Here is a 450,409-nt window from a genome sequence, read left to right on the forward strand (position 1 = left end):
CACCGCGCCACCACCCTTGCCCGTTCTTCCTGGCTGGCGCCGCACCTGCTGATCAGCCTGAAAGGGCTTGAGGTGCGCGCCGCCGCCACCTCCGAGAGGATCGCCGAGACCATTCGCGAAGGTGACCGCATGCTGTCATCGGGCTGCAATTGCCAGCCTTGCTCGATGACCTTCCGTACGGCGGCTGCCGTTGCCCTGGCCGAGGCGGGCGAGATCGAACAGGTCAACCGCCGGCTCGACGAGGCTGAACGGGTCGCCGGCATGTGGAACGGCGGCCCCTGGGTGGCGGCCGTGTGGGAAGCGCGCGGCGTGCAGCGCCGGGCCGAGCATAACGAAACCCGGGCCATCGCGGCGTTCGAGGAAGCAGCCACGCGCTTTGCCGCGCTTGGCAGGCCGATCGACGAGGTGCGGTGTCGGGCGCGGATGGCAGATCTGGACTAGCACTGCCCGCCAGCACAGGCCTGGCTTAAAAAGCAAATAATCTCAGTTTCTTACCTTGGATTGTTCATTCGCGAAAATGGCTTTGCAGCGCGGTGCGAAACTTCTGCATCGTCTTTTCGGTCGTCTGCGCATCGGCCGCCGCAAAGCCCATGACGAGGCCGTTCTGCTGCGTGCCGTGGCGGTACTGGATCGACAGCGCCGAAACGTTGATGCCTTGCTGCAGCGCCGCCTCGGCAACCGCCCTGTCGCTGCATCCGTCGCGGAAAATGCCGACGACCTGGATGCCGGATTCGGTCGCGTGGAAATCCAGCCATTCCCCGAGATGCCGTTGCGCGCTTTCCAGGAAGAACTGCCGTCTCTCCGCGTAGAGCCGCCGCATGCGCCTGAGATGGCGGGTGAAATGCCCCTCATTCATGAAGTCCGCCAGCGCAGCCTGGGTCAGCAAGGGGGCGAACTGGCCGCTCACGCTCAGCGCCGAGACGATCGTATGGTCGATCGCCTTGGGCGCCACCATGAAGCCGAGACGCATGGCCGGGAAAAGGATCTTGGCGAAAGTGCCGACATAGACCACGCGGTTCGACGCGCCTATGCCTTGCAGCGCCGGGATGGGCTGGCCCTGGAAACGGTATTCGCCGTCATAGTCGTCCTCGATGATCCACGAGCGCCAGGTCTCGGCCATGTGCAGCAGGTTGAGCCGCTGTTCCATCGGCATGGTTATGCCGAGCGGGTGATGGCAGGAGGGCGTCACGAAGATCATGCGGGGCACGACATCAGGCGGATCGAGATCCCAGCCGGCATTGCTGACGCGCAGCGGCGCCAGTTTCGCCCCGGCCGAGACGAAGGCCGAGCCGGCGCCGTAATAGCCAGGCTCCTCCATCCACACCGTGTCGCCGTCATCGATCAGCAGCCGGGCCAGGAGATCGAACGCCGACTGCGCGCCATTGGTCACCACGATCTGCTCGGCTGTGCACTTCACGCCGCGCGAGGCGGTGAGGTAGCGCGCTATGGCCTCGCAAAGCGGCGGATAGCCCTTGACGTGATAGGTGCCGAAAAGATCGATATGGGCGAACTTGGCGCGGCGGCCGAGCAGCTTCGACCAGGTGTTGAACGGAAAATTGTCCGGATCCGGCATGCCGGGATGGAAGGCAAGCATGCCCGGCCGGCCATGATGATAGGGTTGGGCAAGCATGGTCTGGCCGCGCCGCGACAGCGGATTGGCGTCCTCGACCGACATTTGTTCGGCAACTGCCGAACGCGTCGGCAGGTCCATCACCACTGACGGCCTGCGCGGACGTATCGCCAGATAGCCCTCCAGCGCCAGCTGGTCGCAAGCGGCAATCACCGTGTTGCGCCCGACATTCAGATCCCGCGCCATGACCCGTGTCGAGGGCAGTGCGTGGCCGCTCGGCAGCACGCGCCGTTCGATCAGGCCGCGCAACTGGACATAGAGCTGCCGGTGCAGATTGGCGGGGCTGTCGCGATCCAGGGCGATGCCGTCGACGGGAAAGCTGGTCTTCATCTGGTTCCCAAAAATCAATAGAATCTGGTTCTAACAATGGAACCAAAGGAGGCCTACCCTCAAGAAAAAAGCGTTCGGGTTCAGATGGGGCTGGCCGATGCAGTGCATAAGGGTGGGAGTGATCGGGGCTGGCGGCGTCGCCCAGGTCGAGCACATTCCGAACCTGCTCAAGCTGCACCGGCAGTTCAAGATCCTTGGCGTCTACGATCCGTCGCGAAAAGTCCGCGCTTTCGTCGGCGAGGAATTCGGCCTCGAAACATTTTCCGATCTCGACGCACTGCTCGCCATGCCGCTTGACGCCGTGGTCATCGCTTCGCCGGATGCGCTGCACCGAGAACAGAGCCTCGCCGCCTTTGCCAGGGGCCTGCACGTCTTCTGCGAAAAGCCGCTTTGCTACGGCGCGCAGGACATCGACCAACTGATCGCCGCCAGGGATCGCGCCGGAAAAGTGCTCCAGGTCGGCTACATGAAGCGTTTCGACCCGAGCTACGAGGCAGCTCTGAACATGCTGCCCGGCACGGCGCGGACGCTTCGCTCCGTTTCGGTCGAGGTCAACGATCCCGACGCCTGGCCGTTCATCCGGCACGCCTCCACTTGCCGGGGCGACGACGTCGCGGCGGAATTGATTGCCTCGACCGAAGCCAGGCAGCGCGAGCAGGTCGACCGCGCGGTGCCCGGGCTCGACGATCCCCACGCCTTTCGCGGCTTTGTCGGCGCCTATTCCTCGTCGATCGTGCACGACGTCAACGCCGTCCATGGCTTGCTCGATGCGCTCGGCGTCGCCGATGGTGAAATCGTCGGTGCCTCGCTCTTCGCCAAAGGCGAAGCCGGCCAGGGCACTGTCCGGCTGCTTGACGGGCAGGCATTGTGGACCATGGCTCACATCGCCACTCCGGGCCTGCCCGATTACCGTGAGCGCATCACGCTCCATTTCGACGACGCCTCGCTCGAGCTGGAATTTCCCTCGCCCTATCTCAACCACCAGCCGACGCGGCTGACCATCCGCACCGGCGACGGCCACACGCTTTCCAGCCGCGACATCCGCAGCGGTTATGAAGAGGCTTTCGTCGAGGAGCTGAAGGGCTTCTGGTCGGCGATCGTCGAGGGCACGGCGGTGCGCAACACGGCCGAGCATGCGCGCCGCGACATGACGCTGCTGGCTGGACTGACCCGCCACCACCTCGACCAATCGAAGCAATCAGGAGTTCGCCCGTGACGGTTCGCATCGGCATCAATCCGATCACCTGGACCAATGATGACGTGCCGGAACTCGGCGGCGATACGCCGCTCGAAGTGTGTCTGAGCGAAACCAGACAAGCCGGCTATGCCGGCACCGAACTCGGCGGCAAGTTTCCGCGCTGCTCGGCCGAACTGAAGCCGATCATGAACCGCTATGGCCTTGCGGTGATTTCCGGCTGGTATGATGGCCGCTGCGACGAGAAGGATGTCGGCGCCGAAATGGATGCGATCAGGCCGCATCTCCAGCTCTTGAAGGATATGGGCTCCACCCATGTCGTCTATGCCGACACCTCGCGCGGGCGCCACAACGCCATCTGGGGACCGATCTCGCAACGCCCGGCCTTGAGCCCGGAAGAATGGCCGGCCTATGGCCGCAAGCTGACCGCACTCGCTGAAAGGATGGCGGATTTCGGCGTGCGCATGGCCTTTCACCACCACATGGGAACCATCGTCGAGACCGATGCCGAGGTCGGCCTGCTGATGCGGCACACCGGCGAGGCGGTCGGCCTGCTCTACGACACCGGCCATTCGATCTTCTCGGGCGGCGACCCGCTCGCCTTGATCAAGGCGCAGGTCAAACGGGTCGTGCATGTGCATTGCAAGGACGCGCGCAAACCCGTGCTCGAGCGCGCGCGCGCCGAGGACATGAGTTTCATGGGTGCCGTCATGGACGGGATCTTCACCGTGCCCGGCGACGGCGTCATCGACTATCCCGCCATTTTGCGCGTGCTGGCCGACAATGGTTACAGCGGCTGGCTGGTCGTCGAGGCCGAGCAGGATCCCAACAAGGCCAACCCGCTGACCTATGCGACGATGGGATTTAAGAACCTATCGCGCATGGCGAGGCAAGCCGGATTTACCGTCATGGAATGATCGAGGCCGCCACGCGGCCTCCAGGGAACCAGTGCTGAGGAATGAAACTGGAAAAGGTGTGTTGAGATTCAGGTCAGGCCGAGCCGAAAATGACGGCTTTCGAGAACCGGAGCGGAGCGGACATTAGGTCCGTGAGCACCGGAAGCGCAGAAAGCTGTCATTTGCAGGCCGGCATCACCTGAACATCAACACAGCTTAAAGGGGCAACTGGACTGCCGACCGTAATTGCGGCGGCGGAAAACAAACAGGAGGTTGTTATGTTTTCGCTTGCGAAATTAATAAAGCCTGCGCTCGGCCTTCTGGCCGTCCTCACGATGATGGCGGCGGCCACGACCCTTGCGGCCGCCGACCAAACGCGGGTGGTGTTCGTCACCCACGGCCAGAGCGGCGACCCCTACTGGTCGGTGGTCAAGAACGGCATGGACGATGCCGCCAAGACGCTCGGCGTCAAGGCAGAATATCTGGCACCAGAGACCTTCGACATGGCCAAGATGGGGCAGATGATCGACGCCATCGCGGCCTCGAAGCCCGACGGCATGGTTGTTTCGATCCCCGATGCGGCCGCTCTTACAACTCCGGTCAAGAACGCCGTCGCCGCCGGCATCCCGGTGATCGTCATCGATTCCGGCGGTTCGAAACTTACCCACGACCTTGGCGGCCTGCTGTTCATGGGGCAGGATGAATTCCAGGCGGGCGTCATGGCCGGCGAGCGCATCAAGGCGCTCGGCCTCACCAAGGCGGTCTGCGCCAACCACGAGGTCGGCAATTCGAGCCTCGACGACCGCTGCGCCGGCTTTGCCAAGGGTCTGGGCGTCGACGTTCCGGTGATGAACGGCGTCATCGACCCGACCGAAATGAAGAACCGCGTGATCGCCTATATGACCGCTCATGCCGATACACAGTTCATCCTCGCCGTCGGCGCCAGCGGCGCCGAACCGACGCTGGCCGCGCTTGATGAATTGGGCCTGTCGGGCAAGGTGAAGACCGGCACGTTCGATCTTTCGCCCACGATCCTGCAGGCCGTGGTCGGCGGCAAGATGGAATGGGGCATCGACGCCCAGCAATATGCCATGGGCTATATCCCGGTCGCGATGTTCGACCTCTGGAAGAAGTACAAGATCATGCCGATCGCTGACTATCCGACCGGCCCCGGCTTCGTCACCAAGGACACCGCCGCATCGGTCATCGAGCTGTCGAAACAAGGCAAGCGCTAACACTGGCGGCCGGGGTCCCGCCCCGGCCGCTTCATTTTGAGGTAACGCAGCCATGGTTTCAGAGATTCGCGACGAGCGGGTCCGGTCCGTTTCACGCCTGAGCCGCCTGCTAAGCAGGCCGGAGCTTGGCGCGGCCGCCGGTACCGTGCTGGTCTTCGTGTTCTTCGCCATCACGGCGGGAAGCACGGGGCTGTTCAGTGCCAAGGGCATCGTCAATTTCCTCGAAGTCTCGGCCCAGCTTGGCATTCTCGCCGCTCCCGTGGCCCTGCTGATGATCGCCGGCGAGTTTGATCTGTCGGTCGGCTCGATGATCGGCTTTGCCGGCATCCTCATCGCCATCCCTGCCGTATTCTGGGGCTGGCCGATCTGGCTTTCGCTGCTGTTCACCTTCGCCGTCTGCGGCGGCATCGGCGCGCTGAACGGGCTCGCCGTCGTCAGGACCGGCCTGCCCTCCTTCATCGTGACGCTCGGCAGCCTCTTCATGTTGCGCGGCCTCACGCTTGGCCTCACGCGCGGCATTTCAGGGCGGACCCAGGTGTCGGGCGTGCACGAGCTGGCGCAGAACGATCCCCTCAACAGCCTGTTCTCTGGCCAGGTGTTCACCGGCCTGATCGCCTGGCTTGCCGACCTCGGCCTGATCGGCAAGCGGGCGGACGGAATGCCGTCGATATCAGGCATTCCGGTGTCGATCGTGTGGTGGATCGTGCTGACACTGGCCTGCACCTGGCTCTTGACGCGCAGCCGCTTCGGCAACTGGATCTTCGCCGCCGGGGGCGAAGCCAATGCCGCGCGCAATCTCGGCGTGCCGGTGGCGCGCACCAAGATCACGCTGTTCGTCATGACGGCGCTCGCGGCGGCCCTGTTCGCGGCGATCCAGGTGCTGGTCACCGGCTCCGCCGACACGCTGCGCGGCACGCAGAAGGAATTCGAGGCCATCATCGCCGTCGTCATCGGCGGCACGCTGCTGACCGGCGGCTATGGATCGGCCATCGGCGCCATGTTCGGCGCCCTGATCTTCGGCGTGGTGCAGATGGGCATCTTCTACACCGGCATCGACACCGACTGGTTCAAGCTGTTCATGGGCGCCATGATGGTCATCGCGGTGCTGTTCAACAGCTATGTGCGCAACCGCGCCATGAGGAGTCGGTAATGGCCGAGCCCTATGTCGAACTGAAGTCGGTCAGCAAATATTTCGGCTCGGTCGTAGCGCTGAAGGACGTGTCCTTCGATGTCTGCCCTGGCGAGGTGCATTGCCTGCTCGGCGACAATGGCGCCGGCAAGTCGACGTTGATCAAGACGCTGTCCGGTGTCTACGCGCCGGACGAGGGCGAAATCCGCGTGCAGGGCAAGCCGACACGGTTTGCCTCGCCCGCCGATACGCGCGACAGCGGCATCGCGACCGTCTACCAGGACCTGGCGCTGGTGCCGCTGATGAGCGTGGCGCGCAACTTCTTCCTCGGCCGCGAGCCGATGCGCAAGTTCGGGCCGATCAGCCAGTTCGACGCCGACTTCGCCAACCGCACCGCCTATGACGAAATGTCGGCCATGGGCATCCAGCTGCGCGACCCCGAACAGCCGGTCGGCACGTTGTCGGGTGGTGAACGGCAATGCCTGGCCATAGCGCGCGCCGTCTATTTCGGCGCCAAGGTGCTGATCCTCGACGAGCCGACCTCGGCGCTGGGTGTCCACCAGGCATCCGTGGTGCTGAAGCTGATTGTCCAGTCCAAGGCGCGCGGCATCGGCGTCATCTTCATCTCCCACAACGTTCACCACGCCTATGTCGTCGGCGACCGCTTCACGCTCCTGAAGCGCGGCAGAAGCACCGGCACCTACGCCAAGGGCGAAATCACCCGCGACCAGCTGCTCAACCTGATGGCGGGCGGCAAGGAACTGGTGGATCTGGAGCAGGAACTGGCCAAATCGGCCAGGAGCAGCCCGGCCTAGGGCGCTGCGCCGATCGGATCCCTATGGCTGACCAGTCTGGCCGCTACGCATCGGTATCGGCGGCGCCGCGAATCTGTGCTAAGCCGCCGCCCAATCAACCAGAGGACGACAGCTGTGAGCGAACTGACCGTGGCCGAGGCGACCGAAAATATCTATGCATCGCTTCGGGCGGACAATGCCGACATCGATGCACATATCGCGACGCTCAAGGCAGCGCTGACACGCGCGGGGATGAAAGAGGCGGTGTTCGATCCTGCCAAGTTGGCGCAGAGCAACCGCTCGGGCCGCAAATTGATGCAGGCTTATTTTCGCCAGCGCGGCGTGAGCGTGAAGTTTTCGGACCAGTAGGAATCGGGACGCCTCGAACGGAGCATTCGCCTCTCGCCTACCCCTGCGTAAGCTTGTTATTGTGCAGTGCAGCAACGATGTTGCTGGAAGTGCATTGTGCTCGGGCTTCCGCCACTCCGGCGGCTAGGATTTCGATTTGCGGAATATCTCAGATACGATCGCTCGCCTTTCGGCCATGCGAGGCCGGACGGCATTTTCCCAACAAGGCCATGCCGACAGTCTGTCCGACCTCGCCGAGTTCGGATCCAATCCGGGCGCCTTGCGGGCGCGTTTCTACGCACCCGAGGACTTGCCGAAGGGAGCAGCCTTGGTTGTCGTCCTGCACGGCTGCACGCAGACCGCGGCGGGCTACGATCACGGCGCTGGCTGGTCGCGCCTGGCGGCGGAGGAAGGGTTTGCTGTATTGTTCCCGGAACAGCAGCGAGCCAACAATGCCAATCTCTGCTTCAACTGGTTCGTGCCCGAAGATGTAACCCGCGATCGCGGTGAAGCGCTCTCCATCCGCCGGATGATCGAAGCCATGGTGACGAAGCATGGCCTGGACCGAGAGCGCATTTTCATCACCGGTCTTTCCGCAGGCGGCGCCATGGCAGCGGCAATGCTGGCAACTTATCCGGACGTGTTTGCGGGTGGCGCGATCATTGCGGGCCTTGCCTATGGCAGCGCATCGACGATCCCCGAAGCGTTCGATCGCATGCGTGGGCATGGTGGCCCAACCCCGGCGGAGCTCCACCGACGCCTGGCGCAGGCTTCGCCCCATCAGGGAAGCTGGCCGAGGATTTCGATCTGGCAGGGCACGGCCGATCACACGGTGGCGCCGTCCAACGCCGACTCACTTGTCGCCCAATGGCAAAGCGTTCACCGCGTCGGGACAGGCCCTGATCGAGCAGAGACGGTCGATCGACAAACGCGGCAGGTCTGGTGCGACGCCGATGGCAATGAAGTGATCGAAAAATACACCATTGCCGGCATGGGCCATGGCACTCCCTTGAAGACGGGGGGCGAGGACGGCCTTGGCAATGCCGCGCCGTTCATGCTGGATGTCGGGATATCGTCGACGCGCCGGATGGTGGCCTTCTGGAAGCTCGCACGCCGGGATGCTCGAGGGGAGGCCCAGCCTGCTACCGGCTCGGCCCATCCTGCCGAGGGCACAGCTTTGCGCACATACATTGCGCCCGAAAAATCGAGGCCAGCTGCCGAACAACCGCGTCCAGATGGCTCACGTGCTTCTCCTACAGCCATTGGCAAGGTGATCGAGGATGCGCTTCGCGCAGCCGGCTTGATGCGTTAGAGCGTTTCACCGTTTCATGGAAACGGCGAATCCTCTAACTCTTTGTTTAGACGCAATTCCCAAGGGAAGCGCTACGCGCTTTTCCCGGGAAAACCGCTTACACTTTTCCTAGAATTGCTCTAGCCAAAGGCTGTTCGGCAAAATGGCCCCGCCGCCTTTCGGCGGCGAGGCCTGTCTATCAAACTCGGTTCACGTCGCGAGCGCCGTCGCGGCCGATTTCATTCGAGCGGTAGTTCTCCGCGTCCGGATCGAAGCCGGTCCAACCGTCGGCCTGGTATTCGCCACGCCGTTCCTGCAGGTTGACAGAATTAGCCTGGCCCAGGATCCTTTCGGCCGCCGGCACCAACTGATCATCGACCTTGGCCGTGACCAGCGTGCCGCCGCGACGCACGCCCTCGGCGTAGACATGGGCATCATGTTCCGGGACACCGGAATCGGTGAGCGCCCCGACGATGCCGCCAGCCGCACCGCCAACAACGGCACCGCCAACGGCACCGACCGCAGTGGCAGCCAGCCAGCCGGCGGCCACCACCGGACCGACGCCGGGAATAGCCATCAGGCCAAGTCCGGCGAGCAGCCCACCGGCACCGCCGATCGCTGCTCCCAGACCTGCGCCGCCGGCGGCGTCGTCCGCGACCTTGGAGCCGTCATTGTTGTGCTGATTGTCGGCATTGCCGGAAACAATGCTGATGTCGTCGTGCGGCACACCGCTAGCTTCCAATTCACCGACGGCGTCGGAAGCATCGTCATAATTGTCGAACAGTCCGGTTACGGTCTTCATGATTTCGATCTCCTGGATCTCAGTTTCAGTTGGTGCCGGCAACGACGTTGCCCTTGTAGTCCAGCGCCACGGTGGTGTTCTTGCCATCCTTGTTGGCCTGGCCACGCCAGATACCCTGGTCGTCCTTGGTCAGCTTCGACACATCGGCGAAACCGGCATCCTGGATGCGGCCTTTCGCCTGGTCTTCGGTGAAGCTGTTTGCACCGGGAAGCGGAGGAGCTTGCTCGGGCTTGTCACCGACCGTGACCTTGGGCGTCTGCGAACTTGACGACTGGGTGCCCATGGTCGCCGCGATCTTTTCGATCATCTCCTGATGCATCTTCAGGGTCGGCACCGTCTGCTGGGCGAACGTCTTCAGCTCGGCGTTGTCGCCGTCCTTGGCGTAGCTCTCGAACAGCTTCACGGCATCGATATGCGCGTCGCGCTGCATCTGGACGTAGGGGCCGTCGATCGGATCCTTGCCGTTCTGCAGAGTGTCGACGTCAGCCTTGTGCTTGGCATCCAGCTCCTTCGGAACCGTCAGCTTCTGCTCGCCGGCGATTGTCTCCAGCTTTGCGTTGGCAGCGCCGTGATCGTCGATCATCTTGTGGGCGAAATCCTTGACGCTCTGATCCTGCACCTTGCTTTCGGCAAGCTTGCTGGAATCGACCTCGAACATGCCGCCCGCAGCGGCCTTGTTGACGAAGTCCTGTGCGCTGTCGGCGGCAAGTGCGGGCAAGGTAAAAGCCATGGCTGTAGCTGTGGCCAGTGAGGCCAGAAGTAGGCGCGTTTTCATGGGAAAGGTCCTTTTCATGCACACATGTGCTGGGACCTAACCTGCGCCAGTCAGCTTTGTTCCGGACGGTCGGAGATTATCCGGCAGTGACCGGCTTTGGTTTTATCTAGCGAGAGCACGGGACCGCTGAAATGGTGAATTGGGGGGATATTGACGGTCCCGAAATCTCGATTTGGACGCTCTACCCATCGCGGCGGCTGCTCAGCGCGCGAGTGTCGGCGTTCTTGGACTTTCTAAAACAGGCTTTCCCAAATGGGACGCCGGACGTACTGGCCGCCTACATTGGCAAGTGATGACCGAAGCCGCTTTCGGGCGCCGACAGTCCTATGCAAAAAACAACTGAAGCTGGAAGCGTGCCCCCGACACCTTCGCTCACGTCTGCTGCGCGTTACATCCGCGCCCTGGCCGAAGAGGGATCATAGGGTGAATCCGCGATGACCTCGGCGGTCTTCCATTCTCCCAGGATCGCGACGTCAAGCTTCGTGCCGGGCGTGCCGAGACGTTCCGGCAACAGCGCCAGCGCCACATCATGGCCGAGCGTGTAGCCATAGCCGCCCGATGTGATGCGCCCGACCAGCTCGCCGCCGATGTACAGACCTTCGGAAGCGAGCGTGCTGGCGCCGTCGGTCTCTATTCTGAGCGTCACCGATCGGCGCTGGTCGTTCCTCGCCTTGTATTTCAGGACCGCGTCGCGGCCGACGAAATCGCCCTTGTCGAGGCGGATGAAGCGTTCGAGCCCGCTCTCCAGCGCGTTGAGCTCTGGATTCATGTCGCGGTACATGGCGCGGTAGGATTTTTCGAGCCGCAGCGATTCCAGCGCATGCAGCCCGACGAGCCGCATGCCGTGCTTCTCGCCCTCTCCCAGGATCGCGTCGAGCAATTGCCGCTGGTAGGCCATGGGATGATAGAGTTCCCAGCCGAGCTCGCCCTCGTAGTTCACGCGCAGCAGCCGCACGTCGCTGGCAAGCGCCACGCTGCCGGTCTTCACCCCGAACCAGGGAAAGCCGGCATTCGACAGGTCGATCTCGGTGAGTGGTTGCAGCACGTCCCGCGCCTTCGGCCCGACAATCGTGAAGCAGCCGCGCTCGTTGGTGACGTTCTTCAGGCTGACGCTGCCGTCGGCGGGAAGCAGCTTTGAGAGATCATCGAAATTCCAGCGCTCGGCGCGTGGCGTCGAAACGAGATAGAAACTGTCTTCGCCAAGCCCCGCCACCATGTATTCCGCTTGCACGCCGCCGCCCGCCGTCAGGTGATGCGCCAGCGTCGCTTTGCCGACCGCGGGAAGCCGGTTGGCGAGGATCCTGTCGAGCCAGGCGGCCGCGTTCGGCCCCGACACTTCGAACTTGGTCATCGGCGTCATCTCGACCAGGCCGACGGCGTTGCGCACGGCCTCCACCTCCTCGCCAACGAACACGCCCTTTTCGGTCCAGCGCCAGCTGTACTGGTCCTTGGCCTCGACGCCCTTGGGCGCGAACCAGTTCGGCATTTCCCAGCCGTTGAGCACGCCCCAGACCGCACCCAGTTCGGTCAGCCGCGCATAGGATGGCGCGGTCTTCTGCGGCCGGGCGGCGGGCATGTCCTGTCCCGGGTACTTTTGCTCCGCATGCGTGCCCCAGGCCTCGCGGACCTTCTCGCGCGTCCAGGCCTTGTTGGCGTAGTCGCCGAAGCGGCGCGGATCGAGATCGGAGGTGTCGAGGCTGTTGCCGCCTTCGACGATCCGCTCCGACAGGTAGTAGCCGATCGTGCCGCCCCACAATATGCCGCCCGGCACGCCCTCGGCCAGCCACACATTGGGCAGGCCCCAGGCCGGTCCCATCAGCGGAAGCTCGTCCGCCGTCATCTGGAAGGGACCCCGCACATTGGCCTTGATCCCGGCGCGTCCCAGCGCCGGCACGAGCTGTGTTGCCTGTTCCCAGTTCCACGACACCGCCTCGAAATCCTCTTCGACGAGATCGGCGCCGAACCAGGCGGGAACGCCGTCCTCGGCGAACAGTTTGAGGTGTTCGGTGCGCTCGTAGGGCCCGAACATGAAGCCGTCGCCCTCCTCGCGCAGATAGCCCTCAAAACCCTCGTCGCGCAGGATCGGCATCTCGGCGCGTCCCTGCTTCTTGCGCTCTACGATCTCCGGCACCGGCTCGGTGATCCAGTACTGGTGCAGGATCGGGATGGCGGGGATGTCGAGGCCGAGCAGCGCGCCGGTCTGGCGGGCGTAATTGCCGGTCGCGCAGACCACATGCTCGCAGATGATGTCGCCCTTGTTCGTCTGGACCCGCCATTCGCCGCCAGCGGTCCGCTGAAAGCCGGTCACCTCGGTGTTCAGGTAAATCTTGGCGCCCAGATCCCGCGCACCCTTGGCCATGGCATGGGTCACGTCGGCTGGCGCGATATGGCCGTCATCGGGATGATAGAGCGCACCCAGCATATGCTTGTTATCGAGAAGCGGGCAAAGCGCCCTCGCCTCCGTCGGCGACAGCAAATGCGCCCGCATGCCCTGAACGTCGGCGACGCTCATATAGCTCTTGTATTCGTCGAGCCGGTCCCTGGAATTGGCGATGCGCAGCTGGCCGCATTTGTGCCAGCCGACCGGCTGCCCGGTCTCGGCCTCCAGCCCTTCATAGATCTCGATGGTCTTGTTGATCATCCGGCCGATATTGATGTTGCGGGCATAGGACGGGACGAGGCCCGCCGCGTGCCAGGTCGAGCCGGCGGTCAACTGCGTGCGTTCGAGCAGCGCGACGTCGGCCCAGCCGCGCTTGGCCAGACCGTAGAGGATGCCCGCGCCGACGCACCCGCCACCAACAACCACCACCCGCGCATGCGTCTGCATCGACCCACCAAATCCCCAGTCATTTCCAATGTGTAGAGTCGAAGCTACAGATGGCGAAAGACCCTGTAACGTCTTCAAAAACTAGGGGTGATGATAAGCTGGATTTATGCAGCCGGGTACGTGGCCGAGCCCTACCCGAAAATCCGCTCGCCCTGTTCATCGACCAGCTGGATGCCCTTCTTGATCGAGATGTCGACGGCGTCGTCGAGGCCGGCGAAGCGGTCGGCGCGGATGAATTTGTGCTCCTTCACCACGCCGTCGATCTCCTTGGAGACGATGCCGCAGGTCTGGTACTGGCCGTCGCTCTTGTAGGGCGTGGCGCTGATCAGGAAACCCTTGTGTTCGACCTGCTTGGCGGGTGCGGCACTCTTGGGCTCGGCCGCTTCACCGCCGCCACCACCGAAAAGACGTTTCAGAAAAGACATCGCTCAAATCTCCTTGTTCGTCCTGCAATCGCGGCCTGCCCTGTTCGCGATTCACGACGCTGTTGTCCCAGCATGCGCGAATGTGCGGCCGCGTTCCAGCCCCTCGCCCGTTCCGCCTCTGTCCTGGCGACCAGGTCTGCGTTGCGCGAGGCGCATGGGAATTCAATCGCGATCGGCAATATACCGCTGCCTGCCATGAATGTCCTTGAACTTGGAGGGCGATATTTCGTACCAGTAAGATGTTCATGGCCAACACGTTTCTTCGGCAAGCATCTTCTGCACCGCCAACCGGCCCAATCACGCTTTGTCGCTGGCGGCATACCGGATAATTGGGTTTGACGTCGGCTTGTAGGACAACCGTATGATTGAACGTCTTGCCACCGGAAGTGCATTGCTTGGCGCAGCGCTTGCGAGGATTCAAGACGGCACGATGCGCTACACGTACAAGGGCGTGCCCACCTACAAAAATCCATTCGATCTGGCGCTGTACCAAATGCTGCTTTGGCAGCAAAAGCCCCGGACATTGATCGAGATCGGCTCCAAATGGGGCGGCAGCGCGCTCTGGTTTGCCGATATGATGTGCAGCTTCGGCGTCGACTGCGTCATTCACTCGATCGACATCACGCCGCCCTCGATCAGCGTACCGGGCGTGACGTTTCATCGTGGCGACGGTCGCGACCTGGCGGCAACCCTACCGGCGGATCTGATGGAGAGCCTCCCCAGGCCGATTTTCGTCATCGAGGACGCGGACCATCATTGCGAGACGACGCTCGCCGTGCTGCGCTTCTTCGATCGTTGGCTGGTTGCCGGAGAGTATATTGCCGTCGAGGACGGTATTGTAGACGATCTTTATGGTCCAGAATTTGTCGCCAGGCTGATGGGCGGCCCGCGTCGTGCGGTCGAGCTGTTCTTGCGCGATCGTGGGCAGAACTATGAAATCGATACCGGCCTTTGCGACCACTTCGGCACCAATGTGACGTGGAACGTCAACGGCTATCTCCGTCGCGTTCGCTAACAACGCTCATTCCTTGCGCCACCAGGATCCGGTCCAGTCGACCTCTTGCATCGGCGCCGTGATGCCGTGTTTATCGCGAAAATCGATCACCGCGCGCCGGCATGGATCGAGGGCGCGATCGTCGATGATGACGACACCGCCCCGGGACAATTTGGGGTAAAGGGAATTCAGCGCCACAATGGTCGACTCGTACAGGTCGCCGTCGAGCCGCAGCAGCGCGAACGGCCCGGCGGACAGCGACGGCAGCGTGTCGCTGAACATCCCTTCCACGAACACGACCTGCTCGTCGAGCAGCCCATAGCGTGAGAAATTGTCCTTGACCGTCTGCAGCGAGACGGCCAGTTCCTTGAACTCATGCAGGTCCCATCCGGTATCCCGGGGATAGAGCTCCACGTTTGGCGCCGGCAGGCCGGCAAACGAGTCAGCGACATAGACCTTGCGGTCATGGATCTGGTTCGCGGCAAGAACGCCGCGCATCAGGATGCAGCAGCCACCGCGCCAGACGCCCGTTTCGATGAAGTCGCCAACGATGCCGTCGTCCAGCACCTGTTGCGACAGCTGGCGCAAGTTCTCGAGGCGCGCCTGGCCGACCATCGTGTGAGCCTGCGTTGGCCAATCCTTGCCGATCGCGCGGGTTTTCGGGTTGAACGGCTCGACCACCATCGGCCGAACCCCCGGGTTGATGGCGGGATCCTGGTAAATGGTGTTGAGCAATATCCTGACCAGGAGATCAAGATACAATTCCCGCGCTGCTGGGGTTGAATCTTTGACTGTCGTCATCATCCGGCTCTTCATTGCCCCGATCTGCCACGTTCGCGAATCCGCGCGACGCGTCAACCTTCAACGTCAAGCCACTACGCTGTTGTCCCAGCATGCGCGAATGCGCCGCCGCGTTCCAGCCCCCTGATGAAGACGGCGACCAGCAGCTCGATCTGCTGGTCGATCTCGCCGGCCTGCCGGCGCACGGACCTGCCGGCGTAACCGCTGGTGACGATGCCATGCACGCTTGACCACAATGTGCGCGCGGCGATCCGGCGCGTGTCGTCGTCGAGGTCGAAATCGCCGCCGGCAAGCACGCCGGCAATGATCTCGAACAGCTGGTCGAGCCGCGCTTCGTAGGCGTCCGGCTCGGCCAGCGTCGGGCGGCGCCTGTTGAAGGCAAGCAGCGCCGGCCAGCTGCCGGGATGCCCCTCGACGAAGTTCACATAGGCGCCGGCCAGTGCCAGCAGGCGCTGACGCACATCGGTGATGCCGCGCTGGGAAAGATCCGCCATCGCCGCGGCCCCTGCGGCCCCCAGCCGGTCGAGCAGCCGCATGTTGACGGCACGATGCACCCCGTCGAGATCAGAAAACAGATTGTAGACCGAGCCGACCGAGATGCCCGCCTGCTCGGCGATGGTCCTGGCCTTCAGATTGTCCATGCCGCCCTCGTTGAGCAGCACTTCGGCAATGGCCAATACACGCTCGCCCGTTTCTTCCTTGTCCAGTGCCATATCAATCCTTGTGCATGCGCCTGCCTTGCGCGGCACGCTGCTTCGAACCGCGAATTCCCCCCAATTTATCACATCCGGGATTTCGTGAACAGCGTTCAAAAGTCGCTTGAACAATGTTCATTTTCTGTTATGTTGACTTCGTGAACATCGTTCACGCGACAAGGGAGAAGAACCATGCTTAGCCTAATCAGAACATTGCTCGACGGCGCCGGCGCGCGGGCCGAGGACGGCTTGAAGGATCGCTTCGCCATCGACCTTCTGGCGCAGCGCATCCGCGACGCCGAGGCGGGTCTTGCCGCCGCCAAGCAGACACTTGCCTCACTCATCGTTCGCCAGCGCGCCGAGCAGGCCGGTCTCGACCAGCTCCAACGCCGCCACGCGGATCTGGAAAGCCGCACGCTCAGCGCGCTCGCCGCCGGCAACAACGGCCTGGCCGAAAGTGGCGCTGCTGCCATCGCCGAACTGGAGAATGAGCGCGAAGTCCGCCGCGCCACGGTGCAAAGCCTTGGCGAAAAGACGTTGCGGATGCGCGTTTCGGTGGAACGGGCGCATCGCCGCATCATCGACTTGAACCAGGGCATGATCTCGGCCCGCGCCATCGATGCCGAGCGCAAGGCGCAGTCACGCCTTGTCAGGTCGATCGGCCATTCGGCGAGCCTCAACGATGCCGAGGAGCTTTTGGCCCACATCACGGGAGCCAGCGACCCGTTCGAGGAGGCCGGCATCCTCGACGAGATCGACGGCGAACTGCGTCACGAAGCGATCCGCGACCGCCTCGCCAATGCCGGACACGGCCCGGCGGTGAAGGTGCGCGCCAAGGACGTGCTCGAGCGTCTGAAAGCCGTCAACTGAAACCAGTCTTTGCAGACCTGATTTCCATCAACCCAACCATCGCCAGATCAACGGAAAACTCCAATGAACGCCAATCAGACCTACATCATGTTCAACACCGCCTCGGTCGGTGCCGCCTATTTCATGCTCGGCCTGTCGCTGTGGCTGGCGCCGGTCGACCTGTCGACCAAGGGCTACTGGGCCATGGGTATCCTGCTGCTCACGGGCAGCCTGGTGAACCTGGTCAAATACCGCACCGATGAGCGCCTGTCGGCCGAGATGAGCGCCAAGATCGAAAAGGCCCGCAACGAAAAGCTGATCAGCGAATATGTCGGCAAGGAATGATCCACATCGCCCTGACGAAAAAAGCCCGGGTCGCCCCGGGCTTTTTTCTGCGTTTATAGCGCCTGGCTCAACGGTGCGTCAGCGCTTCCAGCGCTTCGGCAGCGGCTTCGAGGACGGCGATCGCCTCGGCCTGCTTTTCGGCCGGGGCATCGACGATCTCGCCGAGCGCCGCGCGCAGGCGGTGGCGGATGGCGCGGAATTCGTCGCGCGTTTCCGAACGCTCGCCGCGGCCGCCCCGGCCACCGCGACGGTCCTCGTCATCGTCGTTCCAGCCGAACCAGTCGCGTGCCTTGGCCATCTTGCGGCCAAAGCGTTCGAGGTGGTCGAGGACGCCGTCGATCATCTCGCGATTGTCGGCAAGATGCGCCTGCCCGGCCTCGGTGATGGAAAACACCTTCTTGTTGCCTTCGCTCGACGAGACGGCATAGCCGGCCTCTTCCAGGAAAGTCAGCGTCGGGTAGACCACGCCCGGGCTCGGGCTGTAGATGCCGCTGGTGCGCTCTTCCAGCGCCTTGATGATGTCGTAGCCATGGCGCGGCGCCTCGGCCAGCAGCGACAGCGTGATCAGCTTGAGGTCGCCGTCGGCCAGCATGCGGCCGGCGCGGAACATGTCGCCCGGGCCGCCGCGTCCGCCACCACGACCGCCATGGCCGAACGGGCCAAAGCCGCCGCCCCCTCTGCCACCGAACTTGCCGGCCATGTGCATGAACATGCGCTCGCCGAAATGGCCGCGCCCGAAATGATGACTATCCTTGTGCATTGATTGCTCCTTGCGTTCTATCTTACGATATATCTTAATTAGGCGCGTGTTCTCGTAGAGTCAAGATATATCTTACGATGTATCTGAATGCGGCGCCAGCCCGATCGACCTGCCGGTCCGGGGTCTTGTCGTTGCAGACGATGGAATTGGATGGGTTCGGCTACCAGCGGCCCTTGCGCCGGTTCCAGGCGTAGAGCAGGTCGGCGAAGCGATCATAGGCAAAGCGCGTCAGCGGCAAGGCCATCGGATTGCCGAAAAGCGTGGCCAGCCAGCCCTCGCCTTGTGTCGCCTGCCATATGGCAATCGCGACATCGGCGCCGACCAGCAGCCGGCCGGCCGCGTCGGTGGCGTGCAGCCGGCGGCGGATGTCTTCCAGCGACGCGCCAAAACGGCCAAGTGCGGCCGGCTCCAGATTGATGTCGCGAAACTCGATCCGCCCTGCCTGGACCGCTTCGATCAGCCGCCGCTTTTGCCAGCTGATGCCCGCATCGCAGACAGGGCAACGCGTGTTGTACCAGACGGTCAGTTCAGGCTTGGGCGTTTGCTTGAGCATGATCTTGGCGTGCTCAGCCGTGGCTATGCCGATGATGCAGGTCTGGATAGTGCGGATGCCGGTGGCGCATCGGCGCATGACGGTGCCAATGCGAATGCGGCTCGCTCACCGGCCCGTCATGATCGTGCTGGTGGTGCTCGTCATGCACATGGCTGTGCTCATGTTCCAGCGCCTCATGGTCGTGCTCGTGCTCATGGCGTTCCGACAGATGCAGCCACAGGCCGACGCCCATCAGAAGCCCCGCGACCACCAGTTTGAAGGTGACGGCATCGCCCAGCATGACGATGGCCAGCAGCGCGCCGATGAACGGAGCGAGCGAATAATAGGCGCCTGTGCGCGCCGTCCCGAGATGGCGCAGCGCCAGGATGAACATCGCCAGGCTGACGCCGATGCCGAGGAAGCCGACCGCGGCCGTGGCCGCGACAATCGACATCGCGGGAAACGACGCCCCGGCGGCAAGCGCCAACCCGACATTGGCCGCACCCGCCACCAGGCCTTTCAGCATGGCGATCACCACGGGGTCGGTGGCCGAGATCCTGCGCGTGAAATTGTTGTCCAGCCCCCAGGCCACGCAAGCCCCCGCCACCAGCAGGGCGCCCGGGTTGAAAGCAATGCCGCCGCCGTCCCACGACAACAGCACCGCGCCCGCGAGAATGGCGAAGGCGCCAAAAAGCAGGCGCCGGTCGACATTCTCGCGATAGACGAGCCAGGCGATCGCCATCGTCGCCAGCCCTTCCAGGTTGAGCAGCAGCGCTGAACTGGATGCCGTGTTGCGGCTGAGGCCGAACATCAACAGCACCGGCGCGAGGATGCCACCCATGCCGATTGCCAGGGCCAGCCAGGGGATATCCCGGGCGGCCAGTTGCGCTTCACCAGCCGCCGCCTGCTTGCCGCCAAGCAAGCGATAGAGAGCGAGGCCGAGACCGGCGCCGAGATAGAGCAGTCCGGCCAGCATGAAGGGGTTCACGGCATCGAGCAGCAGCTTGGAAAGCGGCGGGGTCGCGCCGAACAGAGCGGCCGAGCCAAGGGCGAGCGGTACGCCGGGCCAAAGATGCGAATGTGTTTCGGACATCATCTCACCCTATGACAGCGCGCATGTCATTTGCCGCGCATGGCCGCCTTTGGCCCGACGCATTTGTTGTCGCGAAACAGCGCCCATTCTTCGCACAGGCGCCCTTTGGGCAACCGGCAAAATCCGTATTCGTTGCCAGCCCTGTCCTTCCTGATCACCAGGCGCCCGCCGATCTCGCCGCAATGGACGGATGCCGGATTGGCAATGCCGACTGGTTTTTGCGCGGCGGCGCCGGCGGCGAACGGCATCGACGACATCAAGGCAAGGCCGGCAGCCAATATCGAGAATTTCTTCATCGCGATCCCACTGGCCGCAGTCTATCACGGCGAAGCGCCCTGTCCTGCGGCAAAGCGCCGTCAGGTCGGGTACCCAGGTTATCGCCTTCGAACCTGCCGCTTGCTATCCAAGCGACGAGATGATCTCGCGGTAGGCGAATTCGGGGAAGGCTTTCAGTGTCCGCGTCCTGACATTGCCGGCCGCCGCCAGCATCAGCGAGAAACGCGCCAAGACCGCATCGTCGGGTGCTTCGACCACCGCCACCATGTCGTATTCACCCATCGTCAGGTAGAACGCCTTGAACGAACCGCCCATGTCGCCCAGTTGCTTCCTGGCGGCATCGAGCCGCTTCGGCGAATCACGCACACTTTTGGCGCCCTGCTCCGTCCAGTTCATCAGCACGATGTAGGTTGTCATGCACACCTCCCTCCGGGGCCACGGAGCACGGCGGTAGGGAGTGACCTCCGCCGGGGCGGGCATCCGGCTTATCGCCCTGAAAACGCATCCGACTTGGAAAGTATCCTCCCGAAGGGAGTGAGCCGCAAGAGCGCGTGCCACAAACGAAAAAGGGCGCCAGTGGCGCCCTTGTTGGTCTTGCTGTCGGTATGTCTCAGCTGTCGAGGAAGCTGCGCAGCTTGCGCGATCTGCTCGGGTGCTTGAGCTTGCGCAGCGCCTTGGCTTCGATCTGGCGGATACGCTCGCGGGTGACCGAGAACTGCTGGCCGACTTCTTCCAGCGTGTGGTCGGTGTTCATGCCGATGCCGAAGCGCATGCGCAGCACACGCTCCTCGCGCGGCGTCAGCGAGGCGAGAACCCGCGTCGTGGTCTCGCGCAGATTGGCCTGGATCGCCGCGTCGATCGGCAGGATCGCCATCTTGTCCTCGATGAAATCGCCCAGATGCGAATCCTCCTCGTCGCCGACCGGCGTTTCGAGCGAGATCGGCTCCTTGGCGATCTTCAAGACCTTGCGCACTTTTTCGAGCGGCATGGCGAGCTTTTCGGCCAGTTCTTCCGGCGTCGGCTCGCGGCCGATCTCGTGCAGCATCTGGCGCGAGGTGCGCACGATCTTGTTGATCGTCTCGATCATGTGCACCGGAATGCGGATGGTGCGCGCCTGGTCGGCGATCGAACGCGTGATCGCCTGCCGGATCCACCATGTCGCGTAGGTCGAGAACTTGTAGCCGCGGCGGTATTCGAACTTATCGACCGCCTTCATCAGGCCGATATTGCCTTCCTGGATCAGGTCGAGGAACTGCAAGCCGCGATTGGTGTATTTCTTGGCGATGGAGATGACGAGGCGCAGATTGGCCTCGACCATTTCCTTCTTGGCGATCGCGGCTTCGCGCTCGCCCTTCTGCACCTGGTTGACGATCTTGCGGAATTCCAGGATCGAGATCGCCGTTTCGGTGGCCAGGTGCTGAATCTCGGCGCGCAGGTCCTTGATCGCGTCCTTCTCGTTCTTGGTGAATTCCTTCCAGCCGCGCGAGGTCAGGTTGCCGATCGCACGCGTCCAGTTGGGGTCGAGTTCGGAACCCTGATATTCCTTCAGGAACTCCTCGCGGCGCACGCCATAGCTTTCGGCGAGGCGCAACAGCTTGCCCTCGTTCTGCACCAGGCGCTTGTTGATGTCGTAAAGCTGCTCGACCAGCGCCTCGATGCGCGCCGTGTTGAGCGACAGCGACTTCACCGCCTTGATCAGCTGGTCCTTCAGCTCCTTCAGCCGGCGGTCCTGGCTGGGCGACAGCGTGCCGGCGGCGGCCAGACGGTTCTCGACCTGCTGGTCCTGCAGCTTGCGCAGCTTCTTGTAGGTGTCGGCGATGACGTCGAGCGTCTCCATCACCTGCGGGCGCAGTTCGGCTTCCATCGCCGCCAGCGACAGGCTCGCCTCGTCCTCGTCTTCCTCGTCGTCGTCCCCGATGCCGCGCGTATCGGCGCCGACATTGGTGACGTCGTCTTCATCGTCGCGCCCGCGCCGCGGCTTTTCCTCGGCCTTGGGCGCTTCCTCGATGCGCTCGACCACTGGCGCCTGCTTGGCTTCCGGGCCGGCATAGGTGGCTTCGAGGTCGATGATCTCGCGCAGCAGGATCTTGGATTCGTTGAGCTCGTCGCGCCAGATGATGATGGCCTGGAAGGTAAGCGGGCTTTCGCATAGGCCCGCGATCATCGTCTCGCGGCCGGCCTCGATGCGCTTGGCAATGGCGATTTCGCCCTCGCGCGACAGAAGCTCCACCGAGCCCATCTCGCGCAGATACATGCGCACCGGATCGTCGGTGCGGTCAGTCGGCTCTTTCTTGGTGGTGGTGGCGGCGACCGCCGTGCCGGTCTGTTCGGCCAGCTCGTTGGCGTCTTCCTCGGCGTCGGCCGCGGTGTCGCCAGCCTCGGCCTCTTCGCCCTGCTCGTCATCCTCGACGACGTTGATGCCCATGTCGGACAGCATCGCCATCGTGTCCTCGATCTGCTCGGAGGTCACTTCCTCGGAAGGCAGTACCGAATTCAGCTCGTCCATCGTGACATAGCCGCGCTTCTTGGCGGCCTTGATCATCTTCTTGACAGCATCATCGGAAAGGTCGAGCAGAGGGCCATCGGTGGCGCCTTCGCGTTCGGTCTCGACCTCTTCCTTTTCCTTAGTCGCCATAATTTTTATCTTCTCCTAGCGGCCAAGCTTTGGGGCCGCGTAAGCTGTCGGACCAGTCAAATCGGATACGCTCGTTTTTTAAACGCGCCTCACCGGGCCACTAACCGCATCATCTCTTTTGTTTGGTGCATGCCGTCATCCCAAAACCGGTCCCACTCTTGGGCGACATGCATTAAGTCCAGATTAACCCTGATATCTGTGGCAGGCTGCCTGCCTGTCCAGTGACCAGTACCTCACATCGCTCATTTCCCGTCGGCGCGGGTGCGGGTTAACGTTTCGAATCGTCCTGATTCCGCCATTCTGTCGGAAGGTCAAGCGCCTCTGGCATGATTCGCATGAAAAAAGCGAATCAATTACCCGACTTAGCGCGCCTTGCTTCCCTGGGAAGCCTGGCCACGCTCTCATTCCTGTACTCAGCTGCACTTAGGCTCGCCCAGCCCTGCCCGACGAAACGCCGAATCCTTCGATCAGCGCTTCCGTCGCCTGTACATCCTGAAATTGCGCCTGAATTTCGATCAGATGGCGGAAGTTTTCGTCCGAGGGATCTGCTTCGAGCGCCGCTTCCGCCTGTTTCAGTTCCTTATGTAAGGTGCGCGCGCTGCGCTGCAAGTGCAGCGCCTGGTTCAGGGCGTCGCGGGCGTCGTCGAGTGCCGCCGTCTCCAGCGCGGGCCATTGCCGCGCCCGCCGGATCAGGCCGACGGCGCGCTCCCAGATCTCGGCGCAGCCGGCACGCTCGATCGTCGCCACCACGGCGTGGCGGTCATTGGCCATGTCATGCGCCATCGCGTCGAGGATGGCGGCGTGCAGCCGCTGCAATTCGGAATTGGCGAGGTCGAGAAATTCGACATGGGCGAAATTCTCGTCGATCAGCGGCGGATGGTTGACCAGCGCCACGAGGATCGTCGCCTCGCGCACCGACATGCCCTCGCTGCCGCGCTTGACCAACGCCGACTGGCCAAGGCTTTCGGTGATCGCCATGCGGCCGCCGCCAGGCTTGGCGAATTGGCCACCGGGTGCGGCTGCCTTGCCCTGTCCTGGTTTCCAGTCCTGGCGCCCTTGCCGCGCATCGCGCTGCGAGCCGAAGAAGCTCTTTTCGCGCTCACGCATTTCCTGCTGGTAGTGATAGCGCGTGCTTTCGTCGCGGATGCGGCTGGCGAGTTCCCGCAGCGTCTTTCCCAGTTCCGCCCGTCGCTCAGGCGTGTCGAAGACACCGCCCGCCGTCTCGCGCATCCACAACAGGTCGACCAGCGGCCGCGCATCGGCAAGCACCGCGCGGAAAGCGTCCGGCCCCTCGGCCTTGACGAGGTCGTCGGGATCCTTGCCTTCCGGCAGCAGCGCGAAGCGCGCCGAGCGCCCGGCCTGCACCGATGGCAGTGCCAGATCGGCTGCACGCCATGCCGCTTTCAGCCCGGCCTTGTCGCCGTCGAAACACAGCATCGGTTCGGGCGCCATACGCCAAAGCAATTCCAGCTGGTTTTCGGTGAGCGCCGTGCCGAGCGGCGCCACAACATTCTCGAAGCCGGCCTGCGCCAGCGCGATCACGTCCATATAACCTTCGACGGCAATGACCGTGCCGTCCTTGGCGAGTGCCTTGCGGGCGCGGGCGAAATTGTAGAGCACATTGCCCTTGTGGAAGAGCTCGGTGTCGGGCGAGTTCATGTATTTGGCCAGCGCATCGGGCGCCAGCGCCCGGCCCCCAAAAGCGATGATCTTGCCGCGCGAATCCGGAATCGGGAACATGATGCGGTCGCGGAACCAGTCATAGGAGACCGGAATGTCGTCGCCGTGTCGTACCAGCCCGCAGGCTTCGATATCGGCCTTCGGCACGCCTTTTGCCGCGAGATGCTCCTTGAGCGCATTGCGGCTGTCCGGCGCGTAGCCCAGCCGGAACGACTGCTGCGTTGCCGGCGTCAATCCACGGTCGCGCAGATAGGCGCGGGCCTTTGCGCCCTCAGGCCCCTGCAGCCGTTCCTGGAAAAAGGCGGTCGCCATCTCCATGACGTCGGTCAGGCTCGCGCGTTCCTTCTCGCGCCGTTCCTCCTGGGCGTCGCGCACCGGCATCGGCACGCCGGCCATGTCGGCGATCTTCTCGACCGCTTCAGGGAAACTCATTCCGTCGAGTTCGGTCAGGAATTTGAAATGATCGCCCGAGACCGAGCAGCCGAAACAATGGTAGCGGCCCTTCTTGTCCTCGCAATGGAAGGACGGGCTCTTCTCGCCATGGAACGGGCAGCAGGCCCAAAAATCGCCACGCGACGCATTGGTCTTCCTGCGATCCCACGCGACGCGCTGGCCGATGACCTGTGAAATCGGCACGCGGTCGCGGATCTCGTCGAGAAAGGCGGGTGGAAAGCGCATTGAGGGAACTCGTTTCCCCACCATATAATCATGCCAGCTAAATCCGACGACCCCCAATGCTGGCCATACCCGGTTTCCACAGGGCAAAAAGACGGCGGCCATACGGACCGCCCTCCTTTCCAGGCTAGCGCTGGACGCTTACTGCGCGGCAAGCGCGCCGAAGATGACGCCCGAGAGGATGCCGACCAGCACATAGTCGTTGCCGACGCGGATCCATTCCTGGCCGCGGCCGGGACGATGCAGGCCGTAGCGGCCATAGTCGCGGATCGGCTGGTGCTGCCTCCAGCCGGAATATTTCTGGCCGTTGCGCCAGTGGTTCCGCTTCACGACGACCTTCTTCTTGAAGACGCGCTTCCTCACATCATTGTGGTGGCCCGGCTTCTGCCAGTCGACCTTGGTGTAATTCGACTGCGGCGCGACCGGCGCGTTCGTCGGCGCGGCCTGGCCGGCAAGTGACGTGGCGGCCATCATCGAGACGGCGAGGACAGAAAGAACGATGCGCTTCATCAGAGATCTCCTTGGTTGTCGATGCCCGAGGAATAGCGACCGGAGGATGAACTGAAACTGAACACAGGCATTACAATTGTGTAATGAAATCTTCGTCTTATTGCCGATATTTGAACATCACCGCAAAGACAACATCGACCCCCGGCAAGAGCGGCCGTTCGCCAGACCGGCCAGGGCGTGGCCGTGCGACCATTTGCGTACCCATCCATTCCCGACACGGCCTGTCGCGCCACGACGGCCCCTTGAAATCGACAAAGTTTTATTATCCGGCTAAAATATTCCGGCTATTATCCACAGTGCCATGACCATGATTCGAACCCTTGTTTTTCCGCCTGTTCGCCGCGCCGTCCGCACCGCGTGCCCTGTCCGCATGCAGGCGCCGACATGAGCGGTTCCGTCGTCCTTCTGCATCTGGCCGGCGCCGTGGCGCTGATGCTGTTTGCCACCCGCATGGTGAAGACCGGCGTCGAACGCGCCTATGGCGATGTGCTGCGCCACAGGCTGCGCGCCACCATGCGCAATCCGATCATGGCGGTGCTGGCCGGCACCGGCCTTGCGATCGCGCTGCAGAGTTCGACCGCGGTCACCCTGCTGGTCGGCTCCTTCGCCGGTTCCGGCATCGTCTCGGGTGCGGCCGGCCAATTGGCGGTGCGCGGCGCCGAGATCGGCTCGGCGCTTGTGGTCAAGCTGCTGACTTTCGACCTCACGCTGCTGGTGCCGCTCTGCCTAATCACCGGCACGGTGATGTTCATGGCCACCGAGCGGCGCGACTGGCGCCAGACCGGCCGCATCCTGGTCGGCATCGGCCTCTTGATCCTGTCGCTGGAGATGATCGGCCAGGCATCCGAGCCGCTGCGCAACAGCCAGCTGATGCCGGTCATCATCAACTACTTCTCCAGCGATTCCATCACCGCCTATCTCCTGGCGGCGCTGATCACATGGCTGTTCCAGTCGAGCATCGCCGCGGTGCTTTTGATGGCGACGCTGGCTGGCCGCGGCCTGATCAGCCCGGAACTCGGCGTCGTGCTCATCCTCGGCGTCAATCTTGGCTCCTCGATCATCGCGCCGATGCTGACCCGCTCGGCCGGGCCGGCCGTGCGCGTCGTGCCGATCGGCAATCTCCTGATGCGCGGGCTTGGCTCTCTGGTCATGCTGGTCCTGTTCATGATCTTCCGGCCGCAGGTCGGCTTCCTCGGCGCGAAGGCGGCCGACCAGATCGTCAACGCCCACATCCTGTTCAACGTCATCGTCCTGCTCGCCGGCCTGCCGCTGGCCGGCTTCGTCTACCGCGCTTCGGAGAGGATTGTCGCGCTCGGTACCAAGCCGACGCCGGCTGCTTCGCTCGACGTCATCGAACTGTCCGCGCTCAACGAAAGCGCGCTCGACGTGCCGAGCCAGGCGCTGGCCAATGCCACGCGCGAGGTGGTGCGGGTGTGCGAGACGGTCGAGATCATGCTGAAGCGTATCATCGAGCTCTATGAGAGCGCCGACGCCGACAAGATCAAGGCGCTGGCCGCCCTCGACGACCGCGTCGACCGCAAGCATGCGGCGATAAAACTCTACCTCGCCAAGGTCACCAAGAACCCGCTGACCGAGGACGAGGCGCTGCGCTGCCAGGAGCTGATCGGCGCCTGCGTCAAGCTCGAGCAGGTCGGCGACATCATCGTGCGCAACATGCTGGTGCATGTGAAGAAGAAGGTCGATCGCGGGCTGGAATTCACCGACGAGGGCTGGAGCGAATTGTGTGCCTTCCACGGCTCGGTGCTGGCCAATGCAAGGCTTGCCTTCAACGTGCTGGTCTCGCGCGACCCCGAAACGGCGCGTCAACTGGTGCTGGAGAAGGACCAGCTGCGCGACCGCGAGAAGGAAACCAGCGCCAGCCATTTCCTGCGGCTGCGCGAAGGCACCGCCAAAAGCGTCGAGACAAGCTCGATCCATCTCGACACCATCCGCGACCTGAAGCAGATCAATTCACTGCTGGCCTCGATGGCCTATCCGGTGCTCGAAGAGCGCGGCCTGCTGACCGGGTCGAGGCTGAAGGCGGGTTGAGAAGTTGCTGATCTCCCCCACAAGGGAGGTGAGAAGTGGTCCGCGTAGCGGACGAAAAGCCAATTGCTTGGCTTTTCGAGCTTCGAACGCCCTGAGCCTGCGAAGGGCCGAGTGGCGCCTCCCCGCCGGGTCCCGCTTCTTTCGCAGCGTCCCGGCGTTCGCCGGCCTTTCATCGTGCCACTGGCACGATGAATTCGCTTCGCGAACCGGCTGCTCACCCTCACTCAAGAAAAGCTAAAGTCGCGACAAAAATTTCTGGATTGCCCGCGCCGCCCATCCGTGGTTTGAGGCCGTTGCAGCCAAGGCATTCCCATGTCGCTTCCGCTCATTGCCCTGTTCATCGCCGCTTTCGCTTTCGGCACCACCGAATTCGTCATTGCTGGCGTGCTGCCGCAGGTGGCGGAGGGGCTTGGCGTTTCGGTTCCCTCCGCCGGCTATCTCGTCTCCGGCTATGCCTGCGGCATCGCCATCGGCGGCCCGCTGCTGGCGCTGGTCACCAAATCCCTGCCGCGCAAGACCTTGCTGCTCGGCCTCGCCATCGCCTTCACCATCGGCCAGGCAGCCTGTGCGCTGGCGCCCGACTTTACCTCGATGCTGCTGCTGCGCATTGCCGTTGCCGTCGCGCACGGCGCCTATTTCGGCGTCGCCATGGTGGTCGCCGTCGGCCTCGTTCCCGAGGACAAGCGCGGCATGGCGGTCGCCGTCATCCTGTCCGGCCTCACCGTCTCCAATGTCATCGGCGTGCCGGCGGGCACCGCCATCGGCAATATCTGGGGCTGGCGCGCAACCTTCTGGGTGATGTGTGCGCTGGGCGTGGCGGCGACTTGCGCCATGGCGGCCCTTCTGCCGCGCACCGCCGGATATCAGGCCGAGCCCGCCGGCCTGGCGCGTGAGGTCCGCGTGCTGGCGCGCCAGCAGGTCTGGACCTCGCTGATCCTGATGCTCATGCTGATGCTCGGCCAGTTCTGCCTGTTCACCTACATCACGCCGACCTTGCTTGAGGTCACCGGGCTCGACGAAGGCCTGGTGCCCTGGGTGCTGCTGCTCAACGGCGTCGGCGCCACACTTGGCGTCTTCCTCGGCGGCAAGCTGTCGGACTGGAAGCTGATGCCGTCGCTCATCACCATGCTGGCCCTGCAGGCGGTGACGCTGGCGGTCATCTATGCCGTCAGCCCCTACCCCGTGCCGATGATCGTGGCGATCGTCGTCTGGGGTGGCCTCAACTTCGCCATCGGCACGCCGATCCAGACCCGCATCCTGGCCTGGACGGCGGATGCCTCCAATCTTGCCTCATCACTGATTCCGTCCGGCTTCAATGTCGGCATCGCGCTGGCCGCGTCGCTGGGCGCCGCCATGCTCAATGCCGGCTACGGCTACCGCAGCCTGCCTGTGGTGGGCGCGGCCGCCATGCTGGTCGCCGTGGTGGTGGCAGTCGTCTCCCAGGTCTGGGAAGGGCGCAGCAACGCCACGCCGCCGCTGACGGCCCCGGCGGAGTAACGGCCTCACCCCTTCGTCTCCTTCAGCACGTCGATGAAGGCGCGCAGCGCCGGTGGCACCAGCCGGTGGCCTGGATAGTAGAGGAACAGGCCGGGAATGGGCGGACACCAATCCTCCAGCACACCGACAAGCGCTCCCCGGTCGAGGTAAGGCTTGGCGGATTTGTCCGAGATATAAGCGATCCCCATACCGCCGGCAGCTGCCTCGGCCATCAACTCCATATTGTCCAGCGTCAGCGCGCCAGGGACATCGATGGCAATCTCCTGGCCGTGTTTCTCGAACTCCCATCGGTAGGGTTTGCCGCTCGGCAACCGAAACCGAATGCAGGCTTGATCCCTGAGATCATCCGGCACTCTCGGAACCGTGCGGCCGGCCAGATAGGCCGGCGATGCAACGGCAATGAAGCGTGTCGGCCCGCCGAAGCGCACCGCAACCATATCCTGCGGCACGGCCTCGCCCAGGCGGATACCGGCATCGAAGCCTTCGGCAACGATATCGACCAGTCTTCCCTCGGTGACGAGATCGAGCGCAACCTGAGGGTAGCGCTGAAGAAAGGCCGGCACCACCGATCCAAGCAACAATCGGGCGCCGATCTCGCTGGTGTTGATCCGCAGCGTCCCCGATGCAAGACCACGGAAGTCGTCGACCTCGGCCAATGCGGCGTCGATATCCGACAAAAGCGGCCGCAGGCGCGAGACGAGCCGCTCGCCCGCCTCGGTCGGCGCAACGCTGCGCGTGGTGCGGTTGAGCAGGCGCACACCCATACGCCGCTCCAGCGTCCGCATCATGTGGCTCAGCGTCGAAGGCGAAAGGCCGAGATCGTCGGCCGCCTTGCGGAAGCCGCGATGCGAGACAATCGCGGCGAGCGCGGTCAATTCCGGAAGTCCGGGCTTGCCATTCATGGAAAATCTTCATCAAGCCATGTGAAATTGAACGGATAGTATCATGAGTTGGATGGCGTAGTCTTGGCCGAAGTCAGCAATGAAAGGACATTTCCCATGACCAGGACATGGTTCATCACCGGTACTTCATCGGGCTTCGGACGGCTTTTGACGGACAGGCTTCTGGCCCGTGGCGACCGGGTCGCCGCGACAGTGCGGAGACCGCAGGCTCTCGCGGACCTGAAGGCGCTGCATGGCGATCGCCTCTGGATCGCTTCCCTTGAAATGACCGACAGCGATGCCATCCGGGCAACGGTCGACAAGGCCTTTGGCGAGTTGGGGCGCATCGATGTCATCGTCAGCAACGCCGGCTATGGCCTGTTCGGCGCCGCCGAGGAGCTGGAAGACAGCCAGATCCGCGACCTGATCGACACAAATCTCATCGGCTCCATACAGTTGATCCGGGTGGCACTGCCGCATCTGCGCAAACAGCGCGGCGGCCGCATCCTGCAAGTCTCCTCGGAGGGCGGGCAGATGGCCTATCCCGGCTTCAGCCTCTATCACGCCAGCAAATGGGGCATTGAAGGCTTTGTCGAATCCGTTCGCCAGGAGGTCGCGTCGTTCGGCATCGGGCTGACGCTGGTCGAGCCAGGCCCGACACGGACGAATTTCGGCGCCAGCCTGGTCACTTCGGGGTCCACGGATGCCTATGCGAACACGCCGGTTGGCGACCTGCACCGGGCTTTTTCCGAGGGTTCGTTCGACATCAAGGGCGATCCCGGCAAGATGGTCGAGGCGATGATCGCCTCGGTGGAACAGGATCCCGCGCCTCGACGATTGACCTTCGGCGCCGCAGCCTACGCTTCGATCCGCAGCGCGCTCCAGGGCAGGCTCGCGGAACTGGAGAACCGGAAGGAGGCGGCACTCGCCATGGATATCGACCCCTGACGGCTTGCCGGTCGAACGGCGTCGGCCGCAGCCCTCACCCGCGCCAGCGCAACAGGCGCATGGCGTTGGCGGTGACCAGCACGGTGGCGCCGGTGTCGGCCAGGATCGCCGGCCACAGGCCGGTGATGCCTGAAATGGTGGTGACCAGGAACACTGCCTTCAGCCCCAGCGCCACGGTGATGTTCTGGCTGATATTGGCCATCACGGCCCGCGACAGCCGCACCATGCGGGCAACGTCCAGGACGCGGCCATGCAGGATCGCCGCATCCGCCGTCTCCAGCGCCACATCGGTGCCGCCGCCCATGGCGATGCCGATATCGGCGGCGGCGAGCGCCGGCGCGTCATTGATGCCGTCGCCGACCTTGGCCACTGTCAGCCCCTCGCCCTGCAATTCGCCGACGATGCGCTGCTTGTCCTGCGGCAGTAATTCCGCCCGCGCCTCGATGCCGAGCGAAGCGGCTATTGCCTCAGCAGTGCGGCGGTTGTCGCCGGTCAGCATCACCGCGCGGATGCCTTCTGCCTTGAGGGCCGCGATGCCGGCCGCCGCATCCGGCCGTGGCTCGTCGCGCATGGCGATCAGCCCGGCCACCACGCCATCGGCGACCAGCACCGACACGGTCTTGCCCTGGCCGTTGAGGCTGTCGACGGCCAGGCGCTGCGCTTGCGTTATGTCGGCGCGTTCGCCCGCCGCCGGGCCGGAGCCGAGGAAGACGGCCACGCCGCCGACGCTGCCCTCGACACCCCTGCCCGAGATCGCCTTGGCGGCAAAAGCCGGCGGCACCGGCGCCTTGTCGGCTCTCGCCCTGTCCAGGATCGCCACCGCCAGCGGATGGCTGGAGCCCTGTTCGAGCGCCGCCGCCAACGCCAGCACACTGCGCTCGTCGCGGCCAAAGGCGACGATGTCGGTGACGACTGGCTTGCCCACGGTCAGCGTGCCGGTCTTGTCGAAGGCGACCGCCGTGATCCGGCGAAAGCCTTCCAGCACCGCGCCGCCCTTCATCAGCAGGCCGCGCCGTGCACCGGTCGCGAGACCGGCGGCGATCGCGGCGGGCGTCGAGATGACCAGCGCGCAGGGGCAGCCGATCAAAAGAATCGCCAGGCCCTTGTAGATCCATTCGTTCCAGTCGCCGCCGGCGACGAGCGGCGGCAGCACGGCCACCAGCGCGCCGACTGCCAGCACGCCCGGCGTGTAGATGCGCGAGAAGCGGTCGATGAAGCGCTCGGTCGGCGCCTTGGCCTCCTGCGCCTCCTCCACCAGCCGCACGACGCGAGCGATGGTGTTGTCGGAAGCGGCCGCCGTCACCCGCGCCTTGAGCACGCCATCGCTGTTGATCGTGCCGGCGAAGACGGGTTCCGCGACACCCTTGCGCTTCGGCGTGCTTTCGCCGGTCACCGGCGCCTCGCCGATGTCACTCGAGCCTTCCACAATCTCGCCATCGGCCGGGATGCGGTCGCCTGGCCGCACAACGATGACGGCGCCGACGGCAAGCTGTTCGGCGGGAACTTCGACCGTGCCGCCGCCCCGCTCGACCAGCGCCGTCTTCGGCACCAGGTCGGCCAGGCCCTGGATGCTGGCCCGCGCCCGGCCCGCGGCGACCCCTTCCAGAAGCTCGCCGATCAGGAACAGCACAACCACGGCGGCGGCTTCTTCCGTCGCGCCGATCATCACGGCGCCAGCGGCGGCGATGGTCATCAGCATCTCGATCGAGAACGGCGTGCCGGCCAGCGCCGCCATCAGCGCGCGCCGCGCGATCGGCACGAGACCGACCAGCAATGCAGCCAGGAAAACCCAGCGCTCAGCCGAAGGAAACAGATGACAGATGCTATAGGCGGCGAGAAGCGCTACCGCACAAGCCAGCGTCATCGCCGCGCGGCGGCTGCGCCACCACACCTGCCCGGGTTCGGCGTGGCTATGCAGATGGGATGCCCCAGCGGCCTCTTTGGTGATTTCTTGGCCGCCGCCATGGTCATGGCCTTCATGGTCGTGACCTTGATGGTCATGGCCTTCGTGATCGTGAGCGGCATGGTCATGCGCCTTGGCCGCCGGCCCATCGGTCCTGGCCTCCGCCTTGACGATGCCGTAGCCCAGCCACGCCACCTGCCGCAGCACCTTGTCGTCATTGAGCGGACCGCCATGGCTGACCGTCATGCTGGCGCCGGTCACCGAAACCGAGACATCCGCGACACCGTCAAGACGGCGCACCGCCGTGGCGATCTTGGCCGCGCAGGAAGCGCAGTCCATGCCGCCGATCTTGAACCGTGTCTGCCTCAGAGGAGAAGTCATTCCATCACCTGTCTGCTTCCTGACCCGCGCGGCGTGCCGCTGCACGGGTCTTGAACCCTGATGTCAGGCACTGTAATTGCTCTAGTCACTAGAGCTTCAAGAGGCAAAATGCATGTTTTCGATCGGTGATCTCTCCCGCCGCACCGGGGTCAAGGTGCCGACCATCCGCTATTACGAGCAGATGGGCCTGGTCGCGGCGCCCGAGCGCTCGGAAGGCAACCAGCGCCGCTATTCCAGGCAAGAGCTGGAACGGCTGGCCTTCATCCGCCACGCCCGCGACCTTGGCTTTGCCGTCGAGGACATCCGCGCCCTGATCGATCTCAGCGGCCATCCCGAGCAGCCCTGCAGCCATGCCGACCAGATCGCGCAGGAGCAACTGATTTCCGTGCGCGAAAAAATCGCCCAGCTGAAGCGGCTGGAAACCGAGCTGGAACGCATCGCTTCCTGCCGCGACGGCAAGACGGTCGGCGACTGCTATGTCATCCGCGCGCTGTCCGACCACGCGCTGTGTGCGGACGAGCACGTCCGATAGCGAAATCCGGTCCGGCGCGGATCTCGGCTTGGGCGCGTGCCGCTCGTAAGACCAGGAGCAGACATGGCGAGCACTGTCAGCGATTTCGGCTTGAGCTGCGGCATCTTGCCGGCGGGCGCGCACAATGCGATCACCGATGTGCCCGGTGTACGCGTCGGCCATTGCACGCTGCGCAATGGCGACATCAACACCGGCGTGACCGCGATCCTGCCGCATGGCGGAAATCTGTTTCGCAAGAAGGTGACGGCGGCAAGCCATGTCATCAACGGCTTCGGCAAGACCATCGGCCTGACGCAGGTGCAGGAACTCGGCAGCATCGAAACGCCTGTTCTCTTGACCAACACGCTCTCGGTCGGCACCTGCGCCACGACGCTGATCCGCGACGCCATCCGCCAGAACCCGGATATCGGCCGCACCACCGGAACCGTCAATCCGCTGGTCGGCGAATGCAATGATGGCCCGCTGAACGACATCCAGGCCCTGGCGATATCAGAGGAGCACGCCCTCGCCGCGCTGGCGGACGCGCATGAGGGTGAGGTCGAACAAGGCAATGTCGGCGCCGGAACGGGAATGACTTGCTTCGGCTTCAAAGGCGGTATCGGTTCGGCGTCCAGAAGAATAGCGCTCGGTGGCGGCCATCACCTCGGCGTTCTCGTTCTGTCGAATTTCGGCAGACCCGGAGACCTCGTTCTGCCCGATGGGCGCCGGCCGACCTCCGGACAACCGGCCGGGGACGAGCGCGGCTCGGTCATGATCGTGCTGGCAACCGATTTGCCGCTCGAACACCGCCAGCTTGAAAGGGTAGCGCGCCGCGCCGGAGCCGGCATCGCCAGACTCGGTTCCTTCTGGGGCCATGGCAGTGGTGACATCGCCATCGCCTTCAGCACCGGCAATCTGGTCGACCACGATGAAAGCCGCGACCTGGTGCCCCTGCTCGCGCTCAACGAGGCGCGCATCGACATCCTGTTTCGCGCGGCGGCGGAAGCGACGCAGGAGGCGGTGTTGAACTCCATGCTGTCCGCCGAGGCCTTCACCGGCAGGGCCGGCAAGCATCGCGCATCGCTGGCCGACTGGCTACGCGATCAGCAACGTTAAGGCATGTCACCGAAAAGTGACCTCGGTTTGGGGGGCGACATGCATAAAAACAAAGACCTGAAGCGCGTCGCATGAAGCCATTTCGATGCGACACGCTTTAAAGCGTTCTACAACTCGATCTGGAACCGCAAACTCTCCACCCCGCCATAGGCGGCATCCTCGAAGAAGCGTTCGACCAGCCTGCCGCCATTGGCCAGGATCACCTTGTGCGAGGCCGGATTGCCAGGCTTGGCGGTGACCTCGACATAGGGCAGCCCGACCGCCCTCGCCTCGTCCAGCATCAGCCGCAAGGCCTGCGTGGCATAGCCGCGCCGTCGCTTCCATGGCACCACCGCATAGCCGATATGGCCAAGCACATGCGAGGGCAGTTCCGCCGTGCCCTTCTGCCAGCGAAAGCCGATAGACCCCGACGCCTCGCCATCCCAGATCCAGCGGCGGAAGCCCGGCAAGCGCGCCACTTGCGTGCCGTCGGGCAAGGTGATCGGGCCACCCCTGGCCTCGGGGTCATCGAGGCTGGCCAGGAAGGCGACCGGATCCTGCTCTATCGCCGCCAACTGCTCGCGCGTCGCCTCCTGGAGCCGGACATTGTCCGGCGACCAGCCGCGTTCGAGCGCGGCCTTGTAGGATGGCAGATGTTCAAGCGCGGGTTTGACGATCTCGACCATGATCCATGCATAACTATGGCCAGCGCGGCGCTCAAGCCACCTGGAAGCGGATCTCGCCTCGTTCGGAGACATCGGCCGCAAGCCTTGGACCAGCATCCCGGTCTATGGGCGGTGCGCGCGCCGGCCCCGGTTCTTCGTGCGGATTTGCGGGCGCGCTAAACAAGATGTGTTTCGCCGATTGCCGCGAGACATTTTATGATTGATTGCGGATATAACACCGCAACGATTCGCATGGCTTCGGCAGGAGAATTGAACAGGTGCGGTTGAGATTTTTCCCTCTGGGTATAGTCGTCACCCTCAGCCTTCTTGTCATCGTCATTGCGTTGACCGCGACGGTCCGGTCCAATGCCGCGCCCTCGGCCATCCCGGCCTGGCTGCAGGCGCATGTCGGCGACAGCGACGGCCAGATCTCGACCGTGGTGCTGGAGCGGGCGCGGGGGCTCTACCTGAAAAAGGTGGCGCAAGGCGCGGTCAGGAACCCCTGCTATTTCGCCATGGATGCGACGCGTCCCGGCGACATGGGCAACGGCGTGCTCGGGCGCCGGTACTACGTCATCTGCGAGGCCAGCCAATCGTTTCGCGCCATCTCGTCGGGTCACGGCGGCGGCCGGAATCTCAAAGGCACGGTCGATTTTTCAAACGGCAGGCGGTGCTCCAAGAACTTCGGCAATGCCATGGATTCGGAACTGACAGCCGGCGGCGCCTACATGACCAGCGAGGCGAAAACATCCTTCAAGGGTTTTTATCGCACCGGTGCGAAACGGGACGTGGCTTTCCAGCGCACCTTCATCCAGTTTGACGGCGAAGGCGAAGCCGCCAATGCCAGGCAGCGGGTGATCGGCGGCCATGCGGCGCAGGTGCTGCGCGGCATGTGCATGCGCAAAAGCCCCAACAGCTCGTACGCCGACCATGATGGCCTGGTGCCGTTCGGCAAGCTTGTCGACTATGCCGGCGGCCGCAGCAATGGCTGCACCAGCTGGTCGCCAACGGATGCGCAGCAGATCATCGCGATGGTGAAGGACGATCCGACGACGCTCTACATCTATCCGGAATCGCGCGACATCGCCGCCGTCGCGCAGGCGGCAAAAAGCCATTCGCCATCGGGCGAAGCACCCTATTGGAACGCATCGTGCCTGAAGGAAATCGGCGCGCCGAAATTCTGGCCGCGCAAAACCCTCGAACCGATCATAGCGCAATACAAGCAGGACCACCCGGCACCGCCACCGCAGCCAATGCCGATGTGCAAGGGGCCGTGAGGTCCGCTCCACAGCAGACCCCACGGGAGCAAACCTTCGGTCAGCGCAAGAAATCGAGCACGGCCTCCATGAACTCCGCCGGATACTCCACGTTCGACAGGTGGACCGCGGGCAGGACAACCAGCTTCGCGCCGGCCACGGCTGCCGCGATCAGTTCGCTGTGGCTGGCCGCCGTCACCGTGTCATGCTCGCCGGCGATCACCAATGTCGGCCGGTTGATCAGTGCGACAGTGCGGCGAAGATCGGCATCGCGAACGGCGGCGAACAGGCCAGCCAAGCCTTGCCGGTCGATAGCGAGCAGCATCATGCGAAATTCCTCGATGACCGGTTCGTTGGCCGCCACCATCCGCGCGGGGAACCAGTTGTTGAGGAAGATTTCGGCGGTTTCAGCCATGTCCGGCGCCTGCCGGACAACGGCAATCCGCTCGTCGAAATAGCTTGCCGGCGCCAGATGAGACGAGGTGTTGCTCAGGATCAGCCGGTCGATCCGCTCCGGCGCGTGGATGCCGAGCCATTGCCCGACGAAGCCGCCCAGCGACAGGCCAAGGAAATGCACGCGCCCAAGACCGAGTGCATCGAGCAGCTCGATCACATCGCGGCCAAGCCGGTCGAGCGAATAGGCACCGACCGGGGCGCTTGACCCGCCATGGCCGCGAAAGTCGTAGCGCAGGACGCGGAAATGCCTGGACAACTCGTCGGCCTGCCCGTCCCACATGTGCAGCGTGGTGCCGATGGAGTTCGATAGCACCAGCACCGGCTTTGCGGCATCGCCATCGAAACGGTAGGCGATGCGCGTGCCGTCGCCGACAGTCACGAAATTCAGCTCACTCATGATGAAAGTCCTTCTGGAACGTTGAATGAGGCGGAACGTAGTCGCGACGAGCTTTTGTTGATATTACAAAGATAGGACAAACTCAGTAGTCAAAGCTGACATGGCCGAATTCACCTTGCACGATTTGCAGTGCTTCGATGCGGTGATCCGCACCGGCGGCTTTCAGCCGGCGGCGGCGCTGCTGCACCGCTCGCACCCGGCGGTGTTCGCCGCCGTCGCCAAGCTCGAACGACAGCTCGATCTCGTTCTCCTGGATCGCAGCGGCTATCGTGTGCGCCCGACCGAGGCGGGGCTATCGTTCCACCGCCGGGCGCAATCGCTGCTGCGCGAACTGGACGGCCTGCGCGTCCATGCCGCCCAGCTCTCGATGGGCGAGGAAAGCGAAATCCACGTCGTGATCGGCGACCTCTGCCCACGGCCGCAGGCGCTGGGCATGCTCGGACGGTTCTTCGCCCAATGCCCGGGCACGCGCCTGCATCTGCATTTCGAAGCCGTCGGCGGCCCTCGGGAGCGGCTTTTCGATGACGAGGCCGACCTGATCCTGCACTGGATCGACAAGGGCGATGCGCGGGTGGAATGGATCGATCTGTGCAAGGTGCCGTTCATTCCCGTGGCGGCGCCAGGCTTTTTGCCCGAGCGCCTCACGCAGCCGATCACGCTGGACCAGATGCAGGCGCTCACCCAATGCGTCATGCGCGACACCGCCCGCCATTCGCCTCGGCAGGACTACTTCATGGTCGAAGGCGCGCCGCAATGCCTGGTGCCCGACCAGGGCATGAAGAAGGAGATCATCCTGCAAGGTCTCGGCTGGGGCCACCTGCCCCACTTCCTGATCGAGGAAGAATTGCACGATGGACGCCTGCGCTCCATCGCCGGCCGCCACATGCCTGGCCGCACCGACGAGCTGGTGGTGGCGCGCCGCCGCGACCGGCCGCATGGGCCGATCGCCAACCGGCTATGGGATCACATCCAGCAGGAGGCGCCGGCCTTGCGCCTCGCATTGGAGCCTCGGAAAATCGCCTGAGAGGTAGCGAGCGCGCACTGGAGCGGACTGGCAAGCCCTAAAGCCTGTCACGATCCGGCCTTTCGACGGTTGCAGGCCGCCGGCTACGGCACCTGCGTGATGCTGCCGCTGCCTCTGACCTGCGACCGCCGCATGGTCGGGTGCCCATAGAGATCGACGTCACCGCTGCCGGAAATCGACACATCCGCATCCGCCTGTGCGGTAACCTCCGCGTCGCCGCTGCCGCGGATCTCGACCTGCGCGGATTGGGCGATCAGGTCTTTGAGCCGCCCCGAGCCCGAACCGGAGATCTCCAGATCGACCGTTTGGGTCGTTCCGGTGGCGACCACGCTGCCGCTGCCGCGAATGTTCAGCCGTAGCTCGCGCTGGTTGACCTGCGGCAGGGCAAGCTCGCCACTGCCGACCAGTCTCCAGTCCGAAATCACCGGCCCCGACACGGTGACGTCGAGCCGGGGCGAGAACCAGCCCGTCTCACAATCCAGGCTGAGTTGGCTGCCCTCCATGCGCACATGATCGATCAGCGTGGAATCGCCGCTGACGACAGCTTCGGCCTTGTCGCCCGGCTGGTAACGGACCGAAGCCGGCAAAGCGATGGTGAAGCTGTCATTGGCGCTGAACGGCAGCGTTACTTCCTTTCTGACGGATGTGATCGCGCCGCAGGTGGATTGGCCGCTGATCCACGAGCCCCCCGCATTGACCCAATCCGGCCCGGCAAGCCCGATGCCAACGGCCAAAAACAGGGCAGCGCCGACCAACCCGGCTGTCGCGACAAATGCCAGTTTTCCAGTCATGATCCGTTTCCTTCAACGTGATGACGAATTGCAAGCGCTTGGCAGCGCTCAATCGGAGCTGCGGTCGGCTTGCGCGATACGGGAATGCAGTCGGGCATAGCGCCCGACAACCCGTATGCCCGCGCCCATGCCCAGCAACAGCAAGGCGCCGCCGCCAAGGAAGCCGCTCACCAGTCCGGCGCCGATGAAGAGGCGTCCCAGCGTGAGCGAGAAGGCAGTGCCCGGCTCGAACAGCAGCGTGGTGAGAATGGTCTTGATGCCGAGCACGCCGATGGCGACGAGCGTGATGCCAAGCCCGAGCGCAAGCACGACCGCCGTGATGAGCAGCGGCAACAGGAAGACGATGTCGACGAAGGCAAGGCCGGCCAGGGCGATCGTCGCCGCCAGCATGTTCGACACGCTCCAATGCGCTTCGAAACGGCGCAGACCCGCCTCGGCGCGCAACTCGCGGGCGATCCTTGTCGGATCACCGAGCGCCGCCGCGACCTCCGCTTCGCCGCGGCCCGAGGCATCGGCGAAATGGGCGGCATAGTCGCCAACAATATCCTCGATCTCCCGCGGCGGCAGGCCGGCAAGTCCCTGTCTCAGCGTGCGCAAGAAGGCGTCCCTGGTCATGGCAAATCCTCGAGAAGTCTATCGACGGCCCCCGCGAAGGAGCGCCAGTCGCGGCGATGGGCTTCGAAAGCCTGCTGGCCGAGCGGCGTGAGCCGGTAATATTTGCGCGGCGGCCCGCTGCTCGACTCGACGAGGCGGGTGGCCACCAACCCGTCATTCTGCATCCGGCGCATCAGGGGATAGATCGTGCCCTCCCCCATGTTGACCGCGGCGACCAGCGTGCTGGCGATCTCATAGCCATAGCTCTCACCCCGCGACAGCACGGCCAGAACGCACAGATCAAGCGCGCCTTTTCGCAACTGGACGAGGATGGAATCGGTCATGGCAGGCCTCGACTTCGAGACCTGTATATAGCATGCTACCTGTTTATGCAAGGTAGTGAGTTGGAGCGACCTCCGCCATCGTGCTCATGCCGATTCCGCGCGGAGCTGGATGGTGCGGAAATCCCGATTGGGACGAGAAACTCGCTAACTCATTGCCAGGATGACGGTGGCGGGAAAAGCCCTACTGCAGCAGCCCTTTGACGATCCCGCTGGCCTTGCCGAAATCCATCTGGCCGGCATATTTCTGCTTCAGCGCAGCGATCACCTTGCCCATGTCCTTCTGGCTGGCCGCACCCGTCGCCGCGATCGCCTCGCGGGCTGCCGCCGTGATCGCCGCATCGTCGAGCTGCGTCGGCAGGAAGCCGCGGATGATCTCCATCTCGCCACGCTCCTGTGCGGCCAGTTCCGGGCGCTTGCCGTCTTCGAAGGCCTTGGCCGATTCCTCGCGCTGCTTCACCATCTTGGCCAGGATCTGCAGGATCTCCTCGTCGCTGGCGGGGTCCTTGCCGGCACCGCGATTGGCGATGTCGCGGTCATGGATGGCGGCCTGGATCAGCCGCAGTGTCGGCAGCCGGTGCTTGTCCTGCGCCTTCATCGCGCTCTTCAGGGATTCGGCGATTTTTCCGCGCATCGTGCTCTTCTCCTACAAACGGCGCGGACCATAACCTCGCCGGGAGCACAAGGCAAATCTCGAGCTGACCGACAAACCACTGATATTGTTCGACGAAATAAATCAATGCGGGGCCTTGGCTGCATCATTGACCCTTCTGGCACCTTCCCCTATGTACTCGGCCTTGCATAAGACAATGAATTGACGTGCTGAGGCTCGAGAAATCGCTGCCACGCCGTTTGCTGCGCGGATGGTCCATCATCGAAGCGCATAGCCTGATAGGAGTGCCGCCATGGCCGAGATGACGCCCGCCTGGGCCACCGAAAAGCCGACCGCCCTTCTGGTGCTGGCCGACGGCACCGTCATCGAGGGTCGGGGCCTCGGCGCCACCGGTTCCGCCGTCGCCGAAGTCTGCTTCAACACCGCGCTCACCGGCTACCAGGAGATCCTCACCGACCCGTCCTATGCCGGCCAGATCGTCACCTTCACCTTCCCGCATATCGGCAATATCGGCACCAATGGCGAGGACATCGAGGACCTCAATCCGGCCGCCCGCGCCGGCGCTGTCGGCGCCGTGTTCAAGGCCGATGTCACCAACCCGTCCAACTACCGCGCCGCCGGCCACCTCGACCAGTGGCTGAAGAAGCGCGGCATCGTCGCACTCTCGGGCATCGACACCCGCGCGCTGACCGCGCTGATCCGCGAAAAGGGCATGCCCAATGCCGTCATCGCGCATGCGCCGGACGGTGTCTTCGACCTCGACGATCTGAAGCAACGCGCCGCCGCATGGTCGGGCCTGATCGGGCTCGACCTCGCCAAGGAAGTCACGTCGGGCCAGTCCTCGGTCTGGCGCGAGACGCCTTGGGTGTGGAACGAAGGTTTTGGCGAGCAGGCCGAGCCGTCGCTGCACGTCGTGGCCATCGACTACGGCGTCAAGCGCAACATATTGCGCCTGCTTGCCGGCCTCGGCGCCAAGGTGACTGTCGTTCCGGCAAACACCGGTTCGGAAGAAATCCTCGCCATGCAGCCCGACGGCATCTTCCTCTCCAACGGCCCCGGCGACCCGGAAGCCACCGGCGACTATGCCGTGCCGGTCATCCAGGATCTGCTGAAGACCGACATTCCGGTGTTCGGCATCTGCCTCGGCCACCAGATGCTGGCGCTGGCGCTGGGCGGCAGGACCGCCAAGATGCACCAGGGCCATCACGGCGCCAACCATCCGGTCAAGGACCACACCACCGGCAAGGTCGAGATCGTCTCGATGAACCACGGCTTTGCCGTCGACGCCGACTCGCTGCCAGAGGGCGTCGAGGAAACCCATGTCTCGCTGTTCGACGGCTCGAACTGCGGCATCGCGCTCACCGGCCGTCCGGTGTTCTCGGTCCAGCATCACCCCGAAGCCTCGCCCGGCCCACAGGATTCCCACTATCTGTTCCGCCGCTTCGTCAACCTGATCCGCGAGAAGCGCGGCGAGGAACAGCTGGCCGAGCGGGTCTGACCTTACGCCACTGGCCGGCCTTCACTCGCCTCCAGTATGGCGAACCATTGCTGGCGGTCGAGACTGATCTCCAGCGCCTTGACCATGGCCGCCAGCCGTTCCGGCTTCATCGACCCCAGCACCGGCACCAGCCGGGCCGGATGCCGCAACAGCCAGGCGATGGCAACAGTGGCGAGATCGCCGGCGCCGACCTCGGCGGCCACCGCCGCGAGCGCTGCCCGCACCCGTGCTTCCCGGCCTTCCTTGCCGGTGAACAGCGAGCCGCCGCCGAGCGGCGACCAGATCATCGGCGCGTAGGCCAGACGCTGCGCGTGGTCGAGACTGCCGTCGGTCAATGCGGACGTCTTCAGCACCGACATTTCGATCTGGTTGGTGGCGAGCGCGAACGGCAGCCGCGAGGCCAGGAGATCGAATTGCGACGGCGTGAAATTGGAAACGCCGACCGCCCTCGCCTTGCCCGCGTTGACCAGCCCGGCCAGTGCCGCCGCCGTCTCGTCGGCGTCCATCAGCGGGTCCGGCCGGTGCAGCAGCAACAGGTCGAGATAGTCGGTGCCGAGATTGGCGAGCGAGCGGTCGACCGATGCGGTTATGTGGGCGGCGCTGGTGTCGTAATGCTTCAGCCGGTTTTGCGGCCGGTTGGCCGAGGGCAGCATGATGTCGCATTTCGAGACCAGCTCGATCTGATCGCGCTTGCCCCTCCAGCGCGACAGCCCGGCGCCGAACGCCGCTTCCACCTCGTAATTCCCATAGATGTCGGCATGGTCGAAACTGGTCAGCCCGAGATCGACGGCGGTGCCAATCAGCCGCGCGACCTGATCGGCATCCGGGCGGACACCGCCGTCGAGCAGGCGCCAGGCGCCGAAGACCAGCCGCGACAGCGATACCCCGTCCCTGGTCAGCGCGATGCGGCCGTCATGGCTCATGCCTGCGCTCCATCTTCCGCGACGACGGTCGTGGCGTTTGTCATCGTCGCCGGCCGCGCCACCTTGGTAACGAAGACGATCAGCGCGAGCACCAGGAAGCACGCACCGACTAGATAGGGCGCGCCGCCGAAGGTCACGGGCGCGCTTGGCCCGGTGAACCAGGAGAAGATCGCCGTGTAGAGCAGCGGCGTGATGATCGAGGTGATCGAGAAGAGCGAGGTCATCGCGCCCTGCAACTCGCCTTGTGCAGAAGGGGGAACCTTGGCGGCGGCGAGGCTTCTCAGCGGCGGGTCGGCCAGCGCTTCCAGGCAACCGACGACGATCACCGCATAAATCATCCATCCCTGCGAAGCGAAGGCATAGCCGAAGGCGCTCACCGCCGTGAAGGTCAGGCCGATGACCGCCGTCTTCCATTCGCCGAGCCAGGGGATCACACGCGGCAACACGACAGCCATGACGATCGCGCCGCACAGGCCGAAGGCGCCGAGCGAAAAGCCGATCTGCTGCTCGCTCCAGCCGTAGCGGTAGCTGGAGACGAACGACCACACCGCCGGATACATCATGTGCCCGAGCGTCATCAGGAAGAAGACCAGGCCGATCCAGCCGATGCCTTTGTATTGGCGCATCTGCAGCAGCGTGCCGACCGGGTTGGCGCGTTTCCACTCGAAGCGGCGGCGATGCTTTTCATCCAGCGTTTCGGGCAGGAAGACCATCGCGATCAGGAAGTTCACCAAGGCGAGCCCGGCGGCGAAAAAGAACGGCACGCGCGGCCCGAACGTGCCGAGCAGCCCGCCCAGCACCGGGCCGATGACGAAGCCGACGCCAAAGGCGATGCCGAGCAGGCCGAAATTCTTCGCCCGGTTCTCGTCGTTCGAGATGTCGGCGATGAAGGCCGACGTCGTCGAATAGCTGGCGCCCGAAATGCCGGCCAGCACACGGCCGATGAACAGCATCGGAAAGGACCATGCGATGGCGCAGATCAGATTGTCGATGGAGAAAGTCAGCACCGAGGCAAGCAGGATCGGCCGCCGCCCGAAGCGGTCGCTCAACCCGCCCATGATCGGCGCGAAGAAGAACTGCATGGCCGCGTAGACGAAGAACAGCCAGCCGCCCTCGATCGCCGCCTCGCTGACGCCGACCCCGGTCAATTCCTGCAAATAGGCCGGGAGTACCGGCATGATGATGCCGAAGCCGATGATGTCGAGCAGCAGCGTGGTGAAAACCAGCGCGAGGCCCCGCCTGGCGGTTTTAGGGTCGATCATGATGGGTCAGGCTCCTCTGATCGCCCGGGGCGCAGGCGGACGAACCTTATAGGCGAGCGCGCAAAAAGGAACAATACGGGAACAGCCAGGAATCGTTGATCCTGACTCCCCCTGACGGCAACTTCGCCGTCAGGCTGCTAGCGTGGGACAAGTGCTTAAAGCGGGCCGCTCATCGTGTTGCAGTCCGAAAGCTTGCCGCTCTTGTAGCCGCGCGCCAGCCAGGTCTGCCGCTGCTGCGAAGTGCCGTGGTTGAAGCTTTCCGGCACGACATAGCCCTGCGTCCTCTTCTGCAGCGTGTCGTCGCCGATTTGCTTGGCCGCGTTCAGGGCGCTTTCGATGTCGCCTTGCTCCAATATGCCCTTCTGCGCGGTGTAATGCGCCCACACGCCGGCGAAGCAGTCGGCCTGCAGCTCGATGCGCACCGACAGCTGGTTGGCATCGGCCTCGCTCATGCCCTGCCGCATCTGGTTGAACTTGGACATGATGCCGGTGAGGTTCTGCACGTGGTGACCGACCTCATGCGCGACGACATAGGCTCTGGCGAACTCGCCCGAGGCGCCGAACTGCTGGTCGAGCTGCTGGAAGAAGGTCATGTCGAGATAGACCTTGTGGTCGCCCGGACAATAGAACGGTCCGGCTGCCGCCGAGGCAAAGCCGCAGGCCGAGCGGACCTGGCCGGAAAACAGCACTAGCTTGGGGTCCTCATAGGTCAGGCCTTGCGACTTGAAGATGCCGGTCCAGGTGTCCTCTGTTTCGGCCAGAACGGTCGCGACGAACTGCTTCATCTCGTCATTGGCAGGTGCCGTGCCGCTGCCCTGGCCGCCGCCATTGTCCGATATCTGGCCACCGCCACCCGGCAGCAAGCCGCCATCGCCACCGCCCAGGATCGCCGAGGGATCGAAGCCGAAATACCATCCCGCGATCACCACCAGGATGACGAGGAGGATGCTGCCGCCGCCACCGGTCCGGCCGCCGATAGGAATTTGGAACCCGCCGCCGCCGCCGATCCCACCGCCGCCGCTGTCGCTGCGGTCGTCCTCGATATTGTCACTCTGACGACGGCCTCTCCAGAGCATGGCAACTCCCCGTGATAAACTTCCTCGTTGCTCCGGCAAGGCCGGCTCAACCCAACAAACAATTATCCCAATGGTTGCGCCAAGTCACAGTGTTTTTCGATGGCCAGGGCGATGCCGGCATGACCTCTCGCCGCTCTGGCCGGAACCTTGGAAGGCTTGTAGCATCGCCCGTGACGGAGGAAGCGAGGGGCGGTTGCGAACGATCGGTCAAATATTGTTGGTGTTGGCATTGAGCTGCCTGGGCTTGCGGGGTGCCAACGCTGTAACGCTCGACTCCAGCGTCGCCGTCACCGATCCCGCCACATTGCAGGCGCTGGAGCGCGGCGGCCTGTCGATCAGCCGCCTGCTCGGACCCGCGCTCGGCCTCACCCGCGATGTCGACAATCGCGGCCTGTTTTCCGTGCCGGCGCTGGCCACGGTGCGCGACACGGTCAAGCAGGAGATATCGGACGAGCCGAAGACCAGCCCCGACCCCTATGTCGCCGCCATGGCCAAATCGAACGACGCCAGCCAGAAATTCAATCCGAAATACATCGACGATGACGGCTCGACGCTGGACCTGACCGGCGTCGTCAACCGCATGGATCGCGGCTATCTCGGCCACACCGAATGCGGCGAGATCAGGCTGATCTACCGCTTCCACTATTCGGTCACCGAAAAGCCGGCCAAGGGCAAGGTGGCGCAGCGCATCTCCTCGCGCCTGCCGCTGACCATGAGCCTGGTCTTCAATGCCAAGCCGACGCGGGTGCAGGCGCGTGCCTCGAAGGATCTGCCTGCTGCCACTGACGTGTCCTGCGCCGACGTCGCCCAACGCTGGCTCGCCGCCGGCCAGAAAGAACTGCCGCCCGAGCAATTGGCCGCCTGGCTGCGCTCCGACGAAGGCCCGCTGTCCGGCGCAATGCTCAATTCCTCGCAGATCATGCGGCTTGAGCTCAACATGCAGGTGCTGCGCCTGTCGGCCTCGACGCGGCGCGACTTCGGCGGCCATGCCGAATATCTCCTGAAGATCTTCAAATGGGATCCGGCGACCGCGAGCTTCCATGAATCGAAAATGGAGAACCAGATCGACCGGGCGACGGTGCTGGCCGACAAGCCGTCCTTCGCCAAATGGCTGCTCACCGACCGCAACATCTACGATCTCGACCATGGCCGGCTGGTCATCGACGAAAAGTTCCTCGCCAAAAGTGCCGTTTCCGTCGCGCCCGGCGGCCTGAGCCGCTCGCAGAACAACATCGCCTATGGGCTGGTCGACGATGCCGATATCGACAAGGCGCTGAAGGATTACGTCGCCAGGGGCAACACGCTCGCCACCATCAGGTCGGTTGCCGGTTTCAATTTGCGGCTGAACGAAATGAGCTGCACCGGCTGCCATCAGACCCGTGGCATTGCCGGCTTCCACTACACCGGCGCCGACCCGGCCAGCGAACCGCGCCGCAACGCCGTCTTCGTGCCGGGCTCGGCGGTGTTCTTCGCCGACCTGCCGCGCCGCCGCGCCATCGTCGAGCAGTTCGCCGCCGGCGGCCATCCGGATTTCACCAGAGGGTTCGCCGCCCGCCCGGACCAGAAATACGCCGAAGCGCTGAACGGCACCGATCTCTACAATGGCTGGGGCTCGATCTGTTATCGCGGTGACGACGCAAGCTTCAAGGACTGGACATGCGGCTCGGGCCTGCGCTGCGCCGGCGTCCACGAAAGCGCCATCCATCCGGGATTCGGCACCTGCGTCAGCGACAAGGGCACCGCGGTCGGCGACCCCGTCGAGTTCGGCGAGATCAAAATGTCGACATGGGGCAACGACCAGTATTGCCGCCTGTCGCCGGCCACCGCAAAGGCCTGCGCCATTGACCCCGCGCGCGACAAGAAGCCGGTGGTGAAACTCGCCGGCTATGGCGCGGCACGCCAGCGCTACGACAATCCCGAGCAGAAGACCGGCGGCTTTCCCGGCGGCATGCTGCGCAAGGCAAGCTGCGACAAGCTTCCCGACGAGGCGACATGCGGCCGTCTCGCCAAGACCGGCTTCAACGACTGCATCGCGTCGGGCAAGGACCACAAATTCTGCACCAGGGAGTTCACCAAGACCGCGGGCCTGCGCGCCTGCGACAAGGCGCATCCCTGCCGCGAGGACTATATCTGCACCGCCGGCTATGACGATTTACCCCAGGCCAAGCCTGGCGAAGGCACCTGCATCCCGCCCTATTTCATCTTCCAGTTCCGCGTCGACGGCCACCCTAGAAGCTGGGTGCAGGATGTCCGCGAGTGAGGGAACGGTTTGCCGCAGGCAAATTGAAAGGTCCACTGGACCTTTCAAAGGGCTAGAGCATCCGGAGCCGTAGCGGAGGGCAACCGGCCGCTGAACAGACAGCGTCCGCCTGCCGCTGACGTCGGTCCGCCTCAGCTTTTCTGCTTGGCGCCGGCGCTCTTGCCGTCGGAGCTTTTCGAGCGCTCCTCGAAACGCGCCGCACCCTTCTTCAGGGGATGGCCGGTCTCGGCCTCGGTCTTGCGCTCGTCCTTTGCCGCCGCCTGCTTCAATCCCTTGGCGGCCTGCTTGCCCTTCGCGGTCGGGGCCTGTTCGACGCCCATTGCTTCCTCCCTTGGCGCGATATCGCGCTGTGTGAGGAGCAACGTGCGTAAGGGGCTGCGGTTCCGGCGGCCTCTCCAAGAACGGCTGAGCGCCGTCAAAGCCATTCCAGAAAGTGTAAAAAACGCCGCTCCAACAAATCTAAGCCGGAGCGGCCGCTCGTCGCCGTCGCGTTCGTAGCAGCTGTGGCTGCAAGGGCTGCAAGAGCCAAGAAATAATATCCTCCGATCGCAATGGGCGAGGACGATTCGACGTCTGGCAGGCCGCCATGAGCTTTGTGCTGCACCTGGTTGAACATTCCCTGGAGGTTTTTTCAGAACGTCGGCGCGTGAACCACATGCCCCAACTGCGAAAGATATCCGCATTTCAGATAGGTCCGCTGGAACAAGAATGCCCAGCGGAACGTTTATACTGCATCACGTCACAGGCATTAGGCCCTGCCCAGGGCAAGAGCGGCGAACGGCGAACATAGCCGGGAGCGCTCATTGGAGGCGCATATGGATATCACCACGATTCTGGTCATCGTTCTTATTGTTTTGCTGCTAGGCGGCGGCGGTTTCTACGGCCGCGGGCGCTGGTACTAAACTGTGAGGATCGTCGTCGAGTCAATCGGAGCCTCTTGGTCCCGCTTTCCGACATAGAAATAGATACCTGGAGGCATGAGCCATTGAACATTCGGCGCAATAGCGTTTCGGAGGTTCGTTGACTTCTTGCCGTACCCTTTTGCTTATCAATACCGTTTTGGCGGGTTTCGTCCTTGACTGAATCAACCAGTCGACGGCGCTCGTGCTCCGTGTTGAACGAGGCGGGATCGGTCAGGCAATCCTCGTAGTCGCAAACAGAAGACCAAAACGACATCCTCGGCTCGATCGTTGAGCGAGACCCATCACACCATCAAGGCTCCTGTAAGCCGGGCTCTTCCTCGCGCCAAGAAACGTCCGACGTTCGCTCTCAGCTCCCGCTGCGTCCCCCCGGGGGTACATCATCCAGCTGATCAAACGCCAGGAGCAATGAGGCGACGCGATTTGTCGGAGAAAGACAATCTGCCAAGCCCGTGTAATTGTCGACAAGCCAGTTGAGAGCCACCTGCACGATGACGAAGGCCGCCGTGACCTGGGCAACTTCTCCAAGCGACATCGTTCCGATCAGTATTTCGGCGCGCAGAGAACCCAGGCGATAGCGGGGATGGAGGATCGGCTATGGAGTTAGCGCGCTAATTTACGGGCACCAATCACACAGCAAAGAAAGGGAGCCCGGGAGGATCACCATGCATCTGTCGAACGAGAGCATCATTGTCATATTGGTTGTCGGCCTTGTTGCCGGATGGTTGGCCGGGAAGATCGTGCGGGGGGCTGGCTTTGGCCTAATCGGGGACATAGCAATCGGGATCATCGGCGCGTTCATCGGTGACTGGCTACTGCCTCGCCTAGGCATCCATCTTGGGAGCGGAACGATCAGCTTGATCGTCAACGCCACCGTCGGTGCGATCGTACTTCTCCTCATCATCCGGTTGGTTGCCGGTGGCGGTCGCTTCGGCGGCGGATGGGGTGGTCGTCGGTGGCGCTAGCCCGCGGTTGCGAACCCATCGTCCCCAACGACGGGCGCAATCGCGTTTTCGCACAACCTCGTTCGAACGGTCATTAGAACGATTGGGTCTGACCCTAGCGCGGCGCCGTCATCGCCTTGCGAAAAGCCTCCAGCGTCTCGGCGCTGACATGATGCTCGATGCCCTCGGCATCGATGCGCGCGGTTTCGGCGCTGACGCCGAGCGAGCGCAGGAAGGCTTCCACCGTCTGGTGGCGGATGCGGCTTTCCTCCGCGACCTTGCGGCCGGCTTCGGTCAGGAACACGCCGCGATAGGGTTTTCTCGACACCAGCCCGTCGGCGCAAAGGCGCGTCAGCATCTTGGCCACTGTCGGCTGCGCGACGCCGAGACGAGCGGCAATGTCGACCTGGCGCGCCTCGTTGCCGTCCTCGATCAAATCGGCGATCAGCTCGACATAATCTTCGACCAGCGCGCTGCGGCGCGCTTGGCGCTGCTGCCGGAAGCCTTCCGAATGGACATCGGCGTCGGGCAATGGCTCACGCGGGACAGATCTGTTCTTCAGCGCCAATGCGCGCTCCTCCTCGGGAGTTTAGCCGTTCCTGCTTTATAGCACGGGCTCTGATTCTTCAGGCCGTTTATTTGCATTCCCCCACAGGTGCAACCGGCGTTTCCGATCGCCGCTTCGCAAACCCGGGCGAACGCCGGCAAAAAGCACAAACAATGAAATATAGCCTATTGCATAATGTTGAGCCATGGCATAGCTTATGGACGTCCCCGGAAGTCTCGGAAAGCCCTTTCATGTCAGACGCAGAAGCCACAGCCCCTCGATCCTCATGGCGGTTCGCCGGACGGGACGAGGACGACCAGCCCAGCCTGCGCGAAGTCAATTCCACCATCGCGGTGCCGAGCTCGGGCGTCTGGTTCCGCCGGCTGTTCGCCTTCATGGGGCCGGGCTATATGGTTTCGGTCGGCTATATGGATCCGGGCAACTGGGCGACCGACCTCGCCGGCGGCGCCCAGTTCGGCTACACGCTGCTGTTCGTCATCATGCTGTCCAACCTGATGGCGATCCTGTTGCAGGCGCTGGCCGCGCGGCTTGGCATCGCCACCGGCCGCGATCTCGCTCAGGCCTGCCGCGCCTATTATCCCCGCCCGGTCAATTTCGTGCTGTGGATCGCCTGCGAACTCGCCATCATCGCCTGTGACCTCGCCGAAGTCATCGGCACCGCGATCGCATTGAAGCTTCTGTTCGGCATTCCGCTGATCGGCGGCGCGATCCTCACCGCGCTCGACGCCTTCCTCGTGCTGCTGCTGATGAACAAGGGGTTCCGCTATCTCGAAGCCTTCGTCATCGCGCTTTTGATCATCATCTTCAGCTGCTTTGCCATCCAGATCTTCGTCGCCGCTCCACCGGCCGGCACGATCCTGCATTCGATGTTCGTGCCGTCCTCGGAGATCGTCACCAATCCGGCGATGCTCTACATCGCCATCGGCATCATCGGCGCCACGGTCATGCCGCACAATCTCTATCTGCACTCCTCGATCGTGCAGACCCGTGCCTATGAGCGCACCGAAAAGGGCAAGCGCGACGCCATCAAATGGGCGACGACGGACTCCACCATCGCCCTGATGCTGGCTCTGTTCGTCAACGCCGCCATCCTGATCGTCTCGGCCGTCGCCTTCCACAACACCGGCCACCAGGATGTCGCCGAGATCGACCAGGCTTTCGAGCTGCTGTCACCGCTGCTCGGCCTCGGCATCGCCTCGATCCTGTTCGCCGTGGCGCTGCTCGCCTCCGGCCTGAATTCGACGGTGACGGCGACGCTTGCCGGCCAGATCATCATGGAAGGCTTTCTGCGCCTGCGCATCCCCAACTGGGCGCGCCGGCTTCTGACGCGCGGCCTCGCCATCGTTCCCGTGGTGGTCGTCACCGCGCTCTATGGCGAGAAAGGCACCGGCCAGCTGCTGGTGTTCAGCCAGGTGATCCTGTCGATGCAACTGCCCTTCGCGGTGGTGCCGCTGGTGCAGTTCGTTTCCGACAAGAAGAAGATGGGCAACCTCGCCATTCCGCGCGGCGTCGCAGCCCTCGCCTGGGTGGTTGCCGCCATCATCCTCGTGCTCAATTTCAAGCTGCTCTACGACACCCTGTTCGGGGTTGGCTGAGTCTGGCGCGAATCCGGAGACAAACCGCAAGATCGCGCTATCTTTCCCGGTGCCATGAGCAAAATTGAAGACATCAGGAAATTCTACGCCCGGCTGATGGCGGCCAATGCCGCCTCATCGGATCCACGCCTGGAGCAGGTCTTCGCCACTGTTCCGCGCGAAGCCTTTCTCGGCCCGGGGCCGTGGACGATCGTCGCCGGCAGCGGCAGGGTTACCACGCCGAGCGCCGACCCGGCCCATATCTACCAGAACGTGCTGGTGGCGCTCGATGCCGACAAGGGCATCAACAATGGCGAGCCGTTCCTGCACGCCATGTGGATCGGAAAATTGGCGCCGAAACCCGGCGAGGCCGTCACGCATGTCGGCGCCGGCACCGGCTACTACTCCGCCGTGCTGGCCAGGCTGGTGTCACCTGGCGGCACCGTCACCGCCTTCGAGCTCGAAGGCAGGCTGGCCGATCTGGCGCGCAAAAATCTCGAAATCTACGGCAATGCGACGGTCATCCATGGCGACGCCGTGACCAGGCCCTTGCCGCCATCCGACATCATCTATGTCAACGCCGGCGTCGTCGCCCCGCCGGTCGGATGGCTTAAGGCGTTGCGCCCCGGCGGCCGCATGATCTTCCCCTGGCGCCCATCCGAACGCGTCCCGCTGGCGGTGATGGTGACCCGCACCGAAAAGGGCTTTGCCTGCGATCCCTTCATGCGCTCCTGGTTCATCCCCTGCATCGGTGCTTCGGTTGCGGATCTTGCGGCGAAGATCCCGACACCCGAGCAAGCGACGCGCAGCCGGTCGATATGGCTGACGCAGCACAAGGCGCCGGATCGCACCGCTACGGCGATCTTCGGCGACGTCTGGTTCTCGACGAAAGACGTCCGTGCCAAACCCGGCAGCTGAGGCATCGATGCGCGGATTTGGCCAAAATTTCTCAGGCCCTGTCGGGGCGGGTGCGGGCCAGCCGTCCTTGGGCCACAATCCGCCCGCGACGGCGTGGATGGAACAAGGGAGAGACCCATGAGAAAGATCATCGCCGCCACCTTCGTCAGCCTCGACGGTGTCATGCAGGCCCCCGGCGGACCGGAAGAGGATCCGGTCGGCGGCTTCAAGTTCGGCGGCTGGACCTTCCATTACTTTGACGAGGTGGGCGGCGCGGCAATGGATGAACTCTTCTCCAAACCCTTCACCTTGCTGCTCGGCCGCAGAACCTACGACATCTTTACCGCCTACTGGCCGTATCAGAAAGATCCGATCGCCGATGCCTTCAACCCCGCGACCAAATATGTGGCGACGCATCGGCCTGACACACTCACCTGGCAGAACACGCAATGGCTCGGGGAAGATATCGTTGCGGCGCTACGCCGCCTCAGCAAGCAGGATGGACCCGACCTGCTCATCCAGCGATCGGCCGACCTGATCCAGACCTTGCTCGCCAACGGGCTGATCGACGAAATCCGGCTGATGATCTTCCCGCTGTTGCTGGGCAAGGGCAAGCGTCTGTTCGGCGATGGCGCAATGCCGGCCGCGTTCAAGCTTGTGAAGTCGCAGACGTCCAGCACCGGCGTCATCATCGCGACTTACGAACGATCAGGCGAAATCGAGGTCGGCTCCTTTGTCATGGGCGAACCGTCCGTCGCCGAGCTGGAGCGGCGCAGGAACTGGAAGTAGCGGACGGCCTTGGTTACCTTTCCTCTCCCTCCGGAGGGAGGAACCCAAGTTCCGCTTGGTCTCAAGCCGCCGCCGGTCGCCGCGCCAGCCCATCCCTGATATGCCGCGCGAATTCCTGCGCGGCCGGGCCGACGCCGTGCCGCGGCAGATGCAGATTGATGGCAAAATTCGGCAGTGGCGGCAGACCGACATCGAACGGCAAGATGTCGAGATCGGCCGGCACGGTGGAGGCCAGCCAGGTGGTGACGGCGAGGTCGGAGCGCACGGTCGCCGTCGTGGCGTCGATGTTGCCGTTCTCGAACACGGTGCGCCACTCCAGCCCATGCTCGTTGAGCGCCGCAAGCACGACAGGGCGAAAGGCGCAGGTGTCGGCGACGATCGACACCGGCAGCGGCCGCTTGGCGCGGGCAACGCCGCCTCTGGCGCCGACCCAGACCAGCCGGTCGATGGCCAGGCATTCGCCCGATGTCGGGCCGACCCGTTCCTCGATCACCGCGAGGTCGATGGTTCCGGCCGCTAGTGCTGACGCCAGTTCCGGCGATGACGCGCAGACCAGCGAGATCTCGACCTGCGGATAGGTCTCGGCATAGGCCTTGAGCACCGGCGCCAGCAGCGTGCCGACCAGATCATAGGGCACGCCGAGCCGCACCTGGCCGGCGACGGCCGAGCCCGCCATCTCGGCCCAGATCTCGTCATTGAGGCTGAGCAGGCGCTTGGCCTTGTCGAACAGCCGCTCGCCGGATCGCGTCAGGCGCAGGCCGCGCCGGTCGCGCTCGAACAGGACGCAGCCGAGCGTCTGTTCCAGCCGCTTGACCTGCTGGCTGACGGCGCCTTGGGTCAGGTGCAGCGCATTGGCCGCCGCCGTCATGCTGGCCTTGTCGGCGACCATGACGAAGGTGCGCATCAGCGCCGTATCGAGATTGCGGATCATGTCGCCATTATAGATGCTAATGCCAAGCATCGCAAACATTGCATTTACTGATGCCAGGTCAAGCCTACTATGGAGCCTTCGACGTAGGACGCCCGATGCTCCAGCCTATCCTGCCGCTCATCCTGTTTGCCTTCGTGGCCACCGCCACGCCCGGCATCGCGACGACCTTGTCGACCGCCTCGGGCGCGCAGTTCGGCTTTCGCCGTTCGGTCCCGCTGATGATCGGCAGCGCCGCCGGCCTCGCCACGGTGACGGGGGCTGCCGCCGCCGGGCTCGCGGGCCTGCTGTTTGCGGTGCCTTCGCTGCAAATGGCGATAAAGGTGATCGGCTCGCTCTATCTCCTGTGGCTGGCGCTCAAGATCGGCCGCGCCGGACCGCCCAATCTCGATGTGACCATGGCGAAACCGAACAGCTTCCTTGGCGGCGCCGGCATCCAGTGGATGAATCCCAAGGGCTGGGCGATGGGGCTTGGTGCGGCGGCCTCGTTCGCCGCACTGGCCGATGGACCAGGACACCTCGCTCTGCTGCTCGGCTCGACCTTCGGCCTCGCCGCCGCCGTTTCGCTGTCCGTCTGGTGCATGGCCGGCATGGTGCTGGCCCGGCTGCTCAAGACCGAATGGCAATGGCGCGCGCTCAACATCGTGCTGGCGCTGGTGCTGGCCGCGTCGATCATCCCGATGTGGCGGTCGGCTTAGGACACTCAAGCTAAGTCTGCGCCAGCACCCCCACCCGGACCTTCGGTCCGACCTCCCCACGAGGGGGAGGTCGGGAGCGCACCTTTTGCGGCGTTTCCATAAGAGTATTGTCGCATGGGCGGACAAGGCGCTTCCTCACCCTCCCCTTGTGGAGGGTCGGGGTGGGGGTGCTGGTCGCAACGCGAACCAGCCCTTGACCCTCAAGCCGCGTAACGCGCCGCCGGCTTGTCGGCGTGCAGGCTGCCGTAAAAGGCCTGGCGGGCGCCGAGGAAGGTGTCCAGCTTGGCGGCATCGGCAAGTGCCGGCACGGTGACGGCTTCGCCCCTGGCCAGGCCGACAAGCGCGGCATCGACCATATCGTCGGCGGACATGATGATTTCCTTCGGAAGCTGGTCGATATCGCTGCCGGCCAGTTCCCAGAAATCGGTCCGGGTCGCGCCGGGAAGCACCACCTGCACCTTCACGCCAGTACCCGCCACCTCGCGGTGCAGCGCCTCGGTGAAGTTGACGACATAGGCCTTGGTGCCGCTGTAGATGCCGCCGAACGAGGTTTCATAGGCGAGCACCGAGGCGATGTTGACGATGGCGCCGCGGTTGCGCGCCAGAAGACCCGGCAGCACCGCACGGGTCAAACGGGTCAAGGCGATGACATTGACCTTGATCATGCGTTCGGCCGCGTCGGCGTCGGCCGTTGCCACCACCTGCTGGCCGCCAAGGCCGGCATTGTTGACCAGCAGCGTCACGCTGTCGTCGGCCGATATCGCCTGCTCGACGCGGCGCACATCATCGTCGTCGGAGAGATCGGCGCTGATCACGCTGACCTTGCGGTCGTAGGCGTAACGCAGCTTCTCGGCCAGTTCCTCGAGCCGGTCGGCGCGCCGCGCTACCAGCACGAGATCATAGCCCTGCCCTGCCAGCCTGTCCGCATAGATCGCGCCGATGCCAGACGACGCGCCGGTGACGACCGCCGTGCCCTTGTTTGCCTGTCCACTCATTGTCCTGTTCCTTCTGTCTCTGTTCGCTTCGAACTGGCAGCCGTCGCCGCAGGCATTCGCCTCGGCTCGCCGGCGCGCCGCCTGATTGAGTTAGTGGCATATGCCACTTTCGACGAAGTAGGCATATGCCACTATCTTGTCAATAAGTGTGTTCGGGATTATTTGTCGGGCAGCGGCCGGACAGAATTTTCACCGGTGCCGAGGAACCACCATGCCGAAAGACACGCTGCCCGGGCTGACAGCCTGCAACTACGCCTTGCTGCGGCGCGCGACGCGCAAGCTCGGCCAGTTCTATGACGACGTGCAGGCCCCGTCCGGCCTCAAGGCCACGCAGCAAGGCCTGCTCTACCAGATCCACATCGGCGACGAACCGGCCATGGGCGCCATTGCCGCTGCCCTGGTCATGGACCTTTCGGCGCTCGGCCACACGCTGAAGCCGCTGATCCGCGACGGTTTTGTCGAGACCTTCGCCGATCCGGACGACCGCCGCATCAAGCGGGTACGGCTGACCCAGCAAGGGCTGGTCAAGCTCGATGAGGCGATGAAGCTGTGGCAGGTCGCCCAGCAACGCTTCGAAGAAGTGGCGGGTAAGGAAAAGGCGGAACGCCTGCGCGCCGTGCTGGATGACATCAGCGCGCTGGACTTTGATTTGCCGCCGGCTACCTAAGCAATGCCAGGAAAAGTGTGAAACGGTTTTCCGTCGGGAATTGCGTCAAAATGGATTGGCAGCCGACGGCTTTCGAAGAGACTATTCGGCCGGCATCGCGACCGGCCGTGCCGCCCAGCGGCCGGCCAGCACGATGCCCAGCCCGATCAACGGGAAGGCAGCCGCGACCAAACCGAGATCGACCGGCGCGCCGTAGCGCAGCACACCACCGCCGACCACCGCGCCAAGCGCCACCCCGAGATAGAGCGCCGACCCGTTGAGCGACAGCACGATCGGCGCGGCATCAGGCGCCAGCTTGATGATGCGGCTGGCCTGCGCCGGCGGGAACGCCCAGCCGACGATGCCCCACGGCACCATCATTGCCATCAGCGCCGGCCCGGCAATGTGCTGCGGCAGGAAGGCCGGCACGACCGACAGCATCACCAGCATGGCCGCACTCAGCGTCAGCGACCAGCCGACGGTGCGGGTGGCACCGAAACGATCGGCCGCCTGGCCGCCGGCAATGTTGCCGATGACGGCGCCGACGCCGAAGGCGAGCAGCATGCCGGGCAGCGCGATCTGGCTGAGCCCGGCGCCCTCGATGGCGAGCGGCGCGACATAGGCAAAGACGGTGAAGGCGCCGGTCAGCGCCAGCAATGTCGTCACCAGGATCGGCATCACCCCGGGCCGCATGGCGGCCGCCAGCCGGCGCTTCAGCGGCAGCCTGGTGCCGACGATGCCGCGCGGCAGCCGGTACCACAGGATGGCGCCGGCAAGCGCGCCGAGCCCGGCAATGGCATAGAAGGTGCCGCGCCAGCCGGCGATCGTCGCGACCAGCGCGCCGAGCGGCGCACCGACGGCGACGGCCACTGTGGTGCCGCCGACGACAACGGCGATGGCGCGTGCCCGGTGATGATCATCGACCAGCGCCACCGCCGTACCCTGCGCGGTCGCGGCGAACAGGCCCGACGACAGCGCCATGATGACGCGCGCGATCAACAGCACTTCGAAGGAGGAACTCAAGGCGGCGGCAATGTTGCCGATGACGAAGAACACCAGCGTCCACAGGATGACGCGGCGCCGGTCCCATTCGCCTGTCAGCGTCGCCAGGATCGGCGTGCCGATGGCGTAGGCGAGCGCGAAGGCGGTGATCAGCGTGCCGGCGAGCGGAATGGAAATGCCGGCATCCCTGGCAATGTCGGGCAGAAGGCTGGAGATGACGAAGCCCTCGGTCGAGATCGTGAACGATCCGAGCGCAAGCCAGAAGAGGCGCTTGTCCATGGCAGGGTCCTTAGTTCAAAAGTTATTGAACAATTGGACATAACAGGGCATGATGTCAATGAAGCCAGGGCAAAATAGCTGAACCATCCTGACAGCCCTGTGTCAGCACGATCGTTCGGTACGGATAGAAACGGGAGAAACAGTGTGTACGGGCTGGCGAGGACGGATGCGTTGAAATCGGCCCGAACTGCGCTTAGGTTCCAGCCATGACGTTACCTCATCCCAATACGGACCAGATCAGCCTGCCGATCGTGCTTGGCGTGCTCGGCGACCCGACGCGGCTGGCCATCGTGCGCTATCTCGCCAGCAAGGAAGGCGTGGCGCTGAACTGCAGCCAGTTCCTCGATCTCGGTTCCAAGACCAATCTCAGCTACCACCTTGCCAAGCTGCGCGAGGCCGGCGTCACCCGCGCCGAAGTGGTCGGCACAAACCGCATGATCACGCTGCGCCGCGCCGACCTCGACGCCCGCTTCCCCGGCCTGCTCGACAGCGTCATCGCCGCCGCCGTCGATGACCCCGCTCTGCCGGCGGTCGGCGGCCACGATATTGAGATGCCGGCCTAAGTCTGCAGGTTCTGGGCTAAATTTCTGTCGCCGCTAGCGCTGCCAGAAACCGATATGAGGGGCGAGAAGCTCCTCCTCCATCTCGGGGATGGGGCCGTGGACCTCGACCGGCTTCTGCCCGGAGTCGAGGACCGTGCGCGAGGAGAGGTTCATCGTCGGATTCTCGGCATGGTCGCCAGTCAGCGTGAGAAGCTTGGTCTCCTCGAAGCCGTAGACCAGCCGGCCGATATTTGCCCAATAGAGCGTTCCTGTGCACATCGCACAGGGCTCGCCGGTCGAGACCAGCGTGCAGGACCACAGGAATTCCGGCGGATAGGCGTCCGCGGCACGCCGGCCGAGTTCGGTTTCGGCGTGGCGCACGGTGTTGATGTTGCCTTGCCGCATCAGGATGTGATCATCGGGGCCGACGAGTACACAGCCGAAAGGATGGTGCCCATGCGCGGCAGCCTCGCGCGCGACGTCATTGGCGGCGCGCAGGTGGGCGAACATCTGGTCGCGGGTCATCGCTTGGTGCCTTCCGGGCCTGTCTCAGCGGATATCCCACATCAACTCCGGGACGGCATGGATGGTAGCAGATGGAATGCTGCCTCGCGATAGCCATGGGCGGGCTGCGCGGTGGTTCCGGCTGCCCCAAAAGGTGGGGACTTGATTAGAAAGGCGGCGGCTTGATAACGAAGACGGGCCGGAGTCCCGATGGGGCCGCACCATGGGAGCCCGCCGCATGCGCATAGCCGTCCTCGCCGATATCCACGGCAACGTCCTGGCGCTCGATGCGGTGCTGGAGGATTTGGCGCGTCGCGGCGGCGCTGAGCTCACCGTCAATCTCGGCGACAGCGTTTCCGGGCCGCTCTGGCCGCGCGAGACGTTTGAGCGCCTGGAAGCGCTGAACCTGCCGACGGTGCGCGGCAACCATGACCGCCGCGTCGCGATCGATCCGGCCGATGAGACCATGTGGGCGTCCGACGTCTATGCGCAGGAGCGCCTGACGCAGGCGCAGCGCCAGGTGCTGTCCGCCCAGCCGCTGACGCTGGAGATCGCGCCCGGCATCGTCGCCTTCCATGCCCGACCCGACCATGACGAGAAATACCTGCTCGACGCGATCGTCGATGGCCAGCTGGTGCGCGCGCCGCTGGCGGCGATCAGGCGCCGGCTGAAGGCGCTCGATCCAGCCTGCCGCATCGCGCTGTGCGGCCACAGCCACCGCCCGGAACTGATCCGCATCCCCGACGGTCCCGTCATCTTCAATCCGGGCAGCATCGGCTGCCCCGCCTATGACGATTCCACCCCGCCGGCACATGTTTCCGAACAGGGCTCGCCGCATGCGCGCTACGGCATCGTCACCTTGGGCGGCGCCGGTCGGCCCGATCGTTTCGAGACGATCGCCGTCGACTACGATCACGAAGCGGCGGCACGACAGGCCGAACAGGCGGGAAGGCCGGAATGGGCTCACGGGCTCAAGACCGGCTTCATGCCGGGCTGAAGCTTGCTTCATGCCGGGCTGAAGCTTGCTTCATGCCGGGCTGAACGAAGCTCGTGCCCCAAGCGGAATGCCTTGCATGCAGCTCCCCGGCTGAGGGCCGGCTGAAACGCCTTCGCGGCCACACTCAAGGCGTAGACATCTCGCTTGTAGACACGGCGGCGCAGCGTCGCTTATAAAACCGGCTTCGCGTGCGGCAGCGTTTTGGGTTCGGGCGGTGCCTTTGGGAATGCAATTGATCGCCGACATGACGAGGCGCCGAATTACGCTGCGGACAACGCTCTTGGCGCTGATGGCCGCTCCGTCGCTGCTGACGGCGCTTGTTGCCGTTGTCCCGGCCCATGCCGAAGAGACGCCCTTCATCTCCGTCGTCACCGGTCTCGCGCCTGACGACCTGCTCAATATCCGCGCCAAGCCATCGGCGATGGGCAAGACCGAGGCGCGTCTGGCCGCCGGCGCCAGCGTCAGGAACCTCGGCTGCAACGACATTGACGGACACCCCTGGTGCAAGGTCGAGTCTGACAATCCCAAAGCCAGCGGCTGGGCCCCGGCGCGCTACCTCGTTCCCTTCAACCCGGCGACGGTGCCCCTCGACCAGGCGGCGGACGCAGGCGCGGCGCCCGATGCGGCAACGCCGCCGCCGGCGGCACAGCCCGACCTGACGGCGCGGCTCGGCGGCGCGGCCCATCCCGTCACGCCGGAAGCCCCGGTCAAGTCAACCGCCGAAATCGCCATGCAGGACGCTTACGGCCTGGCGCTGGCGGCGAACGAAACCCCGTCGACTGGAGAAATCCCCGCCCTCGCCCAGGATGCGGCCGCCGATAGCGGCTCGGCGGCGGGATCGCTTCCCGTTCCCACGCCGCGTCCTGACGGCGCTGCGCCCGCCGTCGACACGCAGACCGTTGCCGAACTGCCGCTGCAGCCGACCTCCCTTGCCCAGGGCGGTGGCGTCGAAATCCCCTGCGCCCGCTATGTCGGCCAGCCGATGCAGCGTTGCGCGGCAGCCATCGTGCACAAGGGCGCCGACAAGGCCGATATCACCGTGACCTGGCCCGACGGCGGCACGCGCCTCATCTCCTTCTATGCCGGCCTGCCGGCCGGCTCGGACGGCGAGAGCGATTTCCGCTTCACCCGCGAGGGCAGCCTGAGCATGATCCGCATCGGCGTCTCCGAACGCTTCGAGATCACCGACACGGTGGCGTTTGGACGTTAGGGATTGGGCAGTAGGGAATAGGCAGTAGGGGCGTACGTCCAAGGCGCTTGAAAAGCCCTACTGCCTACTGCCCAATCCCTACTGCCTATTTCCTACTCCCCAATCCCGCATTTTCGGGGTTACATCCGCCAAAACTCTTCCCTATAAGGCCCACCTAGCCTGATACCAGAATCGCGAGCACAACCGGCCGGGTCTTCCCGTCCCGGTTTTTTGTGCAAGCCGCCCGCCGAACGGACCTATGACATGCCAAGACGCACCGACATCAAGTCGATCCTGATCATCGGGGCCGGCCCCATCGTCATTGGCCAGGCCTGCGAGTTCGACTATTCCGGAACCCAGGCCTGCAAGGCGCTGAAGGAGGAAGGCTTCCGCGTCATCCTGGTCAATTCCAACCCGGCCACCATCATGACCGACCCGGAACTGGCCGACGCCACCTATATCGAACCGATCACGCCGGAGGTGGTCGCCAAGATCATCGCCAAGGAGCGGCCGGACGCGCTGCTGCCGACCATGGGCGGCCAGACCGCGCTCAACACCGCTTTGTCGCTGCGCCGCATGGGCGTGCTCGACCGCTACAATGTCGAGATGATCGGCGCCGACGCCACGGCCATCGACAAGGCCGAGGACCGCGCGCTGTTCCGCGAGGCGATGAGCAAGATCGGGCTGGAAACGCCGAAGTCGATGCTGGCCAACGCCACCGACGTCAAGAACGCCGACCGCAAGACGCACGAGGCGGAGCGCGCCGCACTCAAGGCCGAGAAGCCTGACAATCTCGACGCCGAACTCGACGCGCTGGAAACCCGCTGGAACCTCGGCGAAGGCGACCGCAAGCAGCGCTATATCAGCCATGCCATGGCGATCGCCGCCCAGGCGCTCGACCATGTCGGCCTGCCCGCCATCATCCGCCCCTCCTTCACCATGGGCGGCACAGGCGGCGGCATCGCCTACAACAGGGCCGAATTCTACGACATCGTCCAGTCCGGCCTCGACGCCTCGCCGACCACCGAAGTGCTGATCGAGGAGAGCGTGCTCGGCTGGAAGGAGTATGAGATGGAGGTCGTCCGCGACAAGGCGGACAATTGCATCATCGTCTGCTCGATCGAAAACATCGACCCGATGGGCGTGCATACGGGTGACTCGATCACCGTCGCCCCGGCGCTGACCCTCACGGACAAAGAATACCAGATGATGCGCAACGCCTCGATCGCGGTGCTGCGTGAGATCGGCGTCGAGACCGGCGGCTCCAACGTGCAGTTCGCCGTCAACCCGGCCGATGGCCGCCTCGTCGTCATCGAGATGAACCCGCGCGTCTCGCGCTCCTCCGCACTCGCCTCCAAGGCGACCGGCTTCCCCATCGCCAAGATCGCCGCCAAGCTTGCCGTCGGCTACACGCTGGACGAGTTGGAGAACGACATCACCGGCGGCGCGACGCCCGCCTCGTTCGAGCCGTCGATCGACTACGTCGTCACCAAAATCCCGCGCTTTGCCTTCGAAAAATTCCCCGGCGCCGAGCCGGTGCTGACGACAGCCATGAAGTCGGTCGGCGAAGTCATGGCCATCGGCCGCACTTTCCAGGAATCGCTGCAGAAGGCGCTGCGTGGCCTGGAAACCGGCCTCACCGGCCTCGACGAGATCGAAATCCCCGGCCTCGGCCACGGGGCGACGGTTGCCAACCACGCCGACGACCGCAACGCCATCCGTGCCGCGCTCGGCACGCCGACGCCCGACAGGCTGCGCATGGTGGCGCAGGCGATCCGCATGGGCACCTCGCTGGAAGACGTGCACGCAATGTGCAAGATCGACCCGTGGTTCCTCGAACAGATCGCCGGCATCCTGGCCATGGAAGCCCGCATCCGCGAGCACGGCATTCCGCAGGATGCCGTCAATCTGCGCATGCTGAAGGCCATGGGTTTCTCCGACGCCCGCCTGGCGTCGCTGACCAGGACCGACGCCGAAGTGGTCACGAAGATCCGCGAAAAACTCGACGTTCATCCCGTCTACAAGCGCATCGACACGTGTGCCGCCGAGTTCGCCTCGCCCACCGCCTACATGTACTCGACCTATGAAGTGCCGTTTGCCGGTGCGCTCGCCAACGAGGCACAGGTCTCGTCGCGCAAGAAGGTCGTCATCCTCGGCGGCGGCCCGAACCGCATCGGCCAGGGCATCGAGTTCGACTATTGCTGCTGCCATGCTGCCTTCGCACTGCGCGATGCCGGCTATGAAGCGATCATGATCAACTGCAACCCGGAGACGGTCTCGACCGACTACGACACGTCGGACCGGCTCTATTTCGATCCGCTGACGGCGGAGGACGTGCTGGAGATCCTGCGCGCCGAGCAGGCCTCGGGCGAACTGTTGGGCGTCATCGTCCAGTTCGGCGGCCAGACGCCGCTGAAGCTGGCCGACGCGCTGGAGAAGGCCGGCATCCCGATCCTCGGCACCTCGCCCGACATGATCGATCTGGCCGAAGACCGCGACCGCTTCCAGAAGCTCCTGCACAAGCTCGGCCTCAGCCAGCCGAAGAACGGCATCGCCTATTCGGTCGAGCAGGCCCGCCTCGTCGCCGGCGAGCTCGGCTTCCCGCTGGTGGTGCGCCCGTCCTATGTGCTGGGCGGCCGCGCCATGCAGATCATCCATGACGAGAGCATGCTGCAGAGCTACCTGCTCGACACCGTGCCCGGCCTGGTGCCGGAGGACATCAAGCAGAAATACCCCAACGACAAGACCGGCCAGATCAACACGCTGTTGGGCAAGAACCCGCTGCTGTTCGACACCTATCTCTCGGGCGCCATCGAGGTCGATGTCGACTGCCTCTGCGACGGCAAGGCGACCTTCGTCTCCGGCATTCTCGAGCACATCGAGGAGGCCGGCATCCATTCGGGCGACAGCGCGTGCTCGCTGCCCGTGCACTCGCTGCCTTCGGAGCTGGTCGACGAGCTGGAGCGCCAGACGGCGGCCCTCGCCCGCGCGCTCAATGTCGGCGGCTTGATGAACGTGCAGTACGCGATCAAGGACGGCACGGTCTATGTGCTGGAGGTCAACCCGCGCGCGTCACGCACGGTCCCCTTCGTCGCCAAGACCATCGGTCGTCCCATCGCGAAAATCGCCGCCCGCATCATGGCCGGCGAGACGCTGGAAGACGCCTTCGCCCATTACGGCGCCATGCCCGACCCCAGAAATCCCGGCCACATCGCGGTCAAGGAAGCCGTCTTCCCCTTCGCCCGCTTCCCCGGCGTCGACATATTGCTCGGACCGGAAATGCGCTCGACCGGCGAGGTCATGGGCCTTGACCGCGATTTTGCGCTCGCCTTCGCCAAGAGCCAGCTCGGCGCCGGCGTCGACCTGCCGCGCTCCGGCACGCTGTTCGTCTCGGTGCGCGACGAGGACAAGAAAGGCATATTGCCGGCGGTCAAGCGCCTGGCCGGCCTCGGCTTCAAGGTGCTGGCGACCTCAGGCACGCAGCGCTTTCTCGCCGAAAACGGCGTGGTGGCCGAAAAGATCAACAAGGTCCTCGAAGGCCGCCCCCACATCGAAGACGCCATCCGCAACCGCCAGGTCCAGATCGTCTTCAACACCACGGACGGCCAGAAGGCGGTGTCGGACTCGAAGTCACTGCGCCGGGCGACGCTGATGCAGAAGGTGCCGTATTACACGACACTGTCGGGTGCAGCCGCGGTGGCCGAGGCGATCGCGGCGCTGAAGGCGGGCAGCCTGGAAGTCAGGCCGCTGCAGGAGTATTTTGCTTAAGATCCCTCACCTTCTCTCTTTGCAGTGAAGGTGGACCGACGCCAAGACGGATGACGGGCGCTTCAGCTTGGCGTCAACTCATCATTGAAACGAAGCTGACAGCACTCTAGTTTCAAGCCATCTTTGACATCAATTTTGGGTCATCAATCTTACGATTTTCGGCAGCCCATTCTATACAATGGATCAGGCATAGACGCGCCAACTGTTCGGCGCGGGCAGAATTGTTGCTCCAATCTGTTCCAATTCTCTCATTGTTACCGTGAATCGTGCGGCTTCGTCCGTAACCATAAATAACCGATACTGCGCTCTTCAATGTCGTTCCATCCGAGAATACACGAGCATCACCCTTCAAACCAAGGCGAGCATCGAACAAGCTCAGAATCCCATTCTCCTTCCCCCCACAGGCAAGAGCATCCATCGTCGCTGCGAATTTTACAATAGCAATTAGTGGAGAGCGATCCCGACATCCTTCATGAAACCAAAGTAGGGCGTGGAACAGCGTACGCATGAGATTTGTACGTGATACTTCCGCGAACGACAGGCTGTAGTCAGTTATCTCTGTAACAATCGAAAAATAGTTCTTGCTCTCGGAAATTAGTGCATCCCATTTTTCTCCGTTGAAATCACCATCAACCGTCAGGTGGATCTTCGTCCGGCTTGTAAGGATATTTCTTTCATGGAACGTCATCGCAACTTGGAATTGAACTTCACGATCATAGGCTAAATTAAAGCCGTCAAGTCTTCTCGAGGGTGTTTGCCACAGAAGCGCAATCGAAGTGAGAGCCAGTCGGGCAGCGATAAGTGCCTTCTCGCGCCCTAGTCCCAAGGCGTAGCCGTCCGTTGTGACGCTGCATACATACGGACAATCACCAACGGCATCAATGATATCCTGCTCACCCATGCTTTCAAAACTGGGTTTTCGAGCTCTCATGTTACTTCCGGACCAAATCTTTTCGATACGCCGATAAGTAACCAAGCTTATGTCACCTTCGACCATCTTTCTCTTTAGCCATTCTCTACGCGCCTCGAAGCGGACGGAACCTATCACAAAGGCAGAGAAGGATAACCTGTTGAACAGCGTGCAGCCAAAGCAATGCTCCTGTCGTAATTTTCCACGATCGATAGACTGCTCAATGAACGTCCGAACGCTGGAAAGCGTAATGTCGGCGTTTTCAGCAATATCGTGATCCAGATCGATCGCTGCCAAGGCAGGTCCGAACGCCCTTCGAACGATCGAACGCAGCTCGTCAGTTCCTACACGCTTGCCCAGTTCGTGTTCACTTGCATGTATTTGGAGAGACACTAGGTCGATCAGATTATCTATCTTTCTCGAGACGTAAAGAGTCCGTTCTCCATCTACGGCAATCATTCGAGGAAACGGAAAATCATCATCATCCCTCCAAGGAGGCAGAACTGCGCCTTGAAGCCGTGTCAACTCTACAATGATATCAGAAATCATCTGCCTTAGTTTCATGACAACCCGTGTGTAGTTCCGATATGACACCCTCGTAGAAGGGGCGAGTGAAGTGGGGGCGGCGTGGTGCCTACAAAGTGGGACGCTGGCGATCCATCCAATGTCCCTTCGCCATCAGTTCGGTAACACCTTTTTCCACCAGAGAACGAAGAGTCTCCTCACCCCACCGCCACGCACTCAATCTCGATATCGAACTCCATCGGCCAAGACGCCACCGGCACAAACGTCCGCGATGGCGCGTTTTCGGGGAAATACCTGGCATAGACCCGGTTGATGGCGGCGTAGAAGCCGGAATTGACGGCGTAGATGCGCACCATCACCACATTGTCCAGCGAGGTGCCGGCCGCTTCCAGGCAGTGTTTCAACGCCTTCAGCGACGCCTCGGTCTGTACCTCGATGTCGCCCTTGACCAGCTTGCCGGTCAAAAGATCGAGCGGTGGCATGCCGGAGACGAAGACCAGCCCGGCGGCCCTGGTCACCAGCGACAACGGCACGCCGAGAGCGCGCACCGCCGCCGACAGCACCGGCACTTCGACGATTTCCTTGGTCATGACGATCTCCCTGTTGTTGCCGCGAGCTTATCGCGCTCCAGGCTGAACGCCAGCGCTCGGCATTGTCGTCCGGAAGTCGCCGCTCAATGGAAACCACGCGTCAGCATGAAGCGGCGTTTTTTGCAGACCAAAATTTCAGGAAACAACCAGCATGGATGCCGGTTCGCGGAGGTAGACTCACGCCACCGCGACACACTCGATCTCGATATCAAATTCCATCGGCCATGACGCCACCGGCACGAAACTCCGCGCCGGCGGGTTGGTCGAAAAAAACCGCGCGTAGACCCGGTTGATGGCGTTGTAGAAGCCGGAATTGACGGCGTAGATGCGCACCATCACCACATTGTCCAGCGAGGTGCCGGCCGCCTCCAGGCAGTGTTTGAGCGCCTTCAGCGATGCCTCGGTCTGCGTTTCGATGTCGCCGCGCACCATCTCGCCGGTCACCATGTCCACCGGCGGCGTCGCCGAGATGAAGACGAAGCCATTGGCCTTCACCGCCGTCGAACAGGGCAGGCCGAGTGAGCGGACCTTGTCCGACATGACAGGCACTTCGATGACTTGTTTCTTCATGGTGATGCTCCCTTGGCTGGCAGGGAGCTTATCCGGCCGGCCGGCGAACGCCAGCGCTGTTCTTCCTTCTCCCCTTGTGGGGTGAGCAGCCGGTTCGCGAAGCGATTCATCGTGCCAGTGGCACGATGAAAGGCCGGCGAACGCCGGGACGCTGCGAAGCAGCGGGGACCCGGCAGGTGGATCGGCCACCCCCGGCCCTTCGCATGGCTCCCAGCCCTTCGGGCGTTCGACCCCTTTAAAAGGTCCACTGGACCTTTTAATCCGCCCGAAGGCGGACCGGGTTCTCACCGTTCGAAGCTCGAAAAGCCAAGCAATTGGCTTTTCGTCCGCTACGCGGACCGCTTCTCACCCCGCAAGGGGAGAAGGGTGAGCCAGCGCTCACCCCTGCCCCGGATACGGCGTGCCGTCCTTGTGCAGAAACCGGCCATCCGAACTCGGGCTCATCATGTCGATGTCGGAGCAGGTGATGACATCATCGGGATTGCGCGAGCCGACTTCGAGATAGCGCGCCGTGACCGACGAGCGGTTGATCATGTGATGGCCGTTGCCGCTGTTCTTGGCGAAGGCAGCACTATCGCCCGCCTTGAGCAGCGTCTCGCCGCCATCCTCGACCAGCACGAGCTCGCCCTCCAGCACATAGACGAGTTCGTCCTCATGGCTGTGCCAGTGGCGCTGGCTCGACCAGCCGCCGGGCGGCAGCGTCATCAGGTTGACGCCGAAATCGCCGAGCCCGCCGGCGTCACCCAGGCGCCGGCGCGTGCGGGTGGCGCAAGGTGCGTCGAAGGGCGCGGGATAGCCGGAGCCTTTGCGGACGGGCACGGCGGAGAGGTCGATCCTGGGCATGGGCGCTTCCTCGATTGGGTGGCTTACGTTGCGCTCTACGGCGCCCCCCTCTGTCCTGCCGGACATCTCCCCCACAAGAGGGGAGATTGGCAGCTTTGGCGCCGGCTCTCTTCTTTGCAACGATGAAAACTGGCGAAGGCCGCGAATGACGGCCGATCTCCCCCCTCGTAGGGGAGATGTCCGGCAGGACAGAGGGGGGCGCCGTAGGGCGCTGGGTTTGAACCGTTCGCATCCTCTGGCGGGTCCCCTCAATGGCAACACCCATATTGCAGCTGCTCATGCCAATCCGGCCTGCCCTGCGGCGTGAAATCCATCAGGTTCCACAGGATCTCGCAGGTGCCGATGGCGCGCGGGTCCTGGCCGGACTCCGGCGGCGCGAAGCCGAGCTCGGACGACCAGAAATGCCTGATGCCGTCGCCGTCGCGGTGAAACACCGACAAAAGCGGGATCTGCGCGCCGTCTGCCGTCTCGGCATTGTAGTCGCGCTTGAAGCTGTTGGCGGCCGACGACACCAGCCGCATGTTCTTCCAGCCGCGATCGCGGCCGAGCGTGACCAGGTTTTCCAAAGGGGTTTTCGCCACCACCGCAAAGTTGAAGCCGGCGGCTTCGAGATGGCCGACGGCGCCGTCCCACTGGTCGAGCAGCGCCGTGCAGGACGGGCATGGCTGATCCGGCCGGGCGAGCCTGGCCGTGCCGCCCGATGTCGCCACGTCGCGTGTTTCCTGCGGATGGCGCGGAAACATCATCTGGTAGAGGATGAGACTATCCTTGCCCGGCGCGAACAGTTCCGACAATTTTGTCTTGGCCGGCCTGCCGTCGGCATCGAGCGCATCGAAGACATAATCCTGGCGGATCAGCCCGCCCGGCGGCAGCGCGCGCCGCGCCTCGGCCACGGCTTCCATGGCGCGGCGCAGCTCGATTTCCTTCTTCAGCAGCTTTTCGCGGGCGGTGCGGTATCTGGCGGATTCGTTGGGAAAGGTGATCATGATCGGCTCCCTGGGTTCGCGCCGGCGTCCCGGCGCTGTTGTTCTGCGACCCAAGGACGTTTGGCGACGACCGGTTCCCGACATTTCTTCGGATGGCGCGCGACGATTGATTGCAAAGGAACCTCCCCGGCTTCCCGGCATTCTCACGGCAAGGTAAAGCGAGCCTTGGGGGACGAAATGCACGAAGCAGACGAGATCGACCTGCGCTGCCCGCAAGTGGTGGCCGACAATGCCGCCAAGGGCTTGCGGCTGCGCGAGCAATTCGGCCGTGGCGGCACAGAGATCGGTGTCGCGCGGGCAACCGAACTGAAGAACCGCGAAAAGCTCGCGCCGTCAACCATCCGCCGCATGGTCAGCTACTTCGCCCGCCACGAGGTCGACAAGCGCGGCAGGAATTACGGCAATGAGGCAAACCCGTCGGCCGGCCATATCGCCTGGCTGCTGTGGGGCGGCGATGAAGGCCGCGCCTGGGCGCTGGAGATCAAGCAGAAGATCGGCAACGCGCCGGATATCTGACGCCGGGGCGCGCGGTCACCCTTCAACTATACCAATCGACCTCGAACATGCCGAGCCGTTCGTAGAGCCTGATGGCGGCAGCGTTTTCGACCGTGTTGGTTTTCAGGTCGACATGGACCGCACCGCGGTCGCGAAAGGTGGCGAAGGCTTGCCACATCAGCGCCTCGCCGATGCCCTTGCCGCGCGCCTCGGGGTGAACAGCGAGATCCTTGACGAAAGCAGACGTCCAGCACAGCGCCGCTGCCGCCAGCCGGCCCTTGGCGTCGATGACGAGGAAGCACAGCGCCGGGTCGAATTCGGAATCGTCCGATATGCGTGGCCACCATTCGTCGAACGGGCCGTCGGTGCCGTCGTCGAAGACCTCGCTCAGCAGCGCATGAAGGGGTCGTGCGTCGCCTGGCTCGAAGCAACGCATGGCAAAACCATCGGGCCAGTGCGGTGCAACGAGCGTCTCGTCGAGAAGCTTGCGCAGCCGGATGTCGTTGAGGGCCGGCGGGCGCGGTTCAGGCATCGCGCTCAGGCGTCGGGCTGCGGATGCCGCTTGCGGTCGACACCGAGGCCGGTGGCCTCGAGCAGGCCCTTGCGCTTGGCGTCGAAATAATAGCCGGTCTGGTAGAGCCAGTCGGCCTTCTTGGCGTTGCCGCCCGCCACCAGCCAGGCGCCACGCAGATATTTGACCGCGTATTTCAGATTGGTTTCGGCGTCGAACAGGCCCTTGGCCGGCCCGTCATAGCCCATGCCGCGCGCCGTCGCGTGCTTGATCTGCATCAGCCCCCAATGGCCATTGTTGTAGGCCTTGGGGTTGAAGGTGCTCTCGCGGTTGACGACATGGCGCACCAGATCGACCGGCACCTGGTAGAGGGCCGCGTATTTGTCGATCAGCCGGTCGACGTCACCGCGCACGCCCGTGTGCTCTTCCTGCACCGGACCGACCGGCGCCGAGGGAAACTGCACCAGGGAAGCCGGGTTCTGCGGCACGACATAGGCGACCTGCTGCACCCCTGGCAGTTTCCGGCCGCTGCCGGCGACCGCCGGCACGATGAGCCCGGCGGTGGTGTAGGTCTGGGCCGCCTGAGCCGCCTTGACCGGTTGGCCCGCTCTGGCCGGTGGCGGCGCCTGCCAGGCATTGGCGGTCATGACGGCGGGCACGGCGGGTGCGGCCGGCGTCGAGCCGGCAAAGGCGGCGGTCGCCGCGGCCGGTGGGGCGGCGGCATCAAGCGCCGGCGCGGTCGCAGGCGTCAATTCGGCGGTCTGGATGGGGGCGATGCCCGAGGATTGCGGCAGCACCGAAACCGTCTCCGGCAGCGGTATGGTGAAGCCGGCATCGCTGCCGGCAACGGTCGCGGTTTCGGTCAGGGACGGCGCAGGCTTCATCTGCGAGGTCGAGGTGCAGCCGCTGATGCCGGCTGCCGCCACGATCACGCCAATCGCGATAAGGGTTTGTTTTGCTGGCAAGCCGCGTTCGGGTCCGGTTCGTCGGGGTGTTAACAAATCCCTTACACCAGCGATTCCAGGGTAGCAATCGGGGCCATCTGGTGGTTTTCGGGTGGCGAGACGCGGGCGGTGATGCCATATTGTTCCTGATATGTACTGGCAGGAATCCCGGATTTCGCCGCTTTGCGGAAAGGAGCGCATCATGGAAACGACACCGTCGATCACAGCCGGCCACGCAGTGTTAGAAACAGTGATCGGTTTCATGGGCATCGCCTGGAGCGAAAAGGGCCTGATCCGGCTCTGCCTGCCCGAACGCAGCCGTGAATCAGTGGAGCGGCGGCTGATGCGCCATGCCGGCGTTTCCGCCTCCACCGCGCAGCCGCCATGGGTGGTCGAGCTGATTGCCTCGATCAAGGCTTACGCCGCGGGCGAGGACGTCGATTTCTCCAATGTGCCGGTCGATCTCGACGGCGTCGACGATTTCCGCCTGGCCATCTATGACGCGGCACGCAAACTCAGCTATGGCGAGACAACCACCTATGGCGAACTCGCCAAGCGCGCCGGCCATGCCGGCCTGCCGCGCGAGACGGGAGCGGCCCTTGGCGCCAACCCCGTGCCGCTGGTCATCCCCTGCCACCGCATCCTGGCGGCCGGCGGCAAGATCGGCGGCTTCTCGGCGCCCGGCGGCTCCGTCACCAAGGAAAAGATGCTGGCCATGGAAGGCGTGCGCGTCGGCCCGCCGCCGCCGGCGCAGGTGTCCTTCGGCTTCTGAACCGTGGTGCGGACGCGCTGCCCCTAGTTGTTGTGGAAGAACCGCCGGCGGAAATGCCGGTCATTGTCCGGCCGCTTGCAGTTGTAGACCGGACAGGACTTGGTGTCGGCGCTCGGCACATAGGCGCGCGTCCTCATCTCGCCCATGGTGCAGAATTGCTGGCTCTGCACATAGCGGTCGTAGAGTGGCAGTCCCGGCACCCGCTTCGACTGGTAGCGCAGGATGACCGCGCCTTGCCTGGCGATCGTCGACTGCACCTTGGCGCAGCTCATATGCGTCGGGTCATAACGCGAGATCGCTTGCGCCTTGGCGGCCACCAGCGTCAGACAAGCGGCAAGCACTATGGTTTTCATGGTCTCCTCCCCTGATCCGCCGCCCAGGGACGGCGCGATCTGCCGTAACGGTTCCACCAGATTGGGGCGGCCGTTGGGCAGTTCTCGATCACGGCTTTCTCACGCAGTCTTGTTTTTGGAACGAAAGCAGCCTATATCAGCCCCATTGATATTTCGGCCGATCGATCCGGGCCTCGCGATCTTCGCGTTTGCTGACGTCTATCTCCAAAATCTCGATGCACACCGGCTGGACTTCGGTCCGGTCAAACCAAAGCAAATGCAAGGACTATTTTTATGGCAACTGGAACGGTCAAGTGGTTCAACGCCACCAAGGGCTTCGGCTTCATCCAGCCTGACGCGGGCGGCGCGGACGTTTTCGTCCACATCTCCGCTGTCGAGCGCGCTGGACTGTCGACCCTGGTCGAAGGCCAGAAGATCAACTTCGAGATCGAGCAGGACCGCCGCACTGGCAAGTCGTCCGCTGGGTCTCTGAGCAAGGCAGCCTGATTTTGCGAATGGCGCGCGCCGGGCGAGAGCCCGGGGCGTGCGGCAAGTCACGGATGTACTGACGGTCGCGCGAGAAGCGCGCCCGGAGCGGAAAGACCCGACACGCTGGAACAGCAGATAGCTGCCAGCCCGGACCGGACGCTCCCGATCAGGCTACCAAGCATGGGAAGGCGGGATTTGTCCCGCCTTTTTGTTTGTCTGGGGTTAGCTATTTAACTTTGCAACCTCGATGATGTTACTATCCAATTCATGACTAAGCTCGAACAGATCGAAAGATCCATAGCAGCCTTGAGCCCCAAAGAGCTGAATGCCTTTGCCAAATGGTTCGAGGCGTTCCAGGCAGATGTATGGGACAAGCAGATCGAGGCCGATGCAAAGGCAGGTCGACTGGACGGGTTTGCCAAAAAGGCGTTGGCCGAAATTCGAGCCATCATGGGCAGTGGCAAGCGCTTCTATCATGCGGCCCCAAACACCGGCCCGCCGCCACCTAACGAAGCGGTTGTAGCAAGTGGTGTATGGGCCAAACGCCGTTGGCAGATCACGCCAGGGTGCTCCTGATCGGAGGACCCAGAAGATGCCATTCAGGACCCGTCTGTCGTTCACCCGAGGAACGCCACGCGGCTTGTTCGGCAGCATCGGCTTGATGGCGGTCCATTCATGGTCGGTGAGTTCGTAGCGCATGATTCGAGCCTCCAGTTCGGAAGTTTGAATCACGGCAGTCCGGCCAAACGCAACGCTCCTGGCCCGCTCTTGGCACGGCGCTTACGGACAGGAGCGGACATCAACCAGTCCCCAATCTCTGCCAAGTGCGCCGAAAATGACCCATAACGGACGTTGAATTTACAGCGGTCGAATGTCCGTTACTGGCGCTTCCGAAGCTATGGACGGCGTCAGGGTAATGCTGGTCCACTTTGCCGCCGCGCGAAGTCGACGAACGCCTTGAACGCGGCGGTCGGGTTGCGTCGGCTCGGATAGTAGAGGCTCAAGGGCGAGAGCGTTGGCGTCCAATCCTCAAGCACGCGCACAAGGCGGCCTGCCTCGATGTCGTCTCGTACGTCGGACTCCATCGCTAGGGTGAGACCGACGGAAGCGAGGGCCGCGGTGCGTGCGAGGCTCGCTTCGTCGAGGGTGACGGCGCCCTCAACGTCGATATGGACCGATTGTCCGTCCTTCTCGAACGGCCAGCGGTAGATTGCGCCATTGGGAAGCCGGACGCGGAGACAGGAATGCTCGGCGAGATCCTGCGGGATCACGGGCGTCCCGTGCGCTTTCAAATAGCTTGGTGTGCCCACCACAACATTGCGCCGCGCGACCCCCAATGGGAGTGCGATCATGTCGACTGGGACAAGATCTGAGCTACGGACGCCCAGGTCGAATCCGCCGGCCACAATGTCCACCAGGCGACCCTCCGTAACGATGTCGATATGGACCTGAGGGTGCACTTGGAGAAACGGTAGGACGAGCCAAGAGAAAATCTCCCGCGCGGCAGTCGGAAAGGCGTTGATGCGCAGTGTGCCCGAAGGCGTGGCCTGTCGAGACCGCGCAACCTCCATCGCCTCATGAATGTCACGCACGGCGGGAGCGACTTGCGCGACGAATTGCTGGCCTGCCTCCGTTAGGGAGACGCTTCGCGTCGTCCGGTTGAATAGCCGTACGCCCAGCGTGCGCTCCAGCTTTCCGACCGCATTGCTGAGCGCGGTGGTTGAAACCCCGAGCTCAAGGGCAGCCGTGCGGAACTTTCCCCGCCGGGCGACCATTAGAACGGCGTCCAATTCCGTCAGGCTGCTCTGCACCATAATCCCTGCTTTCGTGATGAAGCATCCCGAATTGTCCTGATTATCGCGCCAGATGTCCATCGCTATCTTGCCTGGAAACCGCGCTTCAGCCGCTCCAGCTGCGCCGCCACTGAAAAGGACAAAAACAATGACGCTCGAACTTCCATCCCCGATTGCCGCATATGTGGCCGCGAACGCCCGTCTCGATGTAGACGGAATGTTGAGCCCCTTCACGCGCGACGCGGTCCTTTTTGCTGATGGAGGCCGTCACGAGGGCTACGCCGGAATGCGGGCCTTGTTCGAAGAAGCGGTGATCCCGGTCAAGGCGATCTTCGCGCCGGATGCCGTTCGCCACGAGGACGATCAGGTCGTCGTCGAAGGGCCGGCCCATGGCGACTTCAAGGGTAGCCCGATCCGCTTCACCTACCGCTTCACGCTCGAAAATGACGCCATCAAAGCTCTGGAGATCACGGCATGACCATCAAAGCTGATCCGATCGAGTTCGCGGGAAAGCGTGTGCTCATCAGCGGCGGCACCAAGGGTCTGGGCCGCGCCACCGTTGACCGCTTCCTTGCCGGCGGCGCCCGAGTGATCACCTCCGCCCGCGGAGCCCTAGATCCCGTTGATGGTGTCGAGTTCGTCCAGGCGGACCTGACGACGGCCGAGGGCGGCGAAGCCCTGGCCAAGGCGGCGCTCGATCGTCTGGGGGGCGTCGACATTCTCGCCCATGTGCTCGGCGGCTCGACCACGCCAGGCGGCGGCTTCGTCGCCTTGACCGACGACTACTGGCTATCCGAACTGAACTTAAACCTGCTGGCCACGGTTCGTCTTGATCGTCTCCTGATCCCGCAGATGATCGCGCGGGGCGCCGGCGCGGTGGTGCATGTCACCTCCATCCAGTCCGTCCTGCCGCTTCCCGAGGCAACCACTGCGTACGCCGCCGCCAAGGCCGCACTCCGGACCTACAGCAAGTCGATTTCCAAGGAACTGGGGCCGAAGGGCGTGCGGGTCAACGCCGTGTCCCCCGGTTGGATCATGACCGAGGGGACCGAGGTGTTTTTGGAACGTATCCAAGCCGCCAACGGCGGCACGCTAGAGGACGCGCGCCAGCTCGTCCTGGACGGCCTTGGCGGCATTGCCATCGGACGCGGAGCCGAACCATTCGAGGTCGCCGAAGCCATCGCCTTCCTGGCCTCGGATCGCGCCTCTTCGATCCATGGTTCGGAACTCGTCGTCGACGGCGGCACGGTCCCGACTGTCTGATCGCACGGACATGTCCACGCTTGGCCGGTCCTGCCATGCGTGGCCAGACGCATACCATGGCCGGATTGTCCCAACGTCTGCTCGGCGGCCTTGGAGCGAATGTCCGCGGCTCTGGCCCATCGCGACATACTGCGCGACCGCCCGAAGTCGTCGCTATAGGGGCAGAGCAGACATTTGCTTTGGTCGCATCACGCCGCCGGGTTTATGGGTACACGGCCTAGGTGGCCGCCGGAGTAGAATTATTGAGAAGGTCTCAACCCACCCACTCGATCGGCACATGCCCCGGATCCGCCTCGACGCGGCCAAGCCAGGCCACGACGGCCGGATAGGCGTCGAGCTGGAAGCCGCCTTGCTCGGCCGTATGCGTGTAGGCATAGAGCGCGATGTCGGCGACGCTGAAGGCGTTCCCGGCGAAGAAGGCGTTGTTCTCCAGATATCTGTTCATCACGCCGAGCGCCTTGTGGCCGCGCTCCAGCGTCATCGCCAGCCGTTCGGGCGTCGCATCCCTGGCGCGTTCGGGGAAGGTCAGCAGCGCCTTGCGCACGGCGATATAAGGCTCGTGGCTGTACTGCTCGAAGAACAGCCATTGATAGGCAAGCCCGCGCTCATATTTGTCCGCCGGCAGGAAGCGTGTGCCTTCGGCGAGATAGAGCAGGATGGCGTTGGATTCGGCCAGCCGGCGGCCGTCGTCGAGTTCGAGCAGCGGCACCATGGCGTTCGGGTTCTTGGCGACGAAGTCGGCCTTGCGCGTCTCGCCTGTATGCGAACTCACCTCGATCGTGGTGAAGGCCAGGCCAAGCTTGGCCATCAGCAGGCGCGGCTTGTAGCAATTGCCGCTGTCGATCATGCTGTAGAGTATCATGGACGGTCCCCCGGTGCTTCCTTGAGGCGATTATCGCAGCGGACCTGCCTTCAACCAATGATTTGTTTTGGCGAGACCATCAGCGGCGCTGATAAGTGAAAGCGCTCGCTCAACGGCATGTCGAGATTCAGGTCAGGCCGGCATCACCTGAATATCGGCATGCCCTAGCCGAACAGCGGCACGACATTGTTTTCCCTGCCCAGCAGCGCATCGACTGACAGCGGCTCTTCGTCGAAGATGGTGCCGGCCAGCGCCGGGCGGGCGAGAAGATAGCCCTGCAGCAGGTCGACGCCGCCGTCGAGCGCGACGCGCAGATGGACGGGCTGCTCGATGCCTTCGACCAGCACCCTGGCGCCGCGGTCGTGCAGGCTGGAGACCAGCGGGCGGAAGAAGCGTTCGGCGGGGGCGTGGCGGCAGAACTCCGCGAACCAGCCGCCATCGATCTTGACGATGTCGGGCTGAACCAGGCTCACCCGCTCCTCGGTCGAATGGCCGGTGCCGAAATCGTCGATGGCGATGCGGATGCCGTCGCGCCGCATTTCGCGCACCAGCCGCGCCAGAAGCGCGTCGTCCGCCGCCTGTTCGGTGATTTCGCAGACCAGCATGCCCGGAGCGAGGCCAAGCTCGCCGAGATGCCGGCTCATCAGCCGGATTTCGGCAAGCGCCCGCCCCGGATGGTCGTTGACCATCGGGTTGTAGTTGAAGAACAGATCGAGCCCGTCGACGCCGATATTGTGGAAATTCCTGAGATGCAGCACCCGGCACATGGTCTCGACAAACAGCCGGTCCGCCGCGGCAACGCTTTCGAAGAATGCCCGCGCCGACCCTGCCCTGCCGGCGCGGTGCGGCTCGATCAGGCCCTCGACCGCCACCGCGTGCAGCGAACGCCCAAGCGGCGCGAAGATCGGCTGGTAGGCGCTGCGCAGCCGGAACTCGCCAAAGACACCGTATTCGATGCCGATCTCGTCGGCGAAGATCGCGTCGCCGACAGTGCGCCGCCGCTCGAGCCTCATGGCGCGACCCTGCGCCCGAAGGCTTTTGCCGGCCGCGCCGTACGCGGAGCGGCGGCGGGGGCAGTGGACCCATCGCTTGCGGCGGCAACCGGGTCCGGAGTTTTCCCGAAAACACGGAAACTCGTCGGCGCCAGCTCCGGCCGCGCCAGCACGAAACCCTGGACCATCGAAGCGCCGGACTTTTCGGCGAGCTCCAGTTGCCACCCTTCCTCGATGCCCTCGAACACTGTGCGGATGCCTTGTTCCTCGAAGCTCTTCACCATCGTCGTCAGCAGCGCGAAGCCGGCGCCGGATTCCATCAGCTGCGTGATCCAGGCGGCGTCGAACTTGACGATGTCGGGCCGCAATTCCTTGATGCGGTTGATGTCGGAATCGTCGGCGCCATAGTCATCGACGGCGATGCGAAAGCCGTTGCCCCTGAGCGCGGCGACGAAACTGTGCAAGGTCTCCTGTGATGCCGATCTCTGCTCGGTCACCTCGCACACGACACGGCCCGGATCGATGCCGGCCTCGTGCAGCACCAGCCGCATTTCGCGCAAGGCATTGTCGGCGATCGACCGCTCGGTGAACACCGACGGGTCGAAATTGACGAAGATCGACGCCTCCTGCGGCAGGCAGGCGCCGGCATTGAGCAGATGCAATGTCCTGGTCAGCGCCTCGACATGCAGGCGGTCGGCGGCCGGACAGGTCGAGAAGAAGGCCATCGGCGATTGCGGCTCGCCGTCGCGAAATGGCCGGATCAGCCCTTCGAAGGCGGCCACCGACAGTTTGCCTTCCTTGAAGGCGAAAATCGGCTGGAAGGCGCTCTGCAGCGTGTAGATGCCCCAGACACCTGACGAGGTGCCGTCATCATGACGGATGATATGGGCAAGCCCGATGCTGCGTGACAAGGGTCCCTCGCTCCGCGAAATGGCGGAATGGATTGCGATCCTGCCACTCAAGCCCTTACCGCTCGTTAATGAATTTTTTGTTGCCGCTCACAGGCTGCAATCACGGCTCGTTGACGCCTGGATCAGCCGACAATGCTTGCACTGAGCGAAATCATGCGACATGAGAAGCGCCGCGGCCGCTCCTGGCCGCGCCGATCTTCTCAAGGAGAGATATTTGGTCATGGCCTTTCTTGCCGACACCCTTTCCCGCGTAAAGCCTTCCGCCACCATCGCGGTGACGCAGAAAGCGCGCGAGCTGAAAAATGCCGGCCGTGACATTATCGGCCTCGGCGCCGGCGAACCGGATTTCGACACGCCCGACAACATCAAGAATGCGGCGATCGAAGCCATCCGCCGTGGCGAAACCAAGTACCCGCCGGTTTCGGGCATCGTGCCGCTGCGCGAGGCGATCGCAAAAAAATTCAAGCGTGAGAACAATCTCGACTACAAGCCCGAGCAGACCATTGTCGGCACCGGCGGCAAGCAGATCCTGTTCAATGCCTTCATGGCGACGCTGAACCCCGGCGACGAGGTCATCATCCCCCGCCCCTACTGGGTCAGCTACCCCGAAATGGTGGCGATCTGCGGCGGCACGTCGGTGTTCGCCGACACCTCGATCGAGAATGGCTTCAAGCTGACGGCCGAAGTGCTGGAAAAGGCGATCACGCCGAAGACCAAATGGCTGCTGATGAACTCGCCGTCCAACCCGTCGGGCGCGGCCTACACGCAAGCCGAACTGCGCGCGCTGGCCGACGTGCTGTTGAAGCATCCGCATGTCTGGACGCTGACCGACGACATGTACGAGCACCTGACCTATGGCGACTTCGCCTTCAAGACCATCGCCGAGGTCGAGCCGAAGCTCTATGAGCGCACGCTGACCATGAACGGCGTGTCGAAAGCCTATGCCATGACCGGCTGGCGCATCGGCTATGCCGCGGGTCCCGTCCAGCTGATCAAGGCGATGGACATGATCCAGGGCCAGCAGACCTCGGGCGCCTGCACCATCGCGCAATGGGCTTCCGTCGAGGCGCTCAACGGCCCGCAGGATTTCATCGCCAGGAACAAGGCGATCTTCCAGGGCCGGCGCGACCTCGTCGTCTCGATGCTCAACCAGGCGCGCGGCATCACGTGCCCGTCGCCGGAAGGCGCCTTCTATGTCTATCCGTCCTGCGCCCAGCTGATCGGCAAGAAGACCAAGGCCGGCAAGGTGATCGACACCGACGAGGCCTTCTGTTCGGAACTGCTCGAGGCGGAAGGTGTGGCGGTGGTGTTCGGCTCTGCCTTCGGCCTCGGCCCCAACTTCCGCATCTCCTATGCCACGTCGGATGCACTGCTGGAGGAAGCCTGCACGCGCATCCAGCGCTTCACGGCATCGCTGACCTGACCGGATCGATCTGACGACAACAGAAACCCGGCGCAGTCATCGCCGGGTTTTTTGTTGGAGGCGGGGCACCTTACGCCTGCTGCCTTGCTTGCCTGGCCGAACGCGCCTCGGCAGGCGCCAGGACCATGATCAGCAGAGTGGCGGTGAGGAACGCGGCAATCGCCGCCGTCAGCATGGCGGCGTGGAAGCCGCCGGCATAGGCGGTGGCGAACAGCCGATGCACGCCATCCTCGCCGATTGCCGCGTCGGTTGCGAAATCATGCCGTGATATGGCGGCACGAGCCACCGCTTCGGCATTGGCGACACCGGCATCGCGGAGATATCCGGTCAAGAGGCTCGTCGCCCGCATGCTCATCAGCGCGCCAAGCAGCGCGATGCCGATGGCCAGCCCGCTCTGGCGGGTGGCGTTGATGACGGCCGACACCATACCGGAGCGCTCGCGTGGCGCGTAGGACATGGCAGCGGCACTGCCGGTCGGGATCGCCAGCGAATTGCCGAGACCGTTGATGGTGAACAGGACGCAGAGCAGCGCGTATGGCGTCGACGGCCCGGCCCAGCACATGCCGAGCATCGAAAGCCCGATCAGCACATAGCCCGCCGTCATCAAAAGCGAATGCCCATAGCGGGCGCTCAGTCGGCCGATCCAGGGCGACACGACAATCTGGACAAGGAAGGCCGGCGCCATGCGCAGGCCGGTCTGCGTCGGCGACCAGCCCTGCACCTGCTGCAGGAACATCGAGAAGAAGAACACGCAGCTATAGGAGGTGAAGCCGAGCGCGAACGAGGCGACGTTGGCGACGGCAAAGCGCACGTCGCGGAACAGGCCGAGCGGCAGCATGGGCCGTGGCGTGCGCGCCTCGAAGCCAAGGAAGACCGCCAGGCCGACGACACCGACAATGATGGCCACGATGGTCCTGGGATCGCCCCAGCCGCTCTCGCCGGCCGAGATCAGGCCGAAGGTCAGCGCGCCGAGCCACAGGATCGAGAGCGCCAGGCCGACAAGGTCGAGATGGGCATGTTCGGGATGCGACGTCTCCTCGATCGAAACAGCCCCCAGCACAATGGTGAAAAGGCCGAGCGGCAGATTGATCAGGAAGATGCTCTGCCAGCCGACCGTCTGCACCAGAATGCCGCCCAGCACCGGGCCGACGACCAGCGAAACGGCGGCGAACGCGGCCCAGCCGCCGATGACGCCGGCCCGCTCGCGCGGATCGGGGAAAGCCTGCGTCAGGATCGACAGCGCGCCTGGAATGAGCAGCGAGCCGGCAATGCCTTGCACCACACGACCGGCGAGCAGCGCCGGCAAATTGGGCGCGACGGCACAGATCAGCGAACCGGCAACGAAGATGCCGACGCCGGCAAGCCAGGAGCGCTTGCGGCCATAGCGGTCGCCGATCAGCCCCGACGACAGCATGAAGGCCGACAGGCACAGCGTGTAGGCATCGACCACCCATTGCAGTCCACCGAAATCGGTGTGCAGCGCCTGCTGTATGGTCGGCAGCGCGACATTGACGATGCTGACGTCGAGCAAAGCGACGAAGGTGCCGAGATAGACGGCGGCGACGAGCGGCAGGCGGTTCTTCGGCATGGTCTATCCCAACATGAAACGCGCAGCCATCTATGCCACTGACCGACGGTCAGTCAATATAGATAAGCCACTTTGGAATCATTATAAAAAGCTTGTCTCGACCGTTAGAAGCAGGTTAATGAAAATCGATAAGCCAGTGCTGCGGAAAGACCCGAACGGCGAGCGGAACCCAATGCCTGTGATTGCCAGGAAGGCACTGAAACCCCGCACCAAGCCGGCGGAGGTGCGCCGTGACGATATCTTGCGGGCCGCCACGTCGCTGTTCGTTGCCAAGGGCGTCGGCACCACGACGATAGACGAGATCGCCACGCGGGCCGAAGTCGCCAAAGGCACCTTCTATCTCTACTTCACCTCCAAGGAGGATGTCGTTGCCGCCCTGCGCGAGCGGTTCGTGGCGGGATTTCGCGCCCGCATCCTGAGTGCCATCGAGGCCTGCCCGCCCGATGACTGGACCGGACGCCTGAAGAGTTTCGTCGGCGCCGGCATCGCGGCCTATCTCGACGATCATCAGCTGCACGACGTCGTCTTCCACGACCATCGCCCCGACCAGCGGCGGATGAAAGGCGACAATCCGTTGCTCGGCGATCTCTCCGCCCTGCTGGCGGCCGGCACCAAAGCCGGCGCCTGGTCGGTCGATGATCCGGACCTTGCCGCGATCGTCCTGTTCAACGGGCTGCACGGCGCGGTCGATCATGCCATCGAGTGCGGCGTGCGCGACGGCAGCGAACTCGCGGCAAACCTTTCCGCGCTGTTCCTGAGGATGGTGCGACCCAAATAGGCCTGTCGTCCGCGGCTGGTCAGGTCTTAGCTGCCATATTGCTCGCCGGAAACCGCTTCCAGCCAGTCGGCATGGACGCCGTCGAGCGCTTCCTGCATGGCGATATGCGTCATCGCCGTCTTCGGCCCGGCACCATGCCAGTGCTTTTCGCCGGGCGCGAACCAGATCACGTCGCCTGCCCTGATCTCCTGGACCGGGCCGCCCCATGTCTGGGCAAGCCCGGCGCCCGAGGTGACATAGAGCGTCTGGCCGAGCGGATGTGTGTGCCAGTGGGTGCGCGCGCCCGGTTCGAAGCTGACCAGTGTCGCTCTCAGCCGCGCCGGCGCCCCCGCCTCGATGATCGGCGTCTGCAGAACCCGGCCGGTGAAGTATTTTTCCGGCGCTATGATGGTCGGCACGCTGCCGCAAGCAATGATCTTCATCGTCTGATCCTGAAACTGGTGGTGAAGCGACCGGCGGCAAACGCCGCTGCTCGTCGAGGCAAAAGCATTGTCGGCCGATATCGCCCGAGGCGCAACCGGCTGTTTCGGCTGCCTGGAGGAAGACGCGGTTTTCTCTCCTTAACCATGAACCTTTCGCGCATCACAGTACGGGGCGAAACAACGGCGAATTCAATGTCTTCTTAACGGCTCGCCACTAGCCGTGAGCCTGCATTGCGAGGGCCGTCGGATGAGCATACTGGCGACGATCAAGGACCATAGCGGCCGGATCTATCGCGGCATCCAGGCCCTGCTTGTGCTGAGCATCGGCGCGGCCGCACTCGGCGCTTTCGACATCTCGCGCAGCCTGCCCTCAGGCGGCGCCCTGGCCGTCTCGATCCTGGCCACCGGCCTTGCCTTGCTGGCACTGATGTACATGCGCAGCAGCGTCGTCCATCGCTTGCGCTCGGCGGAAGCGGCGGAAGCAGAAAAACATCATTTCCTGACCAGGGACGCCATGACCGGGGCGATGACCAGGCGCTACTTCCTCGAAGCCCTGCGCGACAGCCTGGGCACCATGCGCGACCGGCGCGAGGCGACTTTGCTGTTGATCGATGTCGATCACTTCAAGCAGCTCAACGACACGTTCGGCCACCAGTTCGGCGACCTCGCCCTGGTGCACCTGGTCAAGACGTCGGAACGCGTCTTTGCCGACGGCATGGTCGGGCGGCTGGGCGGCGACGAATTCGGTGTCATCATTCCGCATGGTGACCTCGCCGCCATCAACAAGGACATCAGGCAATTGCTCGATACGATGCGGGCCGGCAAATCGCATGAAGGCAAGACCATTCCGCTCTCCATCTCGGTCGGCGTGGCGCTGGCGCCGGCTCATGCCTCCAACACGGCGGAACTGATGCTGGTTGCCGACCTGGCGCTCTATGAAAGCAAGGCGGCCGGCCGTGGCCGTGTCACCGTATTCGATGAGGAGATGCTGTCCGACAAGCGCTACCGGCGCCTGGTCGAACGGGAGTTGCGCGCAGCGGTCTATCTGGGCGAGCTCGAACTGCACTACCAGCCGATCGTCAATCCGGACGGGTCCGCCTATGCTCTCGAAGGCCTGATCCGCTGGCGTCATCCGGTTCGCGGGCTGATCTCGCCGGCCGAGTTCATCCCCATCGCCGAACGCTCGACCCTGATCGACATGCTCGGCGAATGGGTGTTCAAGCGGGCTTGCGCCGATGTCGGCCATTTCCCCGGGCGCCGCATCTCCATCAATGTTTCGGGCGAGCAGCTGAAGCGCGACGAGATCGTCACCATGTGCGACCGCGTGCTGAGGGAAACCGGTCGCTCGGCGACGCAGTTCATCATCGAGATCACCGAGACCGTGGCGACCGCCGCCACGCCCGAAACCCTGCGGCGCCTCGAAGCATTGCGCGGCCTCGGCTTCCACATCGCGCTCGACGATTTCGGCACCGGCCATTGCGGCTTCAACTATCTGAAAACCCTGCCCATCGACAGCATCAAGATCGACCGATCCTACATCCGCAGCCTCGCCCATGATCAGGTGGCGCAGATCTTCGTTTCGGCGCTGGCGCAGATCGCGCGCATCCAGGACGTCACCATCGTGGCGGAAGGCGTGGAGACGCAGGAAGAGTTCGCGCTGGCCAGGGCCGCCGGCTGCAACCGTTTCCAGGGCTACTTCTTCGGCAGGCCGGCGCCGCGCGACAAGGTGGCGCCCTTGCGCTCCATCGATGCCGAACCCTTGGCCCAGAGCGCCTGAGACCACCACCGCACGGCAGCGGATTTCTATTTTCCTTGCCCTGCCGGCAAACAAGTGGGACGATGCTTCAGGGCAGGTGGCAACAGGAAAAGAACCCCGCCCGCGACGGTCGAACAGGCCGGCCGCCGCTCAGGACCGATTGACCAAGCCTGAACCATGCAAGCAGTCGGTCCCTAGGGAAACGCCTGAGTGGAGGTCAGCCATGGGTACTCGCGCCGGAGGACGACGCACGGGACCGAAATGCATTGCCATAGTCGGTCCCTTTGCAAGCGGTAAGACGACACTTCTCGAAGCCATATTGGCCCGTACGGGCGCCATCCCCCGCCAGAATCCCGTTTCCTCCGGCAGCACTGTCTCAGATCATTCGCCAGAGGCCCGCGCCCACGCCATGAGCGTCGAGGCGACGATCGCCACCACCGAATTCATGGGCGAGCAGATCACCTTCGTCGATTGTCCCGGCTCGATCGAATTCTCCTTCGAGGCCGAGCCGGTGCTGGCCGCCTGCGACCTCGCAGTGGTTGTGGCCGAGGCGGACGAAAAGAAGATCCCTGCCCTGCAACTCATCATGCGCAAGCTCGACGATCTCGGCGTGCCGCGCATCCTCTTCCTCAATAAGGTCGACAAGGCGATCTCAGGCGTACGCGACACGCTGAAGATGCTGCAGCCGGCAAGCTCGGTGCCGCTCCTGCTGCGCCAGATTCCGCTGCGCAAGGACGGCGTCGTCATCGGCTCGATCGATCTGGCGCTGGAGCGCGCCTACATCTACCGCGAATATGCCGAAAGCGAGGTGGCTCAGATACCGGGCGACGACAAGGCGCGCGAACTGGAAGCGCGCTTCTCCATGCTGGAAACACTGGCCGACCATGACGACCAGCTGATGGAACAGTTGCTCGAGGAGATCGAGCCGCCGAAGGACGCGATCTTCGACGACCTCGCCGCCGATCTGCGCGAAGGCGTCGTGACGCCGGTGCTGATCGGCACCGCCGAAAAGGGCAACGGCGTGCTGCGCCTCTTGAAGGCGATCCGCCACGACGCACCCGACATCGAGGCAACCCGCAAGCGGCTTGGCGCACCGGACGGCGGCGCCACCGTGGTCCAGGTGATGAAGACCATCCACACGCCGCATGGCGGCAAGCTGTCGGTGTCGCGCATCCTGTCCGGCCAGGTCGCCGACGGCTCCGAGCTGTGGCTGCCCGGCGGCGACACCGCCAAGGTTTCCGGCATCTACAAGATGCTCGGCAAGGACCAGTTCAAGCTCACCGCCGCCAAGGCCGGTGACACCGTGGCGCTCGGCAAGCTGGACGAGGTCAAGACCGGCCAGACGCTGACCTCGGCCAAGGGTGGCACCAAACAGCTGTTCACGTTCGAGCCGCCGCAGCCGGTCTTCGCCTTCGCGCTGCGGCCGAAGGAACGCAAGGACGAGGTCAAGATGTCGGCCGCCATCCAGCGGCTGGCCGAGGAAGATCCTTCGCTCAGCCTGCGCCACAACCAGGACTCGGCCGAGACGGTGCTGTCAGGCCATGGCGAAATGCATCTGCGCGTCGTGCGCGAGCGGCTGGAGGGCAAGAACCAGATCCCTGTCGAAGGCCACGCGCCCGCTGTGCCCTACCGCGAGACGATCCGCAAATCGGCGCAGCAGCGTGGCCGCCACAAGAAGCAGTCGGGCGGCCATGGCCAGTTCGGCGATGTGGTGATCGAGATCAAGCCGATGCCGCGCGGCTCCGGCTTCCAGTTCACCGACACCATCACCGGCGGCGTCGTGCCGAAGACCTATATCCAGTCGGTCGAGACAGGCATACGCGATTACCTGAAGACCGGCCCGCTCGGCTTCCCCGTCGTCGACGTCGCCGTCAACCTGTCGGACGGCTCCTACCATGCGGTGGATTCCTCCGACATGGCCTTCCAGATGGCGGCGAAGCTGGCGATGAAGGAAGGCATGGCCGCCTGCTCGCCGGTGCTGCTGGAGCCGGTGATGAAGGTCGAAATCGTCACGCCGTCCGACGCGACATCCAAGATCATCGCGCTGATCCCGCAGCGGCGTGGCCAGATCCTCGGCTATGACGCGCGGCCGGGATGGCCGGGATGGGATGTCGTCGAGGCGACCATGCCGCAGGCCGAGATTGGTGACCTGATCATCGAACTGCGCTCGGCGACCGCGGGCGTCGCCAGCTATCGCGCCGTCTTCGACCATATGGCCGAACTCACCGGCCGTCTTGCCGACGAAGCAATGAATACCAACGGCAAGGCTGCCTGATCCTGATCTCGACACATTGTCCCCTCGAACCTTGTTCGAGGGGACAAAAACAAAAAAACGACGCCCGGGGAGCCGGACGTCGTTTTGTTTGCGGACCGTTTTCTTGGGAGGGGAAACGGCAGGTCCGCCGCATGTACAGTCGCCGCTTTCGGCGGAAAAGGGTTCGGACGCGGTAGCCGCCTGAGCCCGGGCCGTACGAGTGATGCCCCCATCTCCCGTCCGAACCACACCGCGTCCTATTCTCTTCATAGCAGCGGAAGGCATCGTTGTCATGTTACCAGAGGTTACATGACACTGTTACGTGGCAATTCTCGTGAAATTCTCCGCCATCCCGGCTGGGCCCGGGCAACAAAAAAGCCGGATCAGTGAAGATCCGGCTGAGTTTGATTGGAAGTGCCTGTTAAGGCTAACCTCCAGAGGGGAACACTCGAGGGCGCTAATGGGAGGAGAACGCGCCCAGGAGATGATCTATATATGTGCTCAACATGCCCAAGAAACAAGCATCTATTTTGCAACACACGCATGCAAAAAGGCATAGGCTGTGGTCCAACCCATTCCAGCAGCCAATAGGACCAGCAGAATCGTCAAAAATGGGGCGCTCAACCGCGCAATCGTCACTACAGAAGCGTGAATCGCGATCGGTTTTCGCCCCAAATCACCAAAACTACGCAATGATGTCGAAGCAGGCAGCAGACGTTCATTTCTGAGGCAATCGGAGAGAAAGCAGCCAATGCGGACGTTTTCGGCGATAGCCGGCAGCACGGCCTTCTTCATCGCGGCACCCGGCGTGGTCGCCGGGCTGGTTCCCTGGTTGCTCAGCGATCATTATCGCCTGCCGTGGTCCACCGTGCCGGGCTTTGTTCCTGTCGGCGGCGTTCTCATCGTCGCCGCGGCCGCCGTTCTGCTGCATGCCTTCGCCCGCTTCGCGCTCGAGGGGCTGGGCACGCCGGCCCCTGTCGCGCCGACAGAGAGACTGGTGATCGGCGGCATCTACCGCCATGTTCGCAACCCCATGTATGTCGCCGTGCTGTCGATCATCCTCGGCCAGGCGCTGCTGTTCTCGAGCTGGACGCTTGTCGCCTATGCCGTCATCGGCGCTGTTGTCATGGGCTCCTTCGTCAGGTTCTACGAGGAGCCGACGCTCGCCCGCCGCTACGGCGCCGACTATGAAACCTACCGCCGCAACGTCCCCGGCTGGCTGCCGCGCCTGACGCCCTGGCGGGGGTGAACCGGATCGCGGAAGCGGCGCGGCGTGAGGATATATCGAGATTCAGGTCAGGCCGAGCCGAGAACGAGGGTTTCCGTGAACCGGAACGGAGCGGACTTTCCGTCCGTGAGTACCGGAAGCGCAGGAAACTCACGTTCGCAGGCCGGCCTCACCTGAATATCGACATATCCTAGAAGGACCAGCTTCTGGCCTTGGCAATGATGAAGTCGCGGAACACGTGCAGCTTGGCCTGGTTCTTCATCGCGTCTGGATAGGCGAAATAGGTGTCGAAGGATGGCACCTCGGTTTCCGGCAAAAGCTGCACCAGTCCGGAGTCCTTGTTGATCACATAGTCGGGCAGCATGGCGATGCCGGCGCCGCCCTGCACGGCGCGCTTGATCGACAAGATGTCGTTGATCTGCAGCGACGGCACGCGCTGGCCGCCCTCGAAATCGCCGACCGTCTCCAGCCAGTTCAACTCCGACAGATGCGACGGCACCGGCAGGCCGAAGGTGACGATACGATGGTTCCTCAACTCCGAGACCGAGGCCGGCTTGCCATGCTTGGCGACATAGGAGGGCGCCGCATAGAGGTGGAAATGCACGGTGAACAGGCGGCGCTGGATCAGGTCCGGCTGCTGCGGCTGGCGCAGCCGGATGGCGCAATCGGCCTGGCGCATGGTGAGGTCGAGCTCCTCATTGGCGAGGATCAGCTGCAGGCTGATCTCGGGATAGAGTTCGATGAACTCCTGCACCCGTTCGGTCAGCCAGCCGGCGCCGAGGCCAACGGTCGTCGTCACGCGAAGCACGCCGGAGGGCCGGTCCTTGGTCTCGGTCAGGCGCGACTTGATGGTCTCGAGCTTCATCAGCACGTCATGCGCCGTGCGGAACAGCATCTCGCCCTGTTCGGTCAGCACCAGGCCGCGTGCATGGCGGTTGAACAGCGGCACGCCGACATCGTGCTCGAGCGCACTGACCTGCCGCGAGATCGCCGATTGCGACAGGTGCAATGTCTCGGCCGCGTGCGTAAACGATCCCGCTTCCGCCGCAGCGTGAAACACGCGTAGCTTGTCCCAGTCCAACGCCATGATTCCCCTCGTTCTGTTTGGCGTCTGAATGAAAAATCAGGCTTTTACACGACGTTTCTAAGCCGTTTTTTTAACAGTTTAAAGCGGCTCCTATTCCGCTGCCTCGCGATGCACCTCGATGCCGGCCAGATACTTTTCCGCTTCGAGTGCCGCCATGCAGCCGAGCCCCGCCGCCGTCACCGCCTGGCGGTAGACATCGTCGGTCACGTCGCCGGCCGCGAACACGCCGGGCACGTCGGTGCGGGTCGAATTCGGCGCCGTCCACAGATAACCGTTCGGCTTCTGCTTCAGCTTGCCGACGAACAGCTCGACCGCCGGCGCATGGCCGATCGCCACGAACACGCCGTCGACCTTGAGGTGCGTTTCGGCACCGGTCACCGCATGCTTGAGCTTCAGCCCTTCGACCGACGGCGGCAGCGGCGCCTTGCCGGGGCGGCCGGTGATCTCGTCGACCACCGTGTCCCAGATGACGCGGACATTGTCCTTCTGCAGCAGCCGCTCGCGCAAGATGCGCTCGGCGCGGAAGTCGCTGCGCCGATGGATGACCGTGACGCTCTTGGCGAGGTTCGACAGATACAGTGCCTCCTCCACCGCCGAATTGCCGCCGCCGACCACCGCGACATCCTTGCCGCGATAGAAGAAGCCGTCACAGGTGGCGCAGGCCGAGACGCCGAAGCCCATGAAATCCTGCTCGGTCGGAATGCCCAGCCACTTGGCCTGCGCGCCGGTGGCGATGATCAGCGCGTCGGCGGTGTAGGTGGTGCCGGAATCGCCCTTGGCGCGAAACGGCCGCACGTTGAGGTCGACCTCGGTGATGATGTCGTTGATGATGTCGGTGCCGACATGCTCGGCCTGCTTCATCATCTGTTCCATCAGCCACGGCCCCTGGATGGGATCGGCGAAGCCGGGATAATTTTCGACATCGGTGGTGATCATCAGCTGGCCGCCCTGCTGCAGGCCGGCAACCAGCATCGGCTTCAGCATGGCGCGCGCGGCATAGACCGCCGCCGTATAGCCGGCCGGACCGGAACCTATGATGAGAACGGGCGCGTGCTTGGTGGTCATCTAAAACCTCTGCGGGGCAGACAGTGCCTTGGGAAAAGACGTGGAATTCGCGCTTAATGTAAGGGTTGCCAACCACGCCAGCAAGACGAACGGGCCGTCGTCCCCGGAAAGCTTCGGCCCAAGCGGTTATTCGCGTCATCGCCGCTTTCGTTACCGTTCAAAAATCGCATTGATGAGGGCTGGCGCCAACACAAAAGTCGTTTAATTACAAAATCGCGAAAGATTCTTGCGCCGAGCTGAGACCGCCATGCCCCTGAAAGCCGACCTCGACGCCATCGACTGGAAGATCCTGCGCGAGCTGCAAGCGGATGGGCGCATGACCAATGTCGAGCTGTCGAACCGCGTCGGCATTTCGGCCCCGCCCTGCCTGCGCAGGGTCAAGCGGCTGGAGGAGGCCGGCATCATCCGCGGCTACCGCGCGCTGCTCAATGCCCCGGCGCTCGGCCTCGATGTCGTCGCCTTCTGCTTGGTCGGTCTGCATCACCAGGCCGATGCCGAACTGCGCACCTTCGCCGAGCGCACGCGCGGCTGGCCGATCGTGCGCGATGCCTGGATGGTCTCGGGCGAATCCGATTTCCTGCTGCACTGCCTGGCAAGCGACCTCGGCGCCTTCCAGACCTTCGTCATCGAGGAACTGACCTCGACGCCGAATGTCGACACCGTGCGCACCGCGCTCACCATCCGCCGCGTCAAGGATGAAGGCCTGGTTTCTTTCGAACGATCCTGAGGTCGCGCGAGCGCGTGAACGCTGGCGAATTCCTGGCCTTCGCCACACCGGCGCCGCGTTGGTATTCGACAGACGCTGATGTACAAGGCTGGACGGCTCTGCCGGACTTCGTCGCTTGATTGGTTTCTCAAGCGAATCCGGGAAAAGTGTGTAACGGTTTTCCGCGCGGGATTGCTTGGGTACAGATGGCGAAAGCAGCGTTGCTCTGGGGGCGGCCCGCCATGGGAAGGGGACCATGACTCGATTTGCAAGCCCGGTCTCGGCGCTTATCATCTGCGTGAACGAGGCCGATATGATCGGCCCGTGCCTGGAAAGCATCGACTTCTGCGCCGAGATCATCATCGTCGATTCCGGTTCGACGGATGGCACGATCGAATGCGTGAAAAGCTACATCGCCAAGGGCTACCCGATAAGGCTCTTGCACAATGACTGGCCGGGGTTTCCCCGTCAGCGGCAATTCTCGCTCGACCACGCAACCCAGCCCTGGTGCCTCTCGATCGACCCGGACGAGCGCGTCGACGACCAGTTGCGGCAGTCGATCGTGGCCATCACGCAGGCCGCCGACGACAAGATCAGCGGCTGGTACATCCGCCGCCGCGATTGGCTGAAAGGCTACGGCTATGCGCACCGCTGGGTGCTGCACAACAGGCTGATGCGGCTTTTCCGCCGGGAAGGTGCCACCATCGATCTCACCGCGCGGGTGCACGAAGCCTTCCAGGTGCCGGGCGAGACCGGTACGGTCGAAGACGGTGTGCTGCTGCATCGTCGTGAAATATCGGTCGAGGAGGATCTTGCCCGGGCCAACGCCTATTCCAGCCTCAAGGCCGTCACGCTGGTCGAGAAGGGCAAGAAGCCCGGCCTGGTGCGGCTGGTGCTGTCGCCGTTGGGCAACTTCCTGAAATTCTACCTGGCCAAGCGCTATTTCCTGTGCGGCCGGCACGGCTTCGTCTACTCGATGTCGGTGATGATCTATTCCTTCGCCACGGAGGCAAAGCTCTACGAAGCCTCGGAACGCGACGATCCCGTGTGAGCGGTCGGGCCTGGATCAGGACCTGTTGTCCCGGCCGAGCGTTTCAATGGCTGCGAGCAGGTCACCGAGCTCGCTGCTGTCCCGCAGGGGCCTGATGGCGAAGCCGGGCTGGACCGCCGCCTCGCCGTCGACCAGCCAGCCCTGTGCGAGACCGGCGCGCTTTCCCGCCTGCATGTCGGCAAGCTTGTCGCCGACGATCAGCGAGCGCTGGAGATCGAGAGCCAGGCGTTTGCCCGCCTCGACCAGCATGCCCGGATTGGGCTTGCGCATCGGATGATCCGGGATGGCGAGTGGCCCGACACCGGCCTCGTGATAGGCGCAGGCAAGCACCATGTCGACGAACACGCCCTCCTCGCGCAACAGCTCGAGCACGCGGCCATTCACCGCCGCAAAGGCGCTCCAGCCGAAATAACCGCGCGCGATGCCGGACTGGTTGGTGACCACGACAACCGGGATTCCCGCCCGGTTGGCGGTTGCGATCGCCGGTAGCATCTGCGGCCTGAGCACAATTTCGGCCGGGTCGCTGGGATAGTCGGTATCGACGTTGATGGTGCCGTCGCGGTCGAGGAACAGCGCCGGCAGGTGCGGCGGGAAAACCCGGCCGCCGATCCGCTCGATCCACACGCCCGGCTCGGTCAGCGGGTGCGGCGTGCCCGTCTTGTCAGCCATTCGACAGGCGCGCTTCGACCACTTCGCAGAGATGATGGTAGAGGCACAGATGCCCCTGCTGGATGATCGGCGTCGAGGTCGATGGCACGTTGAGCAGGATGTCGCACAGCGGCTTGAGTTTGCCGCCGGTGTCGCCGGTCAGGCCGATCACCGTCATGTCCATCATCCGCGCCTGTTCGGCGGCGGCGAGGATGCTCGGCGAATTGCCGCTGGTCGAGATCGCCAGGAGCACGCCTCCGGCCGTGCCATGCGCCTCGACCTGGCGCGAGAACACCGTGTCGAAGCCGTAATCATTGCCCCAGGCCGTCAGCACCGCTGCATTGGCCGGCAGCGCGATGACATTGTAGGCCTTGCGCTCCTTGAGGAAGCGGCCGACCAATTCGCCGGCTATATGGATGGCGTCGCTCGCCGAACCGCCATTGCCGGCGATCAGCAAGGCCTTACCCGACGAGAGCGCCGTCACCACGGCGCTCGCCGCCCGCTCCATCTCGCCGGTCAGGTCACGCTCGACCATCGCCGTGATCGCGGCCGCCGAGCGGACCAGATAGTCGTTCAGTTCAGACATCAAAACCTCAGCTTGTAGAGCCGGCGCGCAATTTGCCGATTGTGCCGGTGGTGCTCTTGCCGGCGACGAGATCGACCAGCACGACGCGCCCACCGGCCTTCTGCACGACGTCGGCGCCGACCACGGTGTCGATCGTATAATCCGCGCCCTTGACCAGGATATCGGGCAGCAGCGCCTCGATCAGCGCCAGCGGCGTATCCTCCTCGAAGACAACGACGGCATCGACCGAGGCAAGCGCGGCAAGCACGCAGGCACGATCATGCTGGTCGTTGACCGGGCGGCCCGGGCCTTTCAGCCGCCGCACCGAGGCGTCGCTGTTGAGGCCGAGCACCAGCCGGTCGCACTGGCTGCGCGCCGCGTGCAGCAGGCTGACATGGCCGGCATGCAATATGTCGAAGCAGCCATTGGTGAAGCCGACGCTGAGGCCTTCTTCCTTCCAGGCCGCCACCATGCGCGCGGCCGACGAGGCATCGAGGATGGCGTCCTTGTGGGCGGTCGGTCCATGCGAGCGAAACAGCGCGCCGGTAAGCTCCTCGACCGTCAGCCGCGCGGTGCCGCGTTTTCCCACCACGACGCCGCCGGCGGCATTGGCGATCGAGGCCGCCGCGACGGGATCGGCCCCCGAGGCTAGCGCCAGCGCGAACGTCGCGATGACCGTGTCGCCGGCGCCAGAGACGTCGAACACTTCGCGCGCCTGGGTGGCGATGTGGCGCGCCTCGTCAGGGCCGACCACGCTCATGCCCTTTTCGCTGCGCGTGGCGACGACGAAGTCGAAACCATGCGCCGAAATCAGTTCGCGCGCCGCGGCCACGATCTCGTCATCGGCGAACACGGCATGGCCGACGGCCTCGCCAAGTTCCTTGCGGTTGGGGGTGATGGCGGTCGCGCCGGCATAGCGCGCATAATCGCGGCCCTTGGGATCGACCAGCACCGGCTTGCCGGCCTCGCGGCAGATGGCGATGAGTTCGGCGGCAACGCCGTCGAGCAGGATGCCCTTGCCGTAGTCGGACAGGATGACGATCTCGGCCCCCGCCAGTGCGGCACGGAAATGCCGGATCAGCCCTGCCCGCTCCGTCTCGTCCAATGGTTTGATCTCTTCCTCGTCGAAGCGCAACACCTGCTGATTGAGCGCGCTGAAGCGGCTCTTCGACGACGTCATGCGGCCGCGCTGCTGCGAAAGCCCCGCTGTCTCGGCTCCAAGCTCGGCGAGCATGCGCACCAGGCTGTCGCCGGCGGTGTCCGTGCCGATCACCGAAACCGGGATGGCCCGCGCGCCAAGCGAGACGATGTTGGCCACGACATTGCCGGCGCCGCCCATGGCCGAGGTTTCGCCGCGCCCATGCAGCACAGGGATCGGCGCCTCAGGCGAAATCCGCTCGATGACGCCGTTGACGAAGCGGTCGAGGATAAGGTCGCCGACCACCAGCACGGTGACGCCGCCAAAGCGGGCAATGGCGCGGTGCAGGGGTTCGGGAGAAGGCGGATTGTGCTTGATCATATCACTGGCAACGCGCGGGGAAAAACAGTCGCTGAAACATATAGGGTGTCGGCTGGCGGACGTTCATGCCTGCCGATATACCGCAATTCGAACCGGCGCAACGGCCGCGCCGCGTCAGCTCTTCTGCAGGGCAACGTGGACGCCGAGCCCGACCAGCACCGCCCCGCCTGCCCGCTGCATCACCCGCTGCGCCCGGCTCGAACGCCGCAGCCGGCTGATCACGAGGCCGGCGAGGAACACGCAGACAATGTCGGCCGAGGAGAACATCAGATTGACGATGGTGCCCAGCACCACGAATTGCAGCCACACCGGCAAGGCCGCCGAGGCGTCGATAAACTGCGGCAGGAACGCCATGAAGAAGATCGCGGTTTTCGGATTGAGCACTTCGACGGTGATGCTCTCGAAAAAGGCGCGGCGGGCCGATTTCCGTTCAATCGCAGGCAGCGCCACGTCGCCCTCGACGCGCTTGCGAAACAGCGAGACACCGAGCCAGATCAGATAGAGCGCACCGATCAGCTTGACCGCCATGTAGAGCGGCGGCACGGCATGGAACAACACCGACAGGCCGGCGGCGGCGGCAAAGACATGCACATAACCGCCGAGATGGATGCCAAGTGCTGCCGTCAGTCCCGACCACCGCCCACGCGCCAGCGTCTGCGCGGCGGCATAGAGCATGGCCGGACCGGGGATATAGGCGAAGATCGCCGTGGTGGCGAAAAACGCAATGAGCAGTTCGGTCGACGGCATTTTCTGTCCCTTATGATCGATGCTGACTGAGCGGAAGCTTTGCGGCGCCGCTGTGACGCCTGCACCTGCTTTGTCGACAGCCCGGCTGGCCTCCCTTATAAGGACCGGAATCGCAAGCAACCAGAGGCCTTCATGATCATCGTCACGGGCGGCGCCGGCATGATCGGCTCCAACATCGTCGCCGCGCTCAATGCCGAGGGCCATGACGACATCCTGGTCGTCGATGATCTCACCGACGGCCACAAGATCGCCAATCTCGCCGATCTCAGCATTGCCGACTATCTCGACAAGGACGATTTTCTAACCCGCATCGAGGCCGGGGCGCTCGGCCGCATCGAGGCCGTCTTCCACCAGGGCGCCTGCTCAACCACCACCGAGTGGAACGGCAAGTTCATGATGGAGGTGAATTTTGCTTATTCAAAGCGGCTGCTGCATGCCTGCCAGGCGCCGCGCGTGCCCTTCCTCTACGCCTCCTCGGCTTCTGTCTATGGCGGCGGTTCGGAGTTTCGCGAGGAGCCGGCGCTGGAGCGGCCGCTCAATGTCTATGCCTATTCGAAGAAACTGTTCGACGACTATGTCAGGCGCACCGTCTTCGACACCGATCACTCGCAGGTCGCCGGCCTGCGCTATTTCAACGTCTACGGCCCGCGAGAGGCCCACAAGGGCGCCATGGCCTCGGTCGCCTTCCATCTGTTCAACCAGGTCGAGCGTGGCGAGAATCCGAGACTGTTCGGCGCCTATGACGGTTTCGGCCCCGGCGAACAGAGCCGCGACTTCATCCATGTCGGCGACGTCGCCGACGTCAATCTGTGGCTCTGGAAGCGAGGATCGAGCGGCATCTTCAACTGCGGCACCGGCCGCGCCCAGCCGTTCCGCGCCATCGCCGAAACCGTCATCGACACGCTGGGCAAGGGCGAGATCGAGTTCATCCCCTTCCCCGACCACCTCAAGGGCAGCTACCAGAGCTTCACGCAAGCTGATATGTCCCGTTTGCGCGCGGCCGGGTATAATGGCCAGTTCCGGACAGTGGAAACCGGTGTCAGAGACTATGTCGAATGGCTGAAAGCCCAACGATCCTCGTGATCGGCCCACGCTGGGTGGGCGACATGGTGATGGCGCAGTGCCTGTTCTCGGCGCTGAAGGAACTCTATCCCAACGCCGCCATCGACGTGCTGGCACCGGCCTGGGCGGCGCCGCTGGTCAAGCGTATGCCCGAGATCCGCCAGCAGATCGACTTGCCGCTGAAGCCCGGCGCGCTCGAATTCACCATTCGCCGCCGCTTCGGCCGTCTGCTGCGCGGCCGCTACGACATGGCCTATGTCCTGCCAGGTAGCTGGAAATCGGCGCTGATCCCGTTCTTTGCCCGCATTCCGCGCCGTTTCGGCCATCTGCGCGAGATGCGCTACGGCCTTTTGACCGACATCGTGCCGTTGCCGGACGCCGTGAAACGGCGCACAGCGCAGGCCTATTTCAGTCTCGCCAAGGGCGGCAGTTTTCGCGCGCCCCATCTGACCGTGGATGCCGGAAACCAGGCCGCCCTGCTGGACCGTTTCGGGCTGGCGCCGCGGAAATTCGCGGCTCTGATGCCTGGCGCCGAATTCGGTCCGGCCAAGCGCTGGCCGAGCGAAAGCTATGCCGGCCTTGCCCGCAAGTTCATGGATAAGGGATTGAAGGTCGCCCTGTTCGGTTCGAAGAACGACCGCGATGTCACCGCTGAGATCACGGCCCTTGCCCCCGGCGTCGTCGACCTAGCCGGCCAGACACGGCTGGAGGACGCCATCGACCTGATAGCGGCGGCAAGGCTGGCGGTCTCCAACGACAGCGGGCTGATGCATGTCGCGGCGGGCGTCGGTACGCCGATCGTTGCCGTCTACGGCTCGACCTCGCCCGAAAACACGCCGCCGCTGGCGGAACGGCGCGAGCTGGTCTGGCTGCACCTCTCCTGCTCGCCCTGCCACCAGAAGGTCTGCCCGCTCGGCCATCTCAACTGCCTGAAGACATTGGAAGTCGGCCAAGTCGCTACAGCGGCGGAGCGACTGCTGGAACTCCCGGCCACGGCATGAAGGTTCTGATCGTCAAGACATCGTCCATGGGCGATGTCATCCACACCTTTCCGGCCGTCGAGGATGCCAGCCTGCACCGGCCGGACATTTCCTTCGACTGGTGCGTCGAGGAGGCGTTTGCCGGCATTGTCGCCCTGCACCCGGCGATCGCTGGGATTCACACGGTGGCGATCCGGCGCTGGCGCAAGGCGCTGTTCAACGGCGGAACCTGGCGTGAGGCGGCCGCGCTGCGCCGAACCTTGCGCGAATGCCGCTTCGATCTGGTCATCGACGCACAGGGTCTGCTGAAATCGGCCCTGGTGGCGCGGCAGGCGCGCGCACCGATCGCCGGCTTCGACCGGTCGAGTGCACGCGAACCCTCTGCGACCCTGTTCTACGACGTCACCTACGGCGTGCCGCGCAACCTGCACGCCATCGAGCGGACGCGGCGGCTGTTCGGGCTGGCGCTTGGCTACCAGCCCGATCTGTCGACGCTCGCTTCAGGCATCGTGCCACCACCCGGTGCTCTCGCCGGCATCACCGGAAAGACCGCCTTCCTGTTGCACGGCACCAGCCGCGAGGACAAGAAATGGCCTGTTGAAGACTGGATCGGAACCGCCCGCCTGCTGGTCGAGCGCGGCATGACCCCGGTCACCACCTGGTCGAACGAACGTGAGAAGTCTGTTGCCGAAGCCATCGCCAGGGCCGTGCCGTCCACGGTCGTGGTGCCAAAATCGCCGCTGGCCGACATCGCCGCCATCCTCGGACGCTCGACGCTGGTCATCGGCGCCGACACCGGCCTGACCCACCTCGCCAGCGCCTTCGGCCTGCCGACGGTTGCTGTATTTTTGGCGACGGAGCCGGGTTTGACCGGCCCGCGCGGGCCGTATGCGTCGACGCTGCTGGCCGTGCCTGGTGGACGTCTGACGCCGGCTGAGGTCGTGGCGGAGGCGGACAGCCTGCTTAATCTTAAATTGCAGGCGCCGGCTTAGGACCTTTTCAGAATTCGCTCTGGCGAGTCGAATAGCGTGGTTTTCGGGTCGCCCCGCGACGAGCGGAGCGTACTTTAAAGTACGTGAACACCGGAAGCGCAGAAACCGCGCCAGAGTAGAATTATTAAAAGGTCCTAGATGAACTGCACCTGGACGATCTCGTAACCCCTGGCACCGCCGGGCGCATTGACCTCGATGGCGTCGCCGACTTCCTTGCCGATCAATGCGCGCGCGATCGGCGAGGAGATCGAGATGCGGCCGGATTTCACGTCGGCTTCCTGGTCGCCGACGATCTGGTAGGTCTTCTTTTCCTCGGTGTCCTCATCGACCAGCACGACGGTGGCGCCGAACTTGACCTTGTCGCCGCTGAGCTTGGTGACGTCGATCACCTCGGCGCGCGCGATCAGGTCCTCGAGCTCGTTGACACGGCCCTCATTGAGGCTCTGCGCCTCCTTGGCAGCGTGGTATTCGGCATTTTCGGACAGGTCGCCATGCGAGCGCGCCTCGGAGATCGCCTCGATGATGCGCGGCCGCTCTTCCTGCTGGCGCCAACGCAGTTCTTCCTTCAATGACGCGAACCCCTCGCCTGTCATCGGGACCTTGTTCATGATGCCTGACCTTTCCTGCCGCCACCCCCGCGTTCCGGGGGAAGCCTTGTCGTTGGGTACAAAAAGAAAACGGTCCGGCAGCCTCGGGCTAACGGAACCGTTTCACCGCAATTTCCCCCAATATAGCAATCTTCGCGGGTTTTTCACGCCCAAAAATCGGTTTTGCAAAAATCATCCCCGCTTTCACCAGGGGAGGAGGCGGCTAATGAGGCGGGAGGCAACAAAAAACGGCCGCGATCGCTCGCGGCCGCTTCGATAAGCCCTGGGAGCCTGATCAGCTCCGCATGAAATGATCGATCTGCTCGGACAGCATGCCGTATTCGCGCGAGCCCTTGCCCGTGCGCTTCTCGATTTCCATCAGCTGCTGCTGCGCGCCGGCGAGATCGCCGATCTGCAGATGCGCCTCGCCGAGATATTCGCGCACCAGCGTGTAGTTCGGGTCGATGCGCAACGCTTCCTCGTAATAGCCGAGGCCGACGGTGACACGCCCGGAATGACGGTGCGAATAGCCGAGATAATTTAGGATGCGCGGATCCTGCTTGTTGGCGGCAAGGGTCAGCACCGAGATCGCCTCGTCATAGCGCCCGGCCATCGCCAGCGCATGGCCGGCATCATAGATGCTGTCGTCGTCCAGCATGCCTTCCTGGGGTGCGACGCACTTTTTCTTCTTCTTGTCCCAGACCTCTCCCTTCTTGCACTGGGTGACAGTCTGGTCGCTGCCACCACCGCTACTGCCGGCGGCGAATACCGGAACAGCCATGAACTGCAGAGCGAGAAGCGCGCTCGCCGCCTGGATCAGCACTCTTTTATGCATTGAAGCCTCCTGGAGGGTTGAGAATGCAACACTAACGCCGCGTGCCGACTGTTTCATCCCGAAAAAAATAGTCTGGGAGAACATCAGGTGACGGATGCCCGAAATCCGCTATCATCCGGCAAACGACTGACGGAGGCGGCCCGTGCAGCAGCGGCTTGAAAAGGACTGGGACCTTACTATCGGCCCCGACACCGTGCGCCTATTCATCCTCAAGGCCAAGGCGCTGAGTGCCGCCGTCAACGAGGACTACGCCGACGGCGCCGAACACGAGATCGAGTTCGACGGCGACACGCACGACAATCATCACCATGACGGCCTTGCCGAGGAAAGTTCGGAAAACCTGACCGAGGAAGAACTGCGCGAGCTGATCGACGACCTCAATGTCGATGAAGCCGCCGAACTGATCGCGCTCGCCTGGGTCGGCCGCGGCGACTACGACGCCGCGGAATGGGTGGATGCCGTGACGGCGGCGCGCGAGCGCGCCAACAAGCGCACGGCCAAGTACCTGCTTGGCATGCCGCTGCTCGCCGACTGGCTGGAGGAAGGCCTCGAAGCGATCGGCGCGTAACGCCGCGGTAACCGATTGTGATCGGAGGAAAGCGTCCGTCCAGGCAACTTCGGCATGCCGGCGCCGTTTCGGAGCGATGGCAACGCTGAGCTTTTCCCGACTTTGCACCTTGGCGCTGCCTTTGGCGGCCGCGGTTCTGCTGGCGACGCCGGCCGACGCCAGACATCGTCACAGGCATCACCAGCCGCTGTCCCCTCGGATGGATCAGTCGTTGACGCAGCGTCTGGACCAGCCATTGAGGCAGAAAGGCAAGCACCGCGGCAGATCACGCGGCAAGCAGCAGATCGCACCAAGGCAGACGCCACAGGAGACGCAGGAGCAGCAAACCTCGCCCGCCGATATTCCGGTGCCCGAGCCGCGTCCCACGGACGCGCCAAAGGCCGACGCCGCACCGGTGGAAGAGCAAAAGAGCGTCGGTCCAAAGGCCTCGGACGCCTCCAACCAGCTCAATGAGGAAAAGGCTCGTCAGGCAAAGCAAGCCCATCCCGAGCCATCGGCCCGCGAATCTTCAACCCGAGAGCCGTCAACCGAAACGGAAAGCGAGCCTGAGTCGCCAGCCGAGGTGCCGATCCCGACACGAAGGCCCGACACTGCGGAACCAGAGGTTCAGCCACCAGCGGTTGCGCCACAGCCGCCTGAAAAACCGGCGGAAGGTGGCGACGAGAAAATGCTTCCCGATCCGCGCTCGGCAGACCGGCCAGGCGAAAAAATGCCCGCCGGGGAAGTCGCCTGCCGTGACAGGCTGAAGTCGCTCGGCGTCGAATTCGAGGAGCACGGTGCGGAAAGCAATCCCGAAATCGGCTGCTCCATCCCCTACCCCCTCGTGCTGAAGAGCCTTGGCAAGTCGATCGCCATCGCCCCCGGCACCGAGCTCAACTGTCCAATGGCCGAGGCGGCGGCGCGGTTTGCCGCCGACGTCGTCCAGCCGGAGGCGAAAGCCGAATTCGGCGCCGACCTCAAATCGATCAGCCAGGCATCGGCCTTCGTCTGCCGCCCGCGCCACGGCACCAGGAAACTGTCGGAGCACGCTTTCGGCAACGCGCTCGACATAGCCAGTTTCACCTTGTCCGATGGCAGGAAGGTCGAGGTCGGTCCAACGCCGCCCGAAGGGGACGCCAAATTCCTCAACGCCGTGCGCAAGGCCGCCTGCGGTCCGTTCAAGACCGTGCTCGGACCGGGTGCCGACGCCGACCACGCCTTGCACTTCCACCTCGATCTCGAGCCACGCCGGCATGGCGGCACGTTCTGCCAGTAGCTATTGTCCCTTGAGGATCGCCGCAATTCCGCCGCAGGCGTGAACGCGGGCGCTGAGTTTTCCTTTACCCTTGATCGTTAAAATGCCGGATATCCGGCCATGATCCCGAAAAGTGGAAACCAGTTTTCGGAAAAGATCATGGCCAGGCAAAAGGTAGAACCTGATCGGGATCAGGTTCGGGGACAGGATTCCGCCAATGGCCGGCAAATTTCGCGCCGTGTTTTCCGCCACCGCGCGCCGATCGAAACCCGTGATGCTGCTGGCCGCCGGCCTCACCCTCGCGGCGGTTTCGGCCTGCAACACCGGCAGCGTGCTATCGTTGCAGCCGGCGGTCGATGTCGGCTCGCAAACCTCGGCCGTGCCGCAATATACGGGCATGCAGCGGCTTGTTCCCTCCAATCCCTACATGACGCAGGCCGCCTATCCGCGCATGGATGAGCCGATGTCGCCGGTCGAGCAGATACCAGCCAGCGAAATCGACTGCCGCCAGCAGCTGAAGCGCCTCGATGTCGCCTATACCGACCTGGCGCCGATCCATGAAGGCCAGTGCGGTATCGACTATCCCGTAAAAGTCACGGCGATCGGCAGTGTCGAGATGAAACCCGCCGCGACACTGACCTGCGACATGGCCGCCACCTTCGCCGCCTGGACGAAGAACGAACTCGTTCCCTCCGCCCGCTGGCGCTACTTCTCCGGCGTCAAGACCATCCACCAGGGCTCGAGCTATTCCTGCCGCAACATCGCCGGCGAAGGTGTTTTGTCCGAGCACGGCAAGGGCAATGCGCTCGACGTGATGAGCATCGAACTCAACAATGGCGACGACATCGATGTGCGCAAGCCCGGCCTGTTCGCCTTCCGCACGCGCGGCTTCCTCAACAATGTGCGCGCCGATGGTTGCCAGTATTTCACCACCGTGCTCGGCCCCGGCTACAATTACGACCACCGCAACCATTTCCATTTCGATATCAAGAACCGCAGGAACGGCTATCGCGCCTGTCGCTAGCATCGGCGCGCCCGGACCCTCTGCCGGCGGCACGCGACTCCGCATAAAGTGACGCGGAACGGGCGGGCGACGGCACATGAGCCAGCGAAGTATTCGGCGACGCATTGCGACCTGGGTATTGGCCTTGCTTGGCGCCTGGATCGTGCTTGCCTATCTCGCCGCGCCGGAATTCTGGACATTCCGCGAGCGCGGCTTTCGCGACCAGCGCCTCGAAATGGTGACGCACACGCCGCAAGGCATTCCCGGTGACCCGATCAATGTCGGCCTTGTCGGCACGGAGAAAGAGGTGGTCCATGCCTTCGCCGTTGCCGGTTGGGACACCGCTGACGCCGTCACCTTGAGAACCGCTATCGACATCGGCGAAAGTGTGTTGTTTTCCCGCCCCTATCCCGATGCGCCGATGAGCCGCCTGCTGTTCGAGGGCCGCGCCCAGGATCTCGCTTTCGAAAAGCCGGTGGGCGACAGCGCCGACCGGCGCCATCACGTCCGTTTCTGGAAGACCGATACGGTCGGCGACGACGGCCGCCCGCTATGGCTGGGTGCCGCCAGCTTCGATCGCGGCGTCGGCCTCAGCCACGACACCGGCGCCATCACCCATCACATCGGTCCCGACATCGACGCCGAACGCGACTTCCTGATCGGCGACCTCAACGCGGCCGGCCTGCTGGCATCGACCAGCGAATTGCCGGGCATCGGCGCCACCAGGACCGGCCGCAATGGCGGCGGCGATCCCTATTTCACCGACGGCAAGGCAATCATCGGCGTGCTGAAGCAGCCGCAGTGACCGGACGGCGAGGTCAGGTCGTGCTGATCACGATCTTGCCGAACGGCCCCTTCTCGAGATGCTGGAGGGCCTGCGGCACCTCGTCGAAGCCAAAGACCTTGTCGATGACCGGCTTGATGCCGAGCGCCTCGATCGCCTGGTTCATCCGCTCGAAGGCCCGGCGATGGCCGATCGACAGACCCTGCACGACAATGCGGTTGCGCATGAATGGCACGATCGGGAAATTGAGCTCCATCGCGCCCAAGAGGCCGATGACCGACAGCCGGCCGCCCGCGGCCAGCGCGTTCAGCGATCGCCGCGCATTGTCGCCGCCGACCATTTCCAGAATATGGTTCACCCCCAACCCATTGGTCAGTTCACGTGCGGCCTCGTCCCATGCCGGCCGGGTGCGATAGTTGATCACCTGCCAGGCGCCGAGATTTTTTGCCCGTTCAAGCTTGTCGTCGCTGCTCGAGGTGACGATGGCACGCAGGCCGAACGCCCTGGCGAATTGCAGCGCAAACAGCGACACGCCGCCAGTGCCCTGGATGAGGACGGTCTGGCCCGCCACCGGCCTTGTCGCCTCGGCCATCGCAAACCAGGCGCTCAAGGCCGCGATCGGCAGCGTTGCCGCCTCGATATCGCTGAGCGACGGCGGCGCCAGCGCGGCGGCGTCCTCGCCAAAGACCACATGGTCTGAAAGCATGCCCGGCAGCGAGGACCCCAGCGTGTGCTTGTGCGGCACGGGCGGCGCGTCGCCATCCGGCCAGTCGGCGATGACCTGGCCGAGCACGCGTTGCCCGACCTGGAAGCGGCTGACCGCGCTGCCGACAGCGACGATCTCACCCACGGCATCCGATGTCGGCACGAAGGGAAAGGTGAGCTCGGGGATCAGCGTGCCGTCCACGATCAGTCTGTCCTTGTAGTTCAGCGACACGGCCTTCGTGCGCACCAGAAGCTCGTGCGGCCCGGGTTGCGGCATCTTGCCCGTCACCTGGCTCAGCCTGGACAGGCCGAAACCGCTCATTTGCCAGGATCGGTTGATTTGGGTGCTCATATTGCTCGCGCTCCGTGATTGATGGTCCGCGAGAGATTTATGCTTTTCGACTATGGAAAATAGAGCTCCCATGCGGCATATTCCACGACTGATTGAGGACAAAAATTCGCCAATTGGAATCTCCGTGGAACCGATTGACCTGCAAGGCATCGTCGCATTCGTCCAGGCCGTGGAGGCCGGCAGCTTCACCGGCGCCGGCGAGCGGCTGCATGTGACGAAGTCGGCGATCGGCAAGTCGGTCGCCCAGTTGGAGCAGCGGCTCGGCGTTCGCCTGCTCAACCGCACCACCCGCAGCCTCAGGCCGACCAGCGAAGGCGTGAGCTACTATGAGGCCTGCGTCAGGGCGCTGGCCGAGATCGAGGCGGCGCAGTCGCTGCTCGCCGCGCGCCGGCACGTCCCTTCCGGCCGGCTGCGTGTTGACGTTCCGCTCGCCTTTGGTCGGCGCTGCGTCGCACCCGTCCTGTTCGAGATTTCCAGGAAATTCCCCGAACTCACGGTCGAAATCTCTTTCAACGACCGCCGCGTCGACCTGATCGAGGAAGGCATCGATCTCGCCATCCGCATGGGAGAACTGGACGACAGCCTGTCGCTCGCGGCCAGACGCATCTACGCGCAACGCTCGGCCATCTGCGCCGCTCCCGCCTATCTCGAGGAGCACGGCAGGCCGCGATCGGTCGAGGATCTCGCCCATCACAGCGTCATCGGCTACGGCCGCGAGGGCGTCGTCAGCCCCCGAGTGATCAGACATGGCGACGGCCGCCAGACGACCTTCGCCCCCAAGGCGAGGCTTGTCCTCGGCCATGGCGAACCGATGCTCGACGCCGCCCTTGCCGGCTGCGGCATTGCCTTCCTGCCGACCTGGCTGGCAGCCGACAGCCTCAGGCATGGCGACCTCGAAATGGTCCTGTCGGACTGTGAGGTGGAAAACATCGCCGTGCACGCCGTCTGGCCGGTGACGCGCGCGCTCACGCCAAAAGTGCGTGTTGTCGTCGACGCGCTCGTCGAACACTTTTCGGCGCCGCCTTGGGACGAGGCCTGAAGACACACGCCGTAGTCTAAGATGCCTAATATATGTCGCCCAAAAGTGGTCACGGTTTTGGTATGACGACATGCATCAACGCAATGCATGTCGCACAAAAGTGGTTCCGGTTTTGGGACAACGACATGCATCAACACAAAGACTGAAAACGCGACGCGTGTAATCCATTTACGCGCAACGCGCTTTCACTATTTTCGAGCGGCCCGCCGCAATGCTATTGAGCCCTCATGCTATACGTCGAAATCGCTATCGTGGTCGTCCTCATCTGCGTGAACGGCCTTCTGGCAATGTCCGAACTCGCCATCGTTTCATCGCGCCCGGCGCGGCTCAAGGCGATGATCGACCGTGGCGTCAACGGCGCCGGCCGGGCGCTGGATCTTGGCTCTAATCCCGGCAAGTTCCTGTCCTCGGTGCAGATCGGCATCACGCTGGTCGGCGTGCTTTCCGGCGCCTTCTCCGGCGCCACGCTGGGTGACCGGCTGTCCGTGTTCCTGGCCACGACGGGCATGCGCGAAAGCGTCGCCGATCCGCTCGGCGTCGGCATCGTCGTTGCCATCATCACCTATTTCTCGCTGATCGTCGGCGAACTCGTGCCCAAGCAGATCGCGCTGCGCGACCCCGAGCGCGTCGCCGCCCGTGCGGCGCCGGCCATGACCATCCTCGCCACCATCTCGGCACCCCTGGTGTTCCTGCTCGACATTTCCGGCCGCGCCATATTGTGGCTGCTTGGCCAGCGCGGCGAAAGCGAGGAGAAGGTCACAGACGAGGAGATCAAGATGCTGGTCGCCGAGGCCGAGCATCACGGCACCATCGAATCCGACGAGCGGCGCATGATCGCCGGCGTCATGCGGCTTGGCGACCGCGCCGTACGCGCGGTGATGACGCCGCGCACCGAGGTCGACTGGATCAACCTGCAGTCCGACGACACGACGATCCGCAAGCTCCTGATGGACACCCAGCATTCGCGCCTGCCGGCGGGCGACGGCGGCGTCGATGTCATGGTCGGCGTCGTCCAGACGCGCGACGTGCTGGCCGCGATCCTTGCCGGCCGCACGCTGGACCCGCGCAAGCACGTGCGCGCCGCGCCCATCGTCTACGACCAGGCCGACGCGCTCGACGTGCTGCACAAACTCAAGGAATCCGACGTGCCGATGGCGCTGGTGCATGACGAATACGGCCATTTCGAAGGCATCGTCACGCCGGCCGATATTCTCGAAGCCATCACCGGCGTGTTCCGCGCGGACCTCGATGCCGGCGACGAGGAAAACGCCGTCAAGCGCGAGGACGGCTCATGGCTGCTCGCCGGCTATATGCAGGCCGACGAGATGGCCGAGATTCTGGGCTTCGACCTGCCCGAAAACCGCGACTACGAAACCGTCGCCGGCTATGTCCTGTCGCATATGCACCATCTGCCGGCGACCGGCGAATGCGTCGACGCGCAGGGATGGCGCTTCGAGGTGGTCGACCTCGACGGCCGCCGCATCGACAAGCTGATCGCCACCCGCTTGCCCGGCACCCACCGCGAGGCGGTGCGCTGATTGTTTGAATGTCAGCTTCAGGCCTTGGCGGTCATTGGCGGTTGGCCGGTGGATTGCGTGGCAGCTACCGCTCCGTGAACGCGCGCGCGAAGGAATCGAGCATTGGCCGTACCAGATACTCGAAGAAAGTCCGGTCGCCAGTATTGATGAACGCCTCGACCGGCGTTCCGGGATAGAGCTGCCCGGGCTTCACGCCGGGCGGCAGGTCGGCGGCAATCCTGAGTTTGACGCGGAAATAGGGCTCATGGGTAGCCTCGTCGATGAGCCGGTCCGCGGAAATTTGTGCCACGGTGGCTGAAACCTCGGGGGTGAGCCGCATGTTCAAGGCGGACAATCGCAGTTTCGCCGGTTGGCCGACACGGACCTGATCGACGTCCTTCGGCCGCAGCCTTGCATCGACAATCAGACCCGGTGCCGTGGGCAGGATTTCCATGATCTTCTCGCCGCGCGCAATCACGCTGCCCTTGGTATTATAGGTCGAGGACACCACGATGCCCGCGGCCGGTGCCTTGATCGTCGTGCGCCGCAGCACCGCCTCGGCCGCCCTGATCTGTTCCTCGACGTCGGCCAGGTTGGAACGAACCTCGTCCAGCTTCGTCAGCGCCTCCTCCACGCGTTGCGTGGTCAGGCGCTCGATCTGCTCCTGGGCTTCGACGATCTGGGTGTTGGCCGCCGCCAGGTTGGCTTCCAGCGCCCCGGCCTGCCCGACGAGATCGGCCTCGCTGCGCAAAAGCTGCGAGTATTCGGTACGATTGGTGAGGCCCTTGTCCAGCAGGCCGGTTTTGATGCCGAGCTCCTTCTTCACGATTTCGGCCTGCTGCTGAACGGCCTCTTTCTGGGACTGCAGCCCCACGACGGACTGCCGATGCATGGCTACGCGTTGGGCGAGGATCGATTGTTCCGATCGGAACCGGGCGAGTCTGGCATCGAATTCCTTTTGCTGTTCTCGAATCAGGGCTTCAAAATCGGCTTGGAGCGATGCTGGCGCCGGCTTGGTGATTGGCGCGAGCCTGTCCAACCCGTCGCGTTCCGCCTCCAGCCGCGCTGCAGCCGCCCTGAGCGCGATCGACTGCCTCGTCAGCCGATTGAGCTCGGCCTGCGCGGCTGTCGGATCCAGCACGATCAGATCCTGGGCCTGTTGCACGCGATCGCCGTCATGGACCAGCAACGCCTCGATGATGCCGCCCTCGGGATGCTGAATCAGGATGTTTCCGCCGGTCGCCGAGATCGTCCCTTGCGTGATCACCGCTCCAGACAAGGGCGCGCTGACAGCCCAATAGCCAAAGCAACCCACCAACAGCGCCGTTGCCGCGTATCCGGCGAATGCCACGCGCCTTATGTTGGTACGGGGGTTGCCCTCGTCCCAGGTGAGGCTCTGCGCCGCCATCATCTACGATCCAAAACGGGTGTTATGCGCGCGGATCGTCGTGGCGAAGGATCCTGTCACCACCGTATTCGGCTGCGCGGGAAGGCCCTTGCCAACGACCGAATGCCGCAGCACCTCGCTGCTTGGGCCGAAGGCTTCGATCGCGCCGCCGCGCAGAAGCATCACGCGGTCGCAGGACGCGGCAATCGAAGGGCGATGCGTGATCACGACGATCGTGACGCCGGCCGCCTTCGTCGCAGCGAGTACCGCCTCGAGCGCCGCTTCGCCGGTGCCGTCGAGATGGGTGCTGGGTTCGTCCAGGACGAGAATTCTGGGATTGCCGTAGAAGGCGCGGGCCAGCCCGATCCTCTGGCGTTCGCCGCCCGACAGCATTCTGTCCGACGGACCTATCAATGTCTGGTAGCCGTCCCGCTGCGCCAGGATCAGTTCATGCGCCTCGGCCCGCCTTGCTGCCTCGATGATCGCGGCGTCATCTGCATCGGGGTCGAAGCGGGCGACGTTTTGCGCGATCGAGCCTGGAAAGAGCTCGACCTCCTGCGCGAGGTAACCGACATGCTTTCCGAGCTGGTTTTCGTCCCAGCTCCTGAGGTCGGCGCCGTCGATCCTGACCGCGCCGCCGGTCGGCCGGGCGGCACCCAGAAGCAACCGCGCCAGCGTCGATTTGCCGGCGCCGCTCGGGCCGACAATGGCCAACGCCTCGCCGGCGCCGATCTGGAAGTTCAGCCGCTTGAGGATGGGTTCGGTGCCGGGCTGCGCATTCGGCGCCATGAAGAAAACGTCCTGCACGGAAATCGCGCCTGCCGGATCAGGCAGGATCAGTTTGCGCGCTTCAGCCGGACGCGCCGCAAGCGCCGTCCCCAGCCGCTTCCATGCCCGCCGGGCGTCGGCGATCTGCCGCCAGGCGCCGATCAACTGGTCAAGCGGCTGCAGCGCGCGCGACGACACCAGCGAGGAGGCGAAGATCATGCCTGCCGTCATCTGTCCCTTGAGCACCAGCCATGCGCCGGCGCCGAGGATCGCCAGTTGCAGCATCATGCGCAGTGCCCGCGAGGCGCCGCTGAAGATCGCATTGGCACTCGAGGATCGGTCATGCAGTGTGAGCGCTGCCGCCACGTGCCGTCCCCAGACCCGCGCGGCGTTCTCCACCATGCCCATGGCGCGCAGCGTCTCCGCATTGCGGGCAAAGGCCTGTTCCGCCTGGCTGGCCAAGGCCGAACGCTCCGAGGACAAGGCGTCGCTCCTGCCGATGGCAAGCTGGTTGGCCACGACCAGCAAAAGCAGAAGCGCCGCGCCGGCGACCGTCACCCAGAACAGCACCGGATGGATGAGATAGAGCAAAGCGAGGAAGACAGGGGCAAACGGCAGGTCGAACAACACCGCCACCCCGCGCGACCTGATGAAGGCGCAGACAGAGGCGAGGTCGCGCAGCGGCGACAGGCCTCCGGCATATTTCGCGCCAAGCGAAATAGCGAATGTGCTGGCGCCCAGTTTCCGGTCGAGGGTCGCCGCAACGCGCTGCGTGTAAACGGCGCGGATCGCGTCCAGCAGCCCGAGGAAAACGAGCGAGAGAACCGCGATGACAGAAAGATAGACAAGCGTCTCGACGCTGGAGGACGGCAGCACGCGGTCATAGACCTGCAGCAGGTAGAGCGGAATCACCAACAGCAGGATGTTGATCAACAGCGAGAAGACGCCGACATCGGCGATGGCGCGCATGAAGACCGGACGCAGGCCAGACGGTCCAGTCATTTCCACATTCCCCGACGCTGCATGTTCCCGAGACCTACGCGTGGCCCCCGAACTCGGAGCCGCCGTGCAGCGTGCTGTTGCCGTGCGTTGCGACACTGTGCGTGCCGATGCTGCTGCTGGCGATGTTCAGGGCGTTTGCCGGCGCACTGTCCAGCGTATAGGCGCGGACGTAGTCGATCTTCATCTCGGCCGGTGCGGCCAGATGATCCGGAGGGGCGCCGGCCAAGCCGCCGACCGCGAGATCGACCAGCATATACATGGGCTTGTTCATGTCGGACGGCGTCGCCGTTTCCGCGACCTGCACGCCGTCATAGGTCCAGACGAGCTTGTCCGGCGTCCAGAGCAGGCCATAGGTGTGGAAGCCGTCGGGGTTCGAGACACTCACTATCGACGTGACCTTGGTGTGCGTCCCCGTTTCATTGGAGTGCGCCGTCATGATCAATGAGTTCGCGGCCTGGCCGACAGTTTCAACGACATCGAGTTCCGGCGGCCACGAACCGTCTTCCGGAAGCAGCCAGAAGGCCGGCCAGGCGCCGGCGTTCTCGGGCAGGTCGGCCCGTATTTCGAAATAGCCATAGGTCTGCGAGAAGGAATCGTGGGTCGTCAGAATGCCTGAGGTGTATTCGTAATTGTTGATCAGCGGCTTGATATCCGCCGGCGCCTGCGCCGCGGTGATGGTGAGCACGCCGTTGTTCACGCTGAACGGATGGACGGAGCTCGTCGGTGCGTAGTTGGCGTCGACGTACCATTGCAGCTCATTGTTGCTGCTCAAGGTGCTGCCGTTCGGCGCTCCCCACCAGAAGTTGGAATCCCACGTGCCGCCCTGGCTGTTGTGAAGGTTCAGCGTGTTGAAATCGTCACTGAAGGAGAGCTGCATCCCGGATTTATCGATCGGCAATTCGAACTGGCTGGGCTGCAGCTTGTCGATGGTCGTGTCCTTGAACTCGAGGATCTCGCCGGACCCGAGGTTCAGCAGCACGTTCGATCCCGCCTGGATCATGCTTGAGTGGATGGCGTCGAACGAAGTGAACCCATAGCCATTGAGGCGGACGGTGTCGGTGGCGGCAAAATTCGCTATCAGGTCGCTTCCGTTGCCTTTCGAGACGATGAAAGTGTCGTAACCGCCGCCGCCATCGATCAGCACATCGTTTCCCGCGCCTCCGTCCAGAGTCTGGTGCCCGGCCTTGGCGGTGATGATGTTGTCCAACCCATTTCCGAAAGCATAGTTATTGGCGTTTGTGACGACGAGATTCTCGACGTTGTCGGGGAGCTTGTAGCTCATCCACGTGCTGATCGTGTCGATGCCTGCCCCAGCGGCCTCCGCCACCTTGTTGCCCGCCGCATAGAGGTAATAGATGTCATCGCCTGTACCTCCGTGCATGGTGACGTTGACACCGGATGCTCCGTAGAACGAGTCGTTCCCGGAACTGCCGTACAAGTCCGGCCCGGACCCTGCCGCCGAGTACCAATGGCTGGAAGCGCCGCTGTAGGGGAGAGGAACACCTAAGGCGTTGACGAAGAAGCTCATCGGATAAATCCTCCTCGTGATGCCTGGCCTGCTCGGATCGCTCGATACGAGTTCCAGGCGACCGCATCCGGACCAAAATTGCCATGCACGATACCGTTCCAGGACCTTGCCACATAGTTCACTATTACATCGACCCTTCAGTGACGTTTTCCGGACTGAGAGCACAACAACCCGACGAATGGTCTACAGAACGTAATTCGACCGACGATATATTTAATAAAATTTTACTGTAGACACAGATCTACTTACGACCGTGCTTGATGCTGGCTACGCACAAGCGCTCCCTGCTTTGATGGGTCGTGCAATTTCTGCTGTGAGAACTATGCGTCGACGCGTCGCGGAGGGCGCTTCCCCCTTCAAACCGCGACTTCGATCGGCTCGGCCAGTCTGGGGTTGGAGCGTGCGGCGATCAGGCAGCTGGCCACGATGAGGCCGGCTCCCGCCAGCGTCGTCCAGGTCACCGCCTCGTCGAAGAAGAACCAGCCGAGCGCGATCGCCCAGATGAAGGCCGAATATTCGGTCGGGATCAGATATTGCGCTTCGGCCCGCGCATAGGCCCAGCTCATCAGGAACTGGCCGGCGAGCGACAGGGCCGTCACCCCGGCGAGCGGAAGCCAGAGATTGCTGGGCAGCGAGATGGCAAGCCAGGGTGCGGCAAGGCCAAGCATGACCGCGACGCAAAGGTTCTGGAACAGCATGATCTCGATTGGCTTGGCCAGCATCGCCTGTCGCCGCGCGAGGATCAGATTGTAGGCATAGAACACCGTCGAGACCAGCACCGCCGCCGTGCCGAGCAGCGCATCGCCGGCATAGGTCTTCTGCCCGAACTGGCCCGCCACGATGATCGCGACGCCCGCGATGCCGGCGAGTGACGCCCAGATCGCCTTGCGCTGGATCCTTTCGCCCAGAAGCAGCGCGGCCAGCAGGAGCGCGAACAGCGGCGCCACGAAACTAAGCCCGACCGCCTCCGCCAGCGGCAGTCTTGCAAGCCCCCAGAAGAATGACATCAGGACGATGCCGACAACCACCGCGCGCAGCGCATGCAGCCTCAGCACCGCGGCGGTAGGAAGCGAGCGCGGCCCCGCCAGCCAGCCCGCACCGGCGATCAATGTCGCCAGCATGCTGCGCCACAGCACCGTGTTGTAGACACCGACAGCGATGACCAGCACCTTCATCGCCGCATCCATGCCGGACAGAAGGAAGATGCCGAATGCACAGACGAGCACCGGGATCATGGGGGAAACGGCGCCGGCCAGGCTGGATGATTTCACGCGGGCTCACTCGAGGATGACGGATGCAAGCTGGCATATCAGGGCAACAGGACGGGGCCAGATGGCAGCCCCGCCCATGTGGCAGTCCAACGCAGTCGGTCAGGGGTAATCGCGATTCGAACTTTTTGCGGCACCTGTCGATTCCGCCACCCTTCGTTCGTCGTATGATCGACCCAACCCAACCAAGGAGAAGACCATGCGGTTCATGATGCTGATGATCCCCGGCGGCTATGCAGAGGCGGCGCCCGACGTCAGGCCCGACGCCAAGGGGGTAGAGGCAATGATGAAATACAATGAGGAGCTCAAGAAGGCCGGCGTGTTGCTGGCGCTCGATGGGCTGCATCCGCCGTCATCGGGCGCGCGTGTGAGCTTCAAGGGCGGCAAGCCCGTCGTCACCGACGGGCCGTTCGCCGAGGTCAAGGAAGTGCTCGGCGGCTATTGGGTGATCGACGTCCGCTCGCGTGAAGAAGCCATCGAATGGGCCCGCCGCTGCCCCGCTGGGGAGAATGACCTGATCGAGGTTCGACGCGTCTTTGAGATGAGCGATTTCCCCGAGGACGTCCAGAAGGTGGCGGAAGGCTTTGGCGAGCTGAAGAGTTGACCGCCACAGCCACCATCGAAGCAGTCTGGCGGATCGAGCAGCCGAAGCTCACCGCCAGGCTTGCCCGCTATCTCAGGGATATCGGGCTGGCCGAGGAGATCGCCGGCGATGCCTTCCTGCTGGCGCTGGAACGCTGGCCTCGGGACGGCATCCCGCGCAACCCGGCCGCCTGGTTGACGGAGGTCGCCAGGAACCGGGCGCTCGACCGGCTGCGCCGCACCACCATGATCGACGGCAAGCATCGCGAACTTGCCATCGACCTTGCCGAGCTGGAGCGCGAAATGCCCGACATCGAGGCAGCGCTCGACGAGGACATCGACGACGATCTTTTGCGGCTGATCTTCACCGCTTGCCATCCCGTCCTGCCGGCCGAGCAGCGCGCAGCCCTCGCCCTGCGCCTGTTGGGCGGGCTGTCGACGCTTGAGATCGCCCGCGCCTTCCTGGTGCCCGAAGCCACCGCCGCCCAGCGCATCGTGCGCGCCAAGCGGGCGCTCCGCGATGCCGCCATCCCGTTCGAGACGCCGCGCGGGCAGGAGCGGCGCGAACGCCTCGCCGCCGTGCTGGAGGTGGTCTATCTCATCTTCAACGGAGGCTATGTGGCGACCGCTGGACCGGACTGGCTGCGCGCCGATCTCTGTGGCGAGGCGCTGCGCCTCGGCCGTTCCCTTGCGGCGCTGATGCCTGACGAGCCCGAGGTGCAGGGGCTGGTGTCGCTGATGGAACTCAACGCCTCGCGCTTCCCTGCCCGCACCGGCAAAGCGGGTGAGCCGATCCTGCTGCTCGACCAGGACCGCACCCGATGGAACTGGTCGCTCATCCGGCGCGGCCTCGACGGCCTGAACCGCGCCATGACCCTGACATCGACACCCGGCCCCTATCTCTTGCAGGCGATGATCGCCGCCTGCCATGCCCGCGCGATGACATCAGCCGACACCGACTGGATTGCGATATCAGCCTATTATCAGGCGCTTGCCTTGGCGGCCCCCTCGCCCATCGTCGAAATCAACCGGGCGGTGGCCGTCGGCATGGCGTTCGGACCGGCGCAGGGCCTCGCCATCGTCGAGGCGCTGAAGGACGAGCCGCGCCTGAAGGACTCGCATCTCCTGCCCACGGTGCGCGGCGATCTTCTGGAAAAACTGGGACATCAGACGGAAGCCCGCGCCGCGTTCCGCCAGGCCGCAGAATTGACCGGCAATGACAGGGAACGCGCGCTGCTGCTCGCCCGCGCGGGCGACTAGCCCATCGGCCTGCATCCATCCGCAAGCCGGTGCGGTGGTCCACCTCAATGGGCGTCCGGCGGCGGTGCCTTTGGCGTGACGTTGCGCAGGAACGGTACCAGCGCGGTCGCGATGACGAAGGCGGCCATGATCACCAGGAAAGCATCGGCATAGGCCATGGTCGAAGCCTCGCGATAGGCGAGCGCCCACAGCTGTTTCAGCGAGGCGGTATGGCCGGCGGCGACGGCGCCGGGCAGTTGGCCGTAGCGCAGCGCGATAGTGTCGACGACCCGCATCGCGGCCTCGTTCTGCGGCGTCAGGTGCGAGGCGATCGTCAGGAAATGGAAGTTGGTGCGGTCGTTCAGGATCGCGCCGCAAATGGCGATGCCGACCGCGCCGCCGAGATTGCGCATCGTGTTGAACAGGCCGCTGGCGTATTTCAGCCGCTCCGGCGGCAGGCTGCCGAGGCCGAGATTGACGCTCGGCGCCACGGCGAAGACCTGCGGGAAGCCGCGGAACAGCTGCGGGATGAGCAGCTCGGCCGCGCCCCACTGGCTGGTGATGGCGCTGAAACTCCACATCGAGGCGCCGAAGGAGGCCAGACCGAACATCATCAGCCAGCGCGTGTCGAAGCGCTTGGCGAGAAAGATGTAGACGGGCACGCCGACCATCGAGGCGACGCCGGTCGAGAACACCGCAAGCCCGGTCTGCAAGGCGTCGTAGCCCCTGACATAGCCGAGGAACAGCGGCGTCAGATAGATCGTGGCGAAGATGCCGATGCCGGTGACGAAGGACAGAAAGCAGCCAATGGCGAAATTGCGGTTGCCGAAGGCGCGGAAATCGACCACCGGCTGCGAATAGGTCAGGCTGCGGATGACGAACAGGACCATGGTGATGCCGGCAACGATGGCGCCATTGCGGATTGTCGCGTCGTCGAACCAGTTCCAGCGCGAACCTTCCTCCAGCACGTATTCCGCCGTGCCCAGGCTGACCGCCATCAGCACGATACCGATATAGTCCGCGCCCTTCAGCAGCGACGGATCGGCCTTGTCGATCTTGACCAGCACTGCCACGAGGATGGTGATGATGGTGCCCGGAATGACGTTGACATAGAACAGCCAGTGCCAGTTGAGCGTGTCGGTGATCCAGCCGCCGATGACCGGCCCGAGCGTCGGCGCGATCGAGGCGATGCTGCCGACCACCGCGGCCGCATAGACCCGCCTCGGCCCCTGGAAATAGTGGAACGATGAGGTGAACACCGTCGGGATCATCGACGCGCCGAGCAGCCCCTGCAGCGCGCGGAACACGATCATGCTTTCGATGCTCCAGGCGAAACCGCACAGCATGCTGGCCAATGTGAAGCCGGCCGCCGAAATGGTGAACAGCCAGCGTGTCGAAAACACCCTTGTCAGCCAGCCCGACAGCGGGATGACGATGATTTCCGCCACCAGATAGGATGTCTGCACCCAGCCGATCTGGTCCTGCGCCGCCGACAGCCCGCCGCCAATGTCCTGCAGCGACGACGCCACGATCTGGATGTCGAGCAGCGCGATGAACATCCCCACGCACATCACCATGAACGGCAGGATGCTGGAGAAGAAGGATTGCGGGCGCTCCGACATGATGCCCTCAGTGCGCGCCGGTATCGACGGTCACGACGGTGGAGAGGCCTGGCCGCAGCGCGACCTTCCGCGCCTGGTCCGGGTCGATGGTGATGCGGACAGGAACACGCTGGACGATCTTGGTGAAATTGCCGGTGGCGTTCTGCGCCGGGATGACGCTGAAGATCGCCCCCGTCGCCGGTCCCAGGCTGCTGACATGGCCCTTGAGCGGCTGGTCGGGCGCGATGTCGGTATAGACCGTCGCCGCCTGTCCGTCCGCCATGCGCCGCAACTGATCTTCCTTGAAATTGGCATCGACCCACAGCCCGCTCTGCGGGACGATCGTCAGCAGATAGCTGCCCGGCGAGACATAGGTGCCGACCTGCGCCAGCCGGTTGCCGACGAGGCCGTCGATCGGAGCGCGGATCTGCGTGAAGCCAAGATCGAGCTCAGCCGTGTCGAGATCGGCCTTGGCGGCCAGAACCGCGGCGGTCGCTTCCGAGATCTGCGTGTTCAGCACGTCGAGCTGTTGCCTGGCGGCCGCAAGCCCGGCACGCGAGGCGGAAACGGAAGCCTTCGCCTGCCCGTCGGCGGCAAGGCTTCTCTGCGCGTCCTGCTGCGAGCCGGCCCTGGTGCTGGCCAGCACCTCGTAGCGCTTGGCATCCTGTGTAGTAAATGTGGCGGCTGCACTCTTCGCCTCGAGATCGGCCTCTGCCTGTTCGATCAGCGAATTCTGCAGCGAGACCTGGGCGCGAAGATTGTCGAGCGCCGATTGCTGCTGCTGGACGGAAGCCCGCGCACGCTCCACCGCCGCCTTGAACGGCCGGTCGTCGATGCGGATGATGAGCTGGCCGGCGTCGACATGCTGATTGTCCTCGACGAGGATCTGATCGATATGCCCGGCGACGCGTGGCGCCAGCGGCGTGACATTGCCGCCGACATAGGCATCGTCGGTCGACATCACGAACCGGCCTGCCTGCCACCACTGAAAGCCATACCAGCCGGCGACGCCGATGGCGATCGCGGCGCCCAGCATGACGATCGGCTTGCGGCGGCTTTTGGCGGGCGCGGGTATCTGGACGGCGGATGGCTGCGCCGGCTGCAACTCGGCGGCGGAGAGAACCTTGTTCATTTGCCCCGCGCCTCTTCACGGCTTTGATCAACGTTGTCGATGAGCGGCAGGCCAGAACCCTCTGTGCTGAAGCGATAGCGCTGCCGCATGCGGTCGGTGGCCCTTGGGGCCGTCGCCATGGTGAAGTCCCCGCCGTCGAGTTCCCTGCCGGTCTGGCGGTCGACCAGCACAGGCTCGGCCCAGCGCCCGTCAGTCTTGTCCACCACCACAAGGCTCGGGCCTTCGGGCGCCAGATGCTTGTTGCCCCAGGCGAGCAGCGAAAGCAGCACCGGGCGGAAATCTCGCGCCTTGGCGGTCAGCACATATTCATGGCGCAGCGGCCGCTCGCAGTAGGCGCGCTTTTCGAACAGGCCACGCTCGACCAGGCTGTTCAGGCGGCGCGTGAGAATGTTGGGCGCGATCTCCAGGCTCTTCTGAAACTGGTCGAAGCGCGTCAGCCCCTGGAACGCGTCCCTGAGCAACAGGATGCTCCACCATTCGCCGACATCGTCGAGGCTGCGCGCAATGGGGCATGGGCGGGTTTCGAAGCTTGTTTTTGCAACCATGACCGGAAGTCTCTTTCAAAATGAAAGTGACATATAGCCAAGTTAGTTGCATTATGCAAGTCATTCGAACGTGATTGTGAAAAACGACCGCCGATTTTGGGGAATGAGATTGGCCCCAAGGAGCAGTGGCGCCGCCAAGGCATGGCGGCCTCGGCAAGAAAACGCCACGACGTGCCGTCAGGGTGATTTGGTAAGATGTTCGCGCGCTTGCCCCCTCAACGGCCCCTCCAGGGGATAACGCCGTCAGGGCACCAGCACGACCTTGCCGGTCGAGCGCCGCTCGTCCAGAAGCCGGTGCGCCTCGCCGGCCTGGCCGAGCGGGAACCGGCCGCCGATCGCGACCCGCAGCCGGCCGCTCGCCGCCAGCTGGAACAGTTCCGACAGGCTCGCCCGCAACACCTGCGGCGACAGCAGCGGCAGCAGCGCGAAACCCCTCAGCGACTGGTTACGGCCGATCATGGCTTCCAGATCGGAAGGTTCGAGCCCATAGCGGCCGAGCGCCGCGAACACCAGTTCGCCGCCGGGCGCCAAAGCCTGCAGCGACAAAGCCGTCAGCGCGCCGCCAACCGTGTCGTAGATGATGTCTGCACCCTCCCCGCCTGTCAGCGCGCGGACGCGCGCGGGCCAGTCCGACCCGATGTAATCGACGGCGGCATCGGCGCCGAGCGACAGAGCAAGCTCGATCTTGCCCGCGCCGCCGGCGGCCGCGATCACCTTGGCCGCGCCCTTTGCCTTAGCAAGCTGGACAAGCAGCGATCCGACGCCACCGGCAGCGGCCGGCACCAGCACCGTCCTGCCCTCAGGCGGGCTCTGGCGCAGCAAATGCAGTGCCGTCAGCCCCTGCACCATCAGCGCCGTCGCGGCTTCGAACGAGACGTCGTCCGGCAGCGGCACGGTCAGATCGGCTGATATCGTCACCTGCTCGGCATAGCCGCCATAAGGGCGCTGCGAGGCAAACAGCGGCGCCGCGACACGTCTCCCCAGAAACGCAGCATCCACGCCTTCGCCGACGGCCTCGACGATACCAGCGACTTCCACGCCGGGAAACATCGGCAGTTGCGGCGTCACCGCGTAGCGGTCCGCGCGCATCAGCACCTCGAAGAAGTTGATGCCGGCGGCGTGAACGCGGACCAGCACCTCGCCGGCCTGCGGCACCGGCGCCGGCAGCTCGACGATCTCGAGCACCTCGGGGCCGCCGAAGCGGCTGAATTGAACGGCTTTCATGGCAAACTCCGATCGCACTGGCATCGGCGGTGGTTTGCCACTATCTGCGAGGCCGCGACTACACACTCATTTGTCCCCTGGAGACCAGGAGGTGACCATGGCCGGTGCAGCCAGGAAGATGCCGATCAAGCGACTGCCGATGTTGCCGGCGGAGCGCGCGCTGAAAGTGATAGCCGGGCGTTGGAAGGCGGTTATCCTCTACCATCTCTTCGATGGCTCCCGGCGGCTGTCGGCGCTGAAGGCGATGATGCCTGGCATCACCCAGAAAGTGCTGATCCAGCAGCTGCGCGAAATGGAGGAGCATGGCCTCGTCAGCCGCGAGATCTTCGCCGAAGTGCCCGCCCGCGTCGAATATTCGGCAACCAGCCTCGGCCTCAGCCTCGAGCCGATCCTGCTGGCGCTCTGCCAGTGGGGCCAGCACCACGCGGACGAGTTGGACGAGAAGCATCGCCTCGCCGACTGCATCATCCGGCCACGGCAGGCGCAGCAGGCACACTTGGCCTAGATCGAATTGGCATTACGGGTTGCCGACGCAGGCTGCCCATCACAGATTGTCTGCAGAACGGATCGGCAAATGCACCGCATAGCTTCGGGCGAACTTCATTCCACCTACGCTCTTGGTGACCTGCGCATCACCGCCTTGCGCGACGGCTATGTCGACATGCCGGTCGGGCGGCTTAGGCAACGCGGCGACAAGCCGTTTGGCGACGACTTGCCGGAACAAGTCGCTTTGGTTGGCGGTCAGCTCAGACTCTCCGTCAACGCCTTCGCGATTGACGATGGGCATGAGGTCATCTTGATCGATACTGGTGCTGCAAATGCCTGGCACCCGACCATGGGCCGGCTTCCCCAGGCGCTGGACGAAGCCGGCATCGATGTCGAACGAATCCGCACCGTGGGCTTCACCCATACGCATCTCGACCACATCCAGGGTCTCGTGCTTGCCGACGGCCGGGACGCTTTCCCGCGCCTGGCGCGCTTGCTCGTTCCCGGGCAGGAACTCGACCTGTTCCGCGCCGAAGCGCGGCTCGAGCGATTTCACGACATGGCGCAACCGTTCGAAGCCGGAGACCGTCTCGGGACCCATGTCGACATTGTCGGCGCTCAAGGCCATGAAGTGGGTCACAGCTGCTTTCGCGCTTCGAGTGGCGGCGAAGGCATTTTGATCTGGGGCGATACCGTTCACGTCCCATCGCTGCAGTTCGATCGGCCCGAGGTGACGTGGGAGTTCGACACGGATCAAGACCAGGCGCGCGAGAGCCGGTTGCGGCTGCTGGCGCTTGCGGCGGACGATCATTACCTCGTTGCCGGCGCGCATCTGGACTCGCCCGGCATTGGCCGCGTCATCCGCTCTGGCGGCAGCTTTCGATTTGAGCCGCTGTAGTTAGATAGGGGGCGGCGCAAGCGCCCCCTATCTTCGAGCTTCTTCTCGCCCTGGCGCATGGCCAGGATCTTGACCGGCGCAGCCGTCAACCGACCTGAATGCGGCGGGTCACCTGACCGTTGCTCTCCCAGTAGGTGTGTTTCTTGGCAATCCACGGATCGCTCATCGCCGGCTGGATGTTGCCGCTCGTATCGATCGCGCGCGAGGTGACGGTGTGCTCCCCGGCGGAAGGTTTGGGCCAATCGAGAGACCACATCCTCCAGGCGAACTCCGCCTTGTCGGCGTCGTCGATGGTCGCCGGCATCCACGGCCCCTCGTCGATCTTCCCCTCGACGCGGTCGACCGGCGCGCCCCAGGCGGCTCCGACGATCCGGTATTCGTTGCCGATATGGGTAACCCTGGCCGGTGCCGATTTGAGCCTTGCCCGTCCGACGGAGGTTTCCGCCCACACGGTCTCGCCATTATGGTCTTCCTCGCGGACCGTGACGTAGTCGCGTCCCATGAACCGGCTCTCGAAGCGCTGGTCGCGCACCTCGATGCGCTTGAGCCATTTCGCGTTCGCGATCCCGTACCAGCCCGGCGCTATCAGCCGCAGCGGGAAGCCGTTGTCGGGCGGCAAGGACGTTCCGTTCATCTCGTAGCAAAGGATGTTTTTTGGATCCATGGCGTCGGCCAGCGACATGCTGCGCGCGAAATTCTGCTTGAACGTGATCTCGTCGGCTCGTTTGATCTCGCCTTCGTCGGCGCCCCAGAAGACGACCTCGATGCCGCTGTCGAGGACCCCGGCCTCCTTCAGGATCGGGGCGAGCGGCGTCCCCGCCCAGCGGGCATTGCCGATTCCGCCGTTGAAAAACGGCAGGCCGGTGTTGCCCGAACATTCGATCGTGAAGGCGACTTCCTCGCGCGGCCGGGCCTTGATGTCGGCAAGCGTCAGGGCCATCGGCTTTTTGACCAGCCCGCCGACTTCCAGCTTCCACTTGCTCTCGTCAATGACCGGCCGGTTGAAGTGCGCGATCGAAAAGAATTTGTCGTTGGGCGTTACCCAGGAATCGAGATCCTCCCAGACGAGCTGGTTCTTGACAACCTCCGGAACAGGGTTCGGCGGCAGTTGATCGAGCCATTTGACGACTTCCTCGCCGGGCCGTGCAGGAAAAGCGTAAACCCGCGAGGCATGGAGAGCCGCGATTGCGGCAACGGCCACACTTCCTTGGATAAGTTCTCTGCGTTGAAGATAAGGCATGCTGTTTCCCTCCCAGTTGATCCGGAACGGGCTGCAGCGTGCTATTTGGGCCGTAGCCTGATCTCGGACAGGCGCACAAGAAACGACTGCCACCCGGAAATATCCGGGTGGGTCATGCAATCAGCGACGCGTCTCAAGCATGTAAGGCATTGGGCGAAACTCTGGCCTGGGTTTCGTGCTTGGAGCGTGCGCCCTGAAAAAGGATGTGTCCACAACTTGGACGGGATATGTCGACCTTGCGGCCGATTTCCGCTCCGTCGCAGCTCGGGACCCGCTTCTGGCGCGATGTGTTCGCTCTGACGGTGCCGGTCCAGCGAGGGGCACTAAAGCCTCTCACCGCCCCTTCCTTGGCCTTGCCCAGAGGCGTTCGGGCCGGTGTCGGGCGTGTGGCAATCCGATTGATAGCGGCTACCGGGCAATCGGTCACAAGCGGTTTCACACAATTGAAAAGGGCGGCGCATGCGCCGCCCCGTATCCCTTGGGAGGATAATTCGACCGGCGGTCAGGCCGCTTTGATTTCCTCGTCGACCACGTCGGCGGCGCGGGCCTTCTTCAATGCCTTGGCCCACCAGGCGACGTCGTTGACCAGCGCGCTGGCCGCCTGGTTCAGGTGATCGAGGTCTTCGAGCTTCTTCTCCCCCTGGCGCACGGCCAGGAAGTCGCCCCAGGCGATATGGACGGCCGACTTGACCGGCGCCATCTGCAGTTCGACGGCATGGAGACGGAGCTGCTCGACGGCGCGGGCACCGCCGACGCTGCCATAGCCGACGAAGCCGGCCGGCTTCTTGTTCCATTCGTTGGCGGCGTAGTCGATGGCGTTCTTCAGCACGGCCGTCGGGCCATGATTGTATTCGGCGGCGGTGAAGATGAAGCCGTCAAATTCGGCGACCTTCTTCTGCCAGCGCTGCGCCACTTCGTTGGTCGACGGCACCCAGGCGGAAGAGGCGACTTCGTCAAAGAAGGGCAGCGGGAAGTCTCTGAGGTCGACGACCTCCACATCGATATCGGCATGCGACTTGGCGATCTTGGCGATCCATTGCGTGGGCACATCGGCGAAGCGCGCGGCGCGCGTCGAACCGACGATGATGGCGATTTTCGGCTTTGACATGGGGGCTCTCCATTCCAGTAAAAAGCTGGTATCGTTTAGATACCGGCGCTATATGAGATACTGTCAACTGCCGACGCAAGGAGGCACCGTTTTGTTACTGAGGCACCCGCATAACACCGAAGACTGTCGCGCGATTTCGGAAATCCTGCAGCGCGTGGGTGACAAATGGACCGTGCTCGTGGTCGGCAAGCTCGGCCACGGACCGCTGCGTTTCAACGAGCTGCGCGCCGCTGTCGGCGGCATCTCGCAGAAGATGTTGACCACAACCTTGCGCGGCCTGGAACGCGACGGCTTCGTCACCCGCACCGTGTTTCCGACCATTCCGCCGCGCGTCGACTACGAACTGACCGAACTCGGGCACGAACTGTTGATCCCGGTCAGCGCGCTTGGCGAATGGGCGCGCAGGAACACGCAGCGTGTGCGGGAGGCACGCGAAAAATTCGACGGCATGCATGGTTGAAGCCCTTGCGTGGCAAGGGATCCGAAGTTTTGCGTTGAGCGGAATTGCCTGGACGGCAATTAGAGTCGTGGTTCTCAAAACGCGATCCGGCAATGTAGCCCTACGGCGCTTGAGTAGACCACGCAGGCGTTACCTGGGCAACGACAATAGCGCACCAAAGGCAACCATTCAGGCTCCTCATTCGGGCCCCTGGCGCCAGTCCATCGCAGGGCGCCGTGATCAGGGCGCGCATGTCGCGGCAGGCTTCCGGTCGCCCTTGTCGCCTTGCCGGCAGGCGACGGGCCGAAGGTCGTTTTTGACTTCGGCATAGGCGGTTACGCCGAGCAGGCAGACCAGGGCGACAAGGGCTGCCACGAGCCAGCCGTTCAGCATGTGTTGACGCATTGTCTCTCCCTCAACACCGGCACAATCGGGCGCGATGGCAACCGTTGGATGTCGCGGAACGCATCGCCCGCACGGGCGATGTTACAATTGCCCCGCATTGGGAGAACGGGGGGTCGCGAGTACGGGCTCGTCAACCCTCGGCCGGAACGGCCTTCGGCTTGCCCTCGCCGTCCAGCGCCACCATGACGAAATCGGCGTGGGTGACCTTTTCCATCAAATCGGAGAGATAGCGCTGCGCCCAGGCTTCGACCTTGAGCGTCATCGAGGTGCGGCCGACGCGTTCGACATGGGTGTAGATGCACAGCGTGTCGCCGATCTTCATCGGCTTGGCGAAGGACATCTCCTTGACCGCCGCCGTCACCACGCGGCCCCTGGCGCGCTCGGCGGCGCGGATGCCGCAGGCAAGGTCCATCTGCGCCATCACCCAGCCGCCGAAAATGTCGCCGGCGGCGTTGGCGTCCGAAGGCATGGCGAGCGTGCGCAGCGTCAGGTCTCCGATCGGCCGTCCGTCCGCGTAGTGCACCATGCGAGAAATCCCCCGAGGTCGAAGGCTTGAGATCGACTGCCCTCGATCCCGTAGCGTCATGGCGCTAACGCGTCAACGCGCGCCGGGAAAAGCTTCGCCTGGCTGCTAGAAGAAGCGCACCAGGTTCGAACGGATGCGATCGAGAACCGTGTCCCCGGAAAGGTCGGGAACGAATGCCTTGCCCGTGATCGCTTCGTAGGCTTGGGCATAGATGCGCGAGGCCTGTTCGACGATCTCGTCTGGAATCCTGGGGATCGGGTCCTTGTAAGGATCGCAGCGCGCCGCCACCCAGGAGCGGATGAAATCCTTGTCGAAGCTGTCCGGCCGCGTGCCGCTGGCCAGCGCCTGTTCATAGCTCGCCGCGATCCAGTACCGGCTGCTGTCGGGCGTATGGATTTCATCGGCCAGGATGATCGTGCCGTTCTTGTCTGTGCCGAATTCGTATTTGGTGTCGGCAAGGATCAGGCCGCGCTCGGCGGCACGTGCCTGGCCGCGCGCGAACAGCTTCAAGGCGTAATCCGAGACGGTGTCCCATTGCGCCTGCGTGAGCAGGCCCTGCGCGAGGATCTCGGCCCTCGACAGCGGCTCGTCATGGCCGCCATCCGCCGCCTTGCTCGTCGGCGTGATGACGGGCGCGGCCAGCTTCTCATTGTCGCGCAGGCCGTCAGGCAGGCGCATTCCATACATCTCCCGTTCGCCGCGACGATAGCGGGTCAGGATCGAGGTGCTGGTGGTGCCGGCGAGATAGCCACGCACGACGATCTCGACGGGCAGGATGTCGAGCCTCGTGCCGACGACGACATTGGGGTCGGGATATTCGAGCACATGGTTCGGGCAGATATCGGCGGTTTCCTCGAACCAGTAGCGCGCCGTCTGGGTCAGGATCTCGCCCTTGAACGGGATCGAGGTCAGGATGATGTCGAAGGCGCTGAGACGGTCGGTGGCGATGATGATGCGCCGCCCGTCCGCCAGATCGTAGTTTTCTCGAACCTTGCCCTTGTAGTAGCCCGGCAGCTCGGGAATGAACGCATCCGACAGGGTCCGCATATGATTTCCCGCCTTCCGCAGAGGTGGCCAGAGCAAATGAATGCCCTCGCATAAGCTGTCGACCCCATGCATATCAAGCGCGATTGTCGGTATTCCCCGCAACTCGACCTCGCATTCCAGTCGCTTTTTTCACAACGCATGCCGGAAGGCCCGGCGACGCGGCGAACCCGTCGCGTCTAGGCTGCGGCCAGTTTTCCGGAGCCGCCCGTTTCAATCATGCAGATCTATGACTTCATCATCGTCGGCTCCGGCTCGGCCGGCTCGGTGCTCGCCGAGAGACTGTCGGCCTCGGGCCGCTTCTCGGTGCTGGTGCTGGAGGCCGGCGGCACGGACCGGCGCTTCTACGTGCAGATGCCGCTCGGCTATGGCAAGACCTTCTTCGACCCGGCGGTCAACTGGAACTACAAGACGGAAGCCGATCCCGGTCTCGGCGGCAATGTCGACCACTGGCCGCGCGGCAAGCTGCTCGGCGGCTCGAGTTCGATCAACGCCATGGTCTGGATTCGGGGTGCGCGCGAGGATTTCGACGACTGGCGCGCCGCCGGCAATCCCGGCTGGAGCTATGACGAGCTGTTGCCGATCTTCAAGGCGCTCGAGGACAATGAGGCCGGCGCCGACAGATGGCGCGGCACCGGTGGTCCCCTGCACATCAGCGATACGGCCAACGCCGTCCACCCGCTGACAAAGCGTTATCTCGCCGCCGGCCAGCAGGCCGGCCTGCCGCTCAACCCCGATTTCAACGGCGCTGCCCAGGAAGGCGTCGGCACCTACCAGATCTCGACCAAGAACGGCCGCCGCATGTCCGCCGCGCGCGCCTTCCTGCGCCCGGCGATGAAGCGCGGCAATGTCCGCGTCGAGACCAACGCGCTGGCCAGCCGCATCCTGTTCGAAGGCAAACGCGCGGTCGGCATCGAATATCTGCAGAACGGTCAGACGAAGACGGCGCGGGCCGGCCGCGAGGTGATCCTCTCCGCCGGCTCGATCAACTCGCCGCAGCTGCTGCAATTGTCGGGCGTCGGCCCCTCGGCGCTTCTGAAAGGGCTGGGCATCGCTGTCGTCCACGCCAACGAGAATGTCGGTGCGCATCTGCAGGACCATGTCGGCATCAACTACACCTTCAAGGGCAAGGTGCCGACGCTCAACCAGATCCTGCGTCCCTGGTGGGGCAAGCTGCTGGTCGGCATGCAGTACATACTGACGCGCTCGGGACCGCTGTCGCTGTCGATGAACCATGGCGGCGGTTTCTTCCGCACCGACCCGGCGTTCTCGCGCCCCAACATGCAGCTCTATTTCCAGGCCTTCTCGACGGTCATCCCGAAGAGCGGCGAGCGGCCGATCCTGACGCCGGACCCATGGCCGGGCTTCTCCATCGGCCTGTCCAATTGCCGCCCGTCGAGCCGGGGCGAGATCATGATCCGCTCCAGCAATCCGCTGGACTATCCGAAGATCACCGCCAATGCCTATTCTACCAATGCCGATGTCGAGGAGATGCTGGCGGCGGTGAAGTTCGTGCGCAAGATCGCCTCGATGCCAGCGTTGGCGGAAATCATCCAGGAGGAAGTCCTGCCCGGCCCGTCGATCCAGTCGGACGCCGACCTGATCACCGATTTCAGGAAACGCTCCGGCACTGTCTATCACCCGGTCTCGACCTGCCGCATGGGGCCCGATCCCACGCGCGCCGCCGTCGATCCGCGTCTGAAGGTGCATGGGCTTGAAGGCTTGCGCGTCATCGACGCCTCGATCTTTCCCGACAACATCACCGGCAACACCAACGCCGCCTCGGTCATGACCGGGTGGAAGGGTGCCGAACTGGTTCTGGAGGACCAAAAATGAAGATCACCGACGTCAAGACCTGGGTTGTCGGCAACCCGCCGCCCGGCATCGGCGGCAAGTATTTCATCTTCGTCAAACTGACCACCGACGGCGGCGTGGTCGGTTATGGCGAAGCCTACAACGCTACCTTCTCCGCCCATGTCACGGCGAAAATGGTCGAGGACATGGCCGAGCGCTATCTCGTCGGCCGCGACCCGCACGACATCGAGAACTTCTTCCGCCGCGCCTATTCCTCCGGCTTCACCCAGCGTCCCGATGTTTCCGGCATGGGCTGCTTCTCGGCACTGGAAATGGCCTGCTGGGACATCATCGGCAAGGAGGCCAACAAGCCGGTCTACAAACTGCTCGGCGGCCAGGTGCACGAGACGCTGCGCTCCTACACCTACCTCTATCCGCACACGGGCAGCGTCCATTCGGAGGACGCGCCGGACGGCAGGAATGTCTACAACGACCCAGAACTGGCGGCGGCCTGCGCGCTCGAATATGTCGAGCAGGGGTTCAATGCCGTCAAGCTCGACCCGGCCGGTCCCTATACCGCCTTCGACGGCCATCAGCCGCGCCTGCTCGACATCGATGTCTCCACCCGGATGATCAAGGCGATCCGCGAGGCGGTCGGCACCCGCGCCGACATATTGTTCGGCACGCACGGCCAGTTCACCGCGTCGGGCGCGCTGCGCATGGCCCGCGCCATCGAGCCCTATGATCCCTTGTGGTTCGAGGAGCCGGTACCGCCCGACATGCCGGAGGTGATGGCGCAGGTCGCCCGCGGTACCTCCATCCCGATCGCCACCGGCGAACGGCTGACGACCAAGTTCGAATTCGCCCGCGTCATCGAAAACCGTGCCGCGACCATATTGCAGCCGGATCTCGGCCGCTCTGGCGGCATCCTCGAAACCAAAAAGATCGCGGCCATGGCCGAGGCCTATCACATCCAGGTCGCGCCGCATTGCTATTGCGGCCCGATCGTCGGCGCCGCCAACATCCAGCTGGCGGTGACGCTGCCCAACTTCCTCATCCTGGAATCGCTGAAGCAGTGGGACGGCTTCCACGCCACGCTCTTGAAGAAGAAGATCGAATGGCAGGACGGCAACGTCATCCCGTCGAAGGAACCGGGGCTGGGCGTCGAGCTCAACGAAGCGGTCTGCGATGCCCATCCCTACACCGGCAAGGATTTGCACCTGCAGATGATGCAGACCCCGTTGATGCCGTGAGCGAGAGCTACGCCTTCATCGGCCTCGGCCATCTCGGCGGCAACCTTGCCCCCAGCCTGATCCGCAACGGTTTTGCGATCACCGTCTTCGACCGCGACCCGGCTGCCGTCGAGCGCCTCGTGACGCTCGGCGCCACGGCGGCGAACAGCCCGGCCGAGGCGGCGGCGCGAGCCGGCAATGCCATCACTTGCCTGCCCTCGCCGAAAATCAGCGAAGCAGTGCTTGCCGGTCCCGGCGGCTTGCTCGAAGGTTTGCCGAAGGGCGGCACCTGGATCGAGATGTCGACCAATGGCCGCGACGAAATCATGCGCCTTGCCGCCCTCGCCTCGGCCGAAGGCGTCGAGACACTGGAATGCCCGGTCACCGGCGGCGTGCATCTGGCGGCGGTAGGAAAGATCACCGCGCTGGTCGGCGGCGATGCCGCGCTTTACGAACGCCATCGCGCGGCCATCGAGGCGATGTGCGCGCGCTCCTTCCTGATGGGGCCGATCGGCTCGGCCGCGGTGATCAAGGTGATCACCAACATGCTCGCCTTCATCCATCTCGTCGCCGCCGGCGAGGCACTGATGCTGGCCAAGCAGGGCGGCCTTGACCTCGCCCAATCCTACCACGCCATCGTTGCCTCCTCCGGCAACAGCTTCGTCCACGAGACCGAAAGCCAGTTGGTGCTCAACGGCTCCTACGACATCGGCTTCACCATGGACCTGGCGCTGAAGGACCTCGGTTTTGCGTTGGGCATGGGCAAGGATTTCGGCGTGCCGCTGGAGCTGGCATCCCGCGTCAATGCAATTTTTGAAAAGGGCAAGGCGGCCTATGGCGGCGGCGCCTGGTCGACCCAGATCGTCAAATTGCTCGAGGATGCCGTCGGCACCGACCTGCGCGCACCCGGTTTTCCAGCCAGACTGGAAATCTGACCGGAGACCGGAAAACCAAGCAATTTCATTTGCTTGAATCGATAGCCGGATTCAGTTTCAAAAAGACTTGAATCAATCTGGCAACGCCTTGATTCAATATCTGAGCGTCAGCGCGCCAGGTAGGATCTCGAAGGTCGCCGGTATGCGCCCGGGCGACTCACCGTCTATGTCCACCAGCGCGCCGTTCTTTTCCACATCGTCGAGCGGTTCGACAACCACTTTCTTGCCGCGCAGGATGGTGATTGCCGGATGGTTGCGGTGCCGGCCGCCATAGAGCAGGCGGATGTCCCAGATCAGCTTCAGCTTACCTGCCGCGCGCAGGATGACGATGTCGAATTGCCCGTCGGTGAGCTCGGCATCCGGCGCGATCATCATGCCGCCGCCGAAGAACTTGCCGTTGGCCACCGCCACCAGCGCCATGCGCGCCTCGACCGGAGCGCCGTCGTCGACGGTGATCCGCACATGCTGGAAGCGGTAGCGGATGAACTCGACCACGGTGCGCCACAGGAACAGCGCCTTGGCCGACATCTTGCCCTTTCGCTTGTCGGCATTGACGGCGCGATCGGTGGCGCCCGACAGGCCGAGGCTGGCGATGTTGATGAAGTGGCGGCTAGCCAGTGCGCCATGGTCGTCGATATAGCAGATGCGGCCGGCATCGACCTTGCGGCCCTCTGCCCCGGCGATCCGCTTCAAGGTCGCGTCCACGGCTTTCGGCAGGCCAAGACCGCGTGCGAAATCGATGCCTGTACCGCATGGCAGCAGGCCAAGCTCGGTCGTCCTACCGCTCTCCTCGAATGCCTGCAGCAGCCCGTCGGCCACTTCGCTGGCGGTGCCGTCGCCACCGGCGGCGATCACCAGGTCGAAGCCGGTGGCGGCGAGGTCGATGGCCAACCGTTCGGCGTCGCCCTCCGCCTGCGTCTCGCGCAGTTCGAAATCGCCGAAGTGCTTTTTCAGTGAGGCGGCGACTTCAGGCCAATGCCGCTTCAGCCGGCCGCCACCGGCTATCGGATTGAGAACCACCCCGACTTTCAATACGCACCCTCCCCGGCGCCGAGCATGAACGCTCGATCGTTTGCCGGCATTGAAGCCCGCGCCCGCCGGCGGAGCAAGGGGCGCCGTCGATTGCAACATCGAAAAGAGGGGCAGGCTGTCTAAGGCAGCGGGCACTGAAGTTCCTGGGCTCTCGCCAAACGGTCCCCGATAATCCCGCTATCCACAGGCCCATGGCCATTCCCCAGGACACTTACCCGGCGTACGTTAAACCCATCTCAGGCGGCCACTGATCGCCAAGCCGAAAGGCGAAAGTGAAAGGCGGATTTCCTGAGGCCCGTACGGCCCGAAGCGAGAACAGGCTTGCCTGTTTCGAGGGACGGTAGCCGAGACCTACGGGGCCGCGGAAAGCGTGCCAACGCCGACGGCGGACCGATGCTGCCATGAAGGACGGCAAAAACCTTCGATGGCACGCAGGGCAAAGCCCGCAAGGGCCAAGACCAGCGTGGTCTGGAACGGACACTGCCTTGGGGTGGTGGCTGGCAGGACCGTCAAAATCAAGGCCGGCATGGCGCGACGACTTTGCGGAAGTTGCTGCCGCGACCGTGTCCTGATCTGACAGGGAGGCGCTGGGAGAAATCCCAGCGCCGACTGTCGTTTTCCTATCCCGCGCAATTTTTACGGTGTTTCCGGTTGGGGCTGCAACCGGCGGCGAAATCGGCTAACGTTCGACGGCAATTGGAGGGGGATACTTCATGACGCTGATCCAGAAGCTTGCCGTTGCCTATGCTTTCCTGTTCTTCGCCGTCGTCGCCATCGGCTACATACCGGCGTTCAACGATGCCAACGGCAATCTGTTCGGCCTGTTCTCGCTGCAATGGTATGACGACCTGCTGCACGCCTTCTCCGGCGTCTGGGCGCTGGCCGCCGCCTTCATCTCGCATCGCCAGGCGGTGTTCTATTTCAAGCTGTTCGGATCGGTCTATCTGTTCGACGGCGTGCTCGGGCTGATCACCGGCTCCGGCTGCCTCGATGCCGGCATCTTCATCAACGGTTTCCGCTCCCTCAACGACATCGAGTTCCCCACCCGCTTCTTCGCCAACCTGCCGCATCTCGTTATCGGCGGCTTCGCCGTCTATGTCGGCTTCTGGCTGTCGAAGCGCATACACGACCACTTCGCCACGGCCTGACCGGCCATGTTGCTGTTCCGCTGGCTGAAGCGCATTATCAAGACGATCGTCTGGCTGATCGTCATCATCATCCTCATCCCGATCGTCGGGCTGAGCTACGGTTTTCTGACGACGCAGTCGCTCGACAAGACGCCGCTGCCCGGCATTGCCGATGGCGCGCCGCCCAAGGCGTTGGCCGACAAGGTCCGTGCCGAAATCCCTGGCTACCAAAGGCCGGAGGAATCGACCTTCCTCACCTATCCCGAATGGGCGATCGTCTACGCCGCGCGCGAATATGCCGGCTTCGTCGCCAAGGACCAGCCGAGCGGGTTTCCCTATTGGTCCTATGTCGGCCGCTTCTGGCAGGACTACGCCACCGTGATCCGCGCCAGTTCCCCCTACAAGTTCAACTATGCCAACCACCAGATGCTGGTCATCATCGGCACCAGCCACTCGATCGAGCACATATTGCAATGGGCCTATGAGAACACGGTCGGCCGCGTCACCGAGGCGACATCGGCCAAACGCACCGCCGCCGACATCTACCAGGCCAAGGTGGCGGCGGACTACGCCGCCTTCCTCGACCAGGTGCCGTGGTACCAGTTCGCCTATGCCGAAAAGCGCGCCGGCCTGTTTGCCGTGCAGCCGGCGCCGGGCGACAGCTCCGTCCGCACCAGCGAACGCAAGCTCGCCTTCGGCCTCGCCGACACCATCAAGCAGGGCTATGCCGACCTGATCAAAAAGGCGCTCGCCGCCACCTCCGACCCGGCCTTCCTCGATGTCCATGTCTGGGCCAAGGGCCCGGTCGGCGAAGCCACCCGCAACGAGCCCGACACCTTGCTGGAGCGCGACCTGGGTCCTGACGGCACCATCTTCGTCACCAAGCGCTATCAGGTCTTCACCGACATGATCCCGCGGCTGATCGACAAGGGCGTCTCCTTCGTCGAGATCGGCGGCAATGACGAGATCATGGTCACCATGCTGTCGACCGACTCGATCGCCGTCCCCGAAGGCATGCGCATCCTCTTCAGCTATCCGCTGCCGGCCGATCCTTCGACGCGCCGCACCGGCATGGTCGTGGCCGTACGCAAGCTGCATCTCGTGCTGCCGGCTCTGATCAAGTCAGGCGCCAGGCTCGAACACGTCTATGACTATTGAGACGATGGCCTGGAAATGCGTCGGTTGATCCGCATCGTCGGCTGGCTCGCGGTCACGCTGGTCGTGCTCATTGTGGTCGTGCTTGCTGGCTTTCGCGGCGCGGCGGCGCTGCGAGAGAACCGGTCGCCCGAGGAGGCAGCCCCGGCGGGAGCGCTGTTTGCCACAGTGGATGGCCTGAAGATACACTATCAGGTCTGGGGACCCCTGGACGGACCGCCGCTGCTCCTGTTCCACGGCACCGCCTCCTGGGCCGAGACATACCGCGATATCGCCGCGCCGTTGGGAGAACAGGGCTTTCGCGTCATAGCGCCCGACATGCCTCCCTTTGGCTATTCGCAAAGACCGGCCGACCAGGATTATTCGCGCGCCGCCCACGCAAAACGCGTCCTCGGTTTCGCCGACGCTCTCGGCCTGCGCCATTTCAGCGTCGGTGTCCACTCCTATGGCGGCGGCGGCGTGATCGAAGCCGCCTTCTCGGCCCCGGCTCGCATCGACTCGCTGATCCTGCTCGATGTCGCCATTGGCCTCGGCCAGACCGAGGCACCGGCCTTGCCGTTGGCATCCCTGCTCGACAGGGACTGGCCGCGCCAGTTGCTGACCGCGTCGACCTTCACCAATCCGCTGATGACCGGCCCTGGCCTGCGCAAATTCGTTGAAAACGACGATCTCGTCACGGCGGAGCGCATTGCGATCTACACGCGCCCTTTGAACGTCAAGGGCACCACCAATGCCGTTGGCCATTGGCTGGTCAGCGGGCTCTACCATGACGAGCGCAAATCGCTTGCCGCCGACAAGGCGAATTACCGCGCCTTCACGCCGCCCGTTCTCGTCATCTGGGGACGAGACGATTCAACCACGCCCCTCGCGCAGGGCGAAGAGATCGCCTCGCTGTTTGCGCATGCCGAGCTGGCCGTTCTCGATGGCGTCAACCACATCCCTCAGGTCGAGCGCCCGCACGATGTGGTGCGGCTGATCGGCAATTTCCTCAAACGGACCTTGCCGGCCGCTCGATAAGCGCGCGCCGCCATGCTCATTCCACAATCGCGGCCAAATCCCGCCTTGTTCGCGCGCGATGGAATGGTGCATGTTGCCTGACGGGCGACATACCTGAATGCGCTGCCGGGGGGCATCTCGAAGGGACAAGACCGTGATCAAGACCGCCCTTGTCGCCATGACCATTGTCGGCTGCGACTGTGACGCAAAGCTGTGCGAATATATCGGCGAGACGCCGGCCAAGTGGTCGACTATCGCCGAGTGCGAAGCCGCGATGAAGACCCAGATCCTGCACCAGCGCAATTTCGACTATCCGCTGGTGTCCGGCATCTGCCGCACCAAGGGTTCGTCGTCCTCCTCGCAACTGGCCGCCACCGCATCCCGCCCCGAACTGAAGCCCGCCAGCAGGGTCGTGCGGACGCAAAGCCCGTTGCCGCCGGAACTGAGCCATCGGCCGAGCGTGCCGGTCGGCTCGCCGACGACGACCGTCGACGCGGACGCCGCCCGGCCCGTCGCCTACGAACAGGTGGTCGATGGCGGAACCGGCGTGCTCTATCGCACGAAGAACGGCTACGCCGTGGTCAAGACCGACCTTGGCCGCGCGGCTTCCGCGACCGCCGATGCGGCAAAACGTTCGGTGAACTGGCTGGCCGGCCTGGTGCCGACGGGGCTGTAGTCCGCTAGCGTCTCGGCTCACGACCTGCTGCGGACGTATGACACACGATCGAAGGCCTGCCGGCGGGTTCTATCCAACGGTGTCAGTCGCCCAGTCTCCGTTTGGTCAATTCGACTTGATAGGCGCTTCGCGGATGCCGTCTCAGTCGCCATATCTTGAGGGATATGACAAGCGCCAAATATCCAAATAGCGCAAACAGACCCCAAAAGATTCCAATTCCGATTCCGTTGATTAAGATAAAAATAACCACAAACCCAACTGCAACCACGACATAATATAAGGCCGAGGCCCAGAGATATTTCTCCATTTGAGAGCTATTCACCTATCTCTGATTCCCGTTTGGTCATTCGATTCATAGCGCACCAATGCTGTGCAATTCGTTCTCGAGAATATGCCAATAGACGAGGCGCCTTTCGACCCACAGCCGAAATCCAAACTGAGACACTGCCCCAGCCCCCTACATCTTGACCTTCAGGCTCTCCCAAAACTTGTCGATCAGCGGCTGTTCGGTGGCCAGGTCCTCGCTGCCGACGCGCGTGACGAACAACAGCCCCTGATCGGAGAGGCCGTAGCCGACGATCTCGAAATACGCGGTGTCGGTGCGCGTCTTCACCTCGGCGCGGATGCCGGTCAGCTCCTTACCGTCGGCGAGCTTGCGCGTCGTCGGCTGCTGCGTCAGTTCGGCGCCGGCCTGCACCGATTCCCTGGTCATCTCCTGCAGCATCAGCTGGTTGAGCGACACCGGGTTCATCTTGCCATATTCCTGCACCACGACAATCGTGCCGAGCGCCGAAGCCATCAGATATTGCGTGATGTTCTCGCCGAGATCGGTCTTGGTCACCGAAATGCCGCTCGGATGGACGAAGGAGAAACTGTCGCCGGAAAAGGTGGCGAAGTCGTTGCGCTCGAGCGTCACCTTGCTCTGCTTGCCGCCGGGCAGCGTAATGGTCGTGCTCTCACCGGGATCGATATCGACCGCCACGCCGTCGATGGTCAGCTTGAAGGCCTTGAGATCCTCGGCTCCGGCCGGTCCAGCGCACAGCGCGATGAGAGTGAGGGCTGCCGCTGACACCATGCGCATCGACTATTCTCCTGCTTATGCAACCCCGCTCAGCGCCTTGATGCCACGGTAGAAGGTCGAGGAAAACAGTTCCGTAGGGTCATAGTGCCGTTTCGCCGCCAGGAAGGCCGGCAGTTCGGGATAGGAGGCCTGCAACTCCTTGGCCGTGTAGTGCAGCTGGTAGGGCAGGAAGAAGCGCCCGCCATGCTTGATCGTCACGTCGATCAGCGCCCGCGTCAGCGCCCGCATCTTCGCGTTGCCGTCTGCATCGGTCGGCTGGTTGATGTAGAGCACCAGCGAATAGGCCGGCTCCGGCGCGTAGGTCAGCGCCACATCCTCCTTGTGGACGATGCGCACCGAGGCGTTGAGCACCGGCAGGGATTGATTGCGCAGGATCTCGCGCGCTTCGGTGATGAACTCGACATAGGCCGCACGTGGAATGAAATATTCGTGCAGGATGTCGGTCTCGTCGTTCAGATCGTTGAACAGATACGGCACCGAATCGTGCATCGGGTTGTTGCGGGTGACGAGGCAGGCCTCGCCCTGCGCCATGGCTGCCGTGCGCGCCACCGTGCAGTTCTCGAATTTCGGTTCCAGCGTCTTTTCGGTGAACCACTTCAGCTCCTGGAACACGCTGCCCCATTTCGCCAGATTGATGATCACCCGCTTCAGCCCGACTGAGCCGGGTTCGCCGATATCGGGCTGGTCGGCGGGCGGCTCTTCGGCCACCTTGTCGTAGCGATAGACGATCATGTCCTCGAGGAAATTACCCGGCGCCGTCGACAGATGGCCGTAGAACAGGCCGATATCCTTGTTCGGCTCCAGCACCTCGGCGAAGAACTTCGGGAAATCGTCCGATTTGATGATTTCGCGCGAGGTGCGGTAGACGGCGTTGTCGACGATGTCGAGTGTCGCCTCCAGCACCACGCCGAACAGGCCGTAGCCGCCGACGACGTGGCGGAACAGCTCGCTGTTCTCCGTGGCCGAGCAGGTCGTCACCGACCCGTCGGCAAGCATCACCCGCATCGAGCGGATCGAGCCGGCCACCGAACCCGCCTGGTGGTCCATGCCATGTGCATTGACCGACAGCGAGCCGCCGACGGAGAAGATATCGGTCGATTGCATCGCCTTCACCGCGAAGCGCGGATGCAGCAGGTTCTGGATGTCGTGCCAGCGCGCGCCGGGCTGCAGCGTCATGGTCTTGGCCGCGGCATCCACAGTGACCTTGTTGAATTTCTTGAGATCGAGCACCAGCGCATTGTCGTCGAAGGCATGCCCGCCCATCGAATGGCGGATGGCCGCCAGCGACACTTTCAGCCCGTTGGCGCGGGCAAAGGCCAACGCCTTGGCGATATGGTGCTCCTCGCTGACCTCGACCACGCCATAGACCGGCGTCCGCGACAGGCCGCTGGCGTCGTTGATGTCGCCGCCCTTGGCCGACCAGGGCAGCGAGGGGTCAAAGGCTGGCGGACTGGCAATCGGTTTCAGCGGCAGGGCAATGCCATCGATGTCGGCGATGCGCCCGGCATTCTTCGGCCCTGAAGGCCCGCGCGCCAGCCGCGCCATGGTGGTTCCGCCCCACAGCACCGCGCCGCCGACGACAGCCGCGCCGAGCACCAGCCGGCGCGACAGGCGAAACCCCTTCTGTTCGTCAGCCATGCAAATCCCCCATTGGTCAAGGGATAGCGCGGCTCTTCGGCAAAAACCATAGGGGGCTGCCGGGGCAGCGATCCGCCACCTCAGTGGCTCGGCGATCAGCGAACAGGAGCATGAAAATGGCCGATCCCCGAAGGAACCGGCCAGGATTGGAGCAGGGTCTGAAAAATTCGGTCAGCAGGTCTGCCGACGCATGGCGCTCGTGTCTACGAAGCCTTCTTGATCGACGTCACCATGCCGGTCTTGTCATCGACGGTTACCGCCACCTTGGCGCCGACCTTCAGTTTGCCGATCTTCGCTTCCGGCGACAGCTGGTAGATCTTGCCGTCGTCGAGCGTAATTGACTTGGTCGTCGGATCGACCGCCTGGATGGTGCCCTGAACGGACGCGGCGTAGGCCGTACCGAGGAAGGCGAGCAGAGCGACTGTGGTTGCGAGGGTCTTCTTCATCGATAGCACTCCGTGCTGTTTCACTTTCCGGGCTGCCGCTTTGGGCAACGACAGCACCGAACGAGCCGACACTGGGCCTGAAAGCCTGCTGGCCGCAAATCACGTTGAGTGACTTTTTGCAAAGGAAATCATAGGCTTAATTCTGACACATTGCTTGCGGCTGGCGCAATTTCCAGCCGTATCGTTTGCGTCGACGCGCGCTGTTCGTCCACAAAAAGAGTCGTTTAGCCGATTGCGGCGGGCGCCTTCCGGTCATCACGCAGCCGCCATAATCCGCCCCGGATTGCATCACGCAACAGCCTGCTGATCTTCGATTGATACAAGTTTTGTTTCATGGATCAGCTCAACCGACATCTCAAAAGGTGGATAAAACTCGCGCTCTGGTTGCAAATTCGAAATGAATGCGCGATGATTTCAACCGTCGCGACGGGGGAGCCACGATGAAACTTGCAGTCCGGACCATGATATCCCTGATGCTGGCGTTTGCTCCGGGATTGGCCGGCGCGCAAGGCGTGGGTCCGGGCGACGACAAAACGGTGATCTTTACTCCCGACGATCCCGATATGGCTCTGGCTACCGCCAAGGCGCTAGCCAGACTGGATGAATTCCTAGCCTTGTCCGAGGCTCCTCCCCCTGGGACAGACAGGTTCAAACTGAAGGTTAAGGTGCGGGATGGAAACGTCACCGAACATTTCTGGGTCACACCGTTCAGCCGCACCGAGACCGGCTTTGTCGGCATCCTGGCGAACCAGCCGGAGGAAGTTCGCAATGTCGTCCTTGGGCAGACCATAGAATTCAACAGGGACGACATTTCCGACTGGGGCTATAGAAGCGGTGGGCGTCAAGTTGGCAGCTTCACCGTCTGCGTGATGTTCAAGAAAATGTCCAAAGAAGAAGCAGACACCGCGCGCGAACAATATGGCTTCGACTGCTGACGGCGGGATCCGATCAACCGATCTCGTCCGTCGCCCCGATCTTGCGTACCAGCGCCGCCGTCGCCAGCATGGCGCCCATGTCGGAGATCATCGGCGCGACATGCCTGGTGTAATCGAGCGGCACCGAAATCTCCGGCAGCTCGAAGAAATTCTTCGCCTGCGGCAGCAACAGGAACCCGTCGCCGCCGTTGAGCGCGACGCGGGCGGGATCGTCCGGCCAGGTTTCGCCGAGCCATTTCAAGGCCTGCGCCAGCCGACCGGTCACCAGCGGCCGAGCCGCCTCGACATTGTCGGTGCGGAATTCGTAGGCCGCGTCGAGCAATGGCTCGCCCGACGATAGCTCCTGCAGTTTGGACCCGAACAGGCCGCGGAAAAAGCCGACGACCGCATTGGTCCGCCGCGTCGCAACCAAAATCCCCGGGAACGGCGCGACGGCTTCGAAGGCGACGATGACGCCTTTGAAGGCCGTCGATGAGCCCTTGCCGGTGCCTTCCCGCAGTTCGGCTTCGTAGAGCTCGAACGGAAACCCTTCGTAGCCGCCGGAAACGACATCATCGAACGTTTGTCGATTGAAGGGCCCGACCGCCTCGCGCGGCAGCCGGTCGAACGAGTTCGGCCTGCCGCCATGCTGGTAGCGCACATCCCTGATGAAGCCGAAGATGATGGGCAGCAGCGTGTCGCGGAACGATTGCTGCAGCCGCGTCGCCGGCTTCATGGCCTGGAAATAGAGCAGGATCGATGCCGCGAAGCCGATGACATAGAGGAATACATGCGGCGTCGAGAACCATTGCTCGTGGGGATCGGCGACCTTGTTGAACAGCCAGGCAATCACCACCACGGCCAGCAGCACCAGCCCGACGAACAGCGGCACCCGCCAGCGGACCTGCCGCACCGCCGAGGCCCGCGCCGCCTCATAGGCCTCGATGTTCTTCCGGATGCCGGCGATGACAGTCTCATCAGGCATGAAATCCGCTGCTTCCACCGCCACCCCCCGCAAGCCTCGACAGGTTCATGATAGCTGGTTTTGTGCCACGTATCGACTACGCTGCCGCGAGACGGTGCCTATCCGAAAACGTCGGCGCCGCCCCTCATCCGCCTGCCAGCACCTTCTCCCCGTATAGTGACGGGGAGAAGGGAGTTAGCCGTGCCGGCGGCGCTCCACTTGCAACGCTGGCAATTGGCGAAACCATCGATAACGGCGTCCTTCTCCCCGGTACTATACGGGGAGAAGTGCCCGGCAGGGCGATGAGGGGCAGCGCCATACCTGTCCGATGGTAATGCACTTGCTTTCATGTGCAGTGCTGCCGAAAGATCGCGCCCAGCCGCCCCTCGACCTTGTCGCGCATACGGCGCTCCAACCCCTCCACCGGCACTAGTCGCTCATGATCCCCGTCCCGCAGCCGCACGAACGGATGCATCTGGTAAGCCGCAATCGCACCGCGCGACCCCTCATCCGCACTGACATCCGCGACAAAAATCCCGCCAATGCGCCCCGGCCATGGCTGGCGGGCGAGCGCGGTGCCGAGGAGATCGCCGAGCCCATAGGCGACGACAGTCTCGCCGATCCGTTCCACCGGCTGCATCACATGCGCATGGTGGCCGGCGATCAGCCGGACACCCTGCCCGGCCAGGCGCCTGGCCAATGCCCGCGTCCCGGCCCGCGGAAAGTGCCGGAACTCCCAGTCCCAATGCGGCACCGCGCAAAGAAGATCGAAGCCGCGCGGCCAGCCGGCCAGATCGCTGCTCATCGACACACGCCCGGCAAACAGGCTCTCATCTGCATTGCGCCATAGCGTGAAGGCGGCGAAGCCGACATTCAACAGCCGAACTTTGACCGGCTGCACTGCGCCATCGGCGGCAAGGCCTATGCTGCGGATGCCGAGCCGCTTCAGCGCCGCCACCGTCTCGTCGAGACCGGCGACGCCCTGATCGAGGACATGATTGTTGGCTAGCGACAGCACCAGTTTTTCGTGCGCGATACCGACCGCCGCCAGCGCCTCGGCCAGAAACCGCTCGCTCATCGCATGATGCGTGCCGAGCTTTGTGCCGAGCACCGCGCTCGGCCTCTCCAAGACAGGGCTTTCGCAATTGCCGATCACCAGATCGGCAGCGCCAAGCAGTGCCTTGATTGCCGGATCGCAGTCCGGCGCATGCCGGTTGGCCACCGCCGAGATATCGCCGATGAAGGCAAGCCGCACCGTCTGCCTTGGCGGTGGTTCCATCAACCTCCCCGCCATCGGCGCAAACCCCAAAGCATCGCCGCTAAGTGACGGCTTCAGAAAACGCGGCAGCCAGGACAGTTTGTAGGAAAGCGGATAATTCGACACGCGACGCCCAATCGTTTGCCTTGTGTAGACGGTCCGGCGAGCAGGTTGAAGCGTGTCCTTCGACAATCGCACATCTTGGATCATGGCCCGCCCGGCCACATCGATGCCGACAGGCGCGACGCCGCAAAACGTGTATATTTGCTCCGCGCGACACAGATATCGGGGGAGACGATGAACCGACTTTCAAGCCTGCTGGCATCCGCATTCATTCTGCTCGTGCCGCTGTCTTCGGCGCACGCCGCTATGCCCGAAGCGGCAACCGCGCTTTTCGATGCGAAGACCGTGGCCGCGCGCGACAGCGCTCTGTCGACCCTGGAGGCGGCCGCACCGAAAGACCCGGCATCGGCCTATGCCGCCGGCGCCGGAGAATTCTTCACCGCACTTGAACTGCTCGCCAGCGGCCTGCACCGTCACGGTTTCGAAAGCCCGCAATCCTTCATGCTGCCGCTGATGCAGCTGCCGGTTCCCTCTAATCCCAATCCCGAGCCACTGACCTACGAAGAGTTCCGCGCCATATTGGTCACCTTCCGCGACAGGCTGGCAAAATCCGCCGCGACGCTGGGTTCGGTGCCGGCCGATGCCGATATCGGCATGGTCATCGACCTTACCCATGTCGGCATCGACCTCAACGAGGACGGCACGATCGCGCCGGACGAAAGCATGGCGGCCATCATGGCCGCGCTGTCGCACGGCAGCATTTCGCAGGGCGATACCGCACCGGTGCTGACCTTCCGTTTCGACCGCGCCGACGGCTATTGGCTGCAGGGCTATGCCGAGTTCCTGATGGCGCAGGCCGATTTCTGGCTGGCGCATGATTTCAGAGGTACTTTCGACGGCTCCTTCCACATGCTGTTCCCGCGCGCCAAGCTGCCATTGCAGGATATTCTCGTGCCGCCGCCCAGCGAGATGGGCTCGAGCATCTTCTCCTCGGAATGGCGCATCGCCGATTTCATCTCGATGGTGCACATGATCAACTGGCCGGTGGTCGAGCCGGAGCGCCGCAAGGCGGCACGCCAGGAATTGCTCGAAATGATCCGGCTGTCCCGCGAAGACTGGAAAGCGATCCGCGCCGAGACCGACAATGACCGCGAATGGCTGCCCGGGCCGCAGCAGAAGGGCGAGAACCCGCTGACCGGCCTCGAAGTCGGCGAGGAGCAGGTGCAGGCCTGGCTCGCCACCTTGAGCCTGGCCGAGGACCTGCTCGAAGGCCGCGCGCTGCTGCCGCATTTCCGCGTCACCGGCAAAGGCATCAACATGAAGCGCTTCTTCGACGAGCCGAAGCCTTTCGACCTGGTGCTGTCGATCACCGGCCCTGGCATCGCGCCCTATCTCGAAAGCGGCAGGATCCTGACTAGCGAGGATTTCGACCAGATCCAGCGCGAATTCGGCGGCGGCGGGTTTTTGACGTTCGCGCTGTGGTTTAACTGAGCGGCCTATCAGAACTTGGGTCCCTGCCCTCGCCAGGCGGGGAAAGGACCCAGGTTCGCCGGGTCCGCCAGCAATTGCGGGAAAATCGTGAAACGGTTTTCCCGGAGAAATTACGTCAAACAAAGAGCTGGAAAAGCCGCCGCTGGAGCCGCAGCAACCCGGCCAGGGCGGCGACTATCAGCGCGTTCGATATCAGGCCGATCGCGGCGGTCGTCCAGGCGATGTCGCCGGATTGGCCAATGATAGCGAACGGAAATCCGGCCGCGATCACGACAATCGCCGCGAGCAATCCAAGCCAGCCCATGCCCTGCCGCTTGACCAACCGGCTGAGGAAATAGGCGATCCCGACCAGCAGGATCCGCAGCGGGTCCAATATCTGGGTGATGACAATGGCGGTCAGAAGCATGTGTAAGAACCGGAGTGCCAAAAGGCCCTAACGCTGAAACCCGTGCAACCGGGCGAGCAACCATTGCAACGGATTGCCGACGAAGGCGCGGGTGACGAACGTATCGTGGGCGGCATCGGATGCAAGCAAGGCGATGGTGCCGGCTTCGAGGCGGCGGGGCGGATCGGAACTGGCGTCGATGCCCTGGCCCGCCAGCAACTGCCGGATCTCGGCATTGCCGGAGGCGGAGGATTTGCCATAGGCGCTGACGAAGAAACTTTTCCGGTGCTGCGCGATCCAGCTGGCGAAAATATCGGCTTCGTCGAAGACGGCGTCGAGCAGGATGACGCCGAGCAGGCGTCCACCGATGTCACCGTTCCTGAGAATGGAAGCGGCCGGATTGTAGCCGCCGCTATAGGCGACCAGCACCACCGGCATGGCGTCGAACTTTGCCGCCTTGGCGCCGGTCAGCTTAGCCAGTCCCTGTGCCGCCTCGGCCATGAATTTGGCAAAATAGCCCTGCGTCCAGAAATTGCCGGCGCTGGAATCCTGCGCATTGCTGGCGAATTGCGGCGCCACCAGCACGGCGTTGAGGCCCGACGCCTCGACCTGCGCGACGACCCGCTGGCGGCCGACCACGTCGCGCTGCAAGGTGGCGCCATTGCCGTGGAAGAACACCACGATGAGAGCCGGCTTGGTCGGATCGAAGCCTTTCGGCACCGCCAGCAGCGTCGATCGGTCGGAATAGGTCTCGTCTTCCCAATAAATGCCGCCGCGCGGCGAGGTGTGGCCGTGCCTTCCATCCGCCGCCGTGACGTCGAGAAACGACGCGGAGCCGTCAGGCAGCTTGCCTCGATAAGGGAAGGGCGACGACTTGAACGGCACGATGGTCGAGATGGCCTTGCGCAAGCGCGCCCCCTGGCTGGCCACCGGAAACATCGCCGTGGCCAGCAATCCGGCGACGATGGCGCGCCGGTCCGGCATCAGGCCGCTACCAGCCGGATGGACGGCGCCCTGGATGGCAACAGCACGGCGAAGAAGGCCGGAATGGCGATGAGATAGGCAATCGCCGCCCATTGCAACACGGCGCTTAAGCCGAAGCTGGTGGCGACGATCGGCACGGCGGCCGAGCCGATGACCGAGAAACAGCCATTGATGCCCCAGGCCCAGACGAACAGATGCTCCTTGCCGAGCCGCGCCAGCCAGGTCATGGCGGTGGCCATCGGCATGCCCATCAGGAAGGCCGGCGGCGACACCAGGAGAAAGCAGAGCAGCAGGCGCACCGCATAGGGATAGGCGCCGATCCGGTCGAGCACCGGCGACAGATAGAAGCCGTAGGCGAGCAGCAGCCCGCAGACAGACAGCAGCACTATGGGCAGCAGAGTCCTGGCGCGTTCGAAGATGTGCTCGGCAAACAGGCTGCCGAGGCCTGAAAACACCAGCATCGAGGAGATCAGCACCGAGGCCGACACCGTCGGGTTGGCCAGCGCCACGGTGAAGCGGCTGATCAGCCCGACCTCGACCATGATGTAGCCGAGGCCGAGACAGGCGAAATAGAGGATGGTGCCGAGCTTGCCGCGCGAGCGCGAGAACACGATGCGCCAGCCGAAGATGACCGGCAGCAGCACCAGCGACGCCGCCGCAATGCAGGCAATGCCGAGCGTCGCCCAGATCAAGAGATAGCCCCAATCGTCCTGGAACAGGTCGAGCCGGTCCAACGTGCGCGGCAAATCGGCGACCTTCACATAGGCGGCGAAATAAGGCTGGTCGTTGCTGAGCGCCCGGGCGTCGAAGACGTAGTCGCCGGCAAGTTTTTCCCAGCCGCCGGTCAGAAGCGCGTGCCAGGTCATGCGCTGCAGTTCCGTCGCCGGCAACACTTGCGGGCCGGTATCGCCGCCGGCGCCCGCACAGGCGTCGAGCGTCGGATCGGCCGGCGCCGTCGGATCGCAGTCGGGGTTAGCTGGGGCGGTCGGGTCGGCAGGCGCGGTCGCACCGGAGGCCGGCTGCGTCAGCGTCGCGTCCTGTCCGCTGCCGAAGATAGAGGCGCGATAATCATCGAGAACCTTTTGCGCGCCCGAGCCGTCATAGGTCATTCCCGGATAATAGACTTCCTCCCAGGACATCGACTTGGTGTAGTCGCGCAGCGTCTTGATTTCGGCCTCGGTGAAGCCGCCGCGCTTGAACAATACGGTCGTGGTCGAGAGGTAACTCGAGACGGCGAAGATGTCGTTGGCCGCACCTTGGCTGTCGAAGGTCCTCGCCGCTTCGGCGACGGTCGAATAGAGCTTCAGGACCGATTTCGGCGGCTCTTCCTTGTTCCACAAGGTGATCGACAGCACACCGCCATCGGCCAGCGCATGCATGTAGCTCAGCATCGCTTCGCGCGTGTAGGCATATTTTTCCGAGATGGCGAAGCCGCCGGGATTGGACAGGCCGACACTGTCGGCGAGGCTGAGGTCGATGACATCGTAGCGCTCCCTCGTGTTGGCGAGGAACAGGCGCCCATCATAGTCGATGACCTTGAGCCGCGGCTCGGCCAGGATATCGCCGGTGACATCCTTCAGCACCGGATCGCGGAACGCCCGCAAGGTCATCGGATTGCTCTCGGCGACGGTCACCGAGGTCGAACCGGCATTGAGCGCGGCCTGCGTGGAGATGCCGCCGCCGAACTGCACGACGAATGTCTTGGGCTTGTCCTTGATGACATAGGGATAGTGCATTGGCAGATAGCGGAAATAGAGCTGCTCGGCCGGCGCCAGATTGCGCATGATGCCTTCCGGCCCGTCGCCGTCGCGGTACATGCCGACATAGGTGTTGGCCGGCACTTCGGGCATGCCGAAGGCGGCATTGTCGCTCAGGCCCGGCGCGAAATGCATGTAGGAACTGGCATAGACCTGCAGATCGCCGAAGGGCGAGACGCTGCGGTAGATGCGCTTGCCGTCCGGAAAGTTGCGGGCATAGGCGACGCCCTTGTATTGCGACACGGCAATGTCGGGGATGCCGAGCAAGCCGGGCAGCATGAGGTAGCCTGATATCGACAGCGCCGCGACCACGACGCCGGCGACGACGCTCTTCCAGGCGCCGAAAGCCAGGAACCACAGGATTGAACCTGCGGCCCAAAGCAGGAGCGGCACGACGATGATGGTTTCAGGCGCGAACAGATAGAGCGACACCAGCACGGCGAGGCCGGCGAGCCCCGAACCGGTGAGGTCGGCGAAATAGACACGGCCGAAGGCGGTGCGGCTTTTCAGGAAGACGATGCCGAGGAAGAACGCGCCGGCCAGGAACGGCAGGAGATAGAGCAGGAAATTGGCGAGCAGCCGCCATTTCTGCGCCGGGTCGGACACCAGGAAGATGGCGTTGAACGGCACTGTCTGGGCGACGAGGTTGGAGCCGACGGCGAGCGGGCCGATCAGCAGCAGGGCCGCGGTGGCCGCCCCTTGCCAATGGCGGTCGAACCAGCCCTTGCCGGCGAAGATGACGACGCTGGACAGCGAGAAGCCTAGCATGGCGAGGCTGACCACCAGCGAACCGAAATGCGACCAGCTGCCGACCGCGAACACACGCATGATAGCGATCTGCAGCGCGATGATGGCGCCGGCGATCAGCCCGACCGCGAGGTAATGCGCGAGCCGAGGCGCCTCAAGCGAGGTGATGCTTGGTCGAGAGGTCGATACAACAGCCGTCATTCAGGCCCCTTGATGCGGCGGCTTAGCCCGACAGCACGGCAACTCAGCTGTTGTGCGTGCCGACGATCTGGTCGCCTTCCAGCTTGGTGAACGGCACGAACGGCACCACCTTGCCATTGTAGATGTCCGAGCGGACGATGTTGAACGTGCCGTCCGCGAGCTGCTGCTTGGTCACCTTGAGCACGTGCTGCGCGCCCGGCGGGCCGACCGGAATGACCATCACGCCATTGGGCTTCAACTGCTGCAGCAGCGACGGCGGAATGTGGTCGATGCCGCAGGTGACGATGATCTTGTCGAACGGGCCGACGCTTTCCCAGCCATAATAGCCGTCGGCATTGCGGCTGGTGACCGAACCGAATTCGCTGTAGCCGCGCTCGACCAGCCCGTCATAGGTGCGCCGCGTGCGCTGCGCCAGCGGATTGATGATCTCGATCGTGTGCACCTTGTCGGTGAGGTTGGCGAGATAGGCCGACTGGTAACCCGAACCGGTGCCGATCTCGAGTACGGCCTCGCCGAATTGCACGTCGATCGCCGTCGTCATCCGCCCGACCAGGTGCGGACCCGAAATCGTCACGCCATAGCCGATGTCGAGGAAGGCATGGTCGTAGGCGCGCCCCAGATTCTGCGGCAGCACGAATTCCTCACGCGGAGTCAAAAGGAAGGCGCGCTTGTTGCGGTCGTCCAGCACGTCCTTGTTGTAGACCATGATCTGGAAGCGATCGAATCGCTGCGCCAAAAACTTCGGATCCTCGCCGCGATTGGCCACCATCCAGTCGATGAACGATTTTTTGTCGTTGAACGGCACTTCGGCGTTGCGGTCGTAGGGCACCGGCACGTTGGCCCTGACCATGGCTGGAAGAATGGAGAACGCCGCCGCACCCGCCGACAGCGTCAAGAAATCCCGACGCCTCATGGAAAAAGCCTCCAAAAGTGGCCTTTGCCACCCCAAAACCAAGCACTTCAACCCGATTGCACCGCCTCCCAAAACGAGTCAATGGGCGTCGAGGGGCGACCGTGCGGGCCGAAAAAATGTGGCAGGCGGGCAACAGTTTTGCCGATGCCATCGGCTTTTGCAGCCCCGCGGAACGGCGCGCGGCATTGCCGCAGGGCTCGCTGGAACGGCGCTGTCTTATATTAGCAATGGCTGTTTTGCTTGACTCGGTCGCCAAAAACAGGCAGCAAACCTGCATCGGAAGGGCTGAAATACCGCGTGCATGATCGTGGACGAGCCTTTTTTGGCACAAAGTCCACGTCTCTCGGTTGGTTTTGAGAGGGATTGGTTAACCAACTTTGTCCATATTTTGAAGCAATCGGCAATCAACGACAGGCGCGGCAAACGCGTCGGGGACCACCCTGGGATCACTCGCAGAATGGTCGTCGCGGCTGACAAGGCCACGTACGGGGAAAACCGATTGGAGCGAGATTGGTTGCATGGCGTTGTCGAGTAAACACAAAATAATCCGGGACCAGCGCGAGGGCGGCGAGTTCGTCGATGCGCAGCGCACCCCTTCCTTCAACCCGAAACGGATCGTCCGCTGGGTCGCGGTGCCCGGTGCCAGCGCCGCTGTCGGCCTCTGGCTGATCGGCACCATGGCTGGCCTCAGCTCCGTCGGCGCCTCGCTGTCGGCGACATCGAGCGGCCTGCCGCAGACGCTGGCCATGCCGGGCTCGCTGGCAATGGCCGATCCGCTGAAACAGCACTTCCTCAGATCTTCGGCGCCGTTCGTGCTGGCCAATGCCCATGGCGGCACTCAGGCCCTGCATGACCATGCCGTGCAATGCGGCGCCACTTGCTTCAAGCTGGCCAGAGTGAGCCCACTGGGTGAGAAATCCGCACGCCTGGCGGCCCATGCAAGGCCGGAACAGCCAATCTTGAAGTCGAAGGCACAGGAGCGCTTCGAACGCATGGAGGCGTCGCTGTCGCCGACCAAGCTCGCCGCCGCCTTTGCCGGCGCCGGCAAGCCCGACGCCACGGCCGACGCCCGCCCGATGATTTCCCAGGCCGCGCCGCAGATTACCGAGGCGTCGCTGGTTCCGTCAGTCCAGGTGGTGGCCAGCCTGTCGAACGATTTGCCGGCTCCGGCGGCGGAACGCTTCGCCCGTGCCGATACCGGCGCCGTCGTCCAGACCGCGCCGCCGCCGGCGGGCCTTGCCCAGTCGCAGACGCCTGACAACACGCAGCTGGCACTGGCCCTCGTCCAGTCACTGCCGGTCGAGGACGAAGCATTCGCCTCGCCGCTGCCGATGACCGAATCCTCTGCCGACGTCGCGATTGCACCTGCCGAGACCCAGCCGCAACAGCCCGGCGACGCCGCCTCGCTGCCGGATGCGCTGACCGACGACGTGCCGCTGCCGACTGGCCGCCCGCAATACGACACGCCGCGGCAGCCAAAGGCCGTGGTGGAACAGGATGAGCCGGCGCCGCAGCCCAAGATTGCTCAGCCCAAGATCGCGCAGCAGAAACCGGCGCCGCAGGCAAAGCCGGTCCAGCAGGCCCAGCCCGCAAGACCGGCCCGGGCCGGCCGGTCTGGCGAGAGCGGCGATGTGCTGGCCTATGCCAAGCCGGACATGCCGTCGGGCGGCCTTGGCCAGGCGTTCAGGAACCTCTTCAATGGACCGGGCGGCGGAAGCGGCGCCGGCCGCGGCGTCGCCGTCTATGACATCAGCGCCAAGACCGTCTACATGCCGGATGGCCAGCGGCTCGAGGCGCATTCCGGCCTCGGCGCCATGGTCGATCAGCCGCGCTATGTCCATGTGAAGGATCGTGGCCCGACGCCGCCCAACACCTATAATCTGTCGCTGCGTGAATCGCGCTTCCATGGCGTCGAGGCCCTGCGCCTGACCCCGGTCGGCGGTGGCAACAAATACAACCGCAACGGCCTGCTCGCCCACACCTACATGCTGCGCGGCGGCCGCGCCGAGTCCAATGGCTGCGTCGTTTTCAGGGACTATTCCCGCTTCCTCGCCGCCTTCAAGAAGGGCAAGGTCACGCGTCTCGTCGTCGTGCCGCGCCTGAGCGGATCGCCGACCCAAGTGGCGACGGACAACGCCCGCGGCGCCTGACCGCCGGCAGATACCCCTCGGCAACTGCCTCCTCCTGACAGCCTTCTGTCAGGAGCCGCGTCGGGGCATGCGCCTCGCCGCATCGCGCTCTTTCCATTTTCGCCAAGACCTCCCATATTCGGGGCATGGCCAAATCCCCCGGTAAAAGAACGCCGCCGACGGCGAATGACGACCGCGCCGCGCCGAAGCGGCGCAGCCCGCTGACCGATTTCCTCGACGCCTCCGAACCGCTGCACAAAGGCGGCTTCGCCGAGATGCCGCAGCCCGAACTGTCGGGCACGCCGCTGATCGGTTCGATCGCCGACTGGGCCGAGCAGATCGAGCAGGAGGCCGAACGCGAAGGGCGCCAGACCGGCAAGGGCGACGGCGGCAAAGCGCCAAAACCATCCAAGAAGATCCCCGAGCGCTCATCCGCGCCCGGGCGCACCGCGCGCGGCACCTCAATGGGCGGCGCGGCCACCGCTCGGGAGCGCGCCGCGGTCGGCCTCAATCCGGTCGCCGGCCTCGACATCTCGCTGGAAGAGGCCGAGACGATGACGTCGAGCGGCGTCACCGCGACGGTCGCCGCGCTCTCGGCGCTGATCGAATCCGGCAATCCGCTGCACAAGGACGGCGTGCTGTGGACGCCGCACCGCCCCGCCCGGCCGGAAAAGTCGGAAGGCGGCATCGCCATCAAGATGGTGTCGGACTTCGAGCCAGCGGGTGACCAGCCGACCGCCATCAAGGACCTTGTCGAAGGCGTCGACAACAATGACCGCACCCAGGTGCTGCTCGGCGTCACCGGCTCCGGCAAAACTTTCACCATGGCCAAGGTGATCGAGGAAACGCAGCGCCCTGCCTTGATCCTGGCGCCAAACAAGACGCTGGCGGCGCAGCTTTATTCCGAGTTCAAGAAATTCTTCCCCGACAATGCGGTGGAGTATTTCGTCTCCTATTACGACTACTACCAGCCGGAAGCCTATGTTCCGCGCACCGACACCTTCATCGAGAAGGAATCCTCGATCAACGAGCAGATCGACCGCATGCGCCACTCGGCGACGCGCTCGTTGCTCGAGCGCGACGACGTCATTATCGTCGCCTCGGTGTCCTGCATCTACGGTATCGGTTCGGTCGAGACCTATACGGCGATGACCTTCCAGATGCAGATCGGCGACCGGCTCGACCAGCGCGCTCTGCTCGCCGACCTCGTCGCCCAGCAATACAAGCGGCAGGACATCAATTTCGTGCGTGGCTCGTTTCGCGTGCGCGGCGACACGATCGAGATCTTCCCGGCCCACCTTGAAGACCGCGCCTGGCGCATCTCGATGTTCGGCGACGAGATCGAGCAGATCACCGAGTTCGACCCGCTGACCGGCCAAAAGACCGGCGAGCTGAAAAGCGTCAAGATCTACGCCAACTCGCACTATGTGACGCCGCGCCCGACGCTCAACCAGGCGATCAAGTCGATCAAGGAAGAACTCAAGCAGCGTCTGGTCGAACTCGAGCGTGCCGGCCGCCTGCTGGAAGCACAGCGCCTGGAACAGCGCACCCGCTTCGACCTCGAAATGCTGGAAGCCACCGGCTCCTGCGCCGGCATCGAGAACTATTCGCGTTATCTCACCGGCCGCCAGCCGGGCGATCCGCCGCCGACCTTGTTCGAATATATTCCCGACAATGCGCTGGTGTTCATCGACGAAAGCCACGTCACCGTGCCGCAGATCGGCGGCATGTATCGCGGCGACTTCAGGCGCAAGGCGACGCTGGCCGAGTACGGCTTCCGGCTGCCTTCCTGCATGGACAACCGGCCGCTGCGCTTCGAGGAATGGGACGCTATGCGCCCGCTCTCCGTCGCCGTTTCGGCGACGCCGGGCGGCTGGGAAATGGAACAGTCCGGCGGCGTCTTCGCCGAGCAGGTCATCCGCCCGACCGGCTTGATCGACCCGCCGGTCGAGGTGCGCCCGGCCAAAAGCCAGGTCGACGATGTCGTCGGCGAGATCCGCGAAACAACAAAGGCCGGCTACCGCACGCTGGTCACCGTGCTGACCAAGCGCATGGCCGAGGACCTGACCGAATATCTGCACGAGCAGGGCGTGCGCGTGCGCTACATGCACTCCGACATCGACACGCTGGAGCGCATCGAGATCCTGCGCGATTTGCGCCTCGGCGCTTTCGACGTGCTGGTCGGCATCAACCTTTTGCGTGAAGGCCTCGACATTCCCGAATGCGGCTTCGTCGCCATTCTCGATGCCGACAAGGAAGGGTTCCTGCGCTCGGAAACCTCGCTCATCCAGACCATCGGCCGCGCCGCCCGTAACGTCGACGGCAAGGTCATCCTCTATGCCGACCAGGTCACCGGCTCGATGGAGCGGGCGATGGCCGAGACCAACCGCCGCCGCGAAAAGCAGATGGAGTGGAACGCCGCCAACGGCATCACGCCGGAGTCGGTCAAATCGCGCATCTCCGACATTCTGGACTCGGTCTACGAGAAGGACCATGTCCGCGCCGACATCTCGCAGTTCACCGACAGCGCCGGCGCCATGATGGGCAACAACCTCAAGGCCCATCTCGACGCGATGGAAAAACAGATGCGCGACGCCGCCGCCAATCTCGACTTCGAGAAGGCCGCCCGCATCCGCGACGAGATCAAGCGGCTGCGTGAGATGGAACTGTCGATCTCCGAAGACCCGCTGGCCAAATACGCCGACATGGAAAGCCCGGTCTCGGGCCGCGAAAAGGGCAAGCACAACAAGGGCGTGGCCAAGCACCGTACGGCAGAGGAACAGGAGCGTTTTCGCAAGCTCGACGAGGCACGCGCCGCCGAAGAGGCCGCCAGGGCTGCCCGACCCAACCTCTTCCGCAAGCCGGCGCTTGACGAGATGGGCGCCGACGGCGCCGTGCCGGCGAAGAAGCCGCTGTTCGCCAAACCCTCGATCGACGACATGGGGCCCGGCACCGACATGCCGACGCCTGCGGGTGCGGTGTCACGCTCGCTGTTCAAGAAACAGTCGGCGTCCGAAGCGCACGGTTCCGACTTCGGTATTCCAGGCGAGCCGGTCAGGCCGCTGTTCAAGAAGAACTCGCTGGACGAGATGACCGTGCGGCGCACCGAAAAGCCGGTCGAAGGAAAAGTGCCGGCGAAGCCCCAGCCGATCTCCCATCCTGTGGGGGCCGGCAGGACAGACGTGAAGGATCGTGACGATTCCGCCAAGCCAATCGTTCGCCAGCGCGCCGGCATCGGCTCCTACGAGGACCCAGGCGACGCCCGCCGCGAAAAGCGCAGGCCGGGGAAAACGGGCAGGCCGGGGAAGTAGCGGCTTCTTCCTTCCCCCTTGCGGGAGCAGGGAAACGCTCTTCCTCGTCGCGGCTTAACATCTGCTTGTCAAAGTCGGAACAGCCTCTGGACTATGCGCTCGCGCTTGCCGCCAGACTGCGGAAACGGTACGCACGGCTGCAATCCTGCCTCTGCACGCAAAGCTCTGCACCGACTCCCCATGAAACCCAGGGACATCGCCGCCTACGCCTTCCTGACCGTCACCTGGGGCCTGTCGTTCCTCGTCCTGCTCAAGGTCGTACACGCATTCGGCTGGATCGGCGCGGTCACCTTGCGCTCGCTGATCGCCGGCATCACGCTCTTCCTGTTGGCGGCGGCGACGCGGCGCCGGCTCGATTTCAGCGCCGGCTGGCGGCACTTCGCCGCGGTCGGCGCGACGACAGTCGCGGCGCAGCTGATCGGCCTGTCCTACGCCACGCCGCGCATCGGCACGGCGATGGCGGCCATCCTCGTCGCCGCGATCCCGCTGTTCTCGATGATCCTTGGCCAGTTATGGGGGCTTGAGCGCATCACCGTTCGCGGGCTGGCTGGCCTGCTGCTCGGCGCCGCGGGTATCGTGGTCCTGGTCGGCTTCCCCTCGGTGCCGATCACGCCGTCCTTCGTATTCGGCTGCGCCGCCTCGCTGTTCAGCTCCTTCTCCGCCGCCTTCGGCAGCAACTACACCAATCGCCATCTGCGTTCGGCCGGCTCGTTCGAACTCACCGGCGCCGCCTTCCTGTTCGGCGGGCTGATGACGCTGCCGCTGTTGCTTGTCGTGCCGGTGCCGGCCATGCCGCGTCCTGTCGATTTCCTCTATCTCGTCCTTCTCGCCTGCGTGATGAGCGCGCTGACCTATGTCGTCTATTTCCGGCTGGTGGCCAGCATTGGCGCAACCAGGACGATCAGTGTCGAATTCGCCGTGACCACGATCGCGGTGCTGGTTGGCACTGTCATGCTTGGCGAGTCGCTGGCCATCATCCAGGGTTTCGGCGCGGTGGCGATCATCGGCGGCTGCATACTGGTGCTGGATCCGTTCCCGCGCCGGGCGAAAGCGGCGGCCTTGCCATCCGCCCCGCCTTTGGTGTAATCGCTTCGCACACTCGAACGTCTTGAAAGGAGGGCTCACGTGTTCACGTTTCATCGTCACCATCGTCAGCGTGGCCCGATCTCTGCCCTGCAAGCCAGCTTGCAGGGCTGACCAGGGACGGTCCGGGTTTTTCCCGCTTCGATTTTTTGGTCTGCCCTTCGTGGTGCCGCAACGCCTAGCCTGATGGCCGGCACGCGCACCGTTCAAAGTGCATCCGGAGCTGTCTCCGGCAAGACCAGAGAAATCCAAATGGCCCTGATCAGCCTCAAATCCCTCGGTGTCACCATGAGTGCGCCGCTCTTCTCCAAGCTCGACCTCACCATCGGCAGTGGCGACCGCCTCGGCATCGTCGCCGCCAACGGCCGCGGCAAGTCGACCTTGCTCAAATGCCTGACCGGCGAGATGGAGCCGACATCAGGCGACATCACCCGCACGCGCGGCCTGCGCGTCGGCCATGTCGAGCAGTCGGTTCCCCCTGCCCTTCTTAGCCGCAGCTTTCATCAGGTGGTGGCCGACGCCTTGCCGCCGGAGCAGGCCGAAAGCGAGATGTGGCGCGTCGACGTCGTTCTCGACTCTCTCGACGTGCCCGAGGTAATGCGCGAGCGGGAAATGCAGGCGCTGAGCGGCGGCTGGCAAAGGCTGGCGCTGATCGCTCGCGTCTGGGTCACCGATCCCGATGTGCTGCTGCTCGACGAACCGACCAACCATCTCGATCTTGCCCACATCAGCCAGCTGGAAAGCTGGCTGAACGCGCTGCCGCGCGAAGTGCCCGTCGCCATCGCCAGCCATGACCGCGCCTTCCTCGACGCCACCACCAACCGGACCCTGTTCCTGCGCCCGGAACAATCGCCAGTGTTTGCGCTGCCCTACTCCCGCGCCAGGCGGGCGCTCGACGAGGCCGACGCCTCGACAGCGCGCAAGTTCGAGCGCGACATGAAGGTCGCCCAGCAGCTGCGAAAGCAGGCCGCCAAGCTCAACAACATCGGCATCAATTCCGGCAGCGACCTTTTGACGGTGAAGACCAAGCAGCTCAAGGAACGGCCGAAAAACTGGAAGAGGCGGCGGTATCAGCACATCGCGAAAAATCGGCCGGAGCGATCCGGCTTGCCAATCGCGGCACCCACGCCAAGGTGCTGATCACCCTCGACGATGTGGCCGTGGAAACGCCCGACGGCACGCTGCTGTTCAGGACCGGCAAGCGCCACATCTGCCAGGGCGACCGCATCGTACTGCTTGGCCGTAATGGTGTCGGCAAGTCGCGCTTCGTCAGCCTGATCCGCAACGCCATCGCCGAACCCGACACGGTCGCGAACGTGAGGGTGACGCCGTCGACGGTGCTCGGCTACAGCGACCAGGCGCTGTCGGGCATCAGCGGCGACGACACGCCGCTGGCGATGGTGTCGCGCCGCTACGATGTCGGCGAGCAGCGCGCCCGCTCGCTGCTTGCCGGGGCCGGCGTGGTCATCGAGATGCAGGAGAAAAGGATCGGCGTGCTGTCCGGCGGCCAGAAGGCGCGGCTGATGATGCTGGCGCTCAGGCTCGCCAACCCCAATTTCTATCTGCTCGACGAGCCGACCAACCATCTCGACATCGATGGCCAGGAAGCGCTGGAGGAGGAATTGCTGAAGCACCAGGCAAGCTGCGTGCTCGCCTCGCACGACCGCTCCTTCATCCGCGCCATCGGCAACCGCTTCTGGCTGATCGAGAAGCGGAAGCTGACCGAGGTCGAGGACCCGGAAGAGTTCTTCCGTACCGTGGCAGAAGGGTCGAATTGACAATACAGACACGCGGGCCGGCGCTGCCAAATAGTGCTGGCCCGCAAGAAAGTATTAGCCCGCAATAATACTTTTCTATCGCCCGAAAAAGGCGCATCCTGACGCTTCGCGAACGAGGGAGGAAAACGGTCATGCGCGGCGTGGACGTCGTCAAGAACCTTTATGATGCTTATTCAAAACGCGACATCGTGGGCGCGCTGGGCCACTGTTCCGATGATGTCGTCTTCCGCTGGGTCGCAGAACCGCATGCGCCTTTCATCGCGGCTGGCAACGGCAAACAGCAATTCCTTGACCGCCTCATGTCGCTGGACAAGGATTTCGAATACCGGAGCTTCGTCCCGATGGACTACATCGACGGTGGCGACAAGGTTGCGGTGCAGGTCGAAATCCATCTGACCCGCAGAACCACCGGCCAGGAGCTTGTTATGCATACGGCTGACTTCTGGACGATACGCGACGGCAAGATCATCGCGCTGGTAGAATATTACGACACCGCGCTGGCCGCTTCGGTCCTCTGAAATAATTTCGGCGCTCTGTCGGATCGCCTGAACCTGCCGCGTCCTTGGGATGCCGACACGATGATGCCGGCTTCTTCTGAGGAGAAAGCATCATGTCCATTCTGTCATCCCTGGGTCGCGTTGCCACCCGTTACGCACAGAACCGCGCCCGGCACCGCTGCGAGCGCGAACTGCTGTCCCTGCCGATCGAACTGCGCAAGGATATCGGCTGGCCGGAAATCGTCATCAACGCGCAAAACGGCTTGCGGATACGCAGGGCGCCCTGACCATGCGGTCGGAAAATATCGATGCGAGCCACCATGGGGCGACCATTGCTCAATCATGCGTGTCGCCGGAAAGCGGCGTCGCCTGCATCGACGCACGCTTTTCGAAAGCCTCGAACCAGCGCGTCAGCCGCGCCCGCGCGCGAAACGGCGGAAGATCGCGGAACGCCATCCAGGACAGCGTGGTGGCGAGCGCTATATGGCCGACATGCAGCGGCGCTTCGTCGTCCAGGGTGCCTTCGATCCAGTCGTAGCTCGCCTCGATCTTGTCCCGGTATCCCTGCGCAAGAGCGCCGTATCGCAGCGGTTCGGGTCTCCTTTCCGTCTCCCAGCGCAAGGCGATGCCCGTCTGCGCCAGGCCTTGAGCGACCGATTGCAGCCGCAACGCCTGCCAGCGTGTCTCGCCGTCCTGCGGCAGCAACTTGCGGCCATCATGCAGCGTGTCGAGATAGGCGCAGATGACATCGGAATCGAAGATCGCCGATGCGCCGGGCCGCAGCAATACCGGCACCTTGCCGAGCGGGTTTTCGGCGCAGACACGAGCGTTGCGCAAGGTCGGACTGGTCTCGTGATGGATGACCTCGAGCCGATCGGCAATGCCGGCCTCATGCGCGAAGACCAGCGCCTTACGCGCGAAAGGTGAGTGGGTCTGATAATAGAGGATCATGGTCGTCTCAGGGTTTGAGGAGGCGCGTGATCCACCCGTTCTAGCCCGCGGGCTGCGAGAATTGCGCTCTGATTGAGGGCCGCAGGCGCAAGTCCGTTGCACGCCTTCCGTTCAAGCCGCCGCTTGTACGGCCTGTTGGTGACTGGTTCGCCAAAAAAATTAACGCCGCCATGTAGGATTGCCGTCACCTCGTGCGTCCTGTGGTTCGCTAGGCCAAGCCCAATGCAAAGAGGAGCAAGACATGACTGACCAGACCCCCATTCAGCCCAGGGCAGAAGTGCTCGGCGGATTGACCCCTTATCTGCAGGTGGACGGCGCCTTCAAGGCCGCCGATTTCTACAAGAAGGCCTTTGGCGCCGAGCAGGTGTTTGCATATCCGGCGGATGAAAAAGGCCGCACCATGCACATCCATCTCCACATCAACGGCTCGACGCTGATGCTGGGCGACGCCTATCCCGAACACGGCCATCCGCACAAGGCTGCGCAAGGCTACACGCTGCAGCTCCATCTCGACGATGGCGACATCGACTTCTGGTGGCAGCGCGCCGTCGATGCCGGCTGTGAAGTGGTCACGCCGCTGCAGGTGATGTTCTGGGGCGACCGCTGGGGCCAGCTGAACGATCCGTTCGGCGTCGCCTGGGCGATGAACGCACCGGTGAAGTAGCGAGCAGGCGTCCCCCATCAGGGCTGACGCGCTCACAGCGCCGGGTCGTATCCCCGCCGACCCGGCGCCCGCTTTTCAGCAAAGGAGTTCACCATGTCCTATGTCGACGGTTTCGTGCTTGCCGTGCCAAAGGCCAAACTCGATGACTACAAGAAGCTGGCCAACCTCGCAGGCCCCATATGGATGGAACACGGCGCGCTGGCTTATGTCGAATGCATCGGCGATGACGTGCCCTATGGCGAGCTGACCTCGTTTCCGCGTGCCGTTCAGGCAAAGGACGACGAGATCGTCGTCTTCGCCTGGGCGGTCTATGAATCCAGGCAAAGCCGCGACGCGGTGATGGCCAAGGTGATGGCCGATCCGCGTTTGACACCCGATTTGGGACCCATGCCCTTCGATATGAAGCGCATGATCTTCGGCGGCTTCCAGCCTTTCATCGAGCTGCAGTCGCCCGCTGCCGCGTAACGGCGCCAATGCGGGACCAGAAACTCTTCTTCATTTCTCAAGGCAGAACCGACTTATGCGCAAGCTGATCGTATTCAACAGCATCTCGCTCGACGGCTATTTCACCGACAGGCACGGCGCCATGGACTGGGCGCACAGCCAGGATCCGGAATGGAACGCTTTCGTCGCCGACAATGCCAAGGGCGGTGGCATGCTGGTGCTGGGCCGCGTTACCTACGACCTGATGATCCAGTTCTGGCCGACGCCGATGGCGGCCCAAATCGCACCGGTGGTGGCCGAACGCATGAACGCCATGCCGAAGGTGGTGTTCTCCCGCACGCTCGACACCGTGAGTTGGAACAACACCGAGTTGGTCAAAAGCGGGCCGGCCGCGAAGCTTCGGGAACTGAAGCAGCAACCGGGCAACCACATGACAATCCTGGGAAGTGGCAATCTCGTCGCTCAATTGGCCGAGGAGAATTTGATCGACGAATACCAGTTCGTCATCGTGCCGATCATGCTTGGCGCCGGCAGGACGATGTTCGAAGGCATCGGCAATCGGCTCAACGTGAAGCTGGCTCGATCGCAAGCCTTCGGCAACGGCAACGTCTTCCTGCGCTATGAGCAGAAGCCGCACGCCGGCTAATGCATGTTGCCCAAAGAGATCAGGACAATGATTTCAACCAAACATCGTCCTGATTAATCGCGGCACATCTGCCTGGCTCTTCAGTCCAGTTTGTCGAGTAGCGGCTTCAACCGGTCCCCATAGCGCTTCCACAGGTCAACCGAGCCTTGATACATCGGCTGGCGCACCTGCGCGGCGGAAGCCGTTCGCACCGGCCGGTCGGTCGCGTGGAACGACAGCACGGCATCGTCCCATGGCAGGCCGAGATAGTCGATGAGCGCCCGGCTCTGGCCTTCCTGGTCGGCGACGAAATCCTCATAGCGCACGTCATGCACGACGCCGGGCAGCACCTTGTGCCAATGCGCCATGATGTCGGTGTAGAGATTGTGGAAGTCGGCGAGCTCGCCGAGGTCATAGCCATAGCGGTGGCTATCGCCGCGGAAATGCACCTTGTAGATCGACAGGCAGGTTGCCGCCGCATCGCGGGTGCAGTGGATGATCTTGGCCTTCGGCATCATCATATGGATGAAGCCGACAAGCAGGAAATTGCCCGGCATCTTGTCGGTGACGTGGCTGAGATGCGGATAGCGTGCATGCAGCATGTCGAGATAGGCCTGGCCCGCCTCGGCGAAATCCGCATCGTCCGTATCCGCTACGCCCCAGGGGAAGCCGCCCGGCATGGTCGTCGGGAACTGCTTGCCGACCGCCTTCTTCAGGATGCTGAGCTCGCCCGCGCCATAGACCTGCGGATGGCTGGCGATGATCTGCTCGACCAGCGTCGTGCCCGAACGCGGCATGCCGACGACGAAGATCGGCGCGTCATCGCTGATCGGGCTCGGTCTGTGCCTTTCGAAGAAGCCGGCATCGAACACCGTCTTCATCGCCGCGAATTCCTCGCGCGTCCTGACGGGATCGTAGTCGATCCCTTTGCGGCGAATGGCATTGCCTTCGGCGAAATAGTCGAAGGCCCTGTTGTAATCCTTCAGATCGTCATTGGCCTTACCGAGGCCGAAGGACAATTGCATGCGCGCCAGGCTGTCCTGCGGCGCCTTGGCGTGCTGGGCTTCCATGCCAGCCAATTCGGCGTCGCGCTCCTTCTGGCGCTTTACCTGCGTCAGCATCAGCCAGGCGGTGGCCATGCCCGGGTTGACCGCCAGCGCCTGCCGGAACAAGTCTGCCGCCTCGTCGAGCTTGCCTTTTTCCATCATTCCGACGCCAAGCCCGTGCAGCAGGTCGGCATCCTTGGGGCGAATGGTCAGCGACTCGCGAAAAACCGCCAGGGCCTCGTCCAGCCGTCCGGCCTCCTGCAGGGTTTCGGCAAGCCCGATGCGGGCGCGCACATGGAAGGGGTTGCGCGCGACCGTGCCGCGATAGATGTCTTCGGCCTCCTCGAACCGGCCGAGCTGCTTCAGCGACGAGCCGAGATTGTCGCGCGCGGCGAGCTGCTCCGGACGCAGATCCACCGCGCCGCGGAAGAAGTCGATTGCCGCGGCGACGCGGCCGAGATCGCGCATCACCGTGCCGAAATTGTTGAGGAAATCGGCATTGGTCGGCTGCAGGCTTACCGACCGCTCGATGAGATCCAACCCTTCTTCACTGCGCCCGGTCTGGTGCAGAAGCAGCCCCAGGAAATGCGCAGCCGCCGCGTGTTTGGGTTGGCGCGCCAAGACCTGCCGGTAGATCGATTCTGCCTCTTGCCGGCGCCCGGCCTGGTGCAGTTGCAGGGCCTGCTGCACATACTGGTCGAGACCCAGCGGCGGCTGTCCGCCCGCGCCAGACCTGGTTCCCGCACCCGCCGCTCGTCTTTGATCTCTGTTAATGGGAAACCTGCCGTGTTTGTCCGCCTGCTGCGATCTAGGCCATTGGCACGGCAGGTTCAAGTCTTCGCGGGGTTCCGGGCTCTTTCGGGATGCCTTGAGCGATCAGATCAGGCGGTTGGTCTCGGCAACCTGCCTCGCCCGCCTCACCGTGCCATCGGTATCGGAAATCGTTCGCCTTGCCGCCTCATCGCTTCTGATCGTCAGCCGTGCCGACTTGACGATCATCGGCTGGCCGGTCGGGCCAACGGCAATGGCGTGGATGGCAATTGGCTTGATTGGATTGACCGCGACGGTCTTCCCCCTTGAGCCTCTTGTGGAAACCATGGTTTGTTCTCCTTTTAGAGCAAATAAAAATATAGACGCAGAGGAAATACCTCTGCGCTCGCTCAAGATTTTTTTGAAATATGCACAACCCATAGCAGAAATATCTGAACGTATATAGCGATCTATTTTTCAATCAGAGCGGGATTGATTTCTGAATCGCCTTGAACAGGGGGGCAAATCGATCTATATGTACAGGATCGTTTTGGCCAGAATTGGCATCTCGCGGCGTTTCTCGACCCGCCAATCTCATTCCAAATCGTCGATGACGCACGGCACATTTGCCCTGCGACGATTTTTCAATCCGCGAAAGACAGATATGACCACGGGAATCGTGAAATTCTACAACGGCCAGAAGGGTTTTGGCTTCATTCAACCAGCCGATGGCGGCAAGGACGTTTTCGTCCATGTCAGCGCGCTGGAGCGCGCCGGCTTTCCAGGCCTGGCCGAAGGCCAGAAGCTGCAGTTCGACCTGGAGCGTGACGGCAAGGGCCGCGAGTCCGCCGCCAATCTGCAACTGATCTGATCCGGCCGAATTCGATGAACGCTGACCACGGATGTACTGGCAGCTCTCGAAAGCGGCTTATTTCCAGCGATTGCCGGAAATAGAAAAGCGGGGCTCGTCCCCGCTTTTTTGCGTTCAGGCCGCTGTTTTATGTGACGCCCAAGGCGTCAACCAACCAAGGCCAGGACAATGCCGGACCGCACCACCCATTCCATCGCCCATTTCGCGGCATCCTTCACGCTCGCAGGACTGGAAGGACCGCTGCCGGCCGGCGACTACGACATCGATCATGATGAAGAGCTGATCGAGGGCATGTCACGCATCGCCTGGCGCCGCGTCGCCACCTTCATCCACCTGCCCGCGAGGGCGGTGAAGAATCCCACGACCAGCCAACTTGTCGCCATCGACCACCTCGAACTCGAAACCGCGCTCAAGCGCGACCGGGAGAATGCAGCATGATCCGCTTCCAGCAGAATACGCGCCCGCGCACCGACACGCCCTCGCACCTTTTCGCCATCGGCCAGACGGTGCGCATGAAGAGCCGCACCGGCCTCGTCCAGAAGACGGCGGAACTGTTCGAGATCAAGAGCAGGCTGCCGGTCAAGGACGGCTCGCCGCAATACCGTATCCGCAGCGAACTGGAGACCCACGAACGGGTCACCACGGAAGACAATCTCGAACCGGCCGACAATCCGGCCGTCGCCAACAATCCGGTCGTCTGAGAACCTCGAAAAGCCAGCCAACACGCACAAGGAGCAGTCCATGTCCAAGGGTCAACAGCGAAGCAATCGCGAAGCGCGCAAGCCGAAGAAGGATAAGGTGGTGGCCAAGCCCGCCTCCCCGTTCGGTTCGGCAGTCAAGCAGGCGGAGAGTGGCCTGAAGCCGAAATCCAAGGGCTGACGGCCTTGGGGTGCCTCGCATGCGCCCCATTCCCTGCCTTGGGCAGGCGATAAACTGACAACAGGCCCATGCCAAGTCCTGCCACGGAGGCTTGCTTGAACTTCGTCATCGAGTTCTACCGGTCGCGCGACGCCGAGGAGGCAACGCTCGACAAGGTGTCGCTGGAAGCGCCGACCTTACGCGCCGCCTTGCAGGGCGCGGCCGCGCTGTTCCATACACTCGCAATGCCGCAAATCCCTGACCGCCTGCGCATTTCCGATGAGCACGGCAGCGAGCTCTATGCCGGGCCGGCCGATGGGGCGTATCCTGCGGAAACGTAGGCGCCGCATCAAACGCCGCCCATCTGGCCACCCTGCTGAAGTCCTAGGCCCATACTGGGGTGGCAAAGTAGCGCCGTCTCAGCACGGGCCATCACCGACGATACGATAGTCCGCCGCGCGGGCTTCGCAGGCATTGGGGAAGCTGCGCATCTCGCCATGGCGGCGGCCGCAGACGGGCGCGTATTCGCGGGTGCAGAACGTCTGCTCTTCACCGCCACCACCGCCGCGGCAGGGGCCGTCGCGCACGATGCGGTAGCCGGCGCGGTCGGCAAGGCAGGCATTGGCGAAGGTCTGGCTGTCGCCGCCACGCCGGGCGCAGACCGGCTCATACTGCATGGTGCAGAATTTGGGTTCGGGACGCGGCGGACGCGGGCGTGGTCCCGGCCCGTCATCGACGACCACGGTGCAGGCGGCCAGAAGCGCCGCCAGGAACAGGACGGCAAACCCTTGCCGCGAAAAAACCGACGCCAGGAATTTCATGCCGATTTCTCCCTCGATCCCGATCGCGATCCTCGCCATTCCCCTGTCAAATGCAACCCTGTCGGATGCAACCGCGTTCGCGAGGAAATGGCGGTTGCATCATGGCCGGCGTTCGCCAGCAAAACTGGCCCATGCGCGCGCCTCTCTGTGGGTCAATGACCGGCCCGGCAACGAGGCCTATTTGCGGCCCGTCGACGCTCAGATCGGTCGATTCTTGCGTCGGGATGCGCTCAGTGTGGCAGCCCGCGGCGCTATCTTGCAACCTTCACGTTTCCGTGCGATAAATTCCGTGTTCGGGCATTTGCGACCCGGAGAGCGGAACGTTTTGGACGACCTTTCCCCGATACTGTGAATCTCTGACGGCCCCGTTTTTCGGCGGGGGGTTTGACCATGCGCCAATGCATGACTGCCGAAAGCAACCACCGGGAACTGCCCTCGACGCCAGGTGGCGGGCAGGACCACCAAAGACTGAACGGGTGAAGGAGTTTCCCCAATGGCCCAGACCGGCACCGTTAAATTCTTCAACGCGACCAAAGGCTTCGGTTTCATCACGCCCGACGGCGGCGCCAAGGATGTGTTCGTCCATATTTCCGCGATCGAGGCATCGGGCCTGCGCACGCTCGTCGACGGCCAGAAGGTCACCTTCGACGTCGAGCCGGACCGCATGGGCAAGGGCCCGAAGGCGGTCAACCTCCGCGCTGCCTGAACCATCGGCGCCACGCGTCCCCGACGGCGGGCGAACGAGGGTTTCAAGCTCGCCCAGCCTATGGGCACGCAGACAGATTTTTAAAAGGGCGCGGCGATTTTCGTCGCGCCTTTTTCATGTCCACGGCGCAGCATAAATGCATGCCGCCCGGAAGTGGATCCGGCTCCGCGTCAACGACGTGCATCATAACAAGGGCTTAAAGCGTGACGCGCTTTAAGTGCCAGTAAAACTTTCTCTTGCCGATGACGCTAAAATAAAGGACAAATTTCCTCTCGGGCATTTGCCGGCCCGAGACTGGAGTTTATGGGATCAAAGGAGCTTCCCATGCCGCAGACCGGCACCGTCAAATTCTTCAACCATGCCAAAGGCTTCGGCTTCATCACGCCGGACGATGGCGCGAAGGATGTCTTCGTCCATATTTCGGCCGTGCAGGCGTCGGGTCTTCCCGGTCTCGAAGATGGGCAGAAAGTAACATTCGACACCGAGCCGGACAAGCGCGGCAAGGGACCCAAGGCCGTCAACCTGTCGGTCGGCTGAGCCGGTCTCAGACTGTCGGCTCCGGCAGGGCAGCCAGCTCGATCGGAGCCTGGTTTTTGACGCCCCTCTTAGCCGGCAGGTCGAAATCCGTTCAGCCTCCGTTCAGCCACGGTCGCATATTAGTCTTGGGTAAAGCCGGACCGCATCCCCTGCAACACTGCACGGCCCGGTACGAAGGAGACCAAGATGAACAGAATTTTCAAGACAGCCGTGCTGTCCGCCGCCATGGCCGCCACCATGCTTGTGGCCTTGCCCGCGGCCAACGCCGATGAATGGCGCCATCACCGCCACCACGGCAATGGCGACGCCATTGCCGCCGGTGTGCTTGGCCTCGCCGCCGGCGCCCTGATCGGTGGCGCGCTGGCCAATGACCAGCCACCGCCTGACGCTGACCGCTACTACGATGACGGTTACTACGATCGTGACGTGCGTATCCGCCCGGCACCGGTCCGCCGCTACTATGTCGAACCGCGGGTGGTCTATGCCGATCGCTATGCCGAGCCGTGGACGCGTGACTGGTACGAATACTGCTCGGACCGCTACCGCAGCTTCAACTCCCGCACCGGGACCTTCACCGGCAATGACGGCGAGCAGCATTTCTGCACGGCAAACTGAGGCTTCCCTGCCCCAAACAAAAAAGCGCTGACCCCAAGGCCAGCGCTCTTTTGTTTTGACTCTACGACCTCGAGTGGAGGCGCTGATCTTAGACCAGGAACGGATTGGTCCGCCGCTCCTCGCCAAAACGGCCGCCAGGGCCGTGGCCGCAGATGAAGCCGATATCGTCGCCGAGCGGCAAGAGCTTGTCCTTGATCGAGGCGATCAGCGTTGCGTGGTCACCGCCGGGCAGGTCGGTGCGGCCGACCGAGCCACGAAACAGCACATCGCCGACATGGGCGAACTTGGCCGCGCGGTTGTAATAGACGACGTGGCCGGGCGCATGGCCGGGGCAATGCAGCACCTCGAATACGTGGCCGCCGAACGACACGGTCTCACCTTCGGTCAGGAACCGGTCGGGCACGCAGTTGCGCGCGCCGGCAATACTGTAGAGCCTGCCCTGTTTCTCAAGATTGTCGAGCAAAGGCTTGTCGGCTGCATGCGGGCCGATGATGTCGAGGCAGAGCGCTTCCTTCAGCTCCATGGCACCGCCGGCATGGTCGATGTGGCCGTGCGTGATCCAGATCGCCTCGGCCGTGATCGCATTGTCCTTCAGCACCGCCAGCACCTTGTCGATGTCGCCGCCCGGATCGACGACGACGCCGTGCTTGTCGTCCATGTCGAACAGGATGGTGCAGTTCTGCTGAAACGGTGTGACCGGCACGATGCCGGCATTGAGCTGACCCATGATCGTCCTTTCGATGTTCACGCGGTGATGTAGAGGCGCGAATGAAGGGCGTCCACCCTCGAAAGACGAACAGTCAGTCGTTGCACAAACAGAAATGGGCGGCCAAAGCCGCCCATTTGAACAAACCTGAAACCGTCAGACTTACTTCTTCATGGCGCCCATGACCGCGCCGATGATGCCGGTCAGGATCGCGCCGCCGCCGGCGCCGCCGACGATGTTGTTGAGGTTGAGCGCACTGCCGAGACCGCTCGTCGCTGCAGCGGCCGCTGCCGGATCGATCGCGCCGTGGCCAAGCAGGCTGCCGAGGATCGCCGCGCCGCCAACACCGCCAATGGCGCCACCCAGGATTTTGGGAAGCTGACCCATCGCCGCGTTCTTGAGTGCAACACCGACCGCCTGACCACCGATGATACCCGTAATCACCTGTACAATGATCGGAAGAAGCGTTTCCATATGATTAGTCCCTCCATAGCTGCCAGCCTCCCGGGCCGACACCATCATGAGACGCCGAATTGACTGAAAGTCAAATGCAGAAACGCTGAAATAAAAGGGGCGGCCCGAAAACCGCCCCTGCTTGCGCGAAAAGCTGTGACTATCGTTATTCTGCGGCGATCGCGTGCTTCGGCTGAACCGCCGCAGAATAGTCATTCATAAGGTTCTTGGCGATTTCGCCAACCTCGAATCGGTAGGGGCCGATCTCCGAAACCGGCGTTACTTCCGCCGCGGTTCCGGTCAGGAAGCATTGTTCGAAGCCTTCGAGTTCTTCCGGCAGGATGGCGCGTTCGATCACTTCCAGGCCACGATCCCTGGCGAGCCCGATGACCGTGCGGCGGGTGATGCCGTCGAGGAAGCAATCGGGCTTGGGCGTATGGATCTTGCCGTCCTTGACGAAGAAGATGTTGGCGCCGGTTGCTTCGGCGACCTGGCCGCGCCAGTCGAGCATCATGGCGTCGGCGTAGCCTTTTGCTTCGGCGGCGTGCTTTGACATGGTGCAGATCATGTAGAGGCCGGCGGCCTTCGATTTCGACGGCGCCGTGCGCGGGTCGGGCCGGCGCCATTCCGCGACATCGAGGCGGATGCCCTTCAGCTTCTGCGCCGGATCGAAATAGCTCGGCCACTGCCAGATGGCGATGGCGACGTTGATACGGTTGTTCTGCGCCGAAACGCCCATCTGCTCGCTGCCGCGCCAGGCGATCGGCCTGACATAGGCGTCCTGGAACCCTTGCTTCTTCAACAGCGTGGTCGAGGCGTCGTTGAGCTCGGCAACCGAATAGGGAATCTTGAAGCCGAGCAGGCGCGCCGATTCATGCAGGCGCTCGGTATGCTCGTTGAGCTTGAAGATCTCGCCGCCATAGGCGCGCTCGCCCTCGAAGACCGCGCTGGCGTAGTGCAGACCGTGCGTCAGAACATGGATCTTGGCGTCGCCCCACGCAACGAATTCGCCATTCATCCAGATGAAGCCGTCCAGTTGATCGAAGGGAACGGATGCCATGGTAACCTCCCGCGGGTCGCGGCCCGCATATCCTTAGTGTCGTAGCGTGTTCTTTTTGGCCGCGCCGTGTGATTGGAGACGCCGGCCGGTGTTGCGAAGGGTAGGCGGATAATCGCGCTCTGGCAAACTCAGGAAGTTCCGGAAAACCCGGCCTGCCTTGCCTTTTCGTTCGCAATCCGCCCAAAAGCTTGTCAAAAATTACCATTGCAGGGAAATTACGTCAATAGTACTGACATAATCTCCCTTTCCCATGGAGAAATGATGACGGATCGAAGCCCAGCCGCCGGAAAGCCGATCAGGACCGCGATGTCAGTCGAGGACGGCATAGACTTCGCCATCATCGAACTGTTCTTCTTTGCCTATCGCGACTTCACCTCCGATCCCGACCAGATCCTGGCCGACTATGGCTTCGGCCGCGCCCACCACCGGGTGCTGCATTTCGTCAACCGTCGGCCGGGCCTGACGGTCGCCGAACTGCTCGACGTGCTGAAGATCACCAAGCAGAGCCTGGCGCGCGTGCTCAAGCAGCTGATCGACACCGACCATGTCGTGCAATTGCAAGGTCCGCGCGACCGCCGCCAGCGCGAACTCTATCCCACCGCCAAGGGCCGGGCACTGGCGCTTGCCCTGGCGCGGCCACAGTCACGCCGCATCCGTGCTGCATTGGAAGATTCCGGCGCCACCGAACGGGCCTTGGTGGAACGCTTCCTCGAAGCGATGGTCAATCCGGAACTGAGAGCTCAGATCGACGTTGGGTCCGCAAAAATGTCAGGAAAAAGCCATGGAGAGCACTGAGAGGGTCGATCAGGCGGCCGCACCGGACGACGACGCGCCGCATCTGCTTGTGGTCGACGACGACACCCGCATCCGCAATCTTCTCAAACAGTATTTGACCGAAAACGGCTTTCGCGTCACCGTCGCCGGCAATGCCGGCGAGGCCAGGCGCAAGCTCGCTGGCCTCGACTTCGACCTGCTTGTGCTCGACGTCATGATGCCCGGCGAAAGCGGCGTCGATCTCACCAAATCGCTGCGCGCCGAAAAGAACGTGCCGATCCTGATGCTGACCGCGCTTTCGGAAACCGACAGCCGCATCCTGGGGCTCGAGGCCGGCGCCGACGACTATCTGCCAAAACCCTTCGACCCGCGCGAGCTGATCCTGCGCATCAACAATATCCTGCGCCGCGGCGGCCCGGCGACCACGCCCAAGGTCGAACAGCTGGTCTTCGGCCCCTACACGTTCCAGATCGCCAGGCGCGAACTGAAGCGCGGCGGCGAGGCGCTGAAGCTGACCGATCGCGAGCAGGAGATCCTGGCGATCTTTGCCGCGCGGGCCGGCGAGACCATCCCACGCCACGAACTGGTCGGCGACGATTCGGAAGTCGGCGAGCGCACCATCGACGTGCAGATCAACCGGCTGCGCCGCAAGATCGAGCGCGATCCGTCCAATCCTGTCTGGCTGCAGACCGTGCGCGGTATTGGGTATCGGCTCAGCGTGGAATAGAATAGCGGCCGCGGCTCTGGAGCATGATCCCGAAAAGTGGGAACCGGTTTTCGGAAAAGATCATGCTCCAACAAAGAGTTAGATCAGAAGACGATCCAACGGAATCGTCATCCTGATCGAGGGCCGCGGGCGAAATGAAAAGAGCCAATGGCAACGACGGAACTGGAAGGGCCGGGACCTGACGGCTTGAGCGCACGCGCCAAGCGAACGCTCAAGGCGGTGCCGCGCATCTGGAACCGGTTCTGGCGCCTCGTTTCTCTCTACATGCCCAAGCGCCTTTACGCGCGCTCGCTGATCATCGTCATCGCGCCGATGATCCTGCTGCAATCGGTGGTCGCTTTCGTCTTCATGGAGCGCCATTGGGCAACGGTGACGCAGCGCCTGTCGCAGGCCACCGTGCGCGACATCGCCGCCATCATCGACCTGATCGAGACCTACCCGCACGACGCCGACTACGCCAACGTCATCCGCATCGCCCAGGACCGCATGCAGCTGAAGGTCGATCTGCTGCCGCCGGATCCCTTGCCGCCGCCCGGTCCCAAACCGTTCTTCTCGATCCTCGACGATGTTCTCTCCTCGGAGATCACCCGCCAGATCAACCGGCCGTTCTGGATCGACACGGTCGGCAATTCCAACATCGTCGAGGTGCGCGTCCAGCTCGAGAACAAGGTGCTGCGCGTCTTCGTGCGCCGTAGCCAGGCCTATGCCTCCAACACCCACATCTTCCTGATCTGGATGGTCGGCACCTCGCTGGTGCTGCTGATGATCGCCATCCCCTTCCTGCGCAACCAGATCCGGCCGATCCTAACGCTTGCCGAGGCCGCCGAAAGCTTCGGCAAGGGCCGGCCGATGCCGCGCGATTTTCGCCCGCGCGGCGCCGAAGAGGTGCGCCGCGCCGGCTTTGCCTTCATCCAGATGCGCGAGCGCATCGAGCGCCAGATCGACCAGCGCACCGCCATGCTGACGGGCGTCAGCCATGATCTCAGGACCATCCTCACCCGCTTCAAGCTGCAGCTGGCGCTGGCCGGCGGCAAAACCGAGACCAAGGCGGCGCTCAACCAGGATATCGACGACATGCAGTCGATGCTGGAAGGCTATCTGGCCTTTGCCCGCGGCGAAGCCTCGGAGGACCCGGGACGTTTCGATCTCGAAGCCTATTTCCAGAAGCTCAGCGACGAAGCCGCCTTGCGCAAATGCAAGCTGTCGACGACGCTTTCCGGCGATCCGACCGTGCATGTGCGGCCGAATGCCTTCGCACGGCTGTTGTCCAACGTCATCGGCAACGCCTTCCGCTATGCCAAGACGGTGGAAGTCAGCGCCGATCATGGCCGTGGCTCGCTCGTGGTCACCATCGACGACAACGGTCCCGGCATTCCGGCCGACAGGCGCGAGGACGTGTTCAAGCCCTTCGTGCGGCTCGACGAAGCCCGCAACCTCGATGCCAGCGGCACCGGGCTCGGCCTGTCGATCGCCCGCGACATCGCCCGCAGCCATGGCGGCGACATCACCCTCGGCGACAGCCCGCTCGGCGGCCTGCGCGCGGTGATCAAGGTTCCAGCCTAGGCGGAGCATGATCCCGAAAAGTGGAAACCGGTTTTCGGATAAGATCATGCTCCCAGAAGGACTGCTTCATCCGCGCGTCATGAAATCATGGTGAAGAGCGCGCATGAAACGCGCGACATCACTTGATTCGGCCTTGCCGCCCCACTTCGATCCCGTGCCCGTCCGGGTACGCTGGAGCGAAGCGAGGGCCGCCGGCTGGTCGCCGTTCCGGCATCGTCTCAAGGCAACCGTCGACCTTTCCAGCAAAGGGCCGCCATGCGCATATTGATGGTCACCGACGCTTGGCGCCCGCAGGTCAACGGCGTCGTCCACACGCTGGAGCGGCTCACCGAAACGCTGAAATCCTTCGACGTAGCGGTGGATTTCCTGACCCCCAACATCTTTCGCACGCTGCCCCTGCCGACCTACCCCGACATCAGGCTGGCGCTGACCACGCCAGGCCATGTCGCGCGCCTGATCGACGCCTACAAGGCCGACCATATCCACATCGTCACCGAAGGGCCGCTGGGCATCATGGCGCGGCGCTATTGCCGCAATGCCGGCCGGCCGTTCACCACCAGCTATCACACGCGCTTTCCCGAATATCTCAGCGCCCGGCTGCCGGTGCCGGAAAGCTGGGCCTATCGCTGGCTGCGCGATTTCCACAATTCCGGCCAGGGCACGCTGGTCGCCACCCAGTCGCTCGCCGATGACCTTTCGGCGCGTGGCTTCAACAAGCTGAGGCCATGGACGCGCGGCGTCGACACCGACCATTTCCGCCCGGACAAGCGTAAGGACCTCGGCTTCCCCGGCCCGGTCTTCCTCTGCGTCGGCCGCGTCGCCATCGAGAAGAACCTCTCCGCCTTCCTCGACCTCGACCTGCCCGGCAGCAAGGTGATCGTCGGCGAGGGGCCGGAGCTTGCCAAGCTCAAGTCCCGCTACCCCAACGCGCATTTCCTCGGCCATCGCCCCAATGACGAACTGGCCGAGATCTATGCCTCGGCCGATGTCTTCGTCTTCCCCAGCCGCACCGACACCTTCGGCAATGTCATCATCGAGGCGCTGGCCAGCGGCACGCCGGTCGCCGCCTATCCGGTAACAGGACCGATCGACATTGTCGGCGACGGCTTTGGCGGTGCGGTTTCCAACGATTTGCGCGAGGCCGCGCTCGCCGCCCTCGAGGTCGACCGCGCGCAGGCGCGAGAACGCGCCATGCGCTACAGCTGGAAAGCCTGCGCGGAAATGTTTCTCGACACGGTCGAGGAAGCGCTCGGCAGGACGCGCAAGCTGGCGGCCTGACGGTGACAGTTGTGTTGGCCTTTTCGGTGCCTTCACTCGTGCGTTTCCCGCAGAAGATCCCGAATTTCGACAACTTGCCAATGCCTTTGGACAAGTCTTGCGCATGACGTTGTTGAGATGCACCGGGAGATCTTGCGCCACCGAGCTTTGACCCCGCGAGCGCACTCCTTGCGAGAGCTTGTGCAACAGTTCCTTGCAGTGCATTATTCCGGGTGTAGTTCCTGCGGGATTGACGCCGATTTCAACGCTGGACGAAGCGCCTGCCGTATCGCCGAAGCGTCGCGTCTTGCGCATCAGCAAGACCGTTGCGAGGGTAATGGGCTATTGTCGCGCGAATGCCTGGCCGCTCTTCGTGGCCGCCTGGTTTCCCTGCTTTCTGACGACGCTCTGTCTGACGGTGCTTGCTCTCGTTCTTTTTGCCGATCCGGAGCAGGCGCCCACCTGGCTTCTATCGCGAGGCTTTGACCCCAGGACTTGGCTTTCCGCAATTGTTGCCGCACCGTTCTCGGCGATGGTTTTTGCGTTCGTTCTCGACCGTATGGCAAACGCGCCAGAGCACGGCCGCGTCGTTGTTCGCCGCGGCATTGAAAGCGTCAAACACGTCGCCATCCCAGGCATGCGCTTTGAACTCGGCCAGCGGATCTTTCTGGCTGCGTTGCTTCTCGCGGCCAGCCAGCTTCTTTGCGGCTTTGCGGTCGCCGGTGAGCACAGACTGCTTGTTGCCGGCCTGCTGGCCATACGTGACCTACCGCTCAGCCCTGAGGACGTCGCGCCTTGGGCCGCGGCGTCGGGAGTCTTCAACCTCTTCGCGGGTGGTTTCGTCCTTGCCTGGACATATCTCTTTGTCGGCGATTTTCTCTGGACGGGATCGTTTGATCCAATCGGGTGCTGGCGTGCGCTGAAGGGCAATCTTCTGCGGTTCGTAGCCATTATGTTCATCGTTCTCGCAATCGTTGCCATACTCAAATATGGGCTGATTCTGGCTGCCGGCTTGATCCTAATCCCCGCGGATGCCGAGCCCTCCTTCTTGACCCTTATGCTGATGCATTTCGCACTCGCCTGGCCGTTCAACGTCCTGCATCTCGTGCTTTCGGCCGCCACGGCCGGAACCATTCTCGGCGCGTTTCGGCCCCCAGCCATCGCTTCAATCCGGCCGACTGCCGCGCAATGATTGTGCCTGCCGGAGTTGCTCGGGGCGCGGCACTCGGCAAGGTTCTTTGAACTGACCAGGCCAAGTTGCATCTGAAAAGATCAAGCGAAGAGGTGACCGTCCGCAGGCTGGGATAGACCAGTGGGGGTGACGGGAGCCTGCTCGAAAACTTTAAAACAGCCGCCCGCCGTCCGGCACTTTGCGCTCGATTGCCCCCAGCACCACCGCGCCCTCCTCGTCGGGAAAACCAAGCGTCAGCACTTCCGACATGAACGGGCCGATCTGGCGCGGCGGAAAATTGACCACGGCGAAGACCTGCCGGCCGACCAGCGTTTCCGGCGTATAATATTTGGTGATCTGCGCCGACGACTTCTTGATACCGATGCCGGGTCCGAAATCGATCTTCAGCTTGAAGGCAGGCTTGCGCGCCTCCGGAAACGGTTCGGCCTCGACGATCGTGCCGGCGCGGATGTCGACACGATCGAAATCGGCAAAACTGATTTCAGGTTTACGCTCGCTGCTTGCACTCATTTGCCGCTCTAGGCGTTGCCGTAGGTCTCGAACAGCACGCCGGCCAGCGCGTCCTTGGCCGAGGTTCCCGACCAGACGACGAACTGGAAAGCCTGGAAATAGCATTCGCAGGCTTCCAGCGCCGAGGACAGAAGCACCTCGACCTGCTGGCTCGACGGTTCGACGCCGCCTGCCAGCAGCAGCGACTGGCGGAACATGATCGCACCCTCCTGCTCCCAGAGGTCGAAATGGCCGAACAGCATCTGCTCGTTGATCAGCGACAACAGTCGCATCACTTCCAGCGCGCGGGTCTCCGGCACCTTGATGTCGAAGGCGCAGGCCAGATGCAACGCCTCGAAATCCTCCATCCAGGAGAAGGAGACGTGATAGTCGGTCCAGCTGCCTGCGACCGAGATCGAAATTTCATCGTCACCGGCCCGTTCGAAGGACCAGTCATTGTTGTGGGCCACCTGCTCGATAACATCCACCGGATGGATTTCGCGGGAGAATTCGAGTTCGAGAAGTTCCATGGAATGCTTCCTGTCGTTCTGAGGAGCGCCGCCACACGCTCCGCGGGAGGGCACACACAACGAACAATCTGATCTAGAACTCGGACGGCCAGGACTTCTCGACGCAAAGACCCCAGACCGGACCCCACCGCCCGGCCGCATGACCCTGCTCCGAATCATGCAACAAATTCAGTCTATTGATCGGGAGTCGCGTGAACAGCCCAATTTTTCGCACTGCGTCATTCGCATGTGGAAAGGCGCTGTCACAAAGATTCATGCAATGCCGTTAAGCGATTCACGGCAAAGCGATTTTCAGGATCGGACTATGTGGAAAAGTTTAACGATTATTTTTTTGCGCGGGGCTTCGCCGCCGCCGCTGGTGCGGCATCACCGGCGAGTTCGGCGAGCTTGGCCTCGAGCGCTTCGATGCGGGCGGCAAGCTTGGCATTCTCGTCGCGGGCCTTGGCGGCCATCTCGCGCGCGGCCTCGAATTCCTCCCGCTGCACCACGTCCATCGAATTGAGGATGCGCTCCGCCTGCCCTTTGAAGGCGGTCTCCACCTCGCGGCGGACGCCTTGCGCGGCACCCGCGGCATCGGTCATCAGCTTGGCGAATTCATCGAGAATGCGGTTCGGTCCGGTCGACATGGCAAATCCTCGCTTTGCTCGAAATGACGTAGTGGCGCGGAACGCCGAATGCAAGAACGTTCAGGGCTGGTGCGCCCTCTGCGTTGCTATGGCGCATGGCGATGCCATGCCTGCGCCAAGCTTTCAAATGGCCCCAAGCTGTACTTGAGGACGTCAAATCGCCTACTGTGTGGTCATCACGCAGTGCTGCAGCACGCTCCAGTCAGGATCACCCAATGGCAACGCCCCCGCGCCGACCGACAAATCCGTTCGCGGCCGCCGAAGCGGCCTTCAAGCCGGTCAAGAAACCGGCAGCGCCAGTTCGCGAACCCTCGACCGCCCCGAATGTCCGCGAACTTGTCTCGATCCGGATCGACCGGGCCGTGCTCGATCATTTCCAGGAAGACGGTCCCGGCTGGCAGGACAGGATCAACGACGCATTGCGGCAGTGGCTGGCCGCCAAGGGTTGAACTCACCACCCACGGCGCGACGGCCCGCAAGAGTGATCCGTCGCGACGCTTGACGGCGGCCGGCTTGCCTTGACCCTGCCAAAACCCTGCCGCATGGTCCGCGCCCGAATGCGACCGCAACCGAGAGCTCCCCGTTGAACGAATATTTCCTGCTGCCGCTGGCCTCGCTGCCCTTCCCCAACATCAACCCGATCCTCATCCAGATCGGGCCGCTGGCGGTGCACTGGTACGGCGTCGGCTACATCGTCGGCATCCTGTTTGCCTGGTGGTATGCCAAGCGGCTTGCCGCCAACCCGAAGCTGTGGCCCGACGGCATCCTGCCAATGAAGCTGGAGGACCTCGACGATTTCATTGTCTGGGCGGCCATCGGCGTCGTGCTCGGCGGCCGCACCGGCTATGTGCTGTTCTATGATCTGCCGCGCTACATCGCGCATCCGCTCGACATCTTCGCCGTCTGGCAAGGCGGCATGTCGTTCCATGGCGGCCTGCTTGGGGTCATCCTTGCCATGACGCTGTTTTCCATCAAGCGCGGTATACGCACCTGGTCGCTGTTCGATGTCGTGGCCGCCGGCGTGCCGGTTGGGCTCGGCCTGGTGCGCGTCGCCAACTTCATCAATTCCGAGCTCTGGGGCCGGCCGACGGACGTACCCTGGGCAATAGAATTCCCCAATGGCGGACCGTTTACCCGCCATCCGAGCCAGCTCTACGAGGCCTTGCTCGAAGGCCTGGTGCTGTTTGTCGTGCTGCGCATCCTCACCCATTCGCGCCTCAAACTGAAGACGCCGCGCTTCGTCGGCGGCGCTTTCATCTGCGGCTACGGCCTGTCGCGCATCTTCGTCGAGTTCTTCCGCGAGCCCGACCAGCAGCTCGGCTACCTCCTCGGCACCAACTGGCTGACCATGGGCATGATCCTGTCGACGCCGATGGTGCTGGCCGGCATCTGGGCGATGGCGACGGCCAAGCCGGTGAAGCAAGCGCAGCCGCAGGCGACATGACGCGGCTGAAGACCCGAATCGTCGATCTGATCGATGCGCTGGGCCCCCTTCCCGTCAACGAATACATGGCGATGTGCCTGTTCGACCCCGCGGACGGCTACTACACGACACGCGAGCCCTTCGGCGCCGCCGGCGACTTCGTCACCGCGCCAGAGATCAGCCAGATGTTCGGCGAACTCGTCGCGGTCTGGCTCTACCAGGCCTGGGCTGCGATTGCCCGGCCGATGCCAGTCACCATCGCCGAGATCGGTCCGGGCCGCGGCACGCTGATGAAGGACATGCTGCGCACCCTGTCGCGGCTCGACCCGGCCCTGGCCAATGGCGCCGTCTTCGCCATGATCGAGACCAGTCCGCGCCTGGCCGAAATCCAGAAGCAGACGCTGGGCGCGACACCTTTCGCAGTTCGTTGGCACGAAACCATCGAGACACTGCCCGATCAGCCGCTTCTCATCGTCGGCAACGAATTGTTCGACGCCGTGCCGATCCGCCAGTTCGTCCGCACGGCCACCGGTTGGCGCGAGCGCATGGTCAGCCTCGACGACAAGGACGAGTTGCGCTTCTTCGCCGGCGCCGGCTCGATCGACCCAACCCTATTGCCACTCGACGCCGCTGAAGCGCCGCAGGGCGCGATCGTCGAAGTGGCACCGGCTCGCGCCGCCCTGATGGCCGCCATTGCCGGGCGCATGGCCCGAAACGGCGGCGCCGGCCTGTTTCTCGACTATGGTCATCTGCAGCCAGGTGTCGGCGACACGCTACAGGCCTTGCGCCGACACAATCACGAAGATGTGCTGGCCAATCCCGGCGAAGCCGATCTCACCTCGCATGTCGATTTCGCCGCCCTTGCCGCCACCGTGCGCGCGCATGGCCTCGACGTCCATCTGTCGACGCAAGGCAGTTTCCTGCTCGGCATGGGCATTCTCGAGCGTGCCGGCCGGCTTGGCGCCGATGGCGACCAGGCGGCCCGCGACAAGATCACCGGCGAGGTCGAGCGTCTTGCTGGCCCGCAGGCCATGGGAGAACTGTTCAAGGTGCTTGCCGTCCTGCCGCGCGGCGTGCCGATCCGGCCCTTCGCGACGGCGGATTGACTTTTCACCGCTGCCCCTCCCAATCTCCCGTCCGGTAGAAGAGCGGGCGAACCGCCGGCCGCCTCGCTTCCGGACTTTTTCTTGACGAAACCGCCCACACGGACAACAACGCCCGCATGCTGAATCAGACCAAACCGGATCCCGTTCGGTCGCCGCTGCTGGACAAGGCGCAGGCGCAAGGCATCCGCCATGGCTATTTCACCCGCACGGGTGGCGTCTCGACGGGCATCTATCAGGGCCTCAACATCGGCACCGGGTCGGATGATGACAAGGCGCTGGTGGCCGAGAATCGCGCCCGTGTCGCCGCCTGGATGGGCGTGCCGGCGAACCATCTGCTAACCGCATGGCAGATCCATTCGCCCGACGTCATCGTCGCCAGGGAACCCTTTGCCGGCGAACGGCCCAAGGCCGATGCCATCGTCACCGACCGTCCGGGCATCGCCATCGGCGCCTCGACCGCCGACTGTGGCCCGGTGCTGTTTGCCGATTCCGGCGCGCGCATCATCGGCGCGGCGCATGCCGGCTGGAAAGGCGCTTTTACGGGCGTGCTGGAGAACACAGTTGCCGCCATGGAAAGCCTGGGCGCCCGGCGCGAAAACATCGTCGCCGTGCTCGGCCCCTCGATCGGCCCCGCCAATTATGAAGTAGGGCCGGAATTCGTTGCCCGCTTCGTCGAGGCCGACGCGGAGAACATCGGCTATTTCGCGCCCTCCGCCACATCAGGCCATGCCATGTTCGACCTCAACCGTTACACGGTCGACCGGCTTGTCAGGGCAGGAGTGACCGCTGAAGGCCTCGGCCGCTGCACCTATGCCGAGGAAGATCTGTTTTACTCCTACCGGCGCACCACGCACCGCGGGGAATCCGATTACGGCCGGCAGGTTTCGGCCATCGTTTTGGAGAGTGAATAATGGCGCTGCATTTTGAACGATCGGAATTTGACGCGCGGCGCGACCGGCTGATGATCGAGATGGCCGAGAAGAAGCTCGACGCCATCCTGCTGTTCGCGCAGGAAAGCATGTATTGGCTGACCGGCTACGACACGTTCGGCTTCTGCTTCTTCCAGTGCCTGGTGGTGAAGGCCGACGGCTCGATGGTGCTTTTGACCCGCTCGGCCGACCTGCGGCAGGCGCGCCACACCTCGATCATCGACAACGTCGTGCTGTGGACCGACCGCAACGGCGCCAACCCGGCGGTTGACCTGCGCAATCTGCTCAACGACCTCGACCTGCTCGGCGCCCGCATCGGCGTCGAATACGACACCCATGGCCTGACCGCCTACAATGGCCGCCGGCTCGACGAGCAGTTGCAGACCTTCGGCCAGATCGCCGACGCATCCGGCATTGTCGGCCGGCTGCGCCTGTTCAAGAGCCCGGCCGAGATCGCCAAGGCCGAGAAGGCCGCCAATCTCTCCGACGACGCGCTGGACGCGGCACTGCCGCTGATCAAGCAGGGCGGCGACGAGGCGCTGATCCTGGCCGCCATGCAGGGCGCGATCTTTGCCGGCGGCGGCGACTATCCGGCCAACGAGTTCATCATCGGTTCGGGCGTCGACGCGCTGCTGTGCCGCTACAAGGCCGGCCGCCGCAAGCTCACCAAGAACGACCAGCTGACGCTCGAATGGGCCGGTGTCTTCCATCACTACCACGCGCCGATGATGCGCACGGTGTTGACCGGCAAGGTGTCGAAGCGCCATCAGGAGCTGTTCGATGCCGCGCGTGCCGCCCTTATCGCGGTGGAAAAGGCGATGACGCCGGGCAATACGTTCGGCGATGTCTTCGACGCCCACGCCCGCACCATGGAGGCGCACGGCCTGACCAAGCACCGGCTGAACGCCTGTGGCTACTCCGTCGGCGCCCGCTTCACGCCGTCCTGGATGGACATGCCGATGTTCTACCAGGGCAATCCCGAGCCGATCGCGCCGCACATGACGCTGTTCGCGCACATGATCATCATGGATTCCGAGACCGAGACGGCAATGACGCTTGGCCGCACCTACCTGACCACCGAATCCCAGCCGAAGCCGCTTTCCCGCCATGATCTCGACTTGATCGTACAGTGAATCCATAATGGGAGGCGTTCTTCGCCAAGGAGTTAGAAGGCAAATGAGACGATCGCATGTGACGACCGTGTCATTGCTTGTGGCATTGGCTCTGGCTGCCTGCACCAACGCAAAGGACGTTCTCGAACCTTCCGCCATCACCCCGCCGGCGACTTCGGGGCCGGTGGCGCCGGGCAGTACGGCGGCCACGGTTCCCACCCCGTCAACAGCTGCGCCTGCGACCACCACGGCGGGGGCGCCCGCAACCACCACCACGCCGCTCACCTCAGCCCAAAGTGCTGCCATCCTGTCGAAGACCCGGCTGCAGATCGCGCCGATCGTCGGCGCTTCGGTCGATGCCGCGACCCCGCTGACGGCGGAACTGCAGACGCGCGCCAGGCAGCGTGGAATTACGCTTGCCGGCAGCGCCGACCAGACCGCGACCCATGTGCTGAAGGGTTATTTCTCGGCGATTTCGGAGGGCAAGGACACCACCGTCATCTATGTCTGGGACGTCTACGACCCTTCAGGCAACCGCCTGCACCGCATCAACGGCCAGATGAAGGCGCCTTCGGTCAATTCCGCCGCCGGCGCGGGCGCCGACAGCTGGAAGGGGGTCTCGCCGGCCACCATGCAGGCGATCGCCGACCAGACCATCGACCAGTTCGCGGCATTTCTGGGCGGCAAGGCTGGCTAGCAAGACATGCCTGAGTGTTGCCTCTCGGCGATGGCACCAACCTTTCTTCAGCTTAGCCGGCGGATTCCCGATCTCGGCGCTTGCAATACCAGCACGGGCCGCTAAAAGCCCGATTAAAAGGTACGGGAGAGTCTGTCAGGCCTTCCCATCCCCCACCAGGAACGGTGCATGAAACTCTTCGCGGGCAATTCCAACAGGGTGCTGGCCGAAGCGGTCGCCCGCTATCTCAACATCCCGCTGGGCAAGGCCACTGTCAGGCGCTTCGCCGACCAGGAAATCTTCGTCGAAATCCAGGAAAACGTGCGCGGCGAGGATGTCTTCATCCTGCAGTCGACCTCGTTTCCGACCAACGATCATTTGATGGAACTGCTCATCATGATCGACGCCTTCATGCGCTCCTCGGCCAAGCGCATCACGGCGGTGATTCCCTATTTCGGCTATGCCAGGCAGGACCGCCGGGCGTCGGGCCGCACGCCGATCTCGGCCAAGCTGGTCGCCAACATGATCACCCGCGCCGGCGTCGACCGCGTTCTGACGCTGGACCTGCATGCCGGCCAGATCCAGGGCTTCTTCGACATCCCGACCGACAACCTGTTCTCGGTGCCGGTGATGGCCCGCGACGTGAAGGCGAAATACAAGCAGCTCGGCAACGTCGTGGTGGTGTCGCCCGACATTGGCGGCGTGGTGCGGGCGCGGGCGCTTGCCAAGCGCTTCGACGCGCAGCTCGCCATCGTCGACAAGCGCCGTGAGCGCCCGGGCGAATCGGAAGTCATGAACATTATCGGCGCGGTCGCCGGCAAGGACTGCCTGCTGATCGACGACATCGTCGATTCCGGCGGCACGCTGTGCAATGCCGCCGATGCGCTCTTGGCCAACGGTGCCACCAGCGTCACCGCCTATATCACCCATGGCGTGCTGTCAGGCGGCGCTGTGGCCCGTATCAGCGGCTCGAAACTGCAGGAACTGGTGATCACCGATTCCATCCAGCCGACGCAAGGCGTGCTCGACGCCCCCAACATCCGCGTCATCTCGATCGCCGACCTGATGGGCGAAGCGATCTCGCGCACGGCAACCGAGGAGTCGGTGTCGAGCCTGTTCGACTAAACCTCCGCTATCGACGAGACGTCACCCGGGCGGAGCGGACGCCCCTGTTCGCGCCTGCGGGCATCCCCGCGGACGTGATCGAGGTTCTCCACAAGGCAGCAGCCGAAGCGCTGCAGGATCCTGATGTGATTGCGCGCATGGGCCAATTCAGCGCCTCGATCATGGCCTCCACCCCGGAAGAGCTGGCAACGCATGTGAAGGCTGAACTCGCCAAGTGGGAGCCGATCGTCAAGCCCGAGCGGCGTTCAGATGGACTAGGCGTCAACGCGCTCCGGCATTGCTTACTATGGCGCCGGAGCCTCAAGGCGGGGCGGGGCTCGCCTTATGCCTTCGCCATTGTCTCGCGCGCCGCGCATATAGCCGCGCGGCGACGAGCCCAGCATGCGCTTGAACATGGTGATGAAGGCCGGCACGCTGTCATAGCCGAGATCGAGCGCCACCCTGGTGATCGGCTCGCCATCGGCGAGCCGCGGCAGCGCCGCGAACAAGCAGGCCTGCTGGCGCCACGTCGACAGCGACAGGCCGGTCTGGCGCTGGAAGGCGCGCGTGAAGGAGCGCCGGCTCATGCCGGCGGCATCGGCCCATTCGTCGATCGTCGCATGCGGTGAAGGTGCCGCGACAAAGCGGCGGCAGAGCGCCGCCAGCCTCGCATCGGACGGAAATGGCAGGCCGAGCGGCCGTTCCGGCAAGGTCGGGATCTCATGCAGCAACAGCTTCATGATCAACCCGCCGCGTCCCTCCAGCTCGCCGCCTTGCGGCAGTTTCTCCGATTCCACGATCAGGCTGTGCATCAGCTCGGTGACGCCGACGACGCGCAAGCCTTCCGGCAGCCCCGGGATTGCGCCCGGCATGACGTAGACCGAGCGCATCGAGACATCGCCCAGCATCTCGACGGAATGCTCGATGCCGGCCGGAATCCACATCGCATGGTCTGGTGGCACCATCCAGCGCCCATGCCGCGTCGTCACCAGCACCACGCCGACCAGCGCGTGCAGCAACTGGCTGCGCCTGTGGCGGTGTTGCGGCACGTGGTAGCCGTCGGGATATTCCGTCGGCAACGCCACCGCCGGCCCGGCGACCTCCTCCAGCCATTGCCAGCGGCTCTGGTGCAATTGGCCGAGATCGGCATTGCCGGCGCGGAAGATTTCCCTGCCATGCGGCATCTTGTATGGCCCACTTGCGAAACTATTGGACCAAACCACGAAAGAAGTTGCGCGGCAAGCGGCCTATAAGGCAACCGTCCCTAAGGCGGCCGCGGGAGCGTCCGCTAGATTGCCCGCGGGCGTGCCCGCCAAAAAGACCACGGAGCCTGCCTTGACCGATACGACAGCCGCCAGCGTCGCGTCACCAGCGACCGCCAGTCACGCCTCAGCTCAGGCGACGGCCTTCACCGTCATCCTGGCGGTGAGCTTCTGCCATTGCATCAACGACATCATGCAATCGCTGCTGTCGGCCATTTATCCGCTTCTGAAACAGAATTACGGCCTCGATTTCTGGCAGATTGGCCTGCTGACCTTCACCTTCCAGGTGACGGCGTCCTTGCTGCAGCCGGTGATCGGCATGATCACCGACAAGCGGCCGATGCCCTATTCCCTGCCCTACGGCATGGCCTCGTCTCTGATCGGCCTGGTCGTGCTGGCCTACGCCGGGCACTATTATCTGCTGCTGATCGGCGCCTCGCTGATCGGCATCGGCTCGGCGATCTTCCATCCCGAATCCTCGCGCATCGCGCGCTTTGCTTCCGGCGGCCGGTTTGGCCTGGCGCAGTCGCTGTTCCAGGTCGGCGGCAATTTCGGCCAGTCCATGGGGCCGCTGCTGGCCGCCTTCATCGTCGTGCCGTTTGGCCAGACCAGCATCGCCTGGTTCGCCGTCGGCTCGCTGATCGGCATCGTCGTTTTGTGGCAGGTCGGCGGCTGGTACAGTCGCCTGCGCGCCGCGCAAGGCACCCGCAAGGCGGTAAGCTTCGTCTCGCCCTTCCCGCGCCGCAAAGTCATGAGCGCGCTGATCGTACTGACGCTGCTGGTGCTGAGCAAGAACGCCTACATCGCCAGCCTCGCCAGCTACTACACCTTCTACTCCATCCATAAATTCGGGGTGTCCGTGCAGATGAGCCAGGTGATGCTGTTCCTGTTCCTCGGCGCCTCGGCGCTGGGCATCCTGCTCGGCGGGCCGTTCGGCGACCGCTACGGACAGAAAGCGATGATCTGGTTCTCGATCGTCGGCGTGCTGCCCTTCACGCTGGCGCTGCCCTACGCCAATCTGGAATGGACGATGGTGCTGACCGTGCTGATCGGGCTGATCCTGTCGTCGGCCTTCTCCAACATCGTCGTCTTCGCGCAGGAACTGGTGCCGGGCCGCGTCGGCATGATCGCCGGCATCTTCTTCGGCTTCGCCTTCGGCATGGGCGGCATCGCGGCGGCCGTGCTCGGCGTCGTCGCCGACATGAAGGGCATCGATTTCGTCTTCCAGGTCTGCTCGTATCTGCCGCTCCTGGGCCTGCTGACGGTATTCCTGCCCAACATGAAGGAAGCACGGAAGGCGCAGGCTGTGGCCTAAACGCGGCGGATCGGAATTCAAATGAAAAGGCCCCCGCCGGATGGGCGCGGGCCTTGCCTATACCGCGGAAGGCTTTAAGCCTTGAAGAAGGCCAGCAGGTCGGCGTTGATGACATCCGCATGGGTTGTCGCCATGCCGTGCGGGAAACCCTTGTAGACCTTGAGCTCGCCCTTCTTGAGCAGCTTGATCGACAGCAGCGCCGAGTCGGCGATCGGGACGATCTGGTCGTCGTCACCATGCATGACCAGCACCGGCACGTCGATCGCCTTCAGGTCCTCGGTGAAGTCGGTTTCCGAGAAAGCCTTGATGCAATCGTAATGCGCCTTGGTGCCGCCCATCATGCCCTGGCGCCACCAATTGTCGACCACGCCCTGCGAAACCTCGGCACCCGGGCGGTTGAAGCCATAGAACGGACCGGCAGGAACGTCGCGGAAGAACTGGGCGCGGTTGGCTGCCTGGGCAGCGCGGAAACCGTCGAAGACCTCGATCGGCAGGCCGCCGGGATTGGCAGCCGTCTTGAGCATGATTGGCGGCACCGCGCCGATCAGCACCGCCTTGGCGACGCGGCCGCCCGAGCCGTACTTCGCGACATAGCGCGCCACCTCGCCGCCGCCGGTCGAATGGCCGACATGGATAGCGTTCTTGAGGTCGAGATGCGCCGCGAGTTCAGCGACATCGGCGGCGTAGGTGTCCATCTCGTTGCCGATATCCGTCTGCGTCGAGCGGCCATGGCCGCGCCGGTCATGGGCGATGACGCGGTAGCCTTGCGCAAGGAAGAACAGCATCTGTGCGTCCCAGTCGTCGCTGCTCAACGGCCAGCCATGATGGAAGACGATGGGCTGCCCGGTTCCCCAGTCCTTGTAGAAAATCTGCGTGCCGTCCTTGGTGGTGATCGTGCCGCTGCCGGAACCGGATTTTGTCTTCGAAGCCATCTCAATCTCCTTTGATTGTTTTCGCGATAGACAATATCGCGATATCCATATGGCTAGCGCAGCCTTGAGCCCCTGTCTACAAAGATATGTATCGCGATATCATTTTTCGTGGTATCGAATTCCTTGCGCCGACAAACAAAGGTCGGCAAACAAGGAACGCGTCGTGCCTCTCCCGTTGGACAATCAGCTCTGCTTCACGCTCTATGCCACCAGCATGGCGATCAACCGCACCTACAAGCCGATGCTGGACGAAATGGGGATCACCTATCCGCAATATCTCGTGCTCAACGCGCTGGGTGAGGCCGACGGCATGTCGGTCGGCTCGATTGCGCATAGGCTCGCTTTGGAATCGAGCACCGTCACGCCACTGGTGAAGCGAATGGAACAGGCCGGGTTGGTCACCCGCCAGCGCAGCCAGGTCGATGAGCGCCAGGTTCAGGTCGACCTGACATCAACCGGGCGCGCGCTGCTCGTCCAGTGCAACTGCCTCAACGAGACCTTGATCAAGCGCTCGGGCATGACGCTGGCTGAGCTCGATGCGCTGAACCGGCAAGTCCAGGCGCTGCGCGATGCGTTGAACGGCCATCGGTAGCCACCGGCTGAAGCTCGAGTGCCTTGGGGCGGCTTGAACTGCGCTCGCGCGGAATCGAAATGCTTCCTTCGTTCGCCCTCTCGTGCTCAGGCTGGCACGAAACGAAATTCGAACATGAGGAGTCGCGGGGAGTTGACCTGCAGGCTCTGTCTGCGCTTTGTCTGGATTCGCCATGCACGCCCAACCGCTTCGTGTTTTGACCCTTCTGACGCGTCACGGGACCGAGAAGTATCCGACCGCATGGCAGGACTTGCGAGCTATGTTCGCCCACCAGATGCCGGACGTCGCGCATCGCATGCTCGTGATCGACAATTCGCTGCCGGTCGGCCATGGCTCTGATTTAGACCACGGGGTCGAACTGATCGGCGCGTCGAACGAAGATTGGGAGTTCTCCGCGTGGGACTGCGGCATCAATCATACCGGCGCCAAACTGCATCACTATGATCTGATCCACTTGGCCACCTCGGCTTTCGCAGCATCCGGATCTGATTATCTCAAATTGATTGATGCTGGCTCGTTGCGGTCGTTGCTTGGCTTGCAGGGAGCGCTGGGGTGCATTGATTCTCACCGCGAGGCCGTCTCGATTTTCGGAATCCGTTCGCAGGCCTGGCTCCGCAGCTCGTTCATCCTGATGAACCCGCGGCAACTCAGCAGCCTGGGATCCTTGGTAAGCGTCGGCAGGGACGCGCCGATTTTCAGCGGCAACCCTCGACAGCCCTTCCGTGATGACGCACCGATCTCGCAAGCATATCAGCAGCTTTTGCTGCATTGGCTCACCGGCGACGGAGCAGGCAAGGAGGCGGTCTGGCACTCAAGGTTCGATCTTACACCTGAAACGCTGCCGTTTTTCGAAAGCAAGACCCGGGCTATTCTCAATGAGCTGATGCTCACCAACCGGTTGCTGGCCAATGGATGCCCGCTTGTCGACGTGACATGGCTGGCGCAGAGGGCTCGGGCGGCGAGCACGGAAGCCGAGATTGATATTCCGGACTGGCGCGTGCAGATCAGCGCCCGAGCGCGTTCCAGGCGCACTTTGACCCAAAAGCTTTGCCGCTGGTTGTCTAAACATATGTCGTCGCAATGATGACTGCCACCGCTGGCTGCCCACCGCAGGCATGGCAACTCCTTGGCGAACCGTCAGACGAAGATCGATCCTCGAACTGCCTTTCATGCCCTCCAGCCCAACCGCTTGCACCTCTCGCCACCTTCCGCTATAGAGCCGCCACCCGCGTAGACACCCTTGGAGGCAACGCGGCGGAAGGCTGCCTTCCCTTGTGATCCCGAACAAAGCTCCGTCTCAAAGCCGGTGCCCTCGTTCGGGCATCGAGGTCCGGCGGCTTTCGACGTTTACGGCTTGGGCAACTTGCGCTGCCGCAAACGCTCCATAACACGCGAAAGGAAAAGCCATGAGCCACGATACTTACGAGCTCAAGGCCGAAGCGCGCGAACAGGTCGGTAAGGGGTCCGCCCGTGCAGTTCGCCGCAACGGTAAAGTGCCTGCAGTAATCTATGGTGACAAGCAGCCTCCCCTGGCGATCGCTCTCACCTATAAGGACATCTACTACAAGATCCATGGCGGTGGGTTCCTGACCACGATCGCCACGATCGATGTCGACGGCAAGAAGATCCAGGTCCTGCCAAAGGATTTTCAGCTCGACCCGGTCAAGGATTTCCCCGTCCATGTCGACTTCCTGCGCATCGGCAAGGACACCGAGGTCAATGTCGACGTGCCTGTCCACTTCATCAATGAGGACAAGTCGCCCGGCATCAAGCGCGGCGGCGTGCTCAACATCGTGCGTCACGAAGTCGAGTTCCACTGCCCGGCCAATGCGATCCCGGAATTCATCACCATCGATCTCACCGGCACCAACATCGGCGACTCGATCCACATCTCGGCGGTCCAGCTGCCGGCGGGCGTCAAGCCGGTCATCTCCGACCGCGACTTCACCATCGCGACCATTGCCGGTTCGTCGGCGATGAAGCCGGAGGCGGAAGAGACGGTCGAAGTGGCTGCACCTGAGGCGGCTCCTGTCGCCGAAGAGAAGTAACTCTTTCCGCCCGGAGCAGACGATGCTTGTCTTTGCAGGCCTCGGCAATCCGGGCGCGAAATACGCTGATAACCGGCACAATGTCGGCTTCATGGCGGCGGACGCAATCGCCCGCCGCCATTCCTTTTCGCCCTGGTCGAAGAAATTCCAGGGCCTGATCGCCGAGGGCACGATTGCCGGCGAAAAGATCATCCTGATCAAGCCCCAAACCTTCATGAACCTGTCCGGCCAGTCGGTCGGCGAAGCGCTGCGCTTCTACAAGCTCGAGCTTTCCGCGCTCACCGTCTTCTATGACGAGATCGACCTCGCCGAAGGCAAGCTGCGCATCAAGACCGGCGGCGGCGCCGGCGGCCACAACGGCATCCGCTCGATCGACGGCCATATCGGCAACGCCTATCGCCGCGTGCGCATCGGCGTCGGCCATCCCGGCATCAAGGAAATGGTCCAGCATCATGTGCTCGGCGACTTCGCCAAGGCCGACCGCGAATGGCTCGATCCCTTGCTCGATGCGATCGCCGACAACGCCGCCATGATCGTCAAGGGCGACGAATCCGGCTTCATGAACAAGGCCGCCCTCGCCGTCCAGGGTAAGGCGATAGCCGAGCTGGAAAAGCCGGCGCAGAAGCAGCAGCCCAAACAACAGAGCCACATCCGCCAGGCGCGGTCGCAACAAGCACCCGCCAAACTGCCGGAGACCGGCCCGATGGCCGCCATGCTGAAGAAACTCTTCGGCAACAAGGACTGAGCGGGCCCGCATGCGGCCCTACAGGGCTTGACGTAGATCACCCCTATCGCCCATAGCCCTCATCAAATTTCGCTTTTCCGACAGGACTGGACAAAATGGGTTTCAAATGCGGCATCGTTGGCTTGCCCAACGTCGGCAAGTCGACGCTCTTCAACGCGCTGACCAGGACGGCGGCGGCGCAGGCCGCCAACTATCCGTTCTGCACCATCGAACCGAACACCGGCGAGGTGGCGGTGCCCGACCCGCGCTTGCAGAAGATCGCGGCCATCGGCAAGTCGAAGGAGATCATCCCGACCCGCATCTCCTTCGTCGACATCGCCGGCCTGGTGCGCGGCGCCTCGAAGGGCGAAGGGCTAGGCAACCAGTTCCTCGCCAACATCCGCGAGGTCGACGCCATCGTGCACGTGCTGCGCTGCTTCGAGGATGACGACATTACCCATGTCGAGGGCCGCATCGACCCCGTCGCCGACGCCGAGACGGTCGAGACCGAGCTGATGCTCGCTGACCTCGACAGCCTGGAGCGCCGCATCGTCCAGATCCGCAAGCGCGCCGGCAGCAAGGACAAGGAAGCCACCACTGTCCTGCCGATGATGGAGGCCGCGCTCGAATTGCTGCAGGCCGGCAAGCCGACCCGCGTCCTGCTCAAGGGCATCTCGGCCGAGGATCTGCGCATCCTGCAGGGCTTGAACTTGCTGACCTCGCACCCCGTGCTCTATGTCTGCAACGTTGGCGAAGCCGACGCCGCGACCGGCAACGAGCACACCAGGGCCGTGGAAAAGATGGCCGCTGCTCAGGGCGCCGGCACCGTGGTGATCTCGGCCGCGATCGAAGCCGAAGTCGCCCAGCTCTCCGACGAGGAAGAGATGGAATTCCTGTCCTCGCTCGGCCTCGACGAGCCGGGGCTCAACAAGGTCATCCGCGCCGGTTATGAGCTTTTGCATCTTATCACCTATTTCACCGTCGGGCCGAAGGAGACGCGCGCCTGGACCATCCACAAGGGCGACAAGGCCCCGCAGGCGGCCGGCGTCATCCACACCGACTTCGAACGCGGCTTCATCCGCGCCCAGACCATCGCCTATAACGACTTCGTCACGCTGGGCGGTGAAGTGGCGGCCAAGGAAGCCGGCAAGGCGCGCGACGAAGGCAAGGAATATGTCGTCCAGGACGGCGACATCATGCTGTTCAAGTTCAACACCTGACGCTCCAAGCAGCAGACGATGTCCAGCCGTCCTGCGGAAACCGGCCTGCCGAACGGGTTGCGCCAGTTGGTTTCCGGCTATCGCTGGCATCGGCAGACCATCGGCCAGTCACAGGCCGGCGTGTTCCGGCTGGCAGCCGACGGCAGGCCGGCGCTGTTCCTGAAATGCGAGCGCAGCGGTCCCTTTGCCGAACTCGCCGATGAAGCCGCACGGCTGCGCTGGCTTACCGGACAAGGCGTTGCTTGCCCCGATGTGATCGCCCTGGAAAGCCATGCCGGCTACGACTGGCTGCTGATGTCGGCCGTCGCCGGCGAGGATCTGGCGTCGGCGGCGATCGATCAGGCCGATGTCATCGGCATCATGGCGAGCGCGCTTCGCGATCTGCATGCGATCGACATCCGCTCCTGTCCCTTCGACCATCGCCTCATCAGGCGGATCGCGGCGGCGCGGGCCCGTATGGAAGGCGGCCAAGTCGACGAAAGCGATTTCGACGAGGAACGGCAAGGGCGGACCGACGCCGAGGTCTTCGCCGAGCTTGAGGCACTCCGGCCGGCGACCGAGGATCTTGTGGTCACCCATGGCGACGCCTGCCTGCCGAATGTCATGACTGCGGGGGGCGGTTTCAGTGGTTTCATCGATTGCGGCCGACTGGGCGTGGCGGATCGCCACCAGGATCTGGCGCTCGCCTGCTGGAGCATCCGCTACAATCTCGGCCAGGTCTGGATAGAGCCTTTTCTCAAGCGGTACGAGCCGCCGGAAACCGAGCCGGCGAAGCTTTCCTGGTATCGGCTGCTCGACGAGTTCTTCTGAGCGGCCGATCCCGGCCCGGCTCCCTGGGCTCGTCTTGATTTTGTCACCTCACGGGTCTAAGCGGCTGGCACACGGTCGCGCACACGACGAAGAGCCGTGCAATCCGACACGACGCGCAATCCGAACGCACCTTCGCAGGGGAGATCTGGCGATGATCAAGGCATTTGTCGTGGACAATGATCGCCTGCGCGTCGTCGACGACCTGCTGGCCGACGCCGACAGGGTCGTCTGGGCCGACCTGATCAGTCCGACCAAGGAAGAAGAGGCCACCATCGAGAGCTGGGTCGGCGTCGCCATCCCGACCCGCGAGGAGATGGAGGAGATCGAGATTTCCAGCCGCCTCTACATCGAGGACGGCGCCTACTTCATGACCGCCACTTTGCCCGCGCAGACCGAGGTCGACGATCCCCTGATGTCGCCTGTCACCTTCGCGCTTGCCGGCAACAGGCTGATCACCATTCGCTATCATGAACCGAAGGCCTTCAAGACCTTCCCGCTGCGCGCCGAGAAGGTGGCGACCGGCTGCACCAGCGGCGACACCATCTTGATCGGCCTCCTGGAAGCGATCGTCGACCGTCTCGCCGACATTCTCGAGCGCGCTGGCCGCGACATCGAGACGATTTCGCGCGACATTTTCGAAGCGCGCTCGACCAAGGTGTCGAAGCGCAACCGCGACTTCCAGGAACTGTTGAAAGCCATCGGCCGCAAGGAAGACATCGCCTCGTCCGTCCGCGACAGCCTGATCTCGCTGCAGCGCCTTGCTGGCTTCCTCGCCCATGTCGCGACCCTGACCAAGATGAGCAAGGATGTCCGCGCCCGCATCAAGACCTTGTCGCGCGACGTGCTGTCGCTCGCCGACCATGCCACCTTCCTGTCGCAGAAGATCTCCTTCCTGCTCGACGCCACGCTCGGCATGATCTCGATCGAGCAGAACGCCATCATCAAGATCTTCTCGGTCGCCGCCGTCATCTTCCTGCCGCCGACACTGGTCGCCTCGATCTACGGCATGAATTTCACCGTCATTCCCGAGCTGAAATGGGAGCTTGGCTATCCCTTCGCCATAGGCCTGATGATCCTGTCGGCGATCCTGCCCTTCTGGTATTTCCGCCGCCGCGGCTGGCTCTGACCGCTGCCGCCGGCGCCGGCTGCCTCAGGCTGGCTCACCAGAAAGGACTTGACCAAATCGCCCCTGGCCTGCATCCGGGTCTGCCGATCCGCGCGGGTCGGCGTTACGAGGGATGCCTGACCATGACCGGAAAAACATGGGCCTATGAGGATTTCGTCGAGGGCGCCTCGTTCGACCTTGGCACGAAACAGGTAAGCGCGGCCGAGATCATCGAGTTCGCCAGCGAATTCGATGCCCAGCCGATGCATCTCGACGAGGAGGCCGGCAAGGCCAGCATCCTCGGCGGTCTCTCGGCCTCGGGCTGGCACACCTGCGCCATGTTCATGCGCATGCTGTGTGACGCCTTCCTCTTGGATTCCACCTGTCAGGGCGCGCCCGGCGTCGATCAGGTCAAGTGGAAGAAACCGGTCCTGGCCGGCGATACGCTCCGAGGCAAGCTGGTTGTCCTGGCCAAGCGCCTGTCGCGATCGAAGCCGCAACTGGGCTTCATCACCATGCGCAGCGAGCTGGTCAACCAGCGTGGCGAAAGCGTCTTCGAGCTTGAGAATTCCGTCATGTTCCTGACGCGTGATGCCGCGGGGTATCAGGCGTGACCCTGGATGAGTTCTTCCGCATCGGCACCACGGTGACGCTGGGCTCGCACACATTCGAACCCGAAGCGATCAAGGCGTTCGCCCGCAAATACGACCCGCAGATCTTCCATATCGACGAGGAGGCCGCCAGGAAGAGCGTGCTTGGCGGGCTCTGCGCCTCCGGCTGGCACACCGCCGCCACCTGGATGAAGCTCAATCTCGAAGCGAGCATGGATGCCGAGGGGGCCAGCTGGAACGGCCCCGGCCCAGTCCCTGAGTTCGGCCCCTCGCCCGGTTTCAAGAACCTTAAGTGGCTGAAGCCGGTCCATGCCGGCGAGACCGTCACCTTCAGCCGCACTGCGCTATCCCATCGCGCCATCACCTCGCGCCCCGGCTGGCGAATGCTGTCGCTGCGCGCGGAAGCGTTCGATTCGACCGGCGACAAGGTGCTGGAGTTTGAAAGCGCCGTGCTGGTGAAGGTGGAGTAGCGCGGTTCTTCCTTCTCCCACAAGGGAGAAGGGAAGTCGCTCTTAGTGTCCCTCGAACCCGATCAGCGTCCTTACCGGCACGCCAAGCGCCTCGAGCTTGGCGCGGCCGCCAAGATCCGGCAGGTCGATGACGAAGCAAGCGGCAAGAATATCGGCGCCGATCTGGCGCAGCAGCTTGACCGCCGCTTCCGCGGTGCCGCCGGTGGCGATCAGGTCGTCGACCAGGATCACCTTTTCGCCCGGGGCAACGCCATCCTTGTGCATCTCCATCTCGTCCAGCCCGTATTCCAGACTGTAGGCGACGCGCACCGTGTCGAACGGCAACTTGCCCTTCTTGCGGATCGGCACGAAACCGGCCGAAAGCTGGTGGGCGACGGCGCCGCCCAGGATAAAGCCGCGCGCCTCGATGCCGGCGATCTTGTCGACCTTCTGGCCGGCATAGGGATGCACCAGTTCGTCGATGGCGCGGCGGAAAGCGCGCGCATTGCCAAGCAGCGTGGTGATGTCGCGAAACAGGATGCCGGGCTTCGGGTAATCCGGAATGGTGCGGATCGAAGCCAGCAGCGTGTCTTCGAGCGAAGGTTTCATGAGGCGGCTCCGGATGATCCAGCTTCGGCTGACAGGGCGTGAAACGGCGGCGGGCCAATCATGATCCGACGCGACCTGCAACGGCTAGCGCGATGTGGCGCCCGAGACAAGCGTGTCCGGCAAAGGAGTGATCGCACTCGCCTTGTCCCATGCCTGGGCAGCGATCCTCCATTGCCCCTCGCTTTTCACCAGCAGCATCATTTCCACCGAGCGGCTGGTCTCGTCCCCGTTCTCGGTCATCTCGGCCCCAACAGCAGCGATCGCGATGTTGCCGAAGACCGTGATTTGGAGGCCGAGCACAGCCTGGTCGAATGTCCTGAGCGACGTGTCCGAGAGCCTGCGCATCCGATCGACGAAATCGCCGACTGCCATCGGCTTTGCCGGACGGGCGGCGGGGAACAGGCTGGCACCGGCCAGGAAATCGCCGGTGAAATCATCCCAGCCGGGAGCGTGCTCCTCGCTCCAGCTCAGGCTTGCGAACTGGCGGACGATGATCGCCCTGATGGCGTCCCGATCACTGCTGCTTTGGCTGTCCGGCATGGCACCCTCCGCGAAGATTACCTAAATCGGAGATTCTGGCGCGACAATTGTCCGATCGAACTGCAGCCCATCAGCTTCATGCCGCGCTCGATCTCGACCCGCATCTGTTCAAGCGCCCTTTCGACACCCGGCTGGCCGGCCGCCGCCAGCGGAAACAGATAGTAACGGCCGATGCCGACCGCCTTGGCGCCGAGCGAGAGGGCCTTCAGCACATGTGTGCCGCGCTGCACGCCGCCATCCATGATGACATCGATCCGGTCGCCGACGGCCTCGACGATCTCGGCCAGCTGGTCGAATGCCGCCCGCGACCCGTCCAGCTGCCGGCCGCCATGATTGGAAAGCACAATGCCGCTGCAGCCGATCTCGGCGGCGCGTTTGGCGTCCTCGACCGACATGATGCCCTTGAGGCAGAACGGCCCCGACCACTGCCTGACCATCTCGGCGACATCGTCCCAGGTCATCGACGGATCGAGCATTTCGGTGAAATAGCGGCTGATCGACATCGTGCCGCCGCCCATGTCGACATGCTCGTCGAGCTGCGGCAGCTTGAACCCTTCATGCGTGAAATAATTGATCGCCCAGGCCGGCTTGAGCGCGAACTGCGCCATCCCCGCGAGGTTGAGCTTGAAGGGAATGGCAAAGCCGGTGCGCTTGTCGCGCTCGCGATTGCCGCCCGTTATGCTGTCGACGGTCAGCATCATCACCTCGACGCCAACTTGCTTCGCCCGCTGCATCATCGCCCGGTTGAGGCCGCGATCCCGGTGGAAATAGAACTGGTAGACCTGCGGACTGCTGCTGATGCTTCGAGCCTCCTCGAGGCTGACGGTGCCAAGCGAGGAGACACCGAACATGGTGCCGTATTTGGCGGCGGCCTTGGCCACTGCGCGCTCGCCCTGGTGATGGAAAAGCCGCTGCAGGGCGGTCGGCGAGCAGTAGAACGGCATCGCCAGCTTCTGCCCCATCACCGTCACCGACATGTCGATCTCATTCACCCCGCGCAGCACGTTGGGGACGAGGTCGCAGGTCTCGAAACTTTCGGTGTTGCGGCGATAGGTGACCTCGTCGTCGGCCGCGCCATCGATGTAGTCGAAGATCGGCCCCGGCAGCCTTCGCTGCGCCATGCGGCGGAAATCTGAGAAGTTATGACAGTCGTTGAGTCGCATCATCGATTTCCAAGGCCGTGGCGGGTCAGCCTTTGCCGCCCCTCGATGCGTCGAATATCAATCCGATGGCGCCATGCCAACGGACTAATTGCGGAACTGCCGCAGAGCATGGCCAAGCACAAAAAAGGGGCGCCCCGAAGCGCCCCTCCCTCGAAATCGACTGCTGACGAAGACTACATCCCGAGATCGGAACGAAGCTCGGCCCTGGCCACTTCATATTCGGCCTTGAAGTCATCCCGGTTGAGCAGGACCGCGGCGATGACGCTGCCGGAGATCTTGCCCATCTCGACGTCCGACGCGTAGTGGATACCGCCAATCTCACGGTTGTGGGCGTATTCGGCCGCGCGCGCCATGATCTCGGCGCGCTTCTCCGGAACCATGTCGGCAAGGATGATGCCCATCATGGTGCCGACCGTGGCATGGCCGGACGGCCAGGAGCCGGAGCTCGACAACTTGACCACCGGCTTGACGAGGTCGCTGAGTTGATGCGGACGCGGGCGCTTCCAGACATCCTTGGCCGGATCGACGACAGCGCCTTCGGTCTCGACCACGCGATCGAAGAAGGCGCTGAACTTTGGTAGCTTCTCCTTGTTGAAATTCGGCCCCATCACGTTGGCGAAGCGCCAGACATTCTCCTCGGAGTCGGCAACGGCGCCGGCCACCATCTCGGGCGTGCGCGTCACCTGCAGCGTCAGCACCTCGCCAAGTTCGGCCTTGGTCTGAGCCGAATCGTTTGCCGGCGGCGGCGGCAGGATCATCGTCAGGTCGATGTCTTTGTTTGTGACGAAGGGTTTAGCGTCTTCGGCCTGGGCGGCCGAGCCGATGACCAGCAACAGCAGACCAGCAGTCAGCGATGCGTATCTCTTCATGGGTGCGATCCTTTGGTGGCAATGACGCAGGATCGCTGTTGGCGGTGACGGCCATGTGACACAGCCTGTCGTCTGAAATGCAAAAAGGCGCCTTTCGGCGCCCTTTCGTGACCGTATTAGCTTGGCAGCCCAGGTATGTCGAGATTCAGGTCAGGCCGAGCCGAAAATGGTGGCTTCCGAGGACCGGAGCGGAGCGTACTTGAAGTACGTGAGCACCGGAAGCGCAGGATGCCGGCATTTGCAGGCCGGCATCACCTGAATATCGGCATACTTTAGTGCGCGACGCCTTCCCACACCTTGCGCTTGGTCAGATAGACCAGCGCACCGAAGAGCAGCAGGAACACCAGCACGCGGAAGCCCATCTTCTTGCGAGCTTCCATGTGCGGCTCGGCCGCCCAGGTCAGGAAGGCTGATACGTCGCGGGCATACTGGTCGACGGTCTGCGGCGAACCGTCATCATAAGTCACCTGGCCGTCGGAGAGCGGCTTGGGCATCTTCAGCGACACGCCGGACATGAAGTATGGGTTGTAGTGCGTGCCCTCGGGAATGACCATCCCGGCCGGCGGCGTCTGATCGTAGCCGGTCAGCAGCGAATGGATGTAGTCGGGGCCGCCCGCGTCATACTGGGTGAAGATATCGAAGACGAACTGCGGAAAGCCGCGCTCGACGCCGCGTGCCTTGGCCAGCAGCGACATGTCCGGCGGGGCCGCGCCGCCGTTCGAGGCAGCGGCGGCTTGCTCATTGGCGAACGGCGCCGGGAAATGGTCGGATGGCTTGCCGGGGCGGTCGAACATGTCGCCGGCGTCGTTGGGGCCGTCATGGACGGTGTATTCGGCGGCAAGCGTCTTGATCTGGGCGTCGTTGTAGCCGAGGTCCGACAGCGTGCGGAACGCCACCAGGTTCATCGAATGGCAGGCCGAGCAGACTTCCTTGTAGACCTTCAGGCCGCGCTGCAGCTGCGCCTTGTCATAGGTGCCGAACGGGCCGGTGAAGCTCCAGCTCATTTCCTTCGGCTCGTTGATCGGGAAATGCGTGGGTGCCGCCGCGTTGTGCGCCTCTTCGGCCGCGAACGCTGCGGTGCCGGCGGCCACAAGGCCAACCAGCGCCAGCGAGGTGAGAATCTTTTTCATGCCAAATCCCCTTAGATTCTCTACCGCTCAGCCCTTGGTCTCTGGCGCGGCCGTGGCGCCCGCCGGATGCCCGCTGCCGCCCTTGTTCTTTTCGAGCACCGCCTCGGTGATCGAGTTCGGCAGCCTGCGCGGCGTCTCGATCAGGCCGAGCACCGGCAGCGCGACCAGGAAGAAGGCGAAGTAGAACAGCGTCGCCATCTGCGCCATGAACACATAGCTGCCTTCCGCCGGCTGCGAGCCCAGCCAGCCCAGCAGGATGGCATCGGCCACGAACAGCCAGAAGAACAGCTTGTACCAGGGCCGGTAGACCGCCGAGCGCACCTTGGAGGTGTCGAGCCACGGCACCAGGAACAGCATGGCGATGGCGCCGAACATGCACAGCACGCCGCCGAGCTTGGAATTGATCGGCCCGATGTTGAAGGTGATGGCGCGCAGGATCGCGTAGAACGGCAGGAAGTACCATTCCGGAACGATATGGGCCGGGGTCTTCAGCGGGTTGGCGACCGTGTAGTTGTCCGGATGGCCGAGATAGTTTGGCAGGTAGAAGACGAAATAGGCGAAGAAGAACAGGAACACGATCATGCCGAACGCGTCCTTGATGGTCGCGTAGGGGGTGAAGGCGACGGTGTCGGTCTTCGACTTGACCTCGATGCCGGTCGGGTTCGACTGGCCCACCACATGCAGCGCCCAGACGTGCAGAACGACGACGCCGGCAATCATGAACGGCAAGAGGTAGTGCAGCGCGAAGAAGCGGTTCAGCGTCGGATTGTCGACGGCAAAGCCGCCAAGCAGCAGCTGCTGGATCCAGTCACCGATCAGCGGAATGGCGCTGAAGAAGCCGGTGATGACGGTGGCGCCCCAGAAGCTCATCTGCCCCCATGGCAGCACATAGCCCATGAAGCCGGTCGCCATCATCAGCAGATAGATGATGCAGCCCAGGATCCACAGCAACTCACGCGGCGCCTTGTAGGAGCCGTAATAGAGGCCGCGGAAGATGTGGATATAGACAGCGATGAAGAAGAACGAGGCGCCGTTGGCATGCATGTAGCGCAACAGCCAGCCGGAATTGACGTCACGCATGATCTTTTCGACGGAGCCGAAGGCGAGATTGGTGTCGGCCGTATAGTGCATGGCCAGCACGATGCCGGTCAGGATTTGCGCCGTCAGCATGATCGCCAGGATGCCGCCGAAGGTCCAGGCATAGTTGAGGTTGCGCGGCACCGGATAGGCGATGAAGCTGTCGTAGACCATCCGCGGCAGCGGCATGCGGGCGTCGAACCAGCGTTCGATACCGGTCTTGGGCGTATAGGTCGAGTGTCCCTCGCTCATCGAAATATCCCCTGCCTCAACCGATAAGGATCTTGGTATCGGAAATGAATTTGAATACCGGCACAGCCATGTTTTCCGGCGCCGGGCCTTTGCGGATGCGGCCGGCGGTGTCGTACTGCGAGCCATGGCACGGGCAGAACCAGCCGCCGAAATCGCCTTCCTGGCCGAGCGGGATGCAGCCCAGATGCGTGCAGACCTGAACCATCACCATCCAGGCTTCCTTGCCAGGCGTGGTGCGGTTGGCGTCGGTCGCCGGCGCATCGGCCGGCAGATTGGCGTTGCGGGCGATCGGATCCTTGAGATCGGAGAGGTTGACGGCCTCGCCGTCCTTCATTTCCTTTTCGGTGCGGTTGCGCACCACGACCGGCTTGCCCCGCCACTTGACGATCAGCGACATGCCCGGCGTCAGCGAGGCGACATCGACTTCCACCGAGGCGAGCGCCAGCGTCGAGGCATCGGGGCGCATCTGGTCGATGAACGGCCAGGCGACGGCCCCGGCCCCGACCACGGCAGCCATGCCAGTGGCGACGTAAAGAAAATCTCGACGATTGGGATCGTGGATATCGGTTGCGCTCACGGGTGCCTGATCCTTTCGCCTCTTCCGCGCCGGTGGCCGAGCCTTGTTCCCCGCTCAATCACGCCAACCCGACAGCGCATGGCGAACAGGCTAGCGAACTCCTCCGGCATTTGGACTTCGGTTTATGCGTGAAGCCCGTTTTTGTCCAGACGGGTCAAGGCACAAGGGCAGATTGTCGCGGGGACAAAATCCCCTATTGCCCGGCGCGACGGCGAATGGCCGAAAAAGGCGGCTAAACAGCCGGGAAACAACTGTATTTCCAAGGCTCCAGCTTGCCTCGACACAGGGCGCCGGTGTGATCTATCCTCCCAGGCATGGCACACGTCATAGACCGTGAGGAATGGGCGGTTCGCTCCGACCACTGGAAGGGCGAGCTGCAAGGCGGCGCCTACGGCTCCAACTCCTGCCTGATCTTCAACTACCTGCCCGATGTCGGCGGCGGCCCGCGGCTGCATTCCCACCCCTATGCGGAGATCTTCATCATCCGCCAGGGCACCGGCCTGTTTACCTTGGGCGACAAGGAAATCGAGGCTTCCGCCGGCCAGATTGTCATCGTGCCACCGCATACGCCGCACAAATTCACCAATCTCGGTCCGGGCCCGCTGGAAACGACCGACATTCACGAGAACGGCACGTTCATCACAAAGTGGCTCGAGTGACGGTTCAAGGCCCTGTCGATTTCCCGATTGCCGCCTAGATCTATGGCATAGGCAGTCGGCAGGATCAGGACATGCAAGTCTCGACCGTCGAAATCGAAGGGCTGAGCATTGCCATCCGCGAGGCGGGTCCGGCCGAAGCGCCGGCATTCCTCCTGCTGCATGGATGGCCGCAAAGCTCCTACGCGTTCGAACGGGTGATCGGCCGGCTGGCAGCCGACTACCGCGTCGTCGCCCCCGACCTGCCCTGCATCGGCGCCTCGCAAGGCATGCCTCGGGCCGGTGACAAGCGGACCCTGGCAAGGCTGATGAGAGGCGTCGCCGAAGCTTGCGAGCTGCGGCACCTCGTGGTCGCCGGCCATGATGTCGGCGGCCAGATCGTATTTGCCCTGTTGCGCGAACATCCGGAGATTCTGTCCGGCGCGGTGATCATGGATGTCGTCATTCCAGGTGTAGCGCCGTGGGAGAACATCATTCGCAATCCGCAGATCTGGCACTTTGCATTCCATGCCGTTCCGGCCTTGCCGGAAACGCTGGTGAGCGGCCATCAGAGCGCCTATTTCGACTTCTTCTTCAATGTGCTTTCGAAGGACCAAGCCTCGATCCCTGACGATGCCAGGGAAATCTACGCAAAGGCCTATTCCCGGCCCGAAAGCCTCCAGGCCGGTTTCGACTGGTATCGCGCCTTCCCCGAGGATGCCAAGGCCAATGCCAAGTGGGCCGGCAAGCCGATCGCGGTTCCGGTGCTGTATCTGAGGGGTGCGGCCGAGCCCGGCGAGATCGGCGACTATGTCGATGGCCTGCGGGCGGCCGGGCTTTCAAATGTCGTGGGCGACATCATAGCCGACAGCGGACACTTCGTCGCCGACGAGAATCCCGAAGCGCTCGCCATCCGCCTGGCGCGATTCCATAGGGAAATCAGTGCGGCAAGCGCCGAGCCTACCGGGCGCCGAGCCTGACCAGCACAGCCCTGGGGATGTCGTATTCGCGGATGACGCCATCGTGCTTGCGCAAGCCGCACAGCTCGCGCTGGATGAAATAGCCGTGCACCGCCTCGGCGGCCTCCTTGAGAAGCTTGGGGCGCAACTCCTCATCGGCATTGCCGTGCAACCTGGCCAGCGTTTCCTCGACCTTTTGGCCGGCACGGCCGAGCGCCGCCGCCTTTTCGGCCAGGATTTCGTGGCCAAGCGCATCGAAGGCCGCTTCAGTGGCCGAAGAGCCGGCAAGATGAGATGGCGGACGCAAGGACATTTCAGCTCCCCTTCCCGAACACCATGCGGTGGGTGACGAATTCTTCGCCCTCCACGCGCCGAAAGCCAAGCCGTTCGTAGAAACCGAAGGCTTCCTGCGGCGCGCGGGTGTTCAACACGGTGAAATAGTGGCGTGCCCGATCGATGACGGTCTCGACCAGCATGCGGCCAAGGCCGGCGCGGCGGTGGGGGGCGCTGACGAACAGGTGCCGGACCCGGCCCTGGTCCCTGCCCCCGGCATAAGGATCGATGTTCAGCCCGCACACGCCGGCAAGTTCGGCGCCGTGCCACGCTCCGAACAGTGCCTCGCCCCGTTTCAGGAACTTGTTGCGGCCGCTTGCCCAGCCATCCGCCAAGCGCACCAGCATCCAGTAGCCTTCCAGCCGGCTCTCATCCTTCAGCCTGTCGAAGGCCGGCGTGATCGGCCGGAGCCGCTTGAGCACATAACCGACTTCTGGCGTTCCGCCCATGCGCCTACTCCGCCGGCCGCGTCTCTTCGAGCACGCTTTCCTCGTGATAGAGGAAGCCGCCAGACTGTCGCTTCCACAGCCGCGCATAAAGCCCGTCGAGCGCCACCAGCTCGTCATGCGTGCCTTGCTCGACGATACGCCCGCCGTCCAGCACCACCAGACGGTCGAGCGCGGCGATCGTCGACAGCCGGTGGGCGATGGCAATGACCGTCTTGTTCTCCATCAGCCGGGCGAGATTCTCCTGGATCGCCGCCTCGATGTCGGAATCGAGCGCCGACGTCGCCTCGTCGAGGATCAGGATTGGCGCGTCCTTGAGGAAGACCCGGGCGATCGCCACGCGCTGGCGTTGGCCGCCCGACAGTTTCACGCCGCGCTCGCCGACAAAGGCCTCGTAGCCGGCGCGGTCCCGGTTGTCGCGCAGGCCCAGGATGAAGTCATGCGCCTCGGCTTTCTTCGCCGCCGCGATCACCGCGGCGTCGGTCGCGTCGGGCATGCCGAGCTTGATGTTGTCGCGCAGCGAACGGTGGAAGAGCGCCGTATCCTGGCTGACGACGCCAATATTGGCGCGCAGCGAATTCTGCGTGACTTTGGCGACGTTCTGGCCATCGATGGTGATGGACCCGCCTTCCAGGTCGTAGAGCCGCAGGATCAGATTGGCGAGAGTCGTCTTGCCGGCACCTGAAGGCCCGACCAGCCCGACCTTTTCGCCCGGCCGCACGACCAGGTCGATGCCGTTCAGCACGCCGAACCCCTTGCCATAGTGGAACTCGACCCCCTTCACGTCGATGCGACCGCCGGCCACGACAAGCTCCCTGGCGTCGGGCGCATCGACAAGCCCGAGCGACTGCGAGATCAGCGCCTTGGAATTCTCCAGCACACCGAGGTTCCGCAATATGCCGTTGAGCTGCATCATCACGCGGCCGAGCAGCATGTTGAGCCGCAGCACCAGCGACAGCGTGAAGGCAACCGCGCCGACGGTGATCGAGCCTTCGACCCAGAGATAGACGGCAAAGCAACCGATCGTCGTGATCATGATGCCCGACAGTGTCGTCAGCGCCATACGCACGCCGGTCAGCCGGCGGGTGAAGGGGCGCAGCGCGTCGAGATAGATGTCGAAGCCGTTCCGGATGTAGCGGTCGTCGCCGTCGGCCGCGAAGAGCTTCAGCGTCTGCACGTTGGAATAGGAATCGACGATGCGGCCATTGATCATCGAGCCGGCCTCGGCGGTCGCCTCGGCATGCTTTCGGATCGCCGGCAGATAGAGCTTCGCCAGCCAGCCGAAGGCGGAGATCCAGATCACCACCAGCACCGCCAGCCGCAGATCCAGTCCGGCGACCAGCGCCAGCGTCGTCACTGTGTAGACGACCATGAACCAGATGACCTCGATGAAGCTCTCCATCAGGTCGCCGGTCGCTTGGCCCGCCTGCCAGACTTTCGTCGCGATGCGGCCGGCGAAATCGTTCTGGAAGAAGGCGTAGGACTGGCGCGAGACATGCCGGTGCGCCTGCCAGCGCACCAGATTGTAGAAGCCGGGCGTGATCGTCTGCTCGTCGACCAGCGCCGACAGGCCGACGACGATGGTGCGGATGACCAGCACGACCGCGATCATGAACACCAGTTCGGGGCCGGCGGCGGTCCACAGCGCGTGCCAGCTGCGTTCGCCGGGAAGCTGGTCAAGTATATCGACCAGCCGCCCAACGAAGTAGAACAGGCCGGCCTCGACCAGCGGAGCGATGCCGCCGATGACCAGCATGGCGAAGAAGGCGAACTTCGCCTGGCCGACATAGTGCCAGAGAAAGCCGCCGACGCTCGATGGCGGCCGAAGATTCGCCGGCTCCCTGAACGGATAGACCCAGTTCTCGAACCAGCGATAGATGGCTGTCATCATGCGGCGGCCATCATTCTGCGGCTTGCCCCTTCGCGATCACGTCATTGGCGACATCGGCCGGGATGTCCTCCAGCAGGAACCCGCCCGACTGGCGCTGCCAGAGCTGCGCGTAGAGCCCGCCCTTGGCGACCAGTTCGTCATGCGAACCTTCCTCGATGACACGGCCCTGATCCATCACCACAAGCCTGTCCATCGCCGCGATTGTCGACAGCCGGTGGGCGATGGCGATGACGGTCTTGCCCTGCATGAGCTTGTAGAGGTTCTCCTGGATGGCAGCTTCCGCCTCGGAATCCAGCGCCGACGTCGCCTCGTCAAGGATAAGTATTGGTGCATCCTTCAACATAACGCGAGCAATGGCGATGCGTTGTCGCTGGCCGCCGGACAATTTGACGCCACGGTCGCCGACATAGGCGTCGAACCCCTTTCGGCCATTGTGATCCGCGAGCCCGCCAATGAAGTCCAGCGCCTCGGCCCGCCGCGCCGCCTCGACAAGCATCTCGTCCGATGCATCGGGCCGGCCATAGAGGATGTTCTCGCGCACCGAACGATGCAGCAGCGAGGTGTCCTGAGTGACCATGCCGATCTGGGCGCGCAGCGAATCCTGCTTCACGCCGGCGATCTCCTGTCCGTCGATCAGGATCTGGCCGCTTTCCAGATCGTAGAAGCGCAACAGCAGATTGACCAGCGTCGACTTGCCGGCGCCCGAACGGCCGACAATGCCGACCTTCTCGCCCGGTTTCACCGTCAGCGACAGGTTTTCGATCACGCCTTTCTGCTTGCCATAGTGGAAGCGTATATCCTCGAAGCGGATCTCGCCCCTGGAAACGGCGATCTCCTTCGAATCCGGCCTGTCCTCGACCAGCCGCGGCAGCGAGATCGAGGCGATGCCGTCCTGCACCGTGCCGATGTTCTCGAACAGGCCCGACATCTCCCACATGATCCACTGCGACATGCCCCACATCCGCAGCACCAGGCCGATGACCACGGCGACCGCGCCGATCGTCACCACTTGCCCCATCCACAGCCACAGCGAAATGGCGGTGACGGAGAACAGCAGCAAGGCATTCAGAATGTAGAGCGTGCCGAAAAGCACCGTCACCAGCCGCATCGACCGGTAGACCGTGTCGAGGAAGCCCATCATGCCTTCCCTGGCGAAAGTCGCCTCGCGCTTGGCATGACTGAACAGCTTGACCGTCTGGATGTTGGAGTAGCTGTCGACGACGCGACCGGTCATGATCGAGCGCGCATTGGCCTGCTCCTCGCCGACCTTGCCCAGGCGCGGAATGAAGTAGCGCAGCAGCAAGATGTAGCCGACCAGCCAGACCGCCAGAGGCGCGGCCAGCCGCCAGTCGGCGGAGCCGACGATCAACAGCATGCCGAGGAAATAGACGATGACGTAGTTGAGCACGTCGATCACCTTGATGACGCATTCGCGCACGGCGAGCGCGGTCTGCATCAGCTTGGTGGCGATGCGGCCGGCGAACTCGTCCTGGTAGAAGCTCATCGACTGGTTGAGCAGGTAGCGGTGCACCTGCCAGCGGATGCGCATCGGATAGTTGCCCATCAGCGTCTGCTGGTTAAGCAGCGAATGCACCCATACCGTGCCCGGCAGTGCGAACAGCACGATGAAGGCCATTCCGGCGAGCTTCCAGCCTTCCGTTTGCAGGAAGGTTTCGCGATTCTGCCCCGACAGCCAGTCGACGATGCGGCCGAGGAAGCCGAACATCCACACTTCCGCGATGGCGATGGCCGCCACCAGCACCGCGTCGACAAGGATATAGCGCCAGGCGCCGCGCGTATAATGCAGGCAGAAGGCTACCAGCGTCTTGGGCGGCTCGACCGGTTCCGCCGCGGGGAACGGATCGAGCCTTCTTTCAAACCAGCTGAACAACAACATAGGTCATGCCTGTGAAAATCTGTTTTCCGCTTACGCGGCGCGTGAACGTACGAAGTCCCCGGACCGTGTGGCGCCGAGGGCCGACGGTCCGGAATCGTCCGGACCGTCGGCCCTGCTTCGCGCAATATAGGGGTTCGCGGGCTTTTCGCCGACAGGCTCGCTTGCCGATCCTGACGGCGCGGTGTCGACTAGCCGGATTTTCGCACCCGGTCGGATCAGCCGGATGATCCGGCGCACCAGCGAAGGCCGGCTCGGGTCCGGGACAGCGTGCGAGAAATCGACATCCGGCAGCATGCCGCGATGCGGCCGGCGCCGGACTTCGGCATGGACCGCCGACGAATAGGTCTCGCCGATCAACAGCGCCCACGTCGGCAGTCGGTGAATATGCAGGCTCCTCGAGCCCGGTATTCTGTAGGGATCGAACATCGGTTCGTCCTCCGTGTGAAAATAGAGATGAAAAGGCCAAGCAACATCGTCCGCCGGCATTCGGCCGGAGGCGCGGATTGCCTCGGTCCGCAACCGACGCTCGGCATCGGTCTGGACATGTTCAGCTGGGGCGTTCAGCCCTTTTGACTTTTTGAAAAACATCGCAGGATTCCTTCGAGAGCCGAAAAATCGTTTCGGCGGGAATCGGTGCGATCAAGTCTTAGAGAGTCAGGAGAATCGTCGTACCGAAGCCGCCGGCAGGCGTACAAGCCCACGAGAGGGGCGCCGGATGTGCATGGTCATCATGAGTGTCCCCTCCATCGGTTCGGGTTGACAATGCGACTGACATACCCGACTTCGCAGAAAATGGCCACCCGCAGGTCCAGGAATTTCCAAAACCGGGAAGCCCCTGTGGCCGATCTGCCACTTATTAGAAGGATGCGGAAATGAACCGTCGTCTCCGCATCGCGCTCTACCAACCGGACATTGCCGGCAATACCGGGACAATCCTGCGCTTCGCCGCTTGTCTCGGCCTTGGCGTCGACATCATCGAGCCGGCCGGCTTTCCGCTTTCCGACAAGGCGCTCAAGCGCGCCGGTATGGACTACCTCGAAATGGCTGCCCTGACCCGGCATGTCGACTGGAACGCCTTCGAGGACCGGCGCAAGAAGGACGGGCGCCGGCTGGTGCTTCTGTCGACCAAGGCTGCGACCCCCTACACCAACTTCAGCTTTGCCGACGGCGACATCCTGCTGTTCGGCCGCGAATCCGCGGGCGTGCCGGATCCTGTCCATCAGGCGGCGGATGCGCGGCTGACCATCCCCATGCAGGGCAGCGCGCGCAGCATCAATGTCGCGCTGTCCGTCGCCATGGTGGCGGGCGAAGCCATCCGCCAGCTCGGATAGGATCGGCGGTCCATCGATGGCCTCGCCGTCGCCGACGACAGCGGTTTCTCCGGTCATTCTCACCCAGGCGCACATCGCCTTCTCCTGTCATTTGCCCAATCAACGTTTCTTCGCTACAAGCTCAACATAACTTGAGGTCAAGCGGAAAATCGGAAATGGCTCCAGCAACGGAATTGACGGTCGGCCAGGTGGCCATGCGCAGTGGTGTCGCGGTGTCGGCACTGCATTTTTATGAGACGCGCGGGCTGATCCGCAGCCACCGCACGTCAGGCAACCAGCGGCGCTACGGCCGCGACGTGCTGCGACGGGTGGCAATCATCAAGGTCGCGCAGGAGGTCGGCATCTCGCTGGCCGAGATCGGCGAGGCACTTGCCTCCCTGCCGGAAGGCCGAACGCCGACGCGCGACGACTGGAGCCTGTTGTCGACCGCCTGGCGCGACGCGCTCGACCACAAGATCACCCAGCTGAAGAAACTGCGCGACGGGCTGACCGACTGCATCGGCTGCGGCTGCATGACGATCGACAAATGCCCGCTCAGGAACAAGGGCGACCGGCTGGCAAGGGAGGGTACGGGAGCGAGGCGACTGTTGGTAGAATCCTAATCCGCCGCCGGCAGCCGCCTGATGGTAAACTCGATCAGGTCGCCCGGGCGTTCGAACCAGCTTTCGATCTCCGTCCAGTAGGCCTGCTTGGGGAAGCGCTCGAACCATTCCTTGGCCTTGAGCCGCGCATCGGAGCGCGGCAGGACGAAGGTCTCGCGCAGAAAGCCGTCGCGCGGCATGCGTGCGCGCTCAGTCCGGCTCTGATCGAGCCTTTTCTTCAAGCCATCCAGCGGCGGTCTTGCCGGGGTGCGCACGAAACAACTCCCTGCAACCTGGCGCATGACTTCGAAAATCGGAATCCGAGTTTCGGAAAGGATCATGCGCAAAAGCAAAGTGACTTGACCCTGTTCCCTAAGAGATTAGGGATCGCGCCGGCAAAAGACGAGTCATTTGTAGGGGCGGCCCGCCCCGCAACCGGAGACGGCATTTTGGAACGACCTGAAATACCGGCGGGCCTGCCCGTCGACATCGAAGAGAAGAAGATGAAGGCCCGCCTGTGGTTCGAGGCGCTTCGCGAACGCATCTGCGGCGCTTTCGAGCAGATCGAGCAGGATCTCCAGGGCCCTCTCGCCTCATGGTCGCCGGGCCGTTTCGAAAAGACGCCTTGGGAACGCGATGCCGGCAAGGGGGGCGGCGGCACCATGTCGATGATGCATGGCCGCGTCTTCGAGAAGGTCGGCGTCCACACCTCGACGGTTTACGGCGAGTTCTCGCCCGAATTCAGGAAGCAGATGCCCGGTGCCGAGGAAGACCCACGCTTCTGGGCCTCCGGCATCTCGCTGATCGCGCACCCCTGGAACCCCAACGTTCCGGCCGTGCACATGAACACGCGCATGGTGGTCACCTCGAGGCAATGGTTCGGTGGCGGCGCCGATCTGACGCCGGTGCTCGACCGCCGCCGCACCCAGGACGACCCTGACACGATAGCCTTCCATCGCGCCATGCAGTTCGCTTGCGAGAAGAACGTCGCCGTCGCCGACCACCCGAAATTCAAGACTTGGTGCGACGAGTACTTCTTCCTGCCGCACCGCAACGAGCCGCGCGGCGTTGGCGGCATTTTCTTCGACTGGCTGCATTCTGGCGAGGACAGAGGCGGCTGGAACGCCGACTTCAACTTCGTCCAGGACGTCGGACGCTCCTTCCTCGTCGTCTACAGCCACCTCGTGCGCGCCAACTTCAACGAGAACTGGACGGATGGCGACCGCGACGAACAGCTCATCCGCCGTGGCCGCTATGTCGAATTCAACCTGCTTCACGATCGCGGCACCATCTTCGGCCTGAAGACCGGCGGCAATGTCGCCTCGATCCTGTCCAGCCTGCCGCCGGAGGTGCGCTGGCCGTAAGATCAGCCGGAGCAATCCCGTCTGGAATTGCGTCAAATCAAGGAGACAGAGCGGCGCTGCACGATGCTTTGATGCAACCAGACCGCCCCTCCCGTGTTATAGTTCTCGCCCCGCCCACGTCCGGGAATGGACCGTGGGCCAAAAAAAGTGGCGGAGCCTCGACCGGCTCCCTGGAGGAAAAGGAGAAATCCGATGAAGCAATTCCACTGCGGCTCGCTTGTTCCCGGCTGTGAGTGGCACACCCGTGCCGACGAGGAAGCCGAAGTGATGCGCCGTGCCGTCGAGCATATGCGCGAGACGCATGGCGAGACGACCATCCGCGAAACCATGATCGAAGCGATCCGCTCGCGCATAGAGAAGGTGCGCGACGCCGCGTAGGCTTTGCCCTGGCCAGCAGCCATCGGCAACGGAAAGCCAGCCGCGTTGGCGCTTCGAAATTGAGTTGAAGCGCCATCGCGAACGCCGCGCGAGCCAGACCCCGCAGGGTCAAAAAATTATATTTGTCTCAGCTAAAATAAACCACGCGGTAACCGAACCCGTGCCACTGTCCCGAGGATAATCCGGCTACAGTGGGCTGCCAGAGAAGCCCTTCGCCACCAGGCACTGATCCGGGACAGTGGGGCGAGGTGTTTCGCGCATGCGCGAAAAGTCCGGCAGTCGAGTGAGGTTCGGCACGATGGCGCTCCTGCTGGGCGCGCTCATCGGGGCGTCCCCGGCTGCTGCCCAGGACATGACGACATCGTTGGTCGAAATACATCAGGGCTCGCCGCTCAGCGATCGCGCCAGAAGCCTGGGCAATGGCGGCTACGAACTGCAGAACGGGACCTTTGTCTCGTTCAACCAATGGTACCGCGCCCGCTGGGTCGACATGCATGTGGACCTGCTGACCCAGATCACGGAAGATACCGGCATCCTTTGGGGATTTGGGACCGGCGAAGAGGGCGAGAAGTATCGGATCGAGCCCAGCCTCAAGCTTGGGTTCGTCACCCAGATGCATCCGAACCCGAACAGCACTCTCTCCCTTTCGCTCACCACGACCGTCGGCGGCAAGCTTACCGAAAAGTCCTGCCAGGCCGACTACGGTGATTTTGGCACTTACAGCGTCAATTGCCGGCTCGCAGCCAGCCAGTTGGCGCCTGAGGAAACCTTGAAATATCTGGTTAACGCTAAACCGGAGAGCCAGCACATCTGGCTGAATTACCGTGTTACTTTCTGATCGCCGGGAGGATGTAAATGAGAAAATCATCTCGCCCCGAAATTCGCGATCACCCGTCTTGGTTCTTGTCGGAACGGAGTAAGAGCATGTCACGGAGTTGCTTGAAATTCGGTATCGCCACGGCTCTCGCCATCCTGTCGGCGCCAATGGCGTCGGCACAGGAGGCGGTCAATGCGGACGAGATGGCCGCGCTGTGCCACGGCGGCGGCCTGTCCACATGCGTGGGCGCAACGATCCCGGCCGCGGGCACGCCAACCGTGCAGCGGTGGATGAGCCCCGACGTTGGCGCCGCTTGGGCTGCGGGATACAAGGGCAAGGGCGTCACGATTACGATCGTCGACGATTTCTCCAGCACATCGCGCTTCTCCGGCAATTTCGGTGTCGGGGTTCAAACCCAGCGCCACGGTGAATGGACGCGTGAGGAAGCCGGCATGATCGCGCCCTTGGCGACCATCAGGTCGAAGGACTTCTCAACCGGCTCGGCCGTCGGCCTGGCGCCCGGCCTGAACGTGCTCAATCTGAGCTACGGCATGTACGCCAGGGCGGGTTACAGCTCGAACCAGATCGGGTGGGCCCCAGAGGAAGCCTCCATCATCTCCTATGCCACCAGGGGGACGGCTGTTGTTTCGAAGGCCGCGGGCAATGATTCGGTTGCCGTGGGCGGGATCACGAACGGCCAGCAGGACTATCTCGACCTTGCCCTGATTGGAAAACCATCTGCGATCTTCGTCGGCGCGCTCTCCACCAACGGCACGACGTCCAACAAGGCTCAGCTTGCCTGGTATTCCAACACCGCCGGCTCCAATCCGCAGGTGCAAAGCCACTTCCTCGTGGTTGGTGTCGATGGGGGCAAGACAGGCCTTTATGGCACCTCCTTCGCCGCACCGATCATTTCAGGATATGCGGCGATCATCGGCAGCAAATTCACCAGCGCCACGCCGACCCAGATCACCAACGATCTGCTCAACACGGCGCGTACCGACACGCTGGTCAACTATAGCGCCTCCGTCTACGGCAAGGGCGAGGCAAGCCTTTCGCGCGCCTTGGCGCCGACGGCGATCAGGTAGGAGAGCGACGTTTCGCCCGGTCAAATCGTCGCCTCGGCTATGCCTTTTGATCGGCACGGTCGCACGGCCAGGGGCTCCAGTCTAAGTTTCAAGCGCCTTCGCGGCGCGTTCGAGCAGCGCGCCGCGATCGGGGGCAAAACCCGCCTCGATCCATTCCGTCTCGAGGTTGTTGAGGATTTCGCCCAGCTTCGGCCCCGGCGTGGCGCCGAGCGCCGTCAGATCGGCGCCTTTCAGCGGAAACACCGGTTTTTCCCATTTGAGCGCGAAGGCCAGCAGGCGCGAAAAGCCGCCGGCTTCGAGCAATGCGTTATTGTCCTCGACGGCGCGCACCCTGGCTCCGGCAAGCGATAGCCGCAGCCGGTCGACAAGCCCTTGCCGGTCGCCGCGATAGAGCCTTTTCGCCAGTTCGGCCTCGGTCACCTTCGGCTCGACGGCGGTGGCCAGTGCCCAGTGGCGCAAACGGTCTGATTCCGCGGTCGAAAACCTCAGCCGCTCGGCGAGCGTCTTCATGCGCGCGGCATCCGGCGGCACGATGGCCTCCAGCCGCAGCATCGGATCCGCCGCCCAGCCCAGATCCTTCTCGGCCTTGGTCAATCCGTGGATGGCGTCGATACCCCATTTCTCGCTTTCCGGCAGCGCGGCGGACAGCACACCGGCCTGCCGCATCCACAGCAGCGCCCGCGACGGATCAGACGCCGAAAGCAGCTTCTTCAGCTCAGCCCAGATGCGCTCCGCCGAAAGTTGCGCCAGGCCCTCCTTCAGCCGGGCGCAGGCCTTCAGCCCCTCGGCGTCAGGCCGGCCTTCGCCATACCAGGCGAAGAAGCGGAAGAAGCGCAGGATGCGCAGATAATCCTCGCGGATGCGTGCCTCGGCATCACCGATGAAGCGCAGCCGCCGCGCCTCGATATCGGCGATGCCGCCGACCAGGTCGACGACCCTGCCATCGGCCTCGGCATAGAGCGCGTTGATGGTGAAGTCGCGCCGCTCCGCATCGAGTTTCCAATCGCGCCCGAACGACACTTTGGCGCGGCGGCCGTCGGTCTCGACATCGGCGCGCAAGGTGGTGATTTCATAGGGTTTGCCGCCGGCGACCACCGTGACGGTGCCGTGCTCGATGCCGGTTGGCACTGGCTTGAAACCCTCCGCCTCGGCACGGCGGATGATTTCTTGCGGCAAACAGGTGGTGGCGATGTCGACATCGGCGACCGGCTGGCCCATCAGCGTGTTGCGCACGGCGCCACCAGCGATACGCGCCTCCTCGCTGCCTTCAGCCAGGGCGGCAAGCAGGCGCTGCAAATGCTTGTCGGCTAGCCAGTTGGCCCTGCCCGAGATCGAAACACTCACGCATAGAGCCTTTCATAGAGCGTGCGGATGATGCCGGCGGTGACGCCCCAGATGCGCCGGTCGCCATAGGGCATGTCGTAGAAGAACCATTCGAGATCGTTCCACATGCGGCTGTCGCGCTTGTGATTCACCGGGTCCATCAGGAAGCGCAACGGCACTTCGAAGGCGGCATCGACCTCGTCGGCATTCAAGTCGAGCTGGAAGCCGGGCCTCACGATGCCCAGCACCGGCGCGATGCGATAGCCGCTGCCGGCGACGTAATCGGGCATGCGGCCGATGATCTCGATGCGGTGCTGATCGAGGCCGATCTCCTCGAAGGTTTCGCGCAGCGCCGCCGCCTCCGGGCTGGCATCGGTCGCATCGATGGTGCCGCCGGGAAAGGCCACCTGCCCCGAATGGTTGCGCAGCTTTTCGGCTCGCTTGGTCAAGAGAACCGTCGCCTCGCCTTCGTGATCGATCACCGGGATCAGCACCGCCGCATTGCGCAGCGGCTTGCCCTGGTTCAGCCGCGGATGACCCGGATTGAAGCGGTGGTCGCCATAGTCGTCGCCGGCATGCGCATCCGGCTGCGCGGCGAAGCGCGCGCGAAAATCCGCCGATGAAAACGGCATCAGTGACACGCGATCCATCATGCGCTCAGCCGCTTCAGCTGGTCCGCCGGCATGATCGGAAACACGGCGCCCTTCGAGCGCACGGCAAACATCGCCTCGCCGCCGATCTCGATCTCCTCGCCATGCCCGACCAGTTCGTACATGACAGGCCGCCCCACCAGCGCTTCCAGCCTGCCGCGCACCAGCACATAAGGCTTCAGGCCGCCGGTCTCGTTCTCGTCGACGAAGCGCAGCGGCCGTTCCGGCCCTGCCTCGACCACGTCGCCGACATTGGTGCGGAAGGTAATGATCTGTTCGTCGCCACTGCCCGAAACATCCATTTCGACGGCGATGAACGGCGCATCGGCGACGCGGATGCCGACCTTTTCCACAGGCGTCACCAGATAGGTCCTGCCATCCGCGTCCTTGCGCAGCACCGAGGAAAAAAGCTGCACCAGCGGCATGCGGCCGATCGGCGTGCCCAGATAGAACCAGGTGCCGTCGGCCTTGATCTCCATGTCGAGATCGCCGCAAAAGTCGGGATTCCAGCGCTCGACGGGCGCCGCGCCCTTGCCGGCACGCGCCGCGCGCGAGATCAGCGCCTCCAGGCCGCGCGCCTCGGTTGCCTGCGTAAGGCTTTGTTGGCGATGCTCGTCGTGTTCCGTCATCGTCACGAAATAGTCACTGTTGTTCCGCTTGTCAGCCTAAGTCTGTGATTTAAGTTCGACCATAGGCGCTAGGCGAGGCCGAATCGCGGCGCCTATGATATGGTGCGGGCTGGTATTTCCAACCAAAGGGATCGAGCCGAATGAGCGTGATGGTCAAGGAAAGCCCGATCAGCGAAACGGACATGATCGCCGAGGCCGAAAAGGCGCTGGCCGACATTTCCAGGATCCGCGACGGGGTCGGCCGGGTGATCTTCGGCCAGGAGAACGTCGTCGAGCGCACGCTGGTGGCGCTGCTGGCCGGTGGCCATGCGCTGCTGGTCGGTGTTCCCGGCCTCGCCAAGACCAAGCTGGTCGAAACGCTGGGCGTCGTGCTCGGCCTCGATTCGCGCCGCATCCAGTTCACACCCGATTTGATGCCGTCGGACATCCTCGGCTCCGAGGTGATGGAGCAGGACGAGATCGGCAAGCGCTCCTTCCGCTTTATCTCCGGACCGATCTTCGCCCAGTTGCTGATGGCCGACGAGATCAACCGCGCCTCGCCGCGTACCCAGTCGGCGCTGCTGCAGGCCATGCAGGAATACCACGTCACCATCGCCGGCGCCCGCTATGACCTGCCAGCGCCCTTCCATGTGCTTGCGACGCAGAACCCGCTGGAGCAGGAAGGCACCTATCCGCTGCCCGAAGCCCAGCTCGACCGCTTCCTGATGCAGGTCGATATCCTCTACCCCGAAATCGAGGCCGAGCGCCGCATCCTCCTGGAAACCACAGGCATCGAGGATGCCAAGGCGCAGAACGTGCTGCAGCCGGCGCGGCTGAAGGAAATCCAGACGCTGATCCGCCGCATGCCGGTGCCCGAAAGCGTCGTCGAGGCGATCCTCACCCTGGTGCGCTCGGCGCGCCCGGGCCAAGGCAATGCCGAAACCGACAAGCATGTCGCCTGGGGCCCGGGCCCGCGCGCCAGCCAGGCGTTGATGCTGTGCACGAGGGCGCGTGCGCTCTATGACGGGCGGCTGGCGCCCTCGGTCGACGATGTGCGGGCACTGGCCGAGCCGGTGCTGCAGCACCGCATGGCGCTGACCTTCGCCGCCCGCGCCGAAGGCACCAGCGTGCGCGACGTGGTGGCGAAACTCGTGAAAGGGATTTGATGGCGCGTATCGGCGAGGTCCAGGCTCCGGCAGCGACGCGCGACGCGCTCGCCCGTGGCCGGTTGCGGGCTTCGCTTGTGCCGGACCTGCTGGTCGAGGCGCGCCGCATCGTCAACACCGTGATCGCCGGCTGGCATGGCCGCCGCAAACGCGGCATCGGCGAGAATTTCTGGCAGTTCCGGCCCTATGTCGAGGGCGATTCCTCGCGCATCGACTGGCGCCGCTCGGCGCGCGACGACCACACCTATGTGCGCGACCGCGAATGGGAAGCCGCCCATACGGTATGGTTGTGGGCCGACCCCTCGCCGTCCATGCTCTACAAATCGACCGGCGCCAGCGTCTCCAAGCAGTCGCGCGCACTGGTGCTGGCGCTGGCCATGGCCGAACTGCTGTCGCGCAGCGGCGAACGCATTGCCTGGCCGGGCCTGACCGATCCGTTCACCGCCCGCAACGGCGCCGAGCGCATCGCCGCCCAGCTGATGCATGCCGGCGACTTGCCGGCAAAGCCTGACCTCACGGACATCAGGCGCTTCTGCGACATCGTCATCGCCAGCGATTTCCTCGATCCGGTCGAGGAGACGATGGAATGGCTCGACGTCCTCGCCCGCCACGGCGTGCGCGCCCATCTGATCGAGGTTGCCGACCCGGCCGAGGAAACCTTCCCCTATGCCGGCCGCACCGAGTTCACCGACCCCGAGACCGGCGAAAAGCTGACCGCCGGACGTGCCGAAATGCTCGGCGACGAATACCGCCTGCTCTACACCGCCCGCCGCCAGGAGCTGGCCGGCTGGTGCAGGCGGCTCGGCTGGAGTTTTACAGTCAACCACACCGATCGGCTGGCGTCCGACGCGCTGGTGCGCCTGCATATGGCAATGACGGCCGATGGCGGCTATGCCGGTAGCGGTCGTACCGGTCAGCCTGGAAAGGCGGTCGGCGCATGAGCTGGCTGCCGCTCTCCTTTGGCGCTCCCATGGTGCTGTGGGGCCTGCTGGCGCTGCCGGTGATCTGGTGGCTGCTCAGGCTGACCCCGCCCAAGCCGCAGGCCGAGATCTTCCCGCCGCTGAAGATCCTGGCGCGCGTCTTGAAGCGCGAGGAGACGCCGCATCAAAGCCCCTGGTGGCTGACGCTGCTCAGGCTGCTGATGGCGGGCCTCATCGTCGCCGCCCTTGCCGAACCGGTCTTCAACCCGCGCGAAAAACTACCGGCCGAGGGTGCAGCCCTTGCGCTGGTCATCGACAATGACTGGGCAAGTGCTGCCGACTGGAACAAGCGCGTCGCTACCGCCGAGCGGCTGATCAAGGATGCCGGCTCGAACGGCGTGCCGGTCATCATCGCGTTCACCGCCGAAAAACCCAATGCGGAGATCGGTCCCTTCGATGCCGCCGCCGCACTCGACCGGTTGCGCGCCGCCAAGCCGCGCCCGATCCCGACCGACCGGCCCGCCGTCTATGCCCGCGTCGCCGGCGTGCTGGAGACCTTGCGCGGCGCCAGCGTCGCCGTGTTGGCCGATGGCCTCGCGGCCAAAGGCGACGAGGCCGCTTTCAAAACGCTGTTGTCGAAGAATGCGGCACGCGTGGTTTGGGCTACCGCCGATCGGCTTTCGCTGACCGGCCTCACCGCCGCCGACAACCAGGTCGACGGTTTTGCGCTTACCGCCATCCGCGTGCCGGGCGATCCGGCGCCGGCACAGGTCACCGCCGGCGCCTTCGACGACAAGGGCCGCCGCATCGCCGATGCGACGCTGACCTTCGCGCCCGGCGAAGCCACCGCCACCAGCACCATGGCGGTGCCGTTCGAGCTGCGCAACGACTTTGCCTCGATTGCCCTCGACGGCGAACGCCAGGCGGGTGCGGTGCGCGTGCTCGACGAAAGCTCCAAGCGCCGCCGCGTCGGATTGCTGTCGCAGGCCGAGGCCGACCAGGCGCAGCCGCTTCTGTCGCCGCTCTACTACATCAGGCGCGCGCTGCAGCCCTTCGCCGATCTGGTCGAACCCTCCAGCGCCGACCTCGCCGACGCCATCCCGCAGATCCTCGACCAGAAGCCGGCGATGATCATCATGGCCGACATCGGCACCATTCCGGCGCAGGTTCGACAGCGGTTGGTCGACTGGGTCGACAATGGCGGGACGCTTGTGCGTTTCGCCGGCTCGCGGCTGGCCGCCGCCGGCAATGACGACGATCTGCTGCCGGTTCGCCTGCGCACCGGCGAACGTTCGCTCGGCGGCGCGCTGTCCTGGACCTCGCCGCAGCCGGTCACCGAATTCCCCAAGGCCGGTCCCTTCGCCGATCTGGCGCCGCCCACGGAAGTTACCGTGAGCAGGCAGGTGCTGGCCGAACCGACGCCCGATATCGTCGAGCGCACCTGGGCCGCGCTCGCCGATGGCACGCCACTGGTCACCGGGCTGAAGAAAGGCAAGGGCACGCTGGTGCTGTTCCATGTCACGCCCGAAGCGACCTGGTCGAACCTGCCGATCTCGGGCAGCTTCGTCGAGATGCTGCGCCGCATCGTGCAGCTGTCGCGCAACCAGGGCGCGGCGATCGCCAATGCCGAAGCCGCCGCCACGTCGCTGGCACCCTACCGCATGATCGCGGCCGACGGCTCGCTGGTGCCGCCGACGCCGGATGCACGGCCGCTGGTGCCGGGCGCCGGCGTGCCGGTGACCTTCGAGAACCCGCCCGGCCTCTACGGCTCGGAAACCGGCGTCTTCGCCCACAATTTGCTGGACGCCGCAAGCACGTTCGTGCCGCTGGCGCGCCCGCAATTCACGGTTCCGGTCACCACGATCCAGTACGCCTTCGATGAATCCCGCAATCTGAAAGGTTCGCTGGTCATCGCCGCCCTGGTGCTGATGCTGCTCGACACGCTGGCGGTGTTCTGGATGGGCGGCCTGTTCTCGCGCCGGCGGCGCCGTGCCGGCGCCGTGGCCACCACCGCGGCTGTCCTGATCGCGCTTGGCGCATTGTTCGGCCATGCCGATTTCGCCCGCGCCGACGATGCCAAGCCGGGCGACGAGGCGGCCATCTCTGCGATTTCGAAGACCCGCATCGCCTATGTGCTGACCGGCGTGCCGGGCGACGATTCGATCAGCCGCGCCGGGCTCGAGGGCCTGACCCGCTTCCTGATCGAGAAGACCGCGCTGGAACCGGGCGCGCCTGCCGGCGTCGACATCGCGAAGGACGAACTGTCCTTCTATCCTCTGATCTATTGGCCGATCGATCCGGCCGCGCCGATGCCGAGCCAGGCCGCGATCGCCCGCATCGACGCCTATATGCAGCAGGGCGGCACGGTGCTGTTCGACACGCGCGACCAGTTCGCCAACGGCATCGGCGCCGATTCCACCAGCCCGGCGACCGAGCGGCTGCGCGACATCCTCGGCAACCTCAACGTGCCGCCGCTGGAGCCGGTGCCGTCGGACCACGTGCTGACCAAGTCCTTCTTCATCCTGCCGGAGTTCCCCGGCCGCTTCGCCGGCAGCCCGCTCTGGGTCGAGGCCTCGCTCGACGCCAGCAATGCCGACAACCGGCCGGTGCGCACCGGCGACGGCGTCTCGCCGATCATGATCACTGCCAATGATTTCGCCGGCGCCTGGGCGGTCGACGAGAATGGCGACCCACTGCTGCCGACGGTGCCAGCCGACCCGATGCAGCGCGTCTACGCGCTGCGTGCCGGCGTCAACATCATGATGTATATGCTGACCGGCAACTACAAATCCGACCAGGTGCATGTCCCCATTCTGCTCGAACGGCTGGGGCAGTAACCAATGAACTGGTCGATCTCCTTCGAACCGCTGATCTCCTGGCCGCTGCTGGCCCTCGTGCTGGTGCCGCTGGCGCTGCTGGCGCTTATCGGCCTGTGGTTTCGCCAGCGCGGCGGTGTCCTGCGCTTCGTCGCTTTGCTGGCGCTCGCAGCCGCCCTGTTCAATCCGGTGTTTCTCAACGAGGAGCGCGAGCCGCTGAAGAGCGTCGTCGCGCTGATCGTCGACCGCAGCCAGAGCCAGGACATCGGCGATCGCACCAGGCAGACCGACGAGGCGCTGGCCGGGCTGCAGCAGCGTCTAGGCCGCTTCAAGCAATTCGACGTCCGCGTCGTCGAGGCCGGCAAATCCGATGCCGCCGAGGAGCGTACCGAAACGCGGCTGTTCGGCGCGCTGGAAGGCGCCTTCCGCGACGTGCCGCCGTCTCGCATCGGCGGCGCCATCATGATCACCGATGGCGAGGTGCATGACGCGCCCCCGGGCGCGCCCGACTTCAACGCGCCGCTGCACGCCTTGATCACCGGCAACGATCACGAAAAGGACCGCCGCATCCGCTTCGAGAACGCGCCGCGTTTCGGCATCGTCGGCAAGCCGCTCGACATGACCTACCGCGTCATCTCGACGGAAAACGAGGCCGGCCCGGTCGACGTGCGCGTCTCGGTCAATGGCGAACAAGTCTCGGTCGAGCATGCCACCGTCGGCCAGGCCATGCCGCTGCAGGTGACCATTCCGGGCGCCGGGCGCAACATCATCGAACTCGCCATCGACCGCGAACCCAGCGAACTCACCGACACCAACAACCGCGCCATCGCGCTGGTCGACGGCATCCGCGAGAATTTGCGCGTGCTGCTCGTTTCGGGCGAACCGCATGCGGGCGAGCGCACCTGGCGCAATCTGTTGAAATCCGACGCCTCGGTCGATCTCGTCCACTTCACCATTCTGCGGCCGCCGGAAAAGCAGGACGGCACGCCGATCAACGAATTGTCGCTGATCGCCTTCCCGACGCGCGAACTGTTCGTCGAGAAGATCAAGGATTTCGACCTCATCATCTTCGACCGCTACCAGCACCGCGACGTGCTGCCGATCCTCTATTACGACTACATCTCCGAATATGTCGAAAAGGGCGGCGCCCTGCTCATCGCCGCCGGCCCCGAATATGCCGGCGAGGCTTCTATCGCGCGCACGCCGCTGATGTCGGCCCTGCCGGCCATGCCGACCGGCGAAGTGGTCGAAAAGGCCTTCTACCCGCGCCTCACCGATCTCGGCCAGCGTCATCCGGTGACGCGCGGCCTCGACGGTTCGAGCACCGAGCCACCGCACTGGAGCCGCTGGTTCCGCACCATAGGCGTGCAGAATCCGCAAGGCGAGGTGGTGATGAAGGGGGCCGACAACCGGCCGCTGCTGCTGCTCGACCGCAAGGGCGAAGGCCGTGTCGGCATGCTTCTGTCCGACCAGGGCTGGCTGTGGGCGCGCGGCTTCGAGGGCGGCGGTCCGCATGTCCAGCTCTACAGGCGCATCGCCCACTGGCTGATGAAGGAGCCGGAGCTCGAGGAAGAGCGGCTGACCGCCGACGGCCGCGGCATGGTGCTGGAGATCCGCCGCCAGACCATGGCCGACGATCCCGGCCCCGCACAGATCATCACCCCGTCGGGCAAGACGGTGACCGTCAAGCTCGATAAATCCGAGCCCGGCGTCTTCCTCGGCAGCGTCCAGACCAGCGAGATCGGCCTCTTCCAGGTCGCCAACGGCGATCTCACCGCGCTCGCCCATGTCGGACCGGTCAATGCGCCGGAATTCGCCGACGTCATCTCCACCGAAAACCGGCTGAAGGCGCCGGCGGAAGCCACCGGCGGCGGCGTGCGCCGGCTGGCGTCATCGACGGCCCTGGGCAGCGACGTGACCCTGCCGTCCATCGTGCCGGTGCGCTCGTCCGGCGAGGCCTCCGGCAGCGACTGGATCGGCCTGCGCCCCACCGACGACAGCGTGCTCAAGGCGGTGTCGCGCGTGCCGCTGTTCGGCGGCTTCCTCGGCCTCGGCCTGCTACTCCTGGCGATGGGCTCGATGTGGTACCGCGAGGGGCGGTGAGAATCTCGTCGGCGCTCTACGTCAAACGGCGTCTGCCGGGGCCCCGGTGCCTGCGGCAACTCCCCAGCGTTCAAGACCTTTCATCGTGCCACTGGCACGATGAATTCGCCTGCGGCGAAGCGATCACTCACTCCTCCGGCTCGGTCGTGAACAGCAGCGGGTAGCCCTTGGCCTTGCCGGCGTCGGTGGCCCGTGTCGCCTTGGTCTCGGCGACATCCTTGGTGAAGACCGCGACCACGCAGACGCCGCGCCGGTGTGCGGTGATCATGATGCGGTGCGCCTGGTCCTCGCTGAGCTTGAACTCGCCCTTCAGCACCGTGACGACGAATTCGCGCGGCGTGAAATCGTCATTGATGAGGATGACCTTGTAGAGCTTGGGCCGCTCGGTCTGCGGCTTGACCTTGGTTCGCGGTTTTGTGGTGATTTCTGGCATCGGAACCGACAGTTTCGCGATCGGGCTTCACCCGCTATTTTGCCACGGGCGGCAGCGATCGTCCATTTTGATTGGCAGGCGGACCGCCGGCGGGGCGGCCCGGTCAATCACAATCATGTGGGAAATTGTCGAGCGCCGTTCAACGGCCCTGGCGGCCGAAGATGCGGCGGTTCGCGCCGGCATCCGCCCGGCGTTCCATCCAGGCCGCGATCGGCCATCCGGCAACGCAGATCAGCGTCACGGCAAGAAGCACGATCAGCAACCACGCCTGGACAGGTGTGATGTAGTCCCAATTGCTGGAAATTATCGGCGCGAACAGCGAGGGCTCGGTGCGGCCACTGGCGGGGTCGGGCACGGGGCTGGCGGTGAGCAGAATCAGCACCCTGGCGACACCGGTTGCAACCAGGCCGCCGATCACCATCGAACGTAATATGGACGAAAGCCGCTTCTTCATGCGGATTGTCTTACATGACCGGCGTTGCAAACGGGTTAAACACGATCGAGATGCACGGCTGGAAGGCGCCGGGTATTCAGTTCGACCATACATTCGGCAGAAGGCCGCCCCAGCCGGTTACGGCTGGAACGGCCTTGCTAGAACTGACCTCGAAGCTGATCAGGGCTTCTTCTTCGGAGCAACCTTGTCCATGGCCTTGTCCGTGGCCTTCTTCACGGGCTTCTTGGCAGGAGCCTTCTTGTGCTTGACCTTCTTGACGACCTTCTTCACCGGGGGCTTGGCGGTGGCGTCAGCAGCCGGAGCGGTGGTGGTCGTCGTGGTCGAAGCAGCCGGAGCAGCGGTCGTGGTGGCAGCAGCGTTGCCGAGAGCGGGCATCGCGAAAGCCAGAGCGACGGCGAGACCGGTGGCGGAGAGGATGGACTTTTTCATGGCTTCATTTCCTTTTTATGCGGGTCAAGTTGAGTGTCACTGGACCGGGTCGTTCGGTGTCACTCCAAGCAGCTTCAAAGCGTTGGCGAGCATCCGGATGCCCTGTGCCTGTTTCTTGGCGGCGCAGTACCGGTTGCCCTTTCTCTGAAGTGCCTTTGCCGCGGTGACCTGCGTTGCCGTGGCATGGGTTTCGAGGGCTTCATCAAATTGGTGGCTGAGATTGGCGCACCGTTCGCTCCGGGTGAGCGGCGCCTTTGCGTCCGATTGTCCAACAGCGGCAGTGACCAGGCCAAGGCCCAGCAACGCACCCAACAAACTGATCGACAAGCCTGGCATCGGTTTTTCCGTGAACCCGGAGATTTGCGTCGCAGCCGGTAATCTGACCGCCACGACACGGTTATGCCGCCCTACCTTTTCAGGAGTTTTTCCCAATTGTAGAATTTTGTTTCTGGATTGTGTCTGTCCCGCCGCCTGATGCGTATCGTCCAAAAGGGCTCCCGGTTTTGGGAACCGACACGCATGGAAACAAAGAGCTCCGGCACGGTCATGGCTTTCCATGTGGAGAAGGCCGAATTCGTTCTCCCTTGAAAAGCAAGGCACTGGCCAACATATGGCCCGAATTCTATCGTGTGGCTCACCTGCCAGGAATGACTTGGCCGGCAATCGAGACAGGGCACCTCGTGAAATCCGACGCACACATACTGATCGTCGACGACGACAAGGGCATCCGCGACCTGCTTCAGGAATTCTTCCAGAAGCGGGGGCTGCACACTTCGGTTGCCGCGGACGGTACCGAGATGGAGGCCGTCCTGCGCCGCGCGCAGGTGGACCTCATCGTGCTCGACGTGATGTTGCCCGGCAAGAGCGGGCTGGAACTGTGCCGCGATCTGCGCGCCCAGTACTCGACGCCGATCATCATGCTGACCGCCGTCACCGAGACCACCGACCGCGTCGTCGGCCTGGAAATGGGCGCCGACGACTATGTGCCCAAGCCCTTCGATCCGCGCGAACTCCTGGCGCGCATCCGTGCCGTGCTGCGGCGCAATGGTGCCGCCGAGCCGAAGCGCGCCACCGCCAAGCAGATCTACCGTTTCGCCGGCTGGACGATGGACTGTTCGCGGCGCCGGCTGACGGCGCCCGACGATGTCAGGGTCGAGCTCACCATGGCCGAATTCAACCTGCTGCAGACCTTCGTCAAGAGCGCCCAGCGCGTGCTGACCCGCGACCAGCTCATCGAACTCTCCGGCGGCGACAGCGACTATTCCTTCGACCGCAGCATCGACATCCTGGTCAGCCGGCTGCGGCGCAAGATGGAAGATGACCCAAAAACGCCGAAACTGATCCTGACGGTGCGCAGCGGCGGCTACCAGTTCCTGCCCGAGACGACCTCCGAATGAAACGTCTCCTGCCGCAGACCTTGCCTGCCTGGGTGCTGCTGATCGTCATTGCCGGCCTTCTGATCAGCCAGGTCGCGACCCTCTATATCGTGTCGCGCGACCGCGCCGTCGCCAACGACGTGGTCGACCTCTACCGGCTCAACGACCGCGCCTTCTCTTTGGTGCAGCTGATGAGCGGCGCCACGCCGGAAGAGCGCAAGGCAACCGCGGCGGGCCTGTTCAACTCGACCTACGCGCTTACCGTCTCGGACACGCCCGCCGTCACCTCCTCGATCGCCGGCGACGACGAACTGGCCGAACTCGAGGATATCCTCGTTGGCCGGCTGTCGAAGTTCGGCGTCACCGACGCGCGCGTGCGGCGCGATCCGGCGACGCGCGAGGCCGACGACGCCAGCACCGTATCCGGCCCCGACATCGGCCAGGTCGAGCGCGACCTCCTGGTGCTCGCCGCCAATTTCGCCCAGAGCGACAAGCTGACGGCTTCCTTGCGCTTCGCCGACGGCCAGTGGCTGAACTTCACCGAGCCGATTACGCCGGTCGGCCCGATCCTGAGCTTCGACAGCCTGCCGCTCTATTCGCTGATCGCCGGCCTGGTGGTGATCATGTCGATCTGGTCGCTGCGCCGGCTGACCGCGCCCTACCGGATGATGGAAACCGCCGTGAACCGGATCGGCAAGGATTTGAAGAGCCCGCCGATCACCGAATCGGGCAGCCGCGAGGTGCGGGCCGCCGCCAGGGCGATCAACGCCATGCAGACGAGGTTGCGCGAATATGTCGAGGACCGCGAACATCTTGCCGCAGCACTTGCGCATGATTTGCGCACGCCGATGACGCGCATGCGGCTGCGGCTCGAACTGTTGCGCAAATCGGCGGTCCGCGAGGCGCTGGCGCACGATCTCGCCGATGTCGAGAGCATCGCCAGCTCGGTGATCGACTTCGCCACTTTCGAGGTGAACGAGGAGAAAGCCGAGCGCATCGACTTCTGGTCGTTCGTGGAATCGATCGCCGACCCCTATCCGGAGGTCTCGTTCGACAATGACGACACCCGTTCGCGCGGCCTGATCTGCATGGCGCGGCCGGTGGCGCTCAGGCGCTGCGTCACCAATCTGGTGCAGAACGCCGTCACTTACGGCAAGAAGGCGCATCTGAGCCTGCACCGCTCGGACGGTACGATCACGCTCACCATCCGCGACGAAGGACCCGGCATACCGCAGGCCCAGATCGATGCCGTGTTCGGCTCCTTCGTGCGCCTCGAACAGTCCCGCAACCGCCAGACCGGCGGCCTCGGCCTGGGACTCACCATCGCCCGCAACATCGCGCGCGCCGCCGGCGGCGAGATCCGCCTGTCCAACCATCCCGACGGCGGGCTGCTGACCGAGCTGCGCCTACCGCTGGCGGCCTGAACCGCCTACCTTCTCAACACCGCGCTCAGCACATCCCTGATGCCGATGGCCCCGACGAAGCGGGACTGTTCGTCGAACAGCGCCACCGGTGCGGTCTGCGAACGGTGCATGGCCAGCATCACGGTTTTCAGCGACGTGCCGGGATTGGCCCAGAACACTTGCGCTGCTTCCTCCGACTGGGCCTCGACATCGGCGCAGGACACCCACACCGCCGGCTTGCCGTCGCGTTCCGCGGCAGCCACAAGGCCGTGATCGTCGATCTTGAAGCGCGTCGTCTTGCGCCGGTCGAGCCACACCCAACCATTGTCGCCGTGTTCGAGGTCGCGGCGGTCGCGCATGACGTTCCAGGCGGTCAGCACCGAGAGCGGATTCACATTGGCGATGAAGTCGCGGACGTAGTCATTGGCGGGGCGCAGCACGATGTCTTCCGGCGCGCCGGTCTGGACGATGCGCCCGCCCTCCATGATGGTGATGTGGCTGCCGATCTTCAGCGCCTCTTCCAGGTCATGGCTGACGAAGATGATGGTCTTCTTCAGCTCGGCCTGCAGCTGCAGCAACTCATCCTGAAGCTTGGTGCGGATCAGCGGGTCGAGCGCCGAGAACGGCTCATCCATCAACAGGATCGGCGCCTCGGTGGCAAAGGCCCGCGCCAGGCCGACGCGCTGCTGCATGCCGCCCGACAGCTCATGCGCGTATTTCTTCGACCACTGGTCGAGATTGACCAGCTTGAGCTGGCGATGGACGCGCTCCTTGCGCTCAGCTTCCGGAACACCGGCGAGTTCGAGGCCGAGGCCGACATTCTCCTCCACCGTGCGCCATGGCAGCAGGCCGAACTGCTGGAACACCATGGCCACCTGCTTCTGGCGCAAGCGCCGCAAGGTCGGCTCGTCGCAGGTGACGACGTCGACGATCTTGTCGCCGTCCTTGACCAGCACCTGGCCGCGCGACACCACGTTGAGCCGGTTGACGGCTCGAAGCAGCGTCGACTTGCCGGAGCCCGACAGGCCCATCAGCACCGAGATCTCGCCCTCGTGCACGGTCAGGCTGGCGCCGGCGCAGCCCAGCACATTGCCGGTCTTCTCCAGGATTTCGGCGCGCGTGGCGCCCTTGTCGATCATCGCCAGCGAGCCGGCCTGGTCGGCGCCGAAGACGATATCGACGTTCTTGAAATCGACGGCGACGGTCATTTCTTGCCTCCAACGCCAATGCGGGTCATTCGGTCGAGCACGATGGCCAGCACGACGATGGCGAGGCCCGCCTCAAGCCCGAGATCGATGCGGCGCGAGCCGAGCGCGCGGTTGATCTCGGTGCCCAGCCCACCGGCGCCGATGAGGGCCGCGAACACCACCATCGACAGCGACAGCATGATCGATTGCGTCAGACCCGCCATGATGGTGGGCAGCGCCGATGGCAGCTCCACCTTCCACAACAGCTGGCTCTTGGTGGCGCCGAACGCCTCGCCGGCCTCGATGATCGACTTCGGCACCGAGACGACGCCGAGATGGGTGAGCCTGACCGCGGTCGGGATGACGAAGATGATGGTGACGATGAGGCCGGGCGCGTTGCCGAGGCCGAACAGGGTCAAGACCGGGATCAGGTAGACGAAGGTCGGCAGCGTCTGCATCAGATCGAGCACCGGCAGCATGATGCGGTAGACCTTCGGCTTGTGCGCCGCCCAGATGCCGAGCGGCACGCCGATGGCCATGGCCATGGCGGCGGCGGCGACGACCAGCACCAGCGTCTGCACGGTCTGCTTCCACAGGTTCTGGTTGATGATGAAGATCAGGCCGAGAAAGACGCCGATGGCGAGCGGCCGCGAGCGCTGCAGCAGCCAGGCGATAACAGCGATGACCAGCGCCAGCAGCACCGGCGGCACCAACAACAGGAGGTCGACCAGCCCGTCGAGGATGAAATTCAGGCCGTTGGAGAAGGCCCTGAAAATGGTGTCGAAATTGTCGGTCAGGAAACCGAAAAAGGACTTTCCCCAGGCGCCGATCGGGATCTTGTGATCGACCATGAATTTGGAAATCGGATCCATGTCACCCCTCTTCCACCGGAGCTCTGCCTTCGGCCCCGCGCTGTCGCAACGTCATCTTGTCACAGGATGTGAAAAAGGGCAGCCCTTTGTCAAACGGCTGCCCATCTTCATCCGGTCATGCCGGATGCGAAGTCGGCTCAGCTTCCGAGCGCGGTCTTGACGGCCGCCGCGGCGTCGCCGCCGTCGAAGGTGGTCACGCCGGCGATCCATGGCTTGACCGCGTCCGGATTCTTCTTCAGCCAGTCGGTGGCGACCGTCTGAGCGTCAGCGCCCTTGAGGATCGCGTCCATCATCTGGCCTTCCATGTCCAGATTGAACTTCAGGTTGGCGATGAACTTGCCGGCATTCGGGCATTCGGTGGTGTAGCCCTTGCGCACGTTGGTGAACACGGTGGCCGCGCCGAAGCCGCTGTCGCCCATGCCGTCGAGATAGGTGATCTTCATGGCGCCCATCACCGGATGCGGCGTCCAGCCGAGGAAGGCGATCCACTCATTGTTCTTCATCGACTGCTCGGCCTGCGTCAGCATGCCGGCCTCCGAGGATTCGACCAGCTCGAAGCCCTCGAGATTGTCCTTCGGGTTCTTGATCATATCGAGGATGATGCGGTTGCCGTCATTGCCGGCTTCGATGCCGTAGATCTTGCCGTTGAACTTGTCCTTGAACTTGCCAAGGTCGGTCAGCGACTTGACGCCGGCGTCGGCGACATAGGTCGGCACGACGATGCCGTAGCCGGCGCCGGTCAGGTTCGTGCTGATGGTCTCGACCGAGCCATCGGCGGTGTAATCCTTGATGTCGTTGGTCATCGACGGCATCCAGTTGCCGAGAAAGACGTCAAGGTCCTTGTTCTTCAGCGAAGCCATGGTCACCGGCACCGACAGCTGGATCACCTTCGGCTCGTAGCCGAGCGCGGTGAGCAGCACCGAGGCGAGGCCGGTGGTGGCCTGGATGTCGGTCCAGCCGACATCGGAAAGCCGCACGGTCTTGCAGCTTTCGGCGTCACCGGCGAAGGCGGCGCTCGTGGACAACAGAGCCGCCAGGCCGAGGCCGGCGACGAAGGAATTCATACGCGACATAGACAGTCTCCCATTGTGATTCTTTGGCGAAGCGTAGGTACGGTTTCTCTGCCCGCCTTGTTTCGTCAGCCAAACACCATTCTGGTGTAGTTTCAAGCGTTAAGGCAATCACGATCAACGGCGCGGAATGGCCAATCAGCGACACGGCTGACGCTTTTGTCACGCCGCTTATCTTTTTCAGCGGCGAGCCGGCTTTTTCAGGGGAATGCCGCGGCGGCCCCTCCCCGCTTTGGGCCAAGTCGGCTTAAAAGAGCGGCATGGCCAAGCTCTACTTCAACTACGCAACGATGAATGCCGGCAAGACGACGATGCTCTTGCAGGCCTCGTATAATTATCGCGAGCGCGGCATGACGACGATGCTGTTCGTCGCCGGCCACTACCGCAAGGGCGACAGCGGCCTGATCTCGTCGCGCATCGGACTGGAGACCGAGGCGGAGATGTTCCGCGACGGCGACGATTTGTTCGCCCGCGTCGCCGAACATCACGACCATACGACGGTGCATTGCGTCTTCGTCGACGAGGCGCAGTTCCTCGAGGAGGAGCAGGTCTGGCAATTGGCCCGCATCGCCGACCGGCTGAACATCCCGGTCATGTGCTACGGCCTGCGCACCGATTTCCAGGGCAAGCTGTTTTCCGGCTCGCGCGCGCTGCTGGCGATCGCCGACGATCTGCGCGAGGTGCGCACCATCTGCCGCTGCGGCCGCAAGGCGACGATGGTCGTGCGCCTCGGCGCCGATGGCAAGGTGGCCCGCCAGGGCGAACAGGTGGCGATCGGCAAGGATGTCTATGTTTCGCTCTGCCGCCGTCACTGGGAAGAAGAAATGGGCCGCGCCGCGCCCGACGATTTCATCGGCTTCATGAAATCCTGACCATCTTGAGCGGCGATCCGCCTCAGGCCGCCGAGACACGCCTCAGCGGAAACCGCCAGCCCAGCCGGACACCGAGCGTCGCCAAGGCGATCAGCGCCATGCCGGCTGCCTGCGCCGGCCCGAGCGGATGCCCATAGACTGCCCAGTCGATGATGATGGCAACGACCGGATAGATGAAGGTGATGATGCCGATCACCGGCGTCGTCAGGCGCGGAAAGGCCGAGTTCATTAGCACATAGGCAATGCCGGTGTGCAGCACGCCGATGCTGACCAGCCAGCCCCATGAATGCGCCGGAACATGCTGGCCGATGCCGGCGAAGGGCGCGAGCATGACGATCCCGATGATCGTCTGGCAAAGCACGGTGACCTCGGCGCGCTGCTGGCCCAGGCCCTTGGCGAGGATCGTCGCCACCGCGTAGAGCAGCGCGGCGACCAGCGTCAGCGCGATGCCCAGCGCCCATGCCGCACTGGCCTGCGCATGCGAAACCACCAGGCCGCTGGCCAGCACGACGCCAAGGAACGCGCCAAGCATCCAAAGCATCTGGTCGAGCGAGATGCGCTCCTTGAGGAAGACCACCCCGATGATGACGACGAAGAACGGCTGCACGTGATAGACGATCGTCGTCGTGGCGATCGACGTCATGGCGAAGCCGGCGAAGAAGGCCGTCCAGCTCAGCACCATGCAAGCGCCGGCAAGTGCAGCCAGCGCGAGGCGGGACGGCGACAGCGTCCTGTCCGGCAGGTAGCCCCGGAGCAGGCACCATGCGCCGAGGAACATGGCGCCGAACACGCAGCGCCAGAACACGATCGTCACGGGATGAAGCCCGGCTTCCGTGACAAAGGCGCCAACCGTGCCGGCAATCATCATCGCCAAGGCCAGGCTCGCGGCCGGAAAACGGGAAGTTGGCAGGTCCTTCATCGAAAATCCCCCAGACGGGCGAACCCATCTGGCCACCAGTATAGCTTTCAAACAAGCGAATAGATTTGGAGCAAGCTATTCGATATGCTGATAGCACCATGGCTGCTCCGCTTGACCTCAATCTCTTGAAAACCTTCGTCGCCGTCGTCGAGAGCGGCAGCCTGTCCAATGCGGCACCTCGGGTCGGCCGCAGCCAGTCGGCGGTCAGCATGCAGATGCAGCGGCTGGAGGAGATGGTGGGCAACCAGCTTCTGGTGCGCGGACCGAGAACGGTTACCCCCAACGCCATCGGCGAGGATTTTCTCATCTATGCGCGCCGGCTGCTGAAGCTGTCGGATGAGGCCTGGGCGAGTGTCACGCGACCGAAGGAGACGGGCAGCGTGCGCCTTGGCGTGCCGGACGACTATGCCGCCTTCCTTCTGCCACCTGTGCTATCGCGTTTTGCCGAGGACCACCCGCTGGTGACGGTGGAACTGATCTGCGAACAGTCGACCGCGCTGGTGAAAACCCTGGCGGAAGGACGGCTCGACCTGGCGATCGTCACTCGCTTGCCGGACCAGCCGCTCGACGTCATCCGGCTTGAGCGTTTCGTCTGGGTCGCCTCGCCGAACCATGTCGCCTGGCAGACCGATCCCTTGCCTGTCGCCCTGTTCGAGCCCGGCTGTGCCGCCAGGATGAATGTCCTGCAGGCGCTTGGCGAAGCTGACCGGTCTTACCGTTGCACCTATTCCAGCGCCTCCTTGCTTGGCCTGATCGCGGTCGTGCAGGCCGGACTCGCCGTCGCCGGTCTGGCGCAGCGCAGCGTACCGCCATCGCTGCGCATCATCGGCGGCAATGAAGGGCTTCCCGTGCTGCCGGATCTCGAAATCGGCATCCTGCGCAACCCGCTGTCGAGCACGCCGGCGGTCGATCGGCTGCATGATTTCCTGCGCCGCGACCTCGCACAGCAAGCCTGAGATCATCGTCTCCGCACGGGATTGGGTGCGACCGGCCCCCACTCGCCACGGTGCAGCGTTTGTTAAGGCCTCGGCCCTATAAGGCCGTCAGCCAGAGCTCTCCGGGGTCAGCCATGCTTCGAGCCGTTTCCTCAGCCAGCCTTCTTCTCATTGCCACTTCCATTGCCGCCCATGCCGGCGACGACCCGGTGCAAGGCAAGCACGTCTTCAACCGCTGCGTGGCCTGCCATGAGGCGGCCACCGACCGCGACAAGGTCGGCCCGCATCTGAAGGGTGTGGTCGGACGCACCGCCGGCACAGCCGAGAGCTTCCTTGGCCATTATTCCGAAGCCATGAAGAGTGCGGGCGCTGCCGGTCTCGTCTGGGACGAGGCAAATCTCACCGAATATCTCAGGGCACCCAAGCTCAAGGTTCCCGGCAACAAAATGGCTTTTGGTGGCCTGACGAATGATGACGACATCGCCAATGTCATCGCCTATCTGAAGGCCGATCCGAAGCCCTGAGTGCGCGTCGGTGCGGCAGGCTTCGACTGATATGCTCGCCTGCAACCGGTTCAATTCCCTGTCGAATTCAGCATTTCCGCGCCGGCGGTGGCTGACTGTTTTGCTGGCATGAAAGTTCAACGGCAGTTGAACTAGTTCCGATCGGCCGGCTAATCACGCCATGACCCCACCTGCATTGTCTTTCAAGGCCTTGGCGGATTCTTTTGTTTTCACGCCGCCCTTGTCTTCACGTCTTTCAATCCCCGGAAGCCCCACATATATTCGCCGCTGTTCGCAGCCAGCGACCGGAAGCCGAAGCGGGAGGCCCCTATGGCGACATTGCAGAATTTCGATGCCGAAATTGCCAAGACCAAGCAGGTCGTCCAGGACATGCGCACCAAGATCGAGCAGTCCGGCACCGTGCTCGATACGCTCGCCACCGCTGACAAGAAGATCGGCGACGCCAATTTCGACATCGAGAATGCCCGCATCGAGGATGTGTTGAAGCAGCAGAAGGTGATGGAAGGCAACATTGCCGACCTGATCATCGGCCTGGAGGACGCCACCAACGTCTTCGGCGCCGAGTTCGAGAGCATGAAGAACTACACCGGCTGGGAAAACTTCGTCGGCGTCTTTTCGGCACAGCGCAAGCAGCGCATGCGCACCGACCGCGTCCGCAACATGTCGCTGGCCGGCAATCTGCAGGAACTTCTGGCCAAGTCCGACACCATCGTCGGCATCCTGAAGGCGCAGAAAGAGGTCCTCGACCAGCGCTACAAGACCTCCGAGGCCAGCCTGTCGCAGGTGATCGAGCGCCGCAAGACCACCATGTCGAACCTCGAAGCCGTGCAGAAGCGCATCGAGGAGCTCAATCCGATGTTGCTCGACATCGAGAACAAGATCGCCGCCTCGACCAGCCAGAAGGACCGCACCCAGCTTGAGGGCGAGCGCTCCAAGCTCGCCACCGAATACAATGAAAAGCAGGCCAAGGAGCAGGAACTGCTGGCTGAAAGCCAGACGCTCGAGCGCTACACCTCGATGTTCCAGACCTTCGTCGATTCGCTCAACAACCAGATCGCCGCGCAGTCGACGCTGATCAACAAGCTGACCATCGACACCGAGCAGCGCATCGTGCTCTACAAGGCGCTGGAAGATTCGCTGAAGACCGCAGCCCAGCAGGATGTTGCCCACAAGATCAACACGCTGGGCAGCCAGGTCGACAACACGGCGGAAGAAACCATGGCCGGCATTGGCGCCGCCTCGCAGAAGCACATTGGCGATCTCCTCGAAATGCACGAGAAGAACATGGTCGCCAGCGCCGACATCCAGCGCCGCAAGAAGCTCGCCGACGATGCCTTTGCGCGGCGCTTCGACGAGGTGCTGAAGAAGCACAATTCGGCCAACTACGTGCAGTCATAATTGCCGCGCGCACCGGTGCGACAATCCCAGGGCTGACAGAATGACCCCCGAAAACGACGCGGCGGCGCGGTATTTCTCGGCAATCACGGCCGCGCTCAGCGGCCTTGAAGTGTTCATGCGCGACGACCGCTCGCCGCTTTACCGGCACGGCATCGTCGCCAAGATCGTTGCCGAATATATCGCCCGGCTCGACAAGTCCTTTGGCTGCTGGCGCAACCGGCTGGGCTTCATGGACACGTTCCGCATTTCGCGCGCCGAAAGCGGTTTTCCCGTCTTCCAGAACCTGCTGGAACTGGAAAACGACCGCCGCCAGGCCGATGCGCGCCTTGCCAACATCCCGCTGGCCGGCGAGCTGCGCGAGGAGATGGCCGACTTCATCCTGCGCCACAAGGAATTCCCCGAGGCGCTGCAGAAGTCGATGGCCGAGCGGCTCTATCTCGAGGACGTCAAGAGCGAGCAGACTTTTGGGCCGTTCACGCTGGCGCAGACGGCCAAGGTGTCGGTCAATCCCAAGACGGCCCTGCCCTACTACCTCGTCCATTGGGCGAGTTTCGACGGCAGCGCCAACCTGCCGCTGGTCTACATGGTGACGGTGGAGGATTCCTCCGAGAACATGGTCCGCCAGCTCGTCGACAAGAACGGCAAGCTCAACGACAAGGTCGACATCCCGCTGCCGGTCGACGGCCTGCTCAATCCCGAGCTTGCCCACCGTTTCGACGATTTCACCGAGAAGAACTCCGCCTACACGCTGTCGCCGGCGACCATTGCCGTCAATCTCGACAAGGATTTCGAGCCGCTGCACCCCAAGCAGTTGCGCCGTGTCGTGCTCGGCCCCTTCTATTCGGCCGGCATTACCGACAACAATTCGACGGTGACCGAAGTGCTGGCCAAGGTGCGCAAGCCGGAAAACGCCTGGCTGCTGACCTGGACCATCCAGGAGGTCTATTCCAAGGGCGAAAAGCCCGGCCGCAAGGGGCTGTTTTCCAGCGAGAAGACGACGCAGGAATTCTTCATCAACACCGACGATCTGGAAGCCGCGCGCCAGGGCGTGTCCAGCTACGAAAACCACGCACTGATCCCGCACGAGGCCTACCAGGCGCTCTACGCCGCCGGCGAAGCACAGAAGATCTTTGGCGGCTACAAGGTCCACATCCTGTCGAATGGGCAGGTGATCAGCGATGTGTGAGAACTCCGATCACATCGGACAGTTTCACGCCCGACCGAGGCGCGAACAATGACGCCTGCAGGCACGGTTTTCGCCAAGAAGCGGCAGCTCGACGCCCTCAGGAAGAGAGGCCGCCCAGGCGCCCTGGACGGCCTGGAGCACAGTCAGCGGATCGACATCACCTATACGTCGAACGCGATCGAGGGCAACACGCTGACAGCGGGCGAGACCGCCCTGGTCCTGGAGAAAGGCATCACGATCAGCGGCAAGCCGCTCAAGGATCATCTCGAGGCCGTCGACCACGCAAGGGCGTTGAACTGGGTGCTGGAAATCGCGTCCCAAAGCAGTACGCCAATCGTCGAAGCGGACATCCGCAACCTGCACCATCTGGTTGTGGCAAATACCAAACCCGAAATCGCTGGCCGCTACGCCGACAGCGCGCGCTACGTGAATACGGATGCCGGCGTCTATGATTTCCCACCCCCTATGGACGTTCCTGCACTGATGGAGAGGTTTTGCCAATGGCTGGGCACGGCACGAAATACGCCGCAAACCGCCTTTGAGGCGCATCGGCGATTGGTCGATATTCATCCCTTCAACGACGGCAATGGCCGCACGGCGCGCCTTTTGATGAATCTGGTGCTGGCACGCGCGGGCTACCCGCCCGTGGCGATACGCCCGGAAGATCGCCCAGCCTATATCGCCGCGCTTGAAACGGCCCAGCGTGGCGGCGGTCACGCAGCGTTTGACCGGTTACTTTTCGACCGGCTGGATCAGACGCTGGATATGTATCTCGACGCCGCGCGCCAGGCGCAGGCTTCTTCCGCCGAAGCCGGCAAGGTAATCCCGATAAGGAGCTGAGCATGGACACCGGCCTGACCACCATCCCGGAAGCGGCGATCGAGAAGCACCGCGCCACCGCGCAGAGCTTCATCACCCGCATCGTCGTGCTGGAGGACCCGTCGCGCGAATCCGGCACGGCACTGGCCGGCACCAACCGCCGCTTCGTCTCCACCGTCTCGGTCGGCTCGGTGCGCCGCACCCGCGAGGTCGAGCTGTCGAAGACCGTCGGCGCCGTCCATCCCGACGACCAGTTGCTGACCATCCCGCAACACACGCTTCTGTTTCGCGCCCGGCGCGGCACGGCGATTGCGCTCGCCGTATCGGATGTCTTCGCCGAAGGCTCCGACCTCGAAAGCCTGCAGGCGAAAAACACCCGCGCGCCGCTCGAGGGCGACGAGGCCTCGGCCTTCAAGAAGCTCCTGTCGGCTTCGGCCTACATCTCGGCTTTCAGCCTCGCCTCCTATCTGTTCCAGCTGATCGACAGCGATGGCGAGGCGCCCAACGACATCCCCGAACCCGACTTCCTTTTCGACACACCGCAGGATGCGGTGAAGTCGATCCTCGCCGGCCTCGACAAGGCGATAGCGGGCTCGAAGGACGATGCCGATCTGGCGACCAGGGCACGCGCCTTCGCCCGCGTCGCCATTGACGGGCTGCTGGCCCGGAAAGGCCGCTTCGACGGCATCGGCCCGTTCGAGAACGCCCATATCCGCATCGATGCCGATGACTTCACCCTCGACGGCTTCGACGTCGCCCCCGGCAAGCGCTCCAAACCGCTGGTGATGACTTTCAAGAAGCCGGAAGAGGTCGTCGGCAACCACATCGCCAAATACCAGTCGGTCAAGCTCGCCAAGATGCTGATGGCCTATGATTTCGAGCGCGAGCTGAACCCGTTCGTCGAACTCGGCGGCTTCCTGTTCACCTTCATCGGCGACGGCGCTCCCGGCACCGGCAAGACGACTTTGATCCAGATGATCGCCGGCCTGGTCAACGGCTATTGCCAGGTCGCCGGCTATCCCTTCGCCTATGAGAATTTCGGCGTCGACCAGATCTCGTCCTATCAGGGCAAGTCGGGCCAGAACTGCCGCCAGTTCATCAACAATGTGCTCAACCCGCGCGCTATCGGCTTCGGCACGATCGACGATATCGACCAGGTGGCGGCACGCCGCTCCGACGACCGCGCCTCGGCCGGCCAGCAGGAGATCACCGGCGTCCTCATGGACGCCTTCGCCGGCGCCGGCACCGTGGTGCGCGGCAACTGCTCTTTCGGAATGTTCTCCAACTATCCCGAGAATGTCGACGACGCGCTGCGCCAGCGCGCCGGCGCCCGCTGGCTGGTCGACGGCCCGCAGACCCGCGACGACTATATCGACATCTTCGTGCTGCTCGCCGGCAAGAACCACGAGATCCCTCTGGGCAGGCACGAGCTCTATGCCGCGCAGGAAATCCAGCGCGCCGTCGAGGAGGCCTATGAGGAGCACGAAAAGCCGCAGGAGGACGGCCTGATGAAGGTCTACGAGCGCTATATGAAGGAGAATGGCGCGCCCAAGACCATGGCCGATATCGGCACCTACCTGCACCTGATCAAGGATGCCGAGCCGCGCTTCACCGGCCGCGCCATCAAGAACGTCACCGACGCCATCAAGATGCGCGCCATGGACATCGAGCTTCCCGACGACTGGTTCGAGAAGCCGGAAGCCTTCATGCACAAAACCTATGACGAAAAGAAAGCCATGATCGAGGAACTGCGCGGTCCGTTCTCGATGGACATGGTCATGCAGGAGATCAACCGCTACGCCGATTCCGAGTTCCGCTATTCCGACAAGTCCGACGATGCCGCCGTGGAAAAGCTGCTGCGCGACGCGCGGCTGCGCGAGAGGGCGGCGCGCGAGATGGAGGAGATGAAGAAGAAGGGCAATTGGAATGCGTGAGCCACACCGGCCTTTCCTTCTCCCCGCGAACGGGGAGAAGGCAAGATGAGCCACCCCGCCAAAAAACCCGACCTCTTGCGCGACAACGAACTCATCTACGGCCGTCTGCTCATCGTCGACGAGCCGCATCTCATCCAGCGCTATAACAAGGCGCTGGCCGCGTTCGGCCTGCCTCCCACCAAGCTGAAGAGCTTCCAGATCGACCGCACCGGCTTCTCGCCCGAGATCGCCGATGAATGCGGCGACCCCGACTATCTCGATCCCAACGAGGTCAATCGCCGCTTCATCATCCTGACGCCGTCGCAGATCGACCTGCCGGTGGTGCACACAGCCTTCTCCAACACCTCGCAGCTGATGTTCGAGTTCATGTCCAAGAACCAGCGCGCCATCGACGCGCTGACCATCAAGGACGTCATCTACGGCGAGATCGAGGATTCCGTTCCCAAGGTCAACGACATCGAGGACTTGCTGTCGATCAACCAGGTCGAGTTCAAGGTGCTGTCGGCCGAGGATGTGCTGGGCAAGGCCGCTGAACTCGGCAAGCTCGTCGACCGGCTGAGGCAGGAGCCCGATGCCTGGCGCGACGATGCCATGCTGACGCGCATGGTGGAGCTGGCGAAAATCTGCGGCGACATCAGAGAGAACGCGCTGGTGCCAGACCAGGTGATCTTCCGCCACAACGCCTACTGGACCAGCCATTTCGGCGGGCTCTACGTGTTCGTCGATCCCGACATGACGACGGTGATCAGCGATCCTGCGGCCCCCGGCTTCCGTCGCTCGCGACCGTGGCAGGTGAGCTATCTCTCGATCAACGACGCCGACAAGGTGTTCAAGTTCCTGGCCAGCACCGGCCGCATCGAACTGCCGCGCGCCTCCTGGATAGAAGCGTCCGGCTATCTCGAGCACCGCGCCGAGATGGTGGTGCGCGCGCTGATCCGCGACACCGAGCCGAACCGCAATCTGACCGATGTCGACAAGGTCTGGCTGCAGACGTGGATCCAGAGCCATGCCGACCTGATCACCAAGGACGGCAATTTTCCTTTCCTCAACGCCGCCAAGCGCGAGATCGCCCAGCTTGGCCATCTCAAGATCGAGGATGTGTTCCCGCAGCAGCGCTTCCTGGTGGTCCGCGCCAAGCCGGACCATCCCGACGCCTGGCTGACCAACCGGCTGATCTCGGATTTCGTGCCGACCGACTTCGTCTCGCGCTACATCTTCAACAAGCAGGGCTTCTACAAGGACTATGACGGCTTCAGCGACGCCTGGAGATCGCATGTTGTGGACGTTCTGAAAACCACATATTTGAAGGACAAGGTGGCGTTTCGCACACGCCTCTACGGCCTGACTGACTAGAACGAAATGAACCGACATTTCGTTCTAACTTATTGTTTTAGCGCATGATTTTATCCGAAAGTCTGCAGCTTTTTGGCATCATGCTTTGAGGGGGTGACACAGCCATGCTCGATCCGATCGTGAACTTCTTCGTCAGGATTTTCCAATGGATCGGCCGCGGCATCGGCCTTTTGATCGGCGCCATCCTGTGGCCGTTCCTGTGGGCCGGCCGCTGGTACACGCAGCGTGGCTGGATCCTCAAGGCCGTGCTCGGCCTGGCCCTGCTGGTGCTGATCGGCCTCTACGCCAACTTCTTCTATGCCACCCAGTGGTGGAACAATTTCAACCCGAACTATCCGGACACCTATACGTTCGAGAAGCGCAATGTTTCCGCCGGTGAGCAGGTGGCCGCCGGCACCGGCACCGACACGGCAAAGACCTGTGGCAACTCCGGCATTGCCCAGATCGCGGCGGACCTGACCGACTTCAACGTCAACCAGAATGCCTGGATCTCGTCGATGATCCTCTACAAGCTCGGCCTGTTCGGCATCGACTGGGACAACACGCCGTGGATGGACAACAAGGCCTCCTTCCAGCGCGGCATCAACCAGGCTGTGCGGCGCACGGCGACCGAACTCGCCGACAATCTCGGCCGCGTGCGCACGACCTCGCAGATCGATGCCGATCTGCAGGATGCGCGCGGCAATCTGCAGTTCGACGAATACACCTGGTATTTCGGCGTCAGCCCGTTCGGCCCGAAGACGCCGACCCCGAGCTACTATCGCGACGCGGTGCGCAAGCTGCGCTCGTTCAATGCCCGCCTCGCCACCTGCCAGGCCACTTTCGATGCCCGCGCCGACAATCTGAAGCAGTATATCGACCGCATCGCATCGGACATCGGCTCGACCTCCGCCATCCTCAAGGAGCGTGCCGAGAACCACAACAATGGCTGGTTCGACACCCGCGCCGACGACCGCTACTGGTTCGCCTATGGTCAGCTCTATGCCTATTACGGCCTGATGAAGGGCGCCCAGGCCGACTTCGAGGACGTCATCAAGGAAAAGCACCTGCAGAGCCTGTGGGACACGATGGACGCGCAATTCGTCTCGGCCCTGCGCATCCAGCCCTTCATCATCGCCAATGGCCGCGAGGATGGCTGGCTGCTGCCGACGCATCTGACGACGATGGGCTTCTACATCCTGCGCGTGCGCTCCAACATGGTCGAAATCAGCAACGTGCTGACGCAATAGCGTTCGCCATTCGCAATGCATGTCGCCCAAAAGTGGTCCCGGTTTTGGGGGAACGACATGCATAAGAACAAAAGGCTAAAGCGCGAAGCGCTTTAGAGCGATTCCAGGAAAAGTGTGAGCGGTTTTCCCGGGAAAAGCGCGTAGCCCTTTCCCTAGGGAATTGCGTTAAAACAAAAACCAGGGCGATGGCGAATTTGCGCCGTCGCCTCTGTCGCATTCGGTGCATTGCGCGGCTGTTTTGAGACGGCGGAAGCGCCGCCGCTCTGGCTTCTATACGGCGCGGTAAGCGGAGCCAGAAAGAACCGAGGATAGGTCGGCCGGCCGCAGAAGAATTTTCTCTATAGGAAACATAGTTGCATGGAAGTTGACGCCACGGCAGCGACAGGGTTAGAACATGCCCGCGCGCCCGGTTCCAACCTGCTTGCTCTAGAAATCAACCCCGTCCCCTCCACCGTTCAATCCAGAGGAAAGCCGTCATGGCCGAAGTGAAGTCCGACATCGAGATCGCGCGCGCCGCCAAGAAAAAGCAGATCCAGGAGATCGGCCAGAAGATCGGCATCCCGACCGAACATCTGCTGCCCTATGGCCACGACAAGGCCAAGATCTCGGCCGAATTCATCAAATCGGTGAAGGGCAACAAGGACGGCAAGCTGATCCTGGTCACCGCCATCAACCCGACGCCTGCCGGCGAAGGCAAGACCACCACCACGGTCGGCCTCGGCGATGGCCTCAACCGCATCGGCAAGAAGGCGATCGTCTGCATCCGCGAAGCTTCGCTCGGCCCGAATTTCGGCGTCAAGGGCGGTGCCGCCGGCGGCGGCTATGCACAAGTGGTGCCGATGGAGGACATGAACCTCCATTTCACCGGCGATTTTCACGCCATCACCACGGCGCACAACCTTCTGTCGGCGCTGATCGACAACCACATCTACTGGGGCAATGAGCTCGGCATCGACACACGCCGCGTGGTGTGGCGCCGCGTCATGGACATGAACGATCGGGCACTGCGCGAAATGATCTGTTCGCTCGGCGGCGTCGCCAACGGCTTTCCGCGCGAGGGCGGCTTCGACATCACCGTCGCCTCGGAAGTCATGGCCATCCTGTGCCTGTCCACCGACCTCAAGGACCTGGAAAAGCGCCTCGGCGACATCATCGTTGCCTACCGTCGCGACAAGTCGCCGGTCTATGCCCGCGACCTCAAGGCCGACGGCGCCATGGCCGTGCTTCTGAAGGACGCCATGCAGCCCAATTTGGTGCAGACGCTGGAGAACAACCCGGCCTTCGTCCATGGCGGCCCGTTCGCCAACATCGCGCATGGCTGCAACTCGGTCGTCGCCACCACCACGGCGCTGAAGCTCGCCGACTATGTCGTCACCGAAGCCGGTTTCGGCGCCGACCTTGGTGCCGAGAAATTCTTTGACATCAAGTGCCGCAAGGCGGGCCTCAAGCCGGCGGCCGCCGTCATCGTCGCCACCGTGCGCGCCATGAAGATGAATGGCGGCGTCAAGAAGGAAGACCTCGGCAAGGAAAACATCGAGGCGGTGAAGAAGGGCTGCGCCAATCTCGGCCGCCACATCGAGAACATCAGGCAGTTCGGCGTGCCGGCGGTGGTTGCCATCAACCACTTCTATTCCGACACCGACGCCGAAATCCAGGCGATGAAGGACTATGTCGCCTCGATGGGCGAAGAGGCTGTCCTGTGCAAGCACTGGGCCAAGGGCTCGGCCGGCATCGAGGAACTCGCCAACAAGGTGGTGGCGCTGGCCGAATCCGGCGCCTCGCAGTTCGCGCCGCTCTATCCCGACGCCATGCCGCTGTTCGAGAAGATCAACACCATTGTCCAGCGCATCTATCGCGGCTCGGAAGCGATCGCCGACAAGTCGGTGCGCGACCAGTTGCACGCCTGGGAGCAGGCCGGCTACGGCAACCTGCCGGTCTGCATGGCCAAGACGCAGTACTCGTTCTCGACCGACCCGAACCTGCGCGGCGCGCCGACCGGCCACACCGTGCCGGTGCGCGAGGTCAGGCTTTCGGCGGGCGCCGGCTTCGTCGTCATCATCTGCGGCGAGGTCATGACCATGCCCGGCCTGCCCAAGGCGCCGTCCTCGGAAAAGATCTTCCTCAACGAGGCCGGCCAGATCGAAGGCCTGTTCTAGAATCTTCAAATTCCAAACGGCAAAGGGCGCCGCAGCGATGCAGCGCCCTTTCTGTTTGCGGATATTCCTACGCCGCGTTGCGCGCCAGCGCCCGCTGGTTGGAGGCGTAAATCGTGTCACGTTCCGGCAAGGCGCCGGTCTTCAGGCGCTCGACCCATTCGGCGGTCTTCAGTACGGCCGCGAAACGTGACTGCAGGATGATCGTGACCACGCGGTGGATCTCCTCGGCCGAGGCATAGCCGGCGCTGTTGGCATAGGGCACCGAGCCGGTCGCGTCGGACAGGAACTCGACGGCGAAACCCATATGCACGGCATGGATGATGGTCGACAGGTCGCAATTATGCGTCATGTAGCCGACCACCGTGAGCGTATCGATGGCGTTGGCGCGCAGCCACGCCTCGAGGTCGGTGCCGGTGAAGGCCGAGGGCAGCATCTTCTCGACATAATGGTCGCGGCCGCGCCTGGCGATTTCCGGATGCAGTTCGCCGCCGTGGCTACCCTTGGCGAAGATCGGCGAGGTCTCGGGCGCCATCTGCTTGACGACCACGACCTTGATGCCGGCGGCCGTCGCCGCATCCATGGCGCGTGCCACATTGACGACGCTGTCGCGGAACGGCGGATGCTGGATGGCCAGATTGCCGCCGTCATAGTCGTTCTGGACGTCGACGACGATGAGCGCGCGGCGCGGCGTGGTGTTGGCTCTGTCAGACATGGTGTTTTCCTTTTCGGCCTGAATGCGATGGGCCGAAAATAAGCCGGTCGATGAGCGGCCAAAAGTGGCCCAGTTGACATCATTCGAAAGAATTGGGACAATCCGCATTCAATCCCGGAAGCACCCATGACTGATCCGATCATTGCCGTCCTTGCCTTCGACGGCATCAGCCCGTTCCATCTCTCCGTGCCGTGCTTGGTGTTCGGCGAGGACAGGACCGCGCTTGGGCTGCCACGCTTCGAGTTCCGCATCTGTGCGGTCAAGGCCGGCCCGGTCCACACCGAGGCCGGATTGACGGTTGCCGCACCGCATGGGCTCGAAGGATTCGACGGCGCCGACATCGTCATCATCCCAAGCTGGCATCATCTCGGCGAACCGCCGTCGCCGCTGCTGGTGGAGGCGCTGCGCCAGGCACACCGGCGCGGCGCGTTGATTGTCGGCCTGTGTCTCGGAACCTTTGCCATTGCCGCGGCCGGGCTGCTTTCAGGCCGCGGTGCCGCGACGCATTGGGCCTATTCCGAGCGGCTGCAAAAACTCCATCCCGACATCGCTGTCGATGCCACGGTGCTCTATGTCGACAATGGCGATGTCGTGACATCGGCCGGCGTCGCCGCCGGCCTCGACTGCTGTCTCCACATCGTGCGCGTCCGCTACGGCGCGGAAGCAGCACTCCGGCTCGCCCGCCAGATCGTGCTCTCACCGCATCGGCAGGGCGGGCAGGCGCAGTTCATCGAATATTCGGTGACAAGAAGCGCAGACGCCGACCGTTTCACCCAGGCCCTCGACGCGGTTCGCGCCACGCTCGGCGAGGCGCATAGCCTCGACAGCGTCGCCGAAGCCGCCGGTCTGACACGGCGCACCTTCACCCGCCGCTTCCAGAAATCGATCGGCACCAGTTTTGGCGACTGGCTGACCAACCAGCGCATCGAACTGGCGCAGCGCCTGCTGGAGGCGACGGAGAAATCGATGGACATCGTGGCCTTCGAGGCCGGCTTCGGCAGCGCCACCTCGCTGCGCCAGCATTTCGCCGCGAGGCTGAGGACATCGCCGGCGCAGTATCGGCGCGAATTCACCCGGCGGGCCGATCGGGACGAACGGGTGGCGCAGGCCTGATTGCTTGCGGCGGGAATTCAGCCGCGCTTGACCGGTCGCGCCGGATTGCCGACCGCCGTCTCGTTTGCAGGCACATCACGCGTCACCACCGCGCCGGCGCCGACGATGGCGCCCTCGCCGATGGTGACGCCGCCAAGGATGATGGCGCTGCCGCCGATCCAGGCATGGGCGCCGATCTCGACCGGCCTGGCGATCTCCAGCCCCGCCTGTCGCCCAGCAGCTTGCCTGTGGTGTTCGGCGCAATAGATCTGCACATTGGGGCCAAGCAGCGTTCCCTTGCCGATGCGTACGGCTGCCGTGTCGAGAATGGTGCAGCCGGCATTGAGGAAGACGCCGTCGCCGAGAAAAATGTTTAAGCCGTAGGCGCAGTGGAACGGCGCCTCGACGCGGGCGCCATCGCCCACGCCGCCGAGCAATGCCTTCAGGCCCGGCCCGAGATTGCCGCGCTGCCGCGGCGGCAGGCAATTGTGCTCGAACACCGCGTCGCGCGCGAGGGCACGCAGCGCCTCCAGTTCGTCATCGAGGCAAGTGTACCATTCGCCGGCCGCCATCTTCGCGCGTTCGCTTCCCGTCATGGCGGGGTCTCCGATTGACGTCGTTGCAAAGCATGGTCGCGGCCAGCGGAAAAGCGCCAATCCAAGTACTGGCCAAATATCGGACCTATGGTAGCCTGTCGTTTCAAGGCTGTCCTGGCCTGGTGATCGAGGGGGATCAACATGCTCTATCTGCTTGCACTTCTGATCGGCGTGATTGCCGGCCTGCGCGCCATGACCGCGCCGGCCGCGGTCGCCTGGGGCGCGTATCTGGGTTGGCTGCCGGTTGCCAGCACCTGGGCTAGCTTCATGAGCCATTGGGCCGCTGTCGGCATCTTCACCATCCTCGCCATCGTCGAGCTTGTCACCGACCAGCTGCCGTCGACGCCCAGCCGCAAAGTGCCGCAACAGTTCGGCGCCCGCGTCATCATGGGCGCCTTCACCGGCGCGGTGATCGGCGCGACCGGTGGCGCCACCATAGGCGGCCTGATCGCCGGCGCCATCGGCGCGGTCATCGGCACTTATGGCGGCGCCGAAGCGCGCGGCCGGCTGGCGGCCGCCTTCGGCAAAGATCAGCCCGCCGCCTTCATCGAGGACGCGGTGGCGATCATCGGCGGCCTGCTGATCGTGGCGGCGGTGGCATGACGGCAAAGACTTTCGACGCCATCATCATTGGCGCCGGCCAGGCCGGCACACCACTCGCCGGCAGGCTGAACGCAGCCGGCATGAGCGTGGCGCTGATCGAGCGCAAGCTGGTCGGCGGCACCTGCGTCAACACCGGTTGCATCCCGACCAAGACAATGGTGGCGAGCGCCTATGCCGCGCATCTGGCGCGGCGCGCCACCGATTATGGCGTGACGCTCGGTGGCCCTGTCGGCGTCGACTACAAGGCGATCAAGGCGCGCAAGGACAAGGTTTCGGGCGCCTCCCGCACCGGGCTGGAAAGCTGGATCGCCGGCATGGACAAATGCACGCTCTATCGCGGCCATGCGCGCTTCGAATCCGCCAATACGGTGCGCGTCGGCGACGACCTTCTGACCGCCGACAAGATCTTCCTCAACACCGGCGGCCGGGCTTCCGTGCCTGATTTGCCCGGCATCCACGACATCGACTATCTGACCAATTCCTCGATGATGGATCTCGAGGTCCTGCCGCGCCACCTGATCGTCGTCGGCGGCAGCTACATCTCGCTCGAATTCGCGCAGATGTTCCGCCGTTTCGGCAGCGAAATCACCGTCATCGAGAAGAGCCCGCGCCTGACCGGCCGCGAGGACGAGGACGTCTCGGCAACCATCCTGTCCATCCTCGAAAATGAAGGCATTACGGTCCATGTCGGCGCCGACGACATCGGCTTCGCCAAACAGGGCGACGATATCGCCGTGACCTTCTCGGCCGGCAAGCCGCCGGCCGTCGGCTCGCATGTGCTGCTGGCGCTCGGCCGAACGCTCAACACCGACGATCTCGGCCTCGACAGAGCCGGCGTCGCCGTCGACAAGCGTGGTGCCATTATCGTGGACGACCAGCTGCGCACCAGCGTCCCAGGCATCTGGGCGATGGGCGACTGCAACGGCAAGGGCGCCTTCACCCACACCTCCTACAATGACTACGAGATCGTCGCCGCCAACCTGCTCGACAACGACCCACGCAAGGTCAGCGACCGCATCGAGGCCTATGCGCTCTACATCGACCCGCCGCTCGGCCGCTGCGGCATGACCGAGGCGGCAGTGAAGAAATCCGGACGCCGCGCGCTGGTCGGCCAGCGGCCGATGACCCGCGTCGGCCGCGCGGTCGAAAAAGGCGAGACGCAAGGCTTCATGAAGATCCTCGTCGATGCCGACACGCGGCAGATCCTCGGCTGTTCCGTTCTCGGTCCCGGCGGCGACGAGGCGGTGCATTGCGTGCTCGACCTGATGTACGCCAAGGCACCGGTCGACACGCTTGCGCGCGCGACGCACATCCACCCCACTGTCTCGGAACTGCTGCCCACCATTGCCCAGGAGCTGAAGCCGCTGGCCTGAGGCACCTCAAGCTCCCGACATTCTGCATTGGTGCATTGCAGCAATGTGCATTGCGCATAGCTCATTTCCTCGCGCAATCTCTGGATTGAACCGATTCAGTCTGGACGCTCCATGCCTTTGCCGATCCTTGCGCTTGCCATTGCGTCCTTCTGCATCGGCACCACCGAATTCGTCATCATGGGCCTGCTACCGGAGGTCGCCGCCGACCTTCGCGTGTCGATCCCTTCGGCCGGCCTGCTGGTCACCGGCTATGCGCTGGGCGTCGTCTTCGGCGCGCCGATCGTCGCCATGGCCACCGCGCATCTGCCGCGCAAGCCGGTGCTGGTGGGGTTGGCCGCGTCGTTCGTCGTCGGCAATCTGTTCTGCGCCATCGCGCCTGACTATTGGACACTGATGGCGGCGCGTGTCTTCACCGCTTTTGGCCACGGCGCTTTCTTCGGCATCGGCTCGGTCGTTGCCGCGAGCCTCGTGCCGCGCAACAAACGCGCCAGCGCCATGGCGCTGATGTTTGCCGGCCTGACGCTTTCCAACATTCTGGGCGTTCCCGCCGGCACAGCCCTTGGCGAAGCTTTCGGCTGGCGCTCCACATTCATCGCCGTGGTCGGCATCGGACTGATCTCGGTCGCTGCCATCGCCTGGCTGGTGCCGTCGGATGTCGCCGAACCCAGCGGCGGCGGTCTGCGCGGCGAGTTGCGGGTGCTGGGCAGGCTGCAGGTCTGGCTGGCGATGCTGATCGCCTCGCTGGCCTCGGCCAGCTTGTTTGCCGTTTTCACCTATATAAAACCCTACCTCACCGACGTGTCCGGCCTGTCGACCTCCGCGGTCACCTGGGTGCTTTTGCTGTTCGGCGCCGGCATGACGATCGGCAACATCATTGGTGGGCGGCTGGCGGACTGGAAGCTGATGCCGACCGTCATCGGCACGCTGCTGTTGATGGCGGTGCTGTTCATCGGCTTCATGCAGTTCGGCGCGATAGCCAGTGTCGCCATCGGCATCGTCTTCCTCTGGGGGCTGCTCATCTTCGTCGTCGTGCCGCCGCTGCAGATCCGCGTCGTCGAGGCGGCCTCGGAAGGGCCGAACCTTGCCGCCACGCTGAACCAGGGCGCCTTCAATGTCGGCAATGCCAGCGGCGCCTGGATCGGCGGCGTGGCCCTTTCAGCCGGCGTCTCCTACGCCCACCTGCCCCTGGTCGGCGCGGTGCTCGCCTTGCTGGCGGTCACCGTCGCGGTGCTGTCGCAAGCGCTGGACCGGCGCGCGCCTGTCCCGCTCCAGGCTGCAGCCGAATAGACATCCATCCGCCGAAGGGACGGAAACCTTGCGCCCATAGCGCGGCAGGCTGGACCAATCGACAGCGATACCTCAAATGGGCATGTCTTCTCGCTCTAACTGGAGAAAGTCATGCAGAAATCGATCGAACGCATCGCCGGTGACAGCGAGGGCGTTTCCTACGAATTCCCGGTGTTTCGCTTCACAGGTAGCGACAAGGCGGCGTCATCGGCCTATCTGCAGGCCGCCCTCCATGCCGGCGAGTTGCCGGGCGTCGTCGCCATCGATGCGCTGATGCCGGCGCTGAACAAGGCCGCTGCCGAAGGCCGCATCAAGGGCGACATCACCATCGTGCCCTGGGCCAACCCGATCGGCCGCGCGCAGTATCATTTCGGCGAGCATCAGGGCCGCTTTCACCTGGGCACCCGCACCAATTTCAACCGCGCCTTCCCGCTGCTCGCCGCGCCCGACGCCAAGCTCTTGCCCGACACCGCCTTCGGCGGCGCCGACCAGCGGCTGAAGTCACGCCTGGTGCAGCTGTCGCTCGGCCACGACATCGTGCTCGACCTGCACTGTGACGATGAGGGCCTTGCCTACCTCTACATCCACACCAGCCTGTGGCCGGCCATGGCCGATTGCGCCGCCGCCATGGGCGTCGATGCGGTGGTGCTGTGGAGCGAGGACACCGACGGCACCTTCGAGGGCGCCTCGATCATGCCCTACCAGAACGTTCCCGCCGACGTGGCGAAGTTCGACCGGCGCGTCGCCACCACGGTCGAATATCGCGGCATCCTCGATGTCGATGGCGCGCTCGCCGCCGCCGACGCCGAGGGGCTCTACCGGCTGCTGGTGGCGCGCGGCGTGATCGCTGACAGCACGCTCTCCGCACCTGGCCCGTTCAAGGGCGTCGTCGCTCCCTTGGAAAACATCGACATGATGCCGGCGCCTCGGGCTGGCGCCGTCCTCTATGACGTGAAACCCGGCGACCGCGTCGCCAGGGGCGATCGTCTTGCCACCATCGTCCACGTGCCAGGCGAAGCCGATGGCCGTGCCGAAGTGTTCGCGCCGCAGGACGGCATCATCCTGACCCGCCGCTCGCGCCGCATCATCCGCGCCGGCGAGGACCTCTTGAAACTGGTCGGCGACAGGAAAAGCGCCGACGCCAGGTCGGGTACGCTGGAGGATTGACCTAGCCCGAAATCGCCAGCCGCGCTTTCGCCTCCAGCCATTCGGCCATCTGCCGATACGGCACCGGGCCGTGGCTGATGCGGGCAACGCCGAGTTCGGCCAATCGCTGGCGCGGCGGCACATGCGCCAGCGCGATGATGTTGACCGGGAGCGCAACTGCCTTGCACAGCGCCTCAATGAGGCCCTCGTCACCGAGGCCCGGCGCAAAGAAGCCGCTTGCGCCGGCCTTTTCATAGGCATGCGCCCGCTCGATGGCCTGGTCGAGCAGCGCCTTGTCATGCGCATCGGGCTTGGCCTTGAGGAATATGTCGGTGCGGGCGTTGAGGAAGGCCGGGATACCCGAGGCCTTGACGGCGGCCGCGGCCGCTTCGACCCGCTTCACCTGGACGGTGATGTCGTGCAGGCCGGTGCCGCCGACGATCTGGTCCTCGAAATTGAAGCCGATAGCGCCGGCCTGCAAGGCGCGCGTCACCGTCTGGGCGACGACTTCCGGCTCGACGCCATAGCCCCCTTCGAGGTCCATGGTCACCGGCAGGTCGACCGCCTGCACGATGCGCCTGATGTTGTCGAGCGCCAGTTCCAACGGGATTTTCTCGCCATCGGCATAGCCGAAGGCGGCCGCGACCGGCCAGCTTCCGGTCGCGATCGCCTTGGCGCCCGCCTTCTCGACGATCTTGGCCGAGCCCGGATCCCAGGCATTGTAGAGAACGATCGGGTTGCCCTTGACGTGAAGGGAATGGAACGTCCGCGCGCGCTCGGCCTGGTCGATCATGGGTGTTTCCCGTCTTGGTCTTGTTGGAAGTCCAGCCTAGCCGGGACCGCCGGCCCTGGCGATGTGCCATGAGCCCCCGAAGCGGCGGCCACCGGACAGACTTTTCAAACCTGTTGCGCATCCGGTTTTTCGCCGCTATGGATTTCGCCATGAACATGCGTTCGACCAAGACCATTTGGTGGTGGGCCTGCTGACAGCGGCCTGTTCGAACGCGCGTGCGTGAAAAGAGAGGGTGGCCGCAACGGAAAGTCCGGGCGGCCATTTGTTTTTTAAAAACCAGTCCCGGGTCCGTTGCCCAACAAGCTGATGGAGACGGCAATGACGATGAAGGTTCTGGAAAACGGCGCTGAAAGCTTCGTGACCGCGGGTGGCATCACCATTACGCGTGAGCGCCACGACCGGCCCTATGCGGGTGCGATCGACGCTTATGTCGATGGCTTGAACTCGCGCCGCGGCGCGGTGTTTTCCTCCAACTACGAATATCCCGGCCGCTATACGCGCTGGGACACCGCCATCATCGATCCGCCGCTGGTCATTTCCGCGCGGGGCCGCGCCATGCGCATCGAAGCGCTGAACCGCCGCGGCGAGGCGCTGTTGCCGGTGATCGGCAAAACGCTGGGCGGCCTTGCCGACATCACCATCGCCGAGACGACGAAGACGCTCATCCGCCTCGACGTCGCCAAGCCCGGCCGCGTCTTCACGGAGGAAGAGCGCAGCCGCGTGCCCTCGGTCTTCACCGTGCTGCGCGCCATCACCGCTTTGTTCAAAACCGACGAGGACGCCAATCTCGGCCTCTATGGCGCCTTCGGCTACGACCTCTCCTTCCAGTTCGACCCGGTCGACTACAAGCTCGAGCGCAAGCCCAGCCAGCGCGACCTCGTGCTGTTCCTGCCCGACGAGATCCTGGTCGTCGACCACTATTCCGCCAAAGCCTGGACCGACCGCTACGACTATTCGGGCGAAGGATTTTCGACCGAAGGTCTGCCGCGCGACGCAATCGCCGAGCCGTTCAAGACCGCCGACCGCATCCCGCCGCGCGGTGACCATGAGCCGGGCGAATACGCTAATCTGGTGCGGCGTGCCATGGACTCGTTCAAGCGCGGCGACCTGTTCGAGGTCGTGCCCGGCCAGATGTTCTACGAGCGCTGCGAGACGCAGCCCTCCGACATTTCGCGCAAGCTGAAATCGATCAACCCCTCGCCTTATTCGTTCTTCATCAACCTCGGCGAAAACGAATATCTGATCGGCGCCTCGCCCGAAATGTTCGTGCGCGTCAATGGCCGCCGCGTCGAAACCTGCCCGATTTCGGGCACCATCAAACGCGGCGACGACGCCATTTCCGATAGCGAGCAGATCCTGAAGCTGCTCAATTCGAAGAAGGACGAATCCGAGCTCACAATGTGCTCGGACGTCGACCGCAACGACAAGTCGCGGGTCTGCGAGCCCGGCTCGGTGCGCGTCATCGGCCGCCGCCAGATCGAGATGTATTCGCGCCTCATCCACACCGTCGATCACATCGAAGGCCGGCTGCGCGAAGGCATGGACGCTTTCGACGCCTTCCTGTCGCATGCCTGGGCGGTCACTGTCACCGGCGCGCCGAAACTGTGGGCCATGCGCTTCATCGAGCAGAACGAGAAGAGCCCGCGCGCCTGGTATGGCGGCGCAATCGGCATGGTCAACTTCAACGGCGACATGAACACCGGCCTGACGCTGCGCACCATCCGCATCAAGGACGGCATTGCCGAAGTGCGGGCCGGCGCGACATTGCTGTTCGACAGCATTCCCGAGGAAGAAGAAGCCGAAACCGAACTGAAGGCATCCGCCATGCTCTCCGCCATCCGCGACGCCAAGACGGGCAACTCCGCCAGCACCGAGCGCACCACCGCGCGGGTCGGCGACGGCGTCAACATCCTGCTCGTCGACCACGAGGACTCTTTCGTCCACACGCTGGCCAACTACTTCCGCCAGACCGGCGCCAATGTCTCGACCGTGCGCACGCCGGTGCCGGACGAAGTGTTCGAGCGGCTGAAGCCGGACCTTGTCGTGCTCTCACCCGGACCGGGTACGCCGAAGGATTTCGATTGCGCCGCGACCATCAGACGAGCGCGCGCCCGCGACCTGCCGATCTTCGGCGTCTGCCTAGGCCTGCAGGCGCTGGCCGAGGCCTATGGCGGGGAACTGCGCCAGCTGCATATTCCCATGCACGGCAAGCCCTCGCGCATCCGCGTCTCCAAGCCCGGCATCATCTTCTCCGGCCTGCCCAAGGAAGTCACTGTCGGCCGTTACCACTCGATCTTCGCCGATCCGGTGCGCTTGCCCGATGATTTCATTGTCACGGCAGAGACTGAGGACGGCATCATCATGGCTTTCGAGCACCGCAAGGAGCCGATCGCGGCGGTGCAGTTCCACCCGGAATCGATCATGACGCTCGGCCACAATGCCGGCATGCGCATCATCGAGAACATCGTCGCCCATTTGCCGCGCAAGGCCAAGGAAAAGGCAGCCTGACCTCGATGGCCGAAGCCGAGAACACGGTGGCGATCGCAGCCAGGGCGGCCGCGAAGCGCAAGGTCGCCAACCTTGCCTTCTGGTCGATCGCGGTCGCCTTTGTCGTGCTCGCGCTGAAGCTGGTTGCCTGGTACATTACCGGCTCGGTGGCGCTTTATTCGGACGCTCTGGAATCGATCGTCAACGTCATTGCCTCGGTCGCCGCCTTCTGGGCGATCCAGGTCAGTTACAAGCCGGCCGACCAGGATCATCCGTTCGGCCATCACAAGGCGGAATATTTCTCGGCGGTGCTCGAAGGCGTGCTGATCGTCGTTGCCGCGCTGTTGATCCTCAACGAGGTCTGGCGGAGCTGGCAGACGGCGGCGCCACTCGAACAGCCCTGGAAAGGTCTTGCTATCAACGGCGTCGCCACGGTGATCAATGCCTTCTGGGCCTGGATGCTGATCCGCGCCGGCCGGGCGGAGAAATCGCCGGCGCTGATCGCCGACGGCAATCACATCATGACCGACGTCGTCACCTCGGTGGGCGTCTTCGGCGGCCTGGTCGGGGCAATCCTGACCGGCTGGCAGATCCTCGATCCGGCGCTCGCCGTCATCGTCGCGCTCAACATCCTGTGGCAGGGTTGGCACGTCATCGGCTCGTCGATGAACGGGCTGATGGACCGTGCCGTCGACACGCAGGAACACATGCGCATCCGCGACGTCATCTCGGCCAATTGCAAGGGCGCGCTGGAGGTGCACGACCTCAAAACCCGCATCGCCGGCCGCGCCACCTTCATCGAGTTCCATCTGGTCGTCGACGCCGACATGTCGGTCGGCGCCAGCCACGTCATCTGCGACCGCATCGAGGACGCACTCAAGGCCGAAATCCCCTCGGTGCGCGTCACCATCCATGTCGAGCCCGACGACGAGGCGAAGTTGCCCAAGGGCACGACGGCCGTGCCGTTCGCGTGAGGCAGTTCGCCGTCGCGACCTTGGAAAATTAGCCCGAAAGCCTCTCGACTTCGTCATCCACGGGCGGAGCAGCCGCGAAGCGGCGTCGCGGAGACCCGAGGATCCATGCCGCGACCTGGGACGAAGCATGCAACGGAGCAGAATTCCGCACCGTAGCAGCGCCTTCAAGTCACGGCATGGATCCTATGGTCTGCGCCGCGTCGCTTCGCTCCTTGCTCCGCCATAGGATGACGACGCGTTGGTGTTCACGGAGCGCAGGCGGATTGCGGCATCGGCTCCAGCCGATAGATCTTGTCGTCCGACTTCGTTTTGCCGTCGGACGCCTTTGAGCAGAGATCGACGATCGCCAGGCTGCTGTTGGGATTGGCCAGCATCATCGTGCCGTTGGCGCCGCGCTTGAGGAAGATTTCCTTCTGCGCGATGTCGCAGGAGAAATCGCTCATCTTCGAACTTGCGGCGCAGCGCCACTGGTCGGCTTCGCCCTGGCAGGAATAGGTCTGTGTGACCTTTCCCGACTTCAGCCTGGTGGTCACCGAGACAGCGATGTCGGCGCCGTCAGGCCAGTTGGCGACATCACCGCCTGAAGCGTAGGAGGCGAGTTCGACCGGCCCGCGGAAAACCCGGATCGACTGCGTCAGTTGATCGGGATGCGAGGCCAGATGCGCGGCATGGTAGTCGCGGCCATAGCAGAACGCCTGGTCGGGCTTCAGCCGCTCACGCAGCGGAGGGCCGAGCGCCGGATCGATCGGATCGATGCGCGCGAACTCGGCCTTGCAGGTCGCGGCCGGCATCGGGTCGAGGCGGAAATTGTCGTCCTCTGAGCCCAGCGCCTGCCTGTCATACTCCGCCTTGCCGAGTTCCTCTTCCGATCCGGCATCGAGATAGAGGTCGGCCGAGACATCGGTGACAACCAGACGGCCTTTGTCATCGACCTTCAGCGAGGCCATTGTGCGGTCGCAATCCATGCCGCAACGGATCGGCCCTGATGTGCCATCCTCGGATTCATGGTTGCACCAGCCACCGGCCCATTGCGGCGCCTTGGCGCCACGCACTGTCGTGGTGAGAAAGCCATTATACGACGTTTCGGCATTTGCCGTGGGCTCTTCGTTCGGCCGGCTGACCGGATCATGGCCATAGTAGAAGAAGATCCGCGCCACTTTCTGCTTCGGATGCGCCTTGAGATGGGCCGCGTCATAGACCCGGCCGAAACAGGCGTCCGCCCCGTTCGGGCTGAGTTCCCTGAGTTCCCTGAGTTTGAGCGCGTCGTCGGCGACGGCTGTGCCTGCCAGCAGACCGAGCAGCGCAACGCCAAATCCGGCGCCCGCGACTGTCTTCCATTCCCCTGCCCTGAACGTCATGTGGCCTCTCCTCGCATCGGCAGGACGTAGCGTCAATTTATGCTAGTATTGCCGCCACAGCCACGCAAATCGCGGTAAGATCTGAGGAGGATGCCATGCGCCGACGCGACATGTTCCGCGCGGTTCTTGCCGGAACCGGAACGTTTCTCGGCCTGCGGGCGGTGCAGGCCGCGGCCACGGAAACCCCACGGCTGAAGGTTGCCTATCATCTGAGCGATGTGGACAAGGTCAACTTCGTGCTCGGCAATATCAAGAACCACTATGAGGGCACCGGCGGCAATGTCGACATCGCGCTGGTCGTGCATGGCCCGGCCCTGGCGAGCTTCAAGTCGAAAGGCATATCTGCCGCGGTTTCCGGCCGCTTCGCCGGCCTGGTGCAGCAGGGCCTCGAGCCGCAAGCCTGCGGCAACACCATGCGGGGTATGGATATTTCGCTCGCCGACCTGCTCGACGGCTTCCATGCCGCCGACAAGGGCGGCGTCGTCAAGCTCGCGGAACTGCAAAGCCAGGGCTATGCCTATCTGCGCCCCTGAGGCTTGAACACCGGGGTGGCAAAGGCCTACGAAGGGCGGCGGACATGCCGGAGGAACAACAGTGCCAGCCACCAATACGCTCAGCATCCCCGATCTCGCCGGCAAGGCGGTGCTTGTCACCGGCGCCTCGACCGGCATCGGTGCGGCCCTCGCGCTGGCCTATGCCGCACAGAAATCCAAAGTGGCGCTGCACTACAATTCGAGCCAGGAGGCCGCCGAGAAACTCGCCAAGACCATTCGTGACAGCGGCGGCGAGGTGTTCCTCGTCCAGGGCGATTTTTCCGTTCCAGCCGATGTCGAGCGGGTCGTCGAGGACAGCGCCCAGCATTTCGGCCGCCTCGACGGGCTGGTGAACAATGCCGGCGGCATGCTCGGCCGCATACCCTATGCCGAACAGACCGAAGCGCATTACGATGCCGTGATGGACCTCAACGCGCGTTCCGTGCTGACCGCCTCGCGCAAGGCGATGCCGTGGCTGAAGAAGCAGGGCGGCTTCATCGTCAATACCTCGTCGATCGCCGCGCGCAACGGGGCCGGCGGCGGCGCCGGCCTCTACGGCTCCGCCAAGGCGTTCGTCTCCAATGTGACGCGTGGCATGGCCAAGGAACTGATCGGCTTCGGCATCCGCGTCAACGCCGTGGCGCCCGGCACGATCCTGACACCCTTCCATGAGCGCTATTCGACCGACGAGCAGATCAAGGGCATGGTCGCGACCATTCCACAGGGTCGGGCCGGCACGGCGGAGGACTGCGTCGGCGCCTATCTATTCCTCTCGTCGAACCTTTTGAGCGGCTACATCACCGGCCAGGTGATCGAGGTGAACGGCGGCCAGTTGATGCCGTGACCGGCTATCTGCATACTGACGGTCCGCATACTCTTGTCGAAGACTTTGAAGGGGAGACAACAGAATGTACGGACTGATCGGCAAGATGCGCGCGTCACGCGGCCAGCGCGACGCGGTCATGGACCTGCTGCGCGCCAGCACCGGCGCCCTGCCCGGCTGCCTGAGCTATATCATCGCCACCGACCCGGCCGACGCCGATGCAATCTGGGTGACCGAGGTGTGGACGGACCAGGCAAGCCACAAGGCGTCGCTGCAACTTCCGGAAGTCCAGGCGGCAATCGCCAAGGCGCGCGCCTTCATCGCCGGCTTCGAGTTCCAGGTGGAGACCCATCCGGTCGGCGGCTTCGGGTTGCCTGACGGCAAGACGGGCTGAAGCCGAGGGCAGCTTTTTTCAGCACGGCGGGGTTCGCATCGCCGTGCTTCGCGTCTAAGACCGAAACATGGATTCCTCGGCGCAACCTCCCGATCAGCCCGCCACTGAGCGCATGGCGCGGATACCCAAGCCTTGGCAATGGCTGGTCCTGCTCACCATCTCGGCCCTGTTTGCCGGCGCGCTCGAATTCGCCGCTCTGCCGGCGGCGCTGCTGATCGGACCGATGCTGGCGGCGATTGTCGCCGGCACCAATGGCGCGACGGTGCGGGTGCCTCGCCTGCTGTTCGGCTCCGCCCAGGCCATTGTCGGCTGCCTCGTCGCCGCGTCGATCTCGGCCGACATCTTTCCCGTGTTCTACCAGGAATGGCCGCTGTTCCTCGGTGTGGTGATCGCCACCGTCGCGGCCTCCAGCCTGCTTGGCTGGCTGATCAGCCGCTGGCGCATCCTGCCCGGCACCACCGCCGTCTGGGGCTCCTCGCCTGGCGCCGCCACCGCCATGGTGCTGATGGCCGGCGCTTTTGGCGCCGACCAGCGCCTCGTCGCCTTCATGCAATATCTGCGGGTCATCTTCGTTTCGATGACGGCGGCGATTGTCGCCAAGATGTGGGTCGACACGTCGGGCATCGAAGTCCCACCCATCATCTGGTTTCCGCCGATCGATGTCCAAGCCTTCGCCGCCACGTCAGGCATCGCGCTGGTCGGCGGCCTTGCGGGGAAGCTGTGCCGGCTGCCCTCGCCCTTCTTCCTCGGCACCTTCATCTTCGGCGCCATCGTCCATCTCGGCCTCGGCGTCGAGATGCAGTTGCCCCCCTGGCTGCTGGCGATCAGCTACGCCATGGTAGGCTGGTCGATCGGGCTGAACTTCACAAGGCCGATCCTGCGCCATGCGACGCGCGCTCTGCCGCAGATCATCGCCTCGATCGTGGCGCTCATAGCCTTTTGCGGCGGGCTCGCCTTCCTGATCAGCCATCTCCTGGGCATCGATCCGCTGACCGCCTATCTGGCGACCAGCCCCGGCGGCATGGACAGTGTCGCCATCATCGCCGCCGCGGCGCAGCACGTCGACATCTCCTTCGTCATGGCGCTGCAATCGGCCCGCTTCCTGATCGTGCTGCTCGTCGGCCCGAGCGTCGCCCGGCTGGTGGCCAGAAGCATCAGGGACTGACAGGCTTCAGCGCTTTCGGTGCCCACTCTTCACCGCCGCTGTATTCGGCGCCGCCGCAAGCCGCTCGGGAAGGAAATCGACGAAGACGCGAACTTTTGGCGACAGATGGCGATTGGAGGGCCACAGCATCCGGAACTGGCCACGGCCGTCGATATGATCGTCCAGCACCGTGCGCAGCCTTCCGTCCAGCAGCGCCTCGCGGACCAGGAAATCCGGCATGCAGGCGATGCCGAGCCCGGCGATCGTGGCGCCCTTCAAGGCTTCCATATTGTTGCAGGTCAGCTTCGAGCGTATCTGCGGTTCGGCGCTTCCGGTGATGAATGGCCATTCAAGCAGCCTGCCGCTGTTGAGAAAGCGGAAATTTATGCCGAAATGCCGGATGAGGTCCGCCGGCTCGCCGGGCGTGCCGTGGCGCTCGAGATAGGAGGGCGCCGCGCACAAAAGCATGCGAAAGGGTCCAACGGGTCTCGACACCAATCGTGAATCGGGCAGCTCGCCGCTGCGGATCGCGACGTCGATGCCTTCCTCGATGACGTCGACGATGCGGTCGTTGAAATCGATGTCGAGTTCGATCTCGGGATAGCGGGACATGAACTCCGACAGCACCGGCAAAAGCAGATGGTAGGTGACGATCGGAGTCGAGACGCGCAGCCGTCCGTGCGGCGTCTCCCGCGTCCGCGACAGCATCGCCTCGGCATCGTCGATGTCGTCGAGAATGCGCCGCACCCGCTCGTTGAACAGCCTGCCCTCTTCCGTCAGGCCAACGCGTCGCGTGCTGCGCTGCAGGAGCCGGACGCCGAGCTCCTGTTCGAGCCTGGCGACGCTTTTGCCGACGGCGGAGGCCGAAATGCCGAGCGCCCGGCCGGCAGCGATGAAACTGCCGAGCTCGGCGGTACGGGCGAAGGCCAGGAGGCCACTGAGACGATCCATCACAGTCTTCCATTCGAGCGTTTCAGTCCGGTATATCAGGAGATATAATACCATTTTTCCGGAAAGGTCCTTGACCTATCTTGTCCTTGCGACCGGCGCCGCGACCCACGCGCATGCCGGCGGATGCTGCTTCAGATAGGAAAATCCATGATCTCGAAGACCCTGACCGGCCCGGCCGAGCGATGGCTCGTGCTCTTGTCGGTATGCCTTGCCGCGATGACCATGCCCTTGACCTTCACCGGCCCGGCCGTCGCGCTCTCCCGCATCGCGGCCGATCTCGGCGGCAGCCCGATCGCGCTCAACTGGGTGACGAACGCCTTCATGCTGACCTTCGGCGCCAGCCTGATGGCGGCAGGTGCGCTCGCCGACAACCAGGGCCGCAAGCGCGTCTTCCTCGCCGGCCTCTGCCTCTATGTCCTGGCGTCGCTCGGCGCGATGCTGGCACCGGGCATCGTCTGGTTCGACATGTTCAGGGCCGCGCAAGGCATCGGCAGTGCCTTGGCCTTCGCCGGCGGCGCCTCGGCACTTGCCCAGGAATTCGAGGGACCGCTGCGGCTGCGCGCCTTCTCCTTCCTCGGCACCAGTTTCGGCATCGGCCTCGCCTTCGGCCCGATCGCCTCGGGCCTGCTCATCTCCGCATTCGGCTGGCGGTCGATCTTTGTTCTGGTGGCAGTGCTGGCGATCGCCTCGGCGGTGCTTGGCCTGCGCACCATCCGGGAATCGCGCGACCCGGATGCGACCGGCCTCGACTGGGCGGGAGCCGGCACCTTCACGATCGCACTGGCTTTGCTGACCTATGGTGTCCTGCAGGCGCCGCAGAGCGGTTGGGCCGATCCCCTTGTCATCGGCCTGCTTGCGGCGGCCGCCCTCTTCTTCGCCGCCTTCATTATCGTCGAGCGGCGCGTGCGGCGGCCGATGCTCGACCTCACGCTGTTTCGCTTCCCCCGCTTCGTCGGCGTCCAGTTCCTGGCGGCGGCGCCGGCCTATGGTTTCGTCGTCCTGCTGGTGCTTTTGCCGATCCGCTTCATCGGCATCGAAGGGATGAGCGAGATCGAGGCCGGGCAGTTGATGATCTGCCTGTCGGGCCCGCTGCTGATCCTGCCATTGCTTGCCGGCCAGCTCGCGCGCTGGGTCGCGCCGGCCACGATCTGCGGCGCCGGCCTGGTGATCGCCGCGGCCGGCCTCGTCTGGCTGAGCCTGACACCGCCGGTCGCCGTCGCATTCGTGGCGCCGCTGGTGCTGATCGGCGTCGGCATCGCTTTGCCCTGGGGGCTGATGGACGGGCTCGCCGTCAGTGTCGTGCCCAGGGAGCGCGCCGGTATGGCGGTCGGCATCTTCAACACCACGCGTGTCGCTTGCGAGGGCGTGGCGGTGGCCATCGTCATGGCGACCCTGTCGGGCTTCACCGCGGCGCAACTCGCCACTCAAGGAGCCTCTTCCAGGGATGCGGCCGCCGCGGCGCAGTTGCTGGTGACCGGCAATGTCAGTGAAACGGCGCAACATCTGCCGACGGCCAGCGCTGTGGCTCTGGTCCAGGCCTATGAGACGGCGTTCGACAGGCTGCTGATCGTGCTGGCAGCGATTACCATCGTCACCGCCCTTGTCGTCTTCCTCGGCCTGCGCCGCGGATCGGCGGCGCAACACGAGCCTGTCTCCGTGCCGGTTTGCCAGGAAGGATAGCTTGCACAGGCTTCTGTCAGGTGATGACAAGGCTCGCTATGCGGTCGCCATCCAGCGTGAAGGTCATGTCGCCCTCGCCGTTGAAGCCCTTGCCCTTGACGGCGATGCGGACGCGATAGGAGCCTTCTGCCGGCGTGATGCCGACAATGCTCAGATGCGACTTCACGCCGATATTGTCCGACTGGTTCCAGCGGGCAATCTGCTCGCGCCCCTGGAACGACCGTCCCCAGTCGCTCAAGAACGCGTCGTCGGCAAAGATGCCTAGAAAGGCTTCCGTGTCGGCTTCATTGGTGGCCTCGACAAAGCGGCGGATGGGATTGGGCGTGGTCATCAGTCCAATCTGTGCATCAGATCATCATCCAGCCAGCGGCCGAAGAAATAGACCAGCTGCTTGTGCCACCACGGCCAGTCATGGCTGACGTCGCCGCCCCAATAGTCGACCCAGGCGGGAATGGATTTGTCGCGCAGGATCTGTTCCAGCTGGCGCGTCTCGACCAGCATGCGCTCTTCCCAGGCGCCCTGCCCGCAGCAGAATATCAACCGCAACGCCTTCAGCCGGGCCAAAAGCTTCGGGTCGACGATGCCGGGCAGATAGTCGAGCGGCGAGTTGTAGAAGATGTCGCCGTCCAGCACCTTGCCGAAGAAGTCGCGGGCTGAATAGACCCCCGACAGCGAAATGACACCGCTGGCCAGTTCGGGAAAGCGAAAGACGAAATTCGACGAATGGTAGCCGCCCATCGAACAGCCTGAAAACAGCGGCTTCAGCTTGCGCCCGCCATTAGCGGCCGATGCGGTGGACAGGATTTCCGGCAGCGCCTCCTCGCGCACATAGCGGAAATAGGCCTCGTGCCGGCCGATACGATGCGCGGTGTCGGCATGCTTGTCGAAGAAGGATTCCGAATCGATGCCGTCGACCGTGAACAGCTGGATACGGCCGGTGTCGATGAACTCGGCCAATGCGCCCACCCCGCCGGAATCCTCGAACTGGTAGAACCGTCCCTGCGAGGTCGGGAACACCACCACCGGCCTGCCGGCATGGCCGTAGCGCTTGTATTCCATGTCGCGGCCGAGCTTGCCGGAGAAATGCTTGTGATAGGAGATGTCCATCGTCTCAGGCCTTTTCCGCATGGACATAGGCGACCGCCTCGCGCAGCGCCGCCTGATCCTTCGAGCGCATCTGGTAGGCGTAATTTCCCATGGCGCGGCTGAAAACCTCTTCGATGGCCTGATGGTGGACGATCTTGTCGCGGTGCGCCGCTAGCACGTCCTCATGGCTGTGCAAATAGTGGAGGTGCCGCTTGCGGCTGGCATAGGCGGTGAAATACTTGCCCTCATAGGGCCCGCCGGCGGCATCCTTGACCACCATGTCGGCCCATGCCGCGTAGACGTCGATGTCGAACGTGTAGTTGATCGCGTCGGTCATCCAGGCGCCGGGCGGCCGCATGTTGACCTCCAGTGCGATGATCCGGTCGTCCCTGGTCTCGAACAGTTCGATGTGGAAGAAGCGCTCGCGCACGTCGAACGCCTTCAGGATCTTGCGGCCGGCCTCCTCGACCGCTGGCCTGATATGAGGAAAGCAGGTGTAGCTCATATGGCGGTCCTTGTTGACCACCTCCATGACGCTCTGGTCGTAGCGGTGGCTGGCCGCCAGCACCACCTCGCCGTCGCGGTTGACCAGCCCGTCATAGGTCACCACCAGCCCCTCGATGAACTGCTCCATGACGAAGGTCACGTCCTCGGGCTTGTCCCGGAAGAACTGGTCCAGCTCCCCTGTGTTGGAGATCTTGAAGGTGTTCGAGGCGCCGGAGCCGCTGTCGGGCTTCACCACCACGGGATAGCCGACGCGGCGGATGAAAGTCATGGCGCCGGCGCGGTCGGAGCATTTGCGCTGTGCGATCGTCTCGACACCGCTCTTGCGGAAGAAGGCGCGCATGCGGCTCTTGCGCTTCAGGTTCTTCACGAAATCGAGCTTGGTGCCGTAGATGTTGAAGTCGGTGCGGATGTTGGCTTCCAGCTCCAGCCAGTGCTCGTTGAGCGATTCGAAGCGGTCGATGCGGCCCCATTTGTGGATGAAATGGCCCATCGCCCGGAACACCGGATCGTAGTCCTCCATGTCGGCGACGCGGTAATATTCCGAAAGCGCTGCCTTCAGTCTGCCGTCCAGCACGTCATAGGGCGCATCGCCAATGCCGAGCACGGTGGCGCCGGCCTTCTTCAGCCGATCGCAGAAATCGGCGCCGTTGGCCGGAAAATGCGGCGAGAAGAACACGAAATTCATGGACACCCCCCTCATGGCGACGCACCGCAGCCCCGTCGCGAGCCAAGTCTGGCGCATTTGCAGCGTCTGGGGAAGAGCGCCCGCATCAGGGATAATGTTCAACGGATTCAGCCCCTGCTTGCCTCTCACAAGCCGCTCCTGTATGAGAACCGGCATGAACACGCGCGTCACCACCGCTTCCCGTCAGACCGGCTTTGCCGGCGAGACCGTGCGCGCGCTTGCTTCGACCCTGCTTCTTCTCGGCCTTATCGGCGATCGCCGGGTTCGCTGAAGGAGCGCCCGGCGGTCGAACCGCCGCGCAAGCGCATGCTCCTTGGCCAGTCTCAAAATTGGCAGTCACATCAAGCGAACGAAAATCTGGTAAAGGCGCCACTCGCCAGCCATCCGTCAAGGACGGATCCGAGGGTAGCCGGGAGAACAAGACGATGAACGCACGAGAACAAGTCCGCCCTGATGCCGCGGTCGCCGGCGAGGATGTGGAACCAGCCCGCGGCATGCCCGACGCGGCCCGCAAATATCAGCCCTATCCGACCGTCGGCCTCACCGACCGTACCTGGCCCAACAAGGTCATCGACAAGGCGCCGATCTGGTGTTCGGTCGACCTGCGCGACGGCAACCAGGCGCTGATCGACCCGATGGGCCATGAGCGCAAGGCGCGCATGTTCGGCCTGCTGCTCGACATGGGCTTCAAGGAGATCGAGATCGGCTTCCCCTCGGCCTCGCAGACCGATTTCGACTTCGCCCGCTGGTGCATCGAGGAAGGCAACGTTCCCGCCGACGTCTCGCTGCAGGTGCTGGTGCAGTGCCGGCCCGAGCTGATCACGCGCACCTTCGAGGCGCTGAAGGGCGCCACCAACCCGATCGTGCATTTCTACAATTCGACCAGCGAATTGCAGCGCCGCGTCGTCTTCGAAAAGGATGTCGGCGGCATCAAGCGCATCGCCACTGACGCGGCCAAGATGATCACCGACATGGCGGCCAAGGCCGGCGGCGGCTATCGCTTCGAATACTCGCCGGAAAGCTTTACCGGCACCGAGCTCGAGGTCGCGCTGGAGATCTGCAACGCCGTCACCGAGATCGTCAGGCCGAAGCCGGACAACAAGCTGATCATCAACCTGCCGTCGACGGTCGAGATGTCGACCCCCAACATCTATGCCGACCGCATCGAATGGATGTGCCGCAATCTGGACAACCGAGAGAACCTGATCATCTCGCTGCATCCCCACAATGACCGCGGCACCGGCATCGCCACCACCGAGCTCGGCTTGATGGCGGGCGCCGACCGCGTCGAAGGCACGCTGTTCGGTAATGGCGAGCGCACCGGCAATGTCGACATCGTCACGCTGGCGCTCAACATGTACACGCAAGGCGTCGATCCGGGCATCGATTGCTCCGACATCAACCGCATGAAGGACGTCTACGAATACTCGAACCAGCTGAAGATCCCCGAGCGTCACCCCTATGTCGGCGAACTCGTCTACACCGCCTTTTCAGGCTCCCACCAGGACGCCATCAACAAGGGCATGAAGGCGCTGAAAAAGGCCAATACCAGCCTGTGGGAAGTGCCTTATCTGCCGATCGACCCGGCCGATGTCGGCCGCAGCTACGAGGCGATCATCCGCATCAACTCGCAATCGGGCAAGGGCGGCATCGCCTATGTGCTGCAGGCCGATTACGGCCTCAATCTGCCGCGCAATCTGCAGATCGAATTCAGCCAGGCGATCCAGGCGATCACCGACGCCGAAGGCAAGGAAGTACCGGCCAAGCGCATCCATGAGCGCTTCCTCGAAACCTATGTCGACCAGCCGGGCGCGCGCCTGAAGTTCCTTGACCACCACACCTATCCGGACACTGCGGTCAAGGGCCGGCGCGTGATCGAGGCAGTGATCCTCGACAAGGGCAAGGAAGTGACCATATCAGGCACCGGGACAGGCCCGATCGACGGCTTCGTCGATGCGCTGTCGCGCCATGTCGGCGTCGAGATGTCGGTGCTCGATTATTCCGAGCACTCGATGCAGCGCGGCTCCAATGCGTCGGCCATTTCCTATGTCGAAATGGAATATCCCGGCGGCAAGCTGTTCGGCGCCGGCATCAACACCAACATCGTCGCCGCCTCGCTGGAAGCGGTGACGTCGGCTGCCAACCGCATCGTCGGACGCAAGGCGCGGTAGCATTTGCCGATTAGCGCGAGAGACCAGAACGGCTCTCGCGCCAGCCATTTTTTTCAAACCGGAACAAGGCTTTGGCCTTAATGGCTGGCACTGGCGGCGGCGTTCTGTAGCCTGCATCGGCGGCGCCATTAACCACCGGAAAATAATCCGGTGGGGTACGCGATCGCATAATGGGTCTATACTTGTATGGTGGTGCGAGCCCTATATGATCGCATCTCAACCTGTGCCGACTTCGAGAGGATCGACACTTGCAGCATGCCACGCCTGCCGCCCCCGCAGTGCGCGAGACATTGGAGCGACTGCTTGCCAGCGAAACGTTCGGACGGTCCGAGCGCGCGCGCAAACTGATCCGTTACCTCGTCGAACGCGAGCAGGCCGGCGAAGCCGACAGGCTCAAGGGCTTTTCCATCGCCATGGATGTCTTCGGCAAGGACGGCGATTTCGATCCGTCGACCGATGCCGTGGTGCGGGTGCAGGCAGGCAGGCTGCGCGAATTGCTGCAGCAGTATTTCGCCAATGAAGGCATCGCTGAGCCGGTCCGCATCGCCATTCCACGCGGCGGCTACGTGCCGGCCTATGAGCTCAACGCGATCCGTCTGCCGGAAGTGGCCAAACCCGCCGAGCAGGCGGCAGCGGCAGCGGCTCCGGCCGAGCACCCCAGTGCCGCCGAGGATGCCGTTGCGCCCGACGCATCGTTGGCGCCGGCGGCGGCACCCGTGCCTTCGGTGGCGCGCCACCTCCGCTTCTTCTGGATGGCGATCGCCGTGGTCATTGCCATGCTCGGCGTCCTGATCCTGCGCCAGGGCAGCGGCGCGCTGCTGGCCGGCGGCCATCTGCCGGCCACATTCGAGAGCGCCGGCCTGACCAGCAGCATTGCGCCGTCCCCGGTCAGCGAGGCCCTGCCGCTTGTCTACATCGCCGTCAAGGCCAGCGGCGCCGACGCCGGCCGCATCGCCGCGTCGTTGCGCGCCGGCCTGAGCGGCTTCGATACGATCGACTTCATCGGCCGCGACACAGTCGACAAGACCGATCCGGTCAACAACCCCACCAGCTTCATATTCGACATTCTGCCCGGCCCGAACACAGGCGATATTACGATCGAACTGCAAAGCATGGCATCCGGACGGGTGCTTCTTTCACGCAATCTCACGCCGGCCGACAGCACTCCTACAGCTATCGAGGACCGCGTTGCCGACATGCTGAGCTCGGCACTTCCCGCCTCGGGTACGATCTACAACTATATCGAGCAGACGGGCACGCCAAACGGGCTGACCGAATGCTTGCTGCTCAACGACAAATATTATCTCGACCAGAATGCCAGAACCCACGAGGCCGCTTATCGCTGCCTCGAGACGTTAGCCAATTCCGGGGCGAAATCCTCGCTCGTCTATTCGGAACTTGCGTCTCTACAGGTTGAGGCGGTCTCCGATCACTATGTTTATCCGCCCAACGCGACGATCGAAAAGGCCGTCGAGTTTGCCCACCGCGGCGTGCAGATGGGACCGACCAGTCCTTATGCGCATCGCGCCTATGGCTACGTCAGTTCGCGCCTCGGCAATACGGACGAAGCGATCCGCTGGATGCGCAAGGCCTATGAACTCAATCCCTATGATCTCGGCATGGCCGCCGCTTACGGCTACGGGCTGATCTTCGCCGGCCGATACGCCGAGGGAACGCCGATTCTTACCCATGCCGCCGAAACCTTCAGCGGCCACTCGACATGGTGGGACTATGGGCTGTTCGTCGGTGATTTCATGCTGGGCGACATGAACAAGGCCATCGCGGCCAGCATGGCACTGAGAACGACGGCAACGAAATCGCATTATCTGGCGGCGCGTCTGATCGGCGCCAAGGCTGCCGGACAGGACAGTCTGGTCACGACGCTGCTGAACGAGCTGAACACCAAGTTCCCGAAATTTGCCGCCGATCCGCGCTCGACCTTCGTCGAGCGGAAATATCCGGCCGATCTGACCGATCGGCTGGTCCAAGCCCTGCGCGCCGCCGGGCTCGGCAGCGCGAGTTGATGTTCGGCAGGCCGGGACTATTTGGACCATGGAATTGTGCCGTGCTCGCGCGAGCACGGCACAACGCCAATCGGGCTGATTTGCCGGCCAAGCCGTTGAAGGCATGCCCGCGCCCTCGCCTAATCGCGAAAATTTTACTGGTCATCCAGCTGGACAAAGCGCATCCAGCTAGATCAAGGCTTCCCGTAATTCAGCACCCGCTTTCATGATCTCATCGCTCCATGCTTCCGAACAGGGTGCCGGTTCGAAGACCATCGTCTTGCTGCACGGCTTTGGCGGTTGCTCCGACGTGTGGCGCGACGTGATCGCCCCGCTCTCCCCTTCCGCGCGCACCCTTGCCTACGACCTGCCGGGGCATGGCCTGTCGCTGGACTTTCCCGATGCCGGGCCTGCTAAGGTCGCGGCAAGAGCCGTTCTTGCCGACCTTGCGGCCCGCAGGGTCAAACGCATCCATCTCGTTGGCCATTCGATGGGCGGAGCGGTGGCGACCTTGATGGCGCTGGCCGAGCCGGAGAAGGTTGCCTCGCTGACGCTTCTGGCGCCCGGCGGCTTCGGCCCGGAGATCAACGGGCCGCTGTTGCGTCGCTATGCCGGCGCACAGAGCCCGTCCGAGATCCTCGCCTGCCTTGCCGCCATGTCAGGTCCACGGGCGCGACCTTTTGATCACATCGCCGATACGCTCTGCGAAATGCGCAAGCGGCCCGGACAATCAGAAAAGCTCGTTGAGATCGCCGCCGCCATGACCAGGGACGACCGGCAAGGCGTCATCCCGCGCGAGCAGTTGGATAGGCTGGCCATGCCGGTGATGGTGGTGTGGGGCAGTGATGACGCGGTGCTGCCCTTCACCCAGGCTGATGACCTGCCGGTGCGCTTTCATGTGCATCATGTGTTGGAGGCCGGCCATATGCTGATCGAGGAAGCGCCCGATCTGATCGCCAGCATCATCAGGCGCAATATGAACCGTCGCGCCAGGCCCCTTCGCCCCAAACTCGCCGCCGCGGCCAGTTGAGTTGCTTAAGGCATGTCGCCCAAAAGTGACCTCGGTTTTGGGAGAATGACATGCAAAAAACAAAAGACCTGAAGCGCCTCGCGTAACGCGACGCGCGTCAGCGCAACATCCCCAGAGCGCCTCGGTCCCCTTGATCTCGCCAGTGCATTTTGCCGGCGTCTGTGTTAACTCCGTGTTAACCAAACCCGCGAGGCAAGACGCCCATGAAGGACGCAGGCGAAAAGATCGATCCGTCAAGAAAACTGTCCGATGCCATCCGTGATGTGAAGAATGCCTTCGCCGACCGCGACGATGTCGTCGTCGACATGCGCGAGGCGCATCGCATGCGCCTCGATCTCCTGGCCGCCGAACTCGCACCCGTCTTTGCCGACGTGCCCGCCGACATGGACAATTTCGACTTCGTCGTTTCGGCAGGGCTGCAACCGCGCCTGTGGATCGATGCCGTCAGCCATGTCGCCATGGGGCGCGACCGCCGCACTTACCGCTTCCTCAAGGACACCCGCATCGGCCGCGTCGTGCTTGCCGAATCGACCGAGATGAAGCCGGTTGCCGATTCCGTGACGCGCTATGTCGCCGAGCGCATCGTCGAGCGCCAGAGGATGATGGAGGGCGGGGTAGAGCCGGCCGTCGCCGGCATGAGGCGCGTCGAGGTGGCGGAGGCCGAGCCGCCGCTACGGTCGCCGCAACGCAGCAACGGTTGGTGGGCCTTCCTGTCAGGCCTTGGCCTGGTCGCCGCCGGCGCGCTGGTCGGCCTGGCGGTGTCGGTCGCCCTGTTCTGGGACCGCCTCGTGGCGATGGTGTTCAGCCTGCGGCCATAGAAGCGCTGGCCTCCACGCCCAGTTCGATGGTCTGCAGATCGGTGGGCGGTATCGCCGGCCCGGTCAGGCCACGCCGCGTCAGGCGGATGCGCCAATTGCCCTTTTCGCCGTCGATGTCGAACAGATTGTACTGCGCCGCCGGATGCTTGCTGCCCGGCGCCTGGCCGGCGGCGGCGACACCGACCACCGGAACCTTGGTGCCGCGCAACCCGATCTGGAATAGCGACGGCAGATGCGAATGACCGTGCAGGACGAGTTCCGCACCGTTCTTGCGAATGACCTTGTGGAAGCGGGCGATACCGAACAGCCGCTTGTGCTGCGAGACGGCGCCGCGCACCGGCGGGTGATGGATCATGATCGCGCGAAACAGGCCTTGCCCACCGGTGTCGCGCAGGATCTTGCCCAGCCGCTCGGCCTGCCCTTCCATGAAGAAGCCATTGGCCATGAAGGGTGCCGTGGCGCGCGCCGTCGAGACGCCGACCAGCGCGACATTGCCGCGCACGCGCAGATACGGGAACGCGTTGCGGTCGACCGGCGTGTTGACGCCGTCGCCGCTCATCCAGGCCGCCCATGAGCGGCAGACCTTGTCGAAGGCGCCCGGCACATAGGCGTCATGGTTGCCCGGAACCACGGAAACGTCATGCGGCGACCCCAGCGTCTCCAGCCAGTGCTTGGCCATCTCGATCTCGCCGTCGAGCGCCAGATTGACGAGGTCGCCGGTGACGGCGAGATGGTCGGGGTTTTGCGTCTTGATGTCGGCGGTGATGGCGTCGATGACGGCGTCATGCATGTGGCGTCGGCGATTGCGTTGCCAGTTGACGTAGCCGAGCACGCGCTTGGAGGCGAGATCGCGATAGGATACATCGGGGAGCGGCCCCAGATGGACATCGGAAATATGCGCGAGCCTGAACATCCATCCCTCATAGGCGACCAGCGCCCCGCTTTCCACTCAAGGTTTCCTTACCGGTTTAGCACCTGATGGCAAACCCGGAAGACACCTTCCGCCAGACCGGCTGGGCGGGTTTGCGGGCCAGGCTGTTCCATCTCTATTTCGTGCTGCGGCGGCCAATGACGCTCGGCGTGCGCGGCCTCGTCCATGACACCGCGACGAATTCCATCTTCCTCATCCGCCACACCTACGTGCCCGGCTGGCAGCTTCCCGGTGGCGGCGTCGAGGTCGGAGAAACGCTGGCCGAGGCGCTGGAGCGCGAACTCGCCGAGGAAGGCAACATCGCGCTGAGCGCGCCGGCGGTGCTGAAGTCGATGCATTTCAACCGCCGCTCCAGCCGGCGTGACCATGTCGGCTTCTACCTGATCGAGCAGTTCAGCCAGACCACACCGAAGCTGCCAGACCATGAGATCGCCGAGGCCGGTTTCTTCCCGCTGGATCGCTTGCCCAGGGATACGACGCCGGCGACGCTGCGGCGCATTGCCGAGGTTTTTGGGGAGGAGCCCGCGTCGCTCTATTGGTAAGCTCGCCTTGGCTGTTAAGAAAATTCCGGGCTATATTGATCAGGAAAATACACGGGGGCGATTCCATGGATTTCGAACAAGTAAAATCAGTGAGCGTTTGGCCCTATGTCGGCTTTTATAGTCTGATGATGGTAGGCTTGACCGTTGTGTTCATGGGCGTAGCGATGATGTTTCCGTCGCTACCGGACAGCTTCGGCCATGCAAGCGGCTTCGCCATCACGTTCGGGTCGACCTCTTTCGCCTCCTACAAATTCATCAACAGGAACCTTCGGCTTTTCAATCGAGACGAATATTGGAAGATAACGCTTTTTTCGTCTCTGGCCTCGTGCCTGCTTTCACTGATGCTCGTCGGCCTTGCTGTTGCGGGCGGCGCCATGCCGGGAAGCGATACCTTGCCTGCGCTCGCCTGGGTTTTCGTCCTGCTGTTTGGCGGGCTTATCGTCTTTGCGATCAACGCCTGGGGCTATTCCAGCCGAATGGGCAAGAATTTCCTGAAAGCCGAGCTTGCCAGACAGGCTCGCATCAACACGGAAACCTTCCGATAACGACCGTGCCCGCTGCGGGGATTGCAGATCTCAGATGGCGAACCTTGCCCGGTCATGCGGCGCGCCATAGTCCAGTTCCGGCCCGACCGGCACGATCCGTGTCGGATTGATCGTTTCGTGGCTGCCGTAGTAGTGCGCCTTGATGTGATGCAGGTTCACGGTCGCCGCGACACCAGGCAGCTGATAGAGGTCGCGCAAATAGTTCGACAGGTTGGGATAGTCGGCGATGCGCCGCAGATTGCATTTGAAATGGCCGACATAGACCGGATCGAAGCGCACCAGCGTGGTGAACAGCCGCCAGTCGGCCTCGGTGATGCGGTCGCTGACGAGATAGCGCTGTTTTGACAGCCGCTCCTCCAGCCTATCCAGAGCCGCGAACAATTCGCCGAACGCCTCCTCATAGGCACGCTGGGTGGTGGCGAAGCCGGCGCGGTAGACGCCGTTGTTGACCGTGGGATAGACCAGCGCGTTGACGCGGTCGATCTCATTGCGCAGGTCCTCGGGATAGAAATCGAGGCTTGCATCGCCCCATGCGTCGAACGCCGAATTGAGCATCCGGATGATCTCGGAAGACTCGTTGGAGACGATAGTCTGTTCCTTCTTGTCCCAAAGCACCGGCACGGTCACCCGGCCGGAATAGGCGGGATCGGCCTTGGAATAGATCTGGTGCAGGAAATCGAGACCGTAAAGCGTGTCGCCCGTGGCGCCGTCCTCGGCCAGGAATGTCCAGCCGTTGGGACCCATGAAATGATGCACGATCGAGACGGAGATGATGCCTTCGAGCCTCTTCAGCGCGCGAAAAATCAGCGTCCGGTGCGCCCACGGACAGGCGAGCGAGACATAGAGATGGTAGCGCCCCGGCTCGGCCTTGAAGCCGCGCGTCCGGCCTTCGGCCGGCGCCCCGTCGACGGTGATCCAGTCACGCCATTGCGACTGCGTCCTGACGAACCTGCCGCCATTGTCCGCCGTGTCATACCAGCGATCCTGCCACCTGCCCTCGACCAGCAATCCCATGCGAATCTCCTTGCGTCCTGCCGCATTATCTAGGCGTAAGGTTGCCCCGTCGAAGAGGTCAGGTGCTGAACAGACCGTCACTTGACGGAGACGGCGACACATCAGGCCAATTGCGGCGGCCGAAAATTGATGCTAGCGGACACTCCGCATGTTGGACTTTGCTTTGATCCGGTTTGACCGACGACGAAAGGGCGCCCGCGCTTGATGAAGCGCTGACTGGCGAACGCTGCCGTTTGCAGCAACCTTTCCTCCTCTACCGGAACGCAAAGACCATGAGCCTTGCCGACGTGAAATACCTGCCGGAAACTCCGGCGCACGACCCTGAAATCGAAGCCATCAATGACGAGGCCTTCGGGCCGGGCCGCTTCGTGCTGGCAGCCTACAAGATCCGCGAAGCCGGCGGTCACGAGCGCGCGCTTTCCTTTGTCGCGGTCGATGGCGATCTCGTCGTCGCCTCGGTGCGCATGACCCGCATCGCCGCTGGTGCCGGCCGCGCGCTGATGCTCGGGCCGCTCGCAGTGCGGCCGGCCTTCAAGAATCTCGGCATCGGCCGCCGGCTGGTGGGAATCGCACTGGAGGCGGCTGCAAAGGCCGGCGCGCCCGCCGTCATACTGGTCGGCGACGAGCCCTATTACGGGCCGCTCGGCTTCAAGCGCATCCCGCGCGGCCAGATCTCGATGCCGCGCCCTGTCGATCTCGACCGGCTTTTGTCGCACGAGATCACGCCGGGCGCTGTGGCCAGACTCACCGGCGAGGTCGGCCATGCCACCCAGGCCAGGGTCGCCGAGCACGTTTAGGCGAAGGCTTGACCTTGACCGTCGATCCGGGCCTGATCCGTCCCTGCTTTCTTGGAGCAATTCCAGGAAGATGTGAAACGGTTCGGCGCTTTCGTGAATGATGAATTGCTCCGGGAGAGGATGACGCCATGAACCCGAACGGCCAGATCGCGATCGTCACCGGCGGCGGCTCCGGCCTTGGCGAGGCAACGGCGCGCGCGCTTGCCGCCAAGGGTGCCCGCGTCGCCATCTTCGATGTCGGTATCGAGCGCGCGGCCAAGGTCGCGGCCGACATCGGCGGCATTTCCGTCCAATGCGACGTCAGCAGCGCCGACAGTGGCACTGCGGCCCTCGCCGAGACAGCGAGCAAGCTCGGCGAGCCACGCATCCTGGTCAATTGCGCCGGCATCGCCATTGGCGTGAAGACCATCGGCAAGGACGGACCGCATCCGCTCGATCAATACCGCAAGGTTATCGAGGTCAATCTGATCGGCACCTTCAACATGATCCGCCTCGTCGCCGACCGCGCCGCCAGCCTCGAGCCGCTGCAGGGCGGCGAGCGTGGTGTCATCGTCAACACCGCTTCGGTCGCCGCCTATGACGGCCAGATCGGCCAGGCCGCCTACTCCGCTTCGAAGGGCGGCGTGGTCGGCATGACCCTGCCGGTGGCGCGCGACCTTGCCCGTTCCGGCATCCGCGTCTGCACCATCGCACCCGGCATCTTCAAGACACCGATGATGGCCGGCATGCCGCAGGAGGTGCAGGATTCGCTCGGCGCCGCCGTGCCCTTCCCGTCCCGTCTCGGCGAACCATCCGAATATGCGGCACTTGCCTTGCACATCATCGAAAACCAGATGCTGAACGGCGAAACCATCCGTCTCGACGGCGCCATCCGCATGGCGCCGAAATAGTATAAGTCACCCGGAAGTGCGATGCGGCTCCAGGCGACTTGCATAGAACGCTTGCCAGGACCGGCATCATCGTCTGATAAGTGGAACAAGAAAATCAACTTAGCAGGACGAAACCGTTGGACGATCGAAAGAAGGACGTGATCCGCCAAACCGACGCCGAGGCGATCCGGTTGGCGAAGACGCTTCTGCGCAGCGCCCGCTTCGGCGCCCTGGCGGTGCTGGAGCCGCGGACCGGGTCGCCGCTGGCGAGCCGGGTCGGCGTCGCCACCGACATCGACGGCGCGCCGCTGATCCTGGTCTCGATGCTCTCGGCGCACACGCCCGCCATGCTTGCCGATCCGCGCTGTTCCCTGCTGCTCGGCGAGCCCGGCAAAGGCGACCCGCTGGCGCATCCGCGCTTGTCGCTGATCTGCCAGGCATCGCGGCTCGAGCGTGGCTCTGACGCGCACACCCGCGCCGAGCGCCGCTATCTCAACCGCAATCCCAAGGCGAACCTCTATGCCGGGCTCGGCGACTTCTCGATCTTTCGCCTCGAGCCGCAGCGCGCCAGCCTCAATGGCGGCTTCGGCAAGGCCTATCTGCTCGATCGCTCCGATCTCGTCACTGTCGGCCCCATCGTCCAAGAGCTTGCGGCGAGCGAACAATCCGCCATCGAGCACATGAACGCGGACCATCTGGACGCGATCGCCGTTTACGCGCATGATTACGCCGGGGCATCTTCCGACGGCTGGGGCATCGCCGGTTTGGACGCCGATGGCATGGATCTCGTGTCGGGAGACAATGTTTGCCGGGTATTCTTTCCACAACCCCTGATAGCGGCGCGGGAATTACGGCCCGTTCTGGTCGAAATGGCCAGGGGCGGCCGCGCGGCCAGGCAGGCAAATAATGAAACTTAATTGCATTTGATCAAAAGCAACACTTGAGATTTAAAAGAAATGTTCTACCCTTCGGTGATGGCGCTGACTCGTCGGTGGCCATTCGCAAGTGAATTTATGGATTCAGGCACCATTGCCCCCATGGCGCCTCGATGAGCAAAAAGCATGGGGCATTCATGGTCTCGACAAAGCTAATCGCCAACGCCGAATCTGCTGCCGAATTTTTGATGCTCATGGGCAACGAAAAGCGGCTGTTGATTATGAGCTATCTGATCGACGGTGAAATGTCGGTCGGCGCCATCGCCGACAAGGTGATGCTCAGCCAATCCGCGCTCTCGCAGCATCTGGCCAAGCTGCGGGCGCTTGACCTCGTGGAAACCCGCCGCGACCGTCAGATGATCTATTACTCCTGCAAATCCGACGCGGTGCGCGAGCTGCTTGTCGTGCTGGATGGTATTTTCGGCACCGGCAAGGAGGACCTGTCCCAGATGGCGCAGAGATTGCGCCGCGCCGGGACTTGACCGGACGCTCCTGCGGCCGCTTACCTCGCTGACGATTTTCGGAACGTGGCTTGTGCGTCTCTCCCGACGCACGGCCCACGCTCTCGATATTTGAGCGCAGGACATGGACCCAATCCGCATCGACGATCCACGGGATTCACGCGTCGCCGCCTATCTCGATATCCGCGAACGCGATCTCGCCGGCCGGCAAGGCCGTTTCGTCGCCGAAGGCAAGGTGGTCCTCGATCTGCTTCTGTCGTCCGGCCGCTTCGGCGCCGAATCCGTTCTTGTCCTGGAAAACCGGCTCGGCGGCCTGGAGGACATCCTGCACAAGGCGCCGGCGGACCTGCCGGTCTATGTCGTCACCAGCGCGGTGATGGATGCGATCGCCGGCTTCCATATGCATCGCGGCATCCTGGCCATCGGCCGCAAGGCGACGCCGCAAGCGCCCGGGCCGTTGCTGGATGCCTTGCCCGACCAGGCATTGGTGCTGGTGCTCGTCGGCATCGCCAACCACGACAATATGGGCTCGATCTTCCGCAATGCCGCCGCCTTCGGCGCCGATGCGGTGCTGATGGATACGACATGCTGCGATCCGCTGTACCGCAAGGCGATCCGCGTTTCCGTCGGCGCCGCGCTCAAGATCCCGTTTGCGTCCTTCACCGACACATCAGGCTTTACCGCGATGCTCGCCGAACGGGGTTTTGAACAACTTGCCCTATCGCCGCGCGGACGAACCGACATACGCGATGCAAAGCCGGCCGAGCGCCTGGCGCTCTATCTCGGCACCGAGGGCGAAGGCCTGCCCGAACGCCTGCTTGCGCGCCTGCAAACCGTGCGGATCACCATGTCGAAAGGCTTCGACAGCCTGAACGTCGCGGCAGCGTCAGCCATTGCCCTGCATCACTTCTCGCATCGTTGAGCAAGGGCGACGGCGGCACCGCCGCTTCAGTTCGCGTCAGCCTTCTGCAAGGCCCGCACACGGTCGGCGAGGCTGCGATCGCCGCTGTTGGATCGGCTGTCCTGCGGTGCCGCCAGCGCCTTGGCGATCGGTGAATCGGGTCCCTCGAGCTTGGCCGTAAGGTGGACGACTTCAGCCGCCAGCTCGTTCATCTGCTCGCGCAGCGCCGCACTGCCATTGGCCGTACCCGACGATGCCATGGCGCCGAGATCCGCCTTGAGCCGCTTGTTCTCGCGCGCCAGTGCGGTCAGCCTGGCCTCCAGCCGCTCGCGGTCGCTGTCGAGCTTGGCGATCGCCTGGTCCAGATCATCGCGCTGTTTGGCCTCGTCATGTCCGCCGGCTGCATCCGGCTTGCCGACCAGCCGCAAGGCCGGTCCGCCATCCTCGGCCTTCGCCTTTTCGCGCAGCCGCGCCAGCTCCTTTTCGCGGCGGTCGAGCTTGTCCTCGCGATCGGCGAGCGTCGCCAGCAGCCGTTCGACTTTCTTGTCGAGTTCGGCCACCCTTTTCTTCTCCGCCTTCAGCGCGTCGCGGGCGGCCTTGCTTTCGGCCGCGATCTCCTGCTGGCGCCGGTCCGCTTCCTTGCGCTGGCCGCGCAGCAGCGCGATGTCGCTGGCCAGCTTCTGCAATTCGGACTCCCGCGCCACGAGCTCGATCTGCCGGCTGGAGGAGGAAAAACTGGCGTCGTCATACATCTGCTCCAGCTTTTCGAGCTCGAGCGCCCGCTTCTCCAGCTTGCGTTCGGTGTCCTTGAGCCGCTCCGAAAGCCGGTGCAGTTCCTCTTCGCGCTGCCGCAGCGCCTCGTTCTTGGCGCTGAGTTCGGCGAGCGCGTGGTTCTTGTCCGTGCGTTCGATCGCCAACCCCTTCAACGCCTCGTGGCCACGACTGATCTCGACGAGCTGCTCGGCCGCTTTCTCGCGCAGCGCCTTGACGTTCATTTCGAGGCGGCGGTTTGCCATGGCGTATTCCGCTCTGATGCGGTCCTTGTCTGCCTGGATTTCGGTCTGCGTCAGCGGGATGGAGGCCTCGATGCGCCTGCGCGTCAACGTGACGGCACGGCGCCAGACAGCCGGAGCCACGATCAGCGCCAGGAAGCCGGCGCAGAGAAAGCCGAGGGCAAAGAACAGGACCGACTGAACCAAAGGACTACCTGCTATCGGCGGCAACCGCCGGAACTGGACCGCATCACACTGGCATGGCGGAAATCCGGCGCTGCGGCAAGAGCTTGCCGCAGCGCGTGGAGGGTCACAGGTCTACAATTCCCATCGAAAACTTGGCATTGCGGTCACGATCGGTTGGACTTTAGAACGGATTCCAGGTCGCCCGCTCGGTCAGCTTCAGATAGCCGAGATTGACACCGAGCCGGGCGCCGACGCCGGTGCGGATCGGCACCAGGAGCACATTGTTGTTCTTCAGCACATTGAAGCCGACGCCCGCCACCACATAGGCCGAACCGGCGACGCCGCCATAGCGGTTGTAGAGGTTGCTGACATCGTCGAGATTGTAGACCAGCATCATCACCCGGGACCCCTCGCCGCCGAAATCCCAGCCCAGCGACGGGCCTTGCCAGAACACTTTGTGATCGCCGGCATTCTTGGTGTAGAGCGTGCCTTCGCCGTAGGTCAGGCCGCCGATCAGCGCGCCCGACCCCTCCTCACCGAGCAGATAGCCATTGGGCAAGCCGTAGGAGGCGAAGATCTTCTCGACGACGGTGGCGAGCCCACCCGATGTCGCGCCGAAGAACTTGTGACCGGAATCGATAATCTCCTGAGCGGTGTACTCCTGGGCCCGCAGGGCTGAAGTCGAGAAAACGAGGACGCCCATGAGCGTGATCGCCATTGAGCAGACGCGGAGAAACTTCCGGCCTGAGATGACACGGAGGAAACTCCGGTCGTAGAATCGGGAAAACATGCTTCCAATCTCCGTCATGGAGCACTTTCGCCGACGCCTCGCATCCGGTCCGGCTCTTTAGGCGGCCGTTAAGGATGACTGTTAGGGGCAAACTATGCCGTAATCCTTTTTCAACCATTAACTCCCACAGGAAGATGGCGGTTCGAAGGCTGGCTTTTGGGGTCGCGCGGCGCTGAAAGCCCGCGCAAACGCGCCATTTGCCCCGACGACAATTTTGGATTTGTTGCTGTACATACGAGTGCTGTGTATTCAGAAAGCCTCGGGTTGAAGCGTGATTCGTCTGGGCAGGCGCGACGATAAATCGCTCGGCCAGGAATTGTGGAATTTTGCAGGGATTTTCACCGATGGCCGATCTGTTCACCCTTTCCGCGCCTGACCTCGCGGCGCTTCTGTGCAGCCGCGTCTGCCACGACATCATCTCGCCGGTCGGCGCGATCAATAACGGGCTTGAACTGCTTGACGAGGGCGGCGCCGACGAAGACGCCATGCGGCTCATCCGCCAGAGCGCCAGGAATGCCTCGGCGCGGTTGCAGTTCGCCCGCATCGCCTTCGGCGCGGCAGGCTCCGCCGGCATGCTGATCGACACCGGCGACGCCGAAGCGGTGGCGATCGCCTTCCTCAAGAACGAAAAGCCGGAACTGACCTGGAACGGGGCACGCGCGCTGCTGCCCAAGAACAAGGTCAAGCTGCTGCTCAACCTGATCCTGGTCGCCAACGCTGCCATTCCGCGTGGCGGCAAGCTGGTCGTCACCCTCGAGAATCTTGAAACCGAGCCACGCATTTCCCTTTCGGCAAGCGGCCCGATGCTGCGCGTGCCACCGAAATTCCTCGAACTGCATTCCGGTCACAAGCCGGAAGAGCCGATCGATGCGCATTCGGTGCAGCCCTACTACACGCTGCTGCTGGCCCGCGAGGCCGGCATGACGATATCGATCCATGCGACGGCGGAAGAAATCGTGCTTTCGGCAGCCTGAGCGTCCGGCTGCTCGCCGGGAGAACAAAGTATTTCAACGGCGTAATATTGCCGTGACAGCTCGGCTGGCAGAAGCAGCGAAGCATTCGCGAAGAAAAGCCTCTGCGACGGCATCTTTCCAAAAATTTTACCTAAACGCTTTTCGGGTTCTTTACCAGATCGGCCTAGGGTGCTTGGCAGATGCCCCGCACGACCGGATTGCCCCAAGGCAAAGAGGACCCGGAAATGAAACGCTGTATGTTCGTCGACGATTCAAGCGTCATCAGGAAGGTTGCAAAACGCATCCTGGGCGGTTCCGACATGGTGGTCATCGAAGCAGCCAGCGGGCTTGATGCCCTGGAGATGTGCGCCGCCGACATGCCCGACATCATCGTCGTCGACGGCGCCCTGCCCGATGTGCAGGCGGTTGACCTCATCCGCCGTGTGCGCGCCATGGAAAGCCCGACAAGGCCGCAGATCCTGATCTCGCTGGTCGAGCTCGACATCGCCTCGATCATGCGGGCCAAGCGAGCCGGCGCCCAAGGCTATCTCCTGAAACCGTTCAATCGCCCGCAACTGCTCGAGCGTTTTCGCAACCTGAAAATCGCCGCTTGAGGCGGCAGAGCCCTTTCATCGCTGATCCGTGACGCAAAAACCCGGCCGAAGCCGGGTTTTTAGTCTGACATGGCAATGATTCGGGCGGTGCTCGCCGCTCAGGCGCTGACGCGGATGTCTTCGGGTTCGCGCAGCACGTAGCCGCGGCCCCAGACCGTCTCGATGTAGTTCTGGCCACCGGATGCGGCGTCGAGCTTCTTGCGCAATTTGCAGATGAAGACGTCGATGATCTTCAATTCCGGCTCGTCCATGCCGCCATAGAGGTGGTTGAGGAACATTTCCTTGGTGAGCGTTGTGCCCTTGCGCAGCGAGAGCAGCTCCAGCATCTGGTATTCCTTGCCGGTGAGGTGCACGCGCTGGCCGCCGACCTCGACGGTCTTGGCGTCGAGGTTGACCACCAGGTCACCGGTGGTGATGACCGACTGGGCATGGCCCTTGGAGCGTCGCACGATGGCATGGATGCGGGCCACCAGCTCGTCCTTGTGGAACGGCTTGGTCATGTAGTCGTCAGCGCCGAAGCCGAGGCCACGGACCTTGTCCTCGATGCCGGCCATGCCGGAGAGGATCAGGATCGGCGTCTTTACCTTGGAGAGGCGAAGCGTTCTCAAGACCTCGTAGCCGGACATGTCGGGCAGGTTGAGATCGAGAAGGATGATGTCGTAGTCGTAGAGTTTGCCCAGATCGACACCCTCTTCGCCGAGGTCCGTCGTATAGACATTGAAACTCTCCGATTTCAGCATCAGTTCGATGCTTTGTGCGGTTGCACTGTCATCTTCTATCAGCAGAACACGCATTTCATTCCCCTTTTCTGCCGCCGGACCATTTCACGACCCGTCCTGCCCCGGAGCAGTGGTTGCCTTGTGCAGAGGCTGCCATCGAATGGTTAACAAAACCTAATTTCCCGTCCATGACGGTATCAGATTTTTTAACCCCTTTCTACACCCTCTTGAATCTAATAACGAATCCCATACCCAAATTCCTAATGCAACACATTAACAACCTGGACTAAGCGACTCCAGGGACTCATCGACGCGCCTTCGCTTCGACGGCCGGAATTTTTACCCGGCCTTAAGTCCTGAGCCGTATGATTAACAATGCCCGTAAACGAATGGTTACCGCCGGCAAAAAACTTTAGGGTTTTGTTTCCCATAGTTCGGGAGATGCCGGTGGACACGGGCAATGCCTGGGCCTTTCCAGGTGGTTTGGACGATATGTGCGGGTGTGCGTTTCCGGGAGTACCGAATCATGAAGTCACGTGAAAACCTCGTTCGGCTGAAACAGTTTCAGGTGAATGAGAAGCGGCGGCAGCTGCTGCAGCTCGACATGATGATCGCCGAGTTCGAACGCATGGCCGTCGAACTGGAGCTTCAGATCACCGCCGAGGAAAAGAAAGCCGGCATCACCGACATCAATCATTTCGCCTATCCGACCTTCGCCAAGGCGGCGCGCTTGCGCCGCGACAACCTCAGAAATTCGCAAAGCGACCTCGCCCAACAGCGAAGCGCTGCCGAATCATTACTCGGTGAAGCTGAAGCGGAGCTTTCCAAGGCCGAAATGCTGGAGTCGCGCGACACCAAGGTCCGCGAAGCCGAAACCGGTGGCCGTAGCGCCATGATCGGCTGAACCGGTCGAGATCGGCACCATCGGCGGGCGGGTAACCCATCGGGCCATCGGCCCGAACCGACCTCTTGCCGCGAGATCCCCAATCTAGGCGGCCCAATCCCCTTCACTGAAGGCAATCGCCTTGGCGCGGGCATCCTTGATGTCAGGCGCGTGCTGCTCCGCCCATGCCCTGATCTGGGTCAGCAGTCCCCCCAGATTCTGGCCGAGCTCGGTCAATTCATATTCGACGCGCGGCGGAATGACCGGAAAGATCTCACGCCGCACCAGGCCGTCACGCTCCAGCACGCGCAATGTCTGCGCCAGCATCTTGGGCGTGATGCCTTCGAGCTTGCGGGCAAGTTCGCCATTGCGCAGCCGGCCTTTGCGCAGCGCGCACACCACCAGATAGACCCATTTGCTGGCCAGCATCTCGAGCACCGTGTGCGAAGGGCAGGTCCGCCGGAACGCATCATAGCCGAAAGGGGAGTCGTCATCACTATCCATGGGGTACGTATATATCAAAAAGGTACATACTGGACAAGGTAATATTACTATCCAAATGATAGCGGCACCAACCAAGCAGGAGAGATACCATGCGTGCCGTTATTCAGAATTCCTTCGGCGGACCCGAAATCCTTGTCGTTGCCAACCAGCCCGATCCCGCTCCCAAGGCCGGTGAAGTGCTGGTCCGCGTCAGGGCGGCCGGCATCAATCCGGTCGATGGCGCCGTGCGCGCCGGCTACTATCCGCTGCTCGGAGAGCCGCCCTTCATCCTCGGCTGGGATATTTCGGGAACCGTCGAGGCGCTCGGCGCCGGCGTCACCGGCCTCAAGGTCGGCGATGAGGTGTTCGGCATGCCGCGCTTTCCCAAGCAGGCGGCGGCTTACGCCGAGCTTGCCGTCGTGCCGGCCGACGAGGTCGCGCCGAAGCCGAAGGCGGCGGACCATATCCAGGCAGGCGCGTTGCCGCTGGCCGGTCTGACCGCCTGGCAGGGCCTTGTCCGCCATGGCGCCTTGAAATCGGGCCAGCGCGTGCTGGTGCATGCGGCGGCGGGCGGCGTCGGCCATCTGGCAGTGCAGATCGCTAAGGCGCGCGGCGCTTATGTCATCGCCACAGCCAGCCCCAACAAGCTCGATTTCGTCCGCAAGCTCAGCGCCGACGAGGTCATCGACTACACTCAAGGCGATTTTGCCGGCCGGATCAGCGACATCGATCTGGTGCTCGACCCAATCGGCGGCGAGCACGCCGAACGCTCGCTCAAGGTCATCAGGAATGGCGGCGTGCTGGTGTCCTTGCTGGACCTCAACGAGGCCACCAGGGCGCTGGCCAGCGCGCGCGACATCCGTGTCGAGCGCATGTCCGTCGTGCCTGACCGCGAAGGCCTGATGGAGCTTGGCCGGTTGATCGACGCGAACAAGCTCACCGTTCATGTGGCCAAGAGCTTCCCGCTCGAAGAGTCCGGGGCCGCTCACGCCTTTCTCGCCACCAAGCCGATCGGCAAGGTGGCGTTGACGGTTTGACCAACAAAGACACGACCTAAAAGCAAAAGGGCGCGGAGTGCCGCGCCCTTTTGTATCTTCAACCCGGACCTAGTGCCGGTATTGCTGGATGCGCGTGGTGCGCAGCCCGGCAAGGCCATATTCGTCGATCGACGCCTGCCAGGACAGGAATTCCTCGGTGGTCAGCTTGTAGCGCTGGCATGCCTCTTCGAGGCTCAAAAGCCCGCCACGCACCGCCGCGACCACTTCCGCCTTGCGCCGGATAACCCAGCGACGCGTATTGGTCGGCGGCAGATCGGCAATCGTGAGAGGGCTGCCGTCAGGCCCGATAACATACTTAACTCTAGGTCTAACCAGATCGGTCATCGTACTCTCTACAAAAAACTCAAAGACCCAATCCCCGCCACGTTACCGCCACAGCTTTAAAAATTGCCTAAGCAGACCCTAATGACTAGGTAAGGATCGTGAACGCCGCGTTAGTCTTTTCGCAGGCATTTGAAACATCCGGCTGGAAGCCTTGAATTGATTGGAAAAAATCCGGCCGATCGCGGATCGCCCGCAATCCGTCGATCGCCTTGCAAGCTGGCGCCGCCGCAAAGCTTGACCTATATTCTCGACATTGGCATTCAGACGCCGCGCAGAATGAAAGCATCATGAACAGTCTCGACCTTCCCGGACGTCCCGAAAACACCCGCATCGTCGTCGCCATGTCGGGCGGCGTGGACTCGTCCGTGGTCGCCGGCCTGTTGAAACGCGAAGGTTACGATGTCGTCGGCGTCACCTTGCAGCTTTACGATCACGGCGCGGCCACGCACCGGGCCGGTTCATGCTGCGCGGGACAGGACATTGATGATGCCCGCCGTGTTTCCGAGACGCTTGGCATTCCCCACTATGTGCTCGATTACGAGGAGCGCTTCCGCAAGGCGGTCATCGACCCCTTCGCCGAGAGCTATGTCGCCGGCGAGACGCCGATCCCTTGCGTCTCCTGCAACCAGACCGTGAAGTTCGCAGACCTCCTCGCCACCGCCAAGGAACTGGGCGCCGACGCGCTCGCCACCGGTCATTACATCCGCTCCGGCGCCAATGGCGCCCACCGCGCGCTCTACCGGCCGGTCGATGCCGACCGCGACCAGAGCTATTTCCTGTTCGCCACCACGCAGGCGCAGATCGACTATCTGCGCTTTCCCCTGGGCGGCCTGTCGAAGCCGCAGGTGCGCGCCATAGCCGAGGAGATGGGGCTGACGGTGGCTGCCAAGCAGGACAGCCAGGACATCTGCTTCGTGCCGCAAGGCAAATATTCCGACATCATCGCCAAGCTGAAGCCGGCCGCCGCCAATCCGGGCGACATCGTCCATATCGACGGCCGCGTGCTCGGCCGCCATGAGGGCATATTGCGCTACACGATCGGCCAGCGCCGCGGCATCGGCATCGCCTCCGGCGAGCCGCTCTATGTCGTCCATCTCGATGCCGAACGGGCCCGCGTTGTCGTCGGCCCGCGCGAGGCGCTGGAGACGCACAAGATCTATCTGCGCAACATGAACTGGCTTGGCGACGGACCGCTCGGTGATATTCCCGAAGGCGGCCTCGAACTGTTCGCCAAGGTGCGCTCGACCAGGCCGCCGCGTCCGGCGGTGCTGCGCTACGTCGCTGGAGTGACGTCGGTCGAACTGGCCGACGGCGAGTCGGGCATCGCGCCCGGACAGGCCTGCGTGCTCTATTCCGACGACGGCAACGAAGCGCGCGTCTTTGGCGGCGGCTTCATCGAGCGCTCAGAGCGCGGCGCCGAGGCCGAAGCCATGCTGACGAAGCTGGCGGCAAGGCCGGCGCAAATTCCGGCCGAATAAACACTACCCTCTCAGAGACCGTTTCGAAATTCGCTCTGGCGAGTCATATGGTGGTGGTTTCGAGACCGGAGCGCAGCGGACATTCGGGTCCGTGAGCTCAGTTCTACTGCACGCAGTAGAACGGGGAAGCGCAGAAAACGCCATCGGATGGCCGCCAGAGTAGAATTTCCAAACGGTCTCAGGACTTGGTGTGGGTGACCGTGCCCGCCGTCAGGATGCGCAGCACCCTGATCGCTTCCTCGCCGCTGGTGCGCGGCTCGCCCCGCGTCTCGATGCAGTGGATGAAATGCTCCAGCTCGCGCGTCAGCGGCATGCCTTGCGCGACCGCGACATAGGAGGGCTCGTTGGTGGTGAAGGCCCATTGGCCGCTGTCCTGCCAGACCGCATGGCGGTAGACGGCAAGCTTGCGCTCCCAAGGCTCGACATCGTCGAACACCGCCATCGCCTTGGTGCCGACCACGGTCAACCGTCGCTCGCGATAGGGATTGAGTCGCGAGGTGAAGAGGTGGCTGCGCAGGCCGTTGGGAAAGCGCATGTGCAGATGCGCGAAGTCGCTCAGGTTGTCGAGGAGTGCCGCACCCTCGCCGCGCACCTCGACCGGCTCGGTGCCGGTGATGGCCAGGATCATCGACAGATCGTGCGGCGCCAGATCCCACAGCGCATCGTTCTCGGTGTGGAACTTGCCGAGGCCAAGCCGGTGCGAGTGGATGTAGCGGACCTCGCCAAGCTCGCCCTTGTCTATCAGCCCCTTCAGCGTCTCGAAGGCGGGATGAAAACGCAGGACATGGCCGACCATGAAGACGCGCCCATTGTCCTTGGCCGCCTGGACCGCGCGCTCGGCATCCGCCACCGTCAGCGCGATCGGCTTTTCCACCAGCACGTCCTTGCCGCTCTCGACGGCGCGTACGGCAAGGTCGGCATGGTACTGCGGCGGCAAGGCCATGACGATGGCGTCGATATCGTCCCGACCGAACAGTTGGTCCGGCTCGATCGCCAGGCAATCCTGTTCGCTGGCAAAGCCTTCGGCACGCGCCCGGTTGGCGTCGGAAACCGCGTGCAGCGCGCCAAGCGCCTTGAGGGTGCGGATATGGTTGCTGCCCCAGTATCCGCAACCGAGGACTGCAATGCGCGGCTTCATCTGTTTCAAACTCTAAAAACTCGTGGCCGAGACATAGCGACGTGCCCCTTCGAACTCAACCCCGGCGGTTCCAACCAAATGTCCATGCGGCAAAGCTTTTTTCGGCAATGAGAATATGCGGCGATATGGAATGCTTCGAAGCTTGACAGGCTCGCCCTCCCAACCTTATATCCGCGCGACCTTGGCGAACGCCTCGAAATGCCTTTCGACTTAAGGCGGATTTCGGGCCTTTCGCCGCCCTGGCGGGGTAGCTCAGTTGGTTAGAGCACGGGAATCATAATCCTGGGGTCGGGGGTTCAAGTCCCTCTCCCGCTACCATTTTGTCAATAAGATCGATTGGTTACGTGGGCATCCGCTACCGTCTGCCCGGAGATCACAGCGGTTTCGCTGGTTACACGAACAAGCTGGACGGCCTGAAAGTGTGCGGTTGAGGTGGCGCTGTCCAACACCCAAACGCCGGTCTTCCGCCCGTCATCGAGCACGGCTCCCAACGGCACCTGGACCTCCGGCTGTTTCACCTGGCTTGCGAGCCGAATGGTCACCGTCGCACCAAGCGGTGCCGCGGCAGCCTCACCGTCGAGCACATAGCGCGCCTCATACGTGCGGGTCTGGGCATCGGCGGAGTCCGACAGCTGCCGCAGATGCGCTGAATAACGGCGCTCATCGCCACCATACACGCTGGCCTCGGCTACCGAGCCCATCGCCGGCCGGATCGTTTCGGGAAGCGCGACAACCGCTTCGCGTGGGCCGGCCTTGGCGGTCCGGATCACTGGCTGGCCGGCAGCGACGACCTGCCCCGGCTCGCCAAGCGTTTCAACCACCGTTCCATCCGCGTCCGCCAACAGGACCGCATAGGCCGCCTCGTTCTCGGCGACCCGTGCGTCGGCTTCGGCGGCGGCAAGTTGCGCTTGGGCGGTATCCATCGCAGCCTTCGCCTGCTCGTAGCGCTGCGGTGTAACCCACCCACTGCCAAGCAAACTGGCGTATCGCCGTTCATCCGGCTGTGTCTGAACGACTGCTGCGGGCGCAGCCGCAACGGCGTTGCGTTTCGCCGAAAGCGCAAGGCGCAGATCGGTGTCGTCAATCCGCATCAGCGGCTGTCCGGCTTTGACCTCCTGACCGACGTCTACCAATCGTTCCACGATCTCGCCGGGAACCCGAAAGCCTAGATTGCTCTGCACCCTCGCCGCGATGACGCCGGTGAAGCCGCGCTCTGATCCGGTCACCGGCGCTGCCGATACGAGTCTGACGAAAGGCGCTTCCTGCCTTGGGTCGGTCACCAAAGGAGCCTCCTGCGCAGGAGTGGCAAACGTGGCGAATGCCGCCACCCATGACATCGCCGTCAGGGTCGATCCCAATACGATAACGGTTCTCTTTTTCACGCTCGTCGCCCCATCTCAAATTAGATTGCGTTCGACTTCTATATCGATTATAGATTACGAACGCAATCGAAAAGGAGACCGATGATGCGCGTGAACCGAACTCAAGCCGCGGAAAACCGCGAGACCGTCATCAATGTGGCAAGCCGCCTTTTTCGCGAGCGCGGCTTTGACGGCATTGGCCTCAAGGATCTGATGAAGGGTGCAGGACTGACGCAGGGCGCCTTTTACAAGCAATTCGAGTCAAAGGAGGACTTGGCAGCGCAGGCGTCCAAGCGGGCGATGGAGAGCGCCACCCACCGTTGGTCGGACGCAACTGCGGCAAACCCTGAGAATCCGCTCGAAGCAGTGATCTCCTTCTATCTCAGCATGGGCCATCGCGGAGAAAGGATGGACGGATGCCCGATCGTGGCACTCGGTTCGGATGCCGCCAGACAGGGCCAGGACGTGAAAGCGTCGTTCGAAGCAGGCATCAACGAGCATCTGGAGATCCTCGGCCGTTTCATTGCCGAGGCCAATGGCGAGCAGTCCAATAGCAAGGCCATGGCCATTCTCTCGACGATGGTCGGCGCGGTGCTCCTCTCGCGGGTCGTCAATGACCACGACCTTGCGCAGGCTTTTCTGGATGCAGCGACCGATCAGGTGCGCGAAGCAGTCGCCGCTTGAACGGCGTGGGCAGCGCTGTCGGCGCACCCAAGTGATAGGAGAATAGATGCGACGGATTGTTGTTACAGGCATGGGAGCGGTCACGCCCCTAGCTGCCAATGTCGAAGCGTCATGGTCGCGTCTGCTGGCCGGTCGTTCGGGCATCCGTAGGCTTCCGGACGATGTGGTGGGAGACCTGCCGGCGAAGATTGGCGGCGTGGTGCCCTCCTTGGATGAAGATCCGGGCGCTGGTTTCGATCCTGATGGCATCCTGGCTGCGAAGGATCAGCGCAGGGTAGATCGGTTTATTCTCTTTGCGCTGGCGGCGGCGGAAGAGGCGCTTGCACAGGCGAAATGGAAGCCTGCCTTGGAGACGGATCGCCTGCGCACAGCAACGATTATCGCTTCAGGGGTCGGCGGATTCCCCGCCATCACCGAGGCGGTGCGCACGGTCGATCTGCGTGGCGCCCGCCGCCTGTCGCCCTTCACGGTGCCGTCCTTCCTGGTGAACCTCGCAGCGGGCCACATCTCGATCCGTCATGGCTTCAAAGGCCCATTGGGCGCACCAGTGACAGCGTGCGCGGCCGGCATCCAGGCGATCGGCGACGCCGCCCGTCTCATCCGCGCGAACGAGGCTGATATTGCCGTGTGCGGGGGCACGGAAGCATGCATGAACACCGTCAGTCTCGGTGGGTTTGCTGCCGCACGCTCCCTTTCAACCGGCTTCAATTGGGCGCCGGCTCAAGCCTCACGTCCCTTCGACATTTCGCGGGACGGCTTCGTCATGGGCGAAGGCGCCGGCGTGCTGGTCATCGAGGCGTTGGGCCACGCGCTGGCGCGCGGCGCAAAACCGCTCGCCGAGCTCGTCGGCTACGGAACGACGGCCGATGCTTATCACGTCACTTCTGGTCCCGAGGACGGCGGCGGTGCGCGCCGGGCCATGGAGATCGCGATTGCGCAAGCAGGGATTTCACCGAGCGAGGTTCGTCATCTCAATGCACATGCGACCTCCACGCCAGTCGGCGACCTGGGTGAAATCGAAGCGATCAAGAGCGTATTCGGGCGCGATTTAGCGATAGCTGTCAGCGCAACGAAATCCGCGACCGGGCACCTGCTGGGCGCGGCCGGCGGGCTTGGTGCCATCTTCTCGATCCTGGCGATCAGGGACCAGGTGGCACCGCCGACACTCAATTTGAGCGCACCCGATCCGGCCGCCGACGGCATCGACTTCGTCGCAAACGAGCCCCGGCCAATGGAGATGGAATACGCAATCTCCAATGGCTTCGGTTTTGGCGGCGTGAATGCCAGCGCCTTGTTCAGGCGCTGGATCGCCCCGGCGGCCCGACGCGAGCGCCAGGGGCAGTCATGATTGGCACCCTTCACCACAACCTTTCGTGCTTATGCCATCCCGATCCAACACAAAGAAAGAAATGATTTCCATGAACAAGATCAATCCTGGCGTCGCCCTGGTGACAGGGGCATCTTCCGGCATCGGGCGGGCTACCGCCGACGCCTTGCTCAGCGCGGGCTATCGTGTATTCGGAACCGGTCGTCGCACGGCCTCCAAACAATCCGACGGCGTTACCATGCTGACCTGCGACGTGACCGACGACACGTCCGTTGCGAAAATGGTCGATGACGTTTTGGCCAAGGCCGGGCGCATCGACCTGCTCGTCAACAATGCCGGCATGGGTCTGTTTGGAGGTGCGGAGGAGTCCTCGACCGCCCAGGCCCAGGCGCTGTTCGATGTGAACGTCTTCGGCGTTTTCCGCGTGACCAACGCGGTGTTGCCGGCAATGCGGCGTCAAGGAACGGGCAGGATTGTCAATTTGAGCTCCGTGCAGGGGTTAATCCCAGCTCCCTATTTCGCGCTTTACGCGTCGACCAAACATGCCATTGAGGGTTATTCCGAATCGCTCGATCACGAATTGCGCCCGTTCGGCATTCGCGTGTCGTTGGTGGAGCCCGCCTATACCCGTACGTCATTCGAGGACAATCTCGCCGCCCCCGATCAGTTGCTTGATATTTATGATTCCGCGCGCGCTGGCATGACTGTAGCCGTGCGGAAAGCGATGGAAAAAGGCGATGCGCCCGAAGTGGTAGCCAAGACCGTTTTGGCGGCTGCGACCGATCCCGCTCCCAAGAAGCGCTATGCGGCGGGCAAAATGGCGCGCCAGGTCAGTCTCCTGCGCCGTTTCGTCCCCGCGTCCGCATTCGACAAAAGCCTGCGAAAGCAGCTCGGGCTGCCGGCCTGACGATTTCGGCTGCGGACAAAACGAGTTCTTCGATTCCAGATGCTGGCACTAGATAGCCAACGTGTACAACGTGTACATTGAGTAGAGGGAGCTATTCAAAATGGATCCTCATCCAAGACAGCGGAGCAGGAACCGCCGATCTGATGAGTGGGGTGAAAGGCGGTAGCGCTCTCCCGCTACCAAAATTCATCAAATAAAATCAGTAAGTTAGGCGCCGTCCAGCGCGCCTCTCTTGCTGTCTTGATGTCGCGCCGTGTTGCAAATCACTACCGTTGATTTCCAAGGTTTCCTGCGACTATCGGCAAGTCCCTGCGACATCAACGTGACATGAAAACCGAAGGTGAAGGTGGTGAGGCACTTGCCGAGTCTTACGAACTCATCGGGCGCATCCTAGCAAGGCTCGTTCTCGGGGGTCTTCGAAGGCAGGATGATCTCAGATTCGTTGAACGTCCATCGCTCGTGCACGCGAAGCTTGACCGTCATCCCGGCAAGCGTCTGCGCGCGCATGTCGAGAAGGGGCTCGGCAATGTCGCCGGCGGCGTTCAACATCCTGTCTCGTTCGTCCTCGGCCTCCCGCAAGCCGTTTTTTGCGAATGATCTCGTCGCATTCGGCCTGCCATGCCTCCAAGCGCTCGCGGGACTCCCTATCGTTCTCCCTCCAGGCGACGGCGGCGGGATGGGACAACCACGAGTCATCGGGACCGTTGGGATCGACACCTCTTGCCATATCCCAAAACGCGGCCTTGATCTCAGCAGTTCCCGGAATCTTCGCGGGCTTCGGCGGCTTCAGGCGGTTTACCCGTTCCTCGATTTCTCCGACCTTGTCGGCGGCATCATCATAGATCGCGTATGCAGAGTTGAACTCGGTTTCGATCCGGAACAGTTCGGCGTCGACGTGTTGGTTCCAGCCGCCTTCAGGTGTCCCCTGTAAAAATCACGCTGAGTTCACGCCAGCGGGACGAAGCTTGATCGTGAAATCGGCCGGCCGGGCCTGCCTTAGAAGCCAGAACGAGCGAGCAGGTCGGATCGAGTGCCCTCGCCAAATGTGGGGTCGTTGAAGCGCGGCGCGTTGCTGGGGTGGAAAGTCGCTAAGAAGGCAAAACGGTCATGGTTGTCATAGAGATGCAGTTAGCAAAGGTCTGGTGTTGCGGCTTTGGTTCCGCGATGTTGGAACATTAGACCTCGCTGAAGGTTGCCAGAGCGGGCGGCGTTCCAACACTTCAGCAAGTCCCGCGATCCTTGGCCGTCTGCCGCTGCCGTAAAATGGGCGGCGGTTCGTCAATCGGAGAGATGCGATGCCCCTGTCCAATGAACTGCGCGACGTGGCGATAGAGTTTCAATGTCCGGCCTGTTCACACTCGACGGTGAAAATGGGTTCGTGGGTAACAACGATCGGCAGTTTCAAATGCGACGGCTGCAAGGCGAAGGTGCGCATTGGCTACGAATACAAGCTGGCAGTGTTCAAAAGCCACCTGAGTAAACGGTGATTTCACCCCGATATCGGGTTTCATGCGTGATGGAGATTGAACATCCCGGTAAGGCAGGGAATTGACTCGCGAACCGATTGTCGGAAGCGTACAGTTCCTTTGTCGCCCGCCTCCAACGGCAAACGGGCGCTTGAAAGGGTCCATCACGCTTTCGCCCAATCGGGAGTATGCGAGATGACCATTCGCAGAACGGCTGACAAGATACAGCTGGCAACACTTACCAGGATTTTGGACGACTATTGCGAGCAAGCCGGCATTGAAGGCTCACACCCGGCGCGTGAGCATTTGGCGTCCGCATTCGACAAAAGCCTTCGAAAGCAGCTCAGGCTGCCGGTCTGACGATTTCGGCTGCGGGCAATTCAAAATGAATCCTCATCCAAGACAACGGAGCAGGAACCGCCGATGCGATGAAGGGGAAGGCGTTAGCGCTCTCCCGCTACCTCGGCCGGCCGGCTCAAGCGGCAATCTGACCCGTTGCCGACATCAGCTCGGACAAATACCAGTCGCAGGGTCTGCAGGAAGGAAGAAGCTTCGCCGCTCACAAGGAGTGAGTTCGCGTGGCACGGTGCGCCGGGCGAAGTCTATGAGGTCGTTGGGTGTCTGGAAGACACGAACGATACGGACTCTTTCTTCGCCGGAAATAATTGCGACCCGGGTGCCGTCGGAACTGAAAGCGGCGCGTGTAAGGCTCGGTCGAACGGTCGCTTCGTCCTGGCTGGCAAGGACGGCAATCTGGCGCCCCGATTGCGTCGCCCATAGCCTGACCGTGCGATCTTCGGACGACGCGGTCACGAGATACAAACCATTGGGACTGAACTGGGCGCTGTCCACCGCGCTGCTGTGGCCCCTAAGAACGGCCCTTTCCAGTCCGCCCGAGACGCTCCAGATCCGGACGGTTCTATCGCGTGAGGCAGTCAGCAGCGACTGGCCGTCCGGGCTGAAGGCGACCACCGTCACCTCGCCGGTATGTCCCTCTAGCGTTAGGACGCTTGCTCCGTCCGCGGTCGACCAAATTCGGGCCGTGTGGTCGCGTGAGCCCGTGGCGACCAGTTGACCGTTCGGGTTGAAAGCCGCTGCCGTGATGCGATCCCGGTGCCCCACAAGAGCCTTGAGCTCCGCCCCGTCCGCCTTCAGGAGGTGGCCCGAATTATCTTCCCGGGCCGCGAGAATCAGACGTCCGTCGGGGCTTAAAATGGCCTGCGGCAGCTTGCTGCTTGTATCGATGACGGCCAGCTCGGCGCCGGTCGCCGCGTCCCACAGCTGCGCAGTACCGTCGATCGATGCGGAAACAAGCGATTTGCCATCGCGACCAAACTGGATCTGGATCAGTCCGCCATGTGATTGGAACTGAGCGGTCTCAACTCCCCTGGCAATCTCCCAAATTCGGACCTGGCCGCCAAGAGATGCCGTCGCGACGTGCTTTCCATCGGGACTGAATGTCGCAGTTTGAACGATCTCATGTGTATCGAGTCGGATTATCTCGCGCCCGCTCAGGGCATCCCACAGATGCGCCGCGCTGTCGCCGCCACCGGTCAGCAGGTGGACATTGTCGGGACTGAAGACCGCGAAAGTCGGCCGATACTCATGAGAGAGCGTCGTCGTCAGCGCGCCGTCGACATCCCACAGCCGAGCTGTGCCATCATGTGAAGCAGTGAGAAGAATGTTGCTGTCAACCGGGCTGAATTCCAGGTGCTCGACCAAAGATTCATGACCGGCGATCGTCGTGACCAACGAGGCGCGTTCGACGTCCCAGATGCGGATCGGCCCATTTACCGAAGCGGTGGCCAGGAAGCGGTCGTCCGGGCTGAAAGCACCGTTCATCTCCTCATCGCGCTCATCTGCACCGATATCAGCCAGCTTCAAACCCGAAACCTCCTGGCCGAGCAGGTCATGCAGCGTTCCTGACGCTCCATCCCAAATCCGGGCAGCGCCATCGAGTGATACCGTGGCGATTCGCTGACCCCCGTGACTGAAAATCACGCCGTTCAATTGCGTGTCGCTCTTCTGGTCGACCAACTTTGCGATCTCCGTTCCTTTCGACACATCTAAAAGGCTGGAAGTGCCGCCGTATGAAAGCGGGCCACACGCGCCAGCCAGCAGCCGGCTTCCGTCCGGGCTGAACGCCAGGCTGTAAGGCCGGGAGTTCACCCGGATCGATCGCGTCAGCGCGCCATCGGCGGAATTCCAGATCGAAACAGAGTGCTTGCGTGCCGTTGCGAAGCTGCGACCGTCCGAACTGAAGCCAGCCCGCGCATATCCGCCGCTGCTTACACTTACGATTTTTTTTCCGGTCCGAGCGTCCCAGAGCGCCGCATCGCTGTTCTCCCCCGCCGTCAGCACCTGGTTGCCATTTGGGCTGAAGATTGCTGTCGGATAATCACCTACCGGCTGCAGGATGAAGAGCTGTTGTCCCGAGATGGCGTTCCAGACGCGTGCAGTGCCGTCCCTCGCGGCCGTCAGGATTCGGTTCCCGTCCCGGCTGAATTCGGCCCTCTCCACGGTCCCTTCATGACCTTTTAGAACTGCAGTTTCGGCGCCGCTGGAGATGTCCCAGACGCCTGCAGTTTTATCGTAGGATGCGGTCACGATGTGATCGCCGCTCGAATTGAAGGCCGCATCCGCAACGCCGGCGGCATGCCGGAAGATTTTGATCTGGTGGTGCGACAGCAGAGCCTTGTAGAGCGCCGCCTCCGCATCAAAGAGATATGGCCGCTCGGACTGGTCCTTCGAGGACAGCGCTTCCAGCGCCAAGAGGATCGCAGCCTCGGTGTTGCCGGTCGCCGCGGACTGCTGCGAAAGAAACGAGAGCGAAAGCGAGTGGTTACGCAGCGCCTGGTCGCGCTGCCACCTTGCTTCCTGCTGCGCCCTGAAGGCGACCAATGCACCTGCGCCCGCCATGAGAGCGAGCACTATCGCCACAATCGCGGCATTGCGCGTACGTCGGGCAAGCAGGTTTGCCGCGGCGGCCGCTAGGCTCCGGCGCTCGGCCTCGCGCTCCAGCCGCTCGCGTTTTGCCTCTTCCGCGGCCTCGATCAGCGCCAGCTGCGCCTGCCGGTCCTTCTCCGCTTTCTGCCGATGGGCACGCAAGGACGCCTCGATGTATTCAACGACGTCATCGTCGACCTCCTCCCGCCTTGACAGCAGCAGCTCTTCACCCTCCGCAAGACGTTTGCCGGACGGGAGGAGAAGCTCTCGATTCCTGCTCTCCATGTACCATCGGTGGGCGTCGGCCCTGAGGCGTTCGCGCGTCTCAAGGAAGTTCCGGTTTGCATTCACAATGTCACCGGCGCGCGGCCAACGGCTCAACAGTGCTTCATGTGCAACGCGGACGAAGACATGCCCTCCGGCATCCTCATCGCTGACGAGGAGCCGTGCGTCGATCAGGGCCCTGACGAGGGCCGATCGCGCTGGAGTGCCTGCTACTTCGGTGAGCAGGGCCGGACGCGCCGTGACCGTTTCATCGCCGGGACTCGCTGTGGTGAGTGCACGCAGCACCGCCGGTAAAGCCTCCTGGATCTCGGGCGCGAGCAAGTCCACGACTTCATCGGCGCGGCGCGCGATTGCGCCTTCGAGCCCGCCGAGCGCGCGATAATGCGCAAAGGTGAGAACTCGGCGCTCGCGGCCGGCCTGGTACAAGGCGTCGAGCACAAACTCGAGAAGCGGCAGTGATCCGGGATCGGCAGCTGCTGCCTCCTGCAGCACATCATCGAGCCGCCCCAACTCCGCACTCTCGTCAAAGCGGAGCCCGGCAACGCCCGCCGGTTCGCGGATGATCTGCGCGATCTCTGGGCCAGTCGGAGGCAGGAGTTCGTAGCTGGAGAGGCCGTCCTTGAGCGCCGAGAAACCTGGGATCTCACCACAGCGGTGAAAAAAGTCCGAGCGGATCGCCCCGACCACCCAGACCAGCCCGCTCGCGGCCAGCGCCGCCATGAGCCGCACAAGGGCCTCGCGCGTCGCCGGCTGCTTCTCCGTGGTGAATAGCTCCTCCAGCTGATCGATGGCGACAAGCAATCTGATCTGCGAGTGGGCCGACCCGGCGGCCTTGCCAAGTGCCTGTCGGACCATCGCCAGCGCCCGATCCGGCGCGCTCCTGCAGAGCAGGGCAAACTGCGCGGCTGTTACTTCGCAGGATAGCTCCGGCACAGCAGCTTCGCTAAGCAATGCTGCAGCCAGCACAGCGAATGCATCCGGCCCTTCGGAGAGGCGGATCAGGCAGCGACGCCACAAGGATATGCCCGCCACGGCCCCAGGCCGGGTCAATGACGGCAGCAAGCCAGCGCGCAGGAGGGAAGACTTGCCGCAACCGCTCATTCCGTAGATGAGCAGGAATGCTGTACCGCTGGCTGCCTGCTGCTCCAGTCTTGCAGTGCAGGCAGCAATCGCCCGCGCTCGACCGAAGAAGAGGTCGGCATCTTCGAATTCGAAGGCATCGAGACCGCGAAATGGCGACCTGACCGGTTGCTCCGAAGCAAGGGGTACGCGGTAGATGCGCAAGGCGCGTGCGACATTCTTCAGATTGTGCTCGCCGAGATCGAGGAATTCCAGCGAGAGCCGGTCTTGAGCCTGGGCATGCACCGCCTCCGTGACGCAAATCCCGCCCGGTCGTGACAAGGTTTGCAGATGAGCGACGACCTCGACGGCCTCGCCCGCGATGTGGTCGCCCTCGGCGACGACATAACCCAGGTGAACGCCGATGCGGAAGCGCAGGCGCTTTGTCTCGGGAACGTCGAAGTTCCGCCGATCGACCTCATGCTGGATCTCGCTCGCACACCGCATCGCCTCGACAGGGCCAGTGAACTCGGCGACCACGCTCACTTCGGAGTTCCAGAACCCGCGACCCGCATGTTGAACCAGCAGCCGATCGATAATCTGCCTGTACGCCGGGAAGGTTGCAGCAGAGATCCACTCATCCTTGCCTGTCGGCCGGCCCTCAGCGGCCATTTCGGCGGCCAGGATGGTGGCCATTTTCGGTCCGGCATTTGAGGGAAGGACCAACCTGTAACCGCGCCTTGGCACTGTCTGCACGACGGTCTGCCGATCGTCGTTGAGCGCCGAACGGATCTCGTGAATGCATTGCACCAGGCTGTCATCGGTCACGGCTATTCCGTTCCAGACTGCATTCATCAGGTCGTCTTTGGTGATGACGCGATCTGCGTTTTCCAAAAGGTGACGAAGCACCGCGAAGGCCTGGTGGCGTAGTGCGATTGTCCTGTTGGACTTGTCGCGCAACGTCTCGCTGCTCAGATCGGCGGTAACGCCGTTGAGTACGAACGTCGTGGGGCGCGAGCTATTCAAGCCGGTTCCCTCAAGCACGAAGCCGCAGTCCAATGCTTCGATCTTAGCACGGTTTCGCACCGCGAAGAGTCGTCACCAACCAGACCGGCGGGGAGCGCAGATTTCGGCGAATGATCGGAAGTCGTTCGTGACCCGGGAGACGCCTCGGACCGACAGTTGCTTTGTCAGCGAGAGGCTTGCCATGGACGACTTGGTGCAAATTGCTCGATGCGCGGGTGGAAAATCGGTGCTGCGGCTCACGGGGGTCTGCCTGCTCACTCTGTTGTTCGCGATCGCGTCACCGGCTCACTCGACCCACCGTCCCGTGGACGATCTGGCCGATGTCGATCTGCAGTTGATCCTTGCCGTGGACGTCTCGCCCTCGATGAGCAAAGTTGAGCAAAAAGTGCAACGCGACGGCTACGTCGGGGCCTTCCGCCACGCGGACATCGCGAGGGCACTCAAGTCGGGAGAGCGGGGCAGAATCGCAGTGCTCTATCTGGAGTGGGCAGGGCCACGTCAGCAAACAGTCGTTATGCCGTGGACAATTGTCGAAAGCCTCGACGACGCTCTGATTTTGGCAGACAGGCTCGCGGCGCTGCCGTTGACTGAAGGGCGTGGAACGTCGATTTCCGGCGCGTTGTCGGCCGCGCATGCTCTGTTCGCGAAGAGTGGCTTGCGCAGTCCGCGCAGGGTTATTGACGTATCCGGCGACGGACCCAACAATGCCGGTCTACCGCTTCAACTGGTGCACGACGCACTCACAACCGGCGGCGTGACCATCAACGGACTGGCGATCTCACTGCGCGCAGCCGACACGCTCGACAGCTTTGGGCCGCACTTTATCGAACTGTATTACGAGAGTTGCGTCATTGGCGGTTCTAACGCCTTCGTTGTCACCGTCGAGAACACAGCCGACTTTGCGAACGCCATTCGCAAGAAGCTCGTGAATGAAATTGCCGGTTTGTCCGCTAAGGTGCAGCCTGCAACTTATCGGAGCCACTCACGACCGGTCGTCGATTGCGATACGATCGGAGAGACGCCTGGACGATAGAGAGCTGCCAAAAGAATTAGAGTGATTTCACGGCTGCCCCAGGCCGGGCTGCCCGAGGCAACCTACGATGGGTGCATTGCTTGCGAGTTCCTATCCGCCTAGGTGTGGCGCTAAGTCGCAAATTATTGGCTTCAGAAGCAGGGCCTCGGGCTTCATTGACGCTGCGACCAACACCATATGCTGGTTTATAGCCCTCCAAAACGAGAGAAGCTTGCCCGGCGGGGTCGCACCGCGGCCGTCGGCCCGGCAAAGGCTATGAACTAGGAACCTGAAAATCATCATGCCTGAAAATATCAGATCAACTTCGAGAGATGTCCCCCTCATTCAGTTGGGTGTCTATCAGTGCCGCTTCCCGGTGAGCGAAGACCCGTCAGTACCCGGCGGTTACCGTTTTTGTGCTGGGCCAACTTCGCCGGATCGCGTCTACTGCGATCACCACCACAACATTGTGACCGCCGTGGACCCGCGTCGGGCCCGTTCGGGTCTCCATTTCCCTCAACGACGCGCCGCTTAGGCTACGTTTTGGTGGGAGGAGCCCTCCGCGCCCGGGCGGCCGGCTTTGCTCCGCCGTCTATCATGTCGACCCACAAACCTCTTTGCAATTCGCCGACCCAATTTCAGCTCAACGAAGCGCGACCTGTCAGACTTGAGGACAGCCTCGGCGAAGTCCGGCACTTCCAGACCTTGGCGCACCTTAGTATCAAGAGCCTGCTCAGCTCGTGGGGCGCCATCTAGCAAAAGCGTTGCCCTCCGTAAGAACTAGCGTCCGTCCTCTCCGTGCTGTAAAAATGGACTACCGACGCCGACCTCGACGCCGTCCTAAGGCCGACCGCCATTTCAGCATGCCCAAGGACGTATGTGCCGCACATGGACTCAAGCCACCCGCCCGCACATCCGTTGTTTGGATTGACCCGCGAGGAGGGATCAGCATGTCAGAACGTCTCAACATAGGCCCGCTGCGACCTGGCGAAACGGCGCCCAATGTCGTGCTCGACGCGATTACCCGCGAGGGCAAGATCGCCATCGACGATTTCCGAGGCGAGAAACCAGTGCTGGTTGGGCTGTATCGAGGTCTCCATTGTCCTTTTTGCAGGCGCCATATCGCCATGCTTTCGCAACTCACCCCAGCGCTCAACGAGAAGGGCATCGAAAGCCTGACAGTGGTCAACACGCCCATCGAGCGGGCGCGCCTCTATCTGCGGTACCATCCGATGCTCGGCCTACTCGCGGCATCCGATCCGGAGCGGGCTTCACACCGCGCCTTTGGATTGCCGAATATGCAGATCACCGAAGACGAGAGCGCATGGCCGCAAAAGGTTTCGATGAGCGATGTGAAGTCGATGCGGGTCGACTTGCCGGGCGAGATGCCGGAACCGATGGACCCGTTTGCGGCGCTCGAATACCTGAACAAAAAGGACAGCTACGATATCACCGAAGCGGATCAACAGATGATGGCCACCGGCATTGGGCAACTCGTCGGCCAATTCTTGCTGGACCGCGATGGCGTCGTTCGCTGGACCTCCAACGAGGTACTCGATGGCGGCCTATTCGGTGCCCCGAACACTCAGGAGCTGATGTCGGCAGCGTCGCAAATCGGAAGGTAAGGCGCGGCTTCGCTAGGCGGGGCTAGGCGCAGGATTACGCGAAGTTGGCGGCCGTCGCCTGTTGGGCCCCACAATCGGCACCGCTCCCGCCTGCCGATGAACCCGGAGGGGCGAGGGGGGTCGTCCGGCTTCCCCCTGCTACCCGCGCGAGCCGAGCCGGCGTCCGCGCTTGGGCTAGCGGCCTCTTGTTGCAGCTCTGCGGCGATGTGCGGGCTCACCGCCCCAGTAGACCGTGACGGCAGCCCCCCGCTTGAAGCAGCCGTCGGTCCTGCCCACCCCGTTCCTCCAAGGGCGAAGTTCCCTGCCCGACCCATACCCTCCCAGACCCAGCTATCTGAGCTAACGCCAAAGTCCCTGTCCTAGGCAGGCGACCTTCGCGTCCGATCGTCTTTGCGCGCGTTCCGCGTTCCGAGACCAATTCGCAGATCGCAATCACTTGCCCACGCCCACTGTCGCTTTGCGTGCAAGTAAATTCGTCTGTGCTAATATGTTTTGGCCATGCACTTCGTGCGTGACCAACATGTGGGAGGACGCGATGAAAACCATAAATCGCAGGTCTGCAATTGCACTCGGTGTGACGGCCGCGGCAGTAACACCTCTGTTCAGTCTGGCGGCATCTGCCAAGGCCAAGAAATACGGCCCGAAGGATGGCAAGGAGATTGCGCCTGGTGTCAGAGTGGTTGAGGTCGGCACCGGTAACGCCGACATTCCCGCTTACAAGAGCATCGCTATTGTCGACGTGGTCTTTCAGCCCGGTGCACATGCTCCTCAAACCGTGATGGACAACGACATGGTTTGTACGATTACGGCCGGTGCGTTTACGATCAAGAAAGCGGACAAGGAGTTCAAACTCAAGGAAGGCGACATGTACACGTGCGCCAAGGGCAAGACCGACGAGGCGACGAATACGAGCAAGGTGGTCGGCATCCATCGTATTGCCGTCCTGATACCTGCCTAATAGATCGGATTTCGGCCGGACGATTTGTCGGTTGCAAGCCGTCCGGCCGTCGACGGGGCAGGCGCAGGTGAGCGTCATCGCCTCGGTCGGGTTGAAGGGAACTCCATGATCAGATCGGCGCCTCTACCCGTTCAAGCCAAATGCCTGTCGCGCCATCTCAGGCCGAGGCGCCCCTCCGGCGAAGCGGGTTCGTGCGTGGGGTGCAAAGCAGGCGTCCAGCAGCAGGACCGCGAACCTGGTTTTGGACCCGAAGCAGTCGCTCGCCAAGCCGCCCATCCGCAGCAACATGCAGACGCTTCCTTGATCATTGCTTGGTGAACGCACCCGTGTAGGTCTGGCCGGCGAGCGTATAGGTTCCGGCCAGGGTGCCATCAGGCAACATTGTCAAACTGATGTCCGCGCCGTTCGGCAGGCGCCCGAGCTTCAATGTGCTCCCAACAATTCTTCCTTCACCGGCGGCCTCTCCCGGATTGTTGTCGCCCAGATTTCCCCACGCAAAGGTGACCGTGACCTTGCCGTTTGGCGAAATCGTCTGCACGGCTACTCTGGCTTCATATGTGCCCTCCAATCGCCCAGCCCACATGCCCGAAAAAGCGGCGTACTTTGTTGGAACGCCCTTCGCTGGGGGCGTGATGGTCACGGATGGATCCATGATTGTCGAACCAGCAGGAGCAGTCCCGGAAGCCAACGCTGGGGGAGCGACAACCGGAGCTGACGGAGGTTCGACAGCGGCTGGTTGCGGCTCCACAGGCGCCGATTGGCACGCAACCAGGGCAAGTGCCGCGAAGCCCAGCATCGTGTTCCGCATCAAATCCTCCCCATCACCAGCGATCGGCCGGCAGCAGGCCGCCGAATTGCACTTTATTCTGCTTCGTGCAGCTATTCGATATGGCTTCTCGGTTTCCAGATGCGTGTGGATGTGGATGTCGCGCAACTCTCGTGAGCCCATGGAGATCGAGGCACGAAACGCCGAAGTTTTGCAAGTCGCGGAGATTTGGCGTGCACAGCGTGTGGACCAGTTCTTTCGGCCCGCCTGCCGGTCGCCGGGAATTAGCAGGGCTGGTTTTCCGCCGCATAAGCACCGCATCGGGCGCGGAATGCGGGAGCTTTGCCAATGATCGACAAGGGTCTAATCCTTGTAGTGGAAGACGAACCGGGAATAGCGAATATCCTGGACGCATATCTGATCCGAGACGGGTTCAGGACGGTCCGGGCCGCCGCTGGCGTGCCCGTAAGCCACCGTTCACACGGGCGCCCGCGCGAATGCCACTACTCGCCCAATACGACCCCGGATGCCACGATTTGTGCCGTGCGCTCGGTCAGCTTTCCGCGCTTCACAAGCGTGGGTTTGACGTAGGTCTTCTTCATCATCACGATCCGCTGGCGGTAGCACCCGACGACGGCCTCGGCACGCCAACGTTCCATGGAACCCAGCCGAAGCGGGTGGCATCGATGGCGGCCGGCATCGCAGGCCGCCGCCCTTGTCCTTACCGTGCGCTCAACGCGACCATGCGGTCGAGCGCCGCGGTCAGGCCGTGCAGCGACACCGGGAATGTCAGTGGCGTCTCTGCATCTGTCGTGACATTGAGCTTCAGCACCGTGCCCACCCTCAGCTTTCCGAGCACCGATCGGTCAATGGAAAACACCGCGATGCAGCCTGTCGGCAGGCAGGTCCTGAAGCGCTGCGGAGACAATGGCGGCTGATCATCGATCTGGGGCGTCACGCCCGGATCGAGCAGGATGCCGAAGGGCAGAAGCAGGGTAGCCATCGTCGACCCGTCCGCGCGCCTCTGGATCTCCATGGCAAGCAGCCTTTGGCCATTCTGCTGGACCTGGTCCTGTGAAAGCGAACAGACCCTGGCATTCTCCTGGACAGAGCAGGACACGCTCCAGTCCTGATAGACTTCGCGCAGCGATGACGGTCCGTCTGGAGCAGCAGCCGCCTGTTGTTGAGCCGACGCTGGCGACATCAACGAGAATGCGATTGCCCCATATGCGCAGGCGGCCTTGAGGCCACGCCTCATGTGCAGACCCATTCACGGATCTTGCATTTGGCCCCTGACGCCTCGCAGGCCTGCAAGGCGAGGTCTTCGGCCTCACGGCGGGTCTCGGCCGAGTTCACGCCCCAGGGCGTGAAACGGTTCTCGACCTTGTCGGCCATGGCGAGCGCGCCGCAATGCTTGTAGGGAAAGCCGGTCTCGTCGTCATCAGTCCAATGGCGATGGTTGCGGAAGACGGAGACGACGTTGCAGGCCTTGCCGCCGGCGTTCTCGCAATATTTCTGCGCGATGTCCTTCGCCTCCTGCCGCTTGTCGGCGCCCCAGAAGAAGCCGTATTTGCTGTCGGACTGCGAATAGGCGATGGCCGCCCAGATGCCTTTTTCCTCCTGCTGCGGCTCCGAAGGCGCCACCAGGTCGGCCGAGACGACGTGTCCGCTCCACAACAAGGTCAAGCCCAAAACTGCCAAAGCCCGCAATCTCATGGTCGGCACCCCTTTCCTTGATCCTGGTCGCTTCGCCTACTTCGCCGCTGAAGCGACGGAGATCACCACGCAGCTTTTGCCTGTCGGCAAGAGAAGGGCCTCACCGGCATTGCCGCCGAGCTCGTACACCTCCACCTGCCCGAGATGGTCGGTGATCTTGCTGCCTTGCGGAAGAATGGACGGCAGGTCGGCGCAGGGGCTGGCGAACGGCGCCACCCGCACCATCGTCCCCTCGCAACCCGAAGCGGTGGGCGATGCGAAAACGACGCCGGCGGCAGGCCCGCTATAGCGTTCCGTCGCATAGTCCATGCCGACGAAGGCCTGGACCGCATGCTTGTCGGCGGCCTGGTCGTTCCACAGGGATTTGACGCTGTATTTCGCGCCTGTCGTCAAGACCTGCCCGAGCACCGGGTAGATGGTCGAACAGGCCTGCACGCCGGCCTGCTTGACGTGCTCGAGGAAAGGCGAGTCCGGAAGCGCCGGGTTGGCTGTCTCAGCCTGTGCGGCCGTCGCGCTGCCGACCAGATTTGCGATCGCGGCATAGTTCCCGGCGGCGAAGCCAAGGCCCGCCACGACGAGCCCCAACAGTGAAAATCCGACGACGCGCGGCCATCGCCGGCGGGCCGGTTCGACGAGCCGCTGCCGGTCCGCCTCGACGGCCGGGCTGCTGCGTTTTACGGACGTGAACTGGTCCTGCTGGCTCATTGTGTTGCCCCGGTCATTTGAGTGGCGAAAGGGCTGCCGACAGCCCCTTCAGTGTTGCTGCGGTCACGGTGATCGTCTTGCCGTCGACGGTGGAATAGGAAATCGCCGGCGTCGCATTCTGCGAGATCTGCTGGCGCATGACGGGACCGACCGGCAGCATGCCGACGCAGACCACGTCATTGCAGCCGTTCAAGTGGACGTCGATCGCCTGGTCCCGCCCATCGAACTTCAGCGACACCAGGCCGTCGCTCCTGGCGTTCGGCGCGGTGCGAACGATCATGTAGGGCTTGCCGTCCTGCGTGGCGGCAAGCGACCAGCTGAAGGCCATCTTGCCCGAGGTGTCCTCGATTACCTGCGAGACATTGCAGACCTTCTTGCGGGCCTTGAGGTTCTCGTCGCAGATCAGCGTCCAGTTTTCGAAGGGACGGATCGTGCGCTGATAGGTTCCCAGTTTCACGTCGGGCGGCAGCACCACATCCGAAGGCTTGATCCTGTACGGCGACGCAACCTGCCCCGCGGCCGGCGCGAGGCCGCCGCAGAGCGCCAGGCAAGTCAATACTGCAAGTCCTTTCATTCCTGCCTCAGTTCAAGGTGAAGCTGATGCCGGCGCCGACGCCGACATGACCGCCAGCGGCCGTGCCCGACACGTTGCCGCGGATGCGGCCGTCCTCGCTCGTGTAGCCCGCACCGAAGGCCAAGGCGCTCGAATCCCGCCAGAAGCCGCCGCCGGCCGCGACGCTCAGCTTGCCGGGACGGTCGTCGTAGCGCAGCGAGGCAGCGGCAAGGCCGATCGCCGCCGCCTGGCGGGCTTCGTCGCGTATGCCGCCCAGGTCGCTATTGAGCTGGCTGAGCTTCTGGTCGGTATAGTTGTTGGCCTGCTGCAAGGTCGTGGCGGCCACCTTGTCGGTGTAGCTGTTGGACGTGTTGATGGCGTAATCGACACGGTTGTTCATCTGGGTGACGTTGACCGCATCGGTGCCGGCAACACCCGGGCCGACATTGGAGATGACCACCGGCGCGTTGACGTCGCCACCCTGCAGCGTAATGCTGTTCTTCTTGCTGCCGTCCGGATTGGTGTCATAGGTGACGGCATTCTGGGTGAGCGATCCCAAGCCCGATTTCAAATCCTCGACCGCCGTGTTGGTGGCGTAGAGCTGCGAGCCGTTTATCGCATCGGTGCTGCCGGCGTTGACCCGTCCGGCGGCGACATTGGTGATCGTCCGCTCGGCGCCGGCATCGCCGACGCTGACGGTCCCGGTCGGGGTAGTGCCGGCGAAGGCGTAGGTCTTGCCGTTGATGACGGTGCTGGAGGTGCCGACCGCGGTCTGCGTCACCGAGCCCGAACCCAGCGCCACGTCATTGGCGTTGTTGGCCTTGGCGCCCTGGCCGAGTGCCACCGCGCCCTGGCCCGTGGCCGTCGAGCCATTGCCGGCGGCAAGGCTGTTGGTGCCGCTGGCCACGCTGGCCGGCCCGATCGCGACGCTGTCGGTGCCGCTGGCGGTGGAGTCGGCCAGCGTCGAATTGGCGTGGAAATACTTGATGCCGCCGCCATTGCTGATGTTGGTCAGCGCATTGTTGACGGCCGTGAACCCGTCATAGACGGTCGAATAATTGTTGCCCTGGATCGTATAGGTCGGGCCGGTGATCGACCCGTCGGGATTGACCGTGGTGCTGCCGCCGAACAGGTTGGCGACGTTTTGCGACACGCCCTTAAGCTGGGAGACGTTGACGGCGTCGGTATTGGCCGAGCCCGCCGCGACGTTGGTGAGCTTGCGTTCGGCTCCCGCGCCGCCGATCGACACTTCGCCGACCGAGGTCTGCGGGGCGGTGAGCGCAAAGGCCGTGTAGCCGGCCTGGGCGCCGACCGTGGTGACGGACTGCGCGCCCAGCGCGACGCTGTTGATGAAGGTGCTTTGGGCGCCGGCGCCGAGCGCCACCGACTGGATGCCGGACGCCAGCGAATTGGTGCCCAGCGCCAACCCGTCGGCCAGCATGACATGGGCATTCTGGCCGATGGCCGTTCCGCCCGGCGCGATCTGGTCGACGATGGCGCCGTTGCCGATACCGATGCCATTGTCACCGTTGACGACCGTCGTCGGGCCGACCGCGACCGACTCGGCGCCCACCGCGAGCGAGTCGCCGGCCGTCGAATTGGCATGGAAATATTTGGTCGACGTCGCCGAGACCGAGGCGATCACCCCCTGCAGCTGGCGCACGGTGACGGCATCCTGCGCCTGCGTGCCGTCGGCCACATTGGTGATCTGGCGGTAGGACGTGGCGGTGCCGACCGACACGGCGCCGAGCAGCGTCTTGTCGGTGGTGTTGTACTGGATGAAGTTGGCAGGACCGGCCGCGATCTGGCCGGTGGCTGGCGCCACGGCCCGGTCGGCCACGGAACCCGAACCAAGCGCGACGCTGCCGTCGATGCTGGCCAATGTGCCGCGGCCGAGCGCCAGCCCGCTGACGCCGGTCGCGCTTGCCTGGTAGCCGACGGCGGTGGAGCCGAGCCCTTGCGCGAAGGAATCGGTTTGCGCCAGTCCGGCCTCGTTGGTGCGGGCGTAGCGGATGCCTATGCCGTTGGCGTCGGTATAGGCGGTCGAGGTGTCGCCGGCGATGTTGTTGACGACGTTGCCAAGATTGGTGACGGAGCCGCCGAGATTGTTGACGGTGGTGCCGATGGCGTCGACCGCCTGGTTGGTGGCGAACAGCTGCGAGCCGTTGACCGCGTCGGTCGAGGACCCGCTGATCCGACCCGCCGCCAGATTGGTGAGCGTGCGTTCCGCGCCGGGCGCGCCGATGCTGACCGTCGAGGCCGGATTGATGCCCTGGAAGGCATAGGTCGTGCCGTTGATCACCGCATTGGGCGTGCCGACAGCGACGGCGGTCACCGAGCCCGAGCCCAGCGCCACGTCGCCTGCGTTGCCGGCGGTGGAGTTGGCGCCCAGAGCGAGCGCATCCGAGGCGCCGGCATTGGCTTGTTTGCCGAGAGCGGTCGCTTGAACGCCGGATGCGAGTGCGTTCTGGCCGATCGCCGTGCTGGACAAAGCTGTAGCATTTGCGTTGGCGCCGACGGCGGTGCTGAACTGGCCCGAGGCCTTGGACAGAAAACCCATCGCCGTTGCGTCGAGGGCCGATGCGACAGAGCTGGTGCCGATGGCCGAGGCGTTGGCGCCGGAGGCGTTCGCATTGCTGCCGGCGGCGATGGCGCTCGACGCCGTCGCGGTCGAGGTGGGTCCGATTGCGACCGAGTCGGTACCCGTCGCCGACGAGTCCGCCAGCGTCGAGTTGGCGTGGAAATATTTGATGCCGCCGCCGGTGCTGATGTTGTTGACAGTGGTGCCGATGGCATCGACCGCCTGGTTGGTGGCGAAGAGCTGCGAGCCGTTGACCGCGTCGGTCGAGGACCCGCTGATCCGACCCGCCGCCAGATTGGTGAGCGTGCGTTCCGCGCCGGGCGCGCCGATGCTGACCGTCGAGGCCGGATTGATGCCCTGGAAGGCATAGGTCGTGCCGTTGATCACCGCATTAGGCGTGCCGACAGCGACGGCGGTCACCGAGCCCGAGCCCAGCGCCACGTCGCCTGCGTTGCCGGCGGTGGAGTTGGCGCCCAGAGCGAGCGCATCCGAGGCGCTGGCATTCGCTTGTTTGCCGAGAGCGGTCGCTTGAACGCCGGATGCGAGTGCGTTCTGGCCGATCGCCGTGCTGGACAAAGCTGTAGCATTTGCGTTGGCGCCGACGGCGGTGCTGAACTGGCCCGAGGCCTTGGACAGAAAACCCATCGCCGTTGCGTCGAGGGCCGATGCGACAGAGCTGGTGCCGATGGCCGAGGCGTTGGCGCCGGAGGCGTTCGCATTGCTGCCGGCGGCGATGGCGCTCGACGCCGTCGCGGTCGAGGTGGGTCCGATTGCGACCGAGTCGGTACCCGTCGCCGACGAGTCCGCCAGCGTCGAGTTGGCGTGGAAATATTTGATGCCGCCGCCGGTGCTGATGTTGTTGACAGTGGTGCCGATGGCGTCGACCGCCTGGTTGGTGGCGAACAGCTGCGAGCCGTTGACCGCGTCGGTCGAGGACCCGCTGATCCGACCCGCCGCCAGATTGGTGAGCGTGCGTTCCGCGCCGGGCGCGCCGATGCTGACCGTCGAGGCCGGATTGATGCCCTGGAAGGCATAGGTCGTGCCGTTGATCACCGCATTGGGCGTGCCGACAGCGACGGCGGTCACCGAGCCCGAGCCCAGCGCCACGTCGCCTGCGTTGCCGGCGGTGGAGTTGGCGCCCAGAGCGAGTGCCTCCGAGGCGCCGGCATTGGCTTGTTTGCCGAGAGCGGTCGCTTGAACGCCGGATGCGAGTGCGTTCTGGCCGATCGCCGTGCTGGACAAAGCTGTAGCATTTGCGTTGGCGCCGACGGCGGTGCTGAACTGGCCCGAGGCCTTGGATAGAAAACCCATCGCCGTTGCGTCGAGGGCCGATGCGACAGAGCTGGTGCCGATGGCCGAGGCGTTGGCGCCGGAGGCGTTCGCATTGCTGCCGGCGGCGATGGCGCTCGACGCCGTCGCGGTCGAGGTGGGTCCGATTGCGACCGAGTCGGTACCCGTCGCCGACGAGTCCGCCAGCGTCGAGTTGGCGTGGAAATATTTGATGCCGCCGCCGACATTGATGTTGTTGAGCGTGGTGCCGATGGCATCGACCGCCTGGTTGGTGGCGAAGAGCTGCGAACCGTTGACCGCGTCGGTCGAGGATCCACTGATCCGGCCCGCAGCGACATTGGTGAGCGTGCGCTCCGCGCCGGGCGCGCCGATGCTGACCGTCGAAGTCGGCGTCGTGCCCTGGAAGGCATAGGTCGTGCCGTTGATGACCGCATTGGGCGTGCCGACCGCCACGGCGGTCACCGAGCCCGAACCGAGCGCGACATCGCCGGAGCTCGCCGCCGCCGTCGCGCCATTGCCCAGCGCGACATTGCCCGCAAGGCCGGCGGCACCTGCCGTTGAGCCGTTGCCCAATGCCACGGAGCCTTGTCCGATGGCCTTGTTGTTGTTGCCGATGGCGACCGCGCCCGCCGCCTGGTTGGCGGCGGTGGCGGTTGCCGTGCCGTCGCTGTTGGCGATGTTGTTGGCGCCGCCGGTGAAGGCGCCGGTGCCGCTGGCATAGCTGGGATCACCGATGGAGACCGCGCCATCGCCGTAAGCGGTGTTGCCCGAGCCGATAGAGACGGCCTTGCCGCCGGTCGCCACCGCATTGATGCCCACGGCAATGGCTTGGGCCGAACTGGCCTTGGCGCTGGTGCCCATTGCGATGGCGTCCTGCGCGCTCGCATTGGCTTGCTTGCCGATCGCCGTGCCGTCTACACCGCCCGCCGTAGCGCCCAGTCCCAGCGCGGTTGCGTTGGCGGCGGTCGCCGCGGCATTGTTGCCGAGTGCGGTGGCGGACACGCCCGTGGCTTGGGATCCCGAGCCAGCCGCGACAGAGCCGATACCGCTCGACACGGCCTGGTTACCCAGCGCCAATGCGAAATCGGCCGAGGCATTGGTGCTGGAGCCGAGCGCGGTCGAGTTCAGCCCTGCCGCGTTGGCCGACTTGCCTAAGGCGACGGCACTGTCCCCGCTGGCGACGGCCGACCAGCCTCCGGCGAATGACAAGCCGCCAGCGGCGGACGAACTGGTACCGACAGCGGTGGAATTCCCTCCCGAAGCAACAGAGAAGGTGCCCAAGGCGTTGGCGCCGCCCCCGGTGGCGCTAGCCTGGACGCCGAGCGCTACCGAATTAATATTGCTTGCGATCGTGCCTTGCCCCAGCGCCATCGCGCCGCCTGTGCCTGTGGCCTTGGCGCTCAGGCCGAGAGCCACCGAGTATTGCGCCGACGCAACGGATGACCGTCCGACCGCGATGGCGTCGACCTGGGATGCCGTGACATCCGTGCCGATGCCGATGGCGCTCTGGGCGGTGGCACCCGTCCCGGCGGCGGTGCGCGAGCCAAGATAAATGGAGTTGAGCTGTGAGGCGATCGACTGGAAGCCGATCGCGACGGCGTTCTGGCTGCCAGCGTTGGCGCTGGTGCCTTGGGCAATGGAATCGATGCCGGCCTGAGTTGCTCCCGACCCAACCGCGATGCCCCGCAGCCCATTCGTGGTGGCGGACGGTCCGACCGCCACCGAACCGGCGCTGTTCGCCGTACCGCCGCCAGCGGCATACTGTGCCAGTGCCGGCGTGGCGATGCCGCCCAATGCAATCGCACCCAGCGCCGCTGCCAGAACCCTGCCGATGCCGAGCATGCCGAGCCCAGATCCCTTGCGGCGCATGCCGAGCACGCGGTGCGCCATGCGCAGCACCGCCATCAGGCGGCGGCGGAGCGCGCGGGAGCCTTGCTCGGCCCCCGCAATCCAATGCCTGGCGAAATGCGCCGCGCGATGCTGAACAAACGAGCCACTCGAAATCTGATTGTCGGTCATGGTCCTCTCCGTTCGCCAGCCGCCAGGAAATGTCTGACAAATTCCAGCACTCGCAGAAAGCCACGATTCTGGTTTGCCGTATTTCAGGAAATTGCTGTTTTGTCAGAAAAACTGCGGCAACTTCGCGGGAGTTAACGGATAGTTACTTTAGTTCGTGCTTTAATAAGGCGAAGTAAAACAATGACGCGATCAATATATCACCTAAGCTTCGAATTAAGCTTGCCGAAGCGGGCCTGCAATGGCGTCAATCGCCGGTATTTCTTCATCACGGTAGTAAAATGGCTCTGGCTAGAAAAGCCGCTCAAATGGGCGATATCAGCGATGGCCATGCGGCTTTCGGCAAGCAGCCTCTCGGCGAAGTCCAACCGCAGATCAAGCACATATTGATGCGGCGGCACCCCGAACGTCCGGGAGAAAGCTCGCACGAAGTGATAGGATGAAAGCCCGCAAACCGCCGCCATCTCCGCAAGCGCTATCTTGCGTGTGAAGTTCTGTTCGAGGAATTCCTGGACCTTGCGCGCGCCGTGGGCGGAAAGCCCGCCTTTCACGATCAGCGCCGGCTGTCGCGCGGGACTGGGTCCGGACGCCGATCCCGGAGGGCCATCATCAGACCGCATCGTTCGGTCCCTTGATATTTCGCAGATGGGATTCAACCCGAGACCGCCCTCCCCGTTCCCCTGAAAAACAATTCGTGATTGATCGAACTGTGGCTGCATTGTCGCTCCGGTTCATTCGATCAGTCCGGCCAGATGGCGAATAATGCGCAGGCTGCATGCTATTTCGAATTACTCCCGTAATGCCTGGGGCACAGTGGTGACGGACGTATTTTGGAAAACTCGGGAAGCTTTGTAGGAAATTCCGGTCTTGGATTATCGGACGGCAGGTGTTGCCACTTTGCCATCCTGAGCTTTCAGTTTCTGGCTGGCGCATATCCGGTCATGGTCGGCGTTCTTCCCCGGTACTTCTTCATGGTTGCGGCCAGATGACTCTGGTCCGAAAACCCCGCGAGGTAGGCGACTTCGGCGATTGCAAGCTCGCCGTCAACGAGTAACCTTTCCGCGAAGTCCAGGCGCAGTTGATCAGGTATCGATGCGGCGGCATGCCGAACGTGCTGGCCGGTGTAGGTGCGCGAGAGATGCACGCCGAACACGGTGAGCAGCGAGTCCAGATAGAGCTCGTCCGGCGGCAGCTTGCCGGTCAGCTCGGCGGTGATCATCTGGGCGATGTTGAGCGCCCTCAGGTCGACTTTGCCGAACGCAGGTGGCTCAAGCTCCACGTCGGAGTGATCGAACTCGTGCGCGGCCAACTCCGACAGCGCTTCAGGAGAGATGGAAACGACGGCGTTCTCCCCGGTCTGCGACCAGGCGAGGGTACTGTCGACTCCGGCGGGATTGATGACGAGGCATCCGACCGGCGCATCGTATTGCGTGATCTTGTCGCTGCCGAGCGAGGCTCTGAATTTGCGTCCGGGCCTCAGCACGATGCCCGCGGAATGTTCCTTGGCCAGGAACGTCTGCGAGCCTGGACCGCGGACGGAATGGATGACGCTGCCACGCGCGGTGGCTCTTCTGGGACCGGCACTTTCTGGAATGATGTCCAGGACATATCGGGCTGCCTGATCGACGCCTCGGGAAACCCCGCTTTCCCCAGCTTCGTCCGCATTTTTCATACGCGTCGCCTCAGCCGCCTTGCCGCCGCTTGCAATCCCCTTTGCCCGAACCCGGAACCAACGTAACGCAGGCGTCCCGGCTAGGGAAGAACTCCCATGCGCAAAGAAAAATTCTTATTCGCGAAAAGACAGAAAAAATGACCGACGCAGGAAGTTGACGGGCATTCTATTTCACGGCGATGCCGGTCTTCGCGATGCCCGAGTTTCGTTTATCAGCCGTGGCGCGGCTTCCGCGAATCCATTGCTTCGTTTTTTGGCACCAGGATCGGCGGTCAGGCAAGAAGGGGTGCCGAGCCGACAGGTTACGACCGGCTGCTACAGATCACCGCGACGTTTCTCGTACAGATCCCAGGTGAGTTCGACAAAAGCCAGAAGGACATCGTCGCGGCTCCAACCGGCCGCGACCGCCGCCTGGACGATTTCATGGATAAGAGGCAGCAACTGGCGCTGGCATTCGGCCGATATGTCGCCGTCCCCCACGGGAGGCCCCTCGAAGTTGAATCTCGTCATTCGGCGCTCCCCCCGCCTCCGATCAAAGTGTTATACCGCTAATTTCGGCCCCTCTGATATACAACAGATGTGGTACCAAAGTACAGGAAGCCTCGGACCACCGGGGCGATGCCGGACCACGCCGTCTCTATGCTTTCCCTCGCGTCAAGTTGGTTTTCCCAGGCGGGAGTTCAGAGGAACTTCATCGGCCCAAACTCTGCCTGGGACTAGATCTCTCCAGCCATGTCGCGCCCGCCACCTGGCGAATGTGCGGCATTGACCGGCCGCATTGCCTTCTGCAACCGCTCGCTGGATAGTCCCGGCAATGTTCGAGACCATTGCGACTCACTGGACACAAATCCTGGCGATCATCTCGGTGGTCATGGCGACCGTCGGCATCGCCCATGCCGTCATGACCAAGGAGGATGTGCGCGCCGCCACCGGCTGGGTCGGCGTGATGGTGCTGTCGCCGATCCTTGGCGTGCTGATCTATGCCGTGGCCGGCATCAACCGCATCCGCCGCGCCACGATCACGGCGCAGCGCCCGCTTGCCGGCGACGCGGTATCCGCCAAGAATGAGCGCGACATCGCCGCCGAGGAGACCCTGATCGTCGAGCGCTACGGTCAGCGCTTCACCGGCCTGCGGACGCTGGGCGACAGGGTGGCGCGGCGCGCCCTCAACCCGGGCAATGCCATCGATGTGCTGGAGACCGGCGACGAGGCCTATGCCGCCATGTGCGCGGCGATAGACGGCGCCGAGCGCAGCGTCCTGCTCGAGACCTATATTTTCGACAATGACGCTGTCGGCCTGCTTTTCGTCGAATCGCTGGCCGGTGCCGTCCAGCGTGGTGTCACCGTTCGCGTGCTGATCGACGCCGTCGGTGCCCGTTACTCCGTTCCCAGCATCCTGGGCCATCTGCGCCGCGCCAACATCCCCGCCGATGTCTTCAACGGCAACATCATCATAGGCCTGCGCCTGCCCTACGCCAATCTCCGGACCCACCGGAAGATCCTTGTGGTCGACGGCACCGTTGCCTTCACCGGCGGCATGAACATCCGCAAGGGTTTTTCGGCCGAGTTCTCAGGCTCCAACAGCGCCAGGGACACGCATTTCAAGGTCACCGGACCTGCCGTCGCCGACCTGTTCTCGGTCGCGGCCGAAGACTGGCGCTTCGCCACCAACGAAGCGCTGAAGGGCGATGCCTGGCGAATTGCCCCGCTGTCGCCGGCGCCCGGCCAGCCGATGCTGGTGCGGGCGGTCGCATCCGGGCCGGACGCCAGCAATGAGACCAACCACAAGCTGTTGATCGGCGCCTTCTCGGTGGCGCGCAAGTCGATCCGTTTGATGTCGCCCTATTTCCTGCCGGACCGCGAACTGATCAGCGCCTTGATCACCGCCGCCCGGCGCGGCGTCGAGATCGATGTCGTGGTGCCGGCGGTCAACAATCTCTTCCTCGTCGACCGCGCCATGACCGCGCAATTCGACCAGATCCTGAAGAATTATTGCCGCATATGGCGCACGGAAGGCCCGTTCGACCATTCCAAGCTGCTGTCGATCGACGGCGTGTGGGCCTATGTCGGCTCGTCCAACCTCGACGCCCGGTCGCTGCGGTTGAACTTCGAGATCGATCTGGAGGTCCTCGATGCAGGCTTTGCCCGCGAGATCGAGGCCCGGATCGGATCGGCCATCGAAACGGCCATTCCCGTCACGCTGGACTCCTTGCGGGCCCGGCCCTTCATCATCCGGCTCTTCGACCGCATCCTGTGGCTGGGATCGCCCTATCTTTAGAAGGCTTTAACAAAACGACGTGTTTGACGGATAGTTTGGTGTCGGCCATGGAACATAAGCGCAAAGACTCTATTTGAGGTGCATGGTGAGACCAGCAGGCATGGCAGGGACACGGTGCGGATGAACGGACGCAGCCTCCCGGCAACCATGCTTTTGTCCATTCGCGACAGGCGGATGCGCAAGGCAAACGCGGCTGCGCACAAGGCGACCGCCGCCACTGGAACGCTGGTCGCCTCCTACAACGTCCACAAATGCATCGGCGTCGACCGCAAGTTCGACCCCGAGCGCACCAGCCGCGTCATCCGCGAAATCGACCCCGACGTCATCGCCCTTCAGGAAGCGGACAACCGTTTCGGCGACCGTGACGGGCTTCTCGACCTGCCCCGCCTCGAGCGGGAAACCGGCTTGGTGCCGGTGCCGATTTCGGCCACCGGCAAGGGCCATGGCTGGCACGGCAATGTCCTCCTGTTCAAGAAAGGCGTCGTCCGTGACGTGCATCAGATCAGACTTCCAGGCCTGGAGCCGCGCGGCGCAGTGGTGGCGGAGATCGAATTGAACGGAAGCGAGACGCTGCGCATTATCGCCGCCCATCTCGGCCTGCTGCGCCACTCGCGCTCGCAGCAGGCCCGTGTCGTGCTCGATCTCATGAGCAGCCCGGACGAAAAGCCGACCTTGCTGCTTGGTGACCTCAACGAATGGCGGCTCGGCAACCGCTCCGCGCTCAACACGCTACACGCGACGTTCGGGCCGCAGCCGCCGGCGGTCCCCACCTTCCCGTCAAACCTGCCGTTGCTGGCACTCGACAGGATCATGACCAACCGGCACGGAATGATCGCAGCCGTGGAAGCGCACGATACGCCGCTTTCGCGTGTCGCCTCCGACCATCTGCCGCTGACGGCCTTCGTTCGCCTGTAGAACCGGCTTGTCGCCCACGACTTCGAAAAGCGCCGCGATTCATTTTGGAACGCTAATTCTCTCCGCGAGTTGGTACGTATTAAACCCCAGGAGGACGAACCGTGAAAAAGTTATTTCTGGCTTCCATGGTGGCATTGGCCGCCACAGCCGCAGTCATTGCGCCGACGCAAGCCGCGAGCGTGATTATCCAATCCGACGACGGCAACCAGTATTCACCGGACGATCAGTCCGACAACGGCCAGATTGTCGTTCGCCGCCATCACCGGCAGAATTACGACAACCAGTATGGCGACGACCAGAACGTGCAGTATGAGGACAACTACAATGACGGTTATCGACGCCACCACCGCCATCACCGCTGCCATATCGAACTGGTCAAGCACTGGCGCCACCACCACAGGGTGATCGAGCAGATCCGCGTCTGCGGCTGACCTACCCATGAGATAGCCGAAAACCGTCGCGCCTTTTGGTGGCAAACGATGATGCGACATAGCCACGTTCCTTAAACCGGCGTGCTATGCCGCATTGCACAATTTCGCGGCCTTGCCCACAATGCAGGCATGGTCCGATCCTCCCTAGCCGTCCTGGTGATCGATGAAAATCGCATCCGCGCCTCGATCATCGAGGCCGGCCTGCGCGAGGCCGGCCATCAGCTTGTCACCGTCATTCATGACGTGACCGGCATTGCCCGGCGGATCGCCGAGATCGAACCGGACGTCATCGTCATCGACCTCGAAAACCCCAACCGCGACATGCTCGAAAACATGTTCCAGCTGTCGCGCGCCGTGAAGCGCCCGATCGCCATGTTCGTCGACCGCTCCGACCAGGCCTCGATCGAGGCCGCGGTCGATGCCGGCGTGTCGGCCTATGTCGTCGACGGTCTGCGGCAAGAGCGCGTCAAGCCGATCCTCGACATGGCGGTGAGCCGCTTCAATGCCTTCTCGCGCATGGCGCGCGAATTGGAAGAGGCGCGCAGCGAACTCGAGAGCCGCAAGGTCATCGATCGCGCCAAGGGCATACTGATTAAGTCGCGCGGCCTCTCCGAAGAGGCCGCCTATACGCTGCTGCGCAAGACGGCGATGAACCAGAACCGCAAGATCAGCGACATCGCCCAAAGCCTGGTGACCGCGGCCGGGCTGCTGGGGCCGGCGGAGGACGAATGAGCATGAGGCACCAGATCACCGCCGGCTTCATGCCGCTTTTCGACAGCGCCGTGCTGGTCGCCGCGAGCGAGCTTGGCTTCGCAGGCAGCGAAGGCGTTGACCTGACGCTGCACCGTGAGACGTCCTGGGCCAACATTCGCGACCGCATCGCGATCGGCCATTTCGATCTCGCGCATATGCTGGGACCCATGCCGCTCGCCTGCAATCTCGGGCTGACGCCGCTCGCTTCCGAGACCATCGTGCCGTTCTCGCTCGGGCTCGGCGGCAATTGCGTCACCATCTCCAACGCCGTCTGGACCGGCATGGCGGCGCATGGCGCCGAACCCGATCTCGATCCGGCACGCGCAGGCGCGGCCCTGCGCGCGTTCATTCGCGACCGGGCGGTCGCGGGCCGCGAACCGCTGCGCTTTGCCGTGGTACACCCGCATTCCGGGCATAATTACGAACTGCGCTACTGGCTTGCCGCTTGCGGCATCGATCCCGACCGCGCAATCGAGATCGTCATCGTGCCGCCGCCCTTCATGGCCGACGCGCTGGCCACTGGGCGCATCGACGGCTACTGCGTCGGCGAGCCCTGGAACAGCGCTGCGGTCGCCGCCGGCACCGGCCATATCGTTACCGTCAAGGCGCAGATATGGCGCAACAGCCCGGAGAAGGTGATCGGCGTGCGCAAGGCCTGGGCCGACGAAAATCCCGAGGCGCTGGCGGCGCTGCTGCGCGCGCTGCATCATTCGGCGCGCTGGTGCCAGGATCCGGCCAACCACGCCGAATTGGCCGCGGTGATGGCGCAGCCCGGCTTCCTCGGCCTGCCGCCGGCGGTGCAGATGCCGATCCTGACCGGCCATCTGCAATTGGGCGGCGGAGCAGAGTTGGATGTCGACGACTTCTTCTTGCCCTTCGACAAGGCGGCGAACTTTCCGTGGAAGAGCCATGCGCTGTGGTTCTACACGCAGATGGTGCGCTGGGGTCATGTCGCGCACACGCCTGACAATCTGGCCATCGCCAGGAATTGCTACCGGCCCGACCTCTACCGCTCGGCGCTGAAGCCGCTTGGCGTTGCATTGCCCGGCGCCAATGCAAAGGTCGAGGGCGCGCTCAAGGTCGCAACCGCGGTCGGCGCGACCGGCGCCGGCCTGGTGCTCGGCCCGGACGGTTTTTTCGACGGGCAGATCTTCGATCCTGACGAGATCGACGCCTATATAGCGCGCCAGAAATCGGTCCGCACGGAAGCCTGATCATTTCCGCGCCATTCTTGTGCATTGCACAAAAATTGTGCGCGCAATGGTCCTAATGAACAATCTTTGGCCTGCTCGCCATATTGCCCGGCAGGCCGTCGACGGACATGAATCGCTGATTTCATTGATGTTTTTCCTTTCATCCGAAACTGGCACGGTTCCTGCAGTGAAATAACCAGGCCCTTCATGGGTCACGGAACAGGCGTCCAATGGCGGGCGCCACAGGCAAAGCTGCCGCTCAGGTCAAAACGCGCTCCCGGTCTTTCGGGCGCGAAGACCTGGCCGGCGGCTTTTTTGTTTTTGAATCGCGTTCAACCGGAGACGACGATGAAGAAGACGATGAAGAACTGGATCGGGACGGGAACATCGCCAAAGGATGTGACGCGTCGCGATTTTCTGGTCAGCAGCGCCATGACGGCCGGCCTGTTCATGGCGGCCCGCAAGCTCTTTCCATCCGGCGCCTATGCCGCCACCGCCGCGCCGGAAGTCACCGGCGCCAAGCTCGGCTTCATCGCGCTGACCGATGCCGCACCCCTGATGATCGCCAAGGAGAAGGGCCTGTTCGCCAAATTCGGCATGCCCGATGTCGAGGTGCTGAAGCAGGCTTCCTGGGGCGCGACGCGCGACAATCTGATGCTTGGCGGTGCCGCAAACGGCATCGACGGCGCCCACATACTGACGCCGCTGCCTTACCTCATGCACACCGGCAAGGTGACGCAGAACAACCAGCCGATGCCGATGGCGATCGTGGCGCGGCTCAACTACGACTGCCAGGGCATTTCGGTCGCGCAGGAATATGCCGGCACCGGCGTCGGTCTCGATGCCTCCAAGCTGAAGGACGCCTTCGCCGCCAAGAAGGCAGCCGGCAAGGAGGTCAAGGCCGCCATGACCTTCCCGGGCGGCACGCATGACCTCTGGCTGCGCTACTGGCTGGCCGCCGGCGGCATCGATCCCGACAAGGACGTCTCGACCATCGTCGTGCCGCCGCCGCAGATGGTGGCCAACATGAAGGTCGGCAACATGGACGTCTTCTGCGTCGGCGAGCCGTGGAACGAGCAGCTCGTCCACCAGGGCGTCGGCTTTACCGCCGCCACCACGGGCGAATTGTGGAAGGGTCATCCGGAAAAGGCGCTCGGTCTGCGCGCCGAATTCATCGAGAAGAACCCGAACGCCACCAAGGCGATCCTGATGGCCGTCATGGAAGCCCAGCAGTGGTGCGAGGCCAAGGAGAACAAGGACGAGATGGCCGCCATCATCGGCAAGCGGCAATGGATGAACGTGCCGGTCGCCGACATCATCGGCCGCCTTAAGGGCGACATCAACTACGGCAATGGCCGCGTCGCCAACGGCACCGATTTCTACATGAAGTTCTGGAAGGGCGGCGTTTCCTACCCCTTCAAGAGCCATGATGCCTGGTTCCTCGCCGAGAACATCCGCTGGGGCAAATTCGCGCCGACCACGGACGTCAAGGCGCTGGTCGACCAGGTCAACCGCGAGGATCTGTGGCGCGAGGCGGCGAAGGATCTCGGGGTGGCGGCGGCCGACATTCCGGCCTCCTCGTCGCGAGGCGTCGAGACCTTCTTCGACGGCAAGACCTTCGATCCGGCCAACCCGTCCGCCTATCTCGACAGCCTGAAGATCAAGGCGTCGGCTTGACCCAAGCGCAATGGCGCCTCTTGCGCCGTGGTCGCCCCTACCTGCCCCCAAGGAGCTTTCCAAAAGATGTCCATCCAAGCTATCGAGGACACCAAGGTGAAGGCGTTTCCCGCGCCGGCCAAACCGGCCGAGGTGATCGCCTTCGCCGCCAAGGCGCGGCGCCGCTTCGACCCGCTCGCCATCGCCGGCAAGCTGGCGAGCACGCTGGTGCCGCCCGTCATCGTCATCGCTCTGATGCTCGTCGTCTGGCAGGTCGCCTGCTCGTCGCCCACATCGAGCCTGCCGCCGCCGAGCCAGGTGTGGAACGAGGCCTACGATCTCATCGCGCATCCGTTCTTCGACAATGGCCCGCAGGACATCGGGCTGGCCTGGCGGGTGCTGATCTCGTTGCAGCGCGTCGCCATCGGCTTTGGCCTGGCGGCGATCGTCGGCGTCGCGCTCGGCGCGCTGGTCGGCCAGTCGATCTGGGCGATGCGCGGCCTCGATCCGGTGTTCCAGATCCTGCGCACCGTGCCGCCGCTCGCATGGCTGCCGCTGTCGCTGGCGGCGTTCCGCGATTCCAGCCCGTCGGCGCTGTTCGTCATCTTCATCACCTCAATCTGGCCGATCATCATCAACACCGCCGTCGGCGTGCGCAACATCCCGCAGGATTACCGCAACGTCGCGCGCATCCTGCGGCTCAACCCGTTCGAGTTCTTCGTCAAGATCATGGTGCCGGCCGCCGCGCCCTACATCTTCACCGGTCTGCGCATCGGCATCGGCCTGTCCTGGCTCGCCATCGTCGCCGCCGAAATGCTGACCGGCGGCGTCGGCATCGGCTTCTTCATCTGGGACGCGTGGAACTCGTCGCGGCTGCCCGACATCATCGTCGCGCTCGCCTATATCGGCGTCACCGGCTTCTGCCTCGACCGCCTGGTCGCCGGCGTCGGCGTCTTCGTCACCCGCGGCACAACGGCAAAGTGAGGACAGTGCGATGACCGCCTATCTGAAACTCGACCATATCGACAAATCCTTCGTCCGCGGCGGCCAGGTCAGCGAGGTTCTGAGGGATATCAGGCTGACCATCGACAAGGGCGAATTCGTCTCCATCATCGGCCACTCCGGCTGCGGCAAGTCGACCTTGCTCAACCTGATCGCCGGCCTGACCAAGGTCTCCGCCGGGGGGGTGCTGCTCGAGAACAGGGAAGTCGACAGCCCCGGTCCCGAACGCGCCGTGGTGTTCCAGAACCACTCGCTGCTGCCCTGGCTAACCGTCTACGAAAACATCAACCTGGCGGTCTCGAAAGTCTTCGGCCGTTCGAAGAGCAAGGCCGAGCGGCATGACTGGATCATGCGCAATCTCGACCTCGTGCAGATGGCGCATGCCAGGGACAAGCGCCCGGCCGAGATCTCGGGCGGCATGAAACAGCGCGTCGGCATTGCCCGCGCGCTCGCCATGGAGCCGAAGATCCTGCTGCTCGACGAGCCTTTCGGCGCGCTCGACGCGCTGACGCGCGCACATCTGCAGGATGCGGTGATGGACATCCATTCCAGGCTCGGCTCGACGACGATCATGATCACCCATGATGTCGACGAGGCGGTGCTCTTGTCCGACCGCATCGTCATGATGACCAACGGTCCTGCAGCGACCATCGGCGAGGTGCTGCCCGTGCCGCTGGCAAGGCCGCGCCGGCGCATCGAACTCGCCTCCGACCGCACCTTCCTGCGCTGCCGCGAGGCCGTGCTGAAATTCCTCTACGAACGCCACCGCTTCGTCGAAGCCGCGGAGTAGCATCATGACAGAAAGATTAGTCATCATCGGCAACGGCATGGCCCCCGGGCGCATGCTGGAGCACCTGCTGGAACAGGCGCCGAGCCGCTACAGCGTCACCATCTTCAACGCCGAACCGCGCGTCAATTACGACCGCATCATGCTGTCGCCGGTGCTGTCGGGCGAAAAGGCCTATGAGGAAATCATCATCCATGGCGACGGCTGGTACATCGCCAACAACATCACCCTCTACAAGGGCCACAAGATCGTCGCCATCGACCGGGCGGCGAAGACCGTCACCTCCGATCATGGGGTCACCGAGCCCTACGACAAGCTGGTCATCGCCACCGGCTCGGTGCCGTTCATCATTCCTGTACCCGGCCACAACCTGCCCGGCGTGCTGACCTATCGCGACCTCGACGACGTACAGGCGATGATGCTGGCCGCCCAGTCGCGCGCCAAGGCCGTGGTGATCGGTGGCGGCCTGCTCGGGCTGGAAGCGGCGGCGGGTCTCAACGCGCAAGGCATGGACGTCACCGTGCTGCATGTCATGCCGACACTGATGGAGCGCCAGCTCGATCCGGCCGCCGGCTATCTCCTGCAGCGCGCGGTGGAGCAACGCGGCATCAAGGTCATCACCAAGGCCAACACGCAGGCAATCACGGGCAATGGCAAGGTCGAGCAGGTGGAACTCGCCGACGGAACCGTTATCCCGGCGACCCTGGTGGTCATGGCGGTCGGCATCAGGCCGAATTCGGCGCTGGCGAAAGAGGCAGGCATCGCCGTCAACAGAGGCATCGTCGTCGACGCGGGTATGCGCAGCAACGACCCCGACATCTACGCGCTAGGCGAATGCGCCGAGGTCAACGGCATGGTCTACGGGCTGGTGGCACCGCTCTACGAGATGGCACGCGTCGCGGCCCACCAGCTCGCCGGCAACGAGGCGGCCGCCTTCGTCCATATGGACACGCCGACCAAGCTCAAGGTCACCGGCATCGACCTGTTCTCGCTCGGAGACTTCGCCGAGGGCGAGGACCGCCAGGAGATCGTGCTGCGCGACGCCGCCGCCGGCGTCTACAAGCGGCTCGTTCTGAAGGACGACCGCATCATCGGCACCGTGCTCTATGGCGAGACGGCGGATGGTGCCTGGTTCAACGACCTCAAGAAGAAGCAGACCGACATTTCGCAGATGCGCGATACGTTGATCTTCGGCCAGTCCTATCAGGGGGGTGCCCCGCTGGACCCTATGGCGGCCGTTGCAGCCTTGCCGGATGATGCGGAAATCTGCGGCTGCAACGGCGTTTGCAAGGGCAAGATCACAGGCGCGATCACGGCCAAGGGCCTGACTTCGCTCGACGATGTACGCGCCCACACCAAGGCGTCGGCCTCCTGCGGCTCCTGCACCGGCCTGGTCGAGAAGCTGATGGTGCTGACCCTCGGCGACAGCTACAACCCTGCGGCAGTGCAGCCGATGTGCACATGCACCACGCTCGGCCATGACGAGGTGCGCCGGCTGATCAAGGCCAAGCACCTGAAGACCATTCCCGCCGTCATGCAGGAACTGGAATGGAAGACCTCCTGTGGCTGCGCCAAATGCCGGCCGGCGCTCAACTACTACCTCGTCTGCGACTGGCCGGACGACTACGCCGACGACTACCAGTCACGCTTCATCAATGAGCGGGTGCATGCCAACATCCAGAAGGACGGCACCTATTCGGTGGTGCCGCGCATGTGGGGCGGCGTCACCAATGCCGCCGAACTGCGCGCCATCGCCGACGTCGTCGACAAGTTCGAGATCCCGATGGTCAAGGTCACCGGCGGCCAGCGCATCGACATGCTGGGCATCCGCAAGGAAGACCTGCCGGCGGTGTGGGCAGATCTCGGCCAGGCGGGCTTCGTCTCCGGCCATGCCTATGCCAAGGGCCTGCGCACGGTGAAGACCTGCGTCGGCTCCGACTGGTGCCGCTTCGGCACGCAGGATTCGACGGGTCTCGGCATCCGTATCGAGAAATTCATGTGGGGCTCCTGGACGCCCGCCAAGGTCAAGATGGCGGTGTCGGGCTGCCCCAGAAACTGCGCCGAGGCGACCTGCAAGGATGTCGGCGTCATCTGCGTCGACTCTGGCTACGAGATCCATTTCGCCGGCGCCGCCGGCCTCGACATCAAGGGCACCGAGGTGCTCGGCCTGGTGAAGACCGAGGACGAGGCGCTGGAGCACATCGTGGCGCTGACGCAGATGTACCGTGAGCAGGGCCGCTATCTCGAACGCATCTACAAATGGGCCAAGCGCATCGGCATCCCCGAGATCAAGCGTCAGATCATGGACGACGATGCCAAGCGCAAGACCTATTACGAGCGCTTCGTCTTCTCCCAGAAATTCGCCCAGGTCGACCCGTGGTCGGAACGCGTCTCCGGCAAGGACAAGCACGAGTTCCGGCCGATGGCTTCGGTCGGGTTTGCCGAGGCGGCGGAGTGATGGAGATGTCTGCGCGAGGCGCAATCCTATCAAGCAAAGGCAGCCCAATGAACTGGATCGCCATCGGCACCCTCTCCGACATCCCGCGCCGTGGTGCGCGCTGTGTCGCCACCCCGCAAGGCAAGGTCGCCGTCTTCCGCACCCAGGACGATCATGTCTATGCGATCGATGACCATTGCCCTCATAAGGGCGGGCCGCTGAGCCAGGGCATCGTCCATGGCGCGGCGGTGACCTGCCCTCTGCACAATTGGGTGATCTCGCTGGAGACAGGCAAGGCGCTCGGCGCCGACGAGGGCGCGGTGCGCACCATCCCAGTCAAGGTCGAGGGCGAGCGCCTGTTCCTGGCGCTGGAAGCGCTGGCCAGTCGCGCCGCCTGAACATGGAGATCGACGCAGCACGCGAGGTGAGGACCACCTGCCCCTATTGCGGGGTGGGCTGCGGCGTGCTGGCGAAGGTCGCCGCGGACGGGCAAGTGTCCGTCCGCGGCGACCCCGATCATCTCGCGAATTTCGGCCGGCTGTGCTCCAAGGGCTCGGCACTGGCCGAGACCATCGGCCTCGACGGCAGGCTGCTCCATCCCGAAATCCACGGCCGCCGGACAGGCTGGAACGAGGCGCTCGACATCGTCGCCTCGACCTTCTCCCAGACCATTGCCGAGCACGGGTCGGATGCGGTCGCCTTCTATGTCTCGGGCCAGTTGTTGACCGAGGATTATTACCTCGCCAACAAGCTGATGAAGGGTTTTGTCGGCTCGGCCAACATCGACACCAATTCGCGGCTCTGCATGGCCTCGTCCGTCGCCGGCCACCGCCGCGCCTTCGGCTCCGACACGGTGCCGGGAACCTACGAGGATCTGGAACGCGCCGATCTCATCGTGCTGGTCGGATCCAACGTCGCCTGGTGCCACCCCGTGCTCTACCAGCGCATCGCCGCCGCGCGGGAAAAGCGGCCGGAGATGAAGATCGTGCTGGTCGATCCGCGCCGCACCATGACATCTGATATCGCCGACATGCATCTGGCGATCGCGCCCGATGGCGACGTCGCCCTGTTCACCGGCCTGCTTGCCTGGCTCGGCCAGCACAATGCGCTCGACCGCGCCTATATCACGGCGCACACAACCGGCTTCGGGCAAGCTCTTTTCGCCGCATCGGCGCTTGACCTTGCCGGGGTTGCCGCTGCCACAGGCCTCAGCGAAGACGAGCTCGGCGGTTTCTACAGCCTGTTCGCCGCGACCGCGAAGACGGTCACCGTCTACAGCCAGGGCGTGAACCAGTCGTCGTCCGGCACCGACAAGGTCAACGCCATCATCAACTGCCATCTCGCCACCGGCCGCATAGGCAAACCGGGAGCCGGCCCGTTCTCGGTGACCGGCCAGCCCAACGCCATGGGCGGCCGCGAGGTCGGTGGCATGGCCAACATGCTCGCCGCCCATATGGAGATCGAAAATCCCGAACACCGCGACCGCGTCCAGCGCTTCTGGAATGCGCCCGGCATCGCGCAAAAGCCCGGGCTGAAGGCCGTCGAGATGTTTCAAGGCGTGGCCGACGGGCGCATCAAGGCGCTGTGGGTCATGGCCACCAACCCGGTCGATTCGATGCCGGACGCGGACGCCGTCGAAGCAGCAATCAAGGCTTGCCCGTTCGTCGTGGTTTCGGATGTGCTGGCCAGCACCGACACTGTCCGTCACGCCCATGTCCGGCTGCCCGCCGCCGCCTGGGGCGAAAAGGACGGCACCGTCACCAACTCCGAGCGCCGCATCTCGCGCCAGCGGTCGTTTCTGTCGGCGCCCGGCGAGGCGAGGCCCGACTGGTGGATCATCGCGGAGGTGGCGCGGCGGATGGGTTTTGGCGAGGCGTTCGCGCACGAGACGCCGGCGGAGATCTTTGGCGAGCACGCCGCGCTGTCGGGGTTCGAGAATGATGGTGGGCGGGACTTCGATATTGGGGCTTATGCCGGAATTGATAGTGTAAGCTACGCATCGCTTGAGCCATTCCAATGGCCAGCGCCGAGCCAAGGCACCCCCCTCTGGCCTGCCGGCCATATCCCCCGCAAGGGGGGAGATCAGCCCTCATTGCTGCCTTCCCCAATCGTCAACGTTTCGGAAAGGGTGGCAGGTCCGAAACTGCCAATCTCCCCCCTTGAGGGGGGTGAGGAGTGGTCCGCGCAGCGGACGGAAAGCCAATTGCTTGGCTTTCCGAACGACGAACGCCCGGAGCGACAGCGAAGGGCTGGCACCGGTAGGACAGAGGGGGGCGATCAAGCTCGACATTTGCAACAAGCGAACGGCACGACCGAACGCGATCCCACCCGTTTCTTCGCCAACGGCCATTTCTACACAGCCGACCGCAAAGCCCGCTTCATCGCCATCCGTCCCACCACGGAAACCCGCACCACCCCCGACTTCCCGCTCATCCTCAACACCGGCCGCATCCGCGACCATTGGCACACGATGACGCGCACCGGCAAAAGCCCGCGCCTGTCCCAGCACATCGCCGAGCCCTTTGTCGAAATCCATCCCCTGGACGCACAGCACCACGGCATCGGCGACGCCGACATCGTGCGTATCTCCAGCCCGCGCGGCGACGTACTGGTCCGCGCCCTGATCACGCCACGCCAGCGCCAAGGCAGCGTCTTCGCGCCGATGCACTGGACCGATCAGTTCGCGGCAAAAGGCCGGCTCGACGCATTGACCGCACCGCTCATCGATCCGGTCTCAGGCCAGCCGGCGCTGAAACATGTCGCGGCCCGCATCGAGAAATTTGCCGCAAAGGCCTTTGCGTTCGCCGTGATGCGCCGCCGTCCCGAGGCGATTGCCGCTGACTACTGGGCGGTTGCCAGGTGCCGGGGCGGATGGCGGGTTGAACTTGCCTTTGCCAACGACGACGCCGACTGGACAGCCTTCGCCGGCTCGCTCTTCGAGGCCCCCTCGACCGAAATGCTCGCCTATCACGACCGCGACGCCGGCCAGCACCGCATCGCCGCCTTCGACGGTGAGCACCTCACGGGTGCTTTGTTCGTCGCCCGGGGCCCGGTCGCGGTATCGCGCGGCTGGGCGGCCGAACAGCTCGAAGAGGTCCAGGCCAGCCAGCGCGAGCGCTTCAGGATCGTCGCCGGTCGTGCCGGTGCCGAACGGCCGGACGCGGGCGCCACCGTCTGCTCCTGTTTCAGCGTCGGAGCCAACCAGATCGTGGCGGCAGTGGCAGCCGGCTGCACAACCGTCGAAGCCATCGGCGGCGCGCTGAAGGCCGGCACCAATTGCGGCTCCTGCCGGTCGGAGATCCGCGCCCTCATCCAGGCGAGCCGCGTTCAAGCGGCCGAGTGAGCAGCAACCCTTGCGGTCCGCGAGGCCGCGCCAAACCTGTCGAATGGCTGAGGCGGGCCGCTCATGATCGTTCGGCGCCCCAGACAGATTTCGGGGCGCCGGTTTTTCCAGTCGCCCCGGCACACTGGCGCAAGCAAGGCGCAATTGGTACGTCTGGACACAGGTATTGAAGGCTGGAAAAAGGGAACGCAAATTCGCTATGCGAGTTGATTCACGAGATCAGGAGATCCGCGCTGAAATTGGAAGACATAGCGGCCCATCCGGCCTTGCACCGCTACGTTCAGGAACAGTCGCAGTCCCTGATCCGCATCTATGAGGAAACCCCGCGACTGGCTTCCATCTTTGCCACGCAGCAACGCTGGCTGATGGCTCATGTCGGCCTTGCCATGCACTTCCGGCGCGATCCGAACGACCGCCGCAAGGAGCTGACCGTATCGCGTTTCATCGAGGTCGTGCACAAGAACGCCGTGGCCAGCCGCAACACCGCGGATGCTTTCATCAAGGAGATGCTGCACTACAACATCGCCGAGTATGTGGCGGGCGGGGACGGCCGCACGCATCCCCTGCAACCGACGGCGGCCACCATCGAGAGATTCACCGGCTGGGTGACCGCCCATCTGCGCACGCTTGACCATATCGATGGCGGCGACCGGCTGGGCAGATATCTGGACCGGCCCGACATGCTTGCCACGTTGCAGCCGCTGATCGCTGACGGCCTGCTGGCCTCGAAGCCGGTGCGCGAACCCCACCAGACTTTTTCCCTGTTCATCTGGCTCAACAATGGCGGCATCGTCATGGACTGGCTGATGTCGGGCATCGATCCGGACCATGCCGGCCTGGAGCGGATTCCGACCAGCGTGGTTTCGATCGGCGATTTCGCCAAATGGCTCAAGCTGTCGCGGACCCATCTCGGCCGCAAACTACGTACCGCCGAGGAACTCGGCAGCATTGGCTGGCTCGGCCAACGCGGCCATTCGGTGATGTGGGTGTCGCACGGATTCTACGAGGAATACATGACGGTGCAGGCCGCCAAGCTGGCTGTCGTCGACAACGCCTTCAAAGCTTGTTTTCCGCCATCGCAAGGCGATGACTGAGCAGCGCCCCGCGCAAATTAGATCGGACAAGAAGAGATACCGGTTTTTGCGCTTCCGCGCAGCGATGAAGCTGTGTCCATGATTGCGCCCACTGCACGCATTCACCCCCGATTGATGGACAGCATCTGGACACGAGCCGCGAAGGCTGAAAATGTACTTTTGCGTCGCGACAAGGGGGCTTATCGCAGCGGGGGAGAATGACGCTAACGTCGGAAGAGATTGCCGATCATCCGGCATTGCATCGCTGTGTCCGCGCCCAAGCGCAAGCGATGAACCAGATCTATGAGACGAACCCGCGGCTTTCCTCGGTGTTCGCCACCCAGCAGCGCTGGCTGATGGCCCATATCGGCCTTGCCCTGCATTTCCGGCGGGAGCCCGGCGACTATCGCAAGGAGCTGACGACGGCGCGCTTCATCGATGTGATCCGTCAGAATTCCGTGGCCAGCCGCAACACCGCCGACGCCTTCATCAAGGAGATGCTGCACTACGGTTTCATCGAGTATTTGCCCGCGACGCAGGACGGCCGGATCCGCCCCCTGCAGCCGGCGCCGGCCTCGCTGGGACCGGTCATAGGCTGGCTGATGGCGCATCTGCACACGCTGGACAGTCTCGACGGTGCGAACCGGCTGGCCCTGTTCCTGGCGCGACCGGACGCACTGGCTATGGTGCAGCCACGGATTGCCGACGGCTTGCTCTCGTCCAACCCGGTGCGGGAGCCAAAGCGGACCTTCTCCCTGTTCACCTGGCTCAACAATGGCGGCGTCGTCATGGACTGGCTGTTCTCAGGCGTCGATCCCGACCACACCGGCCTCGATCGGATCCCGACCGGCATTGTCTCGATCGGCGATTTCGCCGAGTGGCTGAAACTGTCGCGAACGCACCTTGCACGCAAGCTGCGCGCCGCCGAGGACCTCGGCAGCGTCGGCTGGCTCGGCCAACGAGGTCATTCGGTGATGTGGGTGTCGCGCGATTTCTGTCAGGAATACATGAGCGCCCAGGCGGTGAAGCTGGCTATCATCGATGCCGCCTTCACCGAAGCCTTTGGTGCGACGGCCGGCCGCTGACCGGTGCGGCATCCGAAGGGCCGATGCTGGACAAGCGTCAGAAGCTGTCCAACATTACAGCGACGTGTAGGCCCGTGTCGATTGATGTTCGCCGAGCATCACCGACGCTGACCGGCGTCCTCAGTCAATGTCGAACGACACGCCCTGGGCAAGCGGCAGCGCCTTGGAATAGTTCACCGTGTTGGTGGCACGCCGCATATAGGCCTTCCACGCATCGGAGCCGCTCTCGCGGCCGCCGCCGGTCTCCTTTTCGCCGCCGAAAGCACCGCCGATCTCGGCGCCCGACGTGCCGATATTGACGTTGGCGATGCCGCAGTCCGAACCGTCGACACCGAGGAAACGCTCGGATTCCTGCAAGTCGCGGGTGAAAATCGACGACGACAGGCCCGCACCCACCGCATTGTGCTCGTCGAGCACGGCGTCGAAGTCGGAATATTTCATCACATAGAGGATCGGCGCGAAGGTCTCTTCGGTCACCGGCGACACCTGCTTCGGCATCTCGACCAGCGCCGGATGCACATAATAGGCATCCGGGTGGCCATTCTCGACGCGTGCGCCGCCGGCCACCTTGCCGCCATGGGCGGCGGCTTCCGTCAGCGCCTTCTGCATGGCGTCAAAGGCGGCCTTGTCGATCAGCGGCCCGACCAGCGAAGAGGTCTCCAGCGGATTGCCGACCGAGACGCTCTGATAGGCCTTCTTCAGACGCGGCACCAAGGCATCGTAGACGCTCTCATGCACGAACAGGCGCCGCAGGGTCGTGCAGCGCTGGCCAGCCGTGCCCATGGCGCCGAAAGCGATGGCGCGCAGTGCCATGTCGAGATCGGCGGTCGGACAGACGATGCCGGCATTGTTGCCGCCGAGCTCCAGCACGGCGCGCGCAAAGCGCTTGGCCAGGCGCGGGCCGACGTCGCGGCCCATGCGGGTCGAGCCGGTGGCCGAAACCAGCGGCACCTTGGGATGGTCGACCAGGATCTCGCCGACGGCGCGGTCGCCGATCAGTACTGGCGCCAGCCCCTGCGGCGCGTCAGCGCCGAAACGCTTGACGGCGCGCTTGAAGATCGCCTCGCAGGCAAGCGCCGTCAGTGGCGTCTTTTCCGACGGCTTCCACACCACCGCGTCACCGCAGACCAGCGCCAGTGCCGCATTCCACGACCATACCGCGACCGGGAAGTTGAAGGCGGAAATGACGCCGACCACGCCGAGCGGATGCCAGGTTTCCATCATGCGATGGCCCGGACGCTCGGTGGCGATGGTCAGGCCATACAATTGCCGGGACAGACCGACGGCGAAATCGCAGATGTCGATCATCTCCTGCACTTCGCCGAGCCCCTCGGACGGGATCTTGCCGACCTCGATCGACACCAGCCGGCCAAGCTCGGCCTTGTGCGCACGCAATTCCTCGCCGAGCAGCCGCACCAGTTCGCCGCGCTTCGGGCCGGGCACCAGCCGCCAGGACTGGAACGCCTTGTGCGCGGCATCGATGGTCTTGGCCGCATCGGCCGGCGAGATGGTCTTCAGCGCCGCGATCTGTTCGCCCGTCACCGGACTGCGCACGATCAGGTCGCCGCCGACAAGTGCGTCCTTGGCCACACCCAGTTTCGCCAAAAGCTCGGCCGTTTCCTTCGCAATGGTCATTTTTATCCCTTTCAGATCCCGTCGTCATCCTATGGCGTCGGGTCGAAGCCTCGCGCCATTCGCCCGCGTGCCGAAAAGGCACTTCAGGCACAGTCATGGCGTGGCCTTACTCGTTTCAAGGGAAAATCGCCACCCCAGCATGGTCTAAGCCCGAGCGACACGATTGAGCCAGATGGGCAAACGCGGCTCAGTTGGCCTTTTTCGCCGGCACGCGCACGGCGCCGTCTTTCATCAAACGGTCGATATGCATGCGGATATGGGCCGCTTCCACCGCCGTGTTGGCCAGCGCGATGGCGCGGTCGAAGGCGACCCGCGCCTCCTCACCCCGGTCGAGCTGCATCAGCAGCCCGCCCTTGAGGCCGAAGAAGTGGAAATAGCCGGAAAGCCTTTCTTCCAGCGGCTCGATCATGGCAAGCGCCGCCTCCGGGCCGCGTATCTTGGAGACCGCCACCGCGCGGTTGAGCGTGATGACGGGCGACGGCTGCATCTGTTCGAGCAGCCCGTAGAGGAGGTCGATCTCCACCCAGTCGGTGTCCTCGGCCTTCTCTGCCCGGGCATGCAAAGCAGCGATTGCCGCCTGCACCTGGTAGGGACCGGGCTTGCGATGGCGCAACGCCTTGTCGACAAGCGCCAGCCCCTCGTCGATCATCTTGCGGCTCCACAGGCCGCGATCCTGGTCCTCGAGCAGCACGATCTCGCCGTCTTCGTCGAAACGGGCCGGGGCGCGCGCATGCTGCAGCAAAAGCAGCGCCGTCAGCCCCATGATCTCCGGCTCGGTCTGGAACAGCCGCAGCAACAGCCGGGCGAGCCGGATCGCTTCCTCGCACAGCGGCGCGCGGGCCGGCGCCTCGCCGCTGTTGGTCGAATAGCCTTCGTTGAAGATCAGGTAGACCATCGCCGCCACCGCGGCGAGCCGCTCGGAGCGTTCGACCGCGCCCGGCGTCTCGAACGGCACGCCGGCGTCGGCGATGCGCGCCTTGGCGCGGGTGATGCGCTGCTCCATGGCGCTTTCGCCGACCAGGAAGGCGCGCGCGATCTGCTTGACGCTGAGACCGGAGACGATGCGCAGCGCGACCGCGATCTGCTGCGTTGCCGGAAGGTCCGGATGGCAGCAGATGAAGAGCAGCCGCAATATGTCGTCGCGATAATGCGCGCCGTCCAGCCGCTCGGCGATGTCGCTCTCGGCATCCTCCAGATCGGAGATCTGGTCCTCTTCCGGCATCGGCGCCTGCTTGGCGCGCTTGCGCACCGCGTCGATGCCGCTGTTGCGGCCGACGAAGATCAGCCAGGCCGCCGGGTCGCGCGGCGGCCCGTTCTGCGGCCAGTTCTTCAAGGCCCTGAGACAGGCATCCTGGAAAGCTTCCTCCGCCGTATCGAGATCGCGGAAATAGCGCAGCAGCGCTCCCATTGCCTGCGGGCGGGCGGCGCTGATCGCGGAGCTGATCCAGGCAAGTTCGGTCATACGGCAACCCCGGTGGGATTGAACACCGAGACCGGCCGGATCTCATAGGATCCGCCGCTCGGGTTAACTTCGGACAGCTCACGGGCGAATTCGACGGCCTCGTCGAGATCGGCGCATTCGAGCGTGTAGAAACCGAGGAACTGCTCCTTTGTCTCGGCGAAGGGCCCGTCGATGACGACCGCTTCGCCTTTCACTTTCCTCAGCGTCGTCGCCGCCGTCGTCGGCAAAAGCCGCGCCACCGGGCCAAGCCGGCCGGCTTTGGCGTATTTGTCCTGAACGTTGATGAGATTGGCCATGACTTCGTCGTCCTGCGCCTTGCTCCAGGAGCTGACGACGTCTTCGGAGGCATAGCAGAGGATGGCGTAGAGCATGGTCGGTCCTTTTCTGTATCAAAGGACGAAACAGTATGACCGATGCCGACACGACGTCGATAAAAAAATCCAGATGAAGCGACCGTCAATTGCCGCCAGTCACCGTTGATGCGTCTTCAACCATCTCAGCACCAGCGCTTCCTCGTCATCGAGACCCTCGATGGGCCGCTTGCGCTTGTTGGCTTCCGCCATTTCTGCCAGCAGCCGTCCCTGCAACCAGGCCTCGAAAACCTGCGGATGAATATAGCATTTGCGGCAGACGGCGCGGGTATTGCCCAGCCGCTCGGCCACCGTGTCGATGACGCTGTTCATCACCCGCTTTTGCTGGGCCTGGGCTTCGGGCAGCTCCGTCTGTGCAAACAGCGACGCGGCATGGATGGTGCCGCCCCAGCTGCGAAAATGCTTGGAGCTGAACGCATCGCCGGCGGCGTCCCTGATGTAGCGGAGCGGATCGGGCGTCTGCTGCCGTCCTCGTCGAGATACTGGAACAGTTTCTGGCCCGGCAGGTCCTGCGCACCCCGCACGATGCCGGCGATACGGCGATCGACCAGCCTCAGTTTCCATTCCTTGCCGGACTTGCCCTTGAAGGCGAAGCGTAGGCTCGATCCCTTGATATCGACATGGCGGTCGCGCAACGTTGTCAGGCCGAAGCTCTGGTTGTCGCGTGCATAGGCGGCATTGCCGACGCGGATCATCGTGTTGTCGAGCAGCCAGACGACCGCGGCGACGACGCGCTCGAACGGCAGGCCGTGGCGGCGCAAATCGCTGTCTATCGTGCGCCTCAAGCTGGCCAAGCTTTCGGCGAAGGCAACGAGGCTCGAATATTTGGCACCGTCGCGTTCTTTGGCCCATTGCGGATGATAGCGATACTGCTTGCGCCCCCGCTGATCCCTGCCGGTCGCCTGGATGTGCCCGTTGGCATCGAGCGAGATCCAGACATCCGTCCAGGCCGGCGGGATGACGATCGCCTCGATACGCGCCCTGGCGGCATCCGAGACTGCTTTCCCGTCCGGTCCCTTGTAGGAAAATCCCTTGCCTGTCTTCAGACGGCGGATACCGGGCTCCGCATCGCTGACATAGGTCAGTGCGGCGTGCTCGGCCGCGCTTTGCGCCCCGTTCTTCGGCGCGGCGTCACCGTCGGTTGACCGGCCTGGCGGCAATCCGGATCTCTGCAGCATGTAAGCTCCACGCAAATATGCGTAGATAAGCTGCTGACCGACAGCTGGTTCCACGCCCGCGCAAAAGTCGGCTGGCCGCGGTAAGCGAGTGGCGGAACCTTATGACTACAAGACGCTTTGCAGTTCTATCTTCGGAGCCGACAGCCGCCGTCGCACCGCGAGCTTGAGCCTGTAGCGCAGGCAGCGCCAGGCTTCCGACCGCCGCTTTGGCGCGGCGGCGGCCACTGCCAGGAAGCGCGCGGCGATGTCCAGGTCGCCGCGCGCATAGTGAACGCGGGCGATCTTGAGGGCGAGAAGCCCCTCCCTGGTCTTAAGCGCCGAGACCGGGATGCTGCAATCGGTGAGCGTGCGCAATTCCCGGCGCCATTCCAGGAAGCGCCGCACCGGGTTGATTGCAAAGCGGTCGTCGGAACGGGCTGGCGAAACCTCATAGACCATGACGGGTTGCGGTGTCATGGCCAGCGAAGCTTTGCTCATCAGCCGCGCCCAGAACAGCGTGTCCTCGTCATAGGCAAGGCCCTTCGGAAACCGTGTATCGCCGATCAGTTGCCGGGATGCCAGCACGCTGCCCACGGCGACGGAGCGTATGTCGCCTTTCACATAGGCCGAAGCATTTGCCAGGCACGCAGCCTGGTAGCCGTTCGGAATCTTGATCTGGCGATCCTGGCCGTTCACCCGCCGCCGGTAGGCGCCAACGATCATACCGGCTTTCGGCTGGTTCTCCGCCTGCCGCAGCAGCGCGCGCAATCCGCCCTGAAGATGCAAATCGTCGGCGTCGATCAGATACACCCAGGGATGGAGCGCCTGCGCCAGCGCCACGTTTCGGGCACCGCCGGCGTTGCGGCATTCGGCCGGCAGCACACGCAGCGGCAAAGCCAATTGCGCCGCTGCCTGCCGTGCGACATCAGCCGTATTATCAGTCGATGCATCGTCGACAAGCAGGACCTCGCCGATGACCTCGGCCTCGCTGCCAAGCGACGCCAGCGTTGTCGCGATCGTGGCCGCCGCATTGTAGGCAGGGATGACGACGCTGACCGCTTTCAATTACAAGTCCCCGCGCCCGCGCCCATTGGCAGCACAATGGCTGTCCCTCGAAACGAAGAGAGATTAGCGGCCCCTTCGATGTTTGAGAAGTCGCTTCGTCCACCCAGAATTGCGGTGGCGGAGCGCTTCGCGCTTTTTAGCTCGCTTTCATACCTTCTCGAGCGCGACCGGAATGACGTCGACAGCCTGCTCGCCGACCTGTCCGCCGGTGGTTTTCAGCACGCCGACGATCGGCGCGACGTCGGAATAGTCGCGGCCGTAGCCGACGGTGATATGGTCGTTGCTGGCCCGCATGCCGTTGGTCGGGTCGAACTCCTGCCAGCCGGCGTCACGCCCGCACCAGACCTTGACCCAGGCATGCATGGCGTCGGCGCCTTCCAGCCGCGGCTTGCCCTTGGGTGGGATGGTGCGCAGGAAGCCGCTGACATAGCCGGCCGGAATGCCGAGCCCGCGCAAGCCCGCGATCATGATGTGCGAAAAATCCTGGCAGACGCCGCGCTTCAGCTTGAAGGCATCGCTGGCCCGGGTCCGCACCGTGGTCGCCTCGCCGTCATAGGTGAAATCGCGATGGATGCGATTGCACAGATTCATCGCCGTACCGGCGGCCGAGGTGCCGACGCTGTCATGCGCATAGGAGGTGATCGCCGCATCGATGCCGGAGTGAGCGCTTCCCGCCAGAAAATGGTGCGGCGAGGCTGACGCCAGCGACCGCACCGCGGCCAGTTCCTGCCGCAGCCGCCCGATATCGGGCGACACGTCGAGCCCAGGCTCGGGCCGCGACACCGAAACGCGGGCGCTCATCCTGATGTCGAGCGCGTCATGCGCGTCGCGAAAGGCGATCGAAGTGACGTTGTTGCCGAAAAAATCCGAGAAATCCGAACGCTCGTTCGGCGCCGGCGTGAATGACAGGGACGCCGCAATGACGCGCTGCACGCCCGATATCGTCGATGGCAGCACGCGGATCTGGTGGCGGCCGCCGCCCGCCGCCGCTGCATAATCGTAATGGAGATGAAGCCTGATGTCGTAAAGCATGGACTAGCCGAAATAGGCTTTGGCGAGACTGTTGTAGAGACCGCCGATTTCATAGGCGAGTTCGTCCAGCGCCTTTGCCGTCATGTCCGAAGGCTCCTTGATGGCTATGGCCGTGTTGAGCTGCAGGATCTCCTTCGCCGCCGGCGACATGTGCCCCTCGCCGCCGACCGACGGCAACAGGCCGATCTCGGCCTTCAGCCTTTCCAGCTGGAACAGGATCGAGCGCGGATTGAGCGGATCGAGCGCCAGAAGATCGATCACCGTGCGCCGGCCGGCCTGCACCGGATACTGCCGGCGATGGGTCATGACGCTGTCGCCGATCTCCAGCATCATGTCGAGCGCGCCATCCGGCGCCTTGGGGTCGGTCAGCCGGGACAGCGTGCGGGCGATCTGGATGCCGCGCTCCAGCCGCCGGCCGATCTCGAGGAAACGCCAGCCGGCGAAGCGGTACATGTTCTCGTGCAGCAGGCCGGAAAAGCCGGCGAGCTTGCGCAGGATGACGGTCATTGCCCGTGTCGCGTCGTCGCCCGGCGCCACCGTCTTGGCGAACTGATGGATGGTCTTCGACAGGTCCTTCAGCGCCAGCCAGCCGTCGGGCGAGAAGCGGTCGCGGATCTGTCCGGCGCTGTAGACGGCACTGTCGAGCGTGCCGATCAGCCCCAACGGGATCGCCGTCTCGACGTCGATGCCGAACGGCTCGAGATAGTCCCTGATGTCGGCCAGCAACGGCATGTCCGGGTCGGAGGTTTCGGCCAGCCGCACATGATAGGCGCGCAGGATGCGCACCGTGTCTTCCGAACGCTCGATATAGCGGCCGAGCCAGGTGAGGTTCTCCGCAGCGCGGCTGGGCAGGCTGCCCGGTCTGGTGCGGGTGAAGCTGTCGCCCTCTTGCGGCAGCAGCGTCTCGCGCTCGACGGGCCTGTCGCTGACCACCCAGACGTCAGCCGCCTGGCCGCCGCGCTGCATGGCGATCGCCGTCGGGTCGAGCGACAGGCCGACGCGGGCAAACCCGCCCGGCATCACCGTCCAGCCCTCGGGCGTGCGCGCCAGATAGACGCGCAGGCTCGCCGGCCGCGGCTCCAACCAGCCGCCGACAAAGACCGGTGTGGTCGACAGCGTCACCGCTTCCTGACCGACGAAGGCGCCGCCATCGCGTTCGATGCGCGCCACCAGCTCGGCCCGCTCCCCGGCCGACAGCGTCGAGCCGAGCGTGGTCTGGCCATCATCCTCGAAGGCAAGTCTCGTCGACAGCGCCGGGCCGACCACCATGCGATCGATATTGGCAAGCACATGGGCGCGTTCGCTCGCCTGCCCGCACCACCATGTCGCGACGCTCGGCAAGAGCAGCTCCTCGCCACGCAATTCGCGTGCGATCTTGGGCAGGAAGGCGAGCAGCGCCCGTGTTTCCATCAGCCCTGATCCCAGCGCATTGACGGTGGCAACCGCGCCCTGGCGGATCGCCTCGACCAGCCCCGGCGTGCCGATCTGCGAATCCGAGCGCAACTCGAGCGGATCGGCGAAGGCCGCGTCGAGACGTCGCCACAACACGCTGATCGGCATGAGGCCGGAAACGGTGCGCACCATCAGCCTGCCGCCGGAAACGGTCAGGTCCTCCCCTTCGAGCAGCATGATGCCCAGATAGCGGGCGATATAGGCGTGTTCATAGTAGGTTTCGTTGAGCGGCCCCGGCGTCAAAATGGCGACGCGGCCGTCGCTTTCCCTGGCCATGCCGATCAGCGCATCGCGGAAACGGCGAAAGAAGCCGGCGAGCCGATGCACATGCATCTCGCCATAGATATCGGACAGCGCGCGCGTCGTGGCGACGCGGTTCTCCAGGGCGAAGCCGGCGCCCGACGGCGCTTGCGTACGGTCGCCCAGCACCCACCACTGGCCGTCAGGCCCACGGCCGAGCTCGAAGGCACAGAAATGCAGGTAATGGCCGCCGGCCGGCGTGGTGCCCACGACAGGGCGCAAATATTCGGGGCTGGCGGCGATCAATCCAGCCGGCAGGATGCCTTTTTCGATCAGGCGGTTTGGCCCATAAATATCGGCGATGGTTTCCTCGAACAGCTCGGCGCGCTGAACGAGCCCGGCGCTGATCGCGGCCCATTCGTTGTCTTCGATGAGCAGCGGCACATGCGCCAGCGGCCATTCGCGCTCATTGGCGCCGGCCTTGTCATAGACGCGGTAATAGACGCCGGCGTCGCGCAGATACTGGTCGGCGCGAGCAAAACGCTGGCCGAGCTTCTCGGCACCGAGATCGTCGAGCGCCTCGATGAAATGCTTCCAGACCGGACGGGGATTGCCTGCGGCGTCGACCATCTCGTCGACGACGCCGTCGATCGGCTGGTAGTGCTCCAGCAGGCTATGGATCTGCGGCTTGCCGCGTATCCTCTTGTGATTCCCCTTTGCCATCGCTGATCAGAGTCTTGCCGGCCGCCTGAGGTCAAGGGTCATCGGGAAATCTTCCGCCGGTTGTTCCTCGCGCAGCACATAGGCCGATGGTGTATGGCCGCGCGGTTCGAAGCGGGCGAGCCGCCGCGCTTCCGCCTCGTTGCCGTTGACCGGGAAGGTGTCGTAGTTGCGGCCGCCGGGATGCGCGACATGGTAGACGCAGCCGCCGATCGCCCGGCCTGACCAGCGGTCATAGATGTCGAACACCAGCGGTGTGTTGACCGGCAGCGCCGGATGCAGGCCCGAAGCCGGCTGCCAGGCCTTGAAGCGCACGCCCGCCACCGCGACTTCACGGTTATCGGTCACCTTCATCGGCACGATGCGCCCGTTGCAGACGATGGCATGGCGTTCCGGGTTGAGGCCTTCGGTCTTGACCTGCAGCCGCTCGACCGAGGAATCGACGAAGCGCACGGTGCCGCCGATGGCGCCCTGCTCGCCCATGACATGCCATGGCTCCAGCGCCTGCCGCAGTTCCAGCTTGATGCCAGAATGCTGGACTTCGCCGCAGAACGGGAAACGGAATTCGAGCTGCGCGTCGAACCATTCGGGACGGAACTCGAAGCCGTTGAGCTTGAGGTCGTCGAGCACATCGAGGAAGTCCGCCCAGAGATGATGCGGCAGCATGAAACGGTCGTGCAGCGAAGTGCCCCAGCGTACGAAGCGGCCGTCGAGCGGGTTTTTCCACGCACGTGCGATAATGGCGCGAACTAGCAGTTGCTGCGCCAGGCTCATGCGCGCATTGGGCGGCATCTCGAAGCCGCGGAATTCGACCAGTCCCAGCCGCCCGGTCGGGCCATCCGGCGAAAACAGCTTGTCGATGCAGATTTCCGAGCGGTGCGTGTTGCCGGTGACGTCGGTCAGCAAATTGCGGAACAGCCGGTCGACCAGCCACGGCAGCGGTGCATTGCCTTGATCCGGATGCGGCACCTGCGCCATGGCGATTTCGAGTTCGTAAAGCGAATCGTGGCGCGCCTCGTCGAAGCGCGGCGCCTGGCTGGTCGGGCCGATGAACAGGCCGGAGAACAGATAGGACAGCGACGGATGCCGCTGCCATTGCAGCACCAGGCTCTTCAACAGATCAGGCCGGCGCAGGAACGGGCTGTCATTGGGCGTAGCGCCGCCGACCACGACATGGTTGCCGCCGCCGGTGCCGGTGTGGCGGCCATCGATCATGAACTTGTCGGCGCCAAGCCGCGTCAGCCGCGCTTCCTCATAGATTGCCGTGGTCGTCGCCACGCAATCCTGCCAGTTGGAAGCCGGATGGATGTTGACCTCGATGACGCCGGGGTCGGGCGCCACGCGGATGACGTTGAGGCGCGGATCATGCGGCGGCCCATAACCCTCGATATGCACGGGAAGACCGATGGCACGCGCCGCATTCTCGGAGGCGGCGACCAGTTCGAGATAATCCTCCAGCGCCTCAACCGGCGGCATGAACACACACAGCCGCCCATCGCGCGGCTCGACGGAGAGTGCGGTGCGCACCGCGCCGCCGATCTCGGTGATCTCCTGTTCGACCCGGTCCTGCTGGCCGGTCGCGGCGGTGAACGACGCCGCCTGCTGCCGCCGCGCCATCTCGTCGGCGCCTTCAAGCTCGGCCGGCGCCGGAGTGGGCAGGATCGCTTCACGCGCCGGCAGCGGGCCGCGCGGCAGCGACGGGTCGACCGGCACGATATAGGGGAACTGCGCCGGCGGCACATAGGGCAGCGTGCCCAGGGGCAAGCGGTAGCCGACCGGTGAATCGCCCGGTACCAGGAACAGCCGCCCACGTCGTGTCTTCCATTTTTCCGAACGCCAGCGCGGTCCTGACGCCTGGCTGTTCCAGCGCTGCACGGGCAGCACGTAGCCGGACGGCTTGGTCAGCCCGCGCTCGAACACTCTTGCCATGCGGCTGCGTTCTTCCGGGTCTTCCAGCTTGGAATTCGACGGATCGACATTTTCCGGCAGCTTGCCTTCCTTGAGCAGCCATTCGGCCGGATCCTCATAGGCTTCGCTGACCATGGCCTTGTCGATGCCGAGCTCGCCGGCAATCGCCGTGAGCAGGCTTTCGGCCTGTTTCGGGCCGACATCCGCCGAACTCTTCTCCCGCGCGATCAGCGACGGATCGCTCCACACGGGCTGGCCATCGGCACGCCAGTAGAGCGAGAAGGTCCAGCGCGGCAGGCTTTCGCCCGGATACCATTTGCCCTGGCCGTAGTGGAGGAAGCCGCCCGGCGCGAAGCGCTCGCGCAGCCTGCGGATCAGCGCATCGGCCTTTTCACGCTTGGTCGGCCCAACAGCGGCGGTGTTCCACTCGGCGGACTCGAAATCATCGATCGACACGAAGGTCGGCTCGCCGCCCATCGTCAGCCGCACGTCGCCTTCGCCAAGTGCCGCATCGACCTTGTTACCGAGCGCATCGAGCGCCTGCCAGCTTTCGTCGGAGAACGGCTTGGTGATGCGCGGATGCTCGGCGATGCGGTCGACCCGCATGTCGAAGCCGAACTCGACATTGGCAAAGCTCGCCATGCCGGAAATCGGCGCGGCATTGCGGAAATGCGGGGTTGCGGCAAGCGGCACATGGCTCTCGCCGGTGAGCAGACCAGAAGTCGGGTCGAAGCCGATCCAGCCGGCGCCTGGCAGATAGACCTCGCACCAGGCATGCAGATCGGTGAAATCGACCGATGTGCCGGCCGGACCGTCCAGCGCGACGAGATCAGGCTTCAGCTGGATCAGGTAGCCGGAGACGAAGCGCGCGGCGATGCCAAGATTGCGCAGGATCTGCACCAGCAGCCAGCTCGAATCCCGGCATGAGCCCTTGCCGGCGGAGAGCGTTTCCTCCGGCGAGAACACGCCGGTCTCCATCCGCACGATATAGGCGATCTCGCGCTGCAGCCGCGCATTCAGGTCGACGAGGAAATTGACGGTGTTTTTCGCGCTGGTGTCGATGGTTCTCAGGAAGGCCGAAAGCAGCGGCCCCGTCGGCTCAGGTGTCCGGTAGATAGCGAGATCGTCTCTGATCTCTTCCGGATATTCGAACGGAAACGTCTCGGCCGACGGCTCGACGAAGAAATCGAACGGATTGTAGACCGTCATGTCGGCGACGAGGTCGACCTCTATCTTCAATTCCGTCACCGGTTCGGGGAAGACGAAGCGGGCGAGGAAGTTGCCGTAGGGATCCTGCTGCAGATTGACGAAATGGTTCGCCGGCTCGACCTTGAGCGAATGGCTCAACACCTTTGTCCGGGAATGCGGCGCCGGCTGCAGCCTGATGATCTGAGGCCCGAGAACCACCGGCCGGTCGTATTTGTAGTGGGTCAGATGGTAGACGGCTGCCAGAATTGCCATGGGGCCCCGGAGATCGGCGTTTCAAACGAATTCGCCGAACCCTGACACATTTGCTGGCCATTCTCCAAGCACAGATGTTGCGGTGCACCTAATTTAAGCAGCCGAGGCCAGCTTGAGGTGTGTTGAGATTCAGGTCAGGCCGAGTCGAGAATGGTGGCTTCCGAGAACCGGAGCGGAGCGTACTTTTGGGTACGGGAGCTCAGTTCTACTGCGACGCAGTAGAACGGGGAAGCGCAGGAAGCCGCCATTCGCAGGCCGGCCTCACCTGAATATCGGCACAGCTTAAAAGAACGCCTGGATACCCGTCTGCGCCCGTCCGAGGATCAGCGCGTGCACGTCATGCGTGCCTTCATAGGTGTTGACCGTCTCCAAATTCTGCGCGTGGCGCATGACGTGGTAGCCGATCTGGATGCCGTTGCCGCCATGCATGTCGCGGGCCTGGCGGGCGATGTCGAGCGCCTTGCCGCAATTGTTGCGCTTGACGATCGAGATCATCTCCGGCGCCATCTTGCCTGCATCGAGCAGTCGCCCGACGCGCAAGGATGCCTGAAGCCCGAGCGCGATCTCGGTCTGCATGTCGGCAAGCTTCTTCTGGTAAAGCTGCGTGCCGGCCAGCGGCTTGCCGAACTGCTTGCGGTCGAGACCATACTGGCGGGCGCGGTGCCAGCAATCTTCCGCCGCACCCATCGAGCCCCAGGAGATGCCATAGCGAGCCCGGTTGAGACAGCCGAACGGGCCGCCAAGGCCCTTGGCGTTGGGCAGCAGCGCGTCCTCGCCGACCTCGACGCCTTCCATCACCACTTCACCGGTGATCGACGCGCGCAACGACAGCTTGCCGCCGATCTTCGGCGCCGACAGCCCCTTCATGCCCTTTTCCAACACGAAACCACGGATCTCGTCCTTGCCGGTCTCGCCTTTCAGCTTGGCCCAGACGACGAAGACGTCGGCGATCGGCGCGTTGGAAATCCACATCTTGGAGCCGCTGAGCTTGTAGCCGTTCGCGGTCTTCTCGGCGCGCGTCTTCATGCCGCCCGGGTCCGAGCCGGCATCCGGCTCGGTCAGGCCGAAACAGCCGATCCACTCGCCGCTGGCGAGCTTGGGCAGATATTTCTTGCGCTGTTCGTCCGAGCCATAGGCGTGGATCGGATACATCACCAGCGACGACTGCACCGACATCATCGAGCGATAGCCGGAATCGACGCGTTCGACTTCCCGCGCGACCAGCCCGTAGGTCACATAGTTGGCGCCGAGGCCGCCATACTCTTCCGGGATGGTAATGCCGAGCAGGCCGGCCTCACCCATCTCACGAAAGATGCCGGCATCAGTCTTTTCATTGAGATAGGCATCCTCGATGCGCGGCGCGAGCTTGTCGGCGGCGAAGGCCGCCGCGCCGTCGCGCACCATGCGCTCTTCTTCCGAAAGCTGGTCCTCGATCAGGAACGGGTCTTCCCACACGAATGCATTCTTGTCGGCGGCCATGGCAATCGGTCCTCAAACGGGATGAAGCCCGGCTTATCGGCCCGCGGCCTAAAAAAATCAAACGAAATTGCTTCACGGATCAATGAGCGTTAGGAATAGATCATGAGTGTCCAGCGCCGCCTTTTGCCCAACATCAGCGCCCTCGCCGCTTTCGAGGCGGTGGCCCGGCTTGGGTCCTTCACGGCTGCCGCGCAGGAGCTGGACCTGACCCAGGGTGCTGTCAGCCGGCAGATCCGACTGCTCGAAGACCAGTTCGGGCGCCGGCTGTTCGAGCGCGACAGCCGCAATGTCCGGCTGTCGACGGCAGGCGAAATCTACGCCGAAGCGGTGCGTTCAGCTCTCGGCCAGTTGCGCGACGCAGCCCTTGGACTGATGAGCAATCGGCATAGTGGCATCTTGAACCTCGCCATTTTGCCGACCTTCGGCACCCGCTGGCTGATGCCGATGATCCCGGATTTCGTCGCGAACAATCCCGACATCACCATCAACTTCGTCACCCGCGTCGGCCGCTTCGACTTTGCCAGGGAAAGACTGGACGCCGCCATCCACTACGGCCTGCCGGACTGGCCGGAAGCCGATTCGACGCTGCTGATGAGCGAAACCGTGGCGCCTGTGGTGTCGCCCGAGTTCCTCGCCAGCCGCGCCATCGCCACGCCGGCCGATATCGGCCGCCAGCCGCTGCTGCACATGGCGACGCGCCCCGGCGCCTGGACCGAATGGTTCGAGCATCAGGGCCTGAGCGCGCCGGCCGGACCCGGCATGCAGTTCGAACAATTCGGCACCGCCGCCCAGGCCTGCATGGCGGGGCTTGGCGTCGCGCTGTTGCCGCTTCTCCTCATCGCGGGCGAATTGCAGCGCGGCCAGTTGGTGCCGGCGCCCGGCCAGCCCATGCAAAGCCGCAGCGCCTATTACCTCGTCGTCCCGCACGACAAGCGCGAACATCCCCCGGTGGCCAGCTTTCGCGACTGGCTGCTGGAGCAGGTCGAGAAGGAGCCGGCTGTTCTGGCGTGGTAGCTACTTGCGCTTCAGCGCATCGGCCAGCGCCGCACCGAAGGCCCCTTGCTGGGCCGGCCGTTCCGGCTGGCGTTGCGGCGCTGGCGAGCGCGGCGCCGGCCTGCCGCCGCCATTGTCGCGCGGCCCGCCACGAGATGCGCCGCCCTCGCCGCCATCCTTGCGCATGGAGAGCGCGATGCGCTTGCGCTTGATGTCGACGTCGACGACGCGCACCTTCACCACATCCCCTGCCTTGACCACCTCATGCGCGTCCTTGATGAAGCGGTCGGCCAATTGCGAGACGTGCACCAGCCCGTCCTGATGGACACCGATATCGACGAAGGCGCCAAAGGCCGCGACATTGGTCACTGTGCCTTCCAGCAGCATGCCGGGTTTGAGGTCCTTGATGTCGTCGACACCGTCGGCGAAGGTCGCCGTCTTGAAGCCGGGGCGCGGATCGCGGCCGGGCTTTTCCAGCTCCGCCAGAATGTCGCGCACCGTCGGCAGGCCGAAACGCTCGTCAACGAAGACGCGCGGATCGAGCGCCTTGAGCGCGGCACTGTCGCCCATCAGCGAGCGCACGTCGCGGCCGCAGGCGGCGACGATCTTCTTGGCCACGCCATAGGCTTCCGGATGCACCGACGAGGCATCGAGCGGCTCGCTGCCATTGGCGATGCGCAGGAAGCCGGCGGACTGTTCGAAGGCGCGTGGCCCTAGCCGCGGCACCTTGAGCAGGTCCTTGCGGCTGGCGAACGGGCCGGTGGCGTCGCGATGCGCGACGATGGCGTCGGCGAGCGACGCGCCAAGGCCCGAAACACGCGCCAGCAGCGGCGCCGAAGCGGTGTTGAGATCGACGCCCACCGCATTGACCGCGTCCTCGACCACCGCCTCCAGCGAGCGGCCGAGCCGGTACTGGTCGACATCGTGCTGATACTGGCCGACGCCGATCGACTTGGGTTCGATCTTGACCAGTTCGGCCAGCGGATCCTGCAGGCGCCGCGCAATGGACACAGCACCGCGCAACGACACGTCGAGGCCGGGAAATTCCGCTGCCGCCGTTGCCGATGCCGAATAGACCGAGGCGCCCGCCTCGCTAACGATCACCTTGAGCGGCTTCGGCCCGCCGTCGGAAGGCATGTCGGAGAGCATGTCCGCCACCAGCTTTTCCGTCTCGCGGCTGCCTGTACCGTTGCCGATCGAAATCAGCTCGACCTTGTGCAGGCGGATGAGCTTGGCGAGTTCGGCCTGCGTGCCGCGCACATCATTCTTCGGCGGGAAGGGATAGACCGTCGTCGTCGCCACCAGCTTGCCGGTGCCGTCGACCACGGCCACCTTGACGCCGGTGCGGATGCCGGGGTCGAGCCCCATGGTCGGCCGCGACCCAGCGGGCGCGGCGAGCAGCAAATCCTTGAGATTGCGGGCGAAGACGTGGATCGCCTCTTCCTCGGCCCGCTCGCGCAGATCGCGCATGAGATCGAGCGTCAGGTGCAGCGAAAGCTTGACGCGCCAGGTCCAGCCGGCGACGTCCATCAGCCAGCGGTCGCCGGGCAGGCTGCCGCCGATCGCATAGGCGTTTGCGATCATCCGTTCGACCGGTTTCACCGGCGACGCGTCGTCGGCATCGACCTCGATGTCGAGCGACAGCACCTCTTCGTTGCGGCCGCGCAGCATGGCCAGCGCGCGATGGCTCGGCACGTTTGCCCAGCGCTCGACATGGTCGAAATAGTCGGAGAATTTGGCGCCGGCCTCCTGCTTGCCATCGACGACACGGGCGCGCATGAAGGCGCGATCCTTCATGTAGGTGCGCAATTTGCCGACCAGGTCGGCATTCTCGGCGAACTGTTCCGACAGGATGTCGCGCGCGCCTTCAAGGGCCGCCTTGGCGTCGGCCACCTCCTCGGTGACATAGCCCAGCGCCAGTTCCGCGGGCACCAGCGCGCGGTTCGCGAGGATGGCCTCGGCCAGCGGTCCCAGCCCGCGTTCGCGGGCAATCTCGGCCTTGGTGCGGCGCTTCGGCTTGTAGGGCAGATAGATGTCCTCGAGTTCCGCCTTGGTGGCAGCCGCTGCGATCTTGGTTTCCAGTTCCTCGGTCAGCTTGCCCTGCTCCCGGATCGAGCCGAGGATGGTGTCGCGGCGGGCGTCGAGCTCGCGCAGATAGGCGAGCCGCTCGGCAAGGTCGCGCAACTGGGTGTCGTCCAGCCCGCCGGTCACCTCCTTGCGGTAGCGCGCCACGAACGGCACCGTCGCGCCCTCGTCGAGCAATTCGATCGCGGCGGCCGCCTGTTCGGGCCGCGCCTTGATCTCGGCCGCGATGATGGCTGCGATGCGCTTGATGTCAGATGCCATGTCGTTCCTGCTCTCATCAAAAGAGCGGCGACCATAGGCGCAGATGCCAGCTCCGCCAACCGCGACGTTTTCAACCGTCGCGGGCGGTCCACAGGAAAGCATGCGGCAACGAAGCCGCGCCCGACGGGTCAGACCAGTTGGGCCAGCGCCTCGAAGAACGCCACAGTCTCGGCATCGAGCGGATCGTCGACCGGCACCGGCTGCGACGACATCTTGGCGATGACCACCTCCGCCTTCGGATCGACATAGAGCCATTGGCCATGAATGCCGATGCCGCAATAGGCGCCACTCGGCTTGCCTGTCTGGTACCATTTGTCGCGATAGCGGCCGTGGGGGAACAGGAAAGCCATCGTCCCGCGATGCCAGGCTTCCGCACTGCCGCCAGTGCTGACCGTATCGCGCACCCAGGCCTCCGGCACGATGCGGCGACCATTGGCTGTGCCGCCTTGCCGCATCATTTCGCCGACCCGCGCCAGGTCGCGCGGCGTCACCGAAATGCCGCCGGCGGTGCGCGCCGTGCCTTCCATGTCGACGCCGATCGAGGCGTCGCTGACAGCGCCGAGCGGCAGCCACAATTTCTCGCGCATCAAGTCACTGAAGCGCTGGCCGGATGCGCGCTCCAGCAGCAGGCCGAGCAGGTCGGAATTGGGCGAGCGGTAGCGGAAGGTCTGGCCATGCGGCTCGGCGAGTCGCTGCAAGGACAGGATGAATTCGCGCAGGCTTTCCGTGCCGCCACCCGGGTTCCACAGCGTGGCGCGGCGATAGCGGGCGAAGGCGCTTTCCGGATCGAGATAGGCCTCCTCGAAATCGAGGCTGACGCTCATGTCGAGCACATGCCGGCAACTGGCATCGCCATAGGCCGAGCCGGCGGCTTCCGGAATGTAAGTCGTCACCGGCGCTTCCGGATCGAACACCCCCTCGCCTTCCAATGTGCCGGCGACGATGGCGGTCACCGACTTGCTGATCGAGAAGATGATGTGGCGGGCGCCGAAATCCATGTGCGGCGCGAACCAGTCACCGATCACCTTGCCCCCTTTCATCACCGTCAGCGCGTCGGTCCTGGAGCGTATAAGGAATTCGGCGACCGTCTCCGGCGCGCTGGCCACCGAAACCTTTTCGCCGAGCAAGCCACCGAAATCCTTCGCGGGTGCCTCGGCACCAGCCGATGCCGCGGCCACGCGCGCCGTGGGCACCAGTTCGCCAAGGTTCTGGAACGACCATCGGTTGAACGGGCTTTCGCGCCAGTTGGAAAGCAGCACCTGGTTGCGGCGGAAGCCGTGGCGAATCTCGAACGCGGTCTTGCCGGTCATGGCGTTTCCTTCCAGGTCGTTTCTTGTGGGGGCTTAGCGCAGTGCGGCGGCGATGGCGTGCACGGCCTTCAGCGTCGCTGTGGAGCAGGCAAGATTGCTGAAATCCGGCCAGGTCGAAAGCTTCACCACGACCATTCCTGTGTTCCAGTCGATATGGATCATCTGCCCGAACACGCCCCGGCACATCAGTGCGCGCGAACGCGGATTCTCGATCCAGAACTGGTTGCGGTAGCTGCCTTCGGGCAGGCTGGGGCTGAAGTCCGGCCCGTGCCGGCCATTGCGTGTCGCCTCGATCCAGTCGGCCGGCACGATGCCGCCGCCATTGTCGAGGATCAGCTGGCCGAAGCGGCCATAGTCGCGCAAAGTCGCGTTGAAGCCGCCATCGGCCACTGCATAGCCGGCGCTGTCGACGGTGAAGCAGGCGCTTTCATCGGCGCCGAGTTTTTGCCAGAGTTCTTCCGACACCAGCTGCGCCAGCCGCTTGCCCGTCACCCGCTCCATGATGAAGGCGAGCACGTCGGTCTCGATCGAGCGGTATTCGAACGCCGCACCATGCGGCCGGACCGTGTCCTTCAAACCCAGGATCAGCTCGAACATATGCGAGGGCCAGCGGAAGTCCGGATCGCTGCCCGGCGGCACCGGCTTCCAGCCGGTGGCGACATCGACCTGGCCGATGTCGGAATAGCGGTCGGTATACTCTTCGGAAAAACGCACGCCCGTCGTCATGTCGAGCACATGCTGGACGCTGGCGCCGGCCCAGCCGGTGGCGCCGAGTTCAGGCAGATAATCTGTGACCGGCCTGGCCGGATCGATCAGGCCGCGTCCGGCCAATATGCCGAACACCGAGCCGGTGATGGACTTGGCCATCGACTGCGACAGATGCAGCGTGCGTTCGTCCATGCCGTTGAAATAGCGCTCATAGGCGACCTTGCCGTGCTTGAGCACCAGGAAACCATCCGTATACGTCTCGTCCAGCAACCCGGCGAGCGTCGAGGGCTTGCCCTCGCTGTCCTCGACCGGCAGCCCGTCGAGATCGACCTCGGCGCGTTCGAGCCGATGGCGGTGGCCGTTGCCGCGCCAGACTTCGGCGGTCGGCAGGATTTCCCTGATGTGCTGGAACGCCCAGCGGTTCCATGGCGGTCGGTCCCAGTCGAGCTTCGGCGGCACCATGGCGGGCGGCGAGCCCCGCATGATCGGCGGCCGCGGATCGCTGTTGCGATAGGAGTCCATGAAAGGCATTCCCGGAAGGAAAAGACCCGGCGGTGTGTGCCGCCGGGTCTGGTATGCAGCGATTACTTCTGCAGTTCGGTCCAGATCTTGGTGTAGAGTTCCTGCGTTTCCGGCGCGCACATCTTCTGGAACTCGCCTTTCGGCTTGGCGTCGGCCGGAATGACGACTTCCGGCGCGTCCTTCATGTCGGCCGGCATGTATTTGTCCGAGCCGGTGATGGCGTTGGCATAGCGGTGGAAGGCCGAGAGGCCAGCCGCGTTTTCCGGATCCATGATGAAGTTCTGGAACAGCTTGGCGTTCTCGACGTTCTTGGCTTCCTTCAGGACGACGACGTTGTCGCTCCACAGGCCAAAGCCTTCCTTCGGATAGTTGTAATGGATGGCCGCATTGGCCAGACGCTGGCGCAGCGCCGAGCCGTTCCAGTCGCTGGTTGCCTTGAAGTCGCCGGCGCCCATCTTCTCGATGGTGTTGTATTCCATCGCGATCCAGTTCGGCTTGGCCGCCACCAGCAGGTCGCGCACCTTCTTCAGCACCGCCTTGTCGTCGGTGCATTGCTGGCCGCCGACATATTTGATCGCCGCGAAGATGACGTCGTTCATCTCGGGAACGACGTTGACCTTGCCCTTCAACTCGTCGGGCGTGTTGAAGACGATGCCCCACGTATCGGCCGGACCCTTGTAGGCATCGGTGTTGACGACGACGCCAATCGTGCCCCAGGCCCACGGCACCGAATATTTGCGGCCCGGATCGAATTCAGGATTGGCCCATTCTGGCGCGACGTTCTTGAAGTTCTCCATCTTGCCCGGATCGGTCTCTAGGAGGAGGCCCTCCTTGATCCAGATCGGCACGTAGGTTTGCGACGGCACGGCAATGTCGAAGCCGGTGCCGCCCTGCCGGATCTTGGCGAGCGCGGTGTCGTTGGAATCGTAGTCGGTGATGGTGACCTTGATGTTGTATTTGTCTTCGAACTTCTTGATCACGTCGGGGCTGGTGTAGTTGCCCCAATTGTAGATGTTCAGCACGCCCTCGGCGCGGGCGAGGCCCGTCGAAGCGAGCAGCGCCAACCCCATGGCGGTCGCCGTTGTCTTCCAGTTCATCGTTCTAACTCCCATTATTGGTTTCAGTCTCGTTTCCTGCTGACGAAGAAAAACAACGTGACGATCGCGACCGAAAGCAGCAGGAAAGCGGTCGATATCGCGTTGATCTCGGGTGTGACGCCACGGCGGATCTGGCCGAGCATGTAAGTGGGCAGCGTGTCCTGGCCGCCCGATTTGACGAACTCTGTGATGACGACGTCATCGAGCGAGATGACGAAGGCCAGCATCAGGCCAGCCAGGATACCGGGCCACAAGAGCGGCAGCGTGATGCGGCGGAAGGTCTTCCACGGGGTCGCGTAGAGATCGGCCGCGGCGCGCTCGAGCGTCAGGTCCATATTCTCCAGACGCGCCCGGATCGGCAGATAGGCGAACGGAATGCAGAATGCCGTATGCGCGGCGATCAGGTAGCCGAGGCCGGAATAGCCGGTGAAGATCTTGATGCGCGAGAAGAAGATCAGCAGCGCCACGCCGGTGACGATCTCAGGCACCATCAGCGGCTGGTTGATCGCCGCATATTTGAAGGTGAGCCCGGGATAGGAAGCGGTGCGCGTGGTGGCAAGTGCGGCCATCGTGGCGAAGATGGTCGACAGCACCGCCGCGATGGCACCGATCTGGAACGAGCGCAGCGTTGCGTCGATGACCTGCGTGTTCTGGTATGCCGACTGGAACCATCGCAGCGAAAAGCCACCCCATTCGGATGTCGAGCTCGCCGCATTGAAAGCGTAGGCGACCAGCACGATGATGGGCAGATAGAGCACGATGAAGCAGGTCGCCGCGATTGTCGTGAAGCCCGGCTGGTGCTTGATGGAGAAGTTGCTAGCCATGACGCACCCCTGACTTGCCGGCGTTGCGCACATAGGCAAGCAATGCCAGCATGACGATGACCATCACCGTGATCGACAGCGCCGAGCCAAGCGGCCAGTTGCGGCCTTGTCCGAACTGCAGTTCGATCAGGTTGGACAGCATCATGTTCTTGCCGCCGCCAAGCACGACCGGCGTCACATAAGCGCCGAGTGCCGGAATGAAGACCAGGATCGAGCCGGCGATGACGCCGGGTTTGACCAGCGGGAAAATGATCTTCCGCAGCACCTTGAAGCGTGTCGCGTAGAGATCATAGCCGGCCTCGACCAGGCGGAAATCAAGCTTCTCCATGCTGGCATAGATCGGCAGCACCATCAGCGGCAGGTAGACATAGGCCATGCCGATCAGGATCGCGGTGTCGGTGTAGAGGATCTGGATCGGCGCCGAGATGATGCCGAGCTTGAGCAGGATCGTGTTGATGATGCCTTCATTGCGGATGATCTGCAGAACCGCGAAGGTGCGGATCAGAAGGTTGGTCCAGAACGGGATAGTGATCAGGAACAGCCAGAGATCCCTGGTCTTCTCGCTGCGCGTCGCCATGAAATAGGCGGTCGGGAAACCGAGCGCCAAAGTGGCGAGCGTCGTCACCACCGCAAGCTTGATCGAACGCCAGAAGATGGTGACATGCGCCGCCGCAAGCGAAAGCGTGTCGTCGAAAATGTCACGTTCCATGAACACCGATATCCAGGCATCGGGCGAAAACTGCCACTTCACGTCGCCATAGGCGCCGGGCGTCAGGAACGAGTAGACGAGCACGATCAGCAACGGGCCGGTCGCGGCGAGCAGGATGACCAGCAGCGCCGGTGCTGACAACAGCCAACGGTCACGGACATCACGCCGTTCCGCTGCCTTGGCGACTTCTTCCGCGGTGGCCATCAGTCCCTCAGCACTTGCGCGGCGTCGTTGCCGATCAGGATGCCGACCTTGTCGCCGCGATCGAAACCGCAGCCTGCGCTGCGCGTGTTCTGCTGGCGCACGGTGAAGGCCTCGCCGCTGTCGAGCTGGACATGGATATGCGTGTCGGTGCCAAAATAGACGATGTTTTCGACCGTGCCCGACAGGTCGCCCTTGTCCTTGGTCAGCTTGGCATGCTCGGGCCGCACCACCACGGTGGCGTTGTCCTTCGGCTGGAACCCTTCGGCAACGGTCGCCTCGATGGTCGTTCCGGATTTGAGCGTCGCGCGCGTCTTGCCGTTGCCGGTGCCCGATATGGCGGCGGTGAGGAAGTTGGTCTCGCCGATGAAGTCGGCGACGAAGCGCTCGGCCGGCTTGTCGTAGATGTCCCAGGGCGAGCCGACCTGCAGGATCTTGCCCGACGACATCACCGCGATGCGGTCCGACATGGTCAGCGCTTCTTCCTGGTCATGGGTGACGAAGATGAAGGTGATACCGGTCTCGTGCTGCAGCCGCTTCAACTCGATCTGCATCTCTTTGCGCAGCTTGTAGTCGAGCGCCGAGAGCGGTTCGTCGAGCAACAGCACTTTCGGCTGCGGCGCCAGCGCCCTGGCCAGCGCCACGCGCTGCTGCTGGCCACCGGAAATCTGGGCCGTGCGGCGACCGGCCAGCGCCTCCATCTTGACCAGCTTGAGCATCTCGGCGACGCGCGCCTTGATCTCGGCCTTGGGCTTGCCGAGCATCTCCAGGCCGAAGCCGATATTGTCGGCCACCGTCATGTGCGGGAACAGTGCGTAGGACTGGAAGACGGTGTTGACCGGCCGCTTGAAGGGCGGCAGCGGCGCGATGTCCTGACCGTAGAGCAGGATCTCACCGGCGGTCGGAAAGTCGAAGCCGGCGATCAGCCGCAGAAGGGTGGTCTTGCCGCAGCCGGACGGTCCCAGCAGCGTGAAGAACTCGTTCTCGCGAATGGATACCGAGACCTTGTCGAGGGCAGCGACCTGCCCCTCACCTGATCCGAAAATTTTACTGACGTTTACTACTTCAATCGCATTCCGATCCGGTTTGTCCGGCACGATTACGCCTCACTGTTGACCCCGCTCTTGCTGGCGGAGCTGTTCCCCTGTTCGATGTGACCACACGCCCGGTAGGTTGGCAAGCCCGGCATTGAATCACAGTTCAGTCCGCTTTCAGCCAGCAAGCCTCATGCCATTGTCAGGCCTGATAGGTGACCTTGCCACCGCAAATCGTCGTCACCGGGCGCACCTTGTGCAGATGGGCCGGCGCCGTCTTCTCGATATCGGCCGACAGAACCACAAGATCGGCCATATAGCCTGATTTCAGCGTGCCCTTGCGGTGTTCGGCGAATTCGGCATAGGCGCCCTCGACCGTGTAGGCGGCCAGCGATTCCTGCAGCGAAAAACTCTGGTCCGGGTCGCTGTCTGCCCATGGTTTGCGCATCACTGCCGCCTGAATGCCCAGGATCGGGTCGATCGGCGACACCGGCCAATCCGAGGCGAAGACGACATGCGCGCCGGCATTCTTCAGGGTCCGCCAGGCATAGCTCAGCGGCCAGCGGGCCGGCCCGATGCGCGACACTGTCGGCTCCAGCGGGAAATCCATGGCGCCGGGCGGATGCGGCGGCTGCATCGAGGCGATGACGCCGAGTTCGGCGAAGCGCGGCACGTCCGCGGTGGTGGTGACCTCGATATGTTCGACGCGGTGACGGCTGTCGCGTTTGCCATTGGCCTTTTGCGCCGCCTCGTAGCCGTCGAGCACCGCACGCACCGCGCCGTCGCCGATCGAGTGGACCGCCATCTGCAGACCGCGCTTGTCGACGGCAACGGCAAGATCGGCGAACTGCTGCGGCGTGAACAGCGGTTCGCCCACCCAGTCGGTACGGTCGGCGTAGGGCTCGACCATGACGGCCGTCCAGGAATCGAGCACGCCGTCATAGAACACCTTGACCATGCCGCACGACAGCCACTCGCTGTTGTAGCGCTCGGTCATGACCGATGCCTTGTCGAGCATGTCGAGCGTCATGAAATTCTTGTAGTGGAACGGGATCTGCACGCGGCAGGGCAAGCCTTCCTCGGCGTCGATCTCGGCCAGCAATTCGAGCTGGTAGAGATTGCCGTCCATGTTCTGGATGGAGGTGATGCCGTGGCGCGCGCACCAGGCGAGGCCGCGTCGCATGATGTCGCGGTCGGCGGCGCGTTCGGTGGCCGACGGCATCGGATCCGGCTCGCCACCGGTCGCCAGCCCCAGCCGCACCCGGCCCTCTCCGGCAAGATCGAGCACCGGGCCGAAGGCCTCGCCCTCGCGCAATTCGCCGGCTGCCAGGCCATCGTCGCCCATGACGATTTCGTTGCCCGGACCAAGCGCGCGGCCATGCAGTATGCCGGCCATCTCCAGCGCCTTGGTGTTGGCCCACATCGTGTGGTGATCGGGCGCGGCCATGCAGAACGGGCGATCCGGCAGGATGGCATCGAGATGATGGCGCGTCACCCGCTCGTCGTCGAGCACGGTGTAGTCGACGCCCTGCCCGACCAGCATTTTCGCCTCGGGCTTGGTCGACGCATAGTCGCGGATTACCTGTTTCAGCGCCTCGAAGCCATGGACACCGCCAAGCTGAAGATGCGCGAGCTCGGCCCCTCCCGAGAACAGATGCATATGGGCTTCGATGAAACCGGGCAGGACCGAACCGCCCTTGGCGTCGATCACCTGTGTGGCCGTTCCCTCGAGTTCTTCGATGGCGGCGCGGCTGCCAACGGCGATGATGGCGCCATCCTTGACGGCAACGGCCTCGGCTGCGGGATTGCCACCGTCCATGGTCAGCACACGACCGTTGATGACGATCAGATCCGCATTGTGACCCGTACCCGTAGCAGACATCGCGACTCCGCGCTTTTGATGACCGACTGAGACCGACAGCCCTGCGCTCAACGGCCTGCCACTCCACCGGAGCGGCGCCACGGAACAAAAAACGATGCCAGTCCGCTGCCTTCGAAATTCCCCTTGTTATCCCTAGGGACAGCGTGGATAAAGAATGCGACTGATTATTCGCGTTTGTCAACATGCGGATTTTAGAATGTATTGTGGACAGGATCCTGCGCCTGTGTTGGGACCAGGCGGGGAACGAGGACATCGAGCAGTGAAGCGCAGTCTCGACCGCAAAACCAGGATAGCGCTCGAGCCGCGCAAGCAGCCGCGGCAGCAACGGTCGAGCAAGGTTGTCGACCGTATCCTCGACGCGGCGCTGATCTTGACGCGGGAGCAAGGAACCAGGACGCCGACGACGCTCGCCATTGCGCAGCGCGCGGGCCTCTCGGTCGGTTCGGTCTATCAATACTTTCCCAACAAGGAAGCCATTCTTCTGGATCTCGCCCGGCGCTGGCTGTCCTCCTTTCCCGAGGTGATCGAGAGGCGCATCAAGGTCCCCCGACCCACCAACCGCGAAGAATTCCGGCGCGAAGTGCGCAAGCTCTTCATCGACACGTCCAGCATCTATCTCGAGAACGCCACACTGATGCCGGTGATCGAGGCCATTTCCGGCAACGCCGATCTCAGGCCGATCCAGGACGAATATGACGAGCAGATCATCGCGCTTTACGCCGCCTGGCTGCGGCATGTGAATCCTGCTCTCGAAGACAAGATCGCCAAACGGCTCGGCCTTGTGATGATGGAGGTCGGGCACGCCTGCCGGCTGGTCGGACTGAAGCGAGATCGCAGGACATACAACCTCATCGAGGACGATGTCGAAGCCATGTGGCTCGCCCTTGTGAACCCCTATCTCAACCTTGACTGATTGCGCATTTCGAGAGGAATTTATGAAGACTGTCTATTCGCCGCTTCATGCTGGCCATGCCGGCCAGATGGAACTGGTCACCTCAGCCATCGTGCCGGGTTTTGAAAAGCCCTCGCGGGCCGAATTCATCAAGGCACGGGTCGAAAGCGAGAACCTCGGTCCGATCGTCCTGCCGCTCGAGCACGACCTTGCCGCCGCCAAGCGCATCCACAAATCAGACTATGTCGACTTCCTGCCGACGGTCTGGCCGCAATGGGTGGCCTCCGGTCACGAGGGCACGGCCATGCCCTTCACCTGGCCGACGCGCGGCCTGCGCGGCGACGTGCCGCCAAAGCGCGTCGACGCGCTGCTCGGCTACTATTCCTTCGACGCCGGCGCCACCTTCGTCGAAGGCACCTGGGCCGCGATCAAATCGTCCTATGACGTGGCGCTGACCGCGGCCGGCCTGGTCAAGGGCGGCGAGAGGTCGGCCTTCGCGCTCTGCCGCCCGCCGGGCCACCATGCCGGCGCCGGCTTCATGGGCGGCTACTGCTACATCAACAACGCCGCCGTCGCCGCGCAGTGGTTCCTCGACCAGGGCGCCAAACGCATCTCCATCCTCGATGTCGACTACCACCATGGCAACGGCACGCAGGAAATCTTCTACGACCGCGCCGACGTGCAGGTCCTCAACCTGCATGGTGATCCCCTGGTCGAATACCCGTTCTTCCTCGGCCATGCCGATGAACGCGGCGCGGGCGACGGCGAAGGCTTCAACATCAACTATCCCATGCCGTTCGGCACCGACTGGGACGCCTGGAACGCCTCGCTGGAGGATGCCTGCGGCAAGCTCGCCGCCTACGCGCCCGACATCGTCATCGTCTCGCTCGGCGTCGACACCTTCGAGAAGGACCCGATCAGCCAGTTCAAGCTGACAAGCCCTGACTATCCCAAGATCGGCCGCCGCATCGCCAAGCTCGGCCTGCCGACCTTGTTCGTCATGGAAGGCGGCTATGCCGTCGAGGAGATCGGCATCAACGCCGTCGGCGTGCTGACCGGTTTCGAGGACCGCTAGGCCTGCTCGCAAACCCAGAGCGGAAAAAAGGGCGGCATATCAGCCCTTTTTTGCAAACTATGTTGCGGTGCCGGTGCTCGGCGTGGCCATCGGTGCGGCTGCCTTGCGTGAGCGGCCGAGATAATAGACCGCCGCCGCCGCGATGACGCCGGTCGCCAATATGCCTGCCGCCAGAACCGGCCGATACCAGAACCAGGCAATCGCGATCGTCGTCGTGCCGACCAGGATCGCCAGGAAGAAGGCGATGATTCCGGTTCCCATCCGCGCCATGCTGCCGAGGAACGGGATGACGTCGAGGATCACGCCGATCGGACTGAGGAACAGGGCAAAGCCGATGGTCAGCAGCAAAAGGCCGCCGGCGCGCAGCAGCCAGGTGATCAGCGTGTTGGCGCTCACCGCCTCGGCGAACATCTTGTCGGCCGGCACGTTGCCGGTATCGACCATCAGCAGCGCATCGCCCGCTTGGGTCTGGTAAGGTTCGAAGCGGCTGCCGGCCTGCCGCGCCACAATGCTGACCACGCCGAGCGGCGCCAGTTCGTAGCCGATGCGGTAGTCGCCCAATGCGGGCGTCGTGTTGTCGTTGCCGAGATAGATCCTGCCGTCGACGATGCTGAGCGGCTTCGTGCCCGTGTAGGCGGCCTTGATCGTCGCCGACTGATTGGCCGACAGCGAATATGCCTTGTCGCCATCGATGCGGTCGAGCACCGGCGTATCAAGATCGAAGGCGACGAGCTTGCCCTGCGGAATCTGGAAGACGCGGCTGTGGATCGCCATTGGCGGGTTCTGATGGCCGTCCGGCTTCTTGAAGTCCGACGAATCGATCTGGCTGTCGTCCCACACTTTCGAATAGCTGTAGGTGGTCTCCGTCTCCTCGCCGCCGCCAAGCTTCTTGGTGGTCTCGGATTTGGACTCCTCCTTCCACTGGTACATCTCGACGCTGCGCGACAGCCGCAGTCCTTGCGCGGCGATGCCGAAATCCGGATCCGACAGGCTGCCATCGGCCGTCACCGGCCCGCTGACATGCACCAGCCTGCCGTCATTGCCGGCATCGACGCTGTCGGCGTTGATCGCGACCACGGCGCCGGCGCCTTCGGCCAGGGAGCGCGCCGTCTGCACCGCGCGGCCCTCATTCCAGAACAGCCCGATCACCATCAGCACAATCAGGAGCAGACCGAAGATGACCCCGCCGACCGCGCGCTTGATCCGTCCGAACCACGAGACGGACGTAACTTCCCGAAATGAATCGCTCATCGTTTCCCCCGAAACAAAAGATGCCAGGAGCCCGCATGGCACTGCTGCCGACGACCGCGGCCGTAACGCAGCTACGAACTCCATTGCCGAAGGTGCCCACCCCTTCAGCACTTGCGAATCTATCGCATCGGGCGGAGCGCGGATATGGCCGGCTTGCGCAGTCCCGGGATTTTCACACGCTCGAAGGCCGCGAAAATCGGCCTCTGAGTCGCACGCGAGTCCGCCGGATTCGATTTTGTCAAATCGCGTTTGATGTCGGATTCATCTGCGGGTAGATTAGACCCGAATCAGCCGGTCCTCGGGGGGCGCGGCGACCACCCAAAGTCTCACGTTCCGGAATCTTCCGGCGCCAGACGCGGATGTCTTCGCGTTCCCTCAATGGATTCCGTCTGGTTGGGCGCGGCCCCGCGCCTCGTGTGTGTCTCGTAAAAGTAACGCGTTTTCGGGTTCGGCGGCTGGCCTCCAGCATCCGGACGGCAGAAACGATTCCGGCCAAAAGCAACAAATGAGCAGTCCCGCCGCGCTTCTTCAATCCGACACATTGGGCTCGCGCCTGACGTCGCGCGGCGATCTGACCAGCTTCTTCATGGAGCTGACCGCCGAGATCGGCGCCGACAGTTACATGCTGGTCGCCATCGTCCACGACCAGGATCGCAACGACGCGCGCATCGTCTCCTCGAACTGGATCTTCGACGCCATCGAACTGATCGGCAAGCGGCTGATCGCCAGCCTTGCCCAGGGGGCCCTCACGGTCGCGCCCGGTATCCGGCCTAGACCGCTGGTGGCCGCGCGGGCCCCCGATGCCGACGGGCTGGTCTCCGGCGAAGAGGCCCGCCTTCTCGACGTGCTCGGCCACGCCGAGATCTATTCGTTGCGGCTGAATGTCGGCCGCCAGCGTCTGTTCGCCCTGTTCTCGGCGGCGACATCAGGCCAGATCGATCAGCCGGCGCTGATGAAGGCGCAGTTGAAATGCTGCTACGCGCTCTCGCATATCCCGCAGCTGATCGCCGCCGCCGCCATGCAGGATCCGCTCTCCGATCGCGAGCGCGAATGCCTGTTCTGGGTCTCGGAAGGCAAGACCACCGATGAGGTGGCGGTCATCCTTGGCGTCTCCTCCAACACCGTCAACAGCTACATCACCCACGCCATCCAGAAATTCGCGGCCAGCAACCGTGCGATGGCCATCGCCACGGCGATCAGGAGTGGCATCATTTGAAACACGCCGACATCAAGGACACCGCGGAGGCCCTTTTCAACGAGCAGCGCAGCCCCTTCGGGGCTTTCTCGCTCAGTTCTGAAACACACCACGCCGTCACCATTCCTGACGCCGTGCGCCGCTGCCGCTGGATATCAGTTGACATCAACGCCTCGGCCTTCGGCCTGTATTTCGTCAGCCCGTCGCCGGAGCGGGCCCGGCTGGTGCCGTGTTTCGATTCCGACTATCCCGGCATTGCCGTGGCGACGAAGTTCATCGCGGGCGCCAATGGCGAGGAGATCGTGCGCCACACCCACAACTCGACGGAGCCACGCTGGTGGACCGATGACGGCTTGGCCGCCATGGCCGAGATGTTTGGCAACCTTGCCTGGACCGCGCAACTATCGCCCCTGGCACCCGGCACCAGCGGCATTGCCTTTCCCGTCCACGCCGATCGCGGTCAATGCGGCCTTGTCGTCTTCCTGGGATCGAAGATGGCGCTGCCGCAGGATGCGCTCTACGAAATCCACGCCCGCTGCTTTTCCCTGTTCGCCGCTGTCGCGCGTATCCGTCCGAGCGATGCCGGCAGGATGCGTGCCATCTCCAAGCGCGAACTCGAATGCCTGAAGCTGACCGCCAACGGCAACACCAGCGAGGAGATCGCACGGCTCCTGAAGCTGTCGGTCCACACGGCCAACCAGTACCTGACCCAGTCGACGCAGAAACTCAACGCCGTCAACCGCAACCAGGCGGTCGCCAAGGCGCTGCGGCTGGGCCTGATCGAGTAACAGCTGCCGCCTGACAGGGCGTTCAAAAGGCCATAGGCTCGACCTTGCGGATCCGGGCCTGTTCGATCACCGCCTCCAGCAGCGCCGTATTGTGCTCGGGGTCCTCGCCGGGCTTTTCGAACGACACGTAATTGACCGCGACCGAATTGCCGGCCTCGCTCAGCGTCAGCTGAAAATAGACGGTCACCCCGGGTGGCCTGAGCTCGAGGTCGAGCACGATGCGCGGAGTGCCGCTCCAGTCGACATGCGCCTCGCCGCCATGGCCGAGTTTGAGCGTGCCCGGCATGAAGAACAGCTCCACCGCTGAATCGACCAGATCCGATAGGCAAGCGAAATGCTCAAGCCGGATGAAGGCGATGTAGTCGGCGACATCGATCAATCTCAGTTCGCCAACCACCTGCTCGATGGCGCTGGCGACGATGATCTCGCGGGATTTTGCGTGTGGTTGGCGGTTCATGAAATCTGTCTGCGCTCAGCCTTTTTCGAGTAGACGATCCGCACCAGTTCGGCGACGGCCTGGTAGAATTGCGACGGGATCACATTATCGACCGAAACTTGCTTGTACATGGAGCGGGCGAGCGCCACGTCCTCGAAGATCGGAATGTTGTGCTCCTTCGCGATCTCGCGGATTTTCAACGCCACCAGATCCTGCCCCTTGGCCACCACGAGCGGCGCCGAATCCTCGTCGCGCACATATTTCAACGCAATCGAGAAGTGGGTCGGGTTGGCGATGATCAGCGTCGCGCGCGGCACAGCCGTCATCATCCGCTTGCGCGCGCGGTCGCGTGCCAGCGAGCGCAGCCGCGACTTGACGATCGGGTCGCCCTCGGACTGCTTGAACTCGTCCTTCACCTCCTGCTTGGTCATGCGCAGGTCCTGCTTCCAGTGGAAGCGCGACCAGACAATGTCGATCGCCGCGATCAGCCCCATGACGAAGACAATCGCCACCAATATGTCGACCGCGATGCCGCGGATGACGAGGCCGAAAGCGACCGGATTGGTGATCATGCCGGCAAGCAGCTTGCTGTGATCCTCCGACAGCGTGAAGGTGAGCACGGCAATGGCGAAGCCGACCTTTGCCAAGGATTTCAGGAACTCGACCCAGCCCTGGGCACCGAACATCCGGTTCCAGCCCTTGGTGATCGAAATGCGCGAAAGCTGTGGCCTGATCCGCTCGCCGACGAATTGCGGCATATTCTGGAGCACCGAGGCGCCGATGCCGGCGACGGTCAAAAGCACCAGCAGGCTGACGACGGCGCGGCCCACTTCCAGCATGACGATCTTGTAGAGATCAATGACATCGGTCTCGGTGTTCATCGGCCAGGCCTCGGGCTTCTCGAGGAACATCGACAGGAACATGCCGAGGTTGATGACCGCGTCCTTGGCATAGAAGACGGTGAACACCAGTATGGCGACGAAGGAGGCGAGGATCGCGGTTTCCCTCGAATGGGGCAGCTTGCCCTGTTCGATCGTGTCGCGGACTTTCTTTTCCGTCGCCTCTTCGGTTTTGGAGTCCTTGTCGGCGGCGTCGGACATGCCTTAGGCGGCGTTCTGTGTCGCGGGAAGTTCGAATGCGCCCTCGCGCGACAGGCGGATGGTCGTCGTCACGATGGTCTTGCGCGCCGTCATGATGTCGGCGAGAGGAATCCCTTCCGACCCCTGTCCGAGTTCGGCTTCGATCATGCGCCGAGACCGCGCGCCGATCGCCGACAGCACCGCTTCGGCGAGTGCGGCCGACGTGCCGCGCAGCGCCAGCGTGACAAGCTCGGTCGACAGTCCATCGAACAAAAGCACGCGCGCCTTCTGGGTGAGCAGCGGCAGATCGTCGAAAGCAAACAGGCGGGCCCGCACACCGTCCAGGTCGGGTGTGCCGGCGGCTTCCAGGTCCTGCATGACCTCCTCGAGCAGCGGCTTGTCCAGCTCGTTGAGCACGCTGGCGACGCGCGCCTGCCCGGCCGACGTGTCCTTGGTCGAGGTTTCCGCCAGCACGCTGGCGCGCAGCCGGTTCTCGACGATCCGGGCAGCGGCGTCCGGAACATTGGCCATCGTCACCATGCGCTTGATGATTTCGCCGCGCATCGGCTTCGTCAGCGTCAAAAGCACGCTCGCCGCCGCCTGCGGCGCCAGCTTCGACAGCACCATCGCCGCCGTCTGCGGATGTTCGCCGGCGAGGAAGGTGCCCAGCCGCGAGGGTTCGAGCTTTTCGAGATCGGGCCAGATCGGCGGCGGCCCTTCAGGCGCCGCCTCCGGCTTCTTGTTGCCCATGATGGCGCTCATCTCTTCGGGCGACAGCGACTCGTTGAGGATGGTGTCCATCCTGTCAGCGGAATCGAGCAGGCCGGCACCCTCGGTGAACTCGGCCTCGAATTCGGCGACGATGCGCTCGAGATCGCTTTGCGGAATGGTCCTGAGCAGCCGGGCGCCCTCGATCAGCGCCTTCAGCTCTTCCTGCTTGAAGAATTTCAACAGGCGGCTGGCGGACGGCTTGCCCATCGCCACCAATATGGCGGCCGCCTTCTGCGCGCGCGTCAGGGTCGTCAGCGGCGTCATGCTGCCTCTCGCCTCCGCTGCAACCGGCAAGCCCCACCAGCCATGTTTAGGCGCCCTTCGTGCCGGCGATGATCTCGGTCAGCCTGATGCCGAAGCGCGAGGGGTCGCTCTCCAGCACCGTGATCTCGCCGCGGGCGATCTTGCGGCCGTTGACCACGACGTCGACCGGTTCGCCGATGCGGCGGTTGAGTGCCACCGTCGAACCCTTCTGCAGGGCCATCAGGTCGGCAACCGCCATCTCGGTGCTGCCGAGGATGATCTGCACATCGACGGGGATGTTCATGATGACGTTCGAATTGGCGCCCGCGGCGGCCCTGAACGCTGCGTCGGGGCGCTGCTCCTCTTCATGCAGGACCCCGCGCAATTCCTCGATGGCGCGATCGAGCTGCTCGTCCGGCTGGTCGATCTCTGCTTCCACTTTGGTCTTGGCCATGAATCGTCTCCAAAAGCTCAGGCGCGCCCGGCACTGGCCGGCATGAGCCCATCGATGAAATCCTGCCCGGCATCAAAAGGATGCCTGATTCGGACGGTGTAATTCTGCCCCAGTTTGCCGAACTCGCATACGAACAGCGTCTGGCCGCGCGCGCTGAGGCGTGCCCTTGATTGCGCCGTTTCGTCGAAGTCGATGACCTGGCCCACTTCGAGACTGGCGAGGTCGCCAAGCGTCAGCCGCGCCAGCGGCATGGTGGCTTCGAGCGCCACCGTCGAGCGCATCACCTCTTCCGAGAAGCGCTCCCGCCAACTCGGGCCGTGGTCGTCCCCGGCGGTGCTCGCGGCACTGTCGCGGCTGGCCAGCACGATACGCTGCGGCATCGTCACCGTGACAGTGCCGCTGTCGGCTGGCGTCGAGATGCCAAGAACGATGCGCAGTGCCGCACCATCTCGCAAAACGTGCCGCTTGGCTTCGGTGCCCGACATCGCGCGCGGTACGGGCAGACGCAGGTCGAGCGAACGCCGCCCCGATCCGTTCAGAGCCTGCGCGACCTGCTGAAACAGCATGGTCGAGACATCAACCTCGATCTGCGACAGATCGCGCTCGATCGGCGATGCCGGCGTCTCCGGGTCGCCGCCGAACAGCGTGCAGACCATGATCGCTATCGCCGGCGCGTCGATCACCAGGGTCATGGCATCGGAGGACGTGGATGATGCCACGATAGTCATGGCAAACGTATCGCCGGCACGCGAGCGCGCCTCCGCGACGCGGCTGACCTCGACGGCCCTGAGATCGACGGTGACCGGAACGCCAAGCTCACTGGTCAGGCTCTTTTGCAGCAGCGGCGCGGCGCGCTCGGCCATGCCGCGGCCAGTACCGATGACCTGGGCGGCCTCGCCGCTGTCGCCGACCAGGCGCTCGATGATCAGCGAGCGCGCTTGTGCGGGGCTGCCTGGGCTGGTCATGGCCGTGTCGGCACCGATCTGTCGTGCATCGCTCAAGCGGCCTTCTTCTCGGCGCTGCCGGTGTTCATCGTGCTCTGCTCGACGGCGTCGATGGTCGGCCGCTCATAGGACGAGATGGTCTTGCGGCCGAATTCGATCGCCACCTGCGGCAGCGCACCGTTCATGTAGGCAAGCAGCGTCTGCTTGACGATGATGTAGAGGCGGTTCTTCTTCTCGCGCACCGTCTTGATCTTGGTGGCGACAGGCCCGACCACGGCGTAGGACAGGAAGATGCCGAGGAAGGTGCCGACGAGTGCGGCGCCGATCAGGCCGCCGAGGATTTCGGGCGACTGGTCGAGTGCGCCCATCGCTTTGACCACGCCAAGCACGGCGGCGACGATGCCCAGCGCCGGCAGGCCGTCGCCGACCGCGACCAGCGCGTGATAGGCCTTCATCTTGTCGGACCGGATGGTCTGGATCTCCTCATCCATCAGCGCCTCGATCTCGTGCGAGCGGGCATTGCCGATGATGATGATGCGGCAGTAGTCGCAGATGAAATTCATCAGATCGTGATTCTTGAGCACCGTCGGGAAAGCCTGGAAGATGGCTGATTCTTCCGGATTGTCGATATGCGCCTCGACCTCGCTGCGCGACTTCGAGCGCAATTCGCGCATCAGGCTGTGCAGCACGCCGAGCGTTTCCAGGTAGTCCTGTTCTTTCGGCACCGCCTGCTTGAAAGCTTCAAGAATGCCCTTGCCGGTATCCTTGACCGTCTTCATCGGGTTGGCGACCAGGAATGTCCCCAGTGCGGCGCCACAGATGACCACAGCTTCCCAGGGCTGGACCAGCACGTGCAGATGCCCGCCCATGGCCATGAAGCCGCCAAGGACGCAGCCGAGCGTCACCACAAGTCCAATCAGAATGCCCACGAGAGGTCCTTCCGCATTTCACAACAGATGCAAGGGATAGTCCCCGTGCCTTGTGTGAGGCTTGAATCCGGGCTGTCACGGAACCGAATGTCGGGCGATTCAGTTTCGCGCAAGGAAGTGAGGTTATTGTCGCGACATTAAGCTTCGGCCGGAGGCATAACGTTGCTCAATACCTTTACCAGCTACCAGTTGATCACCAAAGACATCAACAAGTCGATCGACCGTATCGAGCAGCAGCCGACGGTCGATCGCGATACCAAATATTACCTCGCCAACATCACCAAGGTGAAATCGATCGACGATTTCGTCAACAATGACCGGCTGTTCAAATATGCCATGAAGGCCTACGGGCTGGAGGACATGGCCTACGCCAAGGCTTTCATGGTCAAGGCGCTCAAGGAAGGCGTCACCAATCCTAGCAGTTTCGCCAACAAGCTGACCGACAAGCGCTATGCCCAGTTCGTCAGCGCTTTCAACTTCGCCGCCAATGGCGCCGATGCGACGATCTACAACAAGGCGCAGCAACTGGTGACGAAGAATTACGCCATCCAGGCGCAGATCGCCGGCCTCGATCCGAAATCCGATTATGTGAAGGGCGAGACGACCTACTACCTGGCCAACATCACCAAAGTGAAGTCCGTCGACGACCTGATGTCGAACAGCCGGCTCTACACCTACGCGCTGGCCGCATACGGTCTCGACTCGGCGACCGAGGACAAGACCCTGATCAAGCAGGTCCTGCAGGGTGGCGTGCGCGATCCCAACAGCGTCGCCAACAAGCAGAAGAACCCGGCCTACGCGGCACTGGCCTCGGCCTTCAACTTCGAGCAGTACGGTGAGAACGCCACCACCATCGTTCCGGCACAGCAGCCGACCGTCGACAAGTATATGCGCCAGTCGCTTGAAGAGGATGCCGGCAACACCAATGCGGGCGTGCGGCTGGCGCTCTATTTCCAGCGCAAGGCGCCCGACATCACCAGCTGGTACGATGTGCTGGCCGACACCGCCCTTGCGAGCGTCGTGCGCACCGCGCTGGGGCTTCCCGATTCCTTCGCCACCGCCGACATCGACAAGCAGGCGCAGCTCTTCGAACAGAAGCTCGACATCTCGGATTTCACCGACCCCGTGAAACTCGGCAAGTTCCTGACCCGCTTCACCAGCATGTACGAGATCAACAATCCGACCTCGACGGCTGTGACGTCAGTCAGCGTGCTCTTTGCCCAGCCGGTCACCGCGGGCATATCAACCGATCTGATGATGGCCATGCAGAAGTTGAAATTCTGATCATGCAGGACAGTCTCTACGTCGCCCTATCCGCACAGATGGCACTCGAGCGCCGGCTCGACACGATCGCCGACAATGTCGCCAACGCCAACACCGTCGGCTTTCGCGCCACCGGCGTGAAATTCGAGGATATGGTGTCGGGCACCGGACAGAAATCGGTGTCCTTCGCCTCGTCGGGCAAGACCTATCTGTCGGGCGCCCACGGGTCCCTGAGCGAGACCGGCAATCCGTTCGATTTCGCCATCCAGGGCGACGCCTGGTTCGCCATAGACACACCGGCCGGCACCGTCATGACCCGCGACGGCCGCTTCTCGATGAACGAAAATGGCGAGCTGATGTCGATCGAAGGCCATCCGGTGCTCGACGCCGGCGGCGCGCCGATCCAGCTCGACCCCCGCAACGGCCCGCCCAAGGCCGGCGCCGACGGCTCGCTGCGCCAGAACGACCAGCTCGTCGGCTCGATCGGCCTTTACAATTTCGATCCGGGCGAGAATTTCGTGCGTTACGGCAATTCCGGCATCGTGCCGGCGCGCACCCCCGAGCCGGTCACCGACCGCTCCGATGTCGGTATCGCCCAAGGTTTCGTCGAAGAATCCAACGTCAATCCGGTGCTGGAGATGACCCGGCTGATCATGGTCCAGCGCGCCTTCGAGAACACCGCCGCACTGATGCGGCAGACGGCGTCCTCTTCCGACGAGGCGATCAAGACGCTCGGCTCGAAGTCGTAGCATGTCGCTCGACCGGTCCTCCATCCGTGCACCCGAAAGGCAGCTGCAGCCGGCGCCCGATGATCGGCTCGCCGCACTGGAACGGGTTATCAGGCGTTTCAGCAACACCGACGGGCTGGTCAAGCGTGGCGGTCTCGTCACCGAAGTCACGCAGACGCACTACAAGGTGCGCGGCCTTTCCGATTTCGCCAGGCTGGGCGACATGGTCGAGCAGCGCGGCCAGGCCGGCTCGCGCCGCGGCGAGATCGTCAAGATCAGTCGCGACGAGGTCGTCGTCGCTCCCTTCGAACGCAGCGCCGATGCCGGTATCGGCGACGCCGTGTTCCGCAGGGGTCCGCTCGCGGTTGGGCCGCACAATTCATGGCGGGGGCGCACCATCGATGCGCTGACCCGGGCGATCGATGGCGGCCCCCCGCTGATCAGGGGCGAAGACCTGTCGGGCGGCGCCACGACGCCCGGCGCCATGGCGCGGCAGCGCGTCGGCACCGCCTTCATGACCGGCGTCAAGGTCATCGACATCTTCACGCCGCTGTGCTTCGGCCAGCGCATGGGCGTCTTTGCGGGTTCGGGCGTCGGCAAGTCGACGCTGCTCGCCATGCTCGCCGGCGCCGACGCATTCGACACCGTCGTCGTGGCGCTGATCGGCGAACGCGGCCGCGAAGTCCGCGAATTCCTCGAGGACACGATCGGCGACAGCATGGCGAAGACCGTGGCCGTCGTAGCGACCAGTGACGAGAGCGCCATGATGCGCCGGCGCGCGCCCGACACCGCCATGCGCGTCGCCGAGCACTTTCGCGACCAGGGCCACCGCGTGCTCCTGGTGCTGGATTCGATCACCCGCTTCGCCCATGCGTTGCGCGAGGTGGCGACGGGAACCGGCGAGCCGCCGGTCGCCCGCGGCTATCCCGCCTCGGTTTTCACCGAACTGCCCAAATTGCTCGAGCGCGCCGGGCCGGGGGCCGAAGGCAAGGGGTCGATCACCGCCATCATTTCCGTGCTGGTCGACGGCGACGACCACAATGATCCGGTCGCCGATTCCGTGCGCGGCATCCTCGACGGCCATGTCGTGCTCGACCGCGCGATCGCCGAACAGGGCCGCTATCCGCCGGTCAATCCGCTGTCGTCCATATCGCGCCTGGCCGGCAAGGCCTGGAGCGTCGAACAGCGCGCTTTGGTGACGCGGCTGAAATCGATGATCTCTCGCTTCGAGGACACGCGCGACATCCGCCTGCTCGGCGCCTATCAGGGCGGCGCCGACGCCGAGCTCGACATCGCCGTGCGCCAGGTGCCGCTGATCTACGAGGCGCTGACGCAATCGCCCAGGGACCGCCCGTCAGCCGATCCGTTCTCCGATCTCGCCCGCCATCTCAAGGGAAAGCTGAATGCCGAATCAGGAGACTGAACGCCAGTACACCGAGCGCATCCTGAACGAGATGATCGCCGAGGCGAACGCCGCCGAAAAAGCTCGGGCCCAGGAGGAGAGGGTCGCCAAGGCAAAGGCCGCCAGCGCCATCGCGGCCAAGACCGCGGCTGTTCTGGCCAGAGCCGTCAAGCCAGCCCTGCCCCGATCCGCACCTGTGGCTCGGACTGCCGTGCCTGTCATGCCTATGGTTCCCCGCGTCGAGGCTGCCGAGATGACGCAGACGAGCCGCGAATCGCTGATCGACGGCCTGTTTCCCGTCACCGAATGGCCGCAACCGCCAAAGGCGCAATTTCCAAAGTTGAGCAAGAAGGCGGACCGGCGCAGCGACTTCGTCATCGCCGCGCTCGGCGTCACGCTCGGCCTGATCTGTGCGCTGTTTCCCTGGTATATCTTCTTCAACCAGGAGCAGTTCGGCGTTCAGGCGATCAAGTTTGGCGGCACCGGCACCAATTCGGGACGCGCGGGTGGCGGCGTGGTGACCTCGCGCAGCGCGCCGCTGACGGCCAAGGACCTTCCCAACACCAGCATCGACCTGCTCGCCACCGGAACGGTGCAGGATGACGCCACCCCGGCGCAACCGCCCGGCGACCAGCCCTTCCCGGCTGATGCCGCGAAATTTCGCATGGTCCATGTCGCCAACGGCCGTGCCATGATCGAGGACGACACCGGCCTGTGGATCGTTCAGCGCGGCTCGGTACTGCCGGACTCGAGCACGGTCTCGTCGATCGAGCAACGCAACGGCAAATGGGTCATGCTGACCAGCACCAACCAGGTGATCCAGCTTTCCAAGTAGCGGCTGCCCGCAAGGTCCGCGCAAGACTGGCGGCCTAGTCTTTGGGCACATGCCCGGAGATTCCCATGGAGCCTGTTTCCCTTTTCGATCTCGCCGCCAAGCAAGCGCAATGGCTTTCCGTGCGCCAGTCGGCGATCGCCGGTAACATCGCCAACGCCAACACGCCGGGCTACACGGCAAACGATGTCGAGCCCTTCGAGAAGGTGCTCGACCGCACGGCTGTGTCGCTGCAGACCACCGAGGCCGGCCATCTCGGCAGCGCGGCGACCAATGCCGGTTTCACCGTCAAGCCACAGGAAGATGACGGCGTGATCATGCCGTCCAAGAACACCGTCGTGCTTGAGGACCAGCTTCTCAAGGCCGGCGAGGTGCGCCGCTCCTTCGAGCTCAACACAGCGATCGTCAAGGCCTTCCACTCAATGATGATGATGGCGGTGAAGAGCTGACCATGGACGCACTGACCGCAGCCCTGAAAGTCGCAGCATCCGGCCTCGGCGCCCAGTCCGAGCGCCTGCGCGTGGTTTCGGAAAACCTCGCCAATGCCCAGTCGACCGGCACCACGCCCGGCGCCGACCCCTATCGCCGCAAGACCATCAGCTTCGTCTCCGAGCTTGACCGCGCTTCCGGCGCCTCGACGGTTGAAGTGAACTCGATCGACCGCGACCCGAGTGTCTTCCCCGTCGAATTCCAGCCCGGCAACGAGGCCGCCGACGAAAAGGGCTACGTCAAGATGCCCAATGTCAATGTGCTGATCGAAATGGCCGACATGACCGAGGCCAACCGCTCCTACGAGGCCAACCTGCAGGTCGTGAAGCAGGCGCGCGACCTCATTTCAATGACCATCGACCTGATGAGGAACCAATGATCGTGAACGGCATCGGCGCGCTCAACCTGAAGCCCGGGCTGGGCGATACGGCGACCGACCTGATTCAGGGCGGTGTCGCGCCGGCGACATCGGGCAACCTTGGCACCTCGTTCGCCGAAGCGGTGAGCCAGGCAGCCTCCAAGACCGTCAACACGCTGCAGAATGCCGAACAGGTGTCGCTCCAGGCGCTCAAGGGCGATGCCGACACCCGCCAGGTCGTCGACGCCGTGATGAGCGCCCAGCAGGCGCTTCAGACCGCCGTCGCCATCCGCGACAAGGTCGTTTCGGCCTATCTCGAAGTCAGTCGCATGGGTATTTGAGGAGTAGGTCATGAAAGCACTCGCCATCGCCGCCACCGGCATGAATGCCCAGCAGACAAATCTGGAAGTCATCGCCAACAACATCGCCAACATCAACACCACCGGCTACAAGCGGGCGCGCGCCGAATTCTCCGACCTGCTCTACCAGGTCGACCGCACGCAAGGCGTACCCAACCGCTCCAACGCCTCGCTGGTGCCGGAAGGCGTTTCGATCGGTCTCGGCGTCAAGACGACGGCGGTGCGCAACGTGCACACCCAGGGCGAGCTGACCAGCACCGGCAACAGTTTCGACATGGCGCTGACCGGCAGAGGCTGGTTCCAGATCGAGGGCGCCGATGGCGGCACGCTCTACACCCGCGCCGGCGCCTTCAACACCAACGCCACCGGCCAGCTGGTGACAGTGGATGGCGCCAATGTCATTCCGGCCATTACTGTGCCGACCGATGCGGTCGAGGTCATCGTCAACAAGACCGGCCAGGTCTTTGCCCGCATCGACGGCCAGACCAACCTGCAGACTCTCGGCCAGCTCCAGATCGTCAACTTCGCCAACGAGGCGGGCCTGGCACCGCTCGGCGACAATCTGTTCCAGGAAACGACGGCCTCCGGCCCGGCCAATGCCGGCGTGCCCGGCGATCCCGGCTTCGCCACCATCCAGCAGGGCTATCTCGAGGCCTCCAACGTCGACCCGGTCAAGGAAATCACCGAGCTGATCTCGGCGCAGCGCGCCTATGAGATGAATTCCAAGGTGATCCAGGCCGCCGACGACATGGCCTCGGTCGTCTCCAAGAACATCAGGTAAGGGACGATGGCCATGCCGATCTCCTGCTCCGCATTCCACCGCACCGCGCTGATCCTCGCGCTGGTGACCGGCGGCGTGCCGGCTTTCGCCCAGGAGTCGGCCAATCCGTCGGCAACGCAGATCGCCAGCAACCAGCCTGCCGGCGAGGTCGTGCTGATCCCCAACCGCGTCATCTATCCCGGCGAGACCATCGAGCTTGCCGCCTTGAAACAGGTGACGCTCATCGCCGGCAAGCACAAGCCCGATGCGATGGCGACCCACGCCGAAGAGCTCCAGGGCAAGATCGCCAAGCGCACTCTGCTGCCCGGTCGCTACATCCCGACCGCCGCCATCCGTGAGGCCTGGCTGGTCGAACAGGGTGCCGCGGTGCAGGTTTTCTTCATCGCCGGCGGACTGACGATAACAGCCACCGCGGTGACCTTGCAGCCAGGTTCGGCCGGCGACCTCATCAAGGTTCGCAACAGCGACAGCGGCAAGATCCTCTCCGGCACGGTGATGGCCGACGGAACCATCCAGGTCAGCGCTTCATGATGCGCCTGCTTGCCCTTCTGCTCGCGGCCACGCTCGGCCTGCAGCCGGCCCTGGCCGACGGCTTGACACCCAAGGCCAAGCGCGACCTCGCCGCCAAGAACGGCGGCGTCTACGACGATCCGGAATATGATCCGGCCACCACGACCCGCATGTTCCGCGTTTCGCCCGGGCCAAGCTCGCTGCCGCCCGGACAGGTCGCCTCGCGCATCAAGGATATCGCTCAGCTGCAGAGTTCGCGCGACAATCAGCTGGTCGGCTACGGCCTGGTCATCGGCCTCGCCGGCTCGGGCGACAGCCTGCGCAATTCGCCGTTCACCGAGCAGTCGATCCGCGCCATGCTGGAAAATCTCGGCATCGCCACCGAAGGCGGCAGCGCGCGCGCCAAGAACGTCGCCGCCGTCATCGTCACCGCCAATATGCCGCCCTATGTGCAGTCGGGCGCCCGCATCGACATCGACGTCTCCTCGATGGGTGACGCCACCTCGCTCGCCGGCGGCACGCTGATCATGACGCCGCTGAAGGCGGCGGATGGTGAGATCTACGCCGTCGGCCAGGGCGCGGTCATCGTTTCCGGCTTCACCGCCAAGGGCCAGGCCGAGCAATTGACGCAAGGCGTGCCGACCGCCGGCCGGGTGCCGAACGGCGCCATCGTCGAGCGTTCGGTGAAGGCCGAATTCGACGACCAGTCGACACTGACGCTGCAATTGCGCAATCCCGATTTTTCGACCGCCATCCGCATCGCCGACGCGATCAACGACTATACCAGCCAGCGCTTCGGCATGCGCGTGGCGGGCGAGCGCGATTCCCGCACCGTGCAGATCAGAAGGCCGAAGGGCGTTTCGGCCGCGCGCTTCTATGCCGAGATCGAAAACCTGGTGGTCGAATCCGATACGCCGGCCCGCGTCGTCATCGACGAGCGCACGGGCACCATCGTCATCGGCAACGACGTCAAGATCTCGCGTGTCGCCATCAGCCACGGCACGCTGACGGTGCGCATCACCGAAGCGCCGCGCGTCGTGCAGCCCGAGCCCTTCTCCAAGGGCGAAACCGCCGTCGAGCCGTTCACCGCCATAGACGCAACCAGGCCCGATGCCCGCGTGGCGGTGCTCGACGGACCCGACCTGCAAACCCTCGTATCCGGCCTCAACCGCCTCGGCGTCAAACCGGACGGCATCATTGCCATCCTGCAAGGCATCAAGTCGGCCGGCGCCCTGCAAGCCGATCTGGTTCTCCAATAGGCGATGCCGATGATCCCCTCCCACCCATCCCACGAAAGACGCCCCTCCCGCGCCATCCTGTTGGCGGCCGCGGCTCTCGCGGCCATGGCCGTTGCCAGTGGCGGCGCACATGGCGAGGATGTTGTTCGCCAGGTTCTGCCCGGAGCGCAGCCGCCGGTGGCGCCGCAGCAATTGGCGCGGGAGAAGGCGCCGGATCAGAGCGAGATCGAGCGCTTCTGCTCCAACATCGCCGACGCCGCCCGCGACCGCCGCTATGCCTTGCAGGCCGAGGAACTGAAGCAGCTGCAGGCCGGCATCGACGAGCGCATGAAAGCGCTGGACGCGAAAAAGGCCGAATACGAGACCTGGCTGAAGCGGCGCGAAGTGTTCCTGGCACGGGCCGAGGACGGCGTCGTCAAGATCTATGCCGGCATGAAGCCCGATGCGGCGGCCGAACGCCTGGCGATCGTCAACGCCGACCTGGCCGCGGCCATCCTGATGAAGCTCGATTCACGCAAGGCCGGCGTCATTCTCAACGAAATGGACCAGAAGGCGGCGGCGACGCTCACCGGCATCATGGCCAGCGCAGCCCGAAGGGTAGATCCGTCATGATCCGCAGAACGCTCATCCTATGTGCGGTCGCTGCGCTATCCGGCTGCGGCACCAACCTCAGGGAAGTTGGCAAGGAGCCGTCGCTGTCGCCGGTCGGCTCAGGCATTGACGGCGGCAACACGTCTGCCCTTTACAAATACCCCGAGCCACCTCGGGCGCCGGTGAAGAAGTTCTCGCTGTGGGACGATCGCCAGAGCCGCCTCTTCACCGATCCCCGGGCGCTCTCGCAGGGTGACATCCTGACCGTCCGGATCAAGATCAACGACCGCGCCAATTTCAAGAACCAGAACGACAGGAGCCGCACCGCCAACCGCAAGCTCGGCTTCGACCTCAGCGCGCAGTGGGACAAGTGGAGCACCGCCGGCAAGGGTGCCGGCGCGCTCAACTCCGCCACGGACACGACGGCCGATGGTGAGATCAAACGGTCGGAAACGCTTGAACTCAATGTCGCGGCGATCGTCACCGACGTCTTGCCGAACGGCAATCTGATGATCACGGGGTCGCAAGAAGTGCGCGTCAACGCCGAGTTGAGGGTGCTGACCATCGCCGGCATCGTGCGGCCGGCCGATATCGGCGCCGAGAACACGATCCCCTACGAACGCATAGCCGAAGCGCGCATTTCTTACGGCGGGCGCGGCCGCATCAGCGAGATCCAGCAGCCGGCCTACGGCCAGCAGGTTCTCGATCAGGTTCTTCCGTTCTAGGGATTGGAGAACAAAGCGCCGTGGCCAATGTCGAACAACTCCAGCCTCGCAAGGGTCCATCGCTTGTGGTTCAAGGCGCCATGCTGCTGGTGGTGACGGCCGCCGCCATCGGCATGGGCTGGATGTCGGGCGGATATCTCAAGGGCGCCGGGGCACCCTCATCGGTGCCTGTCGCACCTGAAAATGAGGGCAAGGTCGCCGAACCCGATGCTGCGCAACAGCCTGGCACGGGGCCGACGCTTGTGGCGCTGGCGCCGATCACCACCAACATCGCCTCACCCGCCGACACTTGGATCAGGATGGAAGTATCCGTGGTCTACGACGCGCCACAGCCGCCGGCGATGACGGAGGACATCCATCAGGACCTTCTGGCCTTCGTGCGTACGGTGAAGATGCATCAGATCGAGGGCGCTAGCGGTTACCAGCACCTGAAAGCCGATATCGAGGAACGCGCCTCGATCCGCAGCCAGGGGCACGCCAAACAGGTTCTCATCAGGACATTGCTGCTCGAATGAAGAAGTTCCTTCTCGCCGCGGCGTTGATCGGCGCCGCCACCTCCGTCGCGGCGGCGCAGCAGCTGGACCTTGGCGGCATCGGCAAGGCCGACGGCGCCACCGTCGGCTACATCATCCAGATGTTCGGCCTGCTGACCGTGCTGTCGGTGGCGCCCGGGCTGCTGATCATGGTGACGAGTTTCACCCGTTTCGTCATCGCCTTCTCGATCCTGCGCGCCGGCATCGGCCTGCAGTCGACGCCGGCGAACCTCATTCTCATTTCGCTGTCGCTGTTCATGACCTTCTATGTCATGGCACCGACCTTCGATCAGGCCTGGAACACCGGCGTCAAACCGTTGATGGACAACCAGATCAGCCAGACAGAGGCCTTCGAGAAGATCTCGGATCCGTTCCGCACCTTCATGCTGCACAATGTGCGCGACAAGGATTTCGACCTTTTCGCCGACCTCGCCCGCGAGCGCGGCCAGGTCGTTGCCAAAGAGACGGTCGACCTGCGCATCCTGGTTCCCGCCTTCATGATCTCCGAGATCCGCCGCGGCTTCGAGATCGGCTTCCTGATCGTGCTGCCATTCCTGGTCATCGACCTGATCGTCGCCACCATCACCATGGCGATGGGCATGATGATGCTGCCGCCCACCGTGGTGTCGCTGCCGTTCAAGATCCTGTTCTTTGTCCTGATCGACGGCTGGAACCTGCTCGTCGGCAGCCTGGTGCGCTCCTTCACCTGACCCCGCCGTCCGGCCCGAGGCCGCGTCTGCCCGACAGGAGCGGGCAGTACGCCGGACATCGGCGATTTTTCTCGAATTATTTTCGATTAACCGTCCGATTTAGCCCTTTGGTAGGAACTCGCCGCCATAGTCGCTCGCAGATGGCGGGTGATCTCTCGACGATCATTGGCATGATGCCGCTCCGTCATACCGGAAAAGCCGGTATGTCAAAAAAACACCTGTAAAAACAAGGTACGAGTAGCCATGGCCAGTATCATGACGAACAGCGCTGCATTGACGGCGCTGCAGAGCCTTAACGCCACCCAGAACAACCTCTCCACCACCCAGGCCCGCATCTCGACGGGCTACCGCGTCTCCCAGGCTTCGGACAACGCCGCCTATTGGTCGATCGCCACCACGATGCGCTCCGACAACCAGGCCATGTCCACCGTTTCGGACTCGCTCGGCCTCGGCGCCTCGAAGGTCGACACTGCCTACACCGGCATGAACAGCGCGATCACCACCATCAACGCGATCCAGCAGAAGCTGACCGGCTCCTATGGTCAGACCGATGCCGCCAAGGAAAAGACCCAGGTCGAAATCGCCGCTCTTCAGCAGCAGCTGAAGGGTTACGCCGACTCCGCCACCTTCTCCGGCACCAACATGCTGTCGGTTTCCACCGCTTCGGGCACGGCCGCCGACGTCAAGATCGTCTCGGCCTTCAACCGCAGCTCCACCGGCTCGGTTTCGCTCTCGACGATCGACGTCAACGTGGAAAGCATCAAGCTCTATGACTCCGGCGCCGCGCCGACCGCCAAGGGCCTCCTCGACACGGCCCGCCTCGGCACCACTGGCGCTGCAACCACCACGGCACAGGCCCCGACCCTTGGTGCTGCTCCCGCTGCCGGCGATACCTATTCTGTCGCTAGCCTGGCCATCTTCTCGGGTACCACGGCCGCCAGCGACGCTCAGATCTCGCAGATGATGACTGTCGTCGACGCCGCGCTCAAGGACATGACCACCGCCGCCACCAAGCTCGGCGCCGCCAAGAGCTCCATCGACCTGCAGAAGACCTTCACGCAGAGCCTGATGGACTCCATCGACCGCGGTGTCGGCCAGCTCGTCGATGCCGACATGAACAAGGAATCGACCCGCCTCCAGGCGCTGCAGGTCCAGCAGCAGCTCGGCGTCCAGGCGCTGTCGATCGCCAACGGCTCGTCGCAGTCGATCCTGTCGCTCTTCCGCGGCTGATCGCCCCAGACCGACCAATCAAGAAAACGGGCCGCGCCAAAAGCGCGGCCCGTTTTGCGTTTGCTCCAGCCCCGCGCAACCCTCGTTTCTTAACCCTCGAAAGCGAGCCTTTAACAGGCCGTTAACCATAACGCGCTAGTCATGGTTAACCATAGCTTACAACGGATTGGCGAATCGGCCCGGTCGGGGCGACGGCAATCGATGGGCGGGCCAGCGGCTCGCTAGGGCAATGCCGGCTTTTGAGAAAGACCGGCCTGGGAAAAGGAGCGAGTTCTTGGCGAGCATCATGACAAACGCTGCGGCGTTGACTGCACTTCAAAGCCTCAACGCCACCAACAAATCGCTTGAGCATACACAGTCGCGAATCTCGACGGGCTACAGGGTCTCCGAGGCTTCCGACAACGCCGCCTACTGGTCGATCGCCACGACGATGCGCTCGGACAACCAGGCGCTCTCGACGGTGCAGGATGCGCTCGGCCTCGGCGCCTCGAAAGTCGACACCGCCTATACCGGCATGAACAATGTTCTGACGTCGATCGGCCAGCTCAAGACCAAGCTGCTCTCCACCATCGGCCAGACGGCCGCGGCCAAGGCAAAGACGCAGACGGAAATCACCACGCTTCAGGCGCAGATGAAGTCCTTTGCCGATGCCGCCACCTTCTCGGGCTCGAACTACCTTTCGGTGACGTCAACGCAGGTCGCTGCCCCCAATGACGGCGTCCAAGCCAACGCCAAGATCGTCGCGTCCTTCAATCGCTCCTCCTCTGGCGCCATCTCGCTCGGAACGATCGACATCAATGTCGAGAGCACGAAACTGTTCGACAACGGTCTTTCCACCGCCGTCAAGAACCAGGGCACGCTCGACCGCAAGACTTCCGTATACGCGACAGCGGCCGCCCAGAACCTTTACGACACAGCCTATGCGGCTGCGATCGCCGGCGGTGGCACGGACATCGCCGCCAACACGGCTGGCCAGACGGCCGCGGGCGCGGTGGTCCCCAGGATCGACAACGTTTCCGCCTTCAATCTCGACATCACGGCAGCAGGCGTGACTGACGACATCATCACCCAGATGATCGGCAAGATCGACAAGGTCATGAGCCAGCTGACCGACCAGGCCACCATCCTGGGCGCCGCCAAGAGCTCCATCGACCTGCAGAAGACCTTCACGCAGAGCCTGATGGACTCCATCGACCGCGGTGTCGGCCAGCTCGTCGATGCCGACATGAACAAGGAATCGACCCGCCTGCAGGCCCTGCAGGTCCAGCAGCAGCTCGGCATCCAGGCGCTGTCGATCGCCAACAGCTCCTCGCAGTCGATCCTGTCGCTGTTCAAGAACGGCTGATCCAGCCGTAGCCGACGGATACTGCTCCCTCCAATTCACGGGCCGCGCCGCAAGCGCGGCCCGATTTCATTTTCGCACAAGCTTCGAAGGCTAGTGTTCCGGCGGACAATCATGCTGGGAGTCGCTCTATCGTGCCGGAACAGATCCAGAGCATCATCTCGAATCTCCGCGGTTTTGGTGTGAAGCGCCTCGCCATGCTGGCGGGCATCGCCGTTCTGGTGATGGGCGTCATCGGCATCGCCTCGGTCTACCTCAACCGCCCGGCCTACGACACGCTCTACGTCGGGCTCGACCGAGCCGATGTGAACCAGATCGGCCTGGTGCTGGGTGAGGCCGGCATCGGCTTCGATGTCGGCTCCGACGGAACCTCGGTTCTGGTGCCGGCCGGCACAACGGCGCAGGCGCGCATGCTGCTTGCCGAAAAGGGTCTGCCGACCAGCGCCAATGCCGGCTACGAGCTGTTCGACAATGTCGGCGCGATGGGCCTGACCTCGTTCATGCAGCAGATCACCCGCGTGCGTGCGCTCGAAGGCGAGATCGCCCGCACCATCCAGTCCATATCGGGCATCAAGGCGGCACGCGTCCACATCGTCATGTCCGAGCGCGCCAATTTCCGCCGCGACGAACAGCAGCCCTCGGCATCGGTCGTCATCCGCTATGCCGGCATCGACGCCGAGAAAAGCGCCCAATCGATCCGCCATCTCGTCGCCGCCGCCGTGCCTGGCCTGTCGGCCGACAAGGTGACGGTGCTCGATTCCAACGGCAACCTGCTCGCCGCCGGCGATGATCCGTCCAACACCAGCGCGGCCCGCACGCTCGGCGTCGAGCAGACCGTGGAGGCGCAGATCGGCGACAACATCCGCCGCGCGCTCACCCCCTATCTCGGGCCTGACAATTTCCGCGCCAGCGTCAAGGCCGAGGTCAACACCGACACCCGCCAGACCGAAGAGACGATCTTCGATCCGAATTCGCGTGTCGAGCGCTCGGTGCAGTCGGTGCGCGCCAATGAGAACAGCAACCAGAAGCAGGCCTCGACCCCGGCCAGCGTCGAACAGAACCTGCCGGAGACCCAGGCGACCAGCACCGAGGGTCCGCAAACCACCTCGGCGAACGACCGCAAGGAAGAGATCACCAATTACGAGATCAACTCCAAGAAGATCGCCACCGTCTCCAACGGCTACACCGTCACCAAGATGTCGATCGCGGTCGTCGTCAACCAGGACAGGCTGAAGACGATCCTGGGCAAGGACGCGACACCGGAGCAGATCGCCAAGCGCGTCGCCGAGATCCAGAAAATGGTGACGTCGGCCACCGGCCTCGACGACAAGCGTGGCGACGTCATCGACGTCTCGGCGGTCGAGTTCATCGACGGGCTGGACGGCGAAGCGATCCCGCAGGCTGGAATGCTGGATTCCATCGGCCAGCACGCCGGCACGCTGATCAACGCCGGCGCCTTCATCGTCGTGGTGTTCCTGGTGGCCTTCTTCGGCCTGCGGCCGATGGCGGCCGCGCTGACGGCAAGAGCAACGCCCGCTTTGTCGGGCCCGAACTTCGACGAAGTCCAGCGGTCGCTGCCGACACCTGAGGCGGCTGCTTCCGCCGATGCGGGCGCCGCCATCGGCGCCTTGCCCGGCTCGCGGCCTGGCACCAATCCGCTCGATGATCTTCGCCAGAAGATCAGGCCGGCACCACAGGAGCGGCTTGCCCGCATGGTCGATCTCAACGAGGAGCGCACAGCGCAGATCCTGCGCAAATGGGCGGCCCAGGAAGTCGCGGCGTAAACCATGGCCTCCGCAGCGCTTTTTGATCTTCTCCCTGATTTCGGTACGCGCGCGCCGCGCGTCGGCCAGCCCCAGGCCGCGCCCGACCACAAGCCGGAAGCATCCGCACCTCAGGCCGATATCGGCACGCTGATCGCCGAGGCGGTTGCCCAGGCAGAGGCAACGCTGGCGGAGCGGCTCGTCGCTGCCCATGACGCAGCGCTGGAGGCGGAGCGCCAGGCGAATGCCGAGGAGGCGAGGGTTTTCCTCGAAAGCTTCGGCGGCGATATCGGCAAGGCGGTGTCGCTGCGCATCGACGCCATGGAGACGCGCGTGACGGACCTCGTCGCCGCCACCGTCGCCCGCATCATCGGCGGCGTTGTCAGCGACGATCTGCAGAAGCGCTCGCTCGAAGCGCTTGCCGGCGCGGTTCGCGAAGCCGTCGGCGATGGCGAAGCGGTCCGCATCGCCGTGCGCGGGCCGCTGTCGCTGTTCGAAACGCTGAAGGCTTCGCTTGGACCACGCGCTGCAAATCTCGACTTCATCGAGGCGCCAGGTTTCGACTTGACCGTGACCATTGACGAGGCCGTGTTCGAGACGCGCATTGCCGAATGGTCGGCGACCCTTTCCGAGGTCCTGTCATGAGTGTCGTCGACGCCGATCACGGCAGGCACGAGATCATCATCGTGCGGCGGGCACATGACGACCACGATGAGGGCCATCACGGCGGCGTCTGGAAGATCGCCTTCGCCGACTTCATGACCGCCATGATGTGCTTCTTCCTGGTCATGTGGCTGATCAACGCCGCCAACGAACAGACCAAGGCGGCCGTCGCCAGCTACTTCAACCCGGTCAAGCTGGTCGACCGCAATTCGAGTCGCAAGGGGCTGGAGGATCTGGGCGACGGGCCAAGCGCCATTGGCTCGACGGCCGACAAACCGCAACAGACGAAGGCCAAACCCGGCCAGGCTGGCAGCGGTGACGCGGGCTCATCCGACGCCAAGAAGGACAAGCAACAGCCGCAACAAACCGACGATCACCTCTTCGCCGACCCCTATGCGGTGCTTTCCGAAATCGCCACCGACACCGGCGTCATGCAGAATGTCAGCCAGAAGGGCGATGGCGGCGCGCAGAGCGCCGGGCCGGCCACGGGCGCCTCGGGCGGCGCGTCCTACCGCGATCCTTTCGAACCGGATTTCTGGTCGCAGCAGGTGGCCGCGCCCGCCGCCGAGGCGAGTGCCCAGCGCCCCAAGATCGAGGGCGATCCGCTCAAACCAGGCGACAAGGCCGCGGAGAGTCAGGTCGCCAAGGTCAAGGCCGTGCCGCCGGCGCCGCCCGTCAAGGATGCACCGCTCGAGCCCCTGGCCGAGAGTGGCAAGGACGCCGCCGCGACGATGGCCAAGGCCGGCGAAACCAAGGCCAGCGGAGCCAAGGCCAGCGACGCCAAGACCGGAGATGCCAAGACTGAAGACAGCAAGGCCGTGGCTGCCGCCAAGGCGGATACCGCAGCCGCCGCGCAAGAGACGGCAGCGCCTGAAGCCGGGGAGAAGCCGCCGACCGCCGCTGCCGTGAAGGCGGCTGCCGATGTCAAGCAGCAGCTGGCCGATGCCTTCAAGCCCGGCGACAAGCTGCATGACGGCGTTTCGGTCGAAGCCACCGACAAGGGCGTCGTCATCTCAATCACCGATCAGCTCGACTTCGGCATGTTCGAAGTCGGATCGGCGGTGCCAAGCCGCGAACTGGTGCTGGCGATGGAAAAGATCGGCCGCATCGTCAACAGCCAGAAGGGCACCATCAGCATCAACGGCCACACCGATGCCCGCCCCTTCCGCAGCGCCAGCTACGACAATTGGCGGCTGTCGACGGCGCGCGCGCATTCCGCCTACTACATGCTCGTGCGCGGCGGCGTCGACGAGCGCCGCATCACCGAGGTCGCCGGCTTCGCCGACCGCCAGCCGAAGGATCCGGCCGATCCCCTGTCGGCGGCCAACCGCCGCATCGAGATCCTGATGGCGACCGGCGGATGAACCGGGCGGCCGTCACCAGCCGGCTGATGGGCCTGTTGCTGCTGGCAGCCGGATATCCGTCGGCCGGCTTCGCCCAGGACACGCTGCAGCCCTACCAGCTGGTGCGCTCGCTGCAGTTGGTCCAGGACCGCATCGCGGCCGGCGATCACGCCGCGATGCCGATGCAGGCCAAGCTGCTCGAGATGATCGATACCCGGCTGCGCGAAGCAGGTGCGGAGGACTTCAAGGACCCCAAGAATTTTCGCGCGCTCCTGGTCTACGGCATGAGCGGCGGCAATCCGGTGACCGTCGAGGCGGCGGTTTCTCGTGCCAAGTCCGTGGATGCCCAAGACCTCTCAATCGCCAAGGGCGTCATAAACTATCTGGTTGGCCGGCCCGCCGGCGCGATCGAAGTCCTGAGGCCAATCGATCCTATGACGCTGCCCAGCGACCTCGGCGCTTTTCTTGCCTTGGTCAAAGGATCGCTGATGGCGACGGACGACCCGGTGATGGCACTTACATTGCTCGATGAGGCCAAGCTGCTCAGCCCCGGCACACTGGTCGAGGAAGCGGCCCTTCGGCGTTCGGTCGGCATCGCCGTGACCAGAGGCGATGCGGCACGATTCGCGCGTGCCTCCACCCAATATGTCGAGCGCTATCTCTATTCGCCCTATGCCAGCCAGTTCGCCGATTCCTTCGTCTCCGGCGTCATCACGCTGCATATGTCGATCAGCCAGGACAAGCTCGCCGACATCACCTCGATGATGGATCCCGAGCGCGAGAAGGTAATCTATCTGCGCATCGCCCGCCGCGCCGCGATCGACGGCCTCAGCGAATTGTCGGCCTTTGCCTCAGCGCGGGCCGAGCAGGGCCGCGACGGCAACACCAATCAGGGCGATCCGCGCGCCGAGCTTTACTCGAGCCTGTCCACGGTGACTTCCGGTACGATCGAGGATGTCCGCACCAAGCTCGGCAAGATCGACCGCAGCAAACTGTCGGACGGTGACCGTGCCTTGCTCGACGCCGCCCAGGCGATCGCCGGTGAGGTGGTGGCGCCGCCTGCTTCCCTTCCGGGCGCGACTCCGGCGTCTGCAGCCCTTGCACCGCAGCCCAAACCTGAGGTCGCCATCGCGCAGCCTGCCGACGCGGCCGGATTGCCGCCCGTCGAGGGTGCCGTCTCCGAACGGCCTGCCGCCTCGCCATCCGGCGGGACGGTGGCCGCCGCACCGGGCGCGCCGGCGCCTTCCGCCGATTCGGCGGCGGTCCTACCGGCATCGGCGCCAGCAAACTCTGCCGGTCCCGACACGACCGATCCGACCGACGCCGCCATGATGAAAACCCGTCGACAGCTCGACCTGATCGACCAGATGCTCGGAGCCGCCCCGAAATGACCCCAAGCCTCGGCCCGGCCCTGCCAGGATTTACCGCCGCCCGCACGGCGGAGCAGCCGGCTACTCCCGGCAAGAAGGATGATGCTGGTTTCGGCAAGATGGTGCATGGCGGCGCGGGCCAGGCGGAAAAGCAGCCTACGACCGAACGCGGCGCGCGCGATCCGGGCTGGAGCAAGCTTGCCGCCGGCCTGGCGGCACAGGCAGGCGAGGACGAGCCGATGCCGGCCGGTAAGGCGAGGACCGCGCCCACTGGAGCGGCGGCAGCGAAATCCATGAAGGACGGCAAGGACATTGAGGCGGACAAGGACGCCGATACCGAAGCGCCAGCGACCGACGCCGGCGCAACGCCGCTCGACGATCATCTGCCTTTGCTGATGGCGTTTCATGACCTGCGCCATTTCTCGACATCGGCCAAATCAGCCGACGCAGGCGAGACCGGACAGGGACCGGCGCTCGACGGGCAGCTCTTGTCGAAAGCCTATCGGCCGACATCCGGTCACGACGACCTCGAACCGATGCCGAAGCCCGAGCGGGTCTCACTCGTCGACGGGCCGCTGACGAAGCTCGAGTCCGCCCGCGACGCAAGCGCCGGCACTGGCGCACCACGGCGTGACAATGCAATCGCCGCTGGCCCGCTGCCCGAGACGACAACCGCCGAGGTGCCGGGCGTCGAGCCGAAGCAGGCGGCGCCACAGCTGAAGTCCATCGCCGACGTCCAGTCCTCGTTGCGGTCCGAGCCAGGAAAACCGCTCTCGGCCCAGGCGCGCGTCGACGTCGTTTCCGAGCGCAGCTTCCCTGCCCCGCCGCAGGCGCCGATGAGCCAGGCAGCACTCAACGTAATCAACGCCGTAGCGGCTGATGTTGGCCCGCAGCAGGCGTTTTCGACAGCCTCCGCGACCACCCATATGGCCGGCTCTGTTGCCGTTCCGACACACGTGTTGAAGATCGAACTTCACCCGGCCGAACTGGGCATGGTCACCGCCCATCTTCGCCTCTCGGGAGAACAACTCTCGATTGAATTGAAGCCCGAAACACACGACGCCTACCGCCGGCTTTCCAGCGACAGCGAGGCAATCGTGAAGTCGCTGCGCGGGCTGGGCTTCGAGGTTGATAAGGTCACGATCATGCAACCGTCGGTGGCCGTTCCGGCGACAACCCGGACGGATGCAACCGCCTCGCTCACCGCCGCGCCTGGTCGCGACCAGTCCGCCTTTCAGCCCGGAAACTCCAGCGGCGGCAACAGTGGAGCCGGCGGCCAGCAACCGGGCCAGCAATCCGCAAGGGGTAATCATGATGACGCGCAAGCCCACGGCCGCGCTGCTTCGCCATCTCGCGAGCGCGCTGGCGGCGATATGTTTATCTAGCCTCGCGACCAGCGCCCTCGCCGCCACCAATCCCTGCGAGCCCGAGATCCTGCGCGCCGCCGACCGCTATGGCGTGCCCGCCGGCATCCTCTATGCCGTCGGCCTGACCGAGACCGGCAAGAAAGGCAGCCTTCAGCCTAACGCTTTGAATATAGAAGGAAAAGCGATCTTTCCAAGGAGTCGGGCCGAAGCGCTTGCCACCTTCGCCAATGCGCAGCGCGAGGGTAAGACGCTGATCGATCTCGGCTGCATGCAGATCAACCATCACTATCATTCCTCGCATTTCCGCAGCGTCGAGGACATGCTCGACCCGCGCCAGAACGTTGACTATGCGGCGCGTTTCCTGGCCAGTCTCCATGCCCGCCACGAGACCTGGTCGATGGCCGTCGCCCGCTACCATGCCGGCCCCGACAACGACCCGGCGCAGAAGATCTATGTCTGCAGGGTGATCGCCAACATGGTTGCCACCGGTTTTGGCAAATGGACAACCAACGCCCGCGCCTTCTGCAACCCGTAAGCGTATTTTCTGCTTCTAATACGCCAACCACGCTGCATGGGTTGCCACTTTGAACTTGCCCAGAACTTCCCACCACAAGCATATCTGGCTACGCACTAATGCAACCGGTGCGATTCCAGACTCCCAAGAAACTAGTTACAAGAAATGACGGTTGTTCAGGATTCCCGCCAACGGTTACGGCTTTCCCCACGGGGCAAATGTGCTGATTCGGAGGCGGGGCCGATGATCGTGATCGTTGACGAGCGAGAGCTCGTAACTGAGGGATACAATTCACTTTTTGATCGCGAGGGCGTCGCCTGCGCGGGCTTCGCGCCCGGCGAATTCGGCGAGTGGGTCAACTCGGCCGCTGACACCGACTTGCGATCGGTGCGGGCCTTCCTGATCGGCGATTGCCGCGACGGCGCCATCTCTCCGCGCCAGATCCGCGACCGCACCGGCGCTCCGGTCATTGCGCTCAGCGAGCAGCATTCCCTGGAAAACACGCTGCGGTTGTTCGAGAGCGGCGTCGACGATGTCATCCGCAAGCCCGTCCACATCAGAGAGATCCTGGCCCGCATCACCGCCATCCGCCGTCGCGCCCATGAGGATGTCGCCTACACCGAGATCGGCGCCATGCGCATCTTCATGGACGGCCGCGATCCCGAGATCGACGGCCAGCCGCTGCCCCTGCCCCGCCGCGAACGCCGCATCCTCGAATATCTGGCGAGCAACCGCGGCCGACGCGTCACCAAGACCCAGGTTTTCAACGCCATCTACGGTATCTTCGACGAAGAGGTCGAGGAGAACGTGGTGGAGAGCCACATCAGCAAATTGCGCAAGAAGCTGCGCGAGAAGCTGGGCACCGACCCGATCGATTCCAAACGCTTCCTTGGCTACCGGCTCGTCTTCTGATGCCGCGCCGCGCCAGCCTCGCGCAAGACAGGACGCGTAGCCTCGCCGCCAGTGGCATGGATATTGCGGAGACATCTCGATGAGCCTCTACGGAATGATGCGGACCGGCGTTTCCGGCATGAACGCCCAGGCCAACCGCCTGTCGACAACCGCCGACAACATCGCGAACTCCGACACCACCGGCTACAAGCGGTCCTCGGCCGAGTTCTCGACCCTGATCATGCCATCGACGGGCGGCGCCTATAATTCCGGCGGCGTCACCACCACGATCCGGCAGGCTGTCAGCGATCCGGGCGTGCTTCAGTACACGACCTCGGTCTCCGACCTTGCCGTCAGCGGCGATGGTTTCTTCGTCGTCCAGGATCCGAGCGGCACACCTTTCCTGACCCGCGCCGGCGCCTTCGTTCCCGATGCACAGGGCAGGCTGGTCAACGCGGCTGGCTTCCAGCTGATGGCCTACAGCTACGCCAATGGCACGCCGGCGGCGACGGTGAACGGCTTCGAAGGTCTGCAGCCGGTCGTCATCTCCGACCAGGGCCTGACCGCGACGCCGAGCACCCTGGGTACTTACAGCGGCAATCTGCCGGCAGGGGCGACGCCGGTCGCCGCCGCCAACCTGCCCGGCGCCAACGCCTCCACCGCGCAATACACCTCGAAATCGTCGATGGTCGCCTATGACAACCTCGGCAACAAGAAACTGCTCGACGTCTATTTCACCAACACCGGTACCGGCACCTGGCAGGTCGCGGTTTTCGATCAGTCGAAGGCGACGCCAGGAACATCGTTCCCCTACACCGGCGGCGCACTCGGCACGGCCAACCTGACCTTCGACACCACGACCGGCAAGCTCACCGGCGCGCCCACCAGCGTTTCATTTACCGTGCCGGGCGGCGCGAGCCTCAATCTCGATCTGTCGAAGCTGACGCAGCTCGGCACCGGCTTCACGGTTTCCGACGCCCAGGTCAACGGCAACGCGCCCAGCACCATCGACAAGGTGCAGATCAGCAAGGACGGCACCATCTACGCCCAGTACAAGGACGGCTCCACCAAGCCGCTCTACAAGATTCCACTGGCCGACGTGCAGAGCCCGGACCAACTCAAGGCCCTGCCCGGCAACGTCTATGCGCAAGGCACCGACTCCGGCGCGATCCGTGTCGGCTTTGCCAATGAAGGCAAGGCCGGTTCGATCATCTCTGGCGCACTCGAAAATTCCAACGTCGATATCGCCGAGGAATTGACCGACATGATCGCGGCGCAGCGCAGCTACACCGCCAATTCGAAAGTCTTCCAGACCGGTTCCGACCTGATGGATGTCCTTGTCAACCTGAAGAGATAAACCGGGCATGGCCCGTGAAAGACCAGCATGTCGCTATCTTCCGCATTGAGCATCGCCCAATCGGCGCTTATGAGTACCGCGCGTCAGACCAGCGTTGTCACGCGCAACGTCTCGGACGCCTCCAATCCGGACTATGCGCGCCGCATCGCTGTCGTCACCAGCACGGCGCCCGGCGCGCGTTCGGTTGATATCCAGCGCGTCGCCAACGACCTGCTCTTCCGGCAGAATCTCGGTGCCTTGTCGGCCTATAGCGGCCAGAACGCACTCTACAGCGGCATGGATCAGCTGGACGTTTCGGTCAATGGCGTCGACAATGCCTCTTCGCCCTCGACCGCCATCGCCAATCTGCAGCAGGCGCTGCAGCTCTACGCCACCTCGCCGTCCAATCAGAATCTCGGCTCCAGCGTCATCGACGCGGCCAAGCAGGTCGTGCGCTCCCTGAATGAAGGCTCCAAGGCCATTCAGGATTTCCGCACCCAGACCGACGGCCAGATCGACACGGCGGTCAAGGACCTCAACTCGCTGCTCGGCCAGTTCCAGGACGCCAACCAGGCGGTCATTTCCGGAACCCGCTCCGGCACCGATGTTTCCGATGCGCTCGACCAGCGCGACGCGCTGCTAAAGAAGATCGCGGACTATATTCCGATATCGACCTTCACACGCGGCGACAACGACATGGTCATCACCACAGGTGACGGCACCACGCTGTTCGAGACGATCCCGCGCACGGTGAGCTTCACGCCGGCGGCCGGCTATGCCGCCGGAGCCCCCGGCAACACCATCTATATCGACAATGTGCCGGTCTCCGCGGGCAGCGGCGGCAACACCACCGCCAGCGGCAAGCTTGCCGGCCTGCTGCAGTTGCGCGACGGCGTCGCCTCGACCATGCAGAGCCAGCTCGACGAGACCGCGCGCGGCCTGATCACGGCCTTTGCCGAGACCGCGCCCGCGATGCCCAATGCCGCCGGCCTGTTCACCTGGTCCGGCGCGCCGGCGGTGCCGGCAGCGGGCACGCTGGTCAATGGCCTGGCCGGCACGATCAGCATCAATGCGGCGATGGATCCGAGCGCCGGCGGCAATCCGACATTGCTGCGCGACGGCGGCGCCAACGGCGCGGCCTACGTCGCCAACACCACCGGCGGCCCTTCCTATTCCAGCCTCCTGATTGCCTATGGCGACCGGCTCGACAAGCCGATGACGTTCGACCCCGCCGCCGGCATTTCGGCAACGTCCAGCGTTTCCGACTACGCCGCCAATTCGATCGGCTGGCTCCAGAGCATGCGCCAGCAGGCTTCGACCGCCGCCGACGCGAAGGAAGCGCTGGCGCAGCGCAGCTCCGAGGCGCTATCCAATGCGACCGGCGTCAATGTCGATCAGGAAATGTCGCTGATGCTCGACCTCGAACATACCTATCAGGCGTCAGCCCGGATGATGAAGACCGTCGACGACATGCTGACGGCCCTGTTGAACGCGGTGGGATAATCCATGACTTCAGTCTCTTCGGCCGCCCTCACCAATGCCATGCGCTATCAACAGATGCGCATGCAGGCCGACCTCGTCAAAGCCACGAAAGAATCCTCGACTGGGAGGGTCGCCGATGTCGGCCTGGCACTGGGCGGTCGCACCGCCCAGTCCGTCACCTTCTCGCGCGACCTCGACCGGCTGAACGTGATCGTCGATTCCAACGGGCTGGTCACCGCAAGGCTCGCGTCGACGCAGACGTCGCTCGGCCAGCTCTCCGGCGTGGCGCAGACCTTCCTGTCCGCCCTGACCACCGCGTCGTCGGGCGACAACTCCAACAGCCTGACCCAATCGACCGGCCTGACGACCCTCCAGCAGCTAACCTCGATCCTCAACACCAGCGTCAACGGCGAATATTTGTTTGCCGGCACCAACACCGACGTCAAGCCGATCAACGATTTCACGGCCGCCGGCTCAGCGGCCAAGGCCGCCTTCGACGCCTCCTTCGTCGCCAAGTTCGGCTTCACGCCCACCGATCCGGCCGCGGCCAACATCACCGCCGCCCAGATGGACGATTTCATCACCAACGACGTTGCACCGCAGTTCCTCGGCGCCGGCTGGCAGACCAATATGTCGAACGCCACCGATCAGCAGATCGTCAGCCGCATCGCGCTCAACGAAACCACCGAGACCTCGACCAGCGCCAACAGCGACGGCATCAGGAAGCTCGCCATGGCCGCGGCGATGGTCTCCAGCCTGATGTCGAGCAACATCAGCCGGGCGGCGAAGGACAGCATCGTCACCCACTCGCAGACACTGGTCGGCGAGGCGCTGAGCGGCATCGCTCAGGTCCAGTCGGAGACCGGCATCGTGCAGAAGCGCGTCTCCGATGCCAGCGACCGCATGAAGACGCAGATCGATCTGTTCGAACGCCATATCCTTGATCTCGAAGCCGTCGACCCCGCCACGGCCGCCACCAGAGTCGCGGATCTGACGCAGCATATCGAGACGTCTTTCGCCCTGACAGCGCGCCTGCAGCAGCTCAGCCTGTTGAATTACCTGACCTGACAACTTCCAGCGGAGCGGTAGAGCCGACGATGTACCAATTCTCCTACGCCGACGTCCAAAGCACCTCCGTCTCGGACGCCAAGGACCGTGAGCGCGAACTCCTGACCCGCTCGATCGACATGCTGTCGGCGGCCGCCGCGGCCGGTCAGGATTCGATGGAGGCGATCGAGGCGCTGAATTTCACCAACCGCGTCTGGACAATCTTCGTCGAGGATCTTGGCTCCAGCGACAATGCGCTTCCCAAGGAATTGCGTGCCAACCTGATTTCCATCGGCCTTTGGCTGCTGCGCGAGGCGGAGGACATCCGCCAGGGCCGCACCAACAATTTCGAAGGGCTGATCGAAGTGTCCCAGATCATCCGCGACGGCATTCAATGACCAACACGCTGAAGATATCGCTTAAGCCCAACGAGAAGATCTACATCAACGGCGCCGTCATCCGCGTCGACCGCAAGGTCACCATTGAACTGATGAACGACGTGCAGTTCCTGCTCGAAAGCCACGTCATCCAGGCCGACCAGGCGTCGACGCCGCTCAGGCAACTCTATTTCATCGTGCAGGTCATGCTGATCAATCCGGCCGGCGCTGATGACGCCCGCGAGATGTTCCGCCGCTCGCTGCCCTTGCTCATCGCAAGTTTCGAGGACGCCGAGATCTGCAGCGCCCTGAAGCAGATCGACCGTATGGTCGGCGAAGATCATATTTACGAGGCATTGAAGGCGATCCGTTCGCTCTATCCTCTCGAACGCCGCGCGCTTGGCGGCAATGACGATGTTCCGGGCGCCCCGCGCCCGCTGGCCGTGGGAGCACGCTACTGATGACCGTGGACATGACGACGACGATACCGGTCGGTGCCAATTCGACCACCAAGTCGACCTCGAAGACAGCGGTCGACTACCAGTCTTTCCTGAAGCTTCTGATTGCCGAGATGAAGAACCAGGATCCGACCAAGCCGATGGATTCGACGCAGTACGTCGCCCAGCTCGCCACCTTCTCGCAGGTCGAGCAATCGGTGCAGAGCAACACCAAACTCGACCAGATCATGCAGTCCTCGGCGCTGTCGCAGGCCGATGCGATCATCGGCCGCTCGATCACGTCGGCCGACGGCAAGACCACCGGAATAGTGGCTTCGGTGACGCTCGCCAGCAGCGGACTGATCGCAGTGTTGCAGGATGGCACCAAGGTCCCCGTCGGCCCGGGCGTGTCGATCAAGCCGGCAAGCTAGGCCAACCGCCCGCATGAACGAGGCCGACGCTCTCGACATCGTCCAGTACGCGGTGTGGACGGTGCTGACGGCGTCCGCTCCGGTGGTGCTGGTCGCCATGGCGGTCGGCATCGGCATCGCCCTCATCCAGGCGCTGACGCAGATCCAGGAAATCACCCTGACCTTCGTGCCGAAGATCGTCGCCATCATGCTGGTGGTGGCGCTCACCGGCCCGTTCATCGGCGGCCAGATATCGGCCTTCACCAACGTCATCTTCCAGCGCATCCAGAACGGGTTCTGAAGAAAGTCGCGGAAAGGCACATTCCGCTTCAGAACGTGAAGGCTCGCAAGAACGGCTCCTGATATCGGCCGATTTCACCGCGAGCATGCAAGGCATGCTGCGCGCAGACGAGCCCGCCCCTCCTTGCAAGCAAAGGCTGGCCCTTCGCTATCCCCCTGTTGGACCATGATCTTGCGCGCATGACGTTCGCCCTTTGCGGGTCGATGCCATAGTTTCGGCAAACGATGCGGAGAAACCGCAAGGATCAGCACGCCGTGGCAGGAACCCATCCATGATTGACGAGAAACCGGATAGCGAAGGCGTTTCGGCGCTGGCGCCGTTCCGGCATGGCATTTTCCGCGCCGTCTGGTCGGCAAGTCTCGTTTCCAATTTCGGTGGCCTGATCCAGGGCGTCGGCGCCGCCTGGATGATGACCACGATCGCAACCTCGCCCTATCAGGTCGCCCTGGTGCAGGCCTCGACCACCTTGCCGATCATGCTTTTCGCGCTTGTCGCCGGCGCCATCGCCGACAGCTTCGACCGGCGCAAGGTGATGCTGGTGGCGCAGACCTTCATGCTGGTCGTTTCGGTGCTCCTGACGGTGTTCACCTATTACAATTTGCTCACGCCCTGGACGCTGCTTGCCTTCACCTTCCTGATCGACAGCGGCACGGCGCTCAACAGCCCGTCCTGGCAGGCATCCGTCGGCGACATGGTTCCCCGCAACAAGGTGCCCGCGGCCGTTGCGCTGAACTCCATGGGCTTCAACCTGACACGCAGCGTCGGCCCGGCGATCGGCGGCATCATCGTCGCCGCCGCCGGCGCCGCGGCCGCCTTCGCGGCGAACGCGGTCAGCTATATCGGCCTCATCATCGTGATGGCCCGCTGGAAGCCCGACGTGCCGGTGTCGACCTTGCCGCGCGAAACGCTGGGTGCCGCCATGGGTGCCGGCCTGCGCTATGTCGCCATGTCCCCCAACATCGGCAAGGTGCTGGTCAGGGGCGCGGCCTTCGGCTTCAGCGCCGGCGCGGTGCTGGCGCTCTTGCCGCTGGTCGCGCGCGACGTCGTCAAGGGCGATGCCTTGACCTACGGCATCATGTTGGGCTCCTTCGGCATCGGCGCCGTCGGCGGCGCGCTGATCAGCGTGCGGCTGCGGCAGCTGCTTTCCAGCGAGACGATGGTGCGCTGTGCCTTCGCCGGCTTCGCCGTCTGCGCCTTCAATGCCGCGCTCAGTCATCACGCCTGGCAGACCTCGCTCGGCCTGCTGGTCGGCGGCGCCTGCTGGGTGATCGCGCTCTCGCACTTCAACGTCACCGTGCAGATGGCGACGCCGCGCTGGGTGGTCGGCCGGGTTCTGTCGGTCTACCAGACCGCGACCTTCGGCGGCATCGCGCTGGGCAGCTGGATCTGGGGCGTCGTCGCCGATGCGCATGGCGCCGAGACGGCGCTGATCGCGGCCGCCATCGCCATGCTGGCCGGCGGCGCCATCGGCCTTGTCCTGCCGTTGCCGCAGCAGCAGGTGCTGAATCTCGACCCGCTCAACCGCTTCAAGGAACCGCATCTGGCGCTCGACCTGAAGCCGCGCAGCGGTCCCATCGCCATCATGATCGAATACATCATCCGCCACGAGGACGAGGCGGAATTCCTCGCCACCATGGCCGAACGCGGCCGGATCCGCCGCCGCGACGGCGCCCGCAACTGGACACTGGCGCGCGATCTCGAAAATCCCTCGATATGGATCGAGCACTACCACACGCCGACCTGGCTCGAATATGTCAGGCACAATGGCCGCATCACCCATGCCGACGCCATGGTCGGTGAGCGCCTGCGGGCGCTGCACAGCGGCGACGAGCCGCCGCGCGTGCGCCGCGTCATCGAGCGACCGACCACCGCCGGCACAGCACTGGTAATGGCCAAGGGGCCGATCGAGCACTGATGCTGTCGGCCGATATCAGTCGATCAGCCGGCCGACTGGATCATGTAGAGCTTGCGCGTGGTTTCCCGGATGCGCCATTCGCCCTTCCAACCCTGCGGCAGCACGAGAAGGTCGCCCGGCCCCAGTTCGCGCGCCTCGCCGTCGGCGCGGCTCACCTCGACCCGCCCCGAAATGATATGGCAAATCTCCGACGAACCCGTGCGGTCGGCGGTGAAGCGGCCAGGTGTACACTCCCAGATGCCGATATCGACGGTCCCGTCCGGCGATTGGAAAAGCGAGCGCACCGCTTCGACCTGATCCCCCTCGATGGAGGTGGGCTTGGGTGAGAACGCGCCGATGTCGGCCTTGGTGAGATCGTGGAAGGTCGAAAGGTCAATCAAACTGGTCTCCATCAATCAGTGGCCCGTAATGCTGTCGGCGAGCGCGGCCAGTCTCGACGTATGCGCAAGCCCAGCGGCTTCGCGCCCGTCGGCGATGCGATAAAGCTGGTACATCGAATGCACGCCGAGCCAGCGGAACGGCTCCGGCTCCCATGGCCTGACCTTGCGGTTGACCCAGGGCAGCTTCGTCAGCTCCGTCTCCTGGCCGAGGATCAGGTCGGCCAGCGTGCGCCCGGAAAGATTGGAGCTCGACACACCAAGCCCGACATAGCCGCCGGCCCAGCCGATGCGGGTCGCGGGATCGAGGCCGACGGTCGTGCACCAGTCGCGCGGCACCCCGAGCACGCCGCACCAGGCGTGCTCGATGCGGCAGTTCGCCGTCTGCGGCAACAGCGTCGTCAGGATCTGATGCAGTTGGTCGATCGTGGCCTGCTGCGTCTGCCCGTTGACGTCGGTGCGCGAGCCATAGCGATAGGGCACGCCGCGCCCGCCCATGGTGATGCGCCCCTCGCGCGTGCGCTGCGCATAGCAATAGGCGTGGGCGGCGTTGCCGAGAAGCTCATGGCCCTCCCAGCCGATCTGGCGCCAGAGCTCCTCAGACAGTGGCTCGGTGACGATCTGCGCGCTGTTGAGCGCTAGCCAGGTCCGCTCCTCGCCAGGAATGCCTGATGTAAACCCCTCTGTCGCGCGGATGATGGTTTCCACCCGCACAGTGCCGCGGTTCGTCGTCACGCTGCCCTTGGCTATGGCTGTCACTGTCGTCTGTTCGTAGATCGGCACGCCCAGCCGCTCGACGGCGGCGGCAAGCCCGCGCACCAGCCTGGCCGGCTGCACCCGCGCCTGGCCGTGGACGACGAAGCCACCCATGACATTGCGGATGTTGATGCGCGCCCGCGTCGCCGCTTGATCCAGCATTTCGACACGGGTCGGATCGACATCCCAGGCGCGGATCGTTTCGCACTCCTCGCGGGCGCGTTCGAGCTGCGCGGGGTTGGTAGCCACCGTCAGATTGTCGACGCGGCGAATATCGGCATCGATGCCTTCCGCGCTCGCCACCCGGATCACCTCGTCGACGCAGCCCGCCATGGCCGCCTGCATAGCGCTCACCCCTTGCCGGGTCGAGGTCTTGAGATATTTTTCGCGCGACCAGGAGAAGCCGCCCGACAGCCAGCCGCCATTGCGGCCAGAAGCGCCGAAACCGGCGAACTCGCGCTCGATCACCGCGATGCGCAGCGAGGGTCTCGCCTTCTTCAGATAATAGGCGGTCCACAGGCCGGTATAGCCGGCGCCAACGATCGCGACATCGGCCTCGATATCGCCGGGCAACGGTGGCCGGGGCGCGGGGAGCCCTCCCAGATCCGCATACCAGAACGATATGTCGCCGTTGCGCTTGGCTTGCATGGGATGACTTTCAGATTGATGGATCAGGTTAGCGTCGCGTCGGCTGAGCTGTCGTCGGCCAGAAGCTTGGCGTCGGCACCGTCGAAGCAGAGCTCCACCTTGTCGCCAAGGCCAAAGCTGTCGCCGGTCAGCGGCGAGCGCACGATCGCCGTCGAGCCGTCGGCGAGCCTGACTTCGTATTTCGATCCCGAGCCGAGATAGATGGCTTCCGCGATCGTCCCCGGCAGCCGGTTGGTGGTGCTTGCCGTGTCATGGCCGGGCCGGCGGATGGCGAGCTTTTCGGGGCGCAGCAACATGACCGGGCTGGCTTCGCCCGCGATCCGGCGCGGCGCCGTCACCGTCTCGCCGGCAATGCGCAATGCTGTGCTCACGCCGTCGCTTCGCGCCTCTCCGCGCAGCACCGTGGAATCGCCGATGAAGCGGCCGACGAACAGCGTCGTCGGTTCATCATAGAGTTCGCGACCGGTGCCGACCTGCTCGATCCGTCCGCGATTGAACACGGCGATGCGGTCCGACAGGACCAGCGCCTCTTCCTGGTCGTGCGTCACATAGACGAAGGTGGTGCCAAGTTCGCGGTGGATGCGCTTGATCTCGAGCTGCAGCCATTCGCGCAGCTTCTTGTCGAGCGCGCCGAGCGGCTCGTCCATCAGCAACAGCGGCGGATCGAAGACGATGGCGCGGGCCAGCGCCACACGCTGCTGCTGGCCGCCCGACAGTTCGCTGGGATAGCGATGCGCGAAATCGCCCATCTTGACCATGTCGAGCGCCCTTGTCACGCGCGCCTTTCGTTCAGCCTGGTCGATGCCGCGCAGCGTCAGGGGATAGGCGACATTGCGGCCGACGCTCATATGCGGGAATAGCGCGTAGTGCTGGAAGACGACGCCGATGTTGCGCTTGTGCGCGGGCAGGCCGACGACGTTCTTGCCGCCGACCAGCAGCTTGCCGCTGGTCACGTCGGTGAAGCCGGCCACGACATTCAGCGTCGTGGTCTTGCCGGAACCGCTCGGGCCGAGCAGCGTCATGAACTCGCCGGGCTCGATGCGCAGCGACACGCCGTCCAGCGCCTTGAAGCCGCCATAGGCCTTGCTGATCGATTCGAGATCGATCGCCGCGCCCTTGCTCTCCTGTGCAGGCTTCATTGGGGTCCTTTCCGCTCGCGACCGAGAAGAAGCATGCCGCCGCCTATCAGGATCGTGGTGGCGAAAAGCAGGATGGTGCCGACGGCGGCAACCGTCGGATCGGCGTCGCGGGTGATGGAGGAGAATATCTGCACGGGCAAGGTCTTGAGATAGGGGTTGGTGATGAACAGCGACACGACGATCTCGTCGAAGGAGGTGGCGAAGGCGAAGAGCAGGCCGGACAGGATGCCGGGCAGGATCAGTGGCAGCGTCACCGTGCGGAACGCCGTCAGCGCTCCCGCGCCGAGGCTCGCTGCCGCCGTCTCCAGGCGCCTGTCGAACACTTCGAGACTGGCCGAGACCGCGATCAGCACGAAGGGAAGCGCAAGGATGGTGTGGGCAAGCACGAAGCCCAGCATCGTGCCGACGAGATGGGTGTCGAGATAGACGGCGTAGATGCCGATGGCCAGCACCACGCCCGGCACCACCATCGGCGTCAGCATCAGCATCCGCAACAGGCCGGCCGGCCCGGCCTTCATGCGGTCGAGGCCGAAGGCCGCGAGCGTGCCAAGCACCGTCGCCAGCACCGCCACCACCGAGGCGACCTTTAGCGAATTGAGAAAACTCGCGGACCATTCCGGGCTGGTGGCGAAATTCTGATACCATTGCCAGGAGAAGCCTTGCGGCGGAAACGCGAGCGATTTGTTCTCGTTGAACGACATCGGCACGACGACCAGCGTCGGCGCCACCAGCCATATCGCCACCAGCAGGCAGACCAGGCCCAAAAGCAGGCGCGTGAGCGGCTTCATCTCCATCAGCGCCGCCCTGCTTCGCGGTACCTGGATCGCATCACCGGTGCGGCGAGCGCCAGGAGCACGAAGGTTGCGACGAGCAGCACCACGCCCATCGCGCCGCCCCTGCCCCATTGCAGCAGGCTGAGCACCTGCGTCTGCACCAGCGTCGACAGCATCGTCGAGCGCGGCCCGCCGAGCAAGGCCGGGGTGATGTAGAAGCCCAGCGCCAGGATGAACACGATGATCGCGCCGGCATAGACCCCCGGCAAGGACAGCGGCAGATAGACGGTGAAGAAGGCGCGCGACGGCCGTGCGCCAAGACTTTGCGCCGCGCGCATCAGCCTGAGGTCGATGCCTTTCATGACCGAATAGAGCGGCAGGATCATGAACGGCAAAAGCACCTGTGCCATGCCGATCACCACGCCCGTCTGGGTTCGGATCAACTTGATGCCGTCGAACCCGGCTGCGCGCAGCAGCGAATTGATGACGCCCGAATCCTGCAGCAGGATCACCCAGGAGAGCGTGCGAACCACCCCGCTCACCCAGAACGGAATCAGCACGCATAACACCAGCGCCAGCCGGATGCGCGGCCCGACCGCGGTCATCAGATAGGCGTAGGGGTAGGCCGCGATCACGCACACCAGCGTGACCCAGGCCGAGATGGCGAAGGTCCGCTGAAGCACGGTGAGGTTGACCGATGCGCCGAAGAACCAGGCATAGTTCTGCAAGCCCCATTGCGGCTCCGACAGGCTGCGCAGCACGATGGTGAACAGCGGATAGCCGATCACCGCGACGAGCAGCACCAGCGCCGGCAGCGCAAGCGCGAACGGCCGCCACGCCCACCCCGGCCGCCCTTCGGCGGCGGGTTGGGCAACGGATCCGTTTGTCGGGTCGGACGCGCTCACCGCCTGCCTCTGCGACGCTCGCTCAGTTGCCGGCCATCAGCGCCGACCACTTCTCCTGAGCCACCGCGAAGTTCGGGACCCAGAACTTGAAGTTCTGCTTGTAGCCCTGCTTCTGACGTTCAGGCGTGTTGGTCAGGAAGGCGGAGACTGAAGCGTCGACTTTGGGCTGCGCGTCGCTGTTGATCGGCGTGTAGGACGTCTGCTCCGCCAGGACCTCCTGTGCATGCTTGCCGAGATAGGCATTGAGCAGCGCGTAGGATGCATCCGTGTCCTTGACGCCGACCGGGATAGTCATCTGGTCCATCACCACCAGCCAGTCCTGCCAGGCCGGCGCATATTTGGCGCCGTTCTTGACCGCGGTCATGGCGCGGCCCGTCCACATCATCAGCATGTCGGCCTCGCCGGATTCGGCGAGTTGCTGCGATTCGGCACCCGTCTTCCAGAAAATGGTATCGGGGCCGAGCTTGCGGACCACATCGATGGCCTTGTCGATATCGGCCACTGTCATCGCCTTCGGATCGCCGCCGGCAACCTTGAACGCCTGTTCCAGCAAGCCGCCCGTCGGGCTGCCGGAGCCGTCGATTCCGCGCACGCCCGGGAACTTTGCCGTATCGAAGAAGTCTGCCCAGCTCTTGGGCGGATTATCCTTGTACTTCTCCTTGTTGTACATCAGCACGACGCCGTAGTTCATCGCCGGCACCGAGCATTCGCCGACCTGGCCTTCCGGGATTTTCGAGACGTCGAGCTTCGTCAGATCCAGCTTCTGGAACAGCTTGCCGCAATAGACGTAAGGCGGCAGGTCGTCGGTGTCGACGACGTCCCAGGCCACATTGCCGGACTCGACCTGCGCCTGCAGCTTGGCGATCTCGGTCGGTCCGTCATTGAGCAGCTTGACGCCGGACTTGTCGACGAACTCCTTCAGCGCGGCCGCCTGGCCGTCCTGGTAGATGCCGCCATAGGAAACGAACGTCAGCGTCTTGCCCTTCAGCGAACCTTCCTTCACCTCGCCGGCGACCGGCTTCTCCTGCGCAAAGGCCGCGCCGGCTACAACGCCAAGCGCCAGAATGGCGCCAAGGCCTGCAAATCTCGATCTAAACATCACACTAACTCTCCCATTCATGCCCGCGTTTTGGATAGGACCTACCTGGCCGCGAGCGGTTTCCAGGCCGTGTATTGTTCGAGTTCGGCGCGCACCGAGGTCGGCGGCGCGATGATCCACATCACTTCGGCTCGGCCACTGCCGATGTTCTCTGAGCGATGTGGCGTCGAGGTCGTGTATTCGATGCTGTCGCCCTCCTCGAGCACGTGGCGCGCCTCGCCGAGCGAGACTTCGACGACCCCGCGCAGCACGACGAGCATCTCGTGCGCGTCGCCATGGGTGTAGCGATCAGGCCCGGTCGAACCGCCAATGTCGAATTCCCCGACATAGACCTCCATGTCGCTCAGCGGCGGGCGCGACAACAGCATCTTGCGGCAGCCATCGCTGGGCGGCAGGCTCGGCCGCTCGCTTCGTCTCAGAACGCCATGGTTTTGCGCTGTGCTTTCCTCGAACAGCATGGCGACGCTGACGCCGAGCGCCGAAGCCATCTGGTTGAGCGAGGCGGTGCTGGCCCCTGTCAGGCCGCGTTCGAGCTGGCTGATGAAACTGGCGCTCGTCCCGGTCGCCTCCGCAAGCTCCCGCAAGGACAGCCTGCGGGCGAGGCGAAGGCTCTTGAGGCGCATGCCGAGCACCTGATGGGCATGCGTCGCAGCCGGTGCGTCGCCCGTTTTTGCCGAAGTCTGGCCGGAACCCTTGCGCATGCCGTCTCCTCACCGCACTTAACATTGTGTACAGTACCACTGTACAACTGACAAGCTACGCAAGGGCGCCAGCATGGGGCCAATAGCTGGGCCAGGAGGGGTCACGCGAGTAAGCCGCGCCGCCGATTAACACGGACGCGTAGGGAGAAGCCTTAGCCCTCGCCCGACAGATCCCGGCGCGCCTTTTCGAGTTCCTCGGCATAGCGCCGCATCAGATGGCCCTCGGTCAGCAGGCCGAGCACGATGCGGTCGGTGAAATCCTCGACGACCGCCAGTTCCTCGGCGCCGGCGCGCTGGAATGTTTCGGCAGCGGCCTGCACGTTCATGCTGGGCACCAGGACGGCATCCTTGTACTGGGCGAGATCGCGCACCGGCACCTCGCCGCCGGCGGGATCGCTGTGCAGTTCGGCCACGATCAGCACGCCGACATACTGATCGCCCGGGTCGACGGCGATGACGCGCTGCGCCGAACCCAGTGGGATCTGCTTGCGGAAGTCGGCCAGTGTCGTCGAGGCATCGATGGTCTTGATGTCCTTGCGCATCATCGAGCCGACGGTGAGGCTCCGCATCCAGCCGACATCATGGGCGCTGCGGATCGTCTCGCCGCGCAGGTGGAAGCGCCATGTCGAGAACGAATAACCGAAGGTTTCGCGCACCAGGATCGCCGCCATGATCGAGGCGGCCAGCACGACGCCGGTGAGCGTCAGGTCGCGGGTCGATTCCAGCGCCAGGAAGGTCATCGTCAGCGGGCCGCCGACGACACCGACGGCAAGCGAGGTCATGCCGACGACAGCGGCAACCGAAGGGTCGATGCCGGTCGCCGGCGAAATCAGCGCCATCACGCCGGCGAATGCCTTGCCGAGCAGCGCGCCGAGGAACAGCGAGGCAAAGAACAAGCCGCCGCGAAAGCCCGAGCCCAGCGAGATGGCTGACGCCGCCAGCTTCAGCACGAAGACGCTGGCCACAACGGTCAGCCCATAGTTCATGGCGAATTCGCGGTGCAGCGCGCCATGGCCGCTGGACAGCACCTGCGGCGTGATCAATCCCAGCAGGCCGACGATGACGCCGCCGATGACGGGGCGCAGCGAGGCATCGACCGACAGCCTGTTGAAACCGCGTTCGATCAGCGTCACCAACTGCATGATGGCGATCGAGGCCGCGCCGCCCAGCAGCCCGAGCAGCAGGAACGGCACATACTGGCTGGGGGTGAGTTGCGGCAGCCCTGAAAGCTCCAACGGAAACGGCACGCCGCCGAACATTTCCGCCGTCAGCGAGGCGGAGATCGCCGCAGTCATGACAGGCGCGACATTGGCGACCGAGTAGATGCCGATGACCAGTTCGAAACCGTAGAAGGCGCCGGTAAGCGGCGCGTCGAAAGCGGCGGCGATGGCGCCGGCCGCGCCGCAGCCGACAAGGACACGGACATCGTTGCGGCGCAGCCGGAAGATGCGCGCCAGCCGCGACGCCAGGCCGGATCCGACCTGCGTGTAGCCGGCTTCCAGGCCGACCGAGGCGCCGAAGCCGCTGGAGATCATGGTCTGGCCGGCGATGATGAAGGTGTCGGTCAGCGACATGCGCCCGCCATAGAGCGCGTTGGCCTCGATCGGATCGACCGGAGTGCGGAATTTCCGCAGCCGCAGCCAGATCACCGTCAATCCGAGCAGGGCGCCGCCGACCGCCGGGATCAGCGCCTGCATGGGATTGGCGAGCGAGAACATGCCGGAAAGCCGGCCGCCGGGTTGAACGCCGAACAACAGCCCGTGCAGATCCTGCACGATCTGGCTCATCGCCGTGACCAGTATGCCCGCCATCACCCCGACGACGCCCGCCAGGATGACCACGGCGATGCCGCGCGCCTCGAGCAGCGGAATTGACCGCAGCAGCACCGCACGCAGCCGGCGGGCATAGACTTGTGGCTGGTTTCTGGAAAGCACTCGGGCGGCTCGCCGATATCAAAAGAACGCAGAAGGCTGATACGCCCGGCGATACCGCATGGCAACCGCGATGCCGGCTCCCCGCTGCGAGGATCGTTTTCGAACGGTCTAGAGGCTTCCTTTGATCATCCCCGAGCCCAAAGGCATAAGTCGATCGACCATCTGAAGATCCGACACCGGATTCGCGGCGATGCCCCTCCTCCCGTTCGCCTGCGAAATCGACGCAACGCCTGAAAAGTGGTATTTGGTCCGTCTCTATTTCCCTCAAGGAGGAGAACATGAGTGCGTGGGGATTGTTTTTATTGGCTGCTTGCACGCTTTTTTTGAGTTCGTCTGCAATGAGCCACTCAAGCATGGATATGCCAGTCAAATTGAATATTTCATACCCTATGTCTCCCTTTGCAGGAGGCAATACGGAAAAACAGAGCCGGCCGGCGGAAGAACTTCTTCGGACAGCGCAGCAGGACGTCTGCTGTCCCGGCGGTTATCCCTGGTACCGCAACTCAACGAACATGTGTTACGGCAGCTACGAAGATTGCCACGATACCGATGGCGGAGGTTGGTCCTGCAGACAGGTCAACGCCTGCTAGGCTTTGATAGCTGGCCATCCTCCCGAAGAGCAGCGGGATCGATCTGATGAGCACCGCGCGCAGCCGGCGGGCCGTGGAAACTTGACCGCCTCTAATCCGCGCCATGCCACGTTGGATGCTATACGGCCTCATGTTTGAAGTAGAGGATGCCTGTGAGCCCGTTCGCCTCGAACGCGTTCTTCAGCGTCTCGGAAATCATTATCCCATCGGTGCTGAAATAGCCGCGGTCCAGCCACAGATGCGTACCACCGATCTTTTGCAGATCGTAGACCAACTTTCCCCCAGGACGATAGCGCCACCGCTTGGGGCGACCCCCATGCTCATCGAAATCAAACGTCGACAAGGCGTCGTTTATGCTGTCGATCCGATTGCAGGGATAGAACCAATAGTAAGGGATTGATGACCCGCCATTCTTCCAGACGATCTCAACCTGGGAAAATTGGTGCACGCCCGGTTCGTATTCGTCGACGACACGACGGAGATTTTCACTGACAATGAAAATACTGTTGTGCTTCAGGAGATCCGGAAGCCCTTTCTTCAGCTCGCCATGTCCCCATTTGAGCTGTTTGGGCAGATAGTCCGTTTCGACGGGGAGCCCTTGTTGAAACGCATTCTTCCAAACATGCGTCCCGTCCCCCAGCGTAGAAAAATCACGAAATTTGCTGAAATCCACGCTCTTTGGAAAAACTTTTTTGAAATCTCCTGCAACATCTACGACTTTTGTCGGTCGCGATGCGCCGTTGATTGTATAGACTGGCAAGAGCTACCCTCCGTACTGGCATCGGTTCTGCTACTCTCGCATTGGCTGCTATCATACAGCGGATAACCCATAGTAAAGGGCGCCTCTCTGGCGACCGGAAGGTTGATCGACCTTCTCAGAAATGAGCGACCAGATTGCGATGGCCGATGCCATCTGCCAGCCCGATTGAGCGATAGGCCAACCGTCAGTCCGGTATGGTCAGCGGCCCGCAATCGTCGTCGGCGATGAACGTCGCCAAGAGTTCGGCGGGCTCGGTTGCGCTGGCATTCTCGGCGAAGAGATGGACCGTGCCGGGTGGCTCGAACCAGGTCTGTCCCTCGGTATAGCCGACGGCCGATCAGGTCGGCATGGACTCGCCGGCCTCATAGAGCACAAGGTTGCGCTCGCCAATGCCAAGCGCCGGCCAGCTTGAGCGCCACTCCGCGATGTGCGGCGAACGGAAATGCGCATCGAGCGCCGCTTTGTCGCGCCACACCTCGCTGACCCGGATCAGCCCGGCGTCGAGCACATCGCGCGCATAGGAATATTCGAGGCAGCCATCCTCGGCGCGGCTGCCTGAAACCATGCGCTCCATCACCGGCCTTGCCTCCTCGAACCTGTCGGGCGCCAAGCGGATCGTGCCGATGATCAGGAGCATGGGTTTCCCTTCCTTCGCGACATCAGGTCCGCCTACTGCATGTCGCCCAAAAGTGACCTCGGTTTTTGGGAGGACGACATGCATAAAACAAAGTCTCCCACCCTCGCGCAAGCTTGGCCAACTACCCTCGCCGGGCTGTCCTATGCGCGACAGTCTATGGTTCGAGGACTTATATGGCGATCAGCGAAAGCATCCAGCCCGGCGCGGTGGCCAAGAATGGCCGCGACATCTTCTTCGCGCTCGGCATCGTCATCATCCTGGCCGTGCTGTTCCTGCCGATCCCGGCCTTCCTCATCGACATCGGCCTCGCCTTCTCGATCGCGCTGTCGGTGCTGATCCTGATGGTGGCGCTGTGGATCCAGCGGCCGCTCGATTTCTCCTCGTTCCCGACCGTGCTGCTCATCGCCACGATGCTGCGGCTGTCCCTCAACATCGCCACCACGCGCATGATCCTGTCGCATGGCAATGAGGGCACGCACGCCGCCGGTTATGTCATTGCAGGCTTCTCCAAGCTGGTGATGGCCAGCGACTTCGTCATCGGCCTCATCGTCTTCATGATCCTGATCGTGGTAAACTTCATCGTCATCACCAAGGGCGCCACGCGTATCGCCGAAGTCGGCGCCCGTTTCACCCTCGACGCCATCCCCGGCAAGCAGATGTCGATCGACGCCGACCTCTCCGCCGGCATGATCGACGACAAGACCGCGCAATTGCGCCGCCGCGAACTGGAAGAAGAATCCTCCTTCTTCGGCTCGATGGACGGTGCCTCGAAATTCGTGCGCGGCGACGCCATCGCCGGCCTCATCATCACCGCCATCAACATCATCGGCGGCATCGCCATCGGCTACATCAGGCATGGCATGGGCATGGGCGAGGCCGCCGACGTGTTCATCAAGCTGTCGGTCGGCGACGGTCTGGTCACCCAGATCCCGGCGCTGATCGTTTCGCTCGCCGCCGGCCTGCTGGTTTCCAAGGGCGGCACCCGCGGCTCGACCAACCAGGCGGTGTTCGGCCAGCTCGGCGCCCATCCGCGCGCGCTTTACGTGGCGGCGGCACTGCTGGTGCTGCTCGGCCTGATGCCCGGCCTGCCGCTGTTCCCCTTCTTTGCGCTGGCCGGCGGCATGGCCGGCCTCGGCTACGTCATCCCGATGCGCGCCAACCGCGTCCTCGCCGCGGCCGAGGCGCTGAAGACCCAGGAAAAGGCGACCAAGGCCGAGGAAGAAAAGAACTCGGTCAAGGCCTCGCTCGCCACCGCCGAGATCGAACTGCTGATCGGCAAGCAGCTATCGACCAGGCTCCTGGTCTCGCATCAGGAACTGGTCTTCCGCATGGGCAAGATGCGCAAGAAATTCGCGCAGCAATACGGCTTCGTCGTGCCGGAAGTGCGCGTTGCCGACGATTTCGCCATCCCTCCGAAAAGCTACCAGATCAAGGTGCATGGCACGGTGGTCGCCGAATATTCGATGCGCGTCGGCGAGATCATGGTGCTGCTCGGCAGCCGCGACGTGCCCGAAATTCCGGGCGAGGAGATCCGCGAGCCGGCCTTCGGCATGCGCGCCTATTCCGTCATGGAAACTTTCGCCGAGGATTTGAAGCGCGAGAACTACACCTTCGCCGACAACATGTCGGTGCTGCTCACCCATCTCTCGGAAGTCATCCGCAACAACCTGCCGCAGCTTCTGTCCTACAAGGACATGAAGGCGCTGCTCGAACGCCAGGACCAGGAATACCGCAAGCTCGCCGACGAGATCTGCACCACGCACATCTCGTATCCCGGCCTGCAGGCGGTGCTGAAGCTGCTGCTCGCCGAGCGCGTCTCGATCCGCAATCTGCACCTGATCATCGAGGCCATCGCCGAGATCGCGCCGCATGTGCGCCGCACCGAGCAGATCGTCGAACATGTCCGCATCCGCATGGCCCAGCAGATCTGCGGCGATCTCTCGGAAGGCGGCGTGCTCAAGGTGCTGCGCCTCGGCAACCGCTGGGACCTCGCCTTCCATCAAAGCCTCAAGCGCGACGCCAAGGGCGAGGTGCGCGAGTTCGACATTGATCCGCGCCAGCTCGAGGAATTCGGCCAGGACGCCACCAAGGCGATCAAGAAATTCCTCGAAGCCGGCGAGCGCTTCGTCCTCGTCACCGCGCCCGACGCCCGCCCCTATGTGCGCATGATCATCGAGCGCCTGTTCACCACGCTGCCGGTGCTCTCCCATGTCGAAATCGCCAAGGGCGTCGAGATCAGGGTGCTCGGGACCATATCGTGAGCGTTCTTTCGCAGAGCGTCGTCATCGCGGCGTTCCTCGCCTTCTGCCGCATCGGCGCCTGCTTCATGCTGATGCCGGGCCTGTCCAGCGCCCGTGTGCCGGTGCAGGTCAGGCTGTTCGTGGCGGTCGCCGCCACCGGCGGCCTGCTCGCCTTCCTGTGGGATCGCATCATTCCCTTCGTCGATCCGCGCCCGCAGATCCTGGTGCCAATGATCATCTCGGAGCTGCTGATCGGCGGACTGATCGGCGCCATGACCAGGCTCTACATGGAAGCGCTGCGCTTCATGGGCTCGGCCATCGCCATGCTGATCGGCTATGGCGGCTCGGGCGGTCCGGCGATCGAGGAACCGGAACCGCAGGCGGCCCTTGCCGCCATCATCTCGTTCTCCGCGCTGTTGATGCTGTTCGTCTTCGACTTCGACCACGAGATCGTCCGCGCTTTGGTGGCGTCCTACACAGTCGCGCCGGTCAACGTCTTCTTCAACCCGCAGGCAGCCCTCGTCGACATCACCGACACCGTGTCGGACACCTTCTTCCTGGTCATCCGCCTCGGCAGCCCGTTCGTCGCCTATGCCATCCTGGTCAATCTGACGATCGGCTTCGTCAACAAGCTGACCCCGCAGATTCCGATCTATTTCATCTCCCAGCCCTTCGTCATCGCCGGCGGCATGATCATTTTCTATTTCGCCATCGGCACCATGCTGTCGCTGTTCGTCGATGGCTTCGTCGACCTGACTTTGGCGAGGTGAGATGAGCTCGCGCAGGGACCGCCTGAAGAAACTGGTCAAGGTGCAGGAACAGTTGAAGGCGCTGCACGAGACCCGCCACGCCACCTTCCTGGCCGCGGCAAACGCGGCGGAAGCCGAGGCCAGGGAATTGATCGGCCATTTCGACCAGGACAATTCGCTCTCCGGCCTGTTCCCCGATCTCTATCATCGCCGCATCGCCCAGGCGGTGGTGCGCCAGGAGAAGAGCCTGGAAAGCGCGAAACAAGAGGTCGGCCTCATCGCCACGGCAAACGCCCGCACCAACATGGTCGAGCGCGCCTACAAGGACGTGCGCAACCGCGACGAGCGCGAACGCTCCGACCGCGAACGGCTGGATCTGATCGCGCAGAAACGGAACGAGGAGTAGCTACGGGAATTTGGCGATGGCCCGTTGCGGCGCACATACTGAACGACGCGAACGGCGGCTTTGCGCCGCATGTCGGTCTCTCGAAACAATGATTTCGCCTTCACTTTCCGGAGAACCGAAGCTCTAATCTTATGGGGACTGCTTCAAAGTCGGTTCTGGATCGCGGAAGGGATGCGACATGGTGGATTGTGACCGGATCGACAGACTGATCGCAGCGGTGCCGCCCGCCTTGGCGCTTCGAGCCGGGCTGGACCTTGGCATCTTCACCCGGCTCGGTGGCGACGCCGCGACGGCTGACAGCCTTGGGGCGGCGCTCAAAGTCGAGCCCGATCGCCTGTCGCGGCTCCTCTACGCGCTCGCCAGCATCGATCTCCTCGAAGTCAAGGATGGTCAGTTTCGCAACGGAGCCGAAGCGTCGGCCTTCCTCGACGCGTCCAAGCCGACCTATCGCGGTGGCGATCATGCGCTCCTGCGCGAGCTCTGGGGAGCCGACCTGCTGACGGCGGAGTCGCTACGGCAGAACCGACCGGCCGCGCTGCACGACTTTTCCGAAGCGGGTCCCGAAGCCGCGGCCGCCTTCAGCCGCATGCTCGCACCGGGCGGGGTGATTTTCGGCCGACATCTGGCCCGGGAGATCGACCTCTCCGCCATCGGTTCGGTGATCGACATCGGCGGGGGAGCCGGGACCATTCTCGTCGGGCTTCGCGAGCGGCGGCGGCAGATTGCGGCGACGCTGATGGAACTCCCGACGGTCGCGGCGGTTGCGCCAGCTATCCTGTCGGAATACGGTGCCGACGACGTGATTGTCGAAGAGGGGGACATAACTGTCGCGCCATCGATCGGCCGGCATGATCTGGCAATCCTGAAGGCCGTCGTCCAGGTCCTTCCGCCGGACCAGGCGCGCAACGCGATCCTGAACGCGGCGCGTTGCCTCACGCCCGGTGGCGAGATCGCAATTGCCGGGTGGGGTGTCGTCGATGACGACCGCCTCGGCCCGTCCGAGGGTGTCTTTCTCAATCTCACTTTCTTGAACCTCTATCGCCATGGCGAATCGTACACTGAAGGTCAGTACCGCGCATGGATGACCGAGGCTGGATTCCGGAATATCTCCAGGTCGCGCCTGACGGACGGCACCGCCTTGTTTCGTGGGCGCCTCACGGACTGATGAATGGTTGGTTGCGGACGCAAAAAGGGCGTCATTGGTAGCTAGTCGACGCGGCCCGCCAGCGACGTTGCATTGACGCCGCCTCGGGTTGAAAGTGCTCCCATGGAAGCAGTCCGATTTCCAAAGCTACGACACCAAGGCTCGTGCTGCGGTCGCCTAGCGAACGGGATATCCCGGCATGGTTTGCGCGCGCGACGGATGTCGAATCCGCCTCCCTTGCCGGCGATCCCGTTCCCGACGACATCAGAGCGGGCGAGCGATGGTTGGCCCGCTCGCGTCGGCGGTTCGCCGACGGCAAGGCGATCCAGTGGTCCATAGATCAGGCGGGAGTGTCGGACGCGATCGGGACGATAACCCTGTCCTTCGACGCAACTGGCGCGAAGGCAGCCGCATTGGGATTTGTGCTGGCGCGTGCGCATTGGGGGCACGGACTGGGCAGCGAGGCGGCGCGCGAAGTCCTGCGCTACGCCTTCGAAACCCTGGCGCTTGAACAGGTGACGGCCGAGGCGGCAACGCGCAATTTGGCGTCGCTGCGGATAATGGCGAAGCTCGGCTTCAAGCATATCGAGAGCTTCATCGATGACACCGACGGCGAGCGCTGCGAGCGTTTCGCGCTCGACGCCGATATCGGATCGTCACTGTTGGCGAGCAACGCGATGCCAGGCTGCTAGGTCCCGTGCCTGCTCAAGTCAACCACACGTATCCGCGGCCTTGAGCGCTTCGGCACGGGAAGGTTCGTGCAAATCCGCAATCCGGCGAACAGAAGCGTAGAACCTTGGATAGTCGCCGGAACACAAATTGAACAGATGAAGGAACGCCGGAACCTGTTCACCGTAGACAGCAGTCGCGGCGAGCTTTGCATTGTTGATCGGGGCATCGAACCAAGCGTCGTATCCCCGGTATCCGGCCCAGCGCCTGTCGCGCATCTGCCGGTAGCGCATGCGCAGTCTGTCGATCGTGGCTGCTTTGGCAACCGCCATCTGCTCGGGGGCGCGGGGACTTCCATAGACCTGCCGCAACTCATCGCGCGTTTCCGCTATCAGTCCGAGAAAATCCGCCTGGCGCTTGCGGTTCGTTTCGTAGCGGCGCAATCCAGCGCGGTCGCCAGTGGCGCGGAGCCATTTCCTTACACCGCTGGTTTCGACGGCGACCGCGAAAGCCTCGTTGAACGCGGAGTCGTTGTTCACATAGATTTTCTGATGCGCCAGCTCATGAAAGATAAGGCTGGCGATATACGTGTCGTCCTGACGCAGCATGGTGCTGAGCAGCGGGTCGCTGAACCAGCCCAGCGTGGAGTAGGCGGTGACGCCTGACACATAAACGTCCAGTCCTTGCCGCTGCAGTTCGGCGGCGCTTTCAGCCGCTGATTTCCGGGAAAAATACCCCCGGTACGGAACGCAACCGAAGACCGGAAAGCACCAGGTTATTGGCGTAAGCGAGAATCGCGGCGCTGCAAAAACGGCAAGGGTCACATCGGCCCGACCGATGTCGACATAGCTGCGATAGCTGCTGTTGTCGGGTAGCGCCAGTTCTTCCGTGGCAAAGCGGCGTATGGCGCTGGCCGACGTCAATTTTGCGCGCAATGCCTCGGGCGTCGAGGGATCGCGGATAAGCCTTCCGACATTTTTGCGCGCGGCCATGATCTGCACGTGGCCCTCCACCGACTGCGCGTAGTAGGAAATGCTGGTGCACCCGGCCAGGCCGGACGCCACAATCACCGCGGCAAGCATTCGAAGAACGCGCTTCACTGTTTGCCCACCGCTTGCCCGTCTCCCATGCAGCAAATGTCTCGCCCCCGTTCTCAAACAGGCACACCAATTCCCGTCAAGACCTGTAGAGGCAGCGGGTCGCCTTTCGACGTTGGCAGGGCACTCTGGCCATCCGCCTACCGACGCTGGCAAGGTCGGCGAGAGCCCGAAGCAGCCGCTCAATCCCCACATTCCGCCCTCCTCCCCCTCGCGCAAGCCTGCCACAAGCTTGTTGAGGCATGGTCTGGCTAAGGAAAACCGGTAAAAGGCGGACTTTCTTGGCGATTTCTCCACCCAGCGACATCGTTATGGATGTTGCCCGTGCTGCCGATCCGATGGATATCGAGGCTGCCCGTGCCGCGCTGACCAAGCGCGCGGGTGCCGCCGCCGGTGCCTTTTCGGTCGACACCGCCGGTTCGCTAGATACCGCGGCGTCCGTCGATCCCGGCTCGATTCTGTCGCGCGCCACCGCTGACAAGGCGGCGGCGACAGCCGATCCGGCCAAGAAATTCAAGAAGTTCGAGGCGATGGTCCTGCAGACCTTCATCCAGAACATGCTGCCCAAGGACACGGAGGGCGTCTACGGCACGGGTCTGGCCGGCGACATGTGGAAGTCGCAGCTCGCCGAGCGCGTCGCCGACGTCATGGCCGAGCGCGGCGGCATCGGCATCGCCAAGTCGCTGGTTGCCGACCACTATATGGACGGCAAGCGCAAGGTGCCGATCGGCCCGGTTTCAAACGGACCGGAAAAAACCGAGATCGATCAGCAGACCCGTCTGTCCACCTCGCTCGTCCAGGAATTGCAGCGCAAGGCCGCCAGGTCGATGACCGGCGACGAGACAACCATAAAAACAGACATCAAGATCTAGACTGGGAAACACCATGGCCGATTCTTCCGAATTCACTGCCAACCTGCCGGCGCGCACGGCCGCGTCGGAGGCTCCGATCCCGTTCGCGCGGCCCGGAAACCTTGCGGCCATCATCGGCCGCATCGAGGAGGTGGTCGAGGAAGAGACCGCCGGCATCCGCAGCGATACCAGCTATGATCTCAAGGCGTCGAACGCCCGCAAGAGCCGCTATCTCTATGAGCTGACGCGCGCCATGAAGGGCGGCAGCGAAGCCGAGTTCCTCGAACAGCACCGCGAGGGCCTGACCCGGCTGCGCCAGAAACTGGCGAAGAACGAGGCGGCGATCCTGGCGCATCTGAGCGCCGTCAACGAGGTCGCCGGCCTGCTGCGCAGCGCCATCCAGCGCGCCGAAACCGACGGCACCTACTCCGCCGGCGAGTTCGGCCGGATGAAAGGCTAGAGCATGATCCCGAGAAGTGGATGCCGATTTTTGGAGAAGATCATGCTCAAACAAAGAGATAGAGCCCCATCCCGATTGAATCGGGATGGACCAGGCTCTAGAGCGCGATGATGTCGGGCTCGGCCTCTGAATGATCAAGATCATCGCCATCGCGGTCTGGGTCTGCGCCGCCACGCTCGGCGCCGTCTTCTATTCGTTCCAGGCAGCCGGCGAACGCGGCGTCGGCGAGAAACCCAAGCCGATGCTGGGCGGGCTGGATTACGTCAAGACCGACGTCATTTCGGTGCCGCTGATCCGCGACTCCAAGATCGGCGGCTATTTCCTGGCCAAGCTCGTCTACACCGTCGAACCGGAGCAGATAAAGAAACTGTCGATTCCGGCCGAAGCGCTCATCACCGACCAGGTCTACAGCTACCTCTACGCCAATCCCCAGATCGACTTCACCAAGAAGGCGACGATCGACCTCGATGCCTTTCGCGCCGCCATCCGCGACACCGTCAACACCCGCGTCGGCGCGAATCTGGTGCATGAGGTTCTGGTCGATCAGGTCAATTTCCTGAGCAAGGACGAGATCCGCGACAACTGGCTGCGCCGCCGGCAGGATTCCGACACCGCGGCTGCCGGGACCGCCAAGCCGGCCGAAGCGGACGCGCCGCCGGCCCACTGACCACTGGTGCCCCGACAGGCTACTGGTGCGGCGATAGGAACCAGCCTCCAGGATTCGCGTTGACGTAAACGTCAACCCAAAGCTATATGCGGCAGCGACCTTGATCGCCAGAGATGCCGCATGGGCTTCGGCCAGACCGAAACGCCCTGCGCGGCAGATGCAACCAGACAGGGAGAACAGCGTGAGCGTTCAGGAGATTGCCGAGAAGATCAAGTCGCGCGTGGCCAGCAGCGGGTTTGATCGTTCCGTGAAGTTCGACACCGGGGGCGACGGCGTGATCGTCATCGACGGCGCGACCGTCTCGACCACCGATGCCCCCACCGACTGTACCATCAAGCTCTCGCTCGACGATCTCGATTCGCTGATCGCCGGCGACCTGAACCCGACCATGGCGTTCATGACCGGCAAGATCAAAGTCGAAGGTGACATGACGGTGGCCATGGCGCTCAGCCAGTTGATCGGCTGAACAGCCTCGCTCCGAAGTCACAAAAAACGCCGCCTTTCGGGGCGGCGTTTTCGTTTGAATGGTCAAATGGCCAACAGTGGTTTTCAGCCCTCAGGCGGCCAGCGTCGGCGCCTGTGCCTTCAGCTTGCGGCCGCAAGCCTTCAGCGTGCCGTGCACGCCATCGAGCGCGCCTTCCACCAGTTCCAGCGCCAGCAGGCGATGCCGCTCATAGGGGCCTGGCATCGCCAGCCGGCCTGTCTTGTCGGCCGAGAAGCCGAAGCGTCCGTAATAGGGTGCATCGCCGACCAGCAGGATTGCCGCGTGGCCGAGACGCGCCGCCTCGGTCACGGCGTGGCGCATCAGCGCCGAACCTATGCCGACATTCTTGAGCGACGGATCGACGGCGAGCGGGCCAAGCAGCAATGCTGCCGGGCCGCCCTCGCCCAGCCTGACATCCCACAGCCGCACCGTGCCGGCGACGCCGCCCGACGCATCGCGCGCGACGAAGGCCAGGCCTTCCGAAGGCCGGCGGCCGCGCCGCAGCTTCTCCGACGATTTTTTCCGCCGCATCGGCCCCATGGCACGATCGAGCAAGGCTTCGCGTGCCGCGACGTCGGCGACGGTTTCGGCGACCATCGAGAAGGCCGGCGCATGAGCTACGATTTCAACTGACATTTCCATTTCCGCAATCCCTGGCAAGCGGAGATCTGTTCCACAAGCGAGCCCGGGCGGGCGACAAGCGCCCACCTGGGATGATCTGATCGGCTCTCAGCGCATTTTCAGGCGAAGTGGTATCCGGTTCGCCGTCCGAAAATGCGCCAAATAAAGAACCGTCAGATCACGTAGGATCGGAGAGGCTCGAAGCCGTTGAAGGCGACCGCCGAGTAGGTGGTCGTGTAGGCGCCGGTGCCTTCGATCAGCACCTCGTCGCCGATGGTCAGCGACAGAGGCAGCGGATACGGTGTCTTCTCGTACATCACGTCGGCCGAATCGCAGGTCGGTCCGGCGAGCACGCAAGGCGCGGTCTCCGAGCCGTCATGGCGGGTGACGAGGGGATAGCGGATCGCCTCGTCCATCGTCTCGGCCAGACCGCCGAACTTGCCGATGTCGAGGAACACCCAGCGCACATTGTCATTGTCGGCCTTCTTCGAGATCAGCACGACTTCCGACTTGATGACGCCGGCATTGCCGACCATGCCGCGGCCTGGCTCGATGATGGTTTCGGGAATGGCATTGCCGAAATGCTTGCGCAGCGCCGAGAAGATCGCCTGGCCATAGGCCTGGGCCGCCGGCACGTCACGCAGATAGCGCGTCGGGAAACCGCCGCCCATATTGACCATCTTGAGCACGATGCCTTCCTCGGCGAGCGTCGCGAACACCTTCTTGGCGTCGGCGAGCGCACGGTCCCAGGCGGTCAGATCGGTCTGCTGCGAGCCGACATGGAACGACACGCCATAGGCGTCGAGGCCGAGGCCCTTGGCATGGCGCAGCACGTCGACGGCCATGGCCGGCACGCAGCCGAACTTGCGCGACAGAGGCCATTCGGCGCCTTCGCCGTCGGTCAGCACGCGGCAGAACACGCGCGCGCCGGGAGCGACGCGGGCGATCTTCTCGACCTCCTCGACGCAATCGACCGCGAACAGACGGATGCCGAGCTGGTAGGCGCGTGCGATGTCACGCTCCTTCTTGATAGTGTTGCCGAAGGAGATGCGGTCCGCGGGCGCACCCGCGTCCATCGCCATCTCGACCTCGGCAACGGAAGCGGTGTCGAAGGACGAGCCCATCGCAGCAAGGAGGCGCAGGATTTCCGGCGCCGGGTTTGCTTTCACCGCATAGTAGATCTTGGAATCGGGCAACGCCTTCTCGAAGGCGCGGAAATTGTCGCGCACGACATCGAGGTCGACGACGAGGCAGGGGCCGGACGGACGTCGGGTGGCGAGGAAGTCGAGGATGCGCTGGGTAGCCATCGGGTTTCTCCAAACACGCCTTTCGGCGCGCACAAGGGTGCGGACGCGGGCTGTCGGCCTCGCGAACACGCGGTGGACAAAGGCGGGACGGAAAATCCATGGAACCAGCCGGTGGAGACCCCGGAACCATGAAACGCCGTCTCGCGGCGATGAACCTCGGCCCTGCCCGGCTTCGGTCCGCTTTGTCTGCCTTGGCTTGGATTGGGAGAACCCCGTTCCGCACTACCGGCAATGAAGGTGTGCCTCTTCAGTAACCCCGGTCTTTGGACAACCGGCAGAGAACCAGAAAGGCCCGCACCGTCGTTGCTTCAAGGTGTCCTCGGGCTGGCGGTTGGCCGCTAGACCGACTGGAGGGGTTAGCTCCAGTTACCTTACCGATTTCCCTCACCATTCGAGGATCGGCGGACACCCACAGGCACGTGCGACTTTGGGCAAGCGCGATATAGGGGCGAAGGACTTCACAATCAATAAAAATCGTATCGCAGGTTGTAAAATTTCCGGCATCGAACAATGTAGATGCAACCGTATCCGGATATCGAACAATGACAGGCACGCACGGCCCCTACAACGCCTTCCTCGATCTTCGCCAGATGCCGGTGGCCCATGCCGAACTCGGCCCGCTCGCCGGCCTGCGGCTGGCCGTCAAGGACATTTACGATGTCGCCGGCTACCGCACCGGATGCGGCAATTCCAGGAAATTCACCGAAAGCAATGCCGCCTCGCGCACGGCGCCGGCCGTCCAGACGATTCTCGATGCCGGCGCGCGCTTCGTCGGCAAGACGCAGACCGACGAACTGGCCTTCGCGCTGTTCGGCCAGAACGCGCATTTTCCGTTTCCGGTGAACCCGGCGGCCCCCGACCGCGTCACCGGCGGCTCGTCGTCCGGATCGGCATCAGCGGTGGCTGGCAGGCTGGCCGACATTGCCACCGGTTCCGACACCGGCGGCTCGATCCGCGCGCCGGCGAGTTTCTGTGGCCTGATCGGGCTGCGCACCACGCATGGCCGTATCGCGCTCGATGGCACCATGAAGCTGGCGCCGAGCTTCGACACGTTCGGCTGGTTCGCCGACGACATCGAGACCTACGAGACCGTCGGCAAGCTGCTGCTTGGCCGCGACCCGCATCAGCATTCCCTGGACCGCCCGATATCGCTCACCTGGCTGGACGAGATGGTTGCGCGCCCGGCGCTTGGCGAATATGCCGCAATGAAGGCGCTGGCGGGTGCGGTTTTCGGTATGCCGGCGACCTCGACCACGCGCTTCAGCTCTTCCCCTGATGAACTCTACTGGTGCTTTCGCCGGCTGCAGGCCAGGGAAGCCTGGGGCGTGCATGGCGAATGGATCACCAGCGGCGAGCGCGACCTTGGCCCCGGCGTCGAGGAGCGTTTCGGCTTTGGCCGTGCCGTCGACGACCGCACGGCGCAGGCCGAAAACGTGCGCCGTCTGACCTTCCGCGGCGAACTCAGCGCCCTGCTCGGCCAGGACGGCTTCCTCGTCCTGCCGACGGTGCCCGGCCCGGCGCCCTATGTCGACTCGACGCCGGAGCAGTTCCAGGCCTATCGCGAGCGGGCCCTGCATCTTTTGTGCCTCGCCGGCCTGTCAGGCTTCCCCCAAATCACCTTGCCCATCGGCTCGGTCGCCGGCGCACCGTTCGGCCTTTCGCTGCTTGGCCCTTCCGGCAGCGACATTGCCCTGATACGGCTCGGCCGAAAACTTCTCGACGCAGCACAAAGGGCCTGAACCATGGACACACTGACCCGCATGCGCGCCTTCATCGACGTCGTCGAGGCCGAGGGCTTTTCGGCGGCGGCGCGCAAGATCGGCCGCTCCAAGGCGCTGCTGTCGAAATATGTGCGCGAGCTGGAGGACGAACTCGGCGCGCTGCTGCTGAACCGCACGACGCGCCAATTCTCGATGACCGAGGCCGGCCACACCTATTACCGGCGCGCCTCGGAGATCGTGCGCGAGGTCGACAGCCTGGCGGACGCCGTGCGCGAATCCTCCGGCGACGTGCGCGGCAGGATCAAACTGTCGGCGCCGCGCACCTTCGCCGATGCGCCGATCGGGCAGTCGCTGATCGATTTCGCCAAGCAGCACCCCGACATCGTGCTCGACATCCAGCTCGACGACCGCTTCGTCGACCTGGTCGAGGAAGGTTTCGATCTCGCGGTGCGCATCTCGCGCCTGGAGAACTCGTCGCTGATCGCGAGGCGGCTCGCGCCGTTTTCGGTGAAACTCTGCGCCTCGCCCGAACTGATCGCCAAGCATGGCATGCCGACGCGGCCGCAGGATCTCGGCCACATGCCCTGTATCGTCGACACCAATGGCCGCGGGCTGAACAACTGGGCGTTCAAGGGCGACAACAACGATCAGCTGAGCGTCGCGGTGGCAGGCCCGATCGAGGTCAACAGCCCGATGGCGGCGCGGGCCGCGGCCCTGTCGGGGCTCGGATTTTGCATCCTGCCGGATTTCATCGCCTCGCCCGATCTCAAGAGTGGCCAGTTGGTGACAGCGCTCGACGACCGCATCCTGTCGGGCGGCGGCATCTTCGCCGTCTACCCGCACCGCCGCTATCTGCCGGCCAAGGTCCGCGTTTTCGTCGACTTCCTGGTGCAATGGTTCAGGACGCGTGAGGTCGCTTGACCTGCCCAGGACTCTTGTGGCGTGCGTGTTGTAGGCGCAAAACCGCCGCGCACTTTTGGGTGACACGCTTTGGGGTTCGCGCGTGTCACTGTCCCAAAACCGCTGCGCACTTTTGGGTGACACGCACGGGCGGTCCCAATTTCGCCCCCTTTCTGGTAACCTTCGGTTCCTCTCCAAAGCCAAGGGAATCGCGACCGGGAATGCAGCTCAAACGGCACGCAATCATACTGGCTTCGGCCCTGGCGGCGACCCTTGCCGCCACCAGACCGGCTTACGTGCATCCGCACGTCTTCGCCGAGGCACGCCTGGACGTCATCCTGTCCCCGGATCACCAAAGTGTGAAAGCGCTGCGTCATCTCTGGCGCTTCGACGACCTGTTTTCGAGTACGGTGATGATGGAGTTCGACAAGAACTCCGACCTGAAGCTTGACGACAAGGAGCTGAAGGAGGTCGCCGACACCGTCCATGCCTCGCTGGCCGAATTCAACTATTTCCAACTCGTCACGCAGAACGGCAAGGACGTGACGATGGTGCCGCCTCCACATCTGATGGCCAATTTCGACAACGACCAGCTGATCATCCTGTTCGAGTCCGAGCCCAAGGTGCCGATCAAGCTGACCGGCACGATCGACATCGGCGTCTATGATCCGACCTTCTACACGGCGATCGACTTCACCGAGGACTCCAACATCACGGTTGCAGGCCTGCCGTCGAATTGCACCAGCAAGGTGATCCGGCCGGACCCGGACGAGGCCATCAAGGAAAACCAGAAGACCCTGACGGATGCCTTCTTCAACGACCCGACAGGCACCGACATGAGCAAGATCTTTGCCACCAAACTCGAACTGACCTGTCAGCCAGAAGGATGAAGCCGGTGACGAAACCGTCCCTGCGTTTGGCATTCGGCCTGTTGGCCCTCACCTTTGCCGCGATGCACTTCGCCAACGCCGCGCACGCCCAGTCCTCGCTCGGCATCGGCGTCAATGACGGCATGGCGCCCACCACCGGTCCGTTCGCCCACATCCTGATGTGGATCAACCTCAGACAGCAGGAATTCTACCGGGCGCTGGCGACGGCGATGAAGGCGATGCGCCAGGACAACAGCAAGCTCTGGGTGCTCATCGGCCTGTCCTTCGCCTATGGCATCTTCCATGCCGCCGGCCCCGGCCACGGCAAGGCGGTGATCTCGTCCTACATGGTTGCCAATGAAGTGGCGCTCAAGCGCGGCATCCTGTTGTCCTTCGTCTCGGCCCTGCTCCAGGGCCTGACCGCGATCGCGGTCATGCTGGTTGCCTATTTCGTCCTGCGCGGCACCACCATCTCGATGACCGACGCGGCCTGGTTCATGGAGATCATGAGCTTTGCCCTCGTCACCCTGTTCGGCGCCTGGCTGCTGTGGCGCAAGCTCGGCCCGTCGATCCTGCGCCTGTTCGGCAGGGCGCCCGCCTACAGCCTGTCGGCGGCGCACGCCGGCCATTCGCATGGGGGTCACGCGACTCATTCCCACGCTGGTCATTCGCATGCCGCGCACAGCCTTTCGGCGCATGCGCATTCGCACGCGGTACATGGGCATGACGACCACGACCATGACCATTCGCACAACCATCACGACCACGCCGCGCATGACCACCATCACGACCATGGCACGCATGCTCATCATGACCATGCGCATCACGATCACGCGGCGGGCGAGGTCTGCGAAACCTGCGGCCACTCGCATGCGCCCGATCCGGCGCTGCTGTCGGGCGACCGTTTCGACTGGCGCACCGCCTGGTCGGCGGTGGCCGCCGTCGGCATACGCCCCTGCTCCGGCGCGCTGATCGTGCTGAGCTTCGCGCTGCTCAACGGGCTCTGGCTCGGCGGCCTGCTGTCGGTGCTTGCGATGTCGCTGGGCACAGCCATCACCGTCTCGGCGCTGGCAACGCTTGCCGTGACCGCCAAGAACTGGGCGGTGTATTTCGCCGGTGACGGCCGCATGGGCAACCGCATCCATTCGATCGTCGAGATCGGCGGCGCCGCCTTCGTCTTCTTGTTCGGACTGCTGCTGCTGTCGGCGAGCCTGACCGGCAGCGTCTAGGCCTGTCTTACCCCATTGAAATGGGATGGCGCCGGTAAACTCCTACCCAGGAAGCTGGCCATCCAACTCATCCTCGATATGCGCGCGGATGATCTCGTCAAAACTCTTCTCGGCGCTGAAGCCGAGTTCTCGTGATCGGTTCGCCTCGAAGCGGGTCGGCCAGCCCTTGACGATCGCCCAGATCGTCTCGTCCGGCACCTCGCGGATCAGCTTCACCACTTTCGGCCCGGCAATGCGCTCCAGCGCCTCGATCTGCTCGCCGACGGTGACGGCGACGCCAGGCATCGTCAAATTGCGGCGCGGTCCGACGACACCGCCATCGATCCCGGCCGCATGGATCAGGAAATTCACCGCCGAGCGCGGGCTGGCATGGGTGTGCGCGACCGAGCGCGGCACCGGCAGGATCGCCTCTTGTCCGCTCAACGGCTCGCGGATGATGCCGGAGAAGAAGCCGGAGGCGGCCTTGTTCGGCTTGCCGGGCCGCACGCAGATGGTCGGCAGGCGGATGCCGATGCCGTCGAAGAAACCGCGCCTGGAATAGTCGGCGAGCAGCGCCTCGCTCATCTGCTTCTGCGTGCCGTAGGAGGTCAGCGGTGTCGGGTGGAAGTCATCGGGAATGACATCCGGGAACGGCGCGCCGAAGACGGCGATCGACGAGGTGAAAACGACGCGCGGCGCATAACCCGCCAGTCGGATGGCGTCGAACAGCGCCCGCGTACCGTCGAGATTGACGCGGTAGCCAAGTTCGAAATTCGCTTCCGCCTCGCCCGACACGATGCCGGCGAGATGGAAGACGACATCGGGACGCGACGCGGCCAGGCTTTCGGCGGCACCAGCTTCCGCAAGGTCGCCGGTATGGGTGCTGATGCTGACGCCCTCCATGGCCGGGGCCTGCGGCGACACGATGTCGTGCAGGTCGAGCGCAGTGATCGCCTTGCCGCGCAGCGTGCCGTCCTTGGCCAGCCGGGCGATGAGTTTGCGGCCGACCATGCCCGCGGCGCCGGTGATCAGAATGCGCATGTCAAAATTCCCTTACTTGCCCTGATTTTTTCGCTGGCTGCGCGCGCGCAGCCAGAACACGAGGAAAAACGCCAGCACGAAGACGATGCCGAATATGCCGGCGAGCACCGTCGAAAGACTGCCGAGTGCCAGCATCACGGTTGGCAAGTAGAAGGCCGCGATGCCGAACAGCAGCATGATCCACAGCGCGGCAACAGCGGCATTCCTGGTGTCGCGGTCCATCATGCAGCACCGGGGCAGCGGGCATTCGTCAGGCTGGCTTTCAAAGCTGTGCAACTCCTGAGGCAGCGCCGGCTATCGACCGGGCTTAGTGATGGTGGCTGTGATGCGCGGCCGCATCGTGCTCATGCTCATGTTCATGCTCGTGGTCGCCGGCCTCGTCGGCGCATTGGCCGAATTCCGGTTCCACGGTGGCATGGCTGATGCCGTGCTCGCTGGCAAGCCGCTTCTTGATGGCGCTGACGGCCCGATGCGCATCGACACCCTCGTCAAGGCAGGCATGCAGCGTCGCCATGTTGCTTGACCCATCGATCGACCAGACATGCATATGGTGCACTTCGCGCACGCCTTGGATCGTGGTTTCCAAGTCCGTTGCGATGAGGTCGCGGTCGAGGCTTGGCGGCACGCCTTCGAGCAGCACATGGGCGGCGGCGCGCATCAGCGACCAGGCCGTCGACAGGATCAGCAGCGAGACCAGCACCGACAGGATCGGGTCGATCGGCGTCCAGCCGGTAACAAGGATCACCACCGCCGCCACGATCGCCGCCGCCGAGCCGAGCAGGTCGCCAAGCACATGCAGGATGGCGCCGCGCATGTTGAGGCTTTCGCGATCGCCGCCATGCAGCACCAGGAAGGAACCGATATTGACCAGCAGGCCGAGGATCGCCACGACCAGCATCGGTCCGCCAAGCACCGGCGCCGGTGTGAGCAGGCGCTGCCAGGCCTCGTAGACGATCCACAGCGCGATGACGAAGATGGCGATGCCGTTGGTGTAGGCGACCAGCGTCTTGACCCGGCCAAAACCATAGGTGAGCTGGCCCGTCGCCGGCCGCCCGGCTAGATGGAAGGCATACCAGGCAAGGCCGAGGGCGATGGCGTCGGCCAGCATGTGGCCGGCGTCCGCCAGCAGCGCCAGCGACCCGGTGAACAGGCCGCCAAGCGCTTCCGCCACCATGAAGCCCGCCGTCAGGCAGGCGGCGATCAGCACGCGCTTCTTGTCGGTCGCGCCATGCACATGGCCGGCGCCCTCGTGATCATGCCCGCTATGGTCGTGGGAATGGGTGTGCGCCAAATGGCAGCTCCTGTCATGCGCCCCAGCCGGACTTAAGCGCCGAATTCTGCGCGACAATCCTCGAGCCGTCGCTTCTGCTGGCCGGCGCCGTCGAAATTGGCCGGGTCGAGCCATGCCTCATAGGCTTTGCGCAGGGCCGGCCATTCCTTGTCGATGATCGAATACCATGCGGTATCGCGGTTTTCACCCTTGACGATGAGGTGCTGGCGGAAAATGCCCTCGAACTTGAAGCCGAACCGTTCCGCCGCCCGCTTCGACGGCTCGTTGCGGTTGTTGCACTTCCATTCGTAGCGGCGGTAGCCGAGTTCGTCGAAGATGTATTTCATGAACAGGAACTGCGCTTCCGTCGCGCCCGGCTTGCGCGAGATCAGCGGCCCCCAATAGATGTTGCCGATCTCGATGACGCCGTAGGCGGGATCGATGCGCATCAATGTCTGGCGGCCGGCGACCTTGCCGCTGGCCTTGTCGATGACGGCGAAGAACAGCGGGTCTTCGCTCGCCTCGACCTTGTCCAGCCAGGGTTGGAAGGCGGGGCGGGTTTCCGGCGGATAGTCGGGCAGCCAGGCGAAGCGCCCGTCGACATCGGACACGGAAGACGCTTCATAAAGCCCATCACCGTGTTTTGCGGCGCTCAGCGGTTCAAGCCTGACATAGCGACCGTCGATCGCCTTGCGCTCCGGTCGCGGGCGCGCCTGCCAATCTCTGAGATTTTCCGACACCGAGGACTCCAATCCGTTTGACTTTTGCCAGCCGAAGCTCACAAAAACGCAACCCCACAGTAAGAACCACACGGACGGGAAAAATGCTCCACACGATTTCGGCCTTCGACCGTCTCGGCGAGGAAAACGCGTTCGCGGTGCTCGCGCGGGCGACCGCACTTGCCCAACAAGGCCGCGACATCGTCAATCTCGGCATCGGCCAGCCCGACTTCAAGACGCCGCAGCACATCGTCGAGGCGGCGATCAAGGCGCTGCGCGACGGCCACCACGGCTACACGCCGGCCAACGGCCTGCTGGCAACGCGCGAGGCGGTGGTGCGGCGCACGCTGACCACCACCGGCGTCGAGGTCTCGCCCGAAGCGGTGATGATCCTGCCCGGCGGCAAGCCGACCATGTTCGCCGCGATCCTGATGTTCGGCGAGCCTGGCGCCGAGATCCTCTATCCCGACCCCGGCTTTCCCATCTATCGTTCGATGATCGAATTCACCGGTGCCGCGCCGATCCCGGTGCCGATGCGCGAGGAAAACGGCTTTGCCTTTTCCGCAGAAGAAACGCTGGCACTGATCACCTCCAAGACCAGGCTCTTGATCCTCAACTCGCCGGCCAACCCGACCGGCGGCGTCACGCCGCGCGCCGAAATCGAGAAGCTGGTCAAGGGGCTGGAGAAACACCCCGATGTCGCCATCCTCTCCGACGAGATCTACGACGCTATGACCTATGACGGCGAGACGCACTGCTCGCTGCTCGGCTATCCCGAAATCCGCGACCGGCTGATCGTGCTCAATGGCTGGTCCAAGACCTGGGCGATGACCGGCTGGCGCATGGGCTGGTCGATCTGGCCGAATGGCGACAGGGGCGCACATCTCTACGACAAGGTGCGCAAGCTGGCGGTCAATTGCTGGTCCTGCGTCAACGCGCCGAGCCAGTTCGCCGGCATCGCGGCCATCGACGGCCCGCAGGACGACGTCGACACCATGATGCGCGCCTTCGACCGCCGCAGGAAGGTCGTCGTCGAAGGGCTGAATGCCTTGCCCAACATTTCCTGCATCACGCCCAAGGGCGCGTTCTACGCCTTCCCCAATGTCTCGAAAACCGGCTGGAAGGCAAAGAAGCTCGCCTCCGCACTGCTCGACGACGCCGGCGTGGCGCTGATCGGCGGCCCCGATTTCGGCATTCTCGGCGAAGGCTATGTCAGGCTCTCCTACGCCAACTCCGAGGAGAACATCTTGCGCGCGCTGGAACGGATCGGGGCGTTCCTCTCCAAATAGACATCGAAGCAGGCCGGAGCCTTTCCGGATAATTAGCGGCCAGCCGCCATGGCGGTGTCATGATCCGTCGGGAGGCTCGCGGGCAAGACTGTGCCTCCATGTCGGGACCGGTTACGATCCGAGGATTGGGATCGAACCGGGGGTGCCCTAGATGTTCTATGCAATCCTTGCCTATCACATGGAAGATGCGATCAAGGCGCTGACGCCGCAGGAAGATGCGGCACTGATGGCCGACCTGCTGAAGATCAACACGCGGCTTCGTGAGGAAGGCACACTTGGACCGTCGGCGCGTCTGGGGGCGACGCAGGATGCCTTCACCTTGCGCGGCCCGGGCGACGGCGTGGTCATCGACGGCCCTTTCGCCGAGACCAAGGAACAATTGCTCGGCCTCTATGTCGTCGACTGCGCCACCCGGGACAAGGCCATCGCGATCGCCCGCGACCTTCGCCGCGTCAATTCGACCGCCGTCTACGAGATCAGGCCCATTCTGCTGTTCAAGCCCGGTGCGCCGCTGGCGGGCAAATGAGCCGGCGGCGGAGGCCCTGCAAGCGTCCGCTGCTCACCCACGCCCGACGAACGGCATCTTGGTCGCCATCACGGTCATGAACAGCACGTTCGCCTCGAGCGGCAGGCTGGCCATGTGGACGACGGCATCGGCAACGTGCTGGACATCCATCACTGCTTCGGCGGCGATCGAGCCATTGGCCTGCGGCACGCCGACGGTCATCGGCTGCGCCATGTCGGTCAGCGCATTGCCGATGTCGATCTGGCCGCAGGCGATGTCGTAGGGCCGGCCGTCGAGCGCCAGCGTCTTGGTCAGGCCGGTGATGGCATGCTTGGTCGCCGTATAGGGCACCGAGCCCGGGCGCGGCGCATAGGCCGACACCGAGCCGTTGTTGATGATGCGCCCGCCCATCGGTCGTTGCTTGCGCATGGCGCCAAAGGCGGCGCGGGCGCACAGGAACGAACCGGTGAGATTGACGCCGACAATATCGTTCCACACTTCGACCGGGATCTCGTCGATCGGCGTCGACTTGTAGCCCATGCCGGCATTGTTGAAGAGCAGGTCGACGCGGCCGAAGGCTTCCGCCACCGTCTCGAACAGATCGTCGACCTCGCCGGCCTTGCTGATGTCGCAGGCAACCGCCAATGCCTTGGCCTCGGTCCGGCCGGCCTCGACGATCGCGGCATCGAGCACCGCTTTGCGGCGGCCGCAGAACACCGTGTTCCAGCCGGCCTTGAGCAGCGCCGTGGCGACGCTCTTGCCGATGCCTGTGCCGGCACCGGTGACGATGGCGGTTCTTTCTTCGGTCATGGCTGATGTCCTCCGGCAGCGCCGAGCGTGCCCGACTGATCTTCAGGATTTGGCTCGGCAGAAGGAATCGCAAATGACGGCAGCGATGGCAAGCGGACCTGCATGGGCATGTCCTCGAAAAATGGCGCTCGATTTTCGGAGAAGGCCCAGCGTGGGCCGACAAAAAGGGCGGTCATTGGCGACCGCCCTGATCTGAACCGGGCTTGGGAGGAGGAAAAGCCGATCCGACTGTGTAGAATCATGCGCTTGCTGAGTTAACGAAAGGTTAACGACGGAAAGACGGCCTGTCCCGATCTGATCCTACCATCGTGGATTGGGCGAAGTTCCGGCCTTTGTTGCGGGAACCTTGGCCGCCGAAACCGTCGCCTCGACATGGTCGACCAGCGCGTCCGGCAGGCCGAGCCGGCCGGCAAGCAGGTCGAGATAGCCGCGCTCGGCGCGCGTGTCGGGATCGATGGTGAGGCGCGACGCAGTATAGAGTTCGAGCTTCTGCGCGTCGGTCTTGGCGCCTGCCACAAGCGTGTCGAGGTCGAGCGGGCTTTCCAGTTCCGCCATCAGGAATTTCTCGGCATCGGAGCCGATCCCCGCAAGGCTGAGCTTGCCGGCGATCTTCTTGCGCTCCTCGTCGTCGACATGGCCGTCGGCCTTGGCCGCCGAGATCATCGCCCGCACCAGGGTCAGCGTGAATTCATCCTCGCCCTGCGGCGCCTGCGACGGATGGAAGGCGGTGTCCTTGGGCGGCGGCAGCAATTCCGGTTCGCCGGCGGCAGGCGCCTGCTCCGGGGCGTTGCCGGCCTTGTAGTTCTGGTAGGCCTTGTAGGCGAGGCCACCGATCGCGGCCAATCCACCGAGCTTCACCGCGGCACCGGTCACCTCGCGGCCAGCCCCTGTTCCAAGCAGCACCGCTGCCAAGGCACCGGCGGCCAGCGGGTTGTCCTTGGCCATCTGCACGGCCTGGCCCGCCTTGTCGCGGACGGTGCCGCTGGTGCCGGGAATTTGCGAGCCGAGCAGATCGTCGAGAAGCTTCTTGGGATCGAACATTCAGTGCCTCCAGCTTTTGCCCGGCCGAACGGGCAGGTTTCGAACGCCGAAGACGTAGGTCCCGAAACTTGACAATGCAATGACAGCCCGCCGCTTTGCCGGGCTCCCTCGCCCGGATCAGGACCCGATATGAGGCCTCTTGCCCCGCGCTTGTGCCAACTCGACCTGCCGCTGGCGCTCGGCGTAACGCTGACGGTCCTCATCAGTACGGGCGTCGAAGCAATGCGGACAAGAGACGCCGGCGGCATATCTGGGCGATGTCAGCTCGCTTGCCGTCAGCGGATGGCGGCAGGCACGGCAGAGTTCCGCATCACCTTCGGCGAGACCGTGCGACACCGAAACCCGCTCGTCGAAGACGAAGCACTCGCCTTGCCACAGGCTCTGTTCGGCCGGCACCTCTTCGAGATATTTGAGGATGCCGCCCTTGAGGTGGAACACATCCTCGAAGCCGAGCGACTTGACATAGGCGGTCGCCTTTTCGCAGCGAATGCCGCCGGTGCAGAACATCGCCACCTTGCGGCCTTCGAGCTCCGCCCGGTGCGCTTCCACCCAGGCGGGGAATTCGCGAAAGCTCGCGGTCGCCGGATCGACCGCACCCTTGAACGTGCCGATCGAGACCTCGTAGGTGTTGCGCGTGTCGATGACGATCGTGCCGGGCTCGGAAATCAGCGCGTTCCAGTCGGCGGGCGCGACATAGGTGCCGGCGCTTGTTGCCGGGTCGATGTCTTCGACACCCATGGTGACGATCTCGCGTTTCAGCCGCACCTTCATGCGGTGGAACGGCATGTCTGTGGCACTGCTGAACTTGACCTCCAGGCCGGCCAACCCGTCGATGGCTTCGATATGGTCGATGAGCTCGGCGATCGCTTCTTCGCTGCCGGCGACGGTGCCGTTGATGCCTTCATGCGCCAGAAGCAGCGTGCCCTTGATGCCGCGGCCGCAGCAGAAGGCGGCGAGCGGCGCGCGCAGCGCCTCGAAGGCGTCGAGCCGGGCAAACCGGTAGAGCGCGGCGACGCGGACAGGCTGGGAAGGAGCGGACGGTGTCATTGTCAGAGCAACTAGACGCTCGTAAAAGCCGATTCAAGGCGAAACCGGCCTCGACACCTGTCATGGCCCTGTCGGGAAAGAGCCGGTAAGCTGTCCGCTAGCGCGTGACATCGCGACGCGACCGGTTTCGTGGACAGGCAAACACCCGTCTGCTAATCGGTTGAAATGACCCTTATCTATGGAGAGACAGATGCCCAGCAAGACCGAAAAACTCCTGTCGCTCCTCAACGGCCAACCGGTCATCCCGGTGCTGAAGATCAATGATGTCGCCAACGCGGTGCCGTTGGCCCGCGCCTTGGCACGCGGCGGCCTGCCGGCGATCGAGATCACGTTGCGGACCGCCGATGCGCTGGAAGCGATCCGGCGGGTGGCGGCCGAGGTCGAGGAAGCCATTGTCGGCGCCGGTACCATTCTGGACAGCAGGCAGTTCGACGAGGCCGCCAGTGCCGGCTCGCGCTTCATCGTCAGCCCCGGCATCACGCGCGAGCTTCTGGCAGCCGCCGCCGACAGCGAGGTTCCACTGCTGCCCGGCGCCATCACGCCCGGCGAGATCATGGCCGCGCGCGAGGCGGGCCTGCGCTTCCTGAAATTCTTCCCGGCCGAGCAGTCTGGCGGCATCGCCTCGCTGAAGGCCTTCGCCTCGCCGCTGGCCGACGTCAAATTCTGCCCGACCGGCGGCATCACCGGCAAGAACGCCGCCGACTATCTCAGCCTGCCCAACGTCATCTGCGTCGGCGGCTCCTGGGTCGCGCCCGACGACATGGTCAAGGCCGGCAAGTGGGACGAAATCGAAGCGCTCGCACGCGCTGCCAGCCAGCTCAGGAAATAGTCGGTCCCCGCTCACCAAGGCAACGGACCATTCTCGTCGAAATATCCGCCGGTAGGCCCGCCAGCCTTCAGCGCCGCCAGTTGCACGATGATCTCGGCCGCCTGCTGCACCGTACGGGTGCCTCTGTGCGCATTGAGATCCGTCGCGGTGTAGCCCGGAGCCGCAGCGTTGACCATCATGCCGCGCGGCGACAGCTCCCGGGCGAAGGCCACGGTGATGGCATTGAGCGCTGTCTTCGAGCTGCCATAACCCATGACATTGGGCGATTGGCTGTTGCCCGCGGCGCGCGCGATCGAGCCGAGGTAACTGCTGACCATGACGATGCGGGCGGCGGGCGCTGCCAGGAGCAGCGGCAGGAAGGCCTGGGTGACGCGAACCGGGCCGAAGACGTTGACGTCAAAGGTGGCCTTCATGTCGGCGACATTCTCGCGACTTGGCGCCCGTTCGTAGCGGCCGTCAGGCCCGAGCGCGTCAACATAGCCTGGGGCAATGCCGGCATTGTTGACCAGCACGTCGAGGCTGGAGACCCGCGCCGTCAAGGTTCTGGCCGCCGCCGCCACACTGTCGTCGCTGGCGACGTCGAGCGCGAGCCATTCCACGTCGAGCCCTTCATTGCGCAACGCCTTTGCCGCCGCCTCCCCGCGCTCGGCATCGCGGGCGCCGAGCCAGACATTGAACCCCATGGCCGCCAGCCGGCGAGCGGTTTCGAGGCCGATGCCCTTGTTGGCGCCGGTGATCAGCACGTTCGCTTTGGTCGTCATGTCCATGTCTCCTTCTTTGAAACCCAGACATGACGTGCGTCGGCCGATTTCGCGCGCCGGATATTCGCTTCCTCTTGCCTAATCCTCTCAACTGGTTGCGCGGCCCGCATGGATCGGCAATGCTGAAGACATGGAAGACGCCTTTCAGGAATTAATCGCGATCGCCGGCCGGCATGCGCATGGGCGGCGCACCAAAACGGCCATCCCGCGTGTCACCATCGGCCGCAGCGAGGTTGCGACTCCGCCACTGCCCGAGCTTTGTCAGCCGACGGCGCTGTTCGTGCTGCAAGGTGCGAAGACTGTGCTGATCGGCGACCGCACGCTTCGCTACGGCGCCGGCAGCTATTTCGTCTATGCGGTGGAGACGCCCGCCACCAGCCAGCTGATCGAGGCGAGCAGCGCCCGTCCTTACATGGCCATCGCCTTCGCCCTCGATGTCGGACTGATCGCCAGCCTGCTTATCGACCACACACCGGCGGTCGACGGCGACAGCTTCGTGACCAACCGGTTGGATGATGAACTGCTCGATGCCTGGCGCCGCATGCTGCGGCTGCTCGACCGTCCGGCTGAAATCCCGGTGCTGGCGCCCATGCTTGAACGCGAGATCGCATTCCGCCTGTTGCAAGGCCCGCAAGGCGCGAAGCTGCGCCAGTTGGCGCGCGCTGACGGCCGCCTGTCACAGATCCGTCGCGCCACCGCCTGGATACGATCGCACTACAACGAGCCTATCGATGTGACGGAACTGGCCGCGCTTGCACATATGAGCAACGCTTCGTTTCACCGCCACTTCAAGGCGGCAACCGCCATGAGCCCGATCCAGTACCAGAAGCAGGTCCGGCTGCTGGAGGCGCGTCATCTGCTGATCGCGGAGCCGGGCAGCGCGACGCGTGTCGCCTTTGCCGTCGGCTATGAAAGCGCATCCCAGTTCAGCCGGGAATATGCGCGCCATTTCGGATTGCCGCCGGCGCGTGACGCCGCGCGGCTCCTGGCCAGGGGCGAAGCAGCCACTCTGGAAATCGACTAGGGCGGTTCACCGTTTCATGGAGACGGTGAGCCACCCTAACTCTTTGTTTTGACGCAATTCCCAAGGGAAAGGGCTACGCGCTTTTCCGGGAAAACCGCCGACACTTTTCCTGGAATTGCTCTGGACCTCGGAACCAAGACATACGCGCGGCGTCAGCTGGCATCCCCAGCACCGGGGCATCGCATCTGCCGTACCCCTGAAAAGCAAAAAGCCGCGCCGGTTGCCCTGCGCGGCTTCTGCTTTATCTGGACAGCCGGCTACTTCGTCTGGAAGCGGGCAACCGACAGGAACTTGACGGCGTTGCCGGTGAAGCGGCTGGGGTCTGGCGCCTGGGCATCGGTCTGGAAGCCGGCGGTATAGACCTCGCTCGGCGGCGTGTGCACGATGTTGTAGGCGTAGCCCGGCGCGGTCGTCGCGCTCGAAACGGTGCCGACGTTATCACCGCTGGTCAGCGCCCAGCGGGCGGCCTGGGGAGCCGCGGCGACCACCATGGCCCTGGGGCCTGGCTTCTGGTCGCGGGCGGTGGCCCTGGCTTCCTTGCGGGTCGTCTTCACGCCGGCACCGATCGCGGCAGCCGGATCGGAACCGGCCGGACGGGCGGCAACGGCCTGGCGCGGCGATGCGACATCGACGTAAGACGGATCGTTAAAGGCCGAGCGCGGCTCTTCAGCCAGCGACGCAACCTTGTATTCGTCGGCATTGCCGACCCGCTTGTATTCGTCGGCATTGCCGACCTGCTTGTATTCGTCGGCATTGCCGACCTGCGCGTTGGCCTCGTCGAGCACGGCCTTGACGGCGTCCGGCTTGGCCGGCTCGGGCCGCGCGGTCGGCAGCACCGAGAACGCATCCGTCGCGGTCTTGCCCTGTTCGGCCGTATCCGCCAGCGCCATCAGCACATCCTTGCTTGGCGGCGGCGCAAGATCCGCCGGCAGCGTGCGTTCAGGGCGCCATGTCGGCACGGGGATGTTGTTGATGGCAACCTGCGCCGGATCAGCCGCTGCAGCCGCCGCCGCGAGCGCTGCGGGGTCAGCCTTGCCGAACGGCATGTTCGCCGGCGCCTGCGCGGTCGCCACGGCCTGTTCGGTGGTCGCCGTCGCGTCCGCCATGGCGAACGGAACATTCTCAGGCTGCGCGCCGACATCGGCCTTCGGGCGCGGCGCGAAATCGGGCAGCGGAATCTCCTTGGCCGGCAGTGCGGCGATGATCGTTTCCGGCGTGTCCTTCTCCGGTTCCGGAGCCTGCTCGTCGGCAATCTGCGGAACGTTGGCGCGCTGTGCATTCTCGGGCGCGACGACGGCGATGCCCGGCAGGTTGCTGCTCTTGGCGGTCGCGGCCGGCTTCAGGTTTCTAGGCTTGGGCGCAGGGGCTGCCGAAGCGGTCTCGACATCGGCGCTGTCATCGGCTTCATCGGAGCCGCCGCCGCCAAACAAGGCAGCCAGGAACCCACCGGACTTCTTGCCGCTGCCGCCGGCACTCGCAAGCTCGACATTGGGCGTGCCAGCGCCCTTGCGTGCCTTGTAGGCGGCCATCGCCTGCTCATAGCCGGGAAGCGGCCGACCGTCGCTCGGCACATGCAGCGTCTTGCCGTTGGGGAACAGGCTGACCAGTTCCTGGCGGCTGATGCCGGGCCAGTGGCGCACATTGCCGACATCCATATGGACGAATGGCGAACCGGAGGTCGGATAGTAGCCGACGCCACCGCCCTGCATCTTCAGGCCGATATTGCGCAGCTTCTTCAGCGGCACGCCGGGAATGTAGAAGTCCATCGCCTTGCCGAGCATATGCTGGCTCTTCTCGGCGACACCGCGGCTGCGGCTGCGCAGCATCGAGTTGGTCGCCGGCGAACGGTAGCCGCACACGACCTGGATATAGTCGGTGGCGCCGCTTTCGCGATAGGCCTCCCAGACCAGGTCCAGCAGGCGCGGATCCATCTTGGTCGGCTCGTTGCGGCGCCAGTCGCGCAGGATGATGTTGATCTTGCGCAGACCTTCGGGAAGGTAGCGGCCGTTGCGCTTGTAGACGATCTCGGCCTTTTCATGCGTGTGCAGGTGATAGAGCTTCAGCGAACGCGTTTCAGCGCTGGCGCCAGTGGCTGCCGCGGCAACAAAACCAAAAGCGACAATCACCGCTGCCAGCCATCTCGGCCAGACGCTCAAATGATCATGACGCCCGTTTTTGAGTCGTTCGATTCTGTTCAAATCAAAAGGCCTTGCAGGCTGCCGTTTGTCCCCGGATTTGCCCAAACGGATGTGTCATTTTCACATCCGAATATCGATCCTAATGGTTAATCATCGCTTATTGAAGCCGAAATGCGGTAACACCATGGCGATATCCCGTCAAAAATTGTTCACAAGGTTTCTTGGTAAACCGCTGGTTTAGATCAGGATTCCGGCTTTGGCCGAACACGATCTGTTACCATTAGCCTTAATGCGTGAACAGCGCTGTCTACAGGCCTGCCATATTCCAGCCGAAACCCCGATAGAGGGACGATCTGCCATTGCAAGCTGGTCCCGGCCTTGCGCCGGGAACGCGAACCTTGTTTTTGGAAGAGATCAAGCGCTCCCAGGGTATGTTGAGATTCAGGTCAGGCCGACCTACTGCGACGCAGTAGAACGGGGAAGCGCAGCAAGCCGCCGTTTGCAGGCCGGCCTCACCCGAATATCAACGCACCTTAGGAAGCGAGGCGGTCGACACGACCCGTCTCCGGGTCGATGCCGTATTCCTTAAGTTTGCGGTAGAGCGTCGAGCGGCCGATGCCGAGGCGGCGCGCGACTTCGCTCATCTGGCCGTTGTAGTGGTCGATGGCAAGCTTGATCATCTCGAGTTCGACATCGGCCAGCGCCCGCACATTGCCGCGTTCGTCGAGCGCCCGCAGTGTGCCGAATCTGGGCTGAAGCACGGCCGGCCGGTCTGGCTCGGCGGCTGGAGCGTCATCGCCGGCCGGCCCCCCCTCATCGCGAAGCTCCGGAGGCGATGAGAGGCGAGGTGCTGCGTCGTCCGTTTCGAGATTGACGGTGCCTTCCACCTGCGCGCGGATCTGCGGAAAATCATCGACATCGAGCACGTCGCCTTCACACAGCACCGAGGCGCGGAAGACGGCGTTTTCGAGCTGCCTTATGTTGCCGGGCCAGTCATAGGCCTCCAGCACGGCAAGCGCTGCCGGCGAAATGCCTTGCAGGCGACGACGCGGGTCGGCGGGCGCGACCTTCTCCATGAAATGCGTTACCAGATGCGGAATGTCGTCACGGCGGTCGCGCAGCGGCGGCACGAAGATCGGGTAGACATTGAGCCGGTAGAACAGGTCTTCGCGGAACTTGCCGTCCTTGACCTGCTGCAGGAGGTTGCGATGCGTCGCCGAGATCAGCCTGATGTCGACCTTGACGGTCGAACGGCCGCCGACCGGATCGACCTCGCCCTCCTGCACGGCGCGCAACAGCTTGACCTGCACGTCGAGCGGCAGGTCGCCGATCTCGTCGAGGAACAGCGTGCCCGAATGCGCTTCGACGAATTTGCCGGTGTGCTTGTCGGTGGCGCCGGTGAACGAGCCCTTCTCGTGGCCGAACAGGATCGATTCGACCAGATTGTCGGGAATGGCGCCGCAATTGACGGTGACGAAGGGTTTCGAGCGGCGGTCGCCGCTGCCCTGGATGGCACGCGCCACCAGTTCCTTGCCGACGCCGGATTCGCCTTCGATCAGGATCGGGATGCTGGATCCGGCCGCTTTCTGGCCGAGGCGTATCACCCTGTCCATGGCCGGACTGTGGGTGATCATGTCCCTGAATGTCAGCAACCCGCCGCGCTTGCGCGACGTGCGCTTGACCTCGCCCTCGACTGCCTCGACCTTGAGCGCATTGGCGATCGAGGCCTGCAGCCTGTCGGGTGACGCCGGCTTGACGACGAAATCGAAGGCGCCGTGGCGCATCGCCAACACCACGGTTTCGATGCCGCCCTGGGCGGTCTGCACGATGACCGGGACGGTGATGTCGCGTTCGCGCATGGCTTTCAGCACGCCGATGCCGTCGAGACCGGGCATGACCAGGTCGAGAATGACCACGCAGATGTCGCGGGCACCAGGCCCGTCGAGCGCGTCGAGGCCAGCCTCGCCGCCGTCGACAACGATTGCCGTGTGGCCGAACCGCGTCACCGCCGCCTCGAGCAGCCGGCGCTGCACGGGATCGTCATCGACTATGAGTATGGAACCTGTCATGACTGTCTTGACTGCCCGCGCCCGAAATCCCCATGGATCATCTTGGCACAGGGTTCTAAATAAGGTTTCAAAAAACCCGGTGAACGAATTCCTTACGATTTGACCGGCTTGCCTGATCCCCTTGATTCTGACCCCATAATTCACAGAAGGTATTGTCGATGCGCATGATGTTTGGTCGGCGGCTTGCGGCACCGGCGTCCGGTCAGGGCACGGCCGAGCTTGGCGATCTGCCGGAATGGAACCTTGCCGACCTCTATGCCGGCATGGAAGCGCCGGAACTGAAGCGGGACATCGCCAAAGCCGCCGCCGATGCGATCGCCTTCGAGACCCGCTGGAAGGGAACGCTCGCCGCCGAGGCCGGGCGCGGCGGCGCCGGCAAGCTGGGCGAGGCGCTGGTCGCCTACGAGGCGCTGGAGGAACTGATCGGCCGCATCGTCTCCTATGCCGGCCTGGTCTATGCCGGCAACACCGCCGATCCGCAGCGCGCCAAGCTCTATGGCGACATCCAGGAGAAGATGACCGATGCCAGCGCGCATCTCCTGTTCTTCGCGCTCGAACTGAACCTGATCGACGACGCTGCGATCGAAAGCGCACTCACCAGCGATTCCGCTTTCGGCCACTACCGGCCCTGGGTGCTCGACCTCAGAATGGACAAGCCCTACCAGCTCGAGGACCGCGTCGAGCAGCTTTTCCACGAGAAATCGATCACCGGACGCGGCGCCTGGAACCGCCTGTTCGACGAGACGATGACCGACCTTCGCTTCGACGTCGAGGGCGAGGAACTGACGCTGGAGCCGGCCCTCAATCGCCTGCAGGATGCCTATGGCGAAGTGCGCCGCCGCGCCTCCGAGGCGCTGGCCGCGACCTTCCGCAAGAATTTGCGCACCTTCACCCTGATCACCAACACGCTGGCCAAGGACAAGGAAATCTCGGACCGCTGGCGCGGCTTCGAGGACATTGCCGATTCCCGCCATCTCGCCAACCGTGTCGAGCGCGGCGTCGTCGACGCGCTCGCCACCGCGGTGCGCGAAGCCTATCCGCGCCTGTCGCATCGCTACTACGCGATGAAGGCGCGCTGGCTCGGCATGGACGTGATGAACCACTGGGACCGCAACGCGCCGCTGCCGGAAACGCCACAAGCGGTGATCGGCTGGGACGAAGCCAGGAACACCGTACTGTCCGCCTATCAACGCTTCTCGCCCGAAATGGCCGAGATCGCGCGCACCTTCTTCGACCGCAACTGGATCGATGCGCCGGTGCGCCCGGGCAAATCGCCAGGCGCCTTTGCCCATCCGACCGTGCCGTCGGCCCACCCCTATGTGCTGCTCAACTACATGGGCAAGCCGCGCGACGTGATGACGCTGGCGCACGAGCTTGGCCACGGCGTGCATCAGGTGCTGGCCGCCGGCCAGGGCGCGCTGATGGCCTCGACGCCACTGACGCTGGCCGAGACGGCGTCCGTCTTCGGCGAGATGCTGACCTTCCGCTCGCTGCTGGAGCAGACCACCGACCGGCGCGAGCGCAAGGCCATGCTCGCCCAGAAGGTCGAGGACATGATCAACACGGTGGTGCGCCAGATCGCCTTCTACGAATTCGAGCGCAAGGTGCATGCCGAGCGCCGCAACGGCGAACTGACATCCGACAGGCTCGGCCAGTTCTGGCTGGAGGTGCAGGCCGAAAGCCTCGGCCCGGCGATCAAGCTGCGCGAGGGATACGAGGTGTTCTGGACCTACATCCCGCACTTCATCCATTCGCCGTTCTACGTCTATGCCTATGCGTTCGGCGACTGCCTGGTGAACTCGCTCTACGCGGTCTACCAGAACGCCGAGCGCGGTTTTCAGGACAAGTATTTCGAGATGCTGCGCGCCGGCGGCACCAAGCATCATTCGCAGCTTCTGGCGCCCTTTGGGCTCGACGCCACCGACCCCGCCTTCTGGCAGATCGGGCTCGGTGTCATCAGCGGCCTGATCGATGAACTGGAAACGCTCGACCGCTGAGACGCACCTCGCTTGCAAGAACAGTTTAGCCGGAATGCATGTTGGGACGGCACTGTTCTTTCGCTAAATATTTGTTCTTTAAGAACTCTAGGCGGAAGTTTTTCCCATAGCTTTCCACAAGCTCTATGATAGCCTTCGCCGCAAGCTCAGCCGGAGCCCATGCGGATCGGCGAGGGAAAATCTCAGCCGGCCGTGACGCTCAGGCGAACGCGACAACGGCCGTTGGCCATGGGCTGGAAAAGCCGATCGCCGACAGCTCGAACCGAAGCCGGCTGTTCTGCGAACCCGCGGAACCAACACCGAGTAGTCCATCGCCGAAGGTCATGACCCACGGCAGACGGATCTGACTGGAGAGAGACAATGGGCACTTTTTTCTACGTGGTCCTGGCGTTCCTTGTAGGCGTTTTGGTTGGCTGGTTCATCTGGGGTCGCCTGCGCGGTGAGCTCGACAGTTTGCGCGGCGATCTCGACCGCACCCGCAGCGAGCGCGACAAGCTGCGTGCCGACAGCGACCGCCTGACCAGCGAACTCAATGCATGCGGCAAGACCCGCGCCGATCTCGAGCGCCAGTTGCGGGACGCGCAGGCTTCCACAGGTGGAGCAAAGGCCGCCAGTCAGCCACCGGCCGCCCTGATGTCGACGCCGGCCGCCGCCAAATCCGCTCGTGCGGCGGCCAAGGCTGCGCCCGCCAAACCGGCCGCGAAGGCCGCACCGGCGAAAGCCGCCACCGCCAAGTCGGCTGCACCGAAGCCCGCGGCCGCCAAACCCGCCACGAGCAAACCCGCAGCGACCGCCGCTTCCTCGGCAAAGAGTTCGGCGGCGCCCAAGCCGGCAGCCGCCAAGAAGGCCGCACCGGCGGCAGCCAAGCCGGCGGCCGGCAAATCAGACAATCTGCGCCGGCTGATCGGTATCGGCCCGGTCAACGAGAAGCTGCTCAAGGCGCAAGGCGTCACCACTTTCGCCCAGATCGCCGCCTGGACGGCCGCCGACATCAAGCGGATCGAGGACGTGATGAACTTCGACGGCCGCATAGCCCGCGAACGCTGGATCGAGCAAGCCAAGCTGCTCGCCGCCGGCGACGAGAAGGAATTCGCCAAGCAATTTCCGACAGCCGGAACCGCCAGCAACACCTGAACCGCCGAGACAGATTATTAAGCCGGCGGGGCCACAGGCCCCGCCGATTTCCTTTTGGCAGGCAAGGCTGCCAAAAGGTCGGCTTTGAGGGGCAGGGTGCCGTTCCCTCGATTGCACGCGAGCGGCCCCCCATATAGAGCGATCGACGGCTTCATCGATCCTGGTCCCCATGTCCCTGCCCGCCGCCATTTTCCGCAACGACGAAAGCGCGCGTCAGCTCGTGTTCGACCGGCCGGCCGATATCATCGTGGCGCATGAGGCCCGGGATTTCGGGGCGGCGCTGGAAGCAGTGCAGGCCGCGCACGACGCCGGCAAATGGCTGGCCGGCTATTTCTCCTACGAGGCCGGTTATCTGCTCGAACCGAAACTCGTTCCCTTGCTGCCGCGGGAACGTCGCGCGCCGTTGATCTGCCTCGGTGTCTTCGATGCTCCGGTCGAAGAAGCGGTGCCGCCACGCAACGCAGCAACCCCGAACGGCCCGATCTTCGACGCGCGGGCGACGTGGTCTTTCGAGGACTATGAAAAGCGCTTCTCGCGGCTGCACCAGCACATCAGGCAAGGCGACTGCTACCAGGGCAATCTGACTTTTCCGGTGCAGGCGCAATGGTCCGGCGACCCGCTTGCCGCCTTCGACGCGCTGACCGAACGCCAGCCGGTAAAGTATGGCGCGCTGGTGGCGCTGGGCGATCCCGTCGTGCTGTCGCGCTCGCCCGAACTGTTCTTCGAGATCAACGGCGCCGGGATGATCGAGACGCATCCAATGAAGGGCACTGCCCCGCGCGGCGCGACCAAGGCCGAGGATGAGCGGCAGAAGACCTTCCTGCGCAATGACGAGAAGAACCAGGCCGAGAACCGGATGATCGTCGACCTCTTGCGCAACGACATTTCGCTGATCAGCGAGGTCGGCACGCTGGAGGTGCCGGAACTGTTCCGCATCGAGAGCTACCCGACCGTCCACCAGATGGTGAGCGACGTCAGGGCGAAGCTGCTGCCGGGCCTCACCATCCGCGAGGTGTTTGCGGCACTGTTTCCTTGCGGCTCGATCACCGGCGCGCCGAAGATCCGCGCCATGGAGATCCTGCACGATCTGGAGGGCGCGCCGCGCGATGTCTATTGCGGCGCCATCGGCTGGATCGCACCGGGCGGCACGATGCGCTTTTCCGTGGCGATCCGCACCATCTCGCTCTTTGCCAGCGGCGAGGCCGTCTACAATGTCGGCGGCGGCATCGTCTTCGATTCGACGCCTGAGGAGGAGTATCAGGAGTGCCTGCTCAAAGCCCGCTTCGCGACGGGGACACCGCCGATTTCGAGCTGATCGAAACCATGCGCTGGCAGCCCGGGACGAGCTTCCTGCGCTTCGATCGCCACCTTGCACGCCTCTATGGCTCGGCGGCGGAGCTCGGCTTCGCCTGTGATCCGCAACGGATAGCCGAGGTGTTGAGCGACGCCCTTGATGGCGCCCGAACCGCCATGCGCACGCGGCTCGCTTTGGCGCGCAACGGCGATGCGACGGCCTCGGCACAGCCCTACGAACCGCTCGCCGCCGACAAGGTCTGGATATTGCGGCTGGCGCGGACGCGGCTCGATTCGCAAAACACGCTGCTGCGCCACAAGACCAGCCGGCGCCAGCTCTACACCCATGCCCGTTCCGAATATCTCGTCACCCAGGCCGACGAGGTGCTGCTGGCCAATGAGCGCGGCGAAATCTGCGAAGGCACCATCACCAATGTCTTCGCCGATTTCGGCGACGGCGTGCTGGCAACGCCCCGGCTCGATTGCGGCCTGCTGCCTGGCGTATTGCGCGCCGAGCTTCTGGATGAAGGCCGGGCGGAAGAAGCGATCTACAGCTACGACGATCTGAAGTCGGCCAAGGCACTCTTTGTCGGCAATTCGCTGCGCGGCTTGATTCCCGCAAAGCTTGTGTGAACCAGGAGAACGCCATGTTCGTCGTTGCGCTGAACTACAAGGTTCCTCTGACCGAGATCGACCGCTTGCAGGCGGCGCATATCGAATGGCTGAAGGCCTGCTATGCGGAAGGCATCTTCGTCGCCTCCGGGCCGAAGAAACCACGGACCGGCGGCATCATCATCGCGCAATGCCCGCGCGAGATCCTCGACGCCAGGCTGGCGGCCGACCCCTTCGCCAAGGCGGGCGCCGCGGACTACGAGGTCACCGAATTCCTGACCAGAATGACCGCCGCCGGTCTCGATGCTCTCAAGGAAGCATGAGCTTGGTCGAGGCGCTGCCCACCCACACCCCTTATGACGGCTCGTCGAAGCTGTTCAACATCGGGCTGAAGCCGCTTGAGCCGGCAAACTGGATCGAGGTCGACGGCCATCTTCTGCCTTATCTCGCCGAGAAGCGCCGGCTTTATGCCGAAATCCCCGACCGGGTTTTCGTCGAGGAGGACGGCACGCGGAAAGCCCAGCGGGAAGTGCTCGACTTGCTCGGCTCCTATCTGCCGGAGCAGTTTATGCACACCCATCGCCGCACCGATGCGGGCATCGAGGTGGTGGGCGCCGAGAACCACCCAGCTTTACCTTCGGCTCTTGCCGATGCGCCGCTGGTCGCGGCTTCTCTGCTGGTCCAGGAAGACCTGATCCTGATGCGTCGCGACGACAGCGGCTGGCGGCTAGCGGCGGGTTCGTTATGCTTCCCCTCGTCCTGGTCGCTGCTCGAAAAATTCGGCAAGCCGTTGCAGCAGATCCACGAGCCCGTGCCGGGCTTCGGTCCGGGAACGCGTCCCGCCGAACTGATCAACCGCATGTTCGACGGCCTGCAGGGCCAGGCGGTCGAACGCTTCAACTGGTCGATCCAGGCCGACAATGCGCTCTATCATCCACTGTCCAACGTCGAGCGCATCGACCGCGCCACCAACCGGCCGTCGCGCTTCCCCGATGGTGACGTCAGGGCGCACGCCTTCATCCGCGTCGAGCGGCAGACGCTGCGCAAGCTGCCGTCCTCACGCGACATCCTGTTCACCATCCGCATCCATCTCGACCCGCTCGCCGTGCTGGCGTGGCACCCGGACCGGGCGACGCTCGCACTGTCCTTTGCCGCCCAGCTCGAAGCGCTGGATCTCGACCAGCTCGACTACAAGGGCCTGACATCGGACCGCGACCGGCTGATCGAACATTTGAAGACGATGGCACGCTGAGCCGCGCTACAGGCTGCCGGCCAGGAACTCGACGAATGTTCTTGCCCTGGCGCTCGCCTTGCGTCCGGCCGGAAACAGCGCCCACAGTTCAACCGGCGGCAACGTCCATTCGGTCAGGATTGGCCGCACCGCACCGCTGCGCAGTTCCGCGTCGAACATCCATTCGGAGCCGACCGTGAAGCCGATGCCGGAAAGTACTGCCTCACGTATCCCTTCGGCGGAAGTCACGCGCAGCCGTCCTTGGCCGGCAAGCGAAACCTCTTCGGCGCCTCGCCGGAATGTCCAGCGAATGGAAGTGCCGGCTCGGACGAAAAGGATCGCCTCGTGCCGCGAAAGCTCATCCGGCGCGATGGGTTCGCCCTCGCGTGCCAGGTAGGAGGGTGCCGCCACTACGAGACGACGACAGGCGGCGATCTTGCGCCCGATGTGAGCGGGGGCGAAGCTTTCACCCAGACGCAGCATGACATCCACCCCTTCCTCGACGAGGTCGACATTCCTGTCGTCCATCGCCACCTCGACGTCGAGCCTCGGGTGAGCGTCAAGGAAGGCTTTCAGCCTCGGCACGACATGCAGGCGGCCGAAGGTTACCGACGTACCGATGCGCAGCAACCCGGTAAGCGCCGCCGCAGTGCCACGCGCCGCGTTCTCGGCTTCGTCGGCCTCGTCGACCGCGCGCTTGGCGCCTTCATAGAAGCTGAGGCCGGCATCGGTCGGCGAGAGACCTCGGGTGGTGCGCGACAGCAGGCGAACGCCGAGCCGTTCCTCGAGCTGCGCGACGGCCTTCGAGACGGCTGACTGCCCGACGCGCAAATGCCGTGCGGCGGCCGAGAACGAGCCGGTTTCGATGACCCTTATAAAGGTGCTCATCGCCATGAGCCTGTCCATCTATTCCACCTTGGAATTAGTTATATGGTTTTATTCACTCTACCTGACCCATCTAGGAATAGCCAATTGACCTGATGTCAAATCCATCCAGCCATTCGGAGAACCAAAAATGGGCAAGCTCAACAACAAGGTCGCCATCGTCACCGGTGCCGCGCGAGGCATTGGTGCGGGCATCGCCAAACGGCTGGCGGCGGAAGGCGCCGCCGTCGTCGTCAACTACGCCACCAGCCGTGAGGCTGCAGAACGCACGGTCAAGGAGATCGTCGCCGCCGGCGGCAAGGCCACCGCGGTTCAGGGTGACGTGGCCGAGGCCGCCGAAGTCGAGAAGATGTTCGAGGCCGCCGAGATCGCATTCGGTAAGCCAAGCATTCTGATCAACAACGCCGCGACCGCCAGCTTTGGCACTTTCGAGGAAGCCAGTGAGGCGGATTATCGGCGGCTGTTCGACACCAACGTGTTGGGCACGATCCTGACCACCAAGGCGGCGATGCGCCACTTCCCCGAGACCGGCGGCAGCATCGTCAACATCGGCACGATCTCGAGCTGGAACCCGGTGCCGAACACCAGCCTCTATTCCGCCAGCAAAGCGGCGATCGATACGTTGACGCTTAGCCTGTCGAGGGAACTCGGAGCCCGCAACATCCGCGTTAACATCGTGGCGCCTGGCTATACCCATACCGAAATGACAGAAGGCATGGTTGGCACCGATTTCGGCAATATGCTGATCGCTGGCGTCCCCCTTGGCCAGCGCTTCGGCAAGCCGGACGACATCGCTCCGACCGTGGCCTTCCTCGCCTCGGACGAGGCGGCGTGGCTGACCGGCGAACGCATCAACGCGTCCGGCGGCGCTCGCTGATACGACGCCGGCTCAACATCCGCCATCGGGCAGGCCATGGCCTCCCGGTGGCGTCGCCGAGCGCTTCCACAGCGGCGTTCCCGGGCGTTTCGCTGCTTTTCCCTTTATTGTGACAATGATCTATGGTTTGTCGCGCCGCGGCCAAGCGGCTGTTCCGGAGTGTTTTTTGAGGAGTGCTCGATAAAATGGCGAATGAAAACTGGCCCGTTTACGGTGAGATCACCGGCCCTGTGGTGATGATCGGCTTCGGCTCGATCGGACGGGGGACGCTGCCGCTCATCGAACGCCATTTCAAGTTCGACAAGTCGCGCATGACGGTCCTCGACCCACGCGACACCGACCGCAAGCTGCTCGACGAGCGCGGCATCGCCTTCGTCCAGGAAGCGGTGACCGAGAACAACTACAAGAAACTTCTGACGCCGCTTTTGACCAATGGCGGCGGCCAGGGCTTTTGCGTCAACCTGTCGGTCGATACCGGCTCGGTGGATCTGATGCGGCTCTGCCGCAAGCTCGGCGTGCTCTACATCGATACCGTCGTCGAGCCGTGGCTCGGCTTCTATTTCGACGCCAAGGCCGACAATGCCAGCCGCACCAACTATGCGCTGCGCGAAGCGATGATCAAGGAAAAGCACGACAAGCCCGGCGGCGCCACCGTCGTCTCCACCTGTGGTGCCAATCCCGGCATGGTCTCGTGGTTCGTCAAGCAGGCGCTGGTCAACCTCGCCACCGATCTTGGCCTGGAGTTCTCGGAGCCGGCGCAGGAAGACCGCGAGGGTTGGGCCAAGCTGATGAAGAAGGCCGGCGTCAAGGGCATCCATATCGCCGAGCGCGACACCCAGCGCACCAAGAAGCCGAAACCGATGGATGTGTTCTGGAACACCTGGTCGGTCGAGGGCTTCATCTCCGAGGGATTGCAGCCGGCCGAGCTCGGCTGGGGAACGCATGAGAAGTGGATGCCGAAGAACGGCAAGAAGCACAAGCATGGCTCCAAGGCCGCGATCTATCTGGAGCAGCCCGGCGCCAACACGCGCGTGCGCTCGTGGTGCCCGACGCCGGGCGCGCAATACGGCCTGCTGGTGACGCACAACGAGGCGATCTCGATCGCCGATTTCTTCACCGTTCGCTCCAAGAAGGGCAAGGTCCAGTACCGGCCGACCTGCCACTATGCCTACCATCCCTCCAACGACGCGATGCTGTCGCTGGACGAGATGTTCGGCGCCGCCGGCAAGCCTCAGCCGGTGCACCACGTGCTCGACGAGAACGAACTGGTCGACGGTGTCGACGAGCTCGGCGTCCTGCTCTACGGCCACGACAAGAATGCCTACTGGTACGGCTCGCAGCTGTCGCTCGCCGAGGCGCGCAAGCTGGCGCCCTATCAGAACGCCACCGGCATGCAGGTCACCTCGGCGGTTCTGGCGGGCATGGTCTGGGCGCTGGAAAATCCGGATGCCGGCATCGTCGAGGCCGACGAGATGGACTACAAGCGCTGCCTGGACGTGCAGTCGCCCTATCTTGGACCGGTCAAAGGCTATTACACCGACTGGACGCCGCTCGACCGACGCCCGGGACTCTTCCCGGAGGACCTCGACCGCAGCGATCCGTGGCAATTCCGCAACATCCTCGTGCGATAGCACCTCGCGCACTATGCGCCATTGCCTTGCAATCGCCCGGAAATCGGGCGATTGAAGAGATGCGGCCTGGGGCAGCGTGCGTCTTGCGGGACGCCCGCCCGTTCCAGCACTTTGGACGTTCGCATCGTGCCTGCCAAAATCGAAACCGATTTTTGGACCGATGCGTTTGGAGAGGATTTCAGATGACTATTGCGCGCAAAGTTCTTTCGATCGGCATGGCGGGCTCCTTTGCCATGATGCTCGCTGCCTGCACCACAAGCGGCCCCGACGCACCGCCGATGGCGGCCGCGCCGAAAGGCGTCGAGGGTTCCTGGATCGATGCCAAGGGCACCGGCCTGTCGACCTTCACCGCTGGCAAGTTCGCGACCGTCGCCACCGACACCGGCCAGAAGCTCGCCGACGGCAGCTACACGATGACCGGCGCCACGTCGGTCGAGATCAACGGGACGTCGCTGATCCGCCAGACGCCGGTCAGCTTCAACTGCCTGCTGATCTCCACCAGCCAGCTGAACTGCACCAGCTCGTCCGGCCAGAACTTCGTGCTGACGCGACGCACCTGAAACCGGCGAACGCCGGACTCATCGAGGACGGCGGCCGATTGGCCGCCGTCCTTTTTTGTGCTTGCAGATAGTGGCGGCATTTCCGCTTGCGTCAGCCGGATCGCGATGGGAACATGCTCAAAACGCTGGCTGTTATATCCCAGTCAAGCAAGCGCGCTAAACGCCTCTGATCAGCCTACCGGGAGACGAAGATGAAGAAGCTTGCCGCCATTGCCGCCCTGTCCGTATCGACGCTTGGCCTGTCGGCCGGCGCATCCTTTGCCGACTACACATTGAACATTCTGCATTTCAATGACTGGCACAGCCGCATCGAAGGCAACAACAAATACGAGTCGACCTGTTCGGCCGACGAGGAGACCAAGGGCGAATGCATCGGCGGCGCCGGCCGGTTGATCACGGCGATCGCCCAGGAACGCAAGAAGCTCGAAGGCCAGAACGTGCTGCTGCTCAATGCAGGCGACAGCTTCCAGGGATCGCTGTTCTACACCACCTATAAAGGCACCGTGGAGGAGGAATTCCTCAATCAGATGAAACCCGACGCGGTGACGCTCGGCAACCATGAATTCGACGACGGCGAGAGCGCCCTGGTGCCTTACCTCGACAAGGCGAAATTCCCGATCGTCAGTGCCAATGTCATGCCCAACGACAAGTCCGGCGCGGCGGGCAAGATCAAACCGTCGATCGTCGTGGAAGTCGGCGGCCAGAAGATCGGCATTGTCGGCGCCGTCACCAACGACACGCCCGAACTCGCCTCCCCCGGCCCCAACATCGCGATCGCGGACGACGTCGAGTCGATCACCGCGGAAGTCGAGAAGCTCAAGGCGCAAGGGGTCAACAAGATCATCGCGGTGACCCATATCGGCTACAACAGGGAACGCGACATCATCGCCAAGATCCCGGGCGTCGACGTGGTCGTCGGCGGCCACAGCCATACGCTCCTGTCGAACACCGATCCGAAGGCGGCGGGCCCCTATCCGACGATGGTCGACAACCCCGGCGGCTACAAGGTGCCGGTGGTGCAGGCGGCCTCCTATTCGAAATATCTCGGCGAGTTCAAGGTGGTGTTCGACGACAACGGCGTCGTCAAGTCGGCAAGCGGCGATCCGATCTTTCTCGACAAGTCGATCACGCCCGATCCCGCCGTGCTCGCCCGCATCAAGGAACTCGGCGCGCCGATCGAGGCGCTGAAGAACAAGGAAGTGGCCGAGACCACCGATGTCATCGACGGCAGCCGCGAGAATTGCCGCGCCAAGGAATGCGAGATGGGCAACCTCGTCTCCGACGCCATCCTCGACCGCGTCAAGGGACAGGGCGTCGAGATCGTCATCTCCAATGGCGGCGGCCTGCGCGCCTCGATCGACAAGGGCACCGTCACCATGGGTGAGGTGCTGACCGTGCTGCCGTTCCAGAACACGCTGGCGACCTTCCAGATTTCCGGCAAGGACCTGGTCGCCGGGCTGGAAAGCGGCCTCAGCCAGATCGAGGACGGCGCCGGCCGCTTCCCGCAGGTGGCGGGCCTCAAATATTCCTTCGACAAGTCGGTCGCGCCCAATGCCGGCCGCGTCAAATCCGTCGAGGTCATGGAGAACGGCGCCTGGACGCCGATCAAGCCAGACAAGGACTATCTGGTCGCCACCAACAATTACGTCCGTCAGGGCGGCGACGGCTACAAGGTCTTCGCCGAAAGGGCCAAGAACGCCTACGACTACGGCCCCGGTCTCGAACAGGTCGTTGCCGACTATCTCGGCGCCCACCGGCCCTACACGCCCAAGCTCGACGGCCGCATCACCGAGATCGCCGCGACCGTCGCGGCGGCCCCGGCAGCGGAACCGGCAAAGCCAGCCGAGGCAACCCCAGCCCCCGCGCCGGCGCAACCTGCCAAACCGGCCGAGGCAGCGAAACCGGCTGAACCAGCAAAGCCCGCTGAAGCGGCACCGGCAATGCCCGAATTGCCCGCCAACTCGGGCAACATCGCCAACACGCCGCCAGCCATATCGACGGAGGCGGCACCTCCGCCAGCTCCCGCCACTCCAGCACCTGCGCCAGCCGAACCGGCGAAACCAGCTGAGGCTGCGCCCGCACCAGCGGCACCGGTGCCAGCGGAACCTGCCAAGCCGGCCGAACCGGCAAAGCCCGCTGAAGCCGCACCCGCCACGGGCAGCCATGTCATCGTTGCCGGCGACACCTATTGGGACCTGGCCAAGAAGGCCTATGGCGACGCCACCAAGTGGAAACTCATCTACGAGGCCAACAAGGGTCAAAGGCCACATCGGCTTACCCCTGGCGCAACGTTGACCATCCCGGCGAAGTAACGCGCCTCGCATCCTTCAACGACGAGCCCGCTCGGGAAACCGGGCGGGTTTTGCGTTTTCGGGCTAAGGTGCGGCCAGACGCGGCATTGAAAACCGGCGCGCCTTCGCTAGTTTCACGCCGTGCCCGGAGAACCCTTATGACGTCTGCCATCGCTGTCGATCCCAAAGCCGCCAAGCCGGTTGGCGTGACGGCGGGGCACGCACCGGCCGGGGCCGGCAAGGTCGGCGTCCTGCTGGTCAATCTCGGCACGCCTGACGGCACCGAGTTCAAGCCGATGTGGCGATATCTCAGGGAATTCCTGTCCGATCCGCGTGTCATCGAGCTCAACAAGGCGATCTGGTATCCGATCCTCTACGGCCTGGTGCTTACTACGCGGCCGAAGAAGTCGGGCGCCAACTATGCCCGGATCTGGAACCAGGAGAGGAACGAGTCGCCGCTGCGCACCTACACGCGCGCGCAGTCTGAAAAGCTGGCCGAGGCGCTGGGCGACCTGCCCGATGTCACCGTCGATTGGGCCATGCGCTACGGCAACCCTTCGACGGCGAGCGTCGCCGAAAGACTGGTCGCGCAAGGCTGCGACCGCATTCTTTCGTTTCCGCTCTATCCGCAATACTCCGCAACAACGACGGCCACCGCCAACGACCAGTTGTTTCGCGCGCTGATGAAGCTGCGCCGCGCGCCGGCCATCCGCAGCGTGCCGCCCTATTATGCCGAGCCCGTTTACATCGAAGCGCTCGCCAGTTCGATCGAACGGCATCTGGCAACGCTCGATTTCGAGCCGGAAGTGGTCATCACCTCCTACCACGGCATCCCGAAACCCTATTCCGACAAGGGCGATCCCTATCAGGCGCATTGCCTGGAAACGACGCGGCTGCTGCGCGAAAAACTTGGTTGGGATGAGAAGAAGCTGATCACCACCTTCCAGTCTCGCTTCGGCGCACAGGAATGGCTGCAGCCCTACACCGACAAGACCGTGGAGAAGCTGGGCAAGGACGGAGTGAAATCGATCGCCATCGTCAATCCCGGTTTTTCAGTCGACTGCATCGAGACGCTAGACGAAATCGGCCGCGAGGCCGCCGAGACCTTTCATCACGCCGGGGGCAAGAATTTCGCTCACATCCCTTGTCTCAACGACAGCGCCGAAGGCATGACGGTGATCGAGGCGATGGTGCGGCGCGAACTGTCCGGCTGGGTCTAGGAGAAATTCCAGGAAAAGTGTGAAACGGTTTTCCCGGGAAAAGCGCACAGCGCTTTCCCTTGGGAATTTCGTCAACCAAAGAGTCGTCAACCAAAGAGTTAGTGCGGCTCGCCGCTCTGACACCGGAACAACGGCCACTCCGGGGCGTTGAGGCGCACTTCCGGAGAATTCGATGCCCCGCAAACTCGACCTCAGAACTGGCCGGCCCGTCTGGTCCGCCTATCGGGCGCCAGCCGTGCCGACTTCGGCGCTGACCCGGGACGTCACGACTGATGTGCTGATCATCGGCATGGGGATCAGCGGCGCCATGATGGCCGAGGCATTGACGGCGGATGGCCATTCCGTGATCTGCATCGACCGGCGCGGGCCGCTGAAGGGCTCGACCGCGGCGACCACCGCGCTGGTCCAGTTCGAAATCGACCAGCCGCTTTCAACCCTCTCGAAGATGATCGGCAAGGCCAAGGCGCAGCAGGCCTGGCGCCGCTCGCGCCTCGCCATTTCCAACCTGGCCGGCCGCATCGAGGATCTCGCAATCGACTGTCGCCTGCGTCGCACCCCGTCGCTTTATCTGGCCGGCACGCTGCTCGGCCCGGCGGAAATGCGCGATGAAGCCGAAGCGCGGCGACAGGCGGGCGTTGCCGCAACCTATCTGACGCCGCAGCCGCTGGCGCAGACATTCGGCATCGACCGCGGCGGCGCCATCCTCAGCCACGGCAACATCGCGCTCGACCCGCGCAAGCTGACGGCCGGGCTGCTGCTCAAGGCGCTGGAGCGCAAGGCACGTCTTTACGCTCCCGCCGAAGCGACGGCGATCGAGGATAGCGCCGGCGAGGCGGTCGTGGCCACGAAGGATGGCCCGACCATCACCGCACGGCATGTGGTTCTGGCCACCGGCTATGAACTGGTCGACATCGTGCCGGCGGCCGCCCACCGGATCATCTCGACCTGGGCGATCGCGACGTGCCCGCAACCGCGGAAACTCTGGCCGGGTCCGGCTTTCATCTGGGAGGCGTCGGACCCCTACCTTTACCTCAGGGCGACGGCGGACGGCAGGGTCATCTGCGGCGGCGAGGACGAGGATTTTGCCGACGAGACGCGACGCGACGAACTGATCGCGGACAAGAGTGCCCGCATTGCCGACAAGCTGGGCCGGCTGTTCCCCTATCTCGACGTGAGGCCCGAATTTGCCTGGACCGGTTCCTTCGGCACAACCAGCGCCGGCCTGCCCTATATCGGCGCCGTCCCGGGGCACCCCCGCATCCACGCCGTCATGGGGTACGGCGGCAATGGCATCACCTTCTCACGTATCGCCTCCGAAATTATTTCGGCCTCGATCAAAGGGAGTGCCGACACAGATGCAGAGCTCTTCGCCTTCAACCGTTGATTGCAAATCGACAAACAATCCTTCATCACCTGATTGTAACGCTCCTGAAACACACTTAAGTCTTTGGTGAAGTCGGCCGCGGGGGAGTGGCTCTCGCGGCCCGCTTCTGAGGGAGAGCCAAATGGATTTCAGTGGTTTCGATATTGCGATTGGTGCACTTGCCCTTCTGGTACTGGTGCTTCTCATCAAGGGCATCAGGACCATTCCGCAAGGCTACAATTATACGGTGGAGCGCTTTGGCCGTTACACCAAGACACTGAGCCCGGGCCTCAATTTCATTTTCCCGTTCGTCGACCGCATCGGCGCCAAGATGAACATGATGGAGCAGGTGCTCGACGTTCCAAGCCAGGAGATCATCACCCGCGACAACGCCATTGTCGGTGTCGACGGCATCGCCTTCTTCCAGATCCTCAACGCGGCGCAGGCCGCCTACCAGGTCTCCGGCCTGCAGAACGCCATCCTCAACCTGACGATGACCAATATCCGTACCGTCATGGGTTCGATGGACCTAGACGAGCTCTTGTCCAACCGCGACGCCATCAACGAGCGCCTGCTGCGCGTCGTTGACGAAGCGGCGCATCCGTGGGGCATCAAGATCACTCGCGTCGAGATCAAGGACATCAACCCGCCGGCCAACCTGATCGAATCGATGGGCCGTCAGATGACCGCCGAGCGTAACAAGCGCGCGCAGATCCTGGCCGCCGAAGGCCTCAAGCAGTCGCAGATCCTCGAAGCCGAAGGCCGCAAGGAAGCCGCCTTCCGCGACGCCGAGGCGCGTGAACGCTCGGCCGAGGCCGAAGCCCGCGCCACGCAGGTGGTGTCGGAAGCGATCTCCAAGGGCGACGTGCAGGCCCTGAACTACTTCGTCGCGCAGAAATACACCGAAGCGCTGGGCAAGATCGGCACGGCCACCAACAGCAAGATCGTGCTGATGCCTTTCGAGGCGTCGTCGCTGATCGGCTCGCTCGGTGGTATCGGCGAGATCGCCAAGGAAGTCTTCCGCAGCGAGGGCACGACCGGTGCGCAGCGCCAGGCCGCCCGCCCGCCGGTCGTGCGGCCGAGCGAAAACTAAGGAGGTCACTCCCATGTTCGATCGCATCATTTCCGAACTCGGACCCTGGAACTGGATGGTTCTGGGCTTCGTGCTGCTGGTCATGGAAATCATCGCGCCTGGCATCTTCATGCTGTGGATCGGCATCGCCGCGCTCATCATCGGCGCGGTGTCGCTGCTGATCTGGGATGCGGCGATCTGGACCTGGCAGGTCCAGGTCCTTGCCTTCCTGGCGCTGTCGCTGGTTTCAGCCTACGTCGGCAAGAAACTCATGGGCGGACGCGACCAGCCGACCGACCAGCCGCTGCTCAACCGGCGCGGCGCCCAGATGGTCGGCCGCATGGCGACGCTTGCCGAGCCGATCAAGGACGGCCGCGGCCGCATCAAGCTCGGCGACACGCTGTGGCGCGTCTCCGGCCCCGACCTGCCCGCCGGCACGCAGGTGCGTGTGACAAGTGCCGCGGATACGGACCTGGAACTGACGGTGGAGCGCGTCTGAATTTTCAGCCGGGCGCCGCGCAAGATGTGTCGAGATTCAGGTCAGGCCGAGTCGGAGTCGAAGACGGGCGCGAAGCGAACAAACAAGGCGGGTTACGAGAACCGGAGCGGAGCGTACTGAAGTAGGTGAGCACCGGCCTACGCCGGCTGTAGCCTCAGCTGCCACGATCCCTCAAGAGTGCTTCGGCCGGCGAAGGCCGGAAGCGCAGGCGTCAGCCATTTGCAGACCGGCCTCACCTGATATCAACACATCTTAGGCAGCGCCGATGCGCAACAGGTCGTGGAAATGCACCACGCCGAGCGGCATGTTGTTCCTGGTCACCACCAGCGCGCCGATATTGTGCTCGTTGAGCAGCGCGATCGCCGTGCCGGCAAGCGTCTGCGGGTCGACCGTCTTGGGCGTGCGGGTCATCACCTCGTCGACGATGACGTCGGCCAAATTGCGATGCAGGTTGCGCGCGACATCGCCGTCGGTGATGATCCCGGCCAGTTCGCCATTGGCGTCGACGATCAGCACGCAGCCGACCTTCTTCTGCGACAGCGTCATCACCGCTTCCGGCATCTTGGTGCCGAGCACGGCCAGCGGCATCTGGTCGCCGACCCGCATGATCTCGGAGACCATGGTCAAATTGGCGCCGAGCTGGCCGCCGGGATGGAAGGTGCGGAAATGGTCCGGCGTGAAGCCGCGTGCCTCGAGCAGCGCGATCGCCAGTGCGTCGCCGATGACCAGTTGCAGCAGCGTCGACGTCGTCGGCGCCAGGCCATGCGGACAGGCCTCCGGGGTGCGCGGCAAAAGCAGCACCACGTCGGCCGCGCGCGCCAGCGCCGATGTCTCACCTGATGTGACGGCGATGAGCGGGATGGAGAAGCGCCTGGAATAGGCGACGATGCCGAGCATCTCCTTGCTCTCGCCCGACCAAGAGATGGCGATGATGGCATCATCCTTGGCGATCATGCCGAGATCGCCATGGTTGGCTTCGACGGGATGGACGAAGAAGGCCGGCGTGCCGGTCGAAGCCAGCGTCGCCGCGATCTTCGAGCCGATATGGCCGCTTTTGCCGACGCCGGTGACGATCAGCCGGCCTTCGATCTTCGAGATCATGTCGACGGCCTGCGCGAAAGGCGCGGCCAGTCCGTTCTCGAGCGCCTCGGCAAGGGCGGCGATTCCGGCCTGCTCGGTAGCCACCGTTCTCAGTGCCGAATCAATCGACGCTTGCCTGTCCAGGGGCTTCTTATCGAGGGATCTCGCATGCATGGATGATGCGATTAGCGCGTTGCCGCCCGCCTGTCCAACAGAAATGGCGCCGACGCCCAGACGGCGGAGGCCTCGGACAGGTCATATGCGCCAGTAAACGGGGGCACTTTAACCGGGCGAACGATCGCCGCCTCAACCCTCCGTTAACCATCCCCATTTACGGTTCGGTAAGTATGGCGCGCACAGCGCCGCGCAAGCAGTGGTGGCGATGTCCGGGGCCCAGCCAGAAAAATCAAGAGGACGACAGGGCAAGGCGGTCTGCGCCTTGCTGCTGGCGACGAGTGTGCTCGCTTTGCTGCGCCCGGCACCTCTCCACGCCCAGGAAACGGAGCTGCGCGGCGAGGTTTCCGAATCGGCGATTCGGTCGGACCAGCAGCGCAAGGCAAGGCAGCTCGCCCTTGCCACCCAAGGCCAGCAACAGTCGGCCAACACCGCGCAGGACGATGCGCCGCCGCGCACCTATTTGCCGGCCAGTGCCGGCGCTGTCCCCGACGACACGGGCACGGATGCGGCCACCGGCAGCATTTTCGATCCGCCGCAGGCGACCGACGACACGTCCACCGACAATCCGACGCCGCCCAAGCCTCGCCGCCGTCCGTCGAGCGCCGGCCAGAACACGGCGGGTCAGGACAAGACCAAGGCGGACGCCAAGTCGAAAAAGAAGAAAAAAACGGCGGCTGCAACCACTGATACTACCTCTTCAACGACCGCCTCCACGACGGACGCCGCCGGCACGACCGCGACGGACCAGGAAGCGGCGAACCGCCGCGCCCTGACCATCGACAGCGCCGACAGGCAGAAACTCGACCCTGGCGCGGAACGCACCGCCGCCATCGAAGGCCAGAACAAGAAAGCCGAGGACGATCCGTTCGCGCCCACCGGCGTCAAATGGGGGTCCTTCGTAATCCGGCCATCAATCGAACAGGGGTTGACCGCCACCACGAACGGCGATTCGAGCAGTGCCGGCACTTCGGCACTGCTGTCCGAGACGGCGTTGCGCTTTACCGCCGTTTCCGACTGGCGCGAAAACTCCGCCACCATCGACGGCTATGGCCTGTTCCGCGAGACCGTGTCGGGCTACCGGGTTCACGATGCGCAAGGCCGCATCGAAGGCCAGCTCAATGTCGACCTCGACAACGAGCTGCGCGCCATCGCCAAGCTCGGCTATGAGGCCGTGCCTGAAACGGCGTCCTCGCCCAACGCCATTGCCGGCGTCAGCACCCAGCCGCTGCGGCAGACGATCGACGGCAGTCTTGGCGTCGAAAAGGCCGTCGGCAAGATGCAGTACACGCTGACCGGTGCGGTCTCGCACGACTTCTATGGCGACGCCGAGCTTTCGGACGGCACCACGCTGTCGCAGAAGGATCAGGACAACACGCTCTACACGGCGACCCTGCGCACCGGCTACGAAATCTCCCCTGCCCTCACCCCGTTCACCGAAATCGAAGTCGGCCGCCGGGCCTATAACCAACGCATCGACGATGAAGGCTTCGAGCGTTCCTCCACCCGCCTCGGCGCCCGCGCCGGCCTGCAACTCGACATGGGCGAGAAACTGTCGGGCGAATTCTCCGCCGGCTGGCTGCGGGAAGCGATCGACGACAAGAGCCTGGAGGCGATTTCGGGCGCCACCGTCAACGCCGACCTCAAATGGTCGCCGGAGCGCGGCACCACGATCGGCCTGACCGGCAAGACCACTGTCGAGACCACCACCACGGCGGGCGAAAGCGGCGATATCCTCTATTCCGGCCGCCTGACCACCGAACGGCAGATCCGCGCCAACCTTACCGCGAATGCGGCCCTTGGCTTCGACTGGCGCGACTATGTCGGCATCGACGGCCATGACCGTATCTTGAGCGCCGAGACCGGGCTGACCTGGTGGCTGAACCGCTATGCCGGCCTGACCACCCGGGTTAGAACCGAAAAGCTGACCAGCAACCTACCCGGCCGCGACTACACCGCCAACAGCATCTACCTCGGCCTGAAAGTGCAGCGCTGAAGCACGCGTGCGTAGGAGGGGCGGTCAGCCGCTCGCGCTGGCATTGCCTATCCAGCTAAGATACCGCGACTCGCCGCTCCGATGGCGTCATCTCGTCAAGAAGCGTGCGGATGACGCCGGCCATGTTCTCCTTCATGTCGCTGCGCCACAGCGCGAAGGCGACATTGGCCTCGACGAAACCTTCCGGGGAACCGCAGTCGAAGGTGCGGCCCTGATAGTGGTAGCCGTAGAAGGCCTGCTGCTTCTCCAGCTTCAGCATCGCGTCGGTGA

440 protein-coding genes, 1 tRNA gene and 6 pseudogenes (2 of these 447 running past the window's edge) are annotated in these 450,409 nt (G+C 63.7%); 250 read left to right on the forward strand and 197 right to left on the reverse strand.

Going from position 1 to position 450,409, the window contains the following annotated elements; genetic code table 11:
- Positions 1 to 441 carry the 3' portion of an AfsR/SARP family transcriptional regulator gene (locus tag MAFF_RS10700; RefSeq protein WP_010910919.1) on the forward strand. It extends 1,266 nt beyond the left edge of the window, so the window shows 441 of its 1,707 coding nt (coding positions 1,267-1,707); its start codon lies off the left edge, out of view; its stop codon occupies positions 439 to 441.
- Between the two features lie 64 nt (positions 442 to 505).
- Here MAFF_RS10700 and MAFF_RS10705 read toward each other — a convergent pair whose 3' ends face one another.
- Entirely contained in the window at positions 506 to 1,960 is a 1,455-nt protein-coding gene (locus MAFF_RS10705) for a PLP-dependent aminotransferase family protein (RefSeq protein ID WP_010910920.1), read from the reverse strand.
- A 118-nt stretch (positions 1,961 to 2,078) separates the two neighbouring features.
- Here MAFF_RS10705 and MAFF_RS10710 point away from each other — a divergent pair, with 118 nt between their 5' ends.
- The 7 genes from MAFF_RS10710 (at position 2,079) to MAFF_RS10740 (ending at position 8,869) form a co-directional block, all read left to right on the forward strand.
- Positions 2,079 to 3,176 (forward strand): Gfo/Idh/MocA family protein, encoded by a 1,098-nt coding sequence (locus tag MAFF_RS10710; protein ID WP_157865971.1) that lies wholly within the window; start codon positions 2,079 to 2,081, stop codon positions 3,174 to 3,176.
- A complete protein-coding gene (gene iolE, locus MAFF_RS10715) occupies positions 3,173 to 4,072 on the forward strand; it encodes a myo-inosose-2 dehydratase (RefSeq protein ID WP_010910922.1) in 900 nt (299 codons plus the stop codon). The genes MAFF_RS10710 and iolE overlap by 4 nt, the downstream gene beginning before the upstream one ends.
- A 257-nt stretch (positions 4,073 to 4,329) precedes the next feature.
- Positions 4,330 to 5,286, forward strand: coding sequence for a sugar ABC transporter substrate-binding protein (locus tag MAFF_RS10720; protein WP_010910924.1), 957 nt, complete (start codon positions 4,330 to 4,332; stop codon positions 5,284 to 5,286).
- 52 nt (positions 5,287 to 5,338) lie between these two features.
- Positions 5,339 to 6,436 carry an ABC transporter permease gene (locus MAFF_RS10725; protein WP_010910925.1) on the forward strand — a complete coding sequence of 366 codons (1,098 nt, stop codon included), beginning with the start codon at positions 5,339 to 5,341 and terminating at the stop codon, positions 6,434 to 6,436.
- Positions 6,436 to 7,230 carry an ATP-binding cassette domain-containing protein gene (locus MAFF_RS10730; RefSeq protein ID WP_010910926.1) on the forward strand — a complete coding sequence of 265 codons (795 nt, stop codon included), beginning with the start codon at positions 6,436 to 6,438 and terminating at the stop codon, positions 7,228 to 7,230. The genes MAFF_RS10725 and MAFF_RS10730 overlap by 1 nt, the downstream gene beginning before the upstream one ends.
- Positions 7,231 to 7,344: 114 nt before the next feature.
- Positions 7,345 to 7,578: a hypothetical protein gene (locus MAFF_RS10735; protein ID WP_080511833.1), complete on the forward strand. Its 234-nt coding sequence runs from the start codon at positions 7,345 to 7,347 to the stop codon at positions 7,576 to 7,578.
- Between the two features lie 136 nt (positions 7,579 to 7,714).
- The gene (locus tag MAFF_RS10740) at positions 7,715 to 8,869 is read left to right on the forward strand and encodes an extracellular catalytic domain type 1 short-chain-length polyhydroxyalkanoate depolymerase (RefSeq protein ID WP_162034353.1); all 1,155 of its coding nucleotides are present in this window, start codon (positions 7,715 to 7,717) and stop codon (positions 8,867 to 8,869) included.
- A gap of 178 nt (positions 8,870 to 9,047) precedes the next feature.
- Here the strand turns inward: MAFF_RS10740 and MAFF_RS10745 are convergent, their stop codons facing one another.
- Together MAFF_RS10745 and MAFF_RS10750 are read right to left on the reverse strand one after the other, a co-directional pair.
- Positions 9,048 to 9,650, reverse strand: a complete 603-nt coding sequence (locus tag MAFF_RS10745; RefSeq protein ID WP_010910929.1) for a general stress protein — start codon at positions 9,648 to 9,650, stop codon at positions 9,048 to 9,050.
- 25 nt (positions 9,651 to 9,675) lie between these two features.
- Positions 9,676 to 10,425 carry a DUF4142 domain-containing protein gene (locus tag MAFF_RS10750; protein ID WP_032931311.1) on the reverse strand — a complete coding sequence of 250 codons (750 nt, stop codon included), beginning with the start codon at positions 10,423 to 10,425 and terminating at the stop codon, positions 9,676 to 9,678.
- Between the two features lie 131 nt (positions 10,426 to 10,556).
- Here MAFF_RS10750 and MAFF_RS37620 point away from each other — a divergent pair.
- Positions 10,557 to 10,718: pseudogene (locus tag MAFF_RS37620) on the forward strand (LysR family transcriptional regulator); the annotation flags it as partial.
- A gap of 95 nt (positions 10,719 to 10,813) precedes the next feature.
- Here the strand turns inward: MAFF_RS37620 and MAFF_RS10755 are convergent.
- Entirely contained in the window at positions 10,814 to 13,252 is a 2,439-nt protein-coding gene (locus MAFF_RS10755; RefSeq protein ID WP_010910931.1) for a GcvT family protein, read from the reverse strand.
- A 131-nt stretch (positions 13,253 to 13,383) separates the two neighbouring features.
- Positions 13,384 to 13,677, reverse strand: coding sequence for an HlyU family transcriptional regulator (locus MAFF_RS10760; RefSeq protein ID WP_010910932.1), 294 nt, complete (start codon positions 13,675 to 13,677; stop codon positions 13,384 to 13,386).
- 391 nt (positions 13,678 to 14,068) lie between these two features.
- On the opposite strand from MAFF_RS10760, the gene MAFF_RS10765 reads away from it, so the two are divergent.
- A complete protein-coding gene (locus MAFF_RS10765; RefSeq protein WP_244420771.1) occupies positions 14,069 to 14,692 on the forward strand; it encodes a CmcI family methyltransferase in 624 nt (207 codons plus the stop codon).
- 6 nt (positions 14,693 to 14,698) lie between these two features.
- Here MAFF_RS10765 and MAFF_RS10770 read toward each other — a convergent pair whose 3' ends face one another.
- Together MAFF_RS10770 and MAFF_RS10775 are read right to left on the reverse strand one after the other, a co-directional pair.
- Positions 14,699 to 15,433: a TylF/MycF/NovP-related O-methyltransferase gene (locus MAFF_RS10770; RefSeq protein WP_244420772.1), complete on the reverse strand. Its 735-nt coding sequence runs from the start codon at positions 15,431 to 15,433 to the stop codon at positions 14,699 to 14,701.
- A 113-nt stretch (positions 15,434 to 15,546) separates the two neighbouring features.
- Complete coding sequence (locus MAFF_RS10775; protein WP_010910935.1) at positions 15,547 to 16,185, reverse strand: TetR/AcrR family transcriptional regulator; 639 nt, start codon at positions 16,183 to 16,185, stop codon at positions 15,547 to 15,549.
- Between the two features lie 174 nt (positions 16,186 to 16,359).
- On the opposite strand from MAFF_RS10775, the gene MAFF_RS10780 reads away from it, so the two are divergent.
- Positions 16,360 to 17,037 carry a PspA/IM30 family protein gene (locus MAFF_RS10780; RefSeq protein ID WP_010910936.1) on the forward strand — a complete coding sequence of 226 codons (678 nt, stop codon included), beginning with the start codon at positions 16,360 to 16,362 and terminating at the stop codon, positions 17,035 to 17,037.
- Positions 17,038 to 17,100: 63 nt separating this feature from the next.
- Positions 17,101 to 17,361 carry a YiaA/YiaB family inner membrane protein gene (locus tag MAFF_RS10785; protein ID WP_010910937.1) on the forward strand — a complete coding sequence of 87 codons (261 nt, stop codon included), beginning with the start codon at positions 17,101 to 17,103 and terminating at the stop codon, positions 17,359 to 17,361.
- Between the two features lie 67 nt (positions 17,362 to 17,428).
- Here MAFF_RS10785 and MAFF_RS10790 read toward each other — a convergent pair whose 3' ends face one another.
- The 8 genes from MAFF_RS10790 to MAFF_RS10825 all read right to left on the reverse strand — a co-directional run bounded on the left by MAFF_RS10790 (position 17,429) and on the right by MAFF_RS10825 (position 25,522).
- The gene (locus tag MAFF_RS10790) at positions 17,429 to 18,121 is read right to left on the reverse strand and encodes a PadR family transcriptional regulator (protein ID WP_044548239.1); all 693 of its coding nucleotides are present in this window, start codon (positions 18,119 to 18,121) and stop codon (positions 17,429 to 17,431) included.
- Positions 18,122 to 18,281: 160 nt separating this feature from the next.
- Positions 18,282 to 18,674, reverse strand: coding sequence for a thiol-disulfide oxidoreductase DCC family protein (locus MAFF_RS10795; protein ID WP_010910939.1), 393 nt, complete (start codon positions 18,672 to 18,674; stop codon positions 18,282 to 18,284).
- Positions 18,675 to 18,687: 13 nt separating this feature from the next.
- Positions 18,688 to 19,746: a DMT family transporter gene (locus tag MAFF_RS10800; RefSeq protein ID WP_010910940.1), complete on the reverse strand. Its 1,059-nt coding sequence runs from the start codon at positions 19,744 to 19,746 to the stop codon at positions 18,688 to 18,690.
- Between the two features lie 26 nt (positions 19,747 to 19,772).
- Positions 19,773 to 20,042 carry a putative hemolysin gene (locus MAFF_RS10805; protein ID WP_010910941.1) on the reverse strand — a complete coding sequence of 90 codons (270 nt, stop codon included), beginning with the start codon at positions 20,040 to 20,042 and terminating at the stop codon, positions 19,773 to 19,775.
- A 103-nt stretch (positions 20,043 to 20,145) separates the two neighbouring features.
- Positions 20,146 to 20,439, reverse strand: coding sequence for a GYD domain-containing protein (locus tag MAFF_RS10810; RefSeq protein ID WP_032931318.1), 294 nt, complete (start codon positions 20,437 to 20,439; stop codon positions 20,146 to 20,148).
- Positions 20,440 to 20,632: 193 nt separating this feature from the next.
- Positions 20,633 to 22,657: an RNA polymerase sigma factor RpoD gene (rpoD, locus tag MAFF_RS10815; RefSeq protein WP_010910943.1), complete on the reverse strand. Its 2,025-nt coding sequence runs from the start codon at positions 22,655 to 22,657 to the stop codon at positions 20,633 to 20,635.
- A 423-nt stretch (positions 22,658 to 23,080) separates the two neighbouring features.
- Positions 23,081 to 25,015 carry a DNA primase gene (gene dnaG / locus MAFF_RS10820; RefSeq protein WP_044548240.1) on the reverse strand — a complete coding sequence of 645 codons (1,935 nt, stop codon included), beginning with the start codon at positions 25,013 to 25,015 and terminating at the stop codon, positions 23,081 to 23,083.
- 138 nt (positions 25,016 to 25,153) lie between these two features.
- The gene (locus tag MAFF_RS10825) at positions 25,154 to 25,522 is read right to left on the reverse strand and encodes an RcnB family protein (protein ID WP_010910945.1); all 369 of its coding nucleotides are present in this window, start codon (positions 25,520 to 25,522) and stop codon (positions 25,154 to 25,156) included.
- Positions 25,523 to 25,906: 384 nt separating this feature from the next.
- On the opposite strand from MAFF_RS10825, the gene MAFF_RS10830 reads away from it, so the two are divergent.
- Both MAFF_RS10830 and MAFF_RS10835 read left to right on the forward strand, forming a co-directional pair.
- Positions 25,907 to 27,571, forward strand: a complete 1,665-nt coding sequence (locus tag MAFF_RS10830) for a Na/Pi cotransporter family protein (RefSeq protein WP_010910946.1) — start codon at positions 25,907 to 25,909, stop codon at positions 27,569 to 27,571.
- A gap of 312 nt (positions 27,572 to 27,883) precedes the next feature.
- Positions 27,884 to 29,068 (forward strand): MFS transporter, encoded by a 1,185-nt coding sequence (locus MAFF_RS10835; RefSeq protein WP_010910947.1) that lies wholly within the window; start codon positions 27,884 to 27,886, stop codon positions 29,066 to 29,068.
- A 5-nt stretch (positions 29,069 to 29,073) separates the two neighbouring features.
- Here MAFF_RS10835 and MAFF_RS10840 read toward each other — a convergent pair whose 3' ends face one another.
- Positions 29,074 to 29,970 carry a LysR family transcriptional regulator gene (locus MAFF_RS10840; RefSeq protein ID WP_010910948.1) on the reverse strand — a complete coding sequence of 299 codons (897 nt, stop codon included), beginning with the start codon at positions 29,968 to 29,970 and terminating at the stop codon, positions 29,074 to 29,076.
- Positions 29,971 to 30,066: 96 nt separating this feature from the next.
- On the opposite strand from MAFF_RS10840, the gene MAFF_RS10845 reads away from it, so the two are divergent.
- Positions 30,067 to 30,897, forward strand: coding sequence for an SDR family oxidoreductase (locus MAFF_RS10845; RefSeq protein ID WP_010910949.1), 831 nt, complete (start codon positions 30,067 to 30,069; stop codon positions 30,895 to 30,897).
- 34 nt (positions 30,898 to 30,931) lie between these two features.
- Here the strand turns inward: MAFF_RS10845 and MAFF_RS10850 are convergent, their stop codons facing one another.
- Positions 30,932 to 33,181 (reverse strand): heavy metal translocating P-type ATPase, encoded by a 2,250-nt coding sequence (locus tag MAFF_RS10850; protein WP_010910950.1) that lies wholly within the window; start codon positions 33,179 to 33,181, stop codon positions 30,932 to 30,934.
- A 112-nt stretch (positions 33,182 to 33,293) separates the two neighbouring features.
- On the opposite strand from MAFF_RS10850, the gene MAFF_RS10855 reads away from it, so the two are divergent.
- Entirely contained in the window at positions 33,294 to 33,713 is a 420-nt protein-coding gene (locus tag MAFF_RS10855) for a MerR family transcriptional regulator (protein WP_010910951.1), read from the forward strand.
- Between the two features lie 63 nt (positions 33,714 to 33,776).
- Positions 33,777 to 34,808 carry a P1 family peptidase gene (locus tag MAFF_RS10860; RefSeq protein ID WP_010910952.1) on the forward strand — a complete coding sequence of 344 codons (1,032 nt, stop codon included), beginning with the start codon at positions 33,777 to 33,779 and terminating at the stop codon, positions 34,806 to 34,808.
- 107 nt (positions 34,809 to 34,915) lie between these two features.
- Here the strand turns inward: MAFF_RS10860 and MAFF_RS10865 are convergent, their stop codons facing one another.
- Positions 34,916 to 35,473, reverse strand: coding sequence for a GNAT family N-acetyltransferase (locus MAFF_RS10865; protein ID WP_010910953.1), 558 nt, complete (start codon positions 35,471 to 35,473; stop codon positions 34,916 to 34,918).
- A 257-nt stretch (positions 35,474 to 35,730) separates the two neighbouring features.
- On the opposite strand from MAFF_RS10865, the gene MAFF_RS10870 reads away from it, so the two are divergent.
- A complete protein-coding gene (locus tag MAFF_RS10870) occupies positions 35,731 to 36,729 on the forward strand; it encodes a hypothetical protein (protein ID WP_010910954.1) in 999 nt (332 codons plus the stop codon).
- Positions 36,730 to 36,769: 40 nt separating this feature from the next.
- Here MAFF_RS10870 and MAFF_RS10875 read toward each other — a convergent pair whose 3' ends face one another.
- The gene (locus MAFF_RS10875; RefSeq protein WP_010910955.1) at positions 36,770 to 37,561 is read right to left on the reverse strand and encodes an alpha/beta fold hydrolase; all 792 of its coding nucleotides are present in this window, start codon (positions 37,559 to 37,561) and stop codon (positions 36,770 to 36,772) included.
- A gap of 100 nt (positions 37,562 to 37,661) precedes the next feature.
- On the opposite strand from MAFF_RS10875, the gene MAFF_RS10880 reads away from it, so the two are divergent.
- Positions 37,662 to 38,585: a LysR family transcriptional regulator gene (locus MAFF_RS10880; RefSeq protein WP_010910956.1), complete on the forward strand. Its 924-nt coding sequence runs from the start codon at positions 37,662 to 37,664 to the stop codon at positions 38,583 to 38,585.
- 83 nt (positions 38,586 to 38,668) lie between these two features.
- Here MAFF_RS10880 and MAFF_RS10885 read toward each other — a convergent pair whose 3' ends face one another.
- The 4 genes from MAFF_RS10885 to MAFF_RS10900 form a co-directional block, all read right to left on the reverse strand.
- Positions 38,669 to 39,376: a GIN domain-containing protein gene (locus MAFF_RS10885; protein WP_010910957.1), complete on the reverse strand. Its 708-nt coding sequence runs from the start codon at positions 39,374 to 39,376 to the stop codon at positions 38,669 to 38,671.
- Between the two features lie 48 nt (positions 39,377 to 39,424).
- Complete coding sequence (locus MAFF_RS10890; protein ID WP_044548241.1) at positions 39,425 to 39,991, reverse strand: DUF1700 domain-containing protein; 567 nt, start codon at positions 39,989 to 39,991, stop codon at positions 39,425 to 39,427.
- Entirely contained in the window at positions 39,988 to 40,314 is a 327-nt protein-coding gene (locus MAFF_RS10895) for a PadR family transcriptional regulator (RefSeq protein ID WP_010910959.1), read from the reverse strand. The genes MAFF_RS10890 and MAFF_RS10895 overlap by 4 nt, the downstream gene beginning before the upstream one ends.
- 181 nt (positions 40,315 to 40,495) lie before the next feature.
- Positions 40,496 to 40,945 carry a GatB/YqeY domain-containing protein gene (locus MAFF_RS10900; RefSeq protein ID WP_010910960.1) on the reverse strand — a complete coding sequence of 150 codons (450 nt, stop codon included), beginning with the start codon at positions 40,943 to 40,945 and terminating at the stop codon, positions 40,496 to 40,498.
- Positions 40,946 to 41,216: 271 nt separating this feature from the next.
- Between MAFF_RS10900 and carA the strand changes: the two genes are divergently transcribed.
- Positions 41,217 to 42,422 carry a glutamine-hydrolyzing carbamoyl-phosphate synthase small subunit gene (gene carA, locus MAFF_RS10905; protein WP_044548242.1) on the forward strand — a complete coding sequence of 402 codons (1,206 nt, stop codon included), beginning with the start codon at positions 41,217 to 41,219 and terminating at the stop codon, positions 42,420 to 42,422.
- Positions 42,423 to 42,424: 2 nt separating this feature from the next.
- Here carA and MAFF_RS10910 read toward each other — a convergent pair whose 3' ends face one another.
- From MAFF_RS10910 to ypfJ, 3 genes are all read right to left on the reverse strand, one after another.
- A complete protein-coding gene (locus MAFF_RS10910; protein ID WP_010910962.1) occupies positions 42,425 to 43,345 on the reverse strand; it encodes an aldo/keto reductase in 921 nt (306 codons plus the stop codon).
- Positions 43,342 to 44,607 (reverse strand): TCR/Tet family MFS transporter, encoded by a 1,266-nt coding sequence (locus tag MAFF_RS10915; protein WP_010910963.1) that lies wholly within the window; start codon positions 44,605 to 44,607, stop codon positions 43,342 to 43,344. The genes MAFF_RS10910 and MAFF_RS10915 overlap by 4 nt, the downstream gene beginning before the upstream one ends.
- Before the next feature lie 155 nt (positions 44,608 to 44,762).
- Positions 44,763 to 45,683: a KPN_02809 family neutral zinc metallopeptidase gene (gene ypfJ, locus MAFF_RS10920; protein WP_010910964.1), complete on the reverse strand. Its 921-nt coding sequence runs from the start codon at positions 45,681 to 45,683 to the stop codon at positions 44,763 to 44,765.
- A gap of 220 nt (positions 45,684 to 45,903) precedes the next feature.
- Between ypfJ and MAFF_RS10925 the strand changes: the two genes are divergently transcribed.
- Entirely contained in the window at positions 45,904 to 47,943 is a 2,040-nt protein-coding gene (locus MAFF_RS10925; RefSeq protein ID WP_244420774.1) for a hypothetical protein, read from the forward strand.
- A gap of 131 nt (positions 47,944 to 48,074) precedes the next feature.
- Here MAFF_RS10925 and MAFF_RS10930 read toward each other — a convergent pair whose 3' ends face one another.
- On the reverse strand, positions 48,075 to 48,263 hold the full coding sequence (locus MAFF_RS10930) for a hypothetical protein (protein ID WP_019860505.1): 189 nt from the start codon (positions 48,261 to 48,263) through the stop codon (positions 48,075 to 48,077).
- A gap of 1,265 nt (positions 48,264 to 49,528) precedes the next feature.
- On the opposite strand from MAFF_RS10930, the gene MAFF_RS10940 reads away from it, so the two are divergent.
- Positions 49,529 to 49,828, forward strand: coding sequence for a GlsB/YeaQ/YmgE family stress response membrane protein (locus MAFF_RS10940; protein WP_010910967.1), 300 nt, complete (start codon positions 49,529 to 49,531; stop codon positions 49,826 to 49,828).
- 94 nt (positions 49,829 to 49,922) lie between these two features.
- Here MAFF_RS10940 and mntR read toward each other — a convergent pair whose 3' ends face one another.
- Positions 49,923 to 50,375, reverse strand: coding sequence for a manganese-binding transcriptional regulator MntR (gene mntR, locus MAFF_RS10945; protein ID WP_010910968.1), 453 nt, complete (start codon positions 50,373 to 50,375; stop codon positions 49,923 to 49,925).
- A gap of 230 nt (positions 50,376 to 50,605) precedes the next feature.
- On the opposite strand from mntR, the gene MAFF_RS10950 reads away from it, so the two are divergent.
- The 3 genes from MAFF_RS10950 (at position 50,606) to MAFF_RS10960 (ending at position 53,635) form a co-directional block, all read left to right on the forward strand.
- A complete protein-coding gene (locus MAFF_RS10950) occupies positions 50,606 to 51,970 on the forward strand; it encodes an Nramp family divalent metal transporter (RefSeq protein ID WP_010910969.1) in 1,365 nt (454 codons plus the stop codon).
- 54 nt (positions 51,971 to 52,024) lie between these two features.
- Entirely contained in the window at positions 52,025 to 52,867 is an 843-nt protein-coding gene (locus MAFF_RS10955) for a protein-L-isoaspartate O-methyltransferase family protein (protein WP_010910970.1), read from the forward strand.
- Between the two features lie 117 nt (positions 52,868 to 52,984).
- A complete protein-coding gene (locus tag MAFF_RS10960) occupies positions 52,985 to 53,635 on the forward strand; it encodes a dihydrofolate reductase family protein (protein ID WP_044548244.1) in 651 nt (216 codons plus the stop codon).
- Positions 53,636 to 53,696: 61 nt separating this feature from the next.
- On the opposite strand, the gene MAFF_RS10965 is transcribed toward MAFF_RS10960, so the two are convergent.
- Positions 53,697 to 54,605, reverse strand: a complete 909-nt coding sequence (locus MAFF_RS10965) for a LysR family transcriptional regulator (RefSeq protein WP_044548245.1) — start codon at positions 54,603 to 54,605, stop codon at positions 53,697 to 53,699.
- A gap of 56 nt (positions 54,606 to 54,661) precedes the next feature.
- Here MAFF_RS10965 and MAFF_RS10970 point away from each other — a divergent pair, with 56 nt between their 5' ends.
- Positions 54,662 to 55,261, forward strand: a complete 600-nt coding sequence (locus tag MAFF_RS10970) for a LysE family translocator (RefSeq protein ID WP_010910973.1) — start codon at positions 54,662 to 54,664, stop codon at positions 55,259 to 55,261.
- Positions 55,262 to 55,461: 200 nt separating this feature from the next.
- Here MAFF_RS10970 and MAFF_RS10975 read toward each other — a convergent pair whose 3' ends face one another.
- Positions 55,462 to 56,256, reverse strand: a complete 795-nt coding sequence (locus MAFF_RS10975) for an SDR family NAD(P)-dependent oxidoreductase (RefSeq protein ID WP_010910974.1) — start codon at positions 56,254 to 56,256, stop codon at positions 55,462 to 55,464.
- A 211-nt stretch (positions 56,257 to 56,467) separates the two neighbouring features.
- Here MAFF_RS10975 and MAFF_RS10980 point away from each other — a divergent pair, with 211 nt between their 5' ends.
- Positions 56,468 to 56,923: a MarR family winged helix-turn-helix transcriptional regulator gene (locus tag MAFF_RS10980; RefSeq protein ID WP_010910975.1), complete on the forward strand. Its 456-nt coding sequence runs from the start codon at positions 56,468 to 56,470 to the stop codon at positions 56,921 to 56,923.
- Positions 56,924 to 57,004: 81 nt separating this feature from the next.
- Here the strand turns inward: MAFF_RS10980 and MAFF_RS10985 are convergent, their stop codons facing one another.
- On the reverse strand, positions 57,005 to 58,183 hold the full coding sequence (locus MAFF_RS10985; protein ID WP_010910976.1) for an MFS transporter: 1,179 nt from the start codon (positions 58,181 to 58,183) through the stop codon (positions 57,005 to 57,007).
- A 206-nt stretch (positions 58,184 to 58,389) separates the two neighbouring features.
- Between MAFF_RS10985 and MAFF_RS10990 the strand changes: the two genes are divergently transcribed.
- Positions 58,390 to 58,746 carry an ArsR/SmtB family transcription factor gene (locus MAFF_RS10990; protein WP_010910977.1) on the forward strand — a complete coding sequence of 119 codons (357 nt, stop codon included), beginning with the start codon at positions 58,390 to 58,392 and terminating at the stop codon, positions 58,744 to 58,746.
- 33 nt (positions 58,747 to 58,779) lie between these two features.
- Here the strand turns inward: MAFF_RS10990 and MAFF_RS10995 are convergent, their stop codons facing one another.
- Positions 58,780 to 59,250 carry a nucleoside deaminase gene (locus MAFF_RS10995; RefSeq protein ID WP_010910978.1) on the reverse strand — a complete coding sequence of 157 codons (471 nt, stop codon included), beginning with the start codon at positions 59,248 to 59,250 and terminating at the stop codon, positions 58,780 to 58,782.
- Between the two features lie 217 nt (positions 59,251 to 59,467).
- Between MAFF_RS10995 and MAFF_RS11000 the strand changes: the two genes are divergently transcribed.
- The 3 genes from MAFF_RS11000 (at position 59,468) to carB (ending at position 65,183) form a co-directional block, all read left to right on the forward strand.
- A complete protein-coding gene (locus MAFF_RS11000; protein WP_010910979.1) occupies positions 59,468 to 60,226 on the forward strand; it encodes a metallophosphoesterase family protein in 759 nt (252 codons plus the stop codon).
- Between the two features lie 244 nt (positions 60,227 to 60,470).
- A complete protein-coding gene (locus MAFF_RS11005; RefSeq protein ID WP_044550807.1) occupies positions 60,471 to 61,436 on the forward strand; it encodes an SH3 domain-containing protein in 966 nt (321 codons plus the stop codon).
- Positions 61,437 to 61,679: 243 nt separating this feature from the next.
- Complete coding sequence (gene carB, locus MAFF_RS11010) at positions 61,680 to 65,183, forward strand: carbamoyl-phosphate synthase large subunit (RefSeq protein ID WP_010910981.1); 3,504 nt, start codon at positions 61,680 to 61,682, stop codon at positions 65,181 to 65,183.
- A gap of 112 nt (positions 65,184 to 65,295) precedes the next feature.
- Here carB and MAFF_RS11015 read toward each other — a convergent pair whose 3' ends face one another.
- The 6 genes and pseudogenes from MAFF_RS11015 to MAFF_RS11035 form a co-directional block, all read right to left on the reverse strand.
- Positions 65,296 to 66,642: a hypothetical protein gene (locus MAFF_RS11015; protein WP_157865973.1), complete on the reverse strand. Its 1,347-nt coding sequence runs from the start codon at positions 66,640 to 66,642 to the stop codon at positions 65,296 to 65,298.
- A 173-nt stretch (positions 66,643 to 66,815) separates the two neighbouring features.
- A complete protein-coding gene (locus tag MAFF_RS11020) occupies positions 66,816 to 67,208 on the reverse strand; it encodes a RidA family protein (protein WP_010910983.1) in 393 nt (130 codons plus the stop codon).
- Between the two features lie 177 nt (positions 67,209 to 67,385).
- Positions 67,386 to 67,778, reverse strand: a complete 393-nt coding sequence (locus tag MAFF_RS11025) for a RidA family protein (RefSeq protein WP_010910984.1) — start codon at positions 67,776 to 67,778, stop codon at positions 67,386 to 67,388.
- 378 nt (positions 67,779 to 68,156) lie between these two features.
- The gene (locus MAFF_RS11030; protein ID WP_044548247.1) at positions 68,157 to 68,621 is read right to left on the reverse strand and encodes a cupin domain-containing protein; all 465 of its coding nucleotides are present in this window, start codon (positions 68,619 to 68,621) and stop codon (positions 68,157 to 68,159) included.
- Positions 68,622 to 68,663: 42 nt separating this feature from the next.
- Positions 68,664 to 68,886: pseudogene (locus tag MAFF_RS41420) on the reverse strand (precorrin-3B synthase); the annotation flags it as partial.
- On the reverse strand, positions 68,870 to 69,607 hold the full coding sequence (locus MAFF_RS11035; RefSeq protein ID WP_044548248.1) for a DUF899 family protein: 738 nt from the start codon (positions 69,605 to 69,607) through the stop codon (positions 68,870 to 68,872). The pseudogene MAFF_RS41420 and the gene MAFF_RS11035, both read right to left, overlap by 17 nt.
- Positions 69,608 to 69,784: 177 nt before the next feature.
- Between MAFF_RS11035 and MAFF_RS11040 the strand changes: the two genes are divergently transcribed.
- A complete protein-coding gene (locus MAFF_RS11040) occupies positions 69,785 to 70,123 on the forward strand; it encodes a hypothetical protein (RefSeq protein WP_044548249.1) in 339 nt (112 codons plus the stop codon).
- Between the two features lie 22 nt (positions 70,124 to 70,145).
- Here the strand turns inward: MAFF_RS11040 and MAFF_RS11045 are convergent, their stop codons facing one another.
- Positions 70,146 to 70,634, reverse strand: coding sequence for a GNAT family N-acetyltransferase (locus MAFF_RS11045; RefSeq protein ID WP_010910987.1), 489 nt, complete (start codon positions 70,632 to 70,634; stop codon positions 70,146 to 70,148).
- Positions 70,635 to 70,639: 5 nt separating this feature from the next.
- Positions 70,640 to 71,578, reverse strand: coding sequence for a lytic transglycosylase domain-containing protein (locus MAFF_RS11050; RefSeq protein WP_080511837.1), 939 nt, complete (start codon positions 71,576 to 71,578; stop codon positions 70,640 to 70,642).
- A 181-nt stretch (positions 71,579 to 71,759) separates the two neighbouring features.
- On the opposite strand from MAFF_RS11050, the gene MAFF_RS11055 reads away from it, so the two are divergent.
- A complete protein-coding gene (locus tag MAFF_RS11055; protein WP_010910989.1) occupies positions 71,760 to 72,329 on the forward strand; it encodes a methylated-DNA--[protein]-cysteine S-methyltransferase in 570 nt (189 codons plus the stop codon).
- 23 nt (positions 72,330 to 72,352) lie between these two features.
- Here the strand turns inward: MAFF_RS11055 and MAFF_RS11060 are convergent, their stop codons facing one another.
- Positions 72,353 to 72,682 carry a hypothetical protein gene (locus tag MAFF_RS11060; protein ID WP_044548250.1) on the reverse strand — a complete coding sequence of 110 codons (330 nt, stop codon included), beginning with the start codon at positions 72,680 to 72,682 and terminating at the stop codon, positions 72,353 to 72,355.
- Positions 72,683 to 72,955: 273 nt separating this feature from the next.
- Between MAFF_RS11060 and MAFF_RS11065 the strand changes: the two genes are divergently transcribed.
- Positions 72,956 to 73,168, forward strand: coding sequence for a cold-shock protein (locus tag MAFF_RS11065; RefSeq protein WP_010910991.1), 213 nt, complete (start codon positions 72,956 to 72,958; stop codon positions 73,166 to 73,168).
- A gap of 426 nt (positions 73,169 to 73,594) precedes the next feature.
- Here MAFF_RS11065 and MAFF_RS11070 read toward each other — a convergent pair.
- Together MAFF_RS11070 and MAFF_RS11075 are read right to left on the reverse strand one after the other, a co-directional pair.
- Positions 73,595 to 73,849, reverse strand: a pseudogene (locus MAFF_RS11070) (IS5 family transposase); the annotation flags it as partial.
- A gap of 209 nt (positions 73,850 to 74,058) precedes the next feature.
- Positions 74,059 to 74,964, reverse strand: a complete 906-nt coding sequence (locus MAFF_RS11075; protein WP_010910994.1) for a LysR family transcriptional regulator — start codon at positions 74,962 to 74,964, stop codon at positions 74,059 to 74,061.
- A gap of 127 nt (positions 74,965 to 75,091) precedes the next feature.
- On the opposite strand from MAFF_RS11075, the gene MAFF_RS11080 reads away from it, so the two are divergent.
- Both MAFF_RS11080 and MAFF_RS11085 read left to right on the forward strand, forming a co-directional pair.
- Positions 75,092 to 75,421, forward strand: a complete 330-nt coding sequence (locus MAFF_RS11080; RefSeq protein WP_044548251.1) for a nuclear transport factor 2 family protein — start codon at positions 75,092 to 75,094, stop codon at positions 75,419 to 75,421.
- A complete protein-coding gene (locus MAFF_RS11085) occupies positions 75,418 to 76,206 on the forward strand; it encodes an SDR family oxidoreductase (protein ID WP_010910996.1) in 789 nt (262 codons plus the stop codon). Before MAFF_RS11080 ends, MAFF_RS11085 begins: the two co-directional genes overlap by 4 nt.
- A 253-nt stretch (positions 76,207 to 76,459) precedes the next feature.
- Here the strand turns inward: MAFF_RS11085 and MAFF_RS11090 are convergent, their stop codons facing one another.
- The 3 genes from MAFF_RS11090 to MAFF_RS11100 all read right to left on the reverse strand — a co-directional run bounded on the left by MAFF_RS11090 (position 76,460) and on the right by MAFF_RS11100 (position 78,971).
- Positions 76,460 to 77,068: a glutathione S-transferase family protein gene (locus tag MAFF_RS11090; RefSeq protein WP_010910997.1), complete on the reverse strand. Its 609-nt coding sequence runs from the start codon at positions 77,066 to 77,068 to the stop codon at positions 76,460 to 76,462.
- A gap of 164 nt (positions 77,069 to 77,232) precedes the next feature.
- Positions 77,233 to 78,081 (reverse strand): EAL domain-containing protein, encoded by an 849-nt coding sequence (locus MAFF_RS11095; protein WP_010910998.1) that lies wholly within the window; start codon positions 78,079 to 78,081, stop codon positions 77,233 to 77,235.
- Positions 78,078 to 78,971: an EAL domain-containing protein gene (locus MAFF_RS11100; RefSeq protein WP_044548252.1), complete on the reverse strand. Its 894-nt coding sequence runs from the start codon at positions 78,969 to 78,971 to the stop codon at positions 78,078 to 78,080. The genes MAFF_RS11095 and MAFF_RS11100 overlap by 4 nt, the downstream gene beginning before the upstream one ends.
- 220 nt (positions 78,972 to 79,191) lie before the next feature.
- Between MAFF_RS11100 and MAFF_RS11105 the strand changes: the two genes are divergently transcribed.
- Positions 79,192 to 80,394 (forward strand): pyridoxal phosphate-dependent aminotransferase, encoded by a 1,203-nt coding sequence (locus MAFF_RS11105; RefSeq protein WP_010911001.1) that lies wholly within the window; start codon positions 79,192 to 79,194, stop codon positions 80,392 to 80,394.
- Between the two features lie 70 nt (positions 80,395 to 80,464).
- Here MAFF_RS11105 and MAFF_RS11110 read toward each other — a convergent pair whose 3' ends face one another.
- On the reverse strand, positions 80,465 to 81,982 hold the full coding sequence (locus tag MAFF_RS11110) for an MFS transporter (RefSeq protein ID WP_010911002.1): 1,518 nt from the start codon (positions 81,980 to 81,982) through the stop codon (positions 80,465 to 80,467).
- Between the two features lie 118 nt (positions 81,983 to 82,100).
- On the opposite strand from MAFF_RS11110, the gene MAFF_RS11115 reads away from it, so the two are divergent.
- Positions 82,101 to 82,760: a TetR/AcrR family transcriptional regulator gene (locus MAFF_RS11115; RefSeq protein ID WP_157865975.1), complete on the forward strand. Its 660-nt coding sequence runs from the start codon at positions 82,101 to 82,103 to the stop codon at positions 82,758 to 82,760.
- A 26-nt stretch (positions 82,761 to 82,786) separates the two neighbouring features.
- On the opposite strand, the gene MAFF_RS11120 is transcribed toward MAFF_RS11115, so the two are convergent.
- Positions 82,787 to 83,182, reverse strand: a complete 396-nt coding sequence (locus MAFF_RS11120) for a (R)-mandelonitrile lyase (protein WP_010911004.1) — start codon at positions 83,180 to 83,182, stop codon at positions 82,787 to 82,789.
- Between the two features lie 247 nt (positions 83,183 to 83,429).
- Between MAFF_RS11120 and MAFF_RS11125 the strand changes: the two genes are divergently transcribed.
- The 3 genes from MAFF_RS11125 (at position 83,430) to MAFF_RS11135 (ending at position 88,441) form a co-directional block, all read left to right on the forward strand.
- Positions 83,430 to 84,959, forward strand: a complete 1,530-nt coding sequence (locus MAFF_RS11125) for a putative bifunctional diguanylate cyclase/phosphodiesterase (protein ID WP_044548253.1) — start codon at positions 83,430 to 83,432, stop codon at positions 84,957 to 84,959.
- A gap of 202 nt (positions 84,960 to 85,161) precedes the next feature.
- On the forward strand, positions 85,162 to 87,213 hold the full coding sequence (locus MAFF_RS11130; protein WP_010911006.1) for an elongation factor G: 2,052 nt from the start codon (positions 85,162 to 85,164) through the stop codon (positions 87,211 to 87,213).
- 730 nt (positions 87,214 to 87,943) lie between these two features.
- On the forward strand, positions 87,944 to 88,441 hold the full coding sequence (locus tag MAFF_RS11135; protein WP_010911007.1) for a methyltransferase family protein: 498 nt from the start codon (positions 87,944 to 87,946) through the stop codon (positions 88,439 to 88,441).
- A 169-nt stretch (positions 88,442 to 88,610) separates the two neighbouring features.
- Here the strand turns inward: MAFF_RS11135 and MAFF_RS11140 are convergent, their stop codons facing one another.
- Positions 88,611 to 89,507: a LysR family transcriptional regulator gene (locus MAFF_RS11140; RefSeq protein ID WP_010911008.1), complete on the reverse strand. Its 897-nt coding sequence runs from the start codon at positions 89,505 to 89,507 to the stop codon at positions 88,611 to 88,613.
- A gap of 90 nt (positions 89,508 to 89,597) precedes the next feature.
- On the reverse strand, positions 89,598 to 90,572 hold the full coding sequence (gene trxB / locus MAFF_RS11145) for a thioredoxin-disulfide reductase (protein ID WP_010911009.1): 975 nt from the start codon (positions 90,570 to 90,572) through the stop codon (positions 89,598 to 89,600).
- A 247-nt stretch (positions 90,573 to 90,819) separates the two neighbouring features.
- On the opposite strand from trxB, the gene MAFF_RS11150 reads away from it, so the two are divergent.
- Together MAFF_RS11150 and MAFF_RS11155 are read left to right on the forward strand one after the other, a co-directional pair.
- Complete coding sequence (locus MAFF_RS11150; protein ID WP_010911010.1) at positions 90,820 to 91,299, forward strand: Lrp/AsnC family transcriptional regulator; 480 nt, start codon at positions 90,820 to 90,822, stop codon at positions 91,297 to 91,299.
- Between the two features lie 235 nt (positions 91,300 to 91,534).
- Complete coding sequence (locus MAFF_RS11155) at positions 91,535 to 92,329, forward strand: glycosyltransferase family 2 protein (protein WP_010911011.1); 795 nt, start codon at positions 91,535 to 91,537, stop codon at positions 92,327 to 92,329.
- Positions 92,330 to 92,344: 15 nt separating this feature from the next.
- Here MAFF_RS11155 and gmhB read toward each other — a convergent pair whose 3' ends face one another.
- From gmhB to MAFF_RS11175, 4 genes are all read right to left on the reverse strand, one after another.
- Positions 92,345 to 92,998: a D-glycero-beta-D-manno-heptose 1,7-bisphosphate 7-phosphatase gene (gene gmhB, locus MAFF_RS11160; RefSeq protein WP_010911012.1), complete on the reverse strand. Its 654-nt coding sequence runs from the start codon at positions 92,996 to 92,998 to the stop codon at positions 92,345 to 92,347.
- Positions 92,991 to 93,563 carry a D-sedoheptulose-7-phosphate isomerase gene (locus MAFF_RS11165; RefSeq protein ID WP_010911013.1) on the reverse strand — a complete coding sequence of 191 codons (573 nt, stop codon included), beginning with the start codon at positions 93,561 to 93,563 and terminating at the stop codon, positions 92,991 to 92,993. The genes gmhB and MAFF_RS11165 overlap by 8 nt, the downstream gene beginning before the upstream one ends.
- A 7-nt stretch (positions 93,564 to 93,570) precedes the next feature.
- Positions 93,571 to 95,061, reverse strand: a complete 1,491-nt coding sequence (rfaE1, locus tag MAFF_RS11170) for a D-glycero-beta-D-manno-heptose-7-phosphate kinase (RefSeq protein ID WP_010911014.1) — start codon at positions 95,059 to 95,061, stop codon at positions 93,571 to 93,573.
- Positions 95,062 to 95,175: 114 nt separating this feature from the next.
- Positions 95,176 to 95,808 (reverse strand): LysE family translocator, encoded by a 633-nt coding sequence (locus MAFF_RS11175; RefSeq protein WP_010911015.1) that lies wholly within the window; start codon positions 95,806 to 95,808, stop codon positions 95,176 to 95,178.
- Between the two features lie 132 nt (positions 95,809 to 95,940).
- On the opposite strand from MAFF_RS11175, the gene rfaD reads away from it, so the two are divergent.
- The 3 genes from rfaD to waaC are packed head-to-tail and all read left to right on the forward strand — an operon-like array spanning position 95,941 to position 98,842.
- Entirely contained in the window at positions 95,941 to 96,891 is a 951-nt protein-coding gene (rfaD, locus tag MAFF_RS11180; RefSeq protein ID WP_010911016.1) for an ADP-glyceromanno-heptose 6-epimerase, read from the forward strand.
- Positions 96,864 to 97,871 carry a lipopolysaccharide heptosyltransferase II gene (waaF, locus tag MAFF_RS11185; RefSeq protein WP_010911017.1) on the forward strand — a complete coding sequence of 336 codons (1,008 nt, stop codon included), beginning with the start codon at positions 96,864 to 96,866 and terminating at the stop codon, positions 97,869 to 97,871. Before rfaD ends, waaF begins: the two co-directional genes overlap by 28 nt.
- Positions 97,868 to 98,842 (forward strand): lipopolysaccharide heptosyltransferase I, encoded by a 975-nt coding sequence (gene waaC, locus MAFF_RS11190; RefSeq protein ID WP_010911018.1) that lies wholly within the window; start codon positions 97,868 to 97,870, stop codon positions 98,840 to 98,842. The genes waaF and waaC overlap by 4 nt, the downstream gene beginning before the upstream one ends.
- A gap of 134 nt (positions 98,843 to 98,976) precedes the next feature.
- Here waaC and greA read toward each other — a convergent pair whose 3' ends face one another.
- Together greA and MAFF_RS11200 are read right to left on the reverse strand one after the other, a co-directional pair.
- The gene (gene greA / locus MAFF_RS11195) at positions 98,977 to 99,450 is read right to left on the reverse strand and encodes a transcription elongation factor GreA (RefSeq protein WP_008877613.1); all 474 of its coding nucleotides are present in this window, start codon (positions 99,448 to 99,450) and stop codon (positions 98,977 to 98,979) included.
- A gap of 274 nt (positions 99,451 to 99,724) precedes the next feature.
- Complete coding sequence (locus MAFF_RS11200) at positions 99,725 to 100,264, reverse strand: tetratricopeptide repeat protein (RefSeq protein WP_044548254.1); 540 nt, start codon at positions 100,262 to 100,264, stop codon at positions 99,725 to 99,727.
- A 142-nt stretch (positions 100,265 to 100,406) separates the two neighbouring features.
- Here MAFF_RS11200 and MAFF_RS11205 point away from each other — a divergent pair, with 142 nt between their 5' ends.
- The 4 genes from MAFF_RS11205 (at position 100,407) to MAFF_RS11220 (ending at position 103,874) form a co-directional block, all read left to right on the forward strand.
- On the forward strand, positions 100,407 to 100,832 hold the full coding sequence (locus MAFF_RS11205) for a DUF3775 domain-containing protein (protein WP_044548255.1): 426 nt from the start codon (positions 100,407 to 100,409) through the stop codon (positions 100,830 to 100,832).
- Between the two features lie 199 nt (positions 100,833 to 101,031).
- Positions 101,032 to 102,087, forward strand: a complete 1,056-nt coding sequence (locus tag MAFF_RS11210; RefSeq protein WP_010911021.1) for an extensin-like domain-containing protein — start codon at positions 101,032 to 101,034, stop codon at positions 102,085 to 102,087.
- 196 nt (positions 102,088 to 102,283) lie between these two features.
- Positions 102,284 to 103,090 carry an extensin-like domain-containing protein gene (locus MAFF_RS11215; RefSeq protein WP_044548256.1) on the forward strand — a complete coding sequence of 269 codons (807 nt, stop codon included), beginning with the start codon at positions 102,284 to 102,286 and terminating at the stop codon, positions 103,088 to 103,090.
- Between the two features lie 76 nt (positions 103,091 to 103,166).
- Positions 103,167 to 103,874: an LssY C-terminal domain-containing protein gene (locus MAFF_RS11220; RefSeq protein WP_010911023.1), complete on the forward strand. Its 708-nt coding sequence runs from the start codon at positions 103,167 to 103,169 to the stop codon at positions 103,872 to 103,874.
- Between the two features lie 13 nt (positions 103,875 to 103,887).
- On the opposite strand, the gene MAFF_RS11225 is transcribed toward MAFF_RS11220, so the two are convergent.
- Positions 103,888 to 104,910 (reverse strand): zinc-dependent alcohol dehydrogenase family protein, encoded by a 1,023-nt coding sequence (locus MAFF_RS11225; protein WP_010911024.1) that lies wholly within the window; start codon positions 104,908 to 104,910, stop codon positions 103,888 to 103,890.
- A 124-nt stretch (positions 104,911 to 105,034) separates the two neighbouring features.
- Here MAFF_RS11225 and MAFF_RS11230 point away from each other — a divergent pair, with 124 nt between their 5' ends.
- Positions 105,035 to 105,949, forward strand: coding sequence for a LysR family transcriptional regulator (locus MAFF_RS11230; protein ID WP_010911025.1), 915 nt, complete (start codon positions 105,035 to 105,037; stop codon positions 105,947 to 105,949).
- 227 nt (positions 105,950 to 106,176) lie between these two features.
- On the forward strand, positions 106,177 to 107,487 hold the full coding sequence (locus MAFF_RS11235) for a hemolysin family protein (protein WP_010911026.1): 1,311 nt from the start codon (positions 106,177 to 106,179) through the stop codon (positions 107,485 to 107,487).
- Positions 107,488 to 107,551: 64 nt separating this feature from the next.
- Here the strand turns inward: MAFF_RS11235 and MAFF_RS11240 are convergent, their stop codons facing one another.
- From MAFF_RS11240 to MAFF_RS11255, 4 genes are all read right to left on the reverse strand, one after another.
- Complete coding sequence (locus tag MAFF_RS11240; protein ID WP_010911027.1) at positions 107,552 to 108,874, reverse strand: HlyD family type I secretion periplasmic adaptor subunit; 1,323 nt, start codon at positions 108,872 to 108,874, stop codon at positions 107,552 to 107,554.
- A 3-nt stretch (positions 108,875 to 108,877) separates the two neighbouring features.
- Positions 108,878 to 110,623 (reverse strand): type I secretion system permease/ATPase, encoded by a 1,746-nt coding sequence (locus MAFF_RS11245; RefSeq protein ID WP_010911028.1) that lies wholly within the window; start codon positions 110,621 to 110,623, stop codon positions 108,878 to 108,880.
- Between the two features lie 34 nt (positions 110,624 to 110,657).
- Entirely contained in the window at positions 110,658 to 112,151 is a 1,494-nt protein-coding gene (locus MAFF_RS11250) for a family 16 glycosylhydrolase (protein WP_010911029.1), read from the reverse strand.
- Between the two features lie 356 nt (positions 112,152 to 112,507).
- Positions 112,508 to 113,386, reverse strand: a complete 879-nt coding sequence (locus MAFF_RS11255; protein ID WP_044548258.1) for a DMT family transporter — start codon at positions 113,384 to 113,386, stop codon at positions 112,508 to 112,510.
- Positions 113,387 to 113,618: 232 nt separating this feature from the next.
- On the opposite strand from MAFF_RS11255, the gene MAFF_RS11260 reads away from it, so the two are divergent.
- Together MAFF_RS11260 and MAFF_RS11265 are read left to right on the forward strand one after the other, a co-directional pair.
- Positions 113,619 to 114,023 (forward strand): YciI family protein, encoded by a 405-nt coding sequence (locus tag MAFF_RS11260; RefSeq protein ID WP_010911031.1) that lies wholly within the window; start codon positions 113,619 to 113,621, stop codon positions 114,021 to 114,023.
- The gene (locus MAFF_RS11265) at positions 114,020 to 115,261 is read left to right on the forward strand and encodes an RNA polymerase sigma factor (RefSeq protein ID WP_010911032.1); all 1,242 of its coding nucleotides are present in this window, start codon (positions 114,020 to 114,022) and stop codon (positions 115,259 to 115,261) included. Before MAFF_RS11260 ends, MAFF_RS11265 begins: the two co-directional genes overlap by 4 nt.
- A gap of 44 nt (positions 115,262 to 115,305) precedes the next feature.
- On the opposite strand, the gene MAFF_RS11270 is transcribed toward MAFF_RS11265, so the two are convergent.
- The 4 genes from MAFF_RS11270 to MAFF_RS11285 form a co-directional block, all read right to left on the reverse strand.
- Positions 115,306 to 116,862, reverse strand: a complete 1,557-nt coding sequence (locus tag MAFF_RS11270; protein WP_010911033.1) for a DHA2 family efflux MFS transporter permease subunit — start codon at positions 116,860 to 116,862, stop codon at positions 115,306 to 115,308.
- Between the two features lie 7 nt (positions 116,863 to 116,869).
- Positions 116,870 to 117,973, reverse strand: coding sequence for an HlyD family secretion protein (locus MAFF_RS11275; protein ID WP_010911034.1), 1,104 nt, complete (start codon positions 117,971 to 117,973; stop codon positions 116,870 to 116,872).
- Positions 117,970 to 118,518 carry a winged helix-turn-helix transcriptional regulator gene (locus MAFF_RS11280; protein ID WP_010911035.1) on the reverse strand — a complete coding sequence of 183 codons (549 nt, stop codon included), beginning with the start codon at positions 118,516 to 118,518 and terminating at the stop codon, positions 117,970 to 117,972. Before MAFF_RS11280 ends, MAFF_RS11275 begins: the two co-directional genes overlap by 4 nt.
- Before the next feature lie 243 nt (positions 118,519 to 118,761).
- Positions 118,762 to 119,742 (reverse strand): quinone oxidoreductase family protein, encoded by a 981-nt coding sequence (locus MAFF_RS11285; RefSeq protein WP_010911036.1) that lies wholly within the window; start codon positions 119,740 to 119,742, stop codon positions 118,762 to 118,764.
- A gap of 97 nt (positions 119,743 to 119,839) precedes the next feature.
- Between MAFF_RS11285 and MAFF_RS11290 the strand changes: the two genes are divergently transcribed.
- Positions 119,840 to 120,247: a winged helix-turn-helix transcriptional regulator gene (locus MAFF_RS11290; protein WP_044548259.1), complete on the forward strand. Its 408-nt coding sequence runs from the start codon at positions 119,840 to 119,842 to the stop codon at positions 120,245 to 120,247.
- 69 nt (positions 120,248 to 120,316) lie between these two features.
- Positions 120,317 to 121,126: an MBL fold metallo-hydrolase gene (locus MAFF_RS11295; protein WP_010911038.1), complete on the forward strand. Its 810-nt coding sequence runs from the start codon at positions 120,317 to 120,319 to the stop codon at positions 121,124 to 121,126.
- Between the two features lie 85 nt (positions 121,127 to 121,211).
- Here MAFF_RS11295 and MAFF_RS11300 read toward each other — a convergent pair whose 3' ends face one another.
- A complete protein-coding gene (locus MAFF_RS11300) occupies positions 121,212 to 122,366 on the reverse strand; it encodes a sulfite oxidase (protein ID WP_010911039.1) in 1,155 nt (384 codons plus the stop codon).
- Positions 122,367 to 122,868: 502 nt separating this feature from the next.
- Positions 122,869 to 123,474, reverse strand: coding sequence for an NADPH-dependent FMN reductase (locus MAFF_RS11305; RefSeq protein ID WP_010911040.1), 606 nt, complete (start codon positions 123,472 to 123,474; stop codon positions 122,869 to 122,871).
- 91 nt (positions 123,475 to 123,565) lie between these two features.
- Between MAFF_RS11305 and MAFF_RS11310 the strand changes: the two genes are divergently transcribed.
- Positions 123,566 to 123,934 (forward strand): winged helix-turn-helix transcriptional regulator, encoded by a 369-nt coding sequence (locus tag MAFF_RS11310; protein WP_010911041.1) that lies wholly within the window; start codon positions 123,566 to 123,568, stop codon positions 123,932 to 123,934.
- Between the two features lie 219 nt (positions 123,935 to 124,153).
- Here the strand turns inward: MAFF_RS11310 and MAFF_RS39985 are convergent, their stop codons facing one another.
- From MAFF_RS39985 to MAFF_RS11320, 3 genes are all read right to left on the reverse strand, one after another.
- Positions 124,154 to 124,318, reverse strand: a complete 165-nt coding sequence (locus MAFF_RS39985; RefSeq protein WP_010911042.1) for a hypothetical protein — start codon at positions 124,316 to 124,318, stop codon at positions 124,154 to 124,156.
- Positions 124,319 to 124,448: 130 nt separating this feature from the next.
- A complete protein-coding gene (locus MAFF_RS11315) occupies positions 124,449 to 124,844 on the reverse strand; it encodes an acyl-CoA thioesterase (protein ID WP_010911043.1) in 396 nt (131 codons plus the stop codon).
- Positions 124,845 to 124,949: 105 nt separating this feature from the next.
- Entirely contained in the window at positions 124,950 to 125,891 is a 942-nt protein-coding gene (locus tag MAFF_RS11320; RefSeq protein ID WP_044548260.1) for a phosphoribosylaminoimidazolesuccinocarboxamide synthase, read from the reverse strand.
- Between the two features lie 216 nt (positions 125,892 to 126,107).
- On the opposite strand from MAFF_RS11320, the gene MAFF_RS11325 reads away from it, so the two are divergent.
- From MAFF_RS11325 to MAFF_RS11335, 3 genes are read left to right on the forward strand one after another with little or no spacing between them, the layout of a single operon-like run.
- The gene (locus MAFF_RS11325; RefSeq protein WP_010911045.1) at positions 126,108 to 127,724 is read left to right on the forward strand and encodes a GMC family oxidoreductase; all 1,617 of its coding nucleotides are present in this window, start codon (positions 126,108 to 126,110) and stop codon (positions 127,722 to 127,724) included.
- Complete coding sequence (locus MAFF_RS11330; protein ID WP_010911046.1) at positions 127,721 to 128,935, forward strand: mandelate racemase/muconate lactonizing enzyme family protein; 1,215 nt, start codon at positions 127,721 to 127,723, stop codon at positions 128,933 to 128,935. Before MAFF_RS11325 ends, MAFF_RS11330 begins: the two co-directional genes overlap by 4 nt.
- Entirely contained in the window at positions 128,932 to 129,849 is a 918-nt protein-coding gene (locus tag MAFF_RS11335) for an NAD(P)-dependent oxidoreductase (RefSeq protein WP_010911047.1), read from the forward strand. The genes MAFF_RS11330 and MAFF_RS11335 overlap by 4 nt, the downstream gene beginning before the upstream one ends.
- A gap of 93 nt (positions 129,850 to 129,942) precedes the next feature.
- Here MAFF_RS11335 and MAFF_RS11340 read toward each other — a convergent pair whose 3' ends face one another.
- The gene (locus MAFF_RS11340) at positions 129,943 to 130,881 is read right to left on the reverse strand and encodes a diacylglycerol/lipid kinase family protein (protein ID WP_032931387.1); all 939 of its coding nucleotides are present in this window, start codon (positions 130,879 to 130,881) and stop codon (positions 129,943 to 129,945) included.
- Positions 130,882 to 131,594: 713 nt separating this feature from the next.
- Here MAFF_RS11340 and MAFF_RS11345 point away from each other — a divergent pair.
- From MAFF_RS11345 to MAFF_RS11360, 4 genes are all read left to right on the forward strand, one after another.
- Positions 131,595 to 132,029, forward strand: coding sequence for a membrane protein (locus MAFF_RS11345; protein ID WP_032931388.1), 435 nt, complete (start codon positions 131,595 to 131,597; stop codon positions 132,027 to 132,029).
- 6 nt (positions 132,030 to 132,035) lie between these two features.
- Positions 132,036 to 133,166 carry a hypothetical protein gene (locus tag MAFF_RS11350; protein ID WP_010911051.1) on the forward strand — a complete coding sequence of 377 codons (1,131 nt, stop codon included), beginning with the start codon at positions 132,036 to 132,038 and terminating at the stop codon, positions 133,164 to 133,166.
- Between the two features lie 15 nt (positions 133,167 to 133,181).
- The gene (locus MAFF_RS11355) at positions 133,182 to 134,180 is read left to right on the forward strand and encodes an alpha/beta fold hydrolase (RefSeq protein WP_010911052.1); all 999 of its coding nucleotides are present in this window, start codon (positions 133,182 to 133,184) and stop codon (positions 134,178 to 134,180) included.
- Between the two features lie 133 nt (positions 134,181 to 134,313).
- Entirely contained in the window at positions 134,314 to 134,835 is a 522-nt protein-coding gene (locus tag MAFF_RS11360) for a hypothetical protein (RefSeq protein WP_044548262.1), read from the forward strand.
- Positions 134,836 to 135,292: 457 nt separating this feature from the next.
- Here MAFF_RS11360 and MAFF_RS11370 read toward each other — a convergent pair whose 3' ends face one another.
- The 3 genes from MAFF_RS11370 to MAFF_RS11380 all read right to left on the reverse strand — a co-directional run bounded on the left by MAFF_RS11370 (position 135,293) and on the right by MAFF_RS11380 (position 138,000).
- Positions 135,293 to 135,916, reverse strand: coding sequence for a hypothetical protein (locus MAFF_RS11370; protein WP_010911054.1), 624 nt, complete (start codon positions 135,914 to 135,916; stop codon positions 135,293 to 135,295).
- A 15-nt stretch (positions 135,917 to 135,931) separates the two neighbouring features.
- The gene (locus MAFF_RS11375; RefSeq protein ID WP_044548264.1) at positions 135,932 to 137,554 is read right to left on the reverse strand and encodes an FAD-binding oxidoreductase; all 1,623 of its coding nucleotides are present in this window, start codon (positions 137,552 to 137,554) and stop codon (positions 135,932 to 135,934) included.
- A 203-nt stretch (positions 137,555 to 137,757) separates the two neighbouring features.
- On the reverse strand, positions 137,758 to 138,000 hold the full coding sequence (locus MAFF_RS11380) for a DUF1344 domain-containing protein (RefSeq protein ID WP_032933679.1): 243 nt from the start codon (positions 137,998 to 138,000) through the stop codon (positions 137,758 to 137,760).
- A gap of 440 nt (positions 138,001 to 138,440) precedes the next feature.
- Between MAFF_RS11380 and MAFF_RS11385 the strand changes: the two genes are divergently transcribed.
- The gene (locus MAFF_RS11385; RefSeq protein ID WP_044550820.1) at positions 138,441 to 138,935 is read left to right on the forward strand and encodes a YegJ family protein; all 495 of its coding nucleotides are present in this window, start codon (positions 138,441 to 138,443) and stop codon (positions 138,933 to 138,935) included.
- A gap of 13 nt (positions 138,936 to 138,948) precedes the next feature.
- Here the strand turns inward: MAFF_RS11385 and MAFF_RS11390 are convergent, their stop codons facing one another.
- On the reverse strand, positions 138,949 to 139,899 hold the full coding sequence (locus tag MAFF_RS11390) for a hypothetical protein (protein ID WP_244420777.1): 951 nt from the start codon (positions 139,897 to 139,899) through the stop codon (positions 138,949 to 138,951).
- A 325-nt stretch (positions 139,900 to 140,224) separates the two neighbouring features.
- The gene (locus MAFF_RS11395) at positions 140,225 to 141,262 is read right to left on the reverse strand and encodes a CapA family protein (protein WP_044548265.1); all 1,038 of its coding nucleotides are present in this window, start codon (positions 141,260 to 141,262) and stop codon (positions 140,225 to 140,227) included.
- A gap of 171 nt (positions 141,263 to 141,433) precedes the next feature.
- On the opposite strand from MAFF_RS11395, the gene MAFF_RS11400 reads away from it, so the two are divergent.
- Complete coding sequence (locus MAFF_RS11400; protein WP_010911060.1) at positions 141,434 to 142,690, forward strand: hypothetical protein; 1,257 nt, start codon at positions 141,434 to 141,436, stop codon at positions 142,688 to 142,690.
- Positions 142,691 to 142,805: 115 nt separating this feature from the next.
- On the opposite strand, the gene MAFF_RS11405 is transcribed toward MAFF_RS11400, so the two are convergent.
- Genes MAFF_RS11405 through MAFF_RS11420 form a run of 4 tightly spaced genes read right to left on the reverse strand, consistent with a single transcriptional unit; the run spans position 142,806 to position 147,677 of the window.
- Positions 142,806 to 143,096, reverse strand: a complete 291-nt coding sequence (locus MAFF_RS11405) for a hypothetical protein (RefSeq protein ID WP_010911061.1) — start codon at positions 143,094 to 143,096, stop codon at positions 142,806 to 142,808.
- A gap of 27 nt (positions 143,097 to 143,123) precedes the next feature.
- Positions 143,124 to 144,059: a hypothetical protein gene (locus MAFF_RS11410; RefSeq protein ID WP_044548266.1), complete on the reverse strand. Its 936-nt coding sequence runs from the start codon at positions 144,057 to 144,059 to the stop codon at positions 143,124 to 143,126.
- Positions 144,059 to 146,764, reverse strand: coding sequence for a hypothetical protein (locus MAFF_RS11415; RefSeq protein ID WP_010911063.1), 2,706 nt, complete (start codon positions 146,762 to 146,764; stop codon positions 144,059 to 144,061). The genes MAFF_RS11410 and MAFF_RS11415 overlap by 1 nt, the downstream gene beginning before the upstream one ends.
- A gap of 43 nt (positions 146,765 to 146,807) precedes the next feature.
- Entirely contained in the window at positions 146,808 to 147,677 is an 870-nt protein-coding gene (locus tag MAFF_RS11420; RefSeq protein ID WP_044548267.1) for a protein-L-isoaspartate O-methyltransferase family protein, read from the reverse strand.
- A gap of 518 nt (positions 147,678 to 148,195) precedes the next feature.
- Between MAFF_RS11420 and MAFF_RS11430 the strand changes: the two genes are divergently transcribed.
- The 6 genes and pseudogenes from MAFF_RS11430 to MAFF_RS39990 all read left to right on the forward strand — a co-directional run bounded on the left by MAFF_RS11430 (position 148,196) and on the right by MAFF_RS39990 (position 156,762).
- Positions 148,196 to 149,827 (forward strand): DUF2778 domain-containing protein, encoded by a 1,632-nt coding sequence (locus MAFF_RS11430; RefSeq protein ID WP_010911065.1) that lies wholly within the window; start codon positions 148,196 to 148,198, stop codon positions 149,825 to 149,827.
- Between the two features lie 125 nt (positions 149,828 to 149,952).
- A complete protein-coding gene (uvrB, locus tag MAFF_RS11435) occupies positions 149,953 to 153,117 on the forward strand; it encodes an excinuclease ABC subunit UvrB (RefSeq protein ID WP_044548268.1) in 3,165 nt (1,054 codons plus the stop codon).
- A 180-nt stretch (positions 153,118 to 153,297) separates the two neighbouring features.
- On the forward strand, positions 153,298 to 154,203 hold the full coding sequence (locus MAFF_RS11440; protein WP_010911067.1) for a DMT family transporter: 906 nt from the start codon (positions 153,298 to 153,300) through the stop codon (positions 154,201 to 154,203).
- A 249-nt stretch (positions 154,204 to 154,452) separates the two neighbouring features.
- Positions 154,453 to 155,978 (forward strand): annotated as a pseudogene (locus MAFF_RS11445) (ABC-F family ATP-binding cassette domain-containing protein).
- A gap of 131 nt (positions 155,979 to 156,109) precedes the next feature.
- Positions 156,110 to 156,496: a nuclear transport factor 2 family protein gene (locus tag MAFF_RS11450; RefSeq protein WP_010911070.1), complete on the forward strand. Its 387-nt coding sequence runs from the start codon at positions 156,110 to 156,112 to the stop codon at positions 156,494 to 156,496.
- A 92-nt stretch (positions 156,497 to 156,588) separates the two neighbouring features.
- The gene (locus MAFF_RS39990) at positions 156,589 to 156,762 is read left to right on the forward strand and encodes a hypothetical protein (protein ID WP_010911071.1); all 174 of its coding nucleotides are present in this window, start codon (positions 156,589 to 156,591) and stop codon (positions 156,760 to 156,762) included.
- Positions 156,763 to 156,811: 49 nt separating this feature from the next.
- On the opposite strand, the gene MAFF_RS11455 is transcribed toward MAFF_RS39990, so the two are convergent.
- Positions 156,812 to 157,426 carry a glutathione S-transferase family protein gene (locus MAFF_RS11455; RefSeq protein ID WP_010911072.1) on the reverse strand — a complete coding sequence of 205 codons (615 nt, stop codon included), beginning with the start codon at positions 157,424 to 157,426 and terminating at the stop codon, positions 156,812 to 156,814.
- 241 nt (positions 157,427 to 157,667) lie between these two features.
- On the opposite strand from MAFF_RS11455, the gene MAFF_RS11460 reads away from it, so the two are divergent.
- The 3 genes from MAFF_RS11460 to MAFF_RS11470 all read left to right on the forward strand — a co-directional run bounded on the left by MAFF_RS11460 (position 157,668) and on the right by MAFF_RS11470 (position 159,180).
- Entirely contained in the window at positions 157,668 to 158,090 is a 423-nt protein-coding gene (locus MAFF_RS11460) for a VOC family protein (protein ID WP_010911073.1), read from the forward strand.
- Between the two features lie 93 nt (positions 158,091 to 158,183).
- Entirely contained in the window at positions 158,184 to 158,555 is a 372-nt protein-coding gene (locus MAFF_RS11465; protein WP_010911074.1) for a DUF1428 domain-containing protein, read from the forward strand.
- 55 nt (positions 158,556 to 158,610) lie between these two features.
- On the forward strand, positions 158,611 to 159,180 hold the full coding sequence (locus MAFF_RS11470; protein ID WP_010911075.1) for a dihydrofolate reductase family protein: 570 nt from the start codon (positions 158,611 to 158,613) through the stop codon (positions 159,178 to 159,180).
- Between the two features lie 80 nt (positions 159,181 to 159,260).
- On the opposite strand, the gene MAFF_RS11475 is transcribed toward MAFF_RS11470, so the two are convergent.
- A complete protein-coding gene (locus MAFF_RS11475; protein WP_044548269.1) occupies positions 159,261 to 160,895 on the reverse strand; it encodes a tetratricopeptide repeat-containing sulfotransferase family protein in 1,635 nt (544 codons plus the stop codon).
- Positions 160,896 to 161,081: 186 nt separating this feature from the next.
- The gene (locus MAFF_RS39760) at positions 161,082 to 161,303 is read right to left on the reverse strand and encodes a hypothetical protein (protein ID WP_032931408.1); all 222 of its coding nucleotides are present in this window, start codon (positions 161,301 to 161,303) and stop codon (positions 161,082 to 161,084) included.
- Positions 161,304 to 161,619: 316 nt separating this feature from the next.
- Between MAFF_RS39760 and MAFF_RS11485 the strand changes: the two genes are divergently transcribed.
- From MAFF_RS11485 to MAFF_RS11500, 5 genes are all read left to right on the forward strand, one after another.
- Positions 161,620 to 161,826, forward strand: a complete 207-nt coding sequence (locus tag MAFF_RS11485; RefSeq protein ID WP_010911078.1) for a cold-shock protein — start codon at positions 161,620 to 161,622, stop codon at positions 161,824 to 161,826.
- Positions 161,827 to 161,994: 168 nt separating this feature from the next.
- On the forward strand, positions 161,995 to 162,264 hold the full coding sequence (locus MAFF_RS11490) for a hypothetical protein (RefSeq protein ID WP_010911079.1): 270 nt from the start codon (positions 161,995 to 161,997) through the stop codon (positions 162,262 to 162,264).
- Complete coding sequence (locus MAFF_RS11495; RefSeq protein WP_010911080.1) at positions 162,261 to 162,527, forward strand: hypothetical protein; 267 nt, start codon at positions 162,261 to 162,263, stop codon at positions 162,525 to 162,527. The genes MAFF_RS11490 and MAFF_RS11495 overlap by 4 nt, the downstream gene beginning before the upstream one ends.
- Positions 162,528 to 162,567: 40 nt before the next feature.
- On the forward strand, positions 162,568 to 162,705 hold the full coding sequence (locus MAFF_RS39995; RefSeq protein ID WP_164987223.1) for a hypothetical protein: 138 nt from the start codon (positions 162,568 to 162,570) through the stop codon (positions 162,703 to 162,705).
- Positions 162,706 to 162,800: 95 nt separating this feature from the next.
- Positions 162,801 to 163,025: a hypothetical protein gene (locus MAFF_RS11500; RefSeq protein WP_032931409.1), complete on the forward strand. Its 225-nt coding sequence runs from the start codon at positions 162,801 to 162,803 to the stop codon at positions 163,023 to 163,025.
- A gap of 78 nt (positions 163,026 to 163,103) precedes the next feature.
- Here the strand turns inward: MAFF_RS11500 and MAFF_RS11505 are convergent, their stop codons facing one another.
- Positions 163,104 to 163,505, reverse strand: a complete 402-nt coding sequence (locus MAFF_RS11505; RefSeq protein ID WP_044550828.1) for a Kazal-type serine protease inhibitor domain-containing protein — start codon at positions 163,503 to 163,505, stop codon at positions 163,104 to 163,106.
- On the opposite strand from MAFF_RS11505, the gene MAFF_RS39075 reads away from it, so the two are divergent.
- From MAFF_RS39075 to MAFF_RS11520, 4 genes are all read left to right on the forward strand, one after another.
- A complete protein-coding gene (locus MAFF_RS39075) occupies positions 163,504 to 163,857 on the forward strand; it encodes a hypothetical protein (protein ID WP_157865981.1) in 354 nt (117 codons plus the stop codon). The genes MAFF_RS11505 and MAFF_RS39075 overlap by 2 nt on opposite strands.
- 141 nt (positions 163,858 to 163,998) lie before the next feature.
- The gene (locus MAFF_RS11510) at positions 163,999 to 164,211 is read left to right on the forward strand and encodes a cold-shock protein (RefSeq protein WP_006202520.1); all 213 of its coding nucleotides are present in this window, start codon (positions 163,999 to 164,001) and stop codon (positions 164,209 to 164,211) included.
- 324 nt (positions 164,212 to 164,535) lie between these two features.
- Positions 164,536 to 164,748 carry a cold-shock protein gene (locus MAFF_RS11515; RefSeq protein ID WP_008877668.1) on the forward strand — a complete coding sequence of 71 codons (213 nt, stop codon included), beginning with the start codon at positions 164,536 to 164,538 and terminating at the stop codon, positions 164,746 to 164,748.
- A gap of 186 nt (positions 164,749 to 164,934) precedes the next feature.
- Complete coding sequence (locus MAFF_RS11520; RefSeq protein ID WP_010911084.1) at positions 164,935 to 165,363, forward strand: BA14K family protein; 429 nt, start codon at positions 164,935 to 164,937, stop codon at positions 165,361 to 165,363.
- An 88-nt stretch (positions 165,364 to 165,451) separates the two neighbouring features.
- Here MAFF_RS11520 and MAFF_RS11525 read toward each other — a convergent pair whose 3' ends face one another.
- The 3 genes from MAFF_RS11525 to MAFF_RS11535 all read right to left on the reverse strand — a co-directional run bounded on the left by MAFF_RS11525 (position 165,452) and on the right by MAFF_RS11535 (position 167,582).
- Positions 165,452 to 166,090, reverse strand: a complete 639-nt coding sequence (locus MAFF_RS11525; RefSeq protein ID WP_010911085.1) for an MBL fold metallo-hydrolase — start codon at positions 166,088 to 166,090, stop codon at positions 165,452 to 165,454.
- Positions 166,091 to 166,231: 141 nt separating this feature from the next.
- Positions 166,232 to 166,543 carry a hypothetical protein gene (locus tag MAFF_RS11530; RefSeq protein WP_044548270.1) on the reverse strand — a complete coding sequence of 104 codons (312 nt, stop codon included), beginning with the start codon at positions 166,541 to 166,543 and terminating at the stop codon, positions 166,232 to 166,234.
- 145 nt (positions 166,544 to 166,688) lie between these two features.
- Positions 166,689 to 167,582, reverse strand: a complete 894-nt coding sequence (locus tag MAFF_RS11535) for a branched-chain amino acid aminotransferase (RefSeq protein ID WP_010911087.1) — start codon at positions 167,580 to 167,582, stop codon at positions 166,689 to 166,691.
- A 261-nt stretch (positions 167,583 to 167,843) separates the two neighbouring features.
- On the opposite strand from MAFF_RS11535, the gene MAFF_RS11540 reads away from it, so the two are divergent.
- The 5 genes from MAFF_RS11540 to MAFF_RS11560 all read left to right on the forward strand — a co-directional run bounded on the left by MAFF_RS11540 (position 167,844) and on the right by MAFF_RS11560 (position 173,095).
- Positions 167,844 to 168,377 carry a MarR family winged helix-turn-helix transcriptional regulator gene (locus tag MAFF_RS11540; protein ID WP_032933687.1) on the forward strand — a complete coding sequence of 178 codons (534 nt, stop codon included), beginning with the start codon at positions 167,844 to 167,846 and terminating at the stop codon, positions 168,375 to 168,377.
- Positions 168,364 to 169,083 carry a response regulator gene (locus MAFF_RS11545; RefSeq protein ID WP_019860633.1) on the forward strand — a complete coding sequence of 240 codons (720 nt, stop codon included), beginning with the start codon at positions 168,364 to 168,366 and terminating at the stop codon, positions 169,081 to 169,083. The genes MAFF_RS11540 and MAFF_RS11545 overlap by 14 nt, the downstream gene beginning before the upstream one ends.
- Before the next feature lie 147 nt (positions 169,084 to 169,230).
- Complete coding sequence (locus tag MAFF_RS11550; protein ID WP_010911090.1) at positions 169,231 to 170,646, forward strand: ATP-binding protein; 1,416 nt, start codon at positions 169,231 to 169,233, stop codon at positions 170,644 to 170,646.
- A gap of 255 nt (positions 170,647 to 170,901) precedes the next feature.
- Positions 170,902 to 171,924 carry a glycosyltransferase family 4 protein gene (locus MAFF_RS11555; RefSeq protein ID WP_010911091.1) on the forward strand — a complete coding sequence of 341 codons (1,023 nt, stop codon included), beginning with the start codon at positions 170,902 to 170,904 and terminating at the stop codon, positions 171,922 to 171,924.
- 229 nt (positions 171,925 to 172,153) lie between these two features.
- A complete protein-coding gene (locus MAFF_RS11560) occupies positions 172,154 to 173,095 on the forward strand; it encodes a hypothetical protein (RefSeq protein WP_044548271.1) in 942 nt (313 codons plus the stop codon).
- 150 nt (positions 173,096 to 173,245) lie between these two features.
- Here MAFF_RS11560 and MAFF_RS11565 read toward each other — a convergent pair whose 3' ends face one another.
- The 3 genes from MAFF_RS11565 to MAFF_RS11575 all read right to left on the reverse strand — a co-directional run bounded on the left by MAFF_RS11565 (position 173,246) and on the right by MAFF_RS11575 (position 174,740).
- Positions 173,246 to 173,605, reverse strand: a complete 360-nt coding sequence (locus MAFF_RS11565; protein WP_010911093.1) for a tRNA-binding protein — start codon at positions 173,603 to 173,605, stop codon at positions 173,246 to 173,248.
- An 8-nt stretch (positions 173,606 to 173,613) separates the two neighbouring features.
- A complete protein-coding gene (locus tag MAFF_RS11570; protein WP_013893499.1) occupies positions 173,614 to 174,114 on the reverse strand; it encodes a YbjN domain-containing protein in 501 nt (166 codons plus the stop codon).
- 323 nt (positions 174,115 to 174,437) lie between these two features.
- Positions 174,438 to 174,740: an accessory factor UbiK family protein gene (locus tag MAFF_RS11575; RefSeq protein WP_010911095.1), complete on the reverse strand. Its 303-nt coding sequence runs from the start codon at positions 174,738 to 174,740 to the stop codon at positions 174,438 to 174,440.
- Positions 174,741 to 174,955: 215 nt separating this feature from the next.
- Here MAFF_RS11575 and MAFF_RS11580 point away from each other — a divergent pair, with 215 nt between their 5' ends.
- The 7 genes from MAFF_RS11580 to MAFF_RS11610 all read left to right on the forward strand — a co-directional run bounded on the left by MAFF_RS11580 (position 174,956) and on the right by MAFF_RS11610 (position 181,111).
- Entirely contained in the window at positions 174,956 to 175,189 is a 234-nt protein-coding gene (locus MAFF_RS11580; RefSeq protein WP_044548272.1) for a BrnA antitoxin family protein, read from the forward strand.
- Between the two features lie 134 nt (positions 175,190 to 175,323).
- Positions 175,324 to 176,184, forward strand: coding sequence for a prolipoprotein diacylglyceryl transferase (gene lgt / locus MAFF_RS11585; protein WP_010911097.1), 861 nt, complete (start codon positions 175,324 to 175,326; stop codon positions 176,182 to 176,184).
- Positions 176,181 to 177,269, forward strand: a complete 1,089-nt coding sequence (locus MAFF_RS11590; protein ID WP_010911098.1) for a class I SAM-dependent methyltransferase — start codon at positions 176,181 to 176,183, stop codon at positions 177,267 to 177,269. The genes lgt and MAFF_RS11590 overlap by 4 nt, the downstream gene beginning before the upstream one ends.
- Positions 177,270 to 177,385: 116 nt before the next feature.
- Entirely contained in the window at positions 177,386 to 178,180 is a 795-nt protein-coding gene (gene pgeF, locus MAFF_RS11595; protein WP_010911099.1) for a peptidoglycan editing factor PgeF, read from the forward strand.
- Positions 178,180 to 179,331: a M24 family metallopeptidase gene (locus tag MAFF_RS11600; RefSeq protein ID WP_010911100.1), complete on the forward strand. Its 1,152-nt coding sequence runs from the start codon at positions 178,180 to 178,182 to the stop codon at positions 179,329 to 179,331. Before pgeF ends, MAFF_RS11600 begins: the two co-directional genes overlap by 1 nt.
- Positions 179,332 to 179,374: 43 nt before the next feature.
- Positions 179,375 to 180,007, forward strand: a complete 633-nt coding sequence (locus MAFF_RS11605) for a hypothetical protein (RefSeq protein WP_044548273.1) — start codon at positions 179,375 to 179,377, stop codon at positions 180,005 to 180,007.
- Positions 180,008 to 180,175: 168 nt separating this feature from the next.
- Entirely contained in the window at positions 180,176 to 181,111 is a 936-nt protein-coding gene (locus MAFF_RS11610) for a ribose-phosphate pyrophosphokinase (RefSeq protein ID WP_010911102.1), read from the forward strand.
- Between the two features lie 284 nt (positions 181,112 to 181,395).
- Here the strand turns inward: MAFF_RS11610 and MAFF_RS11620 are convergent, their stop codons facing one another.
- On the reverse strand, positions 181,396 to 182,274 hold the full coding sequence (locus tag MAFF_RS11620; protein WP_010911103.1) for an AraC family transcriptional regulator: 879 nt from the start codon (positions 182,272 to 182,274) through the stop codon (positions 181,396 to 181,398).
- Between the two features lie 151 nt (positions 182,275 to 182,425).
- On the opposite strand from MAFF_RS11620, the gene MAFF_RS11625 reads away from it, so the two are divergent.
- On the forward strand, positions 182,426 to 183,667 hold the full coding sequence (locus tag MAFF_RS11625) for an MFS transporter (protein ID WP_044550837.1): 1,242 nt from the start codon (positions 182,426 to 182,428) through the stop codon (positions 183,665 to 183,667).
- Positions 183,668 to 183,741: 74 nt separating this feature from the next.
- Here the strand turns inward: MAFF_RS11625 and MAFF_RS11630 are convergent, their stop codons facing one another.
- The gene (locus tag MAFF_RS11630) at positions 183,742 to 184,599 is read right to left on the reverse strand and encodes an alpha/beta fold hydrolase (protein ID WP_010911105.1); all 858 of its coding nucleotides are present in this window, start codon (positions 184,597 to 184,599) and stop codon (positions 183,742 to 183,744) included.
- Positions 184,600 to 184,762: 163 nt separating this feature from the next.
- Here MAFF_RS11630 and MAFF_RS11635 point away from each other — a divergent pair, with 163 nt between their 5' ends.
- The 9 genes from MAFF_RS11635 to MAFF_RS11675 all read left to right on the forward strand — a co-directional run bounded on the left by MAFF_RS11635 (position 184,763) and on the right by MAFF_RS11675 (position 192,179).
- Complete coding sequence (locus MAFF_RS11635; protein WP_010911106.1) at positions 184,763 to 185,191, forward strand: MarR family winged helix-turn-helix transcriptional regulator; 429 nt, start codon at positions 184,763 to 184,765, stop codon at positions 185,189 to 185,191.
- A gap of 172 nt (positions 185,192 to 185,363) precedes the next feature.
- Positions 185,364 to 186,275: a hypothetical protein gene (locus MAFF_RS11640; protein WP_010911107.1), complete on the forward strand. Its 912-nt coding sequence runs from the start codon at positions 185,364 to 185,366 to the stop codon at positions 186,273 to 186,275.
- Positions 186,276 to 186,597: 322 nt separating this feature from the next.
- Entirely contained in the window at positions 186,598 to 187,239 is a 642-nt protein-coding gene (locus MAFF_RS11645; protein WP_010911108.1) for a 50S ribosomal protein L25/general stress protein Ctc, read from the forward strand.
- A gap of 22 nt (positions 187,240 to 187,261) precedes the next feature.
- Positions 187,262 to 187,984, forward strand: a complete 723-nt coding sequence (gene pth, locus MAFF_RS11650) for an aminoacyl-tRNA hydrolase (protein ID WP_010911109.1) — start codon at positions 187,262 to 187,264, stop codon at positions 187,982 to 187,984.
- A 95-nt stretch (positions 187,985 to 188,079) separates the two neighbouring features.
- Positions 188,080 to 189,183: a redox-regulated ATPase YchF gene (gene ychF / locus MAFF_RS11655; RefSeq protein WP_010911110.1), complete on the forward strand. Its 1,104-nt coding sequence runs from the start codon at positions 188,080 to 188,082 to the stop codon at positions 189,181 to 189,183.
- A gap of 18 nt (positions 189,184 to 189,201) precedes the next feature.
- Positions 189,202 to 189,993 (forward strand): APH(3')-II family aminoglycoside O-phosphotransferase, encoded by a 792-nt coding sequence (locus MAFF_RS11660; RefSeq protein ID WP_010911111.1) that lies wholly within the window; start codon positions 189,202 to 189,204, stop codon positions 189,991 to 189,993.
- Between the two features lie 151 nt (positions 189,994 to 190,144).
- Positions 190,145 to 191,119 (forward strand): magnesium/cobalt transporter CorA, encoded by a 975-nt coding sequence (gene corA / locus MAFF_RS11665; RefSeq protein ID WP_010911112.1) that lies wholly within the window; start codon positions 190,145 to 190,147, stop codon positions 191,117 to 191,119.
- A gap of 122 nt (positions 191,120 to 191,241) precedes the next feature.
- Entirely contained in the window at positions 191,242 to 191,712 is a 471-nt protein-coding gene (locus MAFF_RS11670; protein ID WP_010911113.1) for a MaoC family dehydratase, read from the forward strand.
- A complete protein-coding gene (locus tag MAFF_RS11675; RefSeq protein WP_010911114.1) occupies positions 191,709 to 192,179 on the forward strand; it encodes a MaoC family dehydratase in 471 nt (156 codons plus the stop codon). Before MAFF_RS11670 ends, MAFF_RS11675 begins: the two co-directional genes overlap by 4 nt.
- A gap of 42 nt (positions 192,180 to 192,221) precedes the next feature.
- Here the strand turns inward: MAFF_RS11675 and MAFF_RS11680 are convergent, their stop codons facing one another.
- The 7 genes from MAFF_RS11680 to petA form a co-directional block, all read right to left on the reverse strand.
- Complete coding sequence (locus MAFF_RS11680; protein WP_010911115.1) at positions 192,222 to 192,767, reverse strand: adenine phosphoribosyltransferase; 546 nt, start codon at positions 192,765 to 192,767, stop codon at positions 192,222 to 192,224.
- 84 nt (positions 192,768 to 192,851) lie between these two features.
- Positions 192,852 to 193,307, reverse strand: coding sequence for a nuclear transport factor 2 family protein (locus MAFF_RS11685; RefSeq protein ID WP_010911116.1), 456 nt, complete (start codon positions 193,305 to 193,307; stop codon positions 192,852 to 192,854).
- A gap of 17 nt (positions 193,308 to 193,324) precedes the next feature.
- The gene (locus MAFF_RS11690; RefSeq protein WP_010911117.1) at positions 193,325 to 194,470 is read right to left on the reverse strand and encodes an alpha-hydroxy acid oxidase; all 1,146 of its coding nucleotides are present in this window, start codon (positions 194,468 to 194,470) and stop codon (positions 193,325 to 193,327) included.
- A gap of 173 nt (positions 194,471 to 194,643) precedes the next feature.
- Positions 194,644 to 195,339 carry an acid phosphatase gene (locus tag MAFF_RS11695; protein ID WP_010911118.1) on the reverse strand — a complete coding sequence of 232 codons (696 nt, stop codon included), beginning with the start codon at positions 195,337 to 195,339 and terminating at the stop codon, positions 194,644 to 194,646.
- Positions 195,340 to 195,611: 272 nt separating this feature from the next.
- Positions 195,612 to 196,469 carry a cytochrome c1 gene (locus MAFF_RS11700; RefSeq protein WP_010911119.1) on the reverse strand — a complete coding sequence of 286 codons (858 nt, stop codon included), beginning with the start codon at positions 196,467 to 196,469 and terminating at the stop codon, positions 195,612 to 195,614.
- Positions 196,470 to 196,496: 27 nt separating this feature from the next.
- On the reverse strand, positions 196,497 to 197,798 hold the full coding sequence (locus MAFF_RS11705) for a cytochrome b (protein ID WP_010911120.1): 1,302 nt from the start codon (positions 197,796 to 197,798) through the stop codon (positions 196,497 to 196,499).
- Positions 197,799 to 197,814: 16 nt separating this feature from the next.
- Positions 197,815 to 198,375, reverse strand: coding sequence for a ubiquinol-cytochrome c reductase iron-sulfur subunit (gene petA, locus MAFF_RS11710; protein WP_010911121.1), 561 nt, complete (start codon positions 198,373 to 198,375; stop codon positions 197,815 to 197,817).
- Between the two features lie 314 nt (positions 198,376 to 198,689).
- Here petA and MAFF_RS11715 point away from each other — a divergent pair, with 314 nt between their 5' ends.
- Positions 198,690 to 199,034, forward strand: a complete 345-nt coding sequence (locus MAFF_RS11715; protein ID WP_010911122.1) for a cupin domain-containing protein — start codon at positions 198,690 to 198,692, stop codon at positions 199,032 to 199,034.
- Between the two features lie 71 nt (positions 199,035 to 199,105).
- Complete coding sequence (locus tag MAFF_RS11720) at positions 199,106 to 199,990, forward strand: alpha/beta fold hydrolase (protein WP_010911123.1); 885 nt, start codon at positions 199,106 to 199,108, stop codon at positions 199,988 to 199,990.
- On the opposite strand, the gene MAFF_RS11725 is transcribed toward MAFF_RS11720, so the two are convergent.
- Genes MAFF_RS11725 through MAFF_RS11745 form a run of 5 tightly spaced genes read right to left on the reverse strand, consistent with a single transcriptional unit; the run spans position 199,971 to position 205,124 of the window.
- Positions 199,971 to 200,282, reverse strand: a complete 312-nt coding sequence (locus MAFF_RS11725; protein ID WP_044548274.1) for a DUF6665 family protein — start codon at positions 200,280 to 200,282, stop codon at positions 199,971 to 199,973. The two genes, MAFF_RS11720 and MAFF_RS11725, sit on opposite strands and share 20 nt — an antisense overlap.
- A gap of 1 nt (position 200,283) precedes the next feature.
- Positions 200,284 to 200,751 carry a GNAT family N-acetyltransferase gene (locus tag MAFF_RS11730; protein ID WP_044548275.1) on the reverse strand — a complete coding sequence of 156 codons (468 nt, stop codon included), beginning with the start codon at positions 200,749 to 200,751 and terminating at the stop codon, positions 200,284 to 200,286.
- Positions 200,752 to 200,755: 4 nt separating this feature from the next.
- Entirely contained in the window at positions 200,756 to 202,639 is a 1,884-nt protein-coding gene (locus tag MAFF_RS11735; RefSeq protein ID WP_032931427.1) for an ABC transporter ATP-binding protein, read from the reverse strand.
- Between the two features lie 10 nt (positions 202,640 to 202,649).
- Positions 202,650 to 204,536 carry an ABC transporter ATP-binding protein gene (locus MAFF_RS11740; protein ID WP_010911127.1) on the reverse strand — a complete coding sequence of 629 codons (1,887 nt, stop codon included), beginning with the start codon at positions 204,534 to 204,536 and terminating at the stop codon, positions 202,650 to 202,652.
- Positions 204,537 to 204,566: 30 nt separating this feature from the next.
- Positions 204,567 to 205,124, reverse strand: a complete 558-nt coding sequence (locus MAFF_RS11745) for a hypothetical protein (protein ID WP_010911128.1) — start codon at positions 205,122 to 205,124, stop codon at positions 204,567 to 204,569.
- Positions 205,125 to 205,408: 284 nt separating this feature from the next.
- On the opposite strand from MAFF_RS11745, the gene MAFF_RS11750 reads away from it, so the two are divergent.
- Both MAFF_RS11750 and soxR read left to right on the forward strand, forming a co-directional pair.
- Positions 205,409 to 205,867 (forward strand): tRNA (cytidine(34)-2'-O)-methyltransferase, encoded by a 459-nt coding sequence (locus tag MAFF_RS11750; protein WP_010911129.1) that lies wholly within the window; start codon positions 205,409 to 205,411, stop codon positions 205,865 to 205,867.
- Positions 205,868 to 206,022: 155 nt separating this feature from the next.
- On the forward strand, positions 206,023 to 206,469 hold the full coding sequence (soxR, locus tag MAFF_RS11755; RefSeq protein ID WP_010911130.1) for a redox-sensitive transcriptional activator SoxR: 447 nt from the start codon (positions 206,023 to 206,025) through the stop codon (positions 206,467 to 206,469).
- On the opposite strand, the gene MAFF_RS11760 is transcribed toward soxR, so the two are convergent.
- On the reverse strand, positions 206,466 to 206,723 hold the full coding sequence (locus MAFF_RS11760) for a hypothetical protein (protein WP_032933697.1): 258 nt from the start codon (positions 206,721 to 206,723) through the stop codon (positions 206,466 to 206,468). The genes soxR and MAFF_RS11760 overlap by 4 nt on opposite strands.
- Positions 206,724 to 206,897: 174 nt before the next feature.
- Here MAFF_RS11760 and hemF point away from each other — a divergent pair, with 174 nt between their 5' ends.
- The 4 genes from hemF to MAFF_RS40305 all read left to right on the forward strand — a co-directional run bounded on the left by hemF (position 206,898) and on the right by MAFF_RS40305 (position 210,095).
- Positions 206,898 to 207,812 carry an oxygen-dependent coproporphyrinogen oxidase gene (hemF, locus tag MAFF_RS11765; protein ID WP_044548276.1) on the forward strand — a complete coding sequence of 305 codons (915 nt, stop codon included), beginning with the start codon at positions 206,898 to 206,900 and terminating at the stop codon, positions 207,810 to 207,812.
- Positions 207,813 to 208,004: 192 nt separating this feature from the next.
- Positions 208,005 to 208,190, forward strand: a complete 186-nt coding sequence (locus MAFF_RS11770; RefSeq protein WP_027047304.1) for a DUF1059 domain-containing protein — start codon at positions 208,005 to 208,007, stop codon at positions 208,188 to 208,190.
- Positions 208,191 to 208,449: 259 nt separating this feature from the next.
- Positions 208,450 to 209,028, forward strand: coding sequence for a hypothetical protein (locus tag MAFF_RS11775; protein ID WP_052292085.1), 579 nt, complete (start codon positions 208,450 to 208,452; stop codon positions 209,026 to 209,028).
- Between the two features lie 101 nt (positions 209,029 to 209,129).
- On the forward strand, positions 209,130 to 210,095 hold the full coding sequence (locus MAFF_RS40305; protein ID WP_244420778.1) for a S8 family serine peptidase: 966 nt from the start codon (positions 209,130 to 209,132) through the stop codon (positions 210,093 to 210,095).
- 81 nt (positions 210,096 to 210,176) lie between these two features.
- Here the strand turns inward: MAFF_RS40305 and MAFF_RS11785 are convergent, their stop codons facing one another.
- From MAFF_RS11785 to MAFF_RS11795, 3 genes are read right to left on the reverse strand one after another with little or no spacing between them, the layout of a single operon-like run.
- Positions 210,177 to 211,439: a CCA tRNA nucleotidyltransferase gene (locus MAFF_RS11785; RefSeq protein WP_010911136.1), complete on the reverse strand. Its 1,263-nt coding sequence runs from the start codon at positions 211,437 to 211,439 to the stop codon at positions 210,177 to 210,179.
- Positions 211,436 to 212,068 carry a CoA pyrophosphatase gene (locus MAFF_RS11790; protein ID WP_044550843.1) on the reverse strand — a complete coding sequence of 211 codons (633 nt, stop codon included), beginning with the start codon at positions 212,066 to 212,068 and terminating at the stop codon, positions 211,436 to 211,438. Before MAFF_RS11790 ends, MAFF_RS11785 begins: the two co-directional genes overlap by 4 nt.
- Positions 212,068 to 212,697 carry a DUF1285 domain-containing protein gene (locus MAFF_RS11795; RefSeq protein WP_010911138.1) on the reverse strand — a complete coding sequence of 210 codons (630 nt, stop codon included), beginning with the start codon at positions 212,695 to 212,697 and terminating at the stop codon, positions 212,068 to 212,070. Before MAFF_RS11795 ends, MAFF_RS11790 begins: the two co-directional genes overlap by 1 nt.
- A gap of 140 nt (positions 212,698 to 212,837) precedes the next feature.
- Here MAFF_RS11795 and MAFF_RS11800 point away from each other — a divergent pair, with 140 nt between their 5' ends.
- From MAFF_RS11800 to MAFF_RS11815, 4 genes are read left to right on the forward strand one after another with little or no spacing between them, the layout of a single operon-like run.
- A complete protein-coding gene (locus MAFF_RS11800) occupies positions 212,838 to 213,842 on the forward strand; it encodes an AAA family ATPase (protein WP_010911139.1) in 1,005 nt (334 codons plus the stop codon).
- A complete protein-coding gene (locus MAFF_RS11805; protein WP_010911140.1) occupies positions 213,842 to 214,783 on the forward strand; it encodes a DUF58 domain-containing protein in 942 nt (313 codons plus the stop codon). The genes MAFF_RS11800 and MAFF_RS11805 overlap by 1 nt, the downstream gene beginning before the upstream one ends.
- On the forward strand, positions 214,780 to 217,599 hold the full coding sequence (locus MAFF_RS11810) for a DUF4159 domain-containing protein (RefSeq protein ID WP_010911141.1): 2,820 nt from the start codon (positions 214,780 to 214,782) through the stop codon (positions 217,597 to 217,599). Before MAFF_RS11805 ends, MAFF_RS11810 begins: the two co-directional genes overlap by 4 nt.
- 3 nt (positions 217,600 to 217,602) lie before the next feature.
- Entirely contained in the window at positions 217,603 to 219,681 is a 2,079-nt protein-coding gene (locus tag MAFF_RS11815; protein ID WP_010911142.1) for a membrane protein, read from the forward strand.
- A 127-nt stretch (positions 219,682 to 219,808) separates the two neighbouring features.
- Here MAFF_RS11815 and clpS read toward each other — a convergent pair whose 3' ends face one another.
- The 4 genes from clpS to MAFF_RS11835 all read right to left on the reverse strand — a co-directional run bounded on the left by clpS (position 219,809) and on the right by MAFF_RS11835 (position 221,333).
- Positions 219,809 to 220,114, reverse strand: a complete 306-nt coding sequence (clpS, locus tag MAFF_RS11820) for an ATP-dependent Clp protease adapter ClpS (RefSeq protein ID WP_010911143.1) — start codon at positions 220,112 to 220,114, stop codon at positions 219,809 to 219,811.
- A gap of 139 nt (positions 220,115 to 220,253) precedes the next feature.
- Positions 220,254 to 220,568 (reverse strand): hypothetical protein, encoded by a 315-nt coding sequence (locus MAFF_RS11825; protein ID WP_044548277.1) that lies wholly within the window; start codon positions 220,566 to 220,568, stop codon positions 220,254 to 220,256.
- A 159-nt stretch (positions 220,569 to 220,727) separates the two neighbouring features.
- On the reverse strand, positions 220,728 to 220,997 hold the full coding sequence (locus MAFF_RS11830; RefSeq protein ID WP_010911145.1) for a hypothetical protein: 270 nt from the start codon (positions 220,995 to 220,997) through the stop codon (positions 220,728 to 220,730).
- 36 nt (positions 220,998 to 221,033) lie between these two features.
- Positions 221,034 to 221,333: a hypothetical protein gene (locus MAFF_RS11835; RefSeq protein WP_032931440.1), complete on the reverse strand. Its 300-nt coding sequence runs from the start codon at positions 221,331 to 221,333 to the stop codon at positions 221,034 to 221,036.
- Between the two features lie 344 nt (positions 221,334 to 221,677).
- Between MAFF_RS11835 and MAFF_RS11840 the strand changes: the two genes are divergently transcribed.
- Both MAFF_RS11840 and MAFF_RS11845 read left to right on the forward strand, forming a co-directional pair.
- A complete protein-coding gene (locus MAFF_RS11840; protein WP_010911146.1) occupies positions 221,678 to 222,394 on the forward strand; it encodes a response regulator in 717 nt (238 codons plus the stop codon).
- Entirely contained in the window at positions 222,391 to 223,797 is a 1,407-nt protein-coding gene (locus tag MAFF_RS11845; RefSeq protein ID WP_010911147.1) for an ATP-binding protein, read from the forward strand. Before MAFF_RS11840 ends, MAFF_RS11845 begins: the two co-directional genes overlap by 4 nt.
- Before the next feature lie 5 nt (positions 223,798 to 223,802).
- Here the strand turns inward: MAFF_RS11845 and choV are convergent, their stop codons facing one another.
- From choV to MAFF_RS11860, 3 genes are all read right to left on the reverse strand, one after another.
- Positions 223,803 to 224,984 carry a choline ABC transporter ATP-binding protein gene (gene choV, locus MAFF_RS11850; protein WP_010911148.1) on the reverse strand — a complete coding sequence of 394 codons (1,182 nt, stop codon included), beginning with the start codon at positions 224,982 to 224,984 and terminating at the stop codon, positions 223,803 to 223,805.
- Entirely contained in the window at positions 224,981 to 225,835 is an 855-nt protein-coding gene (choW, locus tag MAFF_RS11855; protein ID WP_044548278.1) for a choline ABC transporter permease subunit, read from the reverse strand. The genes choV and choW overlap by 4 nt, the downstream gene beginning before the upstream one ends.
- Before the next feature lie 137 nt (positions 225,836 to 225,972).
- Entirely contained in the window at positions 225,973 to 226,908 is a 936-nt protein-coding gene (locus tag MAFF_RS11860) for a choline ABC transporter substrate-binding protein (RefSeq protein ID WP_032931443.1), read from the reverse strand.
- Between the two features lie 257 nt (positions 226,909 to 227,165).
- Between MAFF_RS11860 and MAFF_RS11865 the strand changes: the two genes are divergently transcribed.
- A complete protein-coding gene (locus tag MAFF_RS11865) occupies positions 227,166 to 227,777 on the forward strand; it encodes a thymidine kinase (RefSeq protein ID WP_010911151.1) in 612 nt (203 codons plus the stop codon).
- A gap of 22 nt (positions 227,778 to 227,799) precedes the next feature.
- On the opposite strand, the gene MAFF_RS11870 is transcribed toward MAFF_RS11865, so the two are convergent.
- On the reverse strand, positions 227,800 to 228,696 hold the full coding sequence (locus MAFF_RS11870) for a DMT family transporter (RefSeq protein ID WP_010911152.1): 897 nt from the start codon (positions 228,694 to 228,696) through the stop codon (positions 227,800 to 227,802).
- Between the two features lie 98 nt (positions 228,697 to 228,794).
- On the opposite strand from MAFF_RS11870, the gene MAFF_RS11875 reads away from it, so the two are divergent.
- From MAFF_RS11875 to MAFF_RS11915, 9 genes are all read left to right on the forward strand, one after another.
- The gene (locus MAFF_RS11875; protein WP_010911153.1) at positions 228,795 to 229,652 is read left to right on the forward strand and encodes a LysR substrate-binding domain-containing protein; all 858 of its coding nucleotides are present in this window, start codon (positions 228,795 to 228,797) and stop codon (positions 229,650 to 229,652) included.
- Positions 229,653 to 229,765: 113 nt separating this feature from the next.
- Positions 229,766 to 230,155, forward strand: a complete 390-nt coding sequence (locus MAFF_RS11880) for a c-type cytochrome (RefSeq protein ID WP_010911154.1) — start codon at positions 229,766 to 229,768, stop codon at positions 230,153 to 230,155.
- Positions 230,156 to 230,464: 309 nt separating this feature from the next.
- Complete coding sequence (locus MAFF_RS11885) at positions 230,465 to 231,553, forward strand: hypothetical protein (RefSeq protein ID WP_010911155.1); 1,089 nt, start codon at positions 230,465 to 230,467, stop codon at positions 231,551 to 231,553.
- Positions 231,554 to 231,593: 40 nt separating this feature from the next.
- Positions 231,594 to 232,739, forward strand: coding sequence for a hypothetical protein (locus MAFF_RS11890; protein WP_010911156.1), 1,146 nt, complete (start codon positions 231,594 to 231,596; stop codon positions 232,737 to 232,739).
- Positions 232,740 to 232,787: 48 nt separating this feature from the next.
- Positions 232,788 to 233,579: a Fic family protein gene (locus MAFF_RS11895; protein ID WP_010911157.1), complete on the forward strand. Its 792-nt coding sequence runs from the start codon at positions 232,788 to 232,790 to the stop codon at positions 233,577 to 233,579.
- A 2-nt stretch (positions 233,580 to 233,581) separates the two neighbouring features.
- Positions 233,582 to 235,492 (forward strand): AAA family ATPase, encoded by a 1,911-nt coding sequence (locus MAFF_RS11900; RefSeq protein WP_010911158.1) that lies wholly within the window; start codon positions 233,582 to 233,584, stop codon positions 235,490 to 235,492.
- A 45-nt stretch (positions 235,493 to 235,537) separates the two neighbouring features.
- The gene (locus tag MAFF_RS11905) at positions 235,538 to 236,845 is read left to right on the forward strand and encodes a DUF6638 family protein (RefSeq protein WP_010911159.1); all 1,308 of its coding nucleotides are present in this window, start codon (positions 235,538 to 235,540) and stop codon (positions 236,843 to 236,845) included.
- Positions 236,846 to 236,949: 104 nt separating this feature from the next.
- Positions 236,950 to 238,074, forward strand: coding sequence for a DUF2333 family protein (locus MAFF_RS11910; protein ID WP_010911160.1), 1,125 nt, complete (start codon positions 236,950 to 236,952; stop codon positions 238,072 to 238,074).
- A gap of 476 nt (positions 238,075 to 238,550) precedes the next feature.
- Positions 238,551 to 240,230: a formate--tetrahydrofolate ligase gene (locus tag MAFF_RS11915; RefSeq protein WP_010911161.1), complete on the forward strand. Its 1,680-nt coding sequence runs from the start codon at positions 238,551 to 238,553 to the stop codon at positions 240,228 to 240,230.
- A 67-nt stretch (positions 240,231 to 240,297) separates the two neighbouring features.
- Here the strand turns inward: MAFF_RS11915 and MAFF_RS11920 are convergent, their stop codons facing one another.
- Positions 240,298 to 240,942, reverse strand: a complete 645-nt coding sequence (locus MAFF_RS11920; protein ID WP_010911162.1) for a cysteine hydrolase family protein — start codon at positions 240,940 to 240,942, stop codon at positions 240,298 to 240,300.
- Between the two features lie 126 nt (positions 240,943 to 241,068).
- On the opposite strand from MAFF_RS11920, the gene MAFF_RS11925 reads away from it, so the two are divergent.
- Positions 241,069 to 242,055, forward strand: coding sequence for a GlxA family transcriptional regulator (locus tag MAFF_RS11925; RefSeq protein ID WP_010911163.1), 987 nt, complete (start codon positions 241,069 to 241,071; stop codon positions 242,053 to 242,055).
- A gap of 17 nt (positions 242,056 to 242,072) precedes the next feature.
- Here MAFF_RS11925 and MAFF_RS11930 read toward each other — a convergent pair whose 3' ends face one another.
- Positions 242,073 to 242,630, reverse strand: coding sequence for a sugar O-acetyltransferase (locus MAFF_RS11930; protein WP_010911164.1), 558 nt, complete (start codon positions 242,628 to 242,630; stop codon positions 242,073 to 242,075).
- A 141-nt stretch (positions 242,631 to 242,771) separates the two neighbouring features.
- Here MAFF_RS11930 and MAFF_RS11935 point away from each other — a divergent pair, with 141 nt between their 5' ends.
- From MAFF_RS11935 to MAFF_RS11950, 4 genes are all read left to right on the forward strand, one after another.
- Positions 242,772 to 243,233, forward strand: a complete 462-nt coding sequence (locus tag MAFF_RS11935) for a membrane protein (RefSeq protein WP_010911165.1) — start codon at positions 242,772 to 242,774, stop codon at positions 243,231 to 243,233.
- Positions 243,230 to 244,606, forward strand: coding sequence for an FAD-containing oxidoreductase (locus tag MAFF_RS11940; RefSeq protein WP_010911166.1), 1,377 nt, complete (start codon positions 243,230 to 243,232; stop codon positions 244,604 to 244,606). Before MAFF_RS11935 ends, MAFF_RS11940 begins: the two co-directional genes overlap by 4 nt.
- A 111-nt stretch (positions 244,607 to 244,717) precedes the next feature.
- Positions 244,718 to 245,893, forward strand: coding sequence for an MFS transporter (locus MAFF_RS11945; protein ID WP_010911167.1), 1,176 nt, complete (start codon positions 244,718 to 244,720; stop codon positions 245,891 to 245,893).
- A gap of 111 nt (positions 245,894 to 246,004) precedes the next feature.
- A complete protein-coding gene (locus MAFF_RS11950; protein WP_010911168.1) occupies positions 246,005 to 247,060 on the forward strand; it encodes a succinylglutamate desuccinylase/aspartoacylase domain-containing protein in 1,056 nt (351 codons plus the stop codon).
- A gap of 1 nt (position 247,061) precedes the next feature.
- Here the strand turns inward: MAFF_RS11950 and MAFF_RS11955 are convergent, their stop codons facing one another.
- The gene (locus MAFF_RS11955; RefSeq protein ID WP_010911169.1) at positions 247,062 to 247,832 is read right to left on the reverse strand and encodes an isocitrate lyase/PEP mutase family protein; all 771 of its coding nucleotides are present in this window, start codon (positions 247,830 to 247,832) and stop codon (positions 247,062 to 247,064) included.
- Between the two features lie 318 nt (positions 247,833 to 248,150).
- Between MAFF_RS11955 and MAFF_RS11960 the strand changes: the two genes are divergently transcribed.
- Both MAFF_RS11960 and MAFF_RS11965 read left to right on the forward strand, forming a co-directional pair.
- Positions 248,151 to 250,340 (forward strand): anthranilate synthase, encoded by a 2,190-nt coding sequence (locus tag MAFF_RS11960; RefSeq protein WP_044550846.1) that lies wholly within the window; start codon positions 248,151 to 248,153, stop codon positions 250,338 to 250,340.
- A 5-nt stretch (positions 250,341 to 250,345) separates the two neighbouring features.
- Positions 250,346 to 251,293 (forward strand): cation diffusion facilitator family transporter, encoded by a 948-nt coding sequence (locus MAFF_RS11965; protein WP_032931454.1) that lies wholly within the window; start codon positions 250,346 to 250,348, stop codon positions 251,291 to 251,293.
- 245 nt (positions 251,294 to 251,538) lie between these two features.
- Here MAFF_RS11965 and MAFF_RS11970 read toward each other — a convergent pair whose 3' ends face one another.
- Positions 251,539 to 252,651, reverse strand: coding sequence for a hypothetical protein (locus MAFF_RS11970; RefSeq protein WP_010911172.1), 1,113 nt, complete (start codon positions 252,649 to 252,651; stop codon positions 251,539 to 251,541).
- 95 nt (positions 252,652 to 252,746) lie between these two features.
- On the opposite strand from MAFF_RS11970, the gene MAFF_RS11975 reads away from it, so the two are divergent.
- The 4 genes from MAFF_RS11975 to MAFF_RS11990 all read left to right on the forward strand — a co-directional run bounded on the left by MAFF_RS11975 (position 252,747) and on the right by MAFF_RS11990 (position 255,566).
- Complete coding sequence (locus MAFF_RS11975) at positions 252,747 to 253,184, forward strand: DsrE family protein (RefSeq protein WP_010911173.1); 438 nt, start codon at positions 252,747 to 252,749, stop codon at positions 253,182 to 253,184.
- A 61-nt stretch (positions 253,185 to 253,245) separates the two neighbouring features.
- The gene (locus MAFF_RS11980) at positions 253,246 to 254,028 is read left to right on the forward strand and encodes an SDR family NAD(P)-dependent oxidoreductase (protein ID WP_010911174.1); all 783 of its coding nucleotides are present in this window, start codon (positions 253,246 to 253,248) and stop codon (positions 254,026 to 254,028) included.
- Positions 254,029 to 254,092: 64 nt separating this feature from the next.
- Positions 254,093 to 254,401 (forward strand): putative quinol monooxygenase, encoded by a 309-nt coding sequence (locus MAFF_RS11985; RefSeq protein ID WP_010911175.1) that lies wholly within the window; start codon positions 254,093 to 254,095, stop codon positions 254,399 to 254,401.
- A gap of 67 nt (positions 254,402 to 254,468) precedes the next feature.
- Positions 254,469 to 255,566, forward strand: coding sequence for an AbrB family transcriptional regulator (locus MAFF_RS11990; RefSeq protein ID WP_032931456.1), 1,098 nt, complete (start codon positions 254,469 to 254,471; stop codon positions 255,564 to 255,566).
- 6 nt (positions 255,567 to 255,572) lie between these two features.
- Here MAFF_RS11990 and MAFF_RS11995 read toward each other — a convergent pair whose 3' ends face one another.
- A complete protein-coding gene (locus MAFF_RS11995; protein ID WP_010911177.1) occupies positions 255,573 to 256,496 on the reverse strand; it encodes a LysR family transcriptional regulator in 924 nt (307 codons plus the stop codon).
- Positions 256,497 to 256,643: 147 nt separating this feature from the next.
- On the opposite strand from MAFF_RS11995, the gene MAFF_RS12000 reads away from it, so the two are divergent.
- A complete protein-coding gene (locus MAFF_RS12000) occupies positions 256,644 to 258,176 on the forward strand; it encodes an MFS transporter (RefSeq protein WP_044548279.1) in 1,533 nt (510 codons plus the stop codon).
- A 16-nt stretch (positions 258,177 to 258,192) separates the two neighbouring features.
- Here MAFF_RS12000 and MAFF_RS12005 read toward each other — a convergent pair whose 3' ends face one another.
- The 3 genes from MAFF_RS12005 to MAFF_RS12015 are packed head-to-tail and all read right to left on the reverse strand — an operon-like array spanning position 258,193 to position 260,454.
- On the reverse strand, positions 258,193 to 258,507 hold the full coding sequence (locus MAFF_RS12005) for a nuclear transport factor 2 family protein (RefSeq protein ID WP_010911179.1): 315 nt from the start codon (positions 258,505 to 258,507) through the stop codon (positions 258,193 to 258,195).
- Complete coding sequence (locus tag MAFF_RS12010; protein ID WP_044548280.1) at positions 258,507 to 259,283, reverse strand: esterase family protein; 777 nt, start codon at positions 259,281 to 259,283, stop codon at positions 258,507 to 258,509. The genes MAFF_RS12005 and MAFF_RS12010 overlap by 1 nt, the downstream gene beginning before the upstream one ends.
- Before the next feature lie 4 nt (positions 259,284 to 259,287).
- A complete protein-coding gene (locus MAFF_RS12015; protein WP_044548281.1) occupies positions 259,288 to 260,454 on the reverse strand; it encodes an ATP-grasp domain-containing protein in 1,167 nt (388 codons plus the stop codon).
- 425 nt (positions 260,455 to 260,879) lie between these two features.
- Between MAFF_RS12015 and leuA the strand changes: the two genes are divergently transcribed.
- From leuA to MAFF_RS12035, 4 genes are all read left to right on the forward strand, one after another.
- Positions 260,880 to 262,625: a 2-isopropylmalate synthase gene (gene leuA / locus MAFF_RS12020; RefSeq protein WP_080511845.1), complete on the forward strand. Its 1,746-nt coding sequence runs from the start codon at positions 260,880 to 260,882 to the stop codon at positions 262,623 to 262,625.
- A gap of 248 nt (positions 262,626 to 262,873) precedes the next feature.
- A complete protein-coding gene (locus MAFF_RS12025; RefSeq protein ID WP_044548282.1) occupies positions 262,874 to 264,649 on the forward strand; it encodes a tetratricopeptide repeat protein in 1,776 nt (591 codons plus the stop codon).
- A gap of 205 nt (positions 264,650 to 264,854) precedes the next feature.
- Positions 264,855 to 265,658 (forward strand): alpha/beta fold hydrolase, encoded by an 804-nt coding sequence (locus tag MAFF_RS12030; RefSeq protein WP_010911184.1) that lies wholly within the window; start codon positions 264,855 to 264,857, stop codon positions 265,656 to 265,658.
- 203 nt (positions 265,659 to 265,861) lie between these two features.
- Positions 265,862 to 266,476, forward strand: a complete 615-nt coding sequence (locus MAFF_RS12035) for a hypothetical protein (RefSeq protein ID WP_010911185.1) — start codon at positions 265,862 to 265,864, stop codon at positions 266,474 to 266,476.
- On the opposite strand, the gene MAFF_RS12040 is transcribed toward MAFF_RS12035, so the two are convergent.
- On the reverse strand, positions 266,460 to 267,389 hold the full coding sequence (locus tag MAFF_RS12040) for a metallophosphoesterase family protein (RefSeq protein ID WP_080512062.1): 930 nt from the start codon (positions 267,387 to 267,389) through the stop codon (positions 266,460 to 266,462). The genes MAFF_RS12035 and MAFF_RS12040 overlap by 17 nt on opposite strands.
- 65 nt (positions 267,390 to 267,454) lie before the next feature.
- Here MAFF_RS12040 and MAFF_RS12045 point away from each other — a divergent pair, with 65 nt between their 5' ends.
- Complete coding sequence (locus MAFF_RS12045; protein WP_010911187.1) at positions 267,455 to 267,949, forward strand: NUDIX domain-containing protein; 495 nt, start codon at positions 267,455 to 267,457, stop codon at positions 267,947 to 267,949.
- A gap of 65 nt (positions 267,950 to 268,014) precedes the next feature.
- Positions 268,015 to 268,494 carry an ABZJ_00895 family protein gene (locus MAFF_RS12050; RefSeq protein WP_010911188.1) on the forward strand — a complete coding sequence of 160 codons (480 nt, stop codon included), beginning with the start codon at positions 268,015 to 268,017 and terminating at the stop codon, positions 268,492 to 268,494.
- A 30-nt stretch (positions 268,495 to 268,524) separates the two neighbouring features.
- On the opposite strand, the gene MAFF_RS12055 is transcribed toward MAFF_RS12050, so the two are convergent.
- Positions 268,525 to 269,508, reverse strand: coding sequence for a glutathione S-transferase family protein (locus MAFF_RS12055; protein WP_010911189.1), 984 nt, complete (start codon positions 269,506 to 269,508; stop codon positions 268,525 to 268,527).
- A gap of 272 nt (positions 269,509 to 269,780) precedes the next feature.
- Here MAFF_RS12055 and MAFF_RS12060 point away from each other — a divergent pair, with 272 nt between their 5' ends.
- From MAFF_RS12060 to MAFF_RS12080, 5 genes are all read left to right on the forward strand, one after another.
- Positions 269,781 to 270,305 carry a GNAT family N-acetyltransferase gene (locus MAFF_RS12060; protein WP_010911190.1) on the forward strand — a complete coding sequence of 175 codons (525 nt, stop codon included), beginning with the start codon at positions 269,781 to 269,783 and terminating at the stop codon, positions 270,303 to 270,305.
- Positions 270,306 to 270,433: 128 nt separating this feature from the next.
- Complete coding sequence (locus tag MAFF_RS12065) at positions 270,434 to 271,195, forward strand: 3-hydroxyacyl-CoA dehydrogenase (protein ID WP_010911191.1); 762 nt, start codon at positions 270,434 to 270,436, stop codon at positions 271,193 to 271,195.
- A gap of 116 nt (positions 271,196 to 271,311) precedes the next feature.
- Positions 271,312 to 272,091, forward strand: a complete 780-nt coding sequence (locus MAFF_RS12070; RefSeq protein ID WP_044548283.1) for a HugZ family protein — start codon at positions 271,312 to 271,314, stop codon at positions 272,089 to 272,091.
- A 155-nt stretch (positions 272,092 to 272,246) separates the two neighbouring features.
- Positions 272,247 to 272,591, forward strand: coding sequence for an ArsR/SmtB family transcription factor (locus MAFF_RS12075; protein ID WP_027047319.1), 345 nt, complete (start codon positions 272,247 to 272,249; stop codon positions 272,589 to 272,591).
- Positions 272,592 to 272,694: 103 nt separating this feature from the next.
- On the forward strand, positions 272,695 to 273,492 hold the full coding sequence (locus tag MAFF_RS12080) for a TrmH family RNA methyltransferase (protein ID WP_010911194.1): 798 nt from the start codon (positions 272,695 to 272,697) through the stop codon (positions 273,490 to 273,492).
- Positions 273,493 to 273,518: 26 nt separating this feature from the next.
- Here the strand turns inward: MAFF_RS12080 and MAFF_RS12085 are convergent, their stop codons facing one another.
- The gene (locus MAFF_RS12085) at positions 273,519 to 274,670 is read right to left on the reverse strand and encodes a hypothetical protein (protein WP_044548284.1); all 1,152 of its coding nucleotides are present in this window, start codon (positions 274,668 to 274,670) and stop codon (positions 273,519 to 273,521) included.
- Positions 274,671 to 274,830: 160 nt separating this feature from the next.
- Entirely contained in the window at positions 274,831 to 275,367 is a 537-nt protein-coding gene (locus MAFF_RS12090; RefSeq protein ID WP_244277619.1) for a DUF1134 domain-containing protein, read from the reverse strand.
- Positions 275,368 to 275,783: 416 nt separating this feature from the next.
- On the opposite strand from MAFF_RS12090, the gene chpT reads away from it, so the two are divergent.
- Together chpT and MAFF_RS12100 are read left to right on the forward strand one after the other, a co-directional pair.
- On the forward strand, positions 275,784 to 276,413 hold the full coding sequence (chpT, locus tag MAFF_RS12095; protein WP_010911197.1) for a histidine phosphotransferase ChpT: 630 nt from the start codon (positions 275,784 to 275,786) through the stop codon (positions 276,411 to 276,413).
- 224 nt (positions 276,414 to 276,637) lie between these two features.
- Complete coding sequence (locus MAFF_RS12100; protein WP_010911198.1) at positions 276,638 to 277,006, forward strand: response regulator; 369 nt, start codon at positions 276,638 to 276,640, stop codon at positions 277,004 to 277,006.
- Between the two features lie 98 nt (positions 277,007 to 277,104).
- Here MAFF_RS12100 and ctrA read toward each other — a convergent pair whose 3' ends face one another.
- Positions 277,105 to 277,800: a response regulator transcription factor CtrA gene (gene ctrA / locus MAFF_RS12105; RefSeq protein ID WP_006203583.1), complete on the reverse strand. Its 696-nt coding sequence runs from the start codon at positions 277,798 to 277,800 to the stop codon at positions 277,105 to 277,107.
- Between the two features lie 451 nt (positions 277,801 to 278,251).
- Here ctrA and MAFF_RS12110 point away from each other — a divergent pair, with 451 nt between their 5' ends.
- On the forward strand, positions 278,252 to 278,629 hold the full coding sequence (locus MAFF_RS12110) for a flagellar export protein FliJ (protein WP_027030743.1): 378 nt from the start codon (positions 278,252 to 278,254) through the stop codon (positions 278,627 to 278,629).
- Positions 278,630 to 278,713: 84 nt separating this feature from the next.
- Here the strand turns inward: MAFF_RS12110 and MAFF_RS12115 are convergent, their stop codons facing one another.
- On the reverse strand, positions 278,714 to 279,112 hold the full coding sequence (locus MAFF_RS12115; RefSeq protein WP_010911200.1) for a winged helix-turn-helix transcriptional regulator: 399 nt from the start codon (positions 279,110 to 279,112) through the stop codon (positions 278,714 to 278,716).
- Positions 279,113 to 279,201: 89 nt separating this feature from the next.
- On the opposite strand from MAFF_RS12115, the gene MAFF_RS12120 reads away from it, so the two are divergent.
- Positions 279,202 to 280,128: an NADP-dependent oxidoreductase gene (locus tag MAFF_RS12120; protein WP_010911201.1), complete on the forward strand. Its 927-nt coding sequence runs from the start codon at positions 279,202 to 279,204 to the stop codon at positions 280,126 to 280,128.
- 69 nt (positions 280,129 to 280,197) lie between these two features.
- Here the strand turns inward: MAFF_RS12120 and MAFF_RS12125 are convergent, their stop codons facing one another.
- Both MAFF_RS12125 and MAFF_RS39080 read right to left on the reverse strand, forming a co-directional pair.
- Positions 280,198 to 280,473, reverse strand: coding sequence for a DUF1153 domain-containing protein (locus MAFF_RS12125; protein ID WP_006203587.1), 276 nt, complete (start codon positions 280,471 to 280,473; stop codon positions 280,198 to 280,200).
- An 85-nt stretch (positions 280,474 to 280,558) separates the two neighbouring features.
- On the reverse strand, positions 280,559 to 280,762 hold the full coding sequence (locus tag MAFF_RS39080; RefSeq protein ID WP_129468923.1) for a hypothetical protein: 204 nt from the start codon (positions 280,760 to 280,762) through the stop codon (positions 280,559 to 280,561).
- On the opposite strand from MAFF_RS39080, the gene mnmA reads away from it, so the two are divergent.
- Complete coding sequence (mnmA, locus tag MAFF_RS12130; RefSeq protein ID WP_044548285.1) at positions 280,761 to 281,951, forward strand: tRNA 2-thiouridine(34) synthase MnmA; 1,191 nt, start codon at positions 280,761 to 280,763, stop codon at positions 281,949 to 281,951. The genes MAFF_RS39080 and mnmA overlap by 2 nt on opposite strands.
- Before the next feature lie 178 nt (positions 281,952 to 282,129).
- Here mnmA and MAFF_RS12135 read toward each other — a convergent pair whose 3' ends face one another.
- Positions 282,130 to 283,089, reverse strand: a complete 960-nt coding sequence (locus MAFF_RS12135; RefSeq protein WP_010911204.1) for a Gfo/Idh/MocA family protein — start codon at positions 283,087 to 283,089, stop codon at positions 282,130 to 282,132.
- A gap of 241 nt (positions 283,090 to 283,330) precedes the next feature.
- Between MAFF_RS12135 and MAFF_RS12140 the strand changes: the two genes are divergently transcribed.
- Positions 283,331 to 283,407, forward strand: a tRNA-Met gene (locus tag MAFF_RS12140).
- Positions 283,408 to 283,412: 5 nt separating this feature from the next.
- On the opposite strand, the gene MAFF_RS12145 is transcribed toward MAFF_RS12140, so the two are convergent.
- Positions 283,413 to 284,426 carry an efflux RND transporter periplasmic adaptor subunit gene (locus MAFF_RS12145; RefSeq protein WP_010911205.1) on the reverse strand — a complete coding sequence of 338 codons (1,014 nt, stop codon included), beginning with the start codon at positions 284,424 to 284,426 and terminating at the stop codon, positions 283,413 to 283,415.
- Positions 284,427 to 284,555: 129 nt separating this feature from the next.
- Between MAFF_RS12145 and MAFF_RS12150 the strand changes: the two genes are divergently transcribed.
- From MAFF_RS12150 to MAFF_RS12160, 3 genes are all read left to right on the forward strand, one after another.
- A complete protein-coding gene (locus MAFF_RS12150; RefSeq protein ID WP_044550849.1) occupies positions 284,556 to 285,134 on the forward strand; it encodes a TetR/AcrR family transcriptional regulator in 579 nt (192 codons plus the stop codon).
- 46 nt (positions 285,135 to 285,180) lie between these two features.
- Entirely contained in the window at positions 285,181 to 286,482 is a 1,302-nt protein-coding gene (fabF, locus tag MAFF_RS12155; RefSeq protein ID WP_010911207.1) for a beta-ketoacyl-ACP synthase II, read from the forward strand.
- Positions 286,483 to 286,552: 70 nt separating this feature from the next.
- Positions 286,553 to 287,368 carry an oxidoreductase gene (locus MAFF_RS12160; RefSeq protein ID WP_010911208.1) on the forward strand — a complete coding sequence of 272 codons (816 nt, stop codon included), beginning with the start codon at positions 286,553 to 286,555 and terminating at the stop codon, positions 287,366 to 287,368.
- Positions 287,369 to 287,758: 390 nt separating this feature from the next.
- Here the strand turns inward: MAFF_RS12160 and MAFF_RS12165 are convergent, their stop codons facing one another.
- Complete coding sequence (locus MAFF_RS12165; RefSeq protein WP_157865985.1) at positions 287,759 to 287,917, reverse strand: hypothetical protein; 159 nt, start codon at positions 287,915 to 287,917, stop codon at positions 287,759 to 287,761.
- A gap of 746 nt (positions 287,918 to 288,663) precedes the next feature.
- Between MAFF_RS12165 and MAFF_RS12175 the strand changes: the two genes are divergently transcribed.
- Both MAFF_RS12175 and MAFF_RS40005 read left to right on the forward strand, forming a co-directional pair.
- Positions 288,664 to 288,855 (forward strand): hypothetical protein, encoded by a 192-nt coding sequence (locus MAFF_RS12175; protein WP_010911210.1) that lies wholly within the window; start codon positions 288,664 to 288,666, stop codon positions 288,853 to 288,855.
- 174 nt (positions 288,856 to 289,029) lie between these two features.
- Positions 289,030 to 289,194 (forward strand): hypothetical protein, encoded by a 165-nt coding sequence (locus MAFF_RS40005; RefSeq protein ID WP_010911211.1) that lies wholly within the window; start codon positions 289,030 to 289,032, stop codon positions 289,192 to 289,194.
- Positions 289,195 to 289,338: 144 nt separating this feature from the next.
- Here the strand turns inward: MAFF_RS40005 and MAFF_RS12180 are convergent, their stop codons facing one another.
- Positions 289,339 to 294,150 (reverse strand): winged helix-turn-helix domain-containing protein, encoded by a 4,812-nt coding sequence (locus tag MAFF_RS12180; protein ID WP_162034355.1) that lies wholly within the window; start codon positions 294,148 to 294,150, stop codon positions 289,339 to 289,341.
- 181 nt (positions 294,151 to 294,331) lie between these two features.
- On the opposite strand from MAFF_RS12180, the gene MAFF_RS12185 reads away from it, so the two are divergent.
- From MAFF_RS12185 to MAFF_RS12200, 4 genes are all read left to right on the forward strand, one after another.
- Complete coding sequence (locus tag MAFF_RS12185) at positions 294,332 to 295,183, forward strand: DUF1194 domain-containing protein (RefSeq protein ID WP_080512063.1); 852 nt, start codon at positions 294,332 to 294,334, stop codon at positions 295,181 to 295,183.
- A gap of 280 nt (positions 295,184 to 295,463) precedes the next feature.
- Positions 295,464 to 295,697 (forward strand): GcrA family cell cycle regulator, encoded by a 234-nt coding sequence (locus MAFF_RS41425; protein ID WP_080511847.1) that lies wholly within the window; start codon positions 295,464 to 295,466, stop codon positions 295,695 to 295,697.
- Positions 295,698 to 296,112: 415 nt separating this feature from the next.
- Entirely contained in the window at positions 296,113 to 296,787 is a 675-nt protein-coding gene (locus MAFF_RS12195; protein ID WP_032931477.1) for a peroxiredoxin-like family protein, read from the forward strand.
- 535 nt (positions 296,788 to 297,322) lie between these two features.
- Entirely contained in the window at positions 297,323 to 297,745 is a 423-nt protein-coding gene (locus tag MAFF_RS12200) for a hypothetical protein (protein ID WP_032933719.1), read from the forward strand.
- A 304-nt stretch (positions 297,746 to 298,049) separates the two neighbouring features.
- On the opposite strand, the gene MAFF_RS12205 is transcribed toward MAFF_RS12200, so the two are convergent.
- Positions 298,050 to 298,385 (reverse strand): hypothetical protein, encoded by a 336-nt coding sequence (locus tag MAFF_RS12205; protein ID WP_244420779.1) that lies wholly within the window; start codon positions 298,383 to 298,385, stop codon positions 298,050 to 298,052.
- Between the two features lie 477 nt (positions 298,386 to 298,862).
- Here MAFF_RS12205 and MAFF_RS40620 point away from each other — a divergent pair.
- Positions 298,863 to 299,003: pseudogene (locus MAFF_RS40620) on the forward strand (DNA-binding response regulator); the annotation flags it as partial.
- A gap of 11 nt (positions 299,004 to 299,014) precedes the next feature.
- Here MAFF_RS40620 and MAFF_RS40625 read toward each other — a convergent pair.
- From MAFF_RS40625 to MAFF_RS12250, 9 genes are all read right to left on the reverse strand, one after another.
- Positions 299,015 to 299,170 (reverse strand): hypothetical protein, encoded by a 156-nt coding sequence (locus tag MAFF_RS40625; protein WP_010911216.1) that lies wholly within the window; start codon positions 299,168 to 299,170, stop codon positions 299,015 to 299,017.
- 62 nt (positions 299,171 to 299,232) lie between these two features.
- Positions 299,233 to 299,781, reverse strand: coding sequence for an invasion associated locus B family protein (locus tag MAFF_RS12210; RefSeq protein WP_010911217.1), 549 nt, complete (start codon positions 299,779 to 299,781; stop codon positions 299,233 to 299,235).
- The gene (locus MAFF_RS12215; RefSeq protein ID WP_044548288.1) at positions 299,766 to 300,227 is read right to left on the reverse strand and encodes a DUF4189 domain-containing protein; all 462 of its coding nucleotides are present in this window, start codon (positions 300,225 to 300,227) and stop codon (positions 299,766 to 299,768) included. The genes MAFF_RS12210 and MAFF_RS12215 overlap by 16 nt, the downstream gene beginning before the upstream one ends.
- Positions 300,228 to 300,263: 36 nt before the next feature.
- Entirely contained in the window at positions 300,264 to 300,932 is a 669-nt protein-coding gene (locus MAFF_RS12220) for a hypothetical protein (protein ID WP_010911219.1), read from the reverse strand.
- Between the two features lie 13 nt (positions 300,933 to 300,945).
- The gene (locus tag MAFF_RS12225) at positions 300,946 to 301,506 is read right to left on the reverse strand and encodes an invasion associated locus B family protein (RefSeq protein WP_010911220.1); all 561 of its coding nucleotides are present in this window, start codon (positions 301,504 to 301,506) and stop codon (positions 300,946 to 300,948) included.
- Between the two features lie 7 nt (positions 301,507 to 301,513).
- Positions 301,514 to 307,375: a beta strand repeat-containing protein gene (locus MAFF_RS12230; RefSeq protein WP_010911221.1), complete on the reverse strand. Its 5,862-nt coding sequence runs from the start codon at positions 307,373 to 307,375 to the stop codon at positions 301,514 to 301,516.
- 197 nt (positions 307,376 to 307,572) lie between these two features.
- Positions 307,573 to 308,091, reverse strand: coding sequence for a helix-turn-helix domain-containing protein (locus MAFF_RS12240; RefSeq protein WP_010911222.1), 519 nt, complete (start codon positions 308,089 to 308,091; stop codon positions 307,573 to 307,575).
- A gap of 194 nt (positions 308,092 to 308,285) precedes the next feature.
- Positions 308,286 to 309,044, reverse strand: a complete 759-nt coding sequence (locus tag MAFF_RS12245) for a helix-turn-helix domain-containing protein (RefSeq protein ID WP_010911223.1) — start codon at positions 309,042 to 309,044, stop codon at positions 308,286 to 308,288.
- A 315-nt stretch (positions 309,045 to 309,359) separates the two neighbouring features.
- Entirely contained in the window at positions 309,360 to 309,554 is a 195-nt protein-coding gene (locus MAFF_RS12250; RefSeq protein ID WP_010911224.1) for a hypothetical protein, read from the reverse strand.
- 304 nt (positions 309,555 to 309,858) lie between these two features.
- Here MAFF_RS12250 and MAFF_RS12255 point away from each other — a divergent pair, with 304 nt between their 5' ends.
- The 13 genes from MAFF_RS12255 (at position 309,859) to MAFF_RS12315 (ending at position 325,997) form a co-directional block, all read left to right on the forward strand.
- Positions 309,859 to 311,322, forward strand: coding sequence for a phospholipase D-like domain-containing protein (locus tag MAFF_RS12255; RefSeq protein ID WP_010911225.1), 1,464 nt, complete (start codon positions 309,859 to 309,861; stop codon positions 311,320 to 311,322).
- A 114-nt stretch (positions 311,323 to 311,436) separates the two neighbouring features.
- Entirely contained in the window at positions 311,437 to 312,237 is an 801-nt protein-coding gene (locus tag MAFF_RS12260; RefSeq protein ID WP_095780290.1) for an endonuclease/exonuclease/phosphatase family protein, read from the forward strand.
- Positions 312,238 to 312,338: 101 nt separating this feature from the next.
- Positions 312,339 to 312,668, forward strand: coding sequence for a hypothetical protein (locus tag MAFF_RS12265; protein WP_010911227.1), 330 nt, complete (start codon positions 312,339 to 312,341; stop codon positions 312,666 to 312,668).
- Between the two features lie 129 nt (positions 312,669 to 312,797).
- The gene (locus MAFF_RS12270) at positions 312,798 to 313,400 is read left to right on the forward strand and encodes an ANTAR domain-containing response regulator (RefSeq protein WP_044548289.1); all 603 of its coding nucleotides are present in this window, start codon (positions 312,798 to 312,800) and stop codon (positions 313,398 to 313,400) included.
- Positions 313,397 to 314,635 (forward strand): CmpA/NrtA family ABC transporter substrate-binding protein, encoded by a 1,239-nt coding sequence (locus tag MAFF_RS12275; RefSeq protein ID WP_010911229.1) that lies wholly within the window; start codon positions 313,397 to 313,399, stop codon positions 314,633 to 314,635. Before MAFF_RS12270 ends, MAFF_RS12275 begins: the two co-directional genes overlap by 4 nt.
- 327 nt (positions 314,636 to 314,962) lie before the next feature.
- Positions 314,963 to 316,291, forward strand: a complete 1,329-nt coding sequence (locus MAFF_RS12280) for a CmpA/NrtA family ABC transporter substrate-binding protein (protein WP_244420780.1) — start codon at positions 314,963 to 314,965, stop codon at positions 316,289 to 316,291.
- 66 nt (positions 316,292 to 316,357) lie between these two features.
- Positions 316,358 to 317,254, forward strand: a complete 897-nt coding sequence (ntrB, locus tag MAFF_RS12285; RefSeq protein ID WP_010911232.1) for a nitrate ABC transporter permease — start codon at positions 316,358 to 316,360, stop codon at positions 317,252 to 317,254.
- A gap of 10 nt (positions 317,255 to 317,264) precedes the next feature.
- Positions 317,265 to 318,062, forward strand: coding sequence for an ABC transporter ATP-binding protein (locus MAFF_RS12290; RefSeq protein WP_010911233.1), 798 nt, complete (start codon positions 317,265 to 317,267; stop codon positions 318,060 to 318,062).
- Between the two features lie 4 nt (positions 318,063 to 318,066).
- Positions 318,067 to 320,517, forward strand: coding sequence for a nitrite reductase large subunit NirB (gene nirB / locus MAFF_RS12295; RefSeq protein WP_010911234.1), 2,451 nt, complete (start codon positions 318,067 to 318,069; stop codon positions 320,515 to 320,517).
- Between the two features lie 47 nt (positions 320,518 to 320,564).
- Positions 320,565 to 320,894 carry a nitrite reductase small subunit NirD gene (gene nirD, locus MAFF_RS12300; RefSeq protein ID WP_010911235.1) on the forward strand — a complete coding sequence of 110 codons (330 nt, stop codon included), beginning with the start codon at positions 320,565 to 320,567 and terminating at the stop codon, positions 320,892 to 320,894.
- Positions 320,895 to 320,896: 2 nt separating this feature from the next.
- Complete coding sequence (locus MAFF_RS12305; RefSeq protein ID WP_044548290.1) at positions 320,897 to 323,839, forward strand: nitrate reductase; 2,943 nt, start codon at positions 320,897 to 320,899, stop codon at positions 323,837 to 323,839.
- A gap of 239 nt (positions 323,840 to 324,078) precedes the next feature.
- On the forward strand, positions 324,079 to 324,933 hold the full coding sequence (locus tag MAFF_RS12310; protein ID WP_244420781.1) for a hypothetical protein: 855 nt from the start codon (positions 324,079 to 324,081) through the stop codon (positions 324,931 to 324,933).
- Between the two features lie 197 nt (positions 324,934 to 325,130).
- Positions 325,131 to 325,997 carry a hypothetical protein gene (locus MAFF_RS12315; RefSeq protein WP_010911238.1) on the forward strand — a complete coding sequence of 289 codons (867 nt, stop codon included), beginning with the start codon at positions 325,131 to 325,133 and terminating at the stop codon, positions 325,995 to 325,997.
- A 120-nt stretch (positions 325,998 to 326,117) separates the two neighbouring features.
- Here MAFF_RS12315 and MAFF_RS12320 read toward each other — a convergent pair whose 3' ends face one another.
- From MAFF_RS12320 to MAFF_RS12360, 9 genes and pseudogenes are all read right to left on the reverse strand, one after another.
- On the reverse strand, positions 326,118 to 327,632 hold the full coding sequence (locus MAFF_RS12320) for an L-piperidine-6-carboxylate dehydrogenase (protein WP_010911239.1): 1,515 nt from the start codon (positions 327,630 to 327,632) through the stop codon (positions 326,118 to 326,120).
- A gap of 187 nt (positions 327,633 to 327,819) precedes the next feature.
- Positions 327,820 to 329,094 (reverse strand): RNA polymerase sigma factor, encoded by a 1,275-nt coding sequence (locus tag MAFF_RS12325; RefSeq protein WP_010911240.1) that lies wholly within the window; start codon positions 329,092 to 329,094, stop codon positions 327,820 to 327,822.
- Positions 329,091 to 329,465 carry a YciI family protein gene (locus MAFF_RS12330; RefSeq protein WP_010911241.1) on the reverse strand — a complete coding sequence of 125 codons (375 nt, stop codon included), beginning with the start codon at positions 329,463 to 329,465 and terminating at the stop codon, positions 329,091 to 329,093. Before MAFF_RS12330 ends, MAFF_RS12325 begins: the two co-directional genes overlap by 4 nt.
- Positions 329,466 to 329,564: 99 nt before the next feature.
- Positions 329,565 to 330,643: pseudogene (locus MAFF_RS12335) on the reverse strand (DNA topoisomerase IB).
- 105 nt (positions 330,644 to 330,748) lie between these two features.
- Positions 330,749 to 331,687, reverse strand: a complete 939-nt coding sequence (locus MAFF_RS12340; RefSeq protein WP_044548292.1) for a glycosyltransferase family A protein — start codon at positions 331,685 to 331,687, stop codon at positions 330,749 to 330,751.
- A 147-nt stretch (positions 331,688 to 331,834) separates the two neighbouring features.
- Entirely contained in the window at positions 331,835 to 332,719 is an 885-nt protein-coding gene (locus MAFF_RS12345) for a transglutaminase family protein (RefSeq protein WP_010911245.1), read from the reverse strand.
- Positions 332,720 to 332,722: 3 nt separating this feature from the next.
- Complete coding sequence (locus tag MAFF_RS12350) at positions 332,723 to 335,134, reverse strand: circularly permuted type 2 ATP-grasp protein (RefSeq protein WP_010911246.1); 2,412 nt, start codon at positions 335,132 to 335,134, stop codon at positions 332,723 to 332,725.
- Between the two features lie 6 nt (positions 335,135 to 335,140).
- A complete protein-coding gene (locus MAFF_RS12355; protein WP_010911247.1) occupies positions 335,141 to 338,500 on the reverse strand; it encodes a DUF2126 domain-containing protein in 3,360 nt (1,119 codons plus the stop codon).
- 282 nt (positions 338,501 to 338,782) lie between these two features.
- A complete protein-coding gene (locus MAFF_RS12360) occupies positions 338,783 to 339,979 on the reverse strand; it encodes an acyl-CoA dehydrogenase (RefSeq protein ID WP_010911248.1) in 1,197 nt (398 codons plus the stop codon).
- 102 nt (positions 339,980 to 340,081) lie between these two features.
- Between MAFF_RS12360 and MAFF_RS12365 the strand changes: the two genes are divergently transcribed.
- Entirely contained in the window at positions 340,082 to 340,993 is a 912-nt protein-coding gene (locus MAFF_RS12365) for a LysR family transcriptional regulator (protein ID WP_010911249.1), read from the forward strand.
- Here the strand turns inward: MAFF_RS12365 and MAFF_RS12370 are convergent, their stop codons facing one another.
- The 8 genes from MAFF_RS12370 to MAFF_RS12405 all read right to left on the reverse strand — a co-directional run bounded on the left by MAFF_RS12370 (position 340,994) and on the right by MAFF_RS12405 (position 351,605).
- Entirely contained in the window at positions 340,994 to 343,318 is a 2,325-nt protein-coding gene (locus MAFF_RS12370; RefSeq protein WP_010911250.1) for a Tex family protein, read from the reverse strand.
- Between the two features lie 128 nt (positions 343,319 to 343,446).
- Positions 343,447 to 344,628: a serine hydrolase domain-containing protein gene (locus tag MAFF_RS12375; RefSeq protein ID WP_010911251.1), complete on the reverse strand. Its 1,182-nt coding sequence runs from the start codon at positions 344,626 to 344,628 to the stop codon at positions 343,447 to 343,449.
- Positions 344,629 to 344,661: 33 nt separating this feature from the next.
- A complete protein-coding gene (locus MAFF_RS12380) occupies positions 344,662 to 345,858 on the reverse strand; it encodes a serine hydrolase domain-containing protein (protein WP_051402087.1) in 1,197 nt (398 codons plus the stop codon).
- 62 nt (positions 345,859 to 345,920) lie between these two features.
- Positions 345,921 to 346,955, reverse strand: coding sequence for an extracellular solute-binding protein (locus MAFF_RS12385; RefSeq protein ID WP_010911253.1), 1,035 nt, complete (start codon positions 346,953 to 346,955; stop codon positions 345,921 to 345,923).
- A 23-nt stretch (positions 346,956 to 346,978) separates the two neighbouring features.
- Positions 346,979 to 347,779, reverse strand: a complete 801-nt coding sequence (locus MAFF_RS12390) for an ABC transporter permease (RefSeq protein ID WP_010911254.1) — start codon at positions 347,777 to 347,779, stop codon at positions 346,979 to 346,981.
- The gene (locus tag MAFF_RS12395; protein ID WP_010911255.1) at positions 347,772 to 348,692 is read right to left on the reverse strand and encodes an ABC transporter permease; all 921 of its coding nucleotides are present in this window, start codon (positions 348,690 to 348,692) and stop codon (positions 347,772 to 347,774) included. Before MAFF_RS12395 ends, MAFF_RS12390 begins: the two co-directional genes overlap by 8 nt.
- Positions 348,692 to 349,786, reverse strand: coding sequence for an ABC transporter ATP-binding protein (locus MAFF_RS12400; protein ID WP_010911256.1), 1,095 nt, complete (start codon positions 349,784 to 349,786; stop codon positions 348,692 to 348,694). Before MAFF_RS12400 ends, MAFF_RS12395 begins: the two co-directional genes overlap by 1 nt.
- Before the next feature lie 139 nt (positions 349,787 to 349,925).
- On the reverse strand, positions 349,926 to 351,605 hold the full coding sequence (locus MAFF_RS12405) for an amidohydrolase (RefSeq protein ID WP_010911257.1): 1,680 nt from the start codon (positions 351,603 to 351,605) through the stop codon (positions 349,926 to 349,928).
- Positions 351,606 to 351,864: 259 nt separating this feature from the next.
- On the opposite strand from MAFF_RS12405, the gene MAFF_RS12410 reads away from it, so the two are divergent.
- Together MAFF_RS12410 and MAFF_RS12415 are read left to right on the forward strand one after the other, a co-directional pair.
- On the forward strand, positions 351,865 to 352,518 hold the full coding sequence (locus MAFF_RS12410) for a TetR/AcrR family transcriptional regulator (protein WP_010911258.1): 654 nt from the start codon (positions 351,865 to 351,867) through the stop codon (positions 352,516 to 352,518).
- A 22-nt stretch (positions 352,519 to 352,540) separates the two neighbouring features.
- The gene (locus MAFF_RS12415) at positions 352,541 to 353,572 is read left to right on the forward strand and encodes a histone deacetylase family protein (protein ID WP_010911259.1); all 1,032 of its coding nucleotides are present in this window, start codon (positions 352,541 to 352,543) and stop codon (positions 353,570 to 353,572) included.
- A 57-nt stretch (positions 353,573 to 353,629) separates the two neighbouring features.
- Here the strand turns inward: MAFF_RS12415 and MAFF_RS12420 are convergent, their stop codons facing one another.
- Complete coding sequence (locus tag MAFF_RS12420; RefSeq protein ID WP_244420782.1) at positions 353,630 to 354,823, reverse strand: TMEM43 family protein; 1,194 nt, start codon at positions 354,821 to 354,823, stop codon at positions 353,630 to 353,632.
- Positions 354,824 to 355,328: 505 nt separating this feature from the next.
- Between MAFF_RS12420 and MAFF_RS12425 the strand changes: the two genes are divergently transcribed.
- A complete protein-coding gene (locus tag MAFF_RS12425; protein WP_044548293.1) occupies positions 355,329 to 356,039 on the forward strand; it encodes a helix-turn-helix transcriptional regulator in 711 nt (236 codons plus the stop codon).
- Positions 356,036 to 356,806, forward strand: a complete 771-nt coding sequence (locus MAFF_RS12430) for a helix-turn-helix transcriptional regulator (protein WP_010911262.1) — start codon at positions 356,036 to 356,038, stop codon at positions 356,804 to 356,806. The genes MAFF_RS12425 and MAFF_RS12430 overlap by 4 nt, the downstream gene beginning before the upstream one ends.
- A gap of 22 nt (positions 356,807 to 356,828) precedes the next feature.
- Here MAFF_RS12430 and MAFF_RS12435 read toward each other — a convergent pair whose 3' ends face one another.
- The 6 genes from MAFF_RS12435 to motA are packed head-to-tail and all read right to left on the reverse strand — an operon-like array spanning position 356,829 to position 361,662.
- The gene (locus tag MAFF_RS12435; protein ID WP_010911263.1) at positions 356,829 to 357,263 is read right to left on the reverse strand and encodes a hypothetical protein; all 435 of its coding nucleotides are present in this window, start codon (positions 357,261 to 357,263) and stop codon (positions 356,829 to 356,831) included.
- A complete protein-coding gene (flhB, locus tag MAFF_RS12440; RefSeq protein WP_010911264.1) occupies positions 357,260 to 358,342 on the reverse strand; it encodes a flagellar biosynthesis protein FlhB in 1,083 nt (360 codons plus the stop codon). The genes MAFF_RS12435 and flhB overlap by 4 nt, the downstream gene beginning before the upstream one ends.
- 3 nt (positions 358,343 to 358,345) lie before the next feature.
- Positions 358,346 to 359,356, reverse strand: coding sequence for a flagellar motor switch protein FliG (locus MAFF_RS12445; protein WP_010911265.1), 1,011 nt, complete (start codon positions 359,354 to 359,356; stop codon positions 358,346 to 358,348).
- Between the two features lie 46 nt (positions 359,357 to 359,402).
- Positions 359,403 to 359,789, reverse strand: coding sequence for a flagellar motor switch protein FliN (gene fliN / locus MAFF_RS12450; protein ID WP_010911266.1), 387 nt, complete (start codon positions 359,787 to 359,789; stop codon positions 359,403 to 359,405).
- A gap of 17 nt (positions 359,790 to 359,806) precedes the next feature.
- Entirely contained in the window at positions 359,807 to 360,754 is a 948-nt protein-coding gene (locus MAFF_RS12455) for a FliM/FliN family flagellar motor switch protein (RefSeq protein ID WP_010911267.1), read from the reverse strand.
- A gap of 32 nt (positions 360,755 to 360,786) precedes the next feature.
- Positions 360,787 to 361,662, reverse strand: a complete 876-nt coding sequence (gene motA, locus MAFF_RS12460) for a flagellar motor stator protein MotA (protein ID WP_010911268.1) — start codon at positions 361,660 to 361,662, stop codon at positions 360,787 to 360,789.
- A 162-nt stretch (positions 361,663 to 361,824) separates the two neighbouring features.
- On the opposite strand from motA, the gene MAFF_RS12465 reads away from it, so the two are divergent.
- The 31 genes from MAFF_RS12465 (at position 361,825) to MAFF_RS12615 (ending at position 389,969) form a co-directional block, all read left to right on the forward strand.
- Entirely contained in the window at positions 361,825 to 362,946 is a 1,122-nt protein-coding gene (locus tag MAFF_RS12465) for a DUF1217 domain-containing protein (RefSeq protein ID WP_044548294.1), read from the forward strand.
- A 2-nt stretch (positions 362,947 to 362,948) separates the two neighbouring features.
- Positions 362,949 to 363,674 carry a flagellar basal-body rod protein FlgF gene (gene flgF / locus MAFF_RS12470; protein WP_010911270.1) on the forward strand — a complete coding sequence of 242 codons (726 nt, stop codon included), beginning with the start codon at positions 362,949 to 362,951 and terminating at the stop codon, positions 363,672 to 363,674.
- 1 nt (position 363,675) lies between these two features.
- Positions 363,676 to 365,076: a flagellar protein export ATPase FliI gene (gene fliI / locus MAFF_RS12475; protein ID WP_010911271.1), complete on the forward strand. Its 1,401-nt coding sequence runs from the start codon at positions 363,676 to 363,678 to the stop codon at positions 365,074 to 365,076.
- Positions 365,057 to 365,890, forward strand: coding sequence for a hypothetical protein (locus MAFF_RS12480; protein WP_010911272.1), 834 nt, complete (start codon positions 365,057 to 365,059; stop codon positions 365,888 to 365,890). Before fliI ends, MAFF_RS12480 begins: the two co-directional genes overlap by 20 nt.
- A 65-nt stretch (positions 365,891 to 365,955) precedes the next feature.
- The gene (gene flgB / locus MAFF_RS12485) at positions 365,956 to 366,336 is read left to right on the forward strand and encodes a flagellar basal body rod protein FlgB (RefSeq protein ID WP_010911273.1); all 381 of its coding nucleotides are present in this window, start codon (positions 365,956 to 365,958) and stop codon (positions 366,334 to 366,336) included.
- 2 nt (positions 366,337 to 366,338) lie between these two features.
- Positions 366,339 to 366,755 carry a flagellar basal body rod protein FlgC gene (gene flgC / locus MAFF_RS12490; protein WP_010911274.1) on the forward strand — a complete coding sequence of 139 codons (417 nt, stop codon included), beginning with the start codon at positions 366,339 to 366,341 and terminating at the stop codon, positions 366,753 to 366,755.
- Positions 366,752 to 367,075 carry a flagellar hook-basal body complex protein FliE gene (locus tag MAFF_RS12495; RefSeq protein WP_010911275.1) on the forward strand — a complete coding sequence of 108 codons (324 nt, stop codon included), beginning with the start codon at positions 366,752 to 366,754 and terminating at the stop codon, positions 367,073 to 367,075. The genes flgC and MAFF_RS12495 overlap by 4 nt, the downstream gene beginning before the upstream one ends.
- Before the next feature lie 10 nt (positions 367,076 to 367,085).
- Positions 367,086 to 367,874: a flagellar basal-body rod protein FlgG gene (flgG, locus tag MAFF_RS12500; protein ID WP_010911276.1), complete on the forward strand. Its 789-nt coding sequence runs from the start codon at positions 367,086 to 367,088 to the stop codon at positions 367,872 to 367,874.
- Positions 367,875 to 367,880: 6 nt separating this feature from the next.
- Complete coding sequence (flgA, locus tag MAFF_RS12505; RefSeq protein ID WP_010911277.1) at positions 367,881 to 368,405, forward strand: flagellar basal body P-ring formation chaperone FlgA; 525 nt, start codon at positions 367,881 to 367,883, stop codon at positions 368,403 to 368,405.
- The gene (locus MAFF_RS12510; RefSeq protein ID WP_032931517.1) at positions 368,402 to 369,643 is read left to right on the forward strand and encodes a flagellar basal body P-ring protein FlgI; all 1,242 of its coding nucleotides are present in this window, start codon (positions 368,402 to 368,404) and stop codon (positions 369,641 to 369,643) included. Before flgA ends, MAFF_RS12510 begins: the two co-directional genes overlap by 4 nt.
- A 3-nt stretch (positions 369,644 to 369,646) precedes the next feature.
- Positions 369,647 to 370,234, forward strand: a complete 588-nt coding sequence (locus MAFF_RS12515) for a MotE family protein (protein ID WP_044548295.1) — start codon at positions 369,647 to 369,649, stop codon at positions 370,232 to 370,234.
- Positions 370,231 to 370,938: a flagellar basal body L-ring protein FlgH gene (gene flgH / locus MAFF_RS12520; protein ID WP_010911280.1), complete on the forward strand. Its 708-nt coding sequence runs from the start codon at positions 370,231 to 370,233 to the stop codon at positions 370,936 to 370,938. The genes MAFF_RS12515 and flgH overlap by 4 nt, the downstream gene beginning before the upstream one ends.
- A 20-nt stretch (positions 370,939 to 370,958) precedes the next feature.
- Positions 370,959 to 371,453: a flagellar basal body-associated FliL family protein gene (locus MAFF_RS12525; RefSeq protein ID WP_010911281.1), complete on the forward strand. Its 495-nt coding sequence runs from the start codon at positions 370,959 to 370,961 to the stop codon at positions 371,451 to 371,453.
- Entirely contained in the window at positions 371,450 to 372,181 is a 732-nt protein-coding gene (fliP, locus tag MAFF_RS12530) for a flagellar type III secretion system pore protein FliP (RefSeq protein WP_010911282.1), read from the forward strand. The genes MAFF_RS12525 and fliP overlap by 4 nt, the downstream gene beginning before the upstream one ends.
- A gap of 243 nt (positions 372,182 to 372,424) precedes the next feature.
- Complete coding sequence (locus MAFF_RS12535) at positions 372,425 to 373,411, forward strand: flagellin (protein ID WP_010911283.1); 987 nt, start codon at positions 372,425 to 372,427, stop codon at positions 373,409 to 373,411.
- Positions 373,412 to 373,685: 274 nt separating this feature from the next.
- Entirely contained in the window at positions 373,686 to 374,756 is a 1,071-nt protein-coding gene (locus tag MAFF_RS12540) for a flagellin (RefSeq protein WP_010911284.1), read from the forward strand.
- Positions 374,757 to 374,887: 131 nt separating this feature from the next.
- Positions 374,888 to 376,537, forward strand: coding sequence for a flagellar basal-body MS-ring/collar protein FliF (fliF, locus tag MAFF_RS12545; RefSeq protein ID WP_010911285.1), 1,650 nt, complete (start codon positions 374,888 to 374,890; stop codon positions 376,535 to 376,537).
- A 3-nt stretch (positions 376,538 to 376,540) separates the two neighbouring features.
- Positions 376,541 to 377,161: a hypothetical protein gene (locus MAFF_RS12550; RefSeq protein ID WP_044548296.1), complete on the forward strand. Its 621-nt coding sequence runs from the start codon at positions 376,541 to 376,543 to the stop codon at positions 377,159 to 377,161.
- Positions 377,158 to 378,543, forward strand: a complete 1,386-nt coding sequence (locus MAFF_RS12555; RefSeq protein ID WP_044548297.1) for a MotB family protein — start codon at positions 377,158 to 377,160, stop codon at positions 378,541 to 378,543. The genes MAFF_RS12550 and MAFF_RS12555 overlap by 4 nt, the downstream gene beginning before the upstream one ends.
- On the forward strand, positions 378,540 to 379,913 hold the full coding sequence (locus MAFF_RS12560; RefSeq protein ID WP_044548298.1) for a chemotaxis protein MotC: 1,374 nt from the start codon (positions 378,540 to 378,542) through the stop codon (positions 379,911 to 379,913). The genes MAFF_RS12555 and MAFF_RS12560 overlap by 4 nt, the downstream gene beginning before the upstream one ends.
- Positions 379,910 to 381,277 (forward strand): flagellar hook-length control protein FliK, encoded by a 1,368-nt coding sequence (locus tag MAFF_RS12565; RefSeq protein WP_010911289.1) that lies wholly within the window; start codon positions 379,910 to 379,912, stop codon positions 381,275 to 381,277. Before MAFF_RS12560 ends, MAFF_RS12565 begins: the two co-directional genes overlap by 4 nt.
- Complete coding sequence (locus tag MAFF_RS12570; RefSeq protein WP_044548299.1) at positions 381,207 to 381,794, forward strand: transglycosylase SLT domain-containing protein; 588 nt, start codon at positions 381,207 to 381,209, stop codon at positions 381,792 to 381,794. Before MAFF_RS12565 ends, MAFF_RS12570 begins: the two co-directional genes overlap by 71 nt.
- Before the next feature lie 222 nt (positions 381,795 to 382,016).
- Positions 382,017 to 382,685: a response regulator transcription factor gene (locus MAFF_RS12575; protein ID WP_010911291.1), complete on the forward strand. Its 669-nt coding sequence runs from the start codon at positions 382,017 to 382,019 to the stop codon at positions 382,683 to 382,685.
- A gap of 79 nt (positions 382,686 to 382,764) precedes the next feature.
- Positions 382,765 to 384,021 carry a flagellar hook protein FlgE gene (locus tag MAFF_RS12580; RefSeq protein ID WP_010911292.1) on the forward strand — a complete coding sequence of 419 codons (1,257 nt, stop codon included), beginning with the start codon at positions 382,765 to 382,767 and terminating at the stop codon, positions 384,019 to 384,021.
- 27 nt (positions 384,022 to 384,048) lie between these two features.
- On the forward strand, positions 384,049 to 385,503 hold the full coding sequence (gene flgK / locus MAFF_RS12585) for a flagellar hook-associated protein FlgK (RefSeq protein WP_010911293.1): 1,455 nt from the start codon (positions 384,049 to 384,051) through the stop codon (positions 385,501 to 385,503).
- A 3-nt stretch (positions 385,504 to 385,506) separates the two neighbouring features.
- Positions 385,507 to 386,550, forward strand: a complete 1,044-nt coding sequence (locus MAFF_RS12590) for a flagellar hook-associated family protein (RefSeq protein ID WP_010911294.1) — start codon at positions 385,507 to 385,509, stop codon at positions 386,548 to 386,550.
- 29 nt (positions 386,551 to 386,579) lie between these two features.
- A complete protein-coding gene (gene flaF / locus MAFF_RS12595) occupies positions 386,580 to 386,927 on the forward strand; it encodes a flagellar biosynthesis regulator FlaF (RefSeq protein ID WP_010911295.1) in 348 nt (115 codons plus the stop codon).
- Positions 386,924 to 387,367: a flagellar biosynthesis repressor FlbT gene (gene flbT / locus MAFF_RS12600; RefSeq protein ID WP_010911296.1), complete on the forward strand. Its 444-nt coding sequence runs from the start codon at positions 386,924 to 386,926 to the stop codon at positions 387,365 to 387,367. The genes flaF and flbT overlap by 4 nt, the downstream gene beginning before the upstream one ends.
- Positions 387,367 to 387,774: a flagellar hook assembly protein FlgD gene (gene flgD, locus MAFF_RS12605; protein ID WP_010911297.1), complete on the forward strand. Its 408-nt coding sequence runs from the start codon at positions 387,367 to 387,369 to the stop codon at positions 387,772 to 387,774. Before flbT ends, flgD begins: the two co-directional genes overlap by 1 nt.
- 13 nt (positions 387,775 to 387,787) lie before the next feature.
- The gene (fliQ, locus tag MAFF_RS12610; RefSeq protein ID WP_010911298.1) at positions 387,788 to 388,054 is read left to right on the forward strand and encodes a flagellar biosynthesis protein FliQ; all 267 of its coding nucleotides are present in this window, start codon (positions 387,788 to 387,790) and stop codon (positions 388,052 to 388,054) included.
- Between the two features lie 271 nt (positions 388,055 to 388,325).
- Positions 388,326 to 389,969 (forward strand): MFS transporter, encoded by a 1,644-nt coding sequence (locus MAFF_RS12615; RefSeq protein ID WP_010911299.1) that lies wholly within the window; start codon positions 388,326 to 388,328, stop codon positions 389,967 to 389,969.
- Positions 389,970 to 389,992: 23 nt separating this feature from the next.
- Here the strand turns inward: MAFF_RS12615 and MAFF_RS12620 are convergent, their stop codons facing one another.
- The 10 genes from MAFF_RS12620 to MAFF_RS12665 all read right to left on the reverse strand — a co-directional run bounded on the left by MAFF_RS12620 (position 389,993) and on the right by MAFF_RS12665 (position 400,288).
- Positions 389,993 to 390,361, reverse strand: a complete 369-nt coding sequence (locus tag MAFF_RS12620; protein ID WP_010911300.1) for a cupin domain-containing protein — start codon at positions 390,359 to 390,361, stop codon at positions 389,993 to 389,995.
- Positions 390,362 to 390,364: 3 nt separating this feature from the next.
- Entirely contained in the window at positions 390,365 to 391,750 is a 1,386-nt protein-coding gene (locus MAFF_RS12625) for an NAD(P)/FAD-dependent oxidoreductase (protein WP_010911301.1), read from the reverse strand.
- 23 nt (positions 391,751 to 391,773) lie between these two features.
- Positions 391,774 to 392,889 carry an ABC transporter ATP-binding protein gene (locus MAFF_RS12630; RefSeq protein ID WP_010911302.1) on the reverse strand — a complete coding sequence of 372 codons (1,116 nt, stop codon included), beginning with the start codon at positions 392,887 to 392,889 and terminating at the stop codon, positions 391,774 to 391,776.
- Entirely contained in the window at positions 392,886 to 393,683 is a 798-nt protein-coding gene (locus MAFF_RS12635) for an ABC transporter permease (RefSeq protein ID WP_010911303.1), read from the reverse strand. Before MAFF_RS12635 ends, MAFF_RS12630 begins: the two co-directional genes overlap by 4 nt.
- On the reverse strand, positions 393,683 to 394,567 hold the full coding sequence (locus MAFF_RS12640; protein ID WP_010911304.1) for an ABC transporter permease: 885 nt from the start codon (positions 394,565 to 394,567) through the stop codon (positions 393,683 to 393,685). Before MAFF_RS12640 ends, MAFF_RS12635 begins: the two co-directional genes overlap by 1 nt.
- A gap of 22 nt (positions 394,568 to 394,589) precedes the next feature.
- Positions 394,590 to 395,666, reverse strand: coding sequence for an extracellular solute-binding protein (locus MAFF_RS12645; protein ID WP_010911305.1), 1,077 nt, complete (start codon positions 395,664 to 395,666; stop codon positions 394,590 to 394,592).
- A 41-nt stretch (positions 395,667 to 395,707) separates the two neighbouring features.
- The gene (locus MAFF_RS12650; RefSeq protein WP_010911306.1) at positions 395,708 to 396,367 is read right to left on the reverse strand and encodes a helix-turn-helix domain-containing protein; all 660 of its coding nucleotides are present in this window, start codon (positions 396,365 to 396,367) and stop codon (positions 395,708 to 395,710) included.
- A gap of 152 nt (positions 396,368 to 396,519) precedes the next feature.
- Positions 396,520 to 398,301, reverse strand: coding sequence for a chloride channel protein (locus tag MAFF_RS12655; protein WP_010911307.1), 1,782 nt, complete (start codon positions 398,299 to 398,301; stop codon positions 396,520 to 396,522).
- Between the two features lie 708 nt (positions 398,302 to 399,009).
- Positions 399,010 to 399,651 carry an imm11 family protein gene (locus tag MAFF_RS12660; RefSeq protein ID WP_141245605.1) on the reverse strand — a complete coding sequence of 214 codons (642 nt, stop codon included), beginning with the start codon at positions 399,649 to 399,651 and terminating at the stop codon, positions 399,010 to 399,012.
- Positions 399,652 to 399,988: 337 nt separating this feature from the next.
- On the reverse strand, positions 399,989 to 400,288 hold the full coding sequence (locus tag MAFF_RS12665) for a putative quinol monooxygenase (RefSeq protein ID WP_010911309.1): 300 nt from the start codon (positions 400,286 to 400,288) through the stop codon (positions 399,989 to 399,991).
- Between the two features lie 173 nt (positions 400,289 to 400,461).
- Here MAFF_RS12665 and flhA point away from each other — a divergent pair, with 173 nt between their 5' ends.
- The 5 genes from flhA (at position 400,462) to MAFF_RS12690 (ending at position 405,519) form a co-directional block, all read left to right on the forward strand.
- The gene (gene flhA / locus MAFF_RS12670) at positions 400,462 to 402,549 is read left to right on the forward strand and encodes a flagellar biosynthesis protein FlhA (RefSeq protein WP_010911310.1); all 2,088 of its coding nucleotides are present in this window, start codon (positions 400,462 to 400,464) and stop codon (positions 402,547 to 402,549) included.
- A complete protein-coding gene (gene fliR, locus MAFF_RS12675; RefSeq protein ID WP_010911311.1) occupies positions 402,546 to 403,298 on the forward strand; it encodes a flagellar biosynthetic protein FliR in 753 nt (250 codons plus the stop codon). Before flhA ends, fliR begins: the two co-directional genes overlap by 4 nt.
- A 1-nt stretch (position 403,299) precedes the next feature.
- A complete protein-coding gene (locus tag MAFF_RS12680; RefSeq protein ID WP_010911312.1) occupies positions 403,300 to 403,683 on the forward strand; it encodes a hypothetical protein in 384 nt (127 codons plus the stop codon).
- Between the two features lie 178 nt (positions 403,684 to 403,861).
- Complete coding sequence (locus MAFF_RS12685; protein WP_010911313.1) at positions 403,862 to 404,848, forward strand: methyltransferase; 987 nt, start codon at positions 403,862 to 403,864, stop codon at positions 404,846 to 404,848.
- A gap of 143 nt (positions 404,849 to 404,991) precedes the next feature.
- The gene (locus MAFF_RS12690; RefSeq protein WP_010911314.1) at positions 404,992 to 405,519 is read left to right on the forward strand and encodes a GNAT family N-acetyltransferase; all 528 of its coding nucleotides are present in this window, start codon (positions 404,992 to 404,994) and stop codon (positions 405,517 to 405,519) included.
- 18 nt (positions 405,520 to 405,537) lie between these two features.
- Here the strand turns inward: MAFF_RS12690 and MAFF_RS12695 are convergent, their stop codons facing one another.
- The gene (locus tag MAFF_RS12695) at positions 405,538 to 406,578 is read right to left on the reverse strand and encodes an aminopeptidase (protein ID WP_044548300.1); all 1,041 of its coding nucleotides are present in this window, start codon (positions 406,576 to 406,578) and stop codon (positions 405,538 to 405,540) included.
- Between the two features lie 257 nt (positions 406,579 to 406,835).
- Between MAFF_RS12695 and MAFF_RS12700 the strand changes: the two genes are divergently transcribed.
- The 4 genes from MAFF_RS12700 (at position 406,836) to MAFF_RS12715 (ending at position 409,037) form a co-directional block, all read left to right on the forward strand.
- Positions 406,836 to 407,465, forward strand: a complete 630-nt coding sequence (locus MAFF_RS12700; RefSeq protein WP_010911316.1) for a rod-binding protein — start codon at positions 406,836 to 406,838, stop codon at positions 407,463 to 407,465.
- Between the two features lie 13 nt (positions 407,466 to 407,478).
- Positions 407,479 to 407,904: a hypothetical protein gene (locus MAFF_RS12705; RefSeq protein WP_010911317.1), complete on the forward strand. Its 426-nt coding sequence runs from the start codon at positions 407,479 to 407,481 to the stop codon at positions 407,902 to 407,904.
- A 130-nt stretch (positions 407,905 to 408,034) separates the two neighbouring features.
- Entirely contained in the window at positions 408,035 to 408,571 is a 537-nt protein-coding gene (locus MAFF_RS12710) for a hypothetical protein (RefSeq protein ID WP_010911318.1), read from the forward strand.
- A 181-nt stretch (positions 408,572 to 408,752) separates the two neighbouring features.
- On the forward strand, positions 408,753 to 409,037 hold the full coding sequence (locus tag MAFF_RS12715; RefSeq protein ID WP_010911319.1) for an SCP2 sterol-binding domain-containing protein: 285 nt from the start codon (positions 408,753 to 408,755) through the stop codon (positions 409,035 to 409,037).
- 90 nt (positions 409,038 to 409,127) lie between these two features.
- Here the strand turns inward: MAFF_RS12715 and MAFF_RS12720 are convergent, their stop codons facing one another.
- Together MAFF_RS12720 and odc2 are read right to left on the reverse strand one after the other, a co-directional pair.
- Positions 409,128 to 409,697 (reverse strand): GNAT family N-acetyltransferase, encoded by a 570-nt coding sequence (locus MAFF_RS12720; protein WP_044548301.1) that lies wholly within the window; start codon positions 409,695 to 409,697, stop codon positions 409,128 to 409,130.
- A gap of 152 nt (positions 409,698 to 409,849) precedes the next feature.
- Positions 409,850 to 410,983: an ornithine/lysine decarboxylase gene (gene odc2, locus MAFF_RS12725; protein WP_010911321.1), complete on the reverse strand. Its 1,134-nt coding sequence runs from the start codon at positions 410,981 to 410,983 to the stop codon at positions 409,850 to 409,852.
- Positions 410,984 to 411,525: 542 nt separating this feature from the next.
- Between odc2 and MAFF_RS12730 the strand changes: the two genes are divergently transcribed.
- The 4 genes from MAFF_RS12730 to MAFF_RS12745 all read left to right on the forward strand — a co-directional run bounded on the left by MAFF_RS12730 (position 411,526) and on the right by MAFF_RS12745 (position 415,702).
- On the forward strand, positions 411,526 to 412,722 hold the full coding sequence (locus MAFF_RS12730) for an amidase (RefSeq protein ID WP_010911322.1): 1,197 nt from the start codon (positions 411,526 to 411,528) through the stop codon (positions 412,720 to 412,722).
- Positions 412,723 to 412,725: 3 nt separating this feature from the next.
- On the forward strand, positions 412,726 to 413,625 hold the full coding sequence (locus MAFF_RS12735; protein ID WP_010911323.1) for a LysR family transcriptional regulator: 900 nt from the start codon (positions 412,726 to 412,728) through the stop codon (positions 413,623 to 413,625).
- A 200-nt stretch (positions 413,626 to 413,825) separates the two neighbouring features.
- On the forward strand, positions 413,826 to 414,494 hold the full coding sequence (locus MAFF_RS12740; protein WP_032931544.1) for a DUF1007 family protein: 669 nt from the start codon (positions 413,826 to 413,828) through the stop codon (positions 414,492 to 414,494).
- Positions 414,491 to 415,702: a nickel/cobalt transporter gene (locus MAFF_RS12745; protein WP_010911325.1), complete on the forward strand. Its 1,212-nt coding sequence runs from the start codon at positions 414,491 to 414,493 to the stop codon at positions 415,700 to 415,702. The genes MAFF_RS12740 and MAFF_RS12745 overlap by 4 nt, the downstream gene beginning before the upstream one ends.
- 42 nt (positions 415,703 to 415,744) lie before the next feature.
- Here MAFF_RS12745 and denD read toward each other — a convergent pair whose 3' ends face one another.
- The 4 genes from denD to MAFF_RS12765 form a co-directional block, all read right to left on the reverse strand.
- Entirely contained in the window at positions 415,745 to 416,722 is a 978-nt protein-coding gene (denD, locus tag MAFF_RS12750) for a D-erythronate dehydrogenase (protein WP_010911326.1), read from the reverse strand.
- Between the two features lie 12 nt (positions 416,723 to 416,734).
- Positions 416,735 to 416,947: a hypothetical protein gene (locus MAFF_RS12755; RefSeq protein WP_010911327.1), complete on the reverse strand. Its 213-nt coding sequence runs from the start codon at positions 416,945 to 416,947 to the stop codon at positions 416,735 to 416,737.
- A gap of 82 nt (positions 416,948 to 417,029) precedes the next feature.
- On the reverse strand, positions 417,030 to 418,013 hold the full coding sequence (locus MAFF_RS12760) for a cation diffusion facilitator family transporter (RefSeq protein WP_044548302.1): 984 nt from the start codon (positions 418,011 to 418,013) through the stop codon (positions 417,030 to 417,032).
- Between the two features lie 32 nt (positions 418,014 to 418,045).
- Positions 418,046 to 418,732 carry a GNAT family N-acetyltransferase gene (locus MAFF_RS12765; RefSeq protein ID WP_010911329.1) on the reverse strand — a complete coding sequence of 229 codons (687 nt, stop codon included), beginning with the start codon at positions 418,730 to 418,732 and terminating at the stop codon, positions 418,046 to 418,048.
- A gap of 83 nt (positions 418,733 to 418,815) precedes the next feature.
- Between MAFF_RS12765 and MAFF_RS12770 the strand changes: the two genes are divergently transcribed.
- Both MAFF_RS12770 and MAFF_RS12775 read left to right on the forward strand, forming a co-directional pair.
- On the forward strand, positions 418,816 to 420,000 hold the full coding sequence (locus MAFF_RS12770; RefSeq protein WP_010911330.1) for a pyridoxal phosphate-dependent aminotransferase: 1,185 nt from the start codon (positions 418,816 to 418,818) through the stop codon (positions 419,998 to 420,000).
- Between the two features lie 151 nt (positions 420,001 to 420,151).
- Positions 420,152 to 420,526 carry a YciI family protein gene (locus MAFF_RS12775; RefSeq protein ID WP_010911331.1) on the forward strand — a complete coding sequence of 125 codons (375 nt, stop codon included), beginning with the start codon at positions 420,152 to 420,154 and terminating at the stop codon, positions 420,524 to 420,526.
- A gap of 33 nt (positions 420,527 to 420,559) precedes the next feature.
- On the opposite strand, the gene MAFF_RS12780 is transcribed toward MAFF_RS12775, so the two are convergent.
- The 4 genes from MAFF_RS12780 to MAFF_RS12795 all read right to left on the reverse strand — a co-directional run bounded on the left by MAFF_RS12780 (position 420,560) and on the right by MAFF_RS12795 (position 423,403).
- The gene (locus MAFF_RS12780) at positions 420,560 to 421,315 is read right to left on the reverse strand and encodes an SDR family oxidoreductase (RefSeq protein ID WP_010911332.1); all 756 of its coding nucleotides are present in this window, start codon (positions 421,313 to 421,315) and stop codon (positions 420,560 to 420,562) included.
- Positions 421,312 to 421,491, reverse strand: a complete 180-nt coding sequence (locus MAFF_RS12785; protein WP_044548303.1) for a hypothetical protein — start codon at positions 421,489 to 421,491, stop codon at positions 421,312 to 421,314. The genes MAFF_RS12780 and MAFF_RS12785 overlap by 4 nt, the downstream gene beginning before the upstream one ends.
- 124 nt (positions 421,492 to 421,615) lie before the next feature.
- Positions 421,616 to 422,356: a tellurite resistance TerB family protein gene (locus MAFF_RS12790; RefSeq protein WP_010911334.1), complete on the reverse strand. Its 741-nt coding sequence runs from the start codon at positions 422,354 to 422,356 to the stop codon at positions 421,616 to 421,618.
- Between the two features lie 117 nt (positions 422,357 to 422,473).
- Entirely contained in the window at positions 422,474 to 423,403 is a 930-nt protein-coding gene (locus MAFF_RS12795) for a rhodanese-related sulfurtransferase (protein WP_010911335.1), read from the reverse strand.
- A gap of 190 nt (positions 423,404 to 423,593) precedes the next feature.
- Between MAFF_RS12795 and MAFF_RS12800 the strand changes: the two genes are divergently transcribed.
- Entirely contained in the window at positions 423,594 to 424,232 is a 639-nt protein-coding gene (locus tag MAFF_RS12800) for a 2-dehydro-3-deoxy-phosphogluconate aldolase (RefSeq protein WP_032931553.1), read from the forward strand.
- An 11-nt stretch (positions 424,233 to 424,243) separates the two neighbouring features.
- Here MAFF_RS12800 and MAFF_RS12805 read toward each other — a convergent pair whose 3' ends face one another.
- Positions 424,244 to 424,993 carry an SDR family NAD(P)-dependent oxidoreductase gene (locus MAFF_RS12805; RefSeq protein ID WP_044550868.1) on the reverse strand — a complete coding sequence of 250 codons (750 nt, stop codon included), beginning with the start codon at positions 424,991 to 424,993 and terminating at the stop codon, positions 424,244 to 424,246.
- 130 nt (positions 424,994 to 425,123) lie between these two features.
- Here MAFF_RS12805 and MAFF_RS12810 point away from each other — a divergent pair, with 130 nt between their 5' ends.
- Positions 425,124 to 426,017, forward strand: coding sequence for an AraC family transcriptional regulator (locus tag MAFF_RS12810; RefSeq protein ID WP_010911338.1), 894 nt, complete (start codon positions 425,124 to 425,126; stop codon positions 426,015 to 426,017).
- A 257-nt stretch (positions 426,018 to 426,274) separates the two neighbouring features.
- Here MAFF_RS12810 and MAFF_RS12815 read toward each other — a convergent pair whose 3' ends face one another.
- Complete coding sequence (locus tag MAFF_RS12815) at positions 426,275 to 428,143, reverse strand: DUF882 domain-containing protein (RefSeq protein ID WP_010911339.1); 1,869 nt, start codon at positions 428,141 to 428,143, stop codon at positions 426,275 to 426,277.
- A 545-nt stretch (positions 428,144 to 428,688) separates the two neighbouring features.
- Positions 428,689 to 430,224, reverse strand: a complete 1,536-nt coding sequence (locus MAFF_RS12820; RefSeq protein ID WP_010911340.1) for a sigma-54-dependent transcriptional regulator — start codon at positions 430,222 to 430,224, stop codon at positions 428,689 to 428,691.
- A gap of 158 nt (positions 430,225 to 430,382) precedes the next feature.
- Between MAFF_RS12820 and MAFF_RS12825 the strand changes: the two genes are divergently transcribed.
- The 6 genes from MAFF_RS12825 to MAFF_RS12850 all read left to right on the forward strand — a co-directional run bounded on the left by MAFF_RS12825 (position 430,383) and on the right by MAFF_RS12850 (position 436,512).
- Positions 430,383 to 432,221 (forward strand): M3 family oligoendopeptidase, encoded by a 1,839-nt coding sequence (locus MAFF_RS12825; RefSeq protein WP_010911341.1) that lies wholly within the window; start codon positions 430,383 to 430,385, stop codon positions 432,219 to 432,221.
- Positions 432,222 to 432,581: 360 nt separating this feature from the next.
- Positions 432,582 to 433,355 carry an NADH dehydrogenase gene (locus MAFF_RS12830; RefSeq protein WP_010911342.1) on the forward strand — a complete coding sequence of 258 codons (774 nt, stop codon included), beginning with the start codon at positions 432,582 to 432,584 and terminating at the stop codon, positions 433,353 to 433,355.
- Positions 433,356 to 433,512: 157 nt separating this feature from the next.
- Positions 433,513 to 434,670 carry an aminodeoxychorismate synthase component I gene (locus MAFF_RS12835; RefSeq protein ID WP_425280336.1) on the forward strand — a complete coding sequence of 386 codons (1,158 nt, stop codon included), beginning with the start codon at positions 433,513 to 433,515 and terminating at the stop codon, positions 434,668 to 434,670.
- A complete protein-coding gene (locus MAFF_RS12840; protein WP_010911344.1) occupies positions 434,619 to 435,281 on the forward strand; it encodes an aminotransferase class IV family protein in 663 nt (220 codons plus the stop codon). The genes MAFF_RS12835 and MAFF_RS12840 overlap by 52 nt, the downstream gene beginning before the upstream one ends.
- 14 nt (positions 435,282 to 435,295) lie before the next feature.
- Positions 435,296 to 435,583 (forward strand): YciI family protein, encoded by a 288-nt coding sequence (locus MAFF_RS12845; RefSeq protein ID WP_032933736.1) that lies wholly within the window; start codon positions 435,296 to 435,298, stop codon positions 435,581 to 435,583.
- Entirely contained in the window at positions 435,580 to 436,512 is a 933-nt protein-coding gene (locus tag MAFF_RS12850) for a heme-dependent oxidative N-demethylase family protein (RefSeq protein ID WP_044548305.1), read from the forward strand. The genes MAFF_RS12845 and MAFF_RS12850 overlap by 4 nt, the downstream gene beginning before the upstream one ends.
- 6 nt (positions 436,513 to 436,518) lie before the next feature.
- Here MAFF_RS12850 and MAFF_RS12855 read toward each other — a convergent pair whose 3' ends face one another.
- Positions 436,519 to 437,397 (reverse strand): LysR family transcriptional regulator, encoded by an 879-nt coding sequence (locus tag MAFF_RS12855; RefSeq protein ID WP_010911347.1) that lies wholly within the window; start codon positions 437,395 to 437,397, stop codon positions 436,519 to 436,521.
- A 109-nt stretch (positions 437,398 to 437,506) separates the two neighbouring features.
- Between MAFF_RS12855 and MAFF_RS12860 the strand changes: the two genes are divergently transcribed.
- The 8 genes from MAFF_RS12860 to MAFF_RS12895 all read left to right on the forward strand — a co-directional run bounded on the left by MAFF_RS12860 (position 437,507) and on the right by MAFF_RS12895 (position 446,889).
- Complete coding sequence (locus MAFF_RS12860) at positions 437,507 to 438,253, forward strand: SDR family NAD(P)-dependent oxidoreductase (protein ID WP_010911348.1); 747 nt, start codon at positions 437,507 to 437,509, stop codon at positions 438,251 to 438,253.
- Between the two features lie 185 nt (positions 438,254 to 438,438).
- Positions 438,439 to 439,884, forward strand: a complete 1,446-nt coding sequence (locus MAFF_RS12865; RefSeq protein ID WP_044548306.1) for a homospermidine synthase — start codon at positions 438,439 to 438,441, stop codon at positions 439,882 to 439,884.
- Between the two features lie 182 nt (positions 439,885 to 440,066).
- Positions 440,067 to 440,444: a hypothetical protein gene (locus MAFF_RS12870; RefSeq protein WP_032931565.1), complete on the forward strand. Its 378-nt coding sequence runs from the start codon at positions 440,067 to 440,069 to the stop codon at positions 440,442 to 440,444.
- A gap of 191 nt (positions 440,445 to 440,635) precedes the next feature.
- Entirely contained in the window at positions 440,636 to 442,756 is a 2,121-nt protein-coding gene (locus tag MAFF_RS12875) for a bifunctional metallophosphatase/5'-nucleotidase (RefSeq protein WP_010911351.1), read from the forward strand.
- Positions 442,757 to 442,893: 137 nt separating this feature from the next.
- A complete protein-coding gene (gene hemH, locus MAFF_RS12880) occupies positions 442,894 to 443,955 on the forward strand; it encodes a ferrochelatase (RefSeq protein ID WP_010911352.1) in 1,062 nt (353 codons plus the stop codon).
- Between the two features lie 172 nt (positions 443,956 to 444,127).
- A complete protein-coding gene (locus MAFF_RS12885; RefSeq protein WP_010911353.1) occupies positions 444,128 to 445,339 on the forward strand; it encodes an NAD(P)/FAD-dependent oxidoreductase in 1,212 nt (403 codons plus the stop codon).
- 121 nt (positions 445,340 to 445,460) lie between these two features.
- Entirely contained in the window at positions 445,461 to 446,411 is a 951-nt protein-coding gene (locus MAFF_RS12890) for an SPFH domain-containing protein (protein ID WP_010911354.1), read from the forward strand.
- A 13-nt stretch (positions 446,412 to 446,424) separates the two neighbouring features.
- Positions 446,425 to 446,889, forward strand: coding sequence for an NfeD family protein (locus MAFF_RS12895; protein ID WP_010911355.1), 465 nt, complete (start codon positions 446,425 to 446,427; stop codon positions 446,887 to 446,889).
- Positions 446,890 to 447,141: 252 nt separating this feature from the next.
- Here the strand turns inward: MAFF_RS12895 and MAFF_RS12900 are convergent, their stop codons facing one another.
- Positions 447,142 to 448,143, reverse strand: a complete 1,002-nt coding sequence (locus tag MAFF_RS12900) for a KpsF/GutQ family sugar-phosphate isomerase (RefSeq protein WP_010911356.1) — start codon at positions 448,141 to 448,143, stop codon at positions 447,142 to 447,144.
- 208 nt (positions 448,144 to 448,351) lie between these two features.
- Here MAFF_RS12900 and MAFF_RS12905 point away from each other — a divergent pair, with 208 nt between their 5' ends.
- On the forward strand, positions 448,352 to 450,139 hold the full coding sequence (locus MAFF_RS12905; RefSeq protein WP_044548307.1) for an outer membrane beta-barrel protein: 1,788 nt from the start codon (positions 448,352 to 448,354) through the stop codon (positions 450,137 to 450,139).
- Between the two features lie 55 nt (positions 450,140 to 450,194).
- Here MAFF_RS12905 and galU read toward each other — a convergent pair whose 3' ends face one another.
- Positions 450,195 to 450,409, reverse strand: partial view of a UTP--glucose-1-phosphate uridylyltransferase GalU gene (galU, locus tag MAFF_RS12910; RefSeq protein WP_010911358.1) — the 3' end only. The gene runs 691 nt beyond the window's last position; the window shows 215 of its 906 coding nt (coding positions 692-906); its start codon lies beyond the right edge, outside the window; the stop codon is at positions 450,195 to 450,197.

It is taken from the genome of Mesorhizobium japonicum MAFF 303099 (assembly GCF_000009625.1).
GTDB lineage: Bacteria > Pseudomonadota > Alphaproteobacteria > Rhizobiales > Rhizobiaceae > Mesorhizobium > Mesorhizobium japonicum.

Coding starts and splice junctions, on each gene's coding strand:
- MAFF_RS12875 (WP_010911351.1), top strand. CDS start 440,636: ATGAAGAAGCTTGCCGCCATTGCCGCCCTGTCCGTATCGACGCTTGGC.
- MAFF_RS11455 (WP_010911072.1), bottom strand. CDS start 157,426: ATGATCCTCTATTATCAGACCCACTCACCTTTCGCGCGTAAGGCGCTG.
- MAFF_RS11825 (WP_044548277.1), bottom strand. CDS start 220,568: ATGAAGAAGCGGCTTTCGTCCATATTACGTTCGATGGTGATCGGCGGC.
- MAFF_RS11800 (WP_010911139.1), top strand. CDS start 212,838: ATGAGCGTGATGGTCAAGGAAAGCCCGATCAGCGAAACGGACATGATC.
- fliP (WP_010911282.1), top strand. CDS start 371,450: ATGAAGAAGTTCCTTCTCGCCGCGGCGTTGATCGGCGCCGCCACCTCC.
- ypfJ (WP_010910964.1), bottom strand. CDS start 45,683: ATGCTCTGGAGAGGCCGTCGTCAGAGTGACAATATCGAGGACGACCGC.
- MAFF_RS12510 (WP_032931517.1), top strand. CDS start 368,402: ATGATGCGCCTGCTTGCCCTTCTGCTCGCGGCCACGCTCGGCCTGCAG.
- MAFF_RS12790 (WP_010911334.1), bottom strand. CDS start 422,356: ATGTTCGATCCCAAGAAGCTTCTCGACGATCTGCTCGGCTCGCAAATT.
- MAFF_RS11555 (WP_010911091.1), top strand. CDS start 170,902: ATGCGCATATTGATGGTCACCGACGCTTGGCGCCCGCAGGTCAACGGC.
- chpT (WP_010911197.1), top strand. CDS start 275,784: ATGGCCGATCTGTTCACCCTTTCCGCGCCTGACCTCGCGGCGCTTCTG.
- MAFF_RS12865 (WP_044548306.1), top strand. CDS start 438,439: ATGGCGAATGAAAACTGGCCCGTTTACGGTGAGATCACCGGCCCTGTG.
- MAFF_RS11260 (WP_010911031.1), top strand. CDS start 113,619: ATGCGGTTCATGATGCTGATGATCCCCGGCGGCTATGCAGAGGCGGCG.
- MAFF_RS11690 (WP_010911117.1), bottom strand. CDS start 194,470: ATGCGACTCAACGACTGTCATAACTTCTCAGATTTCCGCCGCATGGCG.
- MAFF_RS11700 (WP_010911119.1), bottom strand. CDS start 196,469: ATGAAAAAGATTCTCACCTCGCTGGCGCTGGTTGGCCTTGTGGCCGCC.
- flgG (WP_010911276.1), top strand. CDS start 367,086: ATGAAAGCACTCGCCATCGCCGCCACCGGCATGAATGCCCAGCAGACA.
- MAFF_RS12325 (WP_010911240.1), bottom strand. CDS start 329,094: ATGACCGAACTTGCCTGGATCAGCTCCGCGATCAGCGCCGCCCGCCCG.
- MAFF_RS10955 (WP_010910970.1), top strand. CDS start 52,025: ATGAGCAAAATTGAAGACATCAGGAAATTCTACGCCCGGCTGATGGCG.
- MAFF_RS11965 (WP_032931454.1), top strand. CDS start 250,346: ATGGCCGAAGCCGAGAACACGGTGGCGATCGCAGCCAGGGCGGCCGCG.
- trxB (WP_010911009.1), bottom strand. CDS start 90,572: ATGACCACCAAGCACGCGCCCGTTCTCATCATAGGTTCCGGTCCGGCC.
- pth (WP_010911109.1), top strand. CDS start 187,262: ATGCTTGTCTTTGCAGGCCTCGGCAATCCGGGCGCGAAATACGCTGAT.
- MAFF_RS12845 (WP_032933736.1), top strand. CDS start 435,296: ATGTTCGTCGTTGCGCTGAACTACAAGGTTCCTCTGACCGAGATCGAC.
- MAFF_RS11065 (WP_010910991.1), top strand. CDS start 72,956: ATGGCAACTGGAACGGTCAAGTGGTTCAACGCCACCAAGGGCTTCGGC.
- flgC (WP_010911274.1), top strand. CDS start 366,339: ATGGACGCACTGACCGCAGCCCTGAAAGTCGCAGCATCCGGCCTCGGC.
- MAFF_RS11935 (WP_010911165.1), top strand. CDS start 242,772: ATGCTCTATCTGCTTGCACTTCTGATCGGCGTGATTGCCGGCCTGCGC.
- MAFF_RS11890 (WP_010911156.1), top strand. CDS start 231,594: ATGACCCCCGAAAACGACGCGGCGGCGCGGTATTTCTCGGCAATCACG.
- MAFF_RS12625 (WP_010911301.1), bottom strand. CDS start 391,750: ATGCAAGCCAAGCGCAACGGCGACATATCGTTCTGGTATGCGGATCTG.
- MAFF_RS12785 (WP_044548303.1), bottom strand. CDS start 421,491: ATGACCGCCCTTTTTGTCGGCCCACGCTGGGCCTTCTCCGAAAATCGA.
- MAFF_RS11495 (WP_010911080.1), top strand. CDS start 162,261: ATGATCCGCTTCCAGCAGAATACGCGCCCGCGCACCGACACGCCCTCG.
- MAFF_RS11590 (WP_010911098.1), top strand. CDS start 176,181: ATGACGCGGCTGAAGACCCGAATCGTCGATCTGATCGATGCGCTGGGC.
- MAFF_RS12425 (WP_044548293.1), top strand. CDS start 355,329: ATGAGCAGTCCCGCCGCGCTTCTTCAATCCGACACATTGGGCTCGCGC.
- MAFF_RS11390 (WP_244420777.1), bottom strand. CDS start 139,899: ATGCCTGATGAGACTGTCATCGCCGGCATCCGGAAGAACATCGAGGCC.
- flgH (WP_010911280.1), top strand. CDS start 370,231: ATGATCCGCAGAACGCTCATCCTATGTGCGGTCGCTGCGCTATCCGGC.
- MAFF_RS12590 (WP_010911294.1), top strand. CDS start 385,507: ATGACTTCAGTCTCTTCGGCCGCCCTCACCAATGCCATGCGCTATCAA.
- MAFF_RS10940 (WP_010910967.1), top strand. CDS start 49,529: ATGCATCTGTCGAACGAGAGCATCATTGTCATATTGGTTGTCGGCCTT.
- fliQ (WP_010911298.1), top strand. CDS start 387,788: ATGAACGAGGCCGACGCTCTCGACATCGTCCAGTACGCGGTGTGGACG.
- MAFF_RS12565 (WP_010911289.1), top strand. CDS start 379,910: ATGACCCCAAGCCTCGGCCCGGCCCTGCCAGGATTTACCGCCGCCCGC.
- MAFF_RS12005 (WP_010911179.1), bottom strand. CDS start 258,507: ATGACCACGCCCAATCCCATCCGCCGCTTTGTCGAGGCCACCAATGAA.
- gmhB (WP_010911012.1), bottom strand. CDS start 92,998: ATGGCTGACAAGACGGGCACGCCGCACCCGCTGACCGAGCCGGGCGTG.
- MAFF_RS11915 (WP_010911161.1), top strand. CDS start 238,551: ATGGCCGAAGTGAAGTCCGACATCGAGATCGCGCGCGCCGCCAAGAAA.
- MAFF_RS12895 (WP_010911355.1), top strand. CDS start 446,425: ATGTTCGATCGCATCATTTCCGAACTCGGACCCTGGAACTGGATGGTT.
- MAFF_RS11030 (WP_044548247.1), bottom strand. CDS start 68,621: ATGCCCAGGATCGACCTCTCCGCCGTGCCCGTCCGCAAAGGCTCCGGC.
- MAFF_RS40005 (WP_010911211.1), top strand. CDS start 289,030: ATGACCATTCGCAGAACGGCTGACAAGATACAGCTGGCAACACTTACC.
- carA (WP_044548242.1), top strand. CDS start 41,217: ATGGCCGAGATGACGCCCGCCTGGGCCACCGAAAAGCCGACCGCCCTT.
- MAFF_RS11415 (WP_010911063.1), bottom strand. CDS start 146,764: ATGACGGCTGTTGTATCGACCTCTCGACCAAGCATCACCTCGCTTGAG.
- MAFF_RS11105 (WP_010911001.1), top strand. CDS start 79,192: ATGGCCTTTCTTGCCGACACCCTTTCCCGCGTAAAGCCTTCCGCCACC.
- MAFF_RS12195 (WP_032931477.1), top strand. CDS start 296,113: ATGTCAGAACGTCTCAACATAGGCCCGCTGCGACCTGGCGAAACGGCG.
- MAFF_RS11985 (WP_010911175.1), top strand. CDS start 254,093: ATGTACGGACTGATCGGCAAGATGCGCGCGTCACGCGGCCAGCGCGAC.
- MAFF_RS10960 (WP_044548244.1), top strand. CDS start 52,985: ATGAGAAAGATCATCGCCGCCACCTTCGTCAGCCTCGACGGTGTCATG.
- MAFF_RS11860 (WP_032931443.1), bottom strand. CDS start 226,908: ATGTCGCGTATGAATTCCTTCGTCGCCGGCCTCGGCCTGGCGGCTCTG.
- MAFF_RS10890 (WP_044548241.1), bottom strand. CDS start 39,991: ATGACCAGGGACGCCTTCTTGCGCACGCTGAGACAGGGACTTGCCGGC.
- MAFF_RS12150 (WP_044550849.1), top strand. CDS start 284,556: ATGCGCGTGAACCGAACTCAAGCCGCGGAAAACCGCGAGACCGTCATC.
- MAFF_RS12065 (WP_010911191.1), top strand. CDS start 270,434: ATGAACCCGAACGGCCAGATCGCGATCGTCACCGGCGGCGGCTCCGGC.
- dnaG (WP_044548240.1), bottom strand. CDS start 25,015: ATGCGCTTTCCACCCGCCTTTCTCGACGAGATCCGCGACCGCGTGCCG.
- MAFF_RS10915 (WP_010910963.1), bottom strand. CDS start 44,607: ATGATCGACCCTAAAACCGCCAGGCGGGGCCTCGCGCTGGTTTTCACC.
- MAFF_RS12555 (WP_044548297.1), top strand. CDS start 377,158: ATGAGTGTCGTCGACGCCGATCACGGCAGGCACGAGATCATCATCGTG.
- MAFF_RS11080 (WP_044548251.1), top strand. CDS start 75,092: ATGACGCTCGAACTTCCATCCCCGATTGCCGCATATGTGGCCGCGAAC.
- MAFF_RS39760 (WP_032931408.1), bottom strand. CDS start 161,303: ATGGTTTCCACAAGAGGCTCAAGGGGGAAGACCGTCGCGGTCAATCCA.
- MAFF_RS12045 (WP_010911187.1), top strand. CDS start 267,455: ATGGCAAACCCGGAAGACACCTTCCGCCAGACCGGCTGGGCGGGTTTG.
- rfaE1 (WP_010911014.1), bottom strand. CDS start 95,061: ATGATCAAGCACAATCCGCCTTCTCCCGAACCCCTGCACCGCGCCATT.
- MAFF_RS10775 (WP_010910935.1), bottom strand. CDS start 16,185: ATGGCACTGGACAAGGAAGAAACGGGCGAGCGTGTATTGGCCATTGCC.
- flgD (WP_010911297.1), top strand. CDS start 387,367: ATGACCGTGGACATGACGACGACGATACCGGTCGGTGCCAATTCGACC.
- MAFF_RS11280 (WP_010911035.1), bottom strand. CDS start 118,518: ATGGTTGCAAAAACAAGCTTCGAAACCCGCCCATGCCCCATTGCGCGC.
- MAFF_RS11325 (WP_010911045.1), top strand. CDS start 126,108: ATGCAGATCTATGACTTCATCATCGTCGGCTCCGGCTCGGCCGGCTCG.
- MAFF_RS11290 (WP_044548259.1), top strand. CDS start 119,840: ATGGCCGGTGCAGCCAGGAAGATGCCGATCAAGCGACTGCCGATGTTG.
- MAFF_RS11135 (WP_010911007.1), top strand. CDS start 87,944: ATGCGGACGTTTTCGGCGATAGCCGGCAGCACGGCCTTCTTCATCGCG.
- MAFF_RS12220 (WP_010911219.1), bottom strand. CDS start 300,932: ATGAGCCAGCAGGACCAGTTCACGTCCGTAAAACGCAGCAGCCCGGCC.
- MAFF_RS11210 (WP_010911021.1), top strand. CDS start 101,032: ATGGATCAGTCGTTGACGCAGCGTCTGGACCAGCCATTGAGGCAGAAA.
- MAFF_RS10855 (WP_010910951.1), top strand. CDS start 33,294: ATGTTTTCGATCGGTGATCTCTCCCGCCGCACCGGGGTCAAGGTGCCG.
- MAFF_RS12810 (WP_010911338.1), top strand. CDS start 425,124: ATGGAAGACGCCTTTCAGGAATTAATCGCGATCGCCGGCCGGCATGCG.
- MAFF_RS11605 (WP_044548273.1), top strand. CDS start 179,375: ATGAGACGATCGCATGTGACGACCGTGTCATTGCTTGTGGCATTGGCT.
- MAFF_RS10865 (WP_010910953.1), bottom strand. CDS start 35,473: ATGGTCGAGATCGTCAAACCCGCGCTTGAACATCTGCCATCCTACAAG.
- MAFF_RS11720 (WP_010911123.1), top strand. CDS start 199,106: ATGCAAGTCTCGACCGTCGAAATCGAAGGGCTGAGCATTGCCATCCGC.
- MAFF_RS10720 (WP_010910924.1), top strand. CDS start 4,330: ATGTTTTCGCTTGCGAAATTAATAAAGCCTGCGCTCGGCCTTCTGGCC.
- MAFF_RS10950 (WP_010910969.1), top strand. CDS start 50,606: ATGTCAGACGCAGAAGCCACAGCCCCTCGATCCTCATGGCGGTTCGCC.
- MAFF_RS12200 (WP_032933719.1), top strand. CDS start 297,323: ATGAAAACCATAAATCGCAGGTCTGCAATTGCACTCGGTGTGACGGCC.
- MAFF_RS11465 (WP_010911074.1), top strand. CDS start 158,184: ATGTCCTATGTCGACGGTTTCGTGCTTGCCGTGCCAAAGGCCAAACTC.
- choW (WP_044548278.1), bottom strand. CDS start 225,835: ATGGATCCGATTTCCAAATTCATGGTCGATCACAAGATCCCGATCGGC.
- MAFF_RS12395 (WP_010911255.1), bottom strand. CDS start 348,692: ATGGCCACCGCGGAAGAAGTCGCCAAGGCAGCGGAACGGCGTGATGTC.
- MAFF_RS12415 (WP_010911259.1), top strand. CDS start 352,541: ATGAAGACTGTCTATTCGCCGCTTCATGCTGGCCATGCCGGCCAGATG.
- MAFF_RS12860 (WP_010911348.1), top strand. CDS start 437,507: ATGGGCAAGCTCAACAACAAGGTCGCCATCGTCACCGGTGCCGCGCGA.
- MAFF_RS11535 (WP_010911087.1), bottom strand. CDS start 167,582: ATGGCATCCGTTCCCTTCGATCAACTGGACGGCTTCATCTGGATGAAT.
- MAFF_RS11875 (WP_010911153.1), top strand. CDS start 228,795: ATGGCTGCTCCGCTTGACCTCAATCTCTTGAAAACCTTCGTCGCCGTC.
- MAFF_RS11470 (WP_010911075.1), top strand. CDS start 158,611: ATGCGCAAGCTGATCGTATTCAACAGCATCTCGCTCGACGGCTATTTC.
- uvrB (WP_044548268.1), top strand. CDS start 149,953: ATGGCCAAATCCCCCGGTAAAAGAACGCCGCCGACGGCGAATGACGAC.
- MAFF_RS11610 (WP_010911102.1), top strand. CDS start 180,176: ATGAAACTCTTCGCGGGCAATTCCAACAGGGTGCTGGCCGAAGCGGTC.
- MAFF_RS10930 (WP_019860505.1), bottom strand. CDS start 48,263: ATGGGCGTCGAACAGGCCCCGACCGCGAAGGGCAAGCAGGCCGCCAAG.
- MAFF_RS39995 (WP_164987223.1), top strand. CDS start 162,568: ATGTCCAAGGGTCAACAGCGAAGCAATCGCGAAGCGCGCAAGCCGAAG.
- MAFF_RS11200 (WP_044548254.1), bottom strand. CDS start 100,264: ATGCATAAAAGAGTGCTGATCCAGGCGGCGAGCGCGCTTCTCGCTCTG.
- corA (WP_010911112.1), top strand. CDS start 190,145: ATGATCAAGGCATTTGTCGTGGACAATGATCGCCTGCGCGTCGTCGAC.
- MAFF_RS12550 (WP_044548296.1), top strand. CDS start 376,541: ATGGCCTCCGCAGCGCTTTTTGATCTTCTCCCTGATTTCGGTACGCGC.
- MAFF_RS11320 (WP_044548260.1), bottom strand. CDS start 125,891: ATGCGGACCCTGTCGGATGCGTTCATTCCCGAGCTGCCGGGCTACTAC.
- MAFF_RS11085 (WP_010910996.1), top strand. CDS start 75,418: ATGACCATCAAAGCTGATCCGATCGAGTTCGCGGGAAAGCGTGTGCTC.
- MAFF_RS11715 (WP_010911122.1), top strand. CDS start 198,690: ATGGCACACGTCATAGACCGTGAGGAATGGGCGGTTCGCTCCGACCAC.
- MAFF_RS12075 (WP_027047319.1), top strand. CDS start 272,247: ATGGTCTCGACAAAGCTAATCGCCAACGCCGAATCTGCTGCCGAATTT.
- MAFF_RS11750 (WP_010911129.1), top strand. CDS start 205,409: ATGAACCGTCGTCTCCGCATCGCGCTCTACCAACCGGACATTGCCGGC.
- MAFF_RS10780 (WP_010910936.1), top strand. CDS start 16,360: ATGCTTAGCCTAATCAGAACATTGCTCGACGGCGCCGGCGCGCGGGCC.
- nirD (WP_010911235.1), top strand. CDS start 320,565: ATGAACTGGATCGCCATCGGCACCCTCTCCGACATCCCGCGCCGTGGT.
- MAFF_RS11775 (WP_052292085.1), top strand. CDS start 208,450: ATGCGCGAAAAGTCCGGCAGTCGAGTGAGGTTCGGCACGATGGCGCTC.
- MAFF_RS11440 (WP_010911067.1), top strand. CDS start 153,298: ATGAAACCCAGGGACATCGCCGCCTACGCCTTCCTGACCGTCACCTGG.
- MAFF_RS11275 (WP_010911034.1), bottom strand. CDS start 117,973: ATGAACAAGGTTCTCTCCGCCGCCGAGTTGCAGCCGGCGCAGCCATCC.
- MAFF_RS10750 (WP_032931311.1), bottom strand. CDS start 10,425: ATGAAAACGCGCCTACTTCTGGCCTCACTGGCCACAGCTACAGCCATG.
- MAFF_RS12685 (WP_010911313.1), top strand. CDS start 403,862: ATGGTGGATTGTGACCGGATCGACAGACTGATCGCAGCGGTGCCGCCC.
- MAFF_RS12370 (WP_010911250.1), bottom strand. CDS start 343,318: ATGGCATCTGACATCAAGCGCATCGCAGCCATCATCGCGGCCGAGATC.
- flgF (WP_010911270.1), top strand. CDS start 362,949: ATGCAGGACAGTCTCTACGTCGCCCTATCCGCACAGATGGCACTCGAG.
- MAFF_RS12635 (WP_010911303.1), bottom strand. CDS start 393,683: ATGGAGATGAAGCCGCTCACGCGCCTGCTTTTGGGCCTGGTCTGCCTG.
- flaF (WP_010911295.1), top strand. CDS start 386,580: ATGTACCAATTCTCCTACGCCGACGTCCAAAGCACCTCCGTCTCGGAC.
- MAFF_RS11315 (WP_010911043.1), bottom strand. CDS start 124,844: ATGGTGCACTACGCGGACGGACGGCCGATCGGAGACCTGACGCTGCGC.
- MAFF_RS10845 (WP_010910949.1), top strand. CDS start 30,067: ATGACCAGGACATGGTTCATCACCGGTACTTCATCGGGCTTCGGACGG.
- MAFF_RS11695 (WP_010911118.1), bottom strand. CDS start 195,339: ATGAAGAGATACGCATCGCTGACTGCTGGTCTGCTGTTGCTGGTCATC.
- MAFF_RS12615 (WP_010911299.1), top strand. CDS start 388,326: ATGATTGACGAGAAACCGGATAGCGAAGGCGTTTCGGCGCTGGCGCCG.
- MAFF_RS11870 (WP_010911152.1), bottom strand. CDS start 228,696: ATGAAGGACCTGCCAACTTCCCGTTTTCCGGCCGCGAGCCTGGCCTTG.
- MAFF_RS11940 (WP_010911166.1), top strand. CDS start 243,230: ATGACGGCAAAGACTTTCGACGCCATCATCATTGGCGCCGGCCAGGCC.
- MAFF_RS11270 (WP_010911033.1), bottom strand. CDS start 116,862: ATGTCGGAGCGCCCGCAATCCTTCTTCTCCAGCATCCTGCCGTTCATG.
- MAFF_RS11925 (WP_010911163.1), top strand. CDS start 241,069: ATGACTGATCCGATCATTGCCGTCCTTGCCTTCGACGGCATCAGCCCG.
- MAFF_RS10755 (WP_010910931.1), bottom strand. CDS start 13,252: ATGCAGACGCATGCGCGGGTGGTGGTTGTTGGTGGCGGGTGCGTCGGC.
- MAFF_RS11175 (WP_010911015.1), bottom strand. CDS start 95,808: ATGCCGTCGACCGAACTGCTCATTGCGTTTTTCGCCACCACGGCGATC.
- MAFF_RS11600 (WP_010911100.1), top strand. CDS start 178,180: ATGGCGCTGCATTTTGAACGATCGGAATTTGACGCGCGGCGCGACCGG.
- MAFF_RS12360 (WP_010911248.1), bottom strand. CDS start 339,979: ATGGCCGCCGACAAGAATGCATTCGTGTGGGAAGACCCGTTCCTGATC.
- MAFF_RS11705 (WP_010911120.1), bottom strand. CDS start 197,798: ATGAGCGAGGGACACTCGACCTATACGCCCAAGACCGGTATCGAACGC.
- MAFF_RS11110 (WP_010911002.1), bottom strand. CDS start 81,982: ATGCCGAAGAACCGCCTGCCGCTCGTCGCCGCCGTCTATCTCGGCACC.
- MAFF_RS12870 (WP_032931565.1), top strand. CDS start 440,067: ATGACTATTGCGCGCAAAGTTCTTTCGATCGGCATGGCGGGCTCCTTT.
- flbT (WP_010911296.1), top strand. CDS start 386,924: ATGACCAACACGCTGAAGATATCGCTTAAGCCCAACGAGAAGATCTAC.
- MAFF_RS10880 (WP_010910956.1), top strand. CDS start 37,662: ATGGCCGAATTCACCTTGCACGATTTGCAGTGCTTCGATGCGGTGATC.
- MAFF_RS12350 (WP_010911246.1), bottom strand. CDS start 335,134: ATGGCAAAGGGGAATCACAAGAGGATACGCGGCAAGCCGCAGATCCAT.
- MAFF_RS11285 (WP_010911036.1), bottom strand. CDS start 119,742: ATGAAAGCCGTTCAATTCAGCCGCTTCGGCGGCCCCGAGGTGCTCGAG.
- MAFF_RS11140 (WP_010911008.1), bottom strand. CDS start 89,507: ATGGCGTTGGACTGGGACAAGCTACGCGTGTTTCACGCTGCGGCGGAA.
- MAFF_RS12185 (WP_080512063.1), top strand. CDS start 294,332: ATGGACGACTTGGTGCAAATTGCTCGATGCGCGGGTGGAAAATCGGTG.
- MAFF_RS11380 (WP_032933679.1), bottom strand. CDS start 138,000: ATGAAGAAGACCCTCGCAACCACAGTCGCTCTGCTCGCCTTCCTCGGT.
- MAFF_RS12210 (WP_010911217.1), bottom strand. CDS start 299,781: ATGGGTCTGCACATGAGGCGTGGCCTCAAGGCCGCCTGCGCATATGGG.
- MAFF_RS11620 (WP_010911103.1), bottom strand. CDS start 182,274: ATGCCGCATGGCAGGGAAATCTTCCGCGCCGGCAATGCCGATCTCGGC.
- MAFF_RS12030 (WP_010911184.1), top strand. CDS start 264,855: ATGATCTCATCGCTCCATGCTTCCGAACAGGGTGCCGGTTCGAAGACC.
- MAFF_RS11035 (WP_044548248.1), bottom strand. CDS start 69,607: ATGATCACCTTTCCCAACGAATCCGCCAGATACCGCACCGCCCGCGAA.
- MAFF_RS12665 (WP_010911309.1), bottom strand. CDS start 400,288: ATGCTCCTGATCATCGGCACGATCCGCTTGGCGCCCGACAGGTTCGAG.
- MAFF_RS10825 (WP_010910945.1), bottom strand. CDS start 25,522: ATGAAGCGCATCGTTCTTTCTGTCCTCGCCGTCTCGATGATGGCCGCC.
- MAFF_RS12850 (WP_044548305.1), top strand. CDS start 435,580: ATGAGCTTGGTCGAGGCGCTGCCCACCCACACCCCTTATGACGGCTCG.
- MAFF_RS12015 (WP_044548281.1), bottom strand. CDS start 260,454: ATGAATTTCGTGTTCTTCTCGCCGCATTTTCCGGCCAACGGCGCCGAT.
- MAFF_RS11095 (WP_010910998.1), bottom strand. CDS start 78,081: ATGAGGCTCGAGCGGCGGCGCACTGTCGGCGACGCGATCTTCGCCGAC.
- MAFF_RS12275 (WP_010911229.1), top strand. CDS start 313,397: ATGAGCATGAGGCACCAGATCACCGCCGGCTTCATGCCGCTTTTCGAC.
- MAFF_RS10910 (WP_010910962.1), bottom strand. CDS start 43,345: ATGAGCCATGACGGCCGCATCGCGCTGACCAGGGACGGGGTATCGCTG.
- MAFF_RS10835 (WP_010910947.1), top strand. CDS start 27,884: ATGTCGCTTCCGCTCATTGCCCTGTTCATCGCCGCTTTCGCTTTCGGC.
- MAFF_RS10730 (WP_010910926.1), top strand. CDS start 6,436: ATGGCCGAGCCCTATGTCGAACTGAAGTCGGTCAGCAAATATTTCGGC.
- MAFF_RS10795 (WP_010910939.1), bottom strand. CDS start 18,674: ATGCTCAAGCAAACGCCCAAGCCTGAACTGACCGTCTGGTACAACACG.
- MAFF_RS12445 (WP_010911265.1), bottom strand. CDS start 359,356: ATGACGCCGCTGACGACCCTGACGCGCGCGCAGAAGGCGGCCGCCATA.
- MAFF_RS11490 (WP_010911079.1), top strand. CDS start 161,995: ATGCCGGACCGCACCACCCATTCCATCGCCCATTTCGCGGCATCCTTC.
- MAFF_RS11575 (WP_010911095.1), bottom strand. CDS start 174,740: ATGTCGACCGGACCGAACCGCATTCTCGATGAATTCGCCAAGCTGATG.
- MAFF_RS12420 (WP_244420782.1), bottom strand. CDS start 354,823: ATGAGCGATTCATTTCGGGAAGTTACGTCCGTCTCGTGGTTCGGACGG.
- MAFF_RS10785 (WP_010910937.1), top strand. CDS start 17,101: ATGAACGCCAATCAGACCTACATCATGTTCAACACCGCCTCGGTCGGT.
- MAFF_RS11990 (WP_032931456.1), top strand. CDS start 254,469: ATGGATTCCTCGGCGCAACCTCCCGATCAGCCCGCCACTGAGCGCATG.
- MAFF_RS10965 (WP_044548245.1), bottom strand. CDS start 54,605: ATGTTTGCGATGCTTGGCATTAGCATCTATAATGGCGACATGATCCGC.
- MAFF_RS12890 (WP_010911354.1), top strand. CDS start 445,461: ATGGATTTCAGTGGTTTCGATATTGCGATTGGTGCACTTGCCCTTCTG.
- MAFF_RS12035 (WP_010911185.1), top strand. CDS start 265,862: ATGAAGGACGCAGGCGAAAAGATCGATCCGTCAAGAAAACTGTCCGAT.
- MAFF_RS11250 (WP_010911029.1), bottom strand. CDS start 112,151: ATGAGCTTCTTCGTCAACGCCTTAGGTGTTCCTCTCCCCTACAGCGGC.
- MAFF_RS12060 (WP_010911190.1), top strand. CDS start 269,781: ATGAGCCTTGCCGACGTGAAATACCTGCCGGAAACTCCGGCGCACGAC.
- MAFF_RS11350 (WP_010911051.1), top strand. CDS start 132,036: ATGTTGCTGTTCCGCTGGCTGAAGCGCATTATCAAGACGATCGTCTGG.
- MAFF_RS11245 (WP_010911028.1), bottom strand. CDS start 110,623: ATGACTGGACCGTCTGGCCTGCGTCCGGTCTTCATGCGCGCCATCGCC.
- MAFF_RS12855 (WP_010911347.1), bottom strand. CDS start 437,397: ATGGACAGGCTCATGGCGATGAGCACCTTTATAAGGGTCATCGAAACC.
- MAFF_RS11525 (WP_010911085.1), bottom strand. CDS start 166,090: ATGGGTCAGCTCAATGCCGGCATCGTGCCGGTCACACCGTTTCAGCAG.
- flgA (WP_010911277.1), top strand. CDS start 367,881: ATGGCCATGCCGATCTCCTGCTCCGCATTCCACCGCACCGCGCTGATC.
- fabF (WP_010911207.1), top strand. CDS start 285,181: ATGCGACGGATTGTTGTTACAGGCATGGGAGCGGTCACGCCCCTAGCT.
- MAFF_RS12225 (WP_010911220.1), bottom strand. CDS start 301,506: ATGAAAGGACTTGCAGTATTGACTTGCCTGGCGCTCTGCGGCGGCCTC.
- MAFF_RS12740 (WP_032931544.1), top strand. CDS start 413,826: ATGCAGCTCAAACGGCACGCAATCATACTGGCTTCGGCCCTGGCGGCG.
- MAFF_RS10875 (WP_010910955.1), bottom strand. CDS start 37,561: ATGAGTGAGCTGAATTTCGTGACTGTCGGCGACGGCACGCGCATCGCC.
- MAFF_RS39080 (WP_129468923.1), bottom strand. CDS start 280,762: ATGATGCTTTCATTCTGCGCGGCGTCTGAATGCCAATGTCGAGAATAT.
- MAFF_RS10900 (WP_010910960.1), bottom strand. CDS start 40,945: ATGCGCGGAAAAATCGCCGAATCCCTGAAGAGCGCGATGAAGGCGCAG.
- MAFF_RS10790 (WP_044548239.1), bottom strand. CDS start 18,121: ATGCACAAGGATAGTCATCATTTCGGGCGCGGCCATTTCGGCGAGCGC.
- MAFF_RS12165 (WP_157865985.1), bottom strand. CDS start 287,917: ATGTTGAACGCCGCCGGCGACATTGCCGAGCCCCTTCTCGACATGCGC.
- MAFF_RS12385 (WP_010911253.1), bottom strand. CDS start 346,955: ATGAACTGGAAGACAACGGCGACCGCCATGGGGTTGGCGCTGCTCGCT.
- MAFF_RS11835 (WP_032931440.1), bottom strand. CDS start 221,333: ATGCCAGGCTTGTCGATCAGTTTGTTGGGTGCGTTGCTGGGCCTTGGC.
- MAFF_RS12010 (WP_044548280.1), bottom strand. CDS start 259,283: ATGGACATCTCCTATCACAAGCATTTCTCCGGCAAGCTCGGCCGCGAC.
- MAFF_RS11505 (WP_044550828.1), bottom strand. CDS start 163,505: ATGAAATTCCTGGCGTCGGTTTTTTCGCGGCAAGGGTTTGCCGTCCTG.
- MAFF_RS11040 (WP_044548249.1), top strand. CDS start 69,785: ATGCACGAAGCAGACGAGATCGACCTGCGCTGCCCGCAAGTGGTGGCC.
- MAFF_RS11975 (WP_010911173.1), top strand. CDS start 252,747: ATGCGCCGACGCGACATGTTCCGCGCGGTTCTTGCCGGAACCGGAACG.
- MAFF_RS10885 (WP_010910957.1), bottom strand. CDS start 39,376: ATGACTGGAAAACTGGCATTTGTCGCGACAGCCGGGTTGGTCGGCGCT.
- waaF (WP_010911017.1), top strand. CDS start 96,864: ATGGCTGAAAGCCCAACGATCCTCGTGATCGGCCCACGCTGGGTGGGC.
- MAFF_RS39075 (WP_157865981.1), top strand. CDS start 163,504: ATGCCGATTTCTCCCTCGATCCCGATCGCGATCCTCGCCATTCCCCTG.
- MAFF_RS12905 (WP_044548307.1), top strand. CDS start 448,352: ATGTCCGGGGCCCAGCCAGAAAAATCAAGAGGACGACAGGGCAAGGCG.
- ctrA (WP_006203583.1), bottom strand. CDS start 277,800: ATGCGTGTTCTGCTGATAGAAGATGACAGTGCAACCGCACAAAGCATC.
- MAFF_RS11570 (WP_013893499.1), bottom strand. CDS start 174,114: ATGGAACTTCTCGAACTCGAATTCTCCCGCGAAATCCATCCGGTGGAT.
- MAFF_RS11355 (WP_010911052.1), top strand. CDS start 133,182: ATGCGTCGGTTGATCCGCATCGTCGGCTGGCTCGCGGTCACGCTGGTC.
- MAFF_RS11905 (WP_010911159.1), top strand. CDS start 235,538: ATGAGCCACCCCGCCAAAAAACCCGACCTCTTGCGCGACAACGAACTC.
- MAFF_RS12630 (WP_010911302.1), bottom strand. CDS start 392,889: ATGAAGCCTGCACAGGAGAGCAAGGGCGCGGCGATCGATCTCGAATCG.
- MAFF_RS11900 (WP_010911158.1), top strand. CDS start 233,582: ATGGACACCGGCCTGACCACCATCCCGGAAGCGGCGATCGAGAAGCAC.
- MAFF_RS11255 (WP_044548258.1), bottom strand. CDS start 113,386: ATGATCCCGGTGCTCGTCTGTGCATTCGGCATCTTCCTTCTGTCCGGC.
- MAFF_RS12695 (WP_044548300.1), bottom strand. CDS start 406,578: ATGCTTGCCGCGGTGATTGTGGCGTCCGGCCTGGCCGGGTGCACCAGC.
- MAFF_RS12620 (WP_010911300.1), bottom strand. CDS start 390,361: ATGGAGACCAGTTTGATTGACCTTTCGACCTTCCACGATCTCACCAAG.
- MAFF_RS11305 (WP_010911040.1), bottom strand. CDS start 123,474: ATGTCAAAGCCGAAAATCGCCATCATCGTCGGTTCGACGCGCGCCGCG.
- MAFF_RS12305 (WP_044548290.1), top strand. CDS start 320,897: ATGGAGATCGACGCAGCACGCGAGGTGAGGACCACCTGCCCCTATTGC.
- MAFF_RS12040 (WP_080512062.1), bottom strand. CDS start 267,389: ATGTTCAGGCTCGCGCATATTTCCGATGTCCATCTGGGGCCGCTCCCC.
- MAFF_RS12215 (WP_044548288.1), bottom strand. CDS start 300,227: ATGAGATTGCGGGCTTTGGCAGTTTTGGGCTTGACCTTGTTGTGGAGC.
- MAFF_RS11450 (WP_010911070.1), top strand. CDS start 156,110: ATGCGCGGCGTGGACGTCGTCAAGAACCTTTATGATGCTTATTCAAAA.
- MAFF_RS11015 (WP_157865973.1), bottom strand. CDS start 66,642: ATGATTTCTGATATCATTGTAGAGTTGACACGGCTTCAAGGCGCAGTT.
- MAFF_RS11730 (WP_044548275.1), bottom strand. CDS start 200,751: ATGGGCGGAACGCCAGAAGTCGGTTATGTGCTCAAGCGGCTCCGGCCG.
- MAFF_RS12730 (WP_010911322.1), top strand. CDS start 411,526: ATGACAGGCACGCACGGCCCCTACAACGCCTTCCTCGATCTTCGCCAG.
- MAFF_RS11295 (WP_010911038.1), top strand. CDS start 120,317: ATGCACCGCATAGCTTCGGGCGAACTTCATTCCACCTACGCTCTTGGT.
- MAFF_RS10805 (WP_010910941.1), bottom strand. CDS start 20,042: ATGAAGAAATTCTCGATATTGGCTGCCGGCCTTGCCTTGATGTCGTCG.
- MAFF_RS11805 (WP_010911140.1), top strand. CDS start 213,842: ATGGCGCGTATCGGCGAGGTCCAGGCTCCGGCAGCGACGCGCGACGCG.
- MAFF_RS11660 (WP_010911111.1), top strand. CDS start 189,202: ATGTCCAGCCGTCCTGCGGAAACCGGCCTGCCGAACGGGTTGCGCCAG.
- MAFF_RS12135 (WP_010911204.1), bottom strand. CDS start 283,089: ATGAAGCCGCGCATTGCAGTCCTCGGTTGCGGATACTGGGGCAGCAAC.
- MAFF_RS12720 (WP_044548301.1), bottom strand. CDS start 409,697: ATGGAAATGTCAGTTGAAATCGTAGCTCATGCGCCGGCCTTCTCGATG.
- MAFF_RS12795 (WP_010911335.1), bottom strand. CDS start 423,403: ATGACACCGTCCGCTCCTTCCCAGCCTGTCCGCGTCGCCGCGCTCTAC.
- MAFF_RS11375 (WP_044548264.1), bottom strand. CDS start 137,554: ATGGCTGACGAACAGAAGGGGTTTCGCCTGTCGCGCCGGCTGGTGCTC.
- MAFF_RS11005 (WP_044550807.1), top strand. CDS start 60,471: ATGACGAGGCGCCGAATTACGCTGCGGACAACGCTCTTGGCGCTGATG.
- MAFF_RS12405 (WP_010911257.1), bottom strand. CDS start 351,605: ATGTCTGCTACGGGTACGGGTCACAATGCGGATCTGATCGTCATCAAC.
- MAFF_RS12355 (WP_010911247.1), bottom strand. CDS start 338,500: ATGGCAATTCTGGCAGCCGTCTACCATCTGACCCACTACAAATACGAC.
- MAFF_RS11950 (WP_010911168.1), top strand. CDS start 246,005: ATGCAGAAATCGATCGAACGCATCGCCGGTGACAGCGAGGGCGTTTCC.
- MAFF_RS12735 (WP_010911323.1), top strand. CDS start 412,726: ATGGACACACTGACCCGCATGCGCGCCTTCATCGACGTCGTCGAGGCC.
- choV (WP_010911148.1), bottom strand. CDS start 224,984: ATGACCGTCGCCGTCGATTTCAAGAACGTCGATATCGTCTTCGGCGCC.
- MAFF_RS12560 (WP_044548298.1), top strand. CDS start 378,540: ATGAACCGGGCGGCCGTCACCAGCCGGCTGATGGGCCTGTTGCTGCTG.
- hemH (WP_010911352.1), top strand. CDS start 442,894: ATGACGTCTGCCATCGCTGTCGATCCCAAAGCCGCCAAGCCGGTTGGC.
- MAFF_RS39985 (WP_010911042.1), bottom strand. CDS start 124,318: ATGCGTCAACACATGCTGAACGGCTGGCTCGTGGCAGCCCTTGTCGCC.
- fliN (WP_010911266.1), bottom strand. CDS start 359,789: ATGGCCAAGACCAAAGTGGAAGCAGAGATCGACCAGCCGGACGAGCAG.
- MAFF_RS11515 (WP_008877668.1), top strand. CDS start 164,536: ATGCCGCAGACCGGCACCGTCAAATTCTTCAACCATGCCAAAGGCTTC.
- MAFF_RS11770 (WP_027047304.1), top strand. CDS start 208,005: ATGAAGCAATTCCACTGCGGCTCGCTTGTTCCCGGCTGTGAGTGGCAC.
- MAFF_RS11150 (WP_010911010.1), top strand. CDS start 90,820: ATGCCCCTGAAAGCCGACCTCGACGCCATCGACTGGAAGATCCTGCGC.
- MAFF_RS11485 (WP_010911078.1), top strand. CDS start 161,620: ATGACCACGGGAATCGTGAAATTCTACAACGGCCAGAAGGGTTTTGGC.
- MAFF_RS12050 (WP_010911188.1), top strand. CDS start 268,015: ATGGATTTCGAACAAGTAAAATCAGTGAGCGTTTGGCCCTATGTCGGC.
- MAFF_RS11865 (WP_010911151.1), top strand. CDS start 227,166: ATGGCCAAGCTCTACTTCAACTACGCAACGATGAATGCCGGCAAGACG.
- MAFF_RS11410 (WP_044548266.1), bottom strand. CDS start 144,059: ATGCCGGACCGGCGCGCCATCGTCGCCGGATTGCTGGCCACGGCGATG.
- MAFF_RS11685 (WP_010911116.1), bottom strand. CDS start 193,307: ATGCCGGACAGCCAAAGCAGCAGTGATCGGGACGCCATCAGGGCGATC.
- MAFF_RS11370 (WP_010911054.1), bottom strand. CDS start 135,916: ATGCGCATGGTGTCAGCGGCAGCCCTCACTCTCATCGCGCTGTGCGCT.
- MAFF_RS12825 (WP_010911341.1), top strand. CDS start 430,383: ATGCGCATGATGTTTGGTCGGCGGCTTGCGGCACCGGCGTCCGGTCAG.
- MAFF_RS12535 (WP_010911283.1), top strand. CDS start 372,425: ATGGCCAGTATCATGACGAACAGCGCTGCATTGACGGCGCTGCAGAGC.
- MAFF_RS12270 (WP_044548289.1), top strand. CDS start 312,798: ATGGTCCGATCCTCCCTAGCCGTCCTGGTGATCGATGAAAATCGCATC.
- MAFF_RS11460 (WP_010911073.1), top strand. CDS start 157,668: ATGACTGACCAGACCCCCATTCAGCCCAGGGCAGAAGTGCTCGGCGGA.
- MAFF_RS10745 (WP_010910929.1), bottom strand. CDS start 9,650: ATGAAGACCGTAACCGGACTGTTCGACAATTATGACGATGCTTCCGAC.
- pgeF (WP_010911099.1), top strand. CDS start 177,386: ATGCTGAATCAGACCAAACCGGATCCCGTTCGGTCGCCGCTGCTGGAC.
- MAFF_RS12145 (WP_010911205.1), bottom strand. CDS start 284,426: ATGTCATGGGTGGCGGCATTCGCCACGTTTGCCACTCCTGCGCAGGAG.
- MAFF_RS11300 (WP_010911039.1), bottom strand. CDS start 122,366: ATGCCTTATCTTCAACGCAGAGAACTTATCCAAGGAAGTGTGGCCGTT.
- MAFF_RS12390 (WP_010911254.1), bottom strand. CDS start 347,779: ATGGCTAGCAACTTCTCCATCAAGCACCAGCCGGGCTTCACGACAATC.
- waaC (WP_010911018.1), top strand. CDS start 97,868: ATGAAGGTTCTGATCGTCAAGACATCGTCCATGGGCGATGTCATCCAC.
- MAFF_RS11060 (WP_044548250.1), bottom strand. CDS start 72,682: ATGAAAACCATAGTGCTTGCCGCTTGTCTGACGCTGGTGGCCGCCAAG.
- MAFF_RS12120 (WP_010911201.1), top strand. CDS start 279,202: ATGCGTGCCGTTATTCAGAATTCCTTCGGCGGACCCGAAATCCTTGTC.
- MAFF_RS12480 (WP_010911272.1), top strand. CDS start 365,057: ATGCCGAATCAGGAGACTGAACGCCAGTACACCGAGCGCATCCTGAAC.
- leuA (WP_080511845.1), top strand. CDS start 260,880: ATGAACGCACGAGAACAAGTCCGCCCTGATGCCGCGGTCGCCGGCGAG.
- MAFF_RS11945 (WP_010911167.1), top strand. CDS start 244,718: ATGCCTTTGCCGATCCTTGCGCTTGCCATTGCGTCCTTCTGCATCGGC.
- MAFF_RS11955 (WP_010911169.1), bottom strand. CDS start 247,832: ATGATCGACCAGGCCGAGCGCGCGCGGACGTTCCATTCCCTTCACGTC.
- MAFF_RS11025 (WP_010910984.1), bottom strand. CDS start 67,778: ATGAAGAAACAAGTCATCGAAGTGCCTGTCATGTCGGACAAGGTCCGC.
- MAFF_RS11815 (WP_010911142.1), top strand. CDS start 217,603: ATGAACTGGTCGATCTCCTTCGAACCGCTGATCTCCTGGCCGCTGCTG.
- MAFF_RS12650 (WP_010911306.1), bottom strand. CDS start 396,367: ATGCGCAAGGGTTCCGGCCAGACTTCGGCAAAAACGGGCGACGCACCG.
- MAFF_RS12330 (WP_010911241.1), bottom strand. CDS start 329,465: ATGCTCTACGCCATCCTCTGCTATGCCTCCGAAGACGTCGTCAGCTCC.
- MAFF_RS12645 (WP_010911305.1), bottom strand. CDS start 395,666: ATGTTTAGATCGAGATTTGCAGGCCTTGGCGCCATTCTGGCGCTTGGC.
- MAFF_RS11745 (WP_010911128.1), bottom strand. CDS start 205,124: ATGTTTTTCAAAAAGTCAAAAGGGCTGAACGCCCCAGCTGAACATGTC.
- MAFF_RS12115 (WP_010911200.1), bottom strand. CDS start 279,112: ATGGATAGTGATGACGACTCCCCTTTCGGCTATGATGCGTTCCGGCGG.
- MAFF_RS11405 (WP_010911061.1), bottom strand. CDS start 143,096: ATGCTTCTGACCGCCATTGTCATCACCCAGATATTGGACCCGCTGCGG.
- MAFF_RS11885 (WP_010911155.1), top strand. CDS start 230,465: ATGGCGACATTGCAGAATTTCGATGCCGAAATTGCCAAGACCAAGCAG.
- MAFF_RS11400 (WP_010911060.1), top strand. CDS start 141,434: ATGAACCGACTTTCAAGCCTGCTGGCATCCGCATTCATTCTGCTCGTG.
- MAFF_RS11545 (WP_019860633.1), top strand. CDS start 168,364: ATGGAGAGCACTGAGAGGGTCGATCAGGCGGCCGCACCGGACGACGAC.
- MAFF_RS10980 (WP_010910975.1), top strand. CDS start 56,468: ATGCCGAAAGACACGCTGCCCGGGCTGACAGCCTGCAACTACGCCTTG.
- MAFF_RS11510 (WP_006202520.1), top strand. CDS start 163,999: ATGGCCCAGACCGGCACCGTTAAATTCTTCAACGCGACCAAAGGCTTC.
- MAFF_RS12805 (WP_044550868.1), bottom strand. CDS start 424,993: ATGACGACCAAAGCGAACGTGCTGATCACCGGCGCCAACAAGGGCATC.
- MAFF_RS11540 (WP_032933687.1), top strand. CDS start 167,844: ATGACGGATCGAAGCCCAGCCGCCGGAAAGCCGATCAGGACCGCGATG.
- MAFF_RS12380 (WP_051402087.1), bottom strand. CDS start 345,858: ATGGACTCCTATCGCAACAGCGATCCGCGGCCGCCGATCATGCGGGGC.
- MAFF_RS12055 (WP_010911189.1), bottom strand. CDS start 269,508: ATGGGATTGCTGGTCGAGGGCAGGTGGCAGGATCGCTGGTATGACACG.
- MAFF_RS40625 (WP_010911216.1), bottom strand. CDS start 299,170: ATGGAACGTTGGCGTGCCGAGGCCGTCGTCGGGTGCTACCGCCAGCGG.
- MAFF_RS11565 (WP_010911093.1), bottom strand. CDS start 173,605: ATGAGTGCAAGCAGCGAGCGTAAACCTGAAATCAGTTTTGCCGATTTC.
- MAFF_RS12435 (WP_010911263.1), bottom strand. CDS start 357,263: ATGAACCGCCAACCACACGCAAAATCCCGCGAGATCATCGTCGCCAGC.
- fliI (WP_010911271.1), top strand. CDS start 363,676: ATGTCGCTCGACCGGTCCTCCATCCGTGCACCCGAAAGGCAGCTGCAG.
- MAFF_RS12125 (WP_006203587.1), bottom strand. CDS start 280,473: ATGACCGATCTGGTTAGACCTAGAGTTAAGTATGTTATCGGGCCTGAC.
- MAFF_RS12090 (WP_244277619.1), bottom strand. CDS start 275,367: ATGGCGATCACGCTCATGGGCGTCCTCGTTTTCTCGACTTCAGCCCTG.
- MAFF_RS10975 (WP_010910974.1), bottom strand. CDS start 56,256: ATGAGTGGACAGGCAAACAAGGGCACGGCGGTCGTCACCGGCGCGTCG.
- soxR (WP_010911130.1), top strand. CDS start 206,023: ATGGCTCCAGCAACGGAATTGACGGTCGGCCAGGTGGCCATGCGCAGT.
- MAFF_RS11960 (WP_044550846.1), top strand. CDS start 248,151: ATGACGATGAAGGTTCTGGAAAACGGCGCTGAAAGCTTCGTGACCGCG.
- MAFF_RS10760 (WP_010910932.1), bottom strand. CDS start 13,677: ATGTCTTTTCTGAAACGTCTTTTCGGTGGTGGCGGCGGTGAAGCGGCC.
- ychF (WP_010911110.1), top strand. CDS start 188,080: ATGGGTTTCAAATGCGGCATCGTTGGCTTGCCCAACGTCGGCAAGTCG.
- MAFF_RS12575 (WP_010911291.1), top strand. CDS start 382,017: ATGATCGTGATCGTTGACGAGCGAGAGCTCGTAACTGAGGGATACAAT.
- nirB (WP_010911234.1), top strand. CDS start 318,067: ATGACAGAAAGATTAGTCATCATCGGCAACGGCATGGCCCCCGGGCGC.
- MAFF_RS12110 (WP_027030743.1), top strand. CDS start 278,252: ATGAAGTCACGTGAAAACCTCGTTCGGCTGAAACAGTTTCAGGTGAAT.
- MAFF_RS11530 (WP_044548270.1), bottom strand. CDS start 166,543: ATGGAAACGCTTCTTCCGATCATTGTACAGGTGATTACGGGTATCATC.
- MAFF_RS10705 (WP_010910920.1), bottom strand. CDS start 1,960: ATGAAGACCAGCTTTCCCGTCGACGGCATCGCCCTGGATCGCGACAGC.
- MAFF_RS11520 (WP_010911084.1), top strand. CDS start 164,935: ATGAACAGAATTTTCAAGACAGCCGTGCTGTCCGCCGCCATGGCCGCC.
- MAFF_RS10840 (WP_010910948.1), bottom strand. CDS start 29,970: ATGAATGGCAAGCCCGGACTTCCGGAATTGACCGCGCTCGCCGCGATT.
- MAFF_RS12240 (WP_010911222.1), bottom strand. CDS start 308,091: ATGCAGCCACAGTTCGATCAATCACGAATTGTTTTTCAGGGGAACGGG.
- MAFF_RS12315 (WP_010911238.1), top strand. CDS start 325,131: ATGACGCTAACGTCGGAAGAGATTGCCGATCATCCGGCATTGCATCGC.
- MAFF_RS12160 (WP_010911208.1), top strand. CDS start 286,553: ATGAACAAGATCAATCCTGGCGTCGCCCTGGTGACAGGGGCATCTTCC.
- MAFF_RS11680 (WP_010911115.1), bottom strand. CDS start 192,767: ATGAAACCTTCGCTCGAAGACACGCTGCTGGCTTCGATCCGCACCATT.
- MAFF_RS10895 (WP_010910959.1), bottom strand. CDS start 40,314: ATGACCGATTCCATCCTCGTCCAGTTGCGAAAAGGCGCGCTTGATCTG.
- MAFF_RS11220 (WP_010911023.1), top strand. CDS start 103,167: ATGAGCCAGCGAAGTATTCGGCGACGCATTGCGACCTGGGTATTGGCC.
- flgB (WP_010911273.1), top strand. CDS start 365,956: ATGGAGCCTGTTTCCCTTTTCGATCTCGCCGCCAAGCAAGCGCAATGG.
- MAFF_RS12515 (WP_044548295.1), top strand. CDS start 369,647: ATGCCGATGATCCCCTCCCACCCATCCCACGAAAGACGCCCCTCCCGC.
- MAFF_RS11020 (WP_010910983.1), bottom strand. CDS start 67,208: ATGACCAAGGAAATCGTCGAAGTGCCGGTGCTGTCGGCGGCGGTGCGC.
- MAFF_RS11735 (WP_032931427.1), bottom strand. CDS start 202,639: ATGATGACAGCCATCTATCGCTGGTTCGAGAACTGGGTCTATCCGTTC.
- MAFF_RS10970 (WP_010910973.1), top strand. CDS start 54,662: ATGCTCCAGCCTATCCTGCCGCTCATCCTGTTTGCCTTCGTGGCCACC.
- MAFF_RS11330 (WP_010911046.1), top strand. CDS start 127,721: ATGAAGATCACCGACGTCAAGACCTGGGTTGTCGGCAACCCGCCGCCC.
- MAFF_RS12780 (WP_010911332.1), bottom strand. CDS start 421,315: ATGACCGAAGAAAGAACCGCCATCGTCACCGGTGCCGGCACAGGCATC.
- MAFF_RS12885 (WP_010911353.1), top strand. CDS start 444,128: ATGCCCCGCAAACTCGACCTCAGAACTGGCCGGCCCGTCTGGTCCGCC.
- MAFF_RS11930 (WP_010911164.1), bottom strand. CDS start 242,630: ATGACGGGAAGCGAACGCGCGAAGATGGCGGCCGGCGAATGGTACACT.
- MAFF_RS12710 (WP_010911318.1), top strand. CDS start 408,035: ATGATCAAGATCATCGCCATCGCGGTCTGGGTCTGCGCCGCCACGCTC.
- greA (WP_008877613.1), bottom strand. CDS start 99,450: ATGAACAAGGTCCCGATGACAGGCGAGGGGTTCGCGTCATTGAAGGAA.
- MAFF_RS11790 (WP_044550843.1), bottom strand. CDS start 212,068: ATGGATCGCGTGTCACTGATGCCGTTTTCATCGGCGGATTTTCGCGCG.
- MAFF_RS12495 (WP_010911275.1), top strand. CDS start 366,752: ATGATCGTGAACGGCATCGGCGCGCTCAACCTGAAGCCCGGGCTGGGC.
- MAFF_RS10990 (WP_010910977.1), top strand. CDS start 58,390: ATGACGTTACCTCATCCCAATACGGACCAGATCAGCCTGCCGATCGTG.
- MAFF_RS10860 (WP_010910952.1), top strand. CDS start 33,777: ATGGCGAGCACTGTCAGCGATTTCGGCTTGAGCTGCGGCATCTTGCCG.
- MAFF_RS12000 (WP_044548279.1), top strand. CDS start 256,644: ATGATCTCGAAGACCCTGACCGGCCCGGCCGAGCGATGGCTCGTGCTC.
- MAFF_RS12365 (WP_010911249.1), top strand. CDS start 340,082: ATGAGTGTCCAGCGCCGCCTTTTGCCCAACATCAGCGCCCTCGCCGCT.
- MAFF_RS11165 (WP_010911013.1), bottom strand. CDS start 93,563: ATGTCTGAACTGAACGACTATCTGGTCCGCTCGGCGGCCGCGATCACG.
- MAFF_RS10810 (WP_032931318.1), bottom strand. CDS start 20,439: ATGACAACCTACATCGTGCTGATGAACTGGACGGAGCAGGGCGCCAAA.
- MAFF_RS11045 (WP_010910987.1), bottom strand. CDS start 70,634: ATGCCTGAACCGCGCCCGCCGGCCCTCAACGACATCCGGCTGCGCAAG.
- MAFF_RS12280 (WP_244420780.1), top strand. CDS start 314,963: ATGAAGAAGACGATGAAGAACTGGATCGGGACGGGAACATCGCCAAAG.
- MAFF_RS11000 (WP_010910979.1), top strand. CDS start 59,468: ATGCGCATAGCCGTCCTCGCCGATATCCACGGCAACGTCCTGGCGCTC.
- MAFF_RS11155 (WP_010911011.1), top strand. CDS start 91,535: ATGACTCGATTTGCAAGCCCGGTCTCGGCGCTTATCATCTGCGTGAAC.
- MAFF_RS12900 (WP_010911356.1), bottom strand. CDS start 448,143: ATGCATGCGAGATCCCTCGATAAGAAGCCCCTGGACAGGCAAGCGTCG.
- MAFF_RS11055 (WP_010910989.1), top strand. CDS start 71,760: ATGGAAACGACACCGTCGATCACAGCCGGCCACGCAGTGTTAGAAACA.
- MAFF_RS12570 (WP_044548299.1), top strand. CDS start 381,207: ATGACGCGCAAGCCCACGGCCGCGCTGCTTCGCCATCTCGCGAGCGCG.
- MAFF_RS12080 (WP_010911194.1), top strand. CDS start 272,695: ATGGACCCAATCCGCATCGACGATCCACGGGATTCACGCGTCGCCGCC.
- MAFF_RS11385 (WP_044550820.1), top strand. CDS start 138,441: ATGAAACTTGCAGTCCGGACCATGATATCCCTGATGCTGGCGTTTGCT.
- MAFF_RS12320 (WP_010911239.1), bottom strand. CDS start 327,632: ATGACCATTGCGAAGGAAACGGCCGAGCTTTTGGCGAAACTGGGTGTG.
- MAFF_RS11920 (WP_010911162.1), bottom strand. CDS start 240,942: ATGTCTGACAGAGCCAACACCACGCCGCGCCGCGCGCTCATCGTCGTC.
- MAFF_RS10985 (WP_010910976.1), bottom strand. CDS start 58,183: ATGGACAAGCGCCTCTTCTGGCTTGCGCTCGGATCGTTCACGATCTCG.
- MAFF_RS11345 (WP_032931388.1), top strand. CDS start 131,595: ATGACGCTGATCCAGAAGCTTGCCGTTGCCTATGCTTTCCTGTTCTTC.
- MAFF_RS11125 (WP_044548253.1), top strand. CDS start 83,430: ATGAGCATACTGGCGACGATCAAGGACCATAGCGGCCGGATCTATCGC.
- MAFF_RS10830 (WP_010910946.1), top strand. CDS start 25,907: ATGAGCGGTTCCGTCGTCCTTCTGCATCTGGCCGGCGCCGTGGCGCTG.
- MAFF_RS11090 (WP_010910997.1), bottom strand. CDS start 77,068: ATGATACTCTACAGCATGATCGACAGCGGCAATTGCTACAAGCCGCGC.
- MAFF_RS11630 (WP_010911105.1), bottom strand. CDS start 184,599: ATGGCTTCGAAGACAAAATCCGGTTCCGGCAGCGGCACGATCACCACC.
- flhB (WP_010911264.1), bottom strand. CDS start 358,342: ATGTCCGACGCCGCCGACAAGGACTCCAAAACCGAAGAGGCGACGGAA.
- MAFF_RS12700 (WP_010911316.1), top strand. CDS start 406,836: ATGGTCTGGCTAAGGAAAACCGGTAAAAGGCGGACTTTCTTGGCGATT.
- MAFF_RS12580 (WP_010911292.1), top strand. CDS start 382,765: ATGAGCCTCTACGGAATGATGCGGACCGGCGTTTCCGGCATGAACGCC.
- odc2 (WP_010911321.1), bottom strand. CDS start 410,983: ATGGCTACCCAGCGCATCCTCGACTTCCTCGCCACCCGACGTCCGTCC.
- MAFF_RS12345 (WP_010911245.1), bottom strand. CDS start 332,719: ATGCTTTACGACATCAGGCTTCATCTCCATTACGATTATGCAGCGGCG.
- MAFF_RS12245 (WP_010911223.1), bottom strand. CDS start 309,044: ATGAAAAATGCGGACGAAGCTGGGGAAAGCGGGGTTTCCCGAGGCGTC.
- MAFF_RS12745 (WP_010911325.1), top strand. CDS start 414,491: ATGAAGCCGGTGACGAAACCGTCCCTGCGTTTGGCATTCGGCCTGTTG.
- MAFF_RS12680 (WP_010911312.1), top strand. CDS start 403,300: ATGAGCTCGCGCAGGGACCGCCTGAAGAAACTGGTCAAGGTGCAGGAA.
- MAFF_RS11115 (WP_157865975.1), top strand. CDS start 82,101: ATGAAAATCGATAAGCCAGTGCTGCGGAAAGACCCGAACGGCGAGCGG.
- MAFF_RS12800 (WP_032931553.1), top strand. CDS start 423,594: ATGCCCAGCAAGACCGAAAAACTCCTGTCGCTCCTCAACGGCCAACCG.
- MAFF_RS10725 (WP_010910925.1), top strand. CDS start 5,339: ATGGTTTCAGAGATTCGCGACGAGCGGGTCCGGTCCGTTTCACGCCTG.
- denD (WP_010911326.1), bottom strand. CDS start 416,722: ATGCGCATTCTGATCACCGGCGCCGCGGGCATGGTCGGCCGCAAACTC.
- MAFF_RS12250 (WP_010911224.1), bottom strand. CDS start 309,554: ATGACGAGATTCAACTTCGAGGGGCCTCCCGTGGGGGACGGCGACATA.
- MAFF_RS12755 (WP_010911327.1), bottom strand. CDS start 416,947: ATGATGGACCGCGACACCAGGAATGCCGCTGTTGCCGCGCTGTGGATC.
- MAFF_RS11725 (WP_044548274.1), bottom strand. CDS start 200,282: ATGTCCTTGCGTCCGCCATCTCATCTTGCCGGCTCTTCGGCCACTGAA.
- MAFF_RS11225 (WP_010911024.1), bottom strand. CDS start 104,910: ATGAGCACCCAAATCAACCGATCCTGGCAAATGAGCGGTTTCGGCCTG.
- MAFF_RS11740 (WP_010911127.1), bottom strand. CDS start 204,536: ATGTTGTTGTTCAGCTGGTTTGAAAGAAGGCTCGATCCGTTCCCCGCG.
- MAFF_RS10800 (WP_010910940.1), bottom strand. CDS start 19,746: ATGTCCGAAACACATTCGCATCTTTGGCCCGGCGTACCGCTCGCCCTT.
- rfaD (WP_010911016.1), top strand. CDS start 95,941: ATGATCATCGTCACGGGCGGCGCCGGCATGATCGGCTCCAACATCGTC.
- MAFF_RS12290 (WP_010911233.1), top strand. CDS start 317,265: ATGACCGCCTATCTGAAACTCGACCATATCGACAAATCCTTCGTCCGC.
- MAFF_RS11120 (WP_010911004.1), bottom strand. CDS start 83,182: ATGAAGATCATTGCTTGCGGCAGCGTGCCGACCATCATAGCGCCGGAA.
- MAFF_RS11130 (WP_010911006.1), top strand. CDS start 85,162: ATGGGTACTCGCGCCGGAGGACGACGCACGGGACCGAAATGCATTGCC.
- MAFF_RS12230 (WP_010911221.1), bottom strand. CDS start 307,375: ATGACCGACAATCAGATTTCGAGTGGCTCGTTTGTTCAGCATCGCGCG.
- MAFF_RS10850 (WP_010910950.1), bottom strand. CDS start 33,181: ATGACTTCTCCTCTGAGGCAGACACGGTTCAAGATCGGCGGCATGGAC.
- MAFF_RS12175 (WP_010911210.1), top strand. CDS start 288,664: ATGCCCCTGTCCAATGAACTGCGCGACGTGGCGATAGAGTTTCAATGT.
- MAFF_RS11240 (WP_010911027.1), bottom strand. CDS start 108,874: ATGGCGGCGCAGAGCCTCACCTGGGACGAGGGCAACCCCCGTACCAAC.
- flgK (WP_010911293.1), top strand. CDS start 384,049: ATGTCGCTATCTTCCGCATTGAGCATCGCCCAATCGGCGCTTATGAGT.
- MAFF_RS11075 (WP_010910994.1), bottom strand. CDS start 74,964: ATGGTGCAGAGCAGCCTGACGGAATTGGACGCCGTTCTAATGGTCGCC.
- ntrB (WP_010911232.1), top strand. CDS start 316,358: ATGTCCATCCAAGCTATCGAGGACACCAAGGTGAAGGCGTTTCCCGCG.
- MAFF_RS11670 (WP_010911113.1), top strand. CDS start 191,242: ATGACCGGAAAAACATGGGCCTATGAGGATTTCGTCGAGGGCGCCTCG.
- MAFF_RS39990 (WP_010911071.1), top strand. CDS start 156,589: ATGTCCATTCTGTCATCCCTGGGTCGCGTTGCCACCCGTTACGCACAG.
- MAFF_RS11995 (WP_010911177.1), bottom strand. CDS start 256,496: ATGGATCGTCTCAGTGGCCTCCTGGCCTTCGCCCGTACCGCCGAGCTC.
- MAFF_RS11580 (WP_044548272.1), top strand. CDS start 174,956: ATGGCAACGCCCCCGCGCCGACCGACAAATCCGTTCGCGGCCGCCGAA.
- MAFF_RS11795 (WP_010911138.1), bottom strand. CDS start 212,697: ATGACGGAACACGACGAGCATCGCCAACAAAGCCTTACGCAGGCAACC.
- MAFF_RS11215 (WP_044548256.1), top strand. CDS start 102,284: ATGGCCGGCAAATTTCGCGCCGTGTTTTCCGCCACCGCGCGCCGATCG.
- MAFF_RS11640 (WP_010911107.1), top strand. CDS start 185,364: ATGCACGCCCAACCGCTTCGTGTTTTGACCCTTCTGACGCGTCACGGG.
- clpS (WP_010911143.1), bottom strand. CDS start 220,114: ATGCCAGAAATCACCACAAAACCGCGAACCAAGGTCAAGCCGCAGACC.
- MAFF_RS12375 (WP_010911251.1), bottom strand. CDS start 344,628: ATGACCGGCAAGACCGCGTTCGAGATTCGCCACGGCTTCCGCCGCAAC.
- MAFF_RS11970 (WP_010911172.1), bottom strand. CDS start 252,651: ATGACGTTCAGGGCAGGGGAATGGAAGACAGTCGCGGGCGCCGGATTT.
- MAFF_RS11550 (WP_010911090.1), top strand. CDS start 169,231: ATGGCAACGACGGAACTGGAAGGGCCGGGACCTGACGGCTTGAGCGCA.
- MAFF_RS11235 (WP_010911026.1), top strand. CDS start 106,177: ATGCTATACGTCGAAATCGCTATCGTGGTCGTCCTCATCTGCGTGAAC.
- MAFF_RS12820 (WP_010911340.1), bottom strand. CDS start 430,224: ATGACAGGTTCCATACTCATAGTCGATGACGATCCCGTGCAGCGCCGG.
- flhA (WP_010911310.1), top strand. CDS start 400,462: ATGGCGATCAGCGAAAGCATCCAGCCCGGCGCGGTGGCCAAGAATGGC.
- MAFF_RS11645 (WP_010911108.1), top strand. CDS start 186,598: ATGAGCCACGATACTTACGAGCTCAAGGCCGAAGCGCGCGAACAGGTC.
- MAFF_RS11810 (WP_010911141.1), top strand. CDS start 214,780: ATGAGCTGGCTGCCGCTCTCCTTTGGCGCTCCCATGGTGCTGTGGGGC.
- MAFF_RS12770 (WP_010911330.1), top strand. CDS start 418,816: ATGCTCCACACGATTTCGGCCTTCGACCGTCTCGGCGAGGAAAACGCG.
- MAFF_RS11430 (WP_010911065.1), top strand. CDS start 148,196: ATGGCGTTGTCGAGTAAACACAAAATAATCCGGGACCAGCGCGAGGGC.
- MAFF_RS11895 (WP_010911157.1), top strand. CDS start 232,788: ATGACGCCTGCAGGCACGGTTTTCGCCAAGAAGCGGCAGCTCGACGCC.
- MAFF_RS12255 (WP_010911225.1), top strand. CDS start 309,859: ATGTTCGAGACCATTGCGACTCACTGGACACAAATCCTGGCGATCATC.
- carB (WP_010910981.1), top strand. CDS start 61,680: ATGCCAAGACGCACCGACATCAAGTCGATCCTGATCATCGGGGCCGGC.
- MAFF_RS12705 (WP_010911317.1), top strand. CDS start 407,479: ATGGCCGATTCTTCCGAATTCACTGCCAACCTGCCGGCGCGCACGGCC.
- MAFF_RS11845 (WP_010911147.1), top strand. CDS start 222,391: ATGAAACGTCTCCTGCCGCAGACCTTGCCTGCCTGGGTGCTGCTGATC.
- MAFF_RS11910 (WP_010911160.1), top strand. CDS start 236,950: ATGCTCGATCCGATCGTGAACTTCTTCGTCAGGATTTTCCAATGGATC.
- rpoD (WP_010910943.1), bottom strand. CDS start 22,657: ATGGCGACTAAGGAAAAGGAAGAGGTCGAGACCGAACGCGAAGGCGCC.
- MAFF_RS11880 (WP_010911154.1), top strand. CDS start 229,766: ATGCTTCGAGCCGTTTCCTCAGCCAGCCTTCTTCTCATTGCCACTTCC.
- MAFF_RS10995 (WP_010910978.1), bottom strand. CDS start 59,250: ATGACCCGCGACCAGATGTTCGCCCACCTGCGCGCCGCCAATGACGTC.
- MAFF_RS12775 (WP_010911331.1), top strand. CDS start 420,152: ATGTTCTATGCAATCCTTGCCTATCACATGGAAGATGCGATCAAGGCG.
- MAFF_RS12830 (WP_010911342.1), top strand. CDS start 432,582: ATGGGCACTTTTTTCTACGTGGTCCTGGCGTTCCTTGTAGGCGTTTTG.
- MAFF_RS41425 (WP_080511847.1), top strand. CDS start 295,464: ATGCCTGAAAATATCAGATCAACTTCGAGAGATGTCCCCCTCATTCAG.
- mnmA (WP_044548285.1), top strand. CDS start 280,761: ATGAACAGTCTCGACCTTCCCGGACGTCCCGAAAACACCCGCATCGTC.
- MAFF_RS12100 (WP_010911198.1), top strand. CDS start 276,638: ATGAAACGCTGTATGTTCGTCGACGATTCAAGCGTCATCAGGAAGGTT.
- MAFF_RS11830 (WP_010911145.1), bottom strand. CDS start 220,997: ATGAAAAAGTCCATCCTCTCCGCCACCGGTCTCGCCGTCGCTCTGGCT.
- MAFF_RS12455 (WP_010911267.1), bottom strand. CDS start 360,754: ATGACCAGCCCAGGCAGCCCCGCACAAGCGCGCTCGCTGATCATCGAG.
- MAFF_RS11420 (WP_044548267.1), bottom strand. CDS start 147,677: ATGAGGCGTCGGGATTTCTTGACGCTGTCGGCGGGTGCGGCGGCGTTC.